Raw genomic sequence first — 457,712 nt, forward strand, 5'->3', positions numbered from 1 at the left:
GATCCTCCTTAAAACGGTCAGTGTCGTCATCAAAAGCACGGGCCGCTAAGGTTAGGTCTGGTAATTGAGGATCGGCGAAAGCCAGCGTTCAGCCTCAGCTACGCTTATACCTTTGCGGTTCGCGTAGTCCTCAACCTGATCGCGCTCAACTTTACCAACTCCGAAATAATAGCTTTCTGGATGGGCGATGTAGAGGCCTGACACCGAAGCCGCAGGCCACATCGCATAGCTTTCCGTCAGTGAAACACCCGTTGCCGTTTCCGCATCCAGCAACGACCAAAGCGTCGCTTTTTCGGTGTGATCTGGCTGCGCTGGATAACCTGGGGCAGGGCGGATGCCAGCATAGGGCTCAGCAATCAGATCGGTCGGGGCATAGGCCTCGGATGCATAGCCCCAAAGCTCGGTCCGAACATATTCATGCATCCGCTCGGCAAAGGCCTCGGCAAATCGGTCTGCCAAAGCCTTGACCATAATCGAAGAATAGTTGTCGTACTTGGCGTCAAACTGCGACGCGATTTCGTCCTCTTCGGGGCCAGCCGTGACGACGAATGCACCAATATAGTCGCCAGACGGTGCTACAAAGTCAGAGAGCGCAACATTGGGTCGTCCATCGCGTTTTGCCGTTTGCTGACGCAGGGTGTAGAGCGTTTGCAGAGGTTCTTCCCGTGCTTCATCGTTAAATAGCTGTATGTCGTCACCGACAGACTGCGCGGGCCAGAACCCAACGACCGCCTTTGGCGCGAACCAGCTTTCATCGATGATTTTTTCCAACATGGCCTGAGCGTCTGCGAATAGGGACCGCGCCGCTTCACCTTGTTTTGGGTCATCCAGAATAGCCGGATATTGGCCTTTCAACTCCCACGTTTGGAAAAACGGGGTCCAGTCGATGTAGTCGGCCAATTCAGCCAGTGACCACTGATCAAAGACGCGAGTGCCGATGAAAGTCGGTGTTTTAGCTTCATACCCGCCGAAATCGATCTTCAACGCATTGTCGCGGGCTTCTTGCAATGTGATCCGCTTTTTACCGCGTTCGCCTCGGGCATGACGTTCTGCAATATCGGCGTAATCGGCGCGGGCCGCCTGTTTCACCTCAGCCGCTTTGTCCGACAGTAGAGACGACACGACGCCGACCGCGCGGCTGGCATCGGTCACATACATCGCCTGACCGCTGGTGTACTTCGGCGCGATTTTTACTGCGGTGTGAACCTTGGACGTTGTCGCGCCGCCGATCAAAAGGGGGATGTCAAAGCCCTCACGCTCCATCTCGGCGGCAACGTGGACCATCTCATCGAGCGACGGTGTGATCAGACCAGACAATCCGATCACATCGACATTCTCACGCTTTGCCGTCTCAAGGATTTTCGACGTCGGCACCATGACGCCTAGGTCGATGATTTCGTAGTTGTTACAGGCCAGCACAACGCCAACGATGTTTTTACCGATGTCATGCACATCGCCCTTTACCGTTGCCAAGAGAACCTTACCTGCGGCTTCTTGTTTACCGTTTTTTTCGGCCTCAATGTAAGGCGTCAGGACGGCGACAGCTTGTTTCATCACGCGGGCGGATTTCACCACTTGGGGGAGGAACATTTTACCTGCGCCAAAGAGGTCGCCGACCACGTTCATGCCGTCCATCAGTGGCCCCTCAATCACGTCGAGCGGGCGGGTCGCCCGTTGGCGGGCTTCCTCGGTGTCGGCCTCAATGAATTCGGTGATGCCGTTGACCAAGGCGTGTTCGAGACGTTTTTCAACCGAGGCCTCGCGCCATGACATGTCCTTTTCCTTGGCCAGTGCACCACCTTGGCCGCGATAGGTTTCGGCCAGTTCCAGCATCCGCTCTGTGGCGTCAGAACGGCGGTTCAGAACCACATCCTCGCAATGCTCGCGTAGTTCAGGGTCGATCTCTGAATAAACGGCGAGCTGGCCTGCGTTCACGATCCCCATATCCATGCCGTTTTGGATTGCATGGTATAGGAATACGGCATGCATGGCTTCGCGCACGGCCTCGTTCCCGCGGAAAGAAAACGACAGGTTTGACACCCCGCCCGAGACGTGGACATGCGGGCAGGCCTCAGTGATCCGCTTGGTCGCATTGATGAAGTCGACGCCATAGTTGTCGTGCTCTTCAATGCCCGTCGCGACCGCAAAAACGTTCGGGTCAAATATGATGTCTTCGGGTGGGAAACCGATGTCTTGGGTCAGGATCCGATAGGCACGGGTGCAAATTTCGACCTTGCGATCTTCGGTATCGGCTTGGCCGCGTTCGTCAAAGGCCATGACGACGACTGCGGCACCATATCGACGACAAAGGGTCGCCTGCTGGCGGAATTGCTCTTCGCCTTCTTTCATAGAAATCGAATTGACGATGGCCTTGCCCTGGATGCACTTTAGGCCCGCCTCGATCACCTCCCACTTGGAACTATCGACCATGATCGGCACGCGGGCAATGTCAGGCTCTGCTGCGATCAAGTTCAGGTAATCGACCATCGCTTGTTTGCTGTCGATAAGGCCTTCATCCATGTTGATGTCGATGATCTGCGCGCCATTTTCGACCTGTTGGCGGGCGACGTCCAAGGCCGCAGTGTAATCCGCAGCCGTGATCAATTTGCGGAACTTAGCGGACCCTGTCACGTTTGTCCGTTCACCCACGTTCACAAATGGAATGTCGTTGGTTAGGGTGAATGGCTCTAGTCCAGAGAGGCGCATGAGCGGTTCAACTGTCGGGATCGCGCGGGGTGCATAGCTTTTGACGACCTCGGCAATGGCGCGGATGTGGTCAAAGGTCGATCCACAGCACCCACCGACAATGTTCAGCAGCCCATCCTTGGCGAAGCCTTCGATTTGGGCTGCCATCTGTGCGGGCGTCTCATCATATTCGCCGAACTCATTGGGGAGGCCCGCGTTCGGGTAGGCGCAAATCCGAGTGTCGGCAACGCTCGACAGTTCGGCCAAATGTTCACGCATCGCATTTGCACCAAGCGCACAGTTCAGTCCGATCGTAAAAGGCCGCGCATGGCGAAGCGAATGCCAAAACGCCGTCGGCGTCTGACCCGAGAGCGTGCGCCCTGACAGGTCAGTGATCGTACCCGAAATCATCACGGGCAGGATGATACCTTTCGCCTCAAACACTTCCTCAGCAGCAAAAACGGCGGCCTTTGCGTTCAGGGTATCAAAGATCGTTTCGATCAGAATAATGTCCGCGCCGCCGTCAATCAGCCCGTGGATTTGTTGAGCATAGGCAACGCGCAATTCATCAAACGAAACAGCGCGGTAGCCGGGGTTGTTCACATCTGGGCTAATGCTCGCCGTTCGGTTGGTCGGACCAACAGCACCCGCAACAAACCGAGGCTTCCCGTCAATCGCTGTCGCGCGATCCATCGCGTTACGCGCCAAACGTGCGCCTGCAATGTTCAGATCATAAACCTTGTCCTCTAGTCCGTAATCCGCCTGCGCGATCGTAGTCGAAGAGAACGTGTTGGTCTCTGCAATATCGGCCCCCGCCATCGCATATTGAAAGTGAATTTCCTCAATCGCGTCGGGCTGCGTGAGGTTCAAAAGGTCATTGTTGCCCTGTTGCGGCTTGTCCGAATGGATGTGGCACCCGCAACCGCCATGCCCTGTGAAATCCCTTTCGACGAGGCCGAGTTTTTGGATTTGTGTCCCCATAGCGCCATCCAGAATAAGGATGCGGTCTCGGGCCGCGATGGTAAGGCTGTCAAAAATAGGCGAACGAACTGGTTTGGTCATTAAGGTATCCTTTGCTTGCGCGGGTGATACCTGCCACCGTTCGATTAGTGAAATTCAAGATCATCAAGAAGATTATGAATTTCACGCGGTTAATGTTGTGCCGCTTCCCATAGGGCAAAGTCCGCCGCATTCGTGTGCTGCAAGAGTGCTTCGACCTCTGGCAGTAACGAAACTTCCATCCGTGGCGACACATTCAGCTCTTTCAATGCCAGCTTCACATTCAACCGCGTTTCAAGGAATTCGATGAGCTTTGGTTGCGCCTCATACCGAAACACGTAATCGCATTTGGTCGGACCGTTGTTCGCGGCGAGGAATTTCGCCTGAGAGCCGACATTTGCAAACGGGGCGGGCTTTTCTTCGCAATATTCGACTACAAACTCATCAAACGTAATGCCGCGCGTGCTGTTCTTGCTTCCGACCAGATCGTCGCGATTTCGGTAACGATACCAGCTCGATAGCCAATCAATCGGATGACGGACGACGGCAACGGTCTGCAGCCCCTCGGCACCTGCCTTTTCTAGCATTGGCAGAACGAACCGTTTGTATCGGTAGTAGGGCGTATGTTTGAGAATCGGTGGATCGCGGAACACGGCTTGGGCACGCGGCGCAAGAGCGCCTTCAATTGCCGTTGTGCCAGTCTTCGGCACGGCCAGAAAAACAAGCTTTTCGTTCCAGAAAACAAGCATATCGACGCAAAATCCTACTCTCGGTTTGCATGTAAACTACTCTTTAATCTCTCGCGAATGAAAGTGGTCCATGAAAATAATTCTTGAAATGTTCTCTTTTTGATCTCATAGGGAATGAGAACAAGAAGCGAACAAAGGCAATGATTGCCGCACCCCTTTCGGTGTGAAATAAGGATCGCAAAGATGGCAATGGCAGATATTTTGAGCATGACTGACAAGAAAACCGCCGACAAGCAAAAGGCGTTGGAATCCGCACTGGCCCAGATCGAACGTCAGTTCGGCAAAGGGTCGATCATGAAGCTCGGTAAGGATAGCCCGGTCCAAGAGATTGAGGCAACATCGACTGGCTCTCTTGGCCTCGATATCGCGCTCGGGATTGGCGGTCTGCCGAAGGGCAGGATCATCGAAATTTATGGTCCTGAATCGTCGGGTAAGACCACGCTGACCCTTCACGCGATTGCGGAAGAACAGAAAAAGGGCGGTGTTTGCGCATTCGTCGACGCAGAACATGCTTTGGACCCGATCTATGCGAAAAAACTCGGCGTTGATCTGGATGAACTGCTGATTTCGCAGCCTGACACGGGCGAACAAGCACTCGAGATCGTCGATACCCTCGTGCGTTCTGGCGCTGTGTCTATGGTCGTCGTCGATTCGGTCGCGGCACTGACACCGAAGTCTGAACTTGAAGGGGACATGGGTGATAGCAACGTTGGTGTTCATGCGCGTCTGATGTCGCAGGCGATGCGCAAACTCACAGGTTCGATTGCTAAATCGAACTGCATGGTGATCTTCATCAACCAAATCCGTATGAAGATTGGCGTGATGTTCGGTTCGCCTGAAACCACAACTGGCGGTAACGCTCTGAAATTCTATGCCTCCGTCCGCCTCGACATCCGTCGTATCGGCGCAATCAAGGACCGTGATGAAGTGGTCGGTAACTCGACTCGCGTTAAAGTCGTTAAAAATAAAGTGGCTCCGCCGTTCAAGCAGGTTGAATTCGACATCATGTATGGGGAAGGTATTTCCAAAACGGGTGAGTTGTTGGACCTTGGCGTGAAAGCCGGCGTTGTTGAAAAGTCTGGCGCTTGGTTCTCTTACGGGGATGAACGGATCGGTCAGGGGCGTGAAAACTCCAAAACCTTCCTCAAGGAAAATCCGCAGATCGCTCTCGAAATCGAAGATAAAATACGCGCCGCGCATGGTCTCGATTTCCATATGGATGACAATGACAGCGACGATGATCTCGTCGAGATGTAATTGATCAAGTTCTGACGAAAGGCCGCTCTTTTGGGCGGCCTTTTTCATTGGGCTTTACGCGGGGTAGATGGAGGGGTATTCCACCACGGACACTTTGAATTCAAGGACCGCCATGACGAGCCTTTCTGATATCCGCTCTACCTTCCTCAGCTATTTCGAACGGAATGGTCACACCATCGTTCCGTCATCTCCGCTGGTTCCGCGTAACGACCCGACCCTGATGTTCACGAACTCGGGCATGGTGCAGTTTAAGAACTGCTTTACCGGCGTTGAAAAGCGCGATTACGTGCGCGCGACGACATCGCAAAAATGCGTGCGGGCAGGGGGCAAACACAACGACCTCGATAACGTAGGTTACACGGCGCGCCACCACACTTTCTTTGAAATGCTCGGGAACTTCTCCTTCGGCAATTACTTCAAGAACGAAGCAATTCCGTTCGCGTGGGAACTGATCACCAAAGATTTCGACATCGACCCCAAACGTCTTTTGACGACCGTCTATCACACCGATGACGAAGCGTTTGAGATTTGGAAAAAAGTTGGCGTTCCTGAGGATCGCATCATCCGTATTTCGACCTCGGATAACTTTTGGCAGATGGGGCCGACTGGTCCGTGTGGTCCGTGCACAGAGATTTTCTACGATCACGGCGATCACATTTGGGGTGGCCCTCCGGGCTCGCCTGAGGAGGACGGTGACCGTTTCATCGAAATCTGGAACGTCGTTTTCATGCAGAACGAACAGTTCGAAGACGGCTCGATGAAAGCGCTGGACATGCAGTCCATCGACACGGGTATGGGTCTGGAACGTATCGGCGCACTGCTTCAGGGCAAGCACGACAACTACGATACCGACCTGATGCGCGCTCTGATCGAAGCGTCAGCCAACGCCACCAGTGTTGATCCAGATGGTCCAGGCAAAACACACCACCGTGTGATCGCAGACCACCTACGTTCGACTTCGTTCTTGATTGCGGATGGTGTGATGCCATCCAACGACGGTCGTGGCTACGTTTTGCGCCGCATTATGCGTCGCGCGATGCGTCACGCGCACCTCCTTGGTGCGACCGACCCACTGATGCATCGTTTGGTTCCTGCACTCGTTCGTGAAATGGGCGCTGCGTATCCAGAACTTGGTCAGGCTCAGGCCTTGATCGAAGAAACGCTTCGCGCCGAAGAAACCCGTTTCAAGCAAACTTTGGATCGCGGCCTGAAATTGCTGGACGACGAACTGTCTGATCTGCCCGAGGGTGCCAACCTTCCTGGTGAGACCGCGTTTAAACTCTACGACACTTACGGCTTCCCGCTCGACCTCACACAGGATGCGCTGCGTGAAAAAGGCCGCGCCGTGGATACCGACGGCTTTGATGCCGCTATGGAAGAACAAAAGGCCAAAGCGCGCGCCGCGTGGTCTGGTTCTGGCGAAGCAGCCGACGCGACCGTTTGGTTCGAAATGGCGGATAAATTCGGCGTAACTGAATTCCTCGGCTATGACACCGAAACCGCCGAAGGTCAGATTCTGTCGGTTGTTAAAGTCTCCGATGTTGTTGAAACCGCAGCGACGGGCGAAACTGTTCAGATCGTGGTAAACCAAACGCCGTTCTACGGTGAATCGGGTGGTCAGGTCGGCGATACGGGCTTTATCCGCACCGAAACAGGTACGGCAAAAGTCACGGACACCAAGAAATCGGCTGGTATCTTCATCCACTTCGCAGAAGTCACCGAAGGGTCGATCAGCCGTGGTCAGGCGGCAAAGCTTGAAGTGGAACACGAACGTCGCGGCGACATCCGCGCGAACCACTCTGCCACCCACCTTCTTCACGAAGCCTTGCGCGATGCGCTCGGTGATCATGTGGCGCAGCGCGGATCGTTGAACGCGCCAGACCGTCTGCGTTTTGACTTCAGCCACGGCAAGGCACTGTCAGCCGAAGAGCTGTCGCAGGTTGAAGCCGATGTAAACGCGATGATCCGTCAGAACACTGCCGTTGAAACGCGTATCATGACGCCAGACGATGCACGTGCCCTAGGTGCGCAGGCGTTGTTCGGTGAAAAATACGGCGACGAAGTTCGCGTTGTGTCGATGGGCCGCTTGCTCGGTTCGGGCAAGGGTGCGGACGGCAACGTCTATTCGCTCGAGCTTTGCGGCGGCACGCATGTCCGTCAGACCGGTGATATCGGTGCGTTTGTTGTTCTTTCGGACAGCGCATCTTCGGCTGGCGTTCGCCGTGTTGAAGCCCTGACTGGTCAGGCTGCGATCGCTTACCTCAAAGACCAAGAGGCGCGGTTGAACGCTGTCGCATCGGTGCTCAAAGCACCTGCAAGCGAAGCCGCTGATCGTGTCAAAGCGCTCATGGATGAACGCAAGGCACTCGCAAACGAAGTGGCGCAACTGCGTCGCGAACTCGCGATGTCGGGTGGTGCAAAAGCCGAAGAACCTGTCAAAGAAATCAATGGCATGGCGTTTAAAGCTCAAGTTCTATCGGGCGTAACCGGCAAAGATCTCCCTGGCATCATTGATGAAATGAAAGGCCAAATGGGTTCGGGCGTTATCCTTCTTATTGCGGATGCAGATGGTAAAGCCGCCGTTGCCTGTGGCGTCACCGCTGACCTGACGGGCAAGGTCTCGGCAGCGGATATCATTCGCGCCGTTACTCCAGAGCTTGGCGGGAAAGGCGGCGGCGGTCGTCCTGACATGGCTCAGGGTGGCGGTGCGTCGGTTGAAAATGCGGACGCTGCCATCAAAGCAGCTGAAGCAGTAGTTGCAGGAGCATAATCATGGCTGGAGCCTATTGGATCGCCCACGTCAACGTAACGGACGAAGCCGCGTACAGCGAATATGCAAAACGTGCGACCGTCGCCATTGCAGACCACGGCGGGAAATTCCTCGCACGCGGTGGCAAATATGAAATCCTAGAAGGCAAAGACCGCGCTCGCCATGTCGTCGCGCTCTTCCCAAGCCTCCAGATTGCTCATGATTGCTACTATTCGGACGCGTACCAAGAGGCGCTCAGCTACGCCAAAGGTGCCAGCGAACGCGATCTTTTGATCGTCGAAGCAGCCGAGTAAAAGTAATTTAAAAGGGCGCCTGAAAATTCAGGCGCCTTTTTTGTTGACCTAGGAGCACCTTTGCTCAACCATTGCGGTACTTATGTATTAGGCAATAGGGGGTCAGATGTCCGATATCCGTACTGAAATATTAAATGCTCTTGCTTCGAGCAATCTAGACGCGTCTGTTGAGGCAGAGGTAAAGCTCGCCTTGGATACAAGTTCAACTCGCGGAAACTCCGTTGGGCGAATTTTGGACGACTCCAGTTTAAATAATACTGAGAAGGCGGATCAGTTGAGTGTCCTTGCCATCACTGGTCCGGGCGGCGTTGCTGGCGCAATTGCAATTGGCATAATCATCGGGATTTTGCTTTGATAAATGAAAAACGGACCCCGAAGGGTCCGCTTTTTTATCCGTATTATGCGGAGCGCGATTGGCGCTTCCGCTCATGCGGATCGAGGTAACGTTTGCGAAGGCGAACCGCGTTCGGGGTAACTTCCACCAGTTCGTCGTCGTCGATGTAAGCAATCGCTTGCTCTAGCGACATCACAGTCGGCGGTGTCAGTTTAACAGCTTCGTCGGTGCCCGAGGCACGAACGTTGGTCAGCTTTTTACCTTTGAGCGGGTTCACTTCCAGATCGTTGTCACGGCTGTGCTCGCCGATGATCATACCTGTGTAGACAGGATCCTGCGGGTTGATGAACATCTTGCCGCGATCTTCGAGGTTCCACAGAGCGTAGGCCACTGCGGTGCCGTTCTCCATAGAGATCAGAACGCCCTGACGACGACCAGCGATTGGGCCCTTGTGAGCAACCCAACCGTGGAAGAGGCGGTTCATGACGCCGGAACCACGGGTGTCGGTCAGGAATTCGCCGTGGTAGCCGATCAGGCCGCGCGACGGAACGTGAGCCACGATACGGGTCTTGCCGTTGCCACCTGGGTTCATTTCGACCAGATCGCCTTTGCGCGGGCCAGTGAGTTTTTCAACGACAACGCCAGTGTATTCGTCGTCAACGTCGATGGTGACTTCTTCAACGGGTTCCATACGAACGCCGTCTTCATCTTTAAAGATAACCTGCGGACGCGAGATCGACAGCTCAAAGCCTTCGCGACGCATGTTTTCGATCAGAACGCCCATCTGGAGTTCGCCACGGCCCGAAACGATGAACGCTTCGCCACCTGGGGTGTCTTCGATTTTGATTGCGACGTTGGTTTCAGCTTCTTTCGACAGGCGGTCACGGATGACGCGCGACTGAACTTTTTTACCGTCACGGCCAGCGAGCGGAGAGTCGTTGATGCCGAACATGACAGAGATGGTCGGCGGATCGATCGGCTGCGCAGGGATCGCTTCGTTCACCGAAGTATCAGCCAGCGTGTCCGCAACGGTCGCTTTGGTCATGCCAGCGATGGTCACGATGTCGCCTGCTACGGCTTCGTCGATCGGCTGCTGGGACAGGCCACGGAAGGCGAGGATTTTGGTGCAGCGGAAGTTTTCGATTTTCTTGCCGTCGCGCGACAGTGCGTGCAGAGAGTCACCTGTTTTCAGGGTGCCAGCTTCAACGCGGCCCGTCAGAATACGACCGATGAACGGGTCAGCAGAGAGGGTGGTTGCCAGCATGCGGAACGGTTCGTCTTTTGCGGCCAGCTGCTTTGGCGGCTCAACGTGTTTCACAACCAGTTCGAACAGCGCGGTCAGGTCTTTGCGCGGACCGTCGAGTTCGGTGTCACACCAGCCCGAACGGCCAGATGCGTAGAGGTGCGGGAAGTCTAGTTGTTCTTCGTTCGCGCCGAGGTTCGCAAAGAGGTCGAAACATTCGTCTAGCGCGCGATCCGGCTCTGCGTCTGCTTTGTCAACTTTGTTGAGAACAACGATCGGCTTCAGGCCGAGAGCCAACGCCTTGGACGTTACGAATTTGGTCTGTGGCATCGGGCCTTCAGCCGCGTCAACCAGCAGAACAACGCCGTCTACCATGGACAGGATGCGTTCAACTTCACCACCAAAGTCAGCGTGGCCGGGGGTGTCAACGATGTTGATCCGTGTGCCGTTCCATTCGACGCTGGTTGCTTTCGCAAGGATGGTAATCCCGCGCTCACGTTCAATGTCGTTCGAGTCCATTGCCCGTTCAGCAACAGCCTGATTTTCACGGAACGCGCCGGATTGCTTTAGAAGTTCGTCCACAAGCGTCGTTTTGCCGTGGTCAACGTGCGCGATAATCGCGATATTACGGATATCCATAGTGCAGCCTTAAAAGGAGAGTTGGCTGCGCCTTACCGTGCAATCGCAGCAAAAGCCACCCCTAAAGGGCTTAATGCGTGCCAGTTGTGTTGGAAAAGACGTTAATCACCACAATTCCGCCTAAGATCATCGCCAGCCCAAGGATCGCGGGTAGGTCGAGGTACTGTTTGAACCAGACCCAACCGATGATCGACACAAAGATAATCCCCATTCCTGACCACAACGCGTAAACGATCCCAACGGGCATAAAACGCACTGTATAGGCCAACAGATAGAACGAGATCGCGTAGCCAACCACGACGACAGCTGTCGGGCCGAGCTTTGTGAATTGGTCGGATGCTTTCAATGCAGAGGTAGCAACGGTTTCTGCCATAACAGCAAATACCAGTGCGATAATATGGGTTGGCATGAACGGGCCTTTAGGTTGCGATATAGCGATCTTTACGGTGGTTGATGGCGATCACGAGGTTCACAACCAGTGCGCCTAAGAAACTGTAGGCGACTGTCGGCAGATCGCGCAAGCCTGGGGCCACGATAAAGAGTGCGCCATCAAACAGAAGTTGTGTCCATCCCGCACGGAAGCCTGTCTTCTCTTGAATATAGAGCGCCAGAATACCGATCCCTCCAAGGCTCGATCCATGACGGAAGAGCGCCATGAGCGCCGCTCCGGTGACAAAGCCAAAGAGGATCGCACCGACGACAGGCGTAAGCGTTGCGAACGCAATGTGCGACGGAAGAATAGTCGTCAGAACAGAGAGCGAGGCTACCGCAACAAATGTCTTGATCATGAACCGCAGACCCATTCGTTTATACCCGAGCCAATAAAACGGTAGGTTCACGGCAAAGAACACGGGGCCAAAACCCCAGCCGGTTGCATAGGAAATCAGAATGGCGAGGCCCGCCGTTTGCCCCGTGACAAAGCCGAGGTGCGTCAGGATCAAAACGCCAAATGACGCCATTGAGACGCCGAACGCGATACCTTGGGCGTCTTCGATAAGAGAGTGTTTTTCGGTGGCAGTCATAAATTACGTTCCAATGTAGCGATCTCGGCGGTGGTTAAAGGCGATCACGCCGTTCAAAACCAATGCGCCAAGGAGCGAAAACCCAACGACCCGCAGCGGGAGGAGCGCCGCAGCCGTTGCGAAAATGATAATGTCAGCCCCGATCTGGACGTATCCCGCACGAAACCCCGTGCGGTCTTGGATCATCAACGCAATGACACCCAAACCGCCCAGCGATGCATTGTGACGAAACACGCCCAAGAGGCCAAACCCGCACAGCACGCCAAAAGCAATCGTGCCGAACAGCGGGTCAAGGTAATCGAAGGTCATCAGGTGCGGTATATAGGCGACCATGACGGACAGGGCGGTCACACAGATCAGGGATTTGATCGTGAATGCTGCACCCATTCTGAACCACGCGAACACGTAGAATGGGAGGTTGATCAGGAAAAACGCCCAGCTGAAACTGATGCCTGAAATATAGCTCACGATCAATGCAATGCCTGCCGTTTGCCCCGTTACAAAACCCAAAGATTTAAGCATTGTCAGTGCAATAGATGTCGTGAGTAATCCGATTGATAGCCCTTGTAGGTCTTCGATCGGGGTGTGTGGGACACTATTTTGCGGGACAGGAATCGGTGCTGGCATGACCTGTATATAGGTCAGTATTACTTACCTGTCCATCAGGCGCGTGACCTGCGTCACGCGCCTGACCATTGGTTAGCCGATTAGAGCTTTGTTCAGGTATTCATCCAGCTTTTCGAGGAAGCCAATCGTGGTCAGCCAGCCTTGGTCCGGACCAACAAGAAGGGCGAGGTCTTTGGTCATATGACCGTCCTCAACACACTGAACCGTCACGCGTTCCAGTGTCTCGGCAAAGCGCATCAGTTGCGCGTTCTCGTCCAGCTTTGCACGGTGCTTCAACGCGCCCGTCCAAGCATAAATCGTCGCAATAGAGTTGGTCGAGGTGGCTTTGCCCGCCTGATGGTTGCGGTAGTGGCGGGTGACGGTGCCGTGCGCGGCCTCGGCCTCAACAATCTTGCCATCGGGTGTCATTAACTGCGACGCCATCATGCCGAGCGAGCCATAACCCTGCGCGACGGTGTCCGATTGCACGTCACCATCGTAGTTCTTGCAAGCCCAGACAAAGCCGCCGTTCCATTTTAGCGCACAGGCCACCATATCGTCGATTAGGCGATGTTCGTACCAGATCCCGGCTTCTTTGAATTTCTCTGCAAATTCAGCCTCGTAGATTTCTTGGAACAGATCCTTAAACCGACCGTCATAGGCTTTGAGGATGGTGTTTTTGGTCGATAGGTATACAGGCCATTTCAGCGATAGACCGTAGTTGAACGACGCACGCGCGAAGTCGCGGATCGAACTGTCGAGGTTATACATCCCCATGTATACGCCAGCGGATGGCGCATCATAGACATCGCGTTCGATCACAGTGCCGTCCTCGCCAACGAACTTCATCGTCAGTTTGCCTGCGGTCGGGAAGTGGAAATCGGTCGCCTTATATTGGTCGCCAAAGGCATGACGGCCCACAACAATCGGGCGCGTCCAACCAGGGACGAGGCGCGGGACGTTCTTACAGATGATCGGCTGGCGGAACACAACGCCGCCGAGGATGTTGCGGATCGTGCCGTTCGGCGACTTCCACATTTGTTTCAGTCCGAATTCCTCAACGCGGGCTTCATCGGGAGTGATTGTCGCACATTTGACGCCGACGCCATGCTCTTTGATCGCGTAAGCCGCATCGATGGTGATCTGGTCGTTGGTGCGATCCCGCTCTTCAATGCCGAGATCGTAGTATTTCAGGTCGATATCGAGATAGGGCAGGATTAATTTCTGTTTAATAAAGTCCCAGATGATCCGTGTCATCTCATCGCCGTCGAGCTCGACAACGGGGTTGGCTACCTTGATCTTGGTCATGGGGTGCTCCGCAAACTAACGTGTTTGCGCGCACATTAGACCAAAGTCGGACGGATTTCCAGAACTGTATGCAATTGTATACAATTATTTTTGAAATTCTTTTGCGAACCACTCATGGGCGCGAATGCGGGTATCGACTTCGGCCCAAACCGCGGGCGCACCCTTTGCGATCTTATCCCCGACACGACCGACAAGTTGCGCGTAGCTAACGTTGTAGTCAGGCCATGATCCGCCGCCGTTCTCTAGGTTTGAGGCCAAGGGCTGCACACGGTCGATCGACTTGGCAAAGATTGCATCATCGCTTTCCGCAGCCTCAAACTCTTCCCAGAGCGCACGGAGTGTCGCACCTTGGGCAGACGGTAAGAGACCAAAAAGACGATCCGCCGCCAGACGTTCGATCTGTTCCTGTTCGGCAGGGTCGAAATCTCCGTGGATCGGCGTATCGCCCGCATCAATCTCGACCAGATCATGGATGAGAAGCATACGGATCACGCGGCCGATGTTCACAGGCTTGATCGCATGAGAGGCCAAAGTCATCGCATAGAGCGCGATATGCCAACTGTGTTCGCCAGAATTCTCATGCCGCGATCCGTCGCAGAGTTTTGTTGCGCGGTAGACAGACTTTAACTTGCAGGCCTCTAACAGGAACGCCAATCGCAGTAGGTAGTCGGTGGACGCCATTGAGATCGTCCCATCGAGCATTGATTTCGCATGGGAATAAGCCTCAGGCCAACTCTCGGCCAAAGGGCTCGCCCGTCCGGTCGTCAGATTGCCCCGCACGACCTCTACATGATCAGGTACTGGGTTCGGCGCGAAGAGCGTTTGATACATCGGCTGTGCTGTATCCAACCGTTTCGCAAATTTCGCAGTCGGCGTTTGGGCGGCTTCGAATTCGTCCCAGATGCCGCGAAACTCTTTGGCTTGGGGCAGGGGCAAGAGGCCAAAGATACGCTCGGCGGCCTTGCGTTCGGCCACTGCAACAGCGTCCCAATCATGTGCCTCATGGATGGGGTGATCGCCCGCGTCGATCTCTACGATGTCATGAAGCAGCAGCATTGCGATAGCGTGATCCACGTCCACATTGGGCGCAGCGGTATCGCCAAAGACCAACGCATAGAGCGCGAGGTGCCAGCTATGTTCAGCACTGTTTTCCGGACGGCTGCAATCAATCAGCAGATTGGCGCGGTCTACGGATTTGAGCCTGTCCGCCTCGTTCAGGAAAGTAAACTGGGCGGACAGGGTCGATGTCATTGGGATGATGCCTCGAATTGGGCTTTGCGTTGCGCGAGGAGGTCGCGCGCTCGGGCTTCGGCGCGGCGGACACGGATGGCCGTGTTGAAAGCTTCTTGAAGCGTCTGCGATGACGCTCCAAGAATTTCTGCCACTTTGCGAACGATCTGATCGTCCCCGCTGCGGGCCTCGTCCTCTAGCGCTAATTGCGCCAGCTCGTCGGCCATATCATCCAGTAGAGCCATGGATCAGCGTGTGTTTTCCGTCAGGCGACGGCGTACGTAGCCTTGAACAGAGTTGATCATCGTGTCCATGTGCGGGTCTTCAAAGAAGTGACCAGCGCCGTCCACAACGTCGTGCGTGATGGTGATGCCCTTTTGGTCGTGCAGTTTGTTTACAAAGGTTTCCGTATCTGCGGGCGGTGCTACGCGGTCAGCCGATCCGTTGATGACCAGACCCGAGGACGGGCAGGGCGCAAGGAACGAGAAGTCGTACATATTCGCAGGCGGTGCTACCGATACAAAGCCAGTGATCTCAGGGCGACGCATCAAAAGCTGCATGCCAATCCACGCCCCGAACGAGAAACCAGCGACCCAACAGTGTTTAGAACCGGTGTTCATCGACTGTAGGTAGTCGAGAGCCGACGCCGCATCAGACAGTTCACCAATGCCCTGATCGTATTCACCTTGGCTACGGCCTACGCCACGGAAGTTGAACCGTAGAACGGTAAAGCCGAGGTTATAGAACGCATAGTGCAGGTTATAGACCACACGGTTGTTCATCGTGCCGCCAAACTGCGGGTGCGGGTGCAAAACGATTGCAATTGGTGCGTCACGATCTTTTTGCGGATGGTAACGGCCTTCGAGCCGGCCTTCGGGACCGGGGAAAATCACTTCGGGCATGGTGCTCCCTGCGCGTTATGTAGGGTGTCGGAATTCTTGACTATAATTCTCGGACACCTTAGAAGGATTCTAAATTATCAGGACGGACGTCCTGTGGGCTGTGTCGGAGTTAATGAGGCAGACCGCTTACGTCAATGATCTTGCGCATGAAATGGGCGTTCTGACAGGGGTATATGTATGAAACTGAGCACCAAAGGCCGTTATGCGGTGGTTGCACTGGCGGATCTGGCCCTCCAGCCCGAAGGATCGCTAGTAACTTTGGCCGAGATTTCCAAACGTCAGGACGTGTCGCTTCCCTATCTTGAGCAGCTTTTCGTGAAGCTGCGCCGCGACGGTTTGGTCGACTCTGTCCGTGGTCCAGGCGGCGGATACAAGCTATCCCGTCCAGCCTCGGAAATCCGCGTGTCGGACATTCTGACCGCCGTCGACGAAACCGTCAGCGCCATGCACAAAGGGGCAGGGGCATCGGGTGCGAATTCGGGCAGCCGTGCGCAATCCCTGACCAACCGTCTTTGGGAAGGCCTCTCGGCCCATGTTTACGTCTTTCTCCATCAGGCCCGCCTGTCGGACGTGATCAACAACGGCCTTGCGCCGTGCCCTGCCGTTCCAGCCTTGTTCGAGGTGGTGGACGAGTGACCCGCACGTATCTGGATCATAACGCGACGGCACCTTTACGTGCTGAGGCCAAAGAGGCCATGGTTGCTGCGATGGATATCGTCGGCAATCCGTCGTCAGTGCATTCAGAAGGTCGTGCGGCCAAGGCTCTGCTGGAAAAATCCCGTCAGCAGATTGCTGAGGCTTTGGGTGCAGGCAATGCTGATCTCGTGTTTGTGTCGGGTGCGACAGAAGCGGCGGCGCTGGCCTGTGCAGGTCGCACGCTTCAGGGTGCGCCGATTGAACACGACGCGGTTGGCGCGTGGCTCGATATGTCAATTCCCGTTGATGCGAACGGCATCGTGACGGTTGATGACCCCGTGAACAGCTGCCTGCAACTGGCGAACTCCGAAACGGGTGTCATTCAGACCCTCCCCAATGGTTTGGCGGTATCTGATGTGACCCAAGGGTTCGGCCGCATCCCCTTTGCCTACAGCTGGGCGGGCGTTGAGATGGTCTTTGCCTCCGCTCACAAAATCGGCGGTCCCAAGGGTGTTGGCGTCCTCGTGATTCCGCAAGGTCACGACCTCAAGGCGCAGTTGTTGGGCGGTGGTCAGGAAATGGGGCGCCGTGCTGGGACTGAGAATTTGGTCGGCATCGCGGGCTTTGCGGCTGCGGCGGTCGCTGGTCAAAAAGACCTCGCAGATGGACGCTGGGATGAAGTCGCAGAATTGCGGAATTTGTTGGAGGCACGTATTGCCGATGCCTCAAAAGATACTATTTTTGTCGGGAATGCTGTTACGCGGTTGCCCAACACCTCGTGCTATGTGACACGAGGCTGGAAAGGCGAAACCCAAGTGATGGCAATGGACCTCGCCGGATTTGCGATTTCAGCAGGATCAGCGTGTTCATCCGGCAAAGTAAAAGCCAGCAGAGTTTTGCAGGCGATGGGATTGGACGAAGTCGAAGCCGCTAGCGCGACGCGGATTTCACTTGGTCTGGAAACAACGAAGGCTGAAGTGCTGGCATATGCCGATGCTTGGGCAGATCGTTACAAGAAGATGCGCGCACGCGCCGCTTAAGAGAGGAAGGGTCATGGCTGCACTAGACCGCCCCGAATTGGACGTAAAAGAAGGTGTCGATCAGGACACTGTAGATGCCGTTGCAAAGCTGTCGGGCAAATACAAATACGGTTGGGAAACCGAGATCGAGATGGAATACGCCCCTAAAGGCGTAAACCCCGATATCGTGCGCTTGATCTCGGAAAAGAACGAAGAACCAGAATGGATGACCGAATGGCGTCTGGCTGCGTTTGAGCGTTGGGAAACCATGACCGAACCCAAGTGGGCCATGGTCAACTATCCAGAGATCGATTTTCAGGATCAGTATTACTATGCCCGTCCGAAATCGATGGCTGAAAAGCCCAAGTCGCTCGACGACGTCGATCCCAAACTTCTCGAAACCTACAAAAAACTGGGTATCCCTCTCAAAGAGCAGATGATCCTCGCCGGTGTTGAGGGTGCTGAGGACTACAAAGAGGGCGAACGTAAAGTCGCCGTCGATGCGGTCTTTGACTCTGTCTCGGTTGGCACGACCTTCAAGAAAGAGTTGGAAAAGGCTGGCGTCATTTTCTGCTCGATTTCTGAAGCGATCAAAAACCACCCCGAGTTGGTTAAGAAATACCTCGGCTCTGTGGTGCCCGTCTCGGACAATTACTACGCCACGCTGAACTCTGCCGTGTTCTCGGACGGGTCGTTTGTCTACATCCCGCCGAACACCCGCTGCCCGATGGAACTGTCGACCTATTTCCGTATCAACGCGGAAAACACGGGCCAGTTCGAACGCACGCTGATCATCGCGGACAAGGGCTCTTACGTGTCCTACCTTGAGGGCTGCACTGCGCCGCAGCGCGATACCGCACAGCTCCACGCTGCGGTCGTCGAGATCATCGTCGAAGAAGATGCAGAGGTGAAATACTCCACCGTTCAGAACTGGTTCCCTGGTGATGAAAACGGCAAAGGTGGCATCTATAACTTTGTGACCAAACGCGCAGACTGCCGCGGTGATCGGTCCAAGGTTATGTGGACGCAGGTCGAAACAGGTTCTGCCGTTACTTGGAAATACCCGTCCTGCATCCTGCGTGGTAACGATAGCCAAGGCGAGTTCTACTCGATCGCAATCGCTAATAACTACCAGCAGGCCGATACGGGCACAAAAATGATCCACCTTGGCAAGAACACCAAGAGCCGGATCGTGTCCAAGGGCATCTCTGCAGGTAAAGCACAGAACACTTACCGTGGACTGGTGTCGATGCACCCGAAAGCCAAGAACAGCCGCAACTACACCCAGTGTGACAGCTTGCTGATCGGCTCGCAGTGTGGCGCGCATACCGTGCCTTACATCGAGGTCAAAAATAACTCGTCCCGCGTGGAACACGAGGCAACCACATCCAAGGTGGACGACGATCAACTCTTCTACTGCCGCCAGCGCGGCATGGACGAAGAAGAGGCCGTCGCTCTGGTGGTGAACGGGTTCTGTAAAGAAGTGCTTCAAGCGCTGCCGATGGAATTCGCTTTGGAAGCCCAACAACTCGTCGCGATCAGCCTCGAAGGCTCGGTCGGTTAAGATATTCGCCCGCGCAGGGCACAACAGTTAGTGCGGGTGGCGCGACACCCGAAGGAGATAAAGATGCTGGAAATCAAGAACCTGCATGTCAAACTTGAAGACGAGGATAAGCAGATCCTCAAAGGCGTAAACCTCACGGTTGAGGCTGGCAAGGTCCACGCAATCATGGGGCCGAACGGGTCGGGTAAATCGACGCTGTCTTATGTCCTGTCGGGCCGCGATGGCTATGAGGTCACCGACGGTGAAGCGACGCTTGATGGTGCTGACCTTCTCGATCTGGAACCAGAAGAGCGCGCCGCTGCAGGCCTGTTCCTCGCGTTCCAATATCCCGTTGAAATCCCGGGCGTGGGCAACCTGACCTTCCTGCGCACCGCTGTGAATGCTCAGCGCAAAGCACGCGGTGAAGAAGAACTGTCCAGCGCAGATTTCCTAAAGGTCGTGCGTGAACGTGCAAAGACGCTGAAAATCGACGCGGATATGCTCAAACGCCCTGTAAACGTTGGTTTCTCGGGTGGTGAAAAGAAACGCAACGAAATCCTGCAGATGGCGATGCTTGAGCCCAAAATGTGCATCCTCGACGAGACTGACTCTGGCCTCGACGTGGACGCGATGAAGCTCGTGTCTGAAGGCGTGAATGCGCTGCGCTCTGAGGGGCGTTCGTTCCTCGTGATCACGCACTACCAGCGTCTTCTTGACCATATCAAACCAGACGTCGTACACATCATGGCGAATGGCCGTATCATCAAAACGGGCGGCCCAGAGCTGGCGCTCGAAGTTGAAAACAACGGTTACGCCGACCTCTTGGCGGAGGTGGAATAATGGCTCTTCCCAAGATCAAGGCCGACGCGACCGATGCGCGTCTAGCGGCCCTGACCTTGCCGGATGGGGCAGGTTGGGCAACCGAGGCGCGTAAGTCCGCACTCTCTCGTGTGTCGGCGATGGGTTTGCCGATCAAACGTGACGAATATTGGCGCTACACCGATCCGACCTCGCTGACGTCGATCGACGCGCCAGAGGCTGCGGTTTTCGAAAGCGACGAGGCACCTGTTTTCAACGATCTCGACCGTCTGAAAATCGTTTTCGTCGATGGTGTGTTCGATGCTGAGGCCTCTGACGATCTGTCGCTCAACGGTGTGGAAATCGAACGTCTCTCGGATGCGATGGGCCGCGATATTCACTGGGCCAAAGACCTCTACGGCGTTCTGGAAACCCGCGGTCAAACACCCGTGCAGCGTCCACTGGCCGCTTTGAACACAGCTTTTGCGACCGATGGGATCGTGATCCGTGTCACCAAACAGGTGAGCAAGCCGATCAATCTGATCTACCTGCACAAGGACGTGTCCTCTGACGCGATCTTGCATCATGTCGTAAAGGTCGAAGAGGGCGCATCCGTCACTCTGTTGGAAAACGGCCCTGCGGCTGCGCGTTTCAACAAGGTGCTCGAGGTTGAGGTCGCTGACAAAGCGTCCTTCCACCATGTCCGCGCTCAAGGTCGCGACCACGAACGCCGCGCTGTGACGGGGATCTTTACCCGCCTCGGCACAGAGTCCGCGTTCAAGTCCTTTACCCTGACTGTGAACGGCGTTCTAACCCGCAACGAAACCGTGATTGAACTCACGGGCGATGATGCGATTGCGCATGTCGCGGGTGCCTGCGTTGGCGATGGCCGCGATTTCTTGCACGATGATACGGTGTTCATCACCCACGATGCAGAGCGTTGCGAAAGCCGTCAGGTGTTTAAAAAGGTGCTCCACAACGGCGCGACTGGCGTGTTTCAGGGTAAAATCCTCGTCAAAGAGGGCGCTCAGAAAACCGACGGTTACCAGATTTCCCAAGGTCTCTTGTTGGATGACGATTCAAACTTCCTCGCGAAGCCTGAGTTGGAAATCTACGCCGATGACGTGGCTTGTTCGCACGGGTCGACCTGTGGCGCACTCGACGATACGGCGCTCTATTACCTGCGGTCGCGCGGTGTTCCAAAGGGCGAAGCCACGGACATGCTGACGCTCGCGTTCCTCGCCGAAGCTCTGCAAGAGATCGAAAACGAGGAAATCGCGGACGAGCTTGGCCAACGTCTCGAACAGTGGTTGGGGCGTCGCCGGTGAGCGTAACCCGCGATATGGTCGCCACATGGCGCGGACCGCGTGCGGTGATGGACAAACTGTTGTCCATGGGTCACCGCGAGGACCGCGCCTTGGCTTTCCTGATGGGCGGCTGCGCGCTGAACTTCCTCGCCACATGGCCCTATGCCGTGCGTGTCGAGGAAATGACAGGCGTTAGTTCGCGCGAACAGATCACTGGGGCATTGTTCCTCTGGGTCTTTATCGCACCGCTGTTTTTCTACGCCCTCGCAGCCGTCAGCCATCTGGTTGCCAAAGCGTTGGGCGGCAAAGGCAGCTTTTACACCGCGCGCGTTGCGCTGTTCTGGTCCATCCTTGCCACTGCGCCGATCGCTCTGTTTTACGGGCTGCTGCGTGGGTTTAACGGCGACGTTGCCGCGACCAATATCATTGGTGGGCTCTGGGGACTTTCGTTCCTCTTTATCTGGGTAAAAAGCCTGATTGAGGCTGAAAAGGACGTCTGACATGTATGACGTAAATGCCATCCGCAAGGATTTCCCGATCCTATCGCGCACGGTCAACAATAAGCCGCTGGTCTACCTTGATAACGGTGCCTCTGCGCAAAAGCCGCAGGTGGTCATTGATGCCGTCACGCGTGCCTATTCCGAGGAATACGCAAACGTCCACCGCGGGCTGCATTTCCTGTCGAACCTCGCGACGGACAAATACGAAAGCGTACGTGGCGTTGTGGCAAAGTTCCTGAACGCTGCTGATGAGGACGAGATCATCCTCAATTCTGGCACGACCGAGGGCATCAATATGGTGGCCTACGCTTGGGCCGCGCCGCGCCTTCAGGCGGGGGACGAGATTGTTTTGTCGTTGCTCGAACACCATGCGAATATCGTTCCATGGCATTTCTTGCGTGAACGTCAGGGTGTCGTTCTGAAATGGGTCGAACCTGATGCAGATGGCAACCTTGACCCTCAAGCCGTAATCGACGCCATTTCGCCCAAAACAAAACTGGTCGCAATTACTCAATGCTCCAACGTGTTAGGAACCGTTGTTGATGTGAAAACCATCTGCCAAGCTGCTAGAGAGAAAGGTGTTCCTGTTCTTGTTGATGGCAGCCAAGGCGCGGTTCACATGCCTGTTGATGTCCAAGACATCGGCGCGGATTTCTACCCGATCACGGGTCACAAACTCTACGGCCCGTCAGGATCTGGCGCGATCTACGTGCGCAAAGAACGTCAGGCAGAAATGCAGCCCTTTATGGGTGGTGGCGACATGATCCGCGAAGTGTCGCGCGATGCAGTTACTTACAATGATCCACCAATGAAATTCGAGGCAGGCACACCGGGCATCGTCCAAACCATCGGAATGGGCGTCGCTCTCGACTACCTGATGCAGATCGGGATGGAGCATATCGCGGCCCACGAACGTGACCTTCGCGATTATGCGAACGAACGCCTGCGTGGTCTGAATTGGCTGAAACTTCAGGGCAACCCTGCGGATAAGGCCGCGATTTTCTCGTTCACTTTGGACGGTGCGGCCCACGCGCATGACATCTCAACCGTGCTTGATAAAAAGGGCGTTGCCGTCCGTGCGGGCACCCATTGCGCTATGCCCTTGATGGAGCATATGGGCGTTGGTGCGACCTGCCGCGCGTCCTTTGGCATGTACAACACCAAAGCCGAAGTCGACGTTCTCGTGGACGCGCTAGAGTTCTGTCACGAACTTTTCGGTTAAGATTGGCCAAGTGGCGATTTCGCATTGCGACCAGAAATCGCCACGGCTATAGAACGCGTTAGGCACCCGTAGCTCAGCTGGATAGAGCGCTGCCCTCCGAAGGCAGAGGCCACAGGTTCGAATCCTGTCGGGTGCGCCATTTACCTTGGAATATCGAACTTTGGCGGGGCGAGCGTAAAGCCTTCGAACTGGAACGCTGGGCTAACTGTGCAGCCGACAAGCGTCCAATCGCCCGTCGTTTTAGCCGCTTGCCAATAGCGTTTTGGCACGATGATCTGCGGCGCTTCGCCTGCCAATAGATCCGGCCCTAGGATGTGATCAACGGCTGGTCCATCATCGTTTGCAGCCATCGATAGAACAATCGGGGCACCCGCATAGTAGTGCCAAATCTCAACAGCGTCGACTTTGTGCCAATGACTGCTTTCGCCTGATTTGAGTAGGAAATAGATGCAGGTCCCCTCAGGGCGACCTTCCCCATCCGCAATCCACGTTTGACGATAATACCCTCCCTCGGGATGGGGCTGCAGGTCGAGGTGCGCAATGATGTCGTCGGCTGTCATGCTATTAGCCTATGATGCAACCTCTCGGCCTTCAACGAAAAAGCCCCGCACGAGGCGGGGCTTCTCAATTAGATTTCGACCTGATTACTTCAGGATCGAACGACCTGCGTATTGAGCGGTCGCACCCAGCATTTCCTCGATACGGATCAGCTGGTTGTATTTTGCCAGACGGTCAGAGCGCGACAGCGAACCGGTTTTGATCTGGCCGCAGTTGGTAGCAACTGCGAGGTCAGCGATGGTTGCGTCTTCGGTTTCGCCCGAACGGTGCGACATGACGTTCGTGTAACGTGCACGGTGCGCCATATCGACAGCTTTGAGGGTTTCTGTCAGCGAACCGATCTGGTTCACTTTAACGAGCATGGAGTTTGCGACACCCTGCGCAATACCATCAGCCAGACGGGCAGGGTTGGTCACAAAGAGGTCGTCGCCAACCAGCTGAACCTTGTCGCCGAGCTTTTCAGTCAGCAGTTTCCAGCCAGCCCAGTCGTCTTCTGCCATGCCGTCTTCGATCGAGATGATCGGGTAATCGGCACACAGAGCTGCGAGGTAGTCAGCGTTCTCTTCCGAGGTAAGCGATTTGCCTTCGCCCTTCATCTCGTATTTGCCATCGACGAAGTATTCGGTCGATGCGCAGTCCAGAGCGAGGTAGATGTCTTCACCAGCTTTGTAGCCCGCTTTTTCAATTGCGGTCAGGATGAAGTCGAGAGCCTTACGGGTCGATTCCAGTGCGGGAGCGAAACCACCTTCGTCACCGATACCAGTGTTGTAGCCAGCGGCAGAGAGCTCTTTTTTCAGGGTATGGAACACCTCAGACCCCATACGGATCGCTTCTTTCACGTTCGTTGCCGAAACGGGCATGATCATGAATTCTTGGATGTCGATTGGGTTGTCTGCGTGTTCACCGCCGTTGATGATGTTCATCATCGGAACGGGCAGAACTCGTGCAGAGGTGCCGCCAACGTAGCGGAACAGCGGCTGACCTGTGTATTCTGCTGCAGCTTTTGCAACAGCGAGCGATACGCCGAGGATCGCGTTTGCGCCCAGACGACCTTTGTTCGGGGTGCCGTCGAGTTCGATCATCGCTTCGTCGATCTCAACTTGTTCCAGAACGTCGTAGCCGACGAGGGTTTCAGCGATTTCGCCGTTTACTGCAGCAACAGCCTCGAGAACGCCTTTGCCCATATAACGGGATTTGTCGCCGTCACGCTTTTCTACGGCTTCATGTGCGCCGGTCGATGCGCCGGAAGGAACCGCAGCGCGGCCCATGGTGCCATCTTCAAGGATGACGTCGACTTCGACAGTCGGGTTGCCGCGGCTATCAAGGATTTCGCGGGCGTGGATGTCGATGATTGTGCTCATGAAGACAGGTCCTGTGCTGAAATGTCGTTATTTTCGTCCGCTCTATACCCGTCAACGTGACGAAGGGGAAGCGGAACGAGAGCGGGATTCGCGGTAGAACGTATAAATCCCCGATGTAATGACAATAAGAACACCCAAGAGCATGACGCCGTTGATCGAGTCACCTTCGTCAAACACGATCAGACCAACGGCCAGCGCAAAGACAATCCGCGTGTAACGGAACGGTGCAATCACAGCCATGTCGCCAAGCCGCGAGGCCATGATCAACAGATAATACGCTCCCGTGCCGATCAGAACGCCCGCAACGATATAGACCCATTGCAGGGTCGTCGGACGGACGAAGCTCTCGCCTGAATAGAGCAAGATTGCCCAACCCAATGGCACGATGGTCAAAAATCCCCATGCGGCAAGCTGGAGCGAATGCAGGTGCCCCTTGAGCGCCCTCGTGGTCACATCTCGCATCGCCATACCGAGAACCCCGATAAACGCGAGGATCAGCAGCGGATCGTAGTTCGAACTTCCTGGCTGGATCACGAGGAGAACCCCGAAAAAGCCCACGCCAATCGCGGTCCAACGCCGCCAGCCGACCTTTTGCCCTAGGAACAGCGCAGCCCCCATCGTCACAAACAAGGGCAGGGCCTGCATAACTGACGAGGTCGCCGCCAATGCGCCGCTTGTGAACGCTAGAACGTAAGCACCTGTGCCGATGAATTCGCCAATGTTGCGGATCACCACGCCTTTTTCGATGAGTTTCGGCGAGAGGAGGCGAATCCCCTTAGGCAACATGAAGGCCCAATACGCCATTGTGCCGAGTGCGCCGAGGATGATCAGAACCTGACCGGTCGGCATACCGTTTTCGCTGGCCAGCTTGATAAACATATCCTCAAGCGCAAAGCCTGCCATTGCGATGGTCATCAATATCGCGCCGCGGATGTTTTCCATGGTCTAGCCCCAAATATGTTCGCGCTATCGACTTAGCTGGAAATTTGATCAAACGGAATAGAGTGTCGCAACTTAACCACGAAAAAGGGCGGCCCACCGGACCGCCCCAAATATTTGTACGTCGGATCGATTAACCGATCGTCACCAGCGCATGGCGTTTCTTACCAGCCGAGAGCTTGAGCGGTTCTGCCAGATCAGCCGCGCTGAACATACGGCCAGCATCGGAACAAGGCTCATCGTTGACGCGCAGACCGCCTTCAGAGATCAGGCGTTTACCATCCTTGCCTGTTTTGGCGAGGCCAGAACGAACAACGAGTTGCGCCAGCGAAATACCGTCAGCCACTTCACCCGCGTCGAGCGTCAGCGTCGGTAGATCATCACCCACGCCGCCTTTTTCGAATACTTCGCGCGCGGTTGCCTCAGCCGCAGCCGCAGCCTCTGCGCCATGCAGAAGGGTCGTGACTTCGTTGGCGAGGATGATCTTCGCCGCGTTAATCTCGGATCCCTCGAGAGCACCAAGGCGTTCGCATTCCTCAACCGGTAGCTCAGTGTAGAGCTTCAGGAAACGTCCCGTGTCCGCATCGGTCGTATTGCGCCAGAACTGCCAGAATTCGTAGGGCGATTTCATGTCGGCGTTCAGCCAGACCGCACCGTCCTGCGATTTGCCCATCTTTTTACCGTCCGACGTGGTCAGAAGCGGCGAGGTCAGGCCAAAGATCTGCTCGTCCACAACGCGGCGCGTCAGGTCGATACCGTTGACGATGTTGCCCCATTGGTCCGATCCCCCCATCTGCAACAAACAGCCATAACGGCGGTTCAGTTCGAGGAAGTCGTAGGCCTGCAGGATCATGTAGTTGAATTCGAGGAAGGACAGCGACTGCTCACGATCGAGACGCGATTTCACCGATTCAAACGACAGCATTCGGTTGACCGAGAAGTGTCGACCGATGTCGCGCAGAAACTCGAGGTAGTTCAAACCGTCGAGCCACTCTGCGTTGTTCAACATCAGCGCTTTGTTCGGCGCGTCCGTGTCGTAGTCGATGTAGGCCGCGAACACCTTTTTGATGCCCGCGATGTTGTCGTTGATCTGGTCTTCGGTCAGCAGCGGGCGTTCGTCCGCACGGAACGACGGGTCGCCCACCTTTGTCGTGCCGCCCCCCATGAGGGTGATCGGTTGGTGGCCAGTCTTTTGCAGCCAACGCAGCATCATGATCTGGATCAGCGATCCGACGTGCAACGACTTCGCCGTGGCGTCAAAGCCGATATAGGCCGGTACCACGCCCTTGCTCAGTGCCTCATCAAGGCCTTGATAATCCGTGCAGTCCGAAAGGAAGCCGCGTTGCATCATGACAGCCATGAAATCGGATTTGGGATGGTAGGTCATCGTCTTGTCCTTGGTTTTCGTTCGCGGCACTCTATAAGCGGCTCAACGGGTGAGGGAAAGCGTATGTTGAAGTCTGGGGCAATTCGGGCGCTAGGTGCGATGTCTGGGACATCGTTAGACGGTGTGGATGCAGCTGTTTTGGTGACAGATGGCGTGACGATCACCGAATTCGGTCCCGCCGATTTCCGTCCTTATTCCAAAGAGGAATCAGCGGTGCTCCGCGCGGCCTTGGGGAAATGGGATGGCGCAGAGGTTGAGGCAGCTGCCGAAGTCATCGAAACCGCCCATGCGCAAATCTTGTCGGGTTTCGAGGATGTGGACCTCGTGGGGTTCCACGGCCAGACCGTAGCCCATGATCCCGCGAACCGTGGCACGCTCCAAATCGGAGACGGTGCATTGCTGGCCGAAGTGCTAGAGCGGCCCGTCGTTTGGGACTTCCGCAGCAACGATGTGAAGCTGGGCGGGCAGGGTGCGCCACTCGCGCCGTTCTATCACTTCGCCCTTGCGAAATTCATCGGCGCCACCGCGCCCGTCGCGTTCCTGAACCTCGGCGGCGTGGGCAACATCACGTGGGTTGATCCGACAAAGGCAAAGCCAGAAGGCGCAGGCGCGTTGATCGCCTTTGACACTGGGCCAGCCAACGCACCAATTAACGATCTGATGGTGAAACGTTTGGGCGTGGATCGCGATGAAAACGGTGACCTCGCCGCCAAAGGCAACGTGGATGAGGACATCCTGAACCGTTTCCTCGACCACCGCTATTTTTACAAAATCCCACCCAAATCACTCGACCGCGATGATTTCGCGGCCTTGGCGACTGAGGTTAATTCCCTCTCCGACGCCGACGCCGCAGCTACCTTAACCGCCTGCGCGGCGATGGCCGTTGTCAGGGGGATGGAACATTGTCCGTCAATGCCTGAAAAACTGCTGGTCACGGGGGGCGGGCGACACAATGCAACACTGATGGCGATGCTCGCCGCTGGCCTTGATTGCGAGGTTGCGCCGGTTGAGGATGCTGGCCTCGACGGTGACATGTTAGAGGCTCAAGCCTTTGCCTTTCTCGCCGTCCGCGTAGCCCGTGGTTTACCGACCTCTTGTCCTGCGACGACAGGCGTTGGTGCGGCCGTTGGGGGCGGCACTGTCAGTCATCCGCTTCGCTGATCTATAGACAGTCCCCCAATCCGGTGCTAACGATAGCCGCATGAAGAGCAACCTAATCATTATCAACTGCATTATTACCTGCTGACAAACGTCACGCGGGCCGCTCTTTCACGTTTCATTCGGATCAGTAAGTTGCTAAGCCCGCAGGCGAAAACCCTGTGTGAGAGGCCGTATGACCACGATCAAACTCCATAACTCGAAGACCCGCAAAAAAGAGGTCTTTGAACCGATCGACCCACAGAACGTGCGTATGTATGTCTGCGGCCCGACCGTCTATGACCGCGCCCACCTCGGGAACGCGCGTCCAGTTCTGGTGTTTGATATTCTCTACCGCTTGCTCCGCCATGTTTATGGTTCTGACGCGGTGACTTACGTGCGGAACTTCACTGACGTTGATGACAAAATCAACGCCCGTGCCGCTCGCGATAATCGGTCTATCCGTGACATCACCGATGAAACCATCGAATGGTATCATGACGATATGGATGCCCTCGGCGCGTTGCGTCCGAACCACGAACCCCGCGCGACCGAATGGATCGGCGCGATGGTGTCGATGATCGAAGACCTGATTGCCAAAGGCCACGCCTACGAAAAAGAAGGCCACGTGCTGTTCCGCGTGCGCTCCTACGAAAACTATGGCGCACTGTCGGGTCGTTCGGTTGACGACATGATCGCAGGCGCACGCGTCGAGGTCGCACCGTTCAAAGAGGATCCGATGGATTTCGTCCTCTGGAAACCCTCAGACGCTCAAACCCCAGGCTGGGACAGCCCGTGGGGTTATGGTCGCCCTGGTTGGCACATCGAATGTTCCGCCATGTCCTACGAACTCTTGGGCGCTTCGTTTGATATCCACGGCGGCGGTAACGACCTCCAGTTTCCCCACCACGAAAACGAAATCGCCCAGAGCTGCTGCGCCCACCCCGAAGGTGGCTTTGCGAATGTCTGGCTGCACAACGAAATGCTTCAGGTCGAGGGCAAGAAGATGTCCAAATCTTTGGGCAACTTCTTTACCGTCCGTGACCTCTTGGATCAGGGCATTCCGGGCGAAGTCGTTCGTCTCGTTATGCTCGGCACTCATTACGGTAAACCGATGGACTGGACCGATAAGAAACGGTCCGAGGCTGAGACGACACTGCGCAATTGGCGCGGGCTGGTCGCTGGGGTTGAGGCCGGTGCCGTGGATCAAGAGTTGATCGACACGCTGGCCGATGACCTGAACACAGCTGGTGCCATCGCGCGCCTCTATGTTCTGGCAAAAGGCGACGTTGCGGTCTTCAAAGCTTCGGCAGAGTTCATGGGCTTCCTCACCGATGCCCTCAGCGATTGGGCAAAGGTTGATGATGTCGATCTGTCCGCACTTGCCGACAAACTCGCCGCTTTGCGCACCGCAGCTATGGAAACCAAAGATTTCAGCGCCGTTGATGCGATGAAAAAGGGACTTATGGAGGCGGGCGTTGAGGTCCGCATGTCCAAAGCGGGTGTTGAACTTCTGCCTGCTGCAGGGTTCGATGCCGCGAAACTGGAGGGTCTATAATGACCAAAGAACGTCTTTACCTTTTCGACACCACCTTACGCGACGGTCAACAGACCCAAGGCGTGCAGTTCTCAACGGGTGAAAAGCAAAAGATTGCGACCGCTCTGGATAAGCTCGGCATCGATTACATCGAAGGCGGCTGGCCGGGGGCGAACCCGACCGACAGTGATTTCTTTGATGCTGTGCCTGATCTGAACAACGCAACAATGACCGCCTTTGGGATGACCAAACGGGCAGGGCGCTCGGCAGAGAACGACGACGTTCTGGCGGCGGTGATGAACGCGAATACGCCTGCGGTGTGCCTTGTCGGTAAGACGCATGATTTCCATGTGACGACCGCGCTTGGTATCACGTTCGAGGAAAACACCGAAAACGTCCGCGCCTCTATCGCGCATATCGTGGCGTCTGGCCGTGAGGCGCTGTTCGATGCGGAGCACTTCTTTGACGGCTACAAATCGAACCCTGACTATGCTCTCGAAGTGGCAAAGGCCGCTTATGACGCTGGTGCACGTTGGATTGTTCTCTGCGACACCAACGGCGGCACGCTGCCGTCCGAGGTCAAGGAAATCGTTGGCAAAGTGATCGCGGCTGGCATCCCGGGGTCCCACATCGGTATCCATTGCCATGACGACACGGGCCACGCTGTCGCGAACTCCCTCGCCGCTGTAGATGCAGGGGCGCGTCAAATTCAGGGCACGCTGAACGGTCTTGGTGAACGCTGTGGCAACGCGAACCTGACGACGATCATCCCGACGCTCTTGCTCAAAGAGCCTTATAAATCGACGCTCGACACGGGCATCTCGACAGAGGCGCTTGCGGGGATGCGCAAACTCTCGCGCCTTCTCGACGATATCCTGAACCGCGTGCCTGCGAAACAGGCGCCCTATGTGGGCGCGTCTGCCTTTGCGCATAAGGCGGGCCTCCATGCGAGCGCGATCCTCAAGGATCCGTCGACCTACGAACACATTGATCCCGCTCTGGTCGGCAACAGCCGCATCATCCCGATGTCGAACCAAGCGGGCCAGTCGAACCTCCGTCGCCGTCTGGCCGAGGCTGGGTTTGAGGTGGACGACAAAGATCCCGCTCTGCCGCGTCTCCTCGAAGAGATCAAAGAGCGCGAGTCCCGTGGCTATTCCTACGACACCGCTCAGGCGTCGTTCGAATTGCTGGCCCGCGAAATGTTGTTCCAACCGCGCCCGTTCTTTGATGTGGACCGCTACCGCGTGATCACTGAACGCCGCCGCAACGCGAAGGGCGAAGTGATCAGCGTCTCAGAGGCCGTTGTGTCCGTCTGGATCGGCACACAGCGTGTGACGTCCTTCTATGAGAACGAACATGCAGATCAGTTGAATGATGCGGGCCCTGTGAACGCGTTGTCGATGGCGCTGGCCAAAGACCTTGGTCCGTATCAGTCCTTGATCGAGGATATGGAGCTGGTCGACTTTAAGGTCCGTATCACAAATGGCGGCACCGAGGCCGTAACCCGCGTGATCATCGACAGCGAAGACAGCACAGGCCGCCGTTGGTCCACCGTTGGCGTTTCCGCGAACATAATCGACGCGTCCTTTGATGCGCTTCTCGACGCTGTGAACTGGAAACTCGTCCAAGACGGAGCCGAACCCGTATGACCCTGAACGCCTGCGCTGAACTGGTTCGTCAGGGCGACTCTGATCGTTTTCTCGCGACCATGGCTGCCCCACCAGAGGCGCGGGCGAAGCTCTTTCCGCTCTATGCCTTTAACCTTGAGGTGGCTAAGGCCCCTTGGGTGACGCGGGAACCGATGATTGCGCAGATGCGGTTGCAATGGTGGCAGGACATCGTGACCGAAGTGGTTGAGGGCAAACCGCCCCGTGCGCATGAGGTGGCGGGTCCTTTTGCAGAGGTCGTCAAATCTTCCGCTCTGCCGCCCTCTGTGATTTCGACCATGATCAACGCGCGGTATTGGGACATCAACGGCGACCTCTTCGAAAACGAAGAAGCCGTGATCGCCCATATCGACCGTGGCGCAGGGAGCCTGACCGTGTTGGCCGCTTTGGCTCTCGGTTCTGATGCGGACAAAGAAGAAGCCATTCGTGAGGCCGCTATCGCTTCGGGTATCGCCAACTGGCTCTTGGCCGTTCCGGCGATCAAAGCCGCAGGGCGCAAACCTTTGGCACATGAGACACTCGCAGAGGTAAAGAACCTCGCCGATTACGGCCTTCGGATGCTTGTGAAACATCACAGCACCGACTTTGGCCCCGCAGTTCCGGCCTTGCGTGCTGGATGGCGGGCCAAAGCGATCCTCTCAGCCGCTATTGCTGACCCACAATCCGTGCCCGACGGACGTCTGACCACGTCAGAGTTCCGTCGTAAGGGATCGCTCATGCTGAAACAGCTGATGGGCCGTTGGTGATCAGAGGTCTCTTGGACGCAGCGCCAACCAGATCAGCGAACCACCCGCGAGCGCGAGGAACGGCACCATCGCCACGTTGACAGCCGTCCAGCCATCAATCGGCGATCCGCCCGAACAGTTCATCAGACCGCCCGACGCTAGAGATGCGACCGTCACACCGCCAAAGACCAAGAGGTCGTTCAGGCCCTGAATGACACCGCGTTCATGTGGTTCGTGCGCCTGCGCCAACATCGTGGTCGCGCCGATAAAGCCAAAGTTCCAGCCGACACCCAGTAGGATCAAACCTACGTAGAAGCTCAAAAGCGACGGTGACGCTGCCTCATCCGCGAGCTGGACGCCAGCCAGCGCCGCGAGCCCCGCAAAGGCGAGGATCACAAGGCCCGTCGCCATGATCGTCTTCACGCCAAAGCGCGCGATTAGGTGACCGGTAAAGAACGAGGGGACGAACATCGCCAGAACGTGCGCGGTGACGATATCGTTCGAACTATCAACACCGTAGCCGCAGCCGACAACCGCCAGTGGGGTCGAGGTCATCACGAGGTTCATCAGCGCGTAGCTGACCATACCGACGATGATTGCCACGATGATCGGCGGATGTGCCAGCAGCGCTTTACGTGTCCGTGCAATCGGCGCATCCAGAACTTTCGGCGCTGATTTGCTGCCCTTCGGTAGATCGAGCGCGAGGAAAAGGAACAAACCAAACAGGTTGATTGCCACGATCGCGAGGTAGCTGCCAAGGAACGGAATGACCGGATTGATGTCACCGACCACTTTGTTCAATTGTGGTCCTACGATTGCCGAGATCAGACCGCCCGCCATTACGTAGGAAATCGCCTTGGGCTTGAACGTGTCGGTCGCAGTGTCAGTCGCGGCAAAGCGGTAGAAGCCCTGCGCTGACATATAGATACCCGTAATATACGACCCGACGAGGAACAGCGGGAAGTTCGCGAAAAACAGGCCCGCTGCCGAAATCATCGCGCCCAGCATCCCCGCAAAGGCACCGAGCATGAAACCAAACTGACGCCCATTGCGCTGCATCAGCGGCGACAGCCACGGCGCAGTGGTCATCGACCCGAATACGATCATCGAAATCGGCAAGGTCGCCCAGCAAGGGTTCGACGCCAGTTGTTTGCCCGCAAGACCGCCAATCGCAAAGATCATAGGCATCTGAGCGCCCAAAATCGCTTGGGCCACTACCAGCACTGCTACGTTGCGTTTCGCGCGGCGGTCGTCGGTATAGATCGTATCCATGGGAAGTCCTAATTTCGTTGCCGCCTTTGTGACCGCCTTAACACATGGCGTCAATCACATGTGCGAATGACCCATAGGCGCGACCGAGCCGCAGTCCCATCGCGGGTAGATCGTTGCCTTCGGCATCTAGGGCGGTGAATAACGCGTCACCTTCGGCCTTAATCGTGGCCGCATAATGGAACTCATGCGCGGCCCAATGACCTGCGAACGGACCATGCGTGCCTGTTACCGTCCGATATCCCAGATGCAGCTTTCGCTGTTCAAACGAGGTTTCCAAGCGCAACAGCCCAGCCATTTCGTGCCGTGTGCCATCGGCCTCTATTAGACCATCACCCATGACCATATAACCGCCGCATTCTCCATAAATATCAGTGGTTAATGCGGCGTTCTGCAGATTCTGTATAAATCCCGATCCGACAATCTGACCTGCATAAAGCTCTGGATAACCGCCGGGCAGATAAACCAAATCGGACTCTGGGATCGGATCACCATTGAGCGGTGAGAACGGAATGACTTCGGCCCCATTGCGCCGCCAATCTGAAATCATATGCGGATAGGAAAAGGCAAAGGCGCGGTCTTGGGCCAATGCAATACGCTGCGCGGGCGATGTGAGGCCCGCGTGATTGCCTGTCGCCACTGGACGCATCATCTGCCGCAGCCCGTCAATGTCCACATGGCGACGGACAAGAGCGGCGGCGCTATCCAGAAACGCATCCAAATCTTCGCGCTCGTCCGCCTGCACGAGGCCGAGGTGACGGGACGGCTGAACAATCTGCGCATCGCGCGGAACGGCACCCAAAACGGGGATGTTTGTCGCAGCTAGTGCGCGGCGTAAAATGCCTTCGTGCCGAGGCGACCCGACTTTGTTCAGGATCACGCCCGCAATGGTCACGTCCGATGCAAAGCCTGCAAAGCCAGCGACAAGTGGCGCAATTGATCCTGCCATCCGCGCCGCATCGACCACCAAAACGACCGAGAGGCCCAGCGCACGGGCCAAATCCGCGCTCGACCCACGGTCATCGGGCGGTGCTCCGTCAAAGAGGCCCATCGCACCTTCGACGATAAGCGGACCATCACCAGCTGCAAGCGACCGAATACGATCAGGCGTCATCGCCCAAGCGTCCAAATTCACACAGGGTTGACCGCTGGCAACCGCATGAAAGCGCGGATCAATATAATCAGGGCCAGATTTCGCACCGCGCACGTTCAGTCCGTCTTGGGCCAAGGCGCGCAAAAGGCCCAAGGTGATCGTCGTCTTGCCCGATCCCGAAGAGGGTGCAGCAATGACGATCCCTGTCATGCGCTCTCTGCCGGACGACCACGCCCAAGCGGGTCAAGGTTGCGCGGTTCAATGCCCGCCGCAAGGCTCTGCCAATCCAGAACCTGACGCATCAGAACCGATCGACCTACGCAAATGATCGCAGGCGGTTCCAGCCCAGCGGCCGCGATGTCGGCCTCTAGCGTGCCCAAGGTCGATTCCAAAACCTGCTGGTTTGGTGTCGTCGCATTGGTCACCACAGCCACAGGTTCCGACAGCGGACGCCCCGCATCAATCAGGCTACCTGCGATCTGGGCGATGTGTTTCATTCCCATGTAGATCACGAGGACTTGCGAGCCCTTACTGATCGCCGCCCAATCGAGCGATTGCGGTGTTTCACCCGACTGGTCGTGCCCCGTGACAAAGGTCACCGATTGGTTCACGTCGCGGTGGGTGACAGGAATGCCCGCGTAGGCTAAGCCGCCGATACCTGCCGAAATTCCGGGGATAATGCGCACAGGAACGCCATGCTGAATCAGGGTTTGCGCTTCTTCGCCACCACGGCCAAAGACAAACGGATCGCCGCCCTTGAGCCGCAAAACCTTTTTGCCCTCTTTCGCCATGTCGACGAGTTGGAGCGAGATATCGCGCTGCTTTGCCGACGGTTTGCCGCCGCGCTTGCCCGCGTAAATATGTTCCGCATTCGGGGCGAGGGCGAGGATCGCCTCATCCACAAGCGCGTCATAGATCACCACATCCGCTTGCTGCAGTCCGTTAACAGCGTGCAAAGTCAGCAGCCCTGGATCACCAGGGCCAGCACCACAGAGCCATACCCAACCGGGTTTCAAAGCGGGCCATGTTTGGCCGGAAAAGGGAAGCGAGTCGATCATGGGGTCGTTATGCCCCGTAAGTCAGGGTGAATAAAGCCGACAAACGACGCAGTTTGCTGGATTGGCGGCACGGATAAGCCGTTCTATAGTCGCTGCATGACGCGTAAACCTGACACTCCTTTGCGCCGTGGCTGGACCACGGGTGCTTGTGCCACCGCCGCCACCAAGGCGGCGTTGCTGCGTTTGTGGGGTGGAGCTTGGCCTGAAACGGTTTCGATCACTTTGCCCAAGGGCGAAACGCCTGCGTTCGAATTGGCCTATATGGATACGGGCGATGGCTATGCCGAAGCTGGAATCATCAAAGATGCGGGCGACGACCCTGACGTGACCCATGGTGCCTTGATCCGCGTGCGGGTCGAACGATCAACGGGGGGCGTGACATTCCATGCGGGCGTCGGTGTCGGCATGGTGACCAAAGCGGGATTACCAATCCCAGTTGGGGAACCTGCGATCAACCCGGTGCCGCGTGCTTTGATGGATGAGGTTGTCGGGGAACTGGCAAGCGAGTTTGGCCAATCCCCTGATATTGCGATCACGATTACCGTGCCCAACGGGGCAGAGCTCGCTCAGAAAACTTGGAATCCGCGTTTGGGGATTAAAGGCGGGCTGTCGATCCTTGGCACGACCGGCGTGGTGCGTCCGTTCTCTTGTGCGGCGTGGATTGCGTCGATCCACCGTGGCGTGGATGTGGCGCGGGCAGGGAACACGACCCATGTTGCGGGCTGCACCGGTGCGACCTCTGAACGGATCGTGCAAGGCCTCTATGATCTGCCCGATCACGCGATGCTCGATATGGGGGATTTCGCGGGTGGTCTGTTGAAATATCTGCGCCAACATCCTGTGCCTCGCCTGACGATAGGTGGTGGCATCGGTAAGCTGGCAAAGCTGGCGCAGGGTGCAATGGACCTCCATTCGGGGCGGTCGCAGGTTGATTTCGCGATCCTTGCAGATTGGATGGGGGATGACAGGCTGCGCGGTGCCAATACGGTTCTTGAAGCCTATGAAATTTGCGGTGCGCCTCTGGCCGATCTTATTGCCGTCAAAGCACGTGAACAGGCGTTGTCGGTGGTGCGCGATGCGGGTATCGACATCGACATCGTGGTCATTGACCGCGCAGGCACGATATTGGCGAGGACAGGCGTGTGATCCTTTTATTGGCTGGAACGACAGAGGCCCGCAAAATGGCGTGGCTGCTCCATGATTATGGGATTGAGGCTGTTGCCTCTCTCGCGGGTGAAACCGCATCCCCCACGGCCTATCCGATCCCAACCCGCATCGGTGGGTTCGGCGGCGAGGATGGTTTTACCCAGTATTTGGACGAGGACGGTATCAAAGCGGTCATCGACGCCACGCATCCCTTTGCGACTGCGATCACCGAACGGACGGCGCGTGTCTGCGCCCAGCGCGGTTTGCCCTATATCCAACTGATCCGAGCCGAGTGGGAGCCGGAGCCGGAGGACAAATGGATTATGGTTCCCGATATGGCGAGCGTCTCTGCTGTCGTCCCCGATGGCACTCGTGTTTTTGCAGCCGTTGGTCGTAAGGGCGCGACAGACTTGAACTTGCCGAATTGCCACCTCGTGATCCGCACTGTTGACCCTCAGCCTGCTGAGGACGGCGTGACCTATATCACGGGCCGTCCGCCATTCCCCGAGGCGGATGAAGTGGACCTGCTGAAACAGCATGAGATCGACATCGTGATTGCCAAAAACGCGGGTGGGATGACCGAAGGCAAACTACTCGCGGCGCGGCAATTGGGGATACCTGTTGTCATGGTTCAGCGTCCGCCAATGCCCGATGCGCTGCGGCGTGAACGGGTTCAGGATGTTTTGGATTGGGTTATGGATCTATGATCGGGCGGATCATCGAAACCGATGATTGCATCCTCGAAGGGATCGCGTGGTTGTCAGCCGCACATCCCGAATTCAAAGCCGCCTATGACCTGACAGGGCCATTGCCACTGCGCCGTACCAAAGACGGGTTTGATCGGCTTTTGTCCGCGATTGTCAGCCAACAGGTAAGCGTCGCCGCCGCCAGTGCGATCTGGTCACGGGTTGAGGCGGCAGGCATGACCGACCCTGAGAATGTCTTGAACGCCAGCGAAGATGACCTCCGCGCTTTGGGCATGAGCCGCCAAAAGGTGCGCTATGCAAAAGCACTTGCGGGGGCTGGAATTGACTTTAACAATTTACGACAACTCTCTGATTTAGAAATCATTAAGGAGTTGACAGCTGTCAACGGAATCGGCGTTTGGACGGCTGAGATTTACGCGATGTTCGCACTGGGTCGGGCTGACGTATTCGCCCCCGGTGATCTGGCTCTACAGGAGGCCGCGCGGATGTTGTTCAACCTCGACGCCCGACCGACAGAGCGGGCATTGCGGAAAATGGCCGAAGACTGGAGCCCATGGCGTGCGGTTGCGGCGCGGCTCTTGTGGGCCTACTACAAGGTAGCGAAAGACAGGGAAGGTATCCTATGACACGTGCTCTTCAGGCGGACCGGCGCGAACCGGTATCAGGCGATCTGCGATCCGCTGTTGTGTTCTTGCATGGCTACGGTGCCAATGGGGCCGACCTTTTGGGGCTGGCGGATGTGCTGGGCGAACACCTGCCGGACACGATGTTCATTGCCCCCGATGCGCCCGAGGCTTGCGCAGGTGCCCCGATGGGGTTCCAGTGGTTCCCTATCCCGTGGATTGATGGGTCGAGCGAAGAGGAATCGCGTCAGGGTCTTGATCGTGCCTCTGACGATCTGAACGCATTTTTGGACGGTGTGATGGTCGATTATGATCTTCTGCCCGAACAGGTTATGATCTTTGGCTTTTCCCAAGGCACGATGATGTCTCTGCACGTCGCACCCCGCCGTGAAGATGCTGTTGCGGGGATCTGTGCGTTTTCTGGTCGTCTGCTCGAGCCAGAGTTGCTCGCCGACGAACTGACGTGCCGTCCTGCTGTTTTGCTGGTGCATGGGGATCAGGACGATGTCGTTCCTGTCCAATCCTTGCCTGAGGCCGCAGAGGCGCTCCAAGGGGCTGGTTGGAAAGAGGTTTATGCGCACATCATGAAGGGCACGGGTCACGGCATTGCGCCTGATGGTCTTTCGGTCGCCCTCGCGTTCATGCGTGAGCGGTTGGGTTACTGACCAAAGTCAGCGCAATTTGCCTATTGTCGCGTCACTCGGTTGTTACATCGCTGCGGTTATCTGCGGGCACGCGTTGACGATATCGTGAGGCTTGATCCGTTTGGTCTACGATATATAGTCAATGCTATGCTGGGGCGGGTTGCTCCCGCTCTGGTGCCTAGAGCAGACAGAGTAGTGGAGATATGCTCCGATGGATGGCGATTTTAGGATAAATTTTGTGAGAGATCAGGCAGGGCCGCGGTCGCATCCTGCGCTGGTTCTGAACGCGGACTATCGACCGTTGTCGTATTACCCGCTTTCGCTTTGGCCTTGGCAAGAAGCGGTCAAGGCGGTCTTTCTCGATAGGGTGGATATTGTAGCCACCTACGATGAAGTGGTCCGCAGCCCATCGACCGAGTTCCTGATCCCGTCGGTTGTCGTCCTCAAAGATTATGTCAAACCTCAAAAGCGCGTGGCCTTCACGCGCTTTAATCTTTTCTTGAGGGACGAATTTCAGTGTCAATACTGTGGTGGGCATGGTGATCTAACGTTCGATCATGTGGTGCCACGGGCACGAGGTGGGATTACAAGCTGGGAAAATGTGGTTGCTGCGTGTTCTCCGTGCAACCTTGCCAAAGGGTCAAAGAGCCTACGTCAGGCTGGGATGCATCTGCGCAAGCCGCCGCGACAGCCCAGCGCCGAGGAATTGCGAAACCTTGGGCGTAAATTCCGTCCGAACCACCTTCATGAAAGCTGGTTGGACTACCTCTATTGGGACACCGAATTGGACGCATAAGCCGAGGAAGGTTTCATTTCCGTGCTAAGCCGCTAGACTTTATCCGTAGAGAATTGTAAGTCGCGAGCGTTAACGCTAACATAACTGGCGTGATGTGATCTACGAGAGAGAAGCGGAGAACAGCATGGTATCGCGTGTCATTCCGGTCGAACCCTTCGACCTAGTGATTTTTGGGGGCACGGGCGATCTGGCCCGCCGTAAAATCCTGCCTGGCTTGTTCCGCCGTTATCTGTCGGGGCAAATGACCCCTGAATCGCGGATCATCGGTGCGGCGCGTTCAGAGATGGATGCCGAAGGTTTCCGTCAAATGGTGGCCGACGCGATCCAAGAATTCGGTGGCGCCGAGAAGTCTGAAAAGAAAGCGATCGCAGAGTTCCTCGCGCGTCTCGACTATGTTGCGATTGATGCCAAAGGCGAGGGCGGTTGGGCGCAGCTTGCTGGTCTGATGCGCGACGGTGTTGTGCGCGCGTTCTATTTCTCTGTCGCGCCGAGCCTCTTTGGCGACCTCGCGGAACGTCTTCACCTTCATCGCATCGCAAACAGCGAAAGCCGTATCGTGGTTGAGAAACCGTTCGGTCGCGATCTGGAATCCGCCAAAGCGTTGAACGCGGTTCTGGCCACGCATTTCGATGAAACGCAGATTTACCGCATCGACCACTATCTGGGCAAAGAAACCGTTCAGAACCTTATGGCTGTCCGCTTCGGCAACGTTCTGTTCGAGCCGCTTTGGAACAACCACTACGTTGATCACATTCAAATCACCGTGGCGGAAACCGTCGGTGTTGGTGGTCGCGGTGCCTACTACGATAAATCGGGTGCGATGCGCGACATGGTGCAGAACCACCTGATGCAGCTTTTGTGTCTCATCGCGATGGAACCGCCGAGCAAGTTTGAGGCCGACGAGGTCCGCAACGAAAAGCTGAAGGTTATCCGTGCCCTACAGAACGTGGATCACCACCACATTGTGCGTGGTCAATATGACGCCGATGGCAGTAGCCCGTCCTATCGTGACGATGCGGAAAACCCGCGTTCGTTCACCGAGAGTTTTATCGCGATGCGCTGCCATATCAACAACTGGCGTTGGGCTGGCGTGCCGTTCTATCTGCGCACAGGTAAAAAGATGAAGGCGCGGTCGTCCGAGATCGCTGTGGTTTTCAAGGACCTTGGCCACTCTATTTTTGAGGGCGATGAGGCTCGTCACCGCAATATCCTCGCGATCCGTTTGCAGCCGAACGAAGGCATCGATCTGCAGGTGACGATCAAAGAACCGGGTCCGGGTGGTATGCGTCTGATCGACGTGCCGCTGGATATGACTTTCTCTGAGGCCCTTGGGGATGACGCAGAGGATGTGACCGACGCCTACGAACGTCTGATTATGGACGTGATCCGTGGCAACCAGACCCTGTTCATGCGTGGCGACGAGGTTGAGGCGGCTTGGGCTTGGACCGATCCGCTGATCAACGATTGGGAACGTCGCAACGATGTGCCTAAACTCTACGATCAAGGCTCTGCTGGTCCCGATGACGCATTGATGCTGATGCATCGTGACGGTCGCCGCTGGCGCGATATCAAAGGTTAAGCAAACGACGGCGGGCTGGTCCCGCCGTTGATCTGAAAGGACAAAACGATGGATTTCATCGAATACGCCGACGCGGAACTTATGATGATGACTCTCGCGGATAAGATCGCGAGTGAATTGCGTGAAACGCTCCAGCACGATGAGTTTGCGACCTTGGCTGTTCCGGGTGGTACGACCCCTGGTCCGATCTTTGACTCGCTCTGCGCGGTTGATCTGGATTGGGCACGTGTCAATGTGATGCTGACGGATGAACGCTGGGTTCCTGAGAGTTCTGAGCGATCCAATACGCGTCTGATTAAAGAACGCCTGCTGATCAATCACGCGGCTGCCGCGACCTACCTGCCCTTGTTCAAGGAGGGTGGATCGGCTGAGGAAAAACTGCCCGAATTGTCGTCCGTGATTGCGCCCAAGCTGCCGATTTCCGTCTGTGTGCTCGGCATGGGTGCGGACATGCATACGGCGTCGATTTTCCCAGAGGCGGATCGTCTGGCGGATGCGCTGCACGGCACCGATATCCTTTATCCGATGCGGGCGCCCGGTGCGCCTGAGCCGCGGATCACGCTCTCTGCGCATGTCCTGAAAGACGCAATGCGCCGACATATCGTAATCAAAGGTGCCGACAAACGTGAGGCACTGGAAAAGGCTCGTCATCTGAGCGCGGACGACGCCCCTGTCGCCGCTGTTCTGTCGGGCGCAACTGTTCACTGGGCTGAAGCATGACCATTTTTGACGACCTGAAATCCCACTACGCTTCTATCAAAGACCGCCGCATCGAAAGCATGTTGGACGCGCGTCGCGCCGATGATTTTTCGGCGCAGGCTGGGGATATGCTGTTCGATTATTCGAAGACCAACATCGACACCGATGCGCGGGACATGCTGATCGGTCTGTTAGAGACAACGGGCGTTGCCGCACGGCGCGATGCAATGTTTGCAGGCGAAAAGATCAATGAGACCGAAGGGCGTGCGGTGCTGCATACGGCGCTGCGGAACCTCGACGGTGGTGCGGTGAAGGTCGATGGCGAAGATGTGATCCCTGCCGTTCGCGACACGCTCGCACGGATGGAGGCGTTTGCCGCCGATGTCCGCGAAGGTCGTTACACAGGGCAGGGTGGCAAGATCACGGATGTGATCAACATCGGCATCGGTGGGTCGGACTTGGGTCCTGCGATGGCATACCGTGCGCTGGCGCCTTATGCCGATGGGCCACGTTGCCATTTCGTGTCGAATGTTGACCCTGCAGATATCGCGCAAGTTCTGCGGTCCTGCGATCCAGCAACGACGCTTGTTATTGTCGCGTCAAAGACCTTTACGACGATCGAAACCATGACCAATGCCCGCACCGCAAAGGCATGGATGAGCGAACAGGTCACGGACCCAGCGGCGCAATTCGCGGCTCTGTCGACTGCGATGGATAAGACGGCGGCCTTTGGTATCCCTGCGTCTCGCGTGTTCGGATTCGAGGATTGGGTCGGTGGTCGTTATTCCATGTGGGGGCCGATTGGCCTGTCGCTGATGATCGCAATCGGGGCCGAAGCGTTCCGCGCATTCTTGCGTGGTGGTCAGGCAATGGATACCCATTTCCGTGCCGCAAAATGGGAAGAAAACTTGCCCGCTTTGCTGGCTCTGGTCGGAATTTGGCACAATCAGGTCTGCGGTTTCGCAACCCGTGCTGTGCTGCCCTATGACAACAATCTTGCGCGTTTGCCCGCCTACCTCCAACAGCTAGAGATGGAGAGTAACGGCAAAGGCGTCAGCATGGATGGCGCGGATCTCCCGTTCGAAAGCGGCCCTGTTGTTTGGGGAGAACCCGGCACCAATGGTCAGCACGCTTTCTATCAGTTGATCCACCAAGGTACGCGGGTCATTCCGTGCGAATTTCTCGTTGCTGCGACGGGTCACGATGAAGGGCTGCACCATCAGCACCAATTGTTGGTGGCAAACTGCCTTGCCCAGTCTGAGGCTCTGATGAAGGGGCGCACACTGGATGAGGCGCGTGCAAAGAACGCGGATAAATTCGAGGGTGCCGAGCTGGAACGCCAAGCGGCCCATCGCGTGTTCACGGGGAACCGTCCGTCGGTGACGATTGCCTATCCAAAGCTGGACCCGTTCATGCTCGGCCAGATTATCGCGCTTTATGAACACCGCGTGTTTGTTGAGGGCGTGGTTCTGGGCATCAACTCTTACGACCAGTGGGGCGTTGAGTTGGGCAAGGAGCTTGCCACTGCGCTTCAGCCTATTGTTGAGGGTAAAGCGGATGCCGCGTCCAAAGATGGATCGACGGCGCAACTCGTCGGGTTCTTACGGACCAACGGTCTATAATGAAAGGGCCGCTGCGACCTTGATCGCAGCGGCCCCATCGTAGTCCCTGGGAGGGATTACATCGCAGGCAGCATCACCGCGTCGATCACATGGATCACGCCGTTCGACTGCTTCACATCCGCAATCGTTACAGTCGCAACGTTGCCGTTTTCATCGGTCAGCGACATGACGCCATCAGCGTAGCTTGCCTTGAGCACGCAACCGCCGAGCGTTGGCACGTCATGCACGCCACCGTCATCGTCGATCATGCCCATAAGCGCATCAGACATCACTTCTGCACCAACGACGTGGCAGGTCAGGATTTTGACCAGCTGATCTTTGTTTTCTGGCTGCAGAAGGGTTTCGACTGTACCGTCTGGCAGGGCGGCGAAGGCGTCATTTACGGGTGCAAATACGGTGAACGGTCCGTCACCTGCGAGGGTATCAACGAGGCCTGCAGCCTGAACTGCAGCAACCAGAGTGGTGTGGTCCGCCGAGTTCACCGCGTTTTCCACGATGTTCATGGTCGGGAACATTTCAGCGCCGCCCACCATAGGGTTCGCAGCCGAATGGCCGTCAGCAAAGCTAGCGATAGGAGCAGCGAAAAGCGTTGCGGTGAGTGCGGTTACAGAAAGAATGTTTTTCATGATGTCCTCTACATCGGGGTTAAGATGTGAGGGATACGGGGCTGAGGCGGCTTTGGTTCTCGCGTTTTGTTCACAAGTACTAAACATAAACGTGTGCAGTTTGTGTTTGTCAAAACCAAAGGGCGACCTAGCGGTCGCCCTTTTAAATTCTGAATATATGATGTGGGTTACATCAATTGTAGCAGCAAATAGGGCAACCCAAGCATCCCCGCAGTGGTCAGCACTATTGACAGAAATAGGCCTTTAAACATCGTCATCCTCCATAGTGTTTGGAGGGAGATAGGGGGTAAAAATCCCTATTCAAGATACGAATTTAAAGAGTTTTTGGAGCGGGTAGCGGGAATCGAACCCGCACGTTCAGCTTGGGAAGCTGACAGGCTACCACTACATCATACCCGCAGCCCTGCGCGACGAAGTAGTCGCGAGGTCAACCAGCGTCAAGGGGCATTTAGCCCCTCCGACGACGGCGTCCGCCTGCCTCTCCGCCACTGCCAGCCGTGTTAAAGGACACGTCGGGCAGATCGACAATCGACAGCAAGTTCGGGAACGGATCTGTCGCGTGCGGGATCGCGTTCGCGTTGACGAAGTGTTCTTGGAACTTTGGCTCGATCGCGGTTTCGATCTTGGTGATCTCGCGCACGGTTTGTTCGATGCTGGTCCGCGCTGCCTTTGAACACAGCGCGATGCGGGCGCCCGTGCCAGCGGCGTTGCCTGCAGAGGATACTTTATCCAGCGGCACGTCAGGGATCATGCCTAGAACCATCGCGTGTTTCGCGCTGATATGTGCACCAAAGGCACCAGCGAGCACCACACGATCCACGGTATCGACGCCCATTTCATCCATCAGCAACCGTGCACCTGCATAAAGCGCGGATTTTGCGAGCTGGATCGCGCGGATGTCACCTTGGGTCACGGTGATACGTGGGCCACCGTCGGCGGTGGCGTCATGGATCAGGTAGCTGTTCGTGCGTCCAGTGGCCTCGCAGCGAGCGGTGCCCGTTTGCTCTGCGTTGCCGATCAGACCTTTGGGGTCCAAAAGGCCCGCGATGCGGAGTTCTGCGACGGCCTCAATGATGCCAGAGCCACAGATGCCTGTGATGCCGGACCCAGCGGTCGCCTCGGCAAAGCCATCCTCGTCCGACCAGAGATCGCAGCCAATCACGCGGAAGCGCGGCTCTTTGGTGACGGGGTCAATTTCAATGCGTTCGATAGCCCCCGGCGCGGCGCGTTGGCCGCTGCTGATCTGGGCGCCTTCAAACGCGGGGCCTGTGGGCGACGAACAGGCGAGAACCCGTTCGGTGTTGCCGAGGAGGATTTCCGCATTGGTGCCTACGTCGACGATCAGGGCGAGGTCTTTGGACTTCTGCGGTTCCTCAGAAAGGGCAACCGCAGCGCAGTCTGCCCCAACGTGGCCTGCGATGCACGGCAGAATGTAAACGCGGCCCGCAGGATTGAGTGCGTTCAGGTCCAGATCGCGGGCGTCGAGTGTCATGCTCTCTGCGGTGGCGAGGGCGAAGGGCGCCTGACCCAGTTCAACAGGATCAATACCCAACAGGAGGTGGTGCATCACGGGGTTACACACGAACACGGTTTCCATGATCCGCGCCGCGTCAATCTGCGCCTCAGATGCGAGTTCGGACGCGAGCGTATTGATAGCCTCACGCACGACGGTGGTCATTTCCACATCGCCGCCCTTGTTCATCATCGAGTAGGAGACGCGGGACATGAGGTCTTCGCCAAAGCGGATTTGTGGGTTCATGATGCCCGACGAGCCAATCACAGCACCCGTTTTCAGGTCGCACAAATGCGCGGCGATGGTGGTCGACCCGAGGTCAATGGCGAGGCCAAAGATCGGCGTTTCGTCAAAGCCCGGGAAAATATCGATAAGGCGATGTTTGCCGTCGTTGTGATCGCGGTTCAGGGCAACGGTCGCCTTAAACGCGCCTTTGCGCAGGACAGGCTGGAGTTTACGCAAAACGCTGAGCGGAGCAGTTATTCCGTCGATGTCCCATTGGTCGCGCAACGCGGTTTCGAGGCGTTCGAGGTCGCCAGACGGGTCGTGCATATCCGCCTCGGCTACTTCGACGTAGTAAAGCGCGGTTGCGGGATCCATGACGATGTCACGGTCGGTGGCGGCTTTGCGGACGACCTGACGGTGGACTTGGCTCTCTGGGGGGACGTCGATGACAACATCCGACTGGATGCAAGCCTGACAGCCCAAACGACGACCCGTTTTCAGGCCGCGCACGCGGTCATATCGTTCTTCGACCGCGTTGAATTCGGTGAGCGCATCATCCGCGACGGTCACGCCATGTTTGGAAAACTCGCCATAAGACGGTTGGATTTGGCATTTAGAGCAAATGCCACGGCCACCGCAGACAGAGTCCAGATCAACACCCAACTGACGTGCAGCTGTCAGAACGGGGGTGCCAACCGGAAAACGGCCGCGTTTGCCAGAGGGTGTGAAAATCACAAGAGGATCGGTCATGGTGTGGTCCTGTTCGCTATCGCAAAAAGGTATAGCCCGATTGGGTCCAGTAAAAAGCCGGATCGCGTCATTTGGCGCACCGGAAACGGCATTTGATCAAAGGTCAAAGCCCAACCATCGCACGAATATCGTCGGGCGTTGCACCTTCGGCGCGGAATTTCGAAATTGCTTTAGCGTCGGTGCGTTTGGCGAGCCGTTTTCCATCAGCGTCACGGATCAGTTCGTGGTGATGGTAGAGCGGGGTGGGCAGGTCCAGAAGGGCTTGGAGCAGGCGGTGAATAACGGTCGCCTCAATGAGGTCGGCACCGCGTACGGCCTCAGTCACGTTTTGGGCCGCGTCATCGACAACGACCGACAGGTGATAGGCTGCCATGCCCGTATCTTTGCGAAAGAGGACAATGTCGCCGACGTTTTCGATCAGGTGCGCGGCAGATAATGCATGGTTACCCGTCTGGAACGGACCTGTTTCGGTGAAAGACAGGTGCGATACATCGCCAAGGTGGGCAATCGCACTAGCCATGTTCAGGCGAATTGCGTCGTTTGAGGATCCCTCTGACATGGGTTTGGAGCGACAGGTGCCAGGGTAGATAATGCCATCTGGCCCCATCGGCACGCCTTCTTGTGGGGCGGAAAATGCGGATTGGATGTCTTTGCGGGTGCAAGAACATGGATACAGAAGACCGAGGTTTTGCAGGCGGTTACGGGCCGCATCATAGAGAGGGATGCGATCCGTTACCCGCGCAATCGGTTCGAGCCACGTGAGACCTAGCCAATGCAGGTCCTCGTAGATCAAGGCCTCCCATTCGGGACGGCAGCGGGTTGTGTCGCCATCCTCGATCCGAAGGAGAAATTGTCCGCCATTGGCCTTTGCACGGTCCCAAGCGATCAGCGCAGAATAAGCGTGACCCAAATGCAGCGGACCTGTTGGGCTCGGTGCGAAGCGGGTCACGTAATCCATTAGCTTTGCGCCGCAAGCCATTGATTGAAATCTTCTTTGGCGCGATCCGTGTAGCCTTTGTAACGCTCTTTTCGGCCTTTACGGCCACCGCGCATCCCGTCGAGCGGCGGGAACAGACCAAAGTTCACGTTCATTGGCTGGAAGGTTTTCGCCTCGGCCCCGCCAGAGATATGGGTGACAAGAGCACCCATCGCCGAGGTGTGCGGGATCGGGTCAACAGTGCGGCCTTGGATTTCGGCAGCGGCCAAACGACCTGCCAAAAGACCCATTGCGGCGCTTTCCACATAGCCCTCAACGCCCGTGATTTGACCTGCGAAACGGATATTCGGGCGAGATTTCAAGCGCATTTCAGCATCAAGAAGCGTCGGCGAGTTGATAAATGTATTGCGGTGGATTCCGCCGAGCCGCGCAAATTCGGCGTTCTCCAGACCAGGGATCATGGTGAACACGTCTTTTTGGGCGCCGTATTTCATTTTGGTCTGAAAGCCGACGATATTATATAGCGTTCCCAATGCGTTATCGCGCCGAAGTTGAACAACGGCGTAGGGTTTGTTGTCGGGGTCGTTGGCGTTGGTGAGGCCTACGGGCTTCATCGGACCAAAGCGAAGCGTCTCGCGACCACGCTCCGCCATCACCTCGATCGGGAGGCAGCCGTCGAAATAGCCCGCAGTTTCGCCTTCGTGGAATTCGGTTTTATCCGCCGCCAAAAGCGCGTCGATGAAAGCCTCATATTGATCTTTGGTCATCGGGCAGTTGAGGTAAGCAGTACGCTCTTCCTCGGTTTCGCCCTTGTCGTAGCGGGACTGCATCCACGCGACGTCCATGTTCACGCTGTCGAAATAGACGATGGGCGCGATGGCATCAAAGAACGCTAGCGCTTCAGCGCCAGTCTCTGCCTGAATGGCTTTGCCGAGCCCCTCGGACGTGAGCGGACCTGTTGCGATAATCCAGTGACCGTCAGAAGGTAGCTCTGTAATCTCTTCATAAGACACAGAAATATTAGGATGCGCCATAAGCGCTGCAGTCACGCTTTCGGCAAAGGGATCACGATCAACAGCCAGCGCGCCACCCGCAGGAAGGCGGTGTTTCGCAGCCATTTCCATAATGATCCCGCCCGCTTGACGCATTTCCCAATGCAAAAGACCGACGGCGTTTTGTTCGTGGTCATCTGAACGGAAGGAGTTCGAACAGACCATCTCGGCGAGGTTGCCCGTGCGATGGGCAAAGGTTTCGACCTTGGGACGCATTTCGTGGATGACCACTTGAACGCCTGCGTTTGCAGCCTGCCAAGCAGCCTCTGATCCGGCCATTCCGCCGCCGATGATATGAAGTGTCTGTGTCATGGTCGGGGATTTAGCGGTGGTGGGGGCAAAAGAAAAGGGCCGCGAGATGCGGCCCTGTCCTTATTCTTCGGTTGCCGGCGTTTCGGCTTCGCCCGTATCCGGCGCTTCTTCTTCGGCCTCTTCGATGCGAGCCACGGAGACGACAGTTTCATCAGCGCGAGTGTTGAACACTTTTACGCCGCCAGCAGAGCGTGAGCGGAAGCTGATGCCTTCGACGGGAACGCGGATCGATTGGCCGGTCGAAGTGACGAGCATGATCTGGTTATCCATGTCGATCGGGAAGCAGGACACGATCTCGCCGCCGCGCATCTGTTTTTCAAATGCCGTGACGCCCATACCGCCGCGACCGCGCACAGGGTAGTCGTGCGACGAGGTAATCTTGCCGATGCCTTTTGCGGTGATGGTCAGGATTAGGTTTTCAGCTGCCGACATCTCTGCATAGCGTTCGGTGGACAGTTCACCTGCTGGAACGTCATCCTCATCGGTCGCGTCGTCCTCTGTTACGCCAGCCATTGCGCGACGCATTTTGAGGTAGGCGGCGCGTTCTTGCGGATCAGCCTCAAAGTGGCGAATGACCGACATAGACACCACGTGGTCGTCGCCGTTCAGGCGGATGCCCCGCACACCAGTTGAGGCGCGCGAGTTGAACACGCGCACATCGGTCGACGGGAAGCGGATCGCACGGCCAGAGTTGGTGACGAGCATAACGTCGTCGTCCTCGGACGCGATACGTGCGTTCACCAGTTCAACGCCGTCGGGCAGTTTCATCGCGATTTTACCGTTGCGCATGACGTTGGTGAAATCGGACAGACGGTTGCGGCGCACGTCACCTGCGGAGGTCGCAAAGACGATTTGCAGGTTGTCCCATTCTTCGTCGGGGCGGTCGACGGGCATAATGGCCGCGATCGAAACACCTTGTGGGATCGGAAGAATGTTGATGATCGCTTTGCCTTTGGCTGTGCGACCACCTGCGGGCAGGCGCCAAGTCTTGAGCTTGTAGACCATACCATCGGTCGTAAAGAACAAGAGCTGCGTGTGGGTGTTGGCCACAAAGAGGGTGGTGACCACGTCCTCTTCTTTGGTTTGCATACCCGATAGGCCTTTGCCGCCACGACGCTGCGAGCGGAATTCGGCGAGAGGGGTGCGTTTGATGTAGCCGCCCGAGGTCACGGTCACGACCATATCCTCGCGTTCGATCAGATCCTCGTCGTCCATATCAGCGGCCCATTCGACGATCTCTGTGCGGCGCGGAACGGCAAAGAGTTCACGCACTTCGCGTAGCTCGTCGGAAATGATGCCCATGATCCGTTCGCGAGATGCGAGGATTTCGAGGTATTCTTTGATCTTTTTCGCCAACTCTTGCAGTTCGTCGGTGACCTCTTGGACGCCGATTTGTGTCAGACGCTGGAGACGGAGTTCGAGGATCGCACGGGCCTGTGCCTCGGAGAGGTTATAGGTGCCGTCGTCGTTCACAGGGTGGAGCGGATCGTCGATCAGTTTCAGGTATTCGATGATCGAGCCAGCCGGCCAGCGACGGGTCATCAGTTTTTCGCGTGCGTCCGCTGCGTCGGCAGAGGCGCGGATGGTTGCAACAACTTCGTCTACGTTGGTGACTGCAACGGCCAGACCACAGAGGATGTGCGAACGATCACGTGCCTTGCGCAATTCAAATGCGGTGCGGCGTGCGACGACTTCTTCGCGGAAGGTGACGAATGCAGAAAGGAACCCGTAAAGTGTCAGGGTTTCAGGCTTGCCGCCGTTCAGCGCAAGCATGTTGCAACCAAAGCTGACCTGCATCGGTGTGAAGCGGAACAGTTGGTTCAGCACGACCTCGGCTGTAGCATCGCGTTTGAGTTCGACAACAACGCGAACACCGTTACGGTCAGATTCGTCCTGAACGTGGGCGATGCCTTCGATCTTTTTGTCGCGTGCGCATTCGGCGATCTTTTCGATCATCGACGCTTTGTTCACCTGATAGGGGATTTCGTCGACGACGATGGCCCAGCGATCTTTGCGGATTTCTTCGACGTGGGTTTTGGCCCGGAGCACGACGGAGCCACGGCCTTCGAGGTAGGCTTTGCGCGCACCAGAGCGACCCATCATGACGCCGCCCGTGGGGAAGTCAGGACCCGGAACGTATTCGATCAGATCAGCCGACGACAGATCGGGATTGTCGATCAGCGCAAGGGTCGCATCGACAACCTCACCGAGGTTATGCGGAGGAATGTTAGTCGCCATACCAACAGCGATACCACCTGCGCCGTTGACCAGCATGTTCGGGAAGCGCGACGGAAGAACGGTCGGCTCTTTGTCTTTGCCGTCGTAGTTGTCGACGAAATCAACGGTGTCTTTGTCGATATCGGCCAGCATATAGGCGGCAGGCTTGTCCATGCGCACTTCGGTGTAGCGCATCGCCGCAGCGCGGTCGCCGTCCATCGAACCAAAGTTACCCTGACCATCGAGCAAGGGCAGCGACATAGAGAAGTCCTGCGCCATACGAACCAAGGCATCATAAATCGCAGAGTCGCCATGCGGGTGATATTTACCCATCACGTCGCCCACCGGACGCGCCGATTTGCGGTAGGGTTTATCGTGCCCGTTGTTGGTCTCGTGCATCGCGAAAAGAATGCGGCGGTGCACGGGTTTCAGGCCGTCCCGAAGGTCGGGAATAGCGCGGCTCACGATGACGCTCATCGCGTAATCGAGATAAGACGTCTTCATCTCATCGATGATAGAAATCTGTGGCCCGTCGTGGTGCATACGCACGATCGCGGTTTCTTCTTCGTTTTCAGGGGTTTCCGGATTATCGGTCACGTTGTCCGCCTGTCTGCCTGTTGGCTTCTATATCTTGTTTGGGTTCTTATACCGCAGTCAGGATATAGGGTGCAATGGCGGATGGCGGAAAACGTAACCTGTTTGGAAATACGACCTATTTTGCTCGTTGTAGCATACCGAACAGGTCGCGTGGATCGTCTGGGTCTGCCAACATATCGAGGTTCGTATAATAAGGCGTTCCCGCGATGGCGCGGTGGACGTAGCGCAGCGCGCTAAAGTCCTCGATTGCAAAGCCTACGCTGTCAAATAACGTAATTTGATCGGCGCTGGTGCGGCCTGTCTCGGTCCCTGACATGACTTTCCAGAGTTCGGTTACTGGGTGGTCCGCATCGAGTTGCTGAATTTCGCCTTCGATCCGTGTTTGCGGTGGGTATTCCACAAAAATCGACGACCGATGCAGGATTGCGGCTGCGAGTTCGGTCTTGCCCGGGCAATCACCGCCGATGGCGTTGATGTGCACACCGGGACCGACCATGTTGTCCGAGAGGATCGTCGCGTATTGTTTGTCCGCGGTGCAAGTCGTCAGGATTTGCGCGCCTTCAATCGCCGCTTCGGCGCTGGTGCATGGGGTGACATTTAGGCCAGACTTCACGAGGTTGCGGGCGCATTTGGCGGTGGCGTTCGAGTCCTTGTCATAGAGACGCACGTCGGTGATGCCGCAGATTGCCTTGAACGCGATGCACTGGAATTCGGACTGTGCGCCATTGCCGATCATAGCCATCGTCGTTGCCCCTTTGGGGGCAAGGTGTTTGGCGGCGAGGGCAGACATTGCCGCTGTCCGCAGCGCGGTCAGCATGGTCATTTCGGTGAGTAGCACAGGATAACCTGTCGCCACATCGGCCAAGAGACCAAAGGCGGTGACCGTTTGTAGGCCTTCGCTTGTGTTCTTTGGATGTCCGTTGACGTATTTGAAGCCGTAATTTTCTCGATCGGCGGCGGGCATGAGTTCGATCACGCCAACCTCAGAGTGGGACGCAACGCGTGGGGTCTTGTCGAATTCTTCCCAACGTTTGAAATCGCTTTCGATCTCGTCCGCGAGGTCACGCAGGATGGTTTCCAGCCCGATGTGATGGACCAGCCCCATCATGTGATCGACGGAGACAAACGGCACGAGGGCTTTTTCAGAGGGTTGGGTCATGCATAGCTCCGTGTGGGTCGGTCAAAGACGCGGCGACCAAGGAGAGAGGCCGTGAGGTCTACCATAAGGGACGCGGTTTTGCCCCGATCATCCAAGAATGGGTTGAGTTCAACGAGGTCGAGCGAACAGACCGCGCCGCTGTCGCAGAGCATCTCCATCACGAGGTGCGCTTCGCGGACGGTTGCGCCGCCTGGTACCGTGGTGCCGACCGCAGGGGCGACCGAGGGATCAAGGAAATCAACGTCGAGAGAAACGTGAAGGATGCCGTTCGCGGCGGCGACCTTATCAAGGAAAGATTGCAGCGGCTTGACGATGCCAACCTCGTCGATGGTGCGCATATCCACCAGCGTTGCGTCTGTGTCCGACAGCGCGTCATGTTCGGCGGGGTCCACGGACCGCAGGCCAATCATGCAAAGGCGATCTGCTGGAATGGGGGCGGCAAGCGGCGGGAAGTCGTCAAAGCCGTCACGACCACACACGTAGCCCAGAGGCGTGCCGTGTAGGTTGCCCGTCGTTGTGGTGTTGGGCGTGTGGTAGTCGGTGTGTGCGTCGAGCCATAGAACGAAAAGAGGGCGGTCAATCTGCTGCGCATACTCAGTCATGCCCGCAACAGAACCCAGCGACAGCGCGTGGTCGCCGCCCAAAAACACGGGCATCCCATTTGGTGCATGGTCGACTGCCGCCTTGGTCAAGGTCCGTGTCCAGCCAACTGTTTCGTCGAGCTTGTAAACCTCGGGGTTTGCATGCGCGGGCAGGGGCTGTGTATCAGGCGTTAGGTTCCCGATGTCTGTGACGCTATGGCCGAGTTCGGTGATCGCTTCGGCAATGCCGGCGGTGCGGAAAGCGTCAGGCCCCATGAGGCAACCCCTACGGCGTTTGCCGCAGTCGACGGGTGCCCCGATTAAGATAAGGTGTTTCTGTGTCATGAGCTGAATATCCTTGCGAAATGGGGATGACAGAAGCGATCAAAATGTGCGAAATGAGCCAGCACTGATCAAATTGGAAAGCTGAGATGGACGAACTGGATCAACGCCTCATTGTTGCATTGAAACGTGACGCTCGTGCGAGCCTGTCCGAATTGGCCGCTGATTTGAATGTCACACGCACGACGATCCGGTCACGGCTGGCGCGGCTTCAGGACAGCGGGGAAATCGTTGGTTTTACTGTGTTGACGCGCAACGACGTGGCGACAAGCCCCGTGCGTGGTCTGATGATGCTAGAGATCGAGGGACGTGGGACAGAACGGATCATGTCTCGTCTCTCTGCAATGCCAGAGGTGATGGCCGTTCATTCGACAAACGGTCAGTGGGATCTTATCGCTGAGATTGGCACGATGACGCTCGAGAAATTCGACGAAGTGCTGTTTGCCATTCGACGTTTGGATGGGATCACGAGCAGTGAAACGAACCTGCTGCTCTCAACCCGCCGTGGGGCGCGACGCTAGGACCGCTTTGATCCAAATGAAGGCGAGGATGAACGAGATGATCGCGTTCCAACCTGGCATCGAAATTCCCAAAAGTTCCCAGCTGATCTGATCGCACATTACGAGCTTTGGACCGCTATCGACCGCGAGAAGGTCGGTCACGTTCATTCCTGAGAGGCCAGACCCCGTGCACGAGGCTGGGCCATCCCAATATTTGTGTTCGACCCCGAAATGGTAAACGCCAATTGCACCCGTCGTCAGGGCAGCGAGCGCGCCGAGAGCGGGCAAGATGCGACCTTGGATCATCAGCGCGAGGAGACCTATGGCAACAGCAGCCGCGTGTGGCCAACGTTGCCAGATGCACATTGCGCAAGGCGGCAAGTCCATCAGCCGTTGAAATACGACCATTGCGCCAAAGAGCATCACTGCCGAACCGCCAGCTGCCAAGATAACGTAGGTTTTGCGCGATGTGGTCATAGGTATTTCACCAGATAGAAGCCGCCGAACAAGAGAACGCAGCAGATTGTAAAGACGAGGCCGAGGCGTTTTTCAATAAAGTCACGGATAGGTTCACCGAATTTCCACAACAGGCCTGCGACGATAAAGAAGCGCAATGCACGCGCAACAATAGCCGAGAGGATAAAGGGTATAAGGGCGAATTGCAGCACGCCCGACGCGATTGTGATGACCTTGAACGGGAAGGGGGTCACACCTGCGATCAGGACGGCCCAAATGCCGTAGCTGTCGAACTTTGCTTTGAACACGTCGAACTCTGCACCCTTGCCATAGAAGTCGAGGATCGGTTTGCCGATGATGTCAAAAAGACCGTAGCCAATATAGTAGCCGAGAAGTGCACCAAGGACCGATGCAACCGTCGCGACACCTGCAATAAGGAACGCGCGGTTCGGGCGCGCCATGATCATCGGGATCATGAGGACATCAGGCGGAATTGGGAAAACGGACGATTCAATGAACGAGAGAAACGCCAGAACCCAGAGCGCATGCGGGTGATCTGCCAGCGACATGGTCCATGAATAGAGTTTGCGAAGCATACGCGCCGTGCCTGTGTTGTTTCGCGCTTTAGGCCACGCGAGGCGCACGGCGTCAAGCTTGCAGACGAACACGTTTTTGTTCAGAAACGCATAAGTTGAATTGCGATGGGTGGGTGCATCATGAAATGGCAAGGGCGACGTCAGAGTAAGAATGTTGTGGATCGGCGTCGTGGCGGGGCCACGGGTGCCGTCGGCGGTGTGGGTGTCGTCGTGATGCTATTAATCGGGTTGGCGTTGGGTGTGGATGTCACGCCGCTCTTGTCAGAGCTTGAAGGGCAGGGTGGAACGACGCAACTGTCGGCCGCGGACGAACGTGCGGCAGAGTTTGTTGCCGTGACGCTCGCGGACACCGAAGAGATTTGGGCAGACATTTTGCCTGATCAGGCGGGACAACGGTATGCGGAGCCTGCCTTGGTTCTGTTTTCTGGCGCTACGCAGTCTGCCTGTGGTGGGGCATCGGCGGCGACAGGGCCGTTTTATTGTCCCGCAGACAAACAGATTTACCTCGATACCGATTTCTTTGTGACGATGGAGCGGCAGTTGGGCGCGGGTGGCGATTTCGCCGCAGCCTATGTGGTGGCCCATGAAGTTGCGCATTCTGTCCAGGATCAGCTGGGCATCTTGGGCGAAGCAAATCGAGTGCGTGCGCAGGCGAGCGAGGTGCAAAGCAATGCGATCTCTGTTCGGATTGAGCTTCAAGCGGATTGCTATTCGGGGATTTGGGCGCGTGCCGCGTCACGAACATTGGGAACCGTAGAACGGGGTGATTTGGACGAGGCGCTGAATGCGGCGCGGCAAATCGGCGACGATACATTGCAGCGTAATGCAGGGCGGAGCGTTCAGCCGCACACCTTTACCCACGGAACATCGGATCAACGCGAACGTTGGTTCGATAAGGGGTATCAGAGCGGCGACATGCGCCAATGCGATACATTTTCAGTTCAGCGACTTTGAGCGTTGACGACCCTGAAACAGCAGGATAAACGACCGCCACTGGCCGGTGTGGCGGAATGGTAGACGCAGGGGATTCAAAATCCCCCGACCCTAGGTCGTAAGAGTTCGAGTCTCTTCACCGGCACCAGTATTCTCAATAAAATTTTGATCTACCATGAACCTTGTACGCGGTCGCGCTGCAGGTGTTTGGTGACGTTTGGCAAGATGCTTGCCTCTACTTTGGCCACCTACGAATCAAATTGACCAAAGGGTGATGCTTTATATCCTTTCGAGACATTTTTTCGCCTCGATTCTTCAAAATATGCCGCCAATTAGAGTAAAATGTTCAAAATGTTTCTGGATGAGAAACGATAGGACGGCTTTGTCAGGATTTTTTTCATGCTCAAATGAGGAAACTTTGTGTCTGGTTGGTTGATCACAATGTCGAACCAATTTTCTACTAGAGCGCTAGTCTGTAGGTGGCCTTCCGATTTAAAATGAAGGAAAAATTTAGGATTTGGAATTTAGCGCTGTTGCGGGTCGATAAACAATAGCGTGTTTTGATGCGTCATCTTTCACGCATAAGAACGCAGAAGCGCCACAGGTCTTTCTGTTAGGTTAAGGCGGTCATTACATTTTTCTCTCTGTTTGACCTATCCAATGGAATATCCAGACATAGCCTAACTGGGGGGGGGCAAATGACCGATTGGGGCGGTCATGGGGAGTGTCGGTTGCCGACATGAACCGAATTGTGTCTGCGAAAGGGTTTTCCTTTTTGCCGATTTTTGGATCAACGCGCTGGAGGTGACTCTAGCGTGCGGGGTCCGAGTGTGTGCCCCTTGCAGGGCAGCGCACCGGAACTCGCATTTCCGGTCGGTTTTTCCGATCGGGTGGGCAAATGGAGTTATAAGGTATGTCGCTGTTCCTGCTGGATTGGACAAAGTGTCTTTTTGGTTCGACAAACACATTTACGGGTAGCTGGGGCAGCCTCGACTGCTACACCTCGTCAACATCGGGCTGCCATACGGTGTCGTATAACAACGACGACTGTTTGAAGCTGGATAACTATTATTCGGGTAACACCTACGACTTCGGCTTCGGGTGCGATGTTCAGGACGTTAGCTTCAACCTCTATGACGTCAGCCTGAGCAAGTGTGGCACAGGCAACCTCTGCGACGTGGTGTTTAAGAACGCTCTCGGTGAGATCGTTGAAGCGAAATGCGAGTGGATCAACAACTGCGTTCGCGTCACCTGCGCCGAGCCGATTGAATCGATCAAGATTTGCTATGATCCGAGCTGGTTCAATTATTGTGACCTGAAAATCGGTTCTGTCAGCTGCGCCCCCGTGCCCACCGAGGATGGCGTAGTTGAAGGCACTGCAGGCGATGATTTGATCGACGTAACATACGTTGGTGATCCTGATGGCGACAAAATCGACAACAATGATGCGATCTTGGCTGGTGAAACAGGTAATGACGACATCGTTGTTGCAGGCGACGGCGACGACACTGTAATCGCGGCCGATGGCAACGACGAAGTGTATGGCGGCGCCGGCAATGACGACCTCTACGGTGGCGCTGGCAACGACGTTCTGATTGGTGATCGTGAGAGCGCTGTTTACGGTTCGCCGAGCACAACAACGACTGTCCGCGAGAGCTTTAACTGGTCGCAAGCGCCCGATCCGCATGACAACACTTCGATCGATAATGACGATGATCTGAACACATTTACCCAGAACACGGGTTCGGTAAATGTTACTTTCTCGACCATTGCGTCAGTCTATAGCCCCGACACGAACTTTGCGACCGATCAGCAAAAGGTTCACTCGATCGACAGCGGTACTGAAACGGTTAACGCCTATTCCTCGCTGGAATCTGAATTGAACGCGAAGGGTGAAAGCGCGACCTACCAGTGGAGCTTTGATACATCGGTCGAGAATATCTCGTTCCGTATCAACGACGTCGATTTCGACTCAACCGTTCAAGTCTATGCCTATGATGCCAACGGTGTTGCAGTTCCGGTCGATATCTCGGCTGGTGGCGGTGTAACGCTCAAGAACCTTGATGGCGTTGCTGGCTATGAAACCGGCGTTTCGAACGGTGGCGGTTCTGCGGATACGGACCCGTATTATTCGATGCTGGTGAATGTTGCTGGCCCCGTGACCAAGCTGGTCGTGAAGCACCTACAGGACGGCTACGACAATGCAGGCGTGAACATTACGGACTTGTTCTATGATGTAACGGTCAGCACTGACGATGGCGTTCCTGGTGACGATTACATCGACGGCGGCGCTGGTGATGACATCATTGAAGGCAATGAAGGGAACGATAGCCTCATCGGTGGTTCCGGCGACGACACGATCCACGGTGGTAGTGGCGACGACACCATTCAGGGTGATGGCGACAGCACGGGCAACGTTAGCCCCCAACCAGCTGTCCTGGATTGGAGCGATTTCGGTAGCGCAGGTGCGACCGTTGCAAACGGCGCAACCCAAGATCTGGGCGGCGTCACTGTAACCTTTGGTTTCGATCCAGCTGTATCGGGTGCGACTGCGACTGTGTCGGGTGCTGCTCAATACGTCGAAACGGGCGAAAACTTTGACAATCACTCTGGTTTGCAGCTTTACGGTCCGACCACCGGTCACGCTGGTGATACGTCGACGGTTACGCTCGATTTCGCATCGAATACAGGCGGTTACTCTGACGAGGTTCAGAACGTTGCGTTCCGCATCAATGATATCGATGTCGGTACATCCTCCGATCCTCACCAAGATATCCTGACAATCCACGCCTATGACGCAAACGGTGTTGAGGTTCCGGTGACATTTGTTGCCGAAGGCGGTCAAACGATCTTTGGCAACACGATCACCGCGCATGATTTGGACAACGGGACGATCAATACTGGTACAGCGACAGGCTCTGTTCTGATCCAAATCGCCGATCCGGTGGCCCGCATTGTGATCGACTACGGTAACGGCGCGACGACGGACCAAGCGGTCACGATCACCGATATGTCGTTGGAAACCATTTTGTCTGACGACGATGCTGGCAACGACTACCTTGATGGTGGTGACGGCAATGACCTGATCGAAGGCAACGAAGGCGATGACCGTCTCATCGGCGGCGACGGCAACGACACGCTGCTGGGTGGTGACGGCAATGACATCATCGACGACGTGCGTGGCACCGATAATGACGGCAACGGTGATGATTACGCTGACGGCGGTGCTGGTAACGACGAAGTTTGGACTGGCAAAGGCAACGACACGCTTCTGGGCGGTGACGGTGACGATACCCTCGGCGGTGAAGCCGGCGACGACATCCTCGATGGTGGTGAAGGTGCGGATAGCATCCTTGGCGGTGATGATGCTGACGTTATTTATGGTGGCGCTGGCGACTACGTCGACGGCGGCGCTGGCGGGAACGACTTCGACGTTCTCGACCTGACTGGCAAAGGCCCGTTCTACCTCGAGAATGTGACACCTGACAGCAACGGAAACGGTACCAACGGTACCGTCGTTTTTGTGGACGCAAACGGCGTGCCGACGGGTGAAATCCTGAACTATGTCGAAATCGAACAAATCATTGGTGATGTGTTTAACCGTGCTCCGGAAGCAAATGATGACACGATTACGACGGATGAAGATACAGCCGTCACCATTGATGTACTGGCAAACGATACGGACCCAGATGGCGACGCGCTGACCATCACCGAGGCGACGGTTCCTGCCGAGCAGGGCTCGGTCGAGATCGTAAATGGTCAGCTGGTGTTCACACCTGCCGATGACTTCAACGGTGAGGCAACGATCAGCTACACGGTTGCTGATCCTGATGGCAACACGGACACGGCGACTGTTGTTGTGACGGTGACCCCTGTCGAGGATGCGCCGGAAGCCAACGACGACACTGCGACCACCGATGAGGACACGGCTGTCACCATCGACGTACTCGACAACGACAGCGATCCGGACAACCAGCCGCTGACCATCACCAAGGCGACGGTTCCGGCCGAGCAGGGCTCGGTCGAGATCGTCAACGGTCAGCTGGTGTTCACACCTGCCGATGACTTCAACGGTGAGGCGACGATCAGCTACACGGTCTCCGATCCGGATGGCAACACGGACACGGCGACTGTTGTTGTGACGGTGAATCCTGTCGAGGATGCGCCGGAAGCCAACGACGACACTGCGACCACCGATGAGGACACGGCTGTCACCATCGACGTGCTCGACAACGACAGCGATCCGGACAACCAGCCGCTGACCATCACCGAGGCGACGGTTCCGGCCGAGCAGGGATCGGTCGAGATCGTCAATGGTCAGCTGGTGTTCACACCTGCCGATGACTTCAACGGTGAGGCGACGATCAGCTACACGGTCTCCGATCCTGACGGCAACACGGACACGGCGAACGTTATTGTGACGGTGACCCCTGTTGAAGATGCGCCGGAAGCCAACGACGACACTGCGACCACGGATGAGGACACGGCTGTCACCATCGACGTGCTCGACAACGACAGCGATCCGGACAACCAGCCGCTGACCATCACCGAGGCGACGGTTCCTGCCGAGCAGGGCTCGGTCGAGATCGTAAATGGTCAGCTGGTGTTCACACCTGCCGATGACTTCAACGGTGAGGCAACGATCAGCTACACGGTTGCTGATCCTGATGGCAACACGGACACGGCGACTGTTGTTGTGACGGTGAATCCTGTTGAGGATGCGCCGGAAGCCAATGACGACACTGCGACCACGGATGAGGACACGGCTGTCACCATCGACGTGCTCGACAACGACAGCGATCCGGACAACCAGCCGCTGACCATCACCGAGGCGACGGTTCCTGCCGAGCAGGGCTCGGTCGAGATCGTGAACGGTCAGCTGGTGTTCACACCTGCCGATGACTTCAACGGCGAGGCGACGATCAGCTACACGGTTGCTGATCCTGACGGCAACACGGACACGGCGAATGTTGTTGTGACGGTGAATCCTGTTGAGGATGCACCGGAAGCCAATGACGACACTGCGACCACGGATGAGGACACGGCTGTCACCATCGACGTGCTCGACAACGACAGCGATCCGGACAACCAGCCGCTGACCATCACCGAGGCGACGGTTCCGGCCGAGCAGGGCTCGGTCGAGATCGTGAACGGTCAGCTGGTGTTCACACCTGCCGATGACTTCAACGGTGAGGCGACGATCAGCTACACGGTCTCCGATCCGGATGGAAACACGGATACGGCGACTGTTGTTGTGACGGTGAATCCTGTTGAGGATGCACCGGAAGCCAATGACGACACTGCGACCACGGATGAGGACACGGCTGTCACCATCGACGTGCTCGACAACGACAGCGATCCGGACAACCAGCCGCTGACCATCACCGAGGCGACGGTTCCGGCCGAGCAGGGCTCGGTCGAGATCGTGAACGGTCAGCTGGTGTTCACACCTGCCGATGACTTCAACGGCGAGGCGACGATCAGCTACACGGTTGCTGATCCTGACGGCAACACGGACACGGCGACTGTTGTTGTGACGGTGAATCCTGTTGAGGATGCACCGGAAGCCAATGACGACACTGCGACCACGGATGAGGACACGGCTGTCACCATCGACGTGCTCGACAACGACAGCGATCCGGACAACCAGCCGCTGACCATCACCGAGGCGACGGTTCCGGCCGAGCAGGGCTCGGTCGAGATCGTGAACGGTCAGCTGGTGTTCACACCTGCCGATGACTTCAACGGTGAGGCAACGATCAGCTACACGGTTGCTGATCCTGACGGCAACACGGACACGGCCTCTGTTGTTGTGACGGTGAATCCTGTAAACGACCTCGCTGCGGTCGATGACGTTGCCCAGACGGATGAAGATACGCCTGTAACGATTGACGTTGTGGCCAACGACCAGAACCCAGATGGCGGTACGCCGACTGTAATTGGTGCGACTGTACCAGCTGCTCAAGGCACCGTGGCGATTGTTGGTAATAAACTCGTCTTTACACCTGCTGCGAACTTCTATGGTGAGGCGACGATCGACTACACCATCGAGGACGAAGAGGGTGCGGTTGATGTGGCAAAAGTCACTGTCACCGTGAACAGCGTTCTTGAATCGCCGATTGCAGTTGATGATGTTGAAACTACTGACTTTGACACGGCCGTCACTATCGACGTTCTTGAAAATGACAGCGATCCAGATGGCACTGTCCTAACGGTGATAGACGCATCTGTCCCTGATGTTCAGGGTAGCGTCGCAATCGTTGACAATAAGGTTGTGTTTACACCTGCAGCTGGCTTTGAGGGTGAGGCGACAATCAGCTATACCATCGAAGATGCGGATGGTCTGACCGCTGATGCTGTTGTCACTGTGACGGTGAATGATGCGCCGCCGCCACCTCCGCCCTCGCCAGATGGCACGGTCGAAGGCACCTCAGGCGACGATATCATTGACGATACCTTTGCAGGCGATCCGAATGGTGATTTCGTTGATAATGATGACGCGATCCTGCCTGGCGATACGGGCGATGACGACCTGATCTATGGCTATGAAGGGGATGATATTATCCTCTCGGGCGATGGGAACGATGAAGTCTATGGTGGCGTAGGCAACGATACGATCCTCGATGAAAATGGATCGGATACTGTGTTCGGCGACGAAGGTGACGATTTCATCGATACATCTGGTGGACAGCAGAGCCCAGATACAGCCTATCCAGGATTGTTCCCTGCTGACACTGATCCGCTCAATGATCGTGACACTGTCTACGGTGGTGACGGCAACGATACGATCCTGACGGGTGATGACAATGACACCATTCATGGTGGCGCTGGCGATGACTTCATCGATGGTGGTGTCGATGACGACGTCATCTATGGTGAAGATGGTATGGACACCATTATCGGTAGCGAAGGTGATGACCGGATCTACGGCGGTGATGGAGACGACCTGATTTATGGTGGTTTGACGACTGATGTGCTTGACCTGCCCGATGATTTGGATGGTGACGGCGATAGCAACGACATCGGTGAGGATCTCGTAACCAATAACAACAAAGACGTTATTTCTGGTGGCGCTGGTAACGATACCATCTATGGCGGCGATGATGACGATCTGATCAGCGGTGGTGACGGGAACGACTTTATCGATGGTGGCATCGATGATGACGTCGTGTTGGGTAACGCTGGCGATGACACATTGACCGGTGGTCAAGGCAATGACCTTCTCGACGGTGGTGATGGCAATGACATCATCACGGGTGGAGATGGCAGTGACAGGTTGCTTGGTGGCCTCGGCAATGACACCTTCATCGGTGGCAACGGCGGTGATGTGGTCATCGGTGGGGAGGATGCGGATGGACTGGACATCGACGTTCTGAACCTGACAGGCAGCGGTGTCGATCACATCATCTACAATGATACCGATCCTGAAGCAGGCACCGTGTTCTTTAACGACGGTTCCACGATGACTTTCTCGGAGATCGAGAACGTTATTCCTTGCTTCACGCCAGGTACTTTGATTGCAACGCCGCGCGGTCAAGTTCCTGTGGAACAACTCCATGTTGGGGACAAGATCATCACCCGTGACAACGGCATCCAAGAGATTGCTTGGTTGGGTCAGAAAGAGATGCCGGGCAAGCAACTGATTGCGAACCCGCACCTCAAGCCGATCCTGATCAAAGCTGGTGCCTTGGGTAACGGATTGCCGGAACGTGATATGCTTGTGTCGCCGAACCACCGTGTTCTGGTCGCGTCTGACCTCACGCAACTCTATTTCGAAGAGCGTGAAGTTTTGGCTGCGGCGAAACACTTGGTCGGTAGCGCGGGTATCCATCAGGTTGATGTGACCAACACGACTTACATTCACTTCATGTTCGAACGCCATGAAGTGGTGCTGTCGGACGGCGCATGGACGGAAAGCTTCCAGCCGGGTGATTACAGCCTCAAGGGTATCGGCAATAGCCAGCGGAACGAGATTTTCGAACTCTTCCCAGAGCTGAAAGAAAAAGCGGGCATTCAGGATTATCAATCCGCTCGTCGTGCGCTGAAAAAACACGAGGCCAAACTTCTGGTCCGTTAAGACGTGCAGCTGACCGGAAGGGGCTACTTTTCCAGTCGCAAGTCTGAAGGTGGGTCAGACAGCCATCCCGATGATCTTGGGCGACACCCTCGTGGCCCGAGACATCGGGATGTTGCGTTTCAGCGGCCTGTTTCTGCGCGAAAAGCGGCCCACTCTTCGGGCGTGTCGAGGTCGCGTCGGGCGCGTTGATCGGGCAGGGGGACGAGGTGCATCCGGTCCCGATAAGGGCGCACGATGCAGTTACCGCCTTGATCGCCGCTGATCGTGGCAAAATTTTCGCGTAACGAGCCGTCGAATAGGATCGGATGACCGGGTTGAAGGTCTTCGGTTGCGCCGCGCCAAATGAGGGCTTCGGGCGCTTGGGCAAGTCCTGCCAAAACCGTAGCCATATCCGTAGTTTCAATTTCGACCAAGTCAGGCAACACCATCAGCAAATGGGACCACGCTGGCATTTGTCCGACTGCACCGCGCATGGAACCCGACATACCCTCGGATGCCTCTGGAACAAAGAGAGGGGTCACAGGCAGGTCCGCGATGAGTGCCAAACGCGGATGGTCAGCCGATGGCAGGGCGACGTAGACGGGTAGGCCGAGGCCGAGCGCTCGTTCACACTGAAGCCGCAACAACGGCACACCATCGACAAGCTCGCACAGTTTATCGCCGCCGCGCATCCGCGACGACTGACCAGCGGCAAGGATTAGGACGACAGTACCAACGGTGAGGGCTGGCGCTGTCATAATCTTACGGAAGGATGCGGGTGTATTTTGTGCCTTCGAGAGTTGCCCCAACGCGGAACCCAGCCTGAGCGAACACGACCGCAATCACGGGCGACAACGACGTCGTCGTCTGAGCGCGCAGTGTATCGCCTTGATCGTTCAACGCGTATTCGATGTCTGCACCCGCGGCCCAACCGGGTGAAGAGCGGAATTCCATCAGCGCTTCTTCGGTCATGAAGAACAGCACGTGGCTGTATTGCTGACCGCCAAGCTGGAGGCCCGCGCTCGCCGATGCGGCAGAGTAGTAATCGACGGTGGACTGGCTGATCCGTAGGGCGCCACGACCGAACGACCCACCGAGGCCAAAGCCAACTTCGGTGACGAGCGGCATAACCAGCATACCAGCGGCTTTCATCGAAAGATCACGGGTCGCAGGATAGGTGCTATACATATACGACAGCGTGCTATCGACGCGTGCGTCAATTGTCGCGGCGGCGTTTGTGCCAACACCGTTGGAACATGCGGCGACAGTCGTTGCCAAAGAGCCTAGCGCAAAATTGCGGCGGGTAAGAAGGGTCATTGCTCGTGCCTCTATCTGGGGGCGGCTTTTGCCGCTCTATCTGGAGAACTATAGGCGCGATTTTCGCGCCTGTCATCCACTACATAAGGTGTGCGCGGGTGTCAGCCGTTTAAGAGCCGCGCTGCTTCGGGGGCGAAATATGTCAGGATGCCGTCGCAGCCCGCGCGTTTGAAGCACAAGAGGCTTTCGAGCATGACTTTTTCCCCGTCGAGCCACCCGTTCTGCACAGCGGCTTGGATCATCGCGTATTCACCTGAGACTTGATACGCATAGGTCGGTACGCCAAAACTGTCTTTGACGCGACGACAGATGTCGAGGTACGGCATGCCGGGTTTCACCATAACCATATCCGCGCCTTCCATCAGGTCACGCTCGACGAGGCGGAGCGCCTCATCACTGTTACCCGGATCCATTTGGTAGGTCTTTTTATCGCCCTTTAGCGCGCCCGAAGCGCCAACTGCGTCACGGAACGGACCATAAAAGCCCGACGCGTATTTCGCGGTATAGGACAAGATCGCAACGTTTTGGTGGCCTTCGCTCTCAAGCGCTGAGCGCATAGCGCCGATACGACCATCCATCATATCAGATGGGCCAAGGATATCTGCGCCAGCCTCGGCCTGAGCCAATGCCATTTTCACCAGCGCCTCTACCGTTTCATCATTGATGATTTCGCCATCCACCACATAACCGTCGTGCCCATTGATATTATATGGGTCGAGCGCGATGTCCGTCATGATTGCCATTTCAGGAACGGCATCTTTGATCGCGCGTATTGCGGTGTTCGTCAGATTGTCGGGCGACCACGCCATCGCGCAATCTTCGGTCCGATGTTCCATCGAGGTGTAGGGAAACAGGCACATCGCGGGGATGCCCAGTGCGTGCGCTTCTTTGGCGGCCTTTACCACGCGGTCAATCGTTTTGCGGGTCACCCCTGGCATCGACGCGATCGAGGTTTCATCGTCGTGGCCTTCCATGAGGAATACGGGCCAGATGAAATCGTCTGTGGTCAACGTGTTTTCACGAACCAAAGCGCGAATGGCAGGGGATTTACGAACGCGGCGCAAACGAGCGGCAGGGTATTGGGCGACGGTGGGTTTCATAGCGGGCCTTTCATGTCACACACGATGGGTGCCACGGAAATTTCATGACGACAAGTCTAGGCTTTGCCGCAGGTGAAGTTTAGGTTGGCGAAAAACAAAGATCAGGCACGACAGTGAACTGGACCCAGACGGTATTTGAAGTCATCGATTTACGCTCTTTCTCGAACCTTTGGTTCTGGATTGCGCTTGCTGTATTGTGGTCGACGACCAGTCATTGGGTGATTGGTGTTCCATTTGACCTTATTCAACGGGCCGCCCGTGAGGGTGGAGAGCCGTTTGCAGACCTCCAAGCGATTGTTCGGGTCAATGTGAACCGTCTTCTTTATATCTCTCATCAATCTGGGCTATGGCTGACGGGATTCATGTGCTTTGTGCTGACGGGTTTGTTTTTGTTAGCTTTCGTCTATCATATCGAATTCGCAGAAGCGCTGTTCCTCCTCGGGTTCCCGCTGTCTTTGGTCGGTCTGTTATCGATCAATACGGCGATGTTGATCAGGTCCGAGGGGATGGAGCCCGAAGTGCTGTTTCGTCGATTACGCCGTCACCGTACCTACGTGCAATTCATCGGAATGTTCTCGATCTTTGTGACTGCGACCTACGGGATGTATCAGAACCTTGGCGGTGCTTACGGGTTCTGAGTTGACTTTGGCCTGTGGCGGGGTAGGTCTCGCGCATGAAATCACAATCCCACATTACCGTTTGCGGCGCCCCCGAAGGCTTTGACGCGAAACTGATCCTTGATGAAGTCGGTAAATCCGGTGCTCCCGTGCTCCACATCGCGCGGGATGATCGTCGATTGACCGAAATGCAGGCGGCCTTGGCGTTTTACGCGCCAGAGATGCCTGTCGTTGTTTTTCCTGCGTGGGATTGTTTGCCATATGACCGCGTGTCGCCGAACGCTGATATTTGTGCGGCGCGTATGGCGACATTGGCGGCATTGGCGCATGGGATGCCAAAGCAGTTCGTTCTTCTGACGACTTTGAATGCAGCGACACAGCGTGTTCCTGCGCGGGGATTGTTGAAGGAGGCGTCCTTTACGGCGCGGGTGAATAGCCGCATCGATGAAACGGCACTGAAGCAGTACCTCGTTCGCATGGGCTTTACCCAATCTCCGACGGTGATGGAGGCTGGTGACTATGCAGTTCGGGGCGGGATCATTGATATTTTCCCACCGGGTGAAGCGGGGCCAGTTCGATTAGACCTCTTTGGTGACGTTCTGGATAGTGCGCGACGCTTTGATCCTGCGAGCCAGAGGACCACAGAAAAGCTCGATGTCGTAGAACTCGCACCTGTCTCAGAGGTGATCCTCGATGAGGCGGCGATCACGCGGTTCCGTCAGAACTATCGTATCGAATTTGGCGCGGCTGGCACCGACGATCCATTGTACGAGGCGATCAGTGCGGGCCGCAAACATGCAGGCGCGGAACATTGGCTTGGGTTTTTCCATGACCACCTCGAGACTCTGTTTGATTACGTCCCAACTGCAACGGTGACGCTTGACGATCAGGTGACACCAACACGGCTCGCCCGATGGACAATGATCGAAGATGCCTATGACACTCGGATGTTTGCCCTGAAACAAAAGGGGCGTATGGACAGCGTTTATAAGCCAGCGCCGCCTGCCTTGATGTATTTGGACGACCCTACTTGGGAGGCCGTCACCGCGGATCGTCGCGTGCTGCAATTTACGCCGCTCAAACAATCGACTGGGTTAGGTGTGATCGACGCAGGCGGCCGAATTGGTCGCGATTTTGCGCCCGAACGTCAGCAAGAAAACGTAAACCTTTTCAAAGCTCTGATGCTGCACGTTAAGGCGCGATCCTCTGAGGGTCCTGTTGTAGTGGCCTCGTATTCCGAGGGTGCCCGCGAACGTCTGATGGGGCTTTTGGAAGATGAGGGCGCGGGTGAAGTGATCCCCGTGCAGAACTTCTCTCGCGTCGGGAAATCGGGCCTGCATCTCGCCATTTGGCCTCTCGAAAAAGGGTTTGAAACCAAAGGCCTGACGGTCATTTCTGAACAGGATGTTCTGGGTGATCGCCTCATTCGTCAGACTAAGAAGAAGCGTAAAGCAGAGAATTTCCTCACCGAAACGCAGAGCCTCACACCCGGTGATCTGGTTGTGCACGTTGATCATGGTGTCGGACGCTACAAGGGGCTTGAGGTCGTTCAGGCCTTGGGGGCGGCGCATGAGTGTATTCTTCTCGAATATGCCGAAGGATCAAAGCTTTACCTACCAGTTGAAAACATCGAACTGCTGTCCAAATTCGGGCATGAGGACGGTCTCTTAGATCGTCTAGGCGGTGGTGCGTGGCAGGCAAAGAAAGCCCGCATGAAAGAGCGTATCCGCCAGATGGCAGAACGTTTGATCCGCGTTGCTGCGGAACGGGAGCTTCGCAAAGCGCCTGTCCTATCTCCGCCCGATGGGATGTGGGATCAGTTTCTTGCGCGGTTCCCTTATGCGGAAACCGAGGATCAGCTTCAGGCTATATCCGACGTACTCGAGGATCTGGATTCTGGTCGTCCGATGGATCGTTTGATCTGCGGTGACGTGGGCTTTGGTAAGACTGAAGTTGCGATCCGCGCGGCCTTTGTCGCGGCGATGTCGGGCGTTCAGGTTGCGGTGATTGCGCCGACAACCCTGCTTGCGCGTCAGCATTATAAAAACTTCGCCGAACGGTTCCGTGGCTTCCCGATCAACGTCGCGCCTCTGTCGCGGTTTGTCAGTGCTGGGAATGCGGCAAAAACGCGTGAGGGCATGGCAAACGGGCAAGTGGATATTGTTGTTGGAACTCATGCGCTACTGGCGAAAAGTGTTAAGTTCAACAACATTGGTCTGCTGATCATCGATGAAGAGCAGCACTTTGGCGTTCAGCATAAGGAACGCCTGAAACAACTGCGCTCTGACATTCACGTCCTCACGCTGACCGCGACGCCGATCCCACGAACGCTGCAATTGTCGCTCTCTGGCGTACGCGATTTGTCGATCATCGGCACGCCGCCCATCGACCGTTTGGCTATCCGTACCTATGTCAGCGAATTCGACACAATCACGATCCGCGAAGCGCTTTTGCGCGAACATTATCGCGGTGGCCAGTCGTTCTTTGTCGTGCCGCGTCTTTCTGATCTGCCTGAGATGGAGGATTGGCTCAAACGCGAGGTGCCCGAGGTGTCGTTTGTCGTAGCACACGGTCAAATGGCAGCGGGTGAGCTTGATGATCGTATGAACGCGTTCTACGACGGGAAATACGATGTGCTTTTGGCGACAACGATCGTCGAAAGCGGGTTGGATATTCCGACCGCGAACACGATGATCGTGCACCGTGCTGATATGTTCGGTCTCGCGCAGCTTTATCAAATTCGGGGCCGCGTTGGACGATCAAAGACACGAGCCTATGCCTATCTGACGACGAAACCACGTGCGAAACTGACGCCTCAGGCTGAAAAACGGCTTCGGGTGTTGGGGAGCCTCGATACACTTGGGGCTGGATTTACTCTTGCGTCTCAAGACCTTGATATCCGCGGTGCGGGTAACCTCCTAGGTGAGGAACAGTCGGGCCACATCAATGAGGTCGGGTACGAGCTTTATCAGCAAATGCTCGAAGACGAGATTGCGCGGATCAAGTCTGGCGCGGTTGGATTGTCGGATGATGACGGACAGTGGGCGCCGCAGATCAATCTTGGCGTTTCTGTATTGATCCCAGAGACTTATGTCGCTGACCTAGATGTGCGTTTGGGCCTCTATCGTCGTTTGTCTGCCCTGACGAAGAAGGTTGAACTCGAAGGGTTCGCCGCAGAACTCATCGACCGTTTCGGCCCGTTGCCGAAAGAGGTGAACACCCTGATGCTGATCGTGCGGATCAAGGCGATGTGCAAACGCGCGGGTATCAGCCAGCTTGATGGTGGACCTAAGGGTGCTACCATTCGGTTCCACAACGATAAATTTGCATCACCCAAAGGGTTGGTCGAATTTATTCAGGCGCAAAAAGGCATGGCGAAGGTCAAAGATAACAAGATCGTCTTTGGTCGTGAGTGGAAAACTGAAGCGGACAAAATCAAAGGGGCCTTTGCGATTGCCAAGGACCTTGCAGAGAAAGTTGTTGAAGAGAAGAAAAGTAAGCAGGCGTAAGTCATTACGCCTACTTTCCTTATGCGTCTGTTGCGATCATGTCTTTGATATCGGCAATGACTTTCGACCATAGGTCTGTCGGTTGAGCGCCAGCAATAGCGTGTTGGCCGCCGACGATATAGGTCGGCACAGAACGCACACCCATTTCGCGGCTGTGTGCCTCACGTTTGAGGATGCTTTCGACATCTGAGTCCGATTTCAAAAGACGTGCAATAACAGCGGCATCTAGACCGATGCTGTCGGCTATATCGCACAGGACTTCGGCGCTTCCGATATCCCGTCCTTCGCTCCAGTATGCTTTCAGCAGGGAAGACATAGCTGCCGTTTGGCGGCCTTCAATTCCTGCCCAAAACACGAGGCGATGTGCGTCCAAGGTGTTAGGGGTTGTTGTCATCGCATCGAAGTTGAACGTGACACCTGCTTGATCCGCGTGTTTTTGCAGCTCAACATGGGCGGCAACCGCTGCTTCTTTGCTGCCAAAGATCCCTTCGAGGTAAGCGGCACGATCGACGCCACCTTTCGGCAGAGCGGGGTTCAGCTGGAACGGATGCCATTCGACGGTAAAGGGATGGTCTGGTGCTTGTTCGAGGGCGCGGTCCAGATAGGCCTTGCCAACATAGCACCACGGGCAGGACGGATCGGCGAAAATATCAAGCTTGACCATGTGTGGCCTCCCAATCGGCGCGCAAGTTGCGGCGCAATAGTTTGTTGTTTGCGCCACGCGGTAACACAGAGACACGCACAAAGATACGAGGGCACTTATAGCGGGCAATGCGTGAGGCTGCAAAAGCCTCGAGCGTGTCAGTCTCGATTTCTTTGGTGCTGGTGTAAAAAGCGGCGATCACGGTTGTGTCGGCTTTGACGGTGACTTCGCTGGCGGCGACCTCATGGATGTCGGGGTGCGTGGCAAGGGCTTCCTCGACTTCGACAGGCGAGACGCGATATCCGCCTGCGTTCATCATGTCGTCCGCGCGGCCCTCGTATTTAATGGCGCCATCCTCTGACATGCGGCCAACATCGCCCGTGAGGAACCAATCGCCAACAAATCGCGCTGCAGTTTCGTCGGGTTGATCGAGGTAGCCGATCATCAGCCCGAGATCGGATTTGTGGACCGCGATGGTGCCTGCTGAGCCAACTGGCACGGGACCCTTTTCATCAATTAATGCGATCCGTCGACCTTTCTGAGGGAAACCGAGCGTCCCAGTGGGCGCAGGGCGTGACGGCGAACTCGATAGGAAGGTGGAACATTCTGACATGCCGTAGGCTTCGTAGAGATTAGTGCCGGTCGCCGCTGTCCACGCGCTACGCAGGCTTTCGGGGAGTTTCTCGCCGGCGGAAAACCCGTGTCTGAGGCTCGGCATGGCTGGAATGTCTGTGCGCAACATTTGCCGGTACACACCCGGTGCAGCGGCAATGAGTGTCGCCTGATGCGCCGTAATAAGGGCAGGAAGGTCAGTTGGTTTCGTCCCATTTGCAGGGATAAGGGCGGTTGCGCCAGCGGCCCAAGGGTCCATTAACCCCGTGCCCAGCGTATAAGTCCAGTTAAACGCGCCTGCGTGCATCAGGCGGTCTGTCGGACGCAAATCATACCAGCCTGTCCACATCATTTGACGCGCCCATACAGCGCGGTGGGCGTGAACGACGGCCCGCGGTTTTCCAGAGGTGCCAGAGGTGTAGATTATGTAGGCAGGACGATTAGACGACCCAAAATCAAACGGCGCAGGGTCAAGGCTGTGAAACGCTTGTAAGTCCGAGGCCATTAGGACGGGGGCTGTGTGGTCTGGTAGTGCGATGCCGTGGTCGGCAACGATAAGGGCCGGATCAATCTCTTTGGCGATCTTGCTGATCTCCGTGGACGTAAGCTGCGACGAGGTTGGGACGGGGATAAGTCCGACGGCAATGGACGCAAGATAGCAAATCGGGAACTCAGGCGTATTACCTAGGCGCATCAAAACGCGGTCGCCAGCGGTTAATCCTTGGGCCAGAAGTCCCGCAGCGACGCCACGGATTGCGGTTTCTAGCTCGGCAAAGGTCCAGTCTTCGGACGTGTCGTCGTTGATCACAGACAGCGCGACTTTGTCAGGTGTTGCACGGCCCGCCTGTAGGACATGGTCAGCCATATTGAACGGCTCGGGGCAGGCGGTGAAAGGGCTGGTGTCGATTTCGCTAATCATGCGACATCGCTAGAAGGGCTTTGAAGTCATTGCAAGCATATCAAGCAAAGCCGTATAGAGATGCCATGACAAAAAACGACAATACGAGCCTCATCCGAATTGCCCGCGAAAGCGGCGAAACTGAATCGGCACTGCCACTCGATCTGGGGGTGCGGGTTCGTGAGTTGCGCAAAGAACGGGATTGGACGCTTGAGCAAGCCGCCCAACAGGCGGGGCTTGCGCGGTCGACCTTGTCAAAAATTGAAAACGGTCAGATGTCGCCGACCTATGACGCGCTGAAAAAGCTCGCCGTGGGGTTGGGAATTTCTGTGCCTCAGTTGTTCACGCCGCCCAGTCGGACCCAAGTGAATGGCCGCATGGTCATGACCCGTGGTGGCGAAGGTGGTGCGCATATCACCGCAACTTATGAACATGAGATGCTGGCCGATCAGTTGACCAAAAAGCAAATGCTGCCGTATCGCGCTCGGGTGCGGGCACGCAGCATGGATGAATTCGACGGTTGGGTGCGCCATGATGGCGAAGAGTTTTTGTATGTGCTGACGGGCACGGTCAAACTCTTCACTGAATTCTACGAGCCTGTGGAAATGAAACGCGGCGATAGTGCCTATTACGACGCGTCGATGGGGCACAACGTTGTGTCGACGAGCCCCGAAGATGCGTTGATCCTCTGGGTCACATCGCTCGCTTAATGAAAAGGGCCGGCGAACCGGCCCGAATTTCAGGTTAGATTAGAACCACGTTTGAACCGTGCGTGCACCGCCGGCGATGTCTTCGCCGACGCCTGCGACCGTGTTGCAGCCAGCGAGGGCCAAAAGCGTCGCAGCGATCAGGACGGCCTTAGTTTTCATGCCACCAGACATCCGGTTGCCAGCCTGGCCAGTCGCCAAAGATGGGCATTTCTGCGGGGTAGTGGAGGTCTTTGTCATGCGCAATCCGTGTGATGTTCCATTGATAGATCGGTAGGACGTATCGCCCCGAAGTCAGGACGCGGTCAAGCGCCCGCACCGCCGCTACAAAATCGTCTTGGCTCTCTGAGGTCAAGAGTCGCCCGATTAAGGCGTCTACGGCTTCGGACTTTACACCCATGAGGTTACGCCCGCCTTGGGTATCGGCATATTCGGAGCCGTAGTAGGCGTATTGTTCGTTGCCAGGTGAAAGAGACAAGCCACGACGGTAATAGGTCACGTCGAAATCATAAGTGCCGTTGCGTTCTGCAAACTGGGCGCTGTCGACGTTCGTCACCTTAGCCTGAACGCCGACCCGCTGGAGGGCCTGAACATACATATCGGCAATGGCTTCGATTTCGCTGGCACCTGTTTGGATCAGGATTTCGAACTCAAAGGCCTGACCGTTAGCGTTGCGTAGAACACCTTCAGTATCTGGCGTCCATCCCGCTTCTTCGAACATGGCGAGAGCTGCACGTACCCCTCGACGGTTTAGTTCGCTGCCATCGCTGACGGGGAGTTCGTATCCGTCAATCGCACCCGGCAGGAGGCTATCGGCGAAGGGTTCTAGGAATTCACGAACGCGGCCCTCAGCAGGACCGTTTTTCATTCCGAGAGGTGAGTTCGAATAATAAGAGGTAATGCGCGGTTGGGTGCCGCCAGTCATCGCCTCGTTGATGAATTCAAAGTTGAACACTTGAAGCATCGCATCACGCACGCGCCAATCGTCGAACGGGGCACGACGGGTGTTCATCACAAACCCTGTCATGCCAGAGGGACGTTCGTGGGTAAGGACCGCCTTTACCACATCGCCATTCTGAACGCGGGGGAAGTCGTATTGGCTGTCCCAGCGAGCCTCATTGAATTCACGGGTGAAATTAACCTCGCCCGTTTTAAAGGCTTCGAATGCAGGGGTTTCGTCGCCGAAGAATTCGATCCGAAGGGTGTCAAAGTTGGCAGTTCCGCGGCGGAACGGGACATCTTTGCCCCAGTAATCGGGGTTACGGGTCAATTCGACGTAACGGCCCATTTCATAGTCGGTGATGACATAGGGCGACGAGGTGATCGGGATCATGTCTGGCCCATCGTTGGCGAAATCGACGCCGTCGAACTGGGCCTTCTGCAGGATTGGACGTAGCCCCGCGAGGAGGGCGAGTTCGCGGTCTTGGGTATTGAACGTCAGACGGACGGTACGGTCGCCTGTGGCCTCAATGCTTTCGACCTTAGACCAGAAACCACGGTAGCGACCGTTGCCGACCGTGCCGAGCGTTTCAAAGGACCAGATCACGTCGTCAACGGTCACGGGACTACCGTCCGAGAATGCAGCTTCAGGACGCAAGGTGAATTCGACCCATTCGCGGTTCGGGCCTGTCTCAACGCTCTCGGCCAGAAGGCCGTATAGAGCGAAAGGTTCATCCAAAGACCTGCCCATAAGGCTTTCACCCGCGAGGTAGCTGATCTGCCACGGCACCTTGCCGCTGTCGGTATAGGGATTGAGGCTGTCAAAGCTGCCGACCTCGGCAGTGACCATAGCGCCACCCTTTGGTGCATCTGGATTGGCATAGGGCAGGGATATAAAGCCATCCGCTAATGCGGGCTCACCATACATCGAAATGCCATGCATCGGTTCTGCGTAGGCAAACGTGGAGGCAAACAAAAGCGGAAGCGCGGTGACCGACCGGCACAAATTCCTGAAAAACACTGGTCTCATTTCGACAACAATCCCCCATTGGCCTGTATTGTTTGAATCAAACCGTATCTAGGGTTCTGATCCATTTCAAACTTTTAGCTTGGATAGTGGCAATGGATTGCTTATAAAGAGGGCACTGCTCGATAGGTTTCTTGCCTGTATGAAACCTGCCTCAATGACTTAACGCCGGCCTTGTGCCGGCGTTTTTTTCTTGGGCTTTCCCGCAAATGTGATCCTGCATGACCCTCTTGGGAATCGGTTCCCATTTGGGGCGATTCTTTTTCGTTTGGGAGGAAGATTCGTTGAATTATTTTGCAGTTGCAGCATTATGGTGCCCAACGAGTAATCGAATAGGGGACCATCTATGTCACTCAAAGGTAAGACCGCCGTCGTCACAGGTTCAAACTCTGGTATCGGTCTGGGTGTAGCGCGTGAACTCGCCAAGGCGGGTGCGGACATTGTTTTGAACTCCTTTACTGATCGTCCCGAGGATCACGACCTTGCGGCCTCTATGGCGGCGGAGTTCGGGGTGACGGTTCGCTACATTCAGGCGGATATGTCCAAAGGTGAGGACTGTCGTGCCCTAATCGAGAAAGCAGGTGTCTGCGATATCCTCGTGAACAACGCGGGTATTCAGTATGTGTCGCCGATCGATGAATTCCCTGTAGAGAAATGGGATGCGATCATTGCGATCAATATGAATTCTGCATTCCATACAACGGCTGCGGCCTTGCCGATGATGCGTCAGGCGGGTTGGGGGCGTGTGGTGAACATCGCGTCTGCGCATGGTCTGACCGCATCGCCGTTTAAATCGGCCTATGTTGCTGCGAAACATGGTGTAGTTGGTATGACTAAGGTGATTGCGCTTGAGACCGCTCAAGAAGACATCACCTGCAATGCGATTTGCCCTGGCTACGTGCTGACGCCGTTGGTCGAGCAGCAAATCCCAGCGACGGCTAAGGAATACAACCTGACCGAAGAAGAAGCGGTGGCTCAGGTCATTCTTTCGCGCCAGCCGTCCAAACAATTTGCGACCACAGAACAAATCGGCGGGACGGCTGTGTTCCTGTGTTCGGATGCTGCAGCCCAAATCACGGGCACGACAATTAGCGTCGATGGCGGCTGGACTGCGCTCTAATCTAGCGATTGGCGCCTATCAGGGCGCCAGTTGACCCTCCGATGGAGTATTTCTCGGGAAAGTTTCTGTACTAGAGCGGCTTATTTTTCGCCGCTTGCTGCATGGTTGGGGAATTATGACCTATAAAATCAATCTTGCCCTTCAGGGCGGGGGTGCTCATGGCGCTTTTACATGGGGTGTGCTGGATCGTTTGCTCGACGAGAGTGACGTTGAGGTCGCGGCTATCTCAGGCACCTCGGCGGGCGCGTTAAATGGGGCTGCGTTCAAAGCTGGTTTTGTGAATGGTGGCCGAGAAGGCGCTCGCGAGAGCCTGAATTGGGTTTGGCGTCAGGTTGGTGCTGTTACGGATACCAACCTTGCCAAATGGATTGCGCCATTTGCACCTGCGACCGAACTTTACACCCAAGCGCTAACCTATTCGCCGGCCTATTTCTGGTGGGATACAGCGGCGCGTGCTTTGTCGCCTTATGCCTTTGGTGGCGTGATCAAGAACCCGCTGGACCGCGTTATCCGTGAATTGGAATGGGATGCCGTCTGTGCGTCCGACGGCCCCGAACTACATGTGTGTGCCACCAATGTTAGGACAGGCAAGATCCGCGTGTTCAAGGATGACGAGGTGACGACCAAAGCGATCCTCGCGTCGGCATGCTTACCGACCTTGTTCGAGGCCGTTGAAATCGATGATCCCAAAACAGGTAAGACAGAAGCTTATTGGGATGGCGGATATACGGGAAATCCTGCTCTTTTCCCGCTATTTCCCAACCACTTGCCAGATGACATTGTAATCGTGAACATCAACCCATTGTATCGCGATACGGTTCCGCAAGACAGCCAATCCATTCAGAACCGTATTAATGAAATCAGCTTTAACACCTCGCTATTGCGCGAGTTGCGGGCGATCAATTTTGTGAAACGGCTGATCGCTGAGGGCTCGGTCAAAAAGGGTCGGATGAAGGACGTGAACGTTCACCTGATCGAAGACGACGCCCTGATGACGGAACTCAGCGTCGCGACAAAGATGATCGCGATGCCTGTCATCCTGTCACGCCTCAAAGAAGCTGGACGGTTGGCGATGGATGACTTCTTGCGCAATCACAAACACATCATCGGAAAGTCGAGTAGTTTCGACCTTGCTGAGATGTTCGATTAGGGCTTTGGCGCTGTTTTCGCGTCCGAGGGGATGACTTTTTTGTCGTTGGGATACACGAGGCCCGCAGAGATCACCAATTTCGCGGCATCTTCGACCGTCATGTCGAGGTAGGTGATATCGGACTCAGGCACGAATAACAGAAAACCAGACGTTGGGTTTGGTGTGGTCGGCAAGAACACTGTCATGATCCTGTCTTCGCTTTCGACCTTTGTGGCGATCTCGCCTTTGGCTTTGATCGAGATGAAGCCGACCGCCCAAATGCCTTTACGCGGGTATTCGATCATACAAGCGCGATCAAAGCTGGTCTCTGTTTGGGCAAAAACGGTTTCAGCAAGCTGTTTCGCACCATTGTAGATCGAACGTACGACGGGCATGCGGGAGACGAGCCCTTCGCCCCAGCTTATAAAACTGCGTCCAATCAGGCCTTTTGCGATCCAACCGGTGATGATCGTGACGATAAAGAAAAGCACGACACCGAGGCCACGAACGTTAATCGTGATGTGGTCAGGGCTCAGTGGACTTGGGTCACCGAACCAACGGTTGATTAGTGCTTCTGGGTGGTAGGAACCGGGCACAAACGGCCAAACGAACCCATCAACCCAGCCCACAACGGTCCAGATCAGCCAAGCGGTCAAACCGATCGGCGCAATCACCACGAGACCCGCAAGGAAATTGTTGCGTAGGCCGCTGATCATAGAGTGGCGGCGCTTGGGTGGTTCGATGTGGGAGAATTCGTTCACGATTAAGCCGATCGGTTAAGTCAGTGTAATAAGTAGGGTCTGGGCGAATGCTCTGCAATCGCCCAAACACTCGAATACCTCACTTATGTGTCAGTTCATGCAGAGCCGCTGCAATTTTGGCCGCCAAACGCGCATTATTTAGCACGAGCGCAATATTGGCGGTCAGACTGCGGCCTTCGGTCATTTGATACATCCGATCGAGGAGAAACGGCGTGACCTCTTTGGCGGTGATGCCTTGGGCCTCGGCATCCTTCAGCGCGGCCTCGATCACTGGCGCGAGTTCGGAGGCAGCGATTTCAGCCTCAACTGGGATCGGATTGGCAACGAGCTGCCCACCTGGCAGATCGAGTAGGCCGCGCATTTGGTGGGCGCGGGCAATCTCTTCGGCGCTGTCCATACGCAAAGGTGCTGGGATGCCTGACGAACGGGACCAAAACGCGGGCAATTCGTCTTGACCAAAGGCGATTACGGGAACGCCGTAGGTTTCCAAGACCTCAAAGGTTTTAGGGAGATCGAGGATCGCTTTGGCACCAGCAGCTACGACGGTTACGGGCGTTTGAGCGAGTTCGGGCAAGTCAGCCGAGATGTCAAAGGTTTGATCTGCACCGCGGTGCACACCACCGATCCCGCCCGTTGCAAAAACGCTAATGCCTGCGTGGTGCGCAGCGATCATCGTTGCGGCCACTGTCGTCGCGCCCGTGCCACCAGACGCGAGGCAGGCAGCAATGTCTGCGCGGCTGAGCTTTGCCACGCCATCCGCCTGACCGAACATCTCGAGCTGCGTGTCATCAAGGCCGATGCACAGAACGCCGTCGATCACTGCGATTGTGGCTGGTGCTGCGCCGTTCGCGCGTACCTCAGCCTCGACTAGTCGGGCGGTTTCGACGTTTTGCGGGTAAGGCATCCCGTGGCTGATGATGGTGCTTTCGAGCGCCACAATCGGCGTGCCGTTTTTCATGGCCTCAGAGACTTCGGGGGAAAAGGACATGGGGATCATCGAGGGAGTTCTCCTGAAACGTAGGTTGCGGCAGCGGAAAGAGCGCGGTGTAGTGCGTCTTCGCGATTTGCGCCAGCGTGTTCGGCAGCGATATGCGCGGCCATAAATGTATCACCAGCACCCGTCACGCGGGTCACGAGCACTTGCGGCGGAGTTTGTGTGAGGACGCTATCGCCTGTTGCCTCGGATGCGGATTTTCCGCCGTCGGTCACCAGAACCCGTTTCGCACCGCGTGCGATCAGTCCTCTGGCTCCGTCTTCGGAGGTTTCAAAAGTTTGACGGCATAAGAGGCCAGCCTCTTCGAGGTTCACGTAAAGCGTGGCTGATGGATGGCCGAGTAGGGCCAAGAGGCGGTCAGCTTTGCCGGGGCTTGCCGGAGCAACGCGAAGGTCGGCGGCGGAAAAGAGAGGTGAGACGGCGATATCTCGCAATAGGTCCACCGTTAGGTTACCGTCGAGGGCGACGGGTCCAGCGTAGGGAGCCTCTGCTGTTCCAAGCGCTCCGTTCGACAACGGACGAAGAATTTTATCGCCTGCTTGTTCGAGGGAATGCGCATCTGCAATCGCAGCGATCAGACCGTTCGCACCTTCCACAGCCATATAGGTGTCGGTCGGCAAATCCTCGGAGCGATAGACGTGATCAGTTAGGATGCCCATCCGCTGACATTCGCCGACCAGTTCGTCGCCTTCGTTGTCGCGGCCAATGGCGGTGAGTAGGGTTGGTGTCATTCCAAAACGAGTGAGCGTCATAGCGATATTCATAGCGACGCCGCCGGGAATACGAGTGATGCGGCCAGGCACGTCTGACCCGACGCGCATGACTACTGAGGACCGTCCGATCACGTCCCAGAGGACTGACCCGATGCATAAGATGTCAGCTTTGGTTTTCATAAAGCTGTCATGACGCGGCTAAGCTGCCGCTGCAAGCTATTCTGGAACGGCAAAGGTGAGGTTGGCCCAGAGCGTCTCATAAACGGCCTCTGTTTGATCATCGACGGACGGCTCACGGATGACAACGGCATCCAACATATAAGAGTGACCCGCTGTGACGGGCAGAGTTACGATCCCTTGGTCATCTGTGCGTAGTCGTTCAACCGTCACGGTGCCGTCGGGTGCTTTGTCAAAAACTTCGACCTGCTCATTTGCGCGAACGTCATCGTGGTAGAACAGCTGAGCGGCAAAGCCGTTGGACAGATCATCTGTGTAAGGGTTCATGAGCGCGACGAGTTCGGTCTCTAACCCTACACGTCTATCCGCTCCCGCCGAATCTGCGACCCCAACGAGCGATTTGGAAAATCGTATGTAGGTTTCTTTGAAGTTGGCGTCGGGAATACCGCGGGCATCATGATCGGACCGTTCAATTCGCAGGTCTTTGTGTTCTACAAAGCGGGCAAATTTTTCCCAATTTTCGTAATTCAACAATGTCGGAGTAGACTGATACACGAGAATTTGGAGCCCATCAGTTGGTGCATTCATGGCAAGGGCAGGGCGGTCGCCTGCGCGGCCAGCCACCTCTGTTTCTAGATCAGCACTAACCACCTCAAACCGTTCGAAGCGTTGGGGAAGGTAGACCAGATTTGGGCCTTCAAAATTTTGTCCGTTGACAATATTGGCCTCAATTCTACCCTGACTACTCACCTGATAGGCGAGCGGTTCAAGCCAAAGCTCGTGAGACATCGCTGGAGTTGCCAGCAAGAGCAGAGCGAGTGAGACAATACGCATGATCAAATCCTTTTTAAGCCTAGCAAAGGTGATCTTTGCTGGTGTTCTGTCAACTCTCGTTTCGGTGATGATCGTAGCCTCGTCGGCCCAAGCGCATGAAGTTCAACCCGCCGTGGCGGATTTGGTTTATGTCGATGGACGGATCGAACTGACTTTGGAAATGAACCTAGAGGGTGTTCTAGCTGGGATCGACCTCGGTTCTGTTCTTGATACGAACGAAGCGCCACAGGCGGCACGATATGATGCGCTACATGCTTTGACGGGTGCGGATTTAGCGGGCGAGTTCACCGCCGCGTGGCCCAGTTTTGCAAAAGGTATTTTCCTTTCTGTTGACGGAACGTCTGTGCCCCTAGACTTGGCCGCTGTAACTGCGCCTGATGTCGAAAATCCCGACGTTCCTCGTCTGTCGACAGTGTCGATTTTTGCCGACGTTGGGGTTGGGGCAAATGAGGCGGCTTTCGAATGGGCGCCAAACTACGGAACAATTGTTCTGCGTCAGGTCGGGGTGAATGAGCCGTACACGGGATACCTCGCGGGTGGCGAAAACTCTGGTCCGATCCCCCTTGGCGGTGGTGGTGCTTTGCCGATTTGGCAAACCTTTGTCAGTTACATTCCAACTGGCTTTGCTCACATCGTACCGATGGGCTTGGATCACATCCTATTCGTGCTCGGCCTGTTTTTCCTCTCGACCCGTATGAAACCACTCCTGTGGCAAGTGTCCGCGTTTACTGCGGCACATACGATCACGCTTGCATTGGCGTCCTTGGGGTACGTTGCTGTGCCCGGATCGATTGTTGAACCACTGATTGCGGCGTCGATCGCATATGTGGCGATTGAGAACATCTTTATGAAGGGTCAGTTGACCCCGTGGCGACCTTTCCTGATCTTTGGGTTCGGGTTATTGCACGGCCTCGGCTTTGCGTCTGTGCTCGAGGAATTCGGCCTGCCGCAGCATGGTTTCGTTGCGGCACTGATCGGATTTAATATCGGCGTTGAACTGGGCCAGTTGTTCGTCATAGCCGTGGCCTTCCTTGCGGTCGGTCTGTGGTTTGGAAATAAGCCGTGGTATCGTCGTGTGATCGCGGTCCCAGCCTCGGCTGCGATTGCGATGATGGGGATTTGGTGGGTGATTGAGCGCACCATTTTATAACATTTGTAAAACGGGTTGCGTCTTGTGTGGGTGTAGTATAGACGCGCACCACTTCAACTCCGCAGGCGGGGGCGGGTGCTATGGGGAGAAATCCCATACCATCCTCCGGTTGGACAAATGTCTGATCCCCCGCTGAGGCTAAACCGGTAAGGAATAACGACATGGCTCTTCCAGAGTTCACCATGCGTCAGCTGCTTGAAGCTGGCGTTCACTTCGGCCACCAGAAACAGCGCTGGAACCCGAAGATGCAGAAATACATCTACGGTTCGCGTAACGGCATCCACATTTTTGACCTGACTCAGACTGTTCCGATGCTGGACCAGGCTCTGAACGTCATTCGTGACACCGTTGCTAAAGGCGGCCGCGTTCTCTTCGTTGGCACAAAGCGTCAGGCTCAGAAGCCTGTTGCTGAGGCTGCAGAGAAATGCGCTCAGTACTACATGAACCATCGTTGGCTCGGCGGCACTCTGACCAACTGGCAGACCGTTTCGCAGTCGATCAACCGTCTGAAGGCAATCGACGAATCCGCAGAGCGCGGCTTTGAAGGCCTGACCAAGAAAGAGCGTCTCAACGCTGAACGTGAGCAGGCAAAACTGCAAGCGTCCTTGGGCGGTATTCGCGAAATGGGCGGCATTCCGGACCTGATGGTCGTTATCGACGTAAACAAAGAAGACCTGGCCATCCTCGAAGCAAACAAACTGGGTATTCCGGTTGTTGGCATCGTCGACACCAACTCTTCGCCAGACGGCGTTGACTACGTTGTTCCGGGCAACGACGACGCTGCACGCGCTATCGCTCTTTACTGCGATCTGGCTGCACGCGCTGCTCTGGACGGCATGTCCGCTCAGATGGCTAAAGCTGGCTTTGACCTCGGCGCCGTTGAAGAAATGGCTGAAGAAGTACTGGCTGACGAAGCTGCTGCAGCTGCGGCTGCTGCAAACTAATCGCGGCACTGTCGCAATATCGTTACCGGGCGCTTGCTATCTCGGCGCCCGGACACCCAAATTTGCAGGAGATGTGAAATGGCTATCACCGCAGCTATGGTGAAAAAACTGCGCGAGTCGACCGGCGCAGGCATGATGGACGCTAAAAAAGCGTTGACCGAAACTGATGGCGACATGGAAGCAGCTGTAGACTGGCTGCGCACCAAAGGCCTCGCAAAAGCAGCGAAAAAAGCTGACCGTACCGCTGCTGAAGGCCTCGTCGCTGTTGCAGTTGCTGGCGGCAAAGGCGTTGCGATCGAAGTTAACTCTGAGACCGACTTTGTTGCTAAAAACGCAGAATTCCAGGGCATGGTTACTGCAATCGCAGGCGCCGCACTTACCGTTTCTGACGTTGATGCGCTGAAAGCAGCTGAAATCAACGGTAAGACTGTTGAGTCGACTGTTACCGACGCGATCGCAAAAATCGGTGAAAACCTGACCCTGCGCCGCATGGCTGTGATCGAAGGCGCATCGGTTGTGACCTACGTGCACAACGCTGCTGCTGACGGCATGGGCAAAATCGGTGTTCTGGTCGCTCTCTCGGGCGAGAACGAAGCATTCGGTAAGCAAGTTGCAATGCACATCGCTGCTGCGTCGCCTGCGGCACTCTGCGAAGCGGACATGGATCCGGCCCTCGTTGAAAAAGAGCGCGCTGTTCAGATCGAGATCGCACGTGAATCCGGCAAGCCGGACGCAGTGATTGAGAAGATGATCGTTGGCCGTATGGCTAAATTCGTTGCTGAATCGACCCTGCTGGGCCAGGCGTTCGTTGTGAACCCTGACCTGACCGTCGAAGCTGCTGCGAAAGAAGCTGGCGTTGAAATCACTGGCTTCATCCGCATGGCTGTTGGCGAAGGCATCGAAAAAGAAGTCAGCGACTTCGCAGCTGAAGTTGCTGCAATGAACAAATAATTCTGCGTTTGCAGTTTAAGGAAAGGGCCTGCCAGTTTGGCGGGCCTTTTTCGTTTCAGGGTTCGATAGTGACATAAAAAGCGGCGCGACATCGGGAGAACGTCGCGCCGCAAAATCATGCAGATATCAGGATGGGATGGACACCCGCATGCTTTTAAGGGCTGGGCCATCAAGGCAAACCTTAATACCCCAGCAACCGGTTAGACCGGAGCGATACGGTTATCCTGACAATTAACAGGGGTTCCGCACCGCTTTGTCCCAGGCCCAAGGCCACCACTCACGGACAATTATAGCTAACCGTAAAAGTTTAGGGGCGAAAAGTACGGTAAACCTGACCTTTAAATTAGTATCAGCTGTGTACTTTGCGCGCCTAGATTGCATCAGGTGTCTATCACGAACATTTGGTTGAAAAATGCTGCCTTTAGAACGGCTTGTGCGGTGGTGTCCACGTCGAGGTTGTCACGCGCTAGGCGAAGATGTTTTTCTACGGTCGCCGCTGTGAGGCCCATAATCTGCGCAATGTCTTGCGTCGTTTTTCCATCACCGACCCACTCAAGAACTTCACGCTGACGTTTTGTCAGTGGGCGCGCATGTGAGTAGGGTAGGGTCATCAATTTAAGGTAAGACACGTTGTTTATGAGGACGATTTCGCGGCCATGTTCGGCCCAAATGCGATCCACATCGGCTTGGCTCAAACCTTTTCGGGCAGTCAGCGCTATCGCGCCCTTGGTCCTAGCGGAAATGGAACTGAAACTGATCGTGTAGCCAGCGACGACATCCATAGAACGATTAAACTCTAACGCTGCGAGTTCTGCGGCACTCAGTTCGCCAGCTTCGATCCGATCTTGGAGCCAAGACCAGCTACAAGCGCCTTCATTTTCCAGAGCCCAACGCACCATCGGAGCGTTGAAATACAAACCCTCATCGATGAAGTGCCGCATGTATTCTGGCGATTGGTTCGTCAACAGAACCCAGTCGAGTGGATCGCCCAAAGAATGTTCGGTCCGATACCGCGTGTAACCAAAAATCAAGCGATCAAAGCCGTATCCCGCCATAGCCTCAGTCATCAAGCTCCAAAGCACGTCAACGCGCGGAGCGTTCGTGATTTCTTCGAGGAGACGGATAAAGTTCATTCTATGGGCGTTCTGTTGTGATCTTCGTCGCTAAAGTTGATACCATTCTAAGATGTTCTGTCCAAGACTTAGTTTCCGCGCCATTTATTTACATAATACTGATTATACATTATTTATACCGAGGCAAATGACACTTCGAGCTTTTGAATATCATTGTCCCTTTTTCAAACCTTACAGCTCAATTCGATGTGCAACTATCTGATCCTAATCATTTATAAATCTATTTGATATTATATCGTGCAAGATTTCATTGGGCGTTGATGCTCTGTTTGGCTACCCTACTTTCGATTAAATACGCGACGGGAGGCGCTGAATTTCATGAGCTCTACGACCTTTGACTATGTCGTTGTTGGCGCTGGGACAGCTGGATGTCTTCTGGCGAACCGCTTGTCTGCCAATCCTAGAAATCGTGTTTTGCTGCTTGAGGCTGGCAAAAAGGATAACTACCCGTGGATCCATATCCCCGTTGGTTATCTCTATTGCATTGGCAACCCTCGGACTGATTGGCTTTTTAACACCGAGTCCGAACCAGGTTTGAACGGGCGTTCATTGCGCTATCCGCGCGGTAAGACGCTCGGTGGTTGTTCGTCGATCAACGGAATGATCTACATGCGTGGTCAAGCGCGCGACTATGACAACTGGGCGGACCTTACGGGTGATGATGATTGGTCGTGGGAAAACACCCTGCCCGCCTTCAAGGCCCATGAGAACCACTACAAACTAGATGACAACGCTGATCCGGCAGATGGCGACAACGGGCGTTTTTCGGATTTGCACGGTCATGGTGGTGAATGGCGCATCGAAAAACAACGGCTAAGATGGGATATTCTGGACAGTTTTGCAGAAGCTGCCGAACAATCTGGCGTGCGTCGCGTCGATGATTTCAATACCGGAGACAACGAAGGTGTTGGATATTTTGAAGTAAATCAACGGTCTGGCTGGCGCTGGAACAGTTCCAAGGCATTTCTGCGGCCAGCATCCAAACGCTCAAATCTGACTATCTGGACTGAGGCTCAGGTCGAGAAACTCACCTTTGAAACCGATGCAAATGGTCAGTTGAAATGCACAGGCGCGGTCGTGAACCGTAAAGGTGCTCAGGTCACTGTCACGGCTGAAAAAGAAGTCGTTTTGTCCGCTGGTGCAATCGGTTCGCCGCAAATTTTGATGTTGTCAGGGGTCGGTCCAGCCGAAGAGCTGACATCGAATGGCATCCCTGTTGTCGCCAATGTTCAAGGCGTCGGTCGCAACCTTCAAGACCATCTGCAAATTCGCACTGTTTTCAAGATTGAAGGTGCTAAGACGCTGAATACGCTTGCGAATAGTTTAATTGGCAAGGCGATGTTCGGGCTTGAATATGCGATCAAACGCTCTGGTCCTATGAGCATGTCACCCTCTCAACTTGGGGCGTTTACGCGGTCCGATGCATCTCGCACCCACGCTAATTTGCAGTATCATGTGCAACCGCTGAGCCTCGATGCGTTTGGTGATCCATTGCACGATTTCCCTGCTTTCACGGCGAGCGTCTGTAACCTCAACCCGACTTCGACCGGCAATGTTACGCTTCGGTCAGCGAACCCGTTTGATGCCCCAAAAATCGCGCCAAATTACCTCTCAACTGAAGAGGACCGTTTGGTCGCGGCTGAGAGTATCCGTCAGGTCCGCAATATCGTGGCGCAGCCTGCCTTGGCAAAATACAAACCTGTCGAATGGAAACCCGGTCCTCAGTTCCAAACAGACGAGGAATTGGCCCGCCTCGCTGGTGATATCGCGAGCACGATTTTCCATCCTGTCGGCACGACGAAAATGGGTCGCGCGGACGATGATACGGCCGTGGTCGATAGCCGTTTGCGTGTCAAAGGTATCAAAGGGTTGCGCGTTGCAGATGCCGGCGTGATGCCAAAGATTACCTCGGGCAATACGAATTCGCCAACTCTCATGATTGCTGAAAAAGCGGCGGGATATATCCTCGCTGATGCACACTAACACCTCTTCTTCAGGATTTCGGAAATGTCTATCCCTTCCCGTGACACGCTTCCTCTCTCTGGCGTCAAAGTCATTGATTTTGGACAATATATCGCGGGTCCCGCGGTTGCGATGATCCTTGGCGATCTGGGCGCTACAGTGGTTCATATCGATCCGCCCGGTGGTCCGATGTGGCAGAGCCCCGCGAATGCGACCCTCAACCGCAATAAGATGATTGTGACGATTGATCTTAAGTCTGAAGAAGGTGTCGAACAGGCCAAAGCGCTTATCGCGGAAGCTGACATCGTGATCGAGAACTTTCGTCCGGGAAAACTGGCAAAGCTCGGTATTGATTTTGCTGAACTGCGCCAGTCGCAGCCTGACTTGATCACCGTCTCGATCCCCGGTTTTGCCTCTGCGGATGACGAACGTCGTGAATTGCGCGCCTATGAGAGTGTCATCGCGGCGAGTTCGGGCGTGTTTACGGACATGGGTTTGAACCGTGTTCTGATGGGCGTGAACCCGTCATTCTCTCCCCTGCCCCTCGCCTCTTCATACGGTGCGATGATGGCAGCATCCGCTGCGGTTCTGGCGCTTCAGGCGAGGGAACGCACGGGGCTGGGTGATCAGATTGAGGTGCCGCTGGCGAGCGCGGTTATGGAAGGCCTGTGTTACAATTCGATTAAAATCGATGGGCTGCCGGAACGCTACATCACCCAGCGTGAACAAGAAATCACGCGTCGTCGGACCGAAGGCCTGCCGATGAATGTAACCTATGAAGAGCTGCAAGAGCTCCTTGACCCATTCTATCGCAGCTACCTCTGCAAGGACGGTCGGATGTTCTATGTCGTCTGTCCGAGCCATAAGACCCACGCGAAGCGGTGTCTGCAAACGCTCGGCATCTATGACGATCTCGTGGCCGAAGGTCTTCAGGAAGAGGATGATACTTACAAACCAACCAGCGAATGGTCATCCGATGTATCGCTCGGTGTTTATCCACTGCCGAAATTCTGGGCGGATAAAATCGCGGCAAAGATGAAAGAGGTATTCATCACGCGAACCGCCAAAGAGTGGGAACGCATTTTTGGCCGCAACAAATTCCCCGGTGCGCCGCAGCGCTGGTTGCAGGAATGGATCAACGACGACCACGCGGAAACATCGGGTCTGATGATCGATGTTGAGGATCCTGAATACGGAATGATGATCCAACCTGGACCTGTCGTCTGGCTAGAAGAAAGCGGTGAAGCAGCGCTCTATCCGATTCCCCGTCGTTGGGTGGATGTGAGCAGCGCCCTTGCTCAGTTGAAGAGACAGCGCACCAAACTGCCGCGTGTAACCAATCCGAATGATCGGTCTGGCTGGCTGGAAGGTGTCCGTGTGCTTGATCTCTGCAACGTGATCGCGGGTCCGCATTCGGTGAGCTATCTGGCCCGTTTTGGGGCTGAGGTGATCAAGCTTGATCCGTCAAAGCCTATGTATGACGCTTGGAACACGGTGATCTTTGGCATGTCTCACATGCGCGGGAAAAAATCAGTTCTGACAGACATCACGTCCGAGCATGGGCGTAAGGTGTTCGAAGACCTTGTAAAGTCCGTCGATGTGATTGTGTGGAACGCGCCCGATAACCAGATCAAAGCTATGGGATTGGACGCGGATAACCTCGCACGGCTGAACCCTGATGCGATCTTCTGTAAGCTTGATTGTTTCAGCGGCGTGCGTCGTGGTCCGCGGACCGACTATGTGGGCTACGATGACCTTGTGCAGGCGACGACAGGGATCATGTTGCGCTTTGGCGGGCTGATGAGTGAGCCAGAGGAACACGCACACGTTGGAACGATTGATGTGATGTGCGGGTTCGGTGGTGCATTGGGCGTCGCAACGGCGCTTTATCAAAAGCTTAAGACAGGCAAAACAGGTCGCGGTCGCACATCGCTTTCTGCCAACAGCGGGCTTTTGCAGGTGCCATTCTGCTATGACTACACAGGCCGCGGTTTGTTCGATGAACCGTCAGGGCGTTACGTGAATGGCTATGATGCGTTGTCGCGGTTCTACTACACGGCCTCAGGTGAATACCTGCTTCTTTCGACTTACGAGAAAGACATCGGACGCCTAGAAGCGATCGAGGCTTTTGCCGGGCTATCCGCCCTGCCCCTCGAGGAGCGCGAAGGGTTCCTCGCCGGCGTGTTTGCGAATGATACCTCTGCGGCGTGGCTCGAGGTCTTGCGGGCGAATGATATTGGCGCGGCGGTCTGCGACAACATTGACGCCTTGCGCGCAGCCTACGTTCGGACGCCAGATGGCACTCCGGGTATTGATCGCGGTAGCTATTCGTTCTCGGTTTATGAGGATCACCCGAGCGGCCATACAGTCACGCAGCTCGATCCATTTGCCGTTCGCCCCGTACGCGGTGCTGTGAATATGATGGATCCTGCCGAAAAATACGGCGCCTCAACGCGCTCGGTCCTGATTGAGCTTGGCTATAGTGAGACCGACATTGACGTGATGCTGCAAAACGGATCGATCAGCGAAACGTGGAGCAAAGAATATCTGCCGAGTTAAGTCGGCCAAACGTCGTCAATGGCGTCAAAGGCAAGTTGAACAACTGGATCATCGCGGCGTTGCGCAAGGCTGACGAAACTCAGCGATGTATCCAGTCGTTTGCCTGCTAGGATGGTGACGTTGCCAGACTGGGCTTCTCGGAGCGCAATGGATTCACGCGCGAGGCTAAGGCCAACGCCTGTGCGCACCATAGCCAGCATCGACGATTCCTGATCGACCTGTGCGACTTGGTTTTGACGGAGGCCCATCCTATCAAAAACCTTCGTCAGCAAACGGTTATGAACCGATGCCGGCGGCGTTCCGATCCAAGGCAATGTAGCCAATTCGCGCCAATCGTAGTCTTTGGCCGATCCTAAGAGCGCTGGCGGGGCCACCACGCAATACGTCAGCGTAGATAGGTGACGCGCGTGGAACTGTTCCAGGTCTGTTGGTTGATCGAAGTCACCGAGGTAAAACCCGACATCCAAAGTATCATTTCGCAGATAGTCGAGCACTTCACCACTAATCCCGTGACGAAGTGAGGTCGAAACCCCTGGCCCGACTTGCAGCATCTGCTGCAAAAAGGCGCCCAAACGGGTGAATTCAGGGTCGATGATGGTGCCCACGCGCAAGGTGCCCTGCAGATGGGTCCGCATCGTTTGTAAAAGGCGGTTGAAGTCTTGGACCGAGCCTAAAACTTGCTCAGCCTTCGTCGCTAAAAGTGCACCGTCTTTGGTTAACTCTAGCCCCGTCGCCGTTCGTTTGAATAGCACGAGGCCGCTCAATTGACCCAGCTTGCGCAACTGGAAACTCACCGCAGGTTGGGAGAGGTTCAGGATGTCTGCGGCACGCGTCACGTTGCCCTCACGGGCCACGACGACGAGTGCGCGCAGCAGTTTCAGGTCATGGACGGCAAGACGTTCGACATCGCTCATCGCCGCCCTCCTCTATGTTGCACCGATTACGACTTGATAACGATACCGCTAGGGGTTTTGCAAAGCAGTTCGTGACCTGTTTCGGTGATAACAATAGGTTCAGTCGTTTCAATACCACCGTCGTCGAGCCAAAGTGCAGGCATAAAGTGGAATGTCATTCCCGGACGCAGAACCGTTTTGTCGCCTGCGCGGAATGACATTGTGCGTTCACCCCAATCCGGCGGATAGCTGAGGCCGATGGCATAACCGCAGCGGCTGTCTTTGACAAAACCGAGCTTGTTGAGGGTTTGGTTAAAGGCGTTGGCGACATCTTCGCAGCGGTTTCCCGGTTTTGCTTGTTCGAGGGCCGCAGCTGTGGCTTCAGTGACCGCATGTTCCGCATCGATGAACTTTTGCGGCATGGTGCCAAAGAACAGCGTGCGCGACTGCGGGCAATGGTAGCGACGATGAACGCCCGCAATTTCAAAAAATGTCGTTTCGCCGGTGCGCAGAGGCGTGTCATCCCAAGTCAGGTGCGGTGCTGTCGCGTCGAGGCCAGACGGCGCCATTGGCACGATGGCGGGATAGTCACCCCAGTGGCCACCGACGCCCTTGATCGCCGTATGATAAATCTCAGCAACCAGATGGTGCTTTGGCATGCCTGGTTCAGCGACTTCGGCGATACGCGCGTGCATGGCTTGAACGATGTCGGCGGCACGGCGCATGTAGGTCAGTTCGGTCGGGCTTTTGATCGCGCGCTGCCAGTTCACGAGGCCTGTCGTGTCGACGAAGGTCGCCTTTGGCAGACCTTTGATCAGTGATCCATAAGCCGCTGCGCTGAAATAGTAATTGTCCATTTCGACGCCGACGCGACCCGCGTCCCAGCCATAACCCTCAATGACCCGCGACAGGTCTTCCATCGGATGTTTGTCAGGGTTCTGAACGTAGCTATCCTCATACCCAAAGATGTTGTCTTCTTGCATGAAAACGGTGCGCAAGGCACCCGCTGCATCCATTCCACGACCCCACCAGATAGGTTCCCCTTCCATGCCGAGGATCACGGCCTGATGAACGTAGAACGACCAGCCATCGTAGCCTGTGAGCCACGCCATATTGGACGGGTCAGAGACGATGATGGTATCAACGCCCGCGGCTTCCATCGCCGCGCGGGTTTTCTCAATACGATCCCAGTATTCTGAATCTGCAAACGATGGGCTTGTGCGCGTGCTTGGCATAGTGAAACCTTTCGAAGTGGTTCGCCTACGCTACGCGATAAATTAGCGTTTAAAAGCCCAAAAACGCCTTAGCCTAGCGCGTATCCGGCACCGCGAACAGTGCGCACTGGGTCATTACCACCATGGGCGGTAAGCGCTTTTCTCAGTCGCCCGACGTGCACGTCAACAGTACGGGTATCGACGTAAATATCGCGTCCCCAAACACGATCGAGCAGTTGATCACGCGACCAAACACGGCCTGGTTTTTCGATGAAGGTCGACAAGAGACGAAACTCTGTTGGGCCGAGTTTCAACTGTTCACCATCACGGGTGACGCGGTGGGTTTCGCTGTCAAGTTGAATATCCTCAAACACCATAACCTGACCCGCCATTGTCGGACGCGAGCGACGCAACTGTGACCTCACGCGGGCCAGTAGTTCTGTCACCGAATAGGGTTTGGTCACATAGTCGTCGGCGCCTGTTTCTAGGCCACGAACCTTGTCGCCCTCCTCGGACCGTGCGGAGAGCATGATGACGGGAATTTCACGAGTCTCAGGGCGCGTTTTCACCTGACGGCACACCTCAATCCCAGAGACATTCGGAAGCATCCAGTCCAGAACAATCACATCAGGGAGTTCTTCGCTGATCATCAGAAGTGCTTCTTCACCATTTACAGCGAACGACACCGTGTAACCCTCTGATTCGAGGTTGTATTTCAGAACCTCACGTTGCGCGGGTTCATCTTCGACGACGAGAACGAGGGGTTGCTGAGCCATTAATCAACCTTGGAAATATACGAGGTACTATCGGCTTTGGGGCGGCTATCTTCGGGTAGTTCACCTGTCACCAAATAGATGACTTGTTCAGCCATATTGGTCACCAGATCGCCCATGCGTTCGATGTTCTTCGCGATGAAATGCAGGTGCATACAGGCCGTGATGTTGCGCGGGTCTTCCATCATGAACGTGAGGAATTCGCGGAACATTGCGTTATACATCTGATCGACGTCATGGTCGTGTTCTCGGACCTGTTCAGCCAGTTTCGCGTCACGTTGAATGTAGGCATCCAAAACGTCACGTAGCATGCCTTCGACTTCGCGTGCCATACGGCGCAGGGACGCATCGGGCCCTGGGATTTCGCGCATCTCAACCAGAACATTGGTGCGTTTCGCCATGTTCTTTGCATAGTCGCCGATACGCTCGAGGCTGCCAGCCAGTTTGAGCGTGGTCAGTACAGTGCGCAGGTCTTTGGAGACAGGCGCGCGCAGAGCGATGCAACGTGCGGCCTCTTCGTTGATGCGCAATTCCAGCTCGTCGATTGCCTTATCATTGGCGCGGACCTTTGCTGCCAATTCAACGTCGCGGGTTTCCAGCGATTGTGCACCGTCAAGAATTGCAGCCTCGACTAGGCCACCCATTTTCATAACCAAAGCCTGAATGGCTTCGAGGTCGCGGTCGTAGGCGGATAGGATGTGTTGGTCACTCATTATGTGCGCTCCTTAGCCGATACGGCCGGAAATGTAGCTCTCGGTGCGGGGATCAACCGGATTGGTAAAGATCTGACCCGTCTCGCCATATTCAACGAGGTTCCCGAGGTGGAAGAAGGCTGTCTTTTGGCTCACCCGTGCAGCCTGCTGCATTGAGTGGGTCACGATCACGACTGAGAAGTTGGACCGCAGTTCGTCGATCAGTTCTTCAACCTGTGCTGTCGCAATCGGGTCGAGCGCCGAACAGGGTTCGTCCATCAACAGGACTTCAGGCTGGGTCGCGACGGCACGTGCAATACAAAGACGCTGCTGCTGACCACCAGAAAGGCCCGTGCCGGGCGCATCAAGGCGATCCTTGACCTCGTTCCAAAGCGCCGCACGCTTTAGCGAGCTTTCGACGATCTCATCGAGATCAGTCTTGTTCTTAGCAAGGCCGTGGATGCGCGGACCATAGGCAATATTGTCATAGATCGACTTAGGGAACGGGTTCGGCTTCTGGAACACCATGCCGACCTTTGCACGCAGTTGCACAGGGTCAACGCGTTTGTCGTAGATGTCTTCGCCGTCCAAAAGGATATCACCCTCGACACGGCAAATATCGATGGTGTCGTTCATCCGGTTCAACGAACGCAAGAACGTGGATTTACCACAACCCGACGGACCAATGAACGCAGTCACGGTTTTATCCGCGATATCAACATTCACGTCTTTGATGGCATGAGTGGTTCCGTAGTAGACCTGCACGTTGCGGGCCGAAAATTTGATGTCCTTCATGTCCACCGCTCTATCTATTAGTCGCATATCGTTCATGGTTTTAGACTTTCTTACCACCGGCGTTCAAAACGGCGGCGCAGGATGACCGCGATTACGTTCATAGCGAGGAGGAACACCAACAAGATGATAATACCTCCCCAAGCCCGTTCGTAATAGGCTGGATCAGCGCGTTTGGCCCATTCGTAGATTTGAGCAGGCATTGCGGAGTTCGGAGACAGGAAGCCGTCGATCGGACCTGTCGGATAGTTCGTCGCGATAAAGCCAACCATACCGATCAACAAAAGCGGTGCGGTTTCACCCAACGCCTGCGCCAAGCCGATGATTGTGCCCGTCAGAATGCCGGGCATGGCGAGAGGGAGGACATGGTGGAACACTGACTGCATTTTCGAGGCCCCTACCCCAAGCGCTGCTTCGCGGATGGACGGGGGCACCGCTTTGAGAGCGGCGCGGGTCGAGATGATGATCGTCGGCAGGGTCATCAATGTCAGCACCAAACCGCCGACCAGAGGCGCGGACTTTGGCAGGTGGCCGATCTGGATGAATACCGCAACGCCCAAGATACCGAACACGATCGACGGCACCGCGGCAAGGTTCGAGATGTTCACCTCGATTAAGTCTGTCCAGCGGCTCTTTGGCGCGAATTCTTCGAGGTAGATCGAAGCTGCAACACCAATCGGGAGCGACAGCAAAAGAACGACAAACATCATGAACAGCGAGCCGAGGATGGATACGCCCATGCCCGCTTGCTCCGGACGTTCCTCGGACGCATCCGAGCCGATGATGAAATCGATATTGAACCGTTTTTCGACCATGCCAATCTCACGCATCTGGTCAACCAGATCTAGGTGAGCGGCATCGAGGTTCTTATCGTTCGCGAGAGAGTCGCGGGTCACGCGGCCTTTCAAATAGCCATCGACGCGCGAGGAGGTCAGGAAATCAAAGGAAACCGTGTCGCCGATGCGGTTAGGGTTCGCCAAAACGAATTCACGCATTTGCGCAGGCGCCGAGGACGATAGCATGTCACCGAGTTTACCAGCATCCATATCTGTTTCGATGTTCGCCTCAGCCACTTCGGTCAAAAGCGCCGCTTCGATCATCTTGCGATACTGCGACGTTTTCATCATCGATGCTTCAGCCGCTTCAATCGCAGCCGCGTCGAGGGTCACAGGAACCGTTACAAACGTCTGACGGAACGCGCGGCTACCATTGAATGTAATCGCGGACACAAGAAGGATCAGGAATACGCAGCCGATGGCAATTGCGGTGATGCCATACCACTTGAATCGCGCCTCAACAGCATTGCGTTTGCGCGTGCGGGCATCCTGAACGAGTAGCGATGATTTACCCGATGCGGAGTTATTTGCGGACGCGTCGGTCATTCGTATTGCTCCCGATATTTACGGACAATGTAGAGGGCGAGAATGTTCAGCCCGAGGGTAACGACAAAGAGTGTCATACCCAAAGCAAAGGCGACCAGCGCGGTGGCCGAAGCAAAATCGGTGTCACCCGTCAGCTGGGCCACGATACGGGTGGTGACGGTGGTCATCGCATCGAACGGGTTCAACGACAGCTGCGCCGCAGCCCCTGCCCCGAGCACAACGATCATCGTTTCACCGATGGCGCGCGATGCCGCCAAAAGAACCGCCCCAACAATACCAGGCAGAGCAGCGGGTAATACGACCTGCTTGATCGTCTCTGACTTTGTTGCGCCGAGGCCATATGAGCCATCGCGCATTGCCTGAGGCACAGCGTTGATGATGTCGTCAGAGAGCGACGAAACGAAGGGGATCAACATGATGCCCATGACGAGGCCAGCAGTCATCGCAGCATCGGCACTGCCCATCCACTGAACGCCCAAGACCCCACCGTCGCCAAAGGCAGACTTCAACAGTGGTCCAACGGTCAGCAAAGCAAACAAACCGTAAACGATAGTCGGGATGCCTGCCAGAACCTCTAGCGCGGGTTTGGCGACGGCACGAACCCCTTTGGAGGCATATTCAGACAGGTAGATCGCAGCAAAAAGGCCAATTGGGACAGCCACGAGAAGCGCGATGATCGAGATGTAAACGGTGCCCCACATCAACGGCAGAATGCCTAGATCGCTTTCGCCTTGGAAACGGGGGAGCCAGCTCAGACCAAAGAAAAAGTCAGTGGCCGAATACATACCGAAGAATTTCACGGTATTGAAGATCAGGGACAGAACGATGCCGATTGTGGTCAGGATCGCGATCGATGCGGCCGTGATCAGTACGTAACGCACAAAGGTTTCTACCTGATTGCGGGCCCAGAGGTCTGGACGTATTTTCGTCAGGGCAAACGCACCGCCTGCAATGGCTGCAGCCAGAACAACGATGGTTTTAAACAGTGTCCCTGTCGCGTTCATGTCACGTGATGCACGTGCAGCGTCGAGGATTTCAGGGGTGATATCAGAGCCCACGACCTTTCCGACTTGGGACAAAAGGCCTTTGATGTTGTCTGTCTCAGCATTCAGTGCCGCAACTTCGTTATCCGTGATCGCGCCTGCAGCAATCGCGGCGTCCAGACCTTCGGAAACATTGGTCACGTTCGACAAAACCAGCCCCAGCGTCGCGCTGTCAGACGCCTCAACCGATGTAATCATCGGGGCAATCGACATGTTCACGATAATGGGCTGGGCGATCATCCAAACGGCAAGGATCACAATCGACGGAACCATCGCGCCAATCGCCGTATTCCAGCCGTAAAATCCAGGGAGAGAATGAAGTTTGCGAGAGTCGCCGCCTGCACTCTGTACTGCACGCTGCCGGCCCAAAACAAACGCGACTGATGCGATGATGATGAGGGCAATTAAAATCCAGAGAAACGGCATGGGGACCCCAAATGCGTAAATTCTTGTTTGTGCCTATAGACACGAAAAAGCGGAGGGACGGAACCCGTCCCTCCGCGTATTCGAGGTCGATTAGTTCGAACCCATGGTCACTTCGTTAGCAACCATTGCTTGGGTTGCTGCCAGTTCCGGATCCGAAACCAGACCGTAAGCTGCGAGCGGGCCATCAGGACCAGCGAGTTCGTCAGAAACGAAGAACTGAGCGTACTCTTTCAGGCCAGGGATTGCGCCGATGTGAGCTGCTTTGATGTAGAAGTACAGCGGACGCGATACAGGGTATTCTGCTGCAGCGATCGATGCAGTCGAAGGAACAACGCCGTTCATGGTCGCAACCTGAAGTTTGTCGGTGTTGTTTTCGTAGAACGCCAGACCGAACACGCCGATGCCGTTGGTGTCAGCAGCGATACGTGCGAGGGTCTCAGTGTAGTCGCCGTCGATGTCCACAGACAGACCGTCGCCACGGATGGTCATACATGCTTCTTCAGCAGCGTCTTCGTCACCACCGTTGATCTCGAGAATTGCAGCCATCGCGCCAGTGTCTTCACAACCCTGAAGGATAACCTTCTCGTCGAATACTTCGCGGGTACCGTGCTTGGTGCCTGGGATGAAGGCTTGGATCGGCTGGTCAGCGAATTTTTCGTTTACTTCAGCCCAGTTGGTGTTCGGGTTTGCAACCATTGCACCGTCAACCGGCAGTTCAGCAGCCAGAGCAAGGTACCAGTCAGACGGCGTGAACTCGAACGAGTTGCCGTTGATGTCGGATGCGAACACGATGCCGTCATAGCCGATGCGAACTTGGATGATGTCGGTTACGCCATTTGCAGCGCAAGTTTCGACTTCCGACGATTTGATAGCGCGCGAAGCGTTTGCAATGTCGATGGTATTCTCGCCTACACCTTCACAGAAAGCTTTGAGGCCAGCAGACGAACCGCCCGATTCTACAACGGGGGTCGGGAAATCGGTGTTTTCGCCGAATGCTTCTGCAACGATCGAAGCGTAAGGCAGAACGGTCGACGAACCAGCGATCTGGACGTTGTCACGCGCTACTGCTGCAGTTGCGGATACGGCGGCGATCGCCAAGGTCGAGGCGGTCAGTTTCATGAACGACATTAATAAACTCCTGTCTGTCAGACATGGGCCACACGCGAGCCGCGTGACCTATGCGCCCCAACTAAGGTTGGCGTGACAACCTTTTGTGACAATTTTGTAAGAGTTTTATGACAGCCTAAGATTTTTGCAGAAAACTTCACTCAACAGGCAAAATGACTGCGAACTCAGTGCCCTCATTCACGACCGAATTAATTCTAAGGCGCCCGCGATGACGGCTGATGATATGTTTTACGATTGCAAGCCCAAGGCCAGTGCCGCCAACCTCGCGGCTACGGTGACTATCAACACGGTAGAATCGTTCAGTCAGGCGAGCAATGTGATGCGCTGCAATACCTTCACCGTAATCCCGAACGCGTACAGTAATACCCTGCCCACGCAAAAGTGCGCTTTCTTGGGCCTCGTCGATGATGACGTCGATCTTGCCACCACGCGCCCCGTATTTGATCGCGTTTTCGATGAGATTGCGAAACACCTGTCGCAATTGGTTTTCATCACCCGGAATGGGAGGAACCGTGGTTGGGAAATGTGTGGTGACTGTTACGGACGCCTTTTCCGCAACAGGCGCAAGGGCGAGGATTGTCGAATTGAGGATCGCATCGAGGTTAACAGGTTGAACGGGGCGAATGCGTTCGTTCTCCTCAACCTTACTCAGCGACAAGAGGTCCGAGACAAGCTGCGACATTCGTGAGGCTTCTTGTTCCATAATGGACAAAAACCGGTCCTGCGCCTTGGGGTCATTCCGTGCAGGCCCACGCAGCGTTTCGATAAAGCCCATCAGCGCGGTGAGTGGCGTTTTCAGTTCATGACTGACGTTGGCCACAAAGTCGCGACGCATCTTACCCGCATCTTCAATATCAGTGAGGTCTTCGAAAGTGATTAAGACAGAGGTCCCTTTGCCCGTGTCAATCGGAGCAATGTTGACCCGAAACGTCGTGTCGCGACCGCTATCGCGCCCAAGGTAGCGTGATTCTTGTTTTGTCTTCGTGCGAAAAACCGTCTCGATCGCGTCGAGGATATTGGGTTGTCGTAACCCCGTGATGCAGTGGCGTCCTACGATTTCCTGACCCAACAAGGATCGTGCATGCCCATTGGCAACGGTGATCCGTTCGTCTGGTCCAATGATCAAAGCCACGAGTGGCAGTGCTTGGACGATTTGGGCTGGCGTTGGGATATCTGGCGTCATGCCGCTATTCGTAGCGTCCGTTTGTTTCCTCGCAAGTCTTTTCAACTCCCCCTTAACGGTGATTGCGACATGAGAAATACTCCGTATAATTGTATACGCAGTGGGTGACTCTGACTGCGTGACGAACGACTAAGAGTGGGGAAATCGGGGATGGGAACCCTAAGAGCAACGCGCCTGCGCAGCACTGCGCAGCGATCTGTGATGCTTGTGATCGGACAGAAATCCGATTGGGCTGATCCGGGTATTGCAGCCGAGGTTGCCGATTACCACTACGTCGATTTTTCAGAATTAGACCAAACGCTTATGGCGCGCATTCAACCCGACACTGTTGTGTCGTCCCTCTTTGGTCATGGGTTTGATGCGATTGATATAGCAAAGCAACTTTATCAGCTTGGGTTTACGGGGCGCTACCGCGCGCTCACTGGAAACTTGCCAAACCCCGACATGATCCGACGCGAAGTCGCGCAAGTTGCACCGGGTTTGGATTTTGACGTTCTGAATTTCTTAGCGCCTAAAATCACTCTGCATTGATCGCTCTGAGTCCGGTGCGATAACGCTCCGCGTTTTTCTGATAGCTCAGTGCGGATCTGGTCAGACCTTCGATTGCGTCTTCGGTCAGGGTGCGAATGATTTTACCTGGTGCGCCCATGACGAGTGAGCCATCGGGGATAACCTTGCCTTCGGTGATTAACGCCCCTGCCCCGATCAGGCAGTTTTTACCAACCACGGCACCGTTCATCACCATCGCGCCCATTCCGATCAATGTGTTGTCGCCAATAGTGCAGCCGTGCAGCATAACCTTGTGACCGATGGTGCAGTTTTTACCGATAGTGAGCGGATACCCCATATCGGTGTGTAGCACGCTGTTTTCTTGGATATTGCTGCCCTCGCCGAGCGTGAGCATTTCGTTATCACCGCGCAGCGTTGATCCAAACCAGACCGAAGATTTTGCGGCCAGTGTCACCTTGCCGATCAGGTTTACATCGTCGGCAACCCACGCAGTGTCATCGATAATCGGAGCGATTCCATCGAGTTCGTAAATCATCTTGCTTCAAACTCCTTGTTCAATCCGCGGACAAATTCATTCAACCCTGGTTGACGATTAGCACGGGACCGTTCGGCCATGAGGATCGTTTTTAGCTCGGCCTCGGCTGCATCCACGTCGCGGTTCACGATCACGTAGTCATATTCGGCCCAATGGCTGATTTCATCGCGGCTTTGGGCCATGCGGTTCGCAATCACCTCGTCGCTGTCTTGGGCACGTCCACGCAGGCGCGATTCCAGATCGGCTATCGACGGAGGAAGAATGAAGATCGACACAACATCATTTGCCAAAGCTGAACGTCTGATTTGCTGACCGCCTTGCCAATCGATGTCGAAAATTGTGTCACGACCAGCCATCATTGCTGTCTCAACAGGACCTTTCGGGGTTCCATAGTAGTTCCCGAAAACCTCCGCATGTTCGAGCATTTCACCCGCATCGACCATAGATTCAAATTCGGCCTTGGTTTTGAAGTAATACTCGACACCATTGGTTTCACCGGGGCGTGGATCGCGCGTCGTGGCGGACACCGAGAAAGAGAGTGTCGGGTCCCATGCCATCAATCGTTTGGCCAACGTGGATTTTCCTGCCCCTGACGGCGAAGACAAAATGATCAAAAGACCACGGCGTTGGATGTCGGACATCAATTACTCCACATTCTGAATTTGTTCGCGCATCTGTTCGATGACGGCTTTTAGCTCTAGCCCAACGGCCGTAAGCCCAACAGCCTGAGATTTCGAACACAGGGTATTTGCTTCACGGTTAAATTCCTGCGCGAGGAAGTCGAGCTTGCGTCCTGCGGGGGCAGGATCGCTGATCAATTCACGGGCTGCGGCGACATGGGCGCGAAGGCGATCCAATTCTTCGGTTACGTCCTGTTTTACCGCAAGGACAGCGAGCTCTTGGGCAAGTCGTTGATCATCGACCTCTGCAATATCATCGAGCACGCGTTTCATTGCAGACGTGAGTGCCGTGCGAACATCAGCCTTGCGTTCTTCGGCAGTAATTTTAGCCTTTTCAATGAGTTCTTCGATCTTGTTCAGGTGATCTGTCACAACCGCATGAAGCGCCCGCCCTTCCGTTGCCCGCATCGCGGCGAAATCGTCGAGCAATGGGCCAAAGTCGTCGGTCAAATGTTTGAGTAGGTCTTCGTCATCTTCTGACAGGTTTGTCGGAACGAAAACGCCTTTGATATTGAGGATGTCAGCCGAAGTTGGTGTGTTGACCTGCAACCCCATTGCCGCGGCACGAGCTTCAATACGGCCGATCGCTTCTAAAGCGCGGTCCAATGCTGCTAAGTCGACATCAAGTTTTTTATCTGTCTCGTCCCGCGTGAGGCGCAGGTTCAACGTGATATTGCCCCGCGAAAACCGTTTGGTCAAAGACGCGCGCACCGACTGTTCCAGCCCTTCAATGCCGTCTGGGAGACGCAGACGAAGGTCGAGTCCCCGTGCGTTCACGCTGCGAATATCCCAACTCCATTGGGTCACGCCATGTGCGCCCGTGCGGCTGGCGAATGCGGTCATTGATCGGATCACGATGGCCTCTCCTTTTGTATCCAATGGCTTAATGCAAATTGGGGCACTGCGGCAAGTGGCGCGAAGCCCTGTTAACCTTGATGCGCGAAGGGTCGTGTCAATTTGAATGAATTGTTTTATGAATTTGAAAGACCCGTTAAGGATGTGCGACATGGACACGCCACACCAATCAAATAACGAAACACTTAAGGTGCTAGAAACCTATTGGCATGAACTGCGTGGTCCGCAGACACTGCCTGAACGTCGTGCCATTGATCCGACGCGGATCGACGCGGCATTACCGTTTTCCTTCATCCTAGAACGTGTAGCCCCTGGCGTTGGTCGCTTGCGCGTCAGTGGGCAAAAAATCAACGACCTCTTAATGATGGAGGCGCGCGGTATGCCTTTGTCTATGCTGTTTGAGCCCTCTGAAAGGGATCGTTTGCAGACCTATGTTGAGGCGTGTTTTGCCGATCCAGCGATTGTCGAACTGTCACTGACCACACAACGCGGTTTGTCGCGACCAAAGTTTACAGGTCGGCTCCTTTTAATGCCGCTAGCGGGTGCGAACGGTATTCCTACGCGAGCGCTCGGTGCGATTGTCACTGAAGGGATTCAGGGTCGTAGCGCGCGACGGTTCTCAATCGATGGAGCCGTCCCTATACGCCATGAGAAAATTAACATGGCCCCCATGCAAGCCTTTGATCAGGCGCTTTATGCGGGCGAACGAAAAAGGCCGACCCAACGGCCGGCCCTTCGTTTGGTTGTCGACAACGACCGCGATTAAGCGTTTGCCGCTGCTGCCAGCTTTTCGCGACGCGCAGAGAGCTCTTCCGCAACGAGGAACGCGAGCTCAAGCGATTGCGATGCGTTCAGACGCGGGTCACAGGCTGTGTGGTAACGATCGCTGAGATCCTCATCGGTCACAGCGCGAACACCACCAGTGCATTCGGTCACGTCTTTACCAGTCATCTCAAAGTGCACACCACCGGGGATCGAGCCTTCGGCGTTGTGAACTGCAAAGAATTCGCGGACCTCACGCAGCACGCTGTCGAAAGGACGGGTCTTGTAACCGGTCGATGACTTGATCGTGTTGCCATGCATCGGGTCACAGGTCCAAACAACGTTTGCGCCCTCTTCCTGAACAGCTTTGATCAGGCGCGGCAGGTGTTCGCCAACGTTGCCCGCGCCGAAGCGCGCAATAAGGGTCAGACGCCCTGCTTCATTTTCGGGGTTCAGCGACGCCATCAGCGATTTCAGGTGACCAGAGGTCATCGAAGGACCGCATTTCAGGCCGATCGGGTTCTGAACGCCTTTGCAGAATTCAACGTGAGCCCCGTCAGGCTGACGCGTGCGGTCGCCGATCCAGATCATGTGACCAGAACCCGCAAGCCATTTGCCCGAGGTCGAATCCAGACGGCATAGCGCTTCTTCGTATTCCAAAAGCAATGCTTCGTGGCTGGTGAAGAAGTCGACGGTCTGCATCGCATGGTTCGCCTCATCACGGATGCCAGCAGCATTCATGAAGTCAAGCGTATCGCTGATGCGGGTTGCCAGCTCGCGGTAACGCTCTGCCTCAGGCGACGCGGTGAAACCAAGCGTCCATGAGTGCACTTTGTGAAGGTCAGCGTAGCCACCCGTCGAAAATGCACGAAGAAGGTTCAGTGTTGCAGCGGCTTGCGTGTAGGCCTGCAACATACGGTCTGGGTCAGGAATACGAGCTTCCGGTGTGAAGTCGAAACCATTGACGATGTCACCACGGTAGCTCGGCAGTTCCGCCCCATTGATCACTTCGGTCGGTGCCGAACGCGGCTTTGCCATCTGGCCAGCCATACGACCTACTTTAACGACGGGAACTTTGGCGCCGTAGGTCAGAACCATTGCCATCTGCAACATCACCTTAAAGGTGTCGCGGATGTTATCAGCCGAAAATTCAGCAAAGCTCTCAGCGCAGTCACCACCCTGAAGAAGGAAGGCTTCGCCACGGGAAACCGCACCAAGTTTCGCTTTGAGTTTGCGTGCCTCGCCAGCAAAGACCAAGGGCGGATAGCTTGCGAGCTTCGCTTTTACAGCGTTCAGCTTTGCCTCATCCGTATAGTCGGGCATCTGAACCCGCGGTTTTGCACGCCAGTCCGTTTTCTGCCACTCGGTCATTGTCTCGCTCCGTTTTGCGTTCAATTTCGACCCGCATAGTCTATTTTAGCGGTATCAGGACGCGTTTATAGCCTTTGACTTTGACACGGCAACGTAAAAATCACTTTGCCTAAATTATGGTCCGTCCTTTAGCGACATTGGCGTCGCAAACAAACAACTCTTGCCTTTGTCGAGAAAAAGATGTTGTGGTCGAAAATCACCTCCGTTTTCGAGACCCAAATGGACACAGAAATTCAAATCGTCGAAGTCGAAGCGCCCAAGAAAGCAAAGCGTTTTGTCTTCGTGCTCTTGGAACAATTTACGATGCTGTCCTTTGCCAGCGCGGTGGAGTGTTTGCGTATTGCGAACCGTATGTCGAATGCGGACCTGTATTCATGGGCGCTTGCAGGTGATGGCGGCGAAATGGTCGCCTGTTCGAACGGAACTGAATTTAAGCTGCAGATGGACCTCGACGAACTCACCCGCGACGACGTTGTTATAGTGTGTGGTGGAATCGATGTTCAGAAAGCTACGAACAAACGCGTTCTGAATTGGCTCCGCCGCGAGGCGCGTCGTGGCGTGGTCATGGGCGGTCTTTGCACGGCGAGCTACGCGCTCGCGAAGGCTGGTCTCCTCGATGGAAAACGTGCGACGATCCACTGGGAGAACCAAGACAGCTTTTCAGAGGAATTTGAAGAAGTAGACCTGACAAAATCAGTGTTTGTTGTCGATGGGAATCGTATCACGGCTGCGGGTGGCACAGCGTCCCTCGATCTTATGCTGAAAATCATCGCGGACGATCACGGCGAAGAGCTCGCCAGCGCAGTTGCGGATCAGCTGATCTATTCATCGATCCGAACGGACCAAGACACGCAACGCCTGTCTATCCCGACCCGCATCGGTGTGCGCCATCCAAAACTGAGCCGTGTGATTCAGATGATGGAACAGAACATCGAAGAGCCAATCAGCCCCGCAACTCTTGCCAAAGACGTTGGTATGTCGACGCGCCAGCTAGAGCGTTTGTTCCGTCGGTACCTGACACGATCGCCAAAACGCTACTACATGGAACTGCGCCTTCAAAAAGCACGGAATCTGCTGATGCAAACCGACATGAGTGTGATCAATGTCGCCCTCGCCTGCGGCTTTGCTTCACCGTCGCATTTTTCGAAATGCTACCGTGCGCATTACCAGACAACACCCTACCGCGAACGCGGTGCACATGGGCGTCGTGACTAGTAAATTTCTGGATTCTAGGCCGTCTCTACGGTCTCGCGGGCTATTTGGCGGGGTTTAGCGCTGTCTGCGGGACAATTCACCTTGCGTCACCGCTTCACTTTTCCAAATGGTCCAATTAGCTTCGCTACAGGATAAGAACATCCGATAGGGAGTCTATAAATGAAAAAACTGCTGCTGGCCACTGCGGCCACCGCTTTGGTTGCTGGCGCTGCTTCGGCAGACGAAGTGAAACTGGGCGTTATCCTTGGCTTCACTGGTCCGATCGAATCGCTGACACCTGACATGGCTGCTGGCGCTGAAATGGCGATGGCTGAAGTTTCTGCATCGGGCAACTTGCTCGGCGGTATGACTGTAACGCCGATCCGCAAGGACTCGACCTGCGTTGACGCTGCTGCTGCGACCGCTGCCGCCGAAGAACTGATCGCTGAAGGCGTTGCTGGTATCTTTGGTGCTGACTGCTCTGGTGTAACCGGTGCGATCCTTCAGAACGTTGCTGTGCCGAACGGCATGGTTATGGTTTCGCCGTCTGCGACCTCTCCGGGTCTCTCGACCGTCGAAGACAACGGCCTCTTCTTCCGCACTGCACCGTCTGACGCTCGTCAGGGCGTTGTGATGGCTGAATTGCTCAAAGAGCAAGGCGTTGGCTCGGTTGCCCTGACCTACATCAACTCTGACTACGGCAAAGGCCTCGCAGACAGCTTCCAAGCTGCATACGAAGGCATGGGCGGCACAGTCACCATTTCTGCTGCGCACGACGTTGGCAAAGGTGACTACTCTGCAGAAGTTGCAGCGCTGTCCTCCGCTGGTGGTGAGCGTCTGGTCGTTGCTGGCTACGTTGACCAAGGTGGCGGCGATATCGTTCGCGCATCGATCGACGCTGGCGCATTCGACCTGTTCCACTTCCCCGATGGTATGATCGGCGACGCACTGCCGGCAACTTTCGGTGCTGACATCGACGGTTCCTACGGTCAGGCTCCTGGTTCGGACAACCCTGGCTACCAGACCTTTGTTAGCCTTGCAGAAGGGTTCAACGGCGAAGGCACCTATGCGTCGGAGTCTTATGACGCAGCTGCTCTGATCCTGCTTGCTATGCAGGCTGCTGGCTCGACCGACCCGAACGTCTACAAAGAATATGTAGAGTCGGTTGCGAACGCTCCGGGTGAGCCGATCATGCCGGGCGAACTGGGCAAAGCTCTTGAAATCCTCGCTGCTGGCGGCGACGTTGACCTGATCGGCGCGACTGGCGTTGAACTGGTAAACGGCGGCGAAGCTGCAGGTTCTTACCGCGTCGTCACCTTTGAAGGCGGCGAAATGGTAACCGCTGAATACCGCTAATCGTCAGAAATGACGTTCTATGCGGCGCGGGGCCTGTCCCCGCGCCGTTTTCCATAAGATGAGCGCGATCAATCGCGCCGTTGGGGATCAAAATGATTGTCGTCGACAACCTCCATAAACACTTCGGCGGCTTTCAAGCCGTAGACGGAGCTTCGCTGAGCATCGAAAAAGGCTCGATCACTGGTTTGATCGGTCCAAACGGTGCCGGAAAAACTACTCTTTTCAACGTGATTGCAGGTGTTCTTGAACCGACATCTGGGCGTGTGATGATGGACGGTGAGGATATCACTGGCCTGCCTCCGCATGATTTGTTCGGCAAGGGCCTTCTGCGGACGTTCCAGATTGCTCATGAATTCCATTCGATGACCTGCCGTGAGAACCTGATGATGGTTCCTGCTGGTCAATCGGGCGAAACCCTCTGGAACACGTGGTTTGGTCGCAAGCGTATCGCTGATGAAGAGCGTGCTCTACGTGCCAAAGCGGATGAAGTTCTAGAGTTCCTCACCATCAGCCATCTGGCAGACGAAAAAGCGGGCAACCTCTCTGGCGGTCAGAAAAAGCTGTTGGAGCTTGGCCGCACGATGATGGTCGACGCAAAGATCGTGTTCCTCGATGAGGTTGGTGCAGGTGTGAACCGCACGCTCCTTATGACCATTGGTGATGCCATCCTCCAGCTCAACAAAGAGCGCGGCTACACCTTCGTCGTCATCGAACATGACATGGACTTCATCGGCAAAATCTGCGGCCCTGTCATTTGTATGGCAGAAGGCAAGGTTTTGGCCGAAGGAACTCTCGCTGAAATCAAGGCAAACGAGCAGGTGATCGAAGCCTACCTCGGTACTGGCCTCAAGAACAAAGACAAGGTGGGCGCATGAGCGAACCATTCCTGATCGGGGACAATATGACGGGCGGCTATGGCCGTGGTCCTGACATCCTCCACAATTGCACAATCTCAGTGAACAAGGGCGAAATCGCCGTGATCGTTGGCCCAAACGGTGCTGGTAAATCGACCGCGATGAAGGCAACCTTTGGTATGCTGAACGTCCGCTCTGGTGCTGTGCGCCTAGACGGTGAGGACATCACCAAACTCTCACCCCAAGAGCGTGTGATGAAAGGTATGGGCTTTGTCCCGCAGGTGCGCAACATCTTCCCGTCGATGACGGTCGAAGAGAACCTCGAGATGGGCGCCTACATTCGCACCGATGATTACCGCGAGACGATGGAGCAGGTTTACGATCTCTTCCCGATCCTGCGCGATAAGCGTTTTCAGGCAGCGGGTGAACTATCTGGCGGTCAACGTCAGCAGGTGGCCGTTGGCCGTGCGCTAATGACAAAGCCCAAAGTGCTCCTTCTTGACGAACCGACTGCTGGCGTGTCGCCCGTTGTTATGGACGAACTCTTTGACCGTATCATTGAGGTCAGCCGCACAGGTATTCCGATTTTGATGGTGGAACAGAACGCCAAACAGGCGCTTGAAATCGCCGACCGTGCTTACGTTCTGGTTCAGGGTGCCAACGCCCACACTGGCACTGGCAAAGACCTACTGGCCGACCCTGAAGTCCGCCGTTCCTTCCTCGGAGGTTAATATGGATTTCCTCAACGCTGTGGTGGCTATCACCAACCTCCTTATCATTCCCGCGACAACCTATGGTGCTCAGCTTGCTCTGGGTGCATTGGGTGTAACGCTGATCTATTCGATCCTGCGGTTCTCGAACTTTGCGCACGGCGATACGATGGCTTTTGGCACCGTTGTCACCATTGGCATTACGACGCTGTTCCAATCTTGGGGCATCAGCCTCGGGCCACTTCCAACCGCCCTACTCGCCCTGCCCTTTGCGGTTGCGATTACGGCCGTTCTACTCGTCGGCACCGACTTTGCGATCTATCGCTTTTACCGCAAGAAACGCGCTGTCCCGATCATCTTTGTAATGGCGTCCTTGGGCGTTATGTTCGTGATGAACGGTCTCATTCGTTTCATGGCTGGCGTGAAAGACCAAACCTTTGACGACGGTACACGTTTTATTATCAAGGCACGTGATTTCAAAAACTGGTCTGGTCTAGACGAAGCCCTCGCGCTCCGCACGACCCAAGTTTTGACCCTCGTTGTCGCGATCGCAATCGTTGCTTGGCTCTTCTGGTTCTTGAATAAAACTCGCACGGGTAAATCCATGCGCGCTTTCTCGGACAACGAAGATTTGGCGCTCCTGTCGGGTATCAACCCGAACCGCGTCGTGATGGTGACGTGGGTGATCGTGGCGATGCTCGCGACGACAGCTGGCGTTCTCTATGGCCTCGATAAAGCCTATTCGCCCTACACCTACTTCCAGTTGCTGCTGCCGACCTTTGCGGCCGCGATCGTTGGTGGCCTCGGCAACCCTCTGGGCGCGATTGTCGGTGGTTTCGTCGTATCCTTCTCCGAGGTCATGGTGACCTACGTTTGGAAAAAGGTCGCGATCTATCTGCTGCCCGAAGCACTAGAGCCGAATGGCCTGCTGCAGCTGATGTCGACCGAATATAAATTTGCGGTCAGTTTCGCGATCCTCGTCGTCGTGCTTCTGTTTAAACCGACCGGCCTATTCAAGGGGCAATCCGTATGACCCAATACATGCGTGCAATCCTATTCTTTGGCTTCATGGCTGCGCTCTTCATCATTGAGGGCAGCACGAACTTTTGGATTTTTTCGGGCTCATGGAACACCTCTCTGGTGATCCTGAACATGGCGCTGGTCTCTGCTGTCATGGCGCTGGGGGTGAACCTCCAGTGGGGCTATGCAGGTCTGTTCAACACGGGCATCATGGGCTTTGTGGCCTTGGGTGGTCTGGCCGTTGTTGTCACCTCGCTGCCGCCCGTGACAGAGAGCTGGTCGGCTGGTGGGTATCGGATCATCCTCGGTTTGATCCTCGGTGCGCTGACCATCGCAGGCACGATCCTGATGCGGATGAAGCTGCCCCAAGGTCGTCTGCGTGGCGTTCTGACCCTCGCGATCCTGATCGGTGGTTTCTTCCTTTACCGCGCTGTGTTCGATAGCGGCGTTCAAGCAGTCGAGGCGATTGATCCGTCGGTCACAGGTAATATTGGTGGCCTTGGCCTGCCTGTGTTGGTGGCTTGGCCTGTTGGCGGTCTCCTTGCGGCTGGTGCTGCGTGGATTATCGGTAAAACGGCGCTCGGTCTTCGGTCTGATTACCTCGCCATTGCGACACTCGGTATCGCTGAGATCATCGTTGCGATCCTCAAGAACGAAGAGTGGCTCTCTCGTGGTGCAAAGAACGTAAATGGCTTACCGCGTCCCGTTCCTTACGAAGTTGACCTTCAGCAAAGCGCTGAATTTGTAGCTAACGCTGCGAGCTTCGGCCTCGATCCAGTGACGGCTTCGACCCTCTACGTGAAGATCGGTTACGCACTTTTGTTCACCGCTGTACTCGTGACGATCCTCGTACTGTCGCAGTTGGCGCGTCACAGCCCATGGGGCCGTATGATGCGTGCTATTCGGGATAACGAAACCGCTGCACGTGCGATGGGTAAAAACGTTACCCGCCGTCACCTCGAGATATTTATCCTCGGGTCAGCGGTCTGTGGTTTCGCGGGTGCGATGATGACGACGCTTGATGGACAGTTGACCCCTGCGTCTTATCACCCTTTGCGGTTTACGTTCCTCATCTGGGTGATGGTGATCGTTGGTGGCTCTGGCAATAACCTCGGCTCTGTTCTCGGTGGTTTTCTGATCTGGTGGCTCTGGGTCAAGGTTGAACCGCTGGGCCAGTGGCTCGCTCAAGTGCTGACTTACGGTCTGCCCGAAGGTCACTGGGTCGCCGTTCGCATCACAGAGGCCGCAGCGCATATGAGGCTCTTTACCATGGGCTTGGTTCTGCTCTTTGTCTTGCGGTTCAATCCACGCGGCATGCTACCAGAAAATTGACAAAGCGGGGCCTCAGGGCCCCGTTTTCTTATTTGGCCGCGGGCTTGTCCCTTTTGCTTTTGCCGAATATGCACCATCACGATAAGTAGAGCCGTCGGCACCATAACGAACGCCGATGCTGTGCGTTGGGGGCAGTATGATCACTGTGTTTCGTTTGATGTTTTGGCTTGCGTCGGGGCTGATTGGCTTCACCTTGGCGGCTTTTACGCTGGCCTATTATTTCGCTTCGCGATCCTTGCCCGATTACAACGAAACGATCGCCGTCGATGGTCTGGGCGCAACGGTCGAGGTCGTGCGCGATAACTCTGACGTTCCACATATTTTTGGCGAAACCGATCCCGATGTATTCTTCGCCCTCGGCTTTGCCCACGCCCAAGACCGCATGTGGCAGATGATCACCGATCGCCGCACCGCCCAAGGACGCATGGCGCAGGTGTTCGGGCAATCGATGCTGCCTTCTGATATCCTGATGCGGCGTCTCGACCTCTATAACCTGTCGTTATCGAGCGTTGAGACGCAGGATGACCATACCAAAGCCGCGCTTGACGCCTACAGCGCAGGTGTGAACGCGTGGTTGACAGAGGTGAACAACGGTGTGCGTGGTCGTGGCGCGCCAGAGATGTGGGTCTTCAATCAACCCATCGCTCCTTGGCAGCCAGCCGATAGTATCGCGCTCTTTAAACTCTATGCGTTCCGCCAAAGCGGCCACCTTCAGGCCGAAGTTCTGCGCGCCAGCGTATCGCAGCGCATTACCGACGACCGTATCCATGATATTTTGCCAGAGGTTCCCGGAACGAGCGTCACCGCGCTGCCGTCCTATGCGTCACTTGTTCAGGACCTTCCGACCGAAGTCGCATTCGATTGGTCCGATGCGTCACGCGCGGGGCTTCCTGCCGCTGATTTTTCTGGCGCCTCGAACGCTTGGGTTGCGGGTCCGTCGCGTTCGACCTCTGGTTCGACCCTTCTTGCCAATGATCCGCATGGGATGCTGACCGCGCCTTCGCCGTGGTATTTGGCTCGGTTGGAGCTGTCGACTGGCGGCGTAATCGGCGCAACGATCCCCGGTGTGCCAGTCGTTCTGACGGGACGCAGCGCGAGCCTAGGTTGGGGGATCACCAGCGCTTGGGCGGACGATATGGATCTCTACCTCGAAGAGGTCGATGAAAACCAATCCAATCGATATCGAACTGCAGATGGCTGGGCCGACTTTGTAACTCGCGAAAGCATCATTGAAATCGCAGATGCGCCTGCGGTGACGCTTAAACTCTTGTGGACGCAGAATGGACCTGTCCTACCTCCGGATCAATTTAACCTCGCCACCATACGTCCAGCGGGTCACGTCGTATCTCTGGCTTGGACTGGGCTGAGCGATCAGGACACCTCCTTGTCTGCTGCAATGGGCATTATGCGGTCGCGCTCTGTTCGGTCGGCTATCGCTGCGGGTCGAAGCTACATCGCGCCCGCGCAGAACCTCATGCTCGCTGATCCGAATGGGATTGCCATGCAAACCATAGGCACGATCCCGTCACGTGACGAAGCTCATCAGAGTAAGGGGCGCATGCCGACGTACGGCTATCTGCCGCAGAACCAATGGCGCGGCACCCTGCCCTATGACACCAATCCGTCGATCGTCGATCCCGAAGGCGGCATCATCGGCAACACCAATAATAAAACCAGCACTGCCGCTTTCCCGAACCATGTGTCCTATGTCTGGGGAGACAGTCAGCGTATCTATCGTTGGCAGCGTCTCATGCAGGCGCGCGGTGTTCACACGCGCGAAAGCTTTATCGAAGCGCAGTTGGATACGGTCAGCTACACCGCCCGTTCTCTCTTGCCGCTGGTTGGTGCGGATCTATGGTTCACGGGCGATCCTGCGCCCGAAGGCACACCAGAACGTCGCCGTCAGCAAGCGCTGGATATGTTGGCCTCGTGGAATGGTGAAATGAACGAACACCTGCCAGAGCCGCTGATCTATGCAGCTTGGATGCGCGCGCTACAGGATCGCTTGATCCGCGATGAACTGGGCGATGTGGCCGATGCATTCACTCATGTTGATCCGATTTTCATTGAACGGGTCTATCGCGATATCGGTGGTGCCTCCGCATGGTGCGACGTGATTCAATCTGCACCCATTGAGACCTGCGTCGACATCGCGCGACAGTCTTTGGACGAAGCGTTGATCTGGATTTCTGAGAACCAGAGCGGTTCGCTGGAATCGCTTCGCTGGGGTGACGCGCATACGGCAGTTCACGTGCACAAGGCGCTCGCCGATGCGCCCATCTTGCGCTGGTTCGTGAATATTCACCAATCGACCTCGGGCGGCGACAACACGCTTTTGCGTGGTTTGACTTCGGGCGTCGATCCTACCCCGTTCCGCAATGTTCATGCGGCGGGGTATCGCGGCGTATACGATTTTGCGGATCCAGATAGTTCCGTCTTTATCATCTCCACAGGTCAGTCTGGCCACCCGCTCAGCCGGTATTACGACGACATGGGCGAATTGTGGCGACGCGGGGAGTATATCCCCATGTCGCTTGATCCGTCGCTTGCGCGTGCGGGTGCCGTGGGCGTTACGGTGCTGGTGCCGAACTGATCACACTCGGGCGTAACGGTCTTTCTGGATTTGCGTCCATTTGACCGTCATCTGATAGCCTTCGTCTGTCTGCACATCCGCTTCGACCACGCCCTGAGCAAACAGCCATGCCCGTGCTTTGCCCGCGCTAAATGGCAGGGTCAAAACCTCGATCATGTGATCAGGACGTAGTTTCAGTGAAATCGCATCGAGCAGCGTATCAAGGCCTTCGCCCGTTATCGCCGATATCGCAAAGATATCTTCGGTGCGCTCCGCCTGCGTCCGCACTGCGTCGGCCTGTTCGTCATCCAGACGATCAACCTTGTTCCAGACCTCGATCATCGGCGCTGTTTCGGCAACGCCAAGTGATTGGAGGATCGTATGAACATCCTCGGACTGTTCTTCGGTCTGCTCGTGGCTGATGTCACGGACGTGAACGATCAAATCGGCGTCGAGCACCTCTTCGAGTGTTGCACGGAAGGATGCCACCAGTTCGGTCGGCAAATCAGAGATAAAGCCCACAGTGTCGGAGAGGATGATCTCTTCGCCGCTTGGCAAATTGAGACGACGCATAGTCGGGTCAAGCGTCGCAAAGAGCATGTCTTTGGCAAAGACTTCGGCACCTGTCACACGGTTGAAGAGCGTCGATTTCCCCGCGTTGGTGTAACCAACGAGAGCAACAATCGGGAACGGCACCTTTGCGCGGGCCTTACGGTGCAGTTCACGTGTCTTAACCACTTTGTCCAACTGGCGACGCAGACGAACGAGCTGTTCGTCAATGGCACGGCGGTCGGCTTCGATCTGCGTTTCACCCGGACCACCAACAAAGCCCAAACCACCGCGCTGACGCTCTAGGTGGGTCCACGCCCGCACCAGACGTGTCCGCTGATAGGACAGTGCAGCCATTTCGACCTGCAGCACGCCTTCGCGGGTGCGCGCACGATCCGAGAAAATCTCGAGGATCAGGCCGGTACGGTCGAGGATCTTAACGCCCCAGTCCTTTTCCAGGTTCCGCTGCTGAACAGGACTCAGGTGGCCATCGACCAAAACGAGTTCGATCTCTTCAGCTTTGAACTGCTGGTTCAATTCCTCGATTTTGCCCGAGCCGAACAAATAACCCGGCTGAACTTTGGGCAGCGATACGATCGTCGCACCAAAGACTTCCAGCGAAGGCAGGGCCGCCGCAAGTGCGACAGCCTCGTCCAGCGCCGGTGCAGCAGCACGGCGGTTACGATCTGATTTAATGTCTGGGTGGAGCACCCAGGCCCGCGTTGCAGGCCTGTCCGTTTCCTCCATGATGGTCTTACTCTTCGCCGTCATAAAGGCTGACAGGTGCAGCCGGCATTATCGTGGAGATCGCGCTCTTATAGACCAGTTGCGATTTGCCATCGCGGCGCAGGAGCACACAGAAATTGTCGAACCACGTGATGTCGCCCTGCAGTTTAACGCCGTTCACTAAAAAGATAGTGACCGAGATTTTGGCTTTGCGAACATGGTTAAGAAAAGCATCCTGAAGGTTCTGCTTGTCGGCCGCCATTGATATTATCCTTTATTCTTGTGGCCGCGGACCGGCCTCCGTCTTTGGTGTGAGTATGTCTAACCCGCGAAAGAGATTCCAGCCCCAAAATCAACCATCTATCGTAGGGTTTATTTGCGCCAAAAATCGGGGTTGAAAAGAGCAATAATCGCCAGCGCCTCTAGCCGCCCAAGAACCATCGCAAGAGCCAGCACCATCTTGGCCTCATTCGTTACACCCGAGATCGAAATCGGTGCTTCAGCTGCGATCTCGACTAAAGGACCTGTAGTGGAAAGTGCGGCAACGGTGAGAACAATTGCGTTCTCAAACTGCACACCAGTAAGCGAAAGCGCTGTGAGCACGCCCACGATGGATAGCGCAAAGAGCATAAAGAACACCCAAGCGATCTGCGCGCCCTGCCTACGAATACGACGCGCCTCTTGGCCCGAGCCACCAACGGAACTGGGATGGATCAGCCGTTCCAATTCGCGCTCTGAATGGCGGAACAACGCATAGACCCGTAAGAGTTTCACTCCGCCCGCAGTCGTCGCAATTCCGCCGCCCGTGATCGATAGGCCAAGCAGGACCAACCCGGGCGTTGAGAGTTCCGACCAATCAGCAACCATCGACCAGTAACGTGATTCAAAACCAGTCGTGGTCAGGAACGACATTACAGTGAACACGCTGCCCCAAAGTGCCTTTAGGCCGGTGAGTAGCCCATCGATGCGATGTTCCTCAAGGACGCCAACGTAATGGCGAAGATACAAAAGCGTCGGCACAATCGTGATCAACAAAAGCGCCATTTGTATTTCAGGATCTTTGCGGAGACGGCCCCGTTCTTGGGCGAGGATGTCGCTGCTGAAGGTCAGGCGAGACACCGCAAAGAACATAAAGGCAAAGATCAGTATTTCGCCAAGAACGCCACCGTTTGCCCAATACAAACCGCCAGTCGCAGATATCCCCGAGGTCGACATCGTGGACATAGCGTGGATTAAAGCGACAAAGGGACGTTCACCGACCGCCGACAGCCCAACCCAAAGCGCAAAGGTGAGCCCGATATAAAGCGGCGCAAGCTGGAGGGTGTAGCGCGTCAAACGCTCGGACGTATTCGCGACACGCGTGATTTGAACAAAACTCTGCACCGTGCCCTGAGGCGCACCCGCGTTACGGACCTCGAACCCGCCCAAGTTCATCGGGGCAAGGATCGCGACAGCGGTGATCCAAATAAACAGACCACCCATCCAACCCACGATCGCGCGCCATAGGTGCAACGCCGCATTCATCCGCCATGGGCTGTCGTAGAGAGTGGACCCTGTTGTGGTGAAATCTGACACCATTTCGAACCACGCATCGAAAAACGTCGTTCGACCGTGGGCTTCATGAAATGGAACGGCGAGGAGGATCGGCAGGATCAGGTATGCGCCGACCAGTGTAATAAGGTGGCTTCGCGCCACGCGGCGCGGTTGCTGACCATGTGTTGCAAACCCAATCAGGGTCGTGAGCAACATAAACAGGATCATCGAATAAAAGAACGGTCGCGCAATCGCGTGGTGCCCATGCGACAATGCAAAGGCCGCAGGCGCAATCATCGCCAAAGACGAAATCCCCATAAGGAGGACAAAAAACGGAAGGTCTGTGATCCGCTTAAGCATCAGAAGAAATCGATCGAAACCTGAAGCAATTGTTCCACGGCAGGAACATCAGAGGTCATCGCAAAGATCGCGACGATGTCCCCTTCTTCGACCCGCAAGTCGCCGGTCGGCTTGAGGTATTTCCGATCACGGAAAATCCCACCGACCAGAACGCCCTCCGGGAAATCGATCTCTCTGATACGCTGACCAGAAATCGGCGAAGTTCCGAGGACATAGGCTTCGATCATCTCTGCTTCTGCATCACCAATCGAATAAACCGCCCGCACGCGACCATGTCGAATGTGACGCAGGATCGACGAAACGGTTGTGGCCCGTGGGTTGATGTAGGCGTCGATATAGAGTGGTCCCATCAGCGGAACCAAGGTCGGATCGTTGGTCAAACAGATCGACATCCCAGCGCCGAGCGATTTTGCACGCACCGCTGCGAGCATGTTGGTCTTATCGTCGTCCGTAATCGCCAAAACCGCATCCGCGCTACTGACGTTCGCTTCTTCGAGGAGCGCTGCATTCAAGCCATCCCCATGCAGAACAATCGTCCGCTCAAGGGCGTCGGCCGCAATCTCAGCCCGCGAACGGTTCTTTTCGATAACCTTCACACGAACACGATCCGTGCTGGTTTCCAATGCACGCGCGACAGCAAGGCCAACGTTACCCCCGCCAATAATAACGACGCGTTCCTGTTTGACATTGGTTTTGCCAAACACCTCCAGCGTACGCGTCACGTCATCGGTGCTGGTAAACACATACACGTCATCGCCTGGAAAAATCTGATCGCCTGCTGCGGGTGCGAACAGGGTTCCCTCGCGGCGAATACCGACAACGATAGCGCGCAAGGTAGAAAACAGGTCAGTCAATTGACGAAGCGGCGTGTTGATTACAGGACAATCCTCGCGGACGGTGATCCCCAAAAGCTGTGCCTTCCCCTCAAAGAAGTTCTCGGTGTCGAAAGCTGCTGGCGACGACAATCGCTGCAAAACAGCCTCAGCCACTTCGCGTTCAGGGCTAATAACAACGTCGATTGGCAAATGATCGCGTCGATACAAATCGGAATAGATCGCGTCCAAATAGCTTTGTGCCCGCAAGCGTGCGATTTTGCGCTGCACGGCAAACACAGAATGCGCCACCTGACAGGTGACCATATTTACTTCGTCAGAATGTGTTGCAGCGATGATCATCTCTGCATCCCGCGCCCCTGCCCGTTCAAGGACATCGGGATAAGATGCATGTCCGGTGACGCCGTTCACGTCCAAGGTTTCCGTTGCACGACGCACCAGCTCGGGGTTGTTATCAACAACAGTTACGTCGTTGCGTTCCGAAGACAGGTGCCGTGCAATCTGCCAACCAACCTGACCTGCGCCACAAATGATAACTTTCATGACCGAGCTTCCTAATATCTTGGTTGGGCTACAAGTGGCAGATGCACAGGAAAGGGTCAATGGAAGCCCTCTCTTTGACGCTCAGGTAAGGAATTCCCTACTAATCCATAGCGTGTATGGGATTAACTATCGTCATGCTTGAATTGTATGAATAAAATTCGCAGCACATTATCCAGTAAGAAGAGTTTAGTGATGTCAAAACTACATCGTTCAATGGTTCAATCGACCGGTCGGATCGCTCAAAAAGCAAAAACTAGAAACCAACTTTTGATCGCCGCTCGAGAGTTGATGGCTGAACAAAGTGTGGTCACCGTTGCAACTGTTGCCGAACGCGCAGGGATTTCCACCGCGACGGCCTACCGTTATTTTCCAAACCCAGAGACGATTCAACTCGAAGCCGTCACGAGCCAAGACATTGGGGCGCAGGCCGACTTCATCCAGCATTTTCAATCGAACTGCACAGAGGATTTGTCGGTCATTGATCGGGTCAACCTCGCCAATCGGATCGTAATTGATTTCGTGATGCGAAATGAGGCCGGATATCGGTTGTTCATCGCCAAAACGCAGGAAAAATTGGCATCTGCCGCAAATTCTGACGTGTCGGCGATTCCCTACGCAGCACGACGCTTGGCGCTGATCCGCTTAGCAATGGACCCGCTGCGCAAGAAGCTGGGAACCTCTTTCTATCAAGCCTGCGATATGGTGTTTGTCGCATCTGGACCCGAGGTTTATTTCATGCTCCGCGATACGTGCCGCAATAGTGCGCAGGACGCAGCGCGCAGCATGGAAAACAACCTGCGCGCCATCATCTCATCATTCTAACAGAGATTAATCCTGTTCGATTTGGGCGATCCGCGCGCCCGCCTTGCTGGTTGTCACAACGCCAAGCGATTTCAATTTGCGGTGCAGTGCGGACCGTTCCATCCCAACAAAGGACGCTGTGCGACTGATATTGCCGCCAAATCGGTTAATTTGGGTCAGCAGATATTCACGCTCAAACAGTTCACGTGCTTCACGAAGCGGCAATGTCGCGAGCGCGCCCGACAGAACGATCCGTCCCTCGGTCGCAGCACTTTCCTCAACATTTGGAAGCTCCTTAGCGCTGATCGGCTCGGAACTATCGCCAAGGATCAGAACGCGTTCGATCACGTTCTTCAACTGACGCACATTTCCTGGCCAGATCATAGTCTGGAGCATTGCGCGTGCATCTTCTGACAACGCCCGCATGGGCAGGCCCTGCGTCTTGTTCAATTCCGCGATAAAGTGTTCAGCCAATAGAGGAATATCATCGCGGCGCTCCTCCAAGGTTGGAACCTCAATCGGAACAACGTTAAGGCGGTGGTATAGTTCTTGGCGGAAGTTGCCTGCCTCAATATCAGCATTCAGATCGCGGTTGGTTGATGAAATCACCCGAAGATCGACTTCGATTACATCCGAACCACCAACGCGAGAGAACTTCTGATCGACAAGGACACGAAGGATTTTAGTCTGTGTTCCCAATGGCATATCGGCGATTTCATCGAAATAAATGACGCCGCCATTAGCCTGCTCCAGCAGACCTTTTTCAAGGCCACGCTCTGTACCTTCGCGCCCAAACAGAACCTCTTCCATCCGGTCTGGATCAATCGATGCGGAGCTGACGACCACAAAAGGAGCATCCGCGCGGTTAGAATTCGCATGAATATACCGCGCTGCGATCTCTTTGCCCGCACCAGGACCGCCCGTTAACATCACACGACCATTGGATTTTGTAACTTTATCCAGTTGCGACTTCATGATGCGGAACGTTGCGCTATCGCCTAGCATTTCTGCCGCGGGACCATCAGACCGTTTCAGTGCTAGGTTTTCGCGACGCAGACGCGATGCTTCCATGGCGCGTTTAATAACCACCAGCAACTGATCGATATTAAACGGTTTTTCGATGAAGTCGTAGGCGCCTTGCTTAATCGCAGCGACTGCAATCTCAATGTTGCCGTGACCAGAGATGATCACAATCGGAATTTCCGGGTGGTCTTTTTTAACCTTCGACAAAATGTCGATCCCGTCCATGTGGCTGTCTTTGAGCCAAATATCGAGGATCATCAATGCAGGTTTTTCTGCCGCGATTGCGCCCATACATTCGTCTGCATTGGCCGCCATGCGGGTCGAAAAACCCTCGTCTTTCAAAATGTCCGAGATGAGTTCGCGAATGTCGCGTTCGTCATCGGTGATTAAAATATCGCCCATAAGTCCCTCATAAACTCACGTTTTCTGGTCTCGCGGTCCCGCCGCCAGCACAGGTAGATCAACAACAGCCATCGCGCCGAAATGGCCGGTGCCGTCATAGGTTTCAGCGTCCTCAAGTGTTAGAGTGCCGCCATGTTCTTCGATAATCTTGCGTACAATCGGCAGGCCAAGGCCTGTGCCTTTGTCGCGGGTGGTGACATAGGGTTCGAACAGCCGCGCACGATCTTCTGGCAATCCGATGCCATTGTCAGAAATGGTGATCCGCGCCATTTCGCCATCGACAGCCATAGTCACGCGGATCTCTGGGATGAAATCAGAACCCATTTTTTCCTGACGTGTTTCAATGGCTTCACCAGCGTTTTTAATAAGGTTAGTAAGGGCCTGCCCAATCATAGTTTGATCAATTTCGGCATCCACTTGATCAGTTGGGATGCCGCTTACAAACTTAACAGAAGGCTGGCCAACTTCTTGAAGTGAAACGGAATCTCTTAACAGCGTCACCAAATCGAAGGTCGTTTTGACAGGCTCTGGCATCCTTGCGAATTTGGAAAACTCATCCACGATGCGCCGCAAATCGCCCGTCTGCCGAACAATGACGTCCGTCATTTGTGTCAGGCTGTCGCTCTCGTCACCGACTTTGGGCCCAAACTTACGTTTGATCCGTTCCGCAGACAATTGGATCGGCGTCAGCGGGTTCTTAATTTCATGCGCAATCCGCTGGGCGACATCACCCCAAGCTGCAGTTCGCTGGGCGGTCACGAGGTCGGTCACGTCGTCAAACGCCACAACGTATCCTTCAAGTGCCGCTTCACCCTCACCTTGCATTTGCGCGCGCCGTGTACCCATTCGAACCAGCAAAGTCTCTTGTTTGCCGGACCTTATTAGGTTCAACTGCTCTTGAACAACTTCGCGTCCTTCGGTGCGAAGGGCGTCAAACACGGGGCCAAATTCTGGGACAGCGACCGATAGAGCGACGTCTTTTTGCATGCTGTCGATATCGAGCAATCGACGCGCCGAGCGGTTAACAAAACTGATATTGCCATTTGGATCGAGGCCAATAACCCCTGACGTAATCGACCCAAGCACAGAGTCGAATAACCGTCGGCGACCTTCGATCTGTTGGGTATTCTCCAATAACTCCGTGCGCTGCGCTTTAAGTTGCTCAGTCATCTTGTTGAAATCTCGACCTAATTGCGCGATTTCATCATCCCCAACGATCTCAGGAACACGCACATCTAAATCACCCTCGCCCACACGATGCGAGGCTGTCACGAGGCGTCCAACAGGACGTGCGAGGCGTTCCGCGAACCAAAGGCCAAGCCAAATAGCGGCAAGGATCAGGATAGATGCGAACCCCAGGTAAACGAGGCCGAATTCAAAAAACAGACGTCCACGTTCGTTCTCCAACTGGTTGTAAAGACCAACAGTTTGTTCAGTTTCGTCAAGTAGAGACAGGACGCTCCCGTCGACCGCGCGGCTCACATAGAGGTAACGATCAAGGTAGCTTTCTAGCGGAATAACGATCCTAAATTCGTTGTTATCCCAGTCTTCGATCAAAAGTTGGCCTTCAGCATCGGCAACCTCAATCTCTTCGGGCGTAAGGCGTTCGAGGTCAAACTCGTAGGATCCCACGGCGCGGGCGCGGAAATCCCCTGCACTATCAATCACAAACGCCTCAGTAAGGGTGCGGTCGATTTGCGGTTGAACGGCGGCAAGAGCCTCTCGGATTTGGCCATCGGTCATGAATGGCGTCGCTTGGCGTTTGAGGTTGAGATACCCAGCCAGAGCCTCTCCATCGCGGGTCAATTCACGGCGGTGTTCATCTTTATAGGCCTGCGCTGCGGAGAGTGAATTGTTCAGAACATTCCCGACGCGTTCCGAAAACCAACCCTCAAGGCCCATATTGATCGATAGAACGGCGAAAATGGCGACCATGACTGTTGGGATCAGCGCCAAGAGCGCGAAAACGCCGGTCAGGCGGAGGTGAAGCCGAGAGCCCGCCGAACGCGCGCGACGCGCTGCGACCATCTTGGCCACGCGTTGCATGACGAGTGAAGCAACGACGAGGATATAAACAAAGTCAGCAAGCAAGACGAGACGGAGCGAATTATCCGCGGCGCCCTGATCTAGCGGTCCCAAAACAACAAAGGTTAGCGCCACAAGAGTTGGCCCCAAAAGAACCAATCCGAGTGTTGCAGCGTTCTGAACCGAACGCTTTCGTCTCCACCAGCTGAACTGGCTGAGAATTTGACCCAAGAGGGAGTGTTGCACCCGCTCGTCCTGTAAAATGCGAGGTTTTCCTCGCTACCGCCTTATATGGTCAAAAGGTCATGCGACTCTTCCGCCACTGTTGTGTGGCGAATTTACATCAACTTACGGCGCCGTGTCACGCGGATATCGAGCTCGGTGATCTTCTTTCTGAGTGTATTTCGGTTTATCCCGAGAAGATCAGCACATTTCGCCTGATTGCCACCAGTTGCATCCAGTGCAATCTCGATCAACGGCGTCTCAACCTCACGCAAAATACGCTGGTGCAGTCCCGGGGGCGGGAGAACGCCGCCATGCAGATCGAAATACCGACGCAGGTGTTTGTTCACCGAAGCCGAGAGTTTGTCGCCAGAGTCGCCACTGCGCAGCGGTTCCATAGCGGGTTGGTTGCTAAGGATCATCTCCATCTCACCGCGCGTGATTTCCTCCTCGGCTGCAGTCGCAACCAATCGGCGCATGGCATTTTCCAACTGGCGGACGTTTCCGGGCCAACTGTAGGCACGAGCCAGATCCAGCGCCCCTTGCGACAGGCGGCGCGCAGGCATGCCGTCACGTTCTGATTTCGACAGGAAGTGTTCAGCAAGGATCGCAACGTCATCAACCCGTTCGCGAAGCGATGGAACGGCGATCGTTACGCCAGATAAGCGATAGAAAAGGTCCTCGCGGAATTCACCTGACTCCATGCGCGACATCAGGTCAATCTGGCTCGTCGCCATGATCCGTGGCGCGTTTTCGCCTAAGGCGTCTAGCATCCGCACAATCCGCGCTTGAGCGTCTTGGCTCAGGTCACCCACTTCGTCAAAGAGGACCGATCCACCTTTGGCGCGTGCAATCACTGTGCTGGGCCCATCCATACCTTCGAGGTCAGAGGGCGCCACCACAACAAAGGGCAGGCTCCGACGGTCGGATAGGTCATGAATTGCACGGGCGATCAATGATTTACCCGTGCCACTTTCCCCCGTGATGAGCACAGGCAGTGGAGTGTTCATAACCCGAGCGACAAGCCGATAAAGCGCCTGCATCGCAGCTGTACGACCCACGAGAGGCAAATCACCTGTCCGTTCGTCGCTATCGATACGCGGTGCCGGCGCGCGGCGTTTGACTTCCAGAGCTCGCGCCGAACGTTTCATCAGATCAGGTAGGTCGAACGGTTTCGGCAGATAATCATAGGCATCTGCCTCGGCCGCTTGGATTGCGGTCATGATCGTGTTCTGTGCCGAAATCACGATGACGGGCAGACCTGGGCGTAGCTCTGCAATCTTGGGCACCTGCTCAAGGCCATTGCCATCGGGCATGATCACGTCGGAAATAACCAGATCGCCCTTCCCTTCTTCGACCCAGCGCATCAGCGTCACGATCGACGACGTGGCGTGAACCTTACAGCCGGCCCACGTCAATGCTTGGGTCAAAACGGTGCGAATTGTGCGATCGTCATCGGCGACGAGGACTGTGCCGTCCATTAGGTCTCTCCGTCAGTCAATTGAAGGTCTTTGGGCGCAAGAGGTAGTGAAATGCGGAACAAGGTGCGTCCGGGGACCGAGTCCACAGAAATCCAACCGCCAACGTCGGCGATCAATTTCGACACCAGCGCAAGGCCAAGGCCGGTTCCGTTTTCTCGACCAGAAACAAAAGGTTCAAATACATCGGCTGCGATTTCGGGTGGCAGACCTGGGCCATCGTCGATCACTTCGATCTGAAGCGGTAGCCGCGCATGGGTGCCGTCAGGTCGACGCACGCGCAAAGACGGATCATAGAATGTCCGCAGACGAATGGTGCCACCCGCACTGCCCGCCTCAGAGGCGTTTTTCAGCAAGTTCAGAAACACTTGGAGCAACTGGTCTGCATCCGCCATTGTTTGGGGCAGCGACGGATCATAGTCCTCGACGAACATCATATGCGCACCGAATCCGACAGACGCTGATTGCCGAGCACGATCCAAAATATCGTGAATGTTAACGGGCTTTGCCACAGGTGGGCGAAGGTTCCCGAATTGCTCGACCTGCTCTAACAGCTTAACGATGCGGCGGCATTCATCCACGATCAGGTCGGTCATTTCCTGATCCTCTGAGTTGAGGTTCATCGACAACAACTGTGCCGCACCCGTGATCCCAGCCAGCGGGTTCTTGATCTCGTGCGCCAGCATCTCAGCCATACCGATCGCGGACTTCGCGGCCTTTCCCGACGACGTGTTGATCGTCATGCGGCTCGCGATTTCGCGCGGCGAAATCATCATCACCATCTGGTCGTCGGTGCCTTGAAGCGGAGAAAACTGGATGTTGCATTGCATCGGCGGGCGTTCACCCGAACCCACATCAATGTCGTTTACAAAGAGTGACGTCTTGTATTTTCGTGCCCGCTCAAAGGCCTCTTCGATCGGTGCATCGATCATCACCTTTTCCCAGACATTCGAACCCGTCAGGGCTTTGGATGACAGGTTGAGGAAACTCTCAGCTGCGGGATTGCTGTCGAGGATCGTGTCATCCCCACCCAGCAACAAGGCCGGAACAGGCAGCGAATTCCAAAGGTTTTGATCATTGATCATGCTGCACGTCTTTCCATGTCACATAGCGCGTCTGGCAAAAGACGCAGTACCTGTTCGGGTGATTTTTCTGTCAGCACCGCACGTCGAAGCTCTGCGCTCGGTGCGGCTTGATCCATGTACCAACCCAAGTGTTTCCGCGCGACGCGCCCGCCAAGGTCGACCCCGTAAAATGACAGGATCGCCTCGTAATGTTTTGAAACCAATTCAATAAATTCCGAAATGGTCGGCGTTTCTGGGGCCTTTGTGCCAGAAAGGTCTGCCGCCACTTGTGCGAGAACCCATGGCCGCCCTTGCGCGCCTCGTCCGATCATCACGCCATCTGCCCCCGACCGATCGAGCGCTTCTTTAGCTGATGCGGTGTCGATAATGTCACCGTTTGCAATTACGGGGATCGCCACCGCATCTTTGACAGCACGGATCGCATCCCAATCGGCTTTGCCTTTGTAAAACTGGCATCGCGTGCGGCCGTGGATCGTAATCATCTGGATCCCAGCGTCTTCGGCCCGTCTGGCGAGCGTAGGCGCATTCAAAAGCGCATCGTCCCAGCCCAAACGTGTTTTCAACGTCACAGGTACGGAAACCGCGTCCACGACTGCCTCAATCAATGTGAGCGCGTGGTCCAAATCCTTCAGCAAGGCAGAACCTGAATAGCCGTTCGTCACCTTTTTCGCGGGACAACCCATGTTGATATCGATCATCCGTGCACCGTTTGCTTCGATCAAACGTGCGGCTTCTGACATCCAGTAGGCTTCGCGCCCTGCGATCTGCACGGCGGTATTGGCCTGATCGTATCCCAGTTCGGCCTTTTCGCGGACACCAGGTTTCGCTTGGATCATTTCCTGACTGGCGACCATTTCGGACACGACCCAACCTACGCCAAATTCACCCACCAACTGGCGAAACGGCAGGTCTGTAATCCCCGCAAGCGGAGCCAGCGCCACTGTCGGCGACAGGGCCACATCGCCAATCAATAAGGAATCGTTCCGATCCACCAATTTTGCCTATTTGTTGAGCGTTCGATCTTGATCTAGCCATTTCGGGCCGAACTCACAATGAAATCAGCGATACTATTTAGGCATTTGCGCGTTGATGCCTAATTTTTAATCAAAACGCCCGCAAAGCTATCATGGTTTGCGCGACCCGCTTGAGACGCTTAAGACTGCGTAAAACGAACCGAGGTTTTAATGACGACAGCAGCATTGATTGTGGCGGCGGGACGCGGTGTCAGAGCGGGCGGCGACATGCCCAAGCAATGGCGAAGCATCTCAGGTGAGATGATCCTCACGCGGTCCATTACTCGGTTCTCTGGCTGCGATCTGGTTATCGTTGTTCTTCATCCCGATGACATGCATCGTGCTGATGAATTAAAGGGGTGCCGCTGTGTTGCTGGCGGCGCAACCCGCGCTGCCTCTGTTCGTGCAGGACTAGAGGCGATGGCAGACACGGCCCCGGACTTCGTATTAATCCACGATGCAGCGCGTCCCTTGGTGCCCCACGCGGTCATTGATCGGGTTGTCGCCGCCCTGACCACCCACACCGCGGCAGCGCCAGCGCTTGCGGTGACCGATGCCCTCTGGCGCGGAGATGCCGGAACCGTCATTGGAACGCAGGATCGCAACGGTCTATATCGTGCACAAACGCCCCAAGGTTTTCACTATAATGCAATCCTAGCCGCTCATCGCGACTTGGTCGGAGACGCTGCCGATGATGTGGAGGTTGCACGTCGGGCTGGGCTTGACGTTGCTATCGTGGCGGGCGACGAGACGAACATTAAAATCACGGCTCCCGAGGATTTTGCGAGAGCCGAAGCAATACTGAGGGCCGACATGGATATTCGCACAGGCAACGGGTTTGACGTTCACGCTTTTGAAGACGGCGATCATGTCTGGCTCTGCGGCGTGAAAATCCCTCATGACAAGGCCCTCAAGGGTCATTCGGATGCGGACGTTGGGATGCATGCGGTAACGGATGCGATCTACGGCGCGCTCGGCATGGGCGATATCGGTCAACATTTCCCGCCCTCCGATCCACAATGGAAGGGTGCCGCCAGCTATATTTTCTTAGAACACGCCTGCGCCTTGGCGCGTGAAAATGGCTTTACGATCACCCATGTCGATTGCACGCTGATCTGCGAACGGCCCAAGGTCGGGCCACACGCTGCGGCGATGAAGGCTGAAATGGCGCGGATTATGACCCTCGATGAAGCGCGTGTCAGCGTTAAGGCGACGACTTCAGAGCGGCTCGGCTTTACAGGCCGCGAAGAAGGCATCGCATCCATTGCAACAGCAACATTGGTGAAACTATGAAAGAACTCGCTCGTTTAGCTGTCACAGTCTTTTACGTCGGCCTTCTCCGCCCTGCCCCTGGCACATGGGGTTCTCTGGCTGCCTTGCCCTTTGCTTGGGCGATTTATCAAATTGGTGGCGTTTGGTTCTTTGCTTTCGCGATTGTCGCCGGGTTTTTCAAAGGACTGTATTTCACGAACATATATATTGACGGCAAAGAAGATCACGACCCGTCCGAGGTTGTCATCGACGAAGTTATCGGACAATGGATCGCCCTTGCGCCCGTGATCTATGGCGCCTCAATGATGAACATCGACGTGACGCGCCTCTGGCCAGGTTGGGTTTGCGCGTTCATATTCTTCCGCCTGTTCGACATCACAAAGCCGGGCCCTGTTGGTTGGGCAGATCGCAAAGGTGGCGCGCTGGGCGTTATGCTTGACGATGTGATTGCAGGTGTCTTTGCCGCTATCGTGACGATCGGCTTTGCTGCGCTGTTTCATTTGGTGCTGATGTGAGCCGCACTGCACGGCTTCTTGAAATCGCACGCGCAAAAGGCATCGTCATTGCCACAGCCGAGAGCTGTACGGGAGGCATGGTGTCGGCGGCGATCACGGACATTGCAGGCAGTTCGGCAATCTTTGATCGGGGTTTTGTCACCTACACCAACGACGCTAAAATCGCGATGTTGAGTGTGTCAGCGCAGACATTGGATGCCTTTGGCGCGGTGAGTGAACAGGTCGCGGATGAGATGTGCCGCGGCGCGCTTATCCATTCTAACGCAACGCTTGCTGTATCGATCACAGGGATCGCTGGACCCGGAGGGTCCGACTATAAACCCGAAGGTCGTGTTTGTTTTGGGATCACCAACGGCACAACAACGCGGACCGAAACCATTGAGTTTGGCGCCTTGGGCCGTGAAAACGTGCGTCTTGCCGCTCGGGATCATGCGCTTGATCTCTTACTCAAAGCCGCAGATTCACCATTGCCCTGATTTTAATCTTACTGCTCCGCGTGTGCCTAATATTTAATCATTTGCAAAACTGCTGAATATTTTATCACGATAATCGGCAATTGCGCCTTTCCTAAGCACTTCGAATCCTGCCTTTGCCCACCATCAACGGGAATTCCCAATTCTGGAGGGGACAATGAACGGAGCGGATACCGCCTGGATTCTTGTGGCCACTGCGCTTGTGCTATTCATGACACTGCCGGGCCTTGCACTGTTTTATGGGGGCCTTGTCCGCGCCCGAAACGTACTTAGCGTGTTCATGCACTGCTTCGCAGTTGCCTGTCTGATGAGCATTCTGTGGCTCGTCGCTGGTTACTCTATCGCATTTGGCGGCGAAGGCGCATTTTGGGGCGGTCTGTCGAAGATGTTCCTCACTGGCGTTGATGCTGACACAGTATCGGGCACCATCCCCGAAGTGCTGTTCTTTGCCTTCCAGATGACCTTCGCGATCATCACCCCTGCCCTGATTATCGGCGCATATGTAGAACGTATCGGCTTTGGGTTCGTTCTGGCGTTCTCTGCGGCTTGGATGCTGCTGATCTATGCACCCGTCACCCACTGGATCTGGGGCGGTGGTTTCCTTGCCCAGATGGGCACTGTCGATTTTGCAGGTGGCATCGTGGTTCACGAAACCGCTGGCCTTGCAGCGCTCCTTCTCGCGCTAGTCCTCGGTCCACGCAAAACAAAACACACGCCGCCGCACAATCCGGGCCTCGTGTTCATCGGCGCAGGCATGCTTTGGGTTGGCTGGTTTGGCTTTAACGGCGGTTCAGCTTTGGCCGCAAACGGTTCGGCTGCAATGGCGATCACGGTGACTCACCTCTCGGCCGCGACAGCTTCGCTGTCTTGGGCACTCTGGGAACGCATCAAATTCGGCCGCGCCTCGCTTGTCTCTATTGTGACGGGTTCGATTGCAGGTCTTGCATCGATCACCCCTGCGGCTGGCTCTGTCGGTCCTGTTGAGGCCCTGATCATCGGCGCTATCGCTGGCATCCTCTGCCAAGAAGCAGTTGTCCTGATCCGTGACAAACTGAAAATCGACGACTCGCTCGACGTGTTCGCTGTTCATGGTATCGGCGGTATCTTCGGCACGATCATGCTTGCTGTCTTTGGCGCTGCCTCATGGACCGCTCAGCTAGGCGCTCTTGCAATCGTCGGTATCTTTACCGTCGTTGGCACGCTGATCATTATTTACGTGGTTAAACTGATCTTCCCGATCCGCGTTGATCTTGAGACCGAGACGAATGGCCTCGACCTCTCCGTTCATGGCGAACGCGCCTACGAACTGAACTCCTAAAACGATCAGGGGGCCCGCGTGGCCCCCTTTTCATTTAGTCCTGTACGAATTTCACCGATCCAATAAACGGCAAATTTCGGTTCCGCTGGGCAAAGTCGATGCCGTAGCCGACAACGAATTCATCAGGGATTTCAAACCCAGTCCAATCCGCCTTAAACGGCACCTCGCGACGCGCTGGCTTATCCAAAAGCGCAATCGTTCGAAGCCGCGCTGGTTTGCGGGTTTTGAGGTACTCAGTCACCTTGGACAGAGTATGACCTGTGTCGATGATATCCTCGACCACCAGAACATCGCGACCTTCAATCTGACCGCGTAGGTCTTTGAGGATGCGGACCTCTCGGCTGCTCTCCATACCGTCGCCGTAGGACGATGCCTCAAGGAAATCGACCTCAATCGGCAGTCCAATCTCGCGCACCAAATCTGCGATAAACACGAACGACCCGCGCAAAAGCCCAACGACAACCAGTTTGTCAGTGTCTGCGAACTCTGTCTCAATCACTTTGGCGAGGGCTTCGATACGGGCGGCAATGGCCTTTGCGGAAATCATCTCGTCAATGACATAAGGACGGTTGGGCATCGGTTTCTCCGTTAGTTACGCCTCTTTGTCTGAAAACAGTCCGCCTATGTCAAAGTCGATTTTGACTATGTGGCGAAATGGCCCTCTTGCATCGCGGGCCATGGTCCGTAAGTAAAGACGCGATAAAACCGATGAGGCCACAATGCCAAGCCACGCCGAAACAAAGGTTCTGCCCTACACTGCGCAACAGATGTTCGATCTGGTCGGCGATGTGGCGAGCTACCCAAAGTTCCTTCCGTGGACGGCAGGTGCGCGCATTCGGTCAGTGACTGATCATGGCGATCACGCGGTTATGCTGGCGGACCTCGTGGTGTCGTTCAAAGTGTTTCGCGAAAGCTTTGGCTCGCGCGTCACGCTTTGGCCGGAAAAGATGCAGATCGACACTTCCTACATTGACGGCCCGTTCAAACACTTGAACTCCGTCTGGAACTTTCGCGATGTCGACGGCGGCTGCGAAGTGGCGTTTTCCGTGGATTTTGAGTTTAAGAACAAGCTGCTCCAAGGGGCTGCTGGCATGTTCTTTAACGAGGCAATGTCGCGTATTGTGAAAGCGTTCGAGGATCGCGCGGGCGTTCTATACGCCTAAACGAAAACGGCCCGCCGTAGCGGACCGTCTGAAAGATTAAGTAAGACCCAATTTCTTGTTTCGTGCGTCCCGCAAACGGGCAAAATCGTCGCCTGCGTGATAGGATGAACGCGTCAAAGGTGTCGCTGAAACCATCAGGAAACCTTTGCCGTAGGCCGACTTTTCATAAGAGCTGAACTCTTCGGGTGTGACAAAGGTATCAACGCGGTGGTGTTTCGGCGTCGGCTGGAGGTATTGGCCAATCGTCAGGAAATCCACATCTGCCGACCGCATGTCGTCCATCACTTGCAACACTTGCTGCCGTTCTTCACCCAAGCCAACCATGATGCCCGATTTGGTGAACATCGACGGGTCGAGCTCTTTCACGCGCTGCAACAAACGGAGCGAATGGAAATATCGCGCCCCAGGACGAACCTCGTGATACAGGGCCGGAACGGTTTCGAGGTTGTGGTTGAACACATCAGGCTTCGCCTCAACGACGATTTCCAGCGCCTCAGGTCCACATTTCAGGAAGTCTGGCGTCAGAACCTCGATGGTTGTCTCAGGCGACCGATGGCGGACAGCGCGGATCGTTTGCGCGAAATGCTCCGCACCCCCATCATCCAGATCATCACGGTCCACGGATGTAATTACGACGTGGTTGAGGCCCAGCTTTTGCACCGCATCCGCTACACGACCCGGTTCAAACACGTCTAGAGCGTTCGGTTTACCCGTTGCCACGTTACAGAAGGTGCAGCCACGGGTGCAAATCTCGCCCATGATCATCATGGTGGCGTGACCTTGGCTCCAACATTCGCCAGCGTTCGGACACGCGGCCTCTTCACAGACAGTGGCAAGCTTGTGGTCGCGCATGATCGCGGCGGTTTTCTTGTATCCGTCGGACGTCGGCGCCTTCACACGGATCCACGACGGCTTTTTCGGCTGAGCGTTGTCTGGACGGTGCGCCTTTTCAGGATGCCGCTGATCCGGAATTTTAAGATCGCGCATGGGACCTCCTCCTGAGCGATGATGGAACCGAAATAGTCTCTTTATGATTTGAAAGCAATGAATGGCAGCTATGCGCCATTTGAGGGTTCGGTCTGAATTGTGGCTTGGGTAGAATCATTCTAAACAACCGAAAGATTTGCTGCACTGCAGAGCAACTTTTTAGGAGAGACAGATGAAAGTTGGTTACACGCTTCCCGACGTAACGTTTAAGACCCGTGTTCGTGATGAATCCGTTGGCGGCCCGAACCCGTTCCGCTGGCAGGACATGACAACTGCAGACTATTTCGCGGGCAAGCGCGTCGTTCTTTTCTCGCTGCCGGGCGCATTCACCCCAACTTGCTCGACCTACCAACTTCCGGGTTTTGAAAACGGTTTTGCTGACTTCGCTGCAGAAGGCATCGATGAAATCTACTGCATGTCCGTGAACGACTCGTTCGTGATGAACAAATGGGCGCAGGATCAGGGTCTGAAAAACGTCAAAGTCATTCCTGACGGTTCGGGCGAGTTTTCCCGTCGCATGGGTATGCTGGTACGCAAAGATAACCTCGGCTTCGGTCTGCGCTCATGGCGCTATGCCTGCGTCGTCAATGACGGCGTAATCGAAGCATGGTTCGAAGAGCCGGGTCTCAGCGACAACCACGGTGAAGACCCCTATGGCGTTTCCTCGCCCGAAACCGTGATGGCGTGGCTCAAAGAGGCCAACGCAACCGCAGCAGCCTAAGGCTGACTGACTTGTCGGGCATGGGTCAAAAGCCCCTGCCCGGCATTTGTAAGAATACCCGCCAATTCGGTGAACCATCCATCATCTGTCGTGGTTTCCCGCCGCACCAATGCAAGCGTGCGTTTCGGCTCCGCTCCTTTGAACCGCATCAATGACAGCCCCGATTGCGCGGCCTGTTCGGTTCGAACCGCAATTTCAGGCAGCAGCGTCAATCCGAAGCCTTCGGCCACGAGGCCGCAGAGGGTCGACAGTGACGACGCCCCTAAATCGACACGGCCGCGACCACGTAACCCGCATACCTCAAGCGCCTGATCAGCAAGACAGTGCCCTTCGTCGAGGAGAAGGAGCTGATCAGGGACAATCTCGGTCGGGCGCAGCGCCTCGCCTCGGTCGGCAAGAGCGGCCAGCCGCCCCTTTGATCCAGCCAGCAGAAACCGATCATCAAACAGTGGATGCGCGACGAGCCCCTTTTCCGCGATCGGGAGCGCCATCACAGCAGCATCAAGGCGTCCGCGTTTTAACTCTTCGATCAATCGGTCGGTCTGGGCCTCTCTGATCCGAAGCTCTAGCATCAAATCACGTGCCCGAATTTCCGTAACCGCAAGCGGCAACAGGTACGGCGCAACGGTTGGGATAACCCCCAATTTGAGGCTCCCCGACAAGCCTTTTTGATCACGGACCGCTTTTTCAAGATCTGCAACCTCGGCCAAAATCTGACGCGCGCGATCCACTGCGACCTGGCCAGCCCGCGTTAAACGCACTTCACGCGGAAGACGTTCGAACAGATCGACACCAAGGTTGCTTTCGATCTCTTTGATCTGAAGCGACAACGCTGGTTGCGAGACGTGAACACGTTCGGCTGCCGCAACAAAGCTGCCTTCTTCTGCGAGAGCGATCATATAGCGGAGTTGTTTGAATGTGGTTCGCATCAGGTGAACTTATTTGAAACTCAACTTAGGGCAAGTTTTCATTATCCGATTTTCGGCGCGTACTGGCCCTGTACATCGTAATGCCGCTTTAACCTCTGCAGTGCGATGCGAAGCACGATTTTCCCCGAACGCGCGGCCCAGCCCATTTTTCGTTCCGCTGCCTCTAATCCTTCAAGGTAGCAACAACAGCGCAATGCTACGTCGCCAAGTCCGGGGCCGAGGTCATGAAGGGCCGACAAAACGCGCTGCCCCGCACCATCTAAATGAAGGTTCGTTTCATCTGGAGCCAAAATCAGGGCAGCCCAATCCAATTGGGTGTTTGCCTCAATATTCGCTAGCTCAAAGTCTTCGCGGAGCCGCTCTCCTGCCGTCACCAAATCCCGCGTCAGAAAAGGTTGCCCATCTTTCCCGCGACGACGTGACAGCCCAATCAGCGGACTTTCCGCTATCGTCACACGCCCCGCCATCCGAATGTCGTCAAAGAACCGATCATCCATAGACGAGATGAATGGGCTCTGCTGCTCCGCAAACCCACTGGCTTCGATCATTTGGCGGATTGCAGAACGGCCACTGTTGGTAATCCGATAGCGGACAATGCGGGCTTCGGGATCGTCGCAGCAAATCCAATCGCGCAAGGCAAAGGCCTGCGCGACTGCGCGTTCGGTGACCGCCGTGCGCGTTGTTCCACCGATAGGATCATCTCGCACGACGACCGCCATTTCCATATCGCGAGCAACCGCCAGAACGGCGCCCGTTTCACATAGACGCCGCAGGATCCGGTTCGCTTCATGGGTGATGTGGTCTTCGGTCAGACCATCCGGCTGAGGGTTCGGATCATTGCGCAATTCGACATTCATAAAGGCTGTTTCCCCATCTGACGCTGGTGACCGCGCGGGCATGTGTCCCGCCAGCCGTCTCAGAGCATCATCCACCAACGGATCGTCACGTCGGTTTTCGAACCGTCGTACTTGGCGCAAGATCGTGGAGGCGTGGCAGTCGCTCGCCCGTGCCAAGGCCCGTATCGAGAGCCCCGTTTCGGTATGCGCCAGATAGTTCCGTGCGGCATCGGGCACCCACGCAGGCAGATGCGTGACAATGGCCACCCTTTCAGCAGTTACAGTCATCGTGTTCCCCAGATCGTCCATCCCACGTCAGGGCGCAGCGCCCTTAACACTTTTTCAACCTATAATTGCGTTGGTTACCTAAATGTTAAGGAATCCACGCCATATCATAATGGTTTCAAAAAGATAAATTCTGGTAGCACGACCGAACGCTGGAATTACAACACACGCAACACGGGAAAACCTGTGTCAGGATATTCGAAATTCTGACGCGAAAGGACTTACCGATGTTGGATATCTTTGGAATGGTTGCGGCGCTCAATCGTCCGTCGCTTTTGGTGCGGACCGCGCGATTTGGGGTGGATGATTACAAACGAACAATCCACCTGCCCCGCATTTTGCGTAGCCCATATTTGCCAAAATGCTCTGAGGCTTTGGTCAAACTGTTAGAACTGGAGCGAAGGATGAATGAATATCGGATAGCCGCACGGGCCGAGTATTCGATTGCAAAGCACGTCGAAGTTTTGATCGCTATCATGGCAGAAGCCCGCGACCTACGCGCCAATGCAAAACCCCGCAGCGTTTGAAGCGCTGCGGGGCTGATTGTCTTAGGTGAAGCTGTCGGGCATCGACGCCTTCTTGTTCGCGACATACTCGCGAAGCGCGCTTTCAATAGCTGGATCGAGAACAGGTTGACGGTAGTTTTCGATCATCTTTTCGACGCGGTTCGCAGCGAGTGCGCGGGTGTCACGTGCACCTTCTTCGTCCCAAGTCTCGAATGGCTTGTAGTCAAAGAGGTCAGAGCGCCAGAACGCGGTCTGGAAGTTCGCCTGAGTGTGAGCGCAACCGAGGTAGTGACCGCCAGGACCGACTTCGCGGATCGCGTCCATCGCTTGACCGTTTTCGGACATATCAATGCCGCGGGCCAGACCGTGCAGAGCACCGAGTTGGTCCGCATCCATCACGAACTTTTCAAAGTCGGCAACCAGACCGCCTTCGAGCCAACCACAAGCGTGAAGCATGAAGTTCACACCAGCCATCAGACCCATGTTCAGCGAGTTCGCTGTTTCATATGCCGCTTGAGCGTCAGGCAGTTTCGAACCACAGAACGAACCAGCAGAACGGTACGGAAGGTTCAGACGACGCGCGAGCTGACCAGCACCGTAGGTGATCAGAGCGGCTTCAGGCGTACCAAAGGTCGGAGCGCCCGACCCCATGTCGATCGAAGTCACAAACGCACCAAAGATCACTGGAGCGCCCTTGCGGATCAACTGGCTGTAAGCAACGCCTGCGAGAACTTCGGCCAGAACCTGCGTCAGCGTGCCAGCAACAGAAACCGGAGCCATAGCACCGCCAACGATGAACGGCGAAATGATGCAAGCTTGGTTGTTGCGAGCGTAAACTTCGAGTGCACCCATCATGATGCTGTCGAAGGTCATCGGCGAGTTGATGTTGATGAGCGAGGTCATCACTGTGTTTTCCTGAACGAACTCTTTGCCGAACAGGATTTCACACATCTCAACCGAATCTTGCGCGCGGCTCGGTTCGGTCACAGAACCCATGAACGGTTTGTCCGACAGGGTCATGTGCGCCAGAAGCATATCGAGGTGACGCTTGTTCACCGGAATATCGGTCGGTTCGCAAACGGTACCGCCCGAGTGGTGCAGCCACTTGGACATGTAACCCAATTTCACGAACTTCTCAAAGTCAGCCATGGTCGCGTAACGACGGCCACCTTCGCTATCGCGCACGAACGGCGGACCATAAACCGGAGCCAGAACGAGGTTCTTGCCACCGACTTCAACACTGCGCTCAGGGTTGCGCGCATGCTGGATGAATTTCGAAGGAGCGGTTTTGCACAGTTCACGAGCAAGGCCGCGGGGAATGCGAACGCGTTCGCCCTGAACGTCTGCGCCTGCTGCTTTCCACAGTTCGAGCGCCTCAGGGTTATCGACAAAGTTTACGCCAACTTCAGCGAGAATCGTTTCAGCGTTTTTCTCGATGATTTCCAATGCCTCGTCGTTCAGGACTTCGAGGTTAGGAATGTTGCGTTCGATGTATTTTGCCGTTTCGACGCTGACGGCAGACCGTTCCGCACGACGGGCAGCACCGCCACCCCCACGTCCACGACGACCACGAGCCTCTGCAACATCCGACATATTTATCCCTCCGGTAGGTGTTTGACGTTCAATACCGCGCCAAAAACGCACGAGGTGCGGATTTTGCGTCCTATCGGGGGCAAAAGCGACATTTCCCCAGCGACAATACGCTTGCGGTTTAGCGGCCACGGCCCTATTCCGCAGGCATGACCCAGCATCAACGCCTCCTTATCATCGACTTCGGTTCTCAGGTGACGCAGCTGATCGCGCGCCGCCTGCGTGAGCTGAAGGTTTACTGCGAAATCCACCCCTATCAGTCGGTCACCGCTGAAACCATTCGTGAGCTTGCTCCGAAGGCCGTGATCCTCTCTGGTGGTCCTGACAGCGTGACGCGCGATGGCTCTCCCCGCGCGCCGCAAGAACTCTTTGACATGGGCCTGCCGATCTTTGGTATCTGCTACGGCCAGCAAGTTATGATGGAACAGCTCGGCGGTAAGGTCGAAGCTGGACACCACGCTGAATATGGTCGCGCTTTTGTTACGCCTGCTGAGGGTCACAAAGGCGACGGGATCTTTGCTGGCCTCTTTGGTGAGGGCAAAGAACAGGTTTGGATGTCGCATGGCGACCGTGTGACAAAGCTCGCCCCTGGTTTTGAAGTGATCGGTGTTTCGCCGAACGCGCCTCTCGCCATGGTCGCTGACGAAGCGCGCAAGTTCTACGCCGTCCAGTTCCACCCCGAGGTGCACCACACCCCGAACGGCGCAAAGATGCTGGAAAACTTTGTCAAAATGGCTGGGTTCACTGGCGATTGGACAATGGCGTCGTACCGTCAGGAAATGATTGAAAAAATCCGTGAACAAGTTGGTGACAAACAAGTCATCTGTGCTTTGTCTGGCGGCGTCGATTCTTCGGTCACTGGTATCCTTTTGCACGAAGCGATTGGCGACCAGCTGACTTGCGTGTTCGTTGACCACGGTTTGCTTCGCTTGAACGAAGCTGAACAGGTCGTTGCGATGTTCCGTGACAACTACAACCTGAACCTCATTCATGCGGACGAAAGCGACCTGTTCCTTGGCGAACTCGAAGGCATTTCCGACCCTGAGGTGAAGCGTAAAACCATCGGTAAACTCTTTATCGACGTTTTCCAGAAATATGCAGACCAGATCGAAGGCGCAGAGTTTCTCGCCCAAGGCACACTCTATCCGGACGTGATCGAATCCGTGTCTTTCTCGGGCGGCCCTTCGGTCACCATCAAATCGCATCACAACGTAGGCGGTTTGCCGGAAAAGATGGGCCTGAAACTGGTCGAACCACTCCGCGAGTTGTTCAAAGACGAAGTGCGTGCGCTAGGCCGTGAATTGGGTCTTCCTGATAGCTTTATCGGTCGTCACCCCTTCCCTGGTCCAGGTCTAGCGATCCGCTGCCCGGGTGAGATCACCCGTGAAAAGCTGGAAATTCTGCGTAAAGCGGATGCCGTCTACATCGACCAGATCCGCAAACACGGTCTGTATGATGAAATCTGGCAAGCCTTCGCCGCGATCCTTCCGATGCGCACTGTTGGCGTGATGGGAGATGGTCGGACCTACGATTACGCCGTTGCGATCCGTGCTGTTACCTCGGTCGACGGTATGACCGCGGACACCTATCCGTTCACGCAGGAATTCCTTGGTGAAACGATGACACGCATCATCAACGAGGTAAAAGGCGTGAACCGCGTGTTCTACGACCTCACGTCCAAGCCTCCGGGAACGATCGAGCTCGAATGATCGAACTCACGGGATATATCGATGTCCCTGAAGGGCGGCGCGAGGCAATCGCGGCCGCCCTTCCACTTCATGTAGAACTCACGCGTGCTGAAACGGGGTGTGTGCGGTTCGATGTAACCCCTGATCCCGAAGTTGAGGGCCGTTACAACGTGTCCGAACTCTTTACCGATCGTGAGAGTTTTAATGCACATCAGGCGCGGGTAAAGGCCTCTGCATGGGGTGAGATTTCGGCAGGAATTCGGCGTGAATATTCGATCCGCGAACGAAATGATTTCAAGAAATAAAGTAAACTGAACGGTTTATTTGGTGCGGCTCAGCAACAGATTTGACCTTCTGTCAAATTATCCTCGCTCCTATCCATCTGTTAACCTTCCGTTTACCACGCCCCCTGTTACCTTAAGTCATGAGAAAACATCTTACGCGGCGTCAGAATTGACCGATCAACTTTCGGTTAGCTAACGTTCACGTCATTGGAGAAGGAGACCGTCAGCTTACGTGACGGTAATCAGGGATCAAAAACATGAAAAAGTTTACAGGCGCAGGCATCGCCCTGCTACTCGGCACCACCGCAGCCTACGCAGGCGGCATGGACCGTTCCGGTCAGAGCATCACCGCTCTGTTCGAAGAAGGCACCTACGCAGAGATTTCGTTCGGGTCGATTACCGCCGATGTCACTGGTGCCTTGCGAGCAGGACCAGCCCTCTCGACTGGCGATGTGGCACCAGATTACACCACGTTTGGTTTGGCTTTCAAAACCGATGTAAATGAAAAAGTTTCGTTGGCATTTATCATGGACGAGCCATTCGGAGCGGGAATTTCTTATGGAGCTGGCTATCCGTTATCTGGCGCAGAAGCTGACGTGTCGTCGAGTGGACTGACATTATTGGCGCAGTATCACATCAATGAAAACTGGAGCGCTTATGCAGGTCCGCGAGTTATTTCTGCCGAGGGTTCATATACAGCTCCGTTGGAAGTGATTACCTATAGTTCGTCATACTCGAAGGGTTCGGATACTGGTTATGTTATTGGTACTGCATATGAAATTCCAGAAATCGCGCTTCGCGCATCAGTTACTTACTCATCTGCCACCGAACTTTTCCTTGAAGGCACCAATGGGAATGCAACAGCGAAAGCTCCTCAGTCTGTAAACGTAGACTTTCAAACCGGTGTAGCAGAAAACACCCTTGTATTCGCTTCAGTAAGATGGGCCGATTGGTCTGAGGCCGAAATAACCGACTCGACCCTTATGGGAATTTCTCCAGTATTGGGAGTATTAACTGATTTTCGTAACCGCGATACCTATTCATATACATTAGGCGTTGGCCGAAAATTTAGTGAAAACTTTTCTGGCCTTGTCTCAGTAGGATTTGAAGAAACAAGTGGCCAGGAAGGTGGTCAATTGTCTGCAACGGATGGTTACACGAGCCTTTCAATCGGTGGCGCTTATGCCTTCGAAAATGGGATGGAGCTCTCTGGTGGCATTCGTAAAGTTTGGCTTGGCGATGCAATTACAAAACCGGTGACAACAACAAATCCTGCTTTTCCAGGCTCTTCTTTCACCGACAACTCGGCAACCGCAATCGGTCTGAAGCTGGCGTATAACTACTAATATCAGCCGATAAAATTCTCAAAGCCCCGCCATTGTGCGGGGCTTTTTTGTGTGGTTTTGTCTTTTTGATCAAATATCGAGGCACCGATGACTCCGCAGATGCGACTATCACCTAAGGCATGGGGCATGATCCTCATTTTGGCGCTGATTTGGGCCGGATCGTTCCTTGCCAACCGGGCCGCACTTGAAAGCATCGGCGTTTACACGACAGTTGCGTTTCGGGTCACAGGCGGGGCGATGGTGCTCTGGATTTGGATCTATGCCAGTGGCGCGAAGGTTCCGCGACAGGCCCGATATGTTCCGATATTTCTTATGCATGGGCTCCTGAATAACGCCCTGCCCTTTACCCTCATTGTTTGGGGACAACAGTTTATTGACAGTGGCTTGGCGAGCATTCTTAATGCAACGACCGCGCTCTTTACTGTGCTATTGGTGACGATTGCCTTTGCCGATGAGCGCCTCACGCTGAACCGTTTGGTCGGTGTGCTAATCGGCTTTGCTGGCGTGGTTGTGGTGATCGGTTTCGACGCATTTCGTAACTTGAACCTCAGTGCGCTGGGGCAATGGGCGATCCTTGGGGCGTCGTTGTCTTATGCTTTGTCGGCTATCATCTCGCGCCGCACCCTGCGTGGGCTCCAACCTGAAATAGCAAGCGCCGGAATGCTGACAGGTGCGGGCCTCATTATGATCCCCCTCGCCCTTTGGACCGACGGCATGCCTGATTTTGCCTACAGTGGTCGTAGTATCGTGGCGGTTCTCTACCTCGCGATCATGGCGAGTGCGGTGGCCTATCGCCTTTACTACATTGTCCTGACAACCGCGGGCGCAGGTAACCTGAGCCTTGTGACGCTTCTGATCATCCCCTTTGCAATCTGCCTTGGTGCCGTGGTTTACGGAGAAACACTGGACTGGCACGCCTATGTGGGCTTTATGGTGCTGACGCTGGGGTTGGTCGTTCTTGACGGGCGGCTGCCGATCGGCAAAACCCCAAAGCCATAAGCCCGATCAACGAACCGGACACCATGATTTACGAGACCGCAGACGACTGGCGCAATGCGCCCAACAAACACATCCTCCTGTTCGGCATGTCCGGACTGGGCAAGACTTATGTGTCTAACCTTTTGCGCGATCAGGGAGAATGGTTCCACTACAGCGTCGATTACCGCATCGGCACGCGGTATATGGGCGAATACATCGCTGACAACGCCAAGGCCGAGGCGATGAAGGTGCCGTTTCTACGTGAGCTCCTGATGTCGGATTCGATCTACATTGGGTCAAACATCACGTTCGAGAACCTGTCACCTGTGGCCTCTTACCTCGGCAAACCTGGTGATCCGAATAAAGGTGGCGTGCCAATTGATGAGTATCGCCGCCGTCAGGATCAGTTCCGCCGTGCCGAAATCGATGCGTTGATGGACACGAGCTATTTCATTCGCCGTGCACAATCGCTCTATGGCTATCCGAATTTCATATGCGATACGGGTGGATCAATCTGCGAATGGGTCGATCCGGAGGACGCGAACGATCCGATTATGACGACTTTATCCAAGGAATGCCTCTGCGTCTGGATCGAAGGCTCTGATGCGCATATCGATGAACTTTGCCGTCGGTTCGACAAGGCGCCTAAACCGATGTCCTACCAGCCAGAGTTTCTGACCAAGGCATGGGCCGATTATCTGGCCGAAAAATCGGTGTCGCCTGACGACGTGAACCCCGACGATTTTATCCGCTGGACCTACCGCAAGGCGCTCGACCATCGTCAGCCGCGGTATCGCGCCATGGCTAATCGCTGGGGCATCACGGTGAAGGCCGAAGATATCTACGCCGTCCGCTCTGCCGAAGATTTCCAAGAGCTGATCGCCCGCACCCTTGAGGCTCGCGCTTAACGGGACTACATACCGCCTCTCATCACTATCAGGACTAGACCAATGCCTATTAAACTTCCCGCCAACCTTCCTGCCTTCGACGTTCTGACGAACGAAGGTGTGATGGTCATGTCGGATGAGCGGGCAGCCAAACAGGATATCCGTCCTCTGCGGTTTGGTCTGTTGAACCTGATGCCCAAGAAAATCCAGACAGAGAACCAGTTCGCGCGTCTGTTGGGGGCAACCCCGATTCAGATCGAACTGTCGCTGATCCGGATGTCAGAGCACGAGACCCGCAATACGGCTGCCGAACATATGGCTGAGTTTTACCGACCCTTCCAAGAGGTGAAGGCCAGCGGCGAGAAATTCGACGGCTTGATCATCACAGGCGCACCCATTGAACATCTCCCGTTCGAAGAGGTGACCTATTGGGACGAGTTGAAAGAGGTCTTTGAATGGACCCAGACCAGCGTGCAATCCACCTTTGGCGTTTGCTGGGGTGGCATGGCAATGATCAACTATTTCCACGGTGTGCAGAAACACATCCTGTCGGACAAGGCTTTTGGCTGCGTGCGTCACACCAATTGTCAGCCCGCATCGCCTTACCTGCGTGGGTTCTCTGATGATCTGGTGATGCCCGTCAGCCGCTGGACCGAAATGCGCCGTGATGAAATTGAACCGATCGATGGGCTCAATATTCTGCTTGATAGCGCAGAAACGGGACCTGCACTGGTCGAAGATCCCGCGCACCGTGCTCTCTATATCTTTAACCACTTCGAATACGACAGTGGCACACTCAAAGAAGAATACGACCGCGATGTTGCCGCCGGTAAACCGATCAACGTGCCTGCGAACTACTACCCTGACAATGATCCGTCGCGGACACCTCAGAACCGGTGGCGGAGCCATGCACACCTCCTCTATGGCAACTGGATCAACGAAGTTTACCAATCGACGCCATATGATCTGAACGACATTGGGAAATAACGTGAAGGCGGTCCCAGAGGCCGCCTTTTTTGTGTCGATTGAACTACGCAGTCTTGCCCGCCATAGTGGTCCAAAAGACGGAGCAAGACATGGAACTACCTTTCGACGGAGCCATCAGCGCATTCTTTCAAAACGACGCACCCAAAGAGGTGCGCAAAGCCATTGAAAGAGCTGAGAAGAACGCAATTCTGGACGCCTCTTTTCCCTATGATGAGGAAATGAAGAAAAAGGATTACGAGGACGAAATGGAGGCACTCCAGATCGAACTCGTCCGATTGCAGAACGCGATTAAGGAAAGCGGTGACCGTATTGCCATCGTGTTCGAAGGCCGCGATGCGGCGGGAAAAGGTGGCACCATCAAACGGTTCCGCGAAAATCTGAACCCCCGTGGTGCACGTGTGGTTGCGCTCTCCAAACCGACCGAGGTCGAGGCGGGTCAATGGTATTTCCAGCGCTACGTTGAACAACTTCCGACCGCTGGTGAAATCGTCTTCTTTGATCGCAGTTGGTATAATCGTGGCGTCGTCGAAAAGGTCTTTGGGTTCTGCACCGATGAACAGCGGGACAAGTGGTTCGAACAGGTTATCCCGTTTGAACAGATGCTCGTCGACGAAGGGATTAAGCTCTTTAAGATCTGGCTTAACGTGGGGCGTGCTTCGCAGCTTCAGCGGTTTCTTGAACGTGAAAAAGACCCGCTAAAGCAGTGGAAACTTTCGTGGATTGACGTTGAGGGCCTCAAAAAATGGGGCGCGTATTCCGATGCAATCGGTGAAACCTTGACCCGAACCCATACCGAACAGACGCCGTGGACTGTGGTTCGCTCTGACGACAAAAAACGCGCACGATTGAATGCGATCCGTGCAGTCTTGACCCAGATCGACTATCACCGCAAAGACACCGACAATATCGGTCAGATCGACCCGAAAATCGCAGGCGGACCCGACATCTGGAATGGTTAAACGCGGCTATCATCATGGCAATTTGCGCAGTGCGCTGATCGATGCCTGTCTCAAGTTGATTGAGGAACGGGGGCCGACAGGTTTTACCCTGTCCGAGGCCGCACGTGAGGCAGGTGTAACCCCTGCCGCCGTTTACCGCCACTTTGACGGTCGCGAAGCGCTGATCGCAGAAGCGGCCCGCCAAGGGTATGAGATTTTCGGCGACCTGATGGAGCATGCCTATAACAAAGGTCAGCCTACCGCTTTGGCTGCGTTTGAAACGACCGGCCGTGCCTACCTCGCCTTTGCGCGGAAGTTCCCTGGTCATTACATCGCGATGTTCGAAAGCGGAGTATCGATCCAGCGCGATCCTGCGCTCGCTGCAGCGTCTAAACGTGCGCTGGGTGTCATGGAAAAAGCCGCCGAAGACCTAAGTCAGCACATCCCCGCTGACCGCCGCCCACCACCCCAGATGTTCAGTGCGCATATCTGGGCCATGAGCCACGGCGTTGTCGAGTTGTTCGCGCGAGGGTCCCCTGGGACCAAATCACCCTTTCCGCCTGAGGATCTGCTCGAAACGGGCATTGGGGTCTATTTGCGCGGGTTGGGTTTGTTACCGCCTGACAGCTGACACAAATGAAAAAGGGCACCCGAAGGTGCCCTTTTCCGTAAGTCGCAGGAAACGAATTAACGCTTCGAGAACTGGAACGAACGACGAGCTTTGCGCTTACCGTATTTCTTACGTTCAACAACGCGGCTGTCGCGGGTCAGGAAGCCAGCAGCTTTCAGAGCACCACGGAGCGACGGATCGTAAAGCTGGAGAGCTTTGGAGATACCGTGCTTAACAGCGCCAGCCTGACCAGTCAGGCCGCCACCTTTAACGGTCGCCATTACGTCGAACTGGCCTTCAACGCCAGCGATCTGGAACGGCTGACGCAGGATCAGCTGAAGAACCGGACGTGCGAAGTAAACAGCCATTTCTTTGCCGTTTACGATCACTTTGCCGGAACCCGGTTTAACCCAAACGCGAGCGACAGCGTCTTTACGCTTGCCGGTTGCGTAGGAACGGCCCAGTTCGTCGCGAACAGGTTCACGCGGTGCGTCTACTTCTACAGCGGTGCCAGCGGCTGCTGCGAGATCTTCGAGCGAGTTGATTTGATCGGCCATCGATTAGACCCTCGTGTTTTTCTTGTTCATCGACTTAACGTCGAGAACTTCAGGCTTCTGAGCTTCCATGCCGTGTTCGGCACCAGCGAAGACGCGCAGGTGGGTCATTTGCTTGCGCGACAGACGGTTGCCCGGCAGCATGCGCTTAACAGCTTGCATGACGACTCGCTCGGGGTGTGCACCCTCGAGGATCTGACCAGTGGTGCGGGACTTGATGCCGCCCGGGTGGCCAGTGTGCCAGTAATTCGGCTTTTCGCGCTTGTTACCAGTCAGCTGAACTTTGTCAGCGTTGATAACGATCACGTTGTCACCCATGTCCATGTGGGGGGTGAAGGACGGCTTGTGCTTACCGCGCAAGCGCATGGCGATGATCGAAGCAAGACGGCCCAGAACAACGCCTTCAGCGTCGATCAGGATCCATTTTTTATCGATATCTGCCGGAGTAGCAGAGAAGGTTTTCATATTACACCATTGCTGGTTGGGGGCATTACGGCCCCGTTCATTCGGATGGGCGGGTTATATAGGCCGCGAAAATCCAGTCAACAGCAATTTACTCGAAATAATTGTTCTAAATCAGTTACTTAAAATTAAGGTATTATTTTACCCCACAATTTAGACCGTAATTCTCTCGGGCGGATGGTCCAAAAGGTCTCTGAGCCCTCGCAAGGCCGTCTCAAACCGTTCGATAGCGATTCCTCCGTTCAGGGCAATACGTACCGCTTGAACCCGTCGCCCGTCGCGCGGCCCAAATTCTTCGGCGGATTTTAGAAAGATCCCCTGCGCCTCAGAGCTTCGACAGAATTCACCGCTTCGCCACCCATCAGGGAGTTCGAGCCAAATGAATGGGACGTTCTCTTGCCATCGCACTTTATATCCACCGAGCACATTCAGCGCCATTCGCATTCGGTCTGCCATGTGTGCGCGTGTCGATTTCAAAATCGCAGGCATTTCGGGGTGGTTCTGGACGTAAGCATAAACAGACGTAATCGCTGTCGGCACTCCGAAGGAGTTAAACGTGACCGAGCGGATAAACGCGTTAAGATGCCCTTCTGGCGGCACAACAAATCCGATCCGCAGCGCGGCAGAGATCGATTTAGAGGGCGAGGTCGTATACCATGCCAGTTCGGGCACATATTGGCGATAGCTCGGACCGATGAACGGACCATTGCGATAGCTATCGTCGTCGATGATGTGCACGCCATAGCGACGGCACATCTCGGCGATCTCTTGACGACGTTTAAGTGAGGTCGTCATGGCGGTTGGGTTCATCACATCAGAGCAGGTCGCGTAAATCTGAACGCCATGGTCGATCACCAACCGTTCGAATTTATCGAGCCGAGGCCCCTCCTCGTCCCATTCGACCGAAACGGTCGGTGCGCGGCACAGTTCGGCTGCGCGACGGAACCCAGCGTAGGTCAGTTCATCGACCATAACGACGGGCGACGATCCTTTGAGTACCGTTTGGAAAATCATGACGATCGAATGCTGACCACCATGGGTGATCACCACGTTGTCCGGTGAGAATTTGCCAATCGGAAAATCTTTGCTCGCCTCATAAAATGCCACGTGCGCGTCCCGATGGTTCTGACGCACGGGATATCGCAGCAACAATTCAGAGGCTGCTGTATCGGCGTATCGGTGAAACCCATCCCGAATAAGGTCCGTCTGGCCGAGGTCAGGAAGTCGGGGACTAAGGAGTGTCGCGCCCATATCGGTGACTTCTTCGAATTGTACCACTTTCTGCTCTGGTACAAATGTCCCCCGTCCTACCGCAGCATCGAGGAACCCCGCATCAACAAGGTTCTTATAGGCCCTGGCAACAGTCCCAGGAGTCACCTTGGCCTGCCACGCCAAGTCACGGACGGGTGGCAATTTATCACCACATTTCAGCGTACCACCCCGAACTGCTTGACGAATGGCGACCTCGATTGCGCGATATTTCGGTCCGTCGGCTTGTGTTAAATCGGGTAGCCAAATTGTATCGGTCACAATGTATTCCTCGACACGCATAGCGTGGTTTTGTATCGATTATATACGGCACAATGCCACATTGTATCAATACAAGTAAAGAGAAAGATGATGACACTGGTATCCCACCACCTCCCGCTGAACACGATGATCATTCCTGCGCCCACGACCCTCGCGGCACGTGCGCTGGTGACCATCGCGGTCAAGGTAGAGACGTGGTCGATGCGACGCCAAACCCGTCAACATCTACGCGATCTGCCTGAACATGTTCTGTTCGATATCGGCCTCACCCGTGAACAGGCAAAGCTTGAGTCAACGAAATACTTTTGGAGGGCCTAATCCCCGGCTCTTCCTGTACCTGGGCGGGGACTTCCCCGCCCCTTTTTATTTCGGCGGAATAGAATACGTGAGCGAGGCGCGCGCGACGGCCTGATCGCTGCCTTCCGAAAACAACAAACAGTCGCCCACCGCCAACACACGGCCCAGTTTCAAAAGCCGAACATGGCATAGCAGATCTCGACCTGCTTCGGGTTTGCGCATGAAATCAATGCTGCAATTCGTAGTGACAGATAGTGCCTTTGGTCCGATCATAGCGAGGATCGCCAAATAGACAGACACATCTGCTAGTGCGAACATCGACGGGCCAGAGACGGTGCCACCGGGACGTAAGTGTTCTTCGCGAACGTTCAGACGAATGACGGCTTCCATTTCATCAACGGATTCGATGGTAAACATTCCATCCACTTGGGAAAAATCCGACGCTAAGAACTGCGTCAATGCGTCTTTGTCCATGGCCAACGGCATAGTTTCCTCCCTCGCTCGTCTGCCCTAAGGTGAACGCAGGGAAGAGGAGGAAACAAGATGGCCTTGCTAGAACGTAGCGTCACAGGTGCAGTTCTGCATCTTACGATGAATGCACCAGAAAAGCTCAACGCACTCTCAGACGAGATGCTGGCGGAACTGCAATCGACGCTGGACGAAGTCGCGATGGACCGTTCCATTCGCGTCATCACACTTGGCGGTGCGGGTAAAGCGTTTTGCGCGGGGCATGATCTAAAACAGATGCAAGCGGGTCGCGCGGCTGCGGACGGCGGTGCAGCTTATTTCAAGGATCTCTTTGAACGCTGCACGAAACTCATGTTGACCATCCAGCAGATTCCACAGCCTGTGATCGCCAAACCGCACGGCATCGCGACCGCTGCAGGCTGTCAGCTGGTTGCGACCTGCGACCTCGCCGTTGCTGCCGAAGGCACCCGTTTTGGCGTGAATGGCGTGAACATCGGATTGTTTTGTTCGACCCCGATGGTCGCCCTCACCCGCAATGTTCATCGCAAGCAAGCATTCGAGATGCTCACCACTGGTAAATTCATCAACTGTGACGAAGCCGTTGAATTCGGTTTGATCAATCGCGCCGTTCCGCATGACGACCTTGATGCGGCGGTTGATGAACTGGCGAATACCATCGCGTCGAAATTGGCGAGCGCGGTTCAGATCGGCAAACGTGCGTTCTACGATCAAGCTCAGATGACCACCGCAGAGGCCTATGCCTTTGCGGGCGATGTCATGGTCCGCAATATGTTAGACCGTGACACCGATGAGGGCATCACGGCCTTTATCGAGAAACGCAAACCGGACTGGGATCAAAGCTGATACAGGTCCGAGAATTTAGCTTCGAGATAATCAAGGAGCGGAGCCTCTGTTGGCTCTGCCCCAATCGCACGGCGGATAGTGTCGCGCGGTTCATAGAGGCCACCATGCTGTTGCAGATTGTCACGCAACCACCCCGTCGCCGCCGCCAAATCGCCGCGTGACAGATCATCATCAAGGTTTGGAACAGCCTTGCGCAACACTGCATGCAGGTTGCCCGCATAGACGTTGCCCAGCGAATAGGTCGGGAAATAGCCAAACAGGCCAACAGGCCAATGCACGTCCTGAAGAACGCCATTCGATGCCTTATCGACCGCGTATCCAAAGTCCGCCTCAAAGCGGTCGTTCCATGCAGCCTCTAGATCGTCGATCTCTAGGTCACCGCTGATCAATGCACGTTCGAGGTCAAACCGCAAAAGGACATGCAGATTGTACTGCAATTCGTCTGCTTCAGTACGGATGTAGCCACGGTTCACGCGGTTCACGGCGGCGTAAAATGCGCCCTCATCTGCGATCCCAAAATCACCGAATGCATCGCGCATTTTACCAAAGAGCCACCCCGTGAACGCACGGCTGCGACCCAGTTGGTTCTCGTAGATACGGCTCTGACTTTCGTGGACGCCCATCGACACACCACCGCCCAGCGGGGACAGAAGGTAAGCCTGATCAATGTTCTGCTCGTAACAGGCGTGACCGACTTCGTGGATGGTCGAATAGAAGCAGTTAAACGGATCGTCAGCAGCCGTGCGGGTCGTGATCCGCACGTCGTTACCAGAGCCAGAGCTAAACGGATGCACCGCCTTATCGATACGACCACGGGACATGTCGTAACCAAAGGTTTCCGCGAGGAGCGTCGACAGTTTCAGCTGCGCGGCCTCATCAAAGGTGCCCGTAACGCCCGCTGGCTGCGGTTTTGCCAGAACGGCCTCGCGTAGTGCGACGAGCCGCGGACGCATCGCATCGAACATTGCGACCAGATCCGCAGCTTTCGCACCTGGTTCGTAGTCGTCCAGCATCGCGTCATAGATGTCGCCACCATTGGCGAGCGCGGCGCCCTCTTCGCGTTTCAGGCGCAGCACCTCCTTGAAGGTCGGAGTGAAGGCGGCAAAGTCATTGTTCGACCGCGCCTCGGCCCAGATGCCTTGAGATTTCGACGTGACCTTTGCGATTTCAGCGGCGAGTTTCGCAGGCACTTTCATCGCTCGGTCATAGCTGCGACGGATTTGGCGTAACATGGCGGTTGCGACCTCATCCTTGGCTTCTGCCGTTGCCAGCCATTCACCGACCCGAGGATCCGTGCGACGCGCGTGCAGGACACCTTCAATCGCGGCAAATTCTTCGCCACGCTGATCAGCCGATCCACGCGGCATCATCGTTTCCTGATCCCATCCCAAACGCCCCGCGATTTGCGCGAGAGCTTGGGTTTCGCGATCAAAGGCGATCAAATCATCATAAGCAGTCATATCACGCCTCGCGAATGGATTGGGCCAGCGGGTAACGCGCCAGATAACGGCCACGCAGGATCAGCACCCAAAGAACGATTGCACCGATCTGGTGGGTGATCGCGACGTGGAGTTGAGCTTGATACAGCACGGTCATGATCCCCAAAACCATCTGCACCACCATCATCGCCATCACAGCGTTGTAGGCAAAGCGCGTTTTGCCATTCGGCGATTTGCGCGCACGAAGCCAAACCACGATACCATAGATGAACAAGAGATAACCCGACATGCGGTGGATGAACTGCACGAGGCCCGCGTCCTCAAAGAAGTTCCGCCACATCGGGGTAAGTTGGAACGGATCAGGCGGCAGGAACCCATCGCCCATCAGCGGCCACGTTGGGAAGGCGCGACCTGCATCAATACCGGCAACCAACGCGCCGAGAATGATTTGAAGGAATGCGAAATGCATCAGCCCTGTGCCCATACCAAACAGTTTGGCATTGGCCGACCTACGCGCCTGCATCAAATCAGCCTCAGTACGGCCCATCTGGAACGTAAACCACGCAGTGAAACCAAGGATCACAAAAGCAAGGCCAAGGTGCGTTGCGAGGCGATAGGACGCTACATCCGTGCGGCCAATTTCTTGGGCTGTTTGATCCAATCCCGAATGTACCATCCACCAGCCAATCGCGCCTTGAAGTCCGCCAAGCACGCCCAAAAGGAACAGACGACCTGTCCAGCCTGTTGGGATGTTCTTTGTCAGCATGAAGCCAAAGAAACCGAGCGCCCAAACGAGGCCAATAAAGCGCCCCAACTGACGGTGACCCCATTCCCACCAATAGATGAACTGGAACTCGCTTAGGCTCATACCCTTGTTCTGCAGGAGGTATTCGGGGCTCGTTTGATATTTTTCAAATTCGACGGCCCAATCGGCATCGTTCAGCGGCGGGATCGCCCCCATAACGGGGTTCCATTCCGTGATCGACAACCCGCTGTCGGTCAGGCGCGTAAGGCCGCCGACTACGATCATCGACGCAACAAGCGCGAAAATAACCATGAGCCAGAAGCGAATAGCACCGCGTGCGCCGCGCCGTTTGGCGTCGATCTGTCCCGGTGCTGCGGTCTGTTTCGGGGCTTCGCCCACGTCCTCGAACAATTTGCGCGGTGTTTGCGCCATGCCGGCCTCCTTCGATGTTGCGGGGAACCTAAGTCGCAGGAGGCATCACGGCAAGGGCTAGCCGCGGTCCTTCCAGCGGACCATCTGACGCATGATGCCATGTAGGATCTGCACATCAGGACGGGTGAGCGGCATACGGCTCCACAGATTGCGCAGATTGGTTTTCATATGGGGCGCTTTGTCCTCTGGGAAAAAGAACCCAGCCTGTTCGAGGTGCGTCTCGTAATTCTCAGCCAGCTTTTCAACCTCAAGCTGGGTCGCCCATTCGTTTGGGTTATCGAGCCGTTCGTGAACAATCGCCGTCGATGCACGACGCCATTCATACCCAACAAGCAGAACACATTGCGCGAGGTTCAGCGACGAAAACTCTGGATTCACGGGGACGTTGATGATCGCGTTGGCGAGAGCGATATCTTCGTTCTCCATCCCTGCCCGTTCAGGCCCGAACATCACAGCGACCTTCTGGCCGTCGTTGATCCGTTTTGCGGCGTCCTGCATCGCGGCCTCTGGCGACATGACAGGTTTGGTCAAACCACGCGGACGTGCGGTCGTCGCATAAACGAATGTGCAATCCTCAACGGCCTGAGCGGTGGATTCATACACCTGCGCCTCATTCAACAGACGCCCTGCCCCAGATGCCATCGCGACCGCATTCGGGTTCGGCCAACCATCACGAGGTGTTGTGAGACGCATCAGGTCCAACCCAAAGTTCCACATCCCCCGCGCTGCAGCACCGATATTTTCACCCATCTGTGGGCGGATCAAAACAAAGGCGGGCTGAGGCTGGCCAGTGGGCATCGGGATCATCCTTTCAGGTTTCCTGCGCCTGATACGCAAGCCAGCTCCTTGAGACAAGCCAAAGCACCCTCTTCCTAAGGCGCAAAAGCATCGTTATATGACCACAAACCGATGTTAACGGGACAGAATTGGGGACCACGATGACCGACGCAGCCGACCTTCCGCAGCTTTACCTCATCACACCGACCGATTTTGAACTGTCGACTTATCCTGACATCCTTGGCTCCGTACTCGACGCCCAAGAAATCGCCTGCGTGCGTCTGACCCTCGCCACCCGCGATGAGGACCGAATTGCTCGTGCTGCGGACGCCCTGCGCTCTGTCACGATGGAACGTGACGTCGCTCTGGTGATCGACACGCATATGATGCTGGTTGAACGGCTCGGCCTGGATGGTGTGCACCTGACGGATTCCGCACGGTCGGTCAAAAAGATGCGCAAAGAACTAGGCGAAGATGCGATCATCGGCGCATTCTGCGGCAACAGCAGCCACGACGGAATGACGGCGGGTGAACTTGGCGCCGATTACGTCAGCTTTGGCCCCGTTGGAAACAGCCCGCTGTTCTCTGGCGAAACCGCACCGCTCGACCTGTTCCAGTGGTGGTCTCAAATGATCGAAGTGCCCGTGGTCGCCGAAGGCTCTCTCGACGTTGATTTGATCCGCCAACTGACGCCCTACACCGATTTCTTTGGTATTGGTGATGAAATTTGGACCAACGACGATCCCGTTGCAGCGTTACGCACTCTCGTCGCGGCGATGTCCTAACAATCACGCGTCGAGGACACCTGCCTCTGCCAAGGGTTTGCGAACGGTGGCTTCTAGATCGCGTGCGAGAGCTTTGCGGTCTGAGTAATCCGAGACCTTTACAGGCTCATGGTAAACCACAGTGACCGACCCTTGCTTTGGGGCGGTCAGCACGGCTAGAAAATGCTGTCCGAAATCCATGTTTCCCCACCAGCCATATTGACGAATATCCGCACCTTCCGCGGCGCGATAAACCATCGTCACGGGCTGGATTGAAAGCGTTTCACGCATTTCGTCAGCAAGGAATGCCGCGAAGAGTGTCGGCTTGAACGGCAATAGAACGCGCCCATCCGTCGACGTCCCTTCTGGAAAGAACAACAATTTGTGCCCGTGCGACATCCGCTCTTGGAACTGCATGATCTGCGCTTTGGCATCTTTGCGATCACGACGGATAAATACAGTGCCGGTTGCACGTGCGAGCCACCCAATGCCCGGCCATTTCGCAACCTCGGCTTTGGAGACGAAGTAGATGCGCTTGCGAGCATTGAGGATGAAAATATCCATCCAACTCACGTGGTTTGCGACCACGGCGCCCGGTCCTTTCATCGGTTCGCCGATAACGCGATAGTCAATTCCGATAAGGCGAAGCGTATTTCGGCAAACAAAGAGTGTAATATACGGCGTGACAGGACGATCCATGCCGCAGAGCGGACGTTCGACCAAACGCACCAACAACAGCACCAAGAGACCGCCAAAGACCAAGATGCCAATCATTGGGGCCTTCACCGCAAATCTCAGCCAGCCTAGCGGTGTGATTTTGATATCGGGTGGCGGTAGCTCGGGCGACCAATTTGTAATCATCGACGTGCACCCCGATCATAGAGCGCCTTTTGCGATGCATTGAGACGTTCGGTATCGAGGATCAGGCAAACATCTGTCGTGTTAAACGCATGATCGACAAAAGCCCCATCCCCGACAAATCCGCCGATCTTGAGGTAGGCTTTGATGAGCGGAGGCACGTCACGCATGGCGGACACGCGGTCGATCTGTGACGGCTCAATGAGGGTCATCCGCTGATAAACTTGCGACCGCACACGCAGACCTTCGGGCGCCATGTGGCGATCGGCAAGCAGCGATAAAGCGGGCGCAAGGCGTTCAATGTCAGTTCCATGAAACGACGCAACGCCAAAGAGAACCTCAATCCCATGCTCGACCACATAGTCGGACAGCGCATTCCACATCAGTATCATGCCCTGCCCGCCGCGATAGTCTGCGGCAAGACACGACCGGCCAAGCTCTAACAGTTTTCGACCCGAGGCAATCAAGGGCGTGAGGTCATATTCGCTTCGCGAATAGAACCCGCCCGCCGCATCTGCCATGTCAGAGCGCAGCAAGCGATAGACGCCAACAACACGTTCGTGGCCAGTCTTATTTCCATCGATAAGCAGCAGGTGATCGACAAAAGGATCGTAGTGATCCGCTTCAATCTTTGCCTCATGATCCACCATCGGACCTGTTGCGCCGAGCTCTTCGACAAAGACGCGATAGCGCAGATGTTGTGCCGCGCGAACATCGTCTTCGGTCTGGGACAGCCGAACAGTCAAACAATCAGTGGTTGCGGTCATGGCTGCGTTTACGGTTAGGTCAGGGTGCACGACTTTTAGGCGGTTTGTAGCCGCAAAATCAAGGGCGGCGGCATGGTTACCTTCTGTTAACCTTTGCCGCATATCCCAGAATTAATTCGGATCAACGGAGACCAACATCAACATGACGCGGTTGCCATCGATCACCACTTTTCCTTGGTCGGGGAAGTTTACTGTCACGCGGCCAGCGATATTGGACTGCACTTGCCCAACGCCCCAATCCGGCTGCCCAGGATGACGCACAAGCATTCCTGGCTCCAATACTGAATTCAAATCCATCTTTTACCTTTCGGACCGCAATGACCAACGACACAGACATCGCCGCATTGATCGGATCGCGCATTTGCCATGATCTTGTGAACCCCCTTAGCGCAATCAGCAACGGGGTGGAACTCCTCGAACTATCAGGCGCGGCGCAAACGCCGGAAATGGCGTTGATTGCAGACAGTGTCGCAGCCGCAATGGCGCGGGTAAAGCTGTTCCGCCTCGCGTTTGGCCCGTCGGATTGCGCGCAAACGAAATCACGATCAGAGGTTATCACCCTGCTGAACGATATATCGAAATCAGGTCGATTAAGCTTTGATTGGCAAATTGCTCAAGATCTGAACCGTGGTGAGGTGCGTTTGTTGATCCTCGCCGCGCTCTGCATTGAGACTGCAACGCCACTGGGCGCTGAAATCGTTTTCAGGCAAACGGTTTCAGGGTTCGACATAGACGGTAAAGGGCGCAAAATCGCAATTGACCCTGCCCTCTGGTCGTTCGAGGGCAAATCCCTCTCTGCCGCTCAGGTGCAGTTCGCACTCTTGCCCCGCGTCGCGCAAAGCTTGAACCGCACCGTCATCTATACGGCAACAGACACTGAGCTAACGGTCGCAGTTTAACCGCGAACCGCTCCATCCGAGGTCACGAGGTATTTAAAGCTGGTCAGCTGCTCGGCCCCAACAGGTCCACGCGCATGCATTTTGCCTGTTGCAATGCCGATCTCTGCACCCATCCCGAATTCACCACCGTCGGCGAATTGCGTCGACGAGTTGTGCATCAAGATCGCGCTATCGAGCCGTTCAAAGAACCGCGCCACAGCTGCCGAATCCTCGGTTATGATGCAATCGGTGTGGTTCGACCCGTATTGGCGGATATGCGCAATCGCGCCGTCAACGTCCTCGACTACCTTCGCCGCGATATCCATGTCGAGGTATTCACGTCCCCAATCATCATCAGTCGCAACATCGGTGCCCGATAGCCCCTCGCCCGCATGCACACGGACACCTTTGTCCATCAACGCTTTGATCAGATCAGCGCCCAAGGTCGCCGCGACATCTTTATGAATCAGGAGACATTCCGCAGCACCACAAATCCCAGTACGGCGGGTTTTCGCATTGAGAACAACGCGAAGCGCCTTTTCGGGATCGGCAGCTTTGTCGATGTAGATGTGCACGATGCCTTCGAGGTGGGCAAAGACAGGCACGCGGGCCTCGCGCTGAACGAGACCAACAAGGCCCTTGCCACCACGCGGGACGATCACGTCGATATAGTCGACAGCTCGCAACATTGCCGCCACGGCCTCACGGTCACGGGTCGGGATTAATTGGATTGCATCTTCGGGCAGGTTCGCGGCCTTCAGGCCCGCAACCAGACATTCATGAATGGCGCGCGATGAATGGAAACTCTCAGACCCTCCGCGCAAAATCACCGCATTGCCTGATTTCAAACAAAGCGCACCCGCATCGGCGGTCACATTCGGACGGCTTTCATAGATGACGCCAATCACGCCCAACGGCGTACGTACACGTTTGATATGAAGGCCATTAGGCTGGTCCCACTCGGCAAGAACGGCACCCACGGGATCCGCCTGCTCCGCAACCGACCGAAGCCCGTCAACGATACCACGAATGCGATCTTCGTTCAGCATCAGGCGGTCCATCATCGCAGGGCTCAGCCCCTTTTCGCGACCGTAATCAAGGTCCTTGGCGTTCGCCTCAATGATCTTTGCGCGATTGTCCCAAACGGCATAGGCAGCACCGATCAATGCAGCGTGCTTACGTTCCGCTGACGCGTGACCAAGTTCCGCACTGGCGGCGCGGGCACGCTTACCGATATCGGCCATCATTTCTGCAATGTTTACGATATCTGTCATAGCCTTACGTCCCTTTATTGAACCACCATATCGTCCCGATGAACGAGAGCTGCGCGGCCCTTATATCCTAAAATTTCTTCTATATCGGCGCTACGCCGACCAATGATCTGGAGCGCTTCTGCGCTTGTGTATCGCGTGAGGCCAATACCGATTGCCTTACCTGCGTCTGTCACAATCGCGACGGGTTCACCGCGGCCAAAGGTGCCGCGCACAGCTCTAACGCCAGCAGGCAAAAGACTTTTCCCAGCGGACAACGCCGTTTCGGCCCCAGCATCCACAACGAGTTCGCCTTTTGGCTTCATCGCGGCAATCCAGCGTTTGCGGGCCGCCTGAGGGTCGTCATGCGCGGTAAACCACGTCACCGTCGCGCCATCCTCAAGCGCACGCAATGGGTTCATCCGTGAACCAAGCGTAATCGCCATCGCACAGCCTGCCTCGGTCGCCATCCGCGCGGCAAGGAGTTTGGTGATCATGCCGCCCTTAGATAGTCCAGACACACCATCACCTGCCATCGCCTCAATCTCGGGCGTGATGCGGTCGATGACATCGTAACGCGTTGCCGCTGGATCGAGGTTCGGGTTGCCGTTGTAGAAACCATCCACATCCGACAGCAGGATCAACTGATCCGCGCCACAGGTAACGGCAACTTGAGCCGCCAAACGGTCGTTGTCACCATAACGAATTTCATCTGTCGCAATGGTGTCGTTTTCGTTTACGATTGGCGTCACACCCAATGAAATCAGGGTTTCCATCGTGGCACGCGTATTCAGATAACGGCGACGGTCCGTGCTATCCTCAAGCGTGACGAGCACCTGCCCCGTATGAATACCGTGGGGCGCCAGCACCTCTTCATAGGCACGGGCGAGTTTGATCTGACCAACGGCTGCCGCGGCTTGGCTCTGTTCCAATGGAAGCGGGCCACGCGGCAGACCGAGAACCTCGCGGCCAAGCGCGATAGAACCAGAAGACACCAGCACAACATCAATGCCAGAATGACGGAGCCACGCGACATCAGTTGCCAAGGACCGTAGCCAATCAGATTTCAGCGAACCGCTATCCCGATCAACGAGTAGCGCCGAACCAATTTTGACAACAACGCGTTTTGCGCTGCTTAGGGTCGCCACGGTTCATCCTCCTGACTAGCATCAAACTCTTCGGCATTGCGGTCGTCAATTTCACGACGCAGGGCGCGCAGAACGTCTTGAACGCCTTCGTTCGAAACACCCGACATCAGCATGACAGGCTCACCGGTCACTTGTTCCAGCTCTTCTTTGATGAACTGGCGTTCTTCCTCGTCGAGCGTATCGACTTTGTTCAGAACGGTGACACGCGGCTTATCAGCGAGATCGCCGCCATACGCTTCGAGTTCCTCGACGATGATCTCGTAATCCTTGATCGGATCGCCCGATGAACCGTCAATGAGGTGCAAGAGAACAGCGCAACGTTCGACGTGGCCGAGGAACATATCGCCCAGACCACGCCCCTCGGACGCGCCCTCAATCAAACCCGGAATGTCAGCGACAACGAATTCATGGCCATCAACACCCACAACACCAAGGTTCGGAACCAGCGTGGTGAATGGATAGTCAGCGATTTTCGGACGCGCGTTCGAGGTCGCAGCGAGGAAGGTCGATTTACCCGCGTTCGGCAAGCCAACAAGACCCGCGTCCGCGATGAGCTTGAGCCGAAGCCAAATGGTACGTTCGATGCCAGCAAGACCAGGGTTCGCAGAGCGCGGCGCTTGGTTCGTGGCGGATTTAAAGTGAAGGTTGCCGAAACCACCATTGCCACCTTTGGCAAGGATCACGCGCTGACCGACTTCGGTCATGTCTGCGATCAGGGTTTCTTCGTCTTCATCAATGATCTCGGTTCCGACGGGAACGCGCAGAATAATATCGTCACCCGACGGACCAGTGCGTGCGCGCCCCATACCAGGCGTGCCGTTTTGCGCAAAGAAGTGCTGCTGGTAGCGGAAATCGATTAGGGTGTTCAGACCCTCGACCGCTTCGGCGATCACATCACCACCACGACCACCGTCACCACCGTCCGGTCCACCGTATTCGATGAACTTTTCACGGCGGAACGACACGGCGCCATTCCCCCCACTACCGGAGCGAATATTAACTTTGGCAAGGTCGAGGAATTTCATCGGAACGGCTTTCAGGTTTTACAGCGCCTCGCTTATGCGATCACGCCTCATTGCTCAAGAGGGAGCCCGAAAGCCGCCCCCTTTAGCTGTTGATTTTAAGCGTATAGGTCCAAGTGGGCACAGTTGACTTGCGAGCTACAGAATAGGCTTCGGCGTCACCAAGGTAGGTGAAACCGCAATTCGTCAGAACACGCGCAGAGCCAAGGTTATCTTGGAACACTTCCGCAAAGAGAGTTTTGGCATCATGGGGGTTCGCTTCGATCAGGGCTTTGACGGCGCCAGATGCGATGCCCGTGCCCCAAAACGCAGGCGCGACCCAAAAGAAGATCTCGCTCTGTCCACGATCCATACGTTCGAGGCTCACAATGCCGAGCATTTCGCCCAAATCGGTCGCCTTACCATCAATGACCCACACGTCTTCGGTGCGATCAGCTTTGGTTGAACGGTCAATGAACCCCTCAGTCGTGCCAGGAGGCAAAGGATGAGGAATCGACCGCGTTCCACGCGCGACACGATCATCCGCCGCATACATGCTGATCAAACCAGCATCCGATTTGCGCAGCGGACGCAAAACGAAACGGTCAGCCTGAATGGTGGGCTGTGGTGTCACTTGATCTAACATCGTTGGCTTCCTCCTAGAAACCGAGTCGGGCTTTGGCTCCTCTTCCGCACCCCAACAATGACTTAATAACAATCACAAAATAATAAAGGGGGACCGGAAAACCCGATCCCCCTAAATATCAAACCTTTAAGGTATCGGTTTACTCAGCGGCCTCCGCCACTGGGAGAACCTTTACAAAGGTGCGGCCCTTAAGACCGGTGTAGAACTTCACGTTGCCGTTCGCAGTTGCAAACAGTGTATGGTCTTTACCCATACCAACGCCTTCGCCAGCCCACATTTTAGTGCCGCGCTGACGAACGATGATGTTGCCTGCTACGACAACTTCACCACCGAATTTTTTTACACCAAGGCGACGACCCGCGGAGTCGCGACCGTTACGGGAGGAACCGCCTGCTTTTTTGTGTGCCATGTGTCTCTCCTATGCCTAAATTACTTAGCCAGTTCTTTGGCTTGCTCAACCCACTCGGGTTTCACTTTAACAGCCTCGAACGATGCAGCGTCAACAGCAGCCAGCTGAGCGTAGGTGGTGATACCAGCTTCGTTCAGTTTCTTAGCAGCAGCCGGACCAACGCCGGTGATTGCGGTCAGGTCGTCTGCGCCAGCAGCAGCGGCAGCCGGAGCAGCCTTTGCAGCTTTCGGAGCAGCCGCAGGTGCCGCAGCTTTCGGAGCAGAACCAGCACCGATTGCAGCTTTGACGCCCGATTTGTCTGCACCCGACTCAAGGATGTCGGTGATGCGAACGAGTGTCAGTTGCTGACGGTGACCAACGGTACGCTTCGACGAGTGCTTACGACGACGCTTAACAAAGTTGATAACCTTGTCGCCTTTGATCTGGTCGATGACTTCTGCCTGAACAGCAGCGCCTGCCACGAACGGCGCGCCAATAGTCGAACCAACCATCAGAATTTCGTTGAACTGGATTTTTTCGCCTGCATCGGCTGCCAGTTTTTCGACACGCAGAACGTCGCCCGAAGCAACTTTGTACTGCTTGCCGCCGGTTTTGAGAACCGCAAACATAGTATCTTCCTTCATCTACCGCGTCGCTGGGGCCACTTACGTGTTGGTGGCTATGCCGCCCGTGAACTGCGCGCCCTGATTTGGGCTGTATTGAATCAAAAACCAGGGCAGAATCCGCCCCGGATGCGGGCTTATCCTCAGAACCCTGTGGAAAGTCAAGCTAGAGTTCAGAAACCATCATCATTTGTGCGAGCTGAAGGCCTAGGTTCCTGCTGATATCTTCATACAGAGCCGAATAGGCATCGAAAAGAGCTCTATTCACCCCCTGCCCTGCCTCTGTTTGGGAAAACGCGATAAGCGTGTCCAAATCCGCATCAGACAGCGGTTGGTAGGCCATGTTCATGAAACCATAGACCCATTCAGAGGTGCTAGACCGCAATTCGGCTTCTTGGGCCCAAACATCTGATATCAAACTCTCAGGCGACGTTTGCCCATCCATTGCACCACCATCGTAAAGCCCCAGCAGGAACACATAGTTGTCGTTGAGAGCAGCGCTGATGTTTTTCTCGATGAGGTCATTGGCGTCAATATAAGCGGTAATTTGGTCAAAACGTGGGGTGCCGTGGGCATCAATCGCTGCCGCCGTCGCTGCGTCCAAAATATCGGGATCAGATACCGCTCGGCGTGCGTCGACCTCAAGCAGCACCGATTGGCGACCGGGGTCAGTTGAATAAAACGCCAACATCGCATCGACGTCTTGCCCAATGAGCGACCGTTCGAAGGCTGCAAACGCGGCGTCTTCCATCTGTTCTGAGTCATAGAGTTGCAAAATCACTGTCGACCAATGATCATTTACATGACCCATCAGCATTTCGTCCGCGAGTTGACCTGCGTAATCGATACCCTCCGCAGACATAATCGCGATAACGTCGGGCTGCATCAAAGCCTCAAACAAAGCCCGTTCAGCACTTTGTGACTGTTCTGCCATGGCAGGACCAGTGATCGCCGTGAGGCAGGACACGAAAACAAACGACTTAGCGCGCATGAGACACCCTTCTGTTGTGTGTTTACATATAGGCCGTCCGTGAATGTTCCAATTCCCATCGCAACCAGTTGATCGCTCTTTCTAAAAGATTTTTGTGAAATTGCTATTGCACGCCATTCGAAGTCCCATTAAACGCCCCTTCATCGCGGAGAGGTGCCGGAGTGGTCGAACGGGGCGGTCTCGAAAACCGTTGAGCCTTCACGGGTTCCCAGGGTTCGAATCCCTGTCTCTCCGCCATAAAAATCAAAACACGACCACTTACGAAAACGCGCCCCATTCGGGCGCGTTTCGCGTTTCATCGGCGCGTTAGTGTGCGGGTTCTGCAGCTTCAGCCAGAAAACGTCCTGCAACCCATCCGGTCAACCCAGGCTCTGTAATGGTTTGAACCTGACACCAGCGTTGCGCTTCTGCCATGCGACACCCCAAGTTTCTTACGACATCGTCGGCGTTGAGGACCGACACCTTGGTTGCACTTTGGCTGGGATCTGAACGCAGGTTCAAGTCACTGTTCGCGACAACAGACCAAAAATCCGGCCCGCCCATCAACCCATCAGCATAGTCATTTTGAACAATCCCCTGCTGCGCACCCGTGATCGATATGTCCAACGTATACACTGCAACCTCGTCTCGTCGCGCGGCTGCGCGGTACAAATAGACTGTAACCGTATAGTCACCCGAAACTGGCAAGGTGGCGCTAAACTGGTTGAGGTCTGGCACGCTGTCGCTGGTCAAACTACTGACCGCAAGTGCCGCATCACCTGGGACTGACCCGGGTGCATAGACGTTAAAATAGGTGGCCGCATTCGACGATTGAAGCGAGATATCCATCACCTGCCCCGCTTCGGCACCAAGATGGTACAAGACCATTTCCCGCCCAACAATCCGATCGGAGATTACAGTCCCTGTCGTTCCCGCTGCAAATTCAACGTCAACGGAACGATCACTACCCTGACCATGACCTGCGGTCGAAAGAGACACGAACACCAACAAAGATGCCGCTACAACTTTCAACATAATTCACCCTCACACCTTACCGCTTTAGATTATCACCCATCGGCAGTTCCGTCAGCCCACTTCAGGACCGTTCACAACATTGACAACCTTCCTTTGATTTCGACGCAAGACACGCCATATCGTAGCTTCAAATTAGGAGGTGACATGACACAGTATGAACGCCGACCCGAGGTGATCGAAGCGCTCGAACCCGAACAGTATTACGTGACCCAAGAATCCGGCACTGAACGTCCGGGCACAGGGAAGTACCTGAGCAATAAGGAGCCAGGTCTGTACGTCGACGTGGTTTCGGGGGAGCCCCTCTTTGCCTCGTCCGCAAAATATGAATCAGGCTGCGGCTGGCCTTCATTTGTGAAACCGATTGTCAGCGACCATGTTGTCGAACTCACGGACGTGTCGCATGGGATGGTCCGCACCGAGGTTCGGTCGAAATATGGTGACAGCCACTTAGGGCACGTTTTCCCAGATGGACCGCGTGATCGCGGTGGGCTGCGGTATTGCATAAATTCCGCGGCGTTACGCTTTATACATCGTGACGATATGGAAGCCGAAGGATATGGCGCGTTCATCGATCAAGTGGAGGAAAACTGATGGCTGAACAACGCGCGGTCCTTGCAGGTGGATGTTTTTGGGGGATGCAGGATCTGATCCGCCGTCAAACGGGCGTGTTGCGCACCCGTGTCGGCTACACAGGCGGCGATGTCCCGAACGCCACCTATCGGAACCACGGCACCCATGCCGAAGGGATTGAGATCATCTTTGATGACGCCAAGACGACTTATCGCGCCCTGCTGGAGTTTTTTTTCCAAATTCATGACCCGACCACTAAGAACCGTCAGGGCAATGACATTGGGATGTCGTATCGTTCGGCGATTTACTATGTCGATGAAGAACAAAAGGCCGAGGCACTGCGCACGATCGCAGATGTAGATGCCTCAGGTATTTGGCCCGCGAAGGTCGTGACCGAAGTCGAGCCTGTTGGTGATTTCTGGGAAGCAGAGCCCGAACATCAGGATTATCTAGAGCGGCACCCGAATGGCTACACCTGCCATTTCCCGCGACCAAACTGGACCCTACCACGCACATGAAAAAGGGGCCATTTGGCCCCTTCCCTTACTCTTCTTCGTCGTTCAGATCGGCGTCGTAATCGCCATTTCGTCCCTTATATCCCCTTGCGACCACGAACTTCTCTGAACTATCCGCACGTGACGACGGCGGTTTGATGTTCGCGACTGATTTGAAATTCTTCTTCAGTGTCTTCATCAATTCGCCTTCAGCCCCACCCGCGAGGACTTTGGCAACAAAGGTGCCGCCGGGGGCGAGAACGTCAAAGGCGAAATAAGCTGCCGCTTCACACAGCGCAATAATGCGAAGGTGGTCGGTTTGTTTGTGACCCGAAGACGCAGCGGCCATGTCAGACATCACAACGTCTGCCTCACCACCAAGCCATTCTTTGACCAAGAGGTCCGCGTCGTCGGATAGAAAATCGAGCTGGTGAATTTCAGCACCCGCCAGTGGTTCAACCTCTTGGAGGTCAACGCCCAATACGGTCCCGATCCGTTTGCCTTGCTTTTCACCCAAAGCGTTCACACGCTTCACCGCAACCTGCATCCAACCACCTGGAGCACAGCCGAGGTCCACAATCCGCGCACCTGGAACGAGGAACCGATATTTGTCGTCAAGCTCCAGGATTTTGAACGCAGCACGTCCACGATAGCCTTCGGCCTGCGCGCGCTTCACGTAAGGATCGTTCAACTGCCGCTGCAACCAACGGGTCGACGAGGTCTTGCGACCTCGGGCGGTTTTCACCTTAACGAAAAGGTCACGCTGTCCGCGTCCGCTGGTATTTTTTGTCCCGGGTTTCTTAGCCATTCTTCCAGTCCGATCTTAGCAGAGCGTTCCTCTACCCCTAAAACGGAGTATCCTCAAGCACGCCGTCTGCACTCATTTGTGCGTACAATAACCCTTCGCGCAGACCACGATCTGCAACCGACAGACGATCCGTCGGCCAAATTCGCATAAGGGCCTGAAGGATCGCTGACCCCGACATGATCAAGGCCTGACGGTCGCGCCCGATCCGAGGATCATTGCGACGCCCATCGGGGCCAAGCGTCAAATAATCGCGAATGACAGCGTCAATCTGATCGCTGGTCATACGCAGCCCATCGACCTTGGTCCGATCATAGCGTTTCAGCCCCAAATGGCTCGCTGCCACGGTTGTCACGGTGCCACTGGTGCCAACGATCTGGAACCCCTCGCGCGTCTGTTCTGCAGTATAGGGACTGAATTTCGACAGTTGCTCTTCAAAGAACCAGCTCATCAACGCAAACCGCGCCGCGTCGTCCTCTACGTCCTCAAACTGATCGCGCAGGGTTGCGACACCCAACGGCACCGAAATCCAGTCAACGACCTTAGCCGCAGCAAATGGACCAGGGTCCTGCACAAATCCACGGTGGAGCCGCATGATCGCACCGGGGCGTTCGCGATGCGGCACATTCGTGAGGTCAATCCAAACAAGTTCGGTCGAGCCGCCGCCAATGTCGACCACAAGCAACTGTTCGGTTTTGGTGCTGACGAGTGGCGCACAGGATATAACCGCAAGACGCGCTTCTTCCTCTGGGCTGATGATCTCTAGCCGGAGTCCCGTTTCACGTCTGATCTGATTAATGAACTGCTTGCCGTTCTTAGCCCTACGGCAAGCCTCTGTTGCGACCAGACGCATATGGCCGACCTTATGGCGCTGCAGCTTTTGCTTACAGATCCTCAACGCCGCAATCGTGCGGTTCATCGATCCACGACCTAGCCGGCCTGAACTTTCAAGCCCGTAGCCCAGCTGGACCGACTTAGAAAAGCTGTCAATGACATGAAACTGACTACCCTTTGGTTGGGCAATCAGCATGCGACAACTATTTGTACCCAAATCCAGCGCAGCATAAAGCGAGGCCGGATCAGGCATTACAGGCGCGGGGGTCTCTACCGCCTTCGGGAACGCGCCCGCACCACGGGGACGCTTGGGCGTCATAGGATACGCCCTCCATTTCAAGTTAACTCCAACCTATGCCCCCGCGCGGCGCCGCGCAAGCCTCTCTGGACGAAACCTAGTCGCAGGAAAGTGGCAGCATGTCGAAAACCGACCTCGTGTCGGAAAATGCCGAGCGTATGAAGAACACTAAGAGGAACAGGGAATCACAAATGGCAGATGTCACTATCGTTTACTGGCGCGATATTCCTGCGCAGGTCATCGTCGGCAAAGGTCGCCGCGGACACAAAGTGCAATTGCCCGAACGGTTTGAACAAGCGATCGACCGCGCCGCGATGAAAGCGGATATGGCGGGAACTGATGATTACCTCTCGGAATGGCGCAAGGCAGAGCCCTACTCTGTCGAAGGTGACGATGCAGAGGTCGCAAATGCCGAAGCTGCCCGTCTCGATGCCGAATACACACCAGAGCGTCTTCGGGCGCTTATCGAAAACAAAGGTCACGCGTGACCACCCGCTCTTTTAAGGAGGCCATCATGGCACTGCTTCCGTTTATGCGTAAAAAAGACTCTGTAACCACGGCTTCTGCCGATCTGGAAGCATTCCTCCAAGGTTACTCGATCGAAGTTATGCCACGCACTGCTGAGAAGGTTGAAAACTTCCGCGACCTGCTGCCTGCTGGCACACGCGTCTACATCGCGCATATCGATGGCACACCGATCGAAGACATGGTGGCAACTGCGGCCCGTCTGCGCGACGAAGGCTTTGACCCGATGCCGCACTTCCCTGCCCGCATCATCAAAGACGCGGCAACGCTCGAAGATTGGGTGAACCGCTATTCCTCTGAGGCTGGCGTGAACCAAGGTCTCATCCTCGCAGGAGGCGTTGACCAGCCTGTCGGCGAATTCCATTCGTCGATGCAACTCCTTGAGACAGGTATCTTTGATCGCGCTGGGTTCAAACGTTTGCATGTCGCAGGTCACCCTGAAGGCAACCGCGACATCGACCCCGATGGTTCGGACAAAAACGTCATGGACGCGCTGCGTTGGAAACAGAAATTTTCGGAAACCACCGACGCGAAAATCGCGATGGCGACCCAGTTCTGTTTTGAAGCGCAACCCGTTATCGAATGGGCTAACGCGCTGAAGGCCGCTGGCGTTGATATCCCGATCCACATCGGTATCGCTGGTCCGGCAAAACTTCAGACCCTGATCAAATTCGCTATTGCTTGCGGCGTTGGCTCGTCGCTGCGCGTCCTGCAAAAACGCGCGATGGATGTGACCAAACTCGTTCTGCCCTACGAGCCGAATGATATCCTCGAAGAACTCGCTGCTCACAAGGCTGCAAACCCTGATTTCAACATTGAACAGGTTCACTTCTTCCCGCTCGGTGGCATTAAGACCAACGCCGAATGGGCAATCAAAAATGGTGGCGACGCTGCCACCCCCGTAAATCAAGCCTAAGGACAGTCAGTATGACCCGCACTATCGTCGAATCCGCATCGAAAACCGCCATTATCGGCTTTGACCAGCCGTTCTGCGTGATTGGTGAACGGATTAACCCTACGGGCCGCAAGAAACTGGCTGCTGAACTCGAAGCAGGCGATTTCTCGACCGTTGAAAAGGACGCTCTGGCACAGGTTGCTGCAGGCGCGAACATCCTCGATATCAACGCTGGCGTTGTCTACAACTCCAACCCGAACCCGAACGAGACCGAGCCGCCGCTCATGGTCAAAATGATCGAACTGGTTCAAGGCCTGACCGATTGCCCAATCTGCATCGACTCTTCGGTTCCTGCTGCTCTCGAAGCGGGCCTTCAGGCTGCCAAAGGTCGTCCGCTCTTGAACTCGGTGACGGGTGAAGAAGAGCGTCTGGAGTTTGTTCTGCCGCTCGTGAAAAAATACAATGTTCCTGTTGTTGCTATTTCAAACGACGACACGGGTATTTCCGAAGACCCAGACGTTCGTTTCGAAGTCGCAAAGAAAATTGTTCAGCGCGCGGCTGATTTCGGCATCCCTGCATACGACATCGTTGTGGACCCGCTCGTTATGCCGATTGGCGCGATGGCTACTGCTGGGAACCAAGTGTTTGCGCTCGTCCGTCGTCTGCGTGAAGAACTGGGCGTCAACACGACTTGTGGCGCATCGAACATCTCGTTTGGCCTGCCGAACCGTCACGGCATCAACAACGCGTTCTTGCCGATGGCAATGGGTGCGGGCATGACCTCAGCGATCATGAACCCATGTGCGCTGCCCGTTGCGGCATCGAAGATCGAAGAAAAGAAACTGGAACTGGCTGCCGCTGGCATCATCGTTCCCGACGACATCGATCTCGAAACCTTCTGTCAGTTGACTGGTCTGGGTTCGACCCAATCGCGTCCGGGTAAAGAGATGGAAGCAATCCGCGCAGCCAACCTGCTGACCAACAATGACGCACATGGTGGTGACTGGATCCGCTTTAACAAGCCTCCGTCGGCTGCTGGCGCTGAAGGCGACGGTCGTCGTCGCGGTGGTCGCCGTCGCGGCTAATCATCTGGGAACACTCCCAAAAGAAACGGGCCCTCGCGGGCCCGTTTTTCGTTTAGCGGTAATAAAGCGATTTTCCGTTGTGGAAGATTTGAACCTTTTCCGGCACCGCCCGTAGGCTGACCGTTTGACCGCGCATATCCGCATGAATGCCCGGTAGCTTCCCGATCACAGGATCAGCGGCGCCGTTCTTTTCAAAATAGAGCAAGGTGACCTCGCCCAAAGCTTCGAGAATATCGACCTTACCCGTGTAAATCGCGTCGCAGTCGTCGCAGGGAACCATGTCCTCTGGACGGACACCGATATTCACCTTTAGGCCCATATCCGCCGTGCTTGTCGGCACCGCAGAAACAGCCGTTCCGCCCGTTGCCAGTTTTACCGTTGTCTGCGCACCCGTTTCCACGATTTCGCCAGCCAACAGGTTCATGGCAGGAGAACCAATGAACTGCGCCACAAATTCGTTCTCTGGCCGCTCATAGAGCTCCAACGGCGTGCCAACCTGCGCAATCCCTTTGTTCGCGAGAACGACAATGCGCGACGCGAGGGTCATCGCTTCGACCTGATCGTGGGTTACGTAGATCATGGTCGATTCAGGCATCGCCTCTTTCAACTGTGCGATCTCAATGCGAGTGGCAACGCGCAGCGCCGCATCTAGGTTCGAGAGCGGTTCGTCAAAAAGATACACCTGCGGGTCACGAACAATCGCACGACCAATCGCAACACGCTGACGTTGACCCCCAGAAAGAGCCTTGGGCAGGCGATCCAAATAGGGTTCCAACTGAAGGATCTTGGCGGCTTTGTTCACAGCCGCATCAATCTCTTCCGCAGATTTCTTTGCGATTTTCAGCGCAAAAGACATGTTATCGCGCACTGTCATATGTGGATAGAGCGCGTAGGATTGGAACACCATGGCGATCCCGCGCTGTGCGGGCGGAATGTCATTCACGACCTGTCCACCGATTTCCAGCGTGCCCCCGCTGATCTTTTCCAGACCAGCAATCATGCGAAGAAGCGTGGATTTCCCGCAGCCAGATGGGCCAACGAAAACGATCAACTCGCCTTCTTTGATGTCGAGGTTGATGTTCTTTAGAACCTCAACACCGCCACCGTAGACCTTGGCAACATCCGTAAGTTTGAGATCGGCCATCTGTTTCCCCTCCCCTTAGGTCCGCTTGAGCGCGATATAGGGCTGCCAAGGCCCCAGATGCAGCACGCCGTCGGGCGCAACATGAGCACCCCCCAGTTCGCCGCCAATTGGCAACCATTCCCCAGACGGAGCTGCCAAATCAGACGGCGTGTCACTCATATTGAACGCGCAATAGATCGTCGTGTCACCAGCAGATCGAGTAAAGCTGACGATATCGCCGTTCACTTCCAGTGGTGTTGACGCGCCAGATTTAAGAGCTTCATGGGCATGACGGAATGCGATGGCTTTGCGGTAGTGATGGATCAAGCCAGCCGGATCTTTCTCCTGCGGCTCAACCGAGAGACCAAGGTGTTCGCTAGACACCGGAAGCCACGGTTTACCATTGGTGAAGCCGCCGCTGCTGTTGTCCTGTTCCCAAACCATCGGCGTGCGGCATCCGTCACGGCCTTTGAATTCGGGCCAGAATTCGATGCCATAAGGATCTTGCAAGTCTTCAAAGGCAACGTCGGCCTCTGGCAGACCCAGTTCTTCGCCCTGATAAATACAAACCGACCCACGCAGGCACATCATCATCGTTGTGAACAGGCGGGATGCAGCAGGTGTTAGGCCCCAACGGGTGACATGACGCACAACGTCGTGGTTCGAGTAGGCCCAGCATGCCCAGCCATCTGCGGCCACTTCATCGACTTTCGACATAACGTCAGCCACATATTGCGCCGAAGGACGCGCACCAGACAGCAGTTCAAACGCGTAGCACATCTGCATGACGTCATTGCCACGAGTATATTGACCCATGATCTCAAGGCCACGCTGCGCATCACCGACTTCACCTACCGCAGCGGCGCCAAAAGGCTCCATCACGGCGCGAAGTTTACGAAGGAAATCAAGGTTCTTCGGGTGGTTCTTATCGTAAAGGTGCTCTTGGTGGTTATATGGGTTCACCGATGGCGCGATGGTCGCATTACGCATCTCTTTGGGAAGCGGCGGGTTATCGCGAAGCTGCTCATCGTGCATGTAGAAGTTGATGGTATCGAGGCGGAAGCCATCAACGCCACGGTTCAGCCAGAACCGACCTACGTCCAAAAGCGCCTCTTGGACCTTTGGATTGTGGAAGTTCAAGTCGGGCTGCGACACAAGGAAGTTGTGCAGATAATACTGCTCCCGACGTGCATCCCATTGCCACGCGGACCCACCGAAGATCGACAACCAGTTGTTTGGCGCGGTGCCATCTGGTTTCGGGTCAGACCAAACATACCAATCGGCCTTATCATTATCACGGCTCTGACGGCTCTCGACGAACCACGGGTGGACATCCGACGTATGCGACAACACGAGGTCGATCATCACACGAATGCCGAGGCTATGCGCTGTCTCAATAACCGCGTCGAAATCAGCAAGCGACCCGAACATCGGATCAACGTCGCAATAATCTGACACGTCGTAACCGAAGTCTTTCATCGGGGACGTAAAGAACGGCGAAATCCAAATCGCATCAACGCCGAGCGACGCGATATAGGGCAGACGCTGAACGATGCCCAAGAGATCGCCAATGCCATCTCCGTTGCTGTCTTGATAGCTGCGGGGATAAATCTGATAAATAACGGCCCCACGCCACCAGTCTTTGTCCTGCGTGTTAGACACAATCGGTGCCTTACTCATTTCAGTAGTCCTTATTTCACGGACCCGGCGAGGAGGCCTCGCACGAGGTATTTTTGCATAGCGAAGAAGACGATCAGCGGCACAGAGATCGACACAAAGGCTGCCGTCGCAAGAATTTCCCAGTTCCCGCCGCGCGTGCCCAAGAGCTCTACGATTTGGCGAGTCATAACGGTGGTGTTACCCGAGCTATCGATCAGGAACACGAGCGCCACGAGAAGGTCATTCCATGTCCACAGGAACTGGAAGATCGCGAAGGATGCGAGCGCAGGGAATGACAGTGGCAGGATGATACGAGTGAAGATCTGGAAATCGGTCGCCCCGTCTACACGAGCGTTTTCGATGATGTCCCGCGGAAGGCCGGCCATGTAGTTGCGCAGCAAATAGATGGCGAGCGGCATACCAAAGCCCGTGTGAGCCAACCAGACGCCCAGATAGCCTTTGCCGATCCCAATCGAGAGGTGCAGACGCAGGAGAGGAATCAGCGCGAGCTGTAGCGGCACGACCAACAGACCCACAATGGCTGCGATCAGAAGCGCTCGACCAGGGAAATCCATCCATGCCAAAGCATAGGCCGCGAAGGCCGCGATGGTGATCGGAATGATCGTTGCGGGAATGGTCACGGTAAGCGTGTTGAAGAACGCCTTTGCCATGTCGTCACTGGCCTGCCCGCCACCTTGCCCCGTGCCGAGGCCAAAAATGACCGACAGCAGGATCAGAGTGCCAAATCCAAACACGATGACGGCTGACCGCGTGTGATCGGGACGCAGCGCACGTGCGGAAAATCCAGCCACGCTGCCCACGATAACTGCAGCCACAACATAAACGAGGAGCGATTGAACAACACCCTGCCCAAGCACAGTGTCATAGTTTTCAAGAGTAAATTCTGGCGGCGTCACAGCCGTCACAAATACGCGCTGGCCACGGCCCGAGGGTTGTTCCGCAGACGACCAAATGTAGTCCCCGTTCGCCTCAACCGCAAAGCTTTCTCCATCACCCAGATCAGCAGCCTCACCCGCTGCATAAGCGGAAATGTCACGCGAAGATGAACCCCAGCGGGAAATTTCTGCCTCAGTCCCGCCGTCAAATAGATTGCCCGATACGACCCAAGACCCATCCGCCTGCTGAACGGCGAACTCATCTGGGTCGGCGGCGCGCAACGTCAGGCTCTGCTCGCTCGGGAAGAGAGCTTTCCACCAGCCAGAGGTTGAAATCTGATCCGCCGTACGGAAGGACGACACGAACAGACCAACGGTCGGGAAAATCCACAGCACGACCAGAAGAACGACTGAAATATGGACCGCCCAATTGAGCGAGGATTTGGTGCCTGCGATGTTGTCCATCAGCGCATCTCCTTGCGAGCATTATAGACGTTCCAAACGAGGATCGGCGTGACGAGCAACATGATGATCATGGCAGAGGCCGACCCTACGCCCCAGTCGTTCGAGCGGAAGAGTTTGTCATACATGTAGTTGGCGAGAACCTGCGTCTCCCACTGACCGTTGGTCATCGCGAACACGATATCGAACACCTTCAGCACAACGATGGTAATGGTCGTCCAAACCACAACAATCGTGTTCATGATTTGAGGAACTTTAATCTTGAAGAAAATCTGGAACGGGTTCGCACCGTCTATGATCGCAGCCTCAATCGTATCTTCGGGAATACCACGAAGCGCCGCCGAGAGGATCACCATAGCAAATCCCGTCTGAATCCAGATCAGTACGACCATCAGGAAAAAGTTGTTCCAGAACGGAATGGTCAGCCAAGTTTGCTGTTCGCCATAAGGCATCGCAAGGGTCGCGCTATCAATCACGTTAAGCGCCGATAGAACAGCAACCCAAGCCAGCAGAACCGCACCGACGACACGCATGAGCTTGAAGGCAATCCCTTCGACCACATGAGAGGCAGGTTTCACAATCGGACGACCGACAAGGTAGGCGGCATAGCCAACAACAGCGGCGAAACCTGCGAACATCAGGGCGGGAACGACGCGTAGGATCAGGATCGAGCCGAAACCGCCATCGAACTGCAGCCAAAGCGCGTTCAAGATACCGATTTGGTTCTGATCCGCAGGACGTGCATCGTAGATCAGTTTAAAGATCACAGCCGCGCCAACGAAGGAAATCGCCATCGGCATAAAGATCAGGGATTTGGCAAAGCTGCCCCATTTGATACGGTCGGTCAGTTGCGCGACCAACAGTCCCAGAGCCGTTGCAGCGGCTGGTACAATGAGAAGCCAAAGAAGGTTGTTCCGCATCGCTTCCCAGAATTTATCTTCGGCAAACATGCGGCGGTAGTTGTCAAAACCAACGTATTGGGAGGCCCCGCCCGGCAGGCGTTCGCTCAGCGACAAACGGAACGTTTCGACAACGGGATAAGCGAGGTAAAGCCCCAGCGCCAAGAGCGCAGGCATCAGAAACAGCCACGGGCGAACCATATTGGCGCGATTGATGTTGCGCCCTGCGTCAGCACCTTTAGCTGGGAAAAGAACCTTATCGAGAAAGATGTTCGAGCCGTAGAAATAGGCCAAACAGCCGCCAACGCCGATAAAAATGGTGATTAAACCCTGTAACGCCGGACTCATGGCAGCCCCTCCCCTGAGCGGTAGAAAATAGGGGCAACCTTACGCAAAGGTTGCCCCATAGATCATCTGGCGATGATTACTTAATTGCGTCCCACGAAGTCTGGATCGCGTTTGCAACGTCTTCTGCAGAAGCGCCGCCCACGTAGTCAACCATGCCGGTCCAGAACGAACCTGCGCCAACAGCGCCCGGCATCAGGTCGGAACCGTCAAAGCGGAAGGTGGTTGCGCCCTGAAGGATCTCACCTTGCGATTTCAGCGCTGCCGATGCGTATGCATCGTTGTTCACGCCGAGGTGCGGTGTGAGGAAGCCACCCTGAGCCATCATGACTTCTTGTGCAAACGGGGTCTGCAGGAATTCCATGAAGCCAGTTGTCGCGTCAGACGCGTTGGTCACAGCCATCAGAGTACCGCCGCCCAGAACTGGGTTGCCGAGGTCTTTGTCCGCGTAAGACGGGAAGTAGAAGAAGTCAGCATCGGTGCCCACTTCGGTGCCTTCTGGGAAGAACGCAGGAATGAACGAAGCCTGACGGTGCATGTAGCAAGCCGGCGGAGCGTCGAACAGGCCTTTCGGGCTGTCACGGAAGTCGGTGGTTGCAACAGCGCCAGCGCCACCTGCAACATATGCGTCGTTCTTCGCGAATGCCCCGAACTCTTCGATCGCACCGATAACTTCAGGCGAATTGAACGGCAGTTCGTTTGTGGTCCATGCGTCGTAAACCGATGCAGGCTGAGTGCGGAGCATCAGGTCTTCGACCCAGTCAGTTGCCGGCCAGCCAGTCGCTGCGCCCGAACCCAGACCGATACACCACGGGGTGCCACCGTCAGCAACAATCTGATCTGTCAGTGCTTTGAGCTCTTCCATCGAGGTTGGGACTTCGTAACCAGCGTCTTCGAAGTTCTCGGGGACGTACCAAACGAGCGACTTCAGGTTCACGTTGAAGAAGAAGCCAAAGAAGTCGTCGCCAGCACCAGCGTTGTCATAGGTGCCGAGGTCAACCCAAGACTGACCAGCCGCGTAGTTGTCCAGAACCCACTGACGTGCATCAGAACCGAGCGGGGACAGTTTGCCTTGGCTTGCGAGCGACGCAGCAAGACCCGGCTGCGGGAACACTGCAAGGTTCGGTGCAGCGCCTGCTTCAACGTCGATTACGATCTGCTGTTCAAAGCTGTCGGAACCAACGTAGGATACGTCTGCGCCTGTTGCTGCTTCGAAGTATGCAACCATGTTGTTGAAGTAGTCAGCTTCTGGCGACATCCACGGACCAGAGATGGTCACTGTCTGACCAGCGTAGTCGTGGCCAGCAGCGAAATCAGCATAGCTGTCCCAGCTGAATGCACCCTCGCCCTCAGCGAAAATCAGGTGCGCATCAGCGTGAGCCATCGTGGCAGTCAGCGCAATAACAGCAGCACCAGTGTAAAATTTCTTCATGGTTTCTCCTCCCAAGTCCGCCTCTCGGCGATTTGAATGTGATCAATTCCGCCTGTCAAAGTCATCCAAAGCGGTTTGATTGATCATACGATTGCCTCATTAAAAAGGCTCTGTCAATGATTCACCAATATAGCGCTAACAGACCCAAAATCACCTTCGCAACTGCAGAAAATTAAGAAATACACATTAAATTGACGTTAATAGGCAGCGCAGATAGTCTCTGCTTTAAAATTTAAAACCGCTTTGGAAACCGAATGAACCTCAAAGAGCTGTCCACAAAACTCGGATTGAGCCAAACCACGGTGAGTCGCGCATTGAACGGCTACCCCGAGGTTTCCGAAGAAACGCGCGAAAAGGTTCGCCGCGCTGCAGAAGAGCACAACTACCGCCCTAACACACGTGCCCGCAGCCTCGCCACGGGTCGCACGATGGCGATTGGTCACGTTATCCCTGTGTCGACCAAGCATGAGATGGTGAACCCTGTGTTCGGCGACTTTATCGCGGGCGCAGGCGAAGTTTATTCCCGTGAAGGCTACGACATGGTTCTGACCCTCGTCGAAGATAACAACGAGGAAGCCGCTTATCGTCAGATCAAATCTCGGGGATCTGTCGATGGCGTTGTGGTCCACGGACCGCTAATGGATGAACCCCGTATTCCCCTCTTGAAAAAGATCGGTTTACCATTCGTCGTGCATGGACGCGCCACCAATGCGGTCGATCCCTATTCTTGGGTCGATATGAATAACCGTCGTGCGTTTGAACGTGCCACCGAACTTTTGCTCGATCTCGGTCACCGTAGAATTGCTTTGATTAATGGCCTCGAGAGGATGGATTTCGCGTTCCGTCGTCGCGAGGGCTATGAGGCCGCGCACTACAACCGCGGCCTCACTCCCGACCCCATACTGATGTGCAGCCACGAAATGACCGAACTGTTCGCGCATGACACGACAGCGACCCTGCTCAGCCAGCCCAACCCACCGACGGCGTTCCTTGTTTCGTCGATGATCTGCGCTCTGGGTGTGCGTCGCGCAATTGAGGAACGTGGATTGATCATGGGCAAGGACGTGTCTGTCGTCACCCACGACGACGTGTTGTCCTACCTGAGGAACGGCGCTGACGTACCCATCTTTACGGCTACGCGATCCTCTGTTCGTGAGGCAGGCCGAAAGTCCGCAGAAATCCTGCTGCAAATGATCAATGATCCGACCCGCGATCCTGAAACTGTCCTCTTTGAAGCCGAATTGGTTTTGGGTCAGTCCACAGGTCCAGCACTCGTTCGGGCTTAATTCAAACTTGCAGCTTAATCGCTTTGAACACTAAAAGCAGCGAACGCGGGAACGCAGTCGCTCACATCTCGTCCTAGAAAAGGTGCCCTATGGCTCATCCGGTTGATACGCTTTCACTCGTCGCTGACATTGGCGGCACCAATACCCGTGTGGCATTGGCTGATGGTCGAACAATCCTGCCCGAAACAATCCGACGCTATTCGAACGCCGATTTCCCAGGGCTGGAGACGGTGATCCGGCAATACGTCAAAGACGAAAATGGCGTTGATCCCAAGGCCGCTTGTGTGGCCGTAGCTGGGCCCGTTCGCGATGGCAAAGCGACGATGACCAACCTCGATTGGACGATCGACAAGCCCACCCTTGCCCGCGCAACTCAGGCCGAAAATGTAGCCATTCTAAATGACTTACAGGCGCAAGGTCATGCGATTGGTTATATCGACGATGCCAATGTTCCGATCGTTCTGGATGGTGCCAAAGGGAATGAACACGCTGCAAAACTCGTGATCGGCGTCGGCACTGGATTTAACTGTGCACCTGTTTTTGAAACTGACTCTGGTCGGCTTGTTACCCCGTCTGAGGCTGGTCACGCAAACCTGCCCATTCGCACCGACGCAGAACTTCGGTTGTGCAATTTCGTCTCGAACGCACATGGTTTCCCCGCGGTCGAGGACGTTCTCTCTGGTCGTGGCCTAGAGCGCGTTTACATGTGGCTGGGACAAGAGGACGGAACACCTGTTGAAAAGAGCGCCGCTGAAATCATGACCGCTTGCGCCGATGGCAGCGACCCTCGCGCCATAGCAGCCGCCCAGCAGTTCACCCGTATTCTGGGCACCGTGGCTGGGAACTTGTCACTGATCCACCTGCCCTTTGGCGGCGTCTATCTGTCAGGTGGTGTAGCGCGCGCATTCAAACCCTACCTTGATCGGTTCGGATTCGACACTGCGTTCCGCGATAAGGGTCGCTTTGCGGGCTTCATGAGCAACTTCACCGTGCACGTGATCGAGGACGACTATGCCGCTCTGACAGGCTGTGCAGCGCACCTCGTTTCGCATTTCGGTTAACGTGCCGCGAGCTCTGCCTCAACGGTGCGTGTGAGATCAGCCAGCGAAAACGGCTTCGTCAGAAATACAGACGGCCCGACATCCGCAAGATGGTCGGTAAAGGCATCTTCTGCGTAGCCAGAAACGAACACAACGCGGGTCTTGGGGCGCATTTTACGCGCCTCTTTGACCCAAGTTGGCCCGTCTATGCCGGGCATCACCACATCTGACACAAAGACATCGACGACCAATTCGGGATCTTCAAGTAGCGTCAGAGCCTCCTCGCCGTTTTCGGCCTCCAACACGGTAAGTCCTTTCATCTGCAAGGCACGCGTCGCAAAGGCGCGCACTGGGGCTTCGTCCTCGACGAGCAATACAACGCCTTTGCGTGGTGCAGTCCTCGGCTTTTCTGTGACTTGGAGGTGTTGCGTGTCTGTCACCGCACCGTCGAAATGCGGAAAATAGAGTGAGAATATCGACCCAACATCGGGTTCGCTTTCAACGAAGATAAACCCGCCTGATTGCTTCACAATCCCATATGCCGTCGAAAGCCCCAGCCCAGTGCCTTCGCCAGGCTTCTTGGTCGTGTAGAACGGCTCAAAGATCTTTCCGATTTTTTCGGGCGGAATTCCATGGCCTTCATCAATCACCTTGATTAGCACGTAATTTCCAGCGGGCAGACGCGCGTGATCCCGTTCCAGCCGCTCCGCCAGCGTCACGTTCTGACTTTCAACCCGAATGTGCCCGCCACCCGGCATCGCATCCCGCGCGTTCACAACAAGGTTCATAATAACCTGTTCGAGCTGTCGTTTATCGGCACGAATGGGGTAGAGATTGTCCTCTTGTGACAAAACCAACTTGATACGTTCGCCGACAAGACGATCCAGCAATTGCGTCATGTTCATGAGAACACCTGACAGATCAAAGACCTCGGGGAGCAACGTCTGCTTACGTGAAAATGCGAGGAGCTGAGATACCAAACCTGCCGCACGGGTCGCATTTTCTTTGATCTGACTTAGATCGTCGAAATCCGCGTCACCCTCCCCTCGTCTCATTAAGAGCAACTCGCAATGCCCTGAAATTGCAGTTAATAAATTATTAAAATCATGCGCCACACCACCAGCGAGCTGACCAATGGCTTGCATCTTTTGGCTCTGAACAAACTGCGCTTCGAGCGATTTGAATTCTGTCATGTCGTTCAGAACCGCAATCAACGGGCTATCAGGCTCGCGTCCCGTTGGGTGCAGCGCAACCTGCACAAAGAAGTCCTGCCGATCACCTTTCCCTCGCAAGAATTCGCGGGTGTTAAGGCTTCGCAAAGCCGCGACATCAGCCAGCCAATCTGTAATCGGACGCCCTAGCCCCTCGAGCCGATCAGACAGCCGCGTGCCATCGGTGATCTGCCCACCTAATAGCGTTCGGGCTTCTTGGTTGGCGAACAGGATTTCTCCGGTTTGTGCGACCTTGAGGATCGGTACAGGCAGGGCATCGAGTTCCCCAAAATCGGCGAGGCTACTCTGGTCAACTTCGGTTCGATTTACGTTATCGGCCCATTTCACACCGCGTTCGGTCGTAAGGGTCCATAGGAACAAGTTCTCTGGCAGAGACGTCGCTGAAAACTGCGCGGGAACACCCTTAAGTAGAAATTCATGATGAGCGCGCCCAAGCTGACGAGCCTCAGCGTTCAGACGCAAAATCGTCGCAGTAGGGCTCGCAAATATCTGGGACACGTCAATTGATTGCGCGGCCATGTTCGAATGCTTAATCGAACCGTCTATCCCAATCACCCACGTCGGTTCGCTCGCCGATACAATTGGCGCTATTGTCGCCAAGGTACGACGCTGCGCATACCGCCTTAATGCACTCCAAATACCCATAAAAATGACGGTTAAACCTATCGCACCGCCGCATAGGTACCCGAACAATGTTACCTTCGGCTCAGTGACCCAGCCAGCCAAAGAGATTGAGAGTATTGCAATAGACGCCAAAGCGAATAGCCCAAGGGGTCCATCAATGCGTGCGGAACCTGTGTGCACACCGAATTCTCCTAATGATCGGGTGCACCATGTCAAAACTTGGTTAACGCACCCTTAATACGAGAATGACTGTGGCGCGAAGCAGGATCCAATACAACCTTTAGTGGTTATCGCGATAGGCTTACCAGGTAAAAACCGTCGTGTTGTTCGGTTGGACGCAATTGCATTTCGTCAACGACGGCCCACTCTGGATGATCGGCGAGGAACCCATCAATGACCTTACGATTTTCAACGCTGAGAACAGAACAGGTTGCATAAGCCAAACGACCACCCTGCCCGACATGTGTCATCGCAGTTTCTAAAATCGACCGTTGTATCTTGGTTAGCTCTGTCAAACGGCTCTCAGTCAGACGCCATTTTGCATCGGGGGTCCGACGCCACGTCCCACTTCCACTGCATGGTGCATCGCAGAGAACGAGATCAAAAATCCCGTTCGGTCGGTTCGTGGTTTTAATGCGAGTTCCAGCGCGCGCAGCGCGGGCGGGAATATCTTTCATCCGTCCAACGTCGGCGTCATGGGCTGTCACTTGAGCGCCAAACGCGGCGAGAGCGAGGGACTTACCACCGCCGCCCGCGCAATAGTCCAAAACGGTTTGATCAGCAGTTACGCCCAAACGTTCGATGGCCATTTGCGATGCGGCGTCTTGAAGTTCGATATGCCCGTCATCCCAAAGCCGCGTTTGTTGTATACGGCGCGCATTGCCCGTGACGACAATCGCGCCCTCGACATCAGGATGCGCATGGGCGTCGATGTCGTCGGATTGCAGAGCGCTGAGGACCTTTTCAACCGTGCTACGCAAACGGTTTACGCGCAGGAAAACCTGTGCGCGGTCTTGTTGTGCGACTGCGATGCTCTGCGCATCGTCCCCGAAATCGGTCACCAACTGCGGCCAAAGCCATTCTGGCCAGTCCGCTTGGGCGTCTGGCGACATTGCGGACGGCGTATAGGTCAGTTCGTCGTCAGACAAGCGCTGCGGCGCATGTCCTTCACCCGAAAACACATCAGACAGATCAGCGCCCTGCTGACGCAAAAGGCCGATCATCCGACCACGACCCGTTTCAGCGCCACCGAGGGCAGCTGTGCTCCGCCAACGACGGAGAACATCGAATACATGGTCACGAATGGCCGCACGATCTTTAGATCCCGCAAAGCGCGACCCGCGCGCCCATGCGATCAGGGCAGCCTCAGCAGGCTGCCCCCCTTGGATTTTATCCAAAACCTCAATCGCCGCAGCAACGCGGGCCGCCGGTGTCATCAGCCGATCCGGTAGTTCGGGCTTTCACGGGTGATCTGAACGTCGTGCACATGCGACTCTTTCAGACCTGCGCCAGTGATTTTAACGAAAGAACAGTTCTTATTCATCTCAGCGACGGTGGCGTTCCCCGTGTAGCCCATCGCAGCACGAAGACCGCCAACCATCTGATGCAGAACCGTTGCAACGGATCCTTTGTATGGAACCTGACCTTCGATACCTTCGGGGACGAGCTTGTCGTTTGCCGCGTCTTTTTGGAAGTAACGGTCCGCCGAACCACGCGCCATCGCGCCGAGCGACCCCATACCACGGTAGGATTTGAACGAACGGCCTTGATACAGGATCACCTCACCTGGGGATTCATCGGTGCCTGCGATCATCGAGCCGACCATCGCACAGGATGCACCTGCTGCGATCGCTTTGGCGAAGTCGCCAGAGAACTTGATACCGCCGTCAGCGATGACAGGCACATCTCCTGCCGCTTTGGCACAATCGTTGATCGCGGTGAGCTGCGGCACACCGACGCCAGCAACCATGCGGGTGGTGCAGATCGAACCCGGTCCAATGCCAACCTTGACAGCATCAGCACCAGCGTCGATCAATGCCTTTGTTGCGTCAGCGGTCGCGACGTTACCAGCGATGATTTGGACATTGCTTTCCGCTTTGATGCGCCGCACGGCATCGAGAACACCCGCAGAGTGGCCGTGTGCGGTATCGACAACAACGATATCGACGCCCGCATCGATCAGCATCATCGACCGTTCAAAACCAGCGTCACCAACAGAGGTCGCCGCAGCCACACGAAGGCGACCGAGCTCATCTTTGCATGCGGTTGGGTTCAGCACCGATTTCTCGGTGTCTTTGAGCGTCAAAAGACCAGTCAGTTTGCCGTTTCCGTCAGTGACCAACAGTTTTTCGATGCGGCGCTGTTTCATCATGTCGATGGCAGCGTCCCGATCAACAGGTTCGCGTAGAACGGCGAGGTTGTCGAAGGTCATCATTTCAGAGACGAGCGTTGTCTCTTCAGAGGCAAAGCGCATGTCGCGGTTTGTCACGATGCCAACAACGTGGCCTTTTTCATCAACAACGGGGAAACCAGTGAAGTTATACCGCTCCACCAACGCCTTTGCATCGGCGAGCGACTGATCGGGGCGAAGCGTAACGGGGTTGTAAACAACGCCAGATTCAAAGCGTTTCACACGGCGCACTTCGCGTGCTTGTTCTTCGGACGACAGGTTCTTGTGGATTACGCCGATACCGCCCGCTTGCGCCATCGCGATCGCCATACGTGCCTCAGTAACAGTGTCCATTGCAGAGGACAAAAGCGGGATGTTCATTTTGATCCCACGTGTCACAAAAGTGCGCGTATCAGCAGTTGCCGGCAGCACCGATGAGGCCGCTGGAACCAGTAGTACGTCGTCGAAAGTGAGGGCCTCGCGAATCTCCATCAGGGTGCTCCATGGAATAGCTTCGTTTGGCGTTTCCCTATTACATGGATGCGCCACGGGGAAAAGGGCAAAGGCCCGAGAATGACCGCAAAAATGCGTGTCAGGCCATCGGTGTCATCAGTTCGACCGTCTCACCATCGCGGACAGCTGTGTAGAAACACGACCGACGGTTGGTGTGGCAGGCAGGACCCGTCTGGCGCACTTTGACCAAAATGCAGTCGTTGTCACAGTCAAAGGTGAAATCCACCAGTTCTTGATGGTGGCCAGAGGTTTCGCCCTTGATCCAGAACGATTGGCGGGACCTCGACCAGTATGTGACCTTCCCCGTCTCAAGAGTTTTTGCAACAGCCTCAGCGTTCATCCACGCCATCATCAGCACGTCGCCAGTTTCCACATCCTGCGCAATCGCAGGAATAAGTCCGCGATCATCATACTTTAGAAGGGATGGATCGAATTTCATCGCAGGTATCCTATTGCTGTCGCGGTTCGCGCCCTATTTACTGCACAGACGTTGAAAAGGAAAACCCGCCCGTGTCCGATAATGCAGAATTGGTGAAGCTCTATTCCTCGCGCATTTTGGCGCTCACGGCAGACATGCCGTTCACGGACCGCCTGCCTGATGCAGATGCCACGGTAAAAAAACGTGCGCCTTTATGCGGGTCTACGGTCACTGTGGACGTAAAAATACAGAACGGCGTTATAAGTTCCTTCGGTCAGGACGTTAAAGCATGTGCATTGGGTCAAGCCTCTGCCGCGATCCTCGGGGGAGCGGTCATCGGGCGGACCGTCGCGGAGTTAGAGGCCGCACGGGACGAATTGCGCGCAATGCTGAAAAATGATGGTCCCGTTCCGCAAGCGCCTTTTGATGGGTTGGAGGCGCTGCTGCCGGCTCGGGACTACAAAAACAGGCACGCGTCGATCCTTCTGGCCTTCGACGCTGTCGTCGAGGCGGCGCAATTAGCGCAGGCACAAAAAGAGTAATTCGCCGACTCCCTTGGGTGTCGGTTCGGGCACCGGGAGGACGCATGTTGCACCGAAAAAGTTCAGCGCAGTTAGCTGACACGCCATCGACGGGGTTTGATGAAATCACCCGCGTCGGCACCAAAATGGCGTCTGATGTCGTAGATATCGCAGGCTTCCTCGACAGCGTTGGCGAGCTGTCCAGCCAGCAGCTTGGTGAAATGGAAGGCCTTCAATCGCGGGTCAATCACATCATGCATGCCAACAGCGCCATGCAAGAAGCGATCAGGCATGTCGCGACGATGGCCGAGGCGAATTCTGAAGCGCTTCAGCTCGGCATTGCGAGTTTCCGCACCAGCCGTGAAAGCAGTGAACAGGTGGCAAATTGGGTGCGGTCCGTTGAAACCCGCATGACGGCGGTGGTTCAAACGTTGAAATCCGTGGAAAGCTTGAACCGCGAGATCACGTCGATTGCCCGTCAGGTGAACATCCTTGCCATCAATGCCAAGATCGAAGCCGTCCGTGCGGGCACGCATGGCCGTGGCTTTGCTGTCGTAGCAGAGGCCATCAACGAGTTGTCCCGCAACACTGGAATGGCCGCAGAGTCAGTCAGTGAAGGTGTCACAGTTCTTGCCAAGAACTTTGCCGAACTCAGCAACGAAACCACCGCCATGCAGGCCAGCGCGGCAAAAGTGATCGCGGACACCGAAGACACGAACCAAAAGATCACGACCGTTGCGGACCAAATGCAGGAAACTGTTCGCACAGCGGGAACCATGCAAGCCGACGCCGAAGTCATCGCAGACGCCATCGACACCTTTGGCCCCGCCTTTGAGAAGATCGCCAGCTCTGCCCAAACGACGACAGACGGTGTGCAGAAAACACGCAGTCGTCTTCATGCCTTGGTGGATGATAGCGAAACCGTTGTACGCCTGAGCGTTCTGGCCGGGGGCGCGTCTGAGGATCAGAAATTCATTGATCACGTCGTGCAAACCGCTCGGGACATCAGCGCCGCCTTTGAGGACGCGATCAAGAAGCGGGTCATTTCCGAAGCGGAACTCTTTGATCGAACATACCTCCCCATCCCTGCAACCAATCCACAGCAGGTCATGTCGCGCTATACGCGGTTCACGGATGCCGTTCTGCCGAAATTCCAAGAGCCCGCGCTGAAACTCGACCCTCGTGTGGTGTTCAGTGCGGCTGTAGATGATCGTGGCTATCTTCCAACGCACAATCTCAAATTCTCGCTCCCGCAAGGACCTGACGTCGTTTGGAACACAGCGAACAGCCGAAACCGCAGGATTTTTGATGACCGTGTCGGCCTAAAGGCTGGTCAGAACCGAGAACCCTTCCTCATGCAGGTCTATCGCCGTGATATGGGCGGTGGCGAGTTTGTGATGATGAAAGATCTCTCTGCCCCGATCACCGTGAACGGTCGTCATTGGGGTGGCCTCCGCCTCGCCTATAAAATCTGACAACCAAAAGAAAACCGCCGCACGTCACAAAGGACGGCGGCGGAGAGCGGTGTTTCGCGTGGGACCCGTATCCGGAGAAAACGGAAAAGAGGCAGGACTCCGTTTGACCAATTTGGACAGGCAGTGGTCGACGTCAGAAGTTTGGGACAGGACGACAGACCGGAACGGCGCGAAACACGAGGGCAGTTGATAGGCAGGTTACAAGAACGCAGGCAGCGTGAGACCAGCATAGAGGATCACAACCAGCGACACCGCGCCGATCAGATCGGACAGAACAGTCACGGGCGACCGGCTCAGTACGGCTTTGATATCTTTAGCCATGTTGATTTCTCCTGCTGCGTTAACCTTGTTGCTTATTTGTTCTCATATGATTCCGATTCAATCAAGAACTTTTTGAGAACATTTGCGAACATTCAGGGGAACATCAGGTTAACCCACTGAAATCAAACGGATCGCTTTATCCTGTTCCATGAGCCAAAGGAGAACACGCGCGGCTCTCCCTCGATCAGATTCCAACTTTGGATCATCCAACAGCAGCTTTCGCGCATCTGCCTGCGCCGTCTGCATCAGCGCCGCCTGTCGTTCCAAATCAGCAATCCGAAACCGTGGCAAACCCGATTGCGCGGTGCCGATCATGTCACCCGCGCTGCGAATGGCGAGGTCTTCTTCGGAAATACGGAACCCGTCCTCTGTCTCGCGCAGAATTTCCAGCCGCCGTTTGCCGCTCTCGGTGAGGGGCGGTTGATACATCAGCAGACAGGTCGAGGCCGCAGAGCCTCGCCCTACTCGCCCGCGTAATTGGTGCAACTGCGCGAGGCCAAAGCTCTCTGCCCGCTCGATCACCATGATCGACGCGTTTGGCACATTCACGCCCACCTCGATCACCGTGGTCGCAACCAGAACTTTCGTCTCGCCAGCCACAAACCGCGCCATCGCGGTATCCTTTTCTGACGGCGGCATCTGGCCATGCACCAGCCCGACAACGCCATCGCCAAAGGCTGCGCGAAGACGTTTGAACCGCTCTTCGGCGGCGGTCATATCGCTAACCTCCGACTCTTCGACCAAGGGGCAAACCCAATAGGCCTGACGCCCCTCGGCCACAGCGCGGCGCAATCGATCGACCACCTCATCCATCCGCTGCGTGCTGACCAACGCCGTTTGCACGGGCGTGCGCCCCGGTGGCTTTTCATCCAGCACCGACACATCCATATCGCCATATTGTGCGAGCGCGAGGCTGCGCGGGATCGGCGTCGCGGTCATCACCAGAACATCGACAGCCGTGCCTTTGGCGCCCAGTTCCATCCTCTGCGCCACGCCAAAACGGTGCTGTTCGTCGATTACCGCGAGCCTGAGATCCGCAAACTCCACATCCTTTTGGAACACCGCATGGGTGCCGACCAAAATCCCGATGTCCCCATTTTTCAACGCGGCCAATTTAGCCTTACGCTCATTGCCTTTGTCCCGACCCGTCAGAATTTCCAGCACGACACCTGCGCTTTCGGCCAAGGGTCGCAATCCCTCTAGATGCTGGCGCGCCAAAATCTCGGTCGGGGCCATCATGACGCCCTGCCCGCCCGCTTCAACCGCGATCAACAGCGCCATCAACGCAACGAGGGTTTTCCCTGATCCGACATCGCCCTGCAGCAATCGGTTCATACGAGCCCCATGCCCCATGTCGTCAGCGATTTCGTCAATTGAACGCAGCTGCGCATTGGTCGGTCGATATGGCAATGCAGCTAAGACCTTGGACCGCAGCGCCCCATTGCCGCGATTCACTTGCCCCTTACCCCGCCGCACCTGCGCCCGCGCCAGCGCTAGTGTTAGTTGGTGCGCTAAAACCTCGTCATAAGCGAGCCGTTGTCGGGATTTATCAAAGGGCGACAGATCCGTGGTGGATTGCGGATTATGCGCCGTCTCGACTGAATCGCGCCAATCAGGCCAGTTTTCGCGAGCTTTTAGAGCTGGATCGATCCACTCGGGCAGAACGGGCGAAAGACTCAATGCGGCCCGACTGCCTTTGAACATCAGCTTTTGCGTGATGCCAGCGGTCAGCGGATAGACGGGTTCAAAGGCGGGAATGCTGTCGGCGTCATCTAAGGAAAGCACGTGATCGGGGTGAACCATTTGGCCCACACCGTCGAAAAACTCGATCTTACCTGACACAATCCGCCGCGACCCAACGGGTAAGATTTTGGTCAGATAATCGCCACGCGCATGGAAGAACACGATCTGAAACGAGGTCTCGGCATCCTCCACCGTTACCCTATACGGACGGCCCTTTTGACGGTTCGGCGTGTGCCCCGTAACCTCTACTTCAACCGTCACTGTCGCGGGCGGCGTCACATCGCGGATGGATCGACGCCGATGCCGATCCACACCCGATTGTGGCAAGGTAAACAGCAAATCGCGCGGCGTTTTGATCGCAAGGTTTTCAAGATGCGCAGCCGTTTTAGGGCCGATCCCATCGAGCCCAGTCAAATCACCGAACAGCGGCCAGAGTATTTCGGGCCGACCGCTCATGCGTCCCCAATCAAAGCGAGCCAACCGTCTTCGTCGATGGTTTCTATGCCCAGTTCTTCGGCCTTTTTTGCCTTGGACCCTGCACCTGGACCAGCGACCAGCAAATCAGTTTTCACACTGACGGAACCCGCCACCTTCGCGCCCAGCGATTCCGCTCGCGCCTTTGCCTCTGCCCGCGTCATCTTCTCAAGCGACCCCGTAAAGACGACCGTCTTACCCGCAACAGGACTATCGGTTGAACGTTGTTCAGGCGCTTGAATGTCTAACTCGGCAACCAATCGGTCAATGACGGCACGCTCTTCGGGTTGAGACAGAGTGGTGATCAAGGAGACCGCCAAGACGGCCCCGATCCCGTCAATTGATGTAAACTCATTCCACGCCGCAAGCGCCTCTTGAGGACAATCCGCCCAAACCTTATCCCGCGATTTCTTAATATTCGCCCGACGGCCTTGCGCCTCTGCCAGCGCGCGTTCTTCGGCTTCTGCCTCCTCAGCCAAGACTTCACATTGAGCGGCAACGCGTGCCGCATCGGCCGTGCGAACCAAAGCATCCCAAGTTACAAAATGACGGGCAAGATCGGCACCTGCGACCTCACCAAGATGTCGAATGCCGAGAGCAAACAAGAACTTTCCAAACGGTATTTTTCTTTTTTGTTCAATCGCTTCAAACAGCTTATTCGCGCTCTTTTCACCGAAACCATCACGATTTTTCAATCGCGCCAAATTCTGTGCGTCCCGTTTCGCGAGCGTGAAAATATCGGCAGGTTCATTGATCGGTAGCACCGGATCATTGTGGAACATTTCGATCTGTTTTGCGCCAAGCCCTTCGATATCAAACGCCCCACGCGATACGAAATGCTTGAGCCGTTCAACAGCCTGCGCAGGACACACCAAACCGCCCGTGCAACGCCGAACCGAGTCGCCCTCGTCGCGGATCGCCTCTGACCCACACTCAGGACAGACATGAGGGAACGCAAACGGCTCTGCATCATCGGGACGTTTCGCCAAATCAAGGTCGGCAATTTTGGGGATCACATCGCCTGCGCGGTAGACCTGCACCCAATCACCGATACGAATGTCCTTACCATCGCGAATGGGGTGCCCATTGCTGTCACGGCCCGCGATGTAATCCTCGTTATGGAGCGTGGCATTTGACACTACGACCCCGCCCACAGTCACGGGCTGGAGGCGCGCCACGGGTGACAAAGCCCCCGTCCGACCAACCTGAATGTCGATCGCCTCAAGCCGTGTCCACGCCAGCTCTGCTGGGAACTTATGCGCAATCGCCCAACGTGGCGTTGTGGATCGGAACCCCAAGCGGCGCTGAAAGTTCAGATCGTTAACCTTATAAACCACACCATCGATATCGTAGCCGAGCGTCGCACGTTGGGCCTCAATATCGCGGTAATGGCTGATTATTTCCTCGATCGTCGAACACAGTCGCGTAAGCGGATTTACCTGAAATCCCAGCACCTTAAATCGCTCTATTGCATCAAACTGCGTCTCACCGAGCGGTTCACTGACCTCACCCCATGCATAGGCAAAAAACCGAAGCGGACGGCTGCGTGTGATCTCTGCATCGAGTTGTCGAAGGCTCCCTGCGGCCGCGTTTCGCGGGTTCGCAAAGGTTTTCCCACCTGTCGCAGCGTGGCGTTCGTTGAGCGCCGCGAAATCCGCGTGGCTCATATAAACTTCGCCGCGGACTTCGATCACGGCTGGTGCGCCAGTGATATGATGCGGAATATCAGAAATCGTCTTGGCGTTCTCGGTGACGTTTTCCCCGACCTCGCCGTCGCCTCGTGTCGCCGCCTGAACCAAAATCCCATTTTCATAGCGGAGCGACAGTGAAAGCCCATCAATTTTTGGTTCAGCCGTGTAGGCGATCACCTCATCCGTGCCGAGATATTTCCTCACTTGTTCATCAAAATCGGCGACATCTTCGTCATCAAATGCGTTCGACAAGGACAGCATTCGAACAGCGTGGGCGACTTTGCCAAAACCATCGCCGACAACCGCACCAACTTGCTCTGACGGGCTATCTGATCGTTTGAGATGAGGAAAACGAGCCTCAATCGCAGAATTTCGCTGCTTGAGCGCATCATACTCCGCATCCGAAATATCTGGTGCATCTTCAGTATGATAGGCCGTATTTGCCCGCGCCAATACATCGGCCAGTCGCGCCAATTCCTCGACGGCTTGATCACTTGTAAGCTGCTCTACCGCGATTATCGCTGTGGCCGATTGCGTCACACTCTTCCCCATCTTCTGCCAAGGCTGAAAACAGCCTCAGCAATGTTCTAGGGGTCCACCTGTCAATCGTCCAGATGGTTGGATAATTCTCAGGCACCAATCGCAATTTTGGTCGCTGCACGCATTGGTTCTGGATCGCGGAGCACATAGCCTCGGCCCCAGACGGTTTCGATGTAGTTCTCACCACCCGTAGCCGACTGCAATTTCTTGCGCAGTTTACAGATGAACACGTCGATGATTTTCAATTCTGGCTCGTCCATGCCGCCATACAGATGATTAAGGAACATTTCCTTGGTCAACGTGGTCCCCTTACGTAAAGAAAGAAGTTCAAACATCTGATATTCTTTGCCCGTGAGGTGCACAGGCGAACCTTCGACCTCGACCGTTTTGGCATCAAGGTTGACGCAAATTCGGCCGGTGTTAATCACCGACTGCGAATGGCCTTTGGACCGACGGATAATCGCATGGATACGCGCCACAAGTTCTTCGCGGTGGAACGGTTTGGTCAGGTAGTCATCAGCGCCAAACCCGAACCCTTTGATCTTACTCTCAGTTCCATCGTCACCGGACAGGATCAAAATCGGCGTTTCCACCCGGGACAGACGCAGTTGGCGCAGCACCTCGTGACCGTTCATATCGGGCAAATTCAGGTCCAGAAGGATCAAATCGTAATCATATAGCTTTGCTAAATCGATCCCCTCTTCCCCCAGATCCGTCGAATAGACGTTTAGGTTCGCATGGGTCAGCATCATTTCAATACTTTTCGATGTCGTCGGGTCGTCTTCAACCAGCAGCACTCGCATCTGCAGCCTCCGCATTTTGTGTTCTGACGTTAACCTTGATGCACAATGGTTAATTACACGTTACCGCTAAGGCCACCTTCACACATTCTACCTAAAGTTGTCTATATTTTTGTACCGCCGTTGCTTTTAACGCTGATTTGCCATGCAAACGGATCGCAGAAACCCACCCATCGAACTCTTCCTCAGAAAGATCATACCGATCCAAGGCATTGTTCTTAGTTAACAATCCCGAGAATACCGCCTGCACGACGGCCGCCTTACGCGACGCAACCCAACGGTTTGTTCCCTCTGGCGGCAAGTCCGCTACCGTCATATGCGTCCCATCGGGTAAGTTCACAGCACGTGGACCATCAATTTTCCTAAGGTACATGGTTTCATCCTCTTAAAGACACGTCATGCACAAACACTGTGCCGTGATCATTTAACGAGGAGTGAAACCGCCCCTTGAGAGTAGTTAGCATTTTCATATATTCCCTCGGACTTGCCCTACCCAGTCGCCGGAGGCTGACATGTCGCTCGATCAACCGCTGAACTCTCTTGGCTTTGCCAAACCGCCCTCAGAAACCCGCGTGGTTGTCGCCATGTCGGGCGGTGTGGATTCATCTGTGGTCGCAGCACAGCTCGCCGAAGAAGGCTATGACGTGGTCGGCGTGACGCTTCAGCTTTATGACCACGGGGCAGCTCTGGCGAAAAAAGGTGCGTGCTGTGCTGGTCGTGACATCCATGACGCCCGCCGTGTGGCCGAGGAAATGGGGTTTCCTCATTACGTGCTCGACTATGAGAACATCTTCCAAGAAGCGGTGATCGATGAATTCGCTGACAGCTATCTGGCGGGCGCGACGCCTGTGCCGTGCATCCGTTGCAATGAGCGCGTGAAGTTCAAAGACCTCTTGCAAACGGCAAAGGATCTGGACGCCGACTGCATGGCGACGGGTCACTATATCCAACGCATGATGGGGCCGAATGGTGCGGAGCTGCATTGCGCCGCCGATGCGAACCGCGACCAGTCGTATTTCTTATTCTCGACCACGCCAGAGCAGTTAGATTACCTGCGCTTCCCTCTAGGCCATCTGCCGTCCAAAGACGCGACGCGCGCCTTGGCCACGAAATACGGACTGGCTGTCGCAGATAAACCCGACAGTCAGGACATCTGCTTTGTCCCGAATGGCAACTACGCGAGCGTCATCGAAAAACTGCGTCCAGGCGCAGCAGAACCTGGGCAGATCGTTGATATGGACGGCAACGTTTTGGCCGAACATCGTGGCGTGATCCATTACACAATCGGGCAGAGGCGTGGCTTGGGTATCGGTGGCCTCGCAGACCCTCTCTATGTCGTGAAGCTCGACGTAGACAATCGTCAGGTCGTTGTCGGCCCCAAAGAGTTGCTTGCAACCCGCCGCGTGCCGATCCGCGAGATCAACTGGCTCGGCGATGAAGCGTTCACTGATGTGGCCGAACGCGAAATCTCGGTCAAGGTACGCTCCACGCGTCCGCCTGCCCCTGCGATCTTGCGGGCCATCTCGGACACTGAAGCTGAGGTTGAATTGCTGACACCCGAGGAAGGCGTATCGCCGGGTCAGGCCTGTGTATTCTACGATCCAGAGAGCACTCGCATTCTGGGCGGCGGTTGGATTTGGAAGGGTAACTAAGCCTTACATCAAACCAACCGTGACCCAAGCGAGCACGGCATAGCGCCCAAACTTAGCAATCGTGACCACCGTTAAAAACCGCCATAGCGGCTCTTTCATCGTACCAGCAACAACGGTGAGCGGATCGCCAATAATAGGCACCCATGACGCAAAGAGGCTGACCCACCCCCATTTGTGATAGCCTCTTTGTGCCCGTTCAATCTGCTCGGGCGAGAACGGAAATCGTGGATGGCTGAATAGTCGTCCCAAATAACGACCGATAGTCCAATTCACCACCGATCCAGCCACGTTGCCGACAGTCGCGACAAAGAGCAAAGCACCAGCCGCGTGATCGCCCGCAATGATAAGCCCGACCAAGACGGCCTCTGACTGCGCAGGAACAATCGTCGCTGCCAGAAACGCGGCAAGAAATAACCCTATCAGCCCGAACATCTATAGCCGTGCAAGAACCGCGCGAGCCGCACGAAGGCCGGGAGCTTCGCCCCCTTCACCAAGGCGCTGCATCGTCACATCCATGGCAGAGCGTTGCGCGGTTGGATCATTGAGGACAGAGAGTATAGCAGGTGCAATCAACTCTGGACGGCACTGAGGCCCGAGGAATTCGGGAACAGCCCGCGTTTCGCTGACGAGGTTCACAAGAGTGAATGTGTCAATCAACGCCATGCGCCTCATGATCGCCCATGTGATTTTGTTAAAATCGTAGGCAATGACCATCGGCGTCCGCGCTGCCGCCAATTCAAGCGAAACAGTGCCTGAGGCAGCCAAGGCGATATCTGCGGCCTTGAACGCGGCCCTTTTGTCTGCCGCGGTCGTTTCGCTCGGATCCAGCAGAATGGGCCGCACCGCCCAGTTCGCGGTCAGGTCGCGCACCAATTGGGCAACTGGCGCAGCACAGGGCAACACGATCTTTGAGTTAGGTTTGTCCGCAACAACCTGCGCCAATGCTGCGCCAAAACGGTCGGCCAGACGCGACACCTCCCCACGGCGCGACCCCGGCAAAGCCAAGATCAAAGGCGCGTCACCGATGCCAAACCGCGCACGAAAATCGGCAGCCTCAGCGTCGGTTGCTTGAACCTCGGTTGTGACGGGATGCCCGACAAAGTCACATTCCATCCCGTGCGCCGTCATATAGGGTGGCTCGAACGGCAAGAGTGCCAGAACGTGATCAATCACCTTCGCCATCTTCGCCGCACGTTTCGGACGCCATGCCCAAACAGAGGGCGCAACATAGTGAACGGTCCGAATGTTCGACGCCTCTTTCACCAATTTCGCCACCCGCAGTGAAAAATCGGGTGCGTCGATGGTTATCACCACATCTGGTTTGAGACGCAGGATTTCATCGGCTGTTTCGCGAATACGGCGTTTGAGGTGAAAATACTTTGGCAGAACCTCGGCCAAGCCCATGATGGATAACTCTTCCATCGGAAAGAGGCTGGTCAGCCCATGCGACTGCATCTGTTCGCCGCCGATGCCGTGAAATTCCATGTCATCGCGCAGTTCTTTCAGGCCCGCCATCAGCGCACCGCCAAGGCGGTCGCCAGACACTTCGCCCGCTAAAAGAAAGACCTTCATCCCCGCGCCCTCACCCACAAAAACATGCCATGCGCGTCCAATGTGGCGATGACCTTCGGCAAGTCCATGACCATCACGCCACCTGCCTCTATCACAATACCGTCCATCCCCGCCTCAGCCGCGCCAAGCGCCGTTTTCGGGCCAATAACAGGGAGGTCCGCACGACGATCTTGGTTCGGTTTCGGTGCTTTAAAAAGGATGGCGCTTTCGCCTAACAGCGGAGTCGGCAAATCGTCGGTCAGTAACCGTTGCACACCACGAAACGCAATGACCGCAACATCAACAAACCCAACTCCAAAGTCGACCGGGTCGGGGTTTTCACTCGGCAAGCACAGGCGACCAATCATTGCATCCGTGCCATCGGGTCCTTCTTCGGCGATGACCTCCCCCGCGCGGACTACGCAGGCTTGCCCGCTATCACGGCGCCCCATATCGGCGACGAATGCCTGACCGACAGCAGCATCGGTGCTATTCTGATCTGACGGACGAACAACGGTTAAAACGCCAGAGGGCGGCAATAGCGCGGGGGCAATCTCGTGAGCGGCGCGAATGGCGATTCCGGCCTCTTCAAAGATCGACAGGATCACGCGCAGCGCCCCGTCATCACCCTGCCCCAAGGCCGCCATCAAACGCGGCACCAATGGCGATGTTTCGGCATCGATCAAACTGGGATCAACCTCAGGCCGACGCACCGCGCCCGCGAGGCAGACCTCAGTCACACCATAGCGTTGCAATTCGGAAATGAACGACCCTAACGTTTCTAGCCTGAACCGCAACCGTGGCAGGTCAGACGACACATCAGGCTCAAAGTTGCCAAACACGCAGATCAGTGGAGTCTCCCCCTGCGCTTGCAATTCGGTCACAAGCGCAGCAGGCAACGCACCTGTCCCTGCGATCAGTGCAATCATCAGGACGGTGTCAGGAAGTTACGGTCACTCTCACCTAGGATGAAACCAACCATCTCGCGGACATATTCGCTCTCTGCTTCGTCGCCCAACCGCTTTGCTCGGTCGAGGAACGTACCCTCGCCGTCCTTGAGCGCCTGAAACGCAGCACGCAGTGCTGTGATGTCTGAGCGATCCACGCCTTTACGCTTCAACCCAACCAGATTGAGGCCATCGAGTTTACCACGCGGACCTTGAACCAAGGCGTGCGGGATCACGTCGTTTGTCACCATGGTCAACGCGCCAATGATCGCGCCGCGACCGATCCGAACAAACTGGTGAATACCACAAAGACCACCGATGATAACGTCGTCCTCAACAATGCAGTGACCCGCCACCGCAGAACTGTTCACTACAATCACGCGATTACCGATGTGCGCATCATGGGCGATGTGACATCCAGCCATCAACAGGCAGTCATCACCGATCGAAGTCAGACCACCGCCACCCGCGGTCCCAGTATTCACCGTCACATGCTCGCGAATGCGTGCCCGTGCACCGATGCGAAGCGATGTTTTTTCACCACCGAATTTCTTATCTTGCGGGATTTCACCAATCACCGCGAACGAAAACACCGTGCTATCGTCACCAATGTATGTGTCGCCCGTAATCACCACATGAGATTTCAGCGTTACACCGCGGCCTAGAACAACGTCCGAGCCAACGATACAAAACGGCCCGATCACACAATCAGGACCGATGGTGGCGCCATCCTCAATAACGGCGCTGGGGTGAATTTGGGCGGTCATTAGGCGCTCGTGTCCATCATTGCGGTGAATTCAGCTTCAGCAGCCATTTCGCCTTCTACGGTCGCAACACCTTTGAATTTCCAAACCTTTGCACCGGGTTTGCCGCGTGTGGTTTCAATCTGCATTTCCAGAACATCGCCCGGCACAACCATGCGACGGAACTTCACGCCATCAATCGCCATGAAGTAGACCTTCATATTCTTATCTGCCATCCCGAGCGACACGCCGACCATAACGCCCGCAGTTTGCGCCATTGCCTCAACGATCAGAACGCCTGGCATGACAGGCTGATCAGGGAAGTGACCCGTGAAATGCGGTTCGTTCATCGTGACGTTTTTGATGCCCTTACCAGACTGAGTGCCGTTGATATCGACAACTTTGTCCACCAGCAAAAACGGATAGCGGTGCGGGATGATCCGCTGGATCAGTTGGATATCGGCGGTGGTTACAGCGTCAGTCATGTCGTGGTCCTTATCGAGCCCGTCGCGGGCACTTCGTCTATTGAGTAGCAATTCACCTGCAACGGGGCAAGGTCGCGTTAATTCTCAGGGGCTTGGGTGCCATCACCCAATGTTGCATCAATCTGCGCTATGGCGGCGTCTGTGATATCAATGGCTCCGAAGTAGAGGATCACATCACGACGGGCCATGAGAACCGCAGCCTCGCGGTCTTGCATCAGCTTACCCAAAACGGGCCGGATGGCCGTGTCAAAATTCGAACGCGCAGCCGTGAGTCGATCCTGAAGCTCTTGTTCCTTAGCATCCTGCGCACGACGAATACCGACGACCTTTTCGTCAAATGCATCCGCCTCAGCACGAAACGCCGATGGCTCCATCGACGGACGACGCGCAGCAATATCCTGCTCTTCGGCGGTCAACGCATCGGCAATGCGCTGGTTTTCAGCCTTCAATGTTTCAGACGCGGATTGGATTTCGGACAGAATCCGCTGACCGTATTGTGTCCCCGAAAACACCGTTTCGATGTCTATCAACAAAACCGGTGATCGAACGACAGCAGCCGCGTCCTGCGCCTGAACCGGCGCGACCGCCCAACCCCCAAAGGTCAGCGAAATCGCAACGGTCAGAGCATGAACCAAACGCATTAGAAGCTGGTCGAAATGGTCACGTCAAAGGATTTGGCTTCATCCAAGTCCTCGGACAGCAACGTATCGGTAAAGTTGAACCGCAACGGACCGACTGGCGTGTCCCAGAACAACGATACACCTGCGACTGCCCGCGGGGTGAAGTCACAGTAATGAACATTTGCATCACTACAGTCGACGCCCGGATCCCAAAGTGAACCGTAGTCAATAAACGCGCCACCGTGGATACCGTACTCATCAGGCAAACCAATCGGGAATTCGGCTTCGAGACGCGCTACGGCATATGAATTGCCTCCCAGCGCATCGTCAATTGTACCGTCGTTAAAACGAGGCCCCATACCGTAAAGGTCAAACCCACGCATTTGCCGCCCAGACAAGAAGAAGCGGTCAGAAATGGTGGCATTCCCATCTGTATAGTGCAGATGCCCTCCTTCAATCGTGGCTCTCAAAGTTACTTCTTCGCTCAGCACTTTTGCCTCCGCCCCTGCTGTTGCAGTGGTCTTTACAAAAGTTGTGTCGCCAAAGCCCAGTTCTTGACCGAACCTTAAAATGACGCCACGATTATCATCCAAACCACTGCGACGTGTGTCCCAAGTGTAAGAATAACCAAGTGAATGGCTCCAACGGCCATCAAGTTCAACATCATCGTTAACAATAACGGAAATAGGCGCTTGAGGATCAGTTAGATCCGAATATCGGCTTTGAACAAATGTCTGCAGACGACCATTTTCGCTAACGTTGAACGTCAAGGACGGACGAATAGTAAAACTCTCCGTATCGTATTGCGCCGACTCATTATTGGTGGCGCCGTAGCTCATATCGAACCCAAAGGCGAGGTCACGGCCCAGCAGGTAAGGCTCGTCAAAGTTCAGCGTGAAGTATTTGTTCGTCTCAGCAGTCGAGAACTGCAGGCTCAAGGCTTGACCACGTCCAAGGAAGTTTTGCTGGCGGAACGACGCGAGCAGGCCAAGGCCAGTGTCGGTGTTGAAGTTCGCACCAAAGGACAGCGACCCGGTGGGTGCTTCGGCAACGTTCACGTCGATCACCACCTGATCGTCAGTTGATCCACGACGGGCCTGAACATCGGCGTTGGCAAAGAACCCGAGCGCACGGATACGTTCAGCAATTTCACGGATGGAACGAGGGTTAAAGGGATCGCCTTCGACCTCGCGGAATTGCTGACGCACCACACGGTCGAGCGTGGTGTTGTTGCCTTCAACGTCGATACGCTCCACGAAAATACGTTCGCCACGGACGAGCGCGTAGGTGACATCAAGCGTCAGGTCCCGATCATTGCGGGTGATACGCGGTTCGACTTGAACGAACTGGAGACCGCGCTGAAGCGCCAGACGCTCCAATCGGGCCACGTCGTTTTCAATATCGAGCGGCGTGTAGGTCGTGCCCGAACGAGTGCGCACGGCCTCTTGGAATTCTTCGAGGTTCGCTTCGGGGATTTCCGAAACGACGTCAATTGCGCCAAAATCGAACTTCTGTCCTTCTTCGACATCAAAGGTGATCAAATAGGCATCACGGCCACGGGTCAGCTCAACGTTCACATCGTTAACCGTAAAGTCGACATATCCGCGGGATTGGTAAAAGTCGGTCAAAACGCGTTTGTCGAAATCAATGCGATCGGCAACGTAGGTATCGCGGCCGATAATTGCGCGGAGGATACCTGCTTGTTTTGTTGCCAGCACACCCCGCAAACGACGATCCGAGAAGCTACGGTTACCAGAGAAACCAATACGCTCAACTTCGGTCACACCGTTTTCAGCGATTTCGAATACAACGTTCACACGATTATCCGGTAGACGGATGATGCGCGGGGTTACGATAGCGTTGATCCGCCCCTTATCGGCATAGGCGGCGGTGATATCGGCCACATCAGCCTCAACGCTGCTCGGGCTGTAAATACGGCGTTCTTGCGAGCTAAGCAGCGCAAAGAGTTCGTCATCTTTGAGCCTGCTGTTGCCTTCAAAGTTGATGCGATAAACGGTGGGGTATTCAGAGACGGTGATGACCAGTTGGCCGCCGCGCGGTTCAACCTCAACCGTTTCGAACAATCCCGTTGCGCGAATACGCTGGCTCGCATCGTTAAGCTCTGCTGCCGAAACCGTTTCACCCTGAGCGATGCCCAGATAGCTGAGGATCGTCGCGGTTTCGATCCGCTGGTTCCCCTCGATCGAGACGGTGTTCACTGTAAAGGACTGCGCCTCTACCGGAAGGCCTTGAAACGTCAAAAGCGAAAGCCCAACCGCCGCTGTCAGTTTCAAAAGTGCTTTGCCCGAAGGCCCGTTTTCAGAGAAAGAAGTAAATCGCATGAATCCAGCCAATTCGAACAGCCCCGTTTGGACTATGACCTAACCAGATTGAGGGGTCTTGTCAAAACGAACAACGCACCCCTTGGGGTGCGTGCGATCCTTTGCCCATCGAGGATTAGCCGATGTTAGTGCATTCCGTAGGTGCCGATCAAAGACCCGACCCAAAGAGCGGCAACAATAGCCACGAAATAGAAAATCCGGTCCCAGTTGAGGTTCACCAGAAAAGACAGGCTGCGATAGCTCGCGTTGATCGTATGCATTTCTTCGGCTCCCTTGCCATGCGTAGGCTCAACCTAAACAATAATTGGGGCGAAATAATGACGTCAGACGCGAAATTATGGGCAGAGCACCAAATCGTTCAGTAGACCAAACAGCGTCAGCGTGAGGATCACCGATAGCCCTAGCGCGATAAGGATACGCATCGCACCGTCGCTCGGACGACGGCCCGTGATGGCTTCGTAGGCGTGGAACACAAGGTGCCCGCCATCCAGAACAGGAATCGGGAACAGGTTCAAAAGCCCGACAGCCGCCGAGAGGAAACCGATAAAGCTGATAAAGTCCGTCAGACCAGCCGCAGCCATTGCACCAGACGCCTGCGCGATACCTACAGGGCTCGACAGGTTACAAGTCGATATTTGACCCGCAATCATATACCATAGCGCCGAAACAGAAGTTTGCAGAACATACCAAAGTTGACGAACGGCATCAGTGAAAGCCGTCACAACATTCGGCGTCGTGGTCTCTGGATCAAAGAAGATACCGCCAGACACACCCATCAGCCAGCGGGTTTCAAAACCACCATCCGCTGTCGGCAAATCTGTGCGACGCGGCGCAACTTCGATCTGAAGGCTTTCACCCGATCGCCAAATATCGAGCGTCAGAACCTTACCGTCCGAGGCACCCACAATCTCGACCATTTGCGAGAACGCATAAACGGGCTGGCCATCGATTGCGGTGATGACATCGCCCTCTTTCACACCAGCAACAGCAGCTGCGCTGTCATGGTTGACCGACAGAACGCGAGTGGTTTCGGGGAATGGACCTTCGACCTGCTGTTCAACACCATCCCGCAGGACCGTGTAAGTCAGAGAGGGCTGAACAGGCAGTTGATCCAATGCGATGCTGAAATCGGCCACGGACCGCGCATCCATATCCTCTACCGCGATGATCTGATCACCGACTTGGAGGTCTTGGATAAAGCTTGCTGGCAGGTCAGGCACGCTGCGCAGTGTCAGCGGATCGGTGGCCTTCCCGACCCAAAGGCCGAGGCCCGTGAAAATCACGATCGTGAGGATAAAGTTGAACACGGGGCCTGCCGCCACCGTCGCCGCCCGCGCCCACAGCGGAGCGCCGAGCATCGTATCACGCCCGCCGACCGTGCCACCGACACTGGCCGCATTCGCATCGCCGTTAAACTTTACATATCCGCCAAGAGGGATCGCAGCGATTTGCCAGCGTGTGCCGCGTTTATCGACCCGCGACAACAGAACAGGGCCAAAACCGAGCGAGAATACCTCTGCCCCGATCCCCGACCAGCGGCCAACGATGTAGTGACCATATTCATGGATCGCCACGATGATCGACAAAGCGACCACAAACGCCGCAATCGTGAACCCTGCGCTTCCGAAAAATGGAAGAAAATCGGCCATAAGTTATCCCAACTGCTCTATCATTTGCGAAGCCACACGGCGGGCCTCTTTGTCTGCGTCACGGATCGTATCTAGGTCCGGAATGTCATTTTGCAGCCCCTGACGTGGCGAAATCGCGTCCATTGTCCGTTCAACAACGCACGCCATATCGAGGAACCCGATTTGACGGTCGATAAACAGGTCCAAGGCGCGTTCCTTGGCTGCGTTGAAAATCGCGCCAGACAAACCGCCCTCTTCCATCACCCGCCACGCGAGCGGCAAGGCAGGATAACGGTCAGGATCGGGCGCGCGGAACGTGAATTGGCCGATCTTGGTAAGATCAAGGCGTTCTACAGGCAACGGTTTGCGATCTGGCCAATGCAGCGCGTAGCCGATGGCGTGGCGCATATCAGGCGCCCCAACATGAGCCATCAGCGCCCCGTCATGGAACCCAACGAGCGCGTGGATCATGCTTTCGGGGTGAACGACGACTTCAATTTGATTGGGCAGAACACCAAAGAACTCTTTGGTTTCAATAACCTCTAACGCTTTATTGAACATGGAGGCGCTATCAATTGTGATCCGCTGTCCCATATCCCAGTTCGGGTGGGTCGATGCCTGTTCAACGGTTGCTTTCGCCAGATCCTCCATCGGCCAATCACGGAAAGCACCGCCCGACGCCGTGATGATGATCCGTTCGACCGCGTTGATGTCTTCGCCGACGAGACCCTGAAAGATCGCAGAGTGTTCGCTATCGACCGGCAGAACACGCCCGCCGTGCTCCCGCGCGGTCTGCATCAGCAGAGGACCAGCGGTAACGAGGGATTCCTTATTGGCGAGAGCGAGCGTTGCGCCCTGCTCTAACGCCCGAAGCCCCGGTGCGAGACCAGCCGCTCCGACAATCGCCGACATGACCCAATCCACAGGGCGCATGGCGGCCTCATGCATTGCGGCCTCACCCGCCGCAGCCTCAACCCCCGACCCCGCCAACGCATCACGCAGCGCGGGGAGTTCGTCGTCAAAGCATGTCACCGCAACATCCGCGTTCAATCGAATGGCATCGCGGGCGAGCTGCGCCACATTGCGACCGCCCGTCAACGCCACCACATCGTAGCTTTGGGGATCGCGAGCAATAAGATCGATTGTGTTCTGGCCGATACTACCCGTCGCGCCAAAGATAGAAACACGCCTCATCGCCACCCATGAACCCCGAACTGCGGCCCAACAATATAAATGAAGGCTTCAACAACCAAAGCTGCCCCCATCAGGGCATCAAAGCGGTCCAAAACACCACCATGACCGGGGATCAGGTTTGAACTATCCTTCACCCCTGCCCGACGTTTCAGAGCACTTTCCGCGACATCGCCCAGTTGCCCCGCAAAGGACATGAGCACTGAGACAGGAACGATGATCCAACCTGCTTGCGGCATAATGAGAACCCCAACGACCGCCGCGCCGATCCAGCCAGCAACGGTACCGCTCCATGTCTTTTTCGGGCTGACAGCAGGCCAGAATTTCGGGCCACCAATCATGCGGCCCGCGATGTAGCCCATCACATCAGAGGCCACGACGACGAGCGCCAGCCAAAGTGCGAGGCGCAGGCTCTCACCCCGAATAAGCCAGAAAGCATCACAGGCCAGCAGCGCGAAGAAACCGTAGATCGCAAGCACCTTGCGGTCGTGTTTTCCGCCAATGAATAAAGCACCAGCAACAAGGGCAAAGAGCAGCACATCGGCCCATTCTGGTAGCCGTAGTGCCACAGCAACCAGTCCAGCCGCGACGAGGCCGATCACTTCTGGCTGCGCAATGCGTGCCATCCGTGCGACTTCCCAGGTCAAAAGCCCACCAGCCGCAATCACGAGCAAAGCGAACGGCAATCCGCCCCAAACGACAGCCCCCACAAAGACGACCGCCATCACGACACCCGAGGCAACGCGCGGACCGAGGTCCTGCCAATTATCTCTAAATCCCGCCAATGATCAGACCTTCACGCCACCAAATCGGCGCTCACGTTTTCCGTAGCTTTTCATCACGCGGCCAAATTCGGCAGCGGTGAAATCAGGCCACAGCGTGTCGACGAATTCATACTCGGAATAGGCCGACTGCCACAAAAGAAAGTTCGAAATCCGTGCTTCGCCACTGGTGCGAATGACGAGGTCAGGATCAGGCAAAACATGGGTATCGAGGAAGCGTGACAACGTTTCCGCATCAACATCTTTGTGAGACAAACGCCCCTGTTCAACTTCATATGCCAGACGTTTCGCAGCTCGGGTCACTTCGTCCCGTCCACCATAGTTAATCGCAATGGTGAGGTGCACGCGGTCATTGCCAGCGGTGAGCAGTTCCAGTTCGTCCATCAGCGTGACCAGCTTATCCTCAAGCTTGATCCGATCGCCAATAAAACGAACACGGATACCAGCCTCGAACAGCTCACGAGCCTCGCGTTGGATATAACGACGGAACAGTTTCATCAGACCCGCCACTTCGGTCTGGGTCCGTTTCCAGTTTTCGGTCGAGAAAGCGAAAATCGTCAGGTATTTAACGTTGTTCTCGGGGCACGCTTCGACGATCTCACGAACGCGGCGCGCACCTGCGTGATGCCCGAAAAGCCGCGGGCGGCCGCGCATCTGCGCCCACCGCCCGTTGCCATCCATGATGATCGCGACGTGCCGCGGGCCTTGGTCTTGGCTGGGTTCATTCAGCGTCGTCATATCGGCCCCCCGGCACAGTGCAGGTGATTAGACCTGCATAATCTCGGCCTGTTTAGACTCGAGCATTTCATCAACACTTTTAATAAATTTGTCGGTCATGCCCTGAACTTCGGATTCCCAGAATTTCTGGTCATCTTCGGACATCCCGTCTTTGTTCTTTTTAATCTGGTCCATGCCGTCACGACGAATGTTGCGGATCGCAACGCGGCTGTGTTCGGCATAGCTCCCTGCGACCTTGGTCAGTTCGCGGCGGCGTTCTTCGTTTAATTCTGGGATCGGCAGCATGATAATTGTGCCGTTGAGCTGCGGGTTGATTCCGAGGCCCGACTCGCGGATCGCTTTTTCGACCTTACCAACCATCGCCTTATCCCAGACGTTGATCGTAACCATGCGGGGCTCTGGAACGTTCACAGTGCCAACTTGGTTGATCGGTGTCATCTGACCGTAAGCATCGACCATCACCGGTTCGAGCATCGACGCAGAGCCACGGCCCGTGCGCAAAGATGCAAATTCGGTGCGCAGCGCCGAAAGAGTGCCTTCCATGCGGCGGTTCAGGTCATCGGTATCGAGTTCAAAATCGTCGGACATATTTTCTGCTCCCCATGCGGGTTCTTAGTAGGTTTGAACCGCTATAGCCTTAGGCATGCACAGTTGTATAGGTGCCTTCACCAGCGAGAATACCACAGAAACCGCCCGCATCGTTCAAGTTGAACACAATCAGCGGCATCTTGTTATCGCGGCAGAGCGCAATCGCCGAAGCATCTGCGACCTTCAGATTGCGCCGCAGCACTTCGTCATAGGACACGCGTTCAAAGCGTTCTGCATCCGGGTTGGTTTTAGGATCGCTGTCGTAAATACCGTCAACCTGCTTGCCCATAAAGATCGCTTCGCAATGCATTTCGGTCGCGCGGAGCGCAGCAGCGGTATCCGTGGTGAAATACGGGTTACCTGTGCCAGCGGCGAAAATGCAAACGCGCTTTTTCTCAAGGTGACGCACTGCGCGGCGACGGATGTAGGGTTCACACACCTGATCCATCGGAATTGCGCTGATAACGCGGGTGAATACACCCAAACCTTCAAGAGCGGATTGCATCGCAAGCGCGTTCATCACAGTTGCGAGCATACCCATGTAGTCTGCGGTCGTGCGTTCCATACCTTGGGCAGAGCCCGACAGACCACGGAAGATGTTACCGCCACCGATCACGAGGCAGATTTCAACGCCGAGATCATGAACCGATTTGATCTCTTGCGCGATACGCTGAACAGTCGGAGGGTTCAGACCGAACTGGGTATCGCCCATCAGGGCTTCACCTGATATCTTGAGCATGACCCGCTTGAACTTTACCTGTTTGGCCTCGCCCATCGTGACATCCTCTTTGACTGGTCTTTGATTGGGCGCGAAAATGTCGCAAAAGGCGAAAAGGTGCAATGGGCGAATACCCGAAAAACCGCGCCTTGGCCTATAAATCCGCAAAAGGACCCCGCAGTGGCGTTTGATCCGAAAGACATTCCTGACCAACAGCCCGTGCTGATTGCTGGACCGACGGCATCGGGGAAATCTGCCTTGGCCTTGGAAATAGCGGAAACGGGTGGTGGTGTGATCATCAATGCCGACGCACTACAGATATTTGACCGCTGGCGAATTCTGACCGCGCGACCCGACAATAACGATTTGGCGAGGGCGCCGCATAAGCTCTACGGACATGTGCCGATTAATGGTCTCTATTCAGCGGGTCATTGGCTCCGCGATGTCGCCCCTCTGCTTACTTGCTCGGAAAGGCCAATCATTGTCGGCGGCACGGGGCTCTATTTCATGGCGCTTACCGAAGGGTTGGTCGAAATCCCGTCAACGCCGCAAGAGGTCCGTGACGAGGCCGACACAATCGCCCTGCCCGACCTCATTGAAACATTGGACGACCAAACAAAGGCGCGCATCGACCTGAATAACCGCGCCAGAGTGCAAAGAGCGTGGGAAGTTCTCAGGGCCACTGGACGTCCGTTGGCCGATTGGCAAGACGATACGCCACCGCCGCTGCTGCCTGTCGAGCAGAGCAAAGCGCTGGTCCTGAAGCCCGATGTGGAATGGCTCAACGATCGGATTGAGCGACGATTTGACATCATGCTGGACCAAGGTGCGCTGGACGAGGCCCGCGCGATCCTGCCTGATTGGGATCCAGCCTATCTTTCGTCCAAAGCCATAGGGGCACCTGAACTCATTGCCCACCTCAAGGGCGAAATGACCCTAGCAGAGGCCCGCACAGCCGCGATTATAGCGAGCCGCCAATACGCAAAACGGCAACGCACATGGTTCAGAAATCGCATGAAACTCTGGACACCTATCTCATTGCCTTGCTAGGCATTGGCAACAATATGTTTCCGTAATGGCACAAGATCAACCTTGAGGTGATTTCGAAATCCGATATTGTTTCACAATTCGAACATTCGGAGTAGCAATGCAAAGCCACCAATTTTCCCATCTCAGCGATTTGGAAAATCGATTGGCTCTGTCAGCAGTGCATCAACCCACACCTGCGACGCGGTGGAAGACAGAATGCCTGCACAGCCACCCGACCCCGCGCCTTTTGATCTTCACCAAAGGTCAGGGCCGTATCACGGTTGCAGGTCTGACAAGTGGGTATGGTCCCAATAATGTGATCTTCATCCCCGCCCACACGCTCTTTAGCTTTGAAATCGGTCCCACCGTCTTTGGTTACATGCTGTCGATTCCGTCAGCCATGTCAGGTGATTGGCCAGAGGAACCTGTGCACATGCGTCTGCGGGATGTGGTAGCGCAAAAGGAACTTATTTCGCATGTCGATGCGCTCGAACGGGAACTCAAGTCGGATAAGGAGAGCCACAATCGCGCGGCGCTGTATCTACTTGGTATTTTGTCGGTGTTTATCGAACGGCAACTGACCGACAATCCGCCAAAAGACACCATGGCGCGGGCTGCAACGACATCTGCACGTCTTGTCGCCGCTTACACGGATTTGGTCGAACGGGATTTCGCGACGGGCAAAGGTGTATCGGACTACGCAGCCGCATTAGGCGTTACCGCCACACACCTCACCCGATGTTGCAATCAAACCTGCAGCCGTTCGGCCATCGCGATCTTACAAGACCGCATCCTGTTTGAGGCCCGCACGCTTCTTCAAACCACGAAAATCCCTGTCAAAGATATTGCGGCGCTCTTGGGCTTTTCGTCGGCGGCCTATTTCACCCGCAGCTTTCAAGGCGAAACCAAACTGACCCCGAGCGCATTTCGCAAGGCATCGCAGGCTTAACTGCCGTAGATCACGCGAACATAGTTACGGGTTTCGCGATAAGGCGGAATACCACCGTGGCGCTCTACGGCTTCTGGCCCCGCGTTATACGCCGCCAAAGCAAGCCGCCAATTCCCGAAGCGATCGTATTGCTGACGCAGATACCGTGCCCCGCCTTCAAGGTTTTGTGCGGGATCATGAGGATCAACGCCCAAAACACGCGCTGTCTGTGGCATCAATTGAGCCAGACCAATCGCACCTTTGGGGCTAACCGCGCCTGGGTTCCAACCGCTTTCTTGTTGGACCAACCGCAAGAAAAGTCCTGACGGTATCCCATAACGGTTAGCCGCCGCCCGCGCCATTTGAAGGTAAGGACCGCTGTAGCTGCCTAGAAATTCGGGACCATTGATCGTCGGAACGCGGAACTCTTCGGGTTGGAGGCGGACCGAGTTAGAATATTGTTCAGACGCACGACCATCAAGGATCGCGGTCTGGCTCTGAAACAACGCCATTCTTGACGATGTGGACACGCTGTCCGCACCGGCAACTCCACTAACGCCCGAAAAGACAAAAGCGGCTAACACACTCAATTTACGCATCAATGGCCTCGGCTCATCCAATCCACTGCGTAACTTAGTGCATTTTAGGCCAGTCCGCTAGCTTTTGGCACATCTTTCGGCGGTTCTTTGCGTTCGATGAGCGGCTGCGCAAGCAAGTCATCCACCAGAAGCCCCAACAACGCGCCGCGCCCAGAGGTCCCAGATTTTCGGTAGATCGCATTAAGGTGCGCCTTGACCGTTCCTTCAGCCGTCCCGCGCACTCCGGCAATCTCGGCGATATCCAGCCCTTTGATCGCAAAGGTCGCGACATCCGCCTCGGACGGTGTAAGCCCCCACTCGTGGAAATACTGCTCCATCAAATCATGCAGGGCACCAGAGGCGATCGATAGCCCCCGTTCAGCATGGGCATTTCGGCGCAGCAACCGAACCAGAAACCGCCCCTCCAATATCACCGCCACGATCAGCGACAATGTGGCGACCATTTCGACATGCAGATGCACATCATTCAGGGCCGCCATGCCGTCAGCGATGATATCAGCAACCGCGTCAGAGAGGAAAAACACACTACAGGCCGACTGGGTAACGATGAGAGCCAACAAGCCGATGGTCGTTTTGTCGGGCTTAGTCTTTGACGACATTCGTTAAACTTCCGTCGGGAGTGTCTTTGATCCAGTTACCATAGCTTTGGGAAGATTGACACCTGTGCGGCGACTTTCCCAGACGACTGCGGCGATATGTGCAACCACGGAAAATTCCGCCCATGTCACGCAAATCTCATGCAGTTCTTTGACCCACTCGATGCCCCAGAACCGCAAGGTTGTCATCATATACCCCGTGATCGCGATGCCGATCAGGGTCACAATCAAGTTATAGATCATCAGTGCACCCAAGGGCGTATGGCCAACGTGAATCCGTTTCCGACCCGTCGCCATGTCTGACAGTTGGCCAACAGAGCCCGAGATGCTCGGCGGAAAGTCACGGAACCGCGCGTGACGCGACCCGACAAAGCCCCAGATGATCCGAAACGCGACCAGCCCTGCGACCACATAGCCAATCTGACGATGAAGCTGGGATTCTGGATCGGTGATCAACGCGTTCGAGATAAAACAGATCACCAAGGACCAGTGAAATATCCTGATAAGCGGGTCCCAAACTTTGACGTTTTTCATAGTGGCCTCCTGATGCTGGTCTGACGGGGACGGCGCAAAAGGGAGTTCGCGCCGTCCAACCGCAGGTGATTAGTTTTTAACTTCGACGATGTTCATGTCTGCATCGAGGTAGACCTCAAACGCTTTGCCATCTTTGATCGCGTAGGCTTCGATCATACCGTCTTCCATTTGCACGGAACGCACTTCGTAACCCTGCGCGGTCAAAGCAGCGGTTGCCTGTGCTTTGACTTCGTCAGAAACGGGCGAGCCAGCCACTGCAGCACCAGCAACAGCGAACGAGAGAACAGATGCAGCGAGGATGGATTTGAAGGTCATAGGGTAATCTCCGAAATTGATGTGAACGGATCACCGTGATCCGCTGCTGATCAATTGCCCTGCCTTCTCAACCATTGGTATTGCACTGCGGTTGCAGATGCTCGTCTTAGACCTGCGGTTAGAGGCGCCTATGACCGAAGTTTAGGTCGTCCGTCCCGATATTGGGGTTTCATTAACGCCGCTGGAGTGATGTAACGTCTGAAACGGTATTTTCAGATTCGAGGGGGACGCGGCATGGCCGGATCCGTGAACAAAGTTATCATCATCGGCAACTTGGGCCGTGACCCAGAGGTTCGCACCTTTTCTAACGGCGGCAAGGTTGTAAACCTGCGCATCGCAACGTCGGAAACCTGGAAAGACCGCAACACTGGCGAACGCCGTGAACGCACCGAGTGGCACTCTGTCGCGATCTTCAACGAAGCGCTGGGCCGCATTGCAGAGCAATACCTGCGCAAGGGGTCGACCGTTTACATCGAAGGCCAGCTTGAAACCCGCAAATGGCAAGATCAACAAGGACAGGACCGTTACTCGACCGAAGTCGTCCTTCGCCCCTACGGCGGCAACCTGACCCTGCTTGGCGGTCGTGGTGACGGTGGCAACGGTGGCGGTGCTGGCGGTGGCTACGATGGCCCGCCCGCTGATGGTGGTTACGGCGGCTACGACGACCGTTCGTCGGGTGGCTCCAGCAGCCAAGGCGGCGGATCGAACATCGACGACGAAATCCCGTTCTAAGACACACAAAACCCCGCCATTGGCGGGGTTTTTCTTTGGGCGATGAGCGCTTGGTTAAGCGGCAGCAGCAACAGCCCGAATACGTTCGACCATCGCACGGACACCGTTGGACCGCTGTGCAGACAGGTGGTCATTCAGGCCAAGCCGCCCCAACTCTGCATGAGCGTCAATCGAGAGTACCTCAGATACCGGCACCTCATTATAAAGCGCACCAAGGATCGCCACGAGACCCCGCACGATCATCGCGTCACTTTCCCCACGGAACCGAAACACGCCATCGGAAATCTCTGGCACAAGCCACACCTGCGATGCGCAACCTTCAACCTTGGTCGCGGGCACTTTGAACGCATCCTCAAGCGGCGGCATCGCTTTGCCCAATTCGATGACATGACGATAGCGATCTTCCCAGTCGTCGAGGAAATCAAAGGTATCCGCGATGTCTTCGAATGCTTGCGTGGCCATGGTGCGTCCTTTCTGTTGCCCCATGACTTAGGTGGCATCACATGAAACGTCCAGAGGGAGCTTTTCAACTCGGTTCAATCCCGTTATCCCTTTGGCAACGATACGGGAAAGGAAAATCCAATGTTGCGACCCATCGGGATGGCTGCTTGTTTGGTTCTGACAGTTTCGGGGTGTTCCCGATTGGCAGGATCACCCGTGAACCCGATGAATTGGTTCAACAAAGATCGTGAGGCCCCTGTCGCCACCGCGCCCCAAGCCACGCAGCCCTTGGTTCCGACCAAGCGAGACGTCGTTGTCGTCGATAGCCGCGATCTAATCGCTCAAGTGATGTCCGCCGAAATCGCACAAACCCCATCGGGCGCGATTTTGCGTGCGACAGGCGTTGCCCCGACCCAAGGCTATTTCAACGCGGAACTGGTCTTCGAAAACATCCAGAACGGCACAGCGACATATGCGTTCCGTGTCGAACGCCCTGCCCGCTTTGAAATTGAAGGCACTATCGCATCCCGCACCATTACGGCCGCAACGGTTTTGTCGGCGGATGACCTAGCCGGCATTCGATCCGTGATCGTCAAAGGTGCAGGAAACACTGTGACCACCCGCCGTTAAAGGCGGATCGTCACCACATTCGTGCCCTTGGTCGCCAGAGCAACCTTGCCCTGACACAAGAGTAGCGCCTCTTCGCCAAAGACCTCACGCCGCCAGCCTGATAAAGCAGGCACATCGCGTTCACCTGCTGCAATCGCATCGAGGTCCGCAGACGTCGCGATCAGTTTTTGCGCAACGCCTTCTTCTTCCGCTTTGGCTTTCAACAGAACGCGGAGAAGGTCCGCAATCGCAGGGTTCACTTGTAGCTTTTCACGGGTCAGATCGGGCTTTGGCGCTTTTTCAGGCGGCGTCGCGATCCCAGCTTTCACTGCGGCCAAGATACCATCGGCTATCTCGCCTTTGCGGGCTTCGCGCAGCAATAGCCGCGACCGCGCGAGATCTTTTTCGTTCTCGGGCTTTGTAGAGGCCAATTCGACCAGTGCATCATCCTTATACACACGACTGCGTGGGATGTTACGGGTCTGGGCGAACTCCTCGCGGAAGCGCGCCAACTCTTTGACGATCGATAGGAACTTGCCCGAATTGGTGCGGGTCTTCACGCGCATCCACGCATCTTCGGGATCGGTGCGATAGGTGTCTGGATCCTTGAGGACAGCCATTTCCTCGGAAACCCAACGTTCACGGCCAGATTTAGCGAGGCGTTTGGACAGCACTTCGTAAATGTCACGCAAGTGCGTCACGTCAGCTAGTGCATAGGTCAACTGCGCGTCTGTAAGTGGACGACGGGACCAATCGGTGAAACGTGACGATTTATCGAGCGATGCATTGGCGATCTTTCGCACCAATGTCTCGTATCCCACTTGTTCGCCGTAGCCACAGACCATTGCAGCAACTTGGGTATCAAACAGAGGCTCAGGGATCACACCGCCTTCGACAAAGAAAATTTCGAGGTCCTGACGCGCTGCATGGAACACCTTGACGACATCGGTGTTGCGGAACAGCTCGTAAACGGGTTCGAGAGACAGGCCATCAACCAAAGGATCGACCAGCACAGCGTCCGACCCAGCGTCGTCCTGATATGCCATCTGCAGAAGGCAGAGTTTGGAATAATACGTGCGTTCACGCAAAAACTCTGTATCGACAGTCACATAGGGGCGTTTGGCGGCTTCTGCGCAAAAGGCGGCCAGCGCCTCGGTCGTGGTGATCGTCTTCATACTAAGTCCGTAAACTGCTCTTGATCGATATCTTTAAGGCAATTCACCAACAAAGGAAAGTTACCCGAGAAACAGAGGGGTACGATCCCCAACCGCATAGCGACGCAGGACTGCGGGATAGAGTTTGTGTTCCCACGCCAGCAAACGTGACGCGAGGGTATCGGCAGTATCGCCTGCTTCAATCGCGATCTTTGCCTGACCCAGGATCGGCCCGCCGTCCAGCTCAGCTGTCACTTCATGCACGGAACAGCCATGCTCCGTATCACCCGCCTCAAGCGCACGTTGGTGCGTGTGCAGGCCTTTATATTTCGGCAATAGCGACGGATGGATGTTGAGCATCCGTCCGCCCCAGTGGCTCGTGAATCCTTCGGTGAGGATACGCATGAAGCCCGCACAACAAATGATGTCTGGCTGAGCCTCTTCCAACACACGGGTCAATTCGGCCTCGAAGGCCTCGCGGTCTTTTCCGAACGGTTTGTGATCGACGACTGCGGTCGCCACGCGGAGATCAACGGCCTTTTGTAAACCACCAGCATCAGCGACGTTTGAGACAACCAGAACTGGCGTCGCAGGATGATCACCCGATTGCATATCCTTTACCAGCGACACCATGTTGGAGCCGCCGCCAGAAATCAGGATTGCAACGCGTTTGGTCACAGAAGTTTGCCTGTGTAGGCCACGCCTGACTGATCGGTCACGGTGCCAATACGGGTCACAGCTTCGCCTTCTGCGGTCAGCAGCGCAGCGATCTCGTCCGCGCGGTCAGCCGCAACAACAACGATCATGCCGATGCCAGAGTTGAAGGTTTTCAGCAGTTCTTTTTCTTCCATGTTGGCGGTTTCAGCCAACCAACGGAACACTGGAGGAAGTTCCCACGACGAAAGGTCGATCGTTGCGCCCATATCGTCGGGCAGAACGCGCGGCAGGTTTTCAGTCAGACCGCCGCCCGTGATGTGAGCGAGAGCGTGAACGCCACCTGCCCGCACCGCAGCCAGAGCTTGTTTAACATAGAGACGGGTCGGCGCGAGAAGTGCCTCACCCAATGTGCCGTCAGAGAACGGGCTTGCCGCATCCCAGCCGAGGCCCGAGAGTTCGACAACCTTACGCACGAAGGAATAGCCGTTCGAGTGCACGCCGTTTGAACCAAGGCCCAACAGAACATCACCGACCTGAACGCCAGCGGGTAGATCAGAGCCACGCTCCATAGCGCCAACGGCGAACCCAGCTAGGTCAAAATCGCCATCGTGATACATGCCGGGCATCTCAGCGGTTTCACCACCGATCAATGCGCAACCGCTGTCTTCACAACCCTTGGCAATGCCGTTGATGATGCGGGTCGCGCTATCCACGTCCAGTTTACCCGTCGCGAAATAGTCGAGGAAGAACAGTGGCTCTGCACCCTGACACACGAGGTCGTTCACGCACATCGCAACGAGGTCAATGCCAACGGTATCAACGTTGCCCGTATCAATCGCGATGCGAAGCTTCGTACCAACGCCGTCGGTTGCCGCCACGAGGATAGGATCCTCATAACCCGCACCCTTGAGGTCGAACAGAGCGCCAAAACCGCCCAGACCCGCCATAACACCCGAACGGGCTGTGCGTTTCGCGGCAGGTTTGATCCGTTCAACAAGCATATTGCCTGCGTCGATATCCACACCCGCATCTGCGTAAGTCAGGCCGTTTTTCTTGGTCATGAGAGTCCCCTAGCTAGCTTGCCGCTGCGATAGCTTATTCAGGCTACGGGGGCAACGTCCAACAACATCCCATTTGGGTTAATCACGCTGGCCTGCGGGTTTTATCCTTAGTCGAGCGTCTTGCGGAACCTGAAGAGCGCCAGTACGGCCAAACCAACGGCAAAAAGGACCAAGGCAAAGAACGGCCCCGCCACCGCCGAAAAATCCGCGCCCTTTAGCATCACGGCGCGGATGAGCCGCAAAAAGTGAGTGAGCGGGAAAACCTCACCAATCACCTGCGCCCATGCTGGCATCCCGCGATATGGGAACATGAATCCCGAAAGCAAAAGCGACGGGAGGAAGAAAAAGAACGTAAGCTGCATCGCTTGCATCTGTGTGCGTGATACCGTGGACAAAAGATACCCCAAGATCACCAATGCCAGCACGAACACGAAGACGCCCGCAAGGACGAGCGAGAGCGACCCGACGAACGGCACGTTGAAGACCAATTTCGCAGACACCAGCACCACAACCACCTGCACAGCTCCCACGATCAGATATGGCACCACCTTGCCCAGCATGATCTCAAGTGGGTTTGCCGGCATCGACAATAGGTTCTCCATGGTGCCCCGCTCGACCTCGCGCGTCAGCGCCATCGCGGTCATCATGACCATCGTCAACTGAAGGATCACGCCGAGCAAACCTGGGACGATGTTGTATTGCGTGATACCTTCGGGATTGTAGCGGCGGTGCACAATGATCTCTAACCCGTTCGACTGCTTCTGGCCCTGCCCCGCCTCGCGCAACAACGCCGAATTCGCGACCGTGCTGAGTGTTGAGATCGCGCCTGACGCCACTGACGGATCGGTTGCATCCGCCTCAATCAAAATGCTCGCCTGATCGCCCCGCTCGATCCGACGCCCGAAATCTGACGGCACCGTTACGACAAAGGCGACCTCACCACGGGATATCATATCCTCCGCTTCATCTTCGGTCGCATTTGGGGCAATGAACCGATAATAACCCGTCAGTTCCAATGCCGTGACCATCGCGCGGGTATAACGGTCTTGGGTCGGGGACACGAGCGCCGCAGGCAAGGCTTTGGGATCGGTGTTGATCGCAAACCCAAAGAGCATCAACTGCATCAAAGGTACGCCCAGCATCATCGCAAAGGTCACACGATCCCGCCGCATCTGGATCATTTCCTTGATCAGAAGCGCGACAAGTCGATGAAGCGAAAAGAACCTGTTCATTGCATATTGTCCTGCGCCGCGCCCATTAGTTGGATGAACACATCCTCAAGGCTGGTGTCAGACATTTTCGCGTTGCACCCTGTTTGGGACGCGACCACCTCCACGCTGGTTTTAAGAGCCATCGCATCACGTCCAACGACGTGGAGGGTTGCGCCAAAAGGCGCCACTTGATCGACACCCAAAGCGCAGCGCAAAAGCCGCGCGGCCTGCGCCGTGTCTCCACCTGTCACAACATAGGTCGTGAGTGCTGCCCCTTGGACGACCTCTGGCACGGTACCTTGCGCAATCAGATCACCGTAAGAGATGTAGGAAATGCGGTGACAGCGCTCTGCCTCGTCCATGTAGTGGGTCGACACCAACACGGTCAGGCCACCATGCGCCAAGGCGTGGATTTCATCCCAAAACTCACGTCGCGCCTTTGGGTCAACGCCCGCGGTCGGTTCATCCAACATCAAAAGCGCAGGCTTGTGCATGATACAGGCCGCCAAAGCCAAACGCTGTTTCCATCCGCCCGAGAGCGACCCCGCCAGCTGATCTTTAAGTGCCGTCAGACCGAGATCGGCAATCGTATCCTTAACGACCTGCCGTTTGGGCGACATCCCATAGAGCCCCGCAACAAAGCTCAGGTTTTCTGCGATCGTCAGGTCCTCGTAAAACGAGAACCTCTGTGTCATATAACCGACCTTGCGTTTGATCGCGCGACGCTCGGTGCGAATGTCATGCCCCAAGACGCGGCCTTCGCCACTGTCTGGTTCCAACAGCCCACACATCAACCGAATGGTCGTCGTCTTGCCTGATCCATTCGGGCCGAGAAACCCCATGATCTCGCCCTTGCGGACGTCGAGGCTCACGTTGTTAACGACGGTCTTTTCACCGAACCGCTTGGTCAGGCCACTGACCGATATGGCAAGGTCAGTCATGGCAACCGCACATTCACGATCTGACCCGGATTAAGGTCGTGTTCCGATGTCGGGCGTGCCTCGATCAGATAGACCAGCTTTTGACGGTTCTCGACAGAGTAGATGACAGGTGGCGTGAACTCTGGATCGCTCGAGATATAGCTGATTGTGGCGGTCAGACCTTCCCCGCAGCCATCGCATTCGACCGCCAAAGTGTCCCCGACCGAAATCGACGCATAAGACGTTTCAGGCACATAGAGCCGTAATTTCACAGCCCCCTCTGGCAGAACCGACAACACTGGTGCAGTTGGCCCTGCAATTTCACCCTCTTGTCGCAGAATATCGACCACGGTGACAGGCACCGCCAGCGACAACTCGCGCTGCTCTAACTGCCACTCTGCTCGATCCAAGGCCGCATTGGCCGCAGCCACAACCGCCTCAGCCTGCGCGATGGCCTGCGGGCGGGCGGGCGGGCGGGCAGCCGCGCAACAGCCAATTCAGCGGACACAACAGCCACCTTGGACGCAGCGACCTGCGCCGCCGTAATCGCATCATCGCGCTGGGCATCCGTGGCCACACCACGGGCGAAAAGCTGCTCTAATCGATCGCGTTCACGGTTCGCCTCATCCGCCTGCAAATTCGCCGAGGCAAGGTTCGCCTCGATCACAGCGATTTCCTCAGGCCGAGCGCCCTCTTGTAAATTGGCGAGCTGGCTCTCGGCTTGCGCGACATTCGCCTGCGCCTCAGCCAACGCGATCTCGGCATCGTGGCGTTCCATTGCGACCATCACCGTATCGGCCTCAACGTGATCACCCCGAGCGACAGTAATCTCGCGGACCTGTGCCACGCTGACAGGCGCGACCAGCGTATAGTCCCCTTCGACATAACCCGTCGCGAAAGAGGCTCCGTCGCCACAGCCCGATAGCAAACCAGCAATGATCGGTAGACTACATAGAATGCTCACGGTGACGCCCTTTCGGAATACGGCTCAGCCTATTTACCGACAAGTCATCGCCCGTGGCTGCCTGAGTGCAATAGGTAAATGAACCTATAACCTCGGCGCATTGACCTCGATCAGGTTAGGACAACCATTTAACTCACTGACTTTTTGCCAAAATCAGCCAACCAAATCGCTTGCACGTTTTGCAAAGGCTCGTGCCAGAGGTGCCATCTCTGCGGCATTCGACGCCGTCGCAGTCCCTTGGGCCACGCGATCCCGAATACCAACAAAGATCACGGCAAAGCGGAACAGGGAGAAGATCACATGAAAGTCGCTGAGCCGCGCCGATGTGCGGGCGGTTTCAAAATAACGCGCCGCGAATTCTTCTTTGCTTGGAATACCCAAAGCGGTCCAATCGAGGCCTAATATCCCCCCATATTCCTCAGGCGCGGAATGCCATGTCATCGAACAGAAGCCCAAATCCGCCATCGGATGCCCAAGCGTTGAAAGCTCCCAATCTAGGATAGCAATTACCCGAGGCTCTGTTGGATGAAACATGAGGTTTCCGAGACGAAAATCCCCATGGGCCACGGCCAGTTCACCATCATCTTCGGGCTGGTTCTCTGTCAGCCAATTCGCGAGGAATTCCAGATCAGGGATCGGCTCTCCGGTCGAAGCAAAGAGCTGTTTGGACCACCTGCGCACTTGCCGTTCAAAGTAATTCCCCGGCGGGCCATAATCTCCCAACCCAGCCTCAGACGGCACCACGCTATGCATTTTCGCCATCGCATCCGCCATACCCAAATAGATCGCGCGGCGTTCATCAGGCGTCATGTCAGGCAGACTACAATCCTCAAACACCCGCCCATCTAACCGCTCCATCAAATAGAACGGCGTGCCGAGCGTTTCGGCATCCTCGTGAAACAGGATTGTTTTCGGCACCGGAACCCCTTGGGCACCCAGCGCATTCATTACCCGATATTCGCGATCAATCGCATGTGCGCCTTTTAGAATTGGCCCATCAGGTTGTTTACGCAGCACCATTCGGCGGTCGCCGTGGGTGACAAAGTATGTCGGGTTTGATTGGCCCCCCGAAATCTTGGTCAGCTCAGACAAATCCGCAGCGCCAAATGTTGCGTCGAGAAATTCGTGTAAGGTCGACTGATCCATTACACGTCCCCTCCACCAAATCGTTCTTTGGCCTCTTGCCGCAGAATAAATTTCTGAACCTTGCCGGTTGCTGTTTTAGGGATCACACGAGGCACGAAATAGCGAGGCCGCTTAAAGCCCGCGAGGTGTTCGCGGCAGTGCGCCTCCACCTCTTCGACAGTCCCCCCGTCTCGCAATTCAATGAATGCACAAGGCGTCTCGCCCCATTTTTCGTGAGGCGCGGCGACCACTGCGGCAAGCGCGACAGCCTCACACCGATGCAGAACATCCTCGACCTCAATCGATGATACGTTTTCGCCACCGGTGATGATGATGTCTTTTGCGCGGTCTTTGATCATCAAACGACCATCGGGCAATACCACGGCGAGGTCGCCCGTACGGAACCAACCATCGCGCAGCGCCTCAGCCGTTGCATCGGGATTTTTCAGATAACCCGCCATGAGAGTGTTCCCGCGCAAAACGATCTCACCCGTCGTTTTACCATCACACGGAACCTCTTGATCGGCCTCATCAAAAACTTTGAGGACACAGGCCGTCGTGTGACGTTTGCCTTGCGACGCAAGATATTTCGCCCGAACGCCAGCCTCTGCCTCACGCAGGCTGTGCGGCAAATGATTCACCGTCGCAGGACCATAACACTCGGTCAGCCCATAGAGGTGAGACAGATCAAACGCCAAGGCATCCATCCGTTCAATCAACGAAGAGGTTGGTGCCGCACCACCCGTGCCGACCTTAACAGGCCGCGACGCAGCTGACCGTTTTACCCGATCGGGATGGTCAAGCAGCATGTAGAGTACAACAGGTGCGCAGAAGAAATTCGTGACGCCATGATCCTCAATCGCGTTGTAAACCTGCGACGGGTCAACGCCATCAAGACACACATGCGTCCCACCCGCAGAGGTCACAGCCCAACCGTGGCACCATCCGTTGCAATGGAACAAGGGCAGCGTCCAAAGATACACCGTGTCGCGATCGAACCCCAAGGCATCCGCGTTGCCGAGCGCGTTCATATAAGCGCCCCGATGGTGCAGCACGACGCCCTTTGGGTTGCCAGTCGTGCCCGACGTATAATTCAATGCAATCGGCTGCCAATCGTCAGTCACCACGCCGCGCCAATCGATCCGTTCGGGCAACGGCCCCTTTGCTATATCGAAATCCTGCCCAAACACGTGAACAGGCAGGGTGTCATAGGCGCGCCCCAGATCAGCACGCGGTGCGTCTGTTATCAAAACCTTCGCCTCGCAATGCAGTACGATGAACTGCACGGCTTCGGGATCAAGCCGCGTATTGATCGCATTTAGAACTGCGCCCAAAGTCGGGACTGCAAAATGCGCGGCCAGCATTTCGGGGATATTGCCCGCAATGACCGAAACCACATCGCCCTTGCCAACGCCTAGATCACGCAAACGCCCAGCAAAGCGCTGCACCATGGTGTCGAACTCTGCCCAGGTGATCCGTTGTTCACCCCAAATGACGGCCAGTGCATCAGGCTTCTCTGCCACCGTTCGGTCGAGCATATCGAGCGGCGTCATTGGCACATGGTTCGCCTGTGATGGACTTAGGTGAGACGCCGAAAACATCATTCGCCCTCCACCGACCATTTCCAGAAATCGCGCCCATTGGCGATGAGATCACGGGTCAGCACCATCTTATGCACCTCATCAGCACCATCGACCAAACGAGCCTGACGGGCGTAACGGTAAATCCATTCGAGGACGGTATCCTTTGAATAGCCCCGCGCCCCATTGATCTGGATCGCACGGTCCGCTGCATCATGGAGGATGTTTGCCACCTGAATCTTAGCCATTGAAATTTCTTTCTTGGCAAAGTTTCCGCGATCAATCTCCCATGCCGCCTTCATCACCAACATACGACCCACTTCGATCCGCATCGCGAGATCACCGAGCATCAGTTGCACGCTTTCGCGGTCAATGAGCCGCTGCCCGAACCCTTCGCGCCGTTCAGCGTATTCGGTCGCGATCTCAAGACACCGTTTCGACAGACCAAGCCACCGCATACAATGGGTCAAACGCGCTGGCCCCAGACGGGTTTGCGTGACTTTGAGCCCGCGCCCCTCCTCCATCAGGACGTCCTCGACAGGTATTTTCAGGCCGTCAAAGCGGATCTCGCAATGGCCGCCATGCTCCTCTGGCCCCATGATCGGGATACGGCGGGTGATTTCCCAACCGGGTTGATCTTTGTGGAACAGAAACGCCGTGTGCCCACGGCGGGCATCGTCAGAGGTTCGCGCAAGAAGGATGAAATGCTCCGCCCCTTCGGCCCCTGTGATGAACCACTTATGACCATGAACAACGTAATTATCGCCCTGCCGTTCCGCACGGGTCAGCATCATCCCCGGATCAGAGCCACCACCCGGATGCGGTTCGGTCATCGCAAAGGCAGAGCGCACCGTGCCCTCAACAATCGGGGCGAGCCATTTGGCCTTTTGTTCAGGCGTGCCGAGCGCTTCGAGCACCATCATATTTCCATCATCAGGCGCCGCGGAATTGAACACCACAGGCCCAAAGATCGAGCGGTTCATTTCCTCATAGCAAACCGCCATGCCCATTTTACCCAGACCCCGCCCGCCTGTTTCAGGCCGAAGCTGGAGGCACCACAGGCCTTGTGCTTTGGCCTCAGCGCGCAAACGCTCCAACTGGTCAGGATGGATATTGCCGTGCTCATCGTAATTCGCCTGATCCCCCTCAAGCGGGATGATCCGATCATTTACAAACGCCGCGATCTCTTGGCGGAGGGTTTCGACCTCTTTTGAAATAGTGAAATCCATGTATCCCTCCTTAAAGCGATGAAACCAGATGCCCGCCGTCAACGGCGATCTCGGACCCTGTCATGTAGGCCCCTGCATCCGACGCGAGCAGCAAAAGCGGCCCGTCTAAATCCTGCAACCGGCCAAGCCGACGCTGCGGGATACGTTTGATCAATGCCTGCCCCGCGTCGGTCGCAAAGAAATCGGTGTTCAACGGCGTTTCGATATACCCAGGGCAAAGCGCATTCACACGGATGCCATACCGTGCCCATTCCAGAGCGGTCGCCTTGGTCAATTGAACCAGCGCGGCCTTTGAGGTCGCATAGGCTGCAACCGCGCCGGCAACCCGAAGACCGAGGATAGAGGCGATGTTAATGATTGACCCACCGCCGTTGTCTTTCATCTTTTGGGCGGCGGCTTGGCTCACGAGAAACGCACCTTTGAGGTTGATATCCATCGTGCGGTCCCAATCCGCTTCCGAATAGCCAATCGCAGGCCCTGCTGCGGAAATGCCTGCATTATTGACGACAATATCGAACGGTTCCGCGCAGACTTCAGCCACGCTATTGGCATCGGTAACATCCAGACGAACAGCACGGGCCTGACCGCCATCGTTGGTGATCTGTGCACAAACCTCTTGCAATTCCGCCAAACGACGAGCGCCCAGAGTAACCTCTGCCCCCTGCGCCGCGAGCACTTGCGCGAAATGAGCGCCAAGCCCGCTTGATGCGCCTGTGACCAGCGCCTTGCGTCCTTTCAGCATATCTTCCTCCCCTAAGATATTTCGAACGAGCGTTCGATAGATTTACAATACACGAGACTTCACCTATGAAAAGACCCCATGACGCTACGGACATCGCCCAACCCTGACGCCCGCATCACCGACGATTTGTCGATGGATGCCTTGTGTCGTCAAATGCTGGAACGCCATGCGGACACGATCAAGGTCCGCAAGCCAGATGTGGCCGCAGCGAAACTCTCCCGCATTGTGGAATCGGTGCTCCGCCTGTCGAACCGCAACGGGTTTCACGCCACCAGCATGCGCGACATCGCGAATGATACGGGGCTGAGCATGGGCGGCCTTTACGCCTATTTCGACTGCAAAGAGACACTTCTCTCCATGGTGTTGGAGACGGTGATTTCCACGGCCACCGCGCAATTGATCCTGCCGCCTACCCTGCCTGTCAAAGACCAGCTGGCTTGGCTCATTAAACGCCACATCCTCATGACCGAAGCGATGACAGAATGGTTCGTTTTCGCTTACCTCGAAGCCAAATCGTTTCCGCCAGAACAACGTGCCCGCGCGGTGCAGAGCGAGATGGAAACCGAAACCGTTTTCGCGAAAGTCATCGATCAAGGTGCGGCGGACAAGATTTATCAGACAGACGATGCCCAACTCGATGCGGCGCTACTGAAACCACTGCTTCAAGACTGGTATGTCAAACGCGGCAAATGGCGCAAACGGGGACTATCACCCGAGGCCTATGCGGATCGCGTAACGGCAATGATCCACGCCAAACTCAAGGCCTGACACGGGATCGAATTGATATGTAAGGGAAGTGGCGGACAGACAGGGATTCGAACCCTGGAGACGGTCTCCCGCCTACACACTTTCCAGGCGTGCGCCTTCGACCACTCGGCCACCTGTCCGTGACGCGGGGTTTAGCCGCAACGGATTAGGAAATGCAAGGGCCTCTTGCAAAAATTCCGCACTGAATCGGCGTCTTATTCGATGTGAATGGACACGCGACGGTTCTGCGCGCCTTTCTTTTCGATTTTCCCGATCCGAACGGCCCCGATTTCCGAGGTCCACGCGACATGCGTGCCGCCACAGGGCTGCAAATCAACAGTCTGTTCGCCCTCACCGATCCGCACCAGCCGTATACGCCCCGACCCGCGCGGCGGCTGCACCGACATAGTTTTCACCAGTTCCGGATTCGCGTCGAGTTCGGCGTCGGTGATGTATTCATCGGACACCCGATGATCCCCCGCAATGAGGTTGTTCAATGCAGCCTCAAGTGCTTCTTTATCGCTCGGTGCATCGGGCATATCGAAATCGAGCCGCCCTTTATCAACGCCGATAGATCCGCCCGTCACAGGGAGCGGAATAACCACAGACAAAAGGTGTAACGCAGTGTGAACTCGCATCAGCCGATAGCGACGATCCCACTGGATTTCTTGCGTAACGACGGTGCCGACGGGCGGCAATGGAGCAGGCTCTGCAGGGACAAGAACGACATCATCGCCCTCCCCTTTGATCGTGGTTGCGATCTTCATCTGACCGCCATCCCACGTCAGTTGCCCGCTATCCCCCGGCTGACCGCCCGCTGTCGGATAAAAGATCGTCGCATCCAGAACGATCCCGCCCTCTTCGGTCAATGCTGTCACAGTGCCAGAAGCAGAACGGCAATAGGCATCATCACGAAACAGCGGCTGGGTCATATCAGGTCTCCGGGTCTTGGTCAGATCTGGGATGTAGGGCTTCGGGGTTACGCAGCCAGATATCGCGCTGCGCAAATGGAATTTCGATACCTTCCGCAGCAAAGCGTTCGGCAATCGAATGGTGAATTTCGGACTTTGTAACGACCGAGAAATAGACGTCACGCAGCACGGCCCGAATTTCGAAATCAAGGCTATCTGCCCCGAAACCTACGAACAACACATTGGTGGCTGGGCAGATGATAACCATCGGATGGGCTTCTGCGATTTCGCGGAGGATAGCCTCAACCCGTTTGGTATCCGTGCCATACGCTACGCCAACACGCACCGTGATACGACCAGCGAGGCTCCCTCTGGTCCAGTTCGTCACCTGACCGCTGACGAGATCGGCGTTCGGGACAATCACGTCCTGACGGTCAAACGTCTCAATCCGAGTTGCGCGCACAGAAATGTCCCGCACGATACCCATCTGGCCGTTCACTTCGATCCAATCGCCTTCAGAGATCGGACGTTCGATCAAAAGGATGATGCCAGAGACAAAGTTCGACACGATGGTTTGAAGGCCAAAACCGATACCGACAGAAAGCGCACCTGCGACAATCGCGAGGCTAGAGAGGTCAATCCCCGCGGTCGTGATCGCAATCACGGCAGAGAGGAAGATACCTAAATACCCAAGGCCAGAGACAACCGCGTTCTGCCCGCCGATATCCAGCTTTGTCTTTGCTAGAACCGTGGACCGCAGCGTTCCCTGAACAAAACGGGTCATCGCGTAGCCAGCGCCAAATATCACAACGAAAGTTAAGAAGTCGGTCGGTGAAATCCGCGTCTCACCAATCGTAAAGCCCTCACGGAAACGGGTCCACACTTCGAGAAGGTCCGCCTCTCTCGCGCCCCAAATCAGCGCCAAGAGCGGAACAGAGAGTAGTAGTAGCGCAAAGCCGATCAAGACGGGGATCAAGGCTTCGGCGGCGGTATCAACCGCGCCCGTCAACATCACGTAAAGGTCGAGCACCAATCGCTGCAGCAATAAAACCACCGCCAGAACAGCGAGCGTATTAACGGTCGGATACAACAGCGCCTGTGCGCCGCTCGAATAGCCAGCAATAGCGAGGAGCGGCGACAGAACCGCGACAATCGTCACCGCCTGACCGAGCACTGAAATGATGCGATTGCGATAGACCTCTGGATCGTCTCCATCTTTGCAGTGGTGAACGATCAGCCGTCCGAACTGGAACAAGAAAACCGAGGCCACGAGTTCAATCGGGAACAACACAACAGTGCCAGCCAATCCGGTTGTATCGCCCACTCCGACGACAGCGACCATAACGGCACCGATGGCCAAGGCCCAGAACAACCGTTTCAGGATACGACGACCCCGCAAGCGGTCGTCGGCGGACATGCACAATGGACCTTTTTCGGCTTCGACCACACTAAAGAACTGCATCGACAGCCAGCGCCCGACGATCACATACATTGCCGCATTTGGCAGCGCCGACAGGATCGTTGCCCCGCGAAATCCAAGGATTTGCGTCGTGGCGAGCGCCTCTGTCAGCAGCAAGACCGCGATATAAGGCAGCGCAATCAAGCCAAGCGAAACAACGAATTTCCAAACATCCGCGCCGCGTAGATTCCGCTCTGTCACCTGACGGTTCAGGGCCATGACCCATGCCCGCGACCGCCAGAACAAGCCGATAGACACGAGGATCATCAGGCCAGCGGCACCAAACAAGTCGTGCCAAATGGTGCCGTTTTTGTAGCTGGTAGCAAATTTGGCTTTGCTCTCGACCACGACGGCTGACAGTCCCTGCCAAATTGCAGTGATCGCTAGCGGCCAGTTCGCTGGATCGGCGGGCGTAGCGCCGCGCGTCGTCAGACGTTCGGCCTCGCGCATGCGCATAACAGCGTCGATTTCACCGATCAAACCATTCGACCGCGTGTGCGCCTCTTGGGCGAGGATCACAGGCGACCGCAGTCTATCCAATTGACCATTCAATTCGGTCCGACGTGTCGAAATGGCGAGCGGCTCAGTCGCGCCATCCACTGGTGCCGCGCCCAAAGCGTCAAGCTGCGCGCGAACAGTTGCAATGCGTGACGCATTCAGCGACTGAGCATCCAGAAATTGGTCACGCCACCCCGCAAGTTCGGCCCGCAACCGATCCAAAGCGAATGTCGACACAGCCCCCGATTCCAACGACCGCTCTGCCCGCGTCGCAACGCGATCCCACGCGATGTAATCGGGAACACCTTCGATGATGGTTTCAGGTAATTGCGGACCAATGACTTGAGAAAAGGACAAGGTCGGCACAACGGCCAACCACGCCACAATTGCTAAGACAATAGCCCGAACGAATACCATCAATCTTCGAATACACCAGGAATTGACGACGGTCCGTGCTCCAACCAGCCAGGTACAGGAAGGCCCTTGGATTTCAGGAAGTCAGGGTTAAAGAGTTTGGACTGATAACGCGTGCCGTAGTCACATAGGATCGTCACGATCGTGTGGCCTGGCCCCATTTCTTTCGCCATGCGAATGGCACCCGCGACGTTCACACCAGACGACCCACCAAGGCAGAGCCCTTCGTGTTCGAGCATATCAAAGACGACAGGCAGCGCTTCTTCGTCAGGGATCTGGTAGGACATATCGGGCGTAAAGCCTTCGAGGTTCGCGGTGATGCGCCCCTGACCGATACCTTCGGTGATCGAGGTGCCCTCGGACGCCAATTCGCCTGTCGTATAGAAGCTGTGTAGCGCGGCGCCCATCGGATCCGCGAGGCCGATCTTCACGCCTTTCGGCTGGAGAGCCATACCAACGCCCGCGAGCGTGCCGCCGGACCCGACCGCACAGATAAAACCGTCAACCTTACCGCCCGTCTGTTCCCAAATCTCGGGCCCAGTGGTTTCGATGTGTGCCTGACGGTTTGCGGTATTGTCGAACTGGTTCGCCCAGATCACACCCTCTGGCGTGGTTTTAGCCAGCTCTTCGGCCAGACGACCAGAGTAACGCACGTAGTTATTCGGATTCTTATAGGGTGCAGCAGGCACCTGAACCAATTCCGCACCAGCGAGGCGCAACATATCTTTCTTTTCCTGCGACTGGGTCTCAGGAATAACAATCACGGTCTTAAAGCCCATCGACGCGCCAACCAGCGCGAGGCCAATACCTGTGTTGCCTGCGGTGCCTTCGACAATCGTGCCACCCGGTTTCAGATCACCACGCGCAATCGCATCTTTGATGATATAAAGCGCAGCGCGGTCTTTGACCGACTGACCGGGGTTCATGAATTCAGCCTTACCCAAGATGTTGCAGCCCGTTGCCTCTGACGCGGCACGAAGCTTGATCAGTGGGGTGTTCCCGATTGCGGCGGCGAGGTCTTCTTTGAACTGCATGGTTTGGCCTTTCTGTCTGTCATACCTGTGTAGGGGCGACGCACCGATAACTCAAGCCAGTGCAGCGATCTCAGAGCGGTTTCGGTCAAGCCAGTATAACATCATGATCAAAGGCAGAACTGTGATTTCGCCACTGTCCACCAAACCCAACGCCCGTTCGCGATCCAGAAGGTGAAGGCGAATATCTTCCGCTTCAGTATCAAGCCCGCCCAAACGCGGTAAATCATCGGGCAAATCGCAAATGCCGATGTAGCAATAGAAAAATTCCGTGCAATTCCCTGGGGTTGGGTAGGCATTTGCCACAGGGAGCAGCTCACCAATGGTCAAACCCGCCTCTTCGACGGCTTCGCGGCGCGCAGCGTCCTCGGGTGTTTCGTAGTCATCCACGATGCCAGCGACGGGCTCTAGCATCCACGGATTCCCGTCTTTGCGGAAAAACGGACCCGTGCGGAACTGTTCCGTCAAAAGCACCCGATCCCGCACGGGATCATACGGCAAAACCAGTGAGGCGTCGAAGCCGACTGTGGTTTCCCGCGCTATTGGCTCCGAAAGCAGACCATCAAACGTCTCGCGCTCAAGGTCTACGCCGCGGAATTTATAGAAGTCACCAGACAGCACGCGGTTCTTCACAATTGCCGAATGGCCCGCCGCGCGACGCACTTCGTTCGGTCCCGTTTCGCGCCCTGCCCGCACATGAGCCGCCGCTCTCGCCCGTATGGGCTTCCACTGTTGACGAAGGGCCTCACCGCTAAGTGGCGGCGAATGAAGCGCAATTTCTGCGGCCGCCATACGCGACACATCGCCGTCTTGCTGTTCCCACGTCTCGAGCGACCAAAGCTCACCACTCGCAACATTCGGAAGGTCCGCGAAATATACGCCCGCTTTGATCCCGTCGATCACGACGGATCCACGGCTGTAGTCCCAAGGCAGTTCATAGGCGTCCAGACGCTCCATCTGCGCCTCAGACAACCCACGCCAAAGCACGCCCTTTGACAATTCACCAACGGCAGGCACCAACATCGGCACCGTTGTGCCTGCGACCCGTTCAACGCGGTAATCAGGCAAAACCGTTTCGGTCGGTGTTCCACCCTCGCCCGCGATCAGGTGGAACAACCGTGGATCGCGAAGCGATCCGAAAACGAACAAATCCATCAGGAATCCATTTTATCAGCGATAAATTCAGTCACGATCCCAATCACAATCGATCCCGCTAACAAGATCGCAATAATTGTCGGCTTTGCGAGTAAAACTGCGAGGTCGAAAGATATCCCGATCCCCGACATCATCGCTTGCATCAGCCCATTATATCGGAGCTCTGCCGACCGCAGCAGCATCTGGGTAAATCCATGCAGCGCCAAGGTGCAAAACACGATAGCGACAAGGGCCGTTACCCCGTTGCTGATCCCGCTCATTGTGCCCAACCCCGCACGACCGCCCGCGATCCGCCATCCAAGGATCAAGGCGATGCCGCCATTGAATTCCGTAAAATACCAAGGCGTCAGGCCAAACGGAAACAAAGGCACCATCAGGAAGGAGGCCCCAATAAAGAGCGCCGCAAATCCAATCGCGCCGACGAGTTTTGCAAAAGTGGGCATAGACACCGGTCCTTTTGAACATCGGTGCCTATTCACGCGCTCAGGTCGGGCGCGACACCGTTATCTGGGTCACGTCGCAGTTTCCGCTATGGAATGTTCCCGCGCAAGAGGATAGATACAAATTCCACATTCGCCGAAAACGATCATCGAACCCCAACGCAGCAATTTGGTTCCATCGTTCATTGAATACGTCTGACCAGCGCCGCAAGGTTTGGCTGTAGCTTTCGCCAAATTCGATTGAGCCATCGACGCACATACCCGACTTTTCTACCTCTTTCCGCAGCACAGAAGGGCTTGGCAGCATCCCACCCGGGAAAATGTATTTCTGGATGAAATCAACGCCCTTGCGATACACCTCAAACCGACGATCCTGTACGGTGATGATCTGCAGCGTTGCCTTTGCCCCCGGCTTCAGACATTTGCGAACCGTTTCGAAATAAACGGGCCAATATTTCTCTCCAACCGCTTCGAACATCTCAATGCTTGCGATGCCATCATAGGTGCCCGTTTCATCTCGGTAGTCTTGCATCTTAAATGTAACGCGATCAGAAAGCCCTGCTTTTTCAATACGCTCACGCGCGTAATTCAACTGTTCCTTACTGATAGTAAGACCCGTAACGTTCAGACCACGTTCCTTGGCTGCGTATTCAGCGAACCCGCCCCAACCACATCCAATCTCAAGCACATGATCGCCCTCTTTAACGCCCATTGCGTCAACCATCGCCGCGTATTTCTGAATTTGCGCAGCCTCAAGACTTTCCTGACCGGTTTTGAAATAGGCCGACGAATATGTCATTGTATCATCAAGCCATAAGCCATAGAAATCATTACCCAAATCGTAGTGATAACTGATGTTCTTTTTGGCCTGTCGTTTCGAATTCGACTGCAGCCAGAACCGCAGTTTTTCATAGGCGCGCACCAAACCCTGACCAGGGAAACCGTCGAAAACCTCGTCTTCGGCGTCGTGCACAAAATCCATAAAGGTCATCAGGTCAGGCGTATCCCACCATCCTTCCATGTAGGATTCCATAAACCCAAGGTCGCCTTCGCGGATCAATCGCGCAAAGATATCCTTATTGTGAATAGTGATCGCTGTGACATAGCCCGCTGATTTACCTTCGGCACGAAACACGCGGCCATCGGGGAGCTCGATATCGATCCGACCGCGTGGAATATTGCACAGGATGTCAAAGACCGGACCAAAATAGCGCGGAAGATTGGATTGCCCTTTGGTGCTGGTCAGTATCATTTGTTTCCCCATATTAACGGAACTTTGCCCGAATTATTTGTTATCTTATGTAGGGTTACGCACATCTGACCAGAATGGATTATTTTTCTCGTGCAGAATATGCATCCAACGCTCGCGCGCGCCCCTGTTCCAAGGAAACAACTGATTCAGGGTAGTTCATATGAGCTGAAAGCCCCCAACTCAGTGGGACAGCCTCGAAATAACTCAGAGCCGTTTCCGTCGGTGTCGCATAACGTTCAGCGATCCAGCGCTTACGATAAATCCGGTCCCCATCGAACTTCTCAAGCTGGGTCTCAGGGTTAAAGATACGGAAATACGGCGCGGCGTCTGGTCCCGACCCTGCCGTCCATTGCCACCCCATCGCATTCGACGCCGGATCCCAATCGGTGAGGCAATCCTCAAACCATTTCATCCCGATTTTCCAGTGGGTCATCAGGTGTTTGGTCAGATAAGACGCCACAATCATGCGAGAGCGATTATGCATCGTGCCCGTGACATACATTTCGCGCATTGCCGCGTCGACAAAAGGTTCACCTGTCCGACCCTGCTTCCAAGCGACAACCTCGGGCGCGTCCTCATCCGTATTCCATGGGAACGCATCCCATTCAGGACGCCAATTTGACTCAAGAATATGTGGTGTGTGGTGCATGAGGTGATAGGCGAATTCACGCCAAACAACTTCTTTTAAAAAGTGCTCGGCGCCCACCGCGCCGCCCTCCATCGCCCGCAAGCCAGCGTGCCAGAGAGCACGAGGCGCGATCTCGCCATAGGTGAGGTTTTCGGACAAACGCGACGTGGACTCAACCGCAGGAAAATCCCGCTTGGCTTTGTAATCATTGATCCGATGTTCAATAAAATCATCCAACCGCGCGGTAGCTGCCTTTTCACCAATCGCCTGATGGGCGGTCACAACATCGGTTCCTCGACGCATAGCGGCACTTAGGTTCCAATCCTCCAGTCGATCCGACGCTGGCCAAGCCTCTGGTGCTGGGATGGTTTCGGGCGCGGGCAGACACGGAGCAACGGGCCGATCCCGCACGGCTTTCCACATTGGCGAATAGACGCGGTAATATCCGCCATCCTTTGTCGAAACCGTCCATGGTTCGAACAACAGATGGCCCGCGAAACTTTGCGCATCGATGCCCTGATCTTTTAGCGTAGATTTGATCGCCGTATCCCGCGCTTTGCAGGCGGGATCGTAGAGACGCGACCAATAGACCGCAGCCGCGCCCGTCTCTGCAATCAATTGCTGAAGGACATCCAATGCGGCCCCACGGCGCAGGATCAAACGGCTCCCGATCCCGGCAAGCTGATCCGCCAAAGCCCCAACAGATTGACCCCAACGCATCTTTGGCGCTGCACCTGTTCCATCCACAATGTCATCGCAAATAAAGACAGGAATGATCGGACGCCCCGTCTCACACGCCGCGGTAAGTGCTTCGTGATCGGCAAGCCGCAGGTCACGGCGGAACCAAAGGAGGATTGGGCGCTGGTCAGTCATGCATAGTCCTATTTAACAATTGCAGCGAAACTAGCGCCCTCCCTCAAAGGTCAAGCGTTTACGTCAACGACAACACGCCCTTTGACTTGCCCCTTGAGGATATCGGCCCCCAAGGTTGGCAGATCAGACAGGGTTGCGGGCTGAATCATCGCTTCAAGCTTGTCCATAGGCAGATCAGTTGAGACCCGCTGCCATGCCCGCAGACGATTGTCGTAGGGCTGCATCACACTATCTATGCCCAAGAGGTTCACCCCCCGCAGCAAGAATGGAACAACAGTCGCAGGCAACGCCGCGCCGCCAGCGAGGCCAACCGCCGCAACGCTTGCACCGTATTTCATTTGACCCAGCACACGCGCCAACATCGCGCCGCCGACAGCGTCAACACAGCCTGCCCAAGTTTCTGCCTCAAGCGGGCGCTTGACCGTTTCGGCGATTTCTTCACGGGCGACGATACGGGTCGCCCCGAGGTCGCGCAGGTATTCTTCGGTCTCTGGACGCCCCGTCACGGCAGCCACTTGATACCCTAAATGCGCCAAAATTGCCGTCGCAACAGACCCAACACCACCAGCAGCGCCCGTGACCAAAACCTCACCTTTTTCGGGGGTTAGACCATGATCCTCAAGCGCCAAAATAGCGAGCATTGCGGTAAACCCTGCGGTCCCCACCGCCATTGACTGTCGTGTGCTCAGGCCTTCTGGCAGCGGTACCAGCCAATCGCCATTGACGCGCGCCTTTTGCGCGTAACCGCCCCAATGGACCTCTCCCACGCGCCAGCCCGTCAAAACAACCTTATCGCCCACCGAATAGCGCGGATCGTCAGAAGCTTCGACCGTGCCAGCGAAATCAATACCTGGCACATGCGGATAATTCCGAACAAGCCCACCCCCTGATCCAAGGCACAGCCCGTCTTTGTAATTCACAGTCGAATAATCCACTGCAACCGTCACATTGCCCTCCGGCAAACGGTCGGTGCTGATATCCTGAACTGACGCACTGGTAGCGCCTGCTTCGTCTTTGTCGACGATCAATGCCTTAAACATGGTCTCTCCCTCATATGTTTCAACCAAGGATAGCGACACGCGCAGCGCCGTCAAACGCAACCCGTCCATCCCGAACATTTACGCGAAGCTACTTGAGTTCGCCAAAGTCAGAACCTATATTCAAAGTGTCTCTTCGGGGACTATGGACATAAACGCGCTCGTAATAAGCGGATCGGACCCGGGGGCGGTACCCGGCGACTCCACCAAACATCCTTCATTTGGGGATCATGGGGTCGAAATAGGATCGACGAACGTCTAAAGGGGTTATGCTTTGTCTCGGTGAGATACCACCGTTATCGGTTCAAACTGTACAATTGCAAATGACAATCGTGCTCCGGCAATGGCTCTGGCTGCGTAAGCAGTTCGGGTCGCCGAAATTAAGTCCTGACGCTTAGCAGCCTCAGGCGGGGTTCGGAGGTACCTGGCAACAGAAACCTCCACTTCATCCTTAACATTTGTTGACCGTTGAAACTGCCATGACGGAGCCGTTTGGCTCTGGCTTCCAGATCAGTTCGATGGTCGCGCCGCTCTGAATCAAAAGGCGCATACGGCGGTAATTGCAGACGGTTGCCTGCACCATGCTTTCCGAAGGGGCGATGTGCGTAATTTCAACGGACAGTTTCAGGCCCGTCACACGCGTCGATGCCACGATATCGGTAGAGTCCCATGGCAAATATCCTTCGGCCTCAAGCTGCTTTGCCTGATCAATGAGCGCCAACTGCAACTCAACAGCCTGTCGGTCGGGATTACCAAAGAGACCCAATGATTTAGCGCCCATGTATCCCAAAACGGACAACACGAGGATCGCAACGGCCCCTAACAGTTTTTCCATCCCGTGACCCCTTATGATAGTCTCTTCTCAGGATACCTATAAATAACGACAATGAAACGAAAAGTTGTAGTGGATGAAGATTTAACGACGACCGTGGGAATGAATTGCAAAGAGCCGAAAACAATGGCCAATTGCCGCCATGACACAGCTCTCTGACCTCGTCCGCATCTTCGGCCGCATTGGCCTTTTGTCCTTTGGCGGCCCTGCGGCGCAGATCGCTTTGATGCACCGCGAACTGGTCCAAGAACGCCCGTGGCTATCCGAGGCAGAGTTCCTCCGTGCCCTGTCCTTTTGCATGCTCCTCCCCGGCCCCGAGGCAATGCAGCTCGCCACCTATGCGGGCTGGAAGCAGCGCGGCATTGTCGGTGGACTCATCGGCGGCGGACTCTTTGTCCTACCGGGTGCAATTGTGATCATGGCACTGGCGCTGCTCTACGGCCAATTCGGCGAGTTGAATTGGGTGCAAGCGGTCTTCCTTGGCGTCAAAGCTACGGTCGTCGTGATCGTGATCCAAGCCATCTTTCGTCTGTCCAAAAAAGCACTGAAACTGAAGTTACATTGGCTCTTGGCAGTGGGGGCCTTCGTTAGCCTTTACGTCTTCGCCCTGCCCTTTCCGCTCGTGATCGCCGTAGCCGCGATAATCGGCGGCGCGTTCTGCGCAACATCAGAGGACGCCCCAAAGGTTTCGATCAACTGGCGCACCCCCTTCATGGTCGTTTTGATCGGAGGCATCCTCTGGGGCCTCCCAATCCTCTTGGTGGGTGACGGCCTCCTGCGCGACATCGGCGTGTTCTTCTCCAAACTCGCCGTTGTGACCTTTGGCGGAGCCTACGCCGTTCTGGCCTATATGACCCAAGATGTCGTCGCAAATTACGGCTGGCTTTCGACCTCTCAAATGATGGACGCCTTGGGGCTTGCCGAAACCACGCCCGGTCCACTGATCCTTGTGACCCAATTCGTGGCGATCGTTGCTGGCACCAATGCAGGGCTATCGGGCATCGCAGCAGGGTTAATGGCGCTCTGGGTTACGTTTGTTCCCTGCTTCATATGGATTTTCGCAGGGGCACCGCTGATCGACTGGCTCGCGTCGCGGCCTCGTCTATCTTCCGCCCTCGCTGGTGTAACGGCCTCTGTTGTCGGTGTTATTGCCAACTTGTCTGTCTGGTTCGCGCTGCACTTGTTCTTTGGTTCGACACAAGCCATCACCTTTGGCCCAGCCCAATTCATCCTGCCTAAGGCCGCATCACTCGACCCAATCGCTCTCGGCCTCGCGATCTTTGCGGGATTTTTTCTGCTCCGTAAATCCTACGGTTTACCAATGGTGCTTGGCCTCACGGGCGGCGCCAGTTGGCTTGTGCAATTTGTCATAGCGGCAACGTGACTATCCCTCTTTTATCCCGCTCCGAATCCCGTATGTTGGGGGTAACAGGGCGAAAGGAACGACCGTGAGCCAGAAGATCGACTACGGCAATCTTATGCACGAGGCTATGCGTGGCCTCATTCAAAAAGTATTGGCCCGCGTCGCGGACGAAGGTCTGCCCGGACAGCACCATTTCTTTATCACCTTTGACACGATGCACCCCGATGTCGAACTGGCCGATTGGCTGTCGGATCGGTACCCAGGCGAAATGACCATCGTGTTGGAACATTGGTTCGACGCCCTGACCGTCACCGACGAAGGGTTTAGCGTCACGCTGAACTTTGGTGATAATCCAGAACCCATCTACATTCCCTACGATGCGATCCGCACCTTCGTAGACCCATCCGTTGAGTTCGGACTCCGCTTTGAAACCCAAGAAGACGACTTCGACGACGAGGATGACGACGACGAAGCGCCGATGGTCGAAATGGCCGAAGAAGAACCGAAGCCCCGCAAAGAGGCCGAAGTCGTCAGTCTGGACCAATTCCGCAAGTAAGCTGCGGCAATTCGTTTGCCTTGATAGCGATAACAAGGCGGTATGCATCTGTATACTGCATTGATTTCCCGTGCGCATGGGGTATGACAAGCCCCAAGTCGTAACAGGGAGAGTCCAGATGACCGCAACCCGCACCGAAACCGACAGCTTCGGCCCGCTTGAAGTCCCCGCAGACAAATACTGGGGCGCACAGACCCAGCGTTCGATCATGAATTTCCCAATCGGTTGGGAACGTCAGCCCGTGCCGGTGATCCGCGCACTCGGCGTGATCAAAAAAGCTGCAGCAATCGTCAACGAAGGCTTTGGCGATCTGGACGCAACCCTATCCAAAGCGATCCAAGAGGCCGCGACCGAAGTGATCGAAGGCAAATTCGACGACAACTTCCCGCTCGTTGTTTGGCAGACAGGCTCTGGCACCCAGTCGAACATGAACGCGAACGAGGTCATTTCGAACCGTGCAATTGAGATCCTCGGCGGTCAACTTGCATCGAAATCGCCTGTTCACCCGAACGATCACTGCAACATGGGTCAATCGTCCAACGACACCTTCCCGACTGCGATGCACGTCGCTATCGGCATGCACACACGTGACGTTCTGCTTCCGGGTCTGCGCAAACTGCACGCTGCTCTGGCTGCGAAGTCGGAAGAGTTCAAAGACATCATCAAAATTGGCCGCACCCACACACAGGATGCGACCCCTCTGACCCTTGGTCAGGAATTTGGTGGCTACGCCCATCAGGTGGCCCAAGGCATCAAACGCGTTGAGATGTGCCTGCCAGACATCTACGAACTGGCACAGGGCGGCACCGCTGTAGGCACTGGTCTGAACACACGCGTTGGCTTTGCTGAAAAAGTTGCAGCAGAAATCGCGAACATCACTGGCCTGCCCTTCGTCACGGCTCCGAACAAATTCGAAGCACTGGCAGCACACGACGCAATGGTCATGTTCTCGGGCGCTCTGAAAACCGTTGCTGGATCGCTCTTCAAGATCGCAAACGACATGCGCCTCTTGGGCTCTGGCCCGCGTTCGGGTCTAGGTGAACTGATCCTGCCCGAAAATGAACCGGGTTCGTCGATCATGCCGGGTAAAGTGAACCCGACCCAAGCCGAAGCGCTGACCATGGTCTGCGCCCACGTCATGGGCAACGACGCAGCGATTGGTTTCGCGGGTTCGCAAGGTCACTTTGAACTCAACGTCTACAACCCGATGATGTCCTACAACGTTCTGCAGTCGATTCAGCTGCTCGGTGATGCGGCTTCGGCCTTCACCGACAACATGGTTGTTGGCACGCAGGCAAACGTTGCACGTATCGACAAACTGATGAAAGAGTCGCTGATGCTCGTCACAGCACTCGCGCCGACCATCGGTTACGATAACGCAACCAAGGTTGCGAAAACCGCACACAAGAACGGAACCACCCTCAAAGAAGAAGCCATCGCGCTCGGCTTTGTTGATGCCGAGACGTTTGATCGGATTGTGCGTCCAGAAGACATGATCGGCCCGAAAGGCTAATCAAACGGGCCGCCCTTCGGGGCGGCCTTTTTCTTTCCCTCTTGGCAGGGATACACGCTTTGCGATACTCCAGCCTTCCAACATTTGGAGTCGCAAGATGAGTGACATCATCAACCTAAACAAAGCCCGCAAACAAAAGACACGCGCCGAAGAAAAAGCGCAGGCCGATGCGTATGCTGTTAAATTTGGCCGCACCAAAGCGGAACGTTTGTTAACGGCAGCGCGGGAAGAAAAAGCGCGCCAGCGGCTCGATCAGCAGAAGTTCGAGGACGAATGACCACACGGCCCGAAAAACATTCTCTGACACTTCAGGGACACCGCACATCGGTGTCTCTCGAACCCGAGTTTTGGGCAGCCTTCACAAAAGCTGCCAAAGAGGACGGAAAAGCGATCAACGAACTTGCCGTTGAAATCGACGAGGCTCGTGGCGACGTTGGCCTCGCCTCAGCGATCCGCGTTTGGATCCTGAAACGTCTTCAGTCCGACGCGTAAAGCGACGCACGCACCCGTGCGAGATCTTGTAATTCACGAAGTTCGGATTCGAGGATTTGCGCATAGGGCGCACGTTTACGTTCGCGCAGCACCTCTTGCGGAGTTTGACGAACAGGACGCGAAAAACGCCCCCGCAACATCAAGCCCTTTACCCGATCCAAGGACTGACGGAGCCCACCGTCAGTAGTAGAAAAGTCAATCATAGCCATACCGACACCCATTCGGCTTAGCCCCCGATGACCTTTAGTATATAATTAAATCTGACCAGCTGGCTGTAAGTGCAAATAGCCACTAAACCACAGGGTTATTGTCACATTAAGCTACTGAAAAAGATACATAAACTTTCAGAACTTTTTATTATCCGTTCGGGTAATTCAGCGATCTATCCGCGTTTCCACAGTCGCAGCCATATACCTTGAGATGACCGAACAGTGAGGTGCGCAACTGGAACGGGTTCACGATTCTCATCTGGCTCAATGACAAAGTTCCGCAGAATCAACGATAGCAACATCGGCCCTTCGACCATGGCAAAGCCCGCGCCCGTGCAAACGCGGCTCCCTGCGGAAAACGGAATATAGGCGTCGCGTTGGCACTGTTTTCCGTTGTCCGTACCCCACCGTGCCGGATCGAATTCGTCAGGCCGTTCCCAGAACCGTTCATGCCGATGAAGATGCCACGGTGACAAAACAATCTGCGATCCCGATTTCACATCGCGTCCACGGAAAGCCTCGGGACAAGTGGTTTCGCGCACCATCATCGGCACAGGCGGATAGAGCCGCAGCGCCTCGCGGAACACATCCCGCGACAATTTCAAACGCGACACTGAGCTGAAATCAGACGTAAGCGCCTTGGCCTCTTCGGCCAGACGATCCTGCCACTCTGGATTGGTCGCCAACAGGTACAGCGTCCATGCCAACGCAGAAGCGCTCGTCTCATGCCCCGCAAGGAAAAAGATCGCGACCTGATCAATCATCTCGTCCACATCGAACCGGTCCCCTGTTTCGGGGTCGGTGGTGGTCATGATCTTGGTCGCCAAATCGTCTGGCGCGGTGCCTGCCTCAATCGCGGCCAGACGTTCGGTGGTCAGATCACCGATCAGATTTCGAATGACGCCTGCCGTCCGTTTGGTTTCCGACCGAAAGAACCGCGGCATCCATTTCGGCCCTCGGATAAACGCCGCGAGGTTCAGGATTGGCTGGCTGCGCTGATGCGCTTTGAACTCTGAGAACACAGCCGAAGCCGTTTCGTGTTCAATCGGGATAGAAAACAAAGTGCGGAAAATCACATCGGCTGCGGCATGGCTCGTCTCGGCCTCGATCTCTATCGGGGTGCCATCGGCATGGGCCGAAAGGCGTGCCACAGCGGCCTCACCTGCCTCCCACATCGCAGGATAGGTGTCACGCAAACGACCGCCCTCAAAGGCGGGATCAATGATGCGGCGTTGACGTTTCCATGTTTCGCCATTGGTCAGAAACACCGAGTTACCAAGGAGCGGCCTTAGCCCCGCACCAATGCGGTCGCTCTTCGGGAAATCGTCGGGCCGCTCTTTCAGAACCTGCCGCACCAATTCGGGATCATTGCAGAGGTAGCTGCGGAAAAACGGCGTCTTAAACTCAGCCATCCACGCCCGATAGAGCCGTGCAGGTTGTGCGCTGAGAATGTCCTCACGAAAGAGCTTGAGATACCGCCAGAGCGACACCTTGTCTGCGCGAGCCTTGGGCTTGGGCGGGATCATGGAGCCACCGATCTGTAACGCGATGCAGCAGTAACCTTGCGGCTCCGCGATGGCGGGCGTCCCTCGTATCGGTCGCCAAGCGTCAGAGGCCCAGCTGTAATCTGGAAATAGTCGTAGTCTTTGGGCCGATCAAAGGCGCAAAGATATTGGAAATGAAGCCGAAAGAACCGCCACCGCAATTCGCTCCACCGTTCTGCCGACAAGGACTGCGTAAAGGCCGCCGACATCACCAGTGGCCATTTTTGACCCTCTGGTGCGACACCCGTCACCCCGACAGGATCACAAAGCGCAAATGCGCAGCCATCCCCCGGTGCGGTCACATCGACCCATGTCAGTTCTTCACGCGTCGACAGATAGGCTAAATCCGCCCGCAACCGCCACGCATCGCGTAGGAAGCTCACCATCGGGACGACTTGACCGAGCGAGAGGAAGGATAGTTTCGCCCCTTGTTCGGGCACACGACCATCACGGATCAGATCGGACAAGATCGAGACAGCGAGATGCGCACCAGAAGAATGACCGACAACCAGAACTTCATCATAGCCTTCGTCAAATGCGGCAGCGATCTGGTCCCCGAAATCCGCCATCCGTGTCTCTAGTTCGGGCGGATTGGCACCTTTCCAACGGGCCGAATAGGCGTAATCGTGCATAAGGTAATAGGCAAAGAGCTTCCCGTCTTTCGATTTGAAGAACTGGAGACATTGGACCGCGCTCACTGCACCGACACCCAAACCAACCACAGTTCCAATCCAGACAGGCAAATCGATCAAAGTCGCGCCGAACGCGGCTGCCTGACCCAGCAACGCGCCGATTCCCACGGCCACGGCCAACTGCAACAGCAGCATCCCGACGGGATAAAGTGCTGCAATCACAGGCCCCTTGCGCAGGCGCATCAAACGAAACAGCGCACCCGTCGCGATATATTCCCACGCCGTGCGCACCAACTGGCCGTAGGTCGCGGGAATGCTCTGCGACATCGAATTACGCACGATATCGGACCACACCAGAACATCGACATCGGCGTCAACGCCCTGCCCGTCGATGTTCGCTGTGACGTGCCACCCATAAGCACCGCCCGTCGTTTTTGGCTTGAGCGCGATCTCATAGCCCGACACGCGGGCCTGAACTGCGCTTTCTTTGCGGTAAAGTTCACGGTAGCGGCGCGGATGAATCGGATCGTAGCCGGGGATGTAGAACACCCGACGCCGTTTCACCTGTCTCTCGGTCGTTTCCGTCATGCGCTATTCCGCGACTGTTTAAATCAGCCTAACGCGGAATTTAGGCAAGAGTAAGTCCTAGCCGATGGTGCCGAGCACGGGGAAGGTATCCAACAGCCAGCCCGACAACATCGCGAACCGTCCTGTAAGCAGCAGAAGCCCAATCACGACCAGCAGTGCGCCGGAAACCTTTTCGATCACGCCCATATTGCGTTTCATCCACGCCATCGGCCCTTTGAGACGCGGGAAGAAAATCGCAATCAGCAGGAACGGTATCCCGAGCCCCGCTGCATAAGTGCCCAAGAGGATCGAGCCACGGGCGGCTTGGGTTTCTTGGGCGGCTAGGGTCAGGATCGTAGACAAAATAGGGCCAAGGCACGGCGTCCAACCAAAGGCAAAAGCGAGGCCCAAAAGATAGGCTCCAAAGGCAGAGCCGCCCTGATCCTTCACCTCAATCCGCGCTTCTTTCATCAGAAATGGGATGCGGAACACGCCCATGAAATGCAGACCAAAGAGGATCACCAGCGCGCCTGCGACATAGTTTACCCACTCGATCACCGACCAATAAAGCCGCCCAATCGTGGACATCCCATATCCAAGGAATACGAAAACAGTCGACAGACCGAGGACAAAGAACACAGCGGCGAGGATCACCCTGCCCCGCGCTGATGCAGACCCATCCATGTCAGAGACCGTCACCCCTCCCATATAGGCAAGATACGGCGCCGCAACGGGCAGCACACAAGGGCTGAGGAACGACAATAGACCCGCGAACAAGGCAACACCCATGGCCGTCAAAAGCCCTGCATCCATCACAATCTGCGTTGAGAGTATTTCGCCCATGTCGTTTGGCCCTTTGATCTTTGCCCTTCGATACCGTGCCAGACAGCGCGCGTCACCCCCGATGTCCTGCGCTGATCGTCACAGTTTAGCGAAGCGCTGAAAGAAAAGGCCGCCCCGAAGGACGGCCTGATCAATTTAGCGACCCAGTGACCACCAACCGCGGCGTTTGGGTTTATCGTCTTTTGGCTCTTCCGCCTGTGCCGGAGGAGCAGCAGGCGTAGGCTCAGGTTCCGCCGCAGGCGCTGGCTCAGGCTCTGCCACTGGTTCAGGTGCAGGTGCTGCAACCTCAACCGGAACTTCAACAGGTGCCTCAGGTGCAGCCTCTACGACAGGCTCCGCGACCACCTCAGCAGGCGCTTCAACAGCCTCGGCCTTTGCAACGGGTTTCTTACGAGCACGTGGAGCGCGTTTCGGCTTCGGTGCTTCCTCAACCTCATCCGTTGGTGCAGCCTCTTCCGCTTTGCCCTCTTCTGCTTTCGCAGCGGGTTTCTTGCGGGTGCGCGTGCGTTTCGGCTTCGGCGCTTCCTCAGCAGGAGCCTCTGGAGCCTCAGCCTCGGTCGTAGCAGCTTCACCTTCAACGGCCTCAGCGGCAGCGGCAGGTTTGCGGCGCGAACGCGTGCGTTTCGGTTTCGGTGCTTCTACAGGTGCGTCAGCATCGACCTCAGCTGCAGGTTCTGCAGCCTCAGCCTCGGGCGCATCGCCCTCTGCATCCGCATCACCACCTTCGGCCTCGTCACCAGACTCGGACGACTGCTCGCCCTCACCCTGACCAGGCTTCTTCCGGCGACGACGACGGCGGCGGCGTTTCTTCGGCTTATCATCGCCGTCACCTTCGCCCTCAGCAGTCTCTGCATCAGACGCATCCACATCTGCTTCATCCTCATCGAGGATTTCCGCATCTTCGATATCGTCCTCAAGATCGTCGATCACAACGCTCGACGCGGACACAACAGGTGCGGCTTCTGGAACAATACGGGTTGCTGTCTTGAACTTCTCAATCGCGAAATCAGGCGAAACCAGCGTCGGGTCACATTCAATACGAACAGCCATACCGTAAGTGGCTTCAATCGCAGCGATATGTTCGCGCTTCTGGTTCATCAAGTAGTTTGCAATCGCAATCGGAGCGCGGACCAGAACCTCTTTGGAACGGCCACGAACGCCTTCTTCTTCCAACTGACGCAGGATCGAGAGAGCGACGTTGTCATCCGAACGCAGCAGACCTGTGCCGTGGCAATGCGGGCAAGGCTGTGTTGTCGCCTCGAGCATACCTGGACGCAGGCGCTGACGCGACATTTCCAAAAGACCAAAGCCCGAGATGCGACCCACTTGGATGCGGGCGCGATCGGTTTTCAGCTTGTCCTTGAGGCGCTTTTCAACGGCAGTGTTGTTCTTGCGCTCGTCCATATCGATAAAGTCGATGACGATCAGACCCGCGAGGTCGCGCAGACGCATCTGACGCGCAACTTCATCCGCTGCTTCAAGGTTGGTTTTCAGCGCTGTCTGTTCGATCGACCCTTCTTTGGTCGCGCGGCCAGAGTTCACGTCGATCGCAACCAGAGCCTCAGTGACACCGATCACGATATAACCGCCCGAAGGAAGCTGAACGGTCGGGTTGAACATACCAGCGAGGTAACCCTCAACCTGATAGCGCGCAAAGAGCGGCAGCTGGTCGTTATAGGGTTTCACGTTCTTAGAATGCGACGGCATGATCATTTTCATGAAATCTTTTGCCGTGCGGTAACCCGCATCACCCGCAACGATCACTTCATCGATCTCTTTGGAATAGAGGTCGCGGATCGTGCGTTTGATAAGGTCACCCTCTTCGTAGATCTTCGCCGGCGCTGTCGATTGCAGCGTCAGTTCGCGGATCTGTTCCCACAGGCGCTGCAGGTATTCGTAGTCGCGCTTGATCTCAGCCTTTGTACGCTGAGAGCCCGCAGTGCGAATGATCAGGCCTGCACCATCAGGCACATCCATCTCGGTCGCGATTTCTTTGAGCTTCTTGCGGTCGACGGCATTGGTGATTTTGCGGCTGATGCCACCACCACGCGCCGTGTTCGGCATGAGAACACAGTAACGGCCAGCGAGCGACAGATAGGTCGTTAGAGCAGCACCTTTGTTGCCGCGTTCTTCTTTTACCACTTGGATCAAAAGGATCTGACGAACCTTGATCACTTCTTGGATTTTGTAACGCTTAGGACGCGGTTTCCGAGTCGGACGCACGTCTTCGTGGTCGTCTTCGTTAGCGACGGACTCGATGTTGTTATCCGCTTCGTCCTCGTCTTCGTCGTCAGCTTCGTCCTCGGAGATTTCTTCCGAAACCTCTTCAGCGGCCTCATCCTGAGTGTCCTCAGCGGCAACCTCTTCGGTCTGTGCAACCTCTTCGACCAAAGGAGCCTCAGCAGCCGTGTCATCCTCTGGCTCTTCAACCGGCGTTTCAGCGACGGTTTCCATCGGGCTTAGGCCCTCTTGGTCGTCGTCCTCACCCAGATCGATGGTTTCCATCCCCTTGGGTTCTGCCTCAACGTCCTTCGTCGCGATTAGATCGTCCGACTTGGCCGCAGCAGGTTTCGACCGCGACCGACGGCGACGGTTAACCTTTTTCGGCTTGTCTTCGTCCTCGTCCTCAGCGGCGAGGCTCTCTGCATAAGCACGCTCTTCGGCGAGCAGAGCTTCGCGGTCAGCGACCGGGATCTGATAGTAGTCCGGATGGATTTCCGAGAACGCAAGGAAACCGTGCCGATTACCACCGTAATCGACAAAAGCCGCCTGAAGCGACGGTTCGACGCGCGTTACTTTTGCGAGATAGATATTACCAGCAAGCTGGCGTTTTGACTGACTTTCAAAGTCGAATTCCTCAACTTTGTTGCCGTCTACCACCACGACGCGGGTTTCTTCCGCGTGGGTGGCATCGATGAGCATTTTCTTTGCCATGTTTTCCAATTGCACGACGCAATGCCGCCCTACCCGGGGGCGCGGCGGAAATGTAGTCGTGTCTGTCAGGGGCGAAACGGGCGCGGCAAGCAGAGAGGCCCCTTGGGGCCGTCAATCGTCTGCCTGTGTCCAGCGCGCGTTGCATCGCGGTTCTTCCTCAGCGCCCTTTTCGGGCGCCCGTTATAAGCCCGGCGCGTCCGATAAACTCGCGCTGCCAGGGCATCCTATCGACCCATTTCGGGGCCAAATACACATCTGTCGGAGACCGAGTCTGTGACCCTTGTGTCTGAGACAGTGAATCTTTCCGGTGTCGGCCGCGCCTTTGCGGACGCCATCACGTAACGACTACATAAGACTGGCTGGGGATAAAATACAATGGTCAATGTGTTAACCAGCCAAATCAAAGGCCAATTACAGGTAATCGGACCGCTGTAGGTTATATTTCGCCATCTTTTCGTTGAGCGTACGACGCGGCAGGCACAGTTCGTCCATGACTGCCACGATCGACCCTTTATGGCGGCGCATCGTGTTATCGATCAGCATCCGCTCGAAGGCTTCTACAAACTCTTTCAACGGTTTGCCCTCGGTTGTCATGGTCGGTGGCTGTTCGTCGCTATCCGCCATCAACAAGGACGCAATCGTTCCTGACCCACGGCGGGACTGTAGAACCGCGCGCTCTGCGACATTCGTCAACTGGCGCACGTTCCCCGGCCAAGGCGCTTGAAGCAACTGCGCCGCCTCTTGCGCAGACACTTGCGGCGTGTCGCAGCCGTATTCATCGGCGAACTGTTCCGCATAAGTCGTAAAGATCGAAAGAATGTCCTCACCCCGCGCTCGCAGCGGCGGCACAGTGATGCGCAGCGCGGCCAGTCGGTAAAATAGGTCCGATCGCAACTCGCTTTCGCAGGTTTTATCCTGTTCCTGCAGGTTACAGATCGCAATGATCCGCGTTTCAGCAGGCGTGCCCTGCTCATTGATCGCTGTCATCAAACGCGACTGATGCGACGGGCTGAGCGCTTCAATATCTTCGAGGACCAATGTCCCGCCACGCGCCTCTTCCATCGCTGGGATCGGCTCGTCTTCATTCGCAGGCCCAAACAGGCGGCGGGTCAGACTGTCCTCATCAAAAGCGCCACAGGACAGGATCACGAATTTCTTCGATGCCCGCGCACTCACGGCATGGAGAGCGTGAGCGATCAGCGTTTTCCCGGTGCCCGTTTCGCCTTCGATCAATACATGCCCATCAGCTTGTCCAAGGTCGAGGATATCCTCACGCAGACGCTCCATCGCAGGCGAGGTGCCGATCAGTTTTTGCATCAAAGACGTTGGGTCCGACAGTTCCTTGCGCAGCATCCGTGCATCCAAGGTCACACGCCGCGCATTGGTCGCCTTTTTCGCAAGCTCGGTCATCCGATCGGGGTTGAACGGCTTCTCAAGAAAATCAAAAGCCCCGATCCGCATCGCCTCGACCGCCATAGGAACATCACCGTGGCCTGTGATCATGATAACGGGAAGAGTGCTATCCAAGCCCTTGATCTTACGCAGAAACTGCATCCCATCCATACCGGGCATCTTAATGTCACTGACCACAATACCGGGGTAATCCGAAGTCAGAACCTTCAGCGCATCTTCGGCACAGGCGTAGGTTTCTGTGTCAAAACCCGACAAGGCCAACCATTGGCTGATCGACTGGCGCATGTCCTTTTCATCGTCCACAACGGCAATTTTCATGGCTTTTGTCATATGCGTTTACTCCGCTGCTTCAACGTCACTGGCCAAGACCGGCAAGGTCATTTCAAAGACCGCCCCACCTTTTGCGCCATTACGCGCGGTGAGGCGACCCCCGAGGTCAGTCACAATTCCTGACGAAATCGCGAGGCCGAGCCCCACACCGTCACCCGGCTGTTTCGTCGTGTAAAATGGTTCGAACAGGGCATCGAGGTCTTCGATCCCTGCCCCGTTATCGCGCACGATCAAACGTACGGCGTCTGTCACGGTCAATGTGACCTCAACGGACGGATCATCGACACCTTTCGTTGCGTCGAGCGCGTTGCGCAACAGGTTGATGATCACCTGCTCAAGGCGCAGCCGATCCCCAAAGATCAACGCAGGATTGGATGGCAAGGTCCGCGTGATCGCAACCTTTCGCGTTTTCAATTGCGGTTCCATCATCGACAGAGCGGTCGACACCGCGTCGCGCACATCCACCTCTTCAAAGGCATCTTTGCCTTTGCGGGCATAGGATTTCAGCTGTTTGGTGATCGCACCCATCCGATCGATCAGATCGTCAATCCGCCCAAATGACGACAGTGCCTCGTCCGCGCGTTTACGCTGCAACAACAACCGTGCGCCTGCCAGATAGGTTTTCATCGCGGCTAGTGGTTGGTTCAACTCGTGGCTCACCGCTGCGGACATTTCACCCAAAGCCGCCAATTTCGATGACTGCGCCAGTGATTGCTCTGCGACTTCTAGTGTCTTTTCGACCTTCTGACGTTCTGCAATCTCGCGTTGGAGCCGCAAGTTCAACGCCCGCAATTCAGCCGATTCCCGCTGGAAAAACACAACGCGGTTTGCCGATTTGCGCGAAGACACCCAGAACGCCAAGGCCAAGAGGATCGCAAAGCCCATGATTTCGAGGGCGAGTACCCCATTCACCTTTTCCCGCACGGAATCATAGGTGGTGAAACTGACCATCCGCCAGCCTTGGAACGGGACGCGGGTTTCACGGCGCAACACGGCCTCGCCACGCAAGTAAGCGTCAATCGGAACGACAGTCCAATCGCGTGTGGCCTCGAACGCACGATCAATGGCAGATGCGGGCGATTGACGGGCCAAGGCTTGCTCTTCCACCAATCCACGCCAGCGCGGTTCGGTCGATAGAATGATCGTCCCCTCGCTATCGGCCACGAACACCGCGTCCGAAATGCTTGCCCAACTGCGCTCGAGTTTTTGCAAATCAACAGCAACAGTCATCACGCCCAAGGTGCCGCTCGGATCGTCCATCTTGCGTGAGTAAACGAACGAGAACCCGCCCGATTCAGTGCGCACAGTCGTAAAGATCGTCGCGTTCGACCGCAGTGCATTGATGTAATACGGTGCGTTACGGTGGTTTTCGCCCAAACGGTTTCGGTCAGTCGCAGCAACCGTGCGCCCATCTTTGTCCAACAGCATCAAAGACGCCGCGCCGATCTCATCGACAAAGGATAACAATCGCTGGGTCGATAGAGAGTATTCCGCCGCCGACAATGCACGCAGCAACTCTGGGTCGCGGGCCAGCAGTTGCGGCACGATAGAGTTACGCTGAAGTTCGGAAATCAGGTTCCCGACATAAAGCGTCATACGCACTTCGGCCCTATTGCGGGTCGATTCCGTAAAACGCTCTGTCAGGAAAACATTGGTGACATAGACCACCGCGATCGCAATTGCGACGAACAGACCGAACGCCAGCCGATTAAGCCAACGACGGATCTTTACTCTCTCAGCACGGTTCACGGTCTTTGCACCCATGGGGCGATGTTACGCTCGCCCCACGGAAGGCTCAATCAGGCGAGGACCAACTGGTCCAGCATAGAGCGGAAAAGCGCCTGTCCATCGGTGCCACCATGGTTGGCGTCGATGGCACGTTCGGGGTGCGGCATCATACCCAGAACACGGCGGTTTTCGGACAGAACACCAGCGATATTCTCGCGAGCGCCGTTTACGTTCTCGGTGTAGGTGAACGCGATACGGTCCTGATCACGCAACGCAGCAAGGGTTTCGTCGTCGCAATAGTAGTTACCATCGTGGTGAGCGACAGGAATATTGACGATCTGACCCTTGGTGTAACCAGAGGTGAACGCGCTATCGGTTGTCTCAACGGTCAGGCCAACAGTGCGGCAGACGAATTTAAGACCCGCGTTGCGCATCAGCGCGCCCGGCAGCAAACGGGTTTCGGTCAGAACCTGAAAACCGTTGCAAACACCCAGAGCGTAACCGCCGGCGTGGACGTGATCGACCAAGCCCTGGCAGACAGGCGATTGTGCCGCAATCGCGCCACAGCGCAGGTAGTCACCGAACGAGAAACCGCCCGGAACAGCGACCAGATCAACTTTGGGCAGGCTGGCGTCTTTGTGCCAAACCACCGAGACATCGAAACCGGACTTTTCCAGCGCGACCGCCATATCACGGTCGCAGTTGGAACCCGGGAACTGGAGGACAGCAGCCTTCATTAGGACAGCTCCACCGTGTAGCTTTCGATCACGGTATTCGCGAGGAGCTTTTCACACATCTCTTTGACTGTGGCCTCTGTGGTCCCGTCAGCAAGATCGAGCTCGATCACTTTACCTTGGCGGACACCTTCGACGCCGGCAAAACCAAGCGCACCCAGAGCATGGCGAACAGCCTCACCTTGGGGGTCCAGAACGCCATTTTTCAGCATGACATGCACACGAGCTTTCATCGGGCGATATCCTTTTTAGTTAATCATCGTTGGCTTGGTCGTGTGGGTGACGTTCGTGGGCAGAACCCCCAAACGACGTGCCACTTCGGTATAAGCATCGGTAAGGTTGCCCAGATCGCGACGGAATACGTCTTTGTCGAGCTTCGCACCTGTTTCGACATCCCACAGACGGCAGCTATCAGGGCTGATTTCATCAGCAACCACCAAACGCGGGTATTCATTTTCCCAGACCCGACCAAATTCGATTTTGAAGTCGATCAGACGGATACCAACGCCGTGCATTACACCTGCGAGGAAATCGTTGACACGCAGAGCGGTCGAAACGATCTCGTCCAGCTCTTGCTGGGTCGCCCAGCCGAACGCTGCGATGTATTCTTCGGGAACCAGCGGATCGCCAAGAGCGTCGTCTTTGTAAGAGAACTCAACAATCGGACGCGGCAGTTGGGTGCCCTCTTCGAGGCCCAGACGTTTCGCCATAGATCCGGCCGCAAAGTTACGCACAATCACCTCGAGCGGTACAATCTCGGCCTGACGGCAGAGTTGTTCACGCATATTGAGGCGTTTGATGAAGTGCGTCGGAATCCCTACCGCCTGAAGGCCAGTCATAAAAAACTCTGACAGGCGGTTGTTCAACACGCCTTTACCGTCGATCACAGCCTTTTTCTCTGCGTTGAATGCAGTGGCATCGTCCTTAAAATACTGAACAATCGTGCCCGGTTCTGGGCCTTCATACAGAATCTTAGCTTTGCCTTCGTAGATCTTTTTGCGCCGCGCCATGCACGTCCCCTCGTCTGGCTGCGCTTTCCGCAGCGTGAGTCATGGGCTGCGTATAGGGCAAGCCCCTCGAAGCTGCAAGAATTGCAAGCGCAAACCGCTATGCGAATTTGCGAAAGCTCAAAATAGGGAAATCTTGTCCTGACTAACGTGGACCACCACATAGAATGCAGAGCACCATAGCAAAGGGAGGTCCCCATGAGCACTTTTGATGATCGCGAGAAGGCATTCGAAGATAAGTTCGCCCATGATGCTGAAATGCAGTTCAAGGCCGAAGCCCGACGAAACAAGCTTTTGGGACTTTGGGCGGCAGAGCTTTTGGGTAAATCAGGTGAAGACGCAAATGCCTACGCCGCCGAGGTCGTCAAAGCCGATCTTCAGGAATCTGGGGACGAAGATGTCTATCGCAAAGTCGCGGCCGATCTGGGTGACAAAGCCGACGAGGCCACGATACGCGCAAAAATGCGCGACCTCCGCGCTGTCGCCAAAGATCAACTGATGACCGAAAACTAACCCAAAAACGGGCGCGAAAAACAACCGCGCCCGTCGATGAAATACAATTCAGGTTTGAAAACCTTGCCATGTCATGCCATGCGGGGACAAACGACTCTGACGAATGGTTCGCGATATGACAAATGCACTTTCCCGCTTGCTCGAAACACGCGACTGGCTGATGGCCGACGGCGCGACAGGCACTAACCTGTTCAACATGGGCCTCAGCTCTGGTGATGCGCCAGAAATGTGGAACGTCGAACATCCTGAAAAGATCAAAGCCCTCTACGCTGGTGCTGTGGACGCAGGCAGTGACCTGTTCCTAACAAACTCATTTGGCGGCAATGCATCGCGTTTGAAACTGCACGGCGCAGAAGGCCGCGTTCGCGAACTGAACCGCATTGCGGCAGAACTGGGTCGTGAAGTCGCTGACGCCGCTGGCCGTCCTGTGATCGTCGCAGGCTCTGTAGGCCCGACTGGAGAAATCATGGCGCCGATGGGCAGCCTGACCCACGAGCTGGCCGTTGAAATGTTCCACGAACAGGCCGAAGGTCTGAAAGAAGGCGGCGCGGATGTACTTTGGGTCGAAACCATTTCGGCTGTCGAAGAATACAAAGCAGCTGCAGAAGCCGCGAAACTCGCTGGTATGGCGTGGTGCGGCACGATGAGCTTTGACACCGCTGGCCGCACGATGATGGGCATCACCAGTGCCGACCTCGCAAAAGTGATCGATAAACTCGACCATCCGCCGCTTGCGTTTGGTGCGAACTGTGGCGTTGGCGCTGCTGACCTTCTGCGCACCGTTCTGGGCTTTGCTGCCACTGGGTCGCAAACCCCGATCATCGCAAAAGGCAACGCGGGCATCCCGAAATACCACGACGGCCACATCCACTATGACGGCACCCCGTCCCTGATGGGTGACTATGCAGTGCTGGCGCGCGATTGCGGTGCGACTATCATCGGCGGATGTTGTGGCACGACACCAGAACACCTGCGCGCCATGAAAGAAGCGCTGGAAACCCGTCCGCGTGGCGACCGTCCGACCTTGGACGAAATCGCTGCGAAACTCGGTGGTTTCTCGTCGACCTCTGATGGCACCGACGGTGACGGCCCAGAGCGTCGCAAATCGCGTCGCCGCGGTTAAGTGCAGGTCGACCCCTGAAAATCCAAAAACCGCGCCGTTTGGTGCGGTTTTTTTTCGACATTTTGTGATACCGTCGTTTCCGACCCGCCCAGAGTCGCAATCGGTCCAGACCAATTGTCGCATTGGGATCAAATCACCGCAATTGACCCTTCCAACTAGAGAACGCCAATGTCCGATCAAGATGACATCATTCTGTCCGAACTGAACGACGAAGAACTCGTCGAACAGATGTTTGACGACCTTTACGACGGTCTGAAGGAAGAGATCGAAGAAGGTGTTGAAATCCTTCTCGAGCGTGGCTGGACTCCTTACCGCGTCCTGACCGAAGCTCTCGTTGGTGGCATGACTGTTGTTGGCCGCGACTTCCGCGATGGTATCCTCTTCGTTCCCGAAGTTCTGCTCGCTGCGAACGCGATGAAGGGCGGCATGGCCATCCTGAAGCCGCTTCTGGCTGAAACAGGCGCACCGCGCGTTGGTAAAATGGTGATCGGCACCGTTAAGGGCGACATCCACGATATCGGTAAAAACCTCGTTTCCATGATGATGGAAGGCGCTGGCTTTGAAGTTGTCGACCTCGGCATCAACAATGCTGTTGAGAAATACCTCGAAGCGCTGGAAACCGAAAAGCCTGACATCCTTGGCATGTCGGCTCTGCTGACCACCACGATGCCTTACATGAAAACCGTGATCGACACCATGGTCGAACAGGGTATCCGCGATGACTATATCGTTCTGGTTGGCGGCGCACCGCTCAACGAAGAATTCGGTCGTGCGATTGGCGCTGATGCTTACTGCCGTGACGCTGCTGTTGCAGTGGATACCGCGAAAGCCTTCGTTGCGCGCAAGCACAACCAGATGAATGCCTGATCTTTCAGACAGCATTCTGACAAATGACGGCCTTGCCCCTCTGGGGCGAGGCCGCGTTCTTATTGTGGCCTGCGGTGCCCTCGCCCATGAGATCATTGCGCTGAAACGGCTGAACGGTTGGGATCACGTTGACCTCCAGTGCCTTCCCGCGATTTTGCACAACCACCCCGAACGGATCACCGACGCGGTCGAGGCTGCAGTCATTGAGAACCGCGATGACTATGATCAGATCATGGTCGCCTATGCGGACTGTGGCACGGGTGGACAGTTGTTCGCGAAATGCGATGAACTGGGCGTCGACTATATCGCTGGTCCGCACTGCTATTCGTTCTTTGAAACGAATGCTGTTTTTGAGGCCCGCGGTGAAGTCACCGCCTTTTACCTCACCGATTTCCTTGCCCGCCAGTTTGACGCCTTTGTCTGGAAACCGCTCGGCCTAGATCGTCACCCCGATCTGTTGTCGATGTATTTCGGCAATTACGAAAAACTGGTTTACCTTGCCCAAACCGACGACCCTGCCCTGACAGCCAATGCGGCCGACTGCGCGACCCGCATGGGCCTCGCGTTTGAGCGTCGTTTTACAGGATACGGCGACCTCGCGACGGCGATCGCAAAGGCCGCAGCGGATTAACCGCGCAGCGCGTCATTCAGGACCGACAGCACAGCCTCACGCGACACATCCGAGGTCACAAAGGCTTGCCCGATCCCGCGCGCAAGGATGAACCGTAGCTTTCCATCCAAAACCTTTTTGTCCTGCCCCATGAGCGTCAACAGCGCCTCAGCATCCGGCAGGTCACCTGGAATATCGGTCACATCGGTTTTCATGCCCATCGCACGCAGGTGCGCACGAACGCGGCTCGGGTCCTCTTGGCTACAAAGCCCCATGCGAGACGACAGCTCAAAGGCCAGCGCACAGCCAATTGCGACGCCTTCGCCGTGAAGAAGACGATCCGAATATCCCGTCGCCTTTTCCAGCGCATGGCAGAACGTGTGACCGAGGTTCAGAAGCGCCCGATCCCCCTGCTCTGTCTCGTCGCGCATCACGATCTCGGCTTTCATTTCGACCGAGCGTTTTACTGCATAAACCCGCGCCGCCATATCGCCCGCAGCCATTTTTGGCGCATTCACTTCAAGCCAATCGAAAAACGCCGCATCTCCCAACAGACCGTATTTCACGACCTCACCGTACCCCGCGAGGAAATCGCGTTCCGTCAATGTGGACAGAATCGACGTATCCGCCAAAACGAGGCTCGGCTGATGGAAAGCACCGACGAGGTTCTTACCTTGATCCGTGTTGATACCCGTTTTCCCGCCGACAGAGCTATCCACCTGCGCCAAAAGCGAGGTCGGGATTTGAACGAACCGCACACCGCGACGCAAAACCGACGCGGCAAAACCAACTAGATCACCAATCACACCACCACCGAGCGCGATAACGAGGCCGTTCCGTTCGACCTTTTGCTCAAGCAGCCATTCAACCGTTTTGGTAAACTCAGGCCAACGTTTGGTGCTTTCACCCGCAGGCAAAGTCAGCGCCGAATACGCCACGCCCGCGGCATCCAAAGACGCCTGCAAGGTCGCCAGATGAAGTCGCGCAACGTTTTCATCCGTAACAATAGCGACCTTCTTAACCGTCAGCATGTCCGCTACCCGCGCACCAGCTGTCGCAATCAGGTCTGGCCCGATCAGAACGTCGTATTCGCGGCCAACCAACCCAACATGCACGGTTTCGAAAGTCATGATTTTTCCTTTAGGACATCGACACGGCCCAATAGCGCTTCGATCGCTTTGTCGGTGGTGTCATCAATCGAATAGTTTGCCAGCGTTTCGACCGTTAGGTTCGCGAGGCTATAAATCGGCTCTCGCACTGCCAACAAATCTGCGAGCGTCTGACGCGGGTTCGCAGTGCGCAACAGCGGGCGCGTATCCTTGTGACGCACACGTTCCCAGAGCGTATCCGACGACGCCTTGAGCCAGAGCGACACACCCTTTTCGGTGATCATCGTGCGGTTCCGTTCCGCCATGAACGCCCCGCCGCCCGTCGACAATACGCAGGGCCGCCCGTTCAGCAGACGCCGAATAACCTCAGTCTCACGACGACGAAAAAACTCTTCGCCATCGCGGGCGAAAATCTCAGAGATGCTTGCGTTGGCGGCACGCTCAATCTCGGCATCAGAATCAAGGAAGGCCACACCCAACCGAGTCGCCAGCGATTTGCCGATCGCAGACTTGCCCGACCCCATCATTCCGACCAGAACAACCGTCCGTTCCAGACGAAATGGACCGCTCAAAGCGGTTTTGCTCTCTGGGTCGTGATCGGCTGTGGCTTGCCGAGTTGTCATTTTCTGTCCCGAATGGCGTGTTATTGCCTGCAAGGGCATATATAAAGACAGCCAAGGGTGCAAAGCCCATGAGGCATAAAGGGCAAGAAAGGCTATCGGAATGTTGTGGAGATTGTTCAAAGCTCTGATCGTTCTGCTTTTTCTAGCGGGGGTCGGACTTGTGGCATATGCCTACGTCGGGCCACTGTTCTTTCCGGCAGATTTCGCGGCGCCGGAACAAGCAGTCAGCCAACCCGTTACCCTGCAGGTGAAATAATAAATGAAAGGGGCACAGCTGATCACAGCCTTTGTTTTGCTGGCCTCCGCGACCCAAGCCCAAGAGGCAGGTCCGCTGTCAGCCATTGATTGGCTGTCCAATAGTGTTGATCCGAATATCATCGTCAGCCCTCTAGGATCTGAGTTTGGAACAGGCGTTGCGCCACTCGACGGGGCGGAATCACCCGTGGTGACAGTGACCCCTCTCGACAGTGGGTCCCCTGATTTGGTCGGGCTCTTGCCGCCATCGATGACGGGGCTACCGAACACCATTTGGTCAGCAAGCACCGAATCAATTCTCGTGTCTCTCGTGACCGCAGAACGGACAGAGTCGGTTCCTGCGATTCAAGATTTCCTAACGGTCCTACTTCTCGCCGAAGCCAAACCGCCCTTTGATGCGGGCCGTGAGGGGAACCTATTCCTTGCCCGCGTTGATAAATTGCTCGAGGTCGGTGCACTGCAACAGGCCCAAGCACTTCTTGAGGCCGCAGACCCGCAAGAACCCGCCCTCTTCCGCCGTTGGTTCGATATTTCGCTGCTGACGGGCACCGAAGACAACGCATGTGCCACGATGCGCGACGCACCTGACCTCGCGCCCACTCATGCGGTCCGTATTTTCTGCGTGGCCCGTGGCGGCGATTGGGACACGGCTGCACTGATCCTCAACACTGGGATCGCGCTCGGTGACATTCAGCCTGACGACGAACGGCTTTTGGTGCGGTTTCTTGAGACTGAATTCGATGATCACGCGGCACCTGTTCCTACGCCTGATCGGATAACGCCACTGAAATTCCGCCTGCTCGAAGCGATTGGCGAGCCCGTTCCCACGGCAACCTTACCTCGCGCCTTTGCCCACGCCGATCTGCGCGATGTGGCAAGCTGGCGGAGCCAGCTTGAAGCGGCAGAGCGTTTGGCCCGATACGGTGCGGTCGACGACAATGTTCTACGTGCGCTCTACACCGCGCAACGTCCTGCGGCCTCTGGTGGCATCTGGGATCGCGCCGAAGCGTTCCAACGGTTTGACACAGCCATTCGCGCACGCGACCCCGTTGCAGTTGCTGCAGCCCTGCCCGCCGCATGGTCCGCAATGCAAGACGCCCGCACAGAAGTGCCGTTTGCGCGTCTCTATGAACCAGACCTCGCTGCCTTGCCTCTGACAGGTGACGCAGCGGCCTTGGCGTTTCACGTGCTACTGTTGTCCGCTGATTACGAGGCCGCAGCACTTAACTTTTCCGCGACCACCGATGAAGACGAATTCCTGAGCGCAGTTGCCCGCGGCAACGTCTCATCCGTCACAGCCAAGACACCCGCGCAACAAACTGTATTTGCTGCATTTTCCGGCGAAACACTCGTTCCCGATTCCATCGCAGACCTCATCAATTCGCAGAAATTGGGCGAAGCACTGCTGCGCACCATCGCAACCTTTGGTGAGGGCATGACAGGCGATCCGGTTGCCATTTCAGAGGCGCTCGTAACCCTGCGCACGGTCGGACTAGAGGATGTCGCGCGCCGTGCGGCGCTTCAGTATCTGTTGTTGGACCGCCCATCATGACAGCGCCGTCAGGCATGATGCACTGGATACAGAGCTTCCTCGAAGCGCAGGCCGCCGAACTTGATGCCGCAACGAACACCCAACTGGCCTATGCCCGCGACCTCAAGGATTTTGCGTACTGGCTAGACCGTCGCAAGATCCATTTCCTCGATGCGGATCGGACCAACGTCGAAAACTACCTAATCAGTTGCGAGGCTGAAGGGCTGGCCGTTTCGACCCGCGCCCGTCGCCTCTCTGCGATCAAACAGCTTTACCGTTTTGCCTTTGAAGAAGGCTGGCGCAGCGACAACCCTGCGGTTCAAATCAAAGGCCCCGGAAAGCCTAAACGACTGCCCAAAACGCTGAGCGTTGAGGATGTTGACCGCCTCCTGCACGCCGCCCGTACAAATGGCCGCGACACGGCGCGCAACACATGTCTAATGGAACTTCTTTACGCGACGGGCATGCGCGTCACCGAACTCGTAAGCCTCCCAATTGCAGCTGCGCGGGGCAATCCGCAGATGCTCTTGGTGCGCGGCAAAGGGGGTAAGGAACGGATGGTCCCGCTCTCTGCTGCGGCCTTGAACGCGATCTCGGACTGGCTCGATGTCCGAGACACGGCAGAGGACCTCGCCAAACGCAAAGGCATCCCTGCCTCCAAATTCCTCTTTCCCTCGCGGAGCAAAGACGGCCACCTGACGCGCCATCGTTTCTTTGCCCTGATCAAAGAGCTCGCGGTCGCTGCAGGCATTTCCCCCGAAAGCGTCACCCCCCACACCATTCGCCACGCATTTGCCACGCACCTTTTGGCGGGAGGGGCTGATTTACGGGCCATCCAGACGATGTTGGGCCACGCGGACCTCGCGACAACGGAAATTTACACACATGTGCTAGATGAGCGTTTGAAAGACCTCGTTCTGACGCATCATCCGCTTTCGAAAAAACGGACCACTTGAACCGCGCCCTTCGCGCCCCCATAACCGTTGTAGACCAACGGATTGGACCCAATGCCTGTTCTCGACGCTACATTCTGGATCACTGCCGCCGCCATCCTCGTGCTTTTGGTGCTCTCTGGCTTTTTCTCAGGCTCTGAAACGGCGCTGACGGCCGCGAGCCGTGGTAAGTTACGCTCTGCCGCCGACAAAGGATCGCGTGGGGCTGAGGCGGCGTTGGACGTGACAGAGGACAACGAACGCCTGATCGGGTCGATCCTCTTGGGCAATAACGTGGTGAATATCCTCGCCACCTCGCTGGCGACGGCGGTTCTGACGAAGCTTTTTGGGCAAAACGGCGTTGCGCTGGCGACCTTGGGGATGACCCTCCTCGTTCTGATCTTTGCCGAGGTGCTGCCGAAAACCTATGCCATCACCAATCCAGAAACCGTAGCGGCCCGCGTGGCTTCTCCGATCCGCATTGTGATCCTCGTATTTTCGCCGGTTGTCTCTGCCGTGCGACTGTTGGTGCGTTTGGTTCTGCGGATGTTCGGCGTCAAAGCCGACCCAGACAGCAACATCCTCGCCGTCCGCGAAGAGATCGCAGGCGCGCTGCAACTCGGCCATTCCGAAGGTGTCGTCGAAAAAGAAGACCGCGACCGTATCCTTGGCGCACTCGACCTGTCGGAACGCTTTGTCGAAGAGGTAATGCTTCACAGGTCCGGCATTCAGATGATCGACGCGGGTCTGCCCGTGCCCGAAATCCTTGCGCAGGTTCTCGAAAGCCCGCACACCCGATTGCCCCTCTATCGCGATGATCCCGAAAACGTGGTCGGTGTGCTCCACGCCAAAGACCTCCTGCGCGCCATGCACCGCATGCTCGAAGACGGGACGATGGATACCGACGAGATGAACAAATTCGACATCATGTCGGTCGCGATGAAGCCCTACTTTATCCCCGAAACGACCACGCTCGACGATCAGATGCGCAAGTTCCTTGAACGCAAAACGCACTTTGCCTTGGTGGTGGATGAATACGGCGGGCTTGAGGGGCTGATCACACTCGAAGACATCCTCGAAGAGATCGTCGGTGAAATCGCCGATGAATTTGACGTGGCCGAAGAAGACATGATCAAACCGACTGCGGACGGCGCCTATATTGTCGACGGGTCAATGACCCTGCGCGACCTGAACCGTGCCCACGATTGGAACCTCCCCGATGATGAGGCGAATACCATCGCGGGTCTGGTGATCCATGAGGCGCAGATGATCCCTGTTGTGGGTCAAGTGTTCAGCTTCCACGGCTTCCGGTTCGAAGTGATCGATAAGGAACAGAACCGGATCACCAGCCTGAAAATCCGCCAGCTCAATTGAAAAAGGCGGCTCGCGCCGCTCTTTCCGTTATCGTGATTTGAACAGTGTCCCAAGGATGCCGCGCACAATGCGCCGTCCTGTGGTTCCCTTCAGCTCTTTGATGACAGCAGAGCCAATGGCCTCTCCAAAGGTTTCATCCTTCGTTGACCGCGTCCGTGTCGTGCGGGTTTTCGTCGACCGCGATGACCCACCGTCATAGCGGCGCGCATTGCGGAACTCGCGTTCCTCTTCCTCTGCCTTGGCTTCGGCTTCTTCCGCAGCAGCCGCTTCTTTGGCCGCGGCGTCCGCACGTTTCAGCAGAATTTCGTGTGCCGTTTCACGATCCACAGCGTTGTCATACTTTGCCCCCATCGGGGATGTCGCCATCAGCGCCTTGCGATCGCTCGCCTCAATCGGGCCGAGTTTCGACGATGGTGGACGGATCAGGGTGCGTTGCGCGATCCCTGGGATACCCTTGTTTTCCAGCATTGAGGTCACAGCCTCGCCCGTGCCCACCTCGGTGATGGCATCAGCGATATCGAACGCAGGGTTCAGACGATAGTTTTCTGCCGCCTGACGCAGCGCCTTTTGATCCTTCGCGGTAAAGGCGCGCAGCGCGTGCTGCACACGGTTACCCAACTGGCCCAGAATATCCTCTGGCACGTCAGCAGGGTTTTGCGTGATGAAATAAACGCCGACCCCTTTGGATCGGATCAAACGCGCGACCTGTTCAACCTTATCAACCAAGGCCTTGGGCGCGTCATCGAACAGCAAATGCGCCTCGTCAAAGAAGAACACGAGTTTGGGTTTATCAGGGTTGCCGACCTCGGGCAGTTCTTCGAACAATTCAGAGAGTAGCCACAACAGGAACGTCGCATAGAGGCGCGGGCTGTTCATCAGCTTATCCGCCGCCAAAAGGTTGATCTGACCACGACCGTCGGGTGCCACCTGCATCATATCCATCAGGTCCAAGGCAGGTTCGCCAAAGAACGCCGTTGCACCCTGATTTTCCAACACGAGCAACTGACGCTGGATCGCACCGATCGACGCAGACGCGATATTCCCATAGCGCAGTGCAATCTCACTCGCGTGTTCACCGACCCACAGGAGCATTGATTGCAGATCTTTGAGGTCTAGGAGCGGAAGACCTTCTTCATCTGCGACACGGAACACGATATTCAAAACGCCCTCTTGGACATCCGACAGTTCCAACATCCGCGCGAGCAAAAGTGGCCCCATTTCGGCAACGGTAGTGCGCACAGGGTGGCCCTGATCGCCGTAGAGGTCCCAAAAGGTCACCGGAAATTTATCATATTGCAGGTCGAGCCCGATGGTCGCTGCCCGCTTCATAAACGCATCGTGGAGTTTGAAATCCGCAGAGCCCGCCGCCGCCAAACCCGACAAATCGCCCTTAATATCAGAGAGAAACACAGGAACGCCCGCAGCTGAAAACCCCTCGGCCAGAATTTGCAGCGTCACCGTCTTACCCGTGCCCGTCGCACCTGCGATCAAGCCGTGACGGTTCGCGTAGTTGAGCAAAAGCCCCTGCTGTTCAGCGTAGCCTTCGCCACCACCGCCGATAAAAATCGCGTTTTCCATAACATCCCCTAAATGCTCAAATCGGTGCTAAAATACATCCTTAACGGTTTCATGCCATAGTGAAAGCGTTCGTCAGAATTGTATTCTGACCGACAAAATCTCCTCCCTGTTAGACTTGCCGCGCCTCTGGGCGCGGTTTTTTTAGGCGACTGCCATAAAACTGTCGTTTCTTAGTTGACGGTCCCGATTCCTTTTCGTAGCGTCACCACAAATAGTCGGCCAAGTCCGACAGGGAGAATAGAGAAAGGGGATCGATTTCGGTCCCTTTTCTTTTTGCTGCAAGGCGATAACGGTAACACTTCATGTGACCCGATCGGCAATCCTATGCCGATGGTGACGGCAATGTCACCTGACACCCTCTGCCTCACGTGTTAGACAGTGCGCAGCAAACCAAGACAGGACTTTTTATGTTCAACGTGATTAAGCCGCTCGCCACCTTGACTATGATCGCCCTTGGCGGTGTCGCACTGGCGCAAGAGACCGCAGCCCCCGCAACGGACGCCCCCGCTGACCCGCAGGTCGGTCAGGTCTATGTCAAAGAGACCTCTGGCGATTGGGAACTGCGCTGCCTCAAAGTCGAATCTGGCGATGAACCCTGCCAAATCTACCAGCTGCTCAAGGATTCAGACGGAAATTCGATCATGGAAGTTACCATGTTCCCGATGCCTGAAGACCAACAGGCTGCCGCAGCAGCGACCCTTCTGGTTCCGCTGATGACACGCCTGTCCGAAGGTATCATGATCCAAGTTGATGACGCCGATCCGCGCCGTTACCCGATCGAATTCTGTAACCAAGGTGGCTGCGTCACCCGCGCTGGTTTCACCGCAGAAGAGCTTGCTGCGTTCAAGGCTGGGTCGAACGCGAAAGTGCGTATCGTCCGTGCAGAAACCGCACCTGAGGCTGCCGAAGTTATTCTGGATATGTCGCTCGCCGGTTTCACGGCTGGCTTCGACAAAGCCACTCCGCCGACAAACTAAGGCACTGAATTTTAACGAAAACGCCGCCTCTCGAGGCGGCGTTTTTTCGTTTAAGGGGCCTTGCGCAGGGCGAGAACCGCGTTCAATCCGCCAAAGGCAAAGGCGTTTGTGAGAACAACATCCACATTCGCCTCGCGCGCCTCATTCGGCACCACATCAAGCGCACATTCAGGATCAGGTTCTTCGTAGTTGATCGTCGGCGCGATGATCCCATCCTTAAGAGCCATGATACAGGCCAGCAGCTCGACCGCGCCCGTGCCACCGATCAAGTGACCATGCATCGACTTGGTCGAGGACATCATCAGTTTATCCGCATGCGGTCCAAAGGCATCCGCGACAGCCGCCGATTCCGTTTTGTCATTGGCCGCCGTGCCCGTGCCATGTGCGTTGATATAGCCAACCTCGCTCTTGTCGATCCGTGCGTCTCGCATTGCGCCAGTGATCGCACGCCCCGCGCCCTGCTTTGACGGCATCACAATATCAGAGGCATCAGAGGACATGGCAAAGCCGATGACTTCGGCAAGGATCGTCGCCCCACGTTTGCGCGCGTGTTCGTAATCCTCAAACACGAAAACGCCCGCGCCTTCGCCTTGGACCATGCCGTTGCGGTTTGCGCTGAACGGTCGGCAACCGTCTTTGGACATGACGCGCAAGCCTTCCCAGGCTTTCACACCGCCAAAAACCAGCATCGATTCAGACCCGCCCGTCAGCATGACAGGTGCCATGCCCGAACGGATCATTTGGAACGCCTGCCCCATCGCGTGGTTCGAAGACGCGCAGGCCGTTGCCACGGTAAAGGACGGACCACGCAGGTTAAATTCTATAGAAAGGTGGCTCGTCGCAGCGTTGTTCATCAGCTTCGGCACGATAAAGGGATGAACGCGGTTCTTCCCTTCTTCGTAAACAACACGGTAGTTTTCATCTTGTGTCGTCAGACCACCGCCAGAGGTGCCAAGCACAACCCCAGACCGATCTGCCAATTCACCGTGAAATTCCAGCCCCGACTGCGCTACAGCCTGACGCGCGGCGAGCAACGTGAACTGCGTAAACCGATCATAAAGCGCGATTTGCTGACGGTTGAAATGCGCGTGTTCGTCGTAGTTGCGCACTTGGCCCGCGATTTTGACCATCAGACGGTCCACGTCGGGAATGTCCAACGGACCAATACCACAACGCCCTTCGCGCATCGCTTCAAAGGTTTGCGCAACATCATGGCCGAGGGCGTTAATCGTCCCCGCACCTGTAATCACAACGCGACGCATTGGCGTTATACCTTTTCGGAGACGAGCTTTGAAACAGCGTCAATGATGGCAGAGACAGACGAAATGTCGAAATCACTCTCGCTAGGGTCATTCGCATTGAACGGCACAGAAATATCAAAGGCCTCTTCAATCGCAAAAATGCTCTCAACCAGACCGAGGCTATCAATACCCAAGTCTTCGAGGGTGTGTTCCATTTTCACGTCCGACGGCTCTAGAACGGCCTGTTCGGCGATGATTTCGATGACTTTTTCGCGAATTTCCATGTGTCCTCGCCTCTCTCGGGTATGACCCTTGGGCATTTAAAATGATCTAATCACTATGACCGCCGTTTGAAACTTATTTTTGACGGTTTCCCATATCACGTAGGATTCTTGGCAGGCGGCGCAAGGATTTATAGATCTCAATTTGCTGCGTCATTTGTGTCGCGGGATAGCCCATCATCACGCGACCTGCAGGCACATTCGCCAAAACCATCGTACCAGCCGAAGTTACAACATCATCGCCGATTTTGAGGTTGTCACCGACGCCCGTCTGACCGCCCAAAACCACGCGGTCGCCAATGACTGTCGATCCTGCCACCGCCGCATGACCCGCCATAAGACAATGTTTGCCCATGACCACGTTGTGCCCCAGATGGCAGCCGTTATCGATCTTTGACCCTTCGCCGACAAAGGTCGGGCGGATGGTGCCTGCATCGATGGTCGACCCAACGCCGACCTCAACATCGTCCGAGAGGATCACGCCACCCAAGGAATGAATACGGTGCTGGCGTGGATCGTTCGGAATTTGCGCCTCAGTATCACCCAAAGTCGCCCGAGCCCGCTCAACATTCGACTGTTCGGCCATGACAAAGGAAAACCCGTCAGCACCGATCACGGCGTTTGGATGCAGGATCACACGATCACCCAAGGTAACACGCCGCATTACCCGCGCTCCATCAAGGAGCACACAATTTTCACCGATCACAGCACCGGGTGCCACGGTCACATGTGCCGCAATACGGGTGCCCGCGCCGATCACAGCGCCTTTGCCGATCAGAACAAATGGACCAATCGCGACGCCCTCGCCCAAGGTCGCGCCCTCAGTGATCGCGGTCTGGTGAATACCGTCCTCAATATCCCACGGACGATCAAGCATTTGGGTCAGTTTCGCCATCGCAAGTCGTGCGCGCGGAGCGATGATTGCAGCCTCAAGGCCAAGCGCCTGCCAATCACAACCAGACCAAACAACAGCGACCTTGGCCTGTCCCTGCCCCAGCTTTTCCGCATAGGCAGGTGACATCGCAAGTGCGAGGTCACGCGGACCAGCCGTTGCAGGCTCTGACGCGGTATCAATTTCTAGGGACAGATCGCCCAAGGCCTCAGCCCCGAGCGCAGTTGCAATCTCTGAAACGGTATAAGCCATAAGTCCCTCTCAACGTTGAGAAGGATTTACCCCTGAACGCCGCCCGCGGCTACCCCTTCGCGGGCCAAAGCATCCCAAATCACTGCGTCACGCCCGTAAATGTCGCGGCGATACTGCAGTGACCCGTCCACATTGGTAAACGCAGTGCGATAATCCAGATGCACCGGCACTGGCGTCTCTAGATCAACCCGTGTCTCTTGCCCTGTCCGAAGACGGGATTGGAAGAACTCGACCGGATCAGAGGTCTGCTTTGCCAAAAGCGCATAGGCAAAGTCATGCGGATCATCCAAGCGGATGCACCCGTGACTGAAGGCACGCACTTCGCGTGCGAACAAATTCTGCGCAGGTGTGTCATGCAGATAGATGTTGTAGCGGTTCGGGAACATGAATTTCACCGACCCCAGCGCGTTGCTCGGTCCCGGCGGCTGGCGCATCGAGTACGGGAAGCTGGACGCGGAATATTGGCTAAATCCATTCGCGCGGTTCACAACCTGACCATTGCTCGCCACGACTTGAAGATGGCTCACGGCCCCCGCATCGGCCTGCAAACGCGGCAGATATTCGTTCACAATGATAGAGCGCGGCACATACCAGCTCGGGTTAATCACCATGAATTCCATCAGATCAGAGAACTCTGGCGACTGACGGTCACTTGAGTTGGCTCCGATCACCGATCGGGTTTCAAAAGTTACGATATCGTTGTCGATAATCTTGGCGGTGAAATCTGTGAGATTCACCCAGATATGACGTTCCCCACGCGGGATATTCAGCCAACGCTCCCGCTCCATCGCGACGATGACCGACTGAAGACGGTCCTCAATCGGGCGGTTCAGTTCGACAATCGTTGAACCACCAGCCACACCATCTGCCGTCAAACCATTGTATTCTTGAAACTTTTGCACCGCAACCTGAAGCGTGGCGTCATAGGTTGCCGTCACCGACCGCTCCATAAAGCCCATAGCGATCAGACGGTTGCGCAGTGCCACAACAGCGGCCCCAGTATCGCCAGGACGAAGGGTGGCCTCTGGAACGGTTTCCCCCCAACCACCGCGCGCAATCTGATGCTCCAGCCGCATTTTCGACCGCATCAACCGCGCATATTCAGCGGATTGCGGTGCGAGCGACCGTAGGTATTGCACCGGATCAGCCGTCAAAAAACCGTTCAGGATCTCGATCCGATCATGCACTGGCACCTCACGCTTGATCGCGTCCAGAACACGGTTCGGGTTGAGGATACCCGTCTGCACGTCCCGCGCATAGGTGAGGAACAGTTCGCTCAACTCGACTTCCATCGCGCCTTGTTCATAAGCCGTTTTAGCCGACTGCAAACGGGCGATCAGGGCATTGGGATCAAATTTCTCAGCTGGCAAACCATGAAGCGGTGCATCCGCAAACGCACCGAGTAGCGCATTACGACGGGCCTGCGCCAACTCGTCCGATCCTGTCCAAATGCTAGCGAAATCTCGGGCGCGGTAGAACGCTGCCAGTTCGTCATCCATCGCAACGGACTCTGCCACGGCTTGACGGAACGCGGTGACCTGAGCCTGCACAGGCGCAGTTGCGCCCAAAACAAAGGACATCGCGACCACAGCCGCCATAGATGACAATCGAACCGATCTATTCACGCGTAAAGCCTCAAAACTAGTATTCGCAATTATCGACCAGAGAGACACGTTGACGTCCCGATAGTCCACTCACAATTGCGATAATCGCCCACGGAGCCACCAAATGTTGCAGGTCCGCACCGCGAAGGCGTCGCATCACGACGCAGCTCAATCGGATTTTGCGCAAATTTTCGCCTATTTGACCTTTGTTAACGGACGCTAGGGCATTCTTTGGTTGGTTCAGGAATCAGTCTGTGCCATAAAGTTCCTGCATCTGGGGATGAGATGAAAACAAAACCTGCACGCCACAGCAGGTGATAGCGACGGGACAGGCGCTTCAACTATGACGACAACGAATACCTCGGGAATTTCTCGTCGCGATCTCCTTCGTGCGTTCGCCGCGACCGCTGTATCGGCAGCTCCGGCTTTTACCCCTACATTCGGTCAAGCGGCAGGGTTCCTGCGCGGCGCTGGTGATGTTCGTCGGATTAAGATGTATTCTGGCCGCACCGGTGAAAAGATCGATATGATCTACTGGATCGAAGGCGACTATATCGCTGAATCGGTCAACCAGATCGTCCACTTCATGCGTGATTGGCGGAATAACAAAACCATCGCTATCGACACGCGTACCATCGATATTATGGCAGCCTCGCACAACCTGCTCGACGTCACTGAACCTTACATGCTGCTGTCGGGCTATCGCTCTCCAGAAACCAACGCAATGCTGCGCCGCCAATCTTCTGGCGTTGCGCGCAATTCTCTCCACATGCGCGGTCAGGCTGCTGACCTCCGTCTGGCGAGCCGTTCTGTCAACCAGATCGCAAGCGCCGCACAATCCTGCAACGCGGGTGGCGTTGGCCGTTATGCGGGTTCGAACTTCGTCCACATGGACTGCGGTCAGGTCCGCACATGGAACGGCTAAACGCTACGCAAAGAACGGAAAAACAGGCGCCCTCTCGGGCGCCTTTTTCATTTACGCCATGACCGTTTCAGCAGGAATGGTCAGGAGGTACCGTAGGTCATCGCGGTTCATCCAACACATATGCGCCACCATCGGATCGGGGCGATCCTTGGCATACCAACTCAGCGCGGCAGGTTCGGAATGCATATAGCCTTCCCGTTCACCTAAGCCCTTGAACGCGAGCTTTTTGATGATGAACCCGATCATGTGATCAGGCGACCACGTCATCAGAGCCGTGGCGAGAGCAAGCCGCGCCAGAATGCTCGACATACCTGTTCCGCGGTAGGCAGGATCGCTGATCATCCAGACGTCACCGTGATAGGCACAGGTGCCCGTCATACGCCGCGCACTCGGTCCGGGGGAATAGAAAGAGCGGTCGAAGTCGATCGGCAAACCCGCAGGCGGAAAGGCCACGTATTGGTCACGGAAATAGTCGGCGAGGCTCTGCCCCTCGATCCGCAATAGGCGCACCGCTTGGGTAAAAACGAGCCGCCCGTCACGGTCCCAACCTAGAAACCAAAACCCATCATCAGGGTGAATCGCGTTAAGGTTTGGGTCGAACGGCACCCCAATCGGCTGAGGCCGATGCGCGGCGATTGTTTCGGCATAGTAATCAAAGTCGGACCCCGACTCTAACCGAATGCCATATTTTTCCGCCAAAGTTACAATGGTGGCTACATAAAGCGCACCTTCAAAAGAATCATGGATGGTCATTGTCTACACTCCAAGGCTAATCATCCTTGGAGCCATCTTGTGATCCACGACCGTTAATAAATGGTTTACCAGTGTTAACGAATATCCATGAGCAGGTCGCTCGGCATCCGTTCAATCTCTTCTCTGGGTAGTCCGTCGATGCAAAGGTCATAGGTGCGCACCACGACCGACACCAAACCACGGCTCTGATCGGGGAAACGACACCCCAGTAGCAATCGTTGATAGCTAATCGGCACGGCGGCACCGCCCTTTTCACGCGGAAGCTCCGACACGATGTGATCGAGCCGCACGCCTTCGGTGCGTTTCACCTCCTCAAACGGGGCAACGAGCAACCGCCCGAACCCATGCCCGCCGGGAAGATCAGCGGATTTCAGGCCGATACTGCTCAGCGCCCAATCGCGCCCGAACCATGACGAATATGAGGACTCCGCTCCGACCTCCACACAGATCCATTCTTCGCCCAAACGACGGAAAACCACCACAGCCGCACGGACCGCCTGAAACTCTGGCGCTTCAATCCGTCCCTCAGACGCGACCCACGCGTTAAAACAATCCCGCAACAACGAAGGCCCACCGTCCCAAATCCGACTGATCGGCTGTTGCTGTAGATGATAATAGTGGCCGTTCGTCTTTTCGCTGCGCAATTGATCCAGCCCACGCACCTGCCCCGACTGGTTTTTCATCCATGCATCCGACAGCGCCACAATATCGAGAGCCCCCTCCAATGCATCGCGCCCCGCATCAGTCAAAGCGTATTGGCGGTCGTTCACAGAGAACAACTCGGTCCCCCGATACTCTTCCAGTGCGCGAATGTGCCGACGGACCGTTTGACGCGTGCTATTCAACCGAGAGACGGTCCTTGAGAGGTTCAATTCCTTTGCCAAAACCGTGAACGAACGGAGCATCTCATAAAATAACGCAGCTGTTTTTGGCTCGCCCATCTCAATGCTCCATAAGAAAATAACGTCAAAGCAACGTGTTACGGTCGAATCTTGCACCGCTCAATTTGATGGGTGATTTATGCACCATCGAGCGGTGATAGTTCAACCACTTTTAGTTGTATTTAACACGTTGAAACATAACCGTTGAGGCGAGATTTTCTCTTGCAGAAGTTGTAGGGGAAACACCATGCCGCATCCTATCGATGATTTTGTTGCCCAGAAAATTCGCAACGCCCGCCTTATGCGCGGTCTGACGCAATCTGGTCTGGCCGCACAAATCGGGTGTTCGTTCCAACAGTTGCAGAAATACGAAGCCGGCCAAAACCGCGTCTCCGCCAGCCGTCTTTACCAAATCGCAACCGCACTGGACGTATCGCCTGGTTACTTTTTTGAAGGCGTCGATGATCGAGCCCCGTCGGACGATATCGACACCACCACATCGCGTATTTTGTTTGCGCTCGCTCGCGTGGAGAGCCCACAGATCAAAGAAACACTCTGCCGCATGGTTCAAGCCATTGCGAAAACAGAAGAAATGGACGGCGATTACGATGCGCCGACCTATGCGAAAACGGCCTGAACTAAGTCGTTTTCTCGCTAAATAAAGTCACGGTTGCGCCGTTGAACCCTTTGTTAGGTGACAACAGGCAAGGCAACCGTGATGACTTTAATCCCCCCAAAGTGGCCATTGATGATCCGTACTGCGGTATTCAGTATAATTTTGAACATCGTCTTCGGGTCAATTGTTGGGTTCACCTATCCTTACTGGTCCGATACCCTCGGCAACCCGGCCATAGCCATCTCGCTGATCTGGATCGGCGGAAGCATCCTGACGGCCTATATTTTGCTTCGTTGGTCTCGCAGTAGCATTCGTCCGCTTGCCAAGCTCTATCGTGCTGTTCGCAAAATGGCTGATGAAAAAGACCTTAGTGTTCAGTTGCCCGAAGCTCCGACTGGCGACCTTTCCCGCACCACCATTGCGATCACCGATTTGATCAACCTGATCCGAGGCGTGATCACCGAGGTGACCAAAGAAATCGACGTCGCTGACAACGCAGCTGAGACGATCTACAACAGCACCCATAACCTGCACCAAAACGCCGAACGCCAGTCCAGCACGGTCGAGCAATTGTCCTCCTCGATCGAAGAAACCGCATCCATGGTGCGCTCTAATGCGAAATCAGCGAGCACAGCAAACGACCTCGCGCGACGTACCGCGACCATTGCCAACGACGGCCAGTCGCAGGTTGAAAACATGGTTATTGCCATGGACGAGATCGACAAATCCTCTCGCGCGATCATTCAGATTATCAAAGTGATCGACGAAATCGCGTTTCAAACCAACCTCCTCGCGCTGAACGCTGCGGTCGAAGCCGCACGCGCAGGCCAACACGGTCGTGGTTTTGCGGTCGTGGCCCAAGAGGTCCGCAACCTCGCTGCGCGCTCGTCGAAGGCTGCGGGTGAGACATCACGTCTAATCGAGACATCGCGTAAACAGGTTGAAATTGGTGTTACGACATCGGCAACGACCCGCGAAACATTCGAGAAAATCGCTGGTGAGATTATCACCGTTGCCGATCGCATCGAAGAGATCACCCTCGCAAGCTCTGAACAGACTCGTGCTGTGGATCAAATCAACTTGGCGATGAGTGAGATCCAGAAACTCACGCTCGAAAATCAACAGCAGGCCGAGACGCTGGCGTCTGGTGCTACACGAATGCGTAGCGGCACCCAGCGCATTCGTGGCTCTGCTCGCTCGTTGAAAACCGCGTAATCTGACTAAGGCGTTGACGATCACCGCGGGTTTCCCCACAAATCCGACCATGTCGTCAACGCGTTACGCCACATCATGATGCCCTTGCCTGAAATCCTTCCGTTTGGTTTGGATGCCGTTCTTGTGCGGTTCGAGGCGACCATGTCGGATCAGGCCAATCGGGCGGCTTTGGGCTTTGCTGCGCATATTCGCAACAGCACCCTACCGTTTATCGAAGTGTCGAGCACACTTGCCTCTGTGACGCTAAGATTTGATCCCTTTGCGGTTGGGTTGGATGAGATTACCGCGCTGCTCCAACAGCACCTCAGGACCCAAGATTGGGGCGCCGTCGCCATGCCCTCGGGTCGAAAACTCTGGCGCGTCCCTACCTGTTACGGTGGCGATCATGGTCCGCAATTGGCTGAGGCCGCAGAACTCGCGGGGCTTTCGACGGAGGCCGCGATTGATGCACTCGGCGTGTCACGGGTGCGCGTTTTGACCATCGGGTTTGCGCCAGGTTTGCCGTATCTCGGCACGCTGCCGCCCGAATGGAACATCCCCCGCCAAACCGCTCTCACACCCAAAGTTCCCGCTGGTGCATTGGTCGTCGCCATCCGTCAGTTCGTGGTTTTTGCAAACGCGTCACCCACAGGCTGGCGCTGGATCGGTCAAACCGCCCTACCTTTGTTTGATCCGACACGTAGCCCCGCGTCGCTGTTTTCCCCAGCGGATGAGGTCATCTTTACCCCCGCGTCAGAGGCTGAATTCGCAACCGCCCGAACAGCCCCCTTTGGCGGCGCAACGTGGGAGGATGTGGAATGACCACGCTCACCATCCACCGCGCTGGCCCTGCGATGACGGTCCAAGACCTCGGTCGCGAGGGGTATCTGTCGATTGGCCTTCCCCGTGGCGGCGCCGCTGACCGCAAGGCCATATGCGAAAGCGCCGCCCTCCTCGGTCAATCGCCCGATCATGCGGTGATCGAAATGGCGGGTATGGGTGGCGTGTTTTCCGTCAGTCAGCCGACCCGCATTTCCCTCACGGGTGCGCCGATGCGAGCCACGATTGGTGACAGGACGCTGGTTTGGAACGCCTCTCACCTCCTCATGCCCGAGGACCGCCTGACGATCGGCCCTGCGCTCTCTGGTGTTTATGGCTACATCGGCTTTGGCGGTGGCATCGCAACGGATCCCGTGATGGGCAGCCGTTCGACCCATCTCACCTGTGGCATCGGCGCATTGCTCGAAATTGGCACAACCCTGCCCCTAGGCCCAGATCGGAATGCGGATCGGGTCGGGATGATCCTGCCAACAGACAATCGATTTGAAGGCGGCACCATACGCTACATCAACGGACCACAGACAGCACTATTCGATGATGCAACCCGCGCACGGTTCACCCAAACCGAATTCATCCGCGATCCCGCCGCAAATCGCCAAGGTGTAAAACTGAACGGCTCAGGCACAGGGTTCGCGACGGCCGATCAATTAAACATCCTCTCCGACGCGATCCAGCCCGGCGACATCCAAATGACAGGCGATGGCGTTCCCTTTGTTCTGCTGCCTGAATGCCAAACCGTCGGCGGCTATCCACGGATCGGCACCGTTATTCCGCAGGACATTCCAAAGGTCGCGCAGGCCCCAGCGGGTGCAAAAATACAATTCACCTGCATCACCCGCAAAGACGCGCTATCCTCGTATCAAAGCCCCGCAGGACTGACCCTCAACCTCTCAGCGCTGTGTAAACCGTTGATCCGCGACCCCGCGCAAATGGCGGACCTGCTCAGCTACCAACTTATTTCCGGCATGATCACAGGATGGGACGCATGAAAACGATCGATCTGAATTGCGACATGGGCGAAGGCAGCACCGAGGCGGAGGTGCTCTCGGAACTCGCGATGCTCGATATTGTCAGCTCTGCTAATGTGAGTTGCGGCGCCCACGCAGGCGATGCGCGTCTCATGTCTCGCGTCATGCAAACCGCATTGGACAAAGGCGTCGCCATCGGTGCCCACCCAGGATTTGAGGATCGCGCGAACTTCGGACGGACCGAAATGACGCTCTCCCCCTCTGACCTCACCGCGATCATCCGTTACCAAGTCGCTGCCTCGGACGGGGTCTGCCGTGCCTTGGGCGGGTCGCTGTCACATCTTAAACTGCATGGTGCGATGGCAAACATGGCGTCACGCGACGAGGATATGGCGCTCACCTGCTACCGTGCCGCACGGTCAGTCTGCCCTGACCTACCGCTTATGGTGATCGCAGGCACGGCCCAAGCACGGGCGGCTGCCAGCCTCGGCGGTCCTGTGATCTCAGAGATTTTCGCCGACCGAAGCTACGAATCCGACGGTGCCCTCACCCCACGCGGTCAAGACGGCGCAGTCATCCACGATCCCGACCTCGCCGCGACCCGTATTCTGCAAATGCTTGAGGCGGGCGCGATCCTGCCACGCACGGGCGATCCGATCCCCGTCGCCATCGACACGATCTGTGTGCATGGCGATACCGCTGGTGCCGTGGCCATCGCCCAAAGCATCCGAGACCGCCTGACCGCTGCGGGCTATTCCATAACCGCTAAATAAAGAATGGGGGGCGCTTGGCCCCCCAGTTCCACGGATCGGGTGGAGTTATATACCGCCCGATTGCTTTTTGCCTGTATCCCGATCCGCGTCGGGGGCGAACGCATCCGCCCCTGAAACTCTTAGCTGCAGCCCGATGTGCCGCCGCATGTATTGCACTTCATGCAGGTGCCATTGCGCACCAAAGTGTAGTTGCCGCAATCCCCACAAGGATCACCCTCGTAGCCTTGCATTTTCGCTTTGTCACGTGCCGACATCGTGGTCACGGTGCCGACGGCGGTTTCCGTCTTAGCGGTGACAACTTTGGTCTGCTGAATCTCTTCTACAGCCGTTGCACTAAACACGTTCAAGTCCTGTGGCAAGCGCTTCCGAAGGTAACCCGTCGAAGAGATTTGTTTCAGCACTTCCAACGACTTAGAGGCCGCACTTTCACTAGGTGATTTGACGTTCGAGATACCTTCCGCTTCGCCACGACCCAGATCATCGAACGCAGCACCCTGCGGTTTCACATGCGCCAGATCGGTCCGGTCGAGGTAGGACACTGCGAGCTCGCGGAAGATATAGTCGAGGATCGAAGTCGCCGACTTGATCGAGTCGTTCCCCTGCACCATCCCAGCGGGTTCAAACTTGGTAAAGGTGAACGCATCGACGAACTCTTCGAGCGGCACGCCGTATTGCAGACCGACCGAGACCGCGATGGCAAAGTTGTTCATCATCGCGCGGAAGCCAGCACCCTCTTTGTGCATATCGAGGAAAATCTCACCGAGGCTACCGTCGGCATATTCTCCGGTCCGAAGATAGACCTTGTGACCACCCACGACCGCCTTTTGGGTGTACCCCTTACGGCGTTCTGGCATCTTTTCGCGATGGCTGCGCACGATCTCTTTGACGATGACCTTTTCAATCACCTTCTCAGCCAACACCGCAGCTTTTTCCATCGGGTTGCCAGATTCGAGGATCTCAGCCGCCTCTTCGTCATCCTCAACCAGCGCCGCAGCGAGAGGCTGCGACAGCTTCGACCCATCACGGTAGAGCGCGTTCGCTTTGACGCCGAGGCTCCACGACAATTCGTAAGCCTTCTGGCAGTCTTCAATCGTCGCATCATTCGGCATGTTGATCGTCTTAGAGATCGCACCAGAGATGAACGATTGCGCCGCTGCCATCATAGTGATGTGGCTGTTAACCGACAGATAACGCTTGCCTTTTTTGCCACAGGGGTTGGCGCAGTCAAAGACGTTGTAGTGCTCTTCTTTCAGGTGCGGCGCACCTTCCAGCGTCATGGTGCCACAAACATGGTCATTCGCGGCATCGATCTCTGCCTTAGAAAAACCGAGGTGACGCAGCAAATCAAACGACGGGTCGTTCAGTTTCGCAGCAGGAATACCGAGGGTTTTCTGGCAGAACTCTTCACCCAGCGTCCACTGGTTGAACACAAAGCGAATATCAAAGGCCGATTTCAGCGCAGCTTCGACTTTGTCGATCTCGCTTTGACCGAAACCATGACCGATTAGCGCAGTGTGGTTAATCGCTGGGGCCTGACCGATCGAGCCATGACCAACCGCATAGGCGATGATCTCTTCGATTTCGGCAGAGCTATATCCAAGCGTTTCCAACGCAGACGGAACAGATCGGTTAATGATCTTAAAGTAGCCGCCACCTGCGAGTTTTTTGAACTTCACGAGAGCAAAGTCAGGCTCAATCCCCGTGGTGTCACAGTCCATAACCAGACCGATCGTCCCCGTCGGCGCGATCACAGAGACCTGCGCGTTGCGGTAGCCGTGCTTTTCACCCAGTGCCAGCGCCTGATCCCATGCCTCTGTCGCGATCTGAACCAGACGCGCGTCTGGGCAGTTCACGTGGTCGAGCGGCACAGGCTTCACCGCGAGGCCTTCATAGCCATCCGCATTGCCATGTGCCGCGTTGCGGTGGTTCCGAATAACGCGGAGCATATGCTCTTTGTTGCGCTCGTAGCCTTCGAACGCACCCAACTCGCCCGCCATTTCAGACGAGGTCGCATAGGACACGCCCGTCATGATCGCGGTCAGGGCAGCGCCCATCGCACGGCCTTCGTCGCTGTCGTAGCCAAAGCCCATGTTCATCAGAAGACCACCGATGTTCGCATAGCCAAGGCCAAGCGTGCGGAACACATAGGACAGCTGCGCGATTTCTTTGGACGGGAACTGCGCCATCATCACAGAGATTTCGAGCGTCACGGTCCAAAGACGTGTCGCGTGGATATACTGCTCAACGTTGAACTCGCCGTTCTTGTAGAACTGCAAGAGGTTCATCGATGCGAGGTTACAGGCCGTATCGTCGAGGAACATATATTCCGAACAGGGGTTCGACCCACGGATCGCGCCATCCTCTGGGCAGGTGTGCCATGCGTTGACGGTGTCGTGGAACTGGATACCCGGATCAGCACACGCCCATGCTGCGTGTCCAACCTGTTCCCATAGATCGCGCGCTTTGACGGTTTTCGAAACGGTGCCGTCTTTGCGGTTGATCAGGTCCCAATCCGCATCGTCCTTGATCGCCTGAAGGAAGGCATCGGTCACGCGGATCGAGTTGTTGGAGTTCTGACCCGACACAGACGCATAAGCCTCAGAGTCCCAGTCAGTGTCATAGGTCGGGAATTCGATGCTGGTGTGGCCCTGTTTCGCGTAGTCCAGAACGCGTTTGATGTAGGTTTCCGGGATCGCGACTTTCTTTGCCTCACGAACAGCGGTTTTGAGGCTCTCGTTCTTGGTCGGATCATAGGCATCAGCCTCTGCCCCATCCCAAGTGTTGATCGCCTTAAAGATCGCATTCAGCTTCTGTTCGTGCATCTTCGAACCAGCGACGATCGACGCCACTTTCTGTTCTTCGATGACCTTCCAGTTGATGAAGTCTTCGATATCGGGGTGATCGGCATCGACGATCACCATCTTCGCTGCTCGACGGGTTGTGCCGCCTGATTTGATCGCGCCAGCCGCACGATCACCAATTTTGAGGAAGCCCATCAGGCCCGACGATTTACCGCCGCCCGACAGCTTTTCACCTTCACCACGCAGCGACGAGAAGTTCGTGCCGGTGCCAGAGCCGTATTTGAACAGGCGCGCTTCACGAACCCAAAGGTCCATGATCCCGCCCTCGTTCACCAGATCGTCAGCGACGGACTGGATAAAGCAAGCGTGCGGCTGCGGATGTTCGTAAGCAGAATTCGATTTAACCAGTTTCCCAGTTTTGTAGTCGACATAGTGGTGGCCTTGCGCCGGACCATCAATGCCATAAGCCCAATGCAGACCAGTGTTGAACCACTGCGGGCTGTTCGGTGCGGCCATCTGATTGGCCAGCATGAACCGCATCTCATCATAATAGGCACGAGCGTCGTCCTCGGTAGTGAAATAACCACCCTTCCAGCCCCAGTAGCACCATGCACCAGCCAGACGGTCGAACACCTGCTTTGCGCTGGTTTCGCCCGACATCTCTGCGCCTTCGGCAGGGACTGAGCGCCACAGGAACTCTGGCACGTCCTTTTCACGGACCTTAGTCATCGCGCTCGGCACGCCAGCCTTACGGAAGTATTTCTGCGCAATCACGTCAGAGGCAACTTGGCTCCACTTCGACGGAACCTCGCAATCGTCCAGCTTGAACACGATCGTTCCATCGGGATTGCGAATTTCGGATGTCGTCGTGCGGAAATCAATATCCGCGTAAGCGTCTTGTCCTGCTTTGGTGAAAATGCGTTCGATCTTCATCGTACTTGGCCCCTAACACACGACCGTCTGCGCGGCCTGCCGATCTACTTCAAGGCGCAACACGCCCCAATTCCCTGGTGCCAAATGAACCTAAGCTTGGGCCAAGCGACACCGTTCAGGGAAACACCCTGCTAAAACGGCACACTGTGCCGGTCGTTACGGTTGGTAGTCTGTCCTGACCCAAGTGGCACCACATGTTGTAGCGACCCACTCGGCAGGCACAAACTGACAAAACTACCCCTTGGGGGTCAATCAATTTTTTCGACAAAATGTTGGATAATCTAACTTGACGCACGCAAGTGGTTAAAACCGCTCGATTCATCCACAGCCTTGCCCACAGCTTAGACAAAGGTTTTCTCATCTTAGGTTACGCAAAACAAACCTAAAGAAGTAATCGTTATCCAATTGGATAAACCCTAACGCCGAAACCACCGCGAAAAATAGAATCGCGCCAGACCCACAGGCTTCCTGCAGATTGATTGAATTGACCGTCTTTCCATAAATAGATTGTTTAAATAGTGAGAACCCTTGAGCCCCCCGCAAACACGCGCACAAACGGCTTTGAAAAGGATTATTTTGGGGCGACGTAAAAGCATTGCATCAAATCGTTTTGTAGATATGACAGATGGGTTGTTGTCTTGATCGACTAGCGTTTGAGGAAGCTGCTCTTGAAAAAATCTGCTCTTGATGGTGCTGATCTGCGCATTCTCGCCGCCGTGCAATCGCATGGGCAACTCAGCAAGACAAAGCTCGCCGAACTGGTCAACCTATCGCCGACCCCCTGCTGGGAACGCCTGACCAAGCTCAAACTCGCAGGCTACATCACAGGCTACAGAGGCGAGATCGCACTAAATAAGCTCTGTGATTTTACGATGGTCGTGGTGACTGTTTCGCTAGCCCATCATCGGAAAACCGATTTTGAACGGTTCGAAGCACAAGTTCAGGCGATGGATGAGATCATTGATTGCGTCGCCACAGGCGGCGGCATGGACTATGTTCTCAAGGTTGTCGCGCCAACGCTTGCGGCCTTTCAGGGCGTATTAGATCGCCTCTTTGCAATCGATGTCGATGTGGACCGTTACATGACATACATCGCCACCCGTCAGATCAAGTCGACCGTTCCAAACCTGACCAATCTGGTCGCGCGCTGACCCTCCGACTGGATGGTCGGAATTTGGATTTCTCTTTAGCCTAAACAGTCGCCTTTCATCCGCGTTTTCAGTCCATCGCACTGAAAACGCGGCGCTAAATGTTTTGTCCAGAACAGCGCGGCAGTGGAAATCGCCGCCGATCAGGAAGGATAAAACAATGCAATCTGATGACTTCGGCTTTGGCACACAAATTCGCAAATCCCCCTACTTCGACGCAACCGTGCGGTGGGGGGCTCAGGGATTTTCGGTGTACAATCACATGTATATTCCGCGCGATTTCGGCGATCCGGTACAGAACTTCTGGAACCTTGTGAATGACGCGATCCTGTGTGACGTCGCCGTCGAGCGTCAGGTCGAAATCACAGGACCGGACGCAGCCAAGTTCGTGCAAATGCTGACGCCGCGTGATCTGTCGACCATGGGTGTCGGGCAGTGCAAATACATCCTCATCACCAACGCAGACGGCGGTCTCCTCAACGACCCAATCCTGCTGCGCTTGGCCGAGAACCACTTCTGGATCTCGCTTGCGGACAGCGACATCCTACTTTGGGCCCAAGGCGTAGCGATCCATTCCGGACTAGATGTGTCGATCTGCGAACCTGACGTGTCACCGTTGCAGCTTCAGGGGCCCAAATCGGGCGAAATCATGCGTGCCCTATTCGGTGACAGCATTATGGACCTGAAATATTACTGGCTCCGAGAAGTAGACCTAGACGGAATCCCGCTCATCGTGTCGCGGACAGGTTGGTCGAGCGAACTGGGCTACGAACTCTATCTGCGTGACAGCGCTCATGGGGATGCGCTGTGGGAACGGATCATGGCGGCTGGACTACCGTTTGGCTTGAAACCCGGTCACACCTCGTCGATCCGCCGCATCGAAGGCGGGATGTTGTCGTATCACGCCGACGCAGACATCCACACAAACCCGTTCGAGCTGGGCTTTGACCGTCTAGTGAACCTCGATATGGAAGCCGATTTCATCGGTAAGGCTGCGCTCCGCAAGATCAAAGAAAACGGCGTCACCCGAACTCAGATCGGTCTGATTATTGATGGTGAACCGCTCAAGGGTCCGAACACCACATTCTGGGCGATCAAGGTCGGTGAGGACACGATCGGCAAAGTGACCTCAGCGGTGTATTCGCCACGCCTCGATCAGAATATCGCGCTGGCAATGGTGTCGGTAGACCACGCACAAATCGGCAAAGAGGTCGAGGTCGTGACCCGCTCTGGCCCCGTCCGCGCAACAATCTGCGAACGCCCCTTCTTTGACCCCAAAAAGAAAATCGCAGCCGCTTAACCTTCTTTACTACGGCGGGGTCGCGACGGCCCCGCCCTTTCACACAGAGCCTTTGATGATGACCAAACAACTTGTGCAGCAAACCATCACATCCGACGGTGTGCTAAAACTGACCCTCGACGACAACAGCCGTCGCAACGCTTTATCCGAAGCCATGTTGTCCGAGCTTCAGTCCCTGATTAACGCGGCCTGCTCTGACCCTTCGGTGCGCGTCATCGTCCTCGCTGCGAACGGCCCCGCGTTTTGTGCCGGTCACGACCTGAAAGAAATGACAGCAGGCCGCGCAGACAAAGACGGCGGTCAGGCCTATTTCGAAAAGATCATGTCGATGTGTTCGGGCGTGATGTATTCCATCGTTAATTGCCCCAAACCCTTTATCGCCGAAGTCGCAGGCGTCGCCACCGCCGCGGGCTGCCAATTGGTCGCGAGCTGCGATCTGGCCATCGCGGCAGAAACCGCGAAATTCAGCACGCCGGGTGTCCATATCGGCCTGTTCTGTTCAACCCCCATGGTCGCGCTATCGCGAAACGTCGCGAGCAAACACGCCATGGAGATGCTTCTCTTAGGTGATCTGATTTCAGCAGAGCGCGCGGCGGAAATGGGCCTTGTGAACCTTTGCGTGCCAGTCGAAGACCTGAGCAAAACCACCCTCGCTTGGGCGCAAAAAATCGCATCCAAATCCAGTATGACTTTGGCCACGGGGAAGAAGGCCTTCTACGTCCAAAAGCAAATGGGATTGGCAGAGGCCTATACCTACGCCTCCAACGTGATGGTGCAAAATATGCTCACGCAAGACGCGGCAGAGGGCATCGGCGCCTTTATTGATAAACGCAGCCCTGCATGGAAGGACGCGTAATCCATGACAAAGCAGTTCTACAATCACGACCTCGAACGGACACCTGCAAACCATCAACCCCTCACTCCTCTGACGTTTCTTGAGCGGGCGGCGAGTGTTTTCCCCGATCACACCGCGATCGTGCATGGAAAACTGCGCCGAACCTATGCGGAATTTTACGACAGATCGCGTCAGCTCGCGTCTGCTTTAGCAGGCAAAGGGATCACGCGCGGTGATACTGTGTCCGCCCTTCTCGCGAACACACCTGCCATGCTCGAATGCCATTACGGCGTACCCATGTGCGGTGGGGTTCTCCATTCGATCAACACCCGCCTTGACGCTGCGATCATTGCGTTCCAACTCGACCATGCGATGTCAAAGATCGTGATTGTCGATCGCGAATTCATGCCATTGATGCAGGAGGCTCTCGCCATTGCTGAGGGTTCACCTGTTGTCATCCAGTATGACGATCCCGAATTCACACTAAAAACACCTGCGATTGACGCACTGGACTATGACGCCTTTGTCGCCTCGGGTGATCCGGAATTCGAATGGTTGATGCCCGAAGACGAATGGGACGCTATTTCGATCAACTACACATCGGGAACCACGGGCGATCCCAAAGGTGTCGTTTCGCATCACCGTGGCGCCTATCTCCTTGCTCAAGGCAATGCCTTGACCACCTCAATGCAGAAACACGCTGTCTATCTGTGGACCCTCCCGATGTTCCACTGCAATGGCTGGTGTTTTCCATGGACGCTCTCTGCGATCATCGGCACCCATGTGTGCCTGCGTCAAGTTCGGGCCGAACCGATCTGGTCTGCCTTGGCCCAAGAAAAGGTGTCGCATCTTTGCGGCGCGCCCATTGTCATGTCGCTCCTCATTTCGGCGCCAGAAGATGAAAAGCGCGACCTAGATCATACTGTCCAGTTTTTCACTGCAGCCGCGCCGCCACCCGAAAAGCTCCTCGCTGATATGAACGAGGCGGGTTTTGACGTCACTCACCTCTATGGCCTGACAGAAACCTACGGGCCTGCTGTAGTGAACGACTGGCACGATGAATGGTCGACAAAACCGAATGCAGAGCAAGCCGCCCTTAAATCGCGACAAGGGGTGAGATACCTGCCCCTAGAACAGCTCGACGTTTTGGACCCAGAAACCATGCAACCCGTGCCCCGCGATGGCAAAACCATGGGTGAAGTGATGTTCCGCGGCAACGTCGTCATGAAGGGATATTTCCGCAATCAGAAAGCTACAAAAGAGGCCTTTGAAGGTGGTTGGTTCCATTCTGGCGACCTCGGCGTGCGGTATCCAGACGGCTACATCCAACTCAAAGACCGCTCCAAAGACATCATTATTTCGGGTGGAGAGAACATTTCCTCGATCGAAGTAGAGGAAGTGCTTTATCGCCATCCAGATGTCAGCGTCGCTGCTGTCGTCGCTATGCCACATGAAAAATGGGGGGAAACCCCCTGCGCCTTTATCGAACTGGCCGCAGGACGTTCGGTAGACAGTGAAGAGCTACGCCAATGGTGTCGCGATCACCTCGCCCCATATAAGGTGCCTGGAAAATTCGTCTTCACCGAAATCCCGCGCACCTCGACGGGCAAGATCCAAAAGTTCCAGATGCGAGAGCAAGCAAAGCTGCTCTAGTCCAAAGGTTCTTTGAAACAAATAGGTTCGACGGGTGTAAAGTTGAGGGGCATTTACACTCGTCACTGAAACAATACCCAGCGAGAAAGGCATAATAACGGCTCTGCAGCATCACCCCGTCCCCTTCGAGCCTCGGCAAAGAGATCGTCGATCACGGTCGCGCGCACCAGTGGCGGTACCCGCGTGGTCCAGAGCAAAATGGTAAAACCAAAAGCTGCCATTCCCAAAATGGCGCGTAAAACCGTCATAAACACCTGCGTAGTCTTGTCCTTGGATCATGTCTCGGCACAGTATGCCTGTGTACGCGCAGATCGGCGTGACCAACGGCTCCATTTTTGACCTACAAGGACAATTGCATGTCTGATCAAACGATGGCTGCAGGTTTTGCGAAGGCCTTCCTCGACTATGCCGTGGACAAAGGTGCGCCTCGCGAGGGCTTGCTTTTGGCGGCCGCGCTTGAGGAAGCCGATCTAGCTGATCAGGACGCTCGCATTCCGACGCAGGCCTACCACCACATGATTGCTGCAGGGATTGAGGCCACGGGCGACACCTCCCTGCTGTTGCGCCACGTGCTCGACTCGCGACTGGAGACCATGTCTATCGTCGGACAGATTGTCCACGCGTCCTCCTCTTTCCCACATAGCCTTGGACAACTGAACCGCTACGCGCGTCTTATGGCGGATGTGCCGATCCCAAACGGGCGGGATCGGTTCGAAATCACACATGAGGGGGACGAGGTCTGGCTGGTCGATCACCGACCCAGCGATGGAACGTGGATGGCAACGGAGGCGAGTTTCGCCCATTTCATTTCCGAATTTCGTCGCTCTGCACCGGAACATCCGTTTGAACTGGCGCTCGAAGTCACTTATGCGCCGCCGCCCCACTCCAACCGATATCCCGACCTTTTTCGGGTGCCCGTCACATTTAATGCCGCACGAAACGCGCTCAGGATCAATCCGGTCTGGCTCGATGAAACCTTCGATGGCGGGAAGGATTATGTCTTTGGTGTCTTCACGCGGCACGCGGACGGGCTTTTGGAAGACCTCGCCAAGCGCCACACCGTGCGGTCATCCGTTGAGATGAGGATGCTCGCGGATCTTCACGAAGGATCGCTGTCGATGGATCTTATCGCGCGGGATTTGGGCATGAGCCGTCAGACGCTTTATCGCCGTCTCAAGGATGAGGGCGTCACCTTTGCTCAAGTACATGATGACCTGCGCCGCCGCATGGCGATGGACTATCTCAGCGCGCGTAAGGTCTCTGTCGGCGAAGCGGCCTATTTGCTCGGGTTTTCCGAAGCCTCCGCCTTTGTGCGTGCGTTCCGCCGCTGGACGGGCCTCAGTCCGACCACGTGGTTGGACCGTTGATGCGTGCGGTCAATTCTTTGATATGTGCGGTCATGCACTGACCAGACAGGGATCAGTAGACCCTCCCTCGAAACAACAGTCGAAGGAGATACGATATGAAACCTATTCTGATTGCCCCGCTTGCTCTGGCGACCCTGCTTGGGGCCTGTGCTGAGATGGGAACCGATGTGACGCCGGTTCTGGATGGCGCACCGACATCGCAATACCAACGCGACCTTGCAGAGTGCCGCGCTCTTGCCCGTGATCAGTCGCAGCTCCAACAGGAAACGATGGCCGCCGCTGTCATCGGTGCGGGGATTGGTGGTGTTCTGGGCGAAGTCGACGACGATGGCGACGCTTTGGGCGGTGCGATCGCGGGCGCCTTGGCAGGAACGGCAATGGGCGTAGGCGAGGCAAGTGAGACCCGCGAGACAATCGTTCTGAACTGCCTCCGAGGCCGAGGCCACGCAGTCGTAAATTGACGGAGATCACCATGCACAGCACCCACACCCGCTTTACAGAGCTCCACGATCTGCTGATCGGCGGACCGGATCGGCAGATCCCAGCGCGTAGGCCCACTCTGCCTCGGGCTCGCAGGCGACCTCGGAACCTGCTCTTGCACCTGTTTCGGTGGCCCCGACGATGACCAAGTGGGTCGCGGCGCGTCCTAATGGCCACCGCCGCCCTCAGCGTTGCCGTCTTCTGACCGAATGGAGAACACTATGACCGTACTTATTGCCGGAGCCACGGGCTACCTCGGGCGTTACCTCTGCGCCGAATACGCGCGCCGCGGTCGCCATGTCACTGCGCTGGTGCGCAACCCTGCGTGGGCGGTGGGTATCAAACGGTTCGGATCTCATCACCTGCAAGACCACTTTGAAACGCTCGCCGCCGATGCGGCAAACCACTCCAAAGGACATTGACCATGACCCTTCGCACCTTCGGTGGCCTCGCCGCCCTTACCTGCGCCGCAACTTATCTCGTCGGCTTTGCCCTGATCCTTACCCTGCTTGCCCCGCTCGGGTTCGGCACAAGCCAGATCGACACCGCCGCCGTCGTGGCCTTTATCGCAGAGCAACCCGGCGTGCTGATCGCTTGGAACACCACGATCTATGTGGTCAACGCACTGGCGCTGGTGCTGCTGGTCGTAACACTCTACCGCCGGATTGCTGCAGCGATGCCCGATGCCGCAGCTTTCACCGGCGCGATTGGCCTGATCTGGTCCACCCTCGTCCTTGGCGCTGGCATGATCGCCAATGTCGCCGTGGAGCAAACCCATGCACTTGCAGACAATCCCGAAGCCGCAGCGGAGCTTTGGCAAACGCTTCACGCCGTCGAACTCGGCCTCGGCGGCGGTAACGAGATCGCAGGGGGCGCATGGATTTTGGCGGTCAGTATTGCGGGTTTACGCAGTGGCACTTTGGGTCGCGTGATCGCAATGATCGGTACCGTCAGCGGTGCGGCGGGCCTCGCCACGATCCTACCTCCGCTCGGTGACAGTGCAGGCGCTGTCTTTGGCCTCGGTGCAATCCTGTGGTTCATCGCTGTTGGGGTTGCCCTATTACGTCCCTCTCCGCGCCCTTGAACGCAGTACTGATCTCGCAAAGTGCGAACGTCCTGTCATGATCAGAGCGCAACCCTCCGCTGGACCCCGATCTTCCTCAAATCGAAGTCACGGACTTTGACAGATGGCTCGACAACAGATTGAGCACCGGGGCCGACACGACATGGCTGTCAAACGCAACGATCTATAGTGCGGCCACGTTTTGCATGCTGCTGGGGAAAGCAGTCAGCAAAGGCGACGTTGAAACAGATCATCATTTGGTTGGTTTCAATATCCTCAAAGGGGGTAAAGAACACTTCGCACATGCTCTCCAAGACCTCATTGATAAAGAAGAAAGCCACAGCAAAGAGCTGAAGGGTATTTTCGGAGGGCTGTTCTACCGCGCTTCAGCTGTCAATTCGATTGACCTCCCCTGCTTTGGTCCGTTTGTAGACGTTCTTCGAGAGGTCGCCATCAATAACTGGCCATTCGATGAGGGCGATATCGTCTACGGCAAACCCGTCACAAATAGGGTTGTCTGTTCGGTTGAGACGGCAGGGCGAGAGATAGGAGTTCCCAGCGACACTCTTGCTCTGGTGCTCGAAGAGGCTGGCCTCATTAAACCGATACCGCGTGTCGCCATGCGTCGCTTCTTCAAGATACAGGACGCCACAGACCTTTTTGAGCAAATGCGGCACTGGGTGGATGCAACTCACATTCGGAAAAGTCATGGCCTTTCTCCGAGAGAGTTCGACGCGCTGGTCGCTGCCGGTTTCATATCGGCCCAGTCAAACGTCACTCGGCTTCATCGCAGATGGGTTCTCAATGGCCTCGCCTCACTGATAAAAGACTTGGACACCAGAGCCGAACCTACGACTGCAGGTAAAGGTCTTTCACAATCGTTGCTCTCGACGCAGACCAAAACAGGCGTATCGATCGCAGATCTGGTTCAGGCAGTCACAAACGGAAGTCTTCCCCTATATTTGGATCCTGCGGATCGAGGGTTTTCGAGGTTCCAATTGAACCTTGCGGACGTGCGCGACGTTCTGGGCCATCTTTTTGAAACACCAGACGAAGGATGGGTCGGCCTCTCTGAGTTCGGCCGAATGATTGGAATTCGTGAAACTCAACATCTCAAAGCTCTGTCGGCGACAGGCACCATCAAACTTGAAAAATACCGGAACCCCAAAACCGGCGTGATCCAAGAGGTTGTGACTCGACAAGCCATTGAGACTTTCCACAAGACCTTCACAACACCGAAAATCTTACAATCCACGTTTGGCGGAGCCTCAGTGACCTACCGAACAAAGCTCGAAAAGGCGGGCCTACACCCATTACGTCCAGAAGGCTGCGATATTGGGTCAGTATACGAGAAGGCGATTGCGACAAAGACTTGCGACCCGAATTAAAGGTCAGACAACACATGACCTGCCGCAAATCGACCTGACCTGACGTCGGTCGATTCTTCTCGATAGCGGCCAGCGTACGGACTGTATCTGCAGTTGGAAGTCTACGCCCAAGCAACAGGGTGAGCGGCCTGAGTCGACCAAGCGCCTTTATTTTAGAGCCACTGATCCTGTCTCGAAGACATCACACGATGAAACCAGAGCCGCCCGCTCTTGGTCAAAACTTCAAATTGCCAATAAATGTGTGGAAAGCTGACGAAACTGCTTGACACAAATTTGCACGAAAACGGCAGAATTTGCACACTTATGGTTAATCGGCACAATTTTCTGAAGTGGTCGGGGCGATAGGATTCGAACCTACGACCTACGGTACCCAAAACCGTCGCGCTACCAGGCTGCGCTACGCCCCGACTGCGCACCGTTTAGCGATGCTTTTCGGAATTGAAAAGCCCAAAGCGTGCTTTTTCTTAGTTACATGGCAAAGCGGCGTTTTCTCCGATGGATGGATGCTGCAAAACATCGCCTTCAGCGATGCCTAAACGCCCTGCAAGGCCACCATTTACCTCTAAAACGAACTGAACCTGTGCCCCACCGTCGATTGGCGTGCGGTCGAGCGGAATCGCATTGGGATGAATGCGGGTAATCGTGCCCGTCTCATCTGCGAAAATCATATCAAGAGGAATCAGTGTGTTGTGCATCCAGAACGCCACCTGATGCGGGCGCTCGTAAACGAACAGCATCCCCGCCATCGTCGGCATCTCTGGCACGTTCATCAGCCCTTGGGCCCGCTCATCCGCCGTATCCGCCACCTCAACGGTGAAACGCGCCTGACCAAAGTCACCCCTGACCAGTACCTTATCCAAAGAACAAGCCGCCGCAGCCGGTTGGGCCACGGCGGCTAGCGCTGCAATCACGAGCGATATTAATCGTCTAGCTGAATGCTTTCCCAAATCAGAACCTCGACCGCCAGTTTCCCGCGCTTCCCGTCGATGCTCTTCATGGCGATAGCTTCGCCTGGTTGCAGGTCAGCAAGGCCAGACCGGCGCAGAACTTCGATGTGCACAAAGATATCTTCGGACGAACCAAAGACATTGGCAAACCCAAATCCCTTACCTTTGTCGAACCATTTGACCCGAGCCGGTAAAATTGGCGTGTTATCGAGAACCTCTGGATCAACATCCACCAGATCCGCCAGCATACTCCCGTTAGCTGGCAACTCAGGTGGTGCAATCGCGATAACCTCGGTTGCTTGAAGACCACGATCCGTCTCTTGAACGAGAAGATCGATATCCGATCCATCCGCCACCGAACTCTGCCCAAAATTGCGTAGGACGTTTGCGTGCAACAAAATATCCGCGCCGCCTTCGTTTGACACGACAAAGCCAAAGCCTTTGCCAGGATCAAACCATTTTACACGCCCTTTGACAGGGCGTTCATTTATTGTGTCAGTCATCATTCTTTCAATCCCGCCACGGACCCCCATCCGGCCGCAGCTTCACCGCGTCAGCAGACCTGTTTTGTTCGCAAGAAACAAGTCCCACCAACGGCATTTTGATCAACTTAGGGATACAAACGGACCGCCGACCAAGGTGCATTTACACCTTCACGTGTCCACCTAAAGCGATCATGCAACCTAAACGCGCCATCAGCCCAGAACTCGATCTCGACCGGTGTGATACGAAACCCACCCCAGAACGGTGGGCGCGCCGGATTGATTCCCTCTTTAGCGGTAACAACAGCCACTTCGGCCATCAGAGTGCCCCGACTATCAAGAGGTTGCGATTGTTTCGACGCCCATGCCCCCAAACGGCTCTTGAGAGATCGCGAATGATAATATTCGTCCGCCTGCGGTCCGTCCTCGCGTTCGATGGTTCCGCGCACCCGGATTTGCCGACGAAGGGACTTCCAATGCATGACAAAGGCAGCCTTCCCTGCCCCCTCTAGCTCTTGGGCCTTTTTGCTTCCGTAGTTCGTGTAGAACACAAAGGCGTCGTCCTCGATCTCTTTGAGAAGCACCATACGCGCGTTCGGCAAACCGTCTGCGTCTACGGTCGACAGCGCGATAGCGTTCGGGTCATTGATCTCGCTTTTTTCGGCCTCAGCCAACCAATCCCGTGCCAATTGGAACGGATCGTCGCCTGCGAAAATGCCTGTGCGGTCACTCATGATACCCTCTTCTCATCAACAAGGTGGGGCGCGTAACAAGCGCGTTTTGATACAACAACTGTGACGTTGCGTCTCACACAGGCTTGAAGCGACTGGTCCAATCGCCTACACCGAAGCGATATAACGCGAAAGGGGCAAGGGGGACACAATGTCGTCGCAACTCATGCAGGGCAAGCGCGGGCTAATTATGGGCCTCGCCAATGACAAATCAATAGCTTGGGGCATCGCCAAGGCACTCGCAGACGCTGGTGCGGAACTTGCCTTTTCCTATCAGGGCGAAGCACTGCTGAAACGGGTTGGCCCGCTCGCAGCACAACTCGGCTCTGATACGGTTCTGCCGTGCGACGTGTCCGACATGGACTCGGTCGATGCGCTTTTCGCAGAGCTTGAGAAAAAATGGGGCAAGATGGACTTCATCGTCCACGCCATCGGTTTCTCTGACAAAAACGAACTGCGTGGCCGCTATGTGGACACCACCCGCGAAAACTTCCTGATGACGATGGACATCTCTGTTTATTCGTTCACGGCCGTAGTTCAGCGCGCAGCAAAGATGATGACCGACGGCGGGTCGTGCCTCACCCTCACCTACTACGGTGCAGAACGCGTGATGCCGCACTACAACGTCATGGGCGTCGCCAAAGCAGGCCTCGAGGCTTCCGTGCGCTACCTCGCCGAAGATCTGGGCAAAGACCGTATTCGCGTTAACGCAATTTCGGCTGGTCCGATCAAAACGCTGGCCGCATCTGGCATCGGTGACTTCCGTTACATCCTGAAATGGAACGAATATAACTCGCCGCTGCGCAAAAACGTTTCGATCGACGAAGTGGGCGGTTCCGCGCTCTACCTTCTGTCCGATCTCTCGACTGGCGTGACGGGCGAAACCCACCACGTTGACGCGGGCTACCACGTTGTCGGCATGAAAGCCGTCGACGCGCCTGACATGAACAAAGAGTAAACCATGACCGCCGCCGCATTTCTGTCGATCGTTCTGATCCACCTTGCGGCGGCGATTTCCCCTGGACCCAGCTTTGTCGTCGCTGTGCGCACCGCAGCCTCTGACGGGTTCAAGGTGGCAACTGCCCTCGCCCTCGGCTTCGGGCTCGGTGCGATCCTCTGGGCCACGGCGGCAATGGCTGGCCTCGCGCTTCTCTTCGAAATTCTCCCCTCGTTGTTCATCGGCCTGAAACTGGTCGGTGCCGCGTTCCTCTTTTGGATCGCCTACAACATGTGGAAACACGCGAGCGACCCGCTCGCAGAGCCGACACCGGGCGCAGCACCCCGCTCTGCCCTCTCTGCGATGCGTTACGGGTTCTTCACCTTCGCGTCCAACCCAAAGCCCGCTGTGTTCTTTGGCGCGGTTTTTGTCGGCCTCGTGCCGCATGACACGCCGTTGCCGTGGCGTCTTGCCATACTTGCGGCGGTTTTCGCCAATGAAACACTCTGGTATATCGTCGTTGCGCGGGTCTTTTCTCTGCCCCGTGCGCGTGCTGCCTATTTGCGACTAAAGGCCGGTGTTGACCGGATGTTCGGCGGGCTCCTTGCCCTGCTCGGCCTAAAAATCGCCCTGACGTAAAGGACTGACCGAATGGCAAAGAACGATCTTCTGCCCCACGAAAAAGGGTTCCATGTCTCTTGGGATCAAATCCACCGTGACAGCCGTGCGCTGGCATGGCGTCTAGACGGACAAGGTCCGGCAGAAGATGGATCGTGGAAAGCCATCGTCGCGATCACCCGTGGCGGCATGGCCCCTGCGATGATCATTGCACGTGAATTGGACGTGCGCACCATCGACACGATCAGCGTCAAATCTTACAACCACCAGAACCAATCCTCGGCTCAAGTGCTCAAGGCACCCGACGCAGAGATCATGGGGGACGGCACGGGGATCCTCGTCATCGACGACCTCGTGGACAGCGGCAAAACCCTCGAACTCGTCCGCGAAATGTACCCCAAAGCCCACTTCGCCACCGTCTACGCAAAGCCCAAAGGCCGCCCGCAAGTGGACACCTTCATCACCGAAGTGAGCCAAGATACATGGATTTTCTTCCCTTGGGATATGGCGCTGCAATACGTCCAACCTTATCGCGGCACCGATTAATCATCGGTTAAAATTGCACATTTCGAACATTTTAAGGCGCGAAAGACTATACTTTCGCGCCATTTTTATACAAAAGTATACATTTTTCCAGATTTCCGCGCCAATTCAAAAAACCGCGTTCCTTGGCGGTTTCCCGTGGCTCCCCGCTTGCACCTTATCGCCCGCCCGCCTATTCATTGCAGGCCTTGTTTGACAGGGTGAAGACATCAGTTTCAGGGGGGCCGCAGATGGCACGCGAAAAGAAGACAAAATTGGGCGTCTGGGTCATCTTGGGCCTTTTGTTCTTCAGCCTTGTCGGTTTCGGAACAACGAGCCTTTCGGGCCGAACCACCACCCTCGCAACGGTCGGTGACAAAGAAATCACCCTGAACCAATACGCGCTGGAACTGCGCCGCGGGATCGACACGTTTTCGGGGCAAATCGGCCAACCGCTTAGCTTTACCCAAGCGCAATCGCTCGGCATTGATCAGCAAGTTCTCAATGACATGATCAACATGCGCCTATTCGAAAACGAAGCCACGAACATGGGCGTTTCCATTGGTGACCAACGTTTGCGCGACCGCGTAACGTCGAACCCGAACTTCCAAGGCTTCTCTGGCACCTTCGACCGTGAAGCGTACCGCGATGTTCTGTCCCGCATGGGCACCCGCGAAAGCGATTACGAACAGTCGCTCCGCGATGAAATGGCCGCAACCGCGCTGCAAATCGGCCTCACTGCTGGCTATACCGTTCCCGCTGGATATATCGACGCGCTCGTGACCTACGCGGCTGAGCGCCGTGACATCACTTGGGTTCAGGTCACTAACGCCGCTCTGACCGATGCGATCCCTGCCCCAACTGAGGAAGACCTCGCAGCCTACCACGAAGGGCACCCTGCTGATTTCACCACGCTGGAAACCAAATCTATCGTCTACGCGGCCCTGACACCTGACATGCTGCTGCCAACGATCGAAGTGGACGAAGCCGCACTGCGTGACCTCTATGCACAGCGCACCGCTGACTATAACAGCCCAGAGCGTCGCTTGGTCGAACGTCTCGGCTTTGCGGATGAGGCCTCTGCCCAAGCCGCTATGGACGCGATCACCGCTGGCGAAACCGATTTTGACCAACTGGTTGAGGATCGTGGTCTGACGCTTGACGACGTTGACCTCGGCGATGTGGATCAGGTGCAACTGGCCGAAGCGGGCGCTGCTGTGTTTGCGGCGGCCTCTGGCGACGTTGTTGGCCCACTGCCGTCTCTGATCGGACCCTCGCTGTTCCGTATCAACGCCGTGCTCGAGGCTGAATCGATCCCATTCGAGGTTGCTGCCGATGAACTCCGCGCTGAACTGGGCCGTGACCGTGCCCGTCGTGTGATTGGCGATGCGGCAGAGCAAATGGCAGACCTTATTGCCGGCGGCGCTCGTGTTGAGGACCTTGCCGATCAAACCCAGATGGAGCTTGGCTCGATTGACTGGACAGTCGCCTCGACCGACGGCATGGCCGCGTACCCTGAATTTCGTCAGGCCGCCGCTGCTGCACCGATCGGTGCCTATCCTGAACTGATCGAAATGTCCGACGGCGGTATCTTTGCACTCCGCGTCGAAACGATCCAAGAGCCTGCGCTCCAGCCTCTTGAGGATGTTCTCGAGGACGTGACAGCCGCATGGACACGCGACACAACCCAAGCCGCGATCCTCGCCAAAGCCGAAGAGATGGCAACCGCCCTCTCCAACGGTTCGCAGTTCGGTGAATTTGGCCTCGCCCCAACCATCGACGTTGACGTCACCCGTCAGACCTTCCTCGACTACACCCCCGAAGGCTACATGACCCGCGTGTTCGAAACCGAGGCTGGCAATGGCTTTGCCCTGCCCTATGACGGCGGCGCTGTGCTGGCCCGTGTGGATGCCGTGAACGCACCGAACCTTGAGGACCCTGATGTGATCGCCCTGCGTGACCGTTTCGCGGCGCAGCTGTCGAACGGTGTGGCTCAGGACGCGATGCAGATCACGCTCAACACCCTGCGCGGTGAGACCGACATCAATGTTGTGCGCGAGGCCGTAAACGCGGTCCACGCTCAGATCCAATAAGGGAACCGCACCATGGCCCTCAGCCCCGATTTCGAGAGCTTCCAACGTGGCTATGACGCTGGTGAAAACCAGATCGTCTACACCCGTCTGGCCGCCGACCTCGATACGCCTGTGTCCCTCATGCTCAAACTCTCTGGCGCGGGCAAAGATGCCTTCATGCTCGAAAGTGTAACGGGTGGCGAAGTCCGCGGTCGCTACTCGATCGTTGGCATGAACCCTGATCTGATCTGGCGCTGTGACGGAACTACAGCCAGCGTGAACCGTGCGGCCCGCTACGATGACGATGCCTTTGTCGAAGAAGAAGCCGATCCGCTGACCTCGCTGCGCAACCTGATTGCGGAATCAAAGATCAATCTACCTGACGATCTACCCGGCGCTGCGGCTGGCCTCTTTGGCTACCTCGGCTACGATATGATCCGTTTGGTCGAACACCTGCCCGACGTGAACCCCGATCCCATCGGCTTGCCCGATGCGATGATGCTGCGCCCGTCGGTCGTGGCTGTCCTCGACGGGGTCAAAGGCGACGTGATCCTCGTGGCGCCTGCATGGGCGAACTCTGGCCTCTCGGCCAAGGCTGCCTTTGCCCAAGCCGCCGAACGCGTCAAAGAAGCCCAACGCGCCTTGGATCGCCCTGTCCCTGTCGACAGCCGCGAATTCCGTACCGCGCACGAGGCAGCGCCCGCAACGTCGAACTTTACCAAAGACGGCTATATGGCTGCGGTCGAAAAGGCCAAGGACTACATCCGCGCAGGCGACATTTTTCAGGTCGTGCCCGCCCAACGCTGGACCCAAGAGTTCCGCGAACCACCCTTTGCGCTCTATCGGTCGCTGCGCCGGACGAACCCCTCGCCGTTCATGTTCTTCTTTAACTTCGGCGGGTTTCAGGTCATCGGCGCGTCGCCCGAGATCCTCGTTCGTGTGTTCGGCAACGAAGTCACCATTCGCCCCATCGCAGGGACCCGCCCCCGTGGCGCCACCCCCGAAGAGGACAAGGCGAACGAACTCGACCTCTTGGCCGACAAAAAGGAACTGGCAGAGCATCTCATGCTCCTTGACCTTGGCCGCAACGATACGGGCAAAGTGTCCAAAATCGGCACCGTCCGCCCGACCGAACAGTTCATCATCGAACGCTATAGCCACGTGATGCACATCGTGTCGAACGTGGTCGGTGAACTGGCCGAGGACCAAGACGCGCTCTCTGCCTTCTTTGCGGGGATGCCTGCGGGCACCGTCTCTGGTGCGCCAAAGGTCCGCGCGATGGAGATCATCGACGAGCTGGAACCCGAAAAGCGCGGTGTCTATGGCGGCGGCTGCGGGTACTTCAGCGCGAACGGCGACATGGACATGTGCATCGCCCTACGGACTGCGGTCCTCAAGGACGAAAAACTCTATATCCAAGCAGGTGGCGGCGTCGTCTACGACAGCGACCCCCACGCCGAATACATGGAAACCGTCCACAAATCGAACGCCATCCGCAAAGCCGCCGAAGACGCCACGCGGTTCACGGGATCAGGCAATCGCTGAGAAAAAAGAACCCCGCGAAAGCGGGGGTTTTTGTTGGAGGACTGATGAGAAAAACGCTTAACGATGAGCACATTCTTCTGATTGGCCGTATTATTCTGGCTTGCTCAAAGCTCGAACATCGTGTGGCTGTCGCAATTGTTGTCCATGAGTTTGGCCTTGGAACGAAACCAAATGAAGGACTTCATAAAGAGCGGTATCGACAAATCGCGCGCAAACCATTCCGAAAGCGGTTAGAAATATTAGAGAAAATTTTGGCCGTTTTGGATATTGAAGTCGACGAAAAGGGCCAGATCATCGATGCACTAAATGGGGTTATTAAGTGGCGAGATGCACTAAGTCATGGCCTTTTCCAAATAACCGAAAAAAACGAAATTGAGTTAACATTCTGGGATCGAACGTCATTCCATGACGGTGTCGGACCAAAAACAAAGAATTTCCCTCAAATAGAGTTAGTACAACTCCTTGAAGTGATTATTTCATTGGGCCAATGGCTCGATTCTCAATTCAAACTACAAGATCACAAACAAATACTAGCAGAGGGGGCATTATAGCCCCCTGCGCTTTACTCTTTTACTCTTCGATCATGTCCACGCGGGTGGCGTGGCGGCCGCCTTCGAATTCGGCGTCGAGAAAGGCATCTACGATAGCCAGCGCCAAACCTTCGCCAACAACGCGCGCACCGATCGAGAGGATGTTGGCGTTGTTGTGCTGACGGATCATCGCAGCCGAAAATTGGTCAGAACAAACGCCACAACGGATACCTTTGACCTTATTGGCGGCCATCATGATGCCTTGGCCCGTGCCACACAGGATAATGCCCAGATCGCAATCGCCCGATGCCACACGCTCTGCCGCGGCTTTGCCGTGGACGGGGTAATGGGTGCTGACGTTCTCGGTCGGGCCGATGTCGACGGCCTCATAACCTTTGGCTGTGATATGGGCCGCGATGGCCTGACGCAGCTCGATTGCGGCGTGGTCGCTAGAGAGGACGATACGTGTCATGATGGTTCCGTTTGTAGTGGGTTTCGTCTGGGGGATAGCCCGAAGGCCCGCCCGTTAGTCTTTTAAAATCGCCGAAACAGGGGCCAAAGCGACCTGCCCTGCCCGATTGGCCGTCGACCACAGCGTCAGCGCGCTCAGCGTTTCGGCCCGCAGACGCGAGACAAGCACGACGCCGCTCGTTTGCCGCGCCTGAAACGCGGAACGGTCGATAAAGCGGCGAATGACGGCGGCGGTTTGGTTGTTGCTATCAAGGTCACGTTCGACCATGGCAACAGGCACATCAGCCCCCTCAGCCGCGCGAATGGCAGCGTTCAGACCGCTGGCGGCCGTGATGAACCCACGCCCATCGGCGGCAAGGCGGGCCATAACGGCCTCGGTCGCTTGACGGTTCGATTGCAGGCCTGCATCCCCCATATCGAGAACCATCGCGGCCTCTGGCATGGCGGCAAAGGTGGCCTCCATCACTTGGGCCGCATCAGGGGCGGTAGCATTGGCGGGCAAGGTCAGGATCGCCGCGACCTCATAACCCGCCTCGCGGTAGGCTGCCGTTTTCGATGCCGCATCAGGGTCAGACACAGCAATCGCGACAGTGACTGGGAATGGAACAGCCGATAACAGCAACGGCCCATTGGGCAATGCCCCATCATCGATCACCACAAACGACATGAGCGGTAAGTTATCAGGATTCGTAAAATAGGCCGAATAAACGAGGAGCGCGTTGACACTGGGCTCTGCTAGTGGGGCTTCGACTTCGATCGCAGGGCGGCGGATCACAACGGCACTGTCGCTGGATGGCATCACGCTCGCTGGTTCACCAGATAGACCGGGCACAGGGGCCGCATCGACGTTTGGCGCCTCGGGTTCGGGGGTCGGTTCGGGTTCTGGCTCGGGTTCCGTTACCTCGGGCTCAACCACCTCAGGCACCACCATCTCGGGCGCAACATCCGTCACAACGGGTGCGTCCTCGACTGGCGCTGGCTCTTCCTCTGGCACGACAATCACTTCAATCGCGGGCTGGGTGCTGACCACGATATCGGCCTCACCTGTTGGCATTTCAGGCTGGGCGACCATCGGGGTCGGCAAAACAGGCGCATCGGTCGTCGCCTCAACACCCGCGGATTGCTCGGCCTCTGGCACGGCCATATCGCCCGCAATATCAATCGGATCAGGACGATCAGCGGGTGTTGTATCCGCAATCGGAGGCGTGGGTTCAGTGACCTCAATCGCCGCACCCGGTGACATATCGGGCGCTTCGATCTGGATGCCGGTCGTCGCATCTACAGCCAAGGTCGGGCTTTCCACCTCGACCGCGACGGGCTCAATCTGCGCGGACTGAGTTTCCACCCCGACCGGAGGCGTCGATGGCACGGGCAATGGCGCCAACAGTGACACCACCGATAGCCCTGCACCCGCAACCAATGCGCCTACACCAACGCCTGAAAGTAATCCTTTTAACACCTATCTGCCCCCGTGACGCCCCAGTCCGGTAAATTCCCCTGCGGACCTTGACGGTCCCTCTCATACAGGATCATGTATGCGCCGACTATACCGCCACCTTTACGGTCGGCAAAACCCCTAAATGCTTGTTGGGCCTACCATGTTGCTCTTGATCGATAACTACGACAGCTTCACCTACAACCTAGTCCATTACTTGGGCGAATTGGGCGCGGATGTTGTCGTCAAACGCAATGACGCCCTCACCGTTCAGGACGCGATGGGCATGAACCCCGAAGCAATCCTGTTGTCCCCTGGCCCCTGCGATCCGGCTCAGGCGGGGATCTGCCTTGCACTGACAACGGCGGCGGCTGAAACAAAGACACCGCTCATGGGTGTTTGCCTCGGTCACCAAACCATAGGCGAAGCCTTTGGCGGCAACGTCGTGCGCTGCCACGAAATCGTGCACGGTAAAATGGGCACAATGCACCATAATAATAAGGGCGTTTTCGCGGACCTGCCGAACCCGTTCGAAGCGACGCGCTATCATTCGCTCGTCGTGGAACGCGAAACCCTGCCCGATTGCCTAGAGGTCACATCATGGCTTGAGGATGGCACCATCATGGGTCTGCAACACCGTGAACTGCCGATCCAAGGCGTGCAATTCCACCCTGAAAGCATCGCATCCGAACACGGGCATAAACTGCTTCAGAACTTCCTCGATATCGCAAAGATGAAGGTGACCGCATGAGCGACGCAATGAAGCCGCTGATCTACGCAGCCTCCGAAGGTCCGCTGTCTAAATCCCAAGCGCGTCAGGCGTTCGACATTCTCTTCAACGGCGATGCCACCCCCGCGCAAATCGCGGGTCTGTTGATGGCAATGCGGGCGCGTGGTGAATCAGTCGCGGAATATGCGGCAGCGGCGGCGTCGATGCGGTCGAAATGCATTCCCGTCAAAGCCCCCGAAGGCGCAATGGACATCGTCGGCACAGGGGGCGATGGCCTCGGCACGCTGAACATCTCGACCGCGACCGCATTCGTTGTCGCTGGCGCAGGTCAGCCCGTGGCGAAACACGGCAACCGCAATGTATCGTCCAAATCGGGCGCTGCGGATGCACTGGGGCAACTTGGCATTAATGTCATGGTTGGGTCAGAGATTGTTGAGCGCGGCCTTCAAGAGGCAAACATCGCCTTTATGATGGCCCCGATGCACCACCCCGCGATGAAACACGTGATGCCCGTCCGTCAGGAACTCGGCTGTAAAACGATCTTTAACATCCTCGGCCCTCTTACCAACCCTGCAGGTGTGAAACGTCAGCTTACGGGCGCCTTTGCCCCTGACCTGATTTTCCCGATGGCTGAAACGCTGCAAGAGCTCGGGTCCGAAAAAGCATGGCTGGTCCACGGTCACGACGGCATGGACGAAATCTCGATCACGGGCGCGACCTCTGTTGCCGTTCTCGAAAATGATGAGGTCACGGGCCGCGAAATTCACCCAGAGGACGCAGGCCTGCCAGTCCATAGGCTCGCCGAGATCCTCGGCGGCACGCCCGAAGAAAACGCCAAGGCGCTCTTGGCCCTGATGGAGGGCGCTGAAGGTGCCTACCGTGATGCGGTTCTGTTGAACGCTGCCGCCGCGCTGGTCGTTGCGGATCGCGCGACCTCCCTCACCGAAGGTGTTGAAATCGCAAAAGAAAGCATCGCATCGGGCCGCGCCATGGCCGCGATCAAGATGCTATCCAAAGTTACCCAAGAGGCCTGATCCATGCACGTCTTAGATAAAATCAAGGCCTACAAGCTCGAACACATCGAGGCCTGCAAACAGGCCACCCCGCTCTCTGTGATCGAGGAACGCGCCCGCAACGCTTCGCCCACCCGTGGCTTTGCTGACCGTCTGCTTGACGCGGCCCGCACGGGCTATGGCCTGATTGCAGAGGTGAAAAAAGCCAGCCCGTCCAAAGGCCTGATCCGCGCCGATTTCAACCCGCCCGCATTGGCCCAAGCTTACGAGGCTGGCGGCGCGACCTGTCTGTCGGTCCTAACCGACGGCCCCTCGTTCCAAGGTGCGGATGAATACCTCGTGGCCGCACGCGAGGCGACAAACCTGCCCGCACTCCGCAAGGACTTCATGTATGACACCTATCAGGTGGCAGAGGCCCGCGCCTTGAATGCCGACTGTATCCTGATCATCCTCGCTTCTGTTTCTGACGCACAAGCCCAAGAGCTAGAGGATGCAGCGTTTCACTGGGGTATGGATGTCCTCCTCGAAGTGCACGATGCCGAAGAACTCGAACGGGCGAGCCGTTTGAAATCGCCGCTCATGGGGATCAACAACCGCAACCTCAAAACCTTTGAGACAACGCTCGACACCACCCGCACCCTTGCGCGCATGGTGCCAGAGGATCGCACCATCGTCTGCGAAAGCGGCCTCTTCACCCCTGCCGACCTCGCCGATATGGCCCGCTATGGGGCGCGGACCTTCCTCATTGGCGAAAGCCTGATGCGTCAGGACAACGTCGAAGAGGCCACCCGCACCCTCCTCGCCAATCCGCTCCGTTCGGGGGGGATGTGATGTCTGGCCTCACCCATTTCGACGACAGCGGTAAGGCGCATATGGTCGATGTCTCGGACAAGGCCGTAACATCCCGCATCGCCGTGGCCGAAGGTTACATCACCATGTCCCCCGAAACCCTCGCCCTCGTGGTTGAGGGACGTGCCGAAAAAGGTGATGTTCTGGGGATCGCTCGCCTTGCTGGGATCATGGGCGCGAAAAAGACATCCGATCTGATCCCGCTCTGCCACCCCCTGCCCATCACCAAAGTCGCCGTCGACCTCACCCCCGACGCTGACCTCCCCGGTATCCGCATTTCCGCCACGGTCAAAACAACGGGCCAAACCGGCGTCGAAATGGAAGCCCTCACCGCCGTTTCCACCGCCGCCCTCACAGTCCACGACATGGTGAAAGCTATCCAAAAAGACATGGTTATCGGCGGCATCAAAGTCACCCTAAAAGACGGCGGCAAATCAGGGCGTTATGAGGCATGATCTCTGTCGCTGAGGCACAATCGCTTTGTCTGGCTCTCGCAACTCCGATGGCGACCGAAGAGGTGGCTTTGGCGGATGCGAACGGGCGGGTGATGGTGGTGCCTGCGGCGACGACGCGGGCGCAACCTCCGTTTCGGTCGGCGGCGATGGATGGCTATGCCGTGCGGGACGCCGAAGTTCGGATCGGCGCGAGCTTTACCGTTGTGGGTGAATCCGCTGCGGGCCACGGCTGGAACCAGACATTAGAGGCGGGTCAGGCCGTTCGGATTTTCACAGGCGCCCCTGTGCCAGAGGGTGCTGACCATGTGGTGATCCAAGAGGACATCCTCCGCGACGGTGACACGATCACGATCCAGCCGAACCTTGGCGACGGACCGAATATCCGTCCACTGGGCGTGGATTTCGCGGCGGATTTCACGCTTTCCGCACCGCGCCGTCTGAAATCGGCTGATCTCGCGCTTTTGGCGGCGATGAACGTGCCGACGGTGTCGGTGTCGCGAAAACCGCGCGTGGCCTTCCTCGCCACTGGGGACGAATTGGTGATGCCGGGTCAGACGCCAACGGACGACCAAATTATCGCGTCAAACGTCTATGCGCTCAAGGCGATGGTCGAGGATGCAGGCGGCGAAGGCATCATCCTCCCCATCGCGCCCGACACCGAGGACGGATTGCGCGCCGCGATGACCGATCTGTTCCAATACGATGTGGCAGTGACCATCGGCGGGGCGTCGGTCGGCGATTATGATCTGGTGGGCAAGATCGGCGGTGAACTCGGCCTCAATCGCTCCTTCTACAAAATCGCCATGCGCCCAGGTAAGCCACTGATCGCAGGTGATTTTCAGGGGCGCCCCTACCTCGGCCTACCTGGGAACCCTGTTTCTGCCATCGTTTGTGGGATCATGTTCCTGATCCCCTTGGTTCGCAAATTACAGGGCCTGACCGATGTTCTGCCAGAGACCACCCCTGTCCGCCTTGCCGCAGGCCTCGGCAAAAACGGACCGCGCGAACACTACGAACGCGGCACGTTGAAAAACGGCGCAGTCACGGCGGCGCGATCCCAAGACAGCTCTCTTTTGTCGATCCTCGTGCAGTCCAACTGCCTGATCGTGCGCCCGCCCAATGATCCCCCCCGCACGGCAGGAGAGATGGTCGAGGTCATCGCCCTCTGACAGGTTCCCGTTGACACAAAACGAGAACACATGTAGAACAATGGCAAAACCTATGCGAACATTCGCTGCCATTGGGGACGAGCCATGCTGACAAAGAAACAGCTCCAACTACTCGAATTCATTCACACTCGCGTTCAAAAAGAGGGCGTTCCACCGTCTTTTGACGAGATGAAAGAGGAACTTGGCCTTCGGTCAAAATCCGGCATTCACCGCCTGATCACAGGGCTAGAGGAACGCGGCTATATCACCCGCCTTGCCCACCGTGCCCGTGCGCTCGAAATCACCCGTCTGCCGGATGCGCTGGCAAAGAAATCGGGTGGCTTCCAACCACGCGTGATTGAGGGCGACCGCCCCGATAGCATCCCGCCTGCCGCCAAATCGGTGGAAAGCGTTGGCGCGCTCGAACTGCCTGTCATGGGCCGTATCGCTGCTGGTGTGCCGATTGCTGCCATTCAGGAAATTTCCCACAACGTTGCCGTCCCGCAGAGCATGATTGGCCAAGGCGAACATTACGCGCTCGAGGTAAAGGGTGACTCGATGATCGACGCGGGCATCAATGACGGTGACATCGTGATTATCCGCGAAACCAAGACCGCATCGAACGGTGATATCGTGGTGGCGCTCGTCGAAGACGCCGAAGCCACGCTGAAAAAGTTCCGCCGTCAGAATGGGATGATCGCGCTAGAGGCTGCCAACCCAGCCTATGAAACTCGTATCCTGCACGATCATCAGGTTAAGGTTCAGGGTCGTCTGGTCGGTTTGATCCGCACCTACTGACGCCCACCACCAGAATTCCAAAGCCGCTCGCCAGTCACCTGTCGGGCGGTTTTTAGTTGCCCATCAGGCATAATCGCCACCGATCCGCTGTGCTGGAGCCTCTGTAAATCGAAGACCTCGCAGGGGCGATCCACCTGATCACGTTGGTTCGTCACAACAATATCAGCCCCATCGCATCCTTCTAACTGGTCGAGCGCGGTTTTGCCGCGCACCAACAGAACGTCCCACCCCGCGACCTCGGTCCGATAGGTCCGCCCAACCACATTGAATCCTCCTCGCGCAGCCGAGACCTCTTGGCTTACTCCATCACCATCGCCGCGCAACCATGCCTCAGCCGCAAAACTATCGCCTGTTCCGCGCGAAAGGCTCCGCCCGTTGTCCGTCATCACGCCCAGCAATCCGCCCGTGTCCGAGACGAGCAAGGCAGGTCGTTCGCCCCCCGACCACAGCGCCAAACCGATCACCACTGGCACGATCCCACCCCACCGCCAATGTCCTTGCCAAAGCGCCACGAAGATCGCCCCGAACGCCAACAAAGGCAAAACAAGGGGCGGCGAACTGACCACATAGCCCACCGCATCAGGCCACCCTGCCACCGTTGCGGACACCCAGAGGATCCAGCCGATCCCCTGCTCCATCAGCCACAACCCGATCCAGTCGAGCCCCAACGGCGTCAGAACGACTGTCAGCACTACCGCAGGCATGACGACGATCCCCATCACGGGCACCGCCATGAAGTTCGCAATCAACCCGTAGTGCGAAAGTTGATTAAAATGCGCGGCTGAGAACGGCGCCGTTGCCAGCCCCGCCACCAAAGACGACAAAAACACCGCACCGACACCGCGCAAGGCCCGAGGCAGAAGATACCCGCGCCCGCGCATGGCGCTGAAGACTGCGACCAGCGCGGTTGTCGCAGCAAAGGACATCTGGAAACCGGGGCCTGCGATTTCCTCTGGACGGGTCAGGATGACGATCGTCGCGGCAAACGCCACCGCCCGCAACGTCACGGCCCGACGGTCGAGCAAGACCGCCACGAACATCACCGCGATCATGATGAACGCCCGCTCTGTCGCGACCGCTCGCCCAGACAGCAGCAGATAAAACGCCCCAACGCAGAGCGCGGCAACGGCTGCAATTTTCTTTACGGGAAGACGCAAAGCCACAGCGGGCCAAAAAGCCGCCCCCATGCGGATCGCGGCAAAAACCACTCCCGTCAGCAGCCCCATATGCAGCCCCGAAATGGCCAACAAATGCGCGAGGTTCGTGGCCCGCAGTCCTTCGACGACCTCCGCATCAATGGACGACCTGTCGCCCGTGAGGATCGCCGCCGCAAAGGCCCCGCTATCGCCCGTGAGCCGAGACCGGATATGATCGCCGACCCTCATTCGCAGCACGTCAATAGCTAGCCCGCTCGGGTCATCATCCAGCGCCAAAACGGGCGTCCGCGTGTAGCCGACCGCGCCCAACTGATCGAACCACGCCGAGAGACGGAAATCGAATCCCCCCGGCTCGACCGGACCAGAAGGCGGCGAGAGGTGCCCCGTGAGGATCACAACCAGCCCCGGCACGGGATCAATCCACCCCTGATGACCATGCAGCGACACCCTGATACGGGCGGGCGTTCGGTCTGGCGCAAGGTTTTCCAACACAACATGATCGAGCGTCAAGCGTACGGCATCGGACTGCGATCGGTCGATTTGCACAATCCGCCCTTCAATCGGACCGTAGTAGCGGAACCCCAATTGCGGGGCAGCGACCGCATTCGCCCGAACGCCTGCGATCAGAAAGCCAAACAAAATCAGGGCTATACCGACCCACACGACCTGTGCGCCACGCCAGACCACAGCTAAAACACCCGACAAGCCGATCCCGCCACAGACAATCGCCCAGTGAGCCAAGCTCGGTTCAGACCTTGCCGCGAAATATCCCGCGACGCCCACGCCCAGACCGACGGGCACCCAGTTAACGGAATGTCCACGCTGTAACGCGAGGTTTGCCCTCATCCATCCCATCACGCGCACTTGTCCTGCCCCCGTCCGGCCTATATCCCCTTCACTTGAGCCGACCATGGTTAGCGAAAGGTTAAATTGCCCATGTCCCAAACGCCCGTCGTCACCCGCATCGCGCCGTCTCCGACCGGATACATGCACATCGGAACCGCCCGCACTGCGCTGTTCAGCTGGCTCTATGCCCGTGGACGGGGTGGGAAATTCCTGCTGCGGATCGAAGACACCGACCGTGAACGCTCCACGCCCGAAGCGACCGAGGCGATCCTCAAGGGGATGGAGTGGCTGGGCCTTGATTACGACGGTGACGCGATCAGCCAGTTTGAACGCGCGGACCGCCATGCTGAGGTTGCGCATGAAATGCTGGCTTCTGGTCACGCTTATAAATGCTTCGCGACCCAAGACGAAATTCAGGCCTTCCGCGACGCGGCCAAGGCCGAGGGCAAATCGACCCTCTATCGCAGCCCATGGCGTGATGCTGATCCATCCACCCACCCTGATACGCCTTATGTGATCCGTGTAAAGGCTCCGCTTGAGGGCACCACTGTGATCCACGATCAGGTCCAAGGCGACGTGACGATCCGCAACGACCAACTCGACGATATGATCGTGCTTCGCTCGGACGGCACCCCGACCTATATGCTCGCCGTTGTGGTCGATGACCACGATATGGGTGTGACCCATGTGATCCGTGGCGACGACCACCTCAACAACGCGGCCCGCCAGATGCTGGTCTACACCGCAATGGGCTGGCCGCTTCCCGTTTACGCGCACATCCCGCTGATCTTTGGCCCAGATGGTAAGAAACTGTCGAAACGCCACGGCGCAACGGGCGTCGATGAATATCAGACCATGGGTTACCCTGCCGCTGGCATGCGCAACTACCTCGCACGTCTGGGGTGGAGCCACGGCGACGACGAATTCTTTACCGACGCTCAGGCGATGGAATGGTTCGATTTCAATGGAATCGGCAAATCCCCGTCACGGTTCGACTTCAAGAAACTCGAGAACCTCTGCGGTCAGCACATTGCTAACGCTAACGATGCCGCACTGCTGCATGAACTCGAGGCATTTTTGGCCTCCACAGGGGCAAACCCACTGACAGACGACCAACGCGACGCAATGACGCGAGGTATGTACTGCCTCAAAGAACGGGCAAAGACTTTCCCAGAACTACTTGAAAAAGCACACTTTATCATGGCATCGCGCCCTCTGGATATGGATGAAAAAGCGGAAAAGGCTCTCGATCCTGTATCCCGTGGTATACTGTCAGAATTGACGCCGCAGTTGCAAAATGCTAGCTGGGATCGAGACACGCTGGAGGGGATAGTCGCAGCAGTCGCAGAAGCAAACGACACGAAGCTGGGCAAACTTGCCGCGCCGCTTCGGTCGGCTCTCGCAGGCCGCGCAGTAACCCCTAGTGTTTTTGATATGATGCTTGTCCTGGGGCGGGACGAAACAGTTGCACGTCTGAAAGATGTGACCGCCTAACACGACGTTTACATAACGTCGTTATATACTGGGATTACGACCAACGTCTCGGCGCGACACGCGCGCCGAGCTCCTAAACAGGGGAAAGAGAATGGCCGAGAACACTAGAAACGCCACACTGACAATCGACGGGACCTCTTATGAGTTGCCGATCCTGTCGCCAACCCAAGGTCCGGACGTCATCGACATCCGCAAACTCTACGGTCAGGCCGGCGTGTTCACCTACGACCCAGGCTTCACATCGACCGCGTCGTGCGACTCCACCATCACCTATATCGACGGTGACAAAGGTGAACTGCAGCACCGCGGCTACTCGATCGAGGATCTGGCCGAGAACTCGCACTACCTCGAAGTGTGCTACCTCCTGCTCTACGGTAACCTGCCGTCCAAAGAAGAACTGGAAAAGTTCGAAACCACAATCACCCGTCACACGATGATCCACGAACAGATGCACATGTTCTTCCGTGGCTTCCGTCGTGACAGCCACCCGATGGCGACCATGGTGGGCGTTGTTGGCGCGATGTCTGCGTTCTACCACGACTCGACCGACGTGAACGACGAACGTCAGCGTGAAATCGCGTCTCATCGTCTGATTGCGAAAATGCCGACCATCGCTGCAATGGCGTATAAATATTCGATCGGCCAGCCGTTCGTATATCCGCGCAACGACCTCGACTATGCGGCAAACTTCATCCACATGTGCTTCTCTGTGCCTGCGGAAGAATACAAGGTTGACCCGATCCTTGCTCGCGCAATGGACCGTATCTTTACCCTGCACGCTGACCACGAACAGAACGCATCGACCTCGACCGTGCGTCTGGCGTCGTCCTCGGGCGCAAACCCGTTCGCATGTATCGCCGCAGGCATCGCATGTCTCTGGGGTCCGGCACACGGCGGCGCAAACCAAGCCTGTCTCGAAATGCTCAAGGAAATCGGCACCGTTGACCGCATTCCTGAGTTCATCGCACGCGCAAAAGACAAGAACGATCCGTTCCGTCTGATGGGCTTTGGTCACCGCGTTTACAAAAACATGGACCCACGCGCGACCGTTATGAAACAGTCCGCAGACGAAGTTCTGGAACTCCTCGGCGTTGAAAACAACCCGCTCCTGCAGGTTGCCAAAGAACTGGAACACATCGCACTGAACGACCCGTACTTCATCGAGAAGAAACTGTTCCCGAACGTCGACTTCTACTCGGGCATCATCCTCGAAGCGATGGGCTTCCCGACCTCGATGTTCACACCGATCTTTGCGCTCTCGCGCACCGTTGGTTGGATTTCTCAGTGGAAAGAACAGCTGGGCGATCCGCAGATGAAAATTGGCCGTCCGCGCCAGTTGTTCCTCGGCGAAACGCTTCGCAAATACGTTCCAGCCGAAGAACGCTAAAAACACAAAAGGCCACCCGATTGGGTGGCCTTTTTCTATGACGATCGGGCCGCCGAACGACGGCCCGTTTTTCGTTAACGCCCTTCGAATTTCGCGGGTCGTTTTTCGAGGAAGGCCACGACACCCTCACGGAAATCGCGGGTCTTACCACATTTCCCCTGCAGACGCGCCTCAACATCCAACTGTTCCGCCAGCGTGTTCGACTGGCTTGCGCGCAGCGCTTCTTTCAGGTGACGGTAGGTCTCGGTCGGACCGCTGGCAAGGTGCGCCGCACGCGCACGCCAATGCGCCTCAAACCCCTCCGCAGGCACCGCCTCATAGATCATGCCCCAGTCAGAGGCCTGCTGCGCGGTGATCTTATCCGCGAACATCGCCATGCCCATTGCCTTGGCCATACCGACCTGACGCGGCAGCAACCATGTGCCGCCCGCATCGGGGATCAAGGCAATCTTTGAAAACGCCTGCATGAAATATGCGTTGTCAGCCGCGATCACCACGTCAGCCCCTAGCGCAAGGTTCGCCCCTGCCCCAACAGCACCGCCATTTACCGCAGCGATCACAGGCACAGGGCAATCATACATCGCGTTCAGCATCGGCACATATTCGTCGCGCAGCACCCGCGCGAGATCGAGGTTCGCCGCATTGCCACCGTCGCCCAAATCCTGACCCGAACAGAACGCAGCCCCCGCGCCGGTCAGCACGATCACCCGCGCACGGGTTTCAGCATCCTTGATCGAATGGGTAACCTCTGCACGCATCTGCGCGTTCAGGGCGTTCATTTTGTCAGGGCGGTTCAGGGTGATCACCGCGATATTATCGGTGATGTCCAGCGTGATGGCGGAATAATCCATGAGGGCTCCTCTGTGTCTCGGGCAGAGACTAGCAATGCCCGAGATGCAGAAAAGCAAAACCGTGCGTCACGACTTCATTATTTCCTCAAGACGCGCTTTTTCTGCGTCCGTCAGAGCATCGGAAGATGCCGTTCCCTTGCGCCGCACCGTGGCAAAGCCAGCACCAAGCGCGAGCAACAGCATCCCAAGGGGGGCCACCCATAGGATCATGTTAAACCCATCTTTCGTGGGTTCGAGCAGCACATATTCACCGTAGCGGGCCACGATGAAATCCACGACTTCTTCGTTCGTGTCGCCCTCAATCAAACGATCCCGCACCAAAAGCCGCAGTTCGCGGCTGATGGCAGAGTTGGAATCGTCGATGTTTTCGTTCTGGCACACAGGGCAACGCAGCCCCTTTGAAATGTCGCGCGCACGTGTCTCCAGCGCCTGATCGTCGAGCACCTCATCAGGTTGCACCGCCACCACAGGCGTCGAGAGCGTCAGCAGAGCTGCAAGCAAAAGCCGTTTCATTCTGCCGCCACCATATTCGCTTTCGCCTTCGATTTCGCACCACCTGCAGCCACGCGCAAACGACGATCGGATAGCGAAATCGCACCGCCCAAGGCCATCAGCAACGACCCTGCCCAAATCCAGTTGGCAAAGGGTTTGATGTAGGTGCGCACCGCCCAGCCACCGTCGTCCTGCGGATCACCGATGACGACATAGATGTCCTCAAACACGCCGTTGCGAATACCCGCTTCGGTCGTCGGCATCGCCGCGACTTGGTAGAACCGTTTTTCTGGATGAAGGGTGGTCAGGAACTCTCCGTTTTCTTTGACGGTAAAGGTTCCCATTTGACTCAGGAAGTTCGGCCCCTCAACACGGTCCACCGCGTCCAAGGTCAGCTCCCATTTGTCGATGGTAAAAGATTCACCAATGGCGAGCGTGCGGATGTCTTCTTGCTCCCACGCCATGAGCGTCGCGATTGCGAACATGGTGATACCAAGGCCAGAGTGCGCCGTGAACTTGCCCCAATCGGCACGTGGCAGATTGCGGATACGGCGCAGACGGTCGGACACAGACGCCTGCCCTGCCCGCTGCCACAGGTCCATCATCGCACCGAACACGACCCACGCGCCCAAAATCACGCCAATCGGCCCCATCGCGGAATTGCCCGTCTGCATCGCAAAGGCCAAACCACCCAAGGCCACGGCGAGGATCAAAACCGCCCACATCGGCTTCATCGCTTTGGCGACCGATCCGCGTTTCCACGCGAGAACCGCACCCGGCGGCAGGATCACGGCAAGCGCGACAAAGAACGGCGTGAAGGCCGCGTTAAAGAACGGTGCACCGACCGATAGCGTCCGCCCCGTCGTCATTTCAGCCACCAGCGGCCAGAGCGTGCCCACAAAGACCACGAACGCCGACACCGCGAGGAGGATATTGTTCATCACCAGCGCGCTTTCACGGCTAACGAGAGAGAACACGCCCTTTGCCTCTAGGCTACCCGCGCGGAATGAAAACAGGGTCAGCGCCCCACCGACAAAGACAAACAGAATGCCGAGGATAAACACCCCACGCTCTGGATCGTTGGCAAAAGCGTGGACCGAGGTAATGACGCCAGACCGCACAAGGAACGTTCCCAAGAGCGAAAAGCCGAACGCAAGGATCGCCAGAAGGATCGTCCAGCTTTTCAGGCTTTCACGTTTCTCGGTCACGATGGCCGAATGCAACAGCGCAGCGGCCAGAAGCCACGGCATAAAGGATGCGTTTTCAACAGGGTCCCAGAACCAGAACCCGCCCCAGCCCAGTTCGTAGTAAGCCCACCACGACCCAAGGCCGATCCCGATGGTCAGGAAAATCCACGCGGCCAGCGTCCACGGACGCACCCAACGCGCCCATGCGGCGTCGACGCGACCTTCGATCAGAGCGGCCACCGCAAACGAAAACGCCATCGAGAGGCCCACATAGCCGAGGTAGAGGAACGGCGGGTGGAACGCCAAACCGGGGTCCTGAAGCAGCGGGTTGAGGTCTTGACCGTTGAAGGGGGGCACCTGAAGCCGCAGAAACGGGTTCGAGGTGAAAATGATAAAGGCATAGAACGCGACCGAAATCGTCGACTGAACCGCCAGCACCCGCGCCTTGAGAGTGTCGGGAAGGTTGCCGCCAAACCAGCTCGCACAGGCGCCGAATAGGGTCAGGATCAACAGCCACAAAAGCATCGACCCCTCGTGGTTCCCCCAAACGCCCGACACTTTGTACAGCATCGGTTTGTCGCTGTGAGAGTTCATCGTGACCAGTTTCAGCGAAAAGTCAGAGGTGACAAACGCATAGGTCAGGGCCGCAAAACTAAAGCCTACAAGGATCAGTTGCGAGGTGGCCGCGGGGTCCGCGACCGCCATCCAGTTACGCCAGCCCTTTTGGGCGCCGATCATAGGGATCACCATCTGGATGATAGCGATGCCAAAGCCCAGAATCAGGGCAAAGTGTCCGAGTTCAGTAATCATGCGATCTTTCTAACGTATTCGGGCGATCATCCCAATCACAACGGGGCGATTGGGCGTGGTTTCTTCTGGTTCACCTTGACGCAGGGCTAAACCGACAAGGCCATTCCCCCTGCGACTACATAGGCCACCATCGCCATAATCAACCCGCCCATCACCAGACGGATCAGCCATTTCAGCATGTCCTCAATGGCATGGAGGCGAGAGTCCACCGTTGTACGGACCACTTCATCCACGGCGTTTGACGTCTCCAACCGTGCGATCCGCTGGTCCACAAGCTGCGCCCACTCATCGGTCATGATCTGCCCTCCAGTCCTCTAACGCGGGGTTCGGCTCTGCCGCAGGAACCGAAAACGTGGCCCCCGCGCCGAGTGCTTCGATCGCCTTGACCCGCGAGGTCACAACGGCGGCTTGGGCGGCGGTATCGGCCACAGACTGCTGGAAATCCTGCGCTTTGGCCTGATGGCGAGCGCCGAAATAGAAAGACACAATCGCGCCCATCAACCACCAGAGCGGCTCTGGCACCAACGCGATCCCCTGCATCCGACCCGCAAACCAGATCGGATCGACCATCGCCATTACGAACAGCCCCAGCGTTCCGAATGCCAACAAGGGACGGGGCAGACGGTTGAGTCCGTCTATCACCCGATCAAACAGTCCCTTGCGGTCCCCCCTGAACTCTGCGGCGAACTGGTCGCGCGCCTGAGCCTTGGCCGAGGCATCGCGCACCGCGCCTGCCTCTGTGTTTTCTGCAAATATTCCAACGGTTTCCGCGACAATATTGCGACCACTTCCGAACAGAGCGTCCATGATGCGTGCGATTACCCCCATGCCGACACCCGCGCCTTATGCGCCTCATCCGAGAGGTGATAACGAGGGCTGACAAAGGCTTCGGCGCGGAGGATCCAGCCGCCTTTGCCACCATCCCGACGGGTTGCGAATTTGCGCAGCGACGGGCGACCGTCGGCCAAAGCGTAGTAATAGTTGCGCCGCGCGATCCCATAGGCATCGACGATATGATCAGGTGCGGCATCATACCCGCGATGTGTAGCCGAAATCGTCTGCGGCCCCAAAACCCCGTCAATCGCAACGGCTATCCGCATATCGCACAACAGTCGCTGGAGGATGCGCACCGCCCCCGCGCCCGCGTTCACGTACATATCGAACACGCTCGCCTGTAGCGGTTCTGGCAATTCGCCGATCCGTGGCTGGTTAAAATAATGTTCGACGAAGATATCGACGGCGTCCGTTTCGCGCAGTGCCCGCACATCGCGGTCGTCAATGCGCCCGTCCCCAGTCACATCACGCCGCAAGCGTTGCAGCGTGGCAAGGGTAACACCGTGTTTCGTGGGACCACCGGGGTCGGCGGGATCGTTTACATAGCCACCCTCACGGGCGACGATACCTTTGGCAATCTCTTGGACAGTCTGCATGGCTCGGCCTCTTTTTGATTGAGGCCAAGCATGACAGACAAAGGTTAACTCTCGCCTGCAGCAGCGTTCGGATCAACGTAGAGACCCGAATCCTTGAGGCTGTCGAGAACTTCTTTCGGCATGTAATCCTCGTCGTGTTTGGCAAGGATTTCAGAGGCTTCAAAGGTGCCGTTCACGTATTTACCCGTGCCGATCATCCCCTGATTTTCACCAAAGAGATCAGGCAGGATGCCCGTATAGGTTACCGGAATAACCTCTGCACCGTCCGTTACGTTAAAGGTGATTGTCTCGCTCTCACCACGGACCAATGACCCCTCTTCGACCAGTCCACCGAGGCGGAACACTTCGTTAGCGGGGGGCGGTGCCGCGATCACATCGGTCGGATCGCGGTAGAAGTTGATACCATCGCGGAACCCATATCCGATCAGACCGGCCGAGAGCGCAAGCGCAACAAAGGCCAGAACGATAATCTGGATACGACGTTTCTTTTTCAGGCTTTTCAAACCACTCATGGGAATACCGGTGCCAATAGCAGGCCTTCGGTTTCAGGCAGCCCCAGCATGAGGTTTGCGTTCTGCACAGCCTGACCCGACGACCCTTTGTTCAGGTTATCGAGCGTAGAGACAACCATCGCCCGTCCGGACTTGCGGTCGCCTACCACACCAATATGACAATAGTTCGAACCCGTCACATTGCCCATCGACGGAGCCGCGCCAAAAGGAAGCACCACGATGAACGGCTCATCTTTGTACTGTTCCACCAGCGCCGCATGGATCGCTTGAGCATCGCCGCGCACATAGCAGGACGCGAGGATACCACGGTTCACGGGCACCAGATGCGGGGTAAACATGATTTCTACAGGGCGACCGGCTAACAGGCTGAATTCTTGATCGAATTCGCCCAAGTGACGGTGTTTTCCGCCTTGGCTATAGCCCATCACATCGGTCGACCGCTCTGCAAAGAGCATGTTCTCTTTGAGGCTCCGACCCGCGCCAGATATACCGTTTTTCAGGTCGCAGATGATGTCATCGAGGTCGATCAACCCGCCCGAAATCAACGGGCGCAGCGCAAATTGCACCGTCGCCGCGTTACAGCCTGTACCCGCCACAAGACGCGCATTTTTAATGTCGTCGCGATAGAACTCGGTCAGACCGTAGACGGCTTCTTTCTGAAGGTCGGTCGCCACATGCGGCGCGCCATACCATTTTTCATAGGCCGCTGGATCACGCAGACGGAAATCTGCGCCAAGGTCCACGACCTTAACGTTTTTCGGCAGATCACGGACGAGCGCTTGGCTGAGCCCATGAGGCAGAGCGGCAAACGCGAGGTCGATCTGATCAAAGTCGATCTCATCAATCGTGCAGAGCGTCGGTAAGTCCAGATGGCGCAGGTGCGGGAACACGTCCGACATCTGCATGCCTGCCTTACGATCCGCAGAGAGCGCAGCAATCCGTAGGTTCGGGTGCGTTGCGATGATCCGCACGAGTTCGGCGCCTGTGTAGCCAGAAGCGCCAAGAATAGCGACGTTATAAGTCATAGGGGTCTCCCGTTTGAGGAGTGAGATAGGTAAGGATGAGCCCCACCGCAACCGGCGGGTTTGCCGAATTAGGCCGAAATGAATTCGACCTTTCGTCGCAAGAACTGTGTCGCGCGATCAGAAACCTTCGACGGATTGCCCGTGGTCAGATAGACAGTGTCCGTCCCTGCCCCCAGCATTTCAGGCCGACGCTTCAGGTAGTCCTCAAGGCTCGCCGCAACGAGGTTCGCCTGAGAAAACACTTTCACGTTCGGACCCAGCGCGTCTTGGAATTCTTTTTCCATGATCGGGTAATGCGTACAGCCAAGGATCGCCGCATCAGGTTCGGGCATCTTGCGCTGCAGCGCCTCAACATGGCTCCGAACGAGAGCTTCGGCGAGGATCATATCCCCGTCCTCAATCGCATCCACCACGCCGCCGCAGGCTTGCGCCTCAACGTCCACGCCGATCGCACGAAACGCCAGTTCCCGCTGGAACGCACGGCTCCGCACGGTGGCAGGGGTCGCAAAGAGCGCAACGTGTTTAACCTCGACCTCGCGCGGTGGCGAGTTATCGCCCCACTGCCGTTCGGTCAGCGCTTCGATCAACGGTACGAAAACACCGAGCACGCGTTTGTCACGCGGCACCCATGATTCCTGCATCCGACGCAGAGCCGCCGCAGAGGCCGTATTACAGGCGATAATCACAAGGTCGCAGCCTTCGTCCCACATACGGGCGACGGCTTTGGTGGTCAGATCATAGATGTCATCGGCATCCCGCACACCATAAGGCGCATGGGCGTTATCCCCGAAATAAACAAAGGGAACGTCAGGCAGGCGCTTCTGGCATGCGTCCAGAACCGTTAACCCACCCAAACCACTATCAAAAACCCCGACCGCCATTAGCGTTTCCTGTATTTCGCCTCGAATTCAAAGCCCAGACGGTTGGTCCCGTCGGGGCGTTCGCTTAATGCATACGTCCGTTCCCGCAGGAAATCCATCATCGCTTTGGGGTCAGAGGCATAAGGGGCAAGTTCCTGTGGCGAAATCGGCGCGCCCACGGCAACTTTGACGCTCGATCCGACGCGAGCGCGAAACTCGCGGATCAAAAGCCCCATACGCAGGGTGTAGTGCAAACGGCTGGCGAGCTGGAACAGGCGGCTGTTCTGCCCATCGAAATAAAGCGGCACCACAGTCGCCCCCGATTTCGCAACCATCTTGGCGGTGAAATTGCGCCACATCGGGTCCAGAGGCCGATCAAACCCACGATGTGCGGTCGAAACAGTGCCCCCAGGGAAAATCCCAATCGCCCCACCCTGCTTGAGGTAACGTATCGCCTCCGCACGGGTTTCAAGGTTCAACCGCGCACCTTCTTTGGTTTCGTCAAAACTGATCGGCAGGATCACCCGTTCGAGGTCGGCAGAACGGCGAAACACCTGATGCGCGAGCACGCGGAAATCACCGCCGCGCCGTTCGGACAGGATCAATCCCATCATCATCCCGTCAAGGATACCGTAGGGATGGTTCGCCACCACGACCACAGGCCCCTCCGCGGGGATATCACTCAGCGATCCTTTGGTGATCTGCAGACCCAGTCGATAGCGTTCGACCATCACCTGCCAGAAATCGCGACCCTCAGCGACCTCTCGGTCATACCCTTTGGCCTGCCGAATGAGACGCAACCGCCCCGTGACGTTTTCCATCGTGCGGACGAGGACGCGTCCCCCTCTGTTCGCCACGGCGCTGGCATAACTGATATCGCGGGCCACATGGCGGTCGGAACGGCGCATCTTGGATCGTCTCGGCTGATTCCCTCGGAGTGAGAAAGATATATCGAGAGGCCCGCCAAAAAGGCACTGGAGAAGGGCAAACTGCCCGTAATTTCGCATTTCCGTTACAAATTATCCGTTAGCGCCACTACCTCTATGATTTTCATGGCCTATCAGGTTGCATAGCTGCTATGACGATAAGTAATGGTCATGTCATAGTGAGCGGTACAACAGGCGGGTAAAGAGACAGATGGATTGGGATAAACTTCGGATATTTCACGCAGTTGCGGATGCTGGGTCGCTGACCCACGCTGGCGAAACACTGCACCTGTCCCAATCTGCGGTAAGCCGTCAAATTCGCTCACTCGAGGAATCTCTGAACACCACCCTGTTCCACCGCCATGCCCGTGGTCTGATCCTGACAGAACAAGGCGAATTGCTGTTCGACGCCACTCGCGCGATGAACAAACGGCTTGAGGCCGCCGCCGCGCGTATCCGCGACAGCGAAGAAGAAGTGTTCGGTGAGTTGAAAGTGACCACCACCACGGGCTTCGGCACCATGTGGCTCGCACCGCGTTTGCCGAAACTCTACGAAAAATACCCAGAACTCAAAATCGACCTGATGCTCGAAGAGCGGGTGCTCGACCTGCCCATGCGCGAAGCCGACGTTGCGATCCGCATGAAAGAGCCGTCACAGGCCGACCTGATCCGCAAACGCCTGATGAACATTCGGATGCGTCTTTATGCGACTCAGGACTACCTCGACACCCATGCGCCGCTCACCACGGTCGAAGAAATCTCGGCGCACCGTCTGATATGCCAGAGCCCGAATTCGGCTCAGGTCTCTGCGGGCGCGTCACTGGTGCAACATTTGCTGGGCTATGACGTCCTCAGCACACTCACCGTGAACAACTATTTCGGTGCGTTGCAGGCAGTTTTGGCGAATTTAGGCGTCGGCGTTCTGCCCGATTACCTGACCGAAGACTTCCCGCAGCTCGTTCGCGTGATGCCAGAAATCGAATCCGGTGAGGTTCCAGTCTTCCTCGCCTACCCCGAAGAACTGCGCCAATCGAAACGCGTCTCGGCCTTTCGGGACTTCGTTCAAGAAGAAATATTCAACCACCGTCGTAAGATACGCGACAACGAGACGCCCTCCTAAGCAAAGCTATGCTGTGAGTGCATAACGGGCATGTCTCAGGTTGATAGGGTTTTTCCTTGATCGTTCACAAACTGCTGCCTATTTGAGCCTTCGAAGCCGATGATGCTTATACGCTCATCACTTCAACCTCCCTGTTGGACTTCGCCGGGCATCGTCCCGGCGATTTTTTTTTGCCCTCGCGTCACCTGCGGGCCTTCCCCCCAAAGCCTGCTTGCCCTAATAGGACGGCACTTCCAGCCTGCGGGGAAAGACCATGGACGATCCGAAAATCACCGAAGACCTGATTGCTGCTCACGGCCTCAAGCCAGATGAGTATGAACGTATCCTCGAGATTATCGGACGAGAGCCGACATTCACCGAGCTCGGCATCTTCTCTGCGATGTGGAACGAACACTGTTCTTATAAGTCGTCCAAAAAATGGCTCCGCGGTCTGCCGACCAAAGGCCCGCAAGTGATCTGCGGTCCGGGCGAGAACGCCGGTGTTGTCGATATCGGCGACGGTCAGGCGATTGTCTTCAAAATGGAAAGCCACAACCACCCGTCCTACATCGAACCCTATCAGGGTGCGGCAACAGGTGTTGGCGGCATCCTGCGCGACGTATTTACAATGGGCGCCCGTCCGATTGCAGCGATGAACTCGCTCTCGTTCGGTGCAGCCGATCACCCGAAAACCAAACAGCTCGTCAATGGCGTGGTTGAGGGCGTTGGCGGTTACGGCAACTGTTTCGGCGTGCCGACCGTCGGTGGCGAAGTGCGCTTTCACCCCGCCTACAACGGCAACTGCCTCGTAAACGCTTTCGCGGCTGGCCTCGCTGACGCGGACAAGATCTTCTATTCGGCGGCGTCTGGTGTCGGCATGCCAGTTGTGTACCTCGGTGCAAAAACAGGTCGTGACGGTGTTGGCGGTGCGACCATGGCATCGGCAGAATTCGACGACACGATCGAAGAAAAACGCCCCACCGTTCAGGTTGGTGACCCGTTCACCGAAAAACGCCTGATGGAAGCTTGCATGGAACTGATGCGCACGGGCGCTGTGATCTCCATTCAGGACATGGGTGCGGCTGGCCTCACCTGTTCCGCAGTTGAAATGGGCGACAAAGGTCACTTGGGCATCAAACTGGAACTGGACCGCGTTCCCCAGCGTGAACCCAACATGACCGCCTACGAAATGATGCTCTCTGAATCCCAAGAGCGTATGCTCATGGTTCTGAACCCAGAGCTTGAGGCCGAAGCCCGCGCCGTGTTCGAAAAATGGGACCTCGATTTCGCAATCGTAGGTGAAACCATCGCCGAAGACCGTTTCGTCATCCTGCACGGTAATGAGGTCAAAGCAGACCTGCCGCTCTCCGAGCTGTCGTCCTCGGCCCCTGAATACGACCGCCCGTGGGTTCCGACCCCAGCGGCAGCACCTATGGCGGATGTCCCTGGCGTTGACGCGATTGACGGCCTGAAGGCGCTGATTTCGTCCCCGAACTACGCTGGCAAACAGTGGGTTTACGAACAATACGACAGCCAAGTTATGGGCGACACCGTTCGCAAACCGGGCTTGGGCGCTGGCATCGTGCGGATCCACGGCACTGACAAGGCAGTTGCCTTCACCTCTGACGTGACCCCGCGCTACGTTAAGGCAAACCCTGTAGAGGGCGGCAAACAAGCCGTTGCCGAAGCCTACCGTAACCTCTCTGCCGTCGGGGCAAAGCCGCTGGCAACGACCGACAACCTGAACTTTGGCAACCCCGAGAAGCCAGAGATCATGGGCCAGTTCGTTGGCGCCCTGCAGGGCATCGGCGAGGCGTGCATCGCGCTCGATACACCGATCGTGTCGGGCAACGTATCGCTCTACAATGAAACCGATGGTCAAGGCATCCTGCCGACACCGACCATCTGCGCCGTTGGTCTGATCGACAACCTCAAGGATGCGATCCTCGGCACCGCGCGTGACGGTCACGTTCTGCTGCTCTTGGGTGAAACTACTGGCCACCTTGGTCAGTCGGCCCTGCTCGCTGAAGTGTATAACCGCGAAGACGGCGATGCACCGCATGTCGATCTGGCCGCCGAAGCCGCACATGGCGATTTCATCCGCGCAAACCGCGCGCTGATCAACGCTTGCACCGACCTTGCTGACGGTGGTCTGGCGCTTGCTGCCTTTGAAATGGCCGAAGCCGCTGGCGTAGGTGTCTCGCTCGATGCATCCGACACCCCGACCCTCTTTGGTGAGGATCAGGGCCGCTACCTGATCGCGTGTAGCTTTGACAAGGCAGAGGCACTGATGATCGCCGCAGGTCAGGCAGGTGTGACCCTGCAGACCGTTGGTAAATTCGGCGGCACGGATGTGAGCTTTGGCGGATCGTCTGCACCGCTCGCAGAACTGACCGAGATTTTCCGGTCCTCGTTCTACACTGCAATCCACTAATACCGATCAGGCCCGCCACTGTGCGGGCCTTTTCGTCTCTGCCCGTTGATGACGCTCCCCGACCTGAAATCCGACTGCATGAACTGCGCAGCGCTCTGCTGTGTGAGCCTCGTCTTGGACAAAGGCCCGATGTTCGCCATTGATAAGGCCGCAGGCACGCCCTGCCCCAATCTGGGCAAGCACCTCTGCACGATTCACGACGATCTGGAACCCCGCGGGTTTAAAGGCTGCACGCTCTATGACTGCGCGGGCGCGGGTCAGCGCGTCACCCAAGAACGCTTCAACGGCGAAAGCTGGCGCGATGCGCCCGAACTCTTGCCCGCGATGATGCGCGATTTCGCGAACCTGCGTCCGATCCATGAACGCATGACGATGCTGGTTGCCGCTGAAACCTACAGCCTACCCCCGGAATTAGAGGCCCGCCGTGCAGAGCTTTTGCGGAAACTCTCGCGCCTTTGGGCCGATACCACAGAGCAAAAAGCCGCCTTTGACGCCTTCCTCAGCGACATGCGTAAATTTGTCGACCGCTAATCGCTTGCGGCCCGTCCCGCGCCGTCCTACATCTTAGTTAAGACAGGAGGCCCACGAATGGCGATCACCGCAGAAGAAATCGAAAGCCTAATCCGCGAAGCATTCCCCGCTGCCAAAGTGCAGGTTCAGGGCGACGACGGTCAGCACTTTGCTGCCTACGTCGAAGACGAAAGCTTCCGCGATATGAACCGCGTCCAGCAGCAGCGCGCTGTCTACGCGGCGCTCAAGGGCAAAATGGACGGATCACAAGGCGAATTGCATGCTTTGGCACTGACCACCAAGGCACCGGACTAAGGAAAGACACATGTCGACAGCTGACAAAATCAAAGAAACCGTCACCTCCAATGACGTTGTGCTCTATATGAAAGGCACAAAAACCATGCCGCAGTGTGGGTTCTCGTCCCGCGTTGCTGGCGTCCTGAACTTCATGGGCGTGGACTATGCCGACGTGAACGTTCTGGCTGACGAAGAAATCCGTCAGGGCATCAAAGAATACTCCGACTGGCCGACCATCCCGCAACTCTACGTCAAAGGCGAGTTCGTGGGCGGTTGCGACATCATCACCGAGATGACGCTCTCGGGCGAACTGGATGAACTCTTTGAAAAAGAAGGCGTTGCCTTTGACAAAGAGAAAGCGGAACAAATCCGCGCTGCGAACCAGTAACTCGCAGACGACCTATTGGAAAAGGCGCCCTGTGAGGCGCCTTTTTTCATTCCGTCGATACCCGATTACAGGATTGGTAAACGACCGCTTCGTTGCCTGTGGCTGCATCATACCAACCCAGCATCGCCTCACGGTCCTTGACCCACCAGACATAGTCAGAGGCCACTGGCGAGTTACGATAGCGCTTGCCCTCCGAGCTGGGCACGGCAGAGAGCATCGCGATATGACCTTCGGCCATCACAATAGCCTGATCGGGGCCATCGGACTGCACGTATACCACATCTAATTTGATCTCGCGGTCGCAAATATAGATCGAGTGGCTCAGCCCTGCGGCCTGCCCTGTTGCTGGCAACAACGCCAAAAGGGCCGCCGCAATACGCATGAGTTATGCCTTTAGTTTGTCGTCCACTTCATCCGCCAACGCTTCGGCTCGCGCAGCGAGTTCCTTGAGCGTGTCGGTCACAGCTGTTGGAACGACAGGAACGGCAACTTCTTTAGGGTTCGCCGCCTTAAGTTCCAATTCCGCGATCTTGGCCTCGGCCTCGCGCAGACGGTCCTCAATCGCGACGGTTTTATCCGCCAGCAACAAACCCGACATCAAAAGAAGTTGCGATTCAGGCATACGACCCGCTTGGGCTGCAAAACTCGACGCCTCGGCATCTAACAGTGCAGCCGCCGATTGCAGGAACGATTCTTCACCCTCCTGACAGGCCACTTCAAACGAACGACCCCCGATTTTAATCACGACTTGCGGCATTATTTCGCCTCCTCGATCAAGGGTTTCAGTTCGGCCAGAATGGTTGCGACCTCAGCAGCCTCAGCAGCCCGCAGCGCCCGCAGCGCATCCAGTTCCGCCTGCATCGCGCGGTTGATCATCGCGGCATCAATCCCGTCGGCCTCCGCCGCCTTACGCAGATTTTCGCTCACATCCCGAAGGACCGCATTTTCTTCGCGCAATTTTTCCAAGTCAGCCTCAAACGATCGAAGCTGCTCTTTCGCTCGCTCAGCACCACTGTTCAGGTCCGCGATAACGCTGTCCTGACGGGATTTGAGCACCTTAACGCGTTCCTCAAGCTGGGCGTTGACGTCCTTTTGGGCTGCCAAATCCGCTTCTAGCTGGGCCACACGGTCGTCATCCGACGCCGCAGCCACAGGCGCGTCACCCGACACTACCGCTTTGTTTTCTAAGGCAGAAACGCCGCTGCGAATCCGGTCGAGGGCAGCGGAAATGCGCCCTTCAAGCTCTGATATCTCGGTCATCTGCGCGTCCTCCTAGGGCTTCTGTAACGTCGTTGGGGTCCATTGCCCCCGCGACAGGCCCGAATCGTGATCTATTCCTCAAAGCCTAAGTCAATCGAGGCCAAGGGCAAAGGCCCAGCCTACGAACATCGCCAATGACTTAACGGTCCTGCTTGATCTTGTAGGACACCCTGTTATGACGCTGTAAACCAATCGCCCAACAGCAAAGGACCGGACACTTGGATATTGCTGCCCTGCGCGCCGCGCACCCCGATCACTGGATGAAAGCTGCGGCTATCCGCACCCTGACGCTCGATGCCGTTACGGCTGCGAACTCGGGCCACTCTGGTATGCCGATGGGCATGGCCGACGTGGCGACCGTGCTGTTCGAAAAGCACCTGAATTTCGACCCCAAGGCTCCGCTCTGGCCGAACCGCGACCGTTTCATTCTGTCGGCGGGTCACGGCTCTATGCTGATCTACTCCCTGCTGTACCTCACAGGTTATGCAGAAGTATCGCTCGACGAGATCAAGAACTTCCGTCAGTGGGGCGCGAAAACCGCTGGCCACCCAGAGAACTTCCTGCTCGACGGTGTTGAAGTGACCACTGGTCCGCTCGGCCAGGGTATCTCGAACTCTGTCGGTTTCGCGATGGCGGAAGAGATCCAGCGCGCCCGTTTCGGCAAAAAGATCGTTGATCACTACACCTACGTGATCGCTGGCGACGGCTGCCTCATGGAAGGCGTCTCCCAAGAAGCTCTCGGTCTGGCTGGCAAACACGAACTGTCGCACCTGATCGTGTTCTGGGACAACAACAACATCACCATCGACGGCACGGTAGAGCTGTCCGACAAAACCGATCAGGTCGCACGTTTCCGCGCCTCTGGCTGGCATGTCGTAGAAATTGACGGCCACGATCCTGTTGCGATCGACGCAGCGATCGTTGAAGCGAAAAAAGACCCGCGTCCGTCGATGATCGCATGCAAAACCCACATCGCACTGGGCCACGCTGCGCAAGACACCTCCAAGGGTCACGGTGCATTGACCGACAAAGAGCAACTCGCCGCCGCCAAAGCAAACTACGGCGTCAACTGGGGATCGTTCGAAATCCCGGCAGACGTTAAGGCACAGTGGGAATCCTTCGGTGCCCGCGGTGCTGCGGCTCGTGCAGAATGGGAAGCAAACTTTGCTGCGCAATCGGCCAACAAACAGGCTGAATTCAACCGTCAGCTCGCTGGTGAAGCCCCCAAGAAACTGGCTGCCACCATCCGCGCTCTGAAAAAAGAGATCAGCGAAAAGGCACCATCCGTTGCGACCCGCAAGTCGTCGGAAATGGTTCTGGCTGCGGTGAACCCGATCATGCCGGAGACCGTTGGGGGTTCGGCTGACTTGACTGGTTCGAACAACACGAAAACGGGCGATCTGGGCGTATTCGACCCTGAAAACCGCGCTGGCCGTTATATCTACTGGGGCATCCGTGAACACGGCATGGCTGCTGCGATGAACGGCATGGCGCTGCACGGCGGCGTTCGTCCTTACGGCGGCACGTTCATGTGCTTCACCGACTACGCCCGTGGCGCAATGCGCCTCTCGGCTCTGTCGCACCTGCCTGTTGTCTACGTCATGACCCACGACTCCATCGGTCTGGGCGAAGACGGTCCGACCCACCAGCCCGTTGAACACCTCGCAATGCTGCGCGCGACCCCGAACACCCTCGTGTTCCGTCCTGCAGATACCGTGGAAACCGCTGAGGCATGGGAAATCGCGCTCACTCAGGACAAGACCCCGTCGGTTCTCGCCCTGTCGCGTCAGAACCTGCCGACCGTTCGTACCGAACACAAAGCAAAGAACCTCGTCGCTCAGGGTGCTTATGTCCTGAAAGACGCAGAAGCTGGCAAACGTCAGGCGATCCTGATGGCAACGGGTTCCGAAGTCGAAATCGCGCTCAAAGCACGTGACATCCTCGAAGCGGCTGGCATCGGCACCCGCGTTGTCTCCGTTCCTTGTATGGAACTCTTTGACCAGCAGGACGAAGCCTACCGCAAAAAAGTGCTGCCCGCTGGCCCCGTCCGCGTGGCGGTTGAGGCTGCTGTGCGTCAGGGCTGGGACAAATACCTGCTCGGCGAACGTGGCCGCGAACAGAAGGCTGGCTTTGTTGGTATGGACAGCTTTGGTGCTTCCGCTCCGGCAGAAACGCTCTACGAAAAATTCGGCATCACTGCCGAAGCTGTTGCAGAAAAAGTCAAAGCTCTCTTGGGCTAATCTGCACATCCCTGAAAACAAGAACGCCGCGCATATCCTGCGCGGCGTTTTTCTTTGTCTCGGTCGCTTTGGGTTAGTGCCCTGCCGATGATCCCGTAACCTTGCCAATCAGTGGCCCGATCACCTTGGTCGCAACTGGGATCAGCGCCATGCCATAGATCACCCCGATCACACCATCACAGGCCGCCGTGACAAGCCACGCGACAAAGCCCGTCGCCACGCCAACGCTATGGGACGCAACCTCTGCCAGATGATGAATGGCCTCATATGGCGCATGCAGGCCCAGATCGTGCAGCCCGTGGATCATGATGTTCCCGCCGACCCAAAGCATCGCGAGCGTCCCGATAAACGAAAGCGCCTTGAGCAGCGGCGGCATCGCCTTAACGATCCCCCGCCCGAACGCGCGCGTCACCGACAGACGTGCGTTCTGCGCAATGTGCAGGCCCACATCATCCGCCTTCACGATCAGCGCCACGGTGCCATAAACCGCAACCGTGATCCCTACCGCGATGACGGCCAAGGTCGCGGCCTCCATCCAGATACTGCTCGCCTCAAGCGTCGAAAGCGCGATGGTCATAATCTCAGCCGAGAGGATAAAGTCGGTCTTGATCGCACCCGCGACCTTCTCTTCTTCGAGGTGGGCAGGATCTTTGATGTCCATGTCCTCTTCGACGGCATGATCGCCATGAGGGAAGAAATGATGGAATACCTTCTCTGCACCTTCAAAACACAGATACGACCCGCCGAGCATCAGCAAAGGCGTGATCGCTTGCGGTAAGAAATTGGGCAGCAAAAGCGCGATGGGCAACAGGAACACCAGTTTGTTCTTCAGCGACCCAAGCGTGATCTTTCCGATCATCGGCAGTTCACGATCGGGCTTGAACCCCGTCACATAGCTTGGCGTGACGGCGGCATCGTCAATCAAAACGCCCGCCGTTTTCGTCCCCGCCTTTGCCGCCGCTGCTGCCACATCATCGACGCTCGCCGCTGCGACTTTGGCGATACCCGCCACATCGTCGAGCAATGCCAGTAATCCACTCATGCCCACACCCCTATAGATTCGTAATTCAATTGGATCGTTATCCTCACCGTATGACAACCCCGCGCTGTTGGCGCAAACCGTTAGCGCCAACCCCAACACCAACCATACTTTTATCGCTAACATATTGCACGAATTGCAGATTTTTCTTTGCCGCAAGGCAGCATCCAAGTACAGACCCTGCAAACGCTGACGCTGCAGAGGATGAAAAACGACATGACCGTTACCATCGGCATCAACGGGTTCGGCCGCATTGGCCGCTGCACCCTCGCCCACATCACCGAAGCTGCCCGCAATGACGTGCAAGTTGTCAAAATCAACGCCACTGGCCCGATTGAGACGAACGCACACCTGCTGAAATATGACAGCGTTCATGGCCGCTTTGGCTCTCCGGTCACAGTGAGCGGCAACACCATGGATCTGGGCCGTGGCCCGATCGAAGTGATGTCGACCTACAACCCCGAAGAGCTGGATTGGTCCGGCGTCGACGTGGTTCTGGAATGCACTGGTAACTTCAACGACGGTCAAAAGTCGGCTGTTCACCTCGATCGCGGCGCGAAAAAGGTTCTGATTTCGGCCCCTGCGACCAACGTTCAGCGCACCGTTGTGTATGGCGTCAACCACCGCCAACTGCTGGCTGACGACCGCATGGTGTCGAACGGCTCTTGCACCACCAACTGCCTTGCTCCGCTGGCAAAGGTTCTCAACGACGCGATTGGCATTGAATCGGGCATCATGACCACGATCCACAGCTACACCGGCGACCAGCCGACGCTCGACCGTCGTCACAAAGACCTCTACCGCGCACGTGCCGCAGCAATGGCGATGATCCCGACATCAACTGGCGCGGCTAAGGCTTTGGGTGAAGTGCTCCCTGAAATGAAGGGCAAACTGGACGGTTCCGCTGTCCGTGTTCCGACCCCGAACGTATCCGCTGTTGACCTGTCCTTCATCGCCGAAAAATCGGTCACCGTTGATGAAGTGAACGAAATCGTCCGCGAAGCCGCACAGGGCTACATGGGCATGGTTCTGGGCTATGACGCAGAACAGAAGGTTTCCATCGACTTCAACCACACCACTGAATCGTCGATCTTTGCTCCCGACCAGACCAAGGTCGTCGGCCGCATGGTGCGCGTCATGGCATGGTACGACAACGAATGGGGCTTCTCGGCACGTATGGCCGACGTTGCTGCCGCAATGGGCCGCCTCATTCACTAATCAATTGCATAGCGTCATGGCTGCGGGGTAAACCTGTGGCCATGAACAGCACAACGACCTACACGCTTTTCGCGTTGATCGTGGCGGGTTTCGTCATCGATCTGGCTCTCGGCCTCGGGGGCACCCTGTTTATCCTCAAAGAACTGTTTGATCTGACCGAATGGTTGGCATTCTGGCGCTGATTGCGCTGGTTTAGACCTATTCACTGTTGACCTTTGGCGAGAAATCGCAATGTTAGCGCCAACAGAGAGAGTTAGCGCCAACATTACCCCGTTCTGGAGGACATCTTATGGCAGTCAAAGTCGCAATTAACGGTTTCGGTCGCATCGGCCGCAACGTCCTGCGCGCAATCGTTGAATCCGGCCGCACCGATATCGAGGTTGTAGCGATCAACGATCTGGGTCCGGTTGAAACCAACGCACACCTGATCCGCTTCGATTCTGTTCACGGTCGTTTTCCGGGTGAAGTGACCACCACCGCAGACACCATCGACGTTGGTCGCGGCCCGATCAAAGTGACCGCAATCCGCGATCCCAAAGACTTGCCTTGGGGCGACGTGGACATTGCGCTGGAATGCACCGGCATCTTCACCGACCGTGAAAAAGCAGCGTTCCACCTCGAAAACGGCTCCAAACGCGTTCTGGTCTCTGCCCCGTCAGGCGGCGCGGACAACACCATCGTTTACGGTGTGAACCACAACACGCTCACCGCGGATCAACTGGTTGTCTCGAACGCGTCTTGCACCACGAACTGCCTGTCGCCCGTTGCCAAAGTGCTCAACGACACGGTTGGCATCGTCAAAGGCTTCATGACCACCATCCACTCCTACACGGGCGACCAGCCGACGCTGGACACCATGCACAAGGACCTGTACCGCGCCCGCGCTGCTGCCATGTCAATGATCCCAACCTCGACCGGCGCGGCCAAGGCCGTTGGCCTCGTGCTGCCGGAACTGAACGGCAAACTCGACGGCGTTGCGATCCGCGTTCCAACCCCGAACGTCTCGGTGGTAGACCTGACATTTGAAGCCGCTCGTGCCACCACCGTTGCGGAAATCAACGAAGCCATCGTTGAAGCCTCGAACGGCGCGCTCAAAGGTATCCTCGGCTACACCTCGCTTCCGAACGTTTCGATCGACTTCAACCACGATCCGCATTCGTCGACCTTCGCACTCGACCAGACCAAGGTCATGGACGGCACTATGGTGCGCATCCTGACATGGTACGACAACGAATGGGGCTTCTCGAACCGCATGGCAGACACTGCCGTCGCGATGGGCAAACTGATCTAATCAGCCCCTCACCGAATACCAAAGGCCGCCCCGTCAAACGGGCGGCCTTTTTCGTTGCCCCTTTGTGCCTCAAATATCTCGGGGGTTTGGGGGCAGCGCCCCCATCACTCCAAATAAAAACGGGGGCCACTGGCCCCCGCTCTCAATCTCTCAATTCAGATCCGATCACTCGGTTACAGTCACCGATGCCATCATGTCAGGCTGACCGATCACAGCACCGTTTGCACCTTCACCGCGCTTGATCGCATCAACGATCTCCATGCCTTCGGTCACAGTGCCCACGACGGTGTAATCGCCGTTCAGGAAATAGCCGGGCTGGAACATGATAAAGAACTGGCTGTTGGCCGAATTCGGATCAGCGGCGCGTGCCATACCGACAACACCACGGTCGAACGGCAGGGCCGAGAACTCTGCCGGAAGGTCAGGCAGGGTCGATCCACCCATACCCGCCATCGACATATCACCACCCATGCGGCCAAACTCGACGTCACCCGTCTGCGCCATGAAACCGTCAATCACGCGGTGGAACACCACGCCATTATAGAGCCCTTGGTTCGCCAGCTCTGTGATCCGCGCAACGTGCTGTGGAGCCACATCTTCGAGAAGGTCGATATGAAACGTGCCGTTTGCCTGACCGGAAACGGTCACATCCAACCCCGTTGCCAGCGCAGGGCCAGCCACCAAGGTCAGAACACACGCGAGCTTATACATCTGCTGCCACTTTCACGCTGATCATTTTGTCGGGATCGACCGGCGGTTCGCCACGCACGATCTTGTCGACAAATTCCATGCCCGACAGCACACGACCGTAAACGGTGTATTGGCCGTTCAGGAAATGGTTGTCTTTGAAGTTGATAAAGAACTGGCTGTTGGCCGAGTTCGGGTTCATCGAACGCGCCGCACCGAGCGTGCCACGGTCGTGCGGCAATTTCGAAAACTCTGCAGGCAGATCAGGCAGGTCCGACCCACCCGTGCCCGCGCGGTTTTTGTTGTAGGCATCGCTGTCGATATTGCCATGCTCAACGTCACCGGTCTGCGCCATGAAACCGTCGATCACGCGGTGGAACACAACGCCGTCGTATTTGCCTGCGCGTGCCAGCTCTTTCATGCGGGCAGTGTGTGCGGGTGCAACGTCCGCCAGCAGTTCAATGACGACCTGACCGTCTTTGAGCTCGATGATCACTGTGTTTTCGGGGTCTTTGATATCGGCCACGGGGACCTCCTTGATTTCGCGTTCTTTGCACACTGACATAAGCCTCTTGCACGTCCTTGCCAAGGGATGCTCCCAGACCTTGCGTTGAAAGGCGATAACGAGGATACCGCTATCAGATATCAACCCAAGATTTGACGGAGGCGCAGATGGCTTGGAAAACACTCGACGATATGGACCTCAATGGAAAACGCGTTCTGGTGCGCGTGGATATCAACGTCCCTGTCGAAAACGGCGTTGTGACCGATACAACCCGCATCGACCGCATTGTGCCCACCGTCAAAGACATCGTTGCGGCTGGCGGTATTCCGATCCTCCTCGCCCACTTTGGCCGCCCCAAAGGTAAAGTCGTTCCGGAAATGTCTCTCCGCGTGACCCTGCCCGCACTTGAAGCCGCGCTTGGTTCGCCCGTCACCTTTGTCGAAGTCCCGAACGCAGACGAGATGAAAACTCTCACCCACGGCACCATCGTGCTGGTGGAAAACACCCGCTTTACCCCGATGGAAGAAGAGAACAACCCAGAGATGGCGCAATACCTTGCGACCTTGGGCGATATCTATTGCAACGACGCATTCTCTGCCGCGCACCGCGCCCACGCCACCACCGAAGGCGTCGCGCACCTCCTGCCCTCCTGCGCGGGTCGTCTGATGGCCGAAGAACTCAGCGCATTGGAAAAAGCCCTCGGTTCGCCCGTGCGTCCTGTTGTTGCCGTTGTTGGCGGCGCGAAAGTCTCGACCAAACTCGACCTCCTCGGCAACCTCGTTGGCAAAGTCGATCACCTCGTCATCGGCGGTGGTATGGCGAACACCTTCCTCGCCGCCCAAGGCGTCAATGTCGGCAAATCGCTCTGCGAACATGATCTGGCGGACACCGCGCGCGATATCCTTGCTAAAGCCGCCGATGCAGGCTGCGAGATCATCCTGCCCCGCGATGTCGTCGTTGCTCGCGAATTCAAAGCCAACGCTGACAACGAAACCGTCGTGCCAGAGTCGGTCCCCTCTGACGCGATGATCCTCGACGCTGGCCCCGAAACCGTCGCCTACATCAGCGAAGTGCTCGACCGCGCCGAAACCCTGATCTGGAACGGCCCTCTCGGTGCCTTTGAAATCGAACCGTTTGATGCCGCCACCAACGCCGCTGCGAAAAAAGCGGCAGAGCTGACCAAGGCTGGCAAACTCGTCTCCGTCGCGGGCGGGGGTGACACCGTCGCCGCCCTGAACAAAGCGGGCGCAGCAGAGGCCTTTACCTACATCTCCACCGCTGGTGGTGCCTTCCTTGAATGGATGGAAGGCAAGGTCCTGCCTGGCGTTGCCGCCCTCGGATGAAGCATTTTGAAAGAAAGTAAACGCTGATAGCGTTATCCGAAAAATCGTTATCGCTATCACATTTGCAACCTGCGCCCCGCTTTCCTACAAGCGGGGCGCAGGCCGTTTAAGGCCTTAAAAATTCTTAATATTTCACGAGGATTTAGTAATGAACGCGCAGATGGCCGCTAAGGTATCCGAAGGCAAAGGCTTTATCGCAGCTCTCGACCAGAGTGGCGGTTCGACCCCCAAGGCCCTGCGCCTCTACGGTGTCGAAGAAAGCGAATACAACGGCGACGCCGAGATGTTCGACATGATCCACCAGATGCGGTCGCGGATCATCAAATCCCCGTCCTTCACCGGCGATAAAATCGTCGGCGCAATCCTCTTTGAAATGACTATGGACCGCGACATCGACGGCACCCCGACCGCTGAATTCCTCTGGAATGCAAAATCGGTCGTGCCTTTCCTGAAAATCGACAAAGGTCTCGCAGACGAGGCAAACGGCGTTCAACTGATGAAACCGATGCCAGAGCTCGACACCCTTCTCGCGCGCGCCGTAACCAAAGGCATCTTTGGCACCAAAGAACGCTCTGTGATCAACGCCGCCAACGCCGAAGGCATCAAAGCCGTCGTCGCCCAGCAGTTTGAAATCGGGATGCAGGTTCTTTCGCACGGTCTGATGCCGATCATCGAACCCGAAGTGAACATCACCATCGCCGACAAAGCCGAGGCTGAAGCCATCCTGCGCGACGAAATTCTCGCCCAGTTGGACGCTCTGCCCGCCGACAAACAGGTGATGCTGAAACTCTCGCTCCCTTCGGTCGAGAACTTCTACAAACCGCTCGTCGATCATCCCCGCGTGATGAAAGTCGTCGCTCTCTCGGGCGGCTACTCCCGCAAGGACGCAAACGACCTCCTGTCGAAACAGACAGGCATGATCGCCTCCTTCTCGCGCGGCCTGACCGAAGGCCTCTCGGCCAAACAATCCGACGCGGAATTCGACGCCATGCTCGCCGCATCGGTCGGCTCGATCTTTGAGGCTTCGGTCGCAGGTTAAGGTCACATCGGGGCGCCTTCGGGCGCCCTGTTTCTTTCCTGACTCTACTCGAAAAAACTTTGTGAAATAACCCTTTGGGGGATTCACAAAGCGAATCAGATGTGCGAATTTAGCGTCAACACCCGTCAGAGGTGATTTTGAGGCATGTTATGAATCGCAGCGCACGGCCCGCCATGGGCTCTGTTATCTACTTCACGGTTTTGATCCTTCTGGGTCTCTATTTCACCTTTGCCGCTGTGCAGGGCGAATACGGTGTGTTCCGCCGTGCCGAAATCGATGCCCAAGCCCGCGAATTGCAGGCCGACCTCGACGCGCTGAATGTCGAAGTGGCACATATGCAAAACCTCACCCGCCGCCTCTCTGACACCTACCTCGACCTTGACCTGCTCGACGAACGCGCCCGCGATGTGCTCGGCATGGTCCGCTCGGACGAGATCGTAATCACCCGATAAACCTGCCTTTGTGCCCCAAATATCCCGGGGGTGAAGGCGCAGCCGAGGGGGCAGAGCCCCTTTTCGCCCTTTGTTTAAAGGGGCTTCACGCTGCCTTGCACGCGGTGCAACCCACCTATCCACCCCTGACCGATATTGACACTCGCTTTATAAACCCCAATCCTGTATAGATAGTTTAACACTAAACTATCGCCATCACAGGACGGAGGACCTATGGCCGCTAGAAAACCAGCCGCACAGGCAAACGTGTCCAAGGAAGAGCTGCTGAGCTACTACCGTGACATGCTTCTCATCCGCCGCTTCGAAGAAAAGGCCGGCCAGCTTTATGGCATGGGTCTTATCGGCGGCTTCTGTCACCTCTACATCGGTCAAGAAGCGGTCGTCGTCGGCCTCGAAGCTTGCACCAAAGAGGGCGACAAACGCGTCACCTCCTACCGCGACCACGGTCACATGCTCGCATGTGGTATGGATGCAAACGGTGTGATGGCAGAACTTACCGGCCGCGAAGGTGGCTACTCCAAAGGTAAGGGCGGCTCCATGCACATGTTCTCCAAGGAAAAGCACTTCTACGGCGGCCACGGCATCGTTGGCGCTCAGGTTCCGCTTGGTGCGGGTCTTGCTTTCTCGGACAAATACCGTGGCAACGACAACGTCACCTTCGCGTACTTCGGCGATGGCGCTGCGAACCAAGGTCAGGTCTACGAGACCTACAACATGGCAGAACTTTGGGATCTTCCGGTGATCTTCGTCATCGAAAACAACCAATACGCCATGGGCACCTCTGTTGCTCGTTCGACCAAATCGACCTCGCTCTATGGTCGCGGCGAAGCTTACGGCATCAAAGGCGAAGAAGTTGACGGCATGTCCGTCCTCGCCGTCAAAGAAGCTGGCGAGCGTGCTGTTGCTCACTGTCGCGCAGGCAAAGGCCCCTACATCCTAGAGGTCAAAACCTACCGCTACCGTGGCCACTCCATGTCAGACCCTGCGAAATACCGGACCCGCGAAGAAGTGCAGAAAATGCGCGAAGAGCGTGACCCGATCGAACAGATCCGCGCCATGTTGCTCACAGGCAGCCACGCCTCCGAAGACGATCTGAAGAAGATCGACAAGGAAATCAAAGACATCGTGAACGAGTCCGCCGAATTCGCGAAAACCAGCCCGGAACCGGCTCTTGATGAGCTGTGGACCGATATTTACGCGTAAGATCGAGGGAGGACTTAACTCATGGCAACCGAAATTCTCATGCCCGCCCTCTCTCCGACGATGGAAGAAGGCACTCTGGCCAAATGGCTGAAAAAAGAGGGCGACACCATTTCTGCGGGTGACATCATCGCAGAGATCGAAACCGACAAAGCAACGATGGAATTCGAGGCCGTCGACGAAGGCATCATGGGCAAAATCCTGATCGCTGAAGGCACCGAAAACGTCAAAGTGAACACCCCTATCGCTGTTCTCGTTGAAGACGGCGAAGAGGTTCCTGCGGACGCTGGCCAATCGGCTCCTGCGGCCGAGGCTGCACCTGCCGCTACTGCTGCGGCCCCTGCCCCTGCGGCGGCGGCTCCTGCTGCACCGAAGGTCGACCAGTCCCCTGACTGGCCCGAAGGCACCCCGATGAAAACCCAAACCGTCCGCGAAGCTCTGCGTGACGCGATGGCCGAAGAAATGCGCCGCGACCCCGACGTGTTCCTCATGGGTGAAGAAGTCGGCGAATACCAAGGTGCTTACAAAATCTCCCAAGGGATGCTGGACGAATTCGGCTCTAAGCGCGTCATCGACACGCCGATCACCGAACACGGCTTTGCAGGGATCGCAACGGGCGCTGCATTCGGCGGTCTGAAACCGATCGTCGAATTCATGACCTTCAACTTTGCAATGCAGGCCATCGACCACATCATCAACTCTGCGGCTAAGACGCTCTATATGTCTGGCGGTCAGATGGGGGCGCCAATGGTGTTCCGTGGCCCGAACGGTGCAGCGGCTCGTGTGGGCGCACAGCACTCGCAGGACTACGCGGCATGGTATGCGCAAATCCCTGGCCTCAAGGTCGTCATGCCCTACTCGGCTGCGGACTACAAAGGTCTGATGAAACAGGCGATCCGCGATCCGAACCCTGTGATCTTCCTCGAAAACGAAATCCTCTACGGTAAATCCTTCGAGGTTCCGGTGCTCGACGATTTCACCATCCCGTTCGGCAAGGCCAAAGTCTGCCGCTCTGGCAATGACGTGACCATCGTGTCTTTCGGCATCGGCATGACCTACGCCCTCGAAGCCGCTGAAAAGCTGGCCGAAGACGGCATCGACGCCGAGGTTATCGACCTGCGCACCCTGCGTCCGTTGGACTACGACACCGTGATTGCTTCGGTGATGAAAACCAACCGCATGGTCACAGTCGAAGAAGGCTGGCCCGTCGGCTCTATCGGCAACCACCTGTCGGCCTATGTGATGACACACGCGTTCGATTACCTCGACGCGCCTGTTCTGAACTGCACCGGCAAAGACGTTCCGATGCCCTACGCCGCAAACCTCGAAAAGCACGCTCTTGTCACCACGGCCGAAGTCATCGACGCCGTGAAGCAAGTCACCTACCGCTAAGGAGACAGAGAAATGGCTACAGAAATTCTCATGCCCGCCCTGTCCCCCACGATGGAGGAAGGCACGCTGGCCAAATGGCTGGTCAAAGAGGGTGACGAAGTAAAATCGGGCGACATCATCGCCGAGATTGAAACCGACAAAGCCACCATGGAATTCGAAGCCGTGGACGAAGGCATCGTTGGTAAGATCGTGATCGCCGAGGGCACAGAAGGCGTAAAGGTTAACACCCTGATCGCAATCCTCGTCGAAGAGGGCGAAGAGGTTCCTGCAGCGGGCGCTTCTGCACCTGCTGCGGCGCCTGCGGCTGCGGCCCCTGCTGCGGCGGCTGAACCTGCTGCTGCGGCACCTGCCCCAGCAGCGCCTGTCAAAGACGGTAACCGCGTCTTTGCATCGCCGCTCGCACGTCGCATCGCAGAACAGAAAGGTCTCGACCTCTCTGCCATCGCTGGCTCTGGCCCGCGTGGTCGTATCGTGAAATCGGACGTCGAAGGTGCAACCGCAGCACCCAAAGCGGCCGCTCCCGCTGCTGCGACCGAGGCACCCAAGGCTGCGGCCCCTGCCGCTGCCATGGCCCAAGGCCCATCCACCGATGCCGTGCTCAAAATGTACGAAGGCACCGATTTCGAGGAAGTCAAACTCGACGGTATGCGCAAAACCATCGCTGCCCGCCTTACCGAGGCAAAGCAGTCGGTTCCGCACTTCTACCTGCGCCGCGACATCGAACTGGACGACCTGCTTGCCTTCCGCGCGCAGCTCAATGCGAAACTCGGCGACCGTGGCGTCAAACTTTCGGTCAACGATTTCATCATCAAAGCCTGCGCATTGGCCCTGCAACAAATCCCAGAAGCGAACGCTGTTTGGGCTGGCGACCGCGTGCTGAAGTTCAAGAACTCTGACGTGGCTGTGGCTGTTGCGATCGAAGGCGGCTTGTTCACTCCGGTTCTCAAGAACTCGGACAGCAAATCGCTCTCGGCTCTGTCGGCAGAAATGAAAGACCTCGCCAAACGTGCTCGCGACCGCAAACTCGCGCCGCATGAATATCAGGGTGGCTCCTTCGCGATCTCCAACCTCGGCATGTTCGGCATCGACAACTTCGACGCCATCATCAACCCGCCGCACTCTGGCATCCTCGCCGTCGGCGCAGGCGTCAAGAAACCTGTGGTTGGCGCGGACGACCAGATCAAAGTGGCGACAGTCATGTCCGTCACCCTCTCCGTTGACCACCGCGTGATCGACGGCGCACTGGGCGCACAACTTCTCGAGGCGATCAAAGCGAACCTCGAAAACCCGATTGCAATGCTGGCCTAATCAGCAGTCTATCGAAACGAAAACGCCCCCGACTTCGGGGGCGTTTTTTTATGGAGCGGGCCGATCATCCAAGGTCAATTGCAGGAACAACATATCCAGCCATCGCCCGAATTTCTTACCGACCTGCGGCATCCGCGCGACCTCTACAAATCCCATGCGTTCATGCAGGCGGACGGACCCTGTGTTCCCCGCCTCAACACTCGCGATCATCGCATGGAGCCCCTGTTCCCGTGCCCGATCAATGATCGCCTGCATCAGTTTCGGCCCCAATCCCTGCCCCTGAAATTCGGGCAGCAGATAGACCGAATGTTCGACCGTGAGGTCATAGCCATCCTTGCCGCGAAACGTGCCATAGGTGGAATACCCCGCCGCCACGCCGTCGACCTCTCCGACAAACACAGGGAACCCCGCCGCGCGACGGTCTGCCAGAAACGCCAGACGGTTTGCCTCATCCACGAGGATATCCGTCCACAGTGCGGTGCCGTTCAAAACTTCATGGTTATAAATCTGCGTGAGAAAGCCCGCATCGGCATCGGTCGCATCGCGAATGATCATCTGGTGTCTCCGTCATTTGCCCGAACTGAACCCCGATTTCATCGCTCCTGCAAGGGCCAGTGAAAAACATTTCAACTCTTTGATCTATCGCAAGGTTTACCCCCTCCAGACTGCTATGCATCTGGGGACACATCAAAAGAGGCGCGACATGGACTGGAAAGACTACCTAGCCAACACCACCAAATTCACCAAAGACTTCCGCAAGGCCCAACCTGACGTCGGTAAGGCCTTTACCGATATGCACCGCGCGGTGCTGCATGACGGCGCGCTGTCGGTAAAACACAAGGAATTACAAGCCATTGTCGTGGGCATCGTGACCCATTGCGCCGATTGCATCGGGTTCCACCTACAGGGCGCTGTCCGCGCTGGGGCCACCCGCGCAGAACTCGAAGAAACGATCGCAACCTGCATCCTGATGGGCGGCGGACCTGCGTATATGTATGGAATGAAGGCTCTAGAAGCCTATGACCAACTGGTGGGCGAAGGAGAGGGTTAACCCTCTCCCATACACTTCTTGAGAAGTTGATCCATCGAAACGGAGGGCTGGTCACATCCAGCTTCTCCGACGATCTTGGCGGGGACACCCGCCACGGTCTTGCAGCATGGCACATCGTTCAGAACAACCGATCCAGCGGCGATACGACTGCGATCCCCGATCTTAATGTTGCCCAGCACAGACGCCCCAGCGCCGATCAGAACACCATCACCGATTTTCGGGTGACGATCTTCGTCCTCTTTGCCCGTGCCGCCCAGCGTCACGGTATGCAGGATCGACACGTTATCACCAACGACCGCCGTTTCACCGATCACGATGGAATGGGCATGGTCGATCATGATCCCACGCCCGATACGGGCTGCAGGGTGAATATCGACGCCAAAGGTTTCAGAGATGCGCATCTGTAGGAAATACGCCATATCCTTGCGCCCCTGCTGCCAGAGGTAATGACCCAAACGATAGGCCTGAACCGCCTGATACCCCTTAAAATAAAGGAGAGGATGCAGGAAACGGTGGCACGCAGGGTCACGTTCGTAGGTCGCAACCAGATCCGCACGGGCCGCAGCGGTCAGATCGGGTTCAGCCTCATAAGCATCATCCGCAATCTCGCGCAGCAATTGTTCCGACATCTCAGCCGACGCCAGCTTCATCGACACGCGATAGGCCAATGCATCTTCGAACCGATGGTGGTGGAGGATACATTGGTGCAGCAGGCTCCCCATCAGAGGTTCGCTTTTGATCGCGTCCTCTGCTTCCGAACAGATACGGTCCCAAACGGGATCGATTTCAGCCAGTTTAGATTTCGGGTTTGCCATGGTCAGGCTCCTGCGTTTTCTCGCGTCAGACTACCCTACTTAGGGCATTTCGTCCAAGAATAAACCCGTGATCGACCATATCACCGATTTTGATGACGCGAGGCGATATAGGTTTGCAGCAAAACACTTAGCGCGTGGTGGAACCCCTCTGGGGTCGGGTAGCGGATGGGTGCACGGGGCAATCGGATGGCGCGGTCATGGAGCGTCCCGTTGCCCCAGTCAGGATGCACCCGCCCCGTACGTTTGCGGTATTTGTCGGCAAGGTGCGCCTGCGCGATCATCATGGCAGCGAGGTCTGGCCAATCGCAGTCAGGGCGCGCCAGCAATGCCCGCGCCCCCTGTTCGAGATCAGCCAGCAACACCGCCCGCATCATGCCACCCAAAGCGACCGATAGGGCCCCGCGCCATACCGATCCGACAATTGCGCGACCTGCACGGTGTAGCCCGCCGTGACACCATCCGCCGCTTTATCAGCCGCCGAATAGGTGAACTCTGGCGCGGTCACGATCACCTCGCGTTTCAGATCACCCGCCGCAAAGATACGAACGACATAGGCCTCGCGATCCTCGCCCAAGGGCACCTCTGCCGCGTCCCAACTATCGCCATCGACCCGTGTGCGCCGCACCCACATCGTCACATCCCCAGTCGAGGTCAGATGACACACAGGATAAGGCCTTAGCCCTACACCCGCGAACCCACTGGTGACGGTCTGATAGGTCGGATCATCATAGCCACGGTTTGCTGGGCCAAAGCGATAGCTGCGTGTGACACCGCGCAACGTGCTCGGGTAGTCGGGCTGCACCAGCGCCCCGTCCAAAAGCACCACCAAAGACCCCGCAGGACGGAAAACCGCCTCGGTCCCTTGTTGCCCCCTCAGCCGCAGCCGCAGGTCATAGGTGTTTGGCGCAACGAGCACGGCCTCTTGGAACTGGAATACCTCCCAACCGTCTGCGCCACCGTTCCCAATCGCAATCGCATTGCGGCCCGACAGAACGCCCAACCGATCAGTCGAGGAGAGTTCCCCCCGCACCAATTGCACCCGCAGCGCGGCCCCATGATCCCACCGTCCCGCCATCGCGGGGGCAAGCGTGGTCAACGTGGTGCCGATCGTAGCGGGTCGCTCTGCCGTGGCAGCGAGCCTATAGTCGCTGTCGGTTTCCGAATGATAGAGCGCGACCGCCCCCGGCCAATTGACTGCCGTCGCCGCAAAATGTGGGGCATGTGCGATCTCTGTCCCCGTCAGCAGTGGAAGGTCGAGGAATACGCCTGTCACCGGCAAAGGCGCCGTTATAGGTGCCACCGTCTCTGCCAAATCATCGGCCAAGGGCGGGATATAAGCGTCCGTATCAATGCGCGTCGCCTCCACCTCTTGGCCCAAGGATTGTGTCATCCGATCAATGCGATAATTGTCACCGCTCAAGGTCACCACATCGCCTGCAGCGACATCAATCCGCGAGGGCGGCAAGGCAAATGTCACGGTGTCCCGCGCCATGCGCTGCTCGGTCAACCAACGGTCGGTGATCTGGCTGGCTTCGGCTTTGGTCAGGACAACACCCGCCTCGGACCGCGCAACAGACTGCGTCCCACCGACAAGGCTCGCCTCGGCCAGACGCGTGTCATAGCTGCCGTCCGCCCCCACATAAGACAGGCGGATTTTGCCCGCGACTTCAGCCTCGGGTGCACGGATGTGTTCGATGGCAGAGAACCGATCCCCGATCACCAGTTCATCAGGGGAGAGCGTCACCCCATGCGTCGGCGTGCGCGTGACAAAGGTCAGTTTCCCATCCCGTTCGGTCACATCAAACCCATAGGCCAGCATCAAAGGCTGCAAAGCCGCCCGCGCCGTGTCGGTCTGGTCGATCATATAGCCACGCAGCACACCATAGAGGCGGCTGACATCGACCTCTGTCACCCCTGCCCGCTGGCACATATCGGCCACCGTTTGGGCGAGGCTGCGGGCCGACAACCGCCCGTTCATCCAGTGGCCACGGGCGTAATTCGCCCCATCCGACCAGAGGTCCCGATTGTTGGGAAACGCAGGATAAGGCCGCGCGTCCCATGCCCAAAGGCAGGCCAGCGACATATCCACCATCGCCCCGCCATACACCGGCGACACGGGGTTCGTCGCTGGGTCCGCGAAATGGTCGTGGATCGCTGCAATATAGGCCGCTTGGAGGGCATCGTCGCGGCCCCCTGTCGAATAATACGGCAGGCCAGATTCCGACGATTTCTGGTCGAGGAATTTGTTCGGCTGGTTCGTCCCCTTATAAATCGCCGCACAGCCGTATTCGGTAAAGACGATGGGTTTCGACATGGGCACCCAATCGGTGGCGGTCGCTTGTTTGACGCCCCCAACGCGGTTGTAATGGGGGTTAGACCACCAATTGCGAATATCCTTGGGGCGCCAAATCCACGGTTCACCCTCACCATCGGTGATCGGCGTGCGGATTTGCGCGGCGCGGGCCTCGGGCGAGTGGTAATACCAATCGTAAAGTTCGCCACCCTCGACGTTGGAGCGCAGGTAATCGAGGTTGCGAATATCGCCCCATTCCGCATCGAGGTGATCCAGCCCATCGCGCCAATCAGAGAGCGGCAGGTAGTTGTCGATCCCGATGAAATCGATGTTCGGATCGGCCCAGAGCGCGTCGAGGTGGAAGATCTTATCCGCCGTGCCAGCAGGCTGCATCCCGTGATATTCCGACCAATCAGCGGCATAGGTGATCTTGGCGTTGGGCAGGATCGCTTTGACCTCTGCCGCGAGTTGGCGAAGTTGATCGACCGCAGGGAACCCGTTCGCCCCGCGGATTTCGGTCAGGCCCCTCAGTTCAGAGCCGATGCAGAACACGCCAACGCCGCCCGCCGCAGCACAGAGATGCGCATAGTGGAGGATGAAACGACGGTAGCTCCATTCCACTGGGCCTGTGTAGCTGACCATTGTCCCGTTGATCACGAAATCACTGGGCTGGGCTGTGCCGAAAAACGCCGCGACCTCGGCTTCGGCAAGGGCGGTTTGGTCGGGGGTTCCGGATTGATGTGGGGCGAGCGACACCGTGATCCGACCCCGCCACGGCAGCGCAGGCTGGGCGGTTCCGCCCCACGGATCGGGTAGAGCATTATCCGACAATTGCTCCATCAGAACAAAGGGATAGAATACGGGACTAATGTCGCGCAAATTCAGCGACTGGATCGCCTGCACCACGGATTGGTCGGTGGGCGTGCCGCCGTAAACGGGGCGATCGTCCACGTATGGCACGAGCCCCGCAGTCGCGCGGTCGGCCCCGCTGACCTGCCACGGCATGTCGATAGGATCGGGGCCAAGCGTCTCTGCCCGTGGCCCGATCCTGCACGATCCACACCGCAGATCATTCCCGAACCACGACACGATGAGCGAGGCGGTCGCGAGGTTCGGCGCCTCGTCCGTGAGGGCATCCAGAGACACCTCAATATCCGCCTTGCCCGCCGCTGTGTGGACGTTCAGCGACCGATAGGACCCCAGACCATCGTTCACCGTCACGGGCGTTGTGGCCAGCGCGTATTCCCCCGTTCCTGGGATCAAGGCCACACCACGGACCTTATGTGCGATATCGTCGGCGCTGGTTTTTACCACCTCAAACGAAAATTGCGGGATACGGTTGCCGAACAGCCCAAGGGGCAGGTCTTCGATCACCACATAGGCGGTGCCGCGATAGGCGGGCGCGTTGCCTGTGCCCTCAACCGCTTCGATTTTCGGATCGGGGAGCTGGTCTTCGCCGCCCTTATAGACCCGCAAGGTCAGGTCATCGGCGGCGATCTCTTCCCCATCCGCCCAAATGCGTCCGATGCGGGTGATCGGCCCCTCGCAGACCGCGATGGCGAGGCTGACGGTATAGGCATAATTCGTCACGCTTGGCTGGCGGGAACCCTTACCGCTGCCGCCCGTGGTGGTCGCGCTCTCAAGGAAACGCGTCGCCCAGATAACCTGTCCACCCACGCGCATCTGTCCGTGGATTTGCGGGATCGCTGCGCCCTCGGATGCACCTGTAAGACGGAAACGGTCGATGCGGCCTGTTTCGACCGCATCCGATCCGCCCATGACACGTTGGTCGATGACACGGCCCAAGGTTGCCCCAATGGCCCGCCCGATCACCGCATTCGAGAGGCCGAGGGTGGTGCCCCCGATGGACCCACCCAACGCCATACCTGCCGCAGAAAGAACAATCGTCGCCATCAAAGCCCCCTTTCAGGAAAGGAAAACCGCGCCGCGATGCGACGGGCCCATGGTGGGGTCAGGCGGCTCTCGATCACGCCGTGGCCCGTGTAGGAATGGATAAATGCAGGATGCGCCCCGATCTGCGATTGCAGACCGAGGTGTTTGGCGACCGCCCCGTCGCGCATCCGAAACAGGATCAGATCGCCAAGCGCGGCATCCGACAGGGGTTTCGGGGTGAAATGGCGCAAAGCGGCGTCAAAGAGATCCTCGCGGCCTTGGGGTTCGGACCAATCCGCGCTGTAGGCGGGCACGGGTTCAGGGAGCGGGCCGATATGCGCGCGCCACAGGCCAAGGATCAGACCCAGACAATCGCAGCCCGCCCCCTTGCACGAGGCCTGATGCCTGTAGGGGGTGCCGATCCAGTCGCGGGCGGTGTTGACAATCGCGTTCATCGTAGGCTCCCCCCGTCATTGCTGCCTGCACGGCGTGGGGTGGACACCAGCCAGTCTTCGCCCGGGATGTCAGGGAAGCCGCGGAAATTCAGGAGGTTGTCGAACTTTGCCTGACAGGTCGCCATGCGTTTGTCGCAACCTGCCTCCAGTCGGATCAGATCACCCGCCGCCACATCGGCCCCAAGGGGCTGCCACAGTTCGATCAGATGGCGGGCACCGTCGATACGGTTCGCCTTGATCAGACCAGAGAGACCCGTGGCAGCCCCCGACAGAACCGTCAGACGCCCCTTTTCGAACCACCGCTCTGCCTGTGGCAGAGGGTCGGTCCAAAAGACGCGGTTGCGTTTGACGGCATAGGCTGAGGTTTCGTGACGAAAGGCGGGGGTGTTCAGGTCAACACGACAGGCCGCATCACCCAAGCTAGCGGCACAAGAGCGCTGGAACACGCGGCCTTGGGGTTGGTTCAGCGCCTCTGCCAGCCCGCGCAATTCAGCGCGAAATTCTGGCCCGTTGCGGCGCATTTCCCCGATGCTGCCGCGAAACCGCAGCGCCCGTTCCGACGTGTCAGCCCAGTTGACGATCCAGAAGCGCACCTCGGCCCTGTCATAGCGACCTGCGATGATATCGGCCTCTGTGATGGCGGTGTCGGTCAGGGTGCCGATGGCCTCTGTGTTATCGACAGAGAGGCCCGTGGATTGTTCGATCGCCTGCGCCGACAGCCCCGTGTCTGCGCGAAACGTGATCCCGTCGAATGTCAGGTCGCGGTCGTGGTCGGTAAAGCCCAAGGTCACGCCATCGCCCCGCGTCACGGCCCATGCGCGGCAGGTGGTTGTGGTGCCTGTGGCAAGGTGAGCGAAGAGCGTCATTGGCGCACCTCCACCACAGGAATATCAGGCACCTCGCCCGCGTTGAAATTCGCGGCTGATATGCGGATCGCATCCGTGTCAAACCGCACAGGCACGTCGAATTCAAAGCCCGCACGGATGTCCACGCCAATGTCTGGCGGGTGGGCAAAGGTGATCTCTCCGTTCGTGTAATCAACGGTGTAATCAATCCTTTCCTGCTGCGGGATATTGCCCAGCGTCACCAGCACCGTGCCAAGGACGGGTTTGGTGATCGGGCGTTCATAGCTGCCCGCGCCCGAGGTGTAGAGTTTGCGCAGGGCAAAGGTCGATGTGACCTCATCCCCGATGCCCAGCAGTTGGTCGATGCCCGATGGTGCCCGTGACGGGACGCAGGATTTGTAGTCGGCCCAGTCTTTCCACCGAAACCCATAGAGCTGACCCCTGCGGCCCTCAAAAAATGCGATCAGCGCGTCGATGTCATCCATCGACCGCAGGCCAAGGCCCGCATCATAGCGTCTACGCGAATGGGCCCACGGCGCATTGCGTTCCTCGTGACCGTTGGCGAGTGTGACAATTTCGGTGCGCCGCTCTGGTCCACCGACAGAGCCGAACGACAGCGACACGGGAAAGCGGATATCATGAAACCCCATTGTGGCCTCCTTAGCGGTTGCGTTGGCCACGGCTCATCATGCGCGACATTTGCGCGGCAATCTGGCTCTGGCTGCGTTGGAACCCCTGCACGTCGGGGGTGGTGATGTTCATCGTGACGTTGACCGTGCCACCGCCCTGCGCCTGAACGCCCAAACGACCGTCAGCAGAGCGGGTGAGCGGCATGATCGCCTCTGGCCCCGCCTCACCCATGAGGCCCGTGGCACCGCGCATCGGGAATGTGGTCGGGCTGGTGACGACGCCGCCCTTGGCAAAGGGCATGACGCGGCCTTGGGTAAAGGCACCGCCCTGCGCGTAGGGCATAACGGACGATACCAGCGCATTCAGACCACCCGCGAGCACCCCGCCGAAGTGATCCGTCACGGGCTTCATCGCGGCGTTATAGACGGTGTTCGACATGGCCTTGCCCAGGGTGGACAGCGCGTCAGAAAGCTTCATCCCGTCAAAGACCACGCCATCGAAAGCCCGCCGCAGCCCACGCGAAAACCCCGCATCCAGATTGCCCAGATCGCGGGTGGTGTCGCCCAAGGTTTGGCGGATGTCGCGCAGTTGTGCATCAAAGGCGGCGGTCATCGTGGACGCCTCGCCCATGCTGGTTTCCAGCGATGAAAGCTGCGTGTCCAGATCATCCAAGCGGTCGAAATCGCTCATCTCGTGGTCCTTTCGTCAGGATAAAGGGTGGCCAGTTCGGCCAAACGGGCGCGGCCCATAGCGGGCGTTGCAGCATCCAGCCCCGCGATGAGGAGGAGCTCTGCCGGTGTCAGCGCCCAAAATTCGCGCGGGGACAGGCGCAAACCGCGTAGGCCCAACCGCATCAAACCAGCCCAGTCCATTCAGGCCACCGGCGTGAACGCACGGGCGAGCAGGAGGGCCGCCGCCTGTGCCGCCCCCACGGGTCCGCCCGCAATATCGGCGGTCAATAGATCGGCGCTGGTGCCGCGCCACCCGCCCCCACGCAGACCCGCAACGCACAAGGCCAACACATCGCGCGAGGAAAACGCGCCTGTGTCAAAGCGGTCTATCAGGTCGATGAGCGTTCCGGTCTGTAACTCGGCCTCAAGTTCGGCCAAGGCGCCGAGCGTCAGTTTGCACGGGTATGCGGTGCCGTTGAGGGTCAGGGTCACTTCGCCTGCGTGGGGGTTCGCCATCAGACGGCCGCCGTAAAGGTTAACGCACCTGCAGAGGCGAGGGACAATTCATAGGTCGCTTCGCCATTGTGGGTGCCGGCGTATTCGATGGCAGTGATCTGAAACGGGCCTTCGATGGTGCCGAAATCGGGGATGATCACCTGAAAATCGGGCATCTGGCCGTCGAAAAAGATCTGGCGGGCGCGTTCGTCGGTGGCGTCATCTTTAAACACGCCAGAGCCAGAGAGGCTCGCTGAACGGACCCCAGCGCCTGCGAGGAGTTCACGCCAGCCGCCTTGGCTGTCGAGGTTCGTCACATCCACGGTTTCCGCGTTGAATCTGATGCGCGTGGCCCGCAGGCCAGCGGTGGTTTGGAACTGACCGTCACCAGTCATGTCCATCTTGATCAATAGGTCTTTGCCGTTTTGGGCTACCATGGGATTTCTCCTGTCGTGAGGGGTCAGAGGTCTTCGACGCGGGCGCGGAAGATCAGGGTGATTTGGCGGATGCTGCTGCCGTCCACGCGGGACGCGGTGGCCCGCAGGAAATTCAGCGAAACGATGCGACCACGGGTCAGCGTCAGCACCGTATCAAGCAGCGCATCAGACACCTGCGCAGCCGCCAGTTTCGCGGCAGCAAAGCCTGCGGTCTCCGTGGCGATCGTCACGCTGAAATCGTGATCCGCCCCGTGGCCCGTTTGATCAGAGCGATCCTTGACCACCTCGGGACCGAGCGTGATGTAAAGCGCGGGCAGCGTGCCTGTGGGCAGCGCGTCATAGACGGGCGTGTCGGTGATCTGATCGGTGAGACGTGCATAAACGGCAGACTGCAGTGCGGCAGAAAGGGCGTAGGTCATACGGCGACCTCCTCTGTGACATAGCAGGTCAGGAACCGTGCATCCGCGTCGCGTTCCACCACCGCATCAATCGCAAAGAGGCGTGAGGCATCGCGGAACCGCTGTTCAGGGCGCGGGCGCGAGGGCGATCCGATTGGGGCGGCGCGCACGGTCATGGTGAACCGCGATTTCGACAGAGGGACAGCGACGCCTGATCCTTCGGCGCCAGTACGGGCTTTGACCTCGGCCCAGAGCGTGCCCATGGGTTGCCAGTCGACGCTGTAGCCGCCTGCCCCATCCGCGACACGGATCGGCGTTTCAAGCGTGAGTTTGCGCGAAAGGATCGGCAGGGTCATTCCATGCCCCCCAACCGCAGGGTGCGATAGCGTTCCACGAGCGACGCCACCATCGGCGGCATCAGGTCACGGCCAGCGGTTTCGCCGTGGCGGAAGTCGTAGAAATGAGCGGCGAGCATGAGGACGGCCTGAGCCAGGTCATTGGGGATGTCGGACCAATTCGGGCCGTAGCCTGCGATGAAATCGAGCAGTGCAGAGCCACCAGTTGCAATCAATGGCAAGGAAAGCCCCAAAGCTACGAGCCGCGGACGGTGGAGGTCAGCGACAAGCACCCACGACGACTGCGACACAGGCGTTTCAGCGCCCAAACGGTCGATGAGTGTGAGTGATGTGACGGCAGAGACAGGCCCCACGGGAAGCACCGCGTCAGAGGCCGACCGCCAGCGATAAACGGTCCAGCTAAAATCGCGCTGGATCAGGATTTTCCCCGTGCGGGCCTCAATCGCGGCAAGGGCGGCACGGAGCGCCGCGACCAATACGCCGTCTTGCAAACCATCATCGGCAAAGCCCGACCCCAGTCGCAAATGGTCTTTGAATTCAGCGACCGGAAGCGCCGCGAGGGGCACCGTGGTCTGTTCGACTAACATCATCACATCTCTCCGAAATTCCGGTCGGTTGAGGTCCGCGCGGTCACTGGCCCTTCTCGGGCGGGGACATGCTAGTGGGGTCAGGAGCCCCGCGCGGACCGTGGGGCGGCCTCCGCCGCCCGTGGATCAGCCCGCTTAGGCGGTGCCGAATTTCAGCAGTTTGATCGCGTTAAAGTCGCTCACCGCGCCGCCCACACGTTTGGTCGCGTAGAACAGCACATGTGGCTTTGCCGAGAACGGGTCGCGCAACACGCGCACGTCAGGGCGTTCCGCGATGGTGTAGCCATTGGCAAAGTCACCAAAGGCAATCGCCATAGCGTCCGCAGCCACATCAGGCATGTCCTCTGCGATGAGAACCGGATAGCCCATAAGGCGCGCAGGTTCGCCTTGGCTCAGGCCATCCGACCAGAGGAAACGACCGTCGGCGTCCTTGAGTTTTCGCACGGTGCCTGCGGTTTTGGAGTTCATCACAAAGGTCGCGTTGGCGCGGTATTCAGCCCCCAGCGCATAGACCAGTTCGATGATCGGATCACCGTCATCAATCGCGCTAGCGGTGCCTGTGACCACATAGCCGATATTGCCCCAGGTCCAGATCATCTCGTCGACGGTCGGGTAATCGAGGAAGCCTTTGGGTTTATCCACGCCGTCACCGTTGACGAAAGCAGACGCTTCGGAGCGGGCGAATTTGTCGGCGATGCGGCCAGCGAGCCAGCCTTCGATATCAAAGGCGCTGTCATCAAGCAGACGTTGCGAAATCTTCGGCATCGCAGAGAGTTCGTTGACGGGAATGGTGATGCGGTCGATCTGCGGGGTTGCGGTCTCGGACTGGTTCGCGGCCTCGTTCGCCCAGCCAGAGCCCATTTCGGTATGGTCGATCAGGACATCGTAAGAGGTCGATTCAACGGTGACGATGCTGGCAATCGCGCGGATGGATGCGGTCGCGGTCAGCGCCGATTTGATCGTGTCAGAGGTTTGCGGATCGACAAGGTAGCCACCATCCGCCGCAACAGCGGTCGACATCGCCTTGCCTTCGAGCGGCAGGTCACGAAGTCCCTCGTCTTCGCCCGAACGAAGGTATGCGGCAAAGGCCTTTTGGTGTGGGGCCTCGATCATCTCAGCGCCCGAAAGCGCGGGGCGTGACGCCATCAGGGATTTACGGTCATATTTGGTCATGCGGTCTTCCTGCTGCTGAATTTTGGCGTGAACGCCGTTAGAAAACTGTTTGAATTCACATACGAAATCGGTGATCGCCGATTTCAGGTCTTGGACCGGAGACATGTCTTCTCCGGCCCGAGGGGTGGCCTCGGGTTTGGTCATTTTCGGTCCTCTCGGATGGATCGGTTAGTCGGGGATCAGCGCGGCTCTCGCCTGCCGAAACGCATCGGCCAGATCGCGCAGATCAGTGGTCAGCGCCTCGTCGGATTTGCCCGCAACACGCGCCTCGGGCAGCATCGGAAAGGTGACGAGCGACACTTCCCACAGCTCTACCTCGGTCAAGAGGCGCTGGCCTTGGCTGGTTTTCGTGGATTTCACCGTGCGATAGCCGATGGACAGCCCGTCGATGGCGCCCGCTGCAATCAACGCGGCGGCCTCGCGGCCCTTTTCAACATCAGTGAGGATACGACCTTTGACCCAGAGGCCACGGTCGTCCTCGCGGAGTTCGTCCCAGATACCGATGGGCTGCGCGGGGTCATGTTGCCAGAGCATTTTAACGCCCGACCGTTTCGCCAAAGATGCGGCATAGGCGCCACGGGCCACCACATCGTTGCCCTGATCGACAGCATCAAAGAGAGACGCGTAGCCTTCGATGATATGGCCGTCTTTTAGCGAAATATCGCACGATAAGCGGCTGAATTTATGTTCTAATTCCATCATTCTATCCTGTCACAATGCGGATGAGTTCCAGCCCAGAGATCAGCGCAAAAGAGGCGATGACCAGCCACAAGAGGCTTTCGACTTTGGCTACGATGGCCTCAATCCGGCTCAGGCGGGCTTCGAGTTGGGCGAACCAAAAATCGTTCACGGGTGCGGGGCGATTGGGGAGCGGCACGATGTTATCCTGCATCGCCTACCTCAATCGCGGGCAGGCCCAAGAGCGCCCGTTTTTCCGCCGCCGTCAGAAAGGTTGCATCGCCCACGCGACGCCATGCGGCCTCGCGTTCGGTGGCGAGCGCTGGAATCTGGTCGAGGTCGGGCCGAAGGTCGATGCGTTCACCAGTGAAATCCGACAGCCAATCGGCAATGACCGAAGTCACACGCGTGGCGAGAGGCAGGACCGTCAGGCGATAAAACGCGCGGTTGGCCTCTTGGTAGTTGGCATAGGTCGCGTCCCCCGGAATTCCGAGCAGCATCGGCGGCACACCAAAGGCAATCGCGATCTCGCGGGCGGCGGCCTCTTTGGTTTTCTGGAACTCCATATCCGAGGGGCTAAAGCCCATCGGTTTCCAATCGAGTCCCCCCTCGAGCAGCATCGGTCGGCCTGCATTGCGCGCACCTTGGTGCATGGTTTCCATCTCGTGCAAGAGACGGTCGTATTGGTCGCTGCTGAGGCTGCCCTGACCATCCGCGCCTTTGTAGACAATCGCGCCCGATGGACGGGCCGCGTTATCAAGGAGTGCCTTGGACCAGTTCGACGCGGCGTTGTGCACGTCGATGGCAGAGGCTGCGGCCTCGAGCGGGGAAAATCCGTAATGGTCGTTTTGCGGGTGGAAGGATTTGATGTGGCAGATCGGGCTTGCGCCGTCGCCCACTGTGAAACGGTGTTTTTTGCCCGCAACGGTGTAGTCGTAGCCGATGGGCCAGCCATCTGCGCCTTGGACGATGGACATGCGTTCGGGACGCAGGGCGTGCAGTTCAACGGGAAGGGTTCCATCGCCCACGGCCTCTAGATAGGCGTCGCCCGACAAGAGAAGATAGCCATAGACCGCCTCGAGCAATTCAGCGCGGCCCTGTGCAGCATTCGGACGGGCGAGGAGGTCAGCCACGGGGTGCGCATCATAACGGCGGTCGCGGTCTTGCAGGATCAAGGGCAGCGCGGCGGCGGCCTCTGCGATCATGCGCACCGCACGAAAGCCCACAGGATTGCGGGTAAACCCCGATTTGGTCAGCGTCACCGTATCGCGGGCAGACCAGACAGCACGGCCAGCCCCCATCGCCAGCACCTTGCCCGTGGCCGAGGCTTTGGCCTCAACAGGGGCATCTTGCGCCGTGCCACGCTTTAGAAAGTCAAACATCCATCGCTCCTTCGTTTCCGCCCCAATGCGTCGTTGGAGCAAATATGCAGGAAAGGTGTTCACATCCCCCCAACGCAGCGTGCGCAGGGGGGCGCAACAGGGCGTCAAAGGTGACGCACACGGGGCGCTTGCCATGTTGCGGCTGGGGCGATCACCAGATCAAAGAGCGCCCAAACGAGGGCGTCGACTCGGTCTGGAGAGCCCTGCCCCTGAAACCCGTTTGCTGTCATCAGGCACATCTGATCCTCTAGCGCGCCAAGGTTGCGGCCATGATGCACCCGCCCCTGTTCGTAGAGGGCAGCGACGGGTTCGGCGCGAGCGACCTTGCCCTTGGACGCGCGAACGGGGCGATACGGGACGAGCGGGTCGATCTGGCGCACGACCTCTTCGACCAATGCGCCGCCTTGGTTCACTTCGGCCACCATACGGTCGGCCCCATGACGGTGGAGCGCATCGACCGCCGCCTGAGCCCATTGCGAGGGTGATGCGGCAGAGATGGTCGCATCCTCAATCACATAAGCGCGCCAGTTTTGCGGCGGGCCATCGGTCACAACGCCCGCCACGATAATCCCGCAATCGTCCGATCCCTTGTGCCCCGTAACGGGTGGATCGACGGCGACAACAACACGGTCGCACTGCGGAATACGGTCAACCCGCGAAGTTTCGACCATATGGGACGTCCAAAGCGCGCCTTCGGCATCAGCCAAAAGAACGCCGTCCAATTCCTGCCGACCAAGGCGGGTCCCCGCATAGCGCCGCTGCACTTCATCTAGGAACCCCGCGGCGAGGTTGGCGCGGTTGGCAGAGGTCGGCGCATGGGTCACAACAGTGCTCTCTCGGTCGAGGATCCCGCGCAGCACTGAGGCATTGCGCGGTGTGGTCGTGACGCAAGCCCGTGGATCATCGCCAAGACGCAGGCCGAACTGGATCATATCCCAAGTTTCCTGCCCCTTTTTCCATTTTGCGACCTCATCCGCCCAGACCGCATCGAATTGCGGGCCGCGCAGGGTTTCGGGGTCAAATGCGGAAAAGACCTGCGCGGTGGCACCGTTGGGCCATTGCAGCAACTTGCGCCCCGCGATCCATGTCGGGCGACGATCAGGGGGCGAACAGGCCATGATCCCGCTGTCGCCAAAGATCATCACCTCGCGCGCCTGATCATAGGTTTCACCGACAATGGCGACACGGGCGGCACGGCCCTTGTCCATCGGGCGCGAGCCTTCGACTTGGGATCGGACCCATTCGGCCCCTGCCCGCGTTTTGCCCGCCCCACGCCCGCCAAGGATCACCCAAGTGCGCCAATCGCCAGATGGCGGCACCTGATGATCCAAGGCCCAGAAGTCGAACAAAAAGGGCAGAGCGCGAAGCTCTGCCGGTGTGAGTTTATTCAGAAACTGCGTCTGCTCTGTGGGCGTCCCTGATGCGATCAAGTCTGCACCCGAGTGACACCCGCACGGCGTCAAAGTCGATTTCTCCATTCTCTGGACCCTCTTTGTATTTGTCGTGGAATGCCTCTTCGGCTTTGCGGACCCGCACGAACATTTCTTGCAAAACAGCGAGTTGTGCGGTGGCCTTTTTCGGCGCGTCGGTGTTGCCGACCTCTGCCTCTGCGATCAATTCGTGCAGCAGTTTCAGGGTGCTGTCGTAGACCTCGCTCACCTCTGAGAGACGTGATCGCTTTTGGTCTGCCTGTTGTTGGTCCCGATTTATCATTGGTTGTTCCCTATCGGTTGCCCCGCCAGATCGAGAAACGACAAAGGGCGGCCCAAAAGGACCGCCCTGCGTCTTCTAGCCTGTGATGACTTTACCCGAAGGGTGCGAAGGACCGGTTAACCCACCGTTCGCATCAGTTCGCTGCACGCTCCAATGCGCGGTAGGCGGCGACGTTGCGGTTATGCTCGTTCAGAGTGGCCGCAAAGACGTGACCATCCGCAGGGTTCAGCGTTTTGGCGACAAAGAAAATGTAGTCGCTCTGCTCTGGGTTCAGAACCGCCTCGATGCTGGCCTTACCGGGGTTAGCGATTGGGGTCGGCGGGAGGCCGTTGATAACATAGGTGTTATAGGGCGTTTCGCGTTGGAGTTCGCTCTGGCGCAGGCCACGACCCAAGGTGCCTTGGCCTTTGGTGATGCCATAGATCACGGTCGGGTCCGTTTGGAGGCGCATGCCCTGTTCCAGACGGTTGATAAAGACCGAGGCGACCAAAGGACGTTCCGATGCAATGCCCGTTTCCTTTTCCACGATAGAGGCAAGTGTCAGCGCCTCTTCGGGGGTGTCGAACGGTAGCCCATCGGCACGGTTTTCCCATGCCTGCGCTAGGATGGTGGCCTGTGCGGCCTCCATGCGGGACAAGATGTCGGCAACGCTCGCGCCATTGGTGAATTCATAGCTGTCGGGGGACAAAGAGCCCTCAGCAGGGATCACATCGACATCACCGTCGAGCGTATCAATGGCATTGAGGCTGGTCATGATCTGCCAGCTGGTGACACCTTCGGCGATGGCGATACGGAAACGGGTGTCGTTTTGACCAGCCACGGTGGTGTAAATCTCCGGCACATCAGAACCGAGTTCGAAATCCGCGACCTCGTCATAGCGGGCGGTTTCGGGGTCCATTTGGCGGACCTCTACAGTCGCTGCGTTCACGCCGATCCGATAGAGAATTTCGGTGCCACAGGTGCTCTGCCCACCGCGGGTCACGATATCAATGATCGATTCCATCGAAGACGCAGCAGGCACGATAAAGCTACCCGCCTTAAGCTGGTTGCTCGCGCCTGTGTAATCCACACCCATGTTAAAGATCATCTTGGACGAAATCGCGCCCTGCTGATCCAGATTGTCCGCAACGCGACGGAAGTTCGTCCCGCTTGGCACCTCTAGGCAGATCGCCTGCTCCAGAGGGCCTTCGGCGCGATACTGCGATTTGCCCCAGAGGACGACGCCCCCCAGAACAAACAGCAGAACAATCAGGAACGACAGCGCGTTGGACGCGATGTTACGCCACATTAGCTGATTTTCCCGAAGATCACGCTCGCGTTGGTGCCGCCAAAGCCGAAGGAGTTCGACAGAGCCACGTCAATCTTACGCTCGACTTTCTTGTTCGGCGCGAGGTCAACAGGGGTCTCTACAGCAGGGTTATCAAGGTTGATCGTCGGCGGAGCGACCTGATCGCGGATCGCGAGGATCGAGAAGATCGCTTCAATCGCGCCAGCAGCCCCCAAGAGGTGACCCGTCATCGACTTGGTCGAGGACATGGTGACGTTACCAGCGTGATCGCCGAGCATACGTTCGACCGCGCCCAGTTCGATTGTATCCGCCATTGTCGACGTGCCGTGTGCGTTGATGTAGTCAATCGCCGACGGTTCCAGACCAGCGTCCTTGAGCGCGGCCGCCATACAACGGCCAGCGCCTTCGCCATCCTCGGACGGTGCGGTGATGTGATAGGCGTCGCCCGACATGCCGTAACCCAACACTTCGGCGTAGATCTTTGCGCCGCGAGCTTTGGCGTGTTCGTATTCTTCGAGAACAACGATACCTGCGCCCTCGCCCATTACGAAGCCATCACGGTCCGCATCATAAGGGCGCGATGCTTTGGTCGGTTCATCCGCACGTTTGGTCGACAGCGCCTTGCACGCGTTGAACCCAGCGATACCGATTTTACAGATCGCAGCCTCGGCGCCACCTGCAACCATCACGTCAGCCGCGCCGTATTTGATCAGGCGTGCTGCGTCACCAATGGCGTGAGCGCCCGTGGAGCATGCGGTCACGACAGAGTGGTTCGGGCCCTTAAAGCCGTATTTGATCGACACTTGACCCGAGATCAGGTTGATCAGCGCACCGGGGATAAAGAACGGCGACACGCGGCGCGGGCCTTTTTCTTCGATCATCACGGCGGTGTCTGCGATCGATTTCAGACCGCCGATGCCAGAGCCGATCAGAACGCCAGTGCGTTCTTTGTCTGCGTCAGCCTCGGGTTTCCAGCCCGAATCCTCGACCGCTTGGAGCGCGGCAGCGTAGCCAAAGAGGATAAAGTCATCGACCTTACGCTGCTCTTTGGGTTCCATGTATTTGTCAGCATTAAAGGTCGCATCAGAGCCGTCGCCACGTTTGACTTCGCAAGCGTAGGTGGTGCCCAGCCCTTCGGGATCAAAACCCGTAATGCGGCCAGCGCCAGACTGTCCGTCCAATAGACGGGTCCAGGTTTCTTCAACCCCATCCGCCAACGGTGTGACAAGGCCCAATCCGGTTACGACGACACGGCGCATTTTCTGCCCTCAACTCTTGTTCTCATTTCCACCCCAAATAGCGCGTTCCCCCCCTTTGGGCAAGGCAACTCGCGCCATTCAGACCGCGTTATTTACTAAAACTTGGGGATTGGGGCGTATTTGATCAATATGATGTTCGTTTTCCGCCTCTTCTACGTGGTCTTTATCACCTTGGCGCCCCTCCGTTCGGCCGATGCGGCTGAGGATGGGGTGGATTGCCGTGCGGTTCACGATCTCGCGACGATCATCGTGGCGCAGCAGATCGCGCTCACCGACCCAACCCGATTGCGCGCTGCGCTGGATCATTTGGCGCGAAACGGCGGGCGGTTTGATGCGGCCTCTGCACGGTGGATGATCGGGGACAGGGTGAATTCCGATGCACAGGTGGCGCTGGTGAATGCAGCACAACTGGGCGCTGTGATCGCGGGCCGACTGCAAACCCAGACAGAGGCACAGCGGGCGCGGATCGGTAGCGCACTCCTCTCGCAGAACCGCGTGGTGGTAGAGGCCGCGATTGCCACCCTGCCCCGCCTCACCGACCTCTGCGACAGCCAAGCCCGCGCACAGTCCTTTTCGACGATGGAGGAACCGCTGATCACCCCACGAACGGCAGCGGTCAACGGCGGTTTGGGGTTTCTCGCACTGATCACGGTTGGTGTGTTTTTCGGTCGGATCATCGCGCTCCGCCATGCTAAGGCACGACGGTTCACTTGCAGCATTGAGACAACCATCCCCCATCAGGGCAAGGTGATTCCCGCGCGGATCATCGACATCAGCCGTTTGGGTGCAAAGATCACGCTGACGGACAGCCTCCCATTTGAACGCCGTCAGAGGATCACGGTGATGGTGAACGGCCAGCCTATTCCCTGTCGGGTTGCGTGGTCGAATACGCATGTCAGCGGGATCAAGTTTCGTCGCGCTCTGACAGCGGCTGACCTCGCGACGGCATTAGGTCATGGGCCGAAGGTCGAACAGACGCGCAAACGGTCCCAGCGTGGCAAACCAGTGCGCCAAAACGAAAACGGCACCCCAAGGGGTGCCGCAATCAATACTTTGAAATCCAGTTAATTACTGAGCTTCAGAGATGAATTTCACAGCGTCGCCGAAGGACTGAATGGTCTCTGCAGCGTCGTCCGGGATTTCGATACCGAATTCTTCTTCGAAAGCCATTACCAGCTCTACGGTGTCGAGGCTGTCTGCGCCGAGGTCATCGATGAACGATGCATTCTCGGTCACTTTTTCCTCTTCAACACCCAGGTGCTCAACTACGATTTTGCGCACACGATCAGCGACATCGCTCATATCAAGTCCTCACGTTCAATAGGGCTTTCGGCCCGTTCTTTTGTGTGCCCCGCGGGGCGGTTAACTGCCCGCAGGGGGCGCCCACGGACGTAACGTCATCGTTCACATCCTGCAGGTATCACAGGGCCTATAGCAGAGAATTCCGCAGAGGCAAACGCTTTCAGGCATCCATATCATCGGTTGCGAGAATTGGGTTATTCAAGATCACCTTACAGGATTTCCGCACGTAAACCTCGGCCTGCGCTGGAACAGGTTCATCCGGAAGGTATTTCTGAATAATCGCCTTGGGCACCTGAATCACGGCCAAATCAATTGAATCCGCATCCGTGCCAAAACGCGCGGCATAGCCTTTGATTTCATCCGCGAGGGATTGGTTTTCAAAATTAACCTTGGCGCGGTTAGCCTCTGAAATGCCAGAGCGCACCAAAAACCGTTTTGGCACCGCAAAGAGCAAAATCGCGGCAGGCCGATCCAATGTGGCAAAGCGCACAGATTTCACCGCAGAGCGCAGCGCCCCTGCCTCACCATCCATTTGAAGTGTCTTGGTCATAAACACACGGTAGCGCTCATGTGCCCAAACCCACGCTTCGGCGAGGAGATCCTCCATCGAGCCAAAGCGGTGATAGATCGAACCTACGGATACTTTCGTGCCTTTTGAAACCTGTTGCACCGTAACCCCCGGTGCCGTGGCGAGATGATCCGCCAACCACACAAAAACATCCTCATCGGTAAAACCCGATTTACGCCCCATCCAAAATCTCCGTCCACGTTTTTTATTGTTGTGACAAGATTCTAATAAAAAGGGGCAGCCGATGGCTACCCCTATACGCGAAATTGGTGGGTTTACTTTACGTAAAGTTGCAAAGTGTTTCCTTAGAGCATCGCCATGCCGCCGTTGACGTGCAGGGTCGCACCTGTGGTGTAACCGGCCTCGTTCGACGCGAGATAAAGAACCGCTGCTGCGATCTCTTCTGGGGTGCCCATACGAGCGGCGGGGATCTGAACGTTGATCTTTTCTTTTTGATCGTCGGTCAATTTGTCGGTCATTGCGGTTGCGATGAACCCCGGTGCGACGCAGTTCACGGTGATCCCGCGGCTTGCCACTTCGTATGCGATGGATTTCGACATGCCGACCATGCCCGCCTTGGACGCCGCATAGTTCGCCTGACCCGGGTTGCCCGTCGCGCCAACGATGGACGAGATGTTCACGATGCGGCCCCAACGCGCCTTCATCATGCCACGGATCACGCCTTTGCACAGACGCATGGTCGAGGTGAGGTTAACCTCAAGCACGCTCGACCATTCGTCGTCGGACATGCGCATAAAGAGGTTATCCTTGGTGATGCCAGCGTTGTTGATCAGAATATCAACCGAACCCATCAGATCAGCGGCTTGTTTCGGCAGCGCATCCACGGCGGCTGCATCGCTGAGGTTACAGGTCAGCACGTGAACGCGGTCGCCCAGTTCTGCAGCCAGTTCATCGAGAGGCCCCTGACGGGTCCCCGACAGAGTGACCGTTGCGCCCGCACCATGGAGTGCCTTGGCGATTGCGCCACCGATACCACCCGAAGCGCCCGTGATCAGCGCGTTTTTACCTGTGAGATCAAACATCTTATATCCTTTCTTCCGCCCGACGTTGGGGCAGGTTCAATTAGCCTTTGAGAGCTTCAATAGCGGCAGCAACATCGTCAGGGGTGCCAACGTTGTTGGTCGCGACATCTTTGCTGATGCGTTTGATCATGCCCGAGAGCGCCTTGCCCGCGCCGATTTCCCATGCCTCTGTGACGCCTTGATCGGCCATCCAAAGCACGCTTTCGCGCCACCGCACGGACCCCGTGACCTGCTCGACCAAAAGCGCGCGGATGGTTGCAGGGTCAGTGACCGCAGCGGCGCGCACGTTTGCAACAACAGGCACAGCAGGCGCATTGATCTGAACGTCGTCCAGTGCCTCTGCCATCACGTCAGCGGCAGGTTTCATCAGCGCACAGTGGAACGGTGCTGACACAGGCAGGAGAAGCGCTCGTTTCGCGCCTTTTTCCTTAGCGATGGTCAGTGCGCGTTCAACGGCCTCTTTGTGGCCCGACACCACGACCTGAGACGGGTCGTTGTCGTTTGCAGCCTGACAGACTTGGCCCTGAGCGGCTTCTTCGGCGACAGCGGTTGCAGCTTCGAAATCGAGGCCGAGGAGAGCGGCCATAGCGCCGACACCAACAGGAACAGCCTCTTGCATCGCGGTGCCACGGGTGCGCAGCAAACGCGCCGTGTCAGCAACCGAAATCGCACCAGCCGCAGCAAGTGCCGAATATTCACCAAGCGAGTGACCCGCAACGTAATCCGCAGCGGTGATCGAAACGCCTTCGGCCTCTAGCGCGCGCATTGCAGCCAAAGAGGTCGCCATCAGCGCGGGTTGTGCGTTTTTAGTGAGCGTCAGGGTCTCAATGTCCCCGTCCCAGATCAGCGACGACAGGCTTTCCCCGAGAGCGTCATCAACTTCGTCGAAAATGGCTTTGGCTGCCGGATAAGCATCGGCCAGCGCCTTGCCCATTCCGATGGCTTGGGCGCCCTGCCCCGGAAATACGAATGCCCGCATGTGTCACTTCCCTTTGGTAACGTTTTCTCTGCCTTAGCGTGTCACGGGCCACATCACAAGAATTCGTAAAAACGAAAAAGGCGACCCGATGGGCCGCCCGTTTCAGAAAATGCTTTGAAATATTAAGCAGGAATGGCGATCAGGTCTTTGCCCAGACGATCGCGCAGCGCCTCAATCCGAGGGAGCGGACCATAGGCGACCTCTAGCAGCGTGGTCGAATTGCGATAGCGGAGCATGAGTGCACCGTGACCTTTTTCGCCGCGCTCACGGTCGATGAACAGGCCGCTGAAGGATTTGAAATCATAGCGCCCGATGAGCGAGGGCCGACCCGCGTGGTTACGGACAACCTCGCGCAATTCGCGGACATTGGTGTCAAACTCCAGTTCGACCTCAGCGCCACGGGTCGCGTAGCGGAAACAAAAGGCTGACAAGACGGCGAGGAATACGGTCAGGCCAATTTTGATAACCTCAACGCCATCTGACACAATGCTCGACGGCATGAGCCACAGACCCACCGCAGCCAGAGCGAAGACCACCCCGACAAACAGCGCAACGGCCTGTAGGGTTTTCACCATTGGCGACGGCCCCTCAAGCGACCGAATGACATAACCCCAATACGTGTCAGCGAGCATAAAATCCGCCTTGCTATAGCCCATCGGAACCTCAATTGCCCCGTTGTGGAATAATCTATCAGTTGTCAGCGCGTTCATTGTAGCACCTTTTTACCCTATGGTTGTAACCTTGTAGACCAAAAGTGGCGAAAAACAGGCGATGCCCTGACGTTGTTTTGACTTTCTCATATTCACGCCTGACACGATCCCACTGCCCCGCGCTGGTGCGTATATAAAGAGAGTGTCATTCCACACTTGCCTTTGGGGTCGCTGCCTGTATAAGGCCCCATCTTTCCGCAATTCGTTAGAACTGCGCAGTCTCTCGTGGGTGGAGGCGGAAAGATCTCATTGCCACCCTATGAAATGCGCTGAATAAAAACAGGAGTGCACATGCCGCTATACGAGCATGTTTTCATTTCGCGTCAGGACCTGTCGAACGCACAGGCTGAAAGCCTCGTCGAACACTTCTCGACAGTGCTTGCTGACAACGGTGGCAAAGTCATCGAAAGCGAATACTGGGGCGTCAAAACGATGGCCTACAAGATCAACAAAAACCGCAAGGGCCACTACGCTTTCCTGCGCACCGATGCACCGTCGTCGGCTGTTCAAGAGATGGAACGCCTGATGCGCCTGCACGACGACGTTATGCGTATCCTGACCATCAAGGTCGATGCACATGAAGAAGGTCCGTCGGTTCAGATGCAAAAGCGTGACGACCGCGGTGAGCGTGGCGAACGCGGTGACCGTGGCGAACGCCGCGAACGTCGCTAAGTTGATCAGGAAAGGACATTAAGTCATGGCTACCAAACCATTTTTCCGTCGTCGTAAGTCCGATCCGTTCGAGGGCGAGAACGCTCCGAAGATCGACTACAAAGACACTCGCCTTCTGCAGCGCTACATCTCTGAGCGCGGCAAAATCGTTCCCGCACGCATCACCGCTGTTGGATCCAAGAACCAGCGCAAACTGGCACAAGCCATCAAACGCGCACGTTTCTTGGCTCTGCTGCCCTACGCTGTGAAGTAAGGAGTCATATCAATGGACGTTATCCTTCTCGAACGCGTTGCCAAACTCGGCCAGATGGGCGAAGTCGTATCCGTGAAAGACGGCTACGCTCGCAACTTCCTTCTGCCTACCGGCAAGGCTCTGCGCGCTAACGAAGCAAACAAAGCGAAATTCGAAGCTGACAAAGCTCAGCTCGAAGCACGCAACCTCGAAACCAAAAAAGAAGCCGAAGCACTGGCTGCAACCCTCAACGGTCAGCAGTTCGTTGTGATTCGTTCCGCTTCGGATTCGGGCGCTCTCTACGGTTCTGTCTCCCTGCGTGACATCGCCGAAGTTGCGACCGCTGGTGGTTTCTCGATCGACCGCAAGCAGGTTGTCCTGCAAGGCGCGATCAAAGAACTGGGCCTGCACAGCGTAACCGTTGTTCTGCACCCTGAAGTTGAAGCAACCATCACCATCAACGCTGCACGCTCTGCAGAAGAAGCTGAGATCCAGGCATCGGGTAAATCGATCCAGGAACTGGCTGCTGAAGAAGAGCAAGCTGCAGCTGACGAGATCGCCGAACTGTTCGACGACGTTGGTGGCGCTGCTGCGGACTCCGACGAAGACCTCTAAGGTTTCCGTCAGACCAAATAGAAAGGCCGCAGAGCAATCTGCGGCCTTTTTCTTATGTGGTGATCAGCGGCGGAAAGTTTCCAGCTCTAGGATCGCATCACAGTAATCCCCGTCATAGGTTCCGACCCAAACGTCGAGATAGCCGTCCAGAGGCCGTGTCAGCACGATCTTGGGGTCCATATTGCCGTTGTCATCGTCATCGTAATACCAGTTGGCAGATGCCGTGTTGATCAACAGCGCACTGTCACATTTGCTGATGACGCTGATTTCTAGGCGTAGGCCAGACATGCCGCTCATATCGAACGTGAAATCTGGCGCCGTGGTAAAGTACCCTGCCCCTTGATCCGTTCCCGGACGCACGTTCGGACAGTTCCAAATGTAGTTTTCACCGCCAGCAACAACGTTGAAACGAACAGGGCTGCGCATTTGGGGACCCGTTACCGAATAACTGTCGCCCCACTGGGAATAGTCAGGACACGCCATCGCAGCCGTCGACAAACCAAACACCGCTAAAACAGAGAGAAGATATTGCTTCATGGTTCAAATCCTTGGTTGAGACTAAAACTCCCTCAAGCCTAGGCCTGTTATCCAAGTGGATAAACCTCTTGAGGTCAGTTTTTTCGTCGCACAAACGAAAAAGGCGCCCCGAAGGGCGCCTTTTGATCAGGGATGAACCGCTGATTATTCTTCTTCCAGAGCCTCAACAGCTTTCTGGAGGTCTTCTTTCGACACTTCTTTGTCAGTCACAGCAGCGACCGAGAAGATGTGATCGACAACTTTGTCTTCGAAGATCGGAGCCTGAAGCTGCTGACGGAACTGAGCGTTCTGCTGAACGAATTCAAAGAACTGACGCTCTTGACCCGGGTACTGACGTGCTTGGTTCATGACCGCTTGGGTCAGTTCAGCGTCAGAGACTTTGACTTCTGCTTTGTTGCCGATTTCAGCAAGGAACAGACCCAGTTTTACGCGGCGCGCAGCAAGAGCTTTGTGCTCGTCGGTTGCTTCGATCGAACCGTGGTTGTGATCGTGCACTTCTGGGTTTTCTTCATGCCACAGCTGGTGAGCGATCTGGTCTGCTTCTGCGTTAACCAGCGATTCCGGCAGGTCGAATTCAACTTTGCCGTCCAGCGCGTCGAGGAGCGAACGTTTCGCAACTGCGCGTGCTGCACCTTGGTATTCAGCTTCAAGACGCTCAGCGACTTGTGCTTTCAGCTGAGCGAGGTCTTCGGAACCGAATTTCTTTGCCAGTTCGTCGTCGATCGCTGCGTCTTTCGCTGCTTTAACAGCTTTGATGGTGCAGGTGAAAACAGCCGCTTTACCAGCGAGGTTTTCAGCGCCGTATTCCTCAGGGAAGGAGACGTCTACGTCTTTCACGTCGCCAGCTTTTACGCCAACGAGGCCAGCTTCAAAGCCAGGGATGAAGGAGTTCGAGCCGAGTACTAGCGGGTAGTCAGATGCTGCGCCGCCTTCGAACGCTTCGCCGTCAACTTTACCAACGAAGTCCATGACAACTTGGTCGCCGTCTTCTGCAGCGCCGTCTTTGTCTTCGAAGGATTTCGCGGTTTTCGCGAGGTTTTCGAGAGCTTCGGTGATCGATGCGTCGTCAGCTTTGACAACCAGACGCTCCAGTTTCACGTCAGAGAAGTCGACTTCCGGAATGTCCGGCAGGCGCTCGTAGGAAACTTCGACAACAACGTCGTCGCCTTCTTTCCAGTTCTCGTTGGTCATTTTCATTTCCGGCTGTGCTGCCGGACGGTCACCCGAAGTTTCGAGGTGGTTGTTCATCGCGCCGTCGATTGCGTCTTGCATCGCTTCGCCCAGAACACGCGGGCCGAACTGCTTTTTCAGCATAGCCATCGGGACTTTGCCCTTACGGAAACCCTTCATTTCAATGTCGGGCTGAGCTTCGATGAGCTTTTCGTTTACTTTTGCGTCGAGCTCTGCAGCGGTTACAGTGATTGTGTAGCCGCGCTTGAGGCCTTCGTTGAGGGTCTCGGTGACCTGCATCGTATGCGTCCTTTTACGTCTCGTTCAGGCCGCACGACGGCGGCCACCCTAAATCAGCCGTCCTTCTATTGGGGCATAGCGCCCCATGCAAGGCGAAATGGCACATTCCTCCCTATTCCATCAGGATGTTTTTCGGGTCCATTCTGGGGAAGTCCGTCGAATTCGGGAAAATAAGGCCCTGAACAGGCTGAGACGATCGACTAAGGGCCAATCTAACATCGTCAGTTTATTCAGGATTTGTGGTGCGGGTGGAGGGACTTGAACCCCCACGCCTTGCGGCGCTAGAACCTAAATCTAGTGCGTCTACCAATTTCGCCACACCCGCTCTGACAGGCGGTCTAGCAAAGCCTTGCGCGGGCTTCCAGCGAAAAATGCACACGTATTAAATGTATGTAAACACGCATAAAGTGTGTCCAAAAGGTTAACAATCGGCGCATATGGGCAGCCGGGGGTGCTTTTTGACTGGTGTTAACCCAATGCTTGCTTAACCTGCCTAGCAATTGAGGCAGACACAGCAAGAGCGGGAACCGCCATGCACCCTGATATCGAGATTCGCCCGGCGCAAGCCGTGGGCGTTCGCAATTTGACTGGCCTTGTGGCCGGCACCTCCCTTTTGACGCTGGATGGGGAACTCCCTGTTGAGACGCTTGCCGCTGGTGATCGCGTGATTACGCGCGATTCTGGCATGGCGATCCTCCGCGAAGTTCGCGCATTCACTGTAACCGCAGAGATGATCCGCATTAAGGCAGGAACGCTGGGCAACACCCGCCCCGACCGCGACATGGCCGTATTTGCGCAGACACCGATCCACATTCGGGATTGGCGTGCGCAGGCTCTTTATGGTCAAGCGACCGCGATGGTGAGCGCAGAGCGTTTGATCGATGGCGAATACATCACACGATCCGAACCTCAGTCGGTGATGATGTTCGAACTGGTCTTTGACCGTCAGCACATCCTTTATGCAGACGGGATGGAGGTTGGATCAGCCGCTGTCTGATCCGCACCACATGGTTTTGATGCGCCGCCCCATTTGGGCGGCGTTTTCGTTTTAGAGGCCTAAGTCGCGGAATACGGCGGGCAACGCCTCTGGTAGATCCTCAGCAATCAGCCCTGCGCCAAAATGACGGGCCGCAGCGGTGTGGAGCCAAGCCGCCGTCTCTACGTCCTTGATCCCCGTGATAATCCCCGCGAGCACATCCCCCGCCCCAGCCGTCGCGAGCCAAGGGGTCGCATTCTCATAGGTCGCCGCATTTAGGACCGTCTGACGATAGGGCGCTGCAATAACGGTATCGCGCCCTTTGTAGAGAACAGTGCAGGCAGTGCGCGCCGCGGCCTCTTCAGTCGCGATGATTTTCGACGGGTGATCGATGAGGTCAGGAAACAGCCGTGCAAATTCACCGCCATGCGGGGTGAGAACGCAGAGGGGATGGAGTGCCCTCATCAGCGTGGCATCCGACGCCAAAGCCGTCAGTGCATCCGCATCAATCACTGTGAACCGTTCAGCCGCGAAGACCGTGGGTAAAAACGCCGCCGCACGGTCGACGCCGAACGCGGGACCGATGCAGAGACTGTCGTAGCGTTTGTCCTCTACTATAGCTGCTAGGTCTTCGGGCGTGTCGCAAGGCACCAGCATCACAGCCGTTTCATGGGTTGCGTATTCTGACATGGCGTCACGTGGCACCGCGATCGTGACCAACCCTGCCCCCGCCCGCAGCGCCGCCCGCGCCGCCAGTCGTGCCGCACCCGTTTTACCCGCAGGCCCACCGAGGATCAGCGCGTGACCGTGGCTATATTTATGCGTCAATCGCCGTAGCCCACCTTTGAGCGAGGATCGGCGGGGTTCGGAAAAACGGACCGCCTGTGGACAGGGCGTCGTTATGCCGATGTCCGCGATCACGAGTTCACCGCAAAGGTCAGGCCCCACAGTCAGGTGATGACCAAGTTTGGCGCGGTGAAAGCTCACCGTAAGGTCATAGAAAATCCGCGCATCTTGGGTCAGGTGCGATTGGCCTGTGTCCGCATCCAAGCCACTGGGCAGATCGACGGCCACCCACTTCCCACCCTCTGCATAGGCCAGATCGGCAGGCCAAACGGATAAGGCGCGGAACCCCTCTGCGATCTCACCTGTTACCGCTCGTGAAAGGCCCGTTCCGAATACCGCATCAATCCACAGCGCAGGATGGTGATCATCGCCCCAGCCCCGCAAGGCCGCACCCAAATCAGCCCAAGGCCGCACCTGCCCCATCGCAGCCCAACGGTCATGGTTCGCACGGGCATCATCAGACAAACGCGCCGCATCGCCTGCAAAGAAACAGGCGACCTCCCACCCGCGCTCTGCCAAAAGCCGCGCGATGACGAAACCATCGCCGCCGTTATTCCCCGGACCGCACAAAACAACAGCCAGATCAGGCGCAGCAGCCAGCGTAGGCCATTTGCGCAAAATGGACTCGACGACGCCCTGCCCCGCACGCTCCATCAGTTCGAGGCCTGTGACACGGCCAGATGACATCGCAGCGCCTTCAGTGGCGCGCATTTGAGCAGAGGTCAGGACTTCGATCATCGTTTCAGCACCAAAAGTTTTCAAACTGCGCACTAAGCGCGCATATTGCACAATTTTTAATCACACCCTATGGAATCATCCCAAAGGCATAGGCTGCGTCAGCCTACCCGATTGTGCCTGCCGTGCAGACATGGTCTGACGCCGAAGGAACACCAAAGCGAAGGGAGTCGCGTCCGTGAAAAAGATCGAGGCGATCATCAAACCGTTCAAACTGGATGAGGTCAAGGAAGCCCTGCAGGACGCTGGCGTACAAGGTCTCTCCGTGATCGAAGTCAAAGGCTTTGGTCGTCAGAAAGGCCACACAGAGCTGTACCGCGGCGCTGAATACGTTGTGGACTTCCTGCCGAAAGTAAAAATCGAGGTCGTCCTTGCCGACGATCAAGTCGATGCTGCCATTGAGGCCATCATCGGCGCTGCCAAAACCGACAAGATCGGCGACGGTAAAATCTTCGTATCGCCTGTCGAACAAGCGATCCGTATCCGCACCGGTGAATCTGGCGACGACGCGCTGTAATTCACTGAAAAATTTCACCTCAAGAGGAATCAGGGATGAACAACCAAGAGTTTCTTAAACTAATCGCGGACGAAGGCGTTGAGTACGTCGATGTTCGCTTCACCGACCCGAAGGGTAAGCTCCAGCACGTGACGATCGTCTCTGATCTGGTTGACGAAGACTTCCTCGAAGAAGGCTTCATGTTCGACGGTTCGTCGATTGCTGGCTGGAAGTCGATCGACCAGTCCGACATGAAACTGATGCCGGATTCGTCCTCTGCTTACATGGACCCGTTCTACGCTGAGAAAACCATCGCGATCCACTGTGACGTTGTTGAGCCGGACACTGGCGAAGCCTATGACCGTTGCCCACGTCAAATCGCGAAAAAAGCAGAAGCTTACCTGAAGTCCTCGGGCATTGGTGACGCTGCATACTTCGGCCCAGAAGCTGAATTCTTCCTGTTCGACGACGTTCGTTACTCGGTTACTCCGGCGAAAGTATCTTACCAGATCGACGCTGAAGCAGCTGCTTGGAACACCGACGCAGAAATCGAAATGGGCAACCTCGCACACCGTGCAGGTCACAAGGGCGGTTACTTCCCTGTGAACCCGATCGACGAAGCGCAGGACATCCGTGGCGAAATGCTCTCCACCATGAAGCGCATCGGCATCAAAGTTGACAAACACCACCACGAAGTGGCGACCTGTCAGCACGAGCTGGGCATGATTTTTGGTGGTCTGGTCGAGCAAGCCGACAACATCCAGAAATACAAGTACATCATCCACAACGTGGCTGCGTCCTACGGCAAAACCGCAACCTTTATGCCCAAGCCGATGGCTGGCGATAACGGTTCTGGCATGCACGTAAACATGTCCATCTGGAAAGACGGCAAGCCGCTCTTTGCAGGCGACAAATACGCTGACCTGTCGCAAGACGCGCTGTACTTCATCGGTGGTATTCTGACCCACGCAAAAGCACTGAACGCGCTGACCAACCCGTCGACAAACTCCTACAAGCGTTTGATCCCGGGCTTCGAAGCTCCTGTTCTGCGCGCATTCTCCGCACGCAACCGTTCGGGCTGTGTCCGTATTCCGTGGACCGAATCGCCGAAAGCAAAACGCGTAGAAGCTCGCTTCCCAGATCCGGCAGCGAACCCCTACCTCGCTTTCGCAGCTCTGATGATGGCTGGCCTCGACGGCATCAAAAACAAAATCGATCCGGGCGCTGCTTCGGACAAAGACCTCTACGATCTGCCGCCAGAAGAACTGGCAGCAATCCCGACCGTATGTGGTTCGCTGCGTGAAGCTCTGGAAGAGCTGGAAAAAGACATGGACTTCCTGCTTGCAGGCGACGTGTTCACCAAAGACCAGCTTCAGGCTTACATCGACCTGAAATGGAACGAGGTTTATGCTTACGAGCACACCCCGCACCCGGTCGAATACCAAATGTACTACAGCTGCTAATCTTAGCAGTCGTCAGACAAACGAGAGGGCGTCCCATTCGGGCGCCCTTTTGCTTTACTGGAACGGTCCCACGACAATTTCATGTCTTTGCCCTGATTTTGCCATTATAAGTTGAGATGCTGTGAGTGAGTGAACCAGTTTTCAGGTCCAGTATCATGTTTAAGAGTGCCCAAGATTACCTTGCCCCCAAGCCGAACCACATTCCGGCGTCTGCCCAGCCAAAGCCGCAGATGCGCCTACCTCATCAGGCTGGCCTTGTGTCTCGGCAAACACCGATCTCTCATAAAAATTGGGTGTCCGCGCTGTTGGAGCGGATCAAAACGACCCTCAACCCCTAATCAAATCGCAACCATGGTGGTGTGGATCGCAAAGAGAACCGCGCCCGTTTTCGGCAGCCGCATGACGGTCTGCCGTTCGCTGCGTTCATAGAGCGGATTGATGTCCGTATACGGCCGCGGGTTCGATTCGCTGCGGACATGGAATAGCGTCGCGTCCTCATAGCTGTGCAGGTTCGCGCGCCACATCGGTCGCAGGGGCTGCGCCCCATCAAACAAACGCTGCACGCGCTTGCCGATATCTTCGGTGTAGGACGGCACGGGCACATGGATGCGCAAGAGCGGACGCCCGATTTTCTCGGCCAAGGTCCACGCGGCAGGGAAACACAGCAATGCCGCCGTCAGCACATGTTCGTCGCCCTGTTTTTGCAAGAGGCACAGGTCCTCTTGGACCAGCTGTGACAGGGTCAGGAAGGGATCATTGCGGTCGATGGTGACGACCTGCCCATCGGGGCGCGTCACCTGATCTGCCGTCACCGTGAACCCCACCGATGGCAATTCGGCCAAGATCACGTCGAGGAGTTCAGACACCGCCTCTTCGGCCTCGGGCAGGACACCGCAGACAGCCGCGCGATGGTCGCGCATCAGGCGGGCCTTTTCACCCAATTGACCCGTGTAGGCACTATCAACCGTGATCCACGGCCCAGTGACAGGTCGCATAGATGGTAAACGCGCAGCAGCAACAGCGCGTTGTTCGTCGGGCAAGTGGTCTTGGAGAATGGGCGTCATGGCGGGTCCTAGGGTCCGAATGACAGCACCAGACCATAATGATCCGACCCCGCCAAGGGGCGAATATCGACAGCCCCCTGCCAGCCACGTGGGATCAACGTGTGATCAATGGCAAAGGGCAAATGGGCACCAAACCCGGGGAAGCTGGACAAATAGCCTCCAACCCGCACAGTGCCCGCCGTTTCAGCGATCCGCCGAACGGAACTGCCCCAAGGGATCATGTTGAAATCGCCTGCGATCACGATCGGACCGTCTAGGCTTTCTAGCCCATGCAGGATTTTTGGGACCTGCGACGCTTGGGTAAAGGGGTAAGGCCAGTTGAGGTGGACCGACCCGACCCAGATCTGACCGATCTCTGGCACGTCGGCTTGGGCAATGACGATGCCGCTGCCCAGACTACAGCCCGCGCCAGATGGCGTCAGAGGGTAACGGGACAGGAGGGCAATACCGCCGTTCCCTTGGCTCGCGCAGGCAAGGCGATAGGGAAACCGTTCCTCTAGCCCGTCGAGAACGATTTGATTGATCGACGACGTTTCTTGCAGCGTTACGAAATCCGCATCTGTCGACAGGATATCGGTCAAGATTGCCTCGGGCGTGGCACCGTTCCACAGCATATTCTTTTGATAGAGCGTCAGAGGCCCCGTTCCACGCAGCGCACCGCCCGCGAAATCGCCCCATGTGACCACGCCAGAGGCGATCACCGCGACCAAGACACCGGCCGCCCACCGCTTTAGGCCAAAAAACAACAGGGCAATGACAATCACCAATCCAGACGCCAGCAACACGGGGCGCCCCAAAGACAAGGAATCGGCCAGCGGAATCCACGTCCCAAGGTGCGTGAACGCCAAGAGCGCCACACCTAGAAACGTTATGAATTTCAGAACACTACGCATCGATCCTCTCGCCCCATCTCGGCGGGTTTCGCCTATAGTCCTGACGCATCATTCCCCCGAGTTCAATGCGCCAAGGGCATAGCCCTGGCACCCTAGCGGCCTTTTGCCCACCAGTTATGGCTGTGCTGCTCTTGTTACGACACGTCATGCATCGTATGAGGCGCGTGAAACTTTCCACCGACGAAAGGCCGCTGCCAATGATCCCTCGCTATTCCCGCCCTGAAATGGTCTCCATCTGGGAACCTGCAACCAAATTCAAAATCTGGTTCGAGATCGAGGCACACGCCTGTGACGCCATGGCCGATCTGGGCGTGATCCCCCGCGAAAACGCGGATGCCGTTTGGAAAGCCAAAGACGTAGAGTTTGATGTCGCCCGTATCGACGAAATCGAAGCCGTCACCAAACACGACGTGATCGCATTCCTGACACACCTTGCGGAGCATGTCGGCAGCGAAGAGGCCCGTTTCGTTCACCAAGGTATGACCTCTTCTGACGTTCTCGACACCTGCTTGAACGTTCAGTTGGTTCGCGCCTCTGACATCCTGATCAAAGACATGGAAGCCCTGCTCGCCGCGCTGAAAAAACGCGCGATGGAACATAAGAACACCGTTCGTGTTGGCCGCAGCCACGGTATCCACGCAGAGCCGACCACCATGGGTCTGACCTTTGCCCGCTTCTACGCAGAGATGGACCGCAACCTCGCGCGTCTGAAACTCGCTCGTGAAGAGATCGCAACAGGCGCCATCAGCGGCGCTGTCGGCACCTTCGCAAACATTGACCCCCGCGTCGAAGAACACGTTTGCGCGCAACTCGGTCTGAACCCAGAGCCGATCAGCACCCAAGTGATCCCGCGCGACCGTCACGCGATGTTCTTTGCAACGCTCGGCGTGATTGCGTCCTCAATCGAAAACGTGGCTATCGAAATCCGTCACATGCAGCGCACCGAAGTTCTTGAGGGCGCAGAGTTCTTCTCGATGGGCCAAAAAGGCTCATCCGCGATGCCGCACAAAAAGAACCCTGTTCTGACCGAAAACCTGACGGGTCTGGCGCGTCTGGTTCGCATGTCGGTTATTCCTGCGATGGAAAACGTCGCCCTCTGGCACGAGCGCGATATTTCGCACTCTTCCGTTGAGCGTGCGATTGGTCCAGATGCCACCATCACCCTCGATTTCGCACTGAACCGTCTGACCGGCGTTGTCGATAAAATGCTCATCTTCCCGCAGAACATGCTGGATAACATGAACAAATTCCCAGGTCTGGTGATGTCGCAGCGCGTTCTGTTGGCCCTGACCCAAGCAGGCGTATCGCGCGAAGACGCATATTCCATGGTTCAGCGTAACGCGTTGAAAGTATGGGAAGACCGCGTTGATTTCCGTGAACAACTGCTTGCCGACGAGGATGTTGTGAACGCGCTTGGTGTTGATGCGATCAACGAAAAGTTCGACATGGACTACCACACCAAACACGTGGACACGATCTTCAAACGTGTGTTCGGCGCATAATCGGATCGGGGGCCTTCGGGCCCCCTTTTCATTTGGGCTAATTGTTTTTTCACCTTTCTGGCTGATCTTGGGGCGGAAAGGACACCACAATGCCCGATGGATCACACCTCCCCCCGATTGCCCATCTGACCCGCCGTCAAAAGGCGGCGCTCTTGGTGCAATATCTGATGGCGGACGGGCAGACGCTGAACCTCTCTGAGATGCCAGAGGACGCGCAAATCGCCCTCACCCGCGAGATCGCCGATATCGGCATGGTGGATCGGGCGACGGTGGATCATGTGGTGATCGAATTCCTCGACGAGATGGACCGCCTCGGCCTCACTGGGCCCGGTGGTATCTCTGCCGCGCTCGATGCGCTGTCGGGGCAACTCAGCGCGGGGACCACAGCGCGGCTCAACGATGAGCTCTCGGGCACCGACCCGTGGCGGCAGATCTGCAAACTAGAGGTCGATCAAATCTTCCCTCTGGTCAATGCTGAGGCGATAGAGGTCTGCGCGATCACTCTGTCGAAACTCCCCGTTGATAAGGCTGCCCAAGTGCTGGGCCGTATTTCAGGCGAACGGGCACGTCGCATCACTTATACCATGTCGCTGACCACGGGCGTGGCGCCTGAAACCGTCCTACGCATTGGCACCGCTTTGATTGGGGACTATGGCAAACCGCGCGAAACGGCCTTTGCCCAGCCCGCCCCACGGCATCTGGGTGCAATCCTGACGGCCAGCGGGGCCGACCTGCGCGACAGTCTTTTGTCTGATCTGCATGACGATGATCCCGTGTTCACCGCGCAAGTTCGGCAGGCGATCTTTACCTTTGCCGATATCCCTGCCCGCCTGCCCCCGCCCGACGTGCCCAAAGTGCTACGTGCTGCGGATCAGGCCGATGTCGTGACGGCGCTAGCCCATGCAATGGCGATGGGTGGCGCGCTAGAGGCTGGGGCGGAGTATCTCCTTGCGAACCTGTCGCAGCGGGTGGCGGACCAGATCAAGGATGAGATGGCGGAGCGCGGCACCCCGCGCAAAGCCGATGGTGAAGCGGCGCAGACCCGAATGACAGCCGTGATCCAGAAATTGGCCGAAACGGGCGAGATAACGCTCTTTTCTACGGGAGAGGACGCTGCGTGATCCATCCTGCTGCTTGAGATTGCGGTGCCAGCCCTTTATCTGAGGGAACAGACCGCACAGGATGGCACATGGCCCAGACCAAAGACAGCGACATTGGCACGACTGCCGACTGGGTGATTGACCGTATCTTGCGCGTCATGATCGGTGGGCTGATGCGTTTGCCCTATGAACGGCGCGTGGCGCTGATGGGGGCTGCGACCCGCAAGGTCATTGGGCCTATCGCGGGCTACCGCAAACGTGCGCTGGATAACCTGTCGCTGATTTTTCCTGACATGTCTGATGCCGAAAAATCCCGCATTGCCAATGGCGTTCTAGACAACGTAGGCCGCACCCTGATCGAAAATTATTCGTGGCAGGAATTCGGTCAGCGCCTCGCTCGTGCTGACATCAGCGGTGATGGCATGGAGGCCGTCGAAGAGGCCCGCGCGGCGGGACGCCCGATCCTGTTTATCACGGGACATTTCGGCAATCACGAGGCCCCGCGTCAGGTGCTTACCAACAAAGGTTACATCATTGGTGGCCTCTACCGTCCGATGAAGAATGCCTATTTCAACGATCACTACGCCAGCACGATGACCGAACTCTCTGGTCCCGTCTTTGCCCAAGGGCGGCGTGGCACGGCAGGGTTTGCGAAACATCTGCGTGGTGGCGGCATGGGCACGCTGCTGTTTGACGTGGCCGTGCCCGACGGTGTGCTGTTGGATTTTATCGGCCATCCCGCCATGACCGCGACCTCTGCCGCGGATATTGCGCTGCGGATGAATGCGCTCCTCGTGCCGTATTTCGGGATCCGACAGGCTGACGGTGTGACCTTCGACGTGGTCGTTGAGACGCCCATCGAATATACGACCCCTGAACAGATGATGGCAGAGGCAACCGCCCGTTTAGAGACCCGCGTTAGGGCCAACCCCGAACAGTGGTTCTGGGTTCATAACCGTTGGAAGCCTCAGCGCACGCGCCCTGCCGATACGATCAACCCCGGCCCTGGTTCCTGAAGGATCACCACTGCTGGCGCGTCGCCTTCGATAGTCACCGAGAGCGACAGCGGCGTGCGCGTGTCCCACTCGCCCAAATCGTCCCACGACGTGACGATGTTGGTGTAATCCACGGTTTTTCCAGCGTTTTCACCGCGTTCAATATCGACCTGCGCATTGGGCTGGTAACGCACGAGTTGCACCATCAGAGGCGTTGCAAAGCTCTGGAGAGATTCAGCCGTTAGGCTCAGCGTATTGCCCGACCGTTCAAGGTCCAAATCAATACCATCGGCCATGATGATATGACGGCGCATCAGCTCCATCAGTTCCATCGGGTGGGCACCAACCACATGATCCACACCGCCAATCACAAACTGAGGGGTGTAGATCGTCCGCTCGCCTGCTTGGGCAGCATAGCGTTTCTGGCGTTCGGTAAAGGCAGGATTGGCAAAGCTATCAGCCCAACCAATGTAATCCCAATAATCCACATGCAGCGCCAGTGGGATCACATCATCGCTCTGCGCCAATTCTGCAAGAATTTCATCAGCAGGCGGACAGGACGAACAGCCCTGAGAGGTGAACAATTCAACAATAATGGGGGGATGATCATCCGCATGGGCAACTGCAGGCAGGGTCATAGCCAAGCCACACATCACCGATCCCAAAAGCTGTCGCATGTTTACATCCGTATTCGTTTCCTAAGACCGATTTAGCGCAACACGATCACACTCTCCAATCAATGAATTGCGAGACTTTGACATGATTGCACAGAGGACACGATTTTCAGGGGTAAAGTCTGTGCGAATACGCTCAGGCGGTTTCACGTTCCAGTCTACGGGACAGCGGCGATTTTCGGTCGAGTAGCCCCTCGCGTTCCATCGCCCATCGCAAGAGTTCCGCCTCGCGCGCAGTCAAACACATACGTGCCGCAGGGCCATAATGCTCCCACCCGCCATGCAGCACAGGAAACACATCGAGGAGCGCGGCACGATCTGCCTCAGAGATGGTTTTGATGGCTTCGGGGCCGGGCAACAGGCTTTCGCTCAGCAAACCGTCGGCCATCACAATATCGTGCTGGTCGAGCGCGAAATGGACGTAATGCGCGAGCGCCCTTGGCTCTGACCGAATGAGATCGCCATCAATGAGATGTTTCGCCGCGACGAGCACGTCCTCTTCGCCAAAGAGCAGTTCAACAAAGGGGCCGTGAATCATCAGGCGGTGATTGGGCGAGACGTAGACGGGCACTTCGTTATCTAAGACACCCGTGGCGATCCGAACGGGGGCGTTTTTCCCAACGCCAAGGATCGTGTTTTGCCCCACCCAGCGGATCGGCTGCAATCCGTGATCCATGGTTTCGACCAGATCACCCACGCGCAATTGCTGCACAGGCACCCAGCCCCGCGCTGTCTGGATCGTTGTCCCCGCGAGATAGCAGACAAACATCTGATCGACGCCGGTGGTATAAATCCCTGTATATTCAACGCCATTCCATGTGCCGATGGTGACAGAGGAGACGGCGGAATAGTGACCCTCAGGGATCGAGGTATCCATGAGGCGGTACCCCCATGTGCCATCGGTGAACAACGTGACCTCAATAGCAAGGCCAGAGATCACCTGCCCGTTCATCACAATGGAGGAATTGGTGTAAAGCGCGATTTCCTGCGGGTAGAGGGTTGTCGTCGGTCCGATAATATAATCGCCAAAGTACCTGACTGGGCCCAAGTCTAGGTCATCGTCGTTTATGACACCGTCGTTGTCACCATCGCGAATGGTATATTCGATGTAGTATGGGTTGTTGATCGTGTAACCGTTCAGGCTCTCATCAAGAACATCTTGAGAGAGAATCTCTGGGAACGGAAACTGGGTTGGCATGTACCAACCCCAACTGAGCGTATCGACCATACCGCAAAAACCTCGTGACTATACATGATCTGTAACGGCAGTATCCGTGGCAAATTTAGTGCCAAGATCGGCGAGAGGGCCGAATAAAGTGCGCTTTGCGGTCGCAGCATGAAATACACAGATTATCCACAGGGTTGCCCACCCCTAAGTGGTTCTATCCACAGGCTTACCCCCTGAATCCGATTTGCCGAATCCACAGGGGGGTGGTCGATTTGGGGGATGGATATTCAACTCTCACATCTGCGTCTTTCTACTGACGACGCCTACCCGCCTCTGCCGGAAAACCGCGCTTATGCGTTGGTTATCATCGCGCATGAGGAAACAACGGCCTACTGGCGTCGTGGTCTAGCGGAAATGATGGCTGTGGGGGCCTGCGTTCAGGCGAATATCTGGGGCAGTGACGCCGAAGAGTGGTGCGCAGACATCAACGCCGCCAATGCGCTGTCCATCATGACAGAGGAGCGGGCCGAATATTTCCCCGACATCGAAGTCTCCAGCCAGTCGTCGCGCGTGATCGACGATGTGTTCGACTTTGCGACCGCGCAAATGCACACGTCAGAGGCCGAAGAACTCAGCCTCTTGATCGTGTTGGAAATAGGTGAACCTGCGTGGCGCTATGATCTGTCGGGCATGGCCTGCCGTGCCGCCCGCGATTGGGGCGCCATGGCGGCCTATGCCTGCTGATCAGTTACCCAGCGCCTTTTCGAGTTCAGGCAAAAACCGGCTTTCATAGTCAGCGCCGATCAAGGGCCCTGCAAACCGATAGAGCACCGTGCCGTCCCCATCGACGATGAACGTCTCCGGAGGTGCGGTCACACCCCAGTCGATGCTGCCGCGCCCTGTGGCGTCAAAGCCCGTCGCAAAAAACGGGTTGCCCAGCTCGGCAAGGTAATCGCTCGCCGCGCCTTGGGTATCGCGGAAGTTCACGCCAGCTATGCGGTAGCCCTGTTCGGCCAGTTCATGCAGTACAGGATGCTCTGCACGACACGGCGGGCACCAGCTCGCCCAGAAATTCACCAGCGTCACTTCGCCCGACCGCAGCATTTCTGGCGTCAGTTGGACGGTGCCCTCAAGCGCCTCTGTCGGCAGGGCCGGAGCCTCTTTGCCGATAAAGGTCGACGGGAGTTTGTCGTCGTTGCCAAAATACATACCGCTGAAAAACAGCCCAGCGATCCCCGCAAAGATCACGGGGGGTAGGATTGCCAATACCGGAACCTTAGCCATGTTTCGATTCAACCTCATCAAGTCGTTTCTTCGCGGCGCGGCTCTGGTTCAGGCTCACAAGCGCGAGCGCGACCAAGAGGCCGATCGTCACGCCATACGACAGCCAGATATGAAGCGTGTGTTTACCGAAATCGACCATCATGCAGCCCTCCGAGCCCGCGCCTCGAGCGCATCCGCGCGCCGTAAACGGATATGTGTGTTCGTACGGATCAAAACCAATGCGACAAAAAAGAGCCCAAAGCCCAGCATCGAAATCACCGCAGGCCACCAGAACGACGCATCAATGTTGGTTTCGCGGTCAGCTGAGAAGGTCGCGGTTTGGTGCAGACCTTTACCCCAGAACATCGCCGCATAGCGCGAGAGCACCGCAAAGACCGACCCCACGATGCAAAGGACCGAGGTCAGGTCGGCTGCGGTGTCGTTGTCTTCAATCGCGGTCCAGAGGGCCATGTAGCCGATGTAGAACAGGAACAGGATGAGGAACGATGTCAGTCGCGGCTCCCATGCCCACCATGTACCCCATGTCGGTTGGCCCCAGATCGCGCCTGTTGCCAATGCGATCACGGTCATGATCGCGCCAATCGGTGCCGCTGCCCGTGCCGCAAGCGCCGAGACGTGATGACGGCGGATCAGCCAGATCAGCGAGGCAACCAGCATCATCATCCAGCCATTGATCGCCATCAGGGCCGAAGGCACATGGACGAACAGTATTTTCACCGAATGTTCGAACTGGTCGGCTGCGGGGGTGTTGAAAAGACCCCAGAGCAAGCCAACCGCGATCAGCAACATCGACCCACCAAAGATCCACGGGATCAGTGGTGCCGTTGTGGCCATAAATTTCTTGGGGTTTGCATATTCCCAGATCGACATGATGTCCCCTTTTGTTGTCTTAGCGCAGGTTGACCCGCAGCGCCGCAGCACTGGCGAATGGCAATAGCGCAAAAGCCCCTGCAGTAATACCCGCCAGCATTACAAAGGGCGTCGTCACATCCATCCCGGCCGCGCCACGGCGCACTGCTTCGGCCCCAAAGACCAGCGTCGGGACATATAGCGGTAAAACCAGAAGCGACAGCAAGAGGCCACCGCGCCGCAGTCCCACCGTCAGCGCCGCGCCAAAGGTGCCGATAATCGACAACGCAGGAGTGCCGAGCGCGAGTGAGATGAATAAGTAGCCATAGGCTTCTGAGTTCATGTGCAAAAGAACACCCAGCATCGGCGCGGCTAGGGTCAACGGAAGCCCCGTTGTCAGCCAGTGGGCAATCGCTTTGATCAGAGCTGCGCCCTCAAGCGGGAGCGGCGATGTCGCAAGGAGAGCCAGAGAGCCATCCTCGTAATCGAGCGCGAAGATACGGTCGAGCGACAGAAGGCAGGCCAAGAGAGCCGCGACCCAGAGGATACCCGGCGCGATCGGCTCTAGCACAGAAGCATCAGGCCCCACGCCAAAGGGGATCAGCACCACGACGATCAGAAAGAACGCAAGGCCAAGGCCGAACCCGCCCCCTGCCCGCACAGCAAGCCAAAGATCACGTTTGAGTAGCGCGATCACAAGAACGCCTCGTCGCTGCCGCCAGATTGATCAGCCGAGGCGCGGAATGGCTCTAGGTCCAATTCGGGTGCATCAAGGCCAAGGTCGATGTGGGTCGCGATTACAGCGATACCGCCCTTGGCCAGGTGTTGATCGCGAATGAAATCAGCAAAGAGGTTCACCGAAAACCGATCCAGAGACACTGTCGGTTCGTCAAGGAACAGCACCTTGCGCCCGATCACACCGAGCCGCGATAATCCGAGACGGCGTTTTTGCCCCGCCGACAAAGTGCCCGCCATGCGGTGGCGCAGATCGACCAGATCGAAGGCCTCGTAAATCGTGTCCGGCACGGGGTTGCCGTAAACCTCAGCCCAGAAGCTCAGGTTTTCTTCGACGCTCAGTTGCGCTTTGATCCCGTCCGCGTGACTGGCATAGGCCGCCTGATCGTCGGGCAGGTCAATTTCGCCACTCAGCGCAGGTTGCAGGCCCGCAAGCGTCCGCAAGAGCGTGGTTTTCCCGATGCCATTGGCCCCGCGCAGAACCAGTGCCTGCCCCGCCTCGACCGTGAACGACACGCCAGAGAGGACAGGAACCCCACCGCGCGCGCAGGCCAGATCAGTGACCGCGAGGCGCATCAGACGGGGATCAAGGCCAGCGCGACGCGGCGGCCTTCGGACAATAGGACATTGTAGGTGCGGCAGGCCGCGGGCGAGGACATCGGTTCAGCGCCAATGCCAGCCTCGTCTAATGCGGAGCGTAGGGAGGCAGGCAAATGGGCGATTTCTGCGCCCGTGCCGACAAAGATCACATCGACTAGATTTTTGAGCGCCAAGAGCGCCTCAACGTCGTCATAGCCGCCCCAAGAAGACACGCCCGTAGAGGTCACGACCAGCGGGCCTTCAAAGACCTCACCACCGATGCGGAAAAAACCGGGACCATAGCCATCAACGGGCTTGGCATCGGAATAAACGACCTCGTTCAAACGCATGTCTTATCCTCTTTGCTCAGGGCCTGTTACCGCGCCGTGGGTCCTTGGGGTTTGAGATAGCTCAATCCCCAAGAAAAATCAGGCATCAATATCCATGAACTGGTTGCCCGTAGGTTTCTTTTCCTTCGACCAGTCACGTTTCACACCGAGCATAAGCACGATGTTCTTTGCAACATAGATCGACGAATAGGTACCGACCAGAATGCCCCATGTGATCGCAAAGACGAACCCACGGATCACGTCACCGCCAAGAACCAAGAGCGCAATGAGCGCCAATAGCGTGGTGCCCGAGGTCATGATGGTCCGGCTCAGCGTTTCGTTGGCCGAGAGGTTCAGCACGTCGATCAGCGGCTTTTGCTTATACTTGATCAGGTTTTCACGAGCACGGTCAAACACGACCACGGTATCGTTGATCGAATAGCCCACGATGGTCAAAAGCGCCGCGATGGTCGCAAGGTCGAACTTGAACTGGAACACCGCCCACAGGCCGATGGTGATTGCCACGTCGTGGATCAAAGCCACAACAGCGCCCACCGCAAACTGCCATTCGAACCGCAGCCAGATATAGGCTACAATCGCGACAAGCGCCGCGAGAACGGCATAAACTGCCTTAGAGATCAATTCGCCCGACACCTTGGGACCAACGGATTCCACAGAGGCAAACGTCACCGCAGGATCGACTGTTTGCAGAGCCGCCTCAACATTGGCCACGATGTCTTGGGAAATGCTTTCCTGACCGTCTTGGGCCTGAATGCGGATCATCGCAACATGCTGATCGGCGGCAAATGTCGGGTCAAAGACCTGCGTGATCACCACATCGCCAAGGCCGAGCGGATCAATCGCCGCGCGGTAATCCGCAACATCAACAGCGTTCGTGCTGTCTGTGCGGATCGTGGTGCCGCCACGGAAGTCGATACCAAAGTTAAGCCCCATCACTAAGAACGCGATGACAGAGGCAATCACCAACACCACAGACGCCCCAAAGGTAGCGCGTGCAACGCGGAAGAAATTGAAGTTCGTGTTGTCAGGGACAAGACGCATCCGCATGGCTCAGACCTCGATGGTTTTGGGACGGCGGCGTTGGAACCACCAGACGATGAAAAGACGGGTCACAAAGAGCGCGGTAAAGACCGAAGTCACGATACCGATGCCCAGAGTGGTCGCAAAGCCGCGGACGGGGCCAGAGCCAACGAACCAAAGAATGGCTGCGGTGATGATCGTGGTGATGTTCGCATCCACAATCGCCGACATCGCGCGTTCATAGCCCAGTTCGATTGCACGGGCAGGCCCTTTGGCGGTTTTCAGTTCTTCGCGGATCCGCTCAAACACAAGAACGTTCGCGTCCACCGCCATACCCATGGTCAGCACGATACCCGCGATACCGGGCAGCGTGAGCGTCGCACCGAGGACCGACAGCGCGCCAAAGATCATCGCAACGTTGATCACCAGCGCGAGGTTCGCGATCCAGCCAAAGAGGCCGTAGGTCAGCGCCATAAAGATCATGATCAGCGCAAAACCAACCAGCGCTGCGATCTGCCCAGCCTTCACGCTGTCCGCACCCAATTCTGGGCCGATTGTGCGTTCTTCGAGGAAAGACAAACCAACAGGCAGAGCACCCGCGCGCAACAGAACCGCGAGGTTCGTCGACTCCTCAATCGAGAAGCTGCCCGAGATGATACCAGAGCCGCCCGTGATCGCCTGACGAATGGTCGGGGCGCTGATCACTTCGTTATCGAGGACAATCGCAAACGGCGCGCCAACGTTTTCAGAGGTATACTGACCAAAGGCTCGCGCACCCGTCGGATTGAAACGGAACGATACAGCCGGCAAGCCGTTCTGGTCGAACGACGGTTGCGCATCAACCAGCTCTTCACCGGTGACAACAGGGGTCCGTTCAAGGATGTAATAGCTGCCCTCTTCGTTCAGAGACGGGGCAAGGATATTACCGACACCCGGATTTGCATTTGCATCCGTGGTGCGACCAACGACCGAGTTAAAGGTCAGTTGTGCCGTCGTGCCGATCCAGTCTTTCAACTCTTGCGCTGATTTGGCGCCGGGAACTTGGATCAGGATACGGTTGTCGCCCTGACGCTGGATCGCTGGCTCACGTGTGCCTGCGGCGTCAATACGGCGACGAATGATTTCAAGCGCTTGTTTCACAACACGGTCGTCAGAGGCCAGCTTTTCCGCCTCAGACAGCCCAATGGTGATCACTTGCCCCTCAGCAGAGACAACGATGTTCGATGCACCTGCGCCCGTCAGGGTCGCCACAGGCTGGCCCAAACCGCGCACCAATTCCAGCGCGCGCTCGATGCCAGCGGCCTCGGAAATACGCACACGCAGCGCGTCAGCGGTGGACTCTTCGCGGGTCACAAACCCAACGGTGTCACGCTCTGCGGCCAGCACATCACGCACCTCAGGCCACATCGCGTCGAGCGTGGCGCCATAAGCCTCTTGAACCTGCACTTCGGCGAGCAGATGCGCACCGCCCCGCAGGTCCAGCCCGAGGTTCACCAAATTCGACGGCAGGAAGGACGGCCAGAGCGCGACATCCGCCGCGATCTGGTCGGAACTCATCCCCGCATCAACCAATTTAACCGCGTCGTTATGAGACTCGACGCGGCCGTAGAAAAAGTTCGGCAAGGTAAAGACAACCCCGGCCAGGCAGGCCAGTAGGATCATCAACTGGCGAAAGCGCGAAATATGCAGCATGTCCGGGGCCTTGTCTTATGCCTTGGCAGGTTCGGTCTTGCTCACAACCTGAGCAATGGTCGAACGCACGACGCGAACGTTTACGCCCGCAGCAACTTCGATTTCGATCTCGTTGTCGTCTTTGACCTTCGACACTTTGCCGATGATGCCGCCTTGGGTGACAACCTGATCACCGCGGCGCAGCGCAGCAACCATCGCCTGATGCTCTTTTACCTTTTTCTGCTGCGGACGGATCAGCAAGAAATACATGATCCCGAAGATCAGGATAAACGGTACGATACCTTGAATGGCCTCCATCAGGCGCTCCCCTTCGTGTTAAATATGCAGGTCTCGCCCCGCAAAAGTCGCGGCACGTTAATTCGCAGATGGGGGAATGGCAACCGGACCGCAACCCCATATCTTCGTGATAATGCCGCAGCCCGCCAAAAAATCCCCCTCGCCCCTTTGTGCAACAAATATCCCAGGGGTGAATTGGCGCAGCCAAGAGGGGGCAGAGCCCCCTTTTCACCCTTCCCCACCCATGCCATAAGCACCGCGTCATTAAGAAGGAGAAGCCCCATGCATGACATCCGCTTTATCCGCGAAAATCCGGCTGCATTCGACGCTGCCCTGTCGCGTCGTGGGGCTGAACCTATGTCGTCAACCGTTCTTGCTCTGGACGAGGCGCGCCGCGCCCTGATCCACGCTGCGGAAACCGCGACCGCCGAACAGAACAAAGCGTCCAAAGAGGTTGGCGCCGCCAAAGGTCGTGGGGATGAGGCAGAATTCGAACGCCTCCGCGCGCTGGTCGCTGAGAAAAAAGCCGACATTGCCCGCATGACCGAAGAGGCCAAGCAGAAAGACGACGAACTTAACGCGCTTTTGCTGACCATTCCGAACATGCTCTACGATGACGTGCCGGATGGGGCGGACGAAAACGACAACGTGGAAATCAACCGTTGGGGCACCCCGCGTAGCTTTGATTTCAAACCTGTGGAACACTTTGAAATCGCTGGCGTTCAGACGGGTATGGACTTCGCCGCTGGCACCAAACTCTCGGGCAGCCGCTTTGTGGTGCTCTCGGGCGCTGTGGCGCGTATCCACCGCGCGTTGGCTCAGTTCATGCTGGACTACCACGTGGACGTTCACGGCCTGACCGAAGCAATCACCCCCGTGATGGTCAAAGAAGAGATGATGTATGGCACGGGCCAGTTGCCGAAATTCGGCGAGGACAGCTATCAAACCACCAATGGCTGGTGGTTGATCCCGACCGCAGAGGTCACGCTGACGAACCTCGTCAATGGTGACATCGTGGACGAATCCACCCTGCCCCGCCGTTATGCCGCTCATACCCAGTGCTTCCGCTCCGAGGCTGGCTCTGCTGGCCGCGACACCTCTGGGATGCTGCGTCAGCACCAGTTCGAAAAGGTTGAGATGGTCACCATCATCACCCCCGAAGAATCCGAGGCTGAACATGCCCGCATGACCCGTCAGGCCGAGGCGATCCTTGAGGCGCTCAACCTGCCATACCGCACCGTGAAACTCTGCTCGGGCGACATGGGCGCAGGTATGAAACGCACACACGACCTCGAAGTATGGCTGCCCGGTCAGGACAAATACCGCGAGATTTCCTCGGTTTCGACCGCTGGCGATTATCAGGCCCGCCGCATGAATGCGCGTTACAAACCCGCTGACGGTGGCAAGCCGCAGTTCGTTCACACCCTGAACGGCTCTGGCCTCGCGGTTGGCCGCACGCTGATCGCGGTTCTGGAAAACGGTCAGAACGCAGATGGCTCGGTCACCCTGCCCGCTGTCCTGCACCCCTACCTCAAAGGCAAGACCACGCTCACCGCTGCAGGCGATCTGGCCTAAACACTTGATCCAAAGGGCGATCGTGCCACGTATAAGGAGTATGAGAAAATCCTTACCGTGGCTGGTCGCCCTTTTTGCATCTACGTTTATCCTAGCGCCTCTGGTGACAGAGCCGTTCATGGGATATCGCCCTGAACACCTCCCTGTTTTCATGGATCAACCGCCGATCCAGCCCGCAGGCTATGCCTTTGCAATCTGGGGTGTGATCTATTCGTGGCTGGTGGCCTCTGCCGTCTTTGGATTGGTGAAACGGTGCCATGATGGCGCGTGGGACATCGTGCGGGGGCCGCTGGCGCTATCGCTCGCCCTCGGCACGTTGTGGCTGTCGATCGCCAATGCCACGGCGATCTGGGCGACGGTGGTAATCCTCATCATGGCGGGCGTCACCATCTTGGCGCTGTTGCGGTCCCCGACCAAGGATTACTGGTGGCTCAAGGTCCCGCTCGGCCTCTATGCAGGATGGCTGACGGCTGCCTCTGTGGTGTCTCTGTCGATCACTCTCGCGGGCTTTGGCGTGATGAGCTACGACGTCGCGTCCATCGCGGGGCTACTCCTCGCCATGACCGCAGCCATTCTGGTGCAACTCATGCCCCCCAGCGGGCCAGCCTATGGCCTCGCTGTGAGTTGGGCGCTTTTCGGGATTGTGGTGCAGAACGGCACAGACAGTATCATCATGTCTGTATTGGCCGGCGCGGGCATTGCCGCGCTCGGCCTGATTAACCTTACTCGCCGCGGTTCGACTTGAGGTGTTTTGCCAGACGACCTGTCTGTTTCTTCTTCTTGTTCTTATAGGGGTTCTTTTCCCCCTGATCGCGCAAGAAGAGACGGATCGGCGTCCCTGGCATATCAAAATCGTCACGTAAGCCATTGATAAGATATCGGTTATAGCTTTCCGGAACCTTATCAGGGTGCGACGTCATAACGACGAAAGCTGGCGGACGGGCTTTCACCTGCGTCATATACCGCATCTTAATCCGCTTACCCTGAGGTGCGGGTGGCGGGTGCTGTTCCAGCATACCAACCAGCCAGCGGTTCAACGCAGAGGTCGACACGCGGCGGTTCCAGATCGTGTAAGCGCGCATGATCGCGTTATGCAAACGATCAAGCCCCTTGCCCGTTTTCGCGGACACAGTGACCATCGGCGCACCACGAAGTTGCGGCAGCAGACGTTCGAATTTCTCGCGCAGGTCTTTGAGTTTTTCCTGCTTCTCGTCCTCGAGGTCCCATTTGTTGACCGCAACGACGACGGCACGGCCTTCGCGTTCGGCAAGGTCGGCAATCCGCAAATCCTGCTGTTCGAACGGAATTTCAACGTCGAGAAGGACAACCAGAACTTCGGCAAACTTTGCCGCACGAAGCCCGTCCGAGACGGAGAGTTTTTCCAGCTTTTCCTGAACCTTAGCCTTTTTGCGCATACCCGCGGTATCAAAGATACGCATCGGCACGTCGTCCCATTCGGTCTTTACCGAAATCGCGTCGCGAGTAATGCCTGCCTCAGGTCCGGTGAGCAGACGCTCTTCGCCGAGGATCTTGTTGATCAGGGTCGATTTACCAGCGTTCGGGCGACCAACCACGGCGATCTGCAGCGGTTTGTCCCACGTGGGCATCGGAACTTCGGGCTCGTCGCCCTCTTCGAAATCGTCCCACTCTTCGATATCAACGTCGACTTCGGGCGCGTCTTGGGCAGCGCGTTCTTCGAACTGCTCTGAAATCGGCAGGAGAACGTGATACAGTTCATCCATGCCTTCGCCGTGTTCCGCAGAAATCCGCAGCGGTTCACCAAGGCCGAGCGAATAGGCCTCAAGGAAACCGCCCTCGCCCGCGCGACCTTCGGATTTGTTCGCGCCAAGGATCACGTTCGCGTTCTTTTTGCGCAGGATGTCGGCAAAGACTTGGTCCGTCGGTGTAATGCCCACACGTGCGTCGATCAGGAACAGACAAACGTCTGCCATTTCCACCGCACGCTCGGTCAAACGGCGCATACGGCCCTGAAGGCTGTTGTCGGTCGCGTCTTCGAGACCTGCAGAATCGATCACAGTGAATCGCAAATGGCCGAGTTTCGCGTCGCCTTCACGCAGGTCACGCGTCACCCCCGGCTGGTCGTCGACCAGCGCGAGCTTCTTGCCTACAAGGCGATTGAACAATGTCGACTTGCCCACGTTCGGGCGGCCAACAATGGCGAGGGTGAATGTCATGGCTAAAGCCCTTTCAGATCAAGATCGGGGCGATACACCATTCCCGCGTTAACGGAAAGCCAGCAATTGCCCGTTCTTCGACACGACATAGAGGGTATTCCCTGCAACGACGGGCGCAGAGGCGGCGCCGTTCGGGATTTCGATTTGTCCAACAAGAGCGCCCGACACAGGGTCGAACTGACGGATCAACCCGTCAGACGAGGCCACAATCAGACGCCCGCCCGCAAGGATTGGACCGTAATGCGCGACAGCAGCGCGGGATTTACCAGCGCGGCGTTCGATAAGGTCAGGCAGTGCCACGCGCCAAATGACAGACCCGTCACGATTATCCAGACGCACCAATTGGTTGAGGTCGTTGACGGCAAAGACCGACCCGCCCACTGGCCAGACAGGACCAACAGCGCCTTCGTGCGCGGACCATTTACGGTCGCCCGATACGGCGTCCAGCGCAATGGTCATGCCCGAAGAGTTGCCAAGGTAAATCGTATCACCGCTGACCACGGGTCCACCGCTCAGCCCGTCAAAGGCATTGAGCGGACGTCCCAGACGTTCACCGCCGATAAAGGCCGACCAACGCTCTAGTCCGCCATCGCGGAAGGCCGCAACCAGTTCACCGCCCGCGAACGGCATCAGTGCAAAGCGATCTGTTACGGCGACACCCGGACCGCTGCCGTAGCTGGTGTTCGACGGTGCGCCGTTGACGGTCCATTTGACCAAACCGTTGTCCGACTGGAGCGCCCAGCCACGGTTGTCATGGCCCACCACGTAAATGAAGTTGCCTGAAACGGTCGGCGATGTCGCACCCGAGGCATCCAAGGTCTGACGCCAGATCACGCCACCTGTGCTGCGGTCGATCGAAATGACCTCGCCATAGCCCGTGGTCGCAACGAGGCGGTTACCGTCAACAGCCAGACCGCCTCCAGACGCAGAGCCACCCTCGCCCGCTGGGGTGAGGTCCACCGACCAGAGCGTCGCGCCATTGGTGCCTGTCGCTGTCACGGTCGTCGCGGCGTCCATCGTGTAAATCGCATCGGCCGCGACAACAGGATCTGCGGTGATCCGTGCGCGGCGGCTTTCGCCTTCACCGATGTTTGCGGCAAAGGCCAAGGTCGGCGTCGCAGAGAGCGCCAGATGCGGCATGGAGTGCGCAGCGTTGCCACCACGGTGGGTCCAGTCCGCGTTCGCGACTTGCTGACCCAGAGAAATTTCACGGGCTTCGTTCACTTCGGCCACAGGGGCAGAGGCGAGGCCATCGCGAATATCCAAGCGTTCGCCCGGAAGACGGACATCCTTTGTGCCACAGCCAGCGAGTAATGCCACCAGTGCGACCGTGCCAAGGAAGGTAAATTTCGTCACTGCCCCGTCCTCCGACGTGTTTTCGTTCCTGCGTCGTTTAAGACGCGTCACCACCCAGCGCCACAATCAAGCCTTCGACCCGATTGCGCAAGCCCTGCGTGACAGTTGCATCGCTGCTAATCTCGCGCAGCGTGGCCATTGCGGCCTCTGCATCGCCAGCGTCCAATTGCGCGACAGCGATCTGTTCTTTGGCCAAGAGCGCGAAAGTCGCACCCGGTGCGGCTAGGTTTTGGAACCCTGCGATCCGTTCGTCCGTGGACAGGTTTTCCGCATTCGCCAACAGCGCCTTGAACGCGCCTAGGTCACGATAGACCTGACGTGCGCCTTCTAAATTGGCAAGCGCAGTAAAGGCCTCTGCCGCGGCGGCCGTATCACCTGCCTCTTGGGCCGCAGCCCCCGCCATCAAAAGCGTCATGACAGAGGGCGGCAATTGAGCAAAGGCTGCCTGACGGTCAGCCCACTCATTCTGTTCGAGCGCATCAAAAATCGCATCACCCGCCGCCTGTGCCGCAGCGCGCGTTTGCGAGGCCTGATATTCAGTCCATGCCGTCGCACCAACCAGACCAACAACGGTCAAAGCTGCGATCCAACCATATTTACGGATGTAGGTAAAAAGCTGGTCGCGGCGGACCTCTTCGTTGACTTCGTCGATGAAGCTTTCGTTATTGCTCATTGCGCGACCGGCCTTCTAAAACTGTTAGTGCCCTGTCTTAACTTGAACCTTCGGGAATTGCCAAGGCCTTCGCAGATCACGGTTTTATTCAGTCGGCTTCGCTGCCTTGCAGAAAAAGCCAAAAATTACTAATCTAAACCAAATGGTTTAGAATATAACGAACAAGATTCTTCCTTGCTCTGAACCTTTTCATGACTATTTCCGCGGTTAGTTGCGAACAGTGACCGTTTTTCGAAAGGCCAAACCATGCGCGTAATGCCGCTTATTACAGCTGTAGTTGTAACTGCGTTTCTCTACTTCCTCGTTGCGGAACGCGACAGCCTGCTGGCTTTTGCTCAAGCTGACACCTCTGCTGAGGCCGAGACGGAGGGGGCTGCCACCCCAGTTGACGAGTCATCGCTGATCAAAGTCGTCGTTCTGCGTAGCACTGAGCGCGATATCGAAAGCGCAGTCATCTTGCGCGGTCGCACCGAAGCGGCGCGTCAGGTTGATGTACGGGCCGAAACCACGGGTCAGATCGTCTCTGAACCGCTGCGCAAAGGGGCCTTTGTGAATACGGGCGATCTCCTGTGCGAAATCGACATCGGCACCCGCGAGGCGTCGCTCGCTCAGGTCGAAGCCGCAAAACGCGAGGCTGAATTGAACCTCACGGCTGCGGAACGTCTGATTGGCGACGGCTACGCCAGTGAAACTCGTCTGCTCTCTGCCGAAGCTGCGCTTTCTGCTGCTGAGGCGGCGGTCAGCGCTGCACAGCGTGAAATCGAAAACACGAAAATCGTAGCGCCCTTCTCGGGCCTGTTGGAAACCGACACCGCGGAATTGGGGACCTACCTGTCGACGGGTGCAGCCTGCGCAACGATCATCCAGCTCGACCCGATCAAGCTCGTTGGGTTTGTGCCCGAAATCGAAGTTGGCAAAGTTCAGGTTGGCGCACCCGCTGGTGCCCGCCTCGCCGCTGGTGGCGACGTGATGGGCCGCGTGACGTTCCTGTCCCGCTCTGCCGACGACACCACCCGCACCTTCCGCGTTGAGGTCGAAGTGCCGAACGCCGACATGTCGATCAGCGACGGTCAAACCGCAGAAATCATCATCGGCACCGATGGCCGCAAGGCGCACCTCGTCCCGCAATCGGCTCTGACGCTGAATGACAACGGCAATCTGGGTCTGCGCGTGATTGACGAGACGAACACTGTTCACTTTGCCAAGGTCGAGGTTGTCCGCGACACCATCGACGGCGTCTGGGTCACAGGCCTTGAGACTGAAGCCAATATCATCACCGTTGGTCAAGAATACGTCGTCGAAGGCGTCACCGTCGCCCCGACCTTTCAGGAGGCTAAGGGATGACTGGAATGATTGATTGGGCGGCCAGCCGTGCGCGGATGGTCATTGCCTTTATTGTGCTTTCGATCATCGCGGGTGCGGTCGCTTATGTGAGCCTCCCCAAAGAAGGTGAGCCGGATATCGAAATTCCGGCTCTGTTCGTGTCTGTGCCCTTCCCCGGCATTTCCGCGACCGACGCCGAACGCCTGCTGGTCGAACCGATGGAAACCGAACTGTCGGACATCGACGGCCTGAAAACCATGACTGCGACCGCTGCCGAAGGTTATGCAGGTGTCGCGCTTGAGTTCGAATTTGGCTGGGACAAGACCCGCACCATGGCGGATGTCCGTGATGCGATGAACGCGGTTGAAGGGAAATTCCCCGATGGCGCGGATCAGTATTCGATCAACGAGATCAACTTCTCTGAATTTCCGATCATCATTGTGAACCTCACGGGCGATGTACCCGAACGCACATTGATCAAGGTTGCCAAGGACTTGCAGGACGAACTCGAAGGGATTGAAGCGATCCTTTCGGCCAACCTTGCAGGGACGCGCGACGAGATGGTTGAGGTGGTGATCGATCCCCTGCGGCTCGAGGCTTATAACGTCACTGCGGGCGAATTGATCAACGTTGTCACGATGAACAACCTGCTGATCGCGGCGGGTGAAGTGTCGACCGAACAGGGTAGCTTCTCGGTCAAAATCCCGTCGTCGTTCGACAGCCCCCAAGACATCTACAGCCTGCCCGTCAAAACCAACGGCGACCGCGTGATCACCTTGGGCGATTTGGCGACGATCCGCCTGACGTTTGAAGACCGCGAAAGCACCGCACGTTTCAACGGCGTGAAAACCGTGGCGCTACAGGTGGTAAAGGCGCGCGGCTATAACCTGATCGACACTGCGGCATTGGTCCGTGAAACCGTTGAAAACGCGCGGGCGCAATGGCCCGCCGACCTCCAAGCGGCCGTCCATGTGGGCGCATCGAATGACCAGAGCCGTACCGTTGCCTCGATGGTATCACAGCTTGAGGGGTCTGTTCTGACCGCGATTGCACTGGTGATGATCGTGGTTCTGGCCTCGCTCGGCACGCGCTCTGCGCTGCTGGTTGGCTTCTCGATCCCGACGTCGTTCCTTCTTGCGTTCCTTCTCTTGGGCATCATGGGCGTGACGATTTCGAACATCGTGATGTTCGGTCTGATCCTCGCCGTCGGGATGCTCGTCGATGGTGCGATTGTGGTCGTCGAATATGCGGACAAACGGATTTCCGAGGGCTCAGGCCCAATGTCCGCCTATACCGAGGCCGCAAAGCGCATGTTCTGGCCTGTGGTGTCTTCGACCGCGACAACGCTCTGTGCGTTCTTGCCGATGCTATTCTGGCCGGGCGTTCCGGGTCAGTTCATGGGGATGCTGCCTGTCACGCTGATCTTCGTTCTCTCGGCCTCGCTGATCGTGGCACTGATCTACATGCCCGTCATGGGCGGCGTTCTGGGTCGCACCAGCCGTCTGTTTGGCCGCACCTCTGACGCGCTCAAGGCTCGTCTGCCGTGGATCGTTCGTGCCTTGTTGGTCGTGCCAGCGGGTCTGATGGCCTTTGTCGGTGCGATGATGACGCTGAACCCTGCCTATCTATCGGGTGAAGCCGTTCAGACCTCTGGCCTCATGGCGCCGCTTCCGGGGATGATCCTCTTTATGCTCGGCGCGGTTGGCCTGTCGATCACCATCGGCGCGGCCAAGATCGAACGCAAGCAAACGAAAATTCGTGCGGGTTATCACCGCAGCCCGTTTGGCTGGGTGATCTGGGGCGTGGCGGGCAACCCTGTCATGCCGCTCGTAACCGTGGGCGCGATCCTCGCCATTGTTATGTCGACCTTCACCTATTTCGGGGCGAACAATAACGGCGTCGAATTCTTTACCGCAACGGAACCAGAACAGGCGATTGTCTACGTTCAAGCCCGCGGCAACCTCAGCCTCACCGAAAAAGACGACCTCGTCCGTCAGGCCGAAGAGATCGCGCTGTCGGTGCCCGGTATCCAAACTGTCTTTGCCTTTGCCGGTGCGGGTGGCCTCAACGCAAATACCGCAGGTGCAGAAAGCCCGCGTGATGCCGTCGGTCAGCTGCAGATCGAACTGATCCCATGGGATGATCGTCCTGCCTTTGCCCGTGCCAATGACATTCCGCTTGAGGAATTGAACGGCAAGACGGTCATGGCGAACCTTCAGGCAAAGCTGGATCAAATCCCAGGCGTGCATACGGAAACGCTCGACCTTGCGATGGGTCCTGCGGCGACAAAACCCGTGCATCTACGTCTCAAGGGGGATGATTGGGAACAACTGCTTGCAACCACTGCTGAGGCCCGTGCGTTCTTTGAAACAGTTCCGGGTCTGACCCAGATCGAAGACAGTCGCCCCCTGCCCGGTATCGATTGGGAAATCTCGGTCGATGTGGAAAAAGCAGGTCGTTACGGTGCCGATGTCGCGACCGTGGGTGGTATGGTGCAGCTCGTGACGCGGGGCATCCTGCTCGATACGATGCGGGTGGATAGCTCTGACGAAGAGATCGAAATCCGCGTTCGCCTTCCCGAAGAAGACCGCGTTCTGTCCACCCTTGATAACCTAAAGGTGCGGACCTCTGCGGGCCTCGTTCCGCTGTCGAACTTCATCACCCGCACCCCTGTTCCGAAACTGGCGCAGATCGACCGTATCGACCAGAAACGCTACTTTGACATTAAGGCAGGCGTGGCCGATGGGCTGGTGAAACTGACCGCTGAGGATGGCACGTTCACCATCGTGGCCGAGGACGCGATGACCGATGCGCAGCGCGATGCGGTCGCGAATGGAAGCCTGAAACGCGAGGTCGTGAACGGTAACGAACGGATCGCCTTTGTCGAAAGCTGGCTCAACGACGGTAATTTGCCTGCGGGGATCAGCTTTGAATGGGCGGGCGATATGGCGGACCAAGAGGAAAGCTCTGCCTTCTTAGGTCAGGCCTTCTCTGCCGCGCTTATGTTGATGTTCATCATCCTGCTGGCGCAGTTCAACAGCTTCTATAACTCTGTTCTGGTGCTGCTGGCGGTGATCCTGTCGACGACGGGCGTTCTGATCGGGATGCTTGTTATGGATCAGTCCTTCTCGATCATTATGACGGGGACAGGGATCGTGGCGCTTGCGGGGATCGTGGTGAACAACAACATCGTTCTAATCGATACCTATCAGGAATATAACCAGTATATGCCGCGTCTCGAGGCGATCATTCGCACCGCCGAAGACCGTATTCGTCCGGTTCTGTTGACCACCATCACGACGATGGCGGGCCTCGCGCCGATGATGTTCGGCCTTAGCCTTGATTTCATTAACGGGGGCTATTCAATCGACAGCCCGACCGCGCTCTGGTGGAAACAACTGGCGACGGCGGTTGTCTTTGGCCTCGGCATTGCAACGGTTCTGACGCTGGTCTTTACCCCAGCGATGTTGGCGGCACGGGTTTGGTTCACGACCTACTTGCATTGGCTTGGCCGTCTGTTGGCGCGCCTGTCGATGGGTCGCGGTAGCCGCGCGGCGCAAGACTGGGCACTGGCACGAGAGGCCCGCAAGGTCAAAGCGCCAGAGATCATCTGGGAAGACCCGGAAGAACCCTCCGCCCCGTCCACACTACGGGCCGCAGAATAAACAAAACGGGCGCGATGAGAGATCACCGCGCCCGCTTTTTATCTCGCCTCAAACGGGACTTAAGCCGCGTCTTCTGAGGCCTGTTTCTGCCAGAGCTGCGCATAGCGACCCGACTGGGCAAGCAGCGCATCGTGACGCCCCTGCTCGACGATATGGCCGTCCTCTAGCACCACAATCCGATCCGCATCCGCGATGGTCGACAAACGGTGCGCGATGGTGATCACTGTACGGCCCTGTCCCATCGCCCGTAGCTGGGTCTGGATGCCCCGCTCTGTTTCCGTATCGAGCGCCGATGTCGCCTCATCGAGCAACAAGATCGGCGGGTTCTTCAGGATCGTGCGGGCAATCCCCACGCGCTGCTTTTCACCGCCCGAGAGCTTTAGCCCACGTTCACCCACCTGCGTGTCATAGCCCTTGGGCAAGGACAGGACAAAGTCGTGGATCTGCGCTGCTTTTGCGGCCTCGACAATCTCGGCCTCCGACGCCTCAGGACGACCGTAGGCGATGTTGTAACGGATGGTGTCGTTGAACAGCACCGTGTCCTGGGGCACCACGCCAATCGCCGCATGAAGGCTATCTAGCGTCACATCGCGCACGTCCTGACCGTCGATGGTCAGCGCCCCGCCCGTCACGTCATAGAACCGGAACAACAGCCGCCCAATGGTTGATTTGCCCGACCCAGAGGAGCCGACGATTGCCACGGTTTCGCCGGCAGCTACGTCAATCGACACACCCTTGAGGATCGGGCGCTCTGCGTCATAGGCGAACTCGACCGCGTTCAGCGATACTGCCCCGCCGTTCACCACCAGCTCGGTCGCGTCTGGCTTGTCCGTGACCTCTGACGGCTGATCCAACAGGTCGAACATATCGCCCATATCAATCAGGGCCTGACGGATTTCACGATAGACCGACCCGAGGAAGTTCAGCGGCATGGTGATTTGGATCATATAGGCGTTCACCATAACGAAATCGCCGACGGTCAGAACGCCACTCTGGACCTCCATCGCGGCCATCACCATCACAGCGACGAGGCCACTGGTAATCAAAACGGATTGGCCAAAGTTCAAAAAAGCCAGCGAATACGATGTCTTAATCGCCGCCTTTTCATATTGCGTCATAGCGCCGTCATAGCGGTCGGCCTCCCATTTTTCGGCGCCGAAATACTTTACCGTCTCAAAGTTCAACAGGCTGTCGATAGCCTTTTGGTTCGCGTCCGTGTCCTGTTCGTTCATCTTTTTGCGGATTTTCACCCGCCATTCGGTGACGCGGAATGTGAACGCGATATAAAGCCCGATGGTCAGCACGACGACCGCCACATAGCGGATGTCAAAGAGATACATCAGCATCCCCGCGATCATCAAAAGCTGGAGCATCAGCGGCCCCATGTTGAACACAAGGAACCGCAGGAGGAATTCAACGCCCTTTACGCCGCGCTCCATAATGCGACTCAAACCGCCGGTTTTGCGGGTGATGTGGTAGCGCATCGACAGGCGGTGGATGTGGGTAAACGTCTCAATCGCGAGCCGCCGCAGGGCGCGTTGCCCGACCTTGGCAAAGATCGCATCGCGGAGCTGGTTGAACCCCACTTCCATCAAACGCGCCATGCCGTAGGCCAGCGTCAGACCCACAGCACCAAGGGCAAGGAAGGTCGCAGGGCTACCGTCAGGCGACAGGGCATCCACGGCCTGTTTGTAGAAAATCGGGGTCACAACGGCGATCAGCTTTGCCGCCAAAAGCACCGTCAGCGCGATCACCACACGCCGTTTGACCCAAGCCTGACCGTCAGGCCAAAGATAAGGCACCGCACGGCGCAGCACCCGCATGCCTTGCACACGGTCGTTATTAAGGTTCGCATCTGTTTTGGAAAGGCGGCGCATGGAGGCTCCGTTCTGGCTGTACCAGTGGAACCTATGCGCCGCCGAAGTGGATTGCCAGTAGGGTTACTCGCTAATCTCGGGGAGGACGAAAACCTGTCCTGGGTAAATGAGGTCAGGATCGCGGATCAAATCGCGGTTTGCCTCGTAAACATAGACGTATTTGATGCCGTCCCCATAGGTATCCGATGCAATCGCCCAAAGGGTATTTCCTGGCTGAACCGTACGGACAGCGGCGCGGGTTTCTTCGGTCACTTGGTCTGCCATGGTTGCGGCGACTTCGGTCGCGACCTCGCGTTTGAACGGGGTTTCCATGCGGCTGACTACGTCGCCCTGAGGGGACACTTCATCCAGTCGCAGGGTGTACACGCCGGGTTCAACGCCGACCAAATCGATCAGCCAAGAGCGGTCCGCTTCGATCGTTGCAGTGCCGACAGAGGCGCCATCCAGATAGGCCTGAACAAAGCCTTCGCCCGTGGCACGGCCCGCCAGTTTCACCTCGCCATTATCGTCATAGGTGATCGTGTCGAGCGTCAACGCCTCAAGTGCCGCCCCATCCGCCAAGACACGCACACCTTCTGCGTCCGCGACGAGAAGTTGCGGAGCGGCGGCGGGTGCAGGCTCTGCGGCTGGTTCAACTGTTGGCTCTGTGGCAGGCGCAGCTTCTGATACAGGTTCGTTTGCAGGTTCTGCGGCTGTTGTCTGCTCTGCCAGTGCTGCAACCTGAACCTCTTCTTGGGCAGCTGGCTCGGCGATAGGTTCCTCTGCTACGGGTTCTGCGTCGGCAACGACAGGCTCTGCGTCTTGGACAGGTTCAGTGGTTTCTTGCGCCGGAGCGACCTCTGTATTGGCCTCAGCCACTGTGACTTCCGAAGTTTCCTCGGCAGTAACCGCTTCAGCCGGTGCTTCTTCAACAACACCCTCAGCCACCTCCGGCTCTGCCATACCAAACGGTGCGATGATCACGGTCTCTGCCGCCTCAATCGCATCGCCATTGGGATCACCGACCAGCGATAGGACGCGCGGTTGATCGGACGGGGCAATCGTCAGGAACGCGGCAAAGGCACCGTCAGCGCCTGCTTCAATCCGTTCAATCGCCGCACCATCAAGGCGCAGTTCCACCGCGCCACCACCGTCAAATTGCCCTGCGATCACGGCAGTGCCGTCTGCTTCGACCCGAACGGTGTCAAAGATCGGCGCAGCGCGGGTGATGTCGACAACAGGTGCTGGCTCTGCTGCGGGTGCAGGTTCGGGCGCTGCTTCTGTGGCGACGGCAGGCACCTCGGCCAGATTAGCCGGTGTTGCAGTTTCCGCCCCGTCAGAGCCTTGCCCAATGAAATAAGCCCCCAGCGCAATTGCAGCTACTACAACCACACCCCCGAGGACCAATGTCCCCTGACTAGATTTTGTCGTCACTCGTGTTCCTTCCCCAGCAGCAAATTGCCGCCCCTTTTTGATCAAGGGTTGTTGGACCATATCAACCGCCCTATTCAGGGTCAAAGCTATCTATTGGCTATTTTGGGGGCCACGATGAAATCAGTCTGCGTTTACTGTGGGTCACGGTCTGGCAACCGCCCGTCTTATGAACAATCCGCCGTTGATACGGGCACGATGTTGGCCGCGAATGGCTGGCGATTGGTTTACGGTGCGGGCGATGTGGGGCTGATGGGCACTGTCGCACGGGCGACCCAGTCAGCGGGCGGCATGACCTTTGGCGTCATCCCCGAACACCTCGTCAAATGGGAAGTCGGCAAACGCGACCTCGACAGCTATGTCGTGACTGAGACCATGCACGAGCGCAAAAAGATCCTCTTTATGAACGCCGATGCGATTGTCGTTTTGCCGGGTGGTGGTGGGTCGCTTGATGAGTTTTTTGAAGTTCTGACATGGCGGCAACTGGGTTTGCATTGCAAACCCATCTACCTCGTCAATGTTGAGGGCTATTGGCAAAAGCTCGTCGACCTGCTCGACCATATCGTGGACGAGGGCTTTGCAGGCGAAACACTGCGGTCTTACGTCACCGTGGTCGAGGATACTGCAGCGCTGGAAACGGCTCTGCGGGACGCCCTGTCCTGACGGATGGCCGCGACCGAATAGAGGACGAGCGCAACCCAGATCATCGGGAATGCAATGCCGTGCCAGAGGGTGAACGGCTCTAGGAAAACGGTCGTCGCCACGACGAACTGCAGCGTTGGATTCACGTATTGCAGGATACCGACCGTCGAGAGCCGCACCCGCCGCGTCCCGTAGGCAAAAAAGATCAGCGGCGAGGCAGTCAGCGGACCAGAGAGCGCCAGCAAAATTTGCGTGCCCCAGTCCTTATCTGGCGTGCCAAAGAGGAACAGATAGGTGAGTGCAAAGGGCGCGAGCGTCAACACCTCAGCCGTCACGGATAAAACAGGCCCAAGGTCGAGCTGTTTTTTCACCAGCCCATAGCCGCCGAAGGTAAACGCCAGCCCCAGCGCGATCCACGGTGGAACCCCAAGCCCCACGGCCAAGATCAGCACCGCAAAAGCCGCGAGAGCCACAGCCCCCCATTGCCAATTCGACAGGCTTTCCCCTAGCACAAAGCGGCCCAACATCACCACGACCAGCGGGAAAATATAATAGCCCATAGAGGCCTCAACGGCGTAGCCGAATTTGATCGCAAAGATAAACCCGAACCAATTGGCCCCGATCAGCGAGGCCGCCAAAAAGATCACTCCGAATTTACGTGGGGTGCCCAACGCACTGCGCAATTGTCCCAAACGCCCCTGCCACGTCAGAATGACGCCAAAGAACAGCAGCGACCAAAGAGACCGATAGCAGAGCACTTCGAGAGGCGGCAGATGACGAAGCTGCGCATAATAGAGGGACGACAACCCCCAAACAGTCGCCGCAACAACAAGCGCGACGATCCCTTTGACTGCTTCGGACATGACGCGCGCCTTTAGTGAACCTTGGCCTGTTTAGGTCACAGCCGTTCGCCAAAGACAAGGACCTGTAGGAGGGACAGCGTTAGGCTTGGGTAAATTCCCGTGCCAACGCCTGCATCTCGTCGTCCAGACGCCCCGTCGCCGCGCTGATTTCATTGAGCGACCGCGATTGCTGGCGGCTCATCTCTGTGATCGTGTCGATCAGGCCGGCGATCTCTGTCGCGCCATAGGCAATCTCTGCCAAGGTCACGCCGCTGGTCTCAACAATCGAGGCCCCCTTGCGGACCTCACTGGCGGACTGTTCGATGAGTTCAGAGACATCGCTCGCCGCGCGGGCAGAGCGTGCTGCAAGCTGCTGAACTTCGGTTGCAACCACCGCAAAGCCACGTCCAACATGACCCGCGCGCGCCGCCTCTACCCGTGCGTTCAGCGCGAGCAGGTTCGTCTGGAACGCGATCTCATCGATGATCTTAATGATCGACGTGATCTTGTCCGAGGCCGCACGGATACGGTCCATCGCCGCAATCGCATTCTGAACGATGGAGTTACCTTCGTTCGCGCTCAACTGCATTTCATTCGCGAAGGTGTTCGCCATCTCTGTGGTTTTCAACGAGGACGATACGGAATTCGCAAGTTCTTCAACGGTTTGCGCCGTACTTTCGAGGTCGTTCGAAATCCGTTCAGACCGCGCCTTGGATTGTTCCGCGCGGGCGACGAGTTCATTCAACCGCTCTTTTTCTTCTTGGGCGCGAAGTGCATCGGCATCACGGGTATCGCGGATCGTGTCGCGGAAAATCTCAACGGATTTGATCAAGGTCGAAATGCCGTTGTTGCCGACCTTCGGGAAAGTCACATCCAGATTGCCATCAATCATTTGCAGCGCGCTGCGCACCACCTCGCCCAAGACGTTCTGCACGGTCAACGCCATCATGTAGATCAGGAGAGCGACAAACGCGATCAGCAGGACCGAGATTGCTGTCACAAGAAATAAATTCTGTGTCGCCTCTGCTTTGGACTCCACTATCACGACATCCAAAAGATCCCACGTGTCTTGGATATGATGTTCCATCATGGCCAAGCTTGCATCGTAGGCTGCCCTCACATCTGAGACGGACGTCGAAAAGTCCCCGTTAACGGCCTGTTTCTGCAGTTCGACAATGGACTGATACTCTGGCGAGGCCAAAAGCGCGCGGCCATGCTCTGCAAATGCGGGAAACGGCGACGTCGTCAAATGGTTCAGACCGATATCCACAGTCGTCCGCAATTCGATCAGCCGACGCAGATCATCCCCTACCATCGTCCGTTTCGAAAAAACCCGTAGCGCAGCTGCCTTTTCCTCATTGGCCGCTTCTTGGGCCCGCAGAAAATTATTCAATGACTCGAGAATAAGCGATGTTTCACCGCTGCTCAAAGCGCCAGAGGCGTGATCGGCAATATTGATCAGGCTCTTGTTGATAACCGTGTATTGGTCGATCACGGCTTCCGCCGTGACGTCGTGTTGCTCGACACCATCTCTCAATTCTTGAAAGCGTTGAATTTCTCCAGAGAGTTCCAGAAGCCTATGCGACAGATCAATATCGGCCCACATACTACCCGCATCAGCAAAGTCCTGAAGGCCAGCATCGACGAGAGCGCGTTGTGCCATCAGGTCTGGTTTGCCGATGGAGCCTTCCCCCTCAAGGTAATGAACGCTCAACCATCGCTCTTTCTGCAGCTCAAGAACCAGATTGCTCGTTTGCTCTACGGTCTCAACAACAACTTCAAGACGACCAACGTCGCGCACTTCATTCAGGCGCTGGATGCCAAGGATGCCCGAAAAAACAACGGCCAAAAACAGTGGCGCGCCACCAACCAACATGTAGATGCTGATTGTCTGCCAAGTAAGGAACCACTTGCGGAGAGTTTTTTTCATGATGCCGTTCTTTGTCACAGGTCGTTGCGTCTCAAACGGCGTAGTCTTCTGTTCTGTTAGCGCGCTGAAGGCTTAAAAAAGGAAAAGGCGCGAAAGTATCCTTTCGCGCCCAAACCAATGTTCGTGACTGTCTGAAATCAGAGGCGCGATGCCACGTTTTCCCAGTTCACGAGGTTGTCGAGGAAGTTGGTCAGGTAGGCCGGACGCTTGTTGCGGAAGTCGATGTAGTAGGAGTGTTCCCACACGTCGCAACCCAGCAGAGCAGTCTGACCAAAGCACAGCGGGTTCACGCCGTTTTCGGTTTTGGTCACTTTGAGGCCACCGTCGGTGTCTTTCACCAGCCAGCACCAGCCAGAGCCGAACTGACCTGCGCCAGCAGCCGAGAACTGCGACTTGAATTCGTCAACCGAACCGAACGATTCAACGAGAGCTTTTTCCAGCTCGGACGGCATTGCCGACGAACCCGGTCCCATCATTTCCCAGAACTGGTTGTGGTTCCAGAGCTGCGAGATGTTGTTGAAGATACCGTTCTGGGCAACTGCGGTTTTGTTGTAGGTGCCTACGATGATCTCTTCGAGGGTTTTACCCTCCCACTCGGTGCCTGCAATCGCTGCGTTACCGTTGGTGACGTATGCGTTGTGGTGAAGGTCGTGGTGATATTCCAGCGTTTCTGCGGACATGCCTTTAGCGGCAAGAGCGTCATGTGCGTAGGGAAGATCGGGAAGTTGAAATGCCATCAGAGAAATCCTCTTGGTCTGGTTACTGTTCGCTGCCCTGTAACAAAGCGCAAGCGCGCCTGAGGTCAAGCCCAATCCGCGACCTTAGGCCCCCTCTTGCCGACGGACAGCCTGCAAAAAAGCAAAATAGCTGCGGGCGGTGTCAGGATCGGGTTCATGAGACGATCCTGCAAGCTGAAGTTGCCAATAGAGATCAACGGTCTCTGCCTCGGTCATCACCTGCGCAAACCTCTCTTGGTGCCATGCGACAGCCTTTTGGTGCAGATCGCGTAACGCGTCGGTTTCGATCTCGGCTCGCACCGCACGGGTGGCGGGTGCGTGGTGGCTGATCGCCCAATCCTCGACCGTGTTCCAATTGCGGGACACCCAGTATTTCAGGCCAAGGTCGAGGTGCATCTTATTGGGCAACCCCCGCCGCGTTTTCAGCACATATTCCGCGACGGACCGCACCGAATAGTGGTTCAACTGGACCAAGGGCTTGGTTGGGACATGACCAAAGCTGTTGATGCGGTTCGGCATCTGCGCAATCGCGTCAGGCAACGGCTCGCCTGCCGCATCCGCCCAGCGCGCGGTGCCATTGGCGAGCGATTTGGGACGATGCACGCCCATCTCGCCAAAGAGCGAACGGCGATAGATCGTCTTAAAGAAATGGCCGAGGGGTACAGGAATGGTTCGTGTCGCAGCCGTTGTGAACCGTTCGGTCACGGGCGCATCCACAAACGCGCTCTGCCCGTTATTCCCGAACAACCGCCACGGTAGGATCATCGCGTCCATGTCCCGATCGAGCAGCGCTCTCAGGTCAGGCACCGACGGGTCGAGCGCGATGAATTCGTCCACGTCAAAGAACAGCACCCATTCGGCGGCAGAATAGTCGGGGTGCCCATAGGCCGTCCGAAGCGCCTGCCACTGGATCGTCTTTTTCCCCTGCTGGCTATGGCGCACATGGGTCACCCACCCTGCCCGCGCCAGTTGGTCGAGCATCACATCCGTCCCGTCCTCGCAATCATTCGAGAACACAAGGAAATGGTCGATGCCCAGCGCACGGTGATGCGACAGCCACTCTAACAAATAAGGGGCTTCGTTCTTCACGCAGGTGACGGCGAGGATGGACATCAATTCGGACCTGTTTCTTCGACGGCTCCCTATACCCATAACGGTCCGATGCCGTTTAGGGAATAAGCCTAACCTGTTGATGTGCCGCAAATCTCCACTTTTAAGTTTGGCGCTAAATTCAGAAACAATCTTGAGGGATGGTCAAAATTATATGATATTCGTCAATTATGTAGAGGGCGACAGGGTCAGAGCGCGCCATTCGTTCGCGTAAGAGGGCACAGGTGATGACACGACCGTTCCGTTTTGAACCAAAGGCCCAATCATGACCGAAGCGTCCCAGACCAATGCCCCCTCTGCCGAGCGGCTGCGCAAGGTCAATCCGTTCTCGCGTCATGTCTGGCAACGTGGGCAGGATATGTATCCCGCGCTACGCCAGCAATTGATACATGATGACTGTGACGGGCTAGACGATCTGGGTTTTCGGATTTCTATGTGCCTAAGGATGACGGCGGCCTTTCAGACGAGCGAGGCACTGGACAAAGTTCGCACGGCTCTCGTCCGGCGCTATGATCCGACCCATGTGCATGTTCCTTATGTCGCTTCCCTGAACCACCTGCGGCGTTTCGACGATGCGCTGCGCTATGCAGGGCAATTGGCGCGGAGCGAACCTGACTCGGTCGGCGCGAAACTACTGCTGATCGATCAGTTCTTTATCGCGGGCTTTCCGGGCAAAGGCATCCAGACGATCAAACGATCCTTGGGTGACGTGTTCCAACATAACCGCCAGCAAGCCCATAAACTGGTGCGGATTTTGATTGAGGCGGGTCAGCTGGATTGGCTACGCGCCCATTTCCCGCAACTGGCTGACCGTCAGCCCCGCAGCGCACAGGCCGACCGTCTGTCGTCAGGTCCGTGCGATGTGCCTGTCTACTGTATCTCTTTGCCCGCCGATCATCGCCGTCTGGCAACCACGCGGCATTTCACGGACTACGGAAGCCCCTATCACGTGGTCGAGGGCATATTGGGCCGCACCCTTCCCGAAGGGATCAAGACCAGCGTCACCCGTGGCGACCGCTCTATGATCACCGATGCAGAGATTGGTTGTAGCCTGTCCCACATGAAGGCTTGGGAAATGGTCGCCCGCGATATTAGTCCCAACGACTATGCCCTTATCATTGAGGACGACGCCCGTTTCATGTTTGGTGCCCCTCGTGGGATGACAGCGACAATCACCGCAGCACGTGAAGTTGGTGCGGAACTGGTCTTTATCAATCGCCGCGCCTGTGATGCGACGATCCAAAACTTGCCCTCTCGTGACGTAGAGTTGGCCAATGTCGATGCGGGTCTTTACCCCGATCCAGAACAATGGAAGCCCCAAGACCCCGGCTGGGGCGGTGACGGCTATCTGGTGACGGGCGCTATGGCGGCACGCCTAGCCGATATGTGGCTCAAGGTTGGCGTACTGGGCGCTGTGGATTGGCAACTGAGCACGATGTGCCACAAGCGGCTCCAGCCGTGGCACGATGTTCGGGCGCTAAAGAACATTTACCGTATGCTGGACGGGTCCAAGGATTTGCCGATGATCACCGGCTACACAACGAACACACCGCTGATCGATACCCGCGATCACGGGTTCAGCAGCATCAACGCAGGATGAAAGAGGCCACCACGTGAGCGACGACGACCATAACCGCGTCCCCAATTGGTATCGCGAGATTTTCCCTGCGGGCCCCTCTGACGGTTTCTACCAAAAGATGGGGTACCATGCGGCGTCGTTCGTGGATCGCGGCTCTGATCGGTTGATCGTGTCCTTTGACAACCTATCGGACGCGGGGAACCCTTACCTCGACGTGCAGCCTTGGGCGGCGAAGTTCGTCCAAGACCACGGTTGGTCCCACCTCGGTATCTATTCGCGCGGGCCCTCGTGGTATCGCGATGCACGGGTGAACGCGTTCTTTGATGACCTTCGGGATCGCAAATTCTTTGCCCGTTTCAAATCCGTTACCTTTACGGGCACCTCTATGGGTGGTTTTGCCGCTCTGGCTTATTCGAACCATGCACCTGGGTCGATTGTTATGGCGCTCAGCCCGCAATCGACGCTCGATCTGAAAAAGGTGCCTTGGGAAAATCGGTTCACAAAGGCGCAAGGGTTCGACTGGACCCTCCCGTATTCCGACGCGGCAAAGACGATATCGAAGGCGCAAAAGATTTACGTCCTCTACGATCACTTCCTCGAAAACGACCGCAAACAGGTGGAACGGCTGAAGAGTGATAAGATCATCCCACTCAAGGGTTTTGGTCTGGGGCACAAAACAGCGGTTCTCTTGCGCCGCATGGAAATGCTGAAACCTGTCATGGAAAAGGCTCTGACGGGGACGCTGACCCAACAGGATTTCTACAGCATGATCCGCAACCGCAAGGATCTGCTGCTCTATCGCAAAGTCATGGAAGCGCACCTGATCGCACGCGGCAAAGACCACCGTGTTCCTGCACTCCAAAACTCGTTCCGCGCCCGTCGTCGCAAACTTGCCGCTGCGGTGGCTGCTACGAGTGATCCCAAAGCGTCCTCTGACCCTGTCCCTGTCGTCACAGTAGAGGCAAAGATAAAACCCAAAATCGTTGCGACACGATCAACGCCCAGCAGTATCCGCCACCCCGGTGGGAACGCATGGATGATCGAAGAGCGGGATGGCGTGATCCGCTATATGTCCGACTGCTATGCCGACCGCGTCATCGGGTTCGAGGACCGCGACGGGATCACCCTCGCCCAAACGCCAGAGGTGGTTCTGGGACATATAGCCTTTGGCGGCGCGCCGAGTTCGGATCGTCCAACCCCGCAGGATTTCCGCTACCATGTGGTTGACGCCCAACTGAACGGCACTGGCCGCACGGCGGCGGCCCGCGCGATGGGGATCGCCACCAATCTGGTAAAAGACGCTCACAAACGCGGTCTACGCACTGTTATTGCGACCGATGTCCTGAAGGCGGGCGTCACGATGACCGAGGCCATGCCTGACGGCCCGCTCTTTGACAGGCTCGACGACAGTCTGTCGACCGCCGTTGATGCGCTTGAGGCGTGGGATAAGACACTCTTTGTGGATCGTATCGCCCTGCGCCTGCTCACAGGTGCCCCAGACACAACACAGGCAGAGGCGGCAAGCCATTACGTGCATACCGCGCGGGCGCTCCAACGGGCGATCCCGACGGTTACGGGGCAAAAGAGCTTCCCTAAGGTGGTGATCAGCCAAACCTTTGGTACGCGCACCGATGGGCGCTCTGCGGTTGCGCTGGCCGAAGGGATGCTCGACCTCGACAACCCTGCGGCAGGTTTTATCGTCGCCACCCCCACGTATCCCTTTGCCCTCATGGACGGGATGCCCGCGACGCTGGACGGCAGCGCACAAATGCTCGTTGATGAACTAGAGGCGCGTGCGGTGGCCGAGGTGCAGCAAGGGCGAGAATGGCGGTGTCCGTCGCTGCGCTATGCGCTGATACGCGGGACAGAGATCACAGCAGAGTTCACCGCGATGACGGACCTGATCCTAGAGGACGGCGATCACGGGTTCCGCATCCATGATGGCGATGCAATCATCATGCCTGAGGTCAAAGAAGTAAACGGAACTACCGTCACATTGACCTGTGACAAGGCCTGCCAGACGAAAGACGCCTATCTGACCTACGCATGGGGCATGACCGCAACGGACGATAGCCCTTACCCTGCAAACATAGGTGTAATTCGGGACTGTTGGGAGGCGCAGAGCGTGTCTGACCCAAAGTCCGTCTTGCACCGCTATGCCCTCTCTGGGCGGGTGAAACTGGTTGAGGCCAAAGACGGATGACCGACCGCAAGAATATCCTGTTGATCGGCATGGACGATGCCTTTGCCTTTTGGCGGTTCAAATCCTGCTTTGGCGCACAGCTTCAGACCCCGAACCTCGATCGGATATGCGAGGTCTCGTCGGCCTTTACCGCGGCCTACTGCCAAATCCCCGTCTGCGGCCCGTCACGCGCCAGCGCGATGTCGGGTCTGTCGCCCTACGAGACGGGGATCTTTGACAACTACACCAATATCTTTGAGGTGCTCCGCCCCGAACAGATGTGGCAGTTCCGCCTGAAACAGGACGGCTACTACTGTTCAACCGCTGGCAAAATCCACCACGGATACAAGCCTCTCCCGCCTGACATCCACAACACGCTCTATTCCCATCCCAGCCGCCGCGTGCACTTTGGCCCGAAACCTGAGGCGGAGTTCATCAATTTCGGCGGGCGGATGGGCGGCGGTGGCACGACGAACGCCAAAGAGGACCGTCAGTATTACGATTACAGATCGTCCCAAGACGCGATCCGTTTCTTGAATTCCTACGACAGCGACCAGCCGTTCTATCGCGAGGTCGGGTTTCACCACCCGCACCCGCCGTTCCGCACCCCTGTGCGGTTCAAAGAGCTGTACAACATGGATGATTTCATCCGCCCCAATGAATGGGCACAGGGGTTTGATCTGTCCGCCTTTACCAATGTGTTCATGTCCGAAAACATGGATACCCAAGAGGCGATCGAGGATTGGCAGAAATCCATCCGCAATTATTTCTCGGCCTTCAGCCATGTCGATTATCAGATCGGACGGGTCTGGGATGCGCTCAAGGCCTCTCCTCATGCAGATAACACCGTCGTCGTGATCTTTTCCGACCATGGCTACCACATGGGCGATAAGAACAGGTTCCGCAAATTTACATTGTGGGAAGAAGCGACGCGTATCCCCTTTATCATCCATGACCCTCAATCAAAGGGACAGATGGTCGATGATCCCGTAGCGCTGGTGGATATGGGGCCGACGATCCTCGACTATGCGGGTGCACGGCCGATGGAGCATTCGGTCGGGCAGTCGCTCCGCAATGTGGTTGCAGGAACCCGAGACACCGACCGCGCGGTGCCGACCTTCTGGTATGGCAGCGCGTCGATCCGCAAGGGCGATCATCGGATCACCCTGTATCAAGACGGCAGTTCCGAATTTCACAACGTTCATACCGACCCGTGGCTCACGACGAACGTCGCGGGCAAGGATCCCGCCTATGACGGAATGCATAGGGCTCTACTCGACACTTGTCGCGACTACGGCGTGTTGATCGTTGAGGACGGGAAATCAGCAAACGAAGCGGCGCATTTCGTGTCGGTCCACAAGGGCGGCGTTCAGCCAGATCGCCTCCCTTCTGACGGGATCATCACCGTGGGCGATGCGTTGCCCGATCACGTCGACCCGGGTCATCGGAAACACTTTGCGACCTTGGCCGAAAACGGCACGCTGACGCTGGCCCCTGGACTAAAGGAGCTGCTCTTTGCCTCTGATACCAACGGCGGCGTGACCCATTTCCGCGTGGCCTGCAATGACGAAGGCAATCGGATCTATATCTTTGGCGGGCATAACCGCTTTACCCTCGACGTGGTGGGCGGTGCGGGCCATGACCATATCGAAACCCAATCAGACAGCCTGATTGCACGGCTCGGGTCGGGGAGTTCGATGGTCAAAGCGGGCGCCTCGGACGCTGAAATCTATGGCGGCACGGGCCTTGCCACGATCCATGCGGGCGGCGGCAATAACCTGATCCACGGCGGGCAAGGCTGCGCTACGATCTACGGCGGTAAGGGCAACGACACGATCTATTCGGGGGCTGGGTCGAACATCATCGACACGGGCACAGGTGACAACCGCGTCATCCTCGATGGCGGCACCAACCGCGTGATCCTCGGCGATGGGGCGAATACCGTCGTCATCGAACGCACCGCCCTGCCCCAAACCATCGAAGGCGTCAGCGCGACCACCGTTTTGGACCTCTCAGACTGGGCCCCTATCGCGCCTGTGACCCTTGATCAGATAGGCGATGATGTTGCGATCACCTGTAAAACAGAACGCGTCCTGATCCTGAATACAGACCAGAACGCGGTGAAAGCTGTTCTCAAAGGGGTGAGCGTCGCGGCTTAACGCTTGTGGAAGACCGCGACCTGATCTTTGCGCCTCTTGTCAAAGAGCGCTTGGAACATGAAACAGCCTGAAATATCGATCCGCTGGGCGTTGAACCCTTCGGCGATGCTGGCGTCCTCGTGGGTAAACACACCATCCCGTAGGTAGCCTTGGATGAAATCCGCCGTCTTTGTGATACCGGGGCGTTCATAGGGTTCAGGCTGCCACCGCAGGTCTTCGATGATATAGAGCCCACCCGATTTCAGTTTCGGGAACAGCTCAATAAAGGCGTATTGCTGATGGTGGGACGCGTGGCTGGCATCGTCGATGATGATATCAAACTCAGGCAGGTCTTTGGTCGCCTCAACGATATTCTCACGCTTATCCATGTCACAGCGGACAAAGTTAAAGCGGTCGTTCTCGAACCAGCTAAAGTCCGAAATATCGAGGCCCGTGATCTGCGCCTTCGGGAAATATTCGAGCCACATCCGCACCGACGGAAGGTCCGTGGTTTTGCGGTCTTCACTCTTGCCATGCTCAGGCCCACCGATCTGCAATCCCATCTCAAGGAAGTTGATCGCGCGGTCACGATGTGGCTGGAACAGCATTTGATAAAGTTCGGTATAGCGGTGCTTTGTCGATCCTTTGTCCGACCCATAAGCATCCGCCATATCCGTCAGGTTCAACTGTCCACGACCATATTTCGCAGACGCTGGGATCGGCGCAGCCATAGCCGTGGGTGCTGGTGTTGCAACAGGTGTCGACACTTTCACTGGCTCCACGGCTTGTTTCTCTTCGGGTTTGGGTTTGCGGATGATCGGGGCCTTTTCTGGGTCGATCCCGTGTTTGACCAGCAACTTACCCAATAGGCTCTTGGGGTGCGGCGCGCCGCCCTCTTTTTCGACCAAACGCGCCCGCATACGACGCCCGTAGAGGTGAACCGAAAACGTATTTTCCGTGATATAGCCCGTTGTATCAAAGTTGCGGCGCAACATCAGGCGGCGGTCTTTGAAGGTGAACGGGTATAACCCTTCTTGAGGCAGGGCATATTTCACTTCACCCGTTTCATGCAGGAAATGCGTGACGGCGTGCGGTCCCCAAACGCCCCAAGGCTGTTCACTCGCGTGAACGGGATTCCCCTCAGCGCGTTTCTGTTCCAACTCGGCCACGTATTCGGGGCCGTAATAGGTCGGGATCGCGAATTCATCCGAGGTAAAATCCAACAGCGCGTTGAGCGTATCACTGTCATGGGGCAAGCCCAGAACACCGCCGTTCACATGGGTCTTAGACTCCCACCCGTAGAAGTGACCGTTCGGAGTTTCGAATTTCTTCATGCAATAGGCGTCAGTATCTGCCCAAATCATATTCCGCTGCGTTTTCAGCATTTTATAGCGGAACAGATCGGAATGGAGCGCGGGGCTGCCTGTGCGTTCGTGGGTCAGAAAATTGTCGCGAGACATGATGTCATTCGCATCCGCCAACTCGATCCCGTCAGGAACGTTTTGCAGCGGGCCGTAGTGGTACAAAACCACCTTATGTCCGGCGTCGACAAAGGACTTCAAACAAAGTTGTTCCAGAAAACTCAGGGCGCCTTCCATCCAAAGTGCGCCAATCGTGTAGTTCGTGCTCATTGTTTACCCTCTGTCCCCGATCCTTATTCAACCGGACGATTATGCAGGTTTAGGAAATAAAACATTCTACGTGTAAAAACCAATATAATTCACAGGCTAGTGCTGCGTTTCCCCCGCTTCGACGGTGAAAAAGAACTCTTCTTCAGGATCGCGGAACGCCACCTCGTCAGGCACACAGGTCGGCCCCGTCAGGAACACATTCGCCCCGAAATGCCCATGGAGCCGCGCCAAACGGCGCATACGTTCGCTTTTCAACTCTTCAAAGAAATTCGAATAGTTTTCCGTCGCCCGTAGTTCATCAATTTTTTCGCGGTGTTTGCGCACGGAATACTCATGGGCCGCCTTAATATCGGGATCAGCCAACATGCGCGCCATTTCGGCCTCGACGCGCGGGATCATACGCTGGATCGACGTTTCTTCGACCGCGTTGTTATTCATCCGAAACCAATAGGCGAGGCCCTGATCGCGGTCCACGTGGTTCACCCGCCCACGGTCCCGTTTGACAAGGAAACTCTCGGCCGAACGAACGGCGTAGTGGTTCAACTGCACAAGGTCATAGCCATAGGTCGCCGTCGTTGATCGCCACGCGTTGCGATACATGTTCTCGGGTAGGTTTTTGCCCGACCCGTTCACCCAATTCACATGATCCACCAGTTGGGAATTCAGCCCCTTGGGCCTATGCACGCCGAGTTTCTTAAAAATGCCCGTGTTCTGGAACAGGGTCTTGAACCCCCACGCTTGGTGTGGTTTCGGCGAAAACTCTGGTGCGCAGCGGGTGAAATTCCGAATGATAAGATCGTCGGTGAAATCCGCGACATCGGCATTCCCAAACAGCCGCCACGTCATCGAGATCAGGTTCGCATCAGGCACCGCAGCAAAAAGCGCGTCGAGCGTGCCATCCCCCACCTTAATGTCGACGAATTCGTCCACGTCGATACAAACGGCCCAAGTCGCCTCAGTAATGATCGGCTCATTGCCCGCAGCAGCGAGGGCGGCGTGCTGCGGCTTTAGGCCACTTTCCCGAAATGGGTTGTCGCGGTGCTGCACATAGCCCTTTTCCTGCAAGAGATCGAAAAACGTCTCGGTCCCGTCTGAACAGTCGTTCGTATAAACCAGAAAGCTGTCGAACCCGATCACGCGGTGATAGGCGAGCCATTCTAGAATGAACGGACCTTCGTTTTTCATCGTGGTGACGATGGCACGGCGCCCCTTTTGCGGCTCTTGCGATTTATGCGATTTTTCTGGGACGCGAACGGGTTTGTGGTCGAACTCGTCCTCGGCCAAAGCCAGCAGGCGGTCGTCCTCAACAAGAGAGCTTTTGGGGATAATCAAGGACACCGCATCGGCGCGGTGACGCAGGTTCATGAAACGGTAAAACGTCGCCGCGTCTGCGTCTTGCATCGCGACGTTGCCGATGCGGTTCATCCGCCAAACGGCATTCGGCGCGGCCTTGGCTGGCGCAATGCACCAACGGCGGCGCGGGGCTTCTGCATCGAACTGAACGCAGATATGGTCTGCAAAGCGGATCGGTTCGTCATTGCGCACACGCCACGGATAGGCCTGCGTGCCGAGCATCGGGATCGCCCCCGTTTCTGACGCGACCGCACGGTCAAATATCGTCCCCTCGCCCGTGTCGGCAATCAGATCGAACACATCAATATTCGCCACCGCCCGTGCCGAGCCGAGGAACCGTTCACGCATGATTTCATAGGCATGCATCGCGCCCAAGGGCGACTTCCACGGGTCGGCGGCTGGGATCTCCATCCGATCCTTACCAGGGGCACCGGGGGCGCAGAACGGGTGGCTTTCGTCAGGGAGGTCCAGTTTCCCCAACGGCGTGGGCGAACGCAGGATCACGACCTCAACATCTGCCTCCATCGCGGCAAGCCCAGCCTGAAACGCCTCATCGAATTCTAGGCTATCGCCCAGCCGATCCCGATCAAGGATCACCGCCGTCTCAACGCCTTGATGTTCGGCGTTGAACTCTAACCAGCGCAGCACCGTCGCCGCCGTTTCCCCATTGCGGGTCGCAGCCAGCGCGTTCGTCCCCGCAAAGATCGTCAGTTCAGGATCAGCAGGTGTGATATCGGCCACGGCACCGCCAAACCCGATGCGCAGTGGGACGCCATCGGGCAGACGCAGTTTGATAATCGGACAGCCGCCTATGGTGACCTGAGACAGCACTTCGGTGCCGCGCGGCAGTCCAATTCGGTCCATCGGTGCATCTGCGCGGAAATACAGCGTGACGAGGTTTTCCGAAGTTTCCGACGGCGCACGAACCGCATCGATCAAGGCAATGCCGTTTGCAATCATGCCGTGTAGATTGCGGTAATGAACCTTGCCTACCATCTGTCCCGTCTGCCCCGCGCGCCGTTTAATCACAGGCACCTGTGGTCAATGCCCTTTCGTTTTCTATTACGACAACTCTAGTCAAAGCTGTATCCCCCTTCCAGCATTTACCCCGACAGACGCCGATTTTGACGAGCGAACCGACCAAAAATAGCTGAATTGTGGCACAAAATGCCCAGATTTCTTCTGGTTATGGCCTTAAACGGAGCCTAGTGTCCGCCCAAAGTCCCCGTCATCAGGCGGGTGCTGGTATGTTTAAGTCGTTCGAACAAAGGTGGGTCTGTCGTGCACCGCAATAACCAGAAACTGCGTGATCCTCTGACTGGATTGGACTTTGCCGCATGGCGCGCAAAGGTCGAAGAAATCAGCAATGAGATCGGACAGTTTCAGGCGATCGGTGACAAACACTTCAGCACTTTTGTAGAAGCCGGATCGACGCTCTTTGTCACCTTTGAGAGCGCGGAAACCGCAATGGAAGGATTGACCGACGGGCGCCCCCTCGGTTGGGACTATGTAGTCGAAAACGGCTGGTCGCACCTCGGCCTGTTTTCCGTCGGCGATACATGGTTCCGTCATGACGATGTTTATGCCTTCTTTGACGAACTCCTCGACGACTACTTCTTTGACGACTTCGATCAGGTAATCTTTTTCGGCGCAGGCCCTGGTGGTTATGCGGCCTGCGCCTATTCGGTCTGCGCACCTGGAGCAAAGGTCCTCGCCCTCAATCCCCAAGCAACACTGTCACCTGATGTGACCCGTTGGGACGACCGTTTCCCACAGGCGAAGAAGCTCGATTTCATCGAACGCTACGGCTACGCGCCTTATATGGTTGAAGCGGCAGAGGATGTGACGATCCTCTATGACACAAGTTCAGAGCTCGACGCGCTACATGCTGCGATGTTTGAGGGCCCGAATGTCACCCACCACCGCGTGCGGATGTTTGGCATCGACCTACGCCGCGCCTTTATCGAAATGGGGATACTCAAGAAACTCTTGGGCCAAGTCGCTGCGGGCACGCCCACCGACGAAGGGTTCGGTACGCTCATGCGGGCGCGTCGTAACCATGGTGGCTACCTGCGCGGGCTACTGGCAGAGCTGGTCGAACTCGACCGCCCCTACCTCACCGCAATGCTGTGTCGGAATGTATTGTCGCGCATGCCTGCACCGCGGTTCCGTCAGCGGCTCGATGCACTGGAAAAGGCAGAGCGGGAGGGGCTGGTTAAGCTCCCCCCCGACGTCTGATTTTAGTAAACGCCTACCGCGCCAGCCTTGGCCGAGGTTGCCATCAGGCCAAAGACGTATTCAGCAACAGAGCGGAAGCACACGACGCGGAAGCTACCATCGTCGAGTTTCCAGTAAGCCGCTGCCACCTGCCCCACGCGGGAACGGCGCACCATGCCCGCAACGAATTGCGAGGCTTCGAAATCGACGGGCGCGTTTTTGCCCAACACTTCGCCCGCATAATCGCCTGACACGCTAAAGATCGCACGTGCATCTGACACGTTCGCCACGAGGAAATGCGACCCCGCCAGCGCGTCGTTCATCCCCGCTACAAAGGCGTTCACCTCTGCATAGGGCAGAACGACGAGCAGTTCGTCGGGCGACATCCAGAGGACGGTTTTCACGCCGTCGGTCTGGAACTGACGCACGTCAGGGATTTGCAGACCCGTCAGCTGCGTTACCGCAGCCGCAAAGCCTTCGTCCTCAAAGTCGCCGCGCAGGGTGACCATGCCGGTCAGTCCCAACTCTTGGACCGTAACAGGGCCGGTCGCAGTTTTGCCGTTCAAGGCGCTGACAGCATTAGACATTCTGCTTCTCCCCGTCTTTGTCGTAGAACACCGGATCGACAATCTTTGCCTTAACCATGGTGCCATCTTCGCGGTTGAACTCGATCACTTCGCCCATGCGATCTGGGCCGTGTTTGACCAGACCCATCGCGATGCCACGCTTGAGCGTCGGCGAATAGTAGGTCGAGGTGACACGCCCCTGAACGTTGCGCTGGCCGTTCGGGTTGTATCCCGGTGCCGGAACGTAAGACCCGTCAGGAATGACCGACCCGTCGAGCGTTTCGAGACCAACCAGTTTCCAGCGATCAGGCGACGCCATGAACGACCGCTCTTGAGCGCGTTTGCCCAGATAGTCCTCTTTCTTCTTGGAGATCGCCCACTGAAGGTTGAGGTCTTGCGGAATGATCGTGCCGTCGGTTTCGTCGCCGATCATGATAAAGCCCTTTTCGGCACGAAGGATGTGCATCGCTTCGGTACCATAAGGCATCACGCCGAGGTCCTTGCCCGCCTCTTGCAGCGCCGCCCAGAGGGCCGCACCTTGGGAGGCTGGGACCGAGACTTCGTAGGACAATTCGCCCGAGAACGAGATACGGAAGATCCGCGCATCGAACTCGCCCAGCTTGCCTTCGACATAGGTCATGAACGGGAAGCCCTCTTTGGAGAGGTCCATGTTACCGCCCAGTTTTTCCAAGAGCTGGCGCGCCTTGGGACCAGCAACCGCGATTTGTGCGAATTGCTCGGTCACGTTCGCGGTGTAGACTTTCCAATCCCACCATTCGCACTGAAGCCAGTCTTCCATCCAACCGTGAATACGGTCTGCACCGCCCGTGGTGGTGTGGCAGAGCCATGTATCCTCGGCCAGACGCACAACAACGCCGTCGTCCGAAAGGAAGCCGTTTTCGTTGCACATCAGACCATAGCGGCATTTGCCAACGCCCAGATTGCTCATCATGTTGGTGTAGAGCATATCGAGGAATTTGCCCGCATCCGGTCCCTTCACGATGATCTTACCGAGGGTCGACGCATCCAGCGTGCCCACGTTTTCACGAACGTTCAGGATTTCACGGTTCACCGCGTCATGCACGCTTTCACCGTTGCGGACGTAAGCGTAAGTGCGGCGCCAGTGGCCCACAGGCTCCCAATCCGCACCATTCGCGTCATGCCAATCGAACATCGGGGTTTTGTGGATCGGCTGGAACAACTCGTCCCGAGCCGCACCCGTGATCGCGCCCAGCGAAATCGGCGTGTAAGGCGGACGGAAGGTTGTGGTACCAACGTTCGGGATCGAAGCATCGAGCGATTTGGACAGGATGGCCAGACCGTTGATGTTCGACAGTTTGCCCTGATCCGTCGCCATACCCAGCGTGGTGTAACGCTTTGTATGTTCAACAGATTCGTAGCCTTCACGCGCAGCAAGCTGAACGTCCGACACCTTCACGTCGTTCTGATAATCGAGCCATGCTTTCATGCGCAGCTTTGGACCAGCGCCCTGCGGCATCAGCCAAACAGGTTCAAGCGGAGCGGCGGCAACCTCGTTCGTCGTGACCTCAAGACCTGCGTCTTTGAGAACATCAACAGTGCTGAGGTAGCCAGAAGCCGAACCAACCGTGCTGACGAACGCCTTACCGTCGGCACCTGTCGGTGCGCGGGACGGATCGGGGCGGAACATCGCGAGGTCCTCATCCCAGTTCAGTTTACCACCACAGTGCGACCAGAGGTGCACAACAGGCGACCAACCGCCTGACATCGCAACGCAATCACATGCGATCTCTTCGATGACCGATCCTTCGCCCGCTTGCAGACAGACCTTAACGCCAGTGACGCGGGTTTTGCCTTTGACCTTGGCGATGGCTTTGCCTTTGAGAACGCGAATGCCGAGCTTTTCAGCTTCCGCCGCGATCGGACCAGCGCCAGAGGCACGAGCATCGATGATCGCAGGAACAGCGAGACCTGCGTTTTTCAAAACGATTGCGGTGCGGTATGCGTCGTCGTTGTTGGTGACAACAACGGTGCGATCACCAACCGACACGCCCCAGTTCACAACGTAGTCACGAACGGCTGCGGCCAAGAGGACGCCTGGAATATCGTTGCCAGCAAAGGACAGCGGACGTTCAATCGCGCCTGTGGCAGTGATGATGTGACCTGCACGGATGCGCCACAGGCGGTGACGCGGGCCCGATTTATCGGACAGGTGGTCTGTCAGACGCTCGTAGCCCAGAACATAGCCGTGATCGTATACGCCCGACGCCATGTTGCGGTTACGAACAGTCACATTGGGCATCGCGTTCAGCGCCGCGAGGGTTTCCTGAACCCAAGCCTCAGCCGATTTGCCGTCGATTTCGACGCCATCGACAACAGCACGACCACCAAAGTCAGCGGTTTGTTCAAGAAGCAGAACCTTCTTGCCTGCTTGACCTTCTTTGAGCGCAGCCGCCAGACCAGCGATACCGCCGCCGACAACCAGCACGTCACAGAAATAGTAGAAGTGTTCGTAGGTATCCGCGTCTTTTTCCTGCGGCACCTGACCCAGACCAGCCGATTGACGGATGAAGGGTTCATAGACGTGCTTCCAGAACGGACGCGGGTGGATGAACATTTTGTAGTAGAAGCCAGCAGGCAGCCAACGGGCGAACAACTGGTTCACGGCACCGATGTCGAACTCAAGGCTCGGCCAGTGGTTTTGCGAACGGATCGTCAAACCGTCAAAGACTTCTTGCGTCGTTGCGCGTTGGTTCGGCTCGAAACGGCCGCCCTCGCCCATGTTAAAGAGCGCGTTCGGCTCTTCGGCGCCAGAGGCCACAACACCACGCGGGCGGTGGTATTTGAACGAACGGCCGACCATCATCTGGTCGTTTGCGAACAAAGCCGATGCGAGCGTGTCGCCCTCGTAACCTTTGAAACGCTTACCGTTGAATTTGAATTCGACAGGTTTCGAACGGTCGATCAGACGACCGGAATTTGCCAGACGGGTGCTCATGCGGTTTCCTTCCACGACCAGTCGGGATATTTTGCACGGATGTTTTCAGTCACATCCGCAGGCGGTTCGGTGGTCTGGGCCGGATAGGTCCCGAACACCTCGAGCGTGGCGGTATCCCGCGCTGCAAGGAACCACTTCCCGCAGCCATAGGCATGACGCCAGCGTTCCAAATGAACGCCTTTTTTGTTTTCACGCATAAAGAGGTAGCCTTCAAAGGCCTCGTCGCTGTCACCAACGGTCGCGCGCTTCAGGTGCGCTTCACCGCCAGCGGCCAGTTCAGTCTCTTCGGCATTTACGCCGCAATAGGGACACTGCAATAAAAGCATCGTCTTCCCTCCTTAGTGCGCCACGCCAGCGGCGACAGATTCATCAATGAATTTGCCTTCGCGGAAGCGGAACATATCAAATTCTTGCGTCAGCGGGCTATGGCCTTTGGCCATCAGTTCCGCCATCGCCCAACCAGAACCCGGGATCGCCTTAAAGCCGCCGGTGCCCCAACCGCAGTTGACAAAGATGCCTTCGACAGGGGTTTTCGACAGGATCGGCGAACGGTCACCAGTCATATCGACGATACCGCCCCATTGGCGCAGCATCTTCAGACGGCTGACCATCGGGAAGGTTTCGACGAGCGCGCGAACGGTTTCCTCGATGTGGTGGAACGATCCGCGCTGGGTGTAGTTGTTAAAGCTGTCAGTGCCGCCACCGATCACCATCTCGCCCTTGTCCGACTGGGACATGTAGCCGTGAACGGTGTTCGCCATTACGACAACGTCCATGCAGGGTTTGATCGGCTCGGAGACGAGAGCCTGAAGTGCGACCGATTCAATGGGCAGACGGAAGCCAGCCATTTCAGCCAGAACCGAGGTATGACCCGCAACGACCATGCCCAGCTTATCGCAATCGATGTCGCCTTTGGTGGTCGAAACACCGACAACCTTGCCGCCTTCGGTGCGGACACCTTTGACTTCGCACTGCTGGATGACGTCCATACCCATGTCGGAACAGGCACGCGCATAGCCCCAAGCCACCGCATCGTGACGGGCTGTGCCGCCACGTTTCTGGTAGAGGCCACCCATGACAGGGTAGCGCGGGCCGTGGATATTGATGATCGGGACCAGCTTTTTCAGCTGCTCTGGGGTCACCCACTCGGTCGCAACGCCCTGCAGTTGGTTCGCCATCACGGTCCGCTGATAGCCGCGCACCTCATGGTGGGTCTGCGCGAGCATGATCAGGCCGCGGGGCGAGAACATGACGTTGTAGTTCAGATCTTGGGACAGGTTCTCGTAGAGCTTGAGAGCCTTGTCGTAGATCGCCGCAGAGGGGTCCTGAAGGTAGTTCGAACGAATGATCGTGGTGTTACGACCTGTGTTACCACCGCCGAGCCAGCCTTTTTCGATAATTGCGACATTGGTGATGCCGTAATTCTTACCGAGGTAGTAGGCGGTCGCGAGGCCGTGGCCACCCGCACCAACGATGATCACATCGTATTTCTTTTTCGGCTGGGGCGAACGCCAAGCACGCTCCCATCCTGTGTGATAGCGTAGACCCTCGCGGGCGACGGCAAATACTGAATAGCGTCTCATAGGCTGCGAATCCCCCTATTCTGGTCGCGGGCATCCTTTGGTCCTAACTGGACAAAAACCACGAAGCAAAGACGATTGGACACGCCTGATTTTTGCAGTTTTGCGACATGTGACAAAGAAGCATCCCGAAAGCGACCCGATCACAAACGGGTCATCGGGCCGCAGGGGCTTTTCTCAGGGGGTTGGGAAGGTTAGGTAAGGCGAAACGCGCAAACGGGAGGCCCCATGACGTTCTGGATCATTGCGACCGCATTGGCAGTTATTGCCGCAGGTCTACTTGTGCTGCCGCTATTGCGCTCCGGAACCGACACGGATGTCGATCCTCGCAACGACATTGCGATCTACAAGGACCAGTTGGCCGAAGTTGACCGCGACCTCGCCCGTGGTGTTTTGGACCAAGCAGAGGCCGAACGCACCCGCACCGAAATTGCCCGCCGTTTGCTGGCCGCCGACAAGGCCGAAACCGACACGTCGACTGACGCCCCCAAAACTTTGGGTCGGGTTGTGATGATCGCTGCAGCCGCGGCGACGGTGGTGGGGGCGCTTGCGCTCTATTACCGTGTGGGTGCTCCAGGCTATCCCGACATGCCCCGCGCCGTGCGTTTGGCAGAGGCCAAGGACGCCTATGACAATCGCCCCACTCAGGCCGAAGCAGAAGCCGCCCAGCCCGTCCAAGACGCAGTGACCCTGCCCGACGATCTTCAGGCGACGGTGGACCGCGTGCGCCAAACCGCAGAGGCCAATCCCGACAACCTGATCGCGCAGCGTGATCTGGTGCGGCTCGAGACAGCGTTGGGCAATGTTGCCCGCGCCGCTCATGCGCAGGTTAAGGTCGTGGCGATCCTTGGCGATGACGCGGAACAGGCCGATTTAGAGGTTCTTTTGGAACTCCTCGTTGCGGCTGCGGGTGGCGACGTAACCCCCGAAGCCGAGCGCGTTCTCAAAGCCATCCTCGACAAAGATCCTGAAAGCATTTCAGGGCTTTACTGGGCTGGTGTCATGTTTAACACCTATGGCCGCCCCGACCGTGCGTTCCCTTATTGGCGTAAGCTACTCGAAGTTGCGCCAGAGGATGCAGAGTGGTTCGATCAAGTCGCCCAAGCCACCATTGAACTGTCATGGTTTGCGGGCGTTGATGACTACACACCACCAATGCGCAATGGTGGCCTACGCGGCCCGAATGCCGCTGCTATGGCCGCAGCAGGCGACATGAACGAAGAAGACCGCTCTGCCATGATCGAAGGCATGGTTGGCAACCTCATGGACCGCCTCGCGACCGAAGGGGGCACACCGCAGGAATGGGCACAGTTGATCCGCGCGCTTGGCGTGTTGGGCGACCTCGACCGCGCCACCGCCATTTGGGGCGAGGCACAGCAGACCTTTGCCAGCGACGAAACCGCGATGTCGATCATCCGTGAAGCGGCCGTGGGTGCAGGTGTCGCGGAATGATCTGCAACGACGCCGAAACCTTTGCCGCCGCCCTCCCCCCATACCGCGCGATTTGCGGGCTGGATTTGGGCACTGTGACCATTGGCGTTGCCGTTTCTGACGGTATGCGTCAGGTGGCGACCCCGCTCGAGACGATCAAACGCAAGAAATTCACGCTCGATGTGGAACGCCTGCTCGAGATCGTAAAAAAGCGCGAGATCGCTGGAATTGTTCTGGGCCTGCCTTTGAACATGGACGGATCGGAGGGGCCGCGCGTGCAATCGACCCGCGCCTTTGCCCGCAACCTCGAAAAACTGACCGACCTTCCGATTGCGTTCTGGGACGAACGCCTGTCGACCGTTGCTGCCGAACGGGCACTGTTAGAGGCGGATACGTCCCGAAAACGTCGCGATGAGGTCATCGATCACGTCGCTGCGGGGTATATCCTGCAAGGCATGCTAGACCGCCTGCGCCACCTCGGAGCCTGATGTGACCGAACAATTGAACACGGATGCCATTTGGCAACGGGCCGAAATCGAAAGCCCCTGCGTCAAACTCTGCTCGATCCATCCAGAGACGAAGACCTGTATCGGCTGTCACCGAACGCTCCAAGAAATCGGCATGTGGAGCCGCATGACCCCAGAAGATCGCCGCGCCATCATGGCCGATCTTCCGAACCGTTCGGGTGCGCTCAAAACGCGCCGTGGCGGACGGGCGGCGCGGCTCAAGGCTTAATCCCTGAGCCAGTCCCGCATATTGTCAAACTGCGGCCTGAAAAACGCGAGCCTACGCCCCGCGGCGGGCACCATATCCTTGCTCTCTGGCGCGGTGCCGTGGATCACCATCCGATCCAACAGGACCGACTGCCCCGCTTTCATCGGCAGCTCCACACGTTCGCAGCACTCGAGCACCTCTTTGCGGGCGTCTGCATAGATCTCGGTCACGTCGATATCCGACCACATGGACTGCGGCATCCCCGCAAAGGCCACGGTAAAAGCCTCGCGCATGATCTCTTCGCTACCGGGCCAAACGACCAATGGCGCAGCAGTGCATTCGTTCAGCGCCACAGCGAGGATATAGGCATGCGGTTCCCGCAAAAACCTACGTTTCTGCGGCCCCTCGCCCAATAGTCCATCAAGATGCGCCGCGTCCTTCGCCTTGCGATAACGGTGCGCTGCATCAGTTTCATCCGCATCTTTCTGCGGATAGCCCGAATAGATCACCGAAAGTTGCCCCCGATGCAGAGGCATATCTGGAACCATGTCATCCCACGGGCCACGCAATGGAACACCGTCAATTGCCCCTGTGTCATCATTCGGGAGCGCGTCCACACCCACAAACCACGTCTTGCCATGCCTCAGCCATTTCGCCTGCATCGCTGGATCGGACAGAATCCCATCCGCAACTGCATTCGCAGCCTTGGCCCAAGCCATAACCTCTGGAGTGACGTCGAACTGGATGAAACCGCCTTCGATCATGACAGGATTGCCTTACGCAACATGTTGAGCGCGATCAGGATCAGGAACATACCAAAGAATTTCTTTAGTTTGCCTGCATCCGTTTTGTGCGCAATCGCGGCCCCGATCGGCGCCGTGAATGTGGTCATCGTGATCACCACGAGAAAGGCCGCGATATTGACCGCACCGATGTTCAGCGGCGGGGCGCTACCTTCGGGCAAAGAGGTCATCAGGAACCCAGCCACCGACGGCACCGCGATGATAAAACCAAAGCCCGCAGCCGTTGCCACAGCGCGATGAACAGGCACGCCAAACATGGTCAACAGAGGCACGCCAAATGATCCACCGCCGATCCCCATGAGAACCGACAAGAACCCGACAAAGGGTGAAAACACGCGCCCTTTCAAACCTTTGGGCAGTTCATTCGCAACGCGGAAGTCCTTGTTTCCAAAGGTCATGTAGAGGCCAATGAACACCAGCAACCCGCCAAAGATATACTGCAGCACGGTCGTGTTCAGCGCTGAAACGGTCATCTTGCCCGCAATCGCACCCAGCACGATCCCCGGCGCCCAGATTTTCAGGATACCCCATTCGACCGCACCCTTTTTGTGGTGCGACATGACCGAACGGGCCGAGGTGACGATGATCGTAGCGAGCGAGGTCGCCAAACAGATTTGCATCAGTTGCGGGATTTCGTACCCGAGCGACGCAAATGCATAGTAAAAACCAGGGACAAGGACGACACCGCCGCCGACTCCCAATAGGCCAGCCAAAACACCGGCAAGCGCACCAATCGCCAGCAAAAGAGCCGCCATTTCAACCAAAAGAACGCTATCCATCAGGGCCTCCCAAATGATGTTGCCCTGATCAGTATCAGCCGCCTGTCACGTAGGAAAGCGCCTCTAGCACCGTCTTTGGCCCAGCGCCGTCGAGATGCGCGTTTTCCGACAGATACCGCCGCCAGCCCCGTGCGCCCGCCTTGCCCGCAAAAAGGCCGAGCATGTGGCGTGTGATCTGGTTCAAACGACCGCCTGCAGCGATGTGATTTTCGATATAGGGCAGCATGTCATGGACGACCTGCACAGGGTCTGGCCCCGCGTCTTTGCCGTAAATCCGCGCGTCTGCCATTTGCAGAATATCGGTCGGCTGGTGATAGGCCGCCCGCCCGATCATCACGCCATCCAACCCAAGGTCCAGTTGTGCCACGGCCTCGTCCAAGGTCGCGATGCCACCGTTGATCGAAATATGCAGATGCGGATAAGCAGCCTTAATCTCGTGAACCAAAGCGTAGTCGAGCGGTGGAATATCTCGGTTTTCCTTGGGCGACAGCCCTTGCAACCACGCCATCCGCGCATGGATGGTAAAGCGGTTAACACCCGCCGCGCTGACCTTTTCAATGAACTCTGGTAGGATATCGCGGGGCACCTGTTCATCGACCCCGATGCGACATTTCACTGTCACTTCGACAGGCGATGCTGCAATCATCGCCGCCACGCACTCCGCCACCAGATCGGGCGATTTCATCAGCACCGCACCAAAGGCACCCGATTGCACACGATCCGACGGACAACCGCAGTTCAGGTTAACTTCGTCATAGCCGTAGTCGCTACAAATCGCCGTGGCTTCGGCCAGTTGCACAGGATCGGAACCACCCAGCTGCACCGCAACAGGATGTTCGGCATCGTTGTATCCCAACAGCTTTTCACGATCCCCGTTGATCACCGCAGGCGCAGTCACCATCTCGGTATAAAGCAACGTCTCACGGCTCAGCAGACGGTGCAGATACCGACACTCCCGCGTCGTCCACTCCATCATCGGTGCGACGGACAGACGGGCCGCTGATTTTGCTGTGTTCTTCACCATAAGGGTCGCCATCGGTTGCTAGATCGGTTCCGTTTCGCGGTCGCATAGCGGAAGCCGCAAAGAATTTCCACCAATCGCTACAGGATTTCTGCCCCGCCAATGTCATCCAACGCGAAATCAATCAGCGCACGGATTTTGCGCGGCAGTTGCCGTCCCTCAAGGTAAACTGCGCTCAACGGTCCTGTTTCGCAATCATACCCCTGCATCACAGGCACCAGCCGCCCAGAAGCCAGCGCATCCCGCACGGCAAAGCGCGGCGCATAGGCGATCCCGAGGTGCGATGCCGCGAGCTCCGTTGCGGCGCGCGCTGAATTGACGTGAAACCGCCCTTGGACCGTGGCGATGATATCGCGGCCATCCTCAAAGAACCGCCAGCGTTTGGGTTGGTGACGGTTGGTGTCCACGATACAGGCGTGGGACTGCAAATCGGCGGGATGACGCGGCTCACCATGCTCTGCGATATAGGCGGGACTAGCGACAAGGACCGACCGAAAGTCGCCCAGTTTGCGGGTTTTCAGTGACAACATCTGCGATTGCCCCAGTCGAAACGCCAGATCGATCCCGTCGCTCGCCAGATCGGCAAAGTCATCTGTCAGCCGCAGATCAAACGTGAGCCCCGGATTGGCCTGCGCGAACCGCCCCAACATCGCACCCACATAGACCTCGCCAAAGGTGACAGGGGCAGAGATGCGGATCACACCTGTCAGTCCCTTGGACCCATCAGCCACCTGCCCCAAGAGATCATCGAGGTCGTCTAGAACCGCAGGCGCGCGGGCCAAGAGGTCCTCGCCCGCAGGCGTGAGCCCCACCCTGCGCGTGGTGCGTTGGAACAGGCGAACACCCAACCGCGCCTCAAGCTCTGCCACATATTTCGACGTGAGGCGGTTCGACACGCCCAGCGCCTCGGCCGCCGCCGTGAATGATCCCGTCTGTGCGGTCGCCACAAAGGCACGGAGTTCGTCGGTAATATCCATCGGAGGCTCATTTGGAATAAAACGGTAGCAGTCAATCCACAAAGTCGCCATTTCATTGATTATAATCAAGCCCTATCTCCATCCCAGACACAGCCGGTACCCGACGCAGGCGCCGCAGATCAAAGGATGCGCGAATGACTACGATTACTTCTCTCCAAGCCCTCCGCGATCGGCTTGCCCCATCTGACCGTATGCCGGTGGTGTTCCTCGGCCATGGCAGCCCCATGAACGCGATTGAGGATACCGAATACAGCCGCTCGTGGACGGAATTGGGCCGGAACCTGCCGCGTCCTCGGGCGATCCTCGTGGTGTCGGCGCATTGGATGACCAAAGGCACAACGCTGGTGGATGTCTCGGCCTTGCCCAAGACCATCCATGATTTCTACGGCTTCCCCGATGCGCTCTACGCCCAGCAATACCCCGCACAGGGCGATCCCGCCCTCGCCCGCGAGGTCGTATCGCTCTTGGCCAGCCACCACGCCGAAGAGGACGACACTTGGGGCCTCGACCACGGCGCATGGACCGTGCTCAAATTCCTCTACCCAGAGGCCGACGTGCCTGTGTTCCAAGTCTCAATCGATATGAGCAAAGGATTGGACTACCAGCTCGAGATCGGCAAAACCCTATCTGACTTGCGGGATCGCGGCGTGCTGATCCTCGGTTCTGGCAACGTGGTTCATAACCTACGTGCCCTGCGGTTCGATGGCCATGTGCATGACTTTGCAACGGAATTCGACACCCTGTTCGAAACAAAGCTGACCGACCGTGACTTTGGCGGGTTGGCCGATGCCAATAAACTCGGGTCGCTTCTTCGGATGGCGCACCCTTCCGTCGATCATTACCTACCTGCCCTCACAATCGCGGGCGCCTCTGATGCGGGCGATGATCTCACCTTTATGACGGGCGCCATTGACCTTGGCGCTGTGTCGATGCGTTCGTTTGTGTTCCACCCTCGTTAACGAGTATCGGGGATCGCTGTTACAAAACCTTCACTTTGCGGAAGGTTATATTTCATATATTCATGAAATATGAAAACAACGATTCCCGACCTACTATCGACCCTTGGCCACCCGCAGCGTTTGTCGGTGTTCCAATTACTTATGCGCCGTTACCCCGACCATGTGCCCGCAGGGGAAATCTCGGACGCGCTGGAGATCAAAGGCAGCACACTGTCGAACTACCTCTCTGCCCTACAAACTGCTGGTCTGATTGACCAAGAGCGGTCTGGCACCTCTCTACGGTACTGCATCAATATGACAACCGTTCAACAGATGTTTGACGGTCTCTTGGTCGACTGCTGCCGCGGTCGGCCTGATTTGTGTTCTCCTTCTGCCAAAGGACTCCCCACGATGCCGACAAAAACGTTCAACGTGCTCTTTATCTGCACAGGCAACTCTGCCCGTTCAATCTTTGCCGAAACGATCCTGCGGGATTTGGGCGGGGATCGGTTCAACGTCTATTCCGCCGGAACCAAACCCTATTCGGAACTGAACCCCTTTGCCCTGGAGGTGCTCGGGGCCAAAGGGCATGACACCAGCCAATTGCGGGCCAAGAACGTGTCCGAATTTACGGGCCCCGAAGCAGAGCAGATGGATTTCGTCTTTACCGTCTGTAATCAGGCCGCGAACGAGGAATGTCCTGCATGGGACGGCCAACCGATCAGCGGCCATTGGGGAATGCCCGACCCTGTCAAAGCCACAGGCACCGACGCCGAAAAAAGTCTCGCATTTCAGCAGTCTTATGGGGCGCTTCGCAACCGCATAGAACAATTCATCGCGCTCCCGATCACGACGCTTGATCGGATTGCGCTGCAAAAGGCCGTGGACACCATTGGCCGCCAGACCTCTGAGGATCACCTATGACCACATACGCACTCAACGGCCTTGGCCGCATCGGTAAACTCGCTCTGAAACCTCTGCTGGAAAGCGGCGCAAAGATCGCGTGGATCAACGATGCCGTTGGAGACACAGAGATGCACGCGCACCTGTTGGAGTTTGACACCGTGCACGGGCGCTGGAACGCGGCGTTTTCCTATGACGATGACAGCGTCACCATCGACGGCACCCGTCTGCCCTTTATCGGGACCAAGGACCTCAGCGCACTGCCGCTCGACGGTGTGGACGTCGTGATCGACTGCACGGGCGTTTTCAAATCCGAAGCCGCCCTCGCCCCCTATTTCGCGGCTGGCGTGAAAAAGGTCGTCGTCTCGGCCCCTGTCAAAGACGGCCCAACCGCGAACATCGTTTATGGCGTGAACGACGACACCTATGACGCGGCGACCCATCAGATCGTCACGGCGGCGTCTTGCACCACGAACTGTCTGGCGCCTGTGGTCAAGGTCATCCATGAGAACCTCGGCATCAAACACGGGTCGATCACCACGATCCATGATGTGACGAACACTCAGACCATCGTGGACCGCCCCGCCAAGGATCTGCGCCGCGCTCGCTCTGCTCTCAATTCGCTGATCCCGACGACCACAGGGTCGGCCACCGCAATCACGCTGATCTATCCCGAACTCAAAGGCCGCTTGAACGGTCACGCCGTCCGCGTGCCTCTGTTGAACGCCTCCCTGACTGACTGCGTGTTCGAGGTCGAACGCGAAACCACCGCCGAAGAGGTCAACGCCCTGTTCAAAGCGGCGTCCGAAGGCGCGCTTAACGGCATCCTCGGCTATGAAGAACGCCCGCTTGTGTCCACCGATTACACGAACGACGTCCGGTCCTCGATCATTGATGCGCCGTCAACGATGGTCATCAACGGCACGCAGGTCAAAATCTACGCGTGGTATGACAACGAAATGGGCTATGCGCACCGTCTGGTCGATGTCGCCCGCATGGTCGGGGCATCGCTGTGAGCCAAAAGCCAGAAGGACTATCGGCCTATATCGCGGTCACCGCCGCCTATTGGGCCTTTATGCTGACGGACGGAGCCTTGCGGATGCTGGTGCTTTTGCACTTCCACACGCTCGGATTTTCGCCCGTACAACTGGCCTATCTGTTCATCCTCTATGAAGTCGCAGGGATGGTGACGAACCTCTCTGCGGGCTGGATCGCGGCACGGTTTGGCCTCACGGCAACCCTCTATGCGGGACTGAGCCTGCAGGTCGTGGCTCTCCTCGCGCTGGCCCAACTGGACCCGAATTGGTCGATCCCCGCATCTGTCGCCTTTGTCATGTGCGTCCAAGGCGCGTCGGGCGTAGCCAAGGATTTGGCCAAGATGTCGTCGAAATCAGCGGTAAAGCTCCTCGCGCCCTCGGGTGATGGTGGGTTGTTCCGCTGGGTCGCGATTCTGACAGGGTCCAAAAACGCAGTCAAAGGGATCGGTTTCCTCATGGGTGCCGCGCTCCTCGCGGCGTTCGGGTTCGTGGCGTCGATCTGGGCGATGGCGATTGTCCTCGGCGCGATCCTGATCGCCGTTGCGCTCTTCATGCCCTCAGGTCTGCCCAAGGGTCGCAAAGGCGCGAAGTTCTCCGAGGTCTTTTCAAAATCCCACAACGTGAATTGGCTCTCTGCGGCGCGGGTGACATTGTTCGGTGCACGGGACGTTTGGTTCGTCGTGGGCATCCCGATCTATTTCTATGCCGTGCTGTCGGACGGCTCCGAGGCAGGCAACCGCGCGGCGTTCTTTATCATTGGCGTCTTCATGGCCGCATGGATCATCCTCTATGGCATGGTCCAAGCCGCCACCCCGCGCATCCTCCGCGCGGCCAGCCGCCCAGAGGCAGAGATCATCGGCGCGGCCCGCACGTGGGCATGGGCGTTGTTCATCGTGCCTGCCGCACTGAGCGTTGCGGTTGCCCTATCGCCTGCCCCGCAACTGTGGCTAACGATCACATTGGTCATTGGGTTACTGGCCTTTGGCGGGATATTTGCGGTGAACTCCTCGCTCCATTCCTACCTGATCCTCGCCTTCACGAAATCAGAACGGGTCACGATGGATGTGGGCTTCTACTACATGGCCAATGCGCTGGGGCGTTTGATTGGAACGCTTTTATCGGGACTGACCTTCCAAATCGGCGGCCTCACGATGGTGTTGGGCACGGCGGCGGTAATGGTTGCGCTCTCTGCCATAACCACTGCTAAATTGCGGCCAGCCTAACCACGCCCCGACAGAGTCTTAACAAATCAGAGCGCAACCGCACGGTCGGTTGGCGCTCTTTTCATATGGCTGTGGCAAACTGTTTAGAACACGGGTCAAAGAATCGCTTGGCCTTTTACATATGTATGTCTATATATGTCGAAAATTAAATGTTTAACCAGAGAGGCCCCCATGCGCGCGCTCCTACTCACGGCCTGCATCGCTGCGACCGGATTTACCGCTGCGGCGGACACGATCACCCTCCGTCCTGAGCCTGTTCAGGAATGGAAACCCGTCTATGGCACCGTTGAAACGCGCGACCGCATCCCCGCACGTGCCCGCATCCCAGGCACGATCACCGAACTGTTGGTGAGCGAAGGGGATCAGGTCGCCTCTGGTCAAGCTATCGCCCGCATCGAAGACGATAAACTTCTGTTGCAAGTCGAAGCCTTAGACGCCCGCCTTGAAGCGCTCGCCTCTCGCCTTACGACCGCACAGGCCGACCTCGAACGCGGACTGCAACTGTCGCAGAACGGCGTGATTACGGGGCAGCGCCTTGAGGGTCTGCAAACGGCAGTGGACGTGCTGAACGGTGAAATCGCAGGGACTGAGGCTGAAAAGCTGGTTGTTCAACGCCAAATCGAAGAAGGCAGCGTGCTCGCTCCCGAAACTGGCATCGTCCTTGATGTGCCGGTCTCTCTGGGGTCTGTGATCAACCCAGGTGAACCTGTCGCGGTCATCGGTGGTGGTGGCGTATTCCTGCGTCTGTCGATCCCTGAACGCCACGCCCTGTCGCTCGCCCAAGGCGACCCCATTTCCATTGATGGTGCCGACGGCGAAATCGAAGGTCGTCTGGCCAAGATCTACCCCCAAATCTCTGGTGGTCGCATTGAGGCCGATGTTGAGGTCGAAGGCCTCTCTGACACCTTCGTAGGCTTGCGGATGCCCGTGCGCCTGACTGTCGGCACACATGACGCGCTGATCGTCCCTAGCTCGGCTGTGACCCAGATCGGCGGCATTGATTTCGTTGCGGTCGAACATGACGGCCACACCATCGAAAAAGCTGTCGTACCGGGCGGCACCATGCTGCGCGACGGCGTTGAATGGGTTGAAATTCTGACCGGCCTGAATGCTGGCGACGTAGTGGTGACTGACCATGAGTAATCCGAACCAATCCGGCAGCCTTGGCATTGCGGGTCACCTGACCCGTATGTTCCTGCTGTCACCGCTGACACCTCTTTTGCTGATGGCCTCCCTCGCCGTTGGTCTGATCGCCCTCGGCGCACTGCCCCGCGAAGAAGAGCCGCAAATCTCTGTTCCGCTCGTCGATATTTTCGTCGAGGCCCAAGGCCTGCGCGCCGAAGACGCGGTGAAACTGATCACCGAACCGCTCGAGACGATCATCAAAGGTATCGACAACGTCGAACACGTCTATTCCGACACCCGCGACGACCATGTGATGGTTACCGCACGGTTCGAAGTGGGCATCCCTTCGGACACCGCGATCCTGCGCGTCCGTGATAAAATCATGGCGAACCTTGACCGCATCCCTGTGGGTATCCCGCAGCCGATGGTCGTGGGCCGTGGTATCAACGATGTGCCGATCCTCTCTGTGACCTTCAGCGCAGCCGAAGGCCATGACGACATCACCGCAGCCGACCTGACCCGCATTGCCCGCGAGGTCGAAGTTGAAACTGCGACCATTGAAAACGTGGGCCTGACTTATCTGATCGGCGCCACCGATGAAGCGATCCGCGTTGCGCCGAATCCTGAAAAACTGGCACTTTACGGTGTGACGCTTCAGCAGCTTGCGGGCAAAGTGCAGAGCGCGAACAGCGCGGTTCCTGCGGGCACGCTGCGCGATGCTGGTGAACAAATCGGACTTGTCGTTGGTCGCACGCTGACCACACCTGCTGATATCGGCAACCTCGAACTCACCACCCGCGACGGTCGCACGGTCTATGTCCGTGACGTGGCCGATGTGGCGCTGGTCAATGACATCGACGAACGCCATGTGGCGACCCTCACCCGCGATGAAAACGGCGAGGTCACCCGTCGTCCTGCTGTGACCCTCGCGCTGGCGAAACGCGCTGGGTCGAACGCTGTGATCGTGGCCGAGGAAATCCTGCATCGCATTGAAGGCATGCACGGGAAACTCATCCCTGAATCCGTCGATATCGAAATCACCCGTGACTACGGTGAAACCGCCGACGAAAAAGCGAACGAACTTTTGTTCCACCTCGCTCTTGCGACCATCTCTATCGTGATCCTCGTCTGGCTCGCCATCGGTTGGCGCGAAGCCATCGTGGTCGCCATCGTGATCCCTGTGACGATCCTCCTGACGCTCTTTGCGGCTTACATCATGGGCTATACGCTCAACCGTGTGTCGCTCTTTGCGTTGATCTTCTCGATCGGGATCTTGGTGGATGACGCGATTGTGGTCATCGAAAACATCGCCCGACATTGGGGAATGAAGAAACCAGGGCAGAGCCGCTTTGGCGCGACCATCGCAGCAGTGGCTGAGGTGGGTAACCCAACCATCGTTGCGACCCTGACCGTTGTGGTTGCCCTTCTGCCGATGCTCTTTGTGTCGGGTCTGATGGGCCCCTACATGAGCCCGATCCCTGCGAACGCATCTGCGGCGATGATCTTTTCGTTCTTTGTCGCGGTGATCCTGACCCCATGGCTGATGCTGAAAATCGCAGGTCGCGCAGAACTGCATCATGACGATGGTCATGGGTTCCCCGGTGGGAAACTGGGTCGCATGTATGACCGCATTGCGCGTCCTCTGCTGGCTGGCAAGAAGTCGTCGCTGATCTTTCTCTTGGTCGTGGTTGTGCTGTCCTTCGGGTCGCTCGGCCTCCTCTATACCAAAGACGTGACGGTCAAACTCCTGCCGTTCGACAACAAATCGGAACTGGCGATCATGATCGACCTGCCCGAAGGGTCGAGCGTTGAGGCCACCGATGCCGTTGCCCAAGCGGCTGCACGTATCGCGATGGATATGCCCGAAGTGATCTCGGCCCAGACCCACGCAGGCACTGCAGCACCGTTCAACTTTAACGGCCTCGTGCGCCACTACTACCTGCGTCAGAACCCAGAGATGGGCGAAGTGCAGCTGAACCTTCTGCCGAAAACAGAACGTGACCGCACCAGCCATGACATCGCACTGGACCTGCGCGAACGCCTTGCCACGATGAACCTGCCCGAAGGCACGGTCGTCAAAGCGGTCGAACCCCCTCCGGGTCCGCCGGTGATCGCGACCCTCTTGGCAGAGGTCTATGGCCCAGATGCTGACACCCGTCGCGAAGTCGCTGAAAAGGTCCGTGCCGCGTTTGAGGACATCGACTTTGTCGTGGACGTTGACAACAACTACGGCGTCCAGCCGCGTCGTCTGCGGGCAGAGCTGATGACCTCGGACCTCGATTTCTACAACGTGCTGGAAAGCGATGTCACACAGACCCTGCAACTGCTCAACGGGTCGTCGATCGTGGGCTATTCCCACCGTGGCGAAGGCCGTCGTCCGCTACCGATCGTGATGACACGTGACCGTGGCGACAACACTCTGGACGCGATGGCGCTCTCTACTCCGGTTCCGGCAAATGCCCTGCCCGGTGGTCGTGGCGTGGTCGAACTGGGTGACGTTGTGCAGATCACCGAAGAGCGCGCGTCGTTCCCGATCTTCCGCCACAACGGTCGTGACACCATCATGGTCATGGCGGAAATGGCGGGCGATTATGAGGCACCACTCTACGGTATGCTCGCTGTGCAGGAACGTCTGGACGCGATGGACTGGCCCGAAGGCATGAAGCCCGAGATCAGCCTAAACGGTCAGCCGTCCGAGACAGACACCCCCGTCATCCTTTGGGACGGTGAATGGGAAGTGACTTGGGTTACCTTCCGCGACATGGGCGCTGCCTTTGGTGTGGCTCTCTTGGGGATTTACATCCTCGTCGTGGCTCAGTTCGGCAGCTTCCGTCTGCCGCTGGTGATCCTGACCCCAGTGCCGCTGACGTTCCTTGGCATTATGGGTGGTCACTGGCTGTTCGGCGCGCCCTTCTCGGCGACCTCGATGATTGGCTTCATCGCGCTTGCGGGGATTATCGTGCGGAACTCGATCCTACTGGTGGACTTTATCCGCAACGCCAATGACGACGGCGAAGTGACCGTGGATGTTCTGATCGAAGCAGGTGCGACCCGTTTCAAACCGATCCTTCTGACCGCGCTGGCGGCGATGATCGGCGCGGCGGTGATCCTCGTTGACCCGATTTTCCAAGGTCTCGCGATCTCGCTCTTGTTCGGGTTGTTGTCATCAACCGCTCTGACGGTTCTGGTGATCCCAGCGATCTACCGTATCTTCAAAACCTAAACGCAGCTTGCGCCCGCCCTCATCGGCGGGCGCAAGACTTTTAAAGGTTAGTCAAAGACGACAACCTGTCGGATCGCGGCGCCATCGGCCAAACGATCAAAGCCCTCATTGATATCTTCAAGTTTGATCTGATGAGTCATCAGCTTTTCAATCGGCAACTGCCCCCGCATCATCATCGACGCAAAGCGCGGAATATCCCGCAGCGGCACACAGGACCCCACATAGGACCCCTTGAGCGTTTGTTCGTTCGCAGTCAGCGACACGGCGGGAATTTTCAGCTCGTGCTGCGGGTTCGGCAGGCCAGCGGTGACGGTCGTCCCACCACGGCGCGTCACGTCATAAGCGTATTTCAACGCAGGCACCGCACCCGCGACCTCGACCGCGAGGTCGACACCACCGCCCGTCATGTCGCGCAGCTTTTGAACCGCGCCTTCTTCAGACGGATCAATCGCGGCAGTCGCACCCAATTCCAGCGCAAAGGCGCGTTTGTCGGCGGCAAGGTCGACCGCGATCACCTCGCGCGCGCCACCCGCAATCGCGCCCAAAAGCGCCGCAAGGCCAACGCCGCCCAAACCGACAACAGCACAAGTTTGCCCTGCCCGCAGGTTTCCAGAGTTCAGCACCGCGCCAACGCCTGTCAAAACCGCACAGCCCAACAGCGCCGCACGATCCAGCGGGATGTCTTTGTCGATCTTCACGCAAGACGCCTCGGACACCACGGCATAATCTGAGAACGCAGAGACACCGACATGGTGGTTCACGGTGTGGCCTTCGTGGCTGATCCGTTTGTCACCCCCGATCAGGCTGCCTTTGCCTGCCGCGGCCGCCGCAGGGATGCAGAGCGCAGGACGGCCTTCGGCGCAGGGAACGCAGTGACCACAGGACGGTGCAAAGACCAGAACCACGTGATCGCCCTTGGCAAAGCGGGTGACATTCGGGCCCACGGCCTCCACCACGCCAGAGGCTTCGTGACCGAGGGCGACGGGCATATCGCGCGGACGATCCCCGTTGATGACGGAGAGATCCGAATGGCACAGACCCGCCGCCGCCATTTTAATCAGCAGCTCCCCGCTCCCCGGTTCGGACAGTTCAGCTTCAACGATTTCAATGGGTTTGGTGTCTACGTAGGGGCGTGCATTCCCCATTTGCCGCAGCAAAGCGATCCGCGTTTTCATCAGGTCCTCCGTCTCTGTTTGCCCTACCTTCGGGCGAGAGCAGAGTTGAGGCAAGAGAAATTGAAGGGTTGTTCAATTCTTACCGAATAAGGACCCCCAGATCGGCCACGTTGGTCCCTGTGCCGCCTGTCATCAACAGGTCCCCCGCAAGGCCCAATGCCGCGTAGCTGTCGTTATTGTCCAAGAGCGCCATCAGATCACCGCCCGCCGCCGCGATCCGCGCAAGCGTGCCCTCGTCGACCAAACCACCCGCAGCGTCTGTCGGTCCATCGCGCCCATCCGATCCCCCCTGAAGGCAGGTCCAGTTGGTCCAGCCGCGTGCCTGTGCCTCAATCGCGATGCGCAGGGCAAGCTCTTGGTTTCGGCCGCCACGCCCCGTGCCCTTGAGCGTTACGGTCGTTTCACCGCCCCAAATGGTGATCCCTTCACCTGCCGCATCACAGATTTCACGGGCCGCATCGGCAACGTCACCTTCGATGGCAGAGGGAATGACATGGGCCACGCCTGCCTCTGCCGCCATAGCAGCGACGGATTGGGCGTTCGATCCGATCAGGATGTTCTGCGCCTCTGCAATCGGCTGGTCGGCGTCAGGTCGGGTGAGCCAATCGCGGACGGACTGCGCCACGCGGTCCCAGAGATTGAGACGTTCCAGAACAGCAATCGCATCGGCGCGTGTGCCCAAAGGCGCGACGGTTGGTCCGCTGGCAATCGTAGAGAGGTCGTCGCCCACCACATCCGACAGGATCAGAGCCCGCAGATCGCGCCCCGCACAAAGCCGCGCCAAGCCGCCCCCTTTGATCAGGGACAGTTGCTGGCGAATGAGGTTCATCGTCCGAATATCCGCGCCCGACGCCAAAAGGAGCCTACTGACGTCGGCCTTATCGTCCAGCGTGATGTCACCTGCAGGCGCAGGCAGCAGCGCCGACCCACCGCCCGAGACGAGCACCAGAACCGGACCCGTCGTTGATTGGATCGCCGCGATAAAGGCCCGCGCGCCAGCGGCACCGCCCTCGTCTGGAACAGGGTGGCCTGCGGTGATCACAGTCGCGCCCGCGAGCGGCGACGCGTTTTCAGCGTTGGTCACAACGATCGTCGGCACGCCAGCGAAACGGTCCAACGCCGCCTCTGCCATGCGGCGGGCCGCCTTACCGACCGAGAGGATCAGCGCGGGGGCCGTGTCGGGCAATGCGCCTTGGACGCCGGTAAAGGGATCAGCCGCCGCGACGCCTGCGTTGAAAATTCGGATTGCCGTTTGGCGCATATCTTGGGTCATGGGCGGATGCTTACCCAGCCGTTTTCCAAGGGCAAGGAGTTTTCAGATCTTTGGCTCTCTGCCCATCAGGATATTTGACGGAGGCGGGCGACTCGATGTAGAACAAAAAGAGAACAAAGAGTCTGCCATGTCCCGTCCAACGCCCAAAGATGCCACCCTGTCAGAGGTGTTCAGCCCCCGCGCTATTGATGCCGCAGCGGTGGGTTTTGTGCTGGCACATCTGGACACAGCCAAACCCGTTCTTTGGATACAGGACCGCCTATCGCGCAAGGAAACAGGACGTCCGCATCTGCGCGGGTTGCCCCGCCCGATTGAGATCATTCATGTGGACGCCAACCGCCCCGTTGATGTTCTCTGGGCCATGGAAGAAGGCCTGCGCTGCGCTGCCTTTGGTGCTGTATTGGGAGAGGTCTGGGGCGATCCTGCCGTCCTCGATTTCACAGCCACAAAACGGCTGGCCCTGCGGTCAGAGGCGCATCGCATTCCCGCATGGCTCATTCGGCGGGCGGCCACCGCAGGGTTGAGCGCGGCGCGCAATCGCTGGCGCGTGGCCTCGCTGCAATCGCTCAAACACCCTTGGGATAGCCGCGCCCCCGGTGCGCCCGTCTGGGAGGCTGATCTATTCCGATCCCGCTGGGGCAAAACCGGGCGCTGGGTGGCGCAGTATGACGGCACACGCCTAACCTTTGACCACGGCGTTGAGGCGGACGCCTATGACGACCAGCGGAGGGAGGCAGAAGGGTGAGCCGCCTGTCATCACGGGACATGGACCTCGCTGCCGCCCTGCAACAGTTAGAAACGGGGCTACAGACCCCTGCGCCAGACTGGGCCAAACCAAAGCCATCGGGGCGGCGTATCCTGTCCCTCCACCTGCCCCGCTTTGCGATGGACCGTTGGCAGATCATGGCGGATCGTCGCGGCGATAGTCCGCCTGCGGATATGCCCTGCGCCTTGGCCGTGGATAGCGCACGGGGTGCGATGATCCACGCCACCAACCACGCGGCAGAGGCCGCTGGCGTTTATATCGGTGCCCGTGTTGTCGATATGCGGGCGATCTGCCCTGCGCTGCACCTCGACCATGCGGATGTGGACAGCGATGCCCGTGCGCTGGAGCGGCTGATGCTCTGGTCGCGGCGATGGGCACCTTGGACCGCGCGGGACGGGGCCGATGGCATCGTTATGGACATCACGGGCTGCGCTCACCTCTTTGGCGGGGAGGATGCGATGCTCTTGCAGATCGAGGACCGACTGGCGGGGCTCGGCCTCAATTCCGCCAGCGCTATTGCCCCGACCCATGGCGCGGCATGGGGGCTGGCCCGCTTTGGCACGGTGCGGGCGGTTTGTCCGCCGGATCAGCTAGAGACACAGATCAGCGCCCTGCCCGTGCGGGCCTTGCGGATCACGGATGACACGACGCTGTTGCTCAATCGGTTGGGGTTAAAGACCATCGGCGATCTGATCGCCGTTCCGCGCGTACCGCTCGCCCGTCGGTTTGCCCGCGCACCGCTGGCGGAAAACCCGCTGATGCGGCTGGACCAGATGGTGGGAAAGTTGGCAGAGCCGCTGGATGCCCCTGATGATCCGCCTCGGTTCATCACCCACGCCCGTCTGCCCGAACCTGTGCAAGACCCAACCGAATGGATTCCCCAACTGGCCCAAGACCTCTGCGCCGATCTAGAGGCCGCAGGGTTTGGTGCGCGGCGGATCACGCTGACCGTGTATCGTACCGATGGGGATGTGTCCTCTGTCACGGTTGCCACCAGCCAGCCCAGCCGCGATGCCGCCCATTTGGCCAAGCTCTTTGACGGAAAGTTGGACCGTATCGACCCCGGTTATGGCTTTGACCTGATCACCCTCGCCGCGCCTTTTGTCGAACAGATGGGAAAACTCCAGCACCGTCTGGACCGCCGTGCCACGGATGGCAGCGAATTGGCACAGACCATCGACCGTCTCACCGCACGATTTGGGCCGCGTGGGGTTCTGCGTCCTGCCCCGTTAGAGCGGCACATCCCCGAACGCTCAGAACAGTGGCGGCCTGCGATGGCGGGCACCCCTGACCCTGCCGCCACCCACCCACGGCGGCCCATTCGCCTGCTCGAACACCCCGAGGAAATCCGCGTCCTCTATGCCGTGCCCGAAGGTCCGCCCGCCCAGTTTGTCTGGCGGCGGCAGGTGCACCGCGTGGGCCGCTTTGATGGGCCAGAGCGGATTGCCCCCGAATGGTGGGCCGACAAACCGGGCACGCGCCTGCGCGATTATTACAAGGTTGAGGATCAGCATGGCCTGCGGCTGTGGATTTACCGCGAAGGTGTGCTGGGCGATCTACGTGGCGCAGAGCCGCGCTGGTTCCTGCATGGGCTCTTTGCCTGATGCCCGACATTACGCCGCATCATCCGAAACGGAGCCTGCCTGACGACAGCGGGTTCACCCCCAATCCACGCAGCGCCTATGTCGAACTGGGGCTGACGAGCTGCTTTTCCTTTTTGCGTGGCGCGTCAGAGGCCTGCGATCTGGTGCAGACCGCGTGGGAGGGTGGCTATGATGCGCTCGGCGTGGCGGATCACAACACGCTTGCGGGGGTCGTGCGGTTTTATGTGGAGGCGGAAAAAGCACATATCCGCCCGCTGATCGGTTGTCGGATTGTGCTGACCGAGGGGGATATGATCCTCGCCTATCCCACGGATCGGGCCAGTTACGGGCGTCTCTCTACGCTGTTGTCGAAAGGCAAACGCCATAGGCCTGACGGCGAATGGCAGGACAAAGGAGCCTGTGACATTCCGCTGGCCGATCTGCGCACTGCGGCAGAGGGATTGCGCCTGATTGTGGTCCCGCCCGCCGACGTGGCCCACTGGGAACTGCGGCTCAAACACCTCAAACGCAGCGTGCCGCAAATCACCCATATCGCAGCGTCCTACCTCTATCGCGGGGCGGATCGCGCACGGATCAACCATCTCGACGCGCTGGCGGATCGTAACGGGCTGTCGATCCTTGCCACCAATGACGTGCTCTATCACGCGCCCGACCGTAGACCCTTGCAGGATGTGATGACCTGTATCCGAGAAAAACGACGGCTGAGCGATGCGGGCTATCTGCTAGAGCCGAACGCCGAGCGGCACCTGAAAACACCTGCAGAGATGTGCCGCCTGTTTGCCGAATGGCCCCACGCGATACGCGCCACCCGCGAGGTGGCCGATAGCATCCGTTTTGACCTGCGCGAACTGTCCTACGAATACCCCAAAGAGGTCGTGCCAGAGGGACAAAGCCCGCAGGCCTACCTAGAGGAATTGACGTGGAAAGGTGCCGCCGATCGCTATCCCGATGGGATACCCGATGAGACGGCAAAAATTATACAAAAAGAACTTCGTATGATCGAAAAGCTCGATATTGCGCGGTATTTTTTAACTATTCACGACATCATCCGTTTTGCCCGTGACCAAAGCAGCCCGCCTATCCTGTGTCAGGGACGTGGATCGGCGGCGAATTCGGCGGTGTGTTATGTGCTCGGCATTACGGCGGTGGACCCTGCGCAGCACCAGCTTTTGTTCGAACGTTTCATCTCGGAGGAACGTAAGGAACCGCCTGATATCGACGTCGATTTTGAACATGAACGGCGCGAGGAAGTGATCCAGCATATCTACGCGAAATATGGGCGGGATCGGGCTGGGTTATGTGGGACGGTGATCCACTATCGCCCTCGATCAGCCATCCGCGAGGTGGGCAAGGTCATGGGGTTATCAGAGGACGTCACCAGCGCCATTGCCAAAACCGTCTGGGGATCGTGGGGCACCGATGTTGAGGAAAAGCGCGTCAAAGAGGCGGGCTTGGATTTGACTGATCCGCTGTTGCGTCGGACGCTGGCCGTGGCCCGCCAGATGATCGGGATGCCGCGCCACCTGTCGCAGCACGTGGGCGGGTTCATCCTGACGGAACGCCCTCTGACCGAAACCGTTCCCATCGGTAACGGCGCGATGGCGGATCGCAGTTTCATCGAATGGGACAAGGACGACATTGATGCGCTGGGTATCCTCAAGGTGGATATCCTCGCGCTTGGTATGTTGACCTGCATCCGCAAGTGTTTCGATTTAATATCAACGCATTACGGGAAAAACCTCACCCTCGCCACCACCCCCAGAGAGGACCCGAGGGTCTATGATATGCTCTGCCGTGGGGACAGCATCGGGGTGTTTCAGGTGGAAAGCCGCGCGCAGATCAACATGCTGCCGCGCCTGCGCCCGCGTGAATTTTACGACCTCGTGGTGCAGGTCGCGATTGTGCGGCCTGGGCCTATTCAAGGCGACATGGTGCATCCGTATTTGCGACGGCGGAGCGGTGAGGAACACGTGATTTACCCATCCCCCGCGCCGCCCCATCACCCCGAAGAACTGCGCCAGATCCTTGGGCGGACGTTCGGCGTGCCGATCTTTCAGGAACAGGCGATGAAGATCGCGATTGAAGCGGCAGAGTTTTCCCCCGCCGAGGCCAATGAACTGCGCAAGGCGATGGCGACGTTCCGCAGCCGTGGCACCATTGGGCGGCTTGAGGAAAAGATGGTCGGGCGGATGGTGACGCGCGGCTACGATGAGGAATTCGCCCGCCGTTGTTTCGATCAGATCAAGGGCTTTGGCGAATACGGGTTTCCCGAAAGCCACGCGGCGAGCTTTGCCCAGTTGGTCTATGTGTCGAGTTGGCTGAAATGCCATTACCCCGCAGCCTTTTGCGCAGCCCTGCTGAACTCTCAGCCGATGGGGTTCTATGCCCCCGCGCAATTGGTGCGTGATGCCCGCGACCACGGCGTGATCGTACGCCCGCCCGATGTGAATTACTCGGACTGGGACACTACATTGGAACCTGTCAGCGGGGGCTTTGCGCTGCGGTTGGGGTTCCGGCAGATCAGCGGGTTTCCACAGGCTGCGGCCCTGCGACTGATGGCGGCCCGCGACAGGCCGTTTCGGGATGTCAAATCGCTCCAAGAGGCTGGGATCAGCGCGGCCCACATCCGCAAACTTGCCGAAGCGGACGCGATGCGGTCGCTGTTTATTGACCGTAGGCAAGCCCTGTGGGAGGCGAAATCGCTACGGGATGCGCCCGATCTGCCGCTGTTTACTGAGACGCGCGATGAGGGTGCCGAACCCGCCGTCGCCCTGCCCCAGATGCCAAATTGCGAACAGGTTGTGGCGGATTATCAGACGCTGCATCTGTCGCTCAAGGCGCACCCGATGGGGTTTTTACGGGCCGGTATGCGCAAAAAGGGCTACGGCGCGACCCGCGATCTGATGCAGTCCCGCCCATGGCAAAAGGTCAAACTGGCGGGGCTGGTGCTGATCCGTCAACGACCTGGATCGGCCAAGGGTGTGTGCTTTATCACCATCGAGGATGAAACTGGCGTCGCCAATATCGTCGTTTGGCCCAAGATGATGGAGGCCTATCGCAAGGTGGTAATGCAATCTCGGCTTTTGTCCGTCGAAGGGTATATCCAGCGCGAGGGCGACATCATCCACGTTGTGGCGCAGCATCTAGAGGATCGGTCGGATGCGCTGTTGCGATTAGCGCCCGAGGCGATGGCACCCCCAATGGCCCGCGCGGATGAGGTCACGAAACCCATTCCTGCAGGGGCCGCGCGTCACCCGCGCAACGTCCGCGTCATCCCCAAAAGCCGTGATTTTCACTAAAGCGTGGTGAGGTGCTCTTTGAGCCACGGATAAGCCGAGACGGCAGGACCGACGATCAGATCGTCGATCAACGGGCGCAGACGATCCGCGACTTGGGTCGGTGTGTCAGACAATGCGCCGCGCCGCGCGGTCAGGGCGATCTGACGCGACAGTGGCGCAAAGGGCAGCGGGATCAGGTCGAGCTGATCGTGGACCCGTTCCGCCCGCAGCCACGCCATCGGTGTCAGGATCGACCAGCCCGCTCCGCCCGCAACCATAGCAAGGATCGCGTGGTAGCTGTCCAACTCGAACCGATGAGCGAGCGGAAAATTCTCGCGGGCCAGATGCGCGGCAATCACCTGCCCCATGAAATGGCGGGTGGTGTATTGGATCATCGGCAAACGGCGCAGATCAGACAGTGGCGCGGCCAGATCTACGGCCCCTTTGGGTGCGGCAATGACAAAGGGCTCTTGCATCAACGCGTGACGTTCCAGACCTTCGGTCATCGTCGGCAAGTCTGCTGCCACGATCATATCGAGCGCCCGTGCGTCCAAAAGGTCATGCAACTGATGCGATGGGCCCGTCTCGAGCAGGAACTGACAGGATTTCAAGACATCGCCAATCTCGCCCAAGAGACGCGGCGTCACGTCCGTCTCGAAATCCTCGATCATCCCGAGGCGGAGCCGCGTCAGCCCCGAATTATCGCCCGAGAGCTCCAGCCGTGCCTGATCGGCCTCGTTTAGAATGGCATTGGCGCGGCGTAAGAACTTCTCGCCCGCAGAGGTCAGCGTGATAGGCCGTTCGTTGCGGTTCAACAGAACCGCACCGATGCTGGTTTCCAAATTGGTCAATTGCTGGCTCACCGTCGCGGCTGATGATCCCAGCCGACGTGCTGCCGCCGAGATAGAGGCCTCTTGCGCAGTGGCCACAAAAACTTCGACACCCCAGAGGGTAATTCGACCTGATGATGGTGCCATGAACCAGCCTCCTGTTCGCTGCGGCTACGCTAGGGGGTCAACCGCGATGCCGCAACGGCGAATGGTTAGCCTTCGACGGATCGACCAAAGATTGCAATGACCGCGCCGAGAATTGCGAGGCCCCAATAGATCGGGCGACCGCGTTGTGCAGCGATGGCAGCTTGGACCGCGTAATAGGCGGCAAAGGCGCGGCTGGCATAGGCGATGATGGCAAAAACATCCGCGCCCCAAGTGAGCGCCAACCCCACTGCCACCAGAACCGCATAAGACTGCCCCGTGCCGAGCCGTCCTTTGGTCAGTTCCGTCACCAGTCCGCCCGATCCGCCCGTATCTGCTACGGCCGCACTGAACTGGGCCGACAAGGCCGCAACGATCAGGAGTGGCGGCAAAACGGGCGCGACGATGGCCATCATGTCGATCACTGCCGTTTCGGACAAAGGCACATGTCCCGCGGGGAAAAGATACACCAGAAGGCATATGTAAATCATATAGATAGCGGCTGAGATCAGTTGCGCCCACCGCATCGATCGCACCCGCATGTCAGCAGAATACGTATCACCGAGGTAGCGAGACGTTTCGAACCCTTGGACCGTGACGATGAGGCCAAAGGCCAATGTGACAGCGCCCCAGCCTGACACCGTGACGGGGTTTATGACTAAACCGCCTGCAATCGCTTGGTCCGTGAAATGCACCGCCAGACCTGCGAGCAAGCCCGCGATGATCGCGAGTTTGAGGGTGACGGAGGCTTGCTCCATTCGTTCCATCGCGTGAAATCCGTAGACCCAACCGACCAAGAGGATAACCGCATAGGTCACGGTGGTGATGATCCGTGCGGGCAATGCACCATCCCACGGCGTGAGCGTGGCTGCAAAAGCGCCAAAGAGGTTTAGGTAGTAGGCAACCGAGATGAAATAGGCCACTGCCAAGAGCCACGACGCCACAGTTTCAAGACGAGCGATGCCCCGACCACGGTCTGCATTTGTGTCGATGTCGTAGATGTTCGCGCGGATCGCCCCGCCAAAGGCATAGGCCACGCTACAGAGGCCCAGCATCACAAGGGGGGCAAACGCACCGAAGCTGTCATCAAGGACCGGACCGAGAACCAGAAACCCACTGCCGATGATCGAGGCCAGCGGCGTCACTGTGGCCCGCCACCCTGCCGCCCTGCTTAGCTTTGGGTAAAACAAAACCGCCCCCGCGAGGACCGTCACAATAACAATCGTGAGATCGGTCAGCACAGGGGCGGCTTTCGTTGATTACTTACCAATTTTGGACAGTTTGTCCTGAAGCTCGGCAAGTTGTTTTTTGATCGTGTCGAGGTCATCACCCGCTTTGGGGGCGTCCTCTTTTTCAGGACCGGATGATCCGACCAGTCCACCCGTCATCGCCTTGAAAAATGCGGCTTGCTGCGCCTGCATCGCCTCTAGCCCCGGAATAGCGGGCATGGATGGCTGCGATTTGGTCATTTTTTCCATCATCGACGACTGGCTCTGACGGAGCATTTCGAACGACGCAGCGAGGAACTGTGGCACCACAGAGGTCGCTTGAGTCGTATAGCTGCGCACCAGATCAGTGAGCACATCCACCGGAAGCACGCTTTCCCCGCGGCTTTCATGTTCTGCAATGATCTGAAGGAGATACTGACGGGTCAGATCATCCCCAGATTTGAGATCAACAATCTGAACTTCACGGCCTTCACGAATGAACAGCGCAATATCCTCAAGCGTCACGTAGTCGCTTGTTTCAGTATTGTAGAGGCGGCGGCTTGCATACCGTTTGATGAGCAGTGGTTTGTTTGTTTCGGCCACGGGTCCCTCCCCGAACGTTTGCGGCAATGCAGCGAGCCTATGCTGCATCTGATTAAAAAGAAAGAATAAAGAAAGGGCGAGCTGTTTTAACAGCTCGCCCATCATTTCCGACCTAAAGGGAGGAGGATCAGGTCGGTAAGTCGAATTACTTCGCAGCAGCTTTTTTCGCAGCAGCGGTAACTTCGGTGGTTGCTTTTTTCGCAGCAGCGGTCAGGTCTTCCTGAGCGGTTTTGCCAGCAGCCATCATCAGTTCCAGAGTGTCTGTCTGAACTTTTTTCGCGATTTCAGCGAAAGCAGCCATGTGCTCTGCAGCAGCTTCAGCAGCGGTCGACGCGAAATCGGTGACCGATTTAGCGTAGTCAGCAGGCTCTGCTTTAACGGTCGACAGCTCGGTCAGTTTTGCCAAAGTGTCTTGAGCCCATTTTGCCGACAGTTCGGTCGATTTCTGAGCAGCGTCGATCGCAACAGCCGACATTTTTTCAGCCAAAGTGGTTTGCGATTTGTAAGCGTCTTCCATCGATTTAGTGTCGATCGGGAATGCGCCCATCATGTCTTTGAATACAGCGGTGAAATCAGGAGTAGCAGTCATCGGTAATACCTTTCGGGTATGTGCGGCGCTTGCCGCTGGTCATTTGTCTTACCAACAATATGCATGCTGCACCGCAGCATTTCAAGTTTTTTCTGCATCGCAGCATGTGAAATTTCTGCGACACAGCAAAATCAGTAGGTTAGACCCCACCAGAGGGTTATTCTCCCTCTAGTGGTGCTGCCGCAACGTAAGTTCCAGGGGCTGAACAAAGCACTGGATGGGTCGAATCACCCGGTGTTCGGGCTGGAACCATCTCGCCCGACCGTTCAGCCAGCCATGCGCCCCACCGTGGCCACCACGACCCGTCATTGCGCACAGCTCCGGCTTTCCACGCATCGGCAGAGCCTGACATGTCGGGATTGGTGTAGTGTCCGTATTTGCCTTTTGACGGTGGGTTCACGATGCCCGCGATGTGACCGCTCTCTGATAAGATAAAGGTCTTATCTTTGGATCCCATCTGCTGCACACCCGCATATGATGCATGCCACGCGGCAATATGATCGGTTTCACAGGCAATCGCGCAGAGCGGAACATCCACCTCGTCGATTTTCAGCACGTCGCCAGCCAGTTCAAACCCGCCGTCCGCGAATTTGTTCTTTTGGCAGAGGCCACGCAGGTATTCGACCGCCATCTTTGCGGGCAAGTTCGTGCCGTCCCCGTTCCAATACAAAAGGTCAAAGGCCGGTGGGGTTTCCCCCATCATGTAGCTCTTGATCGCGGGCTGATAGATCAGGTCGCGCGAGCGCAGGTAACTAAAGGTGCGCGCCATATAGAAGGACTCGAGCACGCCAGTGCGGTTCACCTCGGCCTCGATCCCGTCAACAAAGTCGTCGGTCAGGAAGACGCTGAATTCGCCCTGATCCGAGAAATCCGTCAGTGTGGTAAAGAAGGTCGCAGAACCGACTGAGGTATCCCCCTGCTGTTTCATACGCGAAAGGGTCAGCGACAAGGTCGTGCCCGCGATACAATAACCGACCGCATTGATCGTCTCTGTCCCGCAGATGGATTTCACCTCGCGCATCGCGGTGCGATAGCCGTCCTCAATGTAATCGTTCAGACTTGTGTCGCGCATCGCTGGGCCTGGATTCACCCAAGAGACGATGAAAAGCGTGTAGCCCTGATCCACGATCCATTTCACAAGGCTGTTCTTTTCCTTGAGGTCGAGGATGTAGAATTTATTGATCCACGGTGGAAATAGAACGATCGGAATATCCCGCACCTGATCGGTCGTCGGTGTGTATTGGATCAACTCGAACATATGGTTGCGGAACACAACCTCGCCTTTGCTGGTCCCGATGTTTTCGCCCAGTTTAAAGGCCGACCCATCCGCGAGCGACACAACCAGTTCACCATCATGCGCTTCTAAGTCACGCACGAGGTTTTCCAGACCGTCGATCAGGCTCTGCCCTTCGGTTTCAATCGCGCGTTCCAGCGCATCGGGGTTGGTGGGCAGGAAATTGGTCGGGCACATCATGTCTACGACCTGCGCGCCGAAATACTTCAGGCGTTTGCGTTCAAGATCAGAAATCCCCTCGATCTCTTCAACGCCTTTAGCCAACGCCTCGGAGTTGATCAGGTATTGCTGCTTAATCATATTGAAATAGGGGTTCGTCTTCCACATCGGGTTGCTGAACCGCCGATCTTCGGGGGTGTGATCCTCTGGCGCTTCCAACGTGCCCTTTGCCAAGGCCGCCTGAGCCTCTGCAAAATGGGTCAGCGTTTTGCCCCAATAGGCAATCTGTTGTTCGAACAGCTTTGCTGGATTCGCAGCCGCTTCGTTCCAATATGCCATCGCCGCCTTCATATAGAGCTCTTGCGACGGACCTTGTAATGCCTCTGGCACATGACGTTTATGGGCAAACGCTGCCATGACGCGCTGCGTCAAAGCCTCAATCCGCGCCATGTTTTGTTCGAGTTTCGCAAGCTGCGGATGCCCTGCGGCATCTTCGACCAAATCACTAGTTGTCATATGTGCGTCCTCCCCTTAACCTTCGCACATGCAGCATCGCCCTGTCTGCAGAGTTTGGGGACGTTGCAATGGCTGCATCGTTCCGCGAACAGGAGACGTTACAAGTGAAGTATATGTACACTTACGACCTTATGGAAAGCGTTCGTAACACTAATCAGTGGTTAGGTGCGACAGCGCGTGCATTTGCCGCGTATCCAGCATTGGCCGCGACCTCCAATCCACTGGTCGAATGGCTCGGTGCGTGGGGCGAAGTGACAGAGCGGACGTTCTCTCGCATGGTTGCAAAACCCGACTGGGGTATCCCGTCGGTTCAGACGGGCGACGGCAAAGACCACATCGTTCAGGTGCAAAAGGTCATCGAACGTCCCTTTGGCGATCTCATCCACTTTAAGGTGGCAGGCCGCAAGCCGATGAAACGTCGCGTGCTGCTCGTGGCACCAATGTCGGGCCACTACGCGACCCTCCTGCGCAAAACCGTGATGAGCCTCCTGCCCGATTGCGAGGTTTACACCACCGATTGGCACAATGCCCGCGACATTCCCGTCAGCGAAGGCAAGTTCGACGTTGAGGATTACACCCTCTACCTCGTTGATTTCATGAAACATTTGGGCAGCGATATTAACGTGATCGCCGTCTGCCAACCTGTTCCTCTGACCTTGGCCGCAACCGCCTATTTGGCGGAACTTGACCCCAAGGCGCAGCCAAAGACCCTCACCCTGATCGGTGGCCCCGTTGACCCCAGCGCCGCCCCGACCGAAGTGACCGACTTTGGCCACTCAGTCACCATGGGCCAGTTGGAACAAACGATGATCCAGCGCGTTGGTTTCAAATACGCGGGCGTTGGTCGCAAGGTCTATCCCGGCCTTCTGCAATTGGCCTCGTTCATCTCGATGAACGGTCAGACCCACGCCGAAGCGTTCCAAAACCAGATCTTCCGCGCCGCCAAGGGCGAGTCTTCGGACCACGACAAACACAACGTATTCTACGATGAATACCTCGCCGTGATGGATATGACGGCAGAGTTCTATCTCTCCACCGTCGAGCGCGTGTTCAAAAACCGCGATATCGCCCGTAACGAATTCTCCGTGAACGGCCACAAGGTTGATATCTCTAAGATCACGACCGTGGCAGTGAAAACCGTCGAAGGCGAAGAGGACGACATCTCGGCCCCTGGTCAGTGCAAGGCCGCTTTGGACCTCCTGACCAACCTGCCGGACGAGAAAAAAGCATGGCACGTTGAACCGGGTGCTGGTCACTACGGGATCTTTGCCGGCGGCAGCTGGCGCAACAACATCCGCCCACTCGTGCTCGACTTTATCGACGCGAATGCGGGCACGGCGCCTGCGAAACCCAAGGTCGTCGCCGTTAACGGCTAAACGAACAAAGGGGCCTCAGGGCCCCTTTTTGCTGCCTTTGTGCCCCAAATATCCCAGGTGAATTGGCCGCAGGCCAAGAGGGCAGCGCCCTCCGCTTTACTGCAGAACCAAGGGCTGTTTCATCCACGTGCGTAGGGTTTCGCCAAAGGCGGCAGGGGCCTCCAAGCTTGGCAAATGACCAACACCCGGCAAGACAGCCAACTGCGCATATGGGATCAGTTGCGCCATAAATTCGTGGCGTTTTACGGGAAAAACGGTGTCCTCGGCCCCGCAGATCAACAACGCGGGCTGTTTGATACGACGCAGGGTGCTTTGCTGGTCGCGGCGGCGCTGCATGGCGCGGCATTGGCGGACATAGGTCTCTGCCCCGCCCGCTTTGCCCATGGTTTGCAGTTTGCCCCAGATGTCTTTGCGATGGGCTGCACCGATGGCATCCATCGGAACCTCCTTGGCCAAGATATCCTCAAACCGCCCTGCCCGCGCGCCTACAATCCGCAACTCTCGTTCGGCGGAATCCTGTGGCGTCTCGGGGAGCGGCGAGGTCGAGATCAACGCGACCCGCGTGACCCTTTCTGGGGCGCGGCGCAAAATCTCCATCGCGACCATGCCGCCAAACCCATGTCCCGCGAGGGCAAATTTCGGGGGCAAACCGGGCAAGAGGTTTGATGCGATTTCGTCGATCCGCTCGCCTTGGCATGTCGGTGCAACCATCACTGGGCGCTCGCGACCCAAAGCGGTCAACTGCGGTAAAAACAGTCTGATATCCGACAGAATGCCGGGTAAAAGAACCATTGGTTCGGTCATTGGTGTCCTGCCCCCGCGTCACCCGCGGAATTGCCTGCGTCAGTCTTTCGCGAGTGTTTTCACCCGTCTTAACTGCATCATGGCGCAACTCTCCCTTTGAGGGAAGAGGGCAATGGATCACAATTTAGCCGATACGTTCCAAAATATCACAAACCGACTTTTCGATCAGAGCCAGACAGGTCGGATCAGAGAACCGATGGTCCGCGCCTTTGACGACGGTCAGTTGGATATCGTCGCCCTGCGCATGTGCAAAAAGGCGCTCCGCCACATCCTGCGTGACCACATCATCCGCGCTGCCTTGCAGAATGCGCGCAGGAAATGGGAAAGTCAGTGGGCTGCGCAGGATCAGGCGGGTGCGGCCATCCTCGATCAGGCGGCGGGTGATGACATAGGGCTCAACATATTCGTTCGGGATTTCGATGCGGCCTTTGGTCATGATGGTATCGCGTTCATCGTCAGAGAAACCCGCCCAATAACCGTCCTCGGTAAAGTCGGGCGCACCTGCGATTGTGACCAACCCCGCGACTTTATCCGCCCGTTCGCGAGACAGGAGCAGCGACACCCAGCCGCCCATAGAAGAGCCGACCAAGACAACCTGACCGTCGATCAAATCGATCGCGGCGCTGGCGTCTTCGAACCAATCGCCAATGCAGCCATCCTCAAAGTCGCCATCGCTGATGCCGTGACCAGAGTAGTCGAACCGCAAGAACCCCTGCCCCGATGCTTTAGCCCATTCCTCAAGAGCGAGCGCCTTGGTGCCTTCCATGTCGGACTTTAGACCACCGCAAAACACGACATAGGGTGCGCGACCTGTGGTGAGGTTATAGGCGATGCGGCGACCCTCTGGGGTGGTCAGATACTCGGTCATGGCGGTTTTCTCTTTGATTTTTTCGCCACATTTGCCTCGATGACCCAGAATGGCAAGCCTGCGGGCTTGACGTGTCATCAATCGAGGATCAAAACGCAGCCCGAACCATATACCCGCAACCGGGCGTTCCGTGGGCGCCAAACTGACGAGGAGACGGCCATGAGCCAGATTTCCCTTACCTTCCCCGATGGCAATTCGCGTTCTTATGATGCAGGCGTAACCCCTGCTGAGGTCGCCGCATCTATTGCCCCTTCGCTGGCTAAAAAGGCCATCTCTGCCACTGTGAACGGTGCGCATTGGGACCTTCAGTGGCCGATCAACGAGGACGCAGCGATTGCGATCAACACCATGCAGGATGATGAACCTGCGCTGGAACTGATCCGTCACGACCTCGCACACATTATGGCCCGCGCTGTTCAGGCGATCTGGCCAGATGTCAAAGTCACCATTGGCCCTGTTCGCGATTACGGCTGGTTCTATGACTTTGACCGCGAAGAACCGTTTACCCCCGAAGACCTCGGCGAAATCGAAGCGAAGATGAAAGAGATCATCAACGCACGCGAAGAGGTAAAGACCGAAGTCTGGGACCGCGCCCGCGCGATCAAACATTACGAGGACACCAACGAGCCCTATAAGGTCGAATTGGTCAACCGCATCCCCGAAGGCCAAGACCTGCGGATGTATTGGCACGGCGACTGGCAGGACCTCTGCCGTGGCCCGCACTTGCAAAACACAGGTCAGGTGCCCGCTGATGCGTTCAAACTGACCCACGTGGCAGGTGCATATTGGCTCGGCGATAGCTCGCGTCCGATGTTGCAGCGTATCTACGGTATCGCGTTCAAAAACCGCAACGACCTCAAGGCGCACCTCAACATGCTTGAGGAAGCGGCAAAGCGTGACCACCGCAAGCTCGGCAAGGAAATGGACCTCTACCACATGCAGGAAGAGGCACCGGGTCAGGTGTTCTGGCACCCGAACGGCTGGACCATCTACACCACGCTCCAAGACTACATGCGCCGTCAGCAGCGCCGCGATGGTTATGTGGAGGTGAACACCCCGCAGGTCGTGAACCGCAAACTCTGGGAAGCCTCAGGTCACTGGGAAAACTACCAAGAGAACATGTTCATCGTTGAAGTCGACGAAGATCATGCTCGTGAAAAAACAGTTAACGCGCTGAAACCGATGAACTGCCCTTGCCACGTTCAGGTATTCAACCACGGTCTGAAATCCTACCGTGACCTGCCGCTGCGTATGGCAGAGTTCGGGTCGTGCAACCGCTATGAACCCTCGGGCGCTCTGCACGGGATCATGCGTGTACGTGGCTTTACCCAAGACGACGCGCATATCTTCTGCACCGACGACCAAATCGAAGCCGAAACGAAGAAATTCATCGACTTCCTCGCTGGTATTTACGCGGACCTTGGCTTCCACAACTGGAAGATCAAACTCTCCACCCGTCCTGAAAAACGTGTTGGGTCGGATGAGAGCTGGGATCGCGTAGAAGCCGCTCTGGGTGACGCGTGTAAGGCCGCGGGCTACAACTACGAAATCCAAGAAGGCGAAGGTGCGTTCTATGGTCCGAAGTTGGAGTTCGTTCTGACCGACGCGATTGGCCGAGATTGGCAGTGCGGAACCCTGCAGGTTGACCCGAACCTGCCAGAGCGTCTGGATGCGGTTTACATTGGCACCGACGGCGACAAACACCGCCCTGTCATGCTGCACCGCGCGGTTCTGGGATCGTTCGAACGCTTTATCGGTATTCTGATCGAAGAGCACGCAGGCAAGCTACCGTTCTGGCTCGCCCCGCGTCAGGTGGTTGTGGCGTCGATCGTGTCGGATGCGGACGGTTACGTGGCTGAGGTCGTTGAGGCACTGCAGGCGCGTGGTATCCGCGCCGAGGCAGACACCCGCAACGAAAAGATCAACTACAAAGTCCGTGAACACAGCCTCGGCAAGGTGCCTGTCATCCTCGCTATCGGCGCACGTGAAGTCGAGGAACGCACTGTGTCCGCCCGCCGTCTGGGTGAAAACAAGACCGAGACTGTGGCGCTCGACCAGATCATCGCCGATCTCGCTGTTGAGGCGACCCCGCCCGATCTGCGGTAATCAAAACGTTCTAAGAATTTGGAAAGGCGCGCTTAAAAGTGCGCCTTTTCTTCGTCTGGCTTGCCCGCTGCAATCGCGAGGATCCCGCCGACGCCTGCCATCCCAATCGGGAACATGGTGGCAAAGTTAAAGCCGAACGCGGCATACATCATCACCGCAGACACCAGCAAAAGCCCCCCACCCCAGAGGGCACGGTATTTTGCCATCCCAGCCCCCGTGATCGCGAGGATCGGACCGAGGAAGCTCGCCGCTTTGATAAAGGCGGGGTTGGTCACGACGCCGAAAATCTCTCCGACTTCGGAATGAGTTTCGGTCAGGGACACATAGCCAAAGCTGAAAATCCCGATGATCATGCCGATAACACCGGCGAAAATACCCAAAGCTTTGGCTGCGCTACGCATGGCGTGCTCCTGTTTGCTATGACGGTTACATAGGCACGCCGCGAGCGCACCACAACACCCTTAGCCGATGACGCTTGCTTTGACGGCGGCCGACCAGCCTTGATACCAAACACCGTCAGAAACGATCACCGGACGTTTGAGAAGTGTCGGGTGTTCTGCGAGCAAATCGGATGGATCACGCGCTTTATCCTCGTCCGATAAGCCGCGCCATGTCGTCGAGGCACGGTTCACCGCCTTGTCCCCGAAGGCCGCCAAAATCGCTGCGATATCATCGCCAGACAACCCATCCGCGCGCACATCCTGCACCTGTGGGTCGAGCCCCGCTGCCGTCATTTCTTTGATCGCCTTGCGACAAGTGTCGCAGGACTTCAGGGAATAGACCTTCATTTCGCCTCCTTTTTCGGCATTTCGCGCAAGATGTCGCCTCAATGCAAGGTTGTCATTTGTCTTTTGGAAAATCGTGTTACGCTTTGAGTCGCAGATCGGTGGGTGCCACAACTTAATGCGCGCCCATCGTGACGGCCACGCCCAAACGGGCAACCGACGACGAAGGAGTTACGACAATGGCTAGCGGTACTGTAAAATGGTTCAACACAACCAAGGGCTATGGCTTTATCGCCCCCGATGGTGGCGGCAAGGATGTGTTTGTGCATGTATCAGCTGTTGAACAAGCCGGCATGACCGGACTGGCAGACAATCAAAAGGTCGAATTCGACCTGATTGAAGGCCGTGATGGACGCCAAATGGCAGGCAACCTTAAGGCGGCAGGCTAACCCGCGTTAGCCCTCGGACCGCTCAGCAATCAGCGGATACCACTGCCCATTCTGACTGAATCCTCGCACCAACCGTTGCGAGGCTTCTTTGGCAATGGTCGTCTTTTCACGTGCCAACGCAGCATCAACGTTTGAATGAAGTTCTGGATCGTTGATACTGCGCACGTTTCCAGGTGTTCCCATGCGGAACGTCTTGAACTCGCGTTTCACGATATCCTCGGTCACGAGAGTTGTGACATCAGTGTGACGTTTGTCTGAACGGATATTATCAAAGGTTGTCATAACGGACTCGAGCGGCCCCTCGAGAACCTGCCAGAACTGCCCCTCGTCGTAGATCAACATGCCAGTGAGACCTTTGATCTCATTTCGCTTGGACGCCTTGATCAGAATATGTTCGATCTGCTCGCTTCCCATATCTGGGGCAGCAACGCTCACGTAGATCAAACGGATCAATTGTTGGCTGTCTTCAGGCACACTTATCTCCAGCAAATTGGTCTTTGGCATGGGTAACGACCGATGACTGTTTAGCTTTACGTCAAAACGATAGCTTACCCAACGTCAACTTTTACCAAATATTCATTTGTGACAGGAATGCAAGTTACCACCAAAGATCACTTTTCACTTTAGCGTGTATTATATCAGAAAATCTGATAAAAGTAACATATGGAAAAGCCTACCCTGCGAGACAGGATAGGCATTGGTTTTTCAAAGCGAAAAGTAGCGTCAGTTTTCGAGAACGGCTTGGAATTCGCGCCATTCACCTGCGCTCATGCCACTGTTTTCCTGAGTGACAGACTCGCCCTTAAGCATGCGCCGCACACAGTCGAGAGCCTTGCCCGAGAGCGTTGCGCCGCCCATGCGGTAATCCTCGAACGCTTGATACGCGGCAGGCACCCAATCCGCGACGATCTTGCAGATTTCGTCCGCATAGACACGGATTTCGTATTGCGCGTGGCTATCGGCCCGCAGACGCAAGAAGTGGAACAGGTTGTGAAGGTCCACCTTCCAATACCACTGGGTATAGATGTTCGCAGGCAGGTTCATCCGCGCCAATTCACGTGCAAGCCCCTGCTGGCCGTCCTGAGAGATCATTTCCTGATAGTGGTCGTAGCAGCGTGCTGCATCGCCCTTGAGGTATTCGAGAACGCGAGCCGCTTCTTCACCCGTCAGAACCTCACCGCGGCCTTGGTTGTTGATCACCGACTGGGCGGCCAGAACGTCGGGCTCTGGGATGTAGAATTCGCGATCCATGATCGAATAGCGCGCGGAGTATTCGTTCACGTTTGCCGTCCGGTGACGGATCCACTGGCGCGCGACAAACACAGGAAGTTTGACGTGAAGTTTGATCTCGCACATCTCGAACGGGGTCGAGTGCCAGTGGCGCATCAAATAACGGATCAGACCCGCGTCGTTTTGCACCGATTTCGTGCCTTTACCGTAGGACACGCGCGCCGCCTGACAGATCGCAGCGTCATCGCCCATGTAATCCACGACCCGAACGAAACCATGATCCAGCACTGGTTTGATAGTGTAGAGATGGCGTTCCATCCCCTCAGAAACAGCCCGCAGCGTTTGACGTGGTGTCGCGCGAAGCTCGGCAACTTCGGCCTCTTGTTCGGGGGTAATGGACATTGTGCTCTCCTCGGGGACTGGTGACTCGCGGGTGACTATATATTGCAGATGGCAAAGGCAAAACCTCCATATTCCGTGTCTGATACGCGACAGGCACAGAATTCACCTACCCGAATGGTTGACACAGACTAACCTAAAGTCGATTGTCGCCATCAACATCAAAGCACGTTTTTTCAGAGTCCTGTAATGCACAAATTCCTTTTGACGTCTGCCCTCCTGACCGCCCTCGCGGCCTGCGGCGGAAGTGGGACCAATCCGTTTCAAAGAGCGGAGGTGGATACCGGCACAGGTACGGGCGCTGACGAAGAAAGCGCCACCGATTTTTCGAAGCTGACCGATGACATGCGCGGCGTGGTTTTTGATCCTGATGAGCGCACGTTGTCGGTTGATCTAACTGGCCTTGACCAAACAAATGGTCAGTATCCATTAGCAGCCTACAATCGGACACCGCAACTTGACGTCGAAGGCTACCTCGCCTTCACATATCAAGACGACCCACTCGATAGACACTACACTGCATTTGTCGCACAGGATTTTGCCAGAACTGTTCAAGGGGCTGTCGCCTCCGACGGTGGGCAATTTAATATTTACATGTCAGGCTCGACGTTCACCGCGCTTGAGGAATTTGTGAACCCTACTCCTTCTCTAACAGGGTCAGACAATGGCCTTGTATCCTACGCAGGTCGCTACGCAGGCGTGACAAACATGGGCGCGGTAGGAGAACTACTTTTAACACCGACGATTGAGGTGGGCGATCAAGTCCTGCCACGACAAACACTAACAGTCCAAGGCTATGTCTTCTTGAACGTCGACTTTGGAGATAATTTGATCAACGGGATCATTACCGATCGTAAATGGGGCAATACCCCACTTCCCCATTACACTCCAACATATGACGATGGCTTTCTACCAGATATTGTTTTGACAGTCACCAGCATCAACGATTCGGGCGAATTCTACGGTGCGGCACAAAACCGGCTCCAAGCAGGGATCGGCAATTACGGTGGTGTGTTTGGTGGGGCAAATGCCGAAGGCGTTGCGGGTGGTATTTTTGTTGAAAACCACGTCGGGGTCGAGAACGCCGATGAATATGGTGTTTTCGTTCTAACGCAGTGCGGATTGACTGGTGACGATCCAATTTGTGTGACCGTCAACCCTGACTATGACAACTAGCATTCGACGCTTTGCCTGCGCCATCACGCTGAGCATGTCGCTTTGCAGTGTGGCGCTGGCAGAGTCAGCCGAAATCTCGCTCGCTCAGGGGCACGTCATGGCACGACAGGCGCTATTGTCGGGTGACTTTGGCTTTGCGATGGACTTGGCGCTCGCGCTTTTGGATGCGGACCCAGACGACGCGGATGCCTTGGCAATCTTGGCGACGGGATTGATACGGGCGGGCGATTACCCATTGGCCCGTAGCACCGCCCGCCGCGCCTACCTGCGGGCCGAGGCAGGGTTGCAGTCTCATGAGGCCGCCCGCATCGCCGCCCTCGCAGCGAAACTCGACAATCGGTTCACCCTCTCGCAACTCTGGCTGAGACGCGCCGCAAACCATGCGGAACTGCCGAGCCTCGCTGCGCAAACAGCTCAAGATTACAAACAAGTCGCCGCGCAAAATCCTCTGTGGTTTCGTGCGAATGTGTCAGTCAGGCGGTCCGACAACGTCAACGGCGGCAGCGACACGGCGCTTAACGTGATTGATGGTGTGCCTTGGGTTGGAACACTCAGCGCAGAGGCGCAGGCCCTTTCGGGCACGGTGGCCTCGGGGCGAATATCTGCGCGCTATCGCATTGACCAATCGTCAGAGCACCTGACCGCTTTGACGGGACAGTTGCTGACGCAAAACGTGTTCCTGTCTGACGAGGCCCAAGCCAGCGCACCCAATTTAACCAACGCGGACCTCAGTTCCTATTCCCTGACCGCAGGCGTTGAACATCGGCAAAAATGGGACGACCTCACGACGACCACCAGTGTAGAGGTTGGGCAGGTTTGGTCGGGAGATGCAAAATCCTATGATTTGGCCCGTTTGGGCGCAGGGCTGAGCTACGGGCTGCTTGATAACGCAGCACTCAGCGCGACGGTCCGTCAAGAGATGCGGTTCGATCAGACGGGCAGCGGAAACGATGATGAGGTGACGACGTTCGGCGCGGGCATCACTGCAATCGCTCAGACGGGGATCGCCCAAGGGCGTTGGAGCGCAGGCGTCAATCACACGATAACAGAAAGCCCGACCGCAAACCGAGCCAATACCGCCTCAAGCCTATACGCGAGTTTTGCCCCAAACATGCAGGGCAAACCCGTGCAACTACAGGCGTCCGTTGGTCGTGCGGTCACACTTTATGACGATTACGCCCTACCGCCTGTGTTTTCAGGCGAACGGCGGGACGAAACGTCCTTTGCCGTGATCGAGGCTGCTTTTCCCAACATGACCTACGCGGGTTTCATGCCCGTGATCAGCCTTCGGTCTGTTCAAACAGAGAGCAACATCAGCCGCTTTACCCGATCAGAGACGGGGATCGAGATTGGCTATCGCTCTTCATTCTAACTGGTCTTCGTCGGCTGGAGTGCTAGGGTTTGACCAAATCAGTTTCGGGAGAAAACTTATGACTCTACGGTATTTGCACACGATGGTGCGCGTGAAGGATCTGGAAAAGAGCATGGCGTTCTATGCGCTCTTGGGTCTGCGCGAGACACGTCGGATCGACAATGAGGCGGGGCGGTTTAGCCTCGTGTTCATGGCGCCAGAGGGCCAAGAGGAGTGCCCGATCGAGCTGACCTACAACTGGGACGGCGATGAAGGGCTGCCCTCGGATGGGCGGCATTTTGGACACCTCGCCTATCAGGTTCCGAATATTTACGAGACATGCCAGCACCTTATGGACAATGGCGTGACGATCAACCGCCCGCCGCGCGACGGGCATATGGCCTTTGTGCGGTCGCCCGACAACGTATCGATTGAGCTGCTGCAAGCGGGTGAACGGCTCGCGCCTGCGGAACCTTGGGCCAGCATGGACAATGTCGGTCACTGGTAAGGCGCTCGTCGCCGCTACACTGATTGGGGCGGGCTGTCCTGCCTATGCGGAATGCCGACAGGCCTTGGCCCTCGGGCTAGATGTGTCGGGGTCCGTGGACGCGGTGGAATATCGCCTCCAGCTCGATGGATTGGCGGCAGCTCTGTTGGCGCCAGAGGTCAGCGCGGCGATTTTGTCGGACCCGATGGCCCCGATCAGGCTGTCGGTCTATCAATGGAGCGGGCCAGACACGGCGACCATCCTGTTGCCGTGGACAGAGGTCGCCTCGGCCTCTGACCTTTCTGCCATCGCAGGACGATTGACCACAGTTTCGACAGCGCCCAGTGATCTGACCACCGCGATTGGATCGGCACTGATGGCGGGCACAGCGTTGCTCGACCAGCAGCCTAATTGCTGGCGTCACACGCTCGACCTATCAGGGGATGGCGAGAACAACACAGGCCCGCGCCCCCAAGATATCCCCGAAGTCGACAGCATGACCGTCAACGGGCTGGTGATCCTCGGCGGTGAGGATGACGAAGGACTACTATCCTACTGGAAAACATACGTCATTCGCGGACCAGAAGCCTTTGTCGAACCAGCAGCGAGCTATGACGATTACGAGGCCGCGATGCGCCGCAAGTTGTTGCGGGAATTGCGCAGCCTCGCGCTCGGCTCTCTCGATCAATAGATGTAGCGGATTTGATCGGTCCAATACCGTTCGATCCGTTTGAGCGAGCCAGAGATCATATCCATGCCGTCGTGATCGACCACACCGCGTTTTTGCAATCCTTCCGAGTGTGCCGCGAACAGTCGGGACACGATATCACGCACGCGTCGGCCTTTTTCGGTCAGGCGGACACGGACGGACCTGCGGTCTGCATAGCAGCGTTGATGGTGCATAAATCCGCCATCCACCAATTTTTTAAGGTTATAGCTGACGTTTGATCCCTGATAATAGCCGCGCGATTTGAGTTCGCCCGCCGTCACCTCATTGTCGCCCACGTTAAACAAAAGGAGCGCTTGAACAGGGTTCAGTTCCAGAACGCCCAAGCGTTCAAATTCGTCTTTGATCACATCCAGAAGCAACCTGTGCAGGCGTTCGACCAGCGACAGGGACTCAAGGTAGTTGTTCATAAAGGCAGCATTCTGCGCCGTAGTTGCGGAGGTTTCCTTCTGGACCCCGAGTTCGGAAATCAGGCTCATGCCTCTTACTCCTCTTTCGGTCAGTGGGACCATCTAGGGGTAAGAATCAGAAGATTTGGTTAAAGGTGGCGACGAATTTTCGTCACCACCGATATTATTGGCGCGGCGCCGTCAGGCCTTTGGCCGAAACGGAAATACGGGCCACCAGTTCTTTGAACTGATCTGGGGCCTCAGTTTGGCCGCTGATCCATTGGTAGAGATCCAGATCGGCCTCTTCCATGAAGATTTCATAATGATCGAGGTCCGCATCAGACATATTGGACAATTCGCGGCTTGCGAAATCCGACAGGATCAAATCCATCTCTTTGATGCCGCGACGCATAGAGCGCATCGCCAAACGTTTGATCCGAATGTCACGCGGTTCAGTCATTGTTACTCCTTCAGCGCGGCGCGCAATTGCCGTTCCAGCTGGCCCATCTTTTTGACGTTGTCCTGCATTTGCACCCGCAATTCGCGGATTTGGGACAGAATGTCAGAGACACCAGGCGAAATTTCACCCTCAGTCGGTTCTGTGGGGCCTTCGCCCTGCCCCGTCAAGAGCCAGGTCATCGAAACGCCCAGCAAACCTGCCAGCATCTGGAGTTTGTTCGCGCGAGGTTCAGTAAGGTCATCCTCCCATCCGCGCAGGGTCGTCAGCTTGACCCCGATTTTTCCTGCGAGTTGTTTTTGGGTAAGGTGGGCTGCCTCTCGCGCCCCTGCCACTCGATCACCAAAAGTTGCCTGATCTTCGCTAAACCATTCTGTAGTTTCCACCGTCCGCGCTCCTTGCCGCTTGATTGGGTTACAGGGCCATCTTATGACACATGAGACCCAAATGACCACCGGAGGCGTCATGTCCGTTCTGTCAACGACACTTTCCCGCGTAAAACCTTCGCCCACAATCGCGATGACGACCAAGGCGCAAGAGCTGAAAGCCGCGGGGCGCGATGTGATCGGCCTATCCGCAGGCGAGCCGGATTTTGACACGCCGCAGAACATCAAGGACGCCGCGATTGCTGCGATCAACGCGGGCAAGACGAAATACACGGCTGTCGATGGCATCCCAGAACTAAAGCAAGCGATCTGCGATAAGTTCCGCCGCGAAAACGGCCTATCCTATGAACCCGCTCAGGTGACTGTCGGCACAGGCGGTAAACAGGTTCTCTATAACGCGTTCATGGCGACCCTGAATGCGGGCGACGAGGTGGTCATTCCTGCGCCCTACTGGGTGTCCTATCCCGACATGGTTCTTTTGGGCGGTGGCACGCCTGTGATTGTCGAATGCACCCTCGAAAACCAGTTCAAACTGACGGCAGAGCAGCTAGAGGCGGCGATCACGCCAAAGACCAAATGGTTCCTCTTTAACTCGCCATCGAACCCGTCAGGCGCTGGCTATTCGTGGGACGAACTAAAGGCGCTGACGGATGTTCTGATGCGGCACCCACATGTCTGGGTGATGACCGATGACATGTATGAACACCTTGTCTTTGACGATTTCAAATTCTGCACCCCAGCGCAGGTCGAACCGGGTCTTTATGACCGCACCCTGACCGTGAACGGCGTGTCCAAGGCCTACGCGATGACAGGCTGGCGGATTGGCTATGCTGCTGGTCCAGAGGAGCTGATCAAGGGTATGCGCAAGGTTCAGTCGCAATCCACCTCGAACCCATGTTCGATCAGCCAATGGGCGGCGGTCGAGGCGCTCAATGGCCCGCAAGGCTATATCGAGGACAACAAGGCCCTGTTCCAGCGTCGCCGTGATTTGGTCGTGGGCATGCTAAATGATGCGAAAGGTGTGAACTGCCCAACGCCCGAAGGTGCGTTTTATGTCTACCCCGATATCTCGGCCTGCATTGGGAAAACCAGCGCGGCGGGCACATTGATTGACACGGACGAAGCCTTTGCGACCGCCCTTCTCGAAGAGACGGGCGTTGCGGTAGTCTTTGGATCGGCCTTTGGGCTTTCACCGAATTTCCGCATCAGCTACGCTACCTCGGATGAGGCCTTGGCAAAGGCTTGCACGCGCATTCAACAGTTCTGCGAAGGCCTAAGGTAAGCGACTATGAGTACTGAATTACCCGAGTATTACTTTCGCGTGCGCGACAATGGCGCGGCCGTGTTCAAAGTGGATACCGAAAACCGGCAGCGCAGAATTGAGATGGACCAGATCGCCGTTGCGAACATTCGCAATGGCGAGATTAAGGCCCAAGGCGCACGGGAGTTGAGCCCCGAAGACGTGAAGGTGATTAAGGACTGGATGGAAGCGCGGATCGCTCTTTTGGCGGCGCGGGACATCGACGACATTCACCGTGCCGTGGACTACATGAATTTGACGACCCATTGGGCGCAGACCAAAGCGACCGATGACCAGCTCGAAGACGTGACAGACGCGCTTTTGATGGCGATGCACGACCTGCGGACGGTTCTGATCCGCAAGAAAGCCGATCGTTTGATGAAGGGTCGCGAGGACGTGTCTGACGACGATTGATCAGCCGATCCTGACTGACCGCGCCCAGAACCGCCACATCAGCGTCAGCGCCGCCATACCAAGGCCGATGCAGAGGCCGAGCCATAGGCCGACCTCGTTCAAGCTCAAGACAAACGCCAGAATATAGCCTGCGGGCAAACCGATCACCCAATAGCTGATCGTCGCAAGCCACATCGGCACCGCCGTATCCTGCACACCGCGCAAGAGCGACAAGGCGATGATCTGCCCCGCATCAACGAATTGGAACAGGGCTGCAAACATCAGAAGTTTGGCAGCAATGGCGATCAGGGCAACGCGCTGCGGCTCTGACGGATCAACAAAGAGACCGACCAGCGTTTCAGGGAGAGCGAGGAAGGTACTGACAACAATCACTCCAAAGCTCAACCCGACGATCACAGAGGCCCATGCCGTGCGGCGAAGCCCTGCCTGATCCTTGCGGCCATAATCACCACCTGCGCGGATGGTTGACGCTTGGCTCATGCCGACGTGGAACATAAAGGCCAATGCGGCGAGTTGGAGCGCAATTCCGTGGGCCGCCAGTTCCAATTCCCCGATCCAGCCCATCATCACAGCACTGGCCGAAAACAGACCGCTTTCCGCCAGCGACGTCAGGCCAATCGGAACACCCATGCGAAAGATCTGCGAGAGGGCTTCGCCATCGGGTTTCCAAATGCGCTGGAACAGTTTGATCTCTGGCAGTTTGAGGTTCGAATAGATCGCAAGCACGATCATGGTGATCGTCTGGATCAACACAGAGGCCATCGCCGCCCCGCGGATCCCCAGCTCAGGCGCACCAAAATTACCGAAGATCAGGATGTAATTCACGCCCGCGTTAAAAACGACACCACCCAACGTCACCCATAGCAATATCGCCGTCATATGCTGCGCCGACAGATAAGACCGCAGCACGACGACGAGCAGCCCCGGCGCGATACCAAAACCCGCGATCCGAAGGTATTTCTGTGCCTCTAGGGCAATGACCTCGTGCTGACCCATCCAAAGAAAAATGGTCCCCGACCACCACAAGAGCGGCAAAACCACTGCCGCAAAGGCGAGGCTCAACCAGAATGCCATACGGGTCACACGGCGGGCGCGGGTATCATCGCCTTCGGCGGCAGCCGCAGCGACCAAGGGCATCACGGCAAAGCCGAAACCAGCCCCGAAAATATAGAGGATAAACCACCACGATGACCCCAATGTCACCGCCGCAAGCGCGGTCACGTCATACCACCCCAACATGATCGTATCCGTCATATGGATCGCAAAGGCCGCAATACTGCTGCCGACTAAGGGCATGCCAAGGCGGATCAGGGGCAGGATATCCTGACGAAGGGTAGGATGGGTGTGATTCATAGAACCAGCATTACGGCAAGTTGCAATTTTCGTCCATATGATCAAATTCCGTTTGTCAGTAGACACCCCTCGCCCGACACCGCATGATCCCCGCGAACGACAGTGGTGCTGCTATGACTTTCGAGACTTTTATTGAGACCGCCCAACCGTTTTATCAGGCGCTGGCTGCGAACAATTCCAAAGACTGGTGGGAGGCAAACCGCGCCACCTATGACAAAGCGATCAAGCCAACCGCGCTTGCGCTGCTCGATGAAATTGCACCGCGATTGAGCGACCTTTTGGGCGATCCCGTCACCACCAAACTGTTCCGCCCACATCGGGACACGCGGTTCTCTAAGGACAAGACGCCCTACAAAACGCACCTGCATGTGCTCTGGCAAGTGAACGAGGGGCGCCAGCCCGTGGCCTATTTCTTTGGCATCGAACCAGATCAAGTCCGGATCGGTGGCGGGATGATGGCGATGGAGAAAGACGTTCTCGACGATTGGCGCAAGTTCGTTGATTTGGATGCGCCGCGTGTCGCGCGGATCATGGATGGGGTGAAAACGGCAGGCTTTGCCTTACGCGATCCAGAACTGGTGCGGGTGCCGCGTGGTTTTGCGCCTGATCACCCGAATGCGGACCTCTTGCGCCTTAAGTCGGTGATTGCGACCCGTCCCTTGGGCGGCACTGGGCCCCTTTGCGATCGGATCATGGACGGGTTAAAGGAGTTCAAACCCCTTGGGGATCTTTTGCTTTCGGTGGCCTGCGCATGATCGACAAATTAGAGATGTTCATCGCCCTCGCCCGCGAGGAACATTTCGGACACGCCTCTGAAAGTTTGGGGATCACACAGCCAACGCTCTCTGCGGGGATCAAGCAGCTCGAGAACCAGTTGGGGGTTCAGCTGGTCTATCGCGGATCGCGTTACGGCGGCCTGACCCCCGAAGGTGCGCGCGTGTTGGATTGGGCGCGACGGATCGTGGGCGACGTGCGCGTCATGAAACAAGAGATGCGCGCCGCCCGCGAGGGTCTGTCTGGTGACATCCGTTTGGCCGTGATCCCGACAGCCCTGCCGATGGTGGCCGATCTGACCTCGGCCTTTTCCAAAGAACACACCAACGTGCGGTTCACGATCCTATCGCGGTCGTCGATTGAAATCCTCGATATGCTTGAGGGACTGCAGATCGACGGCGGGATTACCTACCTCGACAACGAACCTTTGGGCCGCGTGGCGACTGTCCCACTTTATGAGGAAGACTACGCCGTCATCTGCCAAAAGGGTTCCGACCTCGCAAAACGGTCAAAACTGGAGTGGTCCGATCTGGCGGATGCGCCCCTGTGTCTACTGACACCCGATATGCAGAACCGACGGATCATCAACCAAAACCTCGCTGCAGCGGGCATCACCCCGACCCCAACCGTCGAAAGCAACTCTACCTTGGTTTTGGTGAGCCACGTGGAAACGGGGCAATGGGTGACAATCCTGCCCCTTCGGATTGCCGCGTTCCTAACGACAGGCAAAGACCTCACGTCTGTGCCACTCTCCGCGCCGGAGCGGAGCCATAGCATCGGGTTGATTGCAGCCGACCGTGACCCGCAGACCCCCGTGATGGCTGCGCTTTTGGGCTATGCCTCCCGCATCGCAAAACGCCGCTAGAACCGCGCAGCGGCGGAACGGATGATGCGAATGATCATCTTTCCAAAGATCACAAGATACCACCGCATAAACCTGTTGTGCAAAATCGCGGAGCCTGTGAGGACAACGTCCTCTTGGTCCGCGGACATGGTGATGCAGAGCATCCCCCTTCGCACCTTATCATCCACGATCAAACACAGTTTGTGATCATTGATGGTTTCGACGGTGAAGCTACCGATCCTCGCCCCTTTTTTCGGCGGAAAATCGATATCCATTTGGGCGGGTTTGAATGGCTTCGTCCCGAACGGTGACAAAACAAGGTTGCGAACCATAAGAATGAACCGCGACCACCATGGCAACGAGGCGATCGCCTTTGCCCAAACCTCCCACGCGGTCATGGGATGAGGCAGCGGCTGCGCGAGTGACACAAAGAAATCGAGCTCTTCCAACGGCGCAATGATAGAGGCTGGATTAGGTCGCACCTGTCCATTCGTCTCTAACGTTAAAGTGGTGATGCGCGATGCCATTATACCCCCTCACCCCTAAAGTATAACACAAGTTCTAATTTTCAACTCGACAAAACGACGACCGTTTCGATCATCATGTGGATAAAGCAAAACCAGAGATTGCCCCTCCGCGTCTGTTAGGCCACTATATGCGGCAACAAAGCAAAGAGCAGCGATATGGCCGACGACCTTCTATCCGGCGCAGAGCCGACCGACTACGACGCATCCTCCATCGAAGTCCTCGAAGGACTTGAAC

Annotated in this window: 445 protein-coding genes, 7 tRNA genes and 1 other RNA gene (2 of these 453 running past the window's edge); 189 read left to right on the plus strand and 264 right to left on the minus strand. The window is 56.7% G+C overall.

What is annotated here, in order from left to right; all coding sequences use genetic code 11:
- Positions 1-49, plus strand: partial view of a sugar transferase gene (locus tag BSK21_RS06040; protein WP_082959382.1) — the final stretch only. Its footprint begins 638 nt before the window's first position; only the last 49 of its 687 coding nucleotides appear in the window; its start codon lies beyond the left edge, outside the window; it ends in the stop codon at positions 47-49.
- 2 nt (positions 50-51) lie between these two features.
- Here BSK21_RS06040 and metH read toward each other — a convergent pair whose 3' ends face one another.
- Positions 52-3,747, minus strand: a complete 3,696-nt coding sequence (metH, locus tag BSK21_RS06045; protein ID WP_067547715.1) for a methionine synthase — start codon at positions 3,745-3,747, stop codon at positions 52-54.
- Between the two features lie 89 nt (positions 3,748-3,836).
- A complete protein-coding gene (locus BSK21_RS06050) occupies positions 3,837-4,433 on the minus strand; it encodes a gamma-glutamyl kinase (protein WP_067547720.1) in 597 nt (198 codons plus the stop codon).
- 183 nt (positions 4,434-4,616) lie between these two features.
- Between BSK21_RS06050 and recA the strand changes: the two genes are divergently transcribed.
- From recA to BSK21_RS06070, 4 genes are all read left to right on the plus strand, one after another.
- The gene (gene recA, locus BSK21_RS06055) at positions 4,617-5,690 is read left to right on the plus strand and encodes a recombinase RecA (protein WP_067547723.1); all 1,074 of its coding nucleotides are present in this window, start codon (positions 4,617-4,619) and stop codon (positions 5,688-5,690) included.
- Between the two features lie 112 nt (positions 5,691-5,802).
- The gene (alaS, locus tag BSK21_RS06060) at positions 5,803-8,460 is read left to right on the plus strand and encodes an alanine--tRNA ligase (RefSeq protein WP_067547726.1); all 2,658 of its coding nucleotides are present in this window, start codon (positions 5,803-5,805) and stop codon (positions 8,458-8,460) included.
- Positions 8,461-8,462: 2 nt separating this feature from the next.
- Positions 8,463-8,753: a DUF1330 domain-containing protein gene (locus BSK21_RS06065; RefSeq protein ID WP_067547729.1), complete on the plus strand. Its 291-nt coding sequence runs from the start codon at positions 8,463-8,465 to the stop codon at positions 8,751-8,753.
- Between the two features lie 106 nt (positions 8,754-8,859).
- A complete protein-coding gene (locus BSK21_RS06070) occupies positions 8,860-9,108 on the plus strand; it encodes a hypothetical protein (RefSeq protein ID WP_067547732.1) in 249 nt (82 codons plus the stop codon).
- A gap of 43 nt (positions 9,109-9,151) precedes the next feature.
- Here the strand turns inward: BSK21_RS06070 and typA are convergent, their stop codons facing one another.
- The 8 genes from typA to BSK21_RS06110 all read right to left on the minus strand — a co-directional run bounded on the left by typA (position 9,152) and on the right by BSK21_RS06110 (position 16,037).
- Positions 9,152-10,969: a translational GTPase TypA gene (typA, locus tag BSK21_RS06075; RefSeq protein ID WP_074038980.1), complete on the minus strand. Its 1,818-nt coding sequence runs from the start codon at positions 10,967-10,969 to the stop codon at positions 9,152-9,154.
- Between the two features lie 70 nt (positions 10,970-11,039).
- Positions 11,040-11,378 carry a multidrug efflux SMR transporter gene (locus BSK21_RS06080; protein WP_067547735.1) on the minus strand — a complete coding sequence of 113 codons (339 nt, stop codon included), beginning with the start codon at positions 11,376-11,378 and terminating at the stop codon, positions 11,040-11,042.
- A 10-nt stretch (positions 11,379-11,388) separates the two neighbouring features.
- On the minus strand, positions 11,389-11,991 hold the full coding sequence (locus tag BSK21_RS06085; RefSeq protein ID WP_067547739.1) for a YitT family protein: 603 nt from the start codon (positions 11,989-11,991) through the stop codon (positions 11,389-11,391).
- 3 nt (positions 11,992-11,994) lie between these two features.
- The gene (locus BSK21_RS06090) at positions 11,995-12,513 is read right to left on the minus strand and encodes a YitT family protein (RefSeq protein WP_367639598.1); all 519 of its coding nucleotides are present in this window, start codon (positions 12,511-12,513) and stop codon (positions 11,995-11,997) included.
- Positions 12,514-12,690: 177 nt separating this feature from the next.
- A complete protein-coding gene (locus BSK21_RS06095; protein WP_067547752.1) occupies positions 12,691-13,905 on the minus strand; it encodes an NADP-dependent isocitrate dehydrogenase in 1,215 nt (404 codons plus the stop codon).
- Between the two features lie 84 nt (positions 13,906-13,989).
- Positions 13,990-15,156 carry an HD family hydrolase gene (locus BSK21_RS06100; protein WP_067547756.1) on the minus strand — a complete coding sequence of 389 codons (1,167 nt, stop codon included), beginning with the start codon at positions 15,154-15,156 and terminating at the stop codon, positions 13,990-13,992.
- On the minus strand, positions 15,153-15,380 hold the full coding sequence (locus tag BSK21_RS06105) for a hypothetical protein (protein ID WP_067547758.1): 228 nt from the start codon (positions 15,378-15,380) through the stop codon (positions 15,153-15,155). The genes BSK21_RS06100 and BSK21_RS06105 overlap by 4 nt, the downstream gene beginning before the upstream one ends.
- A 3-nt stretch (positions 15,381-15,383) precedes the next feature.
- Positions 15,384-16,037 (minus strand): alpha/beta hydrolase, encoded by a 654-nt coding sequence (locus tag BSK21_RS06110; RefSeq protein ID WP_067547760.1) that lies wholly within the window; start codon positions 16,035-16,037, stop codon positions 15,384-15,386.
- A 177-nt stretch (positions 16,038-16,214) separates the two neighbouring features.
- Here BSK21_RS06110 and BSK21_RS06115 point away from each other — a divergent pair, with 177 nt between their 5' ends.
- The 8 genes from BSK21_RS06115 to BSK21_RS06150 all read left to right on the plus strand — a co-directional run bounded on the left by BSK21_RS06115 (position 16,215) and on the right by BSK21_RS06150 (position 23,201).
- A complete protein-coding gene (locus BSK21_RS06115; protein ID WP_067547762.1) occupies positions 16,215-16,673 on the plus strand; it encodes an Rrf2 family transcriptional regulator in 459 nt (152 codons plus the stop codon).
- Positions 16,670-17,713: a cysteine desulfurase family protein gene (locus tag BSK21_RS06120; RefSeq protein ID WP_074038981.1), complete on the plus strand. Its 1,044-nt coding sequence runs from the start codon at positions 16,670-16,672 to the stop codon at positions 17,711-17,713. Before BSK21_RS06115 ends, BSK21_RS06120 begins: the two co-directional genes overlap by 4 nt.
- A 13-nt stretch (positions 17,714-17,726) precedes the next feature.
- The gene (sufB, locus tag BSK21_RS06125) at positions 17,727-19,256 is read left to right on the plus strand and encodes a Fe-S cluster assembly protein SufB (protein WP_067547765.1); all 1,530 of its coding nucleotides are present in this window, start codon (positions 17,727-17,729) and stop codon (positions 19,254-19,256) included.
- A 63-nt stretch (positions 19,257-19,319) separates the two neighbouring features.
- Positions 19,320-20,075 carry a Fe-S cluster assembly ATPase SufC gene (sufC, locus tag BSK21_RS06130; RefSeq protein ID WP_067547768.1) on the plus strand — a complete coding sequence of 252 codons (756 nt, stop codon included), beginning with the start codon at positions 19,320-19,322 and terminating at the stop codon, positions 20,073-20,075.
- The gene (locus tag BSK21_RS06135) at positions 20,075-21,361 is read left to right on the plus strand and encodes a SufD family Fe-S cluster assembly protein (protein ID WP_067547775.1); all 1,287 of its coding nucleotides are present in this window, start codon (positions 20,075-20,077) and stop codon (positions 21,359-21,361) included. The genes sufC and BSK21_RS06135 overlap by 1 nt, the downstream gene beginning before the upstream one ends.
- Positions 21,358-21,840 carry a YIP1 family protein gene (locus tag BSK21_RS06140; RefSeq protein WP_067547779.1) on the plus strand — a complete coding sequence of 161 codons (483 nt, stop codon included), beginning with the start codon at positions 21,358-21,360 and terminating at the stop codon, positions 21,838-21,840. Before BSK21_RS06135 ends, BSK21_RS06140 begins: the two co-directional genes overlap by 4 nt.
- A gap of 1 nt (position 21,841) precedes the next feature.
- Positions 21,842-23,062 carry a cysteine desulfurase gene (locus BSK21_RS06145; RefSeq protein WP_067547782.1) on the plus strand — a complete coding sequence of 407 codons (1,221 nt, stop codon included), beginning with the start codon at positions 21,842-21,844 and terminating at the stop codon, positions 23,060-23,062.
- A 62-nt stretch (positions 23,063-23,124) separates the two neighbouring features.
- Positions 23,125-23,201: transfer RNA gene (locus BSK21_RS06150), tRNA-Arg, on the plus strand.
- Between the two features lies 1 nt (position 23,202).
- On the opposite strand, the gene BSK21_RS06155 is transcribed toward BSK21_RS06150, so the two are convergent.
- The 4 genes from BSK21_RS06155 to tyrS form a co-directional block, all read right to left on the minus strand.
- Complete coding sequence (locus BSK21_RS06155; protein ID WP_067547786.1) at positions 23,203-23,622, minus strand: cupin domain-containing protein; 420 nt, start codon at positions 23,620-23,622, stop codon at positions 23,203-23,205.
- A gap of 84 nt (positions 23,623-23,706) precedes the next feature.
- The gene (eno, locus tag BSK21_RS06160; protein ID WP_067547789.1) at positions 23,707-24,981 is read right to left on the minus strand and encodes a phosphopyruvate hydratase; all 1,275 of its coding nucleotides are present in this window, start codon (positions 24,979-24,981) and stop codon (positions 23,707-23,709) included.
- A gap of 51 nt (positions 24,982-25,032) precedes the next feature.
- Positions 25,033-25,923 (minus strand): DMT family transporter, encoded by an 891-nt coding sequence (locus BSK21_RS06165; protein ID WP_067547793.1) that lies wholly within the window; start codon positions 25,921-25,923, stop codon positions 25,033-25,035.
- A 130-nt stretch (positions 25,924-26,053) separates the two neighbouring features.
- Positions 26,054-27,307 carry a tyrosine--tRNA ligase gene (tyrS, locus tag BSK21_RS06170; RefSeq protein ID WP_067547795.1) on the minus strand — a complete coding sequence of 418 codons (1,254 nt, stop codon included), beginning with the start codon at positions 27,305-27,307 and terminating at the stop codon, positions 26,054-26,056.
- Positions 27,308-27,370: 63 nt separating this feature from the next.
- On the opposite strand from tyrS, the gene BSK21_RS06175 reads away from it, so the two are divergent.
- From BSK21_RS06175 to BSK21_RS06190, 4 genes are all read left to right on the plus strand, one after another.
- Positions 27,371-28,468, plus strand: a complete 1,098-nt coding sequence (locus tag BSK21_RS06175; protein WP_067547799.1) for an anhydro-N-acetylmuramic acid kinase — start codon at positions 27,371-27,373, stop codon at positions 28,466-28,468.
- A gap of 172 nt (positions 28,469-28,640) precedes the next feature.
- Positions 28,641-30,002: a cysteine--tRNA ligase gene (gene cysS / locus BSK21_RS06180; RefSeq protein WP_067547802.1), complete on the plus strand. Its 1,362-nt coding sequence runs from the start codon at positions 28,641-28,643 to the stop codon at positions 30,000-30,002.
- Entirely contained in the window at positions 30,002-31,630 is a 1,629-nt protein-coding gene (cimA, locus tag BSK21_RS06185; protein WP_067547805.1) for a citramalate synthase, read from the plus strand. The genes cysS and cimA overlap by 1 nt, the downstream gene beginning before the upstream one ends.
- Complete coding sequence (locus BSK21_RS06190; RefSeq protein ID WP_067547808.1) at positions 31,627-32,394, plus strand: squalene/phytoene synthase family protein; 768 nt, start codon at positions 31,627-31,629, stop codon at positions 32,392-32,394. Before cimA ends, BSK21_RS06190 begins: the two co-directional genes overlap by 4 nt.
- Here the strand turns inward: BSK21_RS06190 and BSK21_RS06195 are convergent, their stop codons facing one another.
- From BSK21_RS06195 to cobA, 3 genes are read right to left on the minus strand one after another with little or no spacing between them, the layout of a single operon-like run.
- Positions 32,395-33,645 carry an MFS transporter gene (locus BSK21_RS06195; protein WP_067547811.1) on the minus strand — a complete coding sequence of 417 codons (1,251 nt, stop codon included), beginning with the start codon at positions 33,643-33,645 and terminating at the stop codon, positions 32,395-32,397.
- A gap of 37 nt (positions 33,646-33,682) precedes the next feature.
- The gene (locus BSK21_RS06200; RefSeq protein WP_067547814.1) at positions 33,683-34,945 is read right to left on the minus strand and encodes a cobyrinate a,c-diamide synthase; all 1,263 of its coding nucleotides are present in this window, start codon (positions 34,943-34,945) and stop codon (positions 33,683-33,685) included.
- Positions 34,942-35,793: a uroporphyrinogen-III C-methyltransferase gene (gene cobA, locus BSK21_RS06205; RefSeq protein ID WP_067547817.1), complete on the minus strand. Its 852-nt coding sequence runs from the start codon at positions 35,791-35,793 to the stop codon at positions 34,942-34,944. Before cobA ends, BSK21_RS06200 begins: the two co-directional genes overlap by 4 nt.
- 96 nt (positions 35,794-35,889) lie before the next feature.
- Between cobA and BSK21_RS06210 the strand changes: the two genes are divergently transcribed.
- The 8 genes from BSK21_RS06210 to pgi all read left to right on the plus strand — a co-directional run bounded on the left by BSK21_RS06210 (position 35,890) and on the right by pgi (position 43,609).
- Entirely contained in the window at positions 35,890-36,939 is a 1,050-nt protein-coding gene (locus BSK21_RS06210) for a cobalt-precorrin-5B (C(1))-methyltransferase (RefSeq protein WP_067547819.1), read from the plus strand.
- Positions 36,936-37,646, plus strand: coding sequence for a cobalt-precorrin-6A reductase (locus BSK21_RS06215; protein WP_074038982.1), 711 nt, complete (start codon positions 36,936-36,938; stop codon positions 37,644-37,646). The genes BSK21_RS06210 and BSK21_RS06215 overlap by 4 nt, the downstream gene beginning before the upstream one ends.
- Positions 37,643-38,272 carry a DNA-3-methyladenine glycosylase gene (locus tag BSK21_RS06220; protein ID WP_067547824.1) on the plus strand — a complete coding sequence of 210 codons (630 nt, stop codon included), beginning with the start codon at positions 37,643-37,645 and terminating at the stop codon, positions 38,270-38,272. Before BSK21_RS06215 ends, BSK21_RS06220 begins: the two co-directional genes overlap by 4 nt.
- On the plus strand, positions 38,269-38,934 hold the full coding sequence (locus tag BSK21_RS06225; protein WP_067547827.1) for an alpha/beta hydrolase: 666 nt from the start codon (positions 38,269-38,271) through the stop codon (positions 38,932-38,934). The genes BSK21_RS06220 and BSK21_RS06225 overlap by 4 nt, the downstream gene beginning before the upstream one ends.
- A gap of 190 nt (positions 38,935-39,124) precedes the next feature.
- A complete protein-coding gene (locus BSK21_RS06230; protein WP_067547830.1) occupies positions 39,125-39,709 on the plus strand; it encodes an HNH endonuclease in 585 nt (194 codons plus the stop codon).
- Positions 39,710-39,833: 124 nt separating this feature from the next.
- Positions 39,834-41,288, plus strand: coding sequence for a glucose-6-phosphate dehydrogenase (gene zwf / locus BSK21_RS06235; protein ID WP_067547833.1), 1,455 nt, complete (start codon positions 39,834-39,836; stop codon positions 41,286-41,288).
- 48 nt (positions 41,289-41,336) lie between these two features.
- Positions 41,337-42,008, plus strand: coding sequence for a 6-phosphogluconolactonase (gene pgl / locus BSK21_RS06240; RefSeq protein ID WP_067547836.1), 672 nt, complete (start codon positions 41,337-41,339; stop codon positions 42,006-42,008).
- A 2-nt stretch (positions 42,009-42,010) separates the two neighbouring features.
- Positions 42,011-43,609 carry a glucose-6-phosphate isomerase gene (gene pgi, locus BSK21_RS06245; protein ID WP_074039060.1) on the plus strand — a complete coding sequence of 533 codons (1,599 nt, stop codon included), beginning with the start codon at positions 42,011-42,013 and terminating at the stop codon, positions 43,607-43,609.
- A gap of 56 nt (positions 43,610-43,665) precedes the next feature.
- On the opposite strand, the gene BSK21_RS06250 is transcribed toward pgi, so the two are convergent.
- The 8 genes from BSK21_RS06250 to rocF form a co-directional block, all read right to left on the minus strand.
- Entirely contained in the window at positions 43,666-44,235 is a 570-nt protein-coding gene (locus BSK21_RS06250) for a fasciclin domain-containing protein (RefSeq protein WP_082959383.1), read from the minus strand.
- Between the two features lie 325 nt (positions 44,236-44,560).
- Positions 44,561-44,634 (minus strand) — tRNA-Gly (locus tag BSK21_RS06255).
- A gap of 49 nt (positions 44,635-44,683) precedes the next feature.
- On the minus strand, positions 44,684-46,723 hold the full coding sequence (locus BSK21_RS06260; RefSeq protein WP_067547838.1) for an ASKHA domain-containing protein: 2,040 nt from the start codon (positions 46,721-46,723) through the stop codon (positions 44,684-44,686).
- A 103-nt stretch (positions 46,724-46,826) separates the two neighbouring features.
- Positions 46,827-47,681: a tRNA glutamyl-Q(34) synthetase GluQRS gene (gene gluQRS, locus BSK21_RS06265; RefSeq protein ID WP_067547840.1), complete on the minus strand. Its 855-nt coding sequence runs from the start codon at positions 47,679-47,681 to the stop codon at positions 46,827-46,829.
- On the minus strand, positions 47,681-49,024 hold the full coding sequence (gene trmFO / locus BSK21_RS06270) for a methylenetetrahydrofolate--tRNA-(uracil(54)-C(5))-methyltransferase (FADH(2)-oxidizing) TrmFO (protein WP_067547843.1): 1,344 nt from the start codon (positions 49,022-49,024) through the stop codon (positions 47,681-47,683). Before trmFO ends, gluQRS begins: the two co-directional genes overlap by 1 nt.
- A 60-nt stretch (positions 49,025-49,084) precedes the next feature.
- Positions 49,085-51,838: a DNA gyrase subunit A gene (gyrA, locus tag BSK21_RS06275; protein ID WP_067547846.1), complete on the minus strand. Its 2,754-nt coding sequence runs from the start codon at positions 51,836-51,838 to the stop codon at positions 49,085-49,087.
- Between the two features lie 115 nt (positions 51,839-51,953).
- Entirely contained in the window at positions 51,954-52,997 is a 1,044-nt protein-coding gene (locus BSK21_RS06280) for an ornithine cyclodeaminase (protein ID WP_067547849.1), read from the minus strand.
- Positions 52,994-53,923, minus strand: coding sequence for an arginase (gene rocF, locus BSK21_RS06285; protein WP_067547852.1), 930 nt, complete (start codon positions 53,921-53,923; stop codon positions 52,994-52,996). Before rocF ends, BSK21_RS06280 begins: the two co-directional genes overlap by 4 nt.
- Positions 53,924-54,009: 86 nt before the next feature.
- On the opposite strand from rocF, the gene BSK21_RS06290 reads away from it, so the two are divergent.
- A complete protein-coding gene (locus BSK21_RS06290; protein WP_067547855.1) occupies positions 54,010-54,441 on the plus strand; it encodes an Lrp/AsnC family transcriptional regulator in 432 nt (143 codons plus the stop codon).
- Here BSK21_RS06290 and BSK21_RS06295 read toward each other — a convergent pair.
- Both BSK21_RS06295 and BSK21_RS06300 read right to left on the minus strand, forming a co-directional pair.
- A complete protein-coding gene (locus BSK21_RS06295; RefSeq protein WP_067547858.1) occupies positions 54,415-54,897 on the minus strand; it encodes a disulfide bond formation protein B in 483 nt (160 codons plus the stop codon). The genes BSK21_RS06290 and BSK21_RS06295 overlap by 27 nt on opposite strands.
- Positions 54,894-55,472, minus strand: coding sequence for a YqaA family protein (locus BSK21_RS06300; RefSeq protein ID WP_067547891.1), 579 nt, complete (start codon positions 55,470-55,472; stop codon positions 54,894-54,896). Before BSK21_RS06300 ends, BSK21_RS06295 begins: the two co-directional genes overlap by 4 nt.
- 120 nt (positions 55,473-55,592) lie before the next feature.
- On the opposite strand from BSK21_RS06300, the gene BSK21_RS06305 reads away from it, so the two are divergent.
- The 3 genes from BSK21_RS06305 (at position 55,593) to BSK21_RS15765 (ending at position 64,482) form a co-directional block, all read left to right on the plus strand.
- Entirely contained in the window at positions 55,593-56,426 is an 834-nt protein-coding gene (locus BSK21_RS06305; protein ID WP_067547861.1) for a neutral zinc metallopeptidase, read from the plus strand.
- A gap of 42 nt (positions 56,427-56,468) precedes the next feature.
- Positions 56,469-56,553 (plus strand) — tRNA-Leu (locus BSK21_RS06310).
- Between the two features lie 765 nt (positions 56,554-57,318).
- Positions 57,319-64,482, plus strand: coding sequence for an Ig-like domain-containing protein (locus BSK21_RS15765; RefSeq protein WP_083603674.1), 7,164 nt, complete (start codon positions 57,319-57,321; stop codon positions 64,480-64,482).
- Positions 64,483-64,601: 119 nt separating this feature from the next.
- On the opposite strand, the gene BSK21_RS06340 is transcribed toward BSK21_RS15765, so the two are convergent.
- From BSK21_RS06340 to hemB, 3 genes are all read right to left on the minus strand, one after another.
- Positions 64,602-65,219, minus strand: coding sequence for an NTP transferase domain-containing protein (locus tag BSK21_RS06340; protein ID WP_067544915.1), 618 nt, complete (start codon positions 65,217-65,219; stop codon positions 64,602-64,604).
- A 4-nt stretch (positions 65,220-65,223) separates the two neighbouring features.
- A complete protein-coding gene (locus BSK21_RS06345) occupies positions 65,224-65,778 on the minus strand; it encodes a YSC84-related protein (RefSeq protein ID WP_067544918.1) in 555 nt (184 codons plus the stop codon).
- 101 nt (positions 65,779-65,879) lie between these two features.
- Positions 65,880-66,878, minus strand: coding sequence for a porphobilinogen synthase (hemB, locus tag BSK21_RS06350; protein ID WP_067544921.1), 999 nt, complete (start codon positions 66,876-66,878; stop codon positions 65,880-65,882).
- Positions 66,879-66,991: 113 nt separating this feature from the next.
- On the opposite strand from hemB, the gene BSK21_RS06355 reads away from it, so the two are divergent.
- Entirely contained in the window at positions 66,992-67,516 is a 525-nt protein-coding gene (locus tag BSK21_RS06355) for a component of SufBCD complex (protein ID WP_067544924.1), read from the plus strand.
- A 35-nt stretch (positions 67,517-67,551) separates the two neighbouring features.
- Complete coding sequence (gene mfd / locus BSK21_RS06360; RefSeq protein WP_067544927.1) at positions 67,552-71,004, plus strand: transcription-repair coupling factor; 3,453 nt, start codon at positions 67,552-67,554, stop codon at positions 71,002-71,004.
- Between the two features lie 19 nt (positions 71,005-71,023).
- Here the strand turns inward: mfd and BSK21_RS06365 are convergent, their stop codons facing one another.
- Positions 71,024-71,668 (minus strand): DsbA family protein, encoded by a 645-nt coding sequence (locus BSK21_RS06365; RefSeq protein ID WP_067544930.1) that lies wholly within the window; start codon positions 71,666-71,668, stop codon positions 71,024-71,026.
- Entirely contained in the window at positions 71,655-73,178 is a 1,524-nt protein-coding gene (locus BSK21_RS06370; RefSeq protein WP_067544933.1) for a class I adenylate-forming enzyme family protein, read from the minus strand. The genes BSK21_RS06365 and BSK21_RS06370 overlap by 14 nt, the downstream gene beginning before the upstream one ends.
- 65 nt (positions 73,179-73,243) lie before the next feature.
- Between BSK21_RS06370 and BSK21_RS06375 the strand changes: the two genes are divergently transcribed.
- Entirely contained in the window at positions 73,244-73,867 is a 624-nt protein-coding gene (locus tag BSK21_RS06375; RefSeq protein ID WP_067544937.1) for a helix-turn-helix domain-containing protein, read from the plus strand.
- A gap of 39 nt (positions 73,868-73,906) precedes the next feature.
- Here BSK21_RS06375 and BSK21_RS15855 read toward each other — a convergent pair whose 3' ends face one another.
- Positions 73,907-74,026 (minus strand): entericidin EcnA/B family protein, encoded by a 120-nt coding sequence (locus tag BSK21_RS15855; RefSeq protein WP_156529490.1) that lies wholly within the window; start codon positions 74,024-74,026, stop codon positions 73,907-73,909.
- On the minus strand, positions 74,016-75,746 hold the full coding sequence (locus BSK21_RS06380; RefSeq protein WP_231924634.1) for an extracellular solute-binding protein: 1,731 nt from the start codon (positions 75,744-75,746) through the stop codon (positions 74,016-74,018). The genes BSK21_RS15855 and BSK21_RS06380 overlap by 11 nt, the downstream gene beginning before the upstream one ends.
- 430 nt (positions 75,747-76,176) lie before the next feature.
- Here BSK21_RS06380 and BSK21_RS06385 point away from each other — a divergent pair, with 430 nt between their 5' ends.
- Both BSK21_RS06385 and BSK21_RS06390 read left to right on the plus strand, forming a co-directional pair.
- Positions 76,177-76,950, plus strand: a complete 774-nt coding sequence (locus BSK21_RS06385; RefSeq protein ID WP_067544943.1) for a 3-hydroxybutyrate dehydrogenase — start codon at positions 76,177-76,179, stop codon at positions 76,948-76,950.
- 115 nt (positions 76,951-77,065) lie between these two features.
- Positions 77,066-78,100, plus strand: a complete 1,035-nt coding sequence (locus BSK21_RS06390; RefSeq protein ID WP_067544944.1) for a patatin-like phospholipase family protein — start codon at positions 77,066-77,068, stop codon at positions 78,098-78,100.
- Here the strand turns inward: BSK21_RS06390 and BSK21_RS06395 are convergent.
- The 4 genes from BSK21_RS06395 to BSK21_RS06410 all read right to left on the minus strand — a co-directional run bounded on the left by BSK21_RS06395 (position 78,097) and on the right by BSK21_RS06410 (position 81,558).
- Positions 78,097-78,795 carry a DUF502 domain-containing protein gene (locus BSK21_RS06395; protein ID WP_067544947.1) on the minus strand — a complete coding sequence of 233 codons (699 nt, stop codon included), beginning with the start codon at positions 78,793-78,795 and terminating at the stop codon, positions 78,097-78,099. The two genes, BSK21_RS06390 and BSK21_RS06395, sit on opposite strands and share 4 nt — an antisense overlap.
- A 124-nt stretch (positions 78,796-78,919) precedes the next feature.
- Positions 78,920-79,837, minus strand: coding sequence for a pseudouridine-5'-phosphate glycosidase (locus tag BSK21_RS06400; protein ID WP_156529491.1), 918 nt, complete (start codon positions 79,835-79,837; stop codon positions 78,920-78,922).
- Positions 79,834-80,727 (minus strand): PfkB family carbohydrate kinase, encoded by an 894-nt coding sequence (locus tag BSK21_RS06405; RefSeq protein WP_067544950.1) that lies wholly within the window; start codon positions 80,725-80,727, stop codon positions 79,834-79,836. Before BSK21_RS06405 ends, BSK21_RS06400 begins: the two co-directional genes overlap by 4 nt.
- Positions 80,728-80,763: 36 nt before the next feature.
- Positions 80,764-81,558 carry a DUF4198 domain-containing protein gene (locus BSK21_RS06410; RefSeq protein ID WP_067544953.1) on the minus strand — a complete coding sequence of 265 codons (795 nt, stop codon included), beginning with the start codon at positions 81,556-81,558 and terminating at the stop codon, positions 80,764-80,766.
- Between BSK21_RS06410 and BSK21_RS06415 the strand changes: the two genes are divergently transcribed.
- The 3 genes from BSK21_RS06415 to tsf all read left to right on the plus strand — a co-directional run bounded on the left by BSK21_RS06415 (position 81,557) and on the right by tsf (position 84,603).
- Positions 81,557-82,708 carry a HupE/UreJ family protein gene (locus BSK21_RS06415; protein WP_067544956.1) on the plus strand — a complete coding sequence of 384 codons (1,152 nt, stop codon included), beginning with the start codon at positions 81,557-81,559 and terminating at the stop codon, positions 82,706-82,708. The two genes, BSK21_RS06410 and BSK21_RS06415, sit on opposite strands and share 2 nt — an antisense overlap.
- 161 nt (positions 82,709-82,869) lie before the next feature.
- Positions 82,870-83,652, plus strand: coding sequence for a 30S ribosomal protein S2 (gene rpsB, locus BSK21_RS06420; RefSeq protein ID WP_067544959.1), 783 nt, complete (start codon positions 82,870-82,872; stop codon positions 83,650-83,652).
- Positions 83,653-83,730: 78 nt separating this feature from the next.
- The gene (tsf, locus tag BSK21_RS06425; RefSeq protein WP_067544962.1) at positions 83,731-84,603 is read left to right on the plus strand and encodes a translation elongation factor Ts; all 873 of its coding nucleotides are present in this window, start codon (positions 83,731-83,733) and stop codon (positions 84,601-84,603) included.
- Between the two features lie 380 nt (positions 84,604-84,983).
- On the opposite strand, the gene BSK21_RS06430 is transcribed toward tsf, so the two are convergent.
- A complete protein-coding gene (locus BSK21_RS06430; RefSeq protein ID WP_067544966.1) occupies positions 84,984-85,736 on the minus strand; it encodes a LuxR family transcriptional regulator in 753 nt (250 codons plus the stop codon).
- Between the two features lie 318 nt (positions 85,737-86,054).
- Here BSK21_RS06430 and BSK21_RS06435 point away from each other — a divergent pair, with 318 nt between their 5' ends.
- Both BSK21_RS06435 and BSK21_RS06440 read left to right on the plus strand, forming a co-directional pair.
- On the plus strand, positions 86,055-87,719 hold the full coding sequence (locus BSK21_RS06435; RefSeq protein ID WP_067544969.1) for a GMC family oxidoreductase: 1,665 nt from the start codon (positions 86,055-86,057) through the stop codon (positions 87,717-87,719).
- A gap of 24 nt (positions 87,720-87,743) precedes the next feature.
- Positions 87,744-90,257 carry a CoA transferase gene (locus BSK21_RS06440; RefSeq protein WP_067544972.1) on the plus strand — a complete coding sequence of 838 codons (2,514 nt, stop codon included), beginning with the start codon at positions 87,744-87,746 and terminating at the stop codon, positions 90,255-90,257.
- On the opposite strand, the gene BSK21_RS06445 is transcribed toward BSK21_RS06440, so the two are convergent.
- The 9 genes from BSK21_RS06445 to BSK21_RS06485 form a co-directional block, all read right to left on the minus strand.
- On the minus strand, positions 90,254-91,171 hold the full coding sequence (locus tag BSK21_RS06445; RefSeq protein ID WP_067544975.1) for a LysR family transcriptional regulator: 918 nt from the start codon (positions 91,169-91,171) through the stop codon (positions 90,254-90,256). The two genes, BSK21_RS06440 and BSK21_RS06445, sit on opposite strands and share 4 nt — an antisense overlap.
- A 26-nt stretch (positions 91,172-91,197) precedes the next feature.
- Complete coding sequence (gene doeA, locus BSK21_RS06450; RefSeq protein ID WP_067544978.1) at positions 91,198-92,385, minus strand: ectoine hydrolase DoeA; 1,188 nt, start codon at positions 92,383-92,385, stop codon at positions 91,198-91,200.
- A 68-nt stretch (positions 92,386-92,453) separates the two neighbouring features.
- The gene (gene phoB, locus BSK21_RS06455) at positions 92,454-93,140 is read right to left on the minus strand and encodes a phosphate regulon transcriptional regulator PhoB (protein WP_067544982.1); all 687 of its coding nucleotides are present in this window, start codon (positions 93,138-93,140) and stop codon (positions 92,454-92,456) included.
- Positions 93,140-93,850: a phosphate signaling complex protein PhoU gene (gene phoU / locus BSK21_RS06460; protein WP_067544985.1), complete on the minus strand. Its 711-nt coding sequence runs from the start codon at positions 93,848-93,850 to the stop codon at positions 93,140-93,142. The genes phoB and phoU overlap by 1 nt, the downstream gene beginning before the upstream one ends.
- 12 nt (positions 93,851-93,862) lie before the next feature.
- On the minus strand, positions 93,863-94,660 hold the full coding sequence (gene pstB, locus BSK21_RS06465) for a phosphate ABC transporter ATP-binding protein PstB (protein WP_067544988.1): 798 nt from the start codon (positions 94,658-94,660) through the stop codon (positions 93,863-93,865).
- A 14-nt stretch (positions 94,661-94,674) separates the two neighbouring features.
- Positions 94,675-96,003 (minus strand): phosphate ABC transporter permease PstA, encoded by a 1,329-nt coding sequence (pstA, locus tag BSK21_RS06470; RefSeq protein WP_074038983.1) that lies wholly within the window; start codon positions 96,001-96,003, stop codon positions 94,675-94,677.
- On the minus strand, positions 96,000-97,472 hold the full coding sequence (gene pstC / locus BSK21_RS06475) for a phosphate ABC transporter permease subunit PstC (RefSeq protein WP_067544991.1): 1,473 nt from the start codon (positions 97,470-97,472) through the stop codon (positions 96,000-96,002). Before pstC ends, pstA begins: the two co-directional genes overlap by 4 nt.
- Positions 97,473-97,562: 90 nt before the next feature.
- On the minus strand, positions 97,563-98,600 hold the full coding sequence (locus tag BSK21_RS06480) for a substrate-binding domain-containing protein (RefSeq protein WP_067544994.1): 1,038 nt from the start codon (positions 98,598-98,600) through the stop codon (positions 97,563-97,565).
- A 136-nt stretch (positions 98,601-98,736) separates the two neighbouring features.
- Positions 98,737-99,783, minus strand: a complete 1,047-nt coding sequence (locus BSK21_RS06485) for an ATP-binding protein (protein ID WP_067544997.1) — start codon at positions 99,781-99,783, stop codon at positions 98,737-98,739.
- 150 nt (positions 99,784-99,933) lie between these two features.
- On the opposite strand from BSK21_RS06485, the gene BSK21_RS06490 reads away from it, so the two are divergent.
- Entirely contained in the window at positions 99,934-100,314 is a 381-nt protein-coding gene (locus BSK21_RS06490; RefSeq protein ID WP_067545000.1) for a hypothetical protein, read from the plus strand.
- Here the strand turns inward: BSK21_RS06490 and BSK21_RS06495 are convergent.
- The 3 genes from BSK21_RS06495 to BSK21_RS06505 are packed head-to-tail and all read right to left on the minus strand — an operon-like array spanning position 100,301 to position 102,351.
- Positions 100,301-100,828: a gamma carbonic anhydrase family protein gene (locus BSK21_RS06495; RefSeq protein ID WP_067545004.1), complete on the minus strand. Its 528-nt coding sequence runs from the start codon at positions 100,826-100,828 to the stop codon at positions 100,301-100,303. The two genes, BSK21_RS06490 and BSK21_RS06495, sit on opposite strands and share 14 nt — an antisense overlap.
- Positions 100,825-101,460: a guanylate kinase gene (gene gmk, locus BSK21_RS06500; protein WP_067546508.1), complete on the minus strand. Its 636-nt coding sequence runs from the start codon at positions 101,458-101,460 to the stop codon at positions 100,825-100,827. Before gmk ends, BSK21_RS06495 begins: the two co-directional genes overlap by 4 nt.
- Positions 101,461-101,472: 12 nt before the next feature.
- Positions 101,473-102,351, minus strand: coding sequence for a YicC/YloC family endoribonuclease (locus BSK21_RS06505; RefSeq protein ID WP_197498077.1), 879 nt, complete (start codon positions 102,349-102,351; stop codon positions 101,473-101,475).
- A 163-nt stretch (positions 102,352-102,514) separates the two neighbouring features.
- Here BSK21_RS06505 and BSK21_RS06510 point away from each other — a divergent pair, with 163 nt between their 5' ends.
- Positions 102,515-103,129 (plus strand): PAS domain-containing protein, encoded by a 615-nt coding sequence (locus BSK21_RS06510; protein ID WP_197498047.1) that lies wholly within the window; start codon positions 102,515-102,517, stop codon positions 103,127-103,129.
- Here the strand turns inward: BSK21_RS06510 and BSK21_RS06515 are convergent.
- Positions 103,126-104,496: a class II 3-deoxy-7-phosphoheptulonate synthase gene (locus tag BSK21_RS06515; protein ID WP_067545011.1), complete on the minus strand. Its 1,371-nt coding sequence runs from the start codon at positions 104,494-104,496 to the stop codon at positions 103,126-103,128. The two genes, BSK21_RS06510 and BSK21_RS06515, sit on opposite strands and share 4 nt — an antisense overlap.
- 219 nt (positions 104,497-104,715) lie before the next feature.
- Between BSK21_RS06515 and BSK21_RS06520 the strand changes: the two genes are divergently transcribed.
- The 7 genes from BSK21_RS06520 to BSK21_RS06550 all read left to right on the plus strand — a co-directional run bounded on the left by BSK21_RS06520 (position 104,716) and on the right by BSK21_RS06550 (position 113,555).
- On the plus strand, positions 104,716-105,711 hold the full coding sequence (locus BSK21_RS06520) for a GlxA family transcriptional regulator (RefSeq protein ID WP_067546514.1): 996 nt from the start codon (positions 104,716-104,718) through the stop codon (positions 105,709-105,711).
- Between the two features lie 159 nt (positions 105,712-105,870).
- Complete coding sequence (locus BSK21_RS06525) at positions 105,871-107,046, plus strand: ABC transporter substrate-binding protein (RefSeq protein WP_067545014.1); 1,176 nt, start codon at positions 105,871-105,873, stop codon at positions 107,044-107,046.
- 92 nt (positions 107,047-107,138) lie between these two features.
- On the plus strand, positions 107,139-107,921 hold the full coding sequence (locus BSK21_RS06530; RefSeq protein WP_067545017.1) for an ABC transporter ATP-binding protein: 783 nt from the start codon (positions 107,139-107,141) through the stop codon (positions 107,919-107,921).
- On the plus strand, positions 107,918-108,631 hold the full coding sequence (locus tag BSK21_RS06535; RefSeq protein WP_067545020.1) for an ABC transporter ATP-binding protein: 714 nt from the start codon (positions 107,918-107,920) through the stop codon (positions 108,629-108,631). Before BSK21_RS06530 ends, BSK21_RS06535 begins: the two co-directional genes overlap by 4 nt.
- A gap of 1 nt (position 108,632) precedes the next feature.
- Complete coding sequence (locus BSK21_RS06540) at positions 108,633-109,643, plus strand: branched-chain amino acid ABC transporter permease (RefSeq protein ID WP_067545023.1); 1,011 nt, start codon at positions 108,633-108,635, stop codon at positions 109,641-109,643.
- On the plus strand, positions 109,640-110,962 hold the full coding sequence (locus BSK21_RS06545) for a branched-chain amino acid ABC transporter permease (protein WP_067545026.1): 1,323 nt from the start codon (positions 109,640-109,642) through the stop codon (positions 110,960-110,962). Before BSK21_RS06540 ends, BSK21_RS06545 begins: the two co-directional genes overlap by 4 nt.
- Positions 110,963-111,098: 136 nt before the next feature.
- Entirely contained in the window at positions 111,099-113,555 is a 2,457-nt protein-coding gene (locus BSK21_RS06550; RefSeq protein ID WP_067546517.1) for a penicillin acylase family protein, read from the plus strand.
- Here BSK21_RS06550 and hflX read toward each other — a convergent pair whose 3' ends face one another.
- The 4 genes from hflX to trkA form a co-directional block, all read right to left on the minus strand.
- Positions 113,556-114,854: a GTPase HflX gene (gene hflX / locus BSK21_RS06555; RefSeq protein WP_231924638.1), complete on the minus strand. Its 1,299-nt coding sequence runs from the start codon at positions 114,852-114,854 to the stop codon at positions 113,556-113,558.
- Positions 114,838-115,071, minus strand: coding sequence for an RNA chaperone Hfq (gene hfq, locus BSK21_RS06560; RefSeq protein WP_067545032.1), 234 nt, complete (start codon positions 115,069-115,071; stop codon positions 114,838-114,840). The genes hflX and hfq overlap by 17 nt, the downstream gene beginning before the upstream one ends.
- Before the next feature lie 110 nt (positions 115,072-115,181).
- On the minus strand, positions 115,182-116,702 hold the full coding sequence (locus BSK21_RS06565) for a TrkH family potassium uptake protein (protein WP_067545035.1): 1,521 nt from the start codon (positions 116,700-116,702) through the stop codon (positions 115,182-115,184).
- Positions 116,702-118,078: a Trk system potassium transporter TrkA gene (trkA, locus tag BSK21_RS06570; RefSeq protein WP_067545037.1), complete on the minus strand. Its 1,377-nt coding sequence runs from the start codon at positions 118,076-118,078 to the stop codon at positions 116,702-116,704. Before trkA ends, BSK21_RS06565 begins: the two co-directional genes overlap by 1 nt.
- Before the next feature lie 288 nt (positions 118,079-118,366).
- Here trkA and BSK21_RS06575 point away from each other — a divergent pair, with 288 nt between their 5' ends.
- Positions 118,367-118,900, plus strand: a complete 534-nt coding sequence (locus BSK21_RS06575; RefSeq protein ID WP_198039384.1) for a TetR/AcrR family transcriptional regulator — start codon at positions 118,367-118,369, stop codon at positions 118,898-118,900.
- Positions 118,901-118,906: 6 nt separating this feature from the next.
- Here the strand turns inward: BSK21_RS06575 and BSK21_RS06580 are convergent, their stop codons facing one another.
- From BSK21_RS06580 to dusB, 5 genes are all read right to left on the minus strand, one after another.
- Complete coding sequence (locus BSK21_RS06580; protein WP_067545042.1) at positions 118,907-120,304, minus strand: sigma-54 dependent transcriptional regulator; 1,398 nt, start codon at positions 120,302-120,304, stop codon at positions 118,907-118,909.
- A gap of 15 nt (positions 120,305-120,319) precedes the next feature.
- The gene (locus BSK21_RS06585) at positions 120,320-122,575 is read right to left on the minus strand and encodes a PAS domain-containing sensor histidine kinase (protein WP_082959347.1); all 2,256 of its coding nucleotides are present in this window, start codon (positions 122,573-122,575) and stop codon (positions 120,320-120,322) included.
- A gap of 92 nt (positions 122,576-122,667) precedes the next feature.
- A complete protein-coding gene (locus tag BSK21_RS06590; protein ID WP_067545047.1) occupies positions 122,668-124,032 on the minus strand; it encodes a response regulator in 1,365 nt (454 codons plus the stop codon).
- Positions 124,032-125,114, minus strand: a complete 1,083-nt coding sequence (locus tag BSK21_RS06595) for a nitrogen regulation protein NR(II) (protein WP_067545049.1) — start codon at positions 125,112-125,114, stop codon at positions 124,032-124,034. Before BSK21_RS06595 ends, BSK21_RS06590 begins: the two co-directional genes overlap by 1 nt.
- On the minus strand, positions 125,111-126,106 hold the full coding sequence (gene dusB / locus BSK21_RS06600; protein WP_197498051.1) for a tRNA dihydrouridine synthase DusB: 996 nt from the start codon (positions 126,104-126,106) through the stop codon (positions 125,111-125,113). Before dusB ends, BSK21_RS06595 begins: the two co-directional genes overlap by 4 nt.
- Positions 126,107-126,298: 192 nt before the next feature.
- Here dusB and BSK21_RS06605 point away from each other — a divergent pair, with 192 nt between their 5' ends.
- From BSK21_RS06605 to BSK21_RS06620, 4 genes are all read left to right on the plus strand, one after another.
- Complete coding sequence (locus tag BSK21_RS06605; protein ID WP_067545052.1) at positions 126,299-127,420, plus strand: bifunctional 2-C-methyl-D-erythritol 4-phosphate cytidylyltransferase/2-C-methyl-D-erythritol 2,4-cyclodiphosphate synthase; 1,122 nt, start codon at positions 126,299-126,301, stop codon at positions 127,418-127,420.
- Positions 127,417-127,914: a phosphatidylglycerophosphatase A gene (locus tag BSK21_RS06610; RefSeq protein ID WP_074038984.1), complete on the plus strand. Its 498-nt coding sequence runs from the start codon at positions 127,417-127,419 to the stop codon at positions 127,912-127,914. The genes BSK21_RS06605 and BSK21_RS06610 overlap by 4 nt, the downstream gene beginning before the upstream one ends.
- A complete protein-coding gene (locus BSK21_RS06615) occupies positions 127,911-128,390 on the plus strand; it encodes a CinA family protein (RefSeq protein ID WP_067545055.1) in 480 nt (159 codons plus the stop codon). The genes BSK21_RS06610 and BSK21_RS06615 overlap by 4 nt, the downstream gene beginning before the upstream one ends.
- Before the next feature lie 154 nt (positions 128,391-128,544).
- Positions 128,545-129,705 carry an ammonium transporter gene (locus BSK21_RS06620; protein WP_067545058.1) on the plus strand — a complete coding sequence of 387 codons (1,161 nt, stop codon included), beginning with the start codon at positions 128,545-128,547 and terminating at the stop codon, positions 129,703-129,705.
- 34 nt (positions 129,706-129,739) lie between these two features.
- Here BSK21_RS06620 and hpt read toward each other — a convergent pair whose 3' ends face one another.
- Complete coding sequence (gene hpt, locus BSK21_RS06625; RefSeq protein ID WP_067545061.1) at positions 129,740-130,282, minus strand: hypoxanthine phosphoribosyltransferase; 543 nt, start codon at positions 130,280-130,282, stop codon at positions 129,740-129,742.
- A gap of 142 nt (positions 130,283-130,424) precedes the next feature.
- On the opposite strand from hpt, the gene BSK21_RS06630 reads away from it, so the two are divergent.
- Positions 130,425-130,868, plus strand: a complete 444-nt coding sequence (locus tag BSK21_RS06630; RefSeq protein WP_067545065.1) for a type II toxin-antitoxin system RatA family toxin — start codon at positions 130,425-130,427, stop codon at positions 130,866-130,868.
- A gap of 36 nt (positions 130,869-130,904) precedes the next feature.
- On the opposite strand, the gene lipA is transcribed toward BSK21_RS06630, so the two are convergent.
- Positions 130,905-131,855, minus strand: a complete 951-nt coding sequence (lipA, locus tag BSK21_RS06635) for a lipoyl synthase (protein ID WP_067545068.1) — start codon at positions 131,853-131,855, stop codon at positions 130,905-130,907.
- 172 nt (positions 131,856-132,027) lie between these two features.
- Here lipA and BSK21_RS06640 point away from each other — a divergent pair, with 172 nt between their 5' ends.
- Complete coding sequence (locus tag BSK21_RS06640; protein WP_067545071.1) at positions 132,028-132,576, plus strand: peroxiredoxin; 549 nt, start codon at positions 132,028-132,030, stop codon at positions 132,574-132,576.
- Here the strand turns inward: BSK21_RS06640 and BSK21_RS06645 are convergent.
- A complete protein-coding gene (locus BSK21_RS06645) occupies positions 132,573-133,505 on the minus strand; it encodes a hydrogen peroxide-inducible genes activator (RefSeq protein ID WP_067545074.1) in 933 nt (310 codons plus the stop codon). The two genes, BSK21_RS06640 and BSK21_RS06645, sit on opposite strands and share 4 nt — an antisense overlap.
- Before the next feature lie 41 nt (positions 133,506-133,546).
- Positions 133,547-134,629, minus strand: a complete 1,083-nt coding sequence (locus tag BSK21_RS06650) for a DUF6456 domain-containing protein (RefSeq protein WP_067546526.1) — start codon at positions 134,627-134,629, stop codon at positions 133,547-133,549.
- A gap of 224 nt (positions 134,630-134,853) precedes the next feature.
- On the opposite strand from BSK21_RS06650, the gene BSK21_RS06655 reads away from it, so the two are divergent.
- Complete coding sequence (locus BSK21_RS06655; protein ID WP_067545077.1) at positions 134,854-135,153, plus strand: DUF6477 family protein; 300 nt, start codon at positions 134,854-134,856, stop codon at positions 135,151-135,153.
- A gap of 21 nt (positions 135,154-135,174) precedes the next feature.
- Here BSK21_RS06655 and BSK21_RS06660 read toward each other — a convergent pair whose 3' ends face one another.
- Positions 135,175-136,725: a trimethylamine methyltransferase family protein gene (locus BSK21_RS06660; RefSeq protein ID WP_067545080.1), complete on the minus strand. Its 1,551-nt coding sequence runs from the start codon at positions 136,723-136,725 to the stop codon at positions 135,175-135,177.
- A gap of 146 nt (positions 136,726-136,871) precedes the next feature.
- On the opposite strand from BSK21_RS06660, the gene guaA reads away from it, so the two are divergent.
- The 8 genes from guaA to BSK21_RS06700 all read left to right on the plus strand — a co-directional run bounded on the left by guaA (position 136,872) and on the right by BSK21_RS06700 (position 144,461).
- A complete protein-coding gene (gene guaA, locus BSK21_RS06665; protein WP_067545083.1) occupies positions 136,872-138,431 on the plus strand; it encodes a glutamine-hydrolyzing GMP synthase in 1,560 nt (519 codons plus the stop codon).
- The gene (locus tag BSK21_RS06670; protein ID WP_067545086.1) at positions 138,428-138,715 is read left to right on the plus strand and encodes a putative quinol monooxygenase; all 288 of its coding nucleotides are present in this window, start codon (positions 138,428-138,430) and stop codon (positions 138,713-138,715) included. The genes guaA and BSK21_RS06670 overlap by 4 nt, the downstream gene beginning before the upstream one ends.
- A 236-nt stretch (positions 138,716-138,951) precedes the next feature.
- Positions 138,952-140,040: an OmpP1/FadL family transporter gene (locus tag BSK21_RS06675; protein WP_067545088.1), complete on the plus strand. Its 1,089-nt coding sequence runs from the start codon at positions 138,952-138,954 to the stop codon at positions 140,038-140,040.
- A gap of 99 nt (positions 140,041-140,139) precedes the next feature.
- Positions 140,140-141,039: a DMT family transporter gene (locus BSK21_RS06680; RefSeq protein ID WP_232230454.1), complete on the plus strand. Its 900-nt coding sequence runs from the start codon at positions 140,140-140,142 to the stop codon at positions 141,037-141,039.
- Between the two features lie 23 nt (positions 141,040-141,062).
- Entirely contained in the window at positions 141,063-141,926 is an 864-nt protein-coding gene (locus tag BSK21_RS06685; RefSeq protein ID WP_067545093.1) for an ATPase, read from the plus strand.
- A 42-nt stretch (positions 141,927-141,968) separates the two neighbouring features.
- Positions 141,969-142,892, plus strand: coding sequence for a homoserine O-succinyltransferase (metA, locus tag BSK21_RS06690; RefSeq protein WP_067545096.1), 924 nt, complete (start codon positions 141,969-141,971; stop codon positions 142,890-142,892).
- Between the two features lie 89 nt (positions 142,893-142,981).
- Positions 142,982-143,851 (plus strand): polyphosphate kinase 2, encoded by an 870-nt coding sequence (gene ppk2 / locus BSK21_RS06695; protein ID WP_067545100.1) that lies wholly within the window; start codon positions 142,982-142,984, stop codon positions 143,849-143,851.
- Positions 143,844-144,461 (plus strand): TetR/AcrR family transcriptional regulator, encoded by a 618-nt coding sequence (locus BSK21_RS06700; RefSeq protein WP_067545103.1) that lies wholly within the window; start codon positions 143,844-143,846, stop codon positions 144,459-144,461. Before ppk2 ends, BSK21_RS06700 begins: the two co-directional genes overlap by 8 nt.
- 56 nt (positions 144,462-144,517) lie before the next feature.
- Here the strand turns inward: BSK21_RS06700 and rpsI are convergent, their stop codons facing one another.
- The 3 genes from rpsI to BSK21_RS06715 all read right to left on the minus strand — a co-directional run bounded on the left by rpsI (position 144,518) and on the right by BSK21_RS06715 (position 146,986).
- A complete protein-coding gene (gene rpsI / locus BSK21_RS06705) occupies positions 144,518-144,997 on the minus strand; it encodes a 30S ribosomal protein S9 (RefSeq protein WP_067545105.1) in 480 nt (159 codons plus the stop codon).
- Positions 144,998-145,000: 3 nt separating this feature from the next.
- A complete protein-coding gene (rplM, locus tag BSK21_RS06710) occupies positions 145,001-145,459 on the minus strand; it encodes a 50S ribosomal protein L13 (protein WP_067545108.1) in 459 nt (152 codons plus the stop codon).
- A gap of 150 nt (positions 145,460-145,609) precedes the next feature.
- Positions 145,610-146,986 (minus strand): PLP-dependent aminotransferase family protein, encoded by a 1,377-nt coding sequence (locus tag BSK21_RS06715; RefSeq protein WP_231924642.1) that lies wholly within the window; start codon positions 146,984-146,986, stop codon positions 145,610-145,612.
- A gap of 87 nt (positions 146,987-147,073) precedes the next feature.
- Here BSK21_RS06715 and BSK21_RS06720 point away from each other — a divergent pair, with 87 nt between their 5' ends.
- Positions 147,074-147,304 carry a DUF1127 domain-containing protein gene (locus tag BSK21_RS06720; protein WP_082959348.1) on the plus strand — a complete coding sequence of 77 codons (231 nt, stop codon included), beginning with the start codon at positions 147,074-147,076 and terminating at the stop codon, positions 147,302-147,304.
- A 45-nt stretch (positions 147,305-147,349) separates the two neighbouring features.
- Here BSK21_RS06720 and BSK21_RS06725 read toward each other — a convergent pair whose 3' ends face one another.
- Entirely contained in the window at positions 147,350-147,769 is a 420-nt protein-coding gene (locus tag BSK21_RS06725) for a PaaI family thioesterase (protein WP_067545114.1), read from the minus strand.
- A 57-nt stretch (positions 147,770-147,826) separates the two neighbouring features.
- Here BSK21_RS06725 and BSK21_RS06730 point away from each other — a divergent pair, with 57 nt between their 5' ends.
- Complete coding sequence (locus tag BSK21_RS06730) at positions 147,827-148,615, plus strand: enoyl-CoA hydratase (protein ID WP_067545117.1); 789 nt, start codon at positions 147,827-147,829, stop codon at positions 148,613-148,615.
- On the opposite strand, the gene BSK21_RS06735 is transcribed toward BSK21_RS06730, so the two are convergent.
- Genes BSK21_RS06735 through BSK21_RS06745 form a run of 3 tightly spaced genes read right to left on the minus strand, consistent with a single transcriptional unit; the run spans position 148,606 to position 152,029 of the window.
- The gene (locus tag BSK21_RS06735) at positions 148,606-150,075 is read right to left on the minus strand and encodes a carboxypeptidase M32 (RefSeq protein ID WP_067545119.1); all 1,470 of its coding nucleotides are present in this window, start codon (positions 150,073-150,075) and stop codon (positions 148,606-148,608) included. The genes BSK21_RS06730 and BSK21_RS06735 overlap by 10 nt on opposite strands.
- A 1-nt stretch (position 150,076) precedes the next feature.
- Entirely contained in the window at positions 150,077-151,231 is a 1,155-nt protein-coding gene (ctaA, locus tag BSK21_RS06740; protein WP_067545121.1) for a heme A synthase, read from the minus strand.
- Between the two features lie 57 nt (positions 151,232-151,288).
- Positions 151,289-152,029, minus strand: a complete 741-nt coding sequence (locus BSK21_RS06745) for an RNA methyltransferase (protein WP_067545123.1) — start codon at positions 152,027-152,029, stop codon at positions 151,289-151,291.
- A 140-nt stretch (positions 152,030-152,169) separates the two neighbouring features.
- On the opposite strand from BSK21_RS06745, the gene BSK21_RS06750 reads away from it, so the two are divergent.
- Positions 152,170-152,793 (plus strand): thiamine phosphate synthase, encoded by a 624-nt coding sequence (locus tag BSK21_RS06750; protein ID WP_067545125.1) that lies wholly within the window; start codon positions 152,170-152,172, stop codon positions 152,791-152,793.
- 3 nt (positions 152,794-152,796) lie between these two features.
- Here the strand turns inward: BSK21_RS06750 and BSK21_RS06755 are convergent, their stop codons facing one another.
- The 3 genes from BSK21_RS06755 to BSK21_RS06765 all read right to left on the minus strand — a co-directional run bounded on the left by BSK21_RS06755 (position 152,797) and on the right by BSK21_RS06765 (position 154,664).
- Positions 152,797-153,546 (minus strand): 1-acyl-sn-glycerol-3-phosphate acyltransferase, encoded by a 750-nt coding sequence (locus tag BSK21_RS06755; protein WP_231924644.1) that lies wholly within the window; start codon positions 153,544-153,546, stop codon positions 152,797-152,799.
- A gap of 83 nt (positions 153,547-153,629) precedes the next feature.
- Positions 153,630-154,397 carry a GNAT family N-acetyltransferase gene (locus tag BSK21_RS06760; protein ID WP_067545127.1) on the minus strand — a complete coding sequence of 256 codons (768 nt, stop codon included), beginning with the start codon at positions 154,395-154,397 and terminating at the stop codon, positions 153,630-153,632.
- 111 nt (positions 154,398-154,508) lie between these two features.
- The gene (locus tag BSK21_RS06765; RefSeq protein ID WP_231924646.1) at positions 154,509-154,664 is read right to left on the minus strand and encodes a DUF3553 domain-containing protein; all 156 of its coding nucleotides are present in this window, start codon (positions 154,662-154,664) and stop codon (positions 154,509-154,511) included.
- A gap of 50 nt (positions 154,665-154,714) precedes the next feature.
- Between BSK21_RS06765 and BSK21_RS06770 the strand changes: the two genes are divergently transcribed.
- Entirely contained in the window at positions 154,715-155,296 is a 582-nt protein-coding gene (locus BSK21_RS06770; RefSeq protein WP_067545129.1) for a histidine phosphotransferase family protein, read from the plus strand.
- Here the strand turns inward: BSK21_RS06770 and BSK21_RS06775 are convergent.
- From BSK21_RS06775 to BSK21_RS06805, 7 genes are all read right to left on the minus strand, one after another.
- Positions 155,293-156,549: a glutamate-5-semialdehyde dehydrogenase gene (locus tag BSK21_RS06775; RefSeq protein WP_067545131.1), complete on the minus strand. Its 1,257-nt coding sequence runs from the start codon at positions 156,547-156,549 to the stop codon at positions 155,293-155,295. The genes BSK21_RS06770 and BSK21_RS06775 overlap by 4 nt on opposite strands.
- 14 nt (positions 156,550-156,563) lie before the next feature.
- Positions 156,564-157,673, minus strand: coding sequence for a glutamate 5-kinase (proB, locus tag BSK21_RS06780; RefSeq protein WP_067545134.1), 1,110 nt, complete (start codon positions 157,671-157,673; stop codon positions 156,564-156,566).
- Positions 157,661-158,698, minus strand: coding sequence for a GTPase ObgE (gene obgE / locus BSK21_RS06785; RefSeq protein ID WP_067545137.1), 1,038 nt, complete (start codon positions 158,696-158,698; stop codon positions 157,661-157,663). The genes proB and obgE overlap by 13 nt, the downstream gene beginning before the upstream one ends.
- Before the next feature lie 82 nt (positions 158,699-158,780).
- Positions 158,781-159,320, minus strand: a complete 540-nt coding sequence (locus BSK21_RS06790; RefSeq protein ID WP_067545140.1) for a GNAT family N-acetyltransferase — start codon at positions 159,318-159,320, stop codon at positions 158,781-158,783.
- Between the two features lie 139 nt (positions 159,321-159,459).
- Entirely contained in the window at positions 159,460-159,729 is a 270-nt protein-coding gene (gene rpmA / locus BSK21_RS06795; protein WP_067545143.1) for a 50S ribosomal protein L27, read from the minus strand.
- Between the two features lie 20 nt (positions 159,730-159,749).
- Positions 159,750-160,337 (minus strand): 50S ribosomal protein L21, encoded by a 588-nt coding sequence (locus BSK21_RS06800; RefSeq protein ID WP_067545146.1) that lies wholly within the window; start codon positions 160,335-160,337, stop codon positions 159,750-159,752.
- Between the two features lie 160 nt (positions 160,338-160,497).
- A complete protein-coding gene (locus BSK21_RS06805) occupies positions 160,498-161,322 on the minus strand; it encodes a DUF2059 domain-containing protein (RefSeq protein WP_067545149.1) in 825 nt (274 codons plus the stop codon).
- A gap of 147 nt (positions 161,323-161,469) precedes the next feature.
- On the opposite strand from BSK21_RS06805, the gene BSK21_RS06810 reads away from it, so the two are divergent.
- A tRNA-Ser gene (locus BSK21_RS06810) sits at positions 161,470-161,559 on the plus strand.
- 69 nt (positions 161,560-161,628) lie between these two features.
- Here the strand turns inward: BSK21_RS06810 and BSK21_RS06815 are convergent.
- Positions 161,629-162,336 carry an SH3 domain-containing protein gene (locus BSK21_RS06815; RefSeq protein WP_067545152.1) on the minus strand — a complete coding sequence of 236 codons (708 nt, stop codon included), beginning with the start codon at positions 162,334-162,336 and terminating at the stop codon, positions 161,629-161,631.
- Between the two features lie 144 nt (positions 162,337-162,480).
- Between BSK21_RS06815 and msrB the strand changes: the two genes are divergently transcribed.
- Both msrB and msrA read left to right on the plus strand, forming a co-directional pair.
- Complete coding sequence (gene msrB / locus BSK21_RS06820; RefSeq protein WP_067545155.1) at positions 162,481-162,927, plus strand: peptide-methionine (R)-S-oxide reductase MsrB; 447 nt, start codon at positions 162,481-162,483, stop codon at positions 162,925-162,927.
- Positions 162,927-163,424, plus strand: coding sequence for a peptide-methionine (S)-S-oxide reductase MsrA (gene msrA, locus BSK21_RS06825; RefSeq protein WP_067545158.1), 498 nt, complete (start codon positions 162,927-162,929; stop codon positions 163,422-163,424). Before msrB ends, msrA begins: the two co-directional genes overlap by 1 nt.
- A 25-nt stretch (positions 163,425-163,449) precedes the next feature.
- On the opposite strand, the gene BSK21_RS06830 is transcribed toward msrA, so the two are convergent.
- Both BSK21_RS06830 and BSK21_RS06835 read right to left on the minus strand, forming a co-directional pair.
- Complete coding sequence (locus BSK21_RS06830; protein WP_067545161.1) at positions 163,450-164,208, minus strand: RlmE family RNA methyltransferase; 759 nt, start codon at positions 164,206-164,208, stop codon at positions 163,450-163,452.
- Positions 164,209-164,245: 37 nt separating this feature from the next.
- Positions 164,246-165,358 (minus strand): Ppx/GppA phosphatase family protein, encoded by a 1,113-nt coding sequence (locus tag BSK21_RS06835; protein WP_067545164.1) that lies wholly within the window; start codon positions 165,356-165,358, stop codon positions 164,246-164,248.
- A 170-nt stretch (positions 165,359-165,528) separates the two neighbouring features.
- Here BSK21_RS06835 and BSK21_RS06840 point away from each other — a divergent pair, with 170 nt between their 5' ends.
- From BSK21_RS06840 to BSK21_RS06850, 3 genes are read left to right on the plus strand one after another with little or no spacing between them, the layout of a single operon-like run.
- On the plus strand, positions 165,529-165,825 hold the full coding sequence (locus tag BSK21_RS06840; protein ID WP_067545167.1) for a virulence factor: 297 nt from the start codon (positions 165,529-165,531) through the stop codon (positions 165,823-165,825).
- A 26-nt stretch (positions 165,826-165,851) separates the two neighbouring features.
- Positions 165,852-166,778, plus strand: a complete 927-nt coding sequence (locus tag BSK21_RS06845; RefSeq protein WP_067545170.1) for a 5,10-methylenetetrahydrofolate reductase — start codon at positions 165,852-165,854, stop codon at positions 166,776-166,778.
- An 11-nt stretch (positions 166,779-166,789) separates the two neighbouring features.
- Positions 166,790-167,842, plus strand: a complete 1,053-nt coding sequence (locus BSK21_RS06850) for a methyltetrahydrofolate cobalamin methyltransferase (RefSeq protein WP_067545173.1) — start codon at positions 166,790-166,792, stop codon at positions 167,840-167,842.
- Positions 167,843-167,894: 52 nt separating this feature from the next.
- On the opposite strand, the gene BSK21_RS06855 is transcribed toward BSK21_RS06850, so the two are convergent.
- From BSK21_RS06855 to BSK21_RS06875, 5 genes are all read right to left on the minus strand, one after another.
- On the minus strand, positions 167,895-168,986 hold the full coding sequence (locus BSK21_RS06855) for an ABC transporter ATP-binding protein (protein ID WP_067545176.1): 1,092 nt from the start codon (positions 168,984-168,986) through the stop codon (positions 167,895-167,897).
- A gap of 15 nt (positions 168,987-169,001) precedes the next feature.
- Positions 169,002-170,645, minus strand: a complete 1,644-nt coding sequence (locus BSK21_RS06860) for an alpha-glucosidase (protein ID WP_067545179.1) — start codon at positions 170,643-170,645, stop codon at positions 169,002-169,004.
- A gap of 11 nt (positions 170,646-170,656) precedes the next feature.
- Positions 170,657-171,985, minus strand: a complete 1,329-nt coding sequence (locus BSK21_RS16145; protein ID WP_231924648.1) for a carbohydrate ABC transporter permease — start codon at positions 171,983-171,985, stop codon at positions 170,657-170,659.
- Complete coding sequence (locus BSK21_RS06870; protein WP_067545182.1) at positions 171,985-173,229, minus strand: carbohydrate ABC transporter permease; 1,245 nt, start codon at positions 173,227-173,229, stop codon at positions 171,985-171,987. The genes BSK21_RS16145 and BSK21_RS06870 overlap by 1 nt, the downstream gene beginning before the upstream one ends.
- Positions 173,230-173,305: 76 nt before the next feature.
- Entirely contained in the window at positions 173,306-174,658 is a 1,353-nt protein-coding gene (locus BSK21_RS06875; protein ID WP_067545185.1) for an ABC transporter substrate-binding protein, read from the minus strand.
- Positions 174,659-174,912: 254 nt separating this feature from the next.
- On the opposite strand from BSK21_RS06875, the gene BSK21_RS06880 reads away from it, so the two are divergent.
- Entirely contained in the window at positions 174,913-175,944 is a 1,032-nt protein-coding gene (locus BSK21_RS06880; RefSeq protein ID WP_067545188.1) for a LacI family DNA-binding transcriptional regulator, read from the plus strand.
- Positions 175,945-176,033: 89 nt separating this feature from the next.
- On the plus strand, positions 176,034-177,005 hold the full coding sequence (locus BSK21_RS06885) for a glucokinase (RefSeq protein WP_067545191.1): 972 nt from the start codon (positions 176,034-176,036) through the stop codon (positions 177,003-177,005).
- Here the strand turns inward: BSK21_RS06885 and BSK21_RS06890 are convergent.
- From BSK21_RS06890 to hisI, 4 genes are all read right to left on the minus strand, one after another.
- On the minus strand, positions 177,002-178,714 hold the full coding sequence (locus BSK21_RS06890) for an ATP-binding protein (protein ID WP_367639635.1): 1,713 nt from the start codon (positions 178,712-178,714) through the stop codon (positions 177,002-177,004). The genes BSK21_RS06885 and BSK21_RS06890 overlap by 4 nt on opposite strands.
- Positions 178,715-179,127: 413 nt before the next feature.
- Positions 179,128-180,276: an RsmB/NOP family class I SAM-dependent RNA methyltransferase gene (locus BSK21_RS06895; protein WP_067545197.1), complete on the minus strand. Its 1,149-nt coding sequence runs from the start codon at positions 180,274-180,276 to the stop codon at positions 179,128-179,130.
- Positions 180,276-181,721 (minus strand): IMP dehydrogenase, encoded by a 1,446-nt coding sequence (gene guaB / locus BSK21_RS06900; RefSeq protein ID WP_067545200.1) that lies wholly within the window; start codon positions 181,719-181,721, stop codon positions 180,276-180,278. The genes BSK21_RS06895 and guaB overlap by 1 nt, the downstream gene beginning before the upstream one ends.
- Before the next feature lie 100 nt (positions 181,722-181,821).
- The gene (gene hisI, locus BSK21_RS06905) at positions 181,822-182,181 is read right to left on the minus strand and encodes a phosphoribosyl-AMP cyclohydrolase (RefSeq protein ID WP_067545202.1); all 360 of its coding nucleotides are present in this window, start codon (positions 182,179-182,181) and stop codon (positions 181,822-181,824) included.
- Positions 182,182-182,252: 71 nt separating this feature from the next.
- On the opposite strand from hisI, the gene BSK21_RS06910 reads away from it, so the two are divergent.
- Both BSK21_RS06910 and BSK21_RS06915 read left to right on the plus strand, forming a co-directional pair.
- On the plus strand, positions 182,253-182,702 hold the full coding sequence (locus BSK21_RS06910; RefSeq protein WP_067545205.1) for an iron-sulfur cluster assembly scaffold protein: 450 nt from the start codon (positions 182,253-182,255) through the stop codon (positions 182,700-182,702).
- Between the two features lie 44 nt (positions 182,703-182,746).
- Positions 182,747-184,156: a methyl-accepting chemotaxis protein gene (locus tag BSK21_RS06915; RefSeq protein WP_067545208.1), complete on the plus strand. Its 1,410-nt coding sequence runs from the start codon at positions 182,747-182,749 to the stop codon at positions 184,154-184,156.
- Positions 184,157-184,354: 198 nt separating this feature from the next.
- On the opposite strand, the gene BSK21_RS16225 is transcribed toward BSK21_RS06915, so the two are convergent.
- The 5 genes from BSK21_RS16225 to BSK21_RS06935 form a co-directional block, all read right to left on the minus strand.
- Positions 184,355-184,477 carry a hypothetical protein gene (locus BSK21_RS16225; protein ID WP_290245694.1) on the minus strand — a complete coding sequence of 41 codons (123 nt, stop codon included), beginning with the start codon at positions 184,475-184,477 and terminating at the stop codon, positions 184,355-184,357.
- 108 nt (positions 184,478-184,585) lie between these two features.
- A complete protein-coding gene (recG, locus tag BSK21_RS06920; RefSeq protein ID WP_067545211.1) occupies positions 184,586-186,676 on the minus strand; it encodes an ATP-dependent DNA helicase RecG in 2,091 nt (696 codons plus the stop codon).
- The gene (gene ligA, locus BSK21_RS06925; RefSeq protein ID WP_231924652.1) at positions 186,673-188,925 is read right to left on the minus strand and encodes an NAD-dependent DNA ligase LigA; all 2,253 of its coding nucleotides are present in this window, start codon (positions 188,923-188,925) and stop codon (positions 186,673-186,675) included. The genes recG and ligA overlap by 4 nt, the downstream gene beginning before the upstream one ends.
- Before the next feature lie 89 nt (positions 188,926-189,014).
- Complete coding sequence (ctrA, locus tag BSK21_RS06930) at positions 189,015-189,728, minus strand: response regulator transcription factor CtrA (RefSeq protein ID WP_067545217.1); 714 nt, start codon at positions 189,726-189,728, stop codon at positions 189,015-189,017.
- Between the two features lie 91 nt (positions 189,729-189,819).
- The gene (locus tag BSK21_RS06935) at positions 189,820-190,098 is read right to left on the minus strand and encodes a DUF1153 domain-containing protein (protein ID WP_067545220.1); all 279 of its coding nucleotides are present in this window, start codon (positions 190,096-190,098) and stop codon (positions 189,820-189,822) included.
- A gap of 139 nt (positions 190,099-190,237) precedes the next feature.
- On the opposite strand from BSK21_RS06935, the gene mnmA reads away from it, so the two are divergent.
- Positions 190,238-191,377 carry a tRNA 2-thiouridine(34) synthase MnmA gene (mnmA, locus tag BSK21_RS06940; RefSeq protein ID WP_067545223.1) on the plus strand — a complete coding sequence of 380 codons (1,140 nt, stop codon included), beginning with the start codon at positions 190,238-190,240 and terminating at the stop codon, positions 191,375-191,377.
- Positions 191,378-191,380: 3 nt separating this feature from the next.
- Here mnmA and BSK21_RS06945 read toward each other — a convergent pair whose 3' ends face one another.
- The 14 genes from BSK21_RS06945 to pyrH all read right to left on the minus strand — a co-directional run bounded on the left by BSK21_RS06945 (position 191,381) and on the right by pyrH (position 203,767).
- On the minus strand, positions 191,381-191,809 hold the full coding sequence (locus tag BSK21_RS06945) for a YqaA family protein (protein WP_067545226.1): 429 nt from the start codon (positions 191,807-191,809) through the stop codon (positions 191,381-191,383).
- A complete protein-coding gene (lpxB, locus tag BSK21_RS06950; RefSeq protein WP_067545229.1) occupies positions 191,810-192,949 on the minus strand; it encodes a lipid-A-disaccharide synthase in 1,140 nt (379 codons plus the stop codon). It abuts the gene before it with no gap.
- Positions 192,946-193,857 carry an LpxI family protein gene (locus BSK21_RS06955; RefSeq protein ID WP_074038985.1) on the minus strand — a complete coding sequence of 304 codons (912 nt, stop codon included), beginning with the start codon at positions 193,855-193,857 and terminating at the stop codon, positions 192,946-192,948. The genes lpxB and BSK21_RS06955 overlap by 4 nt, the downstream gene beginning before the upstream one ends.
- Positions 193,857-194,642 (minus strand): acyl-ACP--UDP-N-acetylglucosamine O-acyltransferase, encoded by a 786-nt coding sequence (gene lpxA / locus BSK21_RS06960; RefSeq protein ID WP_067545232.1) that lies wholly within the window; start codon positions 194,640-194,642, stop codon positions 193,857-193,859. The genes BSK21_RS06955 and lpxA overlap by 1 nt, the downstream gene beginning before the upstream one ends.
- Complete coding sequence (fabZ, locus tag BSK21_RS06965) at positions 194,642-195,103, minus strand: 3-hydroxyacyl-ACP dehydratase FabZ (protein ID WP_067545235.1); 462 nt, start codon at positions 195,101-195,103, stop codon at positions 194,642-194,644. The genes lpxA and fabZ overlap by 1 nt, the downstream gene beginning before the upstream one ends.
- 77 nt (positions 195,104-195,180) lie before the next feature.
- The gene (locus BSK21_RS06970; RefSeq protein ID WP_067545238.1) at positions 195,181-195,744 is read right to left on the minus strand and encodes an OmpH family outer membrane protein; all 564 of its coding nucleotides are present in this window, start codon (positions 195,742-195,744) and stop codon (positions 195,181-195,183) included.
- Positions 195,744-198,065: an outer membrane protein assembly factor BamA gene (bamA, locus tag BSK21_RS06975; protein ID WP_067545241.1), complete on the minus strand. Its 2,322-nt coding sequence runs from the start codon at positions 198,063-198,065 to the stop codon at positions 195,744-195,746. Before bamA ends, BSK21_RS06970 begins: the two co-directional genes overlap by 1 nt.
- A 125-nt stretch (positions 198,066-198,190) precedes the next feature.
- Positions 198,191-198,325 carry a hypothetical protein gene (locus tag BSK21_RS16230; protein WP_292251766.1) on the minus strand — a complete coding sequence of 45 codons (135 nt, stop codon included), beginning with the start codon at positions 198,323-198,325 and terminating at the stop codon, positions 198,191-198,193.
- A gap of 75 nt (positions 198,326-198,400) precedes the next feature.
- Positions 198,401-199,714, minus strand: a complete 1,314-nt coding sequence (gene rseP, locus BSK21_RS06980) for an RIP metalloprotease RseP (RefSeq protein ID WP_067545244.1) — start codon at positions 199,712-199,714, stop codon at positions 198,401-198,403.
- Positions 199,715-199,717: 3 nt separating this feature from the next.
- Complete coding sequence (gene dxr / locus BSK21_RS06985) at positions 199,718-200,887, minus strand: 1-deoxy-D-xylulose-5-phosphate reductoisomerase (RefSeq protein ID WP_067545247.1); 1,170 nt, start codon at positions 200,885-200,887, stop codon at positions 199,718-199,720.
- On the minus strand, positions 200,884-201,609 hold the full coding sequence (locus tag BSK21_RS06990) for a phosphatidate cytidylyltransferase (protein WP_156529511.1): 726 nt from the start codon (positions 201,607-201,609) through the stop codon (positions 200,884-200,886). The genes dxr and BSK21_RS06990 overlap by 4 nt, the downstream gene beginning before the upstream one ends.
- Before the next feature lie 63 nt (positions 201,610-201,672).
- Positions 201,673-202,404 (minus strand): polyprenyl diphosphate synthase, encoded by a 732-nt coding sequence (gene uppS / locus BSK21_RS06995; RefSeq protein ID WP_067545253.1) that lies wholly within the window; start codon positions 202,402-202,404, stop codon positions 201,673-201,675.
- A gap of 27 nt (positions 202,405-202,431) precedes the next feature.
- Positions 202,432-202,992 carry a ribosome recycling factor gene (frr, locus tag BSK21_RS07000; RefSeq protein WP_067545256.1) on the minus strand — a complete coding sequence of 187 codons (561 nt, stop codon included), beginning with the start codon at positions 202,990-202,992 and terminating at the stop codon, positions 202,432-202,434.
- Positions 202,993-203,041: 49 nt separating this feature from the next.
- Complete coding sequence (gene pyrH, locus BSK21_RS07005; RefSeq protein WP_067545259.1) at positions 203,042-203,767, minus strand: UMP kinase; 726 nt, start codon at positions 203,765-203,767, stop codon at positions 203,042-203,044.
- A gap of 123 nt (positions 203,768-203,890) precedes the next feature.
- On the opposite strand from pyrH, the gene miaA reads away from it, so the two are divergent.
- Both miaA and BSK21_RS07015 read left to right on the plus strand, forming a co-directional pair.
- Positions 203,891-204,760, plus strand: a complete 870-nt coding sequence (gene miaA, locus BSK21_RS07010; protein ID WP_197498057.1) for a tRNA (adenosine(37)-N6)-dimethylallyltransferase MiaA — start codon at positions 203,891-203,893, stop codon at positions 204,758-204,760.
- A gap of 142 nt (positions 204,761-204,902) precedes the next feature.
- Positions 204,903-205,688: an AraC family transcriptional regulator gene (locus tag BSK21_RS07015; RefSeq protein ID WP_231924654.1), complete on the plus strand. Its 786-nt coding sequence runs from the start codon at positions 204,903-204,905 to the stop codon at positions 205,686-205,688.
- Here BSK21_RS07015 and BSK21_RS07020 read toward each other — a convergent pair.
- The 4 genes from BSK21_RS07020 to BSK21_RS07035 form a co-directional block, all read right to left on the minus strand.
- On the minus strand, positions 205,685-206,179 hold the full coding sequence (locus BSK21_RS07020; protein ID WP_367147029.1) for a lytic transglycosylase domain-containing protein: 495 nt from the start codon (positions 206,177-206,179) through the stop codon (positions 205,685-205,687). The two genes, BSK21_RS07015 and BSK21_RS07020, sit on opposite strands and share 4 nt — an antisense overlap.
- Positions 206,180-206,310: 131 nt before the next feature.
- Positions 206,311-206,865 carry a helix-turn-helix transcriptional regulator gene (locus tag BSK21_RS07025; RefSeq protein WP_067545268.1) on the minus strand — a complete coding sequence of 185 codons (555 nt, stop codon included), beginning with the start codon at positions 206,863-206,865 and terminating at the stop codon, positions 206,311-206,313.
- A 3-nt stretch (positions 206,866-206,868) separates the two neighbouring features.
- Positions 206,869-207,396: a cytochrome b/b6 domain-containing protein gene (locus tag BSK21_RS07030; RefSeq protein WP_067545271.1), complete on the minus strand. Its 528-nt coding sequence runs from the start codon at positions 207,394-207,396 to the stop codon at positions 206,869-206,871.
- A 69-nt stretch (positions 207,397-207,465) separates the two neighbouring features.
- Positions 207,466-207,711 (minus strand): PepSY domain-containing protein, encoded by a 246-nt coding sequence (locus BSK21_RS07035; protein ID WP_067545274.1) that lies wholly within the window; start codon positions 207,709-207,711, stop codon positions 207,466-207,468.
- Between the two features lie 234 nt (positions 207,712-207,945).
- On the opposite strand from BSK21_RS07035, the gene ssb reads away from it, so the two are divergent.
- Positions 207,946-208,443 (plus strand): single-stranded DNA-binding protein, encoded by a 498-nt coding sequence (ssb, locus tag BSK21_RS07040; RefSeq protein WP_067545277.1) that lies wholly within the window; start codon positions 207,946-207,948, stop codon positions 208,441-208,443.
- Between the two features lie 54 nt (positions 208,444-208,497).
- Here ssb and BSK21_RS07045 read toward each other — a convergent pair whose 3' ends face one another.
- The gene (locus BSK21_RS07045) at positions 208,498-208,905 is read right to left on the minus strand and encodes a SufE family protein (protein WP_067545281.1); all 408 of its coding nucleotides are present in this window, start codon (positions 208,903-208,905) and stop codon (positions 208,498-208,500) included.
- Between the two features lie 120 nt (positions 208,906-209,025).
- On the opposite strand from BSK21_RS07045, the gene BSK21_RS07050 reads away from it, so the two are divergent.
- Positions 209,026-209,514, plus strand: coding sequence for a hypothetical protein (locus BSK21_RS07050; RefSeq protein WP_067545284.1), 489 nt, complete (start codon positions 209,026-209,028; stop codon positions 209,512-209,514).
- On the opposite strand, the gene rnd is transcribed toward BSK21_RS07050, so the two are convergent.
- The 11 genes from rnd to BSK21_RS07100 all read right to left on the minus strand — a co-directional run bounded on the left by rnd (position 209,511) and on the right by BSK21_RS07100 (position 220,136).
- Entirely contained in the window at positions 209,511-210,668 is a 1,158-nt protein-coding gene (rnd, locus tag BSK21_RS07055) for a ribonuclease D (protein WP_067545286.1), read from the minus strand. The genes BSK21_RS07050 and rnd overlap by 4 nt on opposite strands.
- Before the next feature lie 60 nt (positions 210,669-210,728).
- Positions 210,729-211,280 carry a phosphoribosylglycinamide formyltransferase gene (purN, locus tag BSK21_RS07060; protein ID WP_067546534.1) on the minus strand — a complete coding sequence of 184 codons (552 nt, stop codon included), beginning with the start codon at positions 211,278-211,280 and terminating at the stop codon, positions 210,729-210,731.
- A 41-nt stretch (positions 211,281-211,321) separates the two neighbouring features.
- Complete coding sequence (gene purM / locus BSK21_RS07065) at positions 211,322-212,365, minus strand: phosphoribosylformylglycinamidine cyclo-ligase (protein WP_067545289.1); 1,044 nt, start codon at positions 212,363-212,365, stop codon at positions 211,322-211,324.
- A gap of 107 nt (positions 212,366-212,472) precedes the next feature.
- On the minus strand, positions 212,473-213,597 hold the full coding sequence (locus tag BSK21_RS07070; RefSeq protein ID WP_067545294.1) for an ABC transporter permease: 1,125 nt from the start codon (positions 213,595-213,597) through the stop codon (positions 212,473-212,475).
- Positions 213,594-214,517: an ABC transporter ATP-binding protein gene (locus BSK21_RS07075; protein WP_067545297.1), complete on the minus strand. Its 924-nt coding sequence runs from the start codon at positions 214,515-214,517 to the stop codon at positions 213,594-213,596. Before BSK21_RS07075 ends, BSK21_RS07070 begins: the two co-directional genes overlap by 4 nt.
- Positions 214,514-214,927: an HlyD family efflux transporter periplasmic adaptor subunit gene (locus BSK21_RS16150; RefSeq protein WP_231924656.1), complete on the minus strand. Its 414-nt coding sequence runs from the start codon at positions 214,925-214,927 to the stop codon at positions 214,514-214,516. Before BSK21_RS16150 ends, BSK21_RS07075 begins: the two co-directional genes overlap by 4 nt.
- The gene (locus tag BSK21_RS16155) at positions 214,882-215,460 is read right to left on the minus strand and encodes an HlyD family secretion protein (RefSeq protein WP_232230455.1); all 579 of its coding nucleotides are present in this window, start codon (positions 215,458-215,460) and stop codon (positions 214,882-214,884) included. The genes BSK21_RS16150 and BSK21_RS16155 overlap by 46 nt, the downstream gene beginning before the upstream one ends.
- 153 nt (positions 215,461-215,613) lie before the next feature.
- A complete protein-coding gene (locus BSK21_RS07085; RefSeq protein ID WP_067545300.1) occupies positions 215,614-216,606 on the minus strand; it encodes a phosphotransferase family protein in 993 nt (330 codons plus the stop codon).
- On the minus strand, positions 216,606-218,138 hold the full coding sequence (locus BSK21_RS07090; protein WP_231924660.1) for an AMP-binding protein: 1,533 nt from the start codon (positions 218,136-218,138) through the stop codon (positions 216,606-216,608). Before BSK21_RS07090 ends, BSK21_RS07085 begins: the two co-directional genes overlap by 1 nt.
- Before the next feature lie 47 nt (positions 218,139-218,185).
- A complete protein-coding gene (locus BSK21_RS07095; protein WP_067545306.1) occupies positions 218,186-219,394 on the minus strand; it encodes an acyl-CoA dehydrogenase family protein in 1,209 nt (402 codons plus the stop codon).
- 10 nt (positions 219,395-219,404) lie between these two features.
- On the minus strand, positions 219,405-220,136 hold the full coding sequence (locus BSK21_RS07100) for an SDR family NAD(P)-dependent oxidoreductase (protein ID WP_067545309.1): 732 nt from the start codon (positions 220,134-220,136) through the stop codon (positions 219,405-219,407).
- Positions 220,137-220,214: 78 nt separating this feature from the next.
- Here BSK21_RS07100 and BSK21_RS07105 point away from each other — a divergent pair, with 78 nt between their 5' ends.
- Positions 220,215-220,904, plus strand: coding sequence for a TetR/AcrR family transcriptional regulator (locus BSK21_RS07105; protein ID WP_067545312.1), 690 nt, complete (start codon positions 220,215-220,217; stop codon positions 220,902-220,904).
- 29 nt (positions 220,905-220,933) lie between these two features.
- Here BSK21_RS07105 and BSK21_RS07110 read toward each other — a convergent pair.
- The 9 genes from BSK21_RS07110 to acuI all read right to left on the minus strand — a co-directional run bounded on the left by BSK21_RS07110 (position 220,934) and on the right by acuI (position 230,584).
- Positions 220,934-221,023, minus strand: a tRNA-Ser gene (locus BSK21_RS07110).
- A 75-nt stretch (positions 221,024-221,098) separates the two neighbouring features.
- Positions 221,099-221,815 (minus strand): alanyl-tRNA editing protein, encoded by a 717-nt coding sequence (locus BSK21_RS07115; RefSeq protein WP_067545315.1) that lies wholly within the window; start codon positions 221,813-221,815, stop codon positions 221,099-221,101.
- 1 nt (position 221,816) lies between these two features.
- The gene (locus BSK21_RS07120) at positions 221,817-224,168 is read right to left on the minus strand and encodes a DUF3772 domain-containing protein (protein WP_067545318.1); all 2,352 of its coding nucleotides are present in this window, start codon (positions 224,166-224,168) and stop codon (positions 221,817-221,819) included.
- Positions 224,168-225,199, minus strand: coding sequence for a cysteine synthase A (locus BSK21_RS07125; protein WP_067545321.1), 1,032 nt, complete (start codon positions 225,197-225,199; stop codon positions 224,168-224,170). Before BSK21_RS07125 ends, BSK21_RS07120 begins: the two co-directional genes overlap by 1 nt.
- Positions 225,200-225,250: 51 nt before the next feature.
- Complete coding sequence (locus BSK21_RS07130; protein ID WP_074038987.1) at positions 225,251-226,351, minus strand: NUDIX domain-containing protein; 1,101 nt, start codon at positions 226,349-226,351, stop codon at positions 225,251-225,253.
- The gene (locus BSK21_RS07135; RefSeq protein WP_067545330.1) at positions 226,351-226,794 is read right to left on the minus strand and encodes a TrgA family protein; all 444 of its coding nucleotides are present in this window, start codon (positions 226,792-226,794) and stop codon (positions 226,351-226,353) included. The genes BSK21_RS07130 and BSK21_RS07135 overlap by 1 nt, the downstream gene beginning before the upstream one ends.
- A gap of 40 nt (positions 226,795-226,834) precedes the next feature.
- Positions 226,835-228,043 (minus strand): cyclopropane-fatty-acyl-phospholipid synthase family protein, encoded by a 1,209-nt coding sequence (locus BSK21_RS07140; protein WP_067545334.1) that lies wholly within the window; start codon positions 228,041-228,043, stop codon positions 226,835-226,837.
- Positions 228,044-228,122: 79 nt separating this feature from the next.
- The gene (locus BSK21_RS07145) at positions 228,123-229,544 is read right to left on the minus strand and encodes a deoxyribodipyrimidine photo-lyase (protein WP_067545337.1); all 1,422 of its coding nucleotides are present in this window, start codon (positions 229,542-229,544) and stop codon (positions 228,123-228,125) included.
- A 50-nt stretch (positions 229,545-229,594) separates the two neighbouring features.
- Entirely contained in the window at positions 229,595-230,584 is a 990-nt protein-coding gene (gene acuI / locus BSK21_RS07150; protein ID WP_067546548.1) for an acryloyl-CoA reductase, read from the minus strand.
- 88 nt (positions 230,585-230,672) lie between these two features.
- Between acuI and ssrA the strand changes: the two genes are divergently transcribed.
- Positions 230,673-231,026: a transfer-messenger RNA gene (gene ssrA, locus BSK21_RS07155) on the plus strand.
- A gap of 6 nt (positions 231,027-231,032) precedes the next feature.
- On the opposite strand, the gene BSK21_RS07160 is transcribed toward ssrA, so the two are convergent.
- The gene (locus BSK21_RS07160) at positions 231,033-231,416 is read right to left on the minus strand and encodes a hypothetical protein (protein WP_067545340.1); all 384 of its coding nucleotides are present in this window, start codon (positions 231,414-231,416) and stop codon (positions 231,033-231,035) included.
- 139 nt (positions 231,417-231,555) lie between these two features.
- Here BSK21_RS07160 and chrA point away from each other — a divergent pair, with 139 nt between their 5' ends.
- The 5 genes from chrA (at position 231,556) to BSK21_RS07185 (ending at position 235,337) form a co-directional block, all read left to right on the plus strand.
- Positions 231,556-232,797: a chromate efflux transporter gene (gene chrA / locus BSK21_RS07165; protein WP_067545343.1), complete on the plus strand. Its 1,242-nt coding sequence runs from the start codon at positions 231,556-231,558 to the stop codon at positions 232,795-232,797.
- Positions 232,798-232,861: 64 nt separating this feature from the next.
- Complete coding sequence (locus tag BSK21_RS07170; protein ID WP_197498061.1) at positions 232,862-233,332, plus strand: SspB family protein; 471 nt, start codon at positions 232,862-232,864, stop codon at positions 233,330-233,332.
- 118 nt (positions 233,333-233,450) lie between these two features.
- The gene (gene fumC / locus BSK21_RS07175; protein ID WP_067545346.1) at positions 233,451-234,845 is read left to right on the plus strand and encodes a class II fumarate hydratase; all 1,395 of its coding nucleotides are present in this window, start codon (positions 233,451-233,453) and stop codon (positions 234,843-234,845) included.
- A 97-nt stretch (positions 234,846-234,942) separates the two neighbouring features.
- A complete protein-coding gene (locus tag BSK21_RS07180; protein WP_067545349.1) occupies positions 234,943-235,122 on the plus strand; it encodes a DUF4169 family protein in 180 nt (59 codons plus the stop codon).
- Positions 235,119-235,337, plus strand: a complete 219-nt coding sequence (locus BSK21_RS07185) for a ribbon-helix-helix domain-containing protein (RefSeq protein ID WP_067545352.1) — start codon at positions 235,119-235,121, stop codon at positions 235,335-235,337. Before BSK21_RS07180 ends, BSK21_RS07185 begins: the two co-directional genes overlap by 4 nt.
- Here the strand turns inward: BSK21_RS07185 and BSK21_RS07190 are convergent.
- The 10 genes from BSK21_RS07190 to purC all read right to left on the minus strand — a co-directional run bounded on the left by BSK21_RS07190 (position 235,322) and on the right by purC (position 247,281).
- Positions 235,322-235,546: a hypothetical protein gene (locus BSK21_RS07190; RefSeq protein ID WP_156529495.1), complete on the minus strand. Its 225-nt coding sequence runs from the start codon at positions 235,544-235,546 to the stop codon at positions 235,322-235,324. The genes BSK21_RS07185 and BSK21_RS07190 overlap by 16 nt on opposite strands.
- Before the next feature lie 173 nt (positions 235,547-235,719).
- A complete protein-coding gene (locus BSK21_RS07195) occupies positions 235,720-237,072 on the minus strand; it encodes a cytochrome P450 (protein ID WP_067545358.1) in 1,353 nt (450 codons plus the stop codon).
- Positions 237,069-238,310 (minus strand): hypothetical protein, encoded by a 1,242-nt coding sequence (locus tag BSK21_RS07200; protein WP_067545361.1) that lies wholly within the window; start codon positions 238,308-238,310, stop codon positions 237,069-237,071. The genes BSK21_RS07195 and BSK21_RS07200 overlap by 4 nt, the downstream gene beginning before the upstream one ends.
- A gap of 57 nt (positions 238,311-238,367) precedes the next feature.
- Positions 238,368-239,123 carry a cytochrome c biogenesis CcdA family protein gene (locus BSK21_RS07205; protein WP_156529512.1) on the minus strand — a complete coding sequence of 252 codons (756 nt, stop codon included), beginning with the start codon at positions 239,121-239,123 and terminating at the stop codon, positions 238,368-238,370.
- Between the two features lie 144 nt (positions 239,124-239,267).
- Positions 239,268-242,066, minus strand: coding sequence for a ribonuclease E/G (locus BSK21_RS07210; protein ID WP_067545367.1), 2,799 nt, complete (start codon positions 242,064-242,066; stop codon positions 239,268-239,270).
- A gap of 411 nt (positions 242,067-242,477) precedes the next feature.
- Positions 242,478-243,809, minus strand: coding sequence for a sigma-54 dependent transcriptional regulator (locus BSK21_RS07215; RefSeq protein WP_067545370.1), 1,332 nt, complete (start codon positions 243,807-243,809; stop codon positions 242,478-242,480).
- A 6-nt stretch (positions 243,810-243,815) separates the two neighbouring features.
- On the minus strand, positions 243,816-245,573 hold the full coding sequence (locus tag BSK21_RS07220; RefSeq protein ID WP_067545374.1) for an ATP-binding protein: 1,758 nt from the start codon (positions 245,571-245,573) through the stop codon (positions 243,816-243,818).
- Positions 245,574-245,608: 35 nt separating this feature from the next.
- Positions 245,609-246,274, minus strand: coding sequence for a phosphoribosylformylglycinamidine synthase subunit PurQ (gene purQ / locus BSK21_RS07225; RefSeq protein WP_067545377.1), 666 nt, complete (start codon positions 246,272-246,274; stop codon positions 245,609-245,611).
- Entirely contained in the window at positions 246,274-246,504 is a 231-nt protein-coding gene (gene purS / locus BSK21_RS07230; RefSeq protein ID WP_067545380.1) for a phosphoribosylformylglycinamidine synthase subunit PurS, read from the minus strand. Before purS ends, purQ begins: the two co-directional genes overlap by 1 nt.
- Positions 246,505-246,519: 15 nt before the next feature.
- Complete coding sequence (gene purC, locus BSK21_RS07235) at positions 246,520-247,281, minus strand: phosphoribosylaminoimidazolesuccinocarboxamide synthase (RefSeq protein ID WP_067545383.1); 762 nt, start codon at positions 247,279-247,281, stop codon at positions 246,520-246,522.
- 195 nt (positions 247,282-247,476) lie between these two features.
- Here purC and BSK21_RS07240 point away from each other — a divergent pair, with 195 nt between their 5' ends.
- The 4 genes from BSK21_RS07240 (at position 247,477) to BSK21_RS07255 (ending at position 250,412) form a co-directional block, all read left to right on the plus strand.
- Entirely contained in the window at positions 247,477-247,791 is a 315-nt protein-coding gene (locus tag BSK21_RS07240; protein ID WP_067545386.1) for a DUF1476 domain-containing protein, read from the plus strand.
- Between the two features lie 115 nt (positions 247,792-247,906).
- A complete protein-coding gene (gene bmt, locus BSK21_RS07245; protein ID WP_067546554.1) occupies positions 247,907-248,914 on the plus strand; it encodes a betaine--homocysteine S-methyltransferase in 1,008 nt (335 codons plus the stop codon).
- Between the two features lie 168 nt (positions 248,915-249,082).
- A complete protein-coding gene (locus tag BSK21_RS07250) occupies positions 249,083-249,781 on the plus strand; it encodes a B12-binding domain-containing protein (protein WP_067545389.1) in 699 nt (232 codons plus the stop codon).
- Positions 249,774-250,412, plus strand: coding sequence for a DUF1638 domain-containing protein (locus BSK21_RS07255; protein ID WP_067545392.1), 639 nt, complete (start codon positions 249,774-249,776; stop codon positions 250,410-250,412). Before BSK21_RS07250 ends, BSK21_RS07255 begins: the two co-directional genes overlap by 8 nt.
- Here BSK21_RS07255 and aroB read toward each other — a convergent pair.
- Both aroB and BSK21_RS07265 read right to left on the minus strand, forming a co-directional pair.
- Complete coding sequence (gene aroB / locus BSK21_RS07260) at positions 250,409-251,521, minus strand: 3-dehydroquinate synthase (protein WP_067545396.1); 1,113 nt, start codon at positions 251,519-251,521, stop codon at positions 250,409-250,411. The two genes, BSK21_RS07255 and aroB, sit on opposite strands and share 4 nt — an antisense overlap.
- Positions 251,518-252,027: a shikimate kinase gene (locus tag BSK21_RS07265; protein WP_067546557.1), complete on the minus strand. Its 510-nt coding sequence runs from the start codon at positions 252,025-252,027 to the stop codon at positions 251,518-251,520. The genes aroB and BSK21_RS07265 overlap by 4 nt, the downstream gene beginning before the upstream one ends.
- Positions 252,028-252,223: 196 nt before the next feature.
- Between BSK21_RS07265 and BSK21_RS15860 the strand changes: the two genes are divergently transcribed.
- Genes BSK21_RS15860 through BSK21_RS07280 form a run of 4 tightly spaced genes read left to right on the plus strand, consistent with a single transcriptional unit; the run spans position 252,224 to position 256,215 of the window.
- Positions 252,224-252,379, plus strand: a complete 156-nt coding sequence (locus BSK21_RS15860; RefSeq protein ID WP_156529496.1) for a hypothetical protein — start codon at positions 252,224-252,226, stop codon at positions 252,377-252,379.
- A gap of 3 nt (positions 252,380-252,382) precedes the next feature.
- Positions 252,383-253,930, plus strand: coding sequence for a hypothetical protein (locus BSK21_RS07270; RefSeq protein WP_067545398.1), 1,548 nt, complete (start codon positions 252,383-252,385; stop codon positions 253,928-253,930).
- On the plus strand, positions 253,927-254,865 hold the full coding sequence (locus BSK21_RS07275; RefSeq protein ID WP_067545401.1) for a site-specific tyrosine recombinase XerD: 939 nt from the start codon (positions 253,927-253,929) through the stop codon (positions 254,863-254,865). Before BSK21_RS07270 ends, BSK21_RS07275 begins: the two co-directional genes overlap by 4 nt.
- Positions 254,866-254,907: 42 nt before the next feature.
- On the plus strand, positions 254,908-256,215 hold the full coding sequence (locus BSK21_RS07280; RefSeq protein ID WP_067545404.1) for an HlyC/CorC family transporter: 1,308 nt from the start codon (positions 254,908-254,910) through the stop codon (positions 256,213-256,215).
- Positions 256,216-256,242: 27 nt separating this feature from the next.
- Here BSK21_RS07280 and BSK21_RS07285 read toward each other — a convergent pair whose 3' ends face one another.
- On the minus strand, positions 256,243-257,793 hold the full coding sequence (locus BSK21_RS07285) for a helicase HerA-like domain-containing protein (RefSeq protein WP_067545407.1): 1,551 nt from the start codon (positions 257,791-257,793) through the stop codon (positions 256,243-256,245).
- A gap of 407 nt (positions 257,794-258,200) precedes the next feature.
- On the opposite strand from BSK21_RS07285, the gene BSK21_RS07290 reads away from it, so the two are divergent.
- Complete coding sequence (locus BSK21_RS07290) at positions 258,201-258,770, plus strand: invasion associated locus B family protein (protein ID WP_074038988.1); 570 nt, start codon at positions 258,201-258,203, stop codon at positions 258,768-258,770.
- A gap of 50 nt (positions 258,771-258,820) precedes the next feature.
- On the opposite strand, the gene BSK21_RS07295 is transcribed toward BSK21_RS07290, so the two are convergent.
- From BSK21_RS07295 to BSK21_RS07310, 4 genes are all read right to left on the minus strand, one after another.
- Positions 258,821-260,032 (minus strand): beta-ketoacyl synthase, encoded by a 1,212-nt coding sequence (locus tag BSK21_RS07295; RefSeq protein ID WP_067545410.1) that lies wholly within the window; start codon positions 260,030-260,032, stop codon positions 258,821-258,823.
- A gap of 5 nt (positions 260,033-260,037) precedes the next feature.
- Positions 260,038-260,295, minus strand: a complete 258-nt coding sequence (locus BSK21_RS07300; RefSeq protein ID WP_067545412.1) for an acyl carrier protein — start codon at positions 260,293-260,295, stop codon at positions 260,038-260,040.
- Positions 260,296-260,368: 73 nt separating this feature from the next.
- Positions 260,369-261,436: a UDP-3-O-(3-hydroxymyristoyl)glucosamine N-acyltransferase gene (locus BSK21_RS07305; protein ID WP_067545415.1), complete on the minus strand. Its 1,068-nt coding sequence runs from the start codon at positions 261,434-261,436 to the stop codon at positions 260,369-260,371.
- Between the two features lie 26 nt (positions 261,437-261,462).
- A complete protein-coding gene (locus BSK21_RS07310) occupies positions 261,463-263,034 on the minus strand; it encodes a murein L,D-transpeptidase (RefSeq protein WP_067545418.1) in 1,572 nt (523 codons plus the stop codon).
- A gap of 349 nt (positions 263,035-263,383) precedes the next feature.
- Between BSK21_RS07310 and BSK21_RS07315 the strand changes: the two genes are divergently transcribed.
- Complete coding sequence (locus tag BSK21_RS07315; protein ID WP_067545421.1) at positions 263,384-263,965, plus strand: DUF882 domain-containing protein; 582 nt, start codon at positions 263,384-263,386, stop codon at positions 263,963-263,965.
- Positions 263,966-264,016: 51 nt separating this feature from the next.
- Here the strand turns inward: BSK21_RS07315 and BSK21_RS07320 are convergent, their stop codons facing one another.
- Together BSK21_RS07320 and BSK21_RS07325 are read right to left on the minus strand one after the other, a co-directional pair.
- A complete protein-coding gene (locus tag BSK21_RS07320) occupies positions 264,017-264,718 on the minus strand; it encodes a hypothetical protein (protein ID WP_067545424.1) in 702 nt (233 codons plus the stop codon).
- Positions 264,719-264,792: 74 nt separating this feature from the next.
- Positions 264,793-265,623: a LysR family transcriptional regulator gene (locus BSK21_RS07325; RefSeq protein ID WP_232230456.1), complete on the minus strand. Its 831-nt coding sequence runs from the start codon at positions 265,621-265,623 to the stop codon at positions 264,793-264,795.
- A 223-nt stretch (positions 265,624-265,846) separates the two neighbouring features.
- On the opposite strand from BSK21_RS07325, the gene BSK21_RS07330 reads away from it, so the two are divergent.
- From BSK21_RS07330 to pxpA, 5 genes are all read left to right on the plus strand, one after another.
- Positions 265,847-266,236 carry a helix-turn-helix domain-containing protein gene (locus BSK21_RS07330; protein WP_067545431.1) on the plus strand — a complete coding sequence of 130 codons (390 nt, stop codon included), beginning with the start codon at positions 265,847-265,849 and terminating at the stop codon, positions 266,234-266,236.
- A 111-nt stretch (positions 266,237-266,347) separates the two neighbouring features.
- A complete protein-coding gene (locus BSK21_RS07335) occupies positions 266,348-267,430 on the plus strand; it encodes a methyl-accepting chemotaxis protein (RefSeq protein ID WP_067545434.1) in 1,083 nt (360 codons plus the stop codon).
- Positions 267,431-267,505: 75 nt separating this feature from the next.
- A complete protein-coding gene (locus BSK21_RS07340) occupies positions 267,506-268,231 on the plus strand; it encodes an allophanate hydrolase subunit 1 (protein WP_067545437.1) in 726 nt (241 codons plus the stop codon).
- Positions 268,228-269,238: a biotin-dependent carboxyltransferase family protein gene (locus BSK21_RS07345; protein ID WP_067545440.1), complete on the plus strand. Its 1,011-nt coding sequence runs from the start codon at positions 268,228-268,230 to the stop codon at positions 269,236-269,238. Before BSK21_RS07340 ends, BSK21_RS07345 begins: the two co-directional genes overlap by 4 nt.
- A complete protein-coding gene (gene pxpA, locus BSK21_RS07350; protein ID WP_067545443.1) occupies positions 269,235-269,990 on the plus strand; it encodes a LamB/YcsF family protein in 756 nt (251 codons plus the stop codon). Before BSK21_RS07345 ends, pxpA begins: the two co-directional genes overlap by 4 nt.
- Positions 269,991-270,109: 119 nt before the next feature.
- On the opposite strand, the gene BSK21_RS07355 is transcribed toward pxpA, so the two are convergent.
- Positions 270,110-273,724 (minus strand): vitamin B12-dependent ribonucleotide reductase, encoded by a 3,615-nt coding sequence (locus BSK21_RS07355; RefSeq protein ID WP_067545446.1) that lies wholly within the window; start codon positions 273,722-273,724, stop codon positions 270,110-270,112.
- 668 nt (positions 273,725-274,392) lie between these two features.
- Here BSK21_RS07355 and BSK21_RS07360 point away from each other — a divergent pair.
- The 9 genes from BSK21_RS07360 (at position 274,393) to BSK21_RS07400 (ending at position 282,958) form a co-directional block, all read left to right on the plus strand.
- Positions 274,393-274,875, plus strand: coding sequence for an Lrp/AsnC family transcriptional regulator (locus BSK21_RS07360; protein ID WP_067545449.1), 483 nt, complete (start codon positions 274,393-274,395; stop codon positions 274,873-274,875).
- Between the two features lie 157 nt (positions 274,876-275,032).
- Positions 275,033-276,172, plus strand: coding sequence for a glycine cleavage T C-terminal barrel domain-containing protein (locus BSK21_RS07365; protein ID WP_067545452.1), 1,140 nt, complete (start codon positions 275,033-275,035; stop codon positions 276,170-276,172).
- A 55-nt stretch (positions 276,173-276,227) separates the two neighbouring features.
- On the plus strand, positions 276,228-277,028 hold the full coding sequence (locus BSK21_RS07370; RefSeq protein WP_067545455.1) for an enoyl-CoA hydratase: 801 nt from the start codon (positions 276,228-276,230) through the stop codon (positions 277,026-277,028).
- Positions 277,029-277,031: 3 nt separating this feature from the next.
- Complete coding sequence (locus BSK21_RS07375) at positions 277,032-278,660, plus strand: acyl-CoA synthetase (RefSeq protein ID WP_067545458.1); 1,629 nt, start codon at positions 277,032-277,034, stop codon at positions 278,658-278,660.
- 356 nt (positions 278,661-279,016) lie between these two features.
- Positions 279,017-280,027 (plus strand): AraC family transcriptional regulator, encoded by a 1,011-nt coding sequence (locus tag BSK21_RS07380; RefSeq protein WP_067545461.1) that lies wholly within the window; start codon positions 279,017-279,019, stop codon positions 280,025-280,027.
- A gap of 95 nt (positions 280,028-280,122) precedes the next feature.
- The gene (locus BSK21_RS07385) at positions 280,123-280,488 is read left to right on the plus strand and encodes a glycine zipper family protein (RefSeq protein WP_067545464.1); all 366 of its coding nucleotides are present in this window, start codon (positions 280,123-280,125) and stop codon (positions 280,486-280,488) included.
- Between the two features lie 240 nt (positions 280,489-280,728).
- Positions 280,729-280,929 (plus strand): NmrA family NAD(P)-binding protein, encoded by a 201-nt coding sequence (locus BSK21_RS16160; protein ID WP_067545467.1) that lies wholly within the window; start codon positions 280,729-280,731, stop codon positions 280,927-280,929.
- 2 nt (positions 280,930-280,931) lie between these two features.
- Positions 280,932-281,591, plus strand: a complete 660-nt coding sequence (locus BSK21_RS07395; RefSeq protein WP_067545470.1) for a DUF4386 family protein — start codon at positions 280,932-280,934, stop codon at positions 281,589-281,591.
- A 119-nt stretch (positions 281,592-281,710) separates the two neighbouring features.
- Positions 281,711-282,958, plus strand: a complete 1,248-nt coding sequence (locus BSK21_RS07400; RefSeq protein ID WP_156529498.1) for a hypothetical protein — start codon at positions 281,711-281,713, stop codon at positions 282,956-282,958.
- 330 nt (positions 282,959-283,288) lie between these two features.
- On the opposite strand, the gene BSK21_RS07405 is transcribed toward BSK21_RS07400, so the two are convergent.
- From BSK21_RS07405 to pdxH, 4 genes are all read right to left on the minus strand, one after another.
- A tRNA-Pro gene (locus BSK21_RS07405) sits at positions 283,289-283,365 on the minus strand.
- A gap of 57 nt (positions 283,366-283,422) precedes the next feature.
- Positions 283,423-283,869: a DUF192 domain-containing protein gene (locus BSK21_RS07410; protein WP_231924662.1), complete on the minus strand. Its 447-nt coding sequence runs from the start codon at positions 283,867-283,869 to the stop codon at positions 283,423-283,425.
- 8 nt (positions 283,870-283,877) lie between these two features.
- Positions 283,878-284,411, minus strand: a complete 534-nt coding sequence (locus BSK21_RS07415) for a cold-shock protein (RefSeq protein ID WP_067545479.1) — start codon at positions 284,409-284,411, stop codon at positions 283,878-283,880.
- Positions 284,412-284,515: 104 nt separating this feature from the next.
- On the minus strand, positions 284,516-285,121 hold the full coding sequence (gene pdxH / locus BSK21_RS07420; RefSeq protein WP_067545481.1) for a pyridoxamine 5'-phosphate oxidase: 606 nt from the start codon (positions 285,119-285,121) through the stop codon (positions 284,516-284,518).
- A 148-nt stretch (positions 285,122-285,269) separates the two neighbouring features.
- Here pdxH and fabI point away from each other — a divergent pair, with 148 nt between their 5' ends.
- The 6 genes from fabI to BSK21_RS07450 all read left to right on the plus strand — a co-directional run bounded on the left by fabI (position 285,270) and on the right by BSK21_RS07450 (position 291,363).
- Positions 285,270-286,076 (plus strand): enoyl-ACP reductase FabI, encoded by an 807-nt coding sequence (gene fabI, locus BSK21_RS07425; protein ID WP_067545484.1) that lies wholly within the window; start codon positions 285,270-285,272, stop codon positions 286,074-286,076.
- A 3-nt stretch (positions 286,077-286,079) separates the two neighbouring features.
- The gene (locus BSK21_RS07430) at positions 286,080-286,694 is read left to right on the plus strand and encodes a LysE family translocator (RefSeq protein WP_067545487.1); all 615 of its coding nucleotides are present in this window, start codon (positions 286,080-286,082) and stop codon (positions 286,692-286,694) included.
- 12 nt (positions 286,695-286,706) lie between these two features.
- Positions 286,707-287,219 (plus strand): xanthine phosphoribosyltransferase, encoded by a 513-nt coding sequence (gene gpt / locus BSK21_RS07435; RefSeq protein WP_067545490.1) that lies wholly within the window; start codon positions 286,707-286,709, stop codon positions 287,217-287,219.
- A gap of 227 nt (positions 287,220-287,446) precedes the next feature.
- Entirely contained in the window at positions 287,447-289,288 is a 1,842-nt protein-coding gene (locus BSK21_RS07440) for a peptidylprolyl isomerase (RefSeq protein ID WP_067545493.1), read from the plus strand.
- Positions 289,289-289,300: 12 nt separating this feature from the next.
- The gene (gene trpE, locus BSK21_RS07445; RefSeq protein ID WP_067545496.1) at positions 289,301-290,812 is read left to right on the plus strand and encodes an anthranilate synthase component I; all 1,512 of its coding nucleotides are present in this window, start codon (positions 289,301-289,303) and stop codon (positions 290,810-290,812) included.
- A gap of 44 nt (positions 290,813-290,856) precedes the next feature.
- A complete protein-coding gene (locus tag BSK21_RS07450; protein WP_067545499.1) occupies positions 290,857-291,363 on the plus strand; it encodes a hypothetical protein in 507 nt (168 codons plus the stop codon).
- Between the two features lie 19 nt (positions 291,364-291,382).
- Here BSK21_RS07450 and rpiB read toward each other — a convergent pair whose 3' ends face one another.
- Both rpiB and BSK21_RS07460 read right to left on the minus strand, forming a co-directional pair.
- Positions 291,383-291,814, minus strand: coding sequence for a ribose 5-phosphate isomerase B (rpiB, locus tag BSK21_RS07455; RefSeq protein WP_074038990.1), 432 nt, complete (start codon positions 291,812-291,814; stop codon positions 291,383-291,385).
- A gap of 54 nt (positions 291,815-291,868) precedes the next feature.
- Positions 291,869-293,272 (minus strand): divergent polysaccharide deacetylase family protein, encoded by a 1,404-nt coding sequence (locus BSK21_RS07460; protein ID WP_156529499.1) that lies wholly within the window; start codon positions 293,270-293,272, stop codon positions 291,869-291,871.
- A 139-nt stretch (positions 293,273-293,411) separates the two neighbouring features.
- Here BSK21_RS07460 and BSK21_RS07465 point away from each other — a divergent pair, with 139 nt between their 5' ends.
- From BSK21_RS07465 to lexA, 6 genes are all read left to right on the plus strand, one after another.
- Complete coding sequence (locus tag BSK21_RS07465; protein ID WP_067545504.1) at positions 293,412-293,999, plus strand: aminodeoxychorismate/anthranilate synthase component II; 588 nt, start codon at positions 293,412-293,414, stop codon at positions 293,997-293,999.
- Complete coding sequence (gene trpD / locus BSK21_RS07470) at positions 293,996-295,012, plus strand: anthranilate phosphoribosyltransferase (RefSeq protein WP_067545507.1); 1,017 nt, start codon at positions 293,996-293,998, stop codon at positions 295,010-295,012. Before BSK21_RS07465 ends, trpD begins: the two co-directional genes overlap by 4 nt.
- A 3-nt stretch (positions 295,013-295,015) precedes the next feature.
- Positions 295,016-295,822, plus strand: coding sequence for an indole-3-glycerol phosphate synthase TrpC (gene trpC, locus BSK21_RS07475; RefSeq protein ID WP_067545509.1), 807 nt, complete (start codon positions 295,016-295,018; stop codon positions 295,820-295,822).
- Positions 295,822-296,295 (plus strand): cyclic pyranopterin monophosphate synthase MoaC, encoded by a 474-nt coding sequence (moaC, locus tag BSK21_RS07480; RefSeq protein WP_067545512.1) that lies wholly within the window; start codon positions 295,822-295,824, stop codon positions 296,293-296,295. The genes trpC and moaC overlap by 1 nt, the downstream gene beginning before the upstream one ends.
- On the plus strand, positions 296,292-297,464 hold the full coding sequence (gene glp, locus BSK21_RS07485) for a gephyrin-like molybdotransferase Glp (protein ID WP_067545513.1): 1,173 nt from the start codon (positions 296,292-296,294) through the stop codon (positions 297,462-297,464). Before moaC ends, glp begins: the two co-directional genes overlap by 4 nt.
- Positions 297,465-297,548: 84 nt before the next feature.
- Entirely contained in the window at positions 297,549-298,241 is a 693-nt protein-coding gene (gene lexA, locus BSK21_RS07490; protein ID WP_067545517.1) for a transcriptional repressor LexA, read from the plus strand.
- Here the strand turns inward: lexA and BSK21_RS07495 are convergent.
- Positions 298,235-300,310, minus strand: coding sequence for a ComEC/Rec2 family competence protein (locus BSK21_RS07495; protein ID WP_082959353.1), 2,076 nt, complete (start codon positions 300,308-300,310; stop codon positions 298,235-298,237). The two genes, lexA and BSK21_RS07495, sit on opposite strands and share 7 nt — an antisense overlap.
- 24 nt (positions 300,311-300,334) lie before the next feature.
- On the opposite strand from BSK21_RS07495, the gene gltX reads away from it, so the two are divergent.
- Positions 300,335-301,738 (plus strand): glutamate--tRNA ligase, encoded by a 1,404-nt coding sequence (gene gltX / locus BSK21_RS07500; RefSeq protein WP_067545522.1) that lies wholly within the window; start codon positions 300,335-300,337, stop codon positions 301,736-301,738.
- A 91-nt stretch (positions 301,739-301,829) separates the two neighbouring features.
- Positions 301,830-303,125: a citrate synthase gene (locus BSK21_RS07505; RefSeq protein WP_067545526.1), complete on the plus strand. Its 1,296-nt coding sequence runs from the start codon at positions 301,830-301,832 to the stop codon at positions 303,123-303,125.
- Between the two features lie 74 nt (positions 303,126-303,199).
- Here BSK21_RS07505 and BSK21_RS07510 read toward each other — a convergent pair whose 3' ends face one another.
- The 10 genes from BSK21_RS07510 to BSK21_RS07555 form a co-directional block, all read right to left on the minus strand.
- A complete protein-coding gene (locus tag BSK21_RS07510; RefSeq protein WP_067545529.1) occupies positions 303,200-303,976 on the minus strand; it encodes an enoyl-CoA hydratase-related protein in 777 nt (258 codons plus the stop codon).
- Between the two features lie 66 nt (positions 303,977-304,042).
- Positions 304,043-304,489, minus strand: coding sequence for a cytochrome c-type biogenesis protein (locus BSK21_RS07515; RefSeq protein WP_067545531.1), 447 nt, complete (start codon positions 304,487-304,489; stop codon positions 304,043-304,045).
- Entirely contained in the window at positions 304,486-306,465 is a 1,980-nt protein-coding gene (locus BSK21_RS07520; RefSeq protein WP_067545534.1) for a heme lyase CcmF/NrfE family subunit, read from the minus strand. Before BSK21_RS07520 ends, BSK21_RS07515 begins: the two co-directional genes overlap by 4 nt.
- Before the next feature lie 86 nt (positions 306,466-306,551).
- On the minus strand, positions 306,552-306,761 hold the full coding sequence (locus tag BSK21_RS07525; protein WP_067545537.1) for a pseudouridine synthase: 210 nt from the start codon (positions 306,759-306,761) through the stop codon (positions 306,552-306,554).
- Positions 306,751-307,293: a holin family protein gene (locus BSK21_RS07530; RefSeq protein ID WP_067545540.1), complete on the minus strand. Its 543-nt coding sequence runs from the start codon at positions 307,291-307,293 to the stop codon at positions 306,751-306,753. Before BSK21_RS07530 ends, BSK21_RS07525 begins: the two co-directional genes overlap by 11 nt.
- Positions 307,284-307,895, minus strand: a complete 612-nt coding sequence (locus BSK21_RS07535) for a holin-associated N-acetylmuramidase (RefSeq protein ID WP_067545543.1) — start codon at positions 307,893-307,895, stop codon at positions 307,284-307,286. Before BSK21_RS07535 ends, BSK21_RS07530 begins: the two co-directional genes overlap by 10 nt.
- A gap of 44 nt (positions 307,896-307,939) precedes the next feature.
- Positions 307,940-308,398, minus strand: coding sequence for a cytochrome c maturation protein CcmE (ccmE, locus tag BSK21_RS07540; RefSeq protein ID WP_067546560.1), 459 nt, complete (start codon positions 308,396-308,398; stop codon positions 307,940-307,942).
- A gap of 5 nt (positions 308,399-308,403) precedes the next feature.
- The gene (gene argC, locus BSK21_RS07545) at positions 308,404-309,432 is read right to left on the minus strand and encodes an N-acetyl-gamma-glutamyl-phosphate reductase (RefSeq protein WP_067545546.1); all 1,029 of its coding nucleotides are present in this window, start codon (positions 309,430-309,432) and stop codon (positions 308,404-308,406) included.
- Positions 309,433-309,500: 68 nt separating this feature from the next.
- Positions 309,501-310,313 carry a glutamate racemase gene (locus BSK21_RS07550; RefSeq protein ID WP_067545549.1) on the minus strand — a complete coding sequence of 271 codons (813 nt, stop codon included), beginning with the start codon at positions 310,311-310,313 and terminating at the stop codon, positions 309,501-309,503.
- Entirely contained in the window at positions 310,313-311,200 is an 888-nt protein-coding gene (locus BSK21_RS07555; RefSeq protein ID WP_067545551.1) for a lysophospholipid acyltransferase family protein, read from the minus strand. The genes BSK21_RS07550 and BSK21_RS07555 overlap by 1 nt, the downstream gene beginning before the upstream one ends.
- A 229-nt stretch (positions 311,201-311,429) precedes the next feature.
- Here BSK21_RS07555 and BSK21_RS07560 point away from each other — a divergent pair, with 229 nt between their 5' ends.
- The 5 genes from BSK21_RS07560 to grxD all read left to right on the plus strand — a co-directional run bounded on the left by BSK21_RS07560 (position 311,430) and on the right by grxD (position 315,946).
- Positions 311,430-312,338, plus strand: coding sequence for a LysR family transcriptional regulator (locus BSK21_RS07560; RefSeq protein WP_067545554.1), 909 nt, complete (start codon positions 311,430-311,432; stop codon positions 312,336-312,338).
- 253 nt (positions 312,339-312,591) lie between these two features.
- Positions 312,592-314,751: a phosphoribosylformylglycinamidine synthase subunit PurL gene (purL, locus tag BSK21_RS07565; RefSeq protein ID WP_067545556.1), complete on the plus strand. Its 2,160-nt coding sequence runs from the start codon at positions 312,592-312,594 to the stop codon at positions 314,749-314,751.
- A 48-nt stretch (positions 314,752-314,799) separates the two neighbouring features.
- Entirely contained in the window at positions 314,800-315,282 is a 483-nt protein-coding gene (locus tag BSK21_RS07570) for a hypothetical protein (RefSeq protein ID WP_067545560.1), read from the plus strand.
- Between the two features lie 57 nt (positions 315,283-315,339).
- Positions 315,340-315,576, plus strand: a complete 237-nt coding sequence (locus BSK21_RS07575) for a BolA/IbaG family iron-sulfur metabolism protein (RefSeq protein WP_067545563.1) — start codon at positions 315,340-315,342, stop codon at positions 315,574-315,576.
- A 10-nt stretch (positions 315,577-315,586) separates the two neighbouring features.
- Positions 315,587-315,946, plus strand: a complete 360-nt coding sequence (gene grxD, locus BSK21_RS07580; protein ID WP_067545566.1) for a Grx4 family monothiol glutaredoxin — start codon at positions 315,587-315,589, stop codon at positions 315,944-315,946.
- A gap of 46 nt (positions 315,947-315,992) precedes the next feature.
- On the opposite strand, the gene BSK21_RS07585 is transcribed toward grxD, so the two are convergent.
- From BSK21_RS07585 to BSK21_RS07595, 3 genes are read right to left on the minus strand one after another with little or no spacing between them, the layout of a single operon-like run.
- Positions 315,993-316,328, minus strand: coding sequence for an MliC family protein (locus tag BSK21_RS07585; protein WP_067545569.1), 336 nt, complete (start codon positions 316,326-316,328; stop codon positions 315,993-315,995).
- Between the two features lie 3 nt (positions 316,329-316,331).
- Positions 316,332-316,703: a cell division protein ZapA gene (locus tag BSK21_RS07590; RefSeq protein WP_067545572.1), complete on the minus strand. Its 372-nt coding sequence runs from the start codon at positions 316,701-316,703 to the stop codon at positions 316,332-316,334.
- Positions 316,703-317,206, minus strand: coding sequence for a hypothetical protein (locus BSK21_RS07595; RefSeq protein WP_067545575.1), 504 nt, complete (start codon positions 317,204-317,206; stop codon positions 316,703-316,705). The genes BSK21_RS07590 and BSK21_RS07595 overlap by 1 nt, the downstream gene beginning before the upstream one ends.
- 218 nt (positions 317,207-317,424) lie before the next feature.
- On the opposite strand from BSK21_RS07595, the gene tkt reads away from it, so the two are divergent.
- Positions 317,425-319,446, plus strand: a complete 2,022-nt coding sequence (gene tkt / locus BSK21_RS07600; RefSeq protein ID WP_067545578.1) for a transketolase — start codon at positions 317,425-317,427, stop codon at positions 319,444-319,446.
- Between the two features lie 73 nt (positions 319,447-319,519).
- Here the strand turns inward: tkt and BSK21_RS07605 are convergent, their stop codons facing one another.
- Positions 319,520-320,488 (minus strand): DUF808 domain-containing protein, encoded by a 969-nt coding sequence (locus tag BSK21_RS07605; protein ID WP_067545581.1) that lies wholly within the window; start codon positions 320,486-320,488, stop codon positions 319,520-319,522.
- 213 nt (positions 320,489-320,701) lie between these two features.
- On the opposite strand from BSK21_RS07605, the gene gap (BSK21_RS07610) reads away from it, so the two are divergent.
- From gap (BSK21_RS07610) to gap (BSK21_RS07615), 3 genes are all read left to right on the plus strand, one after another.
- A complete protein-coding gene (gene gap, locus BSK21_RS07610) occupies positions 320,702-321,703 on the plus strand; it encodes a type I glyceraldehyde-3-phosphate dehydrogenase (protein WP_067545584.1) in 1,002 nt (333 codons plus the stop codon).
- Positions 321,704-321,744: 41 nt separating this feature from the next.
- A complete protein-coding gene (locus BSK21_RS15875) occupies positions 321,745-321,885 on the plus strand; it encodes a glyceraldehyde-3-phosphate dehydrogenase (RefSeq protein WP_156529513.1) in 141 nt (46 codons plus the stop codon).
- 107 nt (positions 321,886-321,992) lie between these two features.
- Positions 321,993-322,994: a type I glyceraldehyde-3-phosphate dehydrogenase gene (gap, locus tag BSK21_RS07615; protein ID WP_067545587.1), complete on the plus strand. Its 1,002-nt coding sequence runs from the start codon at positions 321,993-321,995 to the stop codon at positions 322,992-322,994.
- Positions 322,995-323,159: 165 nt separating this feature from the next.
- Here the strand turns inward: gap (BSK21_RS07615) and BSK21_RS07620 are convergent, their stop codons facing one another.
- Both BSK21_RS07620 and BSK21_RS07625 read right to left on the minus strand, forming a co-directional pair.
- Positions 323,160-323,705, minus strand: a complete 546-nt coding sequence (locus BSK21_RS07620) for a peptidylprolyl isomerase (protein ID WP_067545590.1) — start codon at positions 323,703-323,705, stop codon at positions 323,160-323,162.
- Complete coding sequence (locus BSK21_RS07625; RefSeq protein WP_067546563.1) at positions 323,698-324,207, minus strand: peptidylprolyl isomerase; 510 nt, start codon at positions 324,205-324,207, stop codon at positions 323,698-323,700. Before BSK21_RS07625 ends, BSK21_RS07620 begins: the two co-directional genes overlap by 8 nt.
- 146 nt (positions 324,208-324,353) lie before the next feature.
- Here BSK21_RS07625 and pgk point away from each other — a divergent pair, with 146 nt between their 5' ends.
- From pgk to BSK21_RS07655, 6 genes are all read left to right on the plus strand, one after another.
- Complete coding sequence (gene pgk / locus BSK21_RS07630; protein WP_067545593.1) at positions 324,354-325,529, plus strand: phosphoglycerate kinase; 1,176 nt, start codon at positions 324,354-324,356, stop codon at positions 325,527-325,529.
- Positions 325,530-325,677: 148 nt separating this feature from the next.
- Positions 325,678-326,568, plus strand: a complete 891-nt coding sequence (locus BSK21_RS07635; protein WP_067545596.1) for a fructose bisphosphate aldolase — start codon at positions 325,678-325,680, stop codon at positions 326,566-326,568.
- A gap of 149 nt (positions 326,569-326,717) precedes the next feature.
- On the plus strand, positions 326,718-327,020 hold the full coding sequence (locus BSK21_RS07640) for a septum formation initiator family protein (RefSeq protein ID WP_067545599.1): 303 nt from the start codon (positions 326,718-326,720) through the stop codon (positions 327,018-327,020).
- Between the two features lie 213 nt (positions 327,021-327,233).
- Positions 327,234-328,223: a pyruvate dehydrogenase (acetyl-transferring) E1 component subunit alpha gene (gene pdhA / locus BSK21_RS07645; protein WP_067545602.1), complete on the plus strand. Its 990-nt coding sequence runs from the start codon at positions 327,234-327,236 to the stop codon at positions 328,221-328,223.
- A gap of 21 nt (positions 328,224-328,244) precedes the next feature.
- Positions 328,245-329,612 (plus strand): pyruvate dehydrogenase complex E1 component subunit beta, encoded by a 1,368-nt coding sequence (locus BSK21_RS07650; RefSeq protein ID WP_067545605.1) that lies wholly within the window; start codon positions 328,245-328,247, stop codon positions 329,610-329,612.
- 12 nt (positions 329,613-329,624) lie between these two features.
- Entirely contained in the window at positions 329,625-330,920 is a 1,296-nt protein-coding gene (locus BSK21_RS07655) for a pyruvate dehydrogenase complex dihydrolipoamide acetyltransferase (RefSeq protein WP_067545608.1), read from the plus strand.
- Positions 330,921-330,968: 48 nt separating this feature from the next.
- Here BSK21_RS07655 and BSK21_RS07660 read toward each other — a convergent pair whose 3' ends face one another.
- Positions 330,969-331,475 carry a GNAT family N-acetyltransferase gene (locus BSK21_RS07660; RefSeq protein WP_067545609.1) on the minus strand — a complete coding sequence of 169 codons (507 nt, stop codon included), beginning with the start codon at positions 331,473-331,475 and terminating at the stop codon, positions 330,969-330,971.
- Positions 331,476-331,623: 148 nt separating this feature from the next.
- Here BSK21_RS07660 and BSK21_RS07665 point away from each other — a divergent pair, with 148 nt between their 5' ends.
- Complete coding sequence (locus BSK21_RS07665) at positions 331,624-331,971, plus strand: carboxymuconolactone decarboxylase family protein (protein WP_067545612.1); 348 nt, start codon at positions 331,624-331,626, stop codon at positions 331,969-331,971.
- On the opposite strand, the gene cysE is transcribed toward BSK21_RS07665, so the two are convergent.
- The 21 genes from cysE to fabF all read right to left on the minus strand — a co-directional run bounded on the left by cysE (position 331,968) and on the right by fabF (position 349,339).
- Positions 331,968-332,786, minus strand: a complete 819-nt coding sequence (gene cysE / locus BSK21_RS07670) for a serine O-acetyltransferase (protein ID WP_067545615.1) — start codon at positions 332,784-332,786, stop codon at positions 331,968-331,970. The genes BSK21_RS07665 and cysE overlap by 4 nt on opposite strands.
- 80 nt (positions 332,787-332,866) lie before the next feature.
- Positions 332,867-333,160 carry a hypothetical protein gene (locus BSK21_RS07675; protein WP_156529500.1) on the minus strand — a complete coding sequence of 98 codons (294 nt, stop codon included), beginning with the start codon at positions 333,158-333,160 and terminating at the stop codon, positions 332,867-332,869.
- Positions 333,157-336,993, minus strand: coding sequence for a glycoside hydrolase/phage tail family protein (locus BSK21_RS07680; protein WP_067545621.1), 3,837 nt, complete (start codon positions 336,991-336,993; stop codon positions 333,157-333,159). Before BSK21_RS07680 ends, BSK21_RS07675 begins: the two co-directional genes overlap by 4 nt.
- The gene (locus BSK21_RS07685) at positions 336,993-337,427 is read right to left on the minus strand and encodes a peptidase (protein ID WP_067545624.1); all 435 of its coding nucleotides are present in this window, start codon (positions 337,425-337,427) and stop codon (positions 336,993-336,995) included. Before BSK21_RS07685 ends, BSK21_RS07680 begins: the two co-directional genes overlap by 1 nt.
- Positions 337,424-338,293: a DUF2163 domain-containing protein gene (locus tag BSK21_RS07690; RefSeq protein WP_067545626.1), complete on the minus strand. Its 870-nt coding sequence runs from the start codon at positions 338,291-338,293 to the stop codon at positions 337,424-337,426. Before BSK21_RS07690 ends, BSK21_RS07685 begins: the two co-directional genes overlap by 4 nt.
- The gene (locus tag BSK21_RS07695) at positions 338,290-338,922 is read right to left on the minus strand and encodes a DUF2460 domain-containing protein (RefSeq protein ID WP_067545628.1); all 633 of its coding nucleotides are present in this window, start codon (positions 338,920-338,922) and stop codon (positions 338,290-338,292) included. The genes BSK21_RS07690 and BSK21_RS07695 overlap by 4 nt, the downstream gene beginning before the upstream one ends.
- 10 nt (positions 338,923-338,932) lie before the next feature.
- Positions 338,933-339,592, minus strand: a complete 660-nt coding sequence (locus BSK21_RS07700) for a phage tail tape measure protein (RefSeq protein WP_067545630.1) — start codon at positions 339,590-339,592, stop codon at positions 338,933-338,935.
- On the minus strand, positions 339,589-339,774 hold the full coding sequence (locus BSK21_RS15880) for a phage tail assembly chaperone (protein WP_067545632.1): 186 nt from the start codon (positions 339,772-339,774) through the stop codon (positions 339,589-339,591). Before BSK21_RS15880 ends, BSK21_RS07700 begins: the two co-directional genes overlap by 4 nt.
- Entirely contained in the window at positions 339,775-340,089 is a 315-nt protein-coding gene (locus BSK21_RS15885) for a gene transfer agent family protein (protein ID WP_067545634.1), read from the minus strand. It lies immediately after the preceding gene.
- On the minus strand, positions 340,089-340,505 hold the full coding sequence (locus BSK21_RS07715; protein WP_067545636.1) for a phage major tail protein, TP901-1 family: 417 nt from the start codon (positions 340,503-340,505) through the stop codon (positions 340,089-340,091). Before BSK21_RS07715 ends, BSK21_RS15885 begins: the two co-directional genes overlap by 1 nt.
- 23 nt (positions 340,506-340,528) lie before the next feature.
- On the minus strand, positions 340,529-340,924 hold the full coding sequence (locus BSK21_RS07720) for a DUF3168 domain-containing protein (protein ID WP_067545638.1): 396 nt from the start codon (positions 340,922-340,924) through the stop codon (positions 340,529-340,531).
- Positions 340,921-341,259, minus strand: coding sequence for a head-tail adaptor protein (locus BSK21_RS07725; protein ID WP_067545640.1), 339 nt, complete (start codon positions 341,257-341,259; stop codon positions 340,921-340,923). The genes BSK21_RS07720 and BSK21_RS07725 overlap by 4 nt, the downstream gene beginning before the upstream one ends.
- Positions 341,256-341,849 (minus strand): hypothetical protein, encoded by a 594-nt coding sequence (locus tag BSK21_RS07730; protein ID WP_067545642.1) that lies wholly within the window; start codon positions 341,847-341,849, stop codon positions 341,256-341,258. Before BSK21_RS07730 ends, BSK21_RS07725 begins: the two co-directional genes overlap by 4 nt.
- 132 nt (positions 341,850-341,981) lie before the next feature.
- Positions 341,982-343,163 (minus strand): phage major capsid protein, encoded by a 1,182-nt coding sequence (locus BSK21_RS07735; RefSeq protein WP_067545644.1) that lies wholly within the window; start codon positions 343,161-343,163, stop codon positions 341,982-341,984.
- Between the two features lie 24 nt (positions 343,164-343,187).
- Positions 343,188-343,718 carry an HK97 family phage prohead protease gene (locus BSK21_RS07740; RefSeq protein ID WP_067546566.1) on the minus strand — a complete coding sequence of 177 codons (531 nt, stop codon included), beginning with the start codon at positions 343,716-343,718 and terminating at the stop codon, positions 343,188-343,190.
- Between the two features lie 4 nt (positions 343,719-343,722).
- Positions 343,723-343,911: a hypothetical protein gene (locus BSK21_RS07745; RefSeq protein ID WP_067545647.1), complete on the minus strand. Its 189-nt coding sequence runs from the start codon at positions 343,909-343,911 to the stop codon at positions 343,723-343,725.
- Complete coding sequence (locus tag BSK21_RS07750) at positions 343,901-345,079, minus strand: phage portal protein (protein WP_067545650.1); 1,179 nt, start codon at positions 345,077-345,079, stop codon at positions 343,901-343,903. Before BSK21_RS07750 ends, BSK21_RS07745 begins: the two co-directional genes overlap by 11 nt.
- Positions 345,080-345,183: 104 nt before the next feature.
- Positions 345,184-346,509 (minus strand): DNA-packaging protein, encoded by a 1,326-nt coding sequence (locus tag BSK21_RS07755; RefSeq protein WP_231924667.1) that lies wholly within the window; start codon positions 346,507-346,509, stop codon positions 345,184-345,186.
- Entirely contained in the window at positions 346,463-346,792 is a 330-nt protein-coding gene (locus BSK21_RS15890) for a hypothetical protein (protein ID WP_067545653.1), read from the minus strand. The genes BSK21_RS07755 and BSK21_RS15890 overlap by 47 nt, the downstream gene beginning before the upstream one ends.
- Before the next feature lie 133 nt (positions 346,793-346,925).
- The gene (gene mltG, locus BSK21_RS07760; protein WP_067545656.1) at positions 346,926-348,080 is read right to left on the minus strand and encodes an endolytic transglycosylase MltG; all 1,155 of its coding nucleotides are present in this window, start codon (positions 348,078-348,080) and stop codon (positions 346,926-346,928) included.
- The gene (gene fabF / locus BSK21_RS07765) at positions 348,080-349,339 is read right to left on the minus strand and encodes a beta-ketoacyl-ACP synthase II (protein WP_067545659.1); all 1,260 of its coding nucleotides are present in this window, start codon (positions 349,337-349,339) and stop codon (positions 348,080-348,082) included. The genes mltG and fabF overlap by 1 nt, the downstream gene beginning before the upstream one ends.
- Positions 349,340-349,468: 129 nt before the next feature.
- Between fabF and BSK21_RS07770 the strand changes: the two genes are divergently transcribed.
- Positions 349,469-350,407, plus strand: a complete 939-nt coding sequence (locus BSK21_RS07770) for a PilZ domain-containing protein (RefSeq protein WP_067545661.1) — start codon at positions 349,469-349,471, stop codon at positions 350,405-350,407.
- On the opposite strand, the gene BSK21_RS07775 is transcribed toward BSK21_RS07770, so the two are convergent.
- The 5 genes from BSK21_RS07775 to BSK21_RS07795 all read right to left on the minus strand — a co-directional run bounded on the left by BSK21_RS07775 (position 350,408) and on the right by BSK21_RS07795 (position 353,941).
- A complete protein-coding gene (locus tag BSK21_RS07775) occupies positions 350,408-350,641 on the minus strand; it encodes an acyl carrier protein (protein ID WP_067545664.1) in 234 nt (77 codons plus the stop codon).
- Between the two features lie 160 nt (positions 350,642-350,801).
- A complete protein-coding gene (locus BSK21_RS07780) occupies positions 350,802-351,392 on the minus strand; it encodes a TetR/AcrR family transcriptional regulator (protein ID WP_067545667.1) in 591 nt (196 codons plus the stop codon).
- A gap of 122 nt (positions 351,393-351,514) precedes the next feature.
- A complete protein-coding gene (gene fabG, locus BSK21_RS07785; protein WP_067545670.1) occupies positions 351,515-352,252 on the minus strand; it encodes a 3-oxoacyl-[acyl-carrier-protein] reductase in 738 nt (245 codons plus the stop codon).
- A 40-nt stretch (positions 352,253-352,292) separates the two neighbouring features.
- Positions 352,293-353,231 carry an ACP S-malonyltransferase gene (gene fabD, locus BSK21_RS07790; protein ID WP_067545673.1) on the minus strand — a complete coding sequence of 313 codons (939 nt, stop codon included), beginning with the start codon at positions 353,229-353,231 and terminating at the stop codon, positions 352,293-352,295.
- A 122-nt stretch (positions 353,232-353,353) separates the two neighbouring features.
- On the minus strand, positions 353,354-353,941 hold the full coding sequence (locus tag BSK21_RS07795) for a hypothetical protein (protein WP_067545676.1): 588 nt from the start codon (positions 353,939-353,941) through the stop codon (positions 353,354-353,356).
- A gap of 291 nt (positions 353,942-354,232) precedes the next feature.
- Between BSK21_RS07795 and rpsF the strand changes: the two genes are divergently transcribed.
- Genes rpsF through rplI form a run of 3 tightly spaced genes read left to right on the plus strand, consistent with a single transcriptional unit; the run spans position 354,233 to position 355,460 of the window.
- The gene (rpsF, locus tag BSK21_RS07800; RefSeq protein ID WP_067545679.1) at positions 354,233-354,613 is read left to right on the plus strand and encodes a 30S ribosomal protein S6; all 381 of its coding nucleotides are present in this window, start codon (positions 354,233-354,235) and stop codon (positions 354,611-354,613) included.
- Between the two features lie 25 nt (positions 354,614-354,638).
- The gene (gene rpsR, locus BSK21_RS07805; protein WP_067545682.1) at positions 354,639-354,866 is read left to right on the plus strand and encodes a 30S ribosomal protein S18; all 228 of its coding nucleotides are present in this window, start codon (positions 354,639-354,641) and stop codon (positions 354,864-354,866) included.
- A 12-nt stretch (positions 354,867-354,878) separates the two neighbouring features.
- Positions 354,879-355,460 carry a 50S ribosomal protein L9 gene (rplI, locus tag BSK21_RS07810; RefSeq protein ID WP_067545686.1) on the plus strand — a complete coding sequence of 194 codons (582 nt, stop codon included), beginning with the start codon at positions 354,879-354,881 and terminating at the stop codon, positions 355,458-355,460.
- 63 nt (positions 355,461-355,523) lie between these two features.
- Here rplI and BSK21_RS07815 read toward each other — a convergent pair whose 3' ends face one another.
- The 3 genes from BSK21_RS07815 to BSK21_RS07825 all read right to left on the minus strand — a co-directional run bounded on the left by BSK21_RS07815 (position 355,524) and on the right by BSK21_RS07825 (position 357,792).
- Positions 355,524-355,997, minus strand: a complete 474-nt coding sequence (locus tag BSK21_RS07815; protein ID WP_067545689.1) for a hypothetical protein — start codon at positions 355,995-355,997, stop codon at positions 355,524-355,526.
- A 144-nt stretch (positions 355,998-356,141) separates the two neighbouring features.
- Positions 356,142-357,467 carry a trigger factor gene (gene tig, locus BSK21_RS07820; RefSeq protein WP_074038992.1) on the minus strand — a complete coding sequence of 442 codons (1,326 nt, stop codon included), beginning with the start codon at positions 357,465-357,467 and terminating at the stop codon, positions 356,142-356,144.
- A 240-nt stretch (positions 357,468-357,707) separates the two neighbouring features.
- Positions 357,708-357,792 (minus strand) — tRNA-Leu (locus BSK21_RS07825).
- 207 nt (positions 357,793-357,999) lie between these two features.
- Here BSK21_RS07825 and BSK21_RS07830 point away from each other — a divergent pair.
- On the plus strand, positions 358,000-358,464 hold the full coding sequence (locus tag BSK21_RS07830) for a Hint domain-containing protein (protein ID WP_067545692.1): 465 nt from the start codon (positions 358,000-358,002) through the stop codon (positions 358,462-358,464).
- 51 nt (positions 358,465-358,515) lie between these two features.
- Here the strand turns inward: BSK21_RS07830 and BSK21_RS07835 are convergent, their stop codons facing one another.
- Positions 358,516-360,051: an NAD(P)H-hydrate dehydratase gene (locus tag BSK21_RS07835; RefSeq protein WP_367638959.1), complete on the minus strand. Its 1,536-nt coding sequence runs from the start codon at positions 360,049-360,051 to the stop codon at positions 358,516-358,518.
- A gap of 151 nt (positions 360,052-360,202) precedes the next feature.
- On the opposite strand from BSK21_RS07835, the gene BSK21_RS07840 reads away from it, so the two are divergent.
- The 3 genes from BSK21_RS07840 to BSK21_RS07850 all read left to right on the plus strand — a co-directional run bounded on the left by BSK21_RS07840 (position 360,203) and on the right by BSK21_RS07850 (position 362,321).
- Positions 360,203-360,541, plus strand: a complete 339-nt coding sequence (locus tag BSK21_RS07840) for a P-II family nitrogen regulator (RefSeq protein ID WP_067545695.1) — start codon at positions 360,203-360,205, stop codon at positions 360,539-360,541.
- Between the two features lie 35 nt (positions 360,542-360,576).
- Positions 360,577-361,983 (plus strand): type I glutamate--ammonia ligase, encoded by a 1,407-nt coding sequence (glnA, locus tag BSK21_RS07845; protein WP_067545698.1) that lies wholly within the window; start codon positions 360,577-360,579, stop codon positions 361,981-361,983.
- A 155-nt stretch (positions 361,984-362,138) separates the two neighbouring features.
- On the plus strand, positions 362,139-362,321 hold the full coding sequence (locus BSK21_RS07850) for a hypothetical protein (protein WP_067545701.1): 183 nt from the start codon (positions 362,139-362,141) through the stop codon (positions 362,319-362,321).
- Here BSK21_RS07850 and BSK21_RS07855 read toward each other — a convergent pair whose 3' ends face one another.
- Together BSK21_RS07855 and BSK21_RS07860 are read right to left on the minus strand one after the other, a co-directional pair.
- A complete protein-coding gene (locus tag BSK21_RS07855; protein ID WP_067545704.1) occupies positions 362,322-363,047 on the minus strand; it encodes a DUF3445 domain-containing protein in 726 nt (241 codons plus the stop codon). It abuts the gene before it with no gap.
- A gap of 8 nt (positions 363,048-363,055) precedes the next feature.
- On the minus strand, positions 363,056-363,940 hold the full coding sequence (locus BSK21_RS07860; RefSeq protein WP_067545707.1) for an endonuclease/exonuclease/phosphatase family protein: 885 nt from the start codon (positions 363,938-363,940) through the stop codon (positions 363,056-363,058).
- Positions 363,941-364,137: 197 nt separating this feature from the next.
- Here BSK21_RS07860 and purB point away from each other — a divergent pair, with 197 nt between their 5' ends.
- From purB to BSK21_RS07875, 3 genes are all read left to right on the plus strand, one after another.
- Positions 364,138-365,442, plus strand: a complete 1,305-nt coding sequence (gene purB, locus BSK21_RS07865; protein WP_067545710.1) for an adenylosuccinate lyase — start codon at positions 364,138-364,140, stop codon at positions 365,440-365,442.
- A gap of 89 nt (positions 365,443-365,531) precedes the next feature.
- The gene (locus BSK21_RS07870) at positions 365,532-366,563 is read left to right on the plus strand and encodes a FliG C-terminal domain-containing protein (protein WP_067545713.1); all 1,032 of its coding nucleotides are present in this window, start codon (positions 365,532-365,534) and stop codon (positions 366,561-366,563) included.
- Between the two features lie 68 nt (positions 366,564-366,631).
- Entirely contained in the window at positions 366,632-367,558 is a 927-nt protein-coding gene (locus tag BSK21_RS07875; protein WP_067545716.1) for a lysophospholipid acyltransferase family protein, read from the plus strand.
- Here BSK21_RS07875 and BSK21_RS07880 read toward each other — a convergent pair.
- Both BSK21_RS07880 and BSK21_RS07885 read right to left on the minus strand, forming a co-directional pair.
- On the minus strand, positions 367,510-368,214 hold the full coding sequence (locus BSK21_RS07880; protein ID WP_067545719.1) for a thioredoxin family protein: 705 nt from the start codon (positions 368,212-368,214) through the stop codon (positions 367,510-367,512). The two genes, BSK21_RS07875 and BSK21_RS07880, sit on opposite strands and share 49 nt — an antisense overlap.
- A gap of 133 nt (positions 368,215-368,347) precedes the next feature.
- Positions 368,348-369,439: a Hint domain-containing protein gene (locus BSK21_RS07885; protein ID WP_082959354.1), complete on the minus strand. Its 1,092-nt coding sequence runs from the start codon at positions 369,437-369,439 to the stop codon at positions 368,348-368,350.
- Between the two features lie 219 nt (positions 369,440-369,658).
- Between BSK21_RS07885 and BSK21_RS07890 the strand changes: the two genes are divergently transcribed.
- The gene (locus BSK21_RS07890) at positions 369,659-370,123 is read left to right on the plus strand and encodes a hypothetical protein (RefSeq protein ID WP_067545725.1); all 465 of its coding nucleotides are present in this window, start codon (positions 369,659-369,661) and stop codon (positions 370,121-370,123) included.
- Here BSK21_RS07890 and BSK21_RS07895 read toward each other — a convergent pair whose 3' ends face one another.
- The 9 genes from BSK21_RS07895 to yajC form a co-directional block, all read right to left on the minus strand.
- Entirely contained in the window at positions 370,124-370,663 is a 540-nt protein-coding gene (locus BSK21_RS07895) for a DsbE family thiol:disulfide interchange protein (protein WP_067545728.1), read from the minus strand. It abuts the gene before it with no gap.
- The gene (gene ccmD, locus BSK21_RS07900; RefSeq protein WP_082959355.1) at positions 370,656-370,805 is read right to left on the minus strand and encodes a heme exporter protein CcmD; all 150 of its coding nucleotides are present in this window, start codon (positions 370,803-370,805) and stop codon (positions 370,656-370,658) included. Before ccmD ends, BSK21_RS07895 begins: the two co-directional genes overlap by 8 nt.
- Positions 370,802-371,533 carry a heme ABC transporter permease CcmC gene (gene ccmC, locus BSK21_RS07905; RefSeq protein ID WP_067545733.1) on the minus strand — a complete coding sequence of 244 codons (732 nt, stop codon included), beginning with the start codon at positions 371,531-371,533 and terminating at the stop codon, positions 370,802-370,804. The genes ccmD and ccmC overlap by 4 nt, the downstream gene beginning before the upstream one ends.
- A gap of 19 nt (positions 371,534-371,552) precedes the next feature.
- Positions 371,553-372,209: a heme exporter protein CcmB gene (gene ccmB / locus BSK21_RS07910; protein ID WP_067545735.1), complete on the minus strand. Its 657-nt coding sequence runs from the start codon at positions 372,207-372,209 to the stop codon at positions 371,553-371,555.
- Positions 372,206-372,823: a heme ABC exporter ATP-binding protein CcmA gene (ccmA, locus tag BSK21_RS07915; RefSeq protein WP_067545738.1), complete on the minus strand. Its 618-nt coding sequence runs from the start codon at positions 372,821-372,823 to the stop codon at positions 372,206-372,208. The genes ccmB and ccmA overlap by 4 nt, the downstream gene beginning before the upstream one ends.
- Positions 372,823-373,176 (minus strand): Mth938-like domain-containing protein, encoded by a 354-nt coding sequence (locus tag BSK21_RS07920; RefSeq protein WP_067545741.1) that lies wholly within the window; start codon positions 373,174-373,176, stop codon positions 372,823-372,825. Before BSK21_RS07920 ends, ccmA begins: the two co-directional genes overlap by 1 nt.
- 78 nt (positions 373,177-373,254) lie before the next feature.
- Positions 373,255-374,223: a protein translocase subunit SecF gene (secF, locus tag BSK21_RS07925; protein WP_067545744.1), complete on the minus strand. Its 969-nt coding sequence runs from the start codon at positions 374,221-374,223 to the stop codon at positions 373,255-373,257.
- Positions 374,224-374,226: 3 nt separating this feature from the next.
- Positions 374,227-375,888, minus strand: a complete 1,662-nt coding sequence (gene secD / locus BSK21_RS07930; RefSeq protein ID WP_067545747.1) for a protein translocase subunit SecD — start codon at positions 375,886-375,888, stop codon at positions 374,227-374,229.
- Between the two features lie 15 nt (positions 375,889-375,903).
- Positions 375,904-376,185 (minus strand): preprotein translocase subunit YajC, encoded by a 282-nt coding sequence (gene yajC / locus BSK21_RS07935; RefSeq protein WP_067545750.1) that lies wholly within the window; start codon positions 376,183-376,185, stop codon positions 375,904-375,906.
- Between the two features lie 261 nt (positions 376,186-376,446).
- Between yajC and serS the strand changes: the two genes are divergently transcribed.
- Together serS and BSK21_RS07950 are read left to right on the plus strand one after the other, a co-directional pair.
- A complete protein-coding gene (gene serS / locus BSK21_RS07945) occupies positions 376,447-377,739 on the plus strand; it encodes a serine--tRNA ligase (RefSeq protein WP_067545756.1) in 1,293 nt (430 codons plus the stop codon).
- A 40-nt stretch (positions 377,740-377,779) separates the two neighbouring features.
- Positions 377,780-378,484 (plus strand): hypothetical protein, encoded by a 705-nt coding sequence (locus tag BSK21_RS07950; RefSeq protein ID WP_067545759.1) that lies wholly within the window; start codon positions 377,780-377,782, stop codon positions 378,482-378,484.
- Here the strand turns inward: BSK21_RS07950 and der are convergent.
- From der to BSK21_RS07965, 3 genes are read right to left on the minus strand one after another with little or no spacing between them, the layout of a single operon-like run.
- Positions 378,462-379,934 (minus strand): ribosome biogenesis GTPase Der, encoded by a 1,473-nt coding sequence (der, locus tag BSK21_RS07955; RefSeq protein WP_067545762.1) that lies wholly within the window; start codon positions 379,932-379,934, stop codon positions 378,462-378,464. The genes BSK21_RS07950 and der overlap by 23 nt on opposite strands.
- 48 nt (positions 379,935-379,982) lie before the next feature.
- Positions 379,983-381,290, minus strand: a complete 1,308-nt coding sequence (locus BSK21_RS07960) for a PQQ-like beta-propeller repeat protein (RefSeq protein ID WP_067545765.1) — start codon at positions 381,288-381,290, stop codon at positions 379,983-379,985.
- Positions 381,291-381,327: 37 nt separating this feature from the next.
- Positions 381,328-381,963, minus strand: a complete 636-nt coding sequence (locus tag BSK21_RS07965; protein WP_067545767.1) for a hypothetical protein — start codon at positions 381,961-381,963, stop codon at positions 381,328-381,330.
- Positions 381,964-382,218: 255 nt separating this feature from the next.
- Here BSK21_RS07965 and BSK21_RS07970 point away from each other — a divergent pair, with 255 nt between their 5' ends.
- Together BSK21_RS07970 and BSK21_RS07975 are read left to right on the plus strand one after the other, a co-directional pair.
- Positions 382,219-383,307 carry an efflux RND transporter periplasmic adaptor subunit gene (locus tag BSK21_RS07970; protein WP_318254740.1) on the plus strand — a complete coding sequence of 363 codons (1,089 nt, stop codon included), beginning with the start codon at positions 382,219-382,221 and terminating at the stop codon, positions 383,305-383,307.
- Positions 383,304-386,951: an efflux RND transporter permease subunit gene (locus tag BSK21_RS07975; RefSeq protein WP_067545773.1), complete on the plus strand. Its 3,648-nt coding sequence runs from the start codon at positions 383,304-383,306 to the stop codon at positions 386,949-386,951. Before BSK21_RS07970 ends, BSK21_RS07975 begins: the two co-directional genes overlap by 4 nt.
- Before the next feature lie 59 nt (positions 386,952-387,010).
- On the opposite strand, the gene BSK21_RS07980 is transcribed toward BSK21_RS07975, so the two are convergent.
- On the minus strand, positions 387,011-388,828 hold the full coding sequence (locus tag BSK21_RS07980; protein WP_067545776.1) for an ABC transporter ATP-binding protein/permease: 1,818 nt from the start codon (positions 388,826-388,828) through the stop codon (positions 387,011-387,013).
- Positions 388,829-388,891: 63 nt separating this feature from the next.
- On the minus strand, positions 388,892-390,241 hold the full coding sequence (locus BSK21_RS15780) for a LysM peptidoglycan-binding domain-containing protein (protein WP_232230422.1): 1,350 nt from the start codon (positions 390,239-390,241) through the stop codon (positions 388,892-388,894).
- 114 nt (positions 390,242-390,355) lie between these two features.
- Between BSK21_RS15780 and BSK21_RS07990 the strand changes: the two genes are divergently transcribed.
- Positions 390,356-390,901: a TIGR00730 family Rossman fold protein gene (locus tag BSK21_RS07990; RefSeq protein ID WP_067545785.1), complete on the plus strand. Its 546-nt coding sequence runs from the start codon at positions 390,356-390,358 to the stop codon at positions 390,899-390,901.
- Here BSK21_RS07990 and rarD read toward each other — a convergent pair.
- From rarD to BSK21_RS08010, 4 genes are all read right to left on the minus strand, one after another.
- Positions 390,838-391,743 (minus strand): EamA family transporter RarD, encoded by a 906-nt coding sequence (gene rarD, locus BSK21_RS07995; protein ID WP_067545788.1) that lies wholly within the window; start codon positions 391,741-391,743, stop codon positions 390,838-390,840. The genes BSK21_RS07990 and rarD overlap by 64 nt on opposite strands.
- Positions 391,744-391,822: 79 nt before the next feature.
- Entirely contained in the window at positions 391,823-393,652 is a 1,830-nt protein-coding gene (locus BSK21_RS08000) for a methyl-accepting chemotaxis protein (protein WP_067545791.1), read from the minus strand.
- Positions 393,653-393,789: 137 nt separating this feature from the next.
- Complete coding sequence (locus BSK21_RS08005) at positions 393,790-394,389, minus strand: superoxide dismutase (protein WP_067545794.1); 600 nt, start codon at positions 394,387-394,389, stop codon at positions 393,790-393,792.
- An 84-nt stretch (positions 394,390-394,473) separates the two neighbouring features.
- Entirely contained in the window at positions 394,474-395,502 is a 1,029-nt protein-coding gene (locus BSK21_RS08010; protein WP_067545797.1) for a glycosyltransferase family 2 protein, read from the minus strand.
- A gap of 262 nt (positions 395,503-395,764) precedes the next feature.
- On the opposite strand from BSK21_RS08010, the gene BSK21_RS08015 reads away from it, so the two are divergent.
- Genes BSK21_RS08015 through BSK21_RS08025 form a run of 3 tightly spaced genes read left to right on the plus strand, consistent with a single transcriptional unit; the run spans position 395,765 to position 401,419 of the window.
- Positions 395,765-397,099 carry a glycosyltransferase family 25 protein gene (locus tag BSK21_RS08015; protein ID WP_067545800.1) on the plus strand — a complete coding sequence of 445 codons (1,335 nt, stop codon included), beginning with the start codon at positions 395,765-395,767 and terminating at the stop codon, positions 397,097-397,099.
- Between the two features lie 13 nt (positions 397,100-397,112).
- Entirely contained in the window at positions 397,113-399,281 is a 2,169-nt protein-coding gene (locus BSK21_RS08020) for a hypothetical protein (protein WP_067545804.1), read from the plus strand.
- Positions 399,278-401,419, plus strand: a complete 2,142-nt coding sequence (locus BSK21_RS08025; RefSeq protein ID WP_067545807.1) for a sulfatase-like hydrolase/transferase — start codon at positions 399,278-399,280, stop codon at positions 401,417-401,419. The genes BSK21_RS08020 and BSK21_RS08025 overlap by 4 nt, the downstream gene beginning before the upstream one ends.
- On the opposite strand, the gene BSK21_RS16165 is transcribed toward BSK21_RS08025, so the two are convergent.
- Together BSK21_RS16165 and BSK21_RS08035 are read right to left on the minus strand one after the other, a co-directional pair.
- Positions 401,416-403,029: a class I SAM-dependent methyltransferase gene (locus BSK21_RS16165; protein WP_231924672.1), complete on the minus strand. Its 1,614-nt coding sequence runs from the start codon at positions 403,027-403,029 to the stop codon at positions 401,416-401,418. The two genes, BSK21_RS08025 and BSK21_RS16165, sit on opposite strands and share 4 nt — an antisense overlap.
- A gap of 96 nt (positions 403,030-403,125) precedes the next feature.
- On the minus strand, positions 403,126-405,417 hold the full coding sequence (locus BSK21_RS08035) for a glycosyltransferase family 2 protein (protein ID WP_367638969.1): 2,292 nt from the start codon (positions 405,415-405,417) through the stop codon (positions 403,126-403,128).
- Positions 405,418-405,663: 246 nt separating this feature from the next.
- On the opposite strand from BSK21_RS08035, the gene BSK21_RS08040 reads away from it, so the two are divergent.
- Entirely contained in the window at positions 405,664-406,620 is a 957-nt protein-coding gene (locus tag BSK21_RS08040; protein ID WP_067545814.1) for a hypothetical protein, read from the plus strand.
- A 2-nt stretch (positions 406,621-406,622) separates the two neighbouring features.
- Here the strand turns inward: BSK21_RS08040 and BSK21_RS08045 are convergent, their stop codons facing one another.
- Genes BSK21_RS08045 through BSK21_RS08060 form a run of 4 tightly spaced genes read right to left on the minus strand, consistent with a single transcriptional unit; the run spans position 406,623 to position 411,725 of the window.
- Positions 406,623-407,186 carry a sarcosine oxidase subunit gamma gene (locus BSK21_RS08045; protein ID WP_067545816.1) on the minus strand — a complete coding sequence of 188 codons (564 nt, stop codon included), beginning with the start codon at positions 407,184-407,186 and terminating at the stop codon, positions 406,623-406,625.
- On the minus strand, positions 407,179-410,142 hold the full coding sequence (locus tag BSK21_RS08050) for a sarcosine oxidase subunit alpha family protein (RefSeq protein ID WP_067545819.1): 2,964 nt from the start codon (positions 410,140-410,142) through the stop codon (positions 407,179-407,181). The genes BSK21_RS08045 and BSK21_RS08050 overlap by 8 nt, the downstream gene beginning before the upstream one ends.
- Complete coding sequence (locus tag BSK21_RS08055; protein ID WP_067545822.1) at positions 410,139-410,468, minus strand: sarcosine oxidase subunit delta; 330 nt, start codon at positions 410,466-410,468, stop codon at positions 410,139-410,141. The genes BSK21_RS08050 and BSK21_RS08055 overlap by 4 nt, the downstream gene beginning before the upstream one ends.
- 12 nt (positions 410,469-410,480) lie before the next feature.
- Positions 410,481-411,725, minus strand: a complete 1,245-nt coding sequence (locus BSK21_RS08060; RefSeq protein ID WP_067545826.1) for a sarcosine oxidase subunit beta family protein — start codon at positions 411,723-411,725, stop codon at positions 410,481-410,483.
- A gap of 225 nt (positions 411,726-411,950) precedes the next feature.
- Between BSK21_RS08060 and ccmI the strand changes: the two genes are divergently transcribed.
- From ccmI to BSK21_RS08075, 3 genes are read left to right on the plus strand one after another with little or no spacing between them, the layout of a single operon-like run.
- Positions 411,951-413,174 (plus strand): c-type cytochrome biogenesis protein CcmI, encoded by a 1,224-nt coding sequence (gene ccmI / locus BSK21_RS08065; protein WP_067545829.1) that lies wholly within the window; start codon positions 411,951-411,953, stop codon positions 413,172-413,174.
- Positions 413,171-413,641, plus strand: coding sequence for a Holliday junction resolvase RuvX (ruvX, locus tag BSK21_RS08070; protein ID WP_067545831.1), 471 nt, complete (start codon positions 413,171-413,173; stop codon positions 413,639-413,641). The genes ccmI and ruvX overlap by 4 nt, the downstream gene beginning before the upstream one ends.
- Before the next feature lies 1 nt (position 413,642).
- Positions 413,643-413,888 carry a DUF1289 domain-containing protein gene (locus BSK21_RS08075; protein WP_082959358.1) on the plus strand — a complete coding sequence of 82 codons (246 nt, stop codon included), beginning with the start codon at positions 413,643-413,645 and terminating at the stop codon, positions 413,886-413,888.
- Here BSK21_RS08075 and BSK21_RS08080 read toward each other — a convergent pair.
- From BSK21_RS08080 to BSK21_RS08095, 4 genes are all read right to left on the minus strand, one after another.
- Positions 413,885-414,631 (minus strand): phytanoyl-CoA dioxygenase family protein, encoded by a 747-nt coding sequence (locus BSK21_RS08080; protein WP_067545834.1) that lies wholly within the window; start codon positions 414,629-414,631, stop codon positions 413,885-413,887. The two genes, BSK21_RS08075 and BSK21_RS08080, sit on opposite strands and share 4 nt — an antisense overlap.
- The gene (locus BSK21_RS08085) at positions 414,628-415,452 is read right to left on the minus strand and encodes a sulfite exporter TauE/SafE family protein (protein WP_197498079.1); all 825 of its coding nucleotides are present in this window, start codon (positions 415,450-415,452) and stop codon (positions 414,628-414,630) included. Before BSK21_RS08085 ends, BSK21_RS08080 begins: the two co-directional genes overlap by 4 nt.
- A 31-nt stretch (positions 415,453-415,483) precedes the next feature.
- Complete coding sequence (gene dusA / locus BSK21_RS08090) at positions 415,484-416,485, minus strand: tRNA dihydrouridine(20/20a) synthase DusA (RefSeq protein ID WP_067545840.1); 1,002 nt, start codon at positions 416,483-416,485, stop codon at positions 415,484-415,486.
- 65 nt (positions 416,486-416,550) lie between these two features.
- Positions 416,551-417,447, minus strand: a complete 897-nt coding sequence (locus BSK21_RS08095; RefSeq protein ID WP_067545844.1) for a LysR family transcriptional regulator — start codon at positions 417,445-417,447, stop codon at positions 416,551-416,553.
- A 134-nt stretch (positions 417,448-417,581) separates the two neighbouring features.
- On the opposite strand from BSK21_RS08095, the gene ygiD reads away from it, so the two are divergent.
- The 6 genes from ygiD (at position 417,582) to BSK21_RS08125 (ending at position 425,896) form a co-directional block, all read left to right on the plus strand.
- The gene (ygiD, locus tag BSK21_RS08100; RefSeq protein ID WP_067545848.1) at positions 417,582-418,406 is read left to right on the plus strand and encodes a 4,5-DOPA dioxygenase extradiol; all 825 of its coding nucleotides are present in this window, start codon (positions 417,582-417,584) and stop codon (positions 418,404-418,406) included.
- 69 nt (positions 418,407-418,475) lie between these two features.
- Positions 418,476-419,309 carry a helix-turn-helix domain-containing protein gene (locus BSK21_RS08105; RefSeq protein ID WP_067545851.1) on the plus strand — a complete coding sequence of 278 codons (834 nt, stop codon included), beginning with the start codon at positions 418,476-418,478 and terminating at the stop codon, positions 419,307-419,309.
- Positions 419,306-420,304 (plus strand): ArsJ-associated glyceraldehyde-3-phosphate dehydrogenase, encoded by a 999-nt coding sequence (locus tag BSK21_RS08110; protein ID WP_067545854.1) that lies wholly within the window; start codon positions 419,306-419,308, stop codon positions 420,302-420,304. Before BSK21_RS08105 ends, BSK21_RS08110 begins: the two co-directional genes overlap by 4 nt.
- Positions 420,301-421,548, plus strand: a complete 1,248-nt coding sequence (gene arsJ, locus BSK21_RS08115) for an organoarsenical effux MFS transporter ArsJ (protein WP_067545857.1) — start codon at positions 420,301-420,303, stop codon at positions 421,546-421,548. Before BSK21_RS08110 ends, arsJ begins: the two co-directional genes overlap by 4 nt.
- A 171-nt stretch (positions 421,549-421,719) precedes the next feature.
- Positions 421,720-422,691, plus strand: coding sequence for an efflux RND transporter periplasmic adaptor subunit (locus tag BSK21_RS08120; RefSeq protein ID WP_074038994.1), 972 nt, complete (start codon positions 421,720-421,722; stop codon positions 422,689-422,691).
- Positions 422,684-425,896, plus strand: coding sequence for an efflux RND transporter permease subunit (locus BSK21_RS08125; protein ID WP_067545860.1), 3,213 nt, complete (start codon positions 422,684-422,686; stop codon positions 425,894-425,896). The genes BSK21_RS08120 and BSK21_RS08125 overlap by 8 nt, the downstream gene beginning before the upstream one ends.
- A 47-nt stretch (positions 425,897-425,943) precedes the next feature.
- Here BSK21_RS08125 and BSK21_RS08130 read toward each other — a convergent pair whose 3' ends face one another.
- Together BSK21_RS08130 and BSK21_RS08135 are read right to left on the minus strand one after the other, a co-directional pair.
- Positions 425,944-427,071, minus strand: a complete 1,128-nt coding sequence (locus BSK21_RS08130; RefSeq protein ID WP_067545863.1) for a zinc-dependent alcohol dehydrogenase family protein — start codon at positions 427,069-427,071, stop codon at positions 425,944-425,946.
- A gap of 79 nt (positions 427,072-427,150) precedes the next feature.
- Positions 427,151-428,344, minus strand: coding sequence for a glycerate kinase (locus tag BSK21_RS08135; protein WP_067545866.1), 1,194 nt, complete (start codon positions 428,342-428,344; stop codon positions 427,151-427,153).
- Positions 428,345-428,471: 127 nt separating this feature from the next.
- On the opposite strand from BSK21_RS08135, the gene BSK21_RS08140 reads away from it, so the two are divergent.
- Genes BSK21_RS08140 through BSK21_RS08150 form a run of 3 tightly spaced genes read left to right on the plus strand, consistent with a single transcriptional unit; the run spans position 428,472 to position 434,013 of the window.
- On the plus strand, positions 428,472-429,089 hold the full coding sequence (locus BSK21_RS08140) for an ImuA family protein (protein ID WP_067545869.1): 618 nt from the start codon (positions 428,472-428,474) through the stop codon (positions 429,087-429,089).
- Positions 429,086-430,714, plus strand: coding sequence for a DNA polymerase Y family protein (locus BSK21_RS08145; protein WP_318254742.1), 1,629 nt, complete (start codon positions 429,086-429,088; stop codon positions 430,712-430,714). Before BSK21_RS08140 ends, BSK21_RS08145 begins: the two co-directional genes overlap by 4 nt.
- Positions 430,714-434,013, plus strand: a complete 3,300-nt coding sequence (locus BSK21_RS08150) for an error-prone DNA polymerase (RefSeq protein ID WP_067545871.1) — start codon at positions 430,714-430,716, stop codon at positions 434,011-434,013. Before BSK21_RS08145 ends, BSK21_RS08150 begins: the two co-directional genes overlap by 1 nt.
- Here the strand turns inward: BSK21_RS08150 and BSK21_RS08155 are convergent.
- From BSK21_RS08155 to phaC, 5 genes are all read right to left on the minus strand, one after another.
- The gene (locus tag BSK21_RS08155; RefSeq protein WP_067545874.1) at positions 434,010-434,969 is read right to left on the minus strand and encodes a LysR family transcriptional regulator; all 960 of its coding nucleotides are present in this window, start codon (positions 434,967-434,969) and stop codon (positions 434,010-434,012) included. The two genes, BSK21_RS08150 and BSK21_RS08155, sit on opposite strands and share 4 nt — an antisense overlap.
- 65 nt (positions 434,970-435,034) lie before the next feature.
- Positions 435,035-436,207 (minus strand): hypothetical protein, encoded by a 1,173-nt coding sequence (locus tag BSK21_RS08160; protein WP_197498063.1) that lies wholly within the window; start codon positions 436,205-436,207, stop codon positions 435,035-435,037.
- A gap of 18 nt (positions 436,208-436,225) precedes the next feature.
- On the minus strand, positions 436,226-436,777 hold the full coding sequence (gene phaR, locus BSK21_RS08165) for a polyhydroxyalkanoate synthesis repressor PhaR (RefSeq protein ID WP_067546587.1): 552 nt from the start codon (positions 436,775-436,777) through the stop codon (positions 436,226-436,228).
- A 145-nt stretch (positions 436,778-436,922) separates the two neighbouring features.
- Positions 436,923-437,366, minus strand: coding sequence for a phasin family protein (locus BSK21_RS08170; RefSeq protein WP_067545877.1), 444 nt, complete (start codon positions 437,364-437,366; stop codon positions 436,923-436,925).
- A gap of 157 nt (positions 437,367-437,523) precedes the next feature.
- Complete coding sequence (gene phaC / locus BSK21_RS08175) at positions 437,524-439,335, minus strand: alpha/beta hydrolase (protein ID WP_067545880.1); 1,812 nt, start codon at positions 439,333-439,335, stop codon at positions 437,524-437,526.
- 104 nt (positions 439,336-439,439) lie between these two features.
- On the opposite strand from phaC, the gene phaZ reads away from it, so the two are divergent.
- Complete coding sequence (phaZ, locus tag BSK21_RS08180) at positions 439,440-440,711, plus strand: polyhydroxyalkanoate depolymerase (RefSeq protein ID WP_067546590.1); 1,272 nt, start codon at positions 439,440-439,442, stop codon at positions 440,709-440,711.
- Positions 440,712-440,807: 96 nt separating this feature from the next.
- Here phaZ and BSK21_RS08185 read toward each other — a convergent pair whose 3' ends face one another.
- Both BSK21_RS08185 and BSK21_RS08190 read right to left on the minus strand, forming a co-directional pair.
- On the minus strand, positions 440,808-441,515 hold the full coding sequence (locus tag BSK21_RS08185) for an alpha/beta fold hydrolase (protein ID WP_067545883.1): 708 nt from the start codon (positions 441,513-441,515) through the stop codon (positions 440,808-440,810).
- A 124-nt stretch (positions 441,516-441,639) separates the two neighbouring features.
- Positions 441,640-442,383, minus strand: a complete 744-nt coding sequence (locus BSK21_RS08190) for a carboxylesterase (RefSeq protein WP_067546592.1) — start codon at positions 442,381-442,383, stop codon at positions 441,640-441,642.
- Positions 442,384-442,542: 159 nt separating this feature from the next.
- Here BSK21_RS08190 and thrS point away from each other — a divergent pair, with 159 nt between their 5' ends.
- Positions 442,543-444,489, plus strand: coding sequence for a threonine--tRNA ligase (gene thrS, locus BSK21_RS08195; protein ID WP_067545886.1), 1,947 nt, complete (start codon positions 442,543-442,545; stop codon positions 444,487-444,489).
- A 32-nt stretch (positions 444,490-444,521) separates the two neighbouring features.
- Here the strand turns inward: thrS and BSK21_RS08200 are convergent, their stop codons facing one another.
- Both BSK21_RS08200 and BSK21_RS08205 read right to left on the minus strand, forming a co-directional pair.
- Positions 444,522-444,890: a hypothetical protein gene (locus BSK21_RS08200; protein WP_067545889.1), complete on the minus strand. Its 369-nt coding sequence runs from the start codon at positions 444,888-444,890 to the stop codon at positions 444,522-444,524.
- A gap of 60 nt (positions 444,891-444,950) precedes the next feature.
- Positions 444,951-445,277: an arsenate reductase family protein gene (locus tag BSK21_RS08205; RefSeq protein WP_067545892.1), complete on the minus strand. Its 327-nt coding sequence runs from the start codon at positions 445,275-445,277 to the stop codon at positions 444,951-444,953.
- Positions 445,278-445,453: 176 nt separating this feature from the next.
- On the opposite strand from BSK21_RS08205, the gene BSK21_RS08210 reads away from it, so the two are divergent.
- Positions 445,454-445,663 carry a cold-shock protein gene (locus BSK21_RS08210; protein WP_067545895.1) on the plus strand — a complete coding sequence of 70 codons (210 nt, stop codon included), beginning with the start codon at positions 445,454-445,456 and terminating at the stop codon, positions 445,661-445,663.
- A gap of 6 nt (positions 445,664-445,669) precedes the next feature.
- Here the strand turns inward: BSK21_RS08210 and BSK21_RS08215 are convergent, their stop codons facing one another.
- Positions 445,670-446,167 carry a BLUF domain-containing protein gene (locus BSK21_RS08215; RefSeq protein WP_067545897.1) on the minus strand — a complete coding sequence of 166 codons (498 nt, stop codon included), beginning with the start codon at positions 446,165-446,167 and terminating at the stop codon, positions 445,670-445,672.
- 219 nt (positions 446,168-446,386) lie between these two features.
- On the minus strand, positions 446,387-447,295 hold the full coding sequence (gene thyX, locus BSK21_RS08220; protein ID WP_067545900.1) for an FAD-dependent thymidylate synthase: 909 nt from the start codon (positions 447,293-447,295) through the stop codon (positions 446,387-446,389).
- A gap of 186 nt (positions 447,296-447,481) precedes the next feature.
- Between thyX and BSK21_RS08225 the strand changes: the two genes are divergently transcribed.
- From BSK21_RS08225 to BSK21_RS08240, 4 genes are read left to right on the plus strand one after another with little or no spacing between them, the layout of a single operon-like run.
- Positions 447,482-448,468: a hypothetical protein gene (locus BSK21_RS08225; RefSeq protein WP_067545903.1), complete on the plus strand. Its 987-nt coding sequence runs from the start codon at positions 447,482-447,484 to the stop codon at positions 448,466-448,468.
- Complete coding sequence (locus tag BSK21_RS08230; protein ID WP_067545906.1) at positions 448,458-449,840, plus strand: hypothetical protein; 1,383 nt, start codon at positions 448,458-448,460, stop codon at positions 449,838-449,840. The genes BSK21_RS08225 and BSK21_RS08230 overlap by 11 nt, the downstream gene beginning before the upstream one ends.
- Before the next feature lie 58 nt (positions 449,841-449,898).
- The gene (locus tag BSK21_RS08235) at positions 449,899-450,327 is read left to right on the plus strand and encodes a VOC family protein (protein ID WP_067545908.1); all 429 of its coding nucleotides are present in this window, start codon (positions 449,899-449,901) and stop codon (positions 450,325-450,327) included.
- Positions 450,311-450,997: a DUF1194 domain-containing protein gene (locus BSK21_RS08240; protein ID WP_067545911.1), complete on the plus strand. Its 687-nt coding sequence runs from the start codon at positions 450,311-450,313 to the stop codon at positions 450,995-450,997. Before BSK21_RS08235 ends, BSK21_RS08240 begins: the two co-directional genes overlap by 17 nt.
- Here BSK21_RS08240 and BSK21_RS08245 read toward each other — a convergent pair.
- From BSK21_RS08245 to BSK21_RS08255, 3 genes are all read right to left on the minus strand, one after another.
- Positions 450,991-451,443: a MarR family winged helix-turn-helix transcriptional regulator gene (locus BSK21_RS08245; protein WP_074039062.1), complete on the minus strand. Its 453-nt coding sequence runs from the start codon at positions 451,441-451,443 to the stop codon at positions 450,991-450,993. The genes BSK21_RS08240 and BSK21_RS08245 overlap by 7 nt on opposite strands.
- A 163-nt stretch (positions 451,444-451,606) precedes the next feature.
- Complete coding sequence (locus BSK21_RS08250; protein WP_067545917.1) at positions 451,607-451,882, minus strand: succinate dehydrogenase assembly factor 2; 276 nt, start codon at positions 451,880-451,882, stop codon at positions 451,607-451,609.
- Positions 451,883-451,884: 2 nt separating this feature from the next.
- Positions 451,885-452,265 carry a helix-turn-helix transcriptional regulator gene (locus BSK21_RS08255; RefSeq protein WP_067545920.1) on the minus strand — a complete coding sequence of 127 codons (381 nt, stop codon included), beginning with the start codon at positions 452,263-452,265 and terminating at the stop codon, positions 451,885-451,887.
- Between the two features lie 79 nt (positions 452,266-452,344).
- Here BSK21_RS08255 and BSK21_RS08260 point away from each other — a divergent pair, with 79 nt between their 5' ends.
- Complete coding sequence (locus BSK21_RS08260) at positions 452,345-453,547, plus strand: pyridoxal phosphate-dependent aminotransferase (RefSeq protein WP_067546595.1); 1,203 nt, start codon at positions 452,345-452,347, stop codon at positions 453,545-453,547.
- A gap of 6 nt (positions 453,548-453,553) precedes the next feature.
- Positions 453,554-453,979: a hypothetical protein gene (locus BSK21_RS08265; RefSeq protein WP_067545923.1), complete on the plus strand. Its 426-nt coding sequence runs from the start codon at positions 453,554-453,556 to the stop codon at positions 453,977-453,979.
- Here the strand turns inward: BSK21_RS08265 and BSK21_RS08270 are convergent, their stop codons facing one another.
- Positions 453,980-455,332: an MATE family efflux transporter gene (locus tag BSK21_RS08270; RefSeq protein ID WP_074038995.1), complete on the minus strand. Its 1,353-nt coding sequence runs from the start codon at positions 455,330-455,332 to the stop codon at positions 453,980-453,982. It lies immediately after the preceding gene.
- A gap of 83 nt (positions 455,333-455,415) precedes the next feature.
- On the opposite strand from BSK21_RS08270, the gene BSK21_RS08275 reads away from it, so the two are divergent.
- Positions 455,416-456,087, plus strand: a complete 672-nt coding sequence (locus BSK21_RS08275) for a DUF2461 domain-containing protein (RefSeq protein ID WP_067545929.1) — start codon at positions 455,416-455,418, stop codon at positions 456,085-456,087.
- Positions 456,084-456,971, plus strand: coding sequence for a LysR family transcriptional regulator (locus BSK21_RS08280; protein WP_067545932.1), 888 nt, complete (start codon positions 456,084-456,086; stop codon positions 456,969-456,971). Before BSK21_RS08275 ends, BSK21_RS08280 begins: the two co-directional genes overlap by 4 nt.
- On the opposite strand, the gene BSK21_RS08285 is transcribed toward BSK21_RS08280, so the two are convergent.
- Positions 456,968-457,477, minus strand: coding sequence for a DUF2867 domain-containing protein (locus BSK21_RS08285; RefSeq protein WP_067545935.1), 510 nt, complete (start codon positions 457,475-457,477; stop codon positions 456,968-456,970). The genes BSK21_RS08280 and BSK21_RS08285 overlap by 4 nt on opposite strands.
- Positions 457,478-457,633: 156 nt before the next feature.
- Between BSK21_RS08285 and parE the strand changes: the two genes are divergently transcribed.
- On the plus strand, positions 457,634-457,712 hold the 5' portion of the coding sequence (gene parE, locus BSK21_RS08290) for a DNA topoisomerase IV subunit B (RefSeq protein ID WP_067545938.1). The gene runs 1,880 nt beyond the window's last position; 79 of the gene's 1,959 nt are visible here — the first part of the coding sequence; its start codon is at positions 457,634-457,636; its stop codon lies off the right edge, out of view.

It is taken from the genome of Marivivens sp. JLT3646 (assembly GCF_001908835.1).
Taxonomy (GTDB): Bacteria; Pseudomonadota; Alphaproteobacteria; order Rhodobacterales; family Rhodobacteraceae; genus Marivivens; species Marivivens geojensis.

Excerpts from the sequence above, each read along its gene's own strand:
- metH (WP_067547715.1), bottom strand. The coding sequence starts at position 3,747 with ATGACCAAACCAGTTCGTTCGCCTATTTTTGACAGCCTTACCATCGCG.
- BSK21_RS06050 (WP_067547720.1), bottom strand. The coding sequence starts at position 4,433 with ATGCTTGTTTTCTGGAACGAAAAGCTTGTTTTTCTGGCCGTGCCGAAG.
- recA (WP_067547723.1), top strand. The coding sequence starts at position 4,617 with ATGGCAATGGCAGATATTTTGAGCATGACTGACAAGAAAACCGCCGAC.
- alaS (WP_067547726.1), top strand. The coding sequence starts at position 5,803 with ATGACGAGCCTTTCTGATATCCGCTCTACCTTCCTCAGCTATTTCGAA.
- BSK21_RS06065 (WP_067547729.1), top strand. The coding sequence starts at position 8,463 with ATGGCTGGAGCCTATTGGATCGCCCACGTCAACGTAACGGACGAAGCC.
- BSK21_RS06070 (WP_067547732.1), top strand. The coding sequence starts at position 8,860 with ATGTCCGATATCCGTACTGAAATATTAAATGCTCTTGCTTCGAGCAAT.
- typA (WP_074038980.1), bottom strand. The coding sequence starts at position 10,969 with ATGGATATCCGTAATATCGCGATTATCGCGCACGTTGACCACGGCAAA.
- BSK21_RS06080 (WP_067547735.1), bottom strand. The coding sequence starts at position 11,378 with ATGCCAACCCATATTATCGCACTGGTATTTGCTGTTATGGCAGAAACC.
- BSK21_RS06085 (WP_067547739.1), bottom strand. The coding sequence starts at position 11,991 with ATGACTGCCACCGAAAAACACTCTCTTATCGAAGACGCCCAAGGTATC.
- BSK21_RS06090 (WP_367639598.1), bottom strand. The coding sequence starts at position 12,513 with ATGCTTAAATCTTTGGGTTTTGTAACGGGGCAAACGGCAGGCATTGCA.
- BSK21_RS06095 (WP_067547752.1), bottom strand. The coding sequence starts at position 13,905 with ATGACCAAGATCAAGGTAGCCAACCCCGTTGTCGAGCTCGACGGCGAT.
- BSK21_RS06100 (WP_067547756.1), bottom strand. The coding sequence starts at position 15,156 with ATGACATCGACCCTGTCCGCCCAGTTTACTTTCCTGAACGAGGCGGAC.
- BSK21_RS06105 (WP_067547758.1), bottom strand. The coding sequence starts at position 15,380 with ATGGCTCTACTGGATGATATGGCCGACGAGCTGGCGCAATTAGCGCTA.
- BSK21_RS06110 (WP_067547760.1), bottom strand. The coding sequence starts at position 16,037 with ATGCCCGAAGTGATTTTCCCCGGTCCCGAAGGCCGGCTCGAAGGCCGT.
- BSK21_RS06115 (WP_067547762.1), top strand. The coding sequence starts at position 16,215 with ATGAAACTGAGCACCAAAGGCCGTTATGCGGTGGTTGCACTGGCGGAT.
- sufB (WP_067547765.1), top strand. The coding sequence starts at position 17,727 with ATGGCTGCACTAGACCGCCCCGAATTGGACGTAAAAGAAGGTGTCGAT.
- sufC (WP_067547768.1), top strand. The coding sequence starts at position 19,320 with ATGCTGGAAATCAAGAACCTGCATGTCAAACTTGAAGACGAGGATAAG.
- BSK21_RS06135 (WP_067547775.1), top strand. The coding sequence starts at position 20,075 with ATGGCTCTTCCCAAGATCAAGGCCGACGCGACCGATGCGCGTCTAGCG.
- BSK21_RS06145 (WP_067547782.1), top strand. The coding sequence starts at position 21,842 with ATGTATGACGTAAATGCCATCCGCAAGGATTTCCCGATCCTATCGCGC.
- BSK21_RS06155 (WP_067547786.1), bottom strand. The coding sequence starts at position 23,622 with ATGACAGCCGACGACATCATTGCGCACCTCGACCTGCAGCCCCATCCC.
- eno (WP_067547789.1), bottom strand. The coding sequence starts at position 24,981 with ATGAGCACAATCATCGACATCCACGCCCGCGAAATCCTTGATAGCCGC.
- BSK21_RS06165 (WP_067547793.1), bottom strand. The coding sequence starts at position 25,923 with ATGGAAAACATCCGCGGCGCGATATTGATGACCATCGCAATGGCAGGC.
- tyrS (WP_067547795.1), bottom strand. The coding sequence starts at position 27,307 with ATGACCTACCATCCCAAATCCGATTTCATGGCTGTCATGATGCAACGC.
- BSK21_RS06175 (WP_067547799.1), top strand. The coding sequence starts at position 27,371 with ATGTTGAAGTCTGGGGCAATTCGGGCGCTAGGTGCGATGTCTGGGACA.
- cysS (WP_067547802.1), top strand. The coding sequence starts at position 28,641 with ATGACCACGATCAAACTCCATAACTCGAAGACCCGCAAAAAAGAGGTC.
- cimA (WP_067547805.1), top strand. The coding sequence starts at position 30,002 with ATGACCAAAGAACGTCTTTACCTTTTCGACACCACCTTACGCGACGGT.
- BSK21_RS06190 (WP_067547808.1), top strand. The coding sequence starts at position 31,627 with ATGACCCTGAACGCCTGCGCTGAACTGGTTCGTCAGGGCGACTCTGAT.
- BSK21_RS06195 (WP_067547811.1), bottom strand. The coding sequence starts at position 33,645 with ATGGATACGATCTATACCGACGACCGCCGCGCGAAACGCAACGTAGCA.
- BSK21_RS06200 (WP_067547814.1), bottom strand. The coding sequence starts at position 34,945 with ATGACAGGGATCGTCATTGCTGCACCCTCTTCGGGATCGGGCAAGACG.
- cobA (WP_067547817.1), bottom strand. The coding sequence starts at position 35,793 with ATGATCGACTCGCTTCCCTTTTCCGGCCAAACATGGCCCGCTTTGAAA.
- BSK21_RS06210 (WP_067547819.1), top strand. The coding sequence starts at position 35,890 with ATGACGCGTAAACCTGACACTCCTTTGCGCCGTGGCTGGACCACGGGT.
- BSK21_RS06220 (WP_067547824.1), top strand. The coding sequence starts at position 37,643 with ATGATCGGGCGGATCATCGAAACCGATGATTGCATCCTCGAAGGGATC.
- BSK21_RS06225 (WP_067547827.1), top strand. The coding sequence starts at position 38,269 with ATGACACGTGCTCTTCAGGCGGACCGGCGCGAACCGGTATCAGGCGAT.
- BSK21_RS06230 (WP_067547830.1), top strand. The coding sequence starts at position 39,125 with ATGGATGGCGATTTTAGGATAAATTTTGTGAGAGATCAGGCAGGGCCG.
- zwf (WP_067547833.1), top strand. The coding sequence starts at position 39,834 with ATGGTATCGCGTGTCATTCCGGTCGAACCCTTCGACCTAGTGATTTTT.
- pgl (WP_067547836.1), top strand. The coding sequence starts at position 41,337 with ATGGATTTCATCGAATACGCCGACGCGGAACTTATGATGATGACTCTC.
- BSK21_RS06250 (WP_082959383.1), bottom strand. The coding sequence starts at position 44,235 with ATGAAAAACATTCTTTCTGTAACCGCACTCACCGCAACGCTTTTCGCT.
- BSK21_RS06260 (WP_067547838.1), bottom strand. The coding sequence starts at position 46,723 with ATGACCGATCCTCTTGTGATTTTCACACCCTCTGGCAAACGCGGCCGT.
- gluQRS (WP_067547840.1), bottom strand. The coding sequence starts at position 47,681 with ATGGATTACGTGACCCGCTTCGCACCGAGCCCAACAGGTCCGCTGCAT.
- trmFO (WP_067547843.1), bottom strand. The coding sequence starts at position 49,024 with ATGACACAGACACTTCATATCATCGGCGGCGGAATGGCCGGATCAGAG.
- BSK21_RS06280 (WP_067547849.1), bottom strand. The coding sequence starts at position 52,997 with ATGACCCAACCCTCTGAAAAAGCCCTCGTGCCGTTTGTCTCCGTCGAT.
- rocF (WP_067547852.1), bottom strand. The coding sequence starts at position 53,923 with ATGACACAGAAACACCTTATCTTAATCGGGGCACCCGTCGACTGCGGC.
- BSK21_RS06290 (WP_067547855.1), top strand. The coding sequence starts at position 54,010 with ATGGACGAACTGGATCAACGCCTCATTGTTGCATTGAAACGTGACGCT.
- BSK21_RS06295 (WP_067547858.1), bottom strand. The coding sequence starts at position 54,897 with ATGACCACATCGCGCAAAACCTACGTTATCTTGGCAGCTGGCGGTTCG.
- BSK21_RS06300 (WP_067547891.1), bottom strand. The coding sequence starts at position 55,472 with ATGCTTCGCAAACTCTATTCATGGACCATGTCGCTGGCAGATCACCCG.
- BSK21_RS06305 (WP_067547861.1), top strand. The coding sequence starts at position 55,593 with ATGAAATGGCAAGGGCGACGTCAGAGTAAGAATGTTGTGGATCGGCGT.
- BSK21_RS15765 (WP_083603674.1), top strand. The coding sequence starts at position 57,319 with ATGTCGCTGTTCCTGCTGGATTGGACAAAGTGTCTTTTTGGTTCGACA.
- BSK21_RS06340 (WP_067544915.1), bottom strand. The coding sequence starts at position 65,219 with ATGACAGCGCCAGCCCTCACCGTTGGTACTGTCGTCCTAATCCTTGCC.
- BSK21_RS06345 (WP_067544918.1), bottom strand. The coding sequence starts at position 65,778 with ATGACCCTTCTTACCCGCCGCAATTTTGCGCTAGGCTCTTTGGCAACG.
- hemB (WP_067544921.1), bottom strand. The coding sequence starts at position 66,878 with ATGAAACCCACCGTCGCCCAATACCCTGCCGCTCGTTTGCGCCGCGTT.
- mfd (WP_067544927.1), top strand. The coding sequence starts at position 67,552 with ATGAAATCACAATCCCACATTACCGTTTGCGGCGCCCCCGAAGGCTTT.
- BSK21_RS06365 (WP_067544930.1), bottom strand. The coding sequence starts at position 71,668 with ATGGTCAAGCTTGATATTTTCGCCGATCCGTCCTGCCCGTGGTGCTAT.
- BSK21_RS06370 (WP_067544933.1), bottom strand. The coding sequence starts at position 73,178 with ATGATTAGCGAAATCGACACCAGCCCTTTCACCGCCTGCCCCGAGCCG.
- BSK21_RS06375 (WP_067544937.1), top strand. The coding sequence starts at position 73,244 with ATGACAAAAAACGACAATACGAGCCTCATCCGAATTGCCCGCGAAAGC.
- BSK21_RS15855 (WP_156529490.1), bottom strand. The coding sequence starts at position 74,026 with ATGAAAACTAAGGCCGTCCTGATCGCTGCGACGCTTTTGGCCCTCGCT.
- BSK21_RS06380 (WP_231924634.1), bottom strand. The coding sequence starts at position 75,746 with ATGCATGGCATTTCGATGTATGGTGAGCCCGCATTAGCGGATGGCTTT.
- BSK21_RS06385 (WP_067544943.1), top strand. The coding sequence starts at position 76,177 with ATGTCACTCAAAGGTAAGACCGCCGTCGTCACAGGTTCAAACTCTGGT.
- BSK21_RS06390 (WP_067544944.1), top strand. The coding sequence starts at position 77,066 with ATGACCTATAAAATCAATCTTGCCCTTCAGGGCGGGGGTGCTCATGGC.
- BSK21_RS06395 (WP_067544947.1), bottom strand. The coding sequence starts at position 78,795 with ATGATCAGCGGCCTACGCAACAATTTCCTTGCGGGTCTCGTGGTGATT.
- BSK21_RS06400 (WP_156529491.1), bottom strand. The coding sequence starts at position 79,837 with ATGATCCCCATGTCCTTTTCCCCCGAAGTCTCTGAGGCCATGAAAAAC.
- BSK21_RS06405 (WP_067544950.1), bottom strand. The coding sequence starts at position 80,727 with ATGAAAACCAAAGCTGACATCTTATGCATCGGGTCAGTCCTCTGGGAC.
- BSK21_RS06415 (WP_067544956.1), top strand. The coding sequence starts at position 81,557 with ATGATCAAATCCTTTTTAAGCCTAGCAAAGGTGATCTTTGCTGGTGTT.
- BSK21_RS06410 (WP_067544953.1), bottom strand. The coding sequence starts at position 81,558 with ATGCGTATTGTCTCACTCGCTCTGCTCTTGCTGGCAACTCCAGCGATG.
- rpsB (WP_067544959.1), top strand. The coding sequence starts at position 82,870 with ATGGCTCTTCCAGAGTTCACCATGCGTCAGCTGCTTGAAGCTGGCGTT.
- tsf (WP_067544962.1), top strand. The coding sequence starts at position 83,731 with ATGGCTATCACCGCAGCTATGGTGAAAAAACTGCGCGAGTCGACCGGC.
- BSK21_RS06430 (WP_067544966.1), bottom strand. The coding sequence starts at position 85,736 with ATGAACTTTATCCGTCTCCTCGAAGAAATCACGAACGCTCCGCGCGTT.
- BSK21_RS06435 (WP_067544969.1), top strand. The coding sequence starts at position 86,055 with ATGAGCTCTACGACCTTTGACTATGTCGTTGTTGGCGCTGGGACAGCT.
- BSK21_RS06440 (WP_067544972.1), top strand. The coding sequence starts at position 87,744 with ATGTCTATCCCTTCCCGTGACACGCTTCCTCTCTCTGGCGTCAAAGTC.
- BSK21_RS06445 (WP_067544975.1), bottom strand. The coding sequence starts at position 91,171 with ATGAGCGATGTCGAACGTCTTGCCGTCCATGACCTGAAACTGCTGCGC.
- doeA (WP_067544978.1), bottom strand. The coding sequence starts at position 92,385 with ATGCCAAGCACGCGCACAAGCCCATCGTTTGCAGATTCAGAATACTGG.
- phoB (WP_067544982.1), bottom strand. The coding sequence starts at position 93,140 with ATGGCTCAGCAACCCCTCGTTCTCGTCGTCGAAGATGAACCCGCGCAA.
- phoU (WP_067544985.1), bottom strand. The coding sequence starts at position 93,850 with ATGAGTGACCAACACATCCTATCCGCCTACGACCGCGACCTCGAAGCC.
- pstB (WP_067544988.1), bottom strand. The coding sequence starts at position 94,660 with ATGAACGATATGCGACTAATAGATAGAGCGGTGGACATGAAGGACATC.
- pstA (WP_074038983.1), bottom strand. The coding sequence starts at position 96,003 with ATGACCGACGCGTCCGCAAATAACTCCGCATCGGGTAAATCATCGCTA.
- pstC (WP_067544991.1), bottom strand. The coding sequence starts at position 97,472 with ATGCCGTTTCTCTGGATTTTAATTGCCCTCATCATCATCGCATCAGTC.
- BSK21_RS06480 (WP_067544994.1), bottom strand. The coding sequence starts at position 98,600 with ATGTCGTTCATGAAACTGACCGCCTCGACCTTGGCGATCGCCGCCGTA.
- BSK21_RS06485 (WP_067544997.1), bottom strand. The coding sequence starts at position 99,783 with ATGACGCCAGATATCCCAACGCCAGCCCAAATCGTCCAAGCACTGCCA.
- BSK21_RS06490 (WP_067545000.1), top strand. The coding sequence starts at position 99,934 with ATGGGAACCCTAAGAGCAACGCGCCTGCGCAGCACTGCGCAGCGATCT.
- BSK21_RS06495 (WP_067545004.1), bottom strand. The coding sequence starts at position 100,828 with ATGATTTACGAACTCGATGGAATCGCTCCGATTATCGATGACACTGCG.
- BSK21_RS06505 (WP_197498077.1), bottom strand. The coding sequence starts at position 102,351 with ATGACCGCATTCGCCAGCCGCACGGGCGCACATGGCGTGACCCAATGG.
- BSK21_RS06510 (WP_197498047.1), top strand. The coding sequence starts at position 102,515 with ATGGACACGCCACACCAATCAAATAACGAAACACTTAAGGTGCTAGAA.
- BSK21_RS06515 (WP_067545011.1), bottom strand. The coding sequence starts at position 104,496 with ATGACCGAGTGGCAGAAAACGGACTGGCGTGCAAAACCGCGGGTTCAG.
- BSK21_RS06520 (WP_067546514.1), top strand. The coding sequence starts at position 104,716 with ATGGACACAGAAATTCAAATCGTCGAAGTCGAAGCGCCCAAGAAAGCA.
- BSK21_RS06525 (WP_067545014.1), top strand. The coding sequence starts at position 105,871 with ATGAAAAAACTGCTGCTGGCCACTGCGGCCACCGCTTTGGTTGCTGGC.
- BSK21_RS06530 (WP_067545017.1), top strand. The coding sequence starts at position 107,139 with ATGATTGTCGTCGACAACCTCCATAAACACTTCGGCGGCTTTCAAGCC.
- BSK21_RS06535 (WP_067545020.1), top strand. The coding sequence starts at position 107,918 with ATGAGCGAACCATTCCTGATCGGGGACAATATGACGGGCGGCTATGGC.
- BSK21_RS06540 (WP_067545023.1), top strand. The coding sequence starts at position 108,633 with ATGGATTTCCTCAACGCTGTGGTGGCTATCACCAACCTCCTTATCATT.
- BSK21_RS06545 (WP_067545026.1), top strand. The coding sequence starts at position 109,640 with ATGACCCAATACATGCGTGCAATCCTATTCTTTGGCTTCATGGCTGCG.
- BSK21_RS06550 (WP_067546517.1), top strand. The coding sequence starts at position 111,099 with ATGATCACTGTGTTTCGTTTGATGTTTTGGCTTGCGTCGGGGCTGATT.
- hflX (WP_231924638.1), bottom strand. The coding sequence starts at position 114,854 with ATGACGGCGAAGAGTAAGACCATCATGGAGGAAACGGACAGGCCTGCA.
- hfq (WP_067545032.1), bottom strand. The coding sequence starts at position 115,071 with ATGGCGGCCGACAAGCAGAACCTTCAGGATGCTTTTCTTAACCATGTT.
- BSK21_RS06565 (WP_067545035.1), bottom strand. The coding sequence starts at position 116,702 with ATGCTTAAGCGGATCACAGACCTTCCGTTTTTTGTCCTCCTTATGGGG.
- trkA (WP_067545037.1), bottom strand. The coding sequence starts at position 118,078 with ATGAAAGTTATCATTTGTGGCGCAGGTCAGGTTGGTTGGCAGATTGCA.
- BSK21_RS06575 (WP_198039384.1), top strand. The coding sequence starts at position 118,367 with ATGGCTGAACAAAGTGTGGTCACCGTTGCAACTGTTGCCGAACGCGCA.
- BSK21_RS06580 (WP_067545042.1), bottom strand. The coding sequence starts at position 120,304 with ATGGGCGATATTTTAATCACCGATGACGAACGCGACATTCGCGAACTC.
- BSK21_RS06590 (WP_067545047.1), bottom strand. The coding sequence starts at position 124,032 with ATGGACGGCACAGTCCTCGTCGCCGATGACGATCGCACAATTCGCACC.
- BSK21_RS06595 (WP_067545049.1), bottom strand. The coding sequence starts at position 125,114 with ATGATCAATGATCAAAACCTTTGGAATTCGCTGCCTGTTCCGGCCTTG.
- BSK21_RS06605 (WP_067545052.1), top strand. The coding sequence starts at position 126,299 with ATGACGACAGCAGCATTGATTGTGGCGGCGGGACGCGGTGTCAGAGCG.
- BSK21_RS06610 (WP_074038984.1), top strand. The coding sequence starts at position 127,417 with ATGAAAGAACTCGCTCGTTTAGCTGTCACAGTCTTTTACGTCGGCCTT.
- BSK21_RS06620 (WP_067545058.1), top strand. The coding sequence starts at position 128,545 with ATGAACGGAGCGGATACCGCCTGGATTCTTGTGGCCACTGCGCTTGTG.
- hpt (WP_067545061.1), bottom strand. The coding sequence starts at position 130,282 with ATGCCCAACCGTCCTTATGTCATTGACGAGATGATTTCCGCAAAGGCC.
- BSK21_RS06630 (WP_067545065.1), top strand. The coding sequence starts at position 130,425 with ATGCCAAGCCACGCCGAAACAAAGGTTCTGCCCTACACTGCGCAACAG.
- lipA (WP_067545068.1), bottom strand. The coding sequence starts at position 131,855 with ATGCGCGATCTTAAAATTCCGGATCAGCGGCATCCTGAAAAGGCGCAC.
- BSK21_RS06640 (WP_067545071.1), top strand. The coding sequence starts at position 132,028 with ATGAAAGTTGGTTACACGCTTCCCGACGTAACGTTTAAGACCCGTGTT.
- BSK21_RS06645 (WP_067545074.1), bottom strand. The coding sequence starts at position 133,505 with ATGCGAACCACATTCAAACAACTCCGCTATATGATCGCTCTCGCAGAA.
- BSK21_RS06650 (WP_067546526.1), bottom strand. The coding sequence starts at position 134,629 with ATGACTGTAACTGCTGAAAGGGTGGCCATTGTCACGCATCTGCCTGCG.
- BSK21_RS06655 (WP_067545077.1), top strand. The coding sequence starts at position 134,854 with ATGTTGGATATCTTTGGAATGGTTGCGGCGCTCAATCGTCCGTCGCTT.
- BSK21_RS06660 (WP_067545080.1), bottom strand. The coding sequence starts at position 136,725 with ATGTCGGATGTTGCAGAGGCTCGTGGTCGTCGTGGACGTGGGGGTGGC.
- guaA (WP_067545083.1), top strand. The coding sequence starts at position 136,872 with ATGACCCAGCATCAACGCCTCCTTATCATCGACTTCGGTTCTCAGGTG.
- BSK21_RS06670 (WP_067545086.1), top strand. The coding sequence starts at position 138,428 with ATGATCGAACTCACGGGATATATCGATGTCCCTGAAGGGCGGCGCGAG.
- BSK21_RS06675 (WP_067545088.1), top strand. The coding sequence starts at position 138,952 with ATGAAAAAGTTTACAGGCGCAGGCATCGCCCTGCTACTCGGCACCACC.
- BSK21_RS06680 (WP_232230454.1), top strand. The coding sequence starts at position 140,140 with ATGCGACTATCACCTAAGGCATGGGGCATGATCCTCATTTTGGCGCTG.
- BSK21_RS06685 (WP_067545093.1), top strand. The coding sequence starts at position 141,063 with ATGATTTACGAGACCGCAGACGACTGGCGCAATGCGCCCAACAAACAC.
- metA (WP_067545096.1), top strand. The coding sequence starts at position 141,969 with ATGCCTATTAAACTTCCCGCCAACCTTCCTGCCTTCGACGTTCTGACG.
- ppk2 (WP_067545100.1), top strand. The coding sequence starts at position 142,982 with ATGGAACTACCTTTCGACGGAGCCATCAGCGCATTCTTTCAAAACGAC.
- BSK21_RS06700 (WP_067545103.1), top strand. The coding sequence starts at position 143,844 with ATGGTTAAACGCGGCTATCATCATGGCAATTTGCGCAGTGCGCTGATC.
- rpsI (WP_067545105.1), bottom strand. The coding sequence starts at position 144,997 with ATGGCCGATCAAATCAACTCGCTCGAAGATCTCGCAGCAGCCGCTGGC.
- rplM (WP_067545108.1), bottom strand. The coding sequence starts at position 145,459 with ATGAAAACCTTCTCTGCTACTCCGGCAGATATCGATAAAAAATGGATC.
- BSK21_RS06720 (WP_082959348.1), top strand. The coding sequence starts at position 147,074 with ATGATGACACTGGTATCCCACCACCTCCCGCTGAACACGATGATCATT.
- BSK21_RS06725 (WP_067545114.1), bottom strand. The coding sequence starts at position 147,769 with ATGCCGTTGGCCATGGACAAAGACGCATTGACGCAGTTCTTAGCGTCG.
- BSK21_RS06730 (WP_067545117.1), top strand. The coding sequence starts at position 147,827 with ATGGCCTTGCTAGAACGTAGCGTCACAGGTGCAGTTCTGCATCTTACG.
- BSK21_RS06735 (WP_067545119.1), bottom strand. The coding sequence starts at position 150,075 with ATGACTGCTTATGATGATTTGATCGCCTTTGATCGCGAAACCCAAGCT.
- ctaA (WP_067545121.1), bottom strand. The coding sequence starts at position 151,231 with ATGGCGCAAACACCGCGCAAATTGTTCGAGGACGTGGGCGAAGCCCCG.
- BSK21_RS06745 (WP_067545123.1), bottom strand. The coding sequence starts at position 152,029 with ATGCCCACTGGCCAGCCTCAGCCCGCCTTTGTTTTGATCCGCCCACAG.
- BSK21_RS06750 (WP_067545125.1), top strand. The coding sequence starts at position 152,170 with ATGACCGACGCAGCCGACCTTCCGCAGCTTTACCTCATCACACCGACC.
- BSK21_RS06755 (WP_231924644.1), bottom strand. The coding sequence starts at position 153,546 with ATGATTGGCATCTTGGTCTTTGGCGGTCTCTTGGTGCTGTTGTTGGTG.
- BSK21_RS06760 (WP_067545127.1), bottom strand. The coding sequence starts at position 154,397 with ATGACCGCAACCACTGATTGTTTGACTGTTCGGCTGTCCCAGACCGAA.
- BSK21_RS06765 (WP_231924646.1), bottom strand. The coding sequence starts at position 154,664 with ATGCTTGTGCGTCATCCTGGGCAGCCGGATTGGGGCGTTGGGCAAGTG.
- BSK21_RS06770 (WP_067545129.1), top strand. The coding sequence starts at position 154,715 with ATGACCAACGACACAGACATCGCCGCATTGATCGGATCGCGCATTTGC.
- BSK21_RS06775 (WP_067545131.1), bottom strand. The coding sequence starts at position 156,549 with ATGACAGATATCGTAAACATTGCAGAAATGATGGCCGATATCGGTAAG.
- obgE (WP_067545137.1), bottom strand. The coding sequence starts at position 158,698 with ATGAAATTCCTCGACCTTGCCAAAGTTAATATTCGCTCCGGTAGTGGG.
- BSK21_RS06790 (WP_067545140.1), bottom strand. The coding sequence starts at position 159,320 with ATGTTAGATCAAGTGACACCACAGCCCACCATTCAGGCTGACCGTTTC.
- rpmA (WP_067545143.1), bottom strand. The coding sequence starts at position 159,729 with ATGGCACACAAAAAAGCAGGCGGTTCCTCCCGTAACGGTCGCGACTCC.
- BSK21_RS06800 (WP_067545146.1), bottom strand. The coding sequence starts at position 160,337 with ATGTTTGCGGTTCTCAAAACCGGCGGCAAGCAGTACAAAGTTGCTTCG.
- BSK21_RS06805 (WP_067545149.1), bottom strand. The coding sequence starts at position 161,322 with ATGCGCGCTAAGTCGTTTGTTTTCGTGTCCTGCCTCACGGCGATCACT.
- BSK21_RS06815 (WP_067545152.1), bottom strand. The coding sequence starts at position 162,336 with ATGTTGAAAGTTGTAGCGGCATCTTTGTTGGTGTTCGTGTCTCTTTCG.
- msrB (WP_067545155.1), top strand. The coding sequence starts at position 162,481 with ATGACACAGTATGAACGCCGACCCGAGGTGATCGAAGCGCTCGAACCC.
- msrA (WP_067545158.1), top strand. The coding sequence starts at position 162,927 with ATGGCTGAACAACGCGCGGTCCTTGCAGGTGGATGTTTTTGGGGGATG.
- BSK21_RS06830 (WP_067545161.1), bottom strand. The coding sequence starts at position 164,208 with ATGGCTAAGAAACCCGGGACAAAAAATACCAGCGGACGCGGACAGCGT.
- BSK21_RS06835 (WP_067545164.1), bottom strand. The coding sequence starts at position 165,358 with ATGACGCCCAAGCGTCCCCGTGGTGCGGGCGCGTTCCCGAAGGCGGTA.
- BSK21_RS06840 (WP_067545167.1), top strand. The coding sequence starts at position 165,529 with ATGGCAGATGTCACTATCGTTTACTGGCGCGATATTCCTGCGCAGGTC.
- BSK21_RS06845 (WP_067545170.1), top strand. The coding sequence starts at position 165,852 with ATGGCACTGCTTCCGTTTATGCGTAAAAAAGACTCTGTAACCACGGCT.
- BSK21_RS06850 (WP_067545173.1), top strand. The coding sequence starts at position 166,790 with ATGACCCGCACTATCGTCGAATCCGCATCGAAAACCGCCATTATCGGC.
- BSK21_RS06855 (WP_067545176.1), bottom strand. The coding sequence starts at position 168,986 with ATGGCCGATCTCAAACTTACGGATGTTGCCAAGGTCTACGGTGGCGGT.
- BSK21_RS06860 (WP_067545179.1), bottom strand. The coding sequence starts at position 170,645 with ATGAGTAAGGCACCGATTGTGTCTAACACGCAGGACAAAGACTGGTGG.
- BSK21_RS16145 (WP_231924648.1), bottom strand. The coding sequence starts at position 171,985 with ATGGACAACATCGCAGGCACCAAATCCTCGCTCAATTGGGCGGTCCAT.
- BSK21_RS06870 (WP_067545182.1), bottom strand. The coding sequence starts at position 173,229 with ATGAGTCCGGCGTTACAGGGTTTAATCACCATTTTTATCGGCGTTGGC.
- BSK21_RS06875 (WP_067545185.1), bottom strand. The coding sequence starts at position 174,658 with ATGAAGAAATTTTACACTGGTGCTGCTGTTATTGCGCTGACTGCCACG.
- BSK21_RS06880 (WP_067545188.1), top strand. The coding sequence starts at position 174,913 with ATGAACCTCAAAGAGCTGTCCACAAAACTCGGATTGAGCCAAACCACG.
- BSK21_RS06885 (WP_067545191.1), top strand. The coding sequence starts at position 176,034 with ATGGCTCATCCGGTTGATACGCTTTCACTCGTCGCTGACATTGGCGGC.
- BSK21_RS06895 (WP_067545197.1), bottom strand. The coding sequence starts at position 180,276 with ATGACACCGGCGGCCCGCGTTGCTGCGGCGATTGAGGTTTTGGATAAA.
- guaB (WP_067545200.1), bottom strand. The coding sequence starts at position 181,721 with ATGGAGATTCGCGAGGCCCTCACTTTCGACGACGTACTACTGGTTCCA.
- hisI (WP_067545202.1), bottom strand. The coding sequence starts at position 182,181 with ATGAAATTCGATCCATCCCTTCTAAAGTATGATGATCGCGGACTTATT.
- BSK21_RS06915 (WP_067545208.1), top strand. The coding sequence starts at position 182,747 with ATGTTGCACCGAAAAAGTTCAGCGCAGTTAGCTGACACGCCATCGACG.
- BSK21_RS16225 (WP_290245694.1), bottom strand. The coding sequence starts at position 184,477 with ATGGCTAAAGATATCAAAGCCGTACTGAGCCGGTCGCCCGTGACTGTT.
- recG (WP_067545211.1), bottom strand. The coding sequence starts at position 186,676 with ATGAGCGGTCGGCCCGAAATACTCTGGCCGCTGTTCGGTGATTTGACT.
- ctrA (WP_067545217.1), bottom strand. The coding sequence starts at position 189,728 with ATGCGAGTGCTGCTGGTTGAAGACGACCCGACGACATCGAAAAGTATT.
- BSK21_RS06935 (WP_067545220.1), bottom strand. The coding sequence starts at position 190,098 with ATGTACCTTAGGAAAATTGATGGTCCACGTGCTGTGAACTTACCCGAT.
- mnmA (WP_067545223.1), top strand. The coding sequence starts at position 190,238 with ATGTCGCTCGATCAACCGCTGAACTCTCTTGGCTTTGCCAAACCGCCC.
- BSK21_RS06945 (WP_067545226.1), bottom strand. The coding sequence starts at position 191,809 with ATGTTCGGGCTGATAGGGTTATTTCTTGCCGCGTTTCTGGCAGCGACG.
- lpxB (WP_067545229.1), bottom strand. The coding sequence starts at position 192,949 with ATGAAGGTCTTTCTTTTAGCGGGCGAAGTGTCTGGCGACCGCCTTGGC.
- BSK21_RS06955 (WP_074038985.1), bottom strand. The coding sequence starts at position 193,857 with ATGATTGCACTGATCGCAGGGACAGGTGCGTTGCCTGCTGCGCTTGTG.
- lpxA (WP_067545232.1), bottom strand. The coding sequence starts at position 194,642 with ATGACCGCCCAAATTCACCCCAGCGCCGTTATTGAGGATGGCGCCACC.
- fabZ (WP_067545235.1), bottom strand. The coding sequence starts at position 195,103 with ATGACTGACGCTGTAACCACCGCCGATATCCAACTGATCCAGCGGATC.
- BSK21_RS06970 (WP_067545238.1), bottom strand. The coding sequence starts at position 195,744 with ATGCGTTTGGTTCATGCTCTGACCGTTGCGATTTCGCTGACCTTTGGG.
- bamA (WP_067545241.1), bottom strand. The coding sequence starts at position 198,065 with ATGCGATTTACTTCTTTCTCTGAAAACGGGCCTTCGGGCAAAGCACTT.
- BSK21_RS16230 (WP_292251766.1), bottom strand. The coding sequence starts at position 198,325 with ATGCATACGATCAACGCGAGCTATCGCAGCCTGTCTTTTCTGGTGAAC.
- rseP (WP_067545244.1), bottom strand. The coding sequence starts at position 199,714 with ATGGCCGATTTTCTTCCATTTTTCGGAAGCGCAGGGTTCACGATTGCG.
- dxr (WP_067545247.1), bottom strand. The coding sequence starts at position 200,887 with ATGAGGCGTGTTTCTATCTTTGGCGCGACGGGTAGTATCGGCCAGAAC.
- BSK21_RS06990 (WP_156529511.1), bottom strand. The coding sequence starts at position 201,609 with ATGGCGGTCGTCTTTGTGGGGGCTGTCGTTTGGGGCGGATTGCCGTTC.
- uppS (WP_067545253.1), bottom strand. The coding sequence starts at position 202,404 with ATGACGACGCTGAATGAACCCAGCCAAGACCAAGGCCCGCGGCACGTC.
- frr (WP_067545256.1), bottom strand. The coding sequence starts at position 202,992 with ATGTCCGACGATTTTGAACTCGATACCGATGACCTGAACCGCCGCATG.
- pyrH (WP_067545259.1), bottom strand. The coding sequence starts at position 203,767 with ATGGGCGAGGCCAAACAGGTAAAGTTCAAGCGGGTCATGCTCAAGATA.
- BSK21_RS07020 (WP_367147029.1), bottom strand. The coding sequence starts at position 206,179 with ATGGCGTTGTTTCAGAGCCAGACCGCGATCCTTGATGGTCGTGCGTCT.
- BSK21_RS07025 (WP_067545268.1), bottom strand. The coding sequence starts at position 206,865 with ATGTCGTCAAAGACTAAGCCCGACAAAACGACCATCGGCTTGTTGGCT.
- BSK21_RS07030 (WP_067545271.1), bottom strand. The coding sequence starts at position 207,396 with ATGAAAAACGTCAAAGTTTGGGACCCGCTTATCAGGATATTTCACTGG.
- BSK21_RS07035 (WP_067545274.1), bottom strand. The coding sequence starts at position 207,711 with ATGACCTTCAAATCCATCCTCGCTGCATCTGTTCTCTCGTTCGCTGTT.
- ssb (WP_067545277.1), top strand. The coding sequence starts at position 207,946 with ATGGCCGGATCCGTGAACAAAGTTATCATCATCGGCAACTTGGGCCGT.
- BSK21_RS07045 (WP_067545281.1), bottom strand. The coding sequence starts at position 208,905 with ATGGCCACGCAAGCATTCGAAGACATCGCGGATACCTTTGATTTCCTC.
- BSK21_RS07050 (WP_067545284.1), top strand. The coding sequence starts at position 209,026 with ATGTTGCGACCCATCGGGATGGCTGCTTGTTTGGTTCTGACAGTTTCG.
- rnd (WP_067545286.1), bottom strand. The coding sequence starts at position 210,668 with ATGAAGACGATCACCACGACCGAGGCGCTGGCCGCCTTTTGCGCAGAA.
- purN (WP_067546534.1), bottom strand. The coding sequence starts at position 211,280 with ATGGTGTCGCTGGTAAAGGATATGCAATCGGGTGATCATCCTGCGACG.
- purM (WP_067545289.1), bottom strand. The coding sequence starts at position 212,365 with ATGACCAAGAAAAACGGCCTGACTTACGCAGATGCGGGTGTGGATATC.
- BSK21_RS07070 (WP_067545294.1), bottom strand. The coding sequence starts at position 213,597 with ATGAACAGGTTCTTTTCGCTTCATCGACTTGTCGCGCTTCTGATCAAG.
- BSK21_RS07075 (WP_067545297.1), bottom strand. The coding sequence starts at position 214,517 with ATGACTGACCTTGCCATATCGGTCAGTGGCCTGACCAAGCGGTTCGGT.
- BSK21_RS07085 (WP_067545300.1), bottom strand. The coding sequence starts at position 216,606 with ATGGATCAGTCGACCTTACACGAATTTCTCGACGCAACATTTGGCGCT.
- BSK21_RS07090 (WP_231924660.1), bottom strand. The coding sequence starts at position 218,138 with ATGACGCCGCTCGATATGCTCGACCGAACGGTGGCAGAGAAGCCTGAT.
- BSK21_RS07095 (WP_067545306.1), bottom strand. The coding sequence starts at position 219,394 with ATGGATTTCACTATTTCAAAAGAGGTCGAAACCCTCCGCCAAGAGATC.
- BSK21_RS07100 (WP_067545309.1), bottom strand. The coding sequence starts at position 220,136 with ATGCTGAAAGGACGCAAGGCGCTGGTCACAGGCGCATCAAGCGGGCTT.
- BSK21_RS07105 (WP_067545312.1), top strand. The coding sequence starts at position 220,215 with ATGACGCTACGGACATCGCCCAACCCTGACGCCCGCATCACCGACGAT.
- BSK21_RS07115 (WP_067545315.1), bottom strand. The coding sequence starts at position 221,815 with ATGACCCAGCCGCTGTTTCGTGATGATGCCTATTGCCGTTCTGCTTCT.
- BSK21_RS07120 (WP_067545318.1), bottom strand. The coding sequence starts at position 224,168 with ATGGTATTCGTTCGGGCTATTGTCTTAGCAATTGTGGCGTGGTTGGCC.
- BSK21_RS07125 (WP_067545321.1), bottom strand. The coding sequence starts at position 225,199 with ATGCAGTTCAAAGAAGACCTCGCCGCCGCAATCGGGAACACCCCACTG.
- BSK21_RS07130 (WP_074038987.1), bottom strand. The coding sequence starts at position 226,351 with ATGGATTTGTTCGTTTTCGGATCGCTTCGCGATCCACGGTTGTTCCAC.
- BSK21_RS07135 (WP_067545330.1), bottom strand. The coding sequence starts at position 226,794 with ATGCCCACTTTTGCAAAACTCGTCGGCGCGATTGGATTTGCGGCGCTC.
- BSK21_RS07140 (WP_067545334.1), bottom strand. The coding sequence starts at position 228,043 with ATGATACTGACCAGCACCAAAGGGCAATCCAATCTTCCGCGCTATTTT.
- BSK21_RS07145 (WP_067545337.1), bottom strand. The coding sequence starts at position 229,544 with ATGACTGACCAGCGCCCAATCCTCCTTTGGTTCCGCCGTGACCTGCGG.
- acuI (WP_067546548.1), bottom strand. The coding sequence starts at position 230,584 with ATGTTTAAGGCATTGATCGTCGACAAAGACGAAGCAGGCGCTACCAGT.
- BSK21_RS07160 (WP_067545340.1), bottom strand. The coding sequence starts at position 231,416 with ATGGAAAAACTGTTAGGGGCCGTTGCGATCCTCGTGTTGTCCGTTTTG.
- chrA (WP_067545343.1), top strand. The coding sequence starts at position 231,556 with ATGACACAGCTCTCTGACCTCGTCCGCATCTTCGGCCGCATTGGCCTT.
- fumC (WP_067545346.1), top strand. The coding sequence starts at position 233,451 with ATGACCGCAACCCGCACCGAAACCGACAGCTTCGGCCCGCTTGAAGTC.
- BSK21_RS07180 (WP_067545349.1), top strand. The coding sequence starts at position 234,943 with ATGAGTGACATCATCAACCTAAACAAAGCCCGCAAACAAAAGACACGC.
- BSK21_RS07185 (WP_067545352.1), top strand. The coding sequence starts at position 235,119 with ATGACCACACGGCCCGAAAAACATTCTCTGACACTTCAGGGACACCGC.
- BSK21_RS07190 (WP_156529495.1), bottom strand. The coding sequence starts at position 235,546 with ATGGCTATGATTGACTTTTCTACTACTGACGGTGGGCTCCGTCAGTCC.
- BSK21_RS07195 (WP_067545358.1), bottom strand. The coding sequence starts at position 237,072 with ATGATCCCGCCCAAGCCCAAGGCTCGCGCAGACAAGGTGTCGCTCTGG.
- BSK21_RS07200 (WP_067545361.1), bottom strand. The coding sequence starts at position 238,310 with ATGACGGAAACGACCGAGAGACAGGTGAAACGGCGTCGGGTGTTCTAC.
- BSK21_RS07210 (WP_067545367.1), bottom strand. The coding sequence starts at position 242,066 with ATGGCAAAGAAAATGCTCATCGATGCCACCCACGCGGAAGAAACCCGC.
- BSK21_RS07215 (WP_067545370.1), bottom strand. The coding sequence starts at position 243,809 with ATGACAAAAGCCATGAAAATTGCCGTTGTGGACGATGAAAAGGACATG.
- BSK21_RS07220 (WP_067545374.1), bottom strand. The coding sequence starts at position 245,573 with ATGGGTGCAAAGACCGTGAACCGTGCTGAGAGAGTAAAGATCCGTCGT.
- purQ (WP_067545377.1), bottom strand. The coding sequence starts at position 246,274 with ATGAAGGCTGCTGTCCTCCAGTTCCCGGGTTCCAACTGCGACCGTGAT.
- purS (WP_067545380.1), bottom strand. The coding sequence starts at position 246,504 with ATGAAAGCTCGTGTGCATGTCATGCTGAAAAATGGCGTTCTGGACCCC.
- purC (WP_067545383.1), bottom strand. The coding sequence starts at position 247,281 with ATGGCGCGGCGCAAAAAGATCTACGAAGGCAAAGCTAAGATTCTGTAT.
- BSK21_RS07240 (WP_067545386.1), top strand. The coding sequence starts at position 247,477 with ATGAGCACTTTTGATGATCGCGAGAAGGCATTCGAAGATAAGTTCGCC.
- bmt (WP_067546554.1), top strand. The coding sequence starts at position 247,907 with ATGACAAATGCACTTTCCCGCTTGCTCGAAACACGCGACTGGCTGATG.
- BSK21_RS07250 (WP_067545389.1), top strand. The coding sequence starts at position 249,083 with ATGTCCGATCAAGATGACATCATTCTGTCCGAACTGAACGACGAAGAA.
- BSK21_RS07255 (WP_067545392.1), top strand. The coding sequence starts at position 249,774 with ATGCCTGATCTTTCAGACAGCATTCTGACAAATGACGGCCTTGCCCCT.
- aroB (WP_067545396.1), bottom strand. The coding sequence starts at position 251,521 with ATGACTTTCGAAACCGTGCATGTTGGGTTGGTTGGCCGCGAATACGAC.
- BSK21_RS07265 (WP_067546557.1), bottom strand. The coding sequence starts at position 252,027 with ATGATGGGGTCGGGCAAGTCTGCGATCGGCAAATCGCTGGCGACTCGG.
- BSK21_RS15860 (WP_156529496.1), top strand. The coding sequence starts at position 252,224 with ATGTTGTGGAGATTGTTCAAAGCTCTGATCGTTCTGCTTTTTCTAGCG.
- BSK21_RS07270 (WP_067545398.1), top strand. The coding sequence starts at position 252,383 with ATGAAAGGGGCACAGCTGATCACAGCCTTTGTTTTGCTGGCCTCCGCG.
- BSK21_RS07275 (WP_067545401.1), top strand. The coding sequence starts at position 253,927 with ATGACAGCGCCGTCAGGCATGATGCACTGGATACAGAGCTTCCTCGAA.
- BSK21_RS07285 (WP_067545407.1), bottom strand. The coding sequence starts at position 257,793 with ATGGAAAACGCGATTTTTATCGGCGGTGGTGGCGAAGGCTACGCTGAA.
- BSK21_RS07290 (WP_074038988.1), top strand. The coding sequence starts at position 258,201 with ATGTTCAACGTGATTAAGCCGCTCGCCACCTTGACTATGATCGCCCTT.
- BSK21_RS07295 (WP_067545410.1), bottom strand. The coding sequence starts at position 260,032 with ATGCGTCGCGTTGTGATTACAGGTGCGGGGACGATTAACGCCCTCGGC.
- BSK21_RS07300 (WP_067545412.1), bottom strand. The coding sequence starts at position 260,295 with ATGGAAATTCGCGAAAAAGTCATCGAAATCATCGCCGAACAGGCCGTT.
- BSK21_RS07305 (WP_067545415.1), bottom strand. The coding sequence starts at position 261,436 with ATGGCTTATACCGTTTCAGAGATTGCAACTGCGCTCGGGGCTGAGGCC.
- BSK21_RS07310 (WP_067545418.1), bottom strand. The coding sequence starts at position 263,034 with ATGGCGGCTGTGGTCGCGATGTCCTTTGTTTTGGGCGCAACTGCGCCT.
- BSK21_RS07315 (WP_067545421.1), top strand. The coding sequence starts at position 263,384 with ATGACGACAACGAATACCTCGGGAATTTCTCGTCGCGATCTCCTTCGT.
- BSK21_RS07320 (WP_067545424.1), bottom strand. The coding sequence starts at position 264,718 with ATGACCATCCATGATTCTTTTGAAGGTGCGCTTTATGTAGCCACCATT.
- BSK21_RS07325 (WP_232230456.1), bottom strand. The coding sequence starts at position 265,623 with ATGCTCCGTTCGTTCACGGTTTTGGCAAAGGAATTGAACCTCTCAAGG.
- BSK21_RS07330 (WP_067545431.1), top strand. The coding sequence starts at position 265,847 with ATGCCGCATCCTATCGATGATTTTGTTGCCCAGAAAATTCGCAACGCC.
- BSK21_RS07335 (WP_067545434.1), top strand. The coding sequence starts at position 266,348 with ATGATCCGTACTGCGGTATTCAGTATAATTTTGAACATCGTCTTCGGG.
- BSK21_RS07340 (WP_067545437.1), top strand. The coding sequence starts at position 267,506 with ATGATGCCCTTGCCTGAAATCCTTCCGTTTGGTTTGGATGCCGTTCTT.
- BSK21_RS07345 (WP_067545440.1), top strand. The coding sequence starts at position 268,228 with ATGACCACGCTCACCATCCACCGCGCTGGCCCTGCGATGACGGTCCAA.
- pxpA (WP_067545443.1), top strand. The coding sequence starts at position 269,235 with ATGAAAACGATCGATCTGAATTGCGACATGGGCGAAGGCAGCACCGAG.
- BSK21_RS07355 (WP_067545446.1), bottom strand. The coding sequence starts at position 273,724 with ATGAAGATCGAACGCATTTTCACCAAAGCAGGACAAGACGCTTACGCG.
- BSK21_RS07365 (WP_067545452.1), top strand. The coding sequence starts at position 275,033 with ATGCAATCTGATGACTTCGGCTTTGGCACACAAATTCGCAAATCCCCC.
- BSK21_RS07370 (WP_067545455.1), top strand. The coding sequence starts at position 276,228 with ATGATGACCAAACAACTTGTGCAGCAAACCATCACATCCGACGGTGTG.
- BSK21_RS07375 (WP_067545458.1), top strand. The coding sequence starts at position 277,032 with ATGACAAAGCAGTTCTACAATCACGACCTCGAACGGACACCTGCAAAC.
- BSK21_RS07380 (WP_067545461.1), top strand. The coding sequence starts at position 279,017 with ATGTCTGATCAAACGATGGCTGCAGGTTTTGCGAAGGCCTTCCTCGAC.
- BSK21_RS07385 (WP_067545464.1), top strand. The coding sequence starts at position 280,123 with ATGAAACCTATTCTGATTGCCCCGCTTGCTCTGGCGACCCTGCTTGGG.
- BSK21_RS16160 (WP_067545467.1), top strand. The coding sequence starts at position 280,729 with ATGACCGTACTTATTGCCGGAGCCACGGGCTACCTCGGGCGTTACCTC.
- BSK21_RS07395 (WP_067545470.1), top strand. The coding sequence starts at position 280,932 with ATGACCCTTCGCACCTTCGGTGGCCTCGCCGCCCTTACCTGCGCCGCA.
- BSK21_RS07415 (WP_067545479.1), bottom strand. The coding sequence starts at position 284,411 with ATGATGACTGACACAATAAATGAACGCCCTGTCAAAGGGCGTGTAAAA.
- pdxH (WP_067545481.1), bottom strand. The coding sequence starts at position 285,121 with ATGAGTGACCGCACAGGCATTTTCGCAGGCGACGATCCGTTCCAATTG.
- fabI (WP_067545484.1), top strand. The coding sequence starts at position 285,270 with ATGTCGTCGCAACTCATGCAGGGCAAGCGCGGGCTAATTATGGGCCTC.
- BSK21_RS07430 (WP_067545487.1), top strand. The coding sequence starts at position 286,080 with ATGACCGCCGCCGCATTTCTGTCGATCGTTCTGATCCACCTTGCGGCG.
- gpt (WP_067545490.1), top strand. The coding sequence starts at position 286,707 with ATGGCAAAGAACGATCTTCTGCCCCACGAAAAAGGGTTCCATGTCTCT.
- BSK21_RS07440 (WP_067545493.1), top strand. The coding sequence starts at position 287,447 with ATGGCACGCGAAAAGAAGACAAAATTGGGCGTCTGGGTCATCTTGGGC.
- trpE (WP_067545496.1), top strand. The coding sequence starts at position 289,301 with ATGGCCCTCAGCCCCGATTTCGAGAGCTTCCAACGTGGCTATGACGCT.
- BSK21_RS07450 (WP_067545499.1), top strand. The coding sequence starts at position 290,857 with ATGAGAAAAACGCTTAACGATGAGCACATTCTTCTGATTGGCCGTATT.
- rpiB (WP_074038990.1), bottom strand. The coding sequence starts at position 291,814 with ATGACACGTATCGTCCTCTCTAGCGACCACGCCGCAATCGAGCTGCGT.
- BSK21_RS07465 (WP_067545504.1), top strand. The coding sequence starts at position 293,412 with ATGTTGCTCTTGATCGATAACTACGACAGCTTCACCTACAACCTAGTC.
- trpD (WP_067545507.1), top strand. The coding sequence starts at position 293,996 with ATGAGCGACGCAATGAAGCCGCTGATCTACGCAGCCTCCGAAGGTCCG.
- trpC (WP_067545509.1), top strand. The coding sequence starts at position 295,016 with ATGCACGTCTTAGATAAAATCAAGGCCTACAAGCTCGAACACATCGAG.
- moaC (WP_067545512.1), top strand. The coding sequence starts at position 295,822 with ATGTCTGGCCTCACCCATTTCGACGACAGCGGTAAGGCGCATATGGTC.
- glp (WP_067545513.1), top strand. The coding sequence starts at position 296,292 with ATGATCTCTGTCGCTGAGGCACAATCGCTTTGTCTGGCTCTCGCAACT.
- lexA (WP_067545517.1), top strand. The coding sequence starts at position 297,549 with ATGCTGACAAAGAAACAGCTCCAACTACTCGAATTCATTCACACTCGC.
- BSK21_RS07495 (WP_082959353.1), bottom strand. The coding sequence starts at position 300,310 with ATGGTCGGCTCAAGTGAAGGGGATATAGGCCGGACGGGGGCAGGACAA.
- gltX (WP_067545522.1), top strand. The coding sequence starts at position 300,335 with ATGTCCCAAACGCCCGTCGTCACCCGCATCGCGCCGTCTCCGACCGGA.
- BSK21_RS07505 (WP_067545526.1), top strand. The coding sequence starts at position 301,830 with ATGGCCGAGAACACTAGAAACGCCACACTGACAATCGACGGGACCTCT.
- BSK21_RS07510 (WP_067545529.1), bottom strand. The coding sequence starts at position 303,976 with ATGGATTATTCCGCCATCACGCTGGACATCACCGATAATATCGCGGTG.
- BSK21_RS07515 (WP_067545531.1), bottom strand. The coding sequence starts at position 304,489 with ATGAAACGGCTTTTGCTTGCAGCTCTGCTGACGCTCTCGACGCCTGTG.
- BSK21_RS07520 (WP_067545534.1), bottom strand. The coding sequence starts at position 306,465 with ATGATTACTGAACTCGGACACTTTGCCCTGATTCTGGGCTTTGGCATC.
- BSK21_RS07525 (WP_067545537.1), bottom strand. The coding sequence starts at position 306,761 with ATGACCGATGAGTGGGCGCAGCTTGTGGACCAGCGGATCGCACGGTTG.
- BSK21_RS07530 (WP_067545540.1), bottom strand. The coding sequence starts at position 307,293 with ATGGGGGTAATCGCACGCATCATGGACGCTCTGTTCGGAAGTGGTCGC.
- BSK21_RS07535 (WP_067545543.1), bottom strand. The coding sequence starts at position 307,895 with ATGCAGACTGTCCAAGAGATTGCCAAAGGTATCGTCGCCCGTGAGGGT.
- argC (WP_067545546.1), bottom strand. The coding sequence starts at position 309,432 with ATGACTTATAACGTCGCTATTCTTGGCGCTTCTGGCTACACAGGCGCC.
- BSK21_RS07550 (WP_067545549.1), bottom strand. The coding sequence starts at position 310,313 with ATGGCGGTCGGGGTTTTTGATAGTGGTTTGGGTGGGTTAACGGTTCTG.
- BSK21_RS07555 (WP_067545551.1), bottom strand. The coding sequence starts at position 311,200 with ATGCGCCGTTCCGACCGCCATGTGGCCCGCGATATCAGTTATGCCAGC.
- BSK21_RS07560 (WP_067545554.1), top strand. The coding sequence starts at position 311,430 with ATGGATTGGGATAAACTTCGGATATTTCACGCAGTTGCGGATGCTGGG.
- purL (WP_067545556.1), top strand. The coding sequence starts at position 312,592 with ATGGACGATCCGAAAATCACCGAAGACCTGATTGCTGCTCACGGCCTC.
- BSK21_RS07570 (WP_067545560.1), top strand. The coding sequence starts at position 314,800 with ATGACGCTCCCCGACCTGAAATCCGACTGCATGAACTGCGCAGCGCTC.
- BSK21_RS07575 (WP_067545563.1), top strand. The coding sequence starts at position 315,340 with ATGGCGATCACCGCAGAAGAAATCGAAAGCCTAATCCGCGAAGCATTC.
- grxD (WP_067545566.1), top strand. The coding sequence starts at position 315,587 with ATGTCGACAGCTGACAAAATCAAAGAAACCGTCACCTCCAATGACGTT.
- BSK21_RS07585 (WP_067545569.1), bottom strand. The coding sequence starts at position 316,328 with ATGCGTATTGCGGCGGCCCTTTTGGCGTTGTTGCCAGCAACAGGGCAG.
- BSK21_RS07590 (WP_067545572.1), bottom strand. The coding sequence starts at position 316,703 with ATGCCGCAAGTCGTGATTAAAATCGGGGGTCGTTCGTTTGAAGTGGCC.
- BSK21_RS07595 (WP_067545575.1), bottom strand. The coding sequence starts at position 317,206 with ATGACCGAGATATCAGAGCTTGAAGGGCGCATTTCCGCTGCCCTCGAC.
- BSK21_RS07605 (WP_067545581.1), bottom strand. The coding sequence starts at position 320,488 with ATGAGTGGATTACTGGCATTGCTCGACGATGTGGCGGGTATCGCCAAA.
- gap (WP_067545584.1), top strand. The coding sequence starts at position 320,702 with ATGACCGTTACCATCGGCATCAACGGGTTCGGCCGCATTGGCCGCTGC.
- BSK21_RS15875 (WP_156529513.1), top strand. The coding sequence starts at position 321,745 with ATGAACAGCACAACGACCTACACGCTTTTCGCGTTGATCGTGGCGGGT.
- gap (WP_067545587.1), top strand. The coding sequence starts at position 321,993 with ATGGCAGTCAAAGTCGCAATTAACGGTTTCGGTCGCATCGGCCGCAAC.
- BSK21_RS07620 (WP_067545590.1), bottom strand. The coding sequence starts at position 323,705 with ATGTATAAGCTCGCGTGTGTTCTGACCTTGGTGGCTGGCCCTGCGCTG.
- pgk (WP_067545593.1), top strand. The coding sequence starts at position 324,354 with ATGGCTTGGAAAACACTCGACGATATGGACCTCAATGGAAAACGCGTT.
- BSK21_RS07635 (WP_067545596.1), top strand. The coding sequence starts at position 325,678 with ATGAACGCGCAGATGGCCGCTAAGGTATCCGAAGGCAAAGGCTTTATC.
- BSK21_RS07640 (WP_067545599.1), top strand. The coding sequence starts at position 326,718 with ATGAATCGCAGCGCACGGCCCGCCATGGGCTCTGTTATCTACTTCACG.
- pdhA (WP_067545602.1), top strand. The coding sequence starts at position 327,234 with ATGGCCGCTAGAAAACCAGCCGCACAGGCAAACGTGTCCAAGGAAGAG.
- BSK21_RS07650 (WP_067545605.1), top strand. The coding sequence starts at position 328,245 with ATGGCAACCGAAATTCTCATGCCCGCCCTCTCTCCGACGATGGAAGAA.
- BSK21_RS07655 (WP_067545608.1), top strand. The coding sequence starts at position 329,625 with ATGGCTACAGAAATTCTCATGCCCGCCCTGTCCCCCACGATGGAGGAA.
- BSK21_RS07660 (WP_067545609.1), bottom strand. The coding sequence starts at position 331,475 with ATGATCATTCGCGATGCGACCGATGCCGATGCGGGCTTTCTCACGCAG.
- BSK21_RS07665 (WP_067545612.1), top strand. The coding sequence starts at position 331,624 with ATGGACTGGAAAGACTACCTAGCCAACACCACCAAATTCACCAAAGAC.
- cysE (WP_067545615.1), bottom strand. The coding sequence starts at position 332,786 with ATGGCAAACCCGAAATCTAAACTGGCTGAAATCGATCCCGTTTGGGAC.
- BSK21_RS07675 (WP_156529500.1), bottom strand. The coding sequence starts at position 333,160 with ATGATGCGGGCGGTGTTGCTGGCTGATCTCGAACAGGGGGCGCGGGCA.
- BSK21_RS07680 (WP_067545621.1), bottom strand. The coding sequence starts at position 336,993 with ATGGCGACGATTGTTCTTTCTGCGGCAGGTATGGCGTTGGGTGGGTCC.
- BSK21_RS07685 (WP_067545624.1), bottom strand. The coding sequence starts at position 337,427 with ATGAACGCGATTGTCAACACCGCCCGCGACTGGATCGGCACCCCCTAC.
- BSK21_RS07690 (WP_067545626.1), bottom strand. The coding sequence starts at position 338,293 with ATGACGCTCTTCGCTCACCTTGCCACAGGCACCACAACCACCTGCCGC.
- BSK21_RS07695 (WP_067545628.1), bottom strand. The coding sequence starts at position 338,922 with ATGGGGTTTCATGATATCCGCTTTCCCGTGTCGCTGTCGTTCGGCTCT.
- BSK21_RS07700 (WP_067545630.1), bottom strand. The coding sequence starts at position 339,592 with ATGAGCGATTTCGACCGCTTGGATGATCTGGACACGCAGCTTTCATCG.
- BSK21_RS15880 (WP_067545632.1), bottom strand. The coding sequence starts at position 339,774 with ATGGACTGGGCTGGTTTGATGCGGTTGGGCCTACGCGGTTTGCGCCTG.
- BSK21_RS15885 (WP_067545634.1), bottom strand. The coding sequence starts at position 340,089 with ATGGCGAACCCCCACGCAGGCGAAGTGACCCTGACCCTCAACGGCACC.
- BSK21_RS07715 (WP_067545636.1), bottom strand. The coding sequence starts at position 340,505 with ATGGTAGCCCAAAACGGCAAAGACCTATTGATCAAGATGGACATGACT.
- BSK21_RS07720 (WP_067545638.1), bottom strand. The coding sequence starts at position 340,924 with ATGACCTACGCCCTTTCTGCCGCACTGCAGTCTGCCGTTTATGCACGT.
- BSK21_RS07725 (WP_067545640.1), bottom strand. The coding sequence starts at position 341,259 with ATGACCCTGCCGATCCTTTCGCGCAAACTCACGCTTGAAACGCCGATC.
- BSK21_RS07730 (WP_067545642.1), bottom strand. The coding sequence starts at position 341,849 with ATGATGTTAGTCGAACAGACCACGGTGCCCCTCGCGGCGCTTCCGGTC.
- BSK21_RS07735 (WP_067545644.1), bottom strand. The coding sequence starts at position 343,163 with ATGACCAAACCCGAGGCCACCCCTCGGGCCGGAGAAGACATGTCTCCG.
- BSK21_RS07740 (WP_067546566.1), bottom strand. The coding sequence starts at position 343,718 with ATGGAATTAGAACATAAATTCAGCCGCTTATCGTGCGATATTTCGCTA.
- BSK21_RS07745 (WP_067545647.1), bottom strand. The coding sequence starts at position 343,911 with ATGCAGGATAACATCGTGCCGCTCCCCAATCGCCCCGCACCCGTGAAC.
- BSK21_RS07750 (WP_067545650.1), bottom strand. The coding sequence starts at position 345,079 with ATGTTTGACTTTCTAAAGCGTGGCACGGCGCAAGATGCCCCTGTTGAG.
- BSK21_RS15890 (WP_067545653.1), bottom strand. The coding sequence starts at position 346,792 with ATGATAAATCGGGACCAACAACAGGCAGACCAAAAGCGATCACGTCTC.
- mltG (WP_067545656.1), bottom strand. The coding sequence starts at position 348,080 with ATGTGGCGTAACATCGCGTCCAACGCGCTGTCGTTCCTGATTGTTCTG.
- fabF (WP_067545659.1), bottom strand. The coding sequence starts at position 349,339 with ATGCGCCGTGTCGTCGTAACCGGATTGGGCCTTGTCACACCGTTGGCG.
- BSK21_RS07770 (WP_067545661.1), top strand. The coding sequence starts at position 349,469 with ATGATGTTCGTTTTCCGCCTCTTCTACGTGGTCTTTATCACCTTGGCG.
- BSK21_RS07775 (WP_067545664.1), bottom strand. The coding sequence starts at position 350,641 with ATGAGCGATGTCGCTGATCGTGTGCGCAAAATCGTAGTTGAGCACCTG.
- BSK21_RS07780 (WP_067545667.1), bottom strand. The coding sequence starts at position 351,392 with ATGGGGCGTAAATCGGGTTTTACCGATGAGGATGTTTTTGTGTGGTTG.
- fabG (WP_067545670.1), bottom strand. The coding sequence starts at position 352,252 with ATGTTTGATCTCACAGGTAAAAACGCGCTGATCACGGGCGCTTCGGGT.
- fabD (WP_067545673.1), bottom strand. The coding sequence starts at position 353,231 with ATGCGGGCATTCGTATTTCCGGGGCAGGGCGCCCAAGCCATCGGAATG.
- BSK21_RS07795 (WP_067545676.1), bottom strand. The coding sequence starts at position 353,941 with ATGAACGCGCTGACAACTGATAGATTATTCCACAACGGGGCAATTGAG.
- rpsF (WP_067545679.1), top strand. The coding sequence starts at position 354,233 with ATGCCGCTATACGAGCATGTTTTCATTTCGCGTCAGGACCTGTCGAAC.
- rpsR (WP_067545682.1), top strand. The coding sequence starts at position 354,639 with ATGGCTACCAAACCATTTTTCCGTCGTCGTAAGTCCGATCCGTTCGAG.
- rplI (WP_067545686.1), top strand. The coding sequence starts at position 354,879 with ATGGACGTTATCCTTCTCGAACGCGTTGCCAAACTCGGCCAGATGGGC.
- BSK21_RS07815 (WP_067545689.1), bottom strand. The coding sequence starts at position 355,997 with ATGAAGCAATATCTTCTCTCTGTTTTAGCGGTGTTTGGTTTGTCGACG.
- tig (WP_074038992.1), bottom strand. The coding sequence starts at position 357,467 with ATGCAGGTCACCGAGACCCTCAACGAAGGCCTCAAGCGCGGCTACACA.
- BSK21_RS07830 (WP_067545692.1), top strand. The coding sequence starts at position 358,000 with ATGCACCCTGATATCGAGATTCGCCCGGCGCAAGCCGTGGGCGTTCGC.
- glnA (WP_067545698.1), top strand. The coding sequence starts at position 360,577 with ATGAACAACCAAGAGTTTCTTAAACTAATCGCGGACGAAGGCGTTGAG.
- BSK21_RS07850 (WP_067545701.1), top strand. The coding sequence starts at position 362,139 with ATGTTTAAGAGTGCCCAAGATTACCTTGCCCCCAAGCCGAACCACATT.
- BSK21_RS07855 (WP_067545704.1), bottom strand. The coding sequence starts at position 363,047 with ATGACGCCCATTCTCCAAGACCACTTGCCCGACGAACAACGCGCTGTT.
- BSK21_RS07860 (WP_067545707.1), bottom strand. The coding sequence starts at position 363,940 with ATGCGTAGTGTTCTGAAATTCATAACGTTTCTAGGTGTGGCGCTCTTG.
- purB (WP_067545710.1), top strand. The coding sequence starts at position 364,138 with ATGATCCCTCGCTATTCCCGCCCTGAAATGGTCTCCATCTGGGAACCT.
- BSK21_RS07870 (WP_067545713.1), top strand. The coding sequence starts at position 365,532 with ATGCCCGATGGATCACACCTCCCCCCGATTGCCCATCTGACCCGCCGT.
- BSK21_RS07875 (WP_067545716.1), top strand. The coding sequence starts at position 366,632 with ATGGCCCAGACCAAAGACAGCGACATTGGCACGACTGCCGACTGGGTG.
- BSK21_RS07880 (WP_067545719.1), bottom strand. The coding sequence starts at position 368,214 with ATGCGACAGCTTTTGGGATCGGTGATGTGTGGCTTGGCTATGACCCTG.
- BSK21_RS07885 (WP_082959354.1), bottom strand. The coding sequence starts at position 369,439 with ATGGTCGATACGCTCAGTTGGGGTTGGTACATGCCAACCCAGTTTCCG.
- BSK21_RS07890 (WP_067545725.1), top strand. The coding sequence starts at position 369,659 with ATGGATATTCAACTCTCACATCTGCGTCTTTCTACTGACGACGCCTAC.
- BSK21_RS07895 (WP_067545728.1), bottom strand. The coding sequence starts at position 370,663 with ATGGCTAAGGTTCCGGTATTGGCAATCCTACCCCCCGTGATCTTTGCG.
- ccmD (WP_082959355.1), bottom strand. The coding sequence starts at position 370,805 with ATGATGGTCGATTTCGGTAAACACACGCTTCATATCTGGCTGTCGTAT.
- ccmC (WP_067545733.1), bottom strand. The coding sequence starts at position 371,533 with ATGTCGATCTGGGAATATGCAAACCCCAAGAAATTTATGGCCACAACG.
- ccmA (WP_067545738.1), bottom strand. The coding sequence starts at position 372,823 with ATGCGCCTCGCGGTCACTGATCTGGCCTGCGCGCGCGGTGGGGTTCCT.
- BSK21_RS07920 (WP_067545741.1), bottom strand. The coding sequence starts at position 373,176 with ATGCGTTTGAACGAGGTCGTTTATTCCGATGCCAAGCCCGTTGATGGC.
- secF (WP_067545744.1), bottom strand. The coding sequence starts at position 374,223 with ATGCGGATGCGTCTTGTCCCTGACAACACGAACTTCAATTTCTTCCGC.
- secD (WP_067545747.1), bottom strand. The coding sequence starts at position 375,888 with ATGCTGCATATTTCGCGCTTTCGCCAGTTGATGATCCTACTGGCCTGC.
- yajC (WP_067545750.1), bottom strand. The coding sequence starts at position 376,185 with ATGGAGGCCATTCAAGGTATCGTACCGTTTATCCTGATCTTCGGGATC.
- serS (WP_067545756.1), top strand. The coding sequence starts at position 376,447 with ATGCATGACATCCGCTTTATCCGCGAAAATCCGGCTGCATTCGACGCT.
- BSK21_RS07950 (WP_067545759.1), top strand. The coding sequence starts at position 377,780 with ATGAGAAAATCCTTACCGTGGCTGGTCGCCCTTTTTGCATCTACGTTT.
- der (WP_067545762.1), bottom strand. The coding sequence starts at position 379,934 with ATGACATTCACCCTCGCCATTGTTGGCCGCCCGAACGTGGGCAAGTCG.
- BSK21_RS07965 (WP_067545767.1), bottom strand. The coding sequence starts at position 381,963 with ATGAGCAATAACGAAAGCTTCATCGACGAAGTCAACGAAGAGGTCCGC.
- BSK21_RS07970 (WP_318254740.1), top strand. The coding sequence starts at position 382,219 with ATGCCGCTTATTACAGCTGTAGTTGTAACTGCGTTTCTCTACTTCCTC.
- BSK21_RS07975 (WP_067545773.1), top strand. The coding sequence starts at position 383,304 with ATGACTGGAATGATTGATTGGGCGGCCAGCCGTGCGCGGATGGTCATT.
- BSK21_RS07980 (WP_067545776.1), bottom strand. The coding sequence starts at position 388,828 with ATGCGCCGCCTTTCCAAAACAGATGCGAACCTTAATAACGACCGTGTG.
- BSK21_RS07990 (WP_067545785.1), top strand. The coding sequence starts at position 390,356 with ATGAAATCAGTCTGCGTTTACTGTGGGTCACGGTCTGGCAACCGCCCG.
- rarD (WP_067545788.1), bottom strand. The coding sequence starts at position 391,743 with ATGTCCGAAGCAGTCAAAGGGATCGTCGCGCTTGTTGTTGCGGCGACT.
- BSK21_RS08000 (WP_067545791.1), bottom strand. The coding sequence starts at position 393,652 with ATGAAAAAAACTCTCCGCAAGTGGTTCCTTACTTGGCAGACAATCAGC.
- BSK21_RS08005 (WP_067545794.1), bottom strand. The coding sequence starts at position 394,389 with ATGGCATTTCAACTTCCCGATCTTCCCTACGCACATGACGCTCTTGCC.
- BSK21_RS08010 (WP_067545797.1), bottom strand. The coding sequence starts at position 395,502 with ATGTCCATCCTCGCCGTCACCTGCGTGAAGAACGAAGCCCCTTATTTG.
- BSK21_RS08015 (WP_067545800.1), top strand. The coding sequence starts at position 395,765 with ATGACCGAAGCGTCCCAGACCAATGCCCCCTCTGCCGAGCGGCTGCGC.
- BSK21_RS08025 (WP_067545807.1), top strand. The coding sequence starts at position 399,278 with ATGACCGACCGCAAGAATATCCTGTTGATCGGCATGGACGATGCCTTT.
- BSK21_RS16165 (WP_231924672.1), bottom strand. The coding sequence starts at position 403,029 with ATGAGCACGAACTACACGATTGGCGCACTTTGGATGGAAGGCGCCCTG.
- BSK21_RS08045 (WP_067545816.1), bottom strand. The coding sequence starts at position 407,186 with ATGTCTAATGCTGTCAGCGCCTTGAACGGCAAAACTGCGACCGGCCCT.
- BSK21_RS08050 (WP_067545819.1), bottom strand. The coding sequence starts at position 410,142 with ATGAGCACCCGTCTGGCAAATTCCGGTCGTCTGATCGACCGTTCGAAA.
- BSK21_RS08055 (WP_067545822.1), bottom strand. The coding sequence starts at position 410,468 with ATGCTTTTATTGCAGTGTCCCTATTGCGGCGTAAATGCCGAAGAGACT.
- BSK21_RS08060 (WP_067545826.1), bottom strand. The coding sequence starts at position 411,725 with ATGAGACGCTATTCAGTATTTGCCGTCGCCCGCGAGGGTCTACGCTAT.
- ccmI (WP_067545829.1), top strand. The coding sequence starts at position 411,951 with ATGACGTTCTGGATCATTGCGACCGCATTGGCAGTTATTGCCGCAGGT.
- ruvX (WP_067545831.1), top strand. The coding sequence starts at position 413,171 with ATGATCTGCAACGACGCCGAAACCTTTGCCGCCGCCCTCCCCCCATAC.
- BSK21_RS08080 (WP_067545834.1), bottom strand. The coding sequence starts at position 414,631 with ATGATCGAAGGCGGTTTCATCCAGTTCGACGTCACTCCAGAGGTTATG.
- dusA (WP_067545840.1), bottom strand. The coding sequence starts at position 416,485 with ATGGCGACCCTTATGGTGAAGAACACAGCAAAATCAGCGGCCCGTCTG.
- BSK21_RS08095 (WP_067545844.1), bottom strand. The coding sequence starts at position 417,447 with ATGGATATTACCGACGAACTCCGTGCCTTTGTGGCGACCGCACAGACG.
- ygiD (WP_067545848.1), top strand. The coding sequence starts at position 417,582 with ATGACTACGATTACTTCTCTCCAAGCCCTCCGCGATCGGCTTGCCCCA.
- BSK21_RS08105 (WP_067545851.1), top strand. The coding sequence starts at position 418,476 with ATGAAAACAACGATTCCCGACCTACTATCGACCCTTGGCCACCCGCAG.
- BSK21_RS08110 (WP_067545854.1), top strand. The coding sequence starts at position 419,306 with ATGACCACATACGCACTCAACGGCCTTGGCCGCATCGGTAAACTCGCT.
- BSK21_RS08120 (WP_074038994.1), top strand. The coding sequence starts at position 421,720 with ATGCGCGCGCTCCTACTCACGGCCTGCATCGCTGCGACCGGATTTACC.
- BSK21_RS08125 (WP_067545860.1), top strand. The coding sequence starts at position 422,684 with ATGAGTAATCCGAACCAATCCGGCAGCCTTGGCATTGCGGGTCACCTG.
- BSK21_RS08130 (WP_067545863.1), bottom strand. The coding sequence starts at position 427,071 with ATGAAAACGCGGATCGCTTTGCTGCGGCAAATGGGGAATGCACGCCCC.
- BSK21_RS08135 (WP_067545866.1), bottom strand. The coding sequence starts at position 428,344 with ATGACCCAAGATATGCGCCAAACGGCAATCCGAATTTTCAACGCAGGC.
- BSK21_RS08140 (WP_067545869.1), top strand. The coding sequence starts at position 428,472 with ATGTCCCGTCCAACGCCCAAAGATGCCACCCTGTCAGAGGTGTTCAGC.
- BSK21_RS08150 (WP_067545871.1), top strand. The coding sequence starts at position 430,714 with ATGCCCGACATTACGCCGCATCATCCGAAACGGAGCCTGCCTGACGAC.
- BSK21_RS08155 (WP_067545874.1), bottom strand. The coding sequence starts at position 434,969 with ATGGCACCATCATCAGGTCGAATTACCCTCTGGGGTGTCGAAGTTTTT.
- BSK21_RS08170 (WP_067545877.1), bottom strand. The coding sequence starts at position 437,366 with ATGACTGCTACTCCTGATTTCACCGCTGTATTCAAAGACATGATGGGC.
- phaC (WP_067545880.1), bottom strand. The coding sequence starts at position 439,335 with ATGACAACTAGTGATTTGGTCGAAGATGCCGCAGGGCATCCGCAGCTT.
- BSK21_RS08185 (WP_067545883.1), bottom strand. The coding sequence starts at position 441,515 with ATGACCGAACCAATGGTTCTTTTACCCGGCATTCTGTCGGATATCAGA.
- BSK21_RS08190 (WP_067546592.1), bottom strand. The coding sequence starts at position 442,383 with ATGACCGAGTATCTGACCACCCCAGAGGGTCGCCGCATCGCCTATAAC.
- thrS (WP_067545886.1), top strand. The coding sequence starts at position 442,543 with ATGAGCCAGATTTCCCTTACCTTCCCCGATGGCAATTCGCGTTCTTAT.
- BSK21_RS08200 (WP_067545889.1), bottom strand. The coding sequence starts at position 444,890 with ATGCGTAGCGCAGCCAAAGCTTTGGGTATTTTCGCCGGTGTTATCGGC.
- BSK21_RS08205 (WP_067545892.1), bottom strand. The coding sequence starts at position 445,277 with ATGAAGGTCTATTCCCTGAAGTCCTGCGACACTTGTCGCAAGGCGATC.
- BSK21_RS08210 (WP_067545895.1), top strand. The coding sequence starts at position 445,454 with ATGGCTAGCGGTACTGTAAAATGGTTCAACACAACCAAGGGCTATGGC.
- BSK21_RS08215 (WP_067545897.1), bottom strand. The coding sequence starts at position 446,167 with ATGCCAAAGACCAATTTGCTGGAGATAAGTGTGCCTGAAGACAGCCAA.
- thyX (WP_067545900.1), bottom strand. The coding sequence starts at position 447,295 with ATGTCCATTACCCCCGAACAAGAGGCCGAAGTTGCCGAGCTTCGCGCG.
- BSK21_RS08225 (WP_067545903.1), top strand. The coding sequence starts at position 447,482 with ATGCACAAATTCCTTTTGACGTCTGCCCTCCTGACCGCCCTCGCGGCC.
- BSK21_RS08230 (WP_067545906.1), top strand. The coding sequence starts at position 448,458 with ATGACAACTAGCATTCGACGCTTTGCCTGCGCCATCACGCTGAGCATG.
- BSK21_RS08235 (WP_067545908.1), top strand. The coding sequence starts at position 449,899 with ATGACTCTACGGTATTTGCACACGATGGTGCGCGTGAAGGATCTGGAA.
- BSK21_RS08240 (WP_067545911.1), top strand. The coding sequence starts at position 450,311 with ATGTCGGTCACTGGTAAGGCGCTCGTCGCCGCTACACTGATTGGGGCG.
- BSK21_RS08245 (WP_074039062.1), bottom strand. The coding sequence starts at position 451,443 with ATGAACAACTACCTTGAGTCCCTGTCGCTGGTCGAACGCCTGCACAGG.
- BSK21_RS08250 (WP_067545917.1), bottom strand. The coding sequence starts at position 451,882 with ATGACTGAACCGCGTGACATTCGGATCAAACGTTTGGCGATGCGCTCT.
- BSK21_RS08260 (WP_067546595.1), top strand. The coding sequence starts at position 452,345 with ATGTCCGTTCTGTCAACGACACTTTCCCGCGTAAAACCTTCGCCCACA.
- BSK21_RS08265 (WP_067545923.1), top strand. The coding sequence starts at position 453,554 with ATGAGTACTGAATTACCCGAGTATTACTTTCGCGTGCGCGACAATGGC.
- BSK21_RS08270 (WP_074038995.1), bottom strand. The coding sequence starts at position 455,332 with ATGAATCACACCCATCCTACCCTTCGTCAGGATATCCTGCCCCTGATC.
- BSK21_RS08275 (WP_067545929.1), top strand. The coding sequence starts at position 455,416 with ATGATCCCCGCGAACGACAGTGGTGCTGCTATGACTTTCGAGACTTTT.
- BSK21_RS08280 (WP_067545932.1), top strand. The coding sequence starts at position 456,084 with ATGATCGACAAATTAGAGATGTTCATCGCCCTCGCCCGCGAGGAACAT.
- BSK21_RS08285 (WP_067545935.1), bottom strand. The coding sequence starts at position 457,477 with ATGGCATCGCGCATCACCACTTTAACGTTAGAGACGAATGGACAGGTG.